This window comes from Actinomyces sp. HMT 175 (assembly GCF_016694895.1).
Lineage (GTDB): Bacteria > Actinomycetota > Actinomycetes > Actinomycetales > Actinomycetaceae > Actinomyces > Actinomyces oris.
The window spans coordinates 173,015-634,387 of the sequence record NZ_CP068012.1 but is presented as its reverse complement, the minus strand read 5'-3'; the positions used below and the strand labels follow the sequence as shown (position 1 = coordinate 634,387).

At 69.6% G+C, this 461,373-nt stretch carries 377 protein-coding genes, 8 tRNA genes and 1 other RNA gene (2 of these 386 only partly in view); 183 read left to right on the top strand and 203 right to left on the bottom strand.

The window, feature by feature from the left end; genetic code table 11:
* Window positions 1–28 carry the 3' portion of a potassium channel family protein gene (locus JJJ14_RS02620; RefSeq protein ID WP_060956685.1) on the top strand. 641 nt of this gene lie to the left of the window's left edge, so 28 of the gene's 669 nt are visible here — the last part of the coding sequence; its start codon lies beyond the left edge, outside the window; it ends in the stop codon at window positions 26–28.
* A 45-nt stretch (window positions 29–73) separates the two neighbouring features.
* Here JJJ14_RS02620 and dhaM read toward each other — a convergent pair whose 3' ends face one another.
* The 3 genes from dhaM to dhaK form a co-directional block, all read right to left on the bottom strand.
* On the bottom strand, window positions 74–499 hold the full coding sequence (gene dhaM / locus JJJ14_RS02615; protein WP_060956686.1) for a dihydroxyacetone kinase phosphoryl donor subunit DhaM: 426 nt from the start codon (window positions 497–499) through the stop codon (window positions 74–76).
* A complete protein-coding gene (gene dhaL, locus JJJ14_RS02610) occupies window positions 496–1,155 on the bottom strand; it encodes a dihydroxyacetone kinase subunit DhaL (protein WP_201444622.1) in 660 nt (219 codons plus the stop codon). Before dhaL ends, dhaM begins: the two co-directional genes overlap by 4 nt.
* A gap of 67 nt (window positions 1,156–1,222) precedes the next feature.
* Window positions 1,223–2,248, bottom strand: a complete 1,026-nt coding sequence (gene dhaK, locus JJJ14_RS02605; protein WP_201444621.1) for a dihydroxyacetone kinase subunit DhaK — start codon at window positions 2,246–2,248, stop codon at window positions 1,223–1,225.
* A gap of 317 nt (window positions 2,249–2,565) precedes the next feature.
* Here dhaK and JJJ14_RS12600 point away from each other — a divergent pair, with 317 nt between their 5' ends.
* The 4 genes from JJJ14_RS12600 to JJJ14_RS02585 all read left to right on the top strand — a co-directional run bounded on the left by JJJ14_RS12600 (window position 2,566) and on the right by JJJ14_RS02585 (window position 8,467).
* Window positions 2,566–4,788, top strand: coding sequence for a hypothetical protein (locus JJJ14_RS12600; RefSeq protein ID WP_236592890.1), 2,223 nt, complete (start codon window positions 2,566–2,568; stop codon window positions 4,786–4,788).
* Between the two features lie 106 nt (window positions 4,789–4,894).
* Window positions 4,895–5,398 (top strand): nodulation protein NfeD, encoded by a 504-nt coding sequence (locus tag JJJ14_RS02595; protein ID WP_201444620.1) that lies wholly within the window; start codon window positions 4,895–4,897, stop codon window positions 5,396–5,398.
* Window positions 5,399–5,497: 99 nt separating this feature from the next.
* Window positions 5,498–6,958, top strand: a complete 1,461-nt coding sequence (locus tag JJJ14_RS02590; RefSeq protein ID WP_075378849.1) for a flotillin family protein — start codon at window positions 5,498–5,500, stop codon at window positions 6,956–6,958.
* A 126-nt stretch (window positions 6,959–7,084) separates the two neighbouring features.
* Entirely contained in the window at window positions 7,085–8,467 is a 1,383-nt protein-coding gene (locus tag JJJ14_RS02585) for a hypothetical protein (protein ID WP_236592889.1), read from the top strand.
* Between the two features lie 37 nt (window positions 8,468–8,504).
* Here the strand turns inward: JJJ14_RS02585 and JJJ14_RS02580 are convergent, their stop codons facing one another.
* Entirely contained in the window at window positions 8,505–9,887 is a 1,383-nt protein-coding gene (locus JJJ14_RS02580) for an MFS transporter (RefSeq protein ID WP_101559847.1), read from the bottom strand.
* Between the two features lie 223 nt (window positions 9,888–10,110).
* On the opposite strand from JJJ14_RS02580, the gene tkt reads away from it, so the two are divergent.
* The 4 genes from tkt (at window position 10,111) to disA (ending at window position 15,887) form a co-directional block, all read left to right on the top strand.
* Window positions 10,111–12,201: a transketolase gene (gene tkt, locus JJJ14_RS02575; protein ID WP_201444618.1), complete on the top strand. Its 2,091-nt coding sequence runs from the start codon at window positions 10,111–10,113 to the stop codon at window positions 12,199–12,201.
* Between the two features lie 232 nt (window positions 12,202–12,433).
* Window positions 12,434–13,000 (top strand): hypothetical protein, encoded by a 567-nt coding sequence (locus JJJ14_RS02570; RefSeq protein ID WP_201444617.1) that lies wholly within the window; start codon window positions 12,434–12,436, stop codon window positions 12,998–13,000.
* Between the two features lie 63 nt (window positions 13,001–13,063).
* The gene (radA, locus tag JJJ14_RS02565; protein ID WP_075375338.1) at window positions 13,064–14,485 is read left to right on the top strand and encodes a DNA repair protein RadA; all 1,422 of its coding nucleotides are present in this window, start codon (window positions 13,064–13,066) and stop codon (window positions 14,483–14,485) included.
* Window positions 14,486–14,816: 331 nt separating this feature from the next.
* The gene (gene disA / locus JJJ14_RS02560) at window positions 14,817–15,887 is read left to right on the top strand and encodes a DNA integrity scanning diadenylate cyclase DisA (RefSeq protein WP_101559851.1); all 1,071 of its coding nucleotides are present in this window, start codon (window positions 14,817–14,819) and stop codon (window positions 15,885–15,887) included.
* 58 nt (window positions 15,888–15,945) lie between these two features.
* On the opposite strand, the gene JJJ14_RS12595 is transcribed toward disA, so the two are convergent.
* From JJJ14_RS12595 to JJJ14_RS02520, 8 genes are all read right to left on the bottom strand, one after another.
* Window positions 15,946–17,184: a hypothetical protein gene (locus tag JJJ14_RS12595; RefSeq protein WP_236592888.1), complete on the bottom strand. Its 1,239-nt coding sequence runs from the start codon at window positions 17,182–17,184 to the stop codon at window positions 15,946–15,948.
* Window positions 17,185–17,333: 149 nt separating this feature from the next.
* Complete coding sequence (locus JJJ14_RS02550) at window positions 17,334–18,281, bottom strand: A/G-specific adenine glycosylase (protein WP_101559853.1); 948 nt, start codon at window positions 18,279–18,281, stop codon at window positions 17,334–17,336.
* A 135-nt stretch (window positions 18,282–18,416) separates the two neighbouring features.
* Window positions 18,417–18,995 (bottom strand): hypothetical protein, encoded by a 579-nt coding sequence (locus tag JJJ14_RS02545; RefSeq protein ID WP_233431794.1) that lies wholly within the window; start codon window positions 18,993–18,995, stop codon window positions 18,417–18,419.
* A gap of 453 nt (window positions 18,996–19,448) precedes the next feature.
* Window positions 19,449–20,348 (bottom strand): hypothetical protein, encoded by a 900-nt coding sequence (locus tag JJJ14_RS02540; protein ID WP_201444616.1) that lies wholly within the window; start codon window positions 20,346–20,348, stop codon window positions 19,449–19,451.
* Window positions 20,349–20,505: 157 nt separating this feature from the next.
* Window positions 20,506–21,201 (bottom strand): hypothetical protein, encoded by a 696-nt coding sequence (locus tag JJJ14_RS02535; RefSeq protein WP_236592887.1) that lies wholly within the window; start codon window positions 21,199–21,201, stop codon window positions 20,506–20,508.
* 122 nt (window positions 21,202–21,323) lie between these two features.
* Window positions 21,324–21,809 (bottom strand): SRPBCC family protein, encoded by a 486-nt coding sequence (locus JJJ14_RS02530; RefSeq protein ID WP_201444615.1) that lies wholly within the window; start codon window positions 21,807–21,809, stop codon window positions 21,324–21,326.
* Between the two features lie 139 nt (window positions 21,810–21,948).
* A complete protein-coding gene (locus JJJ14_RS02525) occupies window positions 21,949–22,581 on the bottom strand; it encodes an amino-acid N-acetyltransferase (RefSeq protein ID WP_201444614.1) in 633 nt (210 codons plus the stop codon).
* A 126-nt stretch (window positions 22,582–22,707) separates the two neighbouring features.
* Window positions 22,708–23,862: a sugar-binding transcriptional regulator gene (locus tag JJJ14_RS02520; RefSeq protein ID WP_201444613.1), complete on the bottom strand. Its 1,155-nt coding sequence runs from the start codon at window positions 23,860–23,862 to the stop codon at window positions 22,708–22,710.
* Between the two features lie 388 nt (window positions 23,863–24,250).
* On the opposite strand from JJJ14_RS02520, the gene JJJ14_RS02515 reads away from it, so the two are divergent.
* From JJJ14_RS02515 to JJJ14_RS02450, 14 genes are all read left to right on the top strand, one after another.
* Complete coding sequence (locus tag JJJ14_RS02515; protein WP_201444612.1) at window positions 24,251–26,050, top strand: glycerol-3-phosphate dehydrogenase/oxidase; 1,800 nt, start codon at window positions 24,251–24,253, stop codon at window positions 26,048–26,050.
* Window positions 26,051–26,217: 167 nt separating this feature from the next.
* A complete protein-coding gene (locus JJJ14_RS02510; RefSeq protein WP_201444611.1) occupies window positions 26,218–26,958 on the top strand; it encodes an MIP/aquaporin family protein in 741 nt (246 codons plus the stop codon).
* An 85-nt stretch (window positions 26,959–27,043) separates the two neighbouring features.
* Window positions 27,044–28,579: a glycerol kinase GlpK gene (gene glpK / locus JJJ14_RS02505; protein WP_201444610.1), complete on the top strand. Its 1,536-nt coding sequence runs from the start codon at window positions 27,044–27,046 to the stop codon at window positions 28,577–28,579.
* A gap of 228 nt (window positions 28,580–28,807) precedes the next feature.
* Window positions 28,808–30,874, top strand: a complete 2,067-nt coding sequence (locus JJJ14_RS02500) for a heavy metal translocating P-type ATPase (RefSeq protein ID WP_201444609.1) — start codon at window positions 28,808–28,810, stop codon at window positions 30,872–30,874.
* A 423-nt stretch (window positions 30,875–31,297) separates the two neighbouring features.
* Window positions 31,298–33,007 (top strand): L-lactate permease, encoded by a 1,710-nt coding sequence (locus tag JJJ14_RS02495; protein ID WP_201444608.1) that lies wholly within the window; start codon window positions 31,298–31,300, stop codon window positions 33,005–33,007.
* 281 nt (window positions 33,008–33,288) lie between these two features.
* Window positions 33,289–34,122, top strand: coding sequence for an RCC1 domain-containing protein (locus JJJ14_RS02490; RefSeq protein ID WP_101559861.1), 834 nt, complete (start codon window positions 33,289–33,291; stop codon window positions 34,120–34,122).
* A 528-nt stretch (window positions 34,123–34,650) separates the two neighbouring features.
* The gene (locus JJJ14_RS02485) at window positions 34,651–35,481 is read left to right on the top strand and encodes a (Fe-S)-binding protein (RefSeq protein ID WP_101559862.1); all 831 of its coding nucleotides are present in this window, start codon (window positions 34,651–34,653) and stop codon (window positions 35,479–35,481) included.
* A complete protein-coding gene (locus tag JJJ14_RS02480; RefSeq protein ID WP_101559863.1) occupies window positions 35,478–37,211 on the top strand; it encodes a LutB/LldF family L-lactate oxidation iron-sulfur protein in 1,734 nt (577 codons plus the stop codon). Before JJJ14_RS02485 ends, JJJ14_RS02480 begins: the two co-directional genes overlap by 4 nt.
* Window positions 37,211–37,861 carry a LutC/YkgG family protein gene (locus JJJ14_RS02475; RefSeq protein WP_003789181.1) on the top strand — a complete coding sequence of 217 codons (651 nt, stop codon included), beginning with the start codon at window positions 37,211–37,213 and terminating at the stop codon, window positions 37,859–37,861. The genes JJJ14_RS02480 and JJJ14_RS02475 overlap by 1 nt, the downstream gene beginning before the upstream one ends.
* A 273-nt stretch (window positions 37,862–38,134) precedes the next feature.
* The gene (locus tag JJJ14_RS02470; RefSeq protein ID WP_236592936.1) at window positions 38,135–39,598 is read left to right on the top strand and encodes a mannitol dehydrogenase family protein; all 1,464 of its coding nucleotides are present in this window, start codon (window positions 38,135–38,137) and stop codon (window positions 39,596–39,598) included.
* 441 nt (window positions 39,599–40,039) lie between these two features.
* On the top strand, window positions 40,040–41,308 hold the full coding sequence (locus JJJ14_RS02465; RefSeq protein ID WP_075375166.1) for an alpha-hydroxy acid oxidase: 1,269 nt from the start codon (window positions 40,040–40,042) through the stop codon (window positions 41,306–41,308).
* Between the two features lie 347 nt (window positions 41,309–41,655).
* Entirely contained in the window at window positions 41,656–43,263 is a 1,608-nt protein-coding gene (locus JJJ14_RS02460; RefSeq protein ID WP_233431797.1) for a peptide MFS transporter, read from the top strand.
* A gap of 201 nt (window positions 43,264–43,464) precedes the next feature.
* Window positions 43,465–45,036 carry a peptide MFS transporter gene (locus JJJ14_RS02455; protein WP_201444606.1) on the top strand — a complete coding sequence of 524 codons (1,572 nt, stop codon included), beginning with the start codon at window positions 43,465–43,467 and terminating at the stop codon, window positions 45,034–45,036.
* A gap of 136 nt (window positions 45,037–45,172) precedes the next feature.
* Window positions 45,173–45,679: a ClbS/DfsB family four-helix bundle protein gene (locus JJJ14_RS02450; RefSeq protein WP_075418155.1), complete on the top strand. Its 507-nt coding sequence runs from the start codon at window positions 45,173–45,175 to the stop codon at window positions 45,677–45,679.
* A gap of 89 nt (window positions 45,680–45,768) precedes the next feature.
* Here the strand turns inward: JJJ14_RS02450 and JJJ14_RS02445 are convergent, their stop codons facing one another.
* The 5 genes from JJJ14_RS02445 to JJJ14_RS02425 form a co-directional block, all read right to left on the bottom strand.
* Window positions 45,769–47,139: an aspartate aminotransferase family protein gene (locus tag JJJ14_RS02445; protein ID WP_201444605.1), complete on the bottom strand. Its 1,371-nt coding sequence runs from the start codon at window positions 47,137–47,139 to the stop codon at window positions 45,769–45,771.
* A 243-nt stretch (window positions 47,140–47,382) separates the two neighbouring features.
* A complete protein-coding gene (locus JJJ14_RS02440) occupies window positions 47,383–48,897 on the bottom strand; it encodes an APC family permease (RefSeq protein WP_236592886.1) in 1,515 nt (504 codons plus the stop codon).
* Complete coding sequence (locus JJJ14_RS02435) at window positions 48,894–49,754, bottom strand: universal stress protein (RefSeq protein WP_010614465.1); 861 nt, start codon at window positions 49,752–49,754, stop codon at window positions 48,894–48,896. Before JJJ14_RS02435 ends, JJJ14_RS02440 begins: the two co-directional genes overlap by 4 nt.
* Window positions 49,755–49,784: 30 nt before the next feature.
* Window positions 49,785–51,212, bottom strand: a complete 1,428-nt coding sequence (locus JJJ14_RS02430; protein ID WP_101559871.1) for an aminobutyraldehyde dehydrogenase — start codon at window positions 51,210–51,212, stop codon at window positions 49,785–49,787.
* 300 nt (window positions 51,213–51,512) lie between these two features.
* The gene (locus tag JJJ14_RS02425; protein WP_201444604.1) at window positions 51,513–53,093 is read right to left on the bottom strand and encodes a PucR family transcriptional regulator; all 1,581 of its coding nucleotides are present in this window, start codon (window positions 53,091–53,093) and stop codon (window positions 51,513–51,515) included.
* Window positions 53,094–53,285: 192 nt separating this feature from the next.
* Between JJJ14_RS02425 and gabT the strand changes: the two genes are divergently transcribed.
* The 3 genes from gabT to JJJ14_RS02410 all read left to right on the top strand — a co-directional run bounded on the left by gabT (window position 53,286) and on the right by JJJ14_RS02410 (window position 57,511).
* Window positions 53,286–54,608, top strand: coding sequence for a 4-aminobutyrate--2-oxoglutarate transaminase (gene gabT / locus JJJ14_RS02420; RefSeq protein ID WP_010614462.1), 1,323 nt, complete (start codon window positions 53,286–53,288; stop codon window positions 54,606–54,608).
* Window positions 54,609–54,688: 80 nt separating this feature from the next.
* A complete protein-coding gene (locus JJJ14_RS02415; protein WP_010614461.1) occupies window positions 54,689–55,939 on the top strand; it encodes a Glu/Leu/Phe/Val family dehydrogenase in 1,251 nt (416 codons plus the stop codon).
* 39 nt (window positions 55,940–55,978) lie between these two features.
* Entirely contained in the window at window positions 55,979–57,511 is a 1,533-nt protein-coding gene (locus JJJ14_RS02410) for an NAD-dependent succinate-semialdehyde dehydrogenase (protein ID WP_201444603.1), read from the top strand.
* Between the two features lie 125 nt (window positions 57,512–57,636).
* Here the strand turns inward: JJJ14_RS02410 and fepB are convergent, their stop codons facing one another.
* Genes fepB through JJJ14_RS02390 form a run of 4 tightly spaced genes read right to left on the bottom strand, consistent with a single transcriptional unit; the run spans window position 57,637 to window position 61,830 of the window.
* Window positions 57,637–58,737, bottom strand: a complete 1,101-nt coding sequence (gene fepB, locus JJJ14_RS02405; RefSeq protein WP_201444602.1) for a Fe2+-enterobactin ABC transporter substrate-binding protein — start codon at window positions 58,735–58,737, stop codon at window positions 57,637–57,639.
* The gene (locus JJJ14_RS02400; RefSeq protein WP_201444601.1) at window positions 58,734–59,726 is read right to left on the bottom strand and encodes an ABC transporter ATP-binding protein; all 993 of its coding nucleotides are present in this window, start codon (window positions 59,724–59,726) and stop codon (window positions 58,734–58,736) included. The genes fepB and JJJ14_RS02400 overlap by 4 nt, the downstream gene beginning before the upstream one ends.
* The gene (locus tag JJJ14_RS02395) at window positions 59,723–60,841 is read right to left on the bottom strand and encodes a FecCD family ABC transporter permease (RefSeq protein ID WP_201444600.1); all 1,119 of its coding nucleotides are present in this window, start codon (window positions 60,839–60,841) and stop codon (window positions 59,723–59,725) included. Before JJJ14_RS02395 ends, JJJ14_RS02400 begins: the two co-directional genes overlap by 4 nt.
* Entirely contained in the window at window positions 60,838–61,830 is a 993-nt protein-coding gene (locus JJJ14_RS02390; RefSeq protein WP_236592885.1) for a FecCD family ABC transporter permease, read from the bottom strand. The genes JJJ14_RS02395 and JJJ14_RS02390 overlap by 4 nt, the downstream gene beginning before the upstream one ends.
* A gap of 260 nt (window positions 61,831–62,090) precedes the next feature.
* Between JJJ14_RS02390 and JJJ14_RS02385 the strand changes: the two genes are divergently transcribed.
* From JJJ14_RS02385 to JJJ14_RS02360, 6 genes are all read left to right on the top strand, one after another.
* Complete coding sequence (locus tag JJJ14_RS02385) at window positions 62,091–62,615, top strand: PadR family transcriptional regulator (protein WP_003789164.1); 525 nt, start codon at window positions 62,091–62,093, stop codon at window positions 62,613–62,615.
* The gene (locus tag JJJ14_RS02380; RefSeq protein WP_201444598.1) at window positions 62,612–63,445 is read left to right on the top strand and encodes an ABC transporter ATP-binding protein; all 834 of its coding nucleotides are present in this window, start codon (window positions 62,612–62,614) and stop codon (window positions 63,443–63,445) included. Before JJJ14_RS02385 ends, JJJ14_RS02380 begins: the two co-directional genes overlap by 4 nt.
* On the top strand, window positions 63,442–65,655 hold the full coding sequence (locus JJJ14_RS02375) for an FtsX-like permease family protein (protein WP_201444597.1): 2,214 nt from the start codon (window positions 63,442–63,444) through the stop codon (window positions 65,653–65,655). The genes JJJ14_RS02380 and JJJ14_RS02375 overlap by 4 nt, the downstream gene beginning before the upstream one ends.
* 210 nt (window positions 65,656–65,865) lie before the next feature.
* Window positions 65,866–66,603, top strand: coding sequence for a pentapeptide repeat-containing protein (locus JJJ14_RS02370; protein WP_201444596.1), 738 nt, complete (start codon window positions 65,866–65,868; stop codon window positions 66,601–66,603).
* On the top strand, window positions 66,600–67,160 hold the full coding sequence (locus JJJ14_RS02365) for a DivIVA domain-containing protein (protein WP_201444595.1): 561 nt from the start codon (window positions 66,600–66,602) through the stop codon (window positions 67,158–67,160). Before JJJ14_RS02370 ends, JJJ14_RS02365 begins: the two co-directional genes overlap by 4 nt.
* Window positions 67,161–67,210: 50 nt before the next feature.
* Window positions 67,211–67,753 (top strand): DivIVA domain-containing protein, encoded by a 543-nt coding sequence (locus JJJ14_RS02360; RefSeq protein WP_201444594.1) that lies wholly within the window; start codon window positions 67,211–67,213, stop codon window positions 67,751–67,753.
* Between the two features lie 83 nt (window positions 67,754–67,836).
* Here the strand turns inward: JJJ14_RS02360 and JJJ14_RS02355 are convergent, their stop codons facing one another.
* Entirely contained in the window at window positions 67,837–68,148 is a 312-nt protein-coding gene (locus JJJ14_RS02355; protein ID WP_010614451.1) for a cupin, read from the bottom strand.
* Between the two features lie 194 nt (window positions 68,149–68,342).
* Here JJJ14_RS02355 and JJJ14_RS02350 point away from each other — a divergent pair, with 194 nt between their 5' ends.
* Entirely contained in the window at window positions 68,343–69,284 is a 942-nt protein-coding gene (locus JJJ14_RS02350; protein ID WP_201444593.1) for a GlxA family transcriptional regulator, read from the top strand.
* Window positions 69,285–69,296: 12 nt separating this feature from the next.
* Here the strand turns inward: JJJ14_RS02350 and lysS are convergent, their stop codons facing one another.
* The 4 genes from lysS to panC all read right to left on the bottom strand — a co-directional run bounded on the left by lysS (window position 69,297) and on the right by panC (window position 72,975).
* Window positions 69,297–70,964, bottom strand: coding sequence for a lysine--tRNA ligase (gene lysS, locus JJJ14_RS02345; protein ID WP_201444592.1), 1,668 nt, complete (start codon window positions 70,962–70,964; stop codon window positions 69,297–69,299).
* Between the two features lie 103 nt (window positions 70,965–71,067).
* The gene (locus tag JJJ14_RS12695; protein ID WP_256694786.1) at window positions 71,068–71,193 is read right to left on the bottom strand and encodes a hypothetical protein; all 126 of its coding nucleotides are present in this window, start codon (window positions 71,191–71,193) and stop codon (window positions 71,068–71,070) included.
* 5 nt (window positions 71,194–71,198) lie between these two features.
* A complete protein-coding gene (gene panD, locus JJJ14_RS02340; RefSeq protein ID WP_003789149.1) occupies window positions 71,199–71,654 on the bottom strand; it encodes an aspartate 1-decarboxylase in 456 nt (151 codons plus the stop codon).
* Between the two features lie 307 nt (window positions 71,655–71,961).
* Entirely contained in the window at window positions 71,962–72,975 is a 1,014-nt protein-coding gene (gene panC, locus JJJ14_RS02335; protein ID WP_201444591.1) for a pantoate--beta-alanine ligase, read from the bottom strand.
* Between the two features lie 238 nt (window positions 72,976–73,213).
* On the opposite strand from panC, the gene JJJ14_RS02330 reads away from it, so the two are divergent.
* Window positions 73,214–74,206 (top strand): Rossmann-like and DUF2520 domain-containing protein, encoded by a 993-nt coding sequence (locus tag JJJ14_RS02330; RefSeq protein WP_101558808.1) that lies wholly within the window; start codon window positions 73,214–73,216, stop codon window positions 74,204–74,206.
* Here JJJ14_RS02330 and JJJ14_RS02325 read toward each other — a convergent pair whose 3' ends face one another.
* The 5 genes from JJJ14_RS02325 to folP are packed head-to-tail and all read right to left on the bottom strand — an operon-like array spanning window position 74,207 to window position 80,682.
* Window positions 74,207–75,961, bottom strand: a complete 1,755-nt coding sequence (locus JJJ14_RS02325) for a PH domain-containing protein (protein ID WP_201444590.1) — start codon at window positions 75,959–75,961, stop codon at window positions 74,207–74,209.
* Window positions 75,958–76,542, bottom strand: coding sequence for a PH domain-containing protein (locus tag JJJ14_RS02320; protein WP_201445052.1), 585 nt, complete (start codon window positions 76,540–76,542; stop codon window positions 75,958–75,960). The genes JJJ14_RS02325 and JJJ14_RS02320 overlap by 4 nt, the downstream gene beginning before the upstream one ends.
* Window positions 76,543–76,568: 26 nt before the next feature.
* Window positions 76,569–77,069, bottom strand: a complete 501-nt coding sequence (locus JJJ14_RS02315; protein ID WP_003789139.1) for a DUF3180 family protein — start codon at window positions 77,067–77,069, stop codon at window positions 76,569–76,571.
* On the bottom strand, window positions 77,069–79,789 hold the full coding sequence (gene folK, locus JJJ14_RS12690) for a 2-amino-4-hydroxy-6-hydroxymethyldihydropteridine diphosphokinase (protein ID WP_201444589.1): 2,721 nt from the start codon (window positions 79,787–79,789) through the stop codon (window positions 77,069–77,071). Before folK ends, JJJ14_RS02315 begins: the two co-directional genes overlap by 1 nt.
* Entirely contained in the window at window positions 79,786–80,682 is an 897-nt protein-coding gene (folP, locus tag JJJ14_RS02305; protein WP_201444588.1) for a dihydropteroate synthase, read from the bottom strand. The genes folK and folP overlap by 4 nt, the downstream gene beginning before the upstream one ends.
* A gap of 541 nt (window positions 80,683–81,223) precedes the next feature.
* On the opposite strand from folP, the gene JJJ14_RS02300 reads away from it, so the two are divergent.
* Window positions 81,224–82,102, top strand: coding sequence for an ABC transporter ATP-binding protein (locus JJJ14_RS02300; RefSeq protein WP_201444587.1), 879 nt, complete (start codon window positions 81,224–81,226; stop codon window positions 82,100–82,102).
* Entirely contained in the window at window positions 82,102–84,588 is a 2,487-nt protein-coding gene (locus JJJ14_RS02295) for an FtsX-like permease family protein (protein ID WP_201444586.1), read from the top strand. Before JJJ14_RS02300 ends, JJJ14_RS02295 begins: the two co-directional genes overlap by 1 nt.
* A 44-nt stretch (window positions 84,589–84,632) precedes the next feature.
* Here the strand turns inward: JJJ14_RS02295 and JJJ14_RS02290 are convergent, their stop codons facing one another.
* Window positions 84,633–85,307, bottom strand: coding sequence for a response regulator (locus JJJ14_RS02290; protein ID WP_003789125.1), 675 nt, complete (start codon window positions 85,305–85,307; stop codon window positions 84,633–84,635).
* A gap of 44 nt (window positions 85,308–85,351) precedes the next feature.
* Here JJJ14_RS02290 and JJJ14_RS02285 point away from each other — a divergent pair, with 44 nt between their 5' ends.
* Entirely contained in the window at window positions 85,352–86,572 is a 1,221-nt protein-coding gene (locus tag JJJ14_RS02285) for a sensor histidine kinase (protein WP_201444585.1), read from the top strand.
* A gap of 463 nt (window positions 86,573–87,035) precedes the next feature.
* Here JJJ14_RS02285 and JJJ14_RS02280 read toward each other — a convergent pair whose 3' ends face one another.
* From JJJ14_RS02280 to dacB, 9 genes are all read right to left on the bottom strand, one after another.
* Entirely contained in the window at window positions 87,036–87,359 is a 324-nt protein-coding gene (locus tag JJJ14_RS02280) for a DMT family transporter (RefSeq protein ID WP_201444584.1), read from the bottom strand.
* The gene (locus JJJ14_RS02275; protein ID WP_101558816.1) at window positions 87,356–87,709 is read right to left on the bottom strand and encodes a DMT family transporter; all 354 of its coding nucleotides are present in this window, start codon (window positions 87,707–87,709) and stop codon (window positions 87,356–87,358) included. Before JJJ14_RS02275 ends, JJJ14_RS02280 begins: the two co-directional genes overlap by 4 nt.
* A gap of 116 nt (window positions 87,710–87,825) precedes the next feature.
* Window positions 87,826–88,236 carry a YvaD family protein gene (locus tag JJJ14_RS02270; protein ID WP_065361972.1) on the bottom strand — a complete coding sequence of 137 codons (411 nt, stop codon included), beginning with the start codon at window positions 88,234–88,236 and terminating at the stop codon, window positions 87,826–87,828.
* A gap of 59 nt (window positions 88,237–88,295) precedes the next feature.
* Window positions 88,296–88,868 carry a GTP cyclohydrolase I FolE gene (gene folE, locus JJJ14_RS02265; RefSeq protein WP_070513162.1) on the bottom strand — a complete coding sequence of 191 codons (573 nt, stop codon included), beginning with the start codon at window positions 88,866–88,868 and terminating at the stop codon, window positions 88,296–88,298.
* Window positions 88,869–88,916: 48 nt separating this feature from the next.
* On the bottom strand, window positions 88,917–90,983 hold the full coding sequence (ftsH, locus tag JJJ14_RS02260) for an ATP-dependent zinc metalloprotease FtsH (RefSeq protein WP_101558817.1): 2,067 nt from the start codon (window positions 90,981–90,983) through the stop codon (window positions 88,917–88,919).
* A 159-nt stretch (window positions 90,984–91,142) separates the two neighbouring features.
* The gene (locus tag JJJ14_RS02255) at window positions 91,143–92,465 is read right to left on the bottom strand and encodes a hypothetical protein (RefSeq protein ID WP_201444583.1); all 1,323 of its coding nucleotides are present in this window, start codon (window positions 92,463–92,465) and stop codon (window positions 91,143–91,145) included.
* Window positions 92,466–92,686: 221 nt separating this feature from the next.
* Window positions 92,687–93,241 carry a hypoxanthine phosphoribosyltransferase gene (gene hpt, locus JJJ14_RS02250; RefSeq protein WP_003789094.1) on the bottom strand — a complete coding sequence of 185 codons (555 nt, stop codon included), beginning with the start codon at window positions 93,239–93,241 and terminating at the stop codon, window positions 92,687–92,689.
* Between the two features lie 113 nt (window positions 93,242–93,354).
* Window positions 93,355–94,593, bottom strand: a complete 1,239-nt coding sequence (locus JJJ14_RS02245) for a zinc-dependent metalloprotease (RefSeq protein WP_201444582.1) — start codon at window positions 94,591–94,593, stop codon at window positions 93,355–93,357.
* Between the two features lie 81 nt (window positions 94,594–94,674).
* Window positions 94,675–96,072 carry a D-alanyl-D-alanine carboxypeptidase/D-alanyl-D-alanine endopeptidase gene (gene dacB / locus JJJ14_RS02240; RefSeq protein WP_201444581.1) on the bottom strand — a complete coding sequence of 466 codons (1,398 nt, stop codon included), beginning with the start codon at window positions 96,070–96,072 and terminating at the stop codon, window positions 94,675–94,677.
* Window positions 96,073–96,307: 235 nt separating this feature from the next.
* Between dacB and JJJ14_RS02235 the strand changes: the two genes are divergently transcribed.
* Window positions 96,308–96,808 carry an inorganic diphosphatase gene (locus JJJ14_RS02235; RefSeq protein WP_010614423.1) on the top strand — a complete coding sequence of 167 codons (501 nt, stop codon included), beginning with the start codon at window positions 96,308–96,310 and terminating at the stop codon, window positions 96,806–96,808.
* Window positions 96,809–97,066: 258 nt separating this feature from the next.
* Here the strand turns inward: JJJ14_RS02235 and JJJ14_RS02230 are convergent, their stop codons facing one another.
* Window positions 97,067–98,467 carry a C40 family peptidase gene (locus JJJ14_RS02230; protein WP_236592883.1) on the bottom strand — a complete coding sequence of 467 codons (1,401 nt, stop codon included), beginning with the start codon at window positions 98,465–98,467 and terminating at the stop codon, window positions 97,067–97,069.
* A gap of 825 nt (window positions 98,468–99,292) precedes the next feature.
* Between JJJ14_RS02230 and JJJ14_RS02225 the strand changes: the two genes are divergently transcribed.
* The 6 genes from JJJ14_RS02225 (at window position 99,293) to JJJ14_RS02200 (ending at window position 107,237) form a co-directional block, all read left to right on the top strand.
* Window positions 99,293–100,714 (top strand): O-acetylhomoserine aminocarboxypropyltransferase/cysteine synthase family protein, encoded by a 1,422-nt coding sequence (locus tag JJJ14_RS02225; RefSeq protein WP_201444580.1) that lies wholly within the window; start codon window positions 99,293–99,295, stop codon window positions 100,712–100,714.
* 11 nt (window positions 100,715–100,725) lie between these two features.
* Window positions 100,726–101,946 (top strand): homoserine O-acetyltransferase MetX, encoded by a 1,221-nt coding sequence (gene metX, locus JJJ14_RS02220; protein WP_101558822.1) that lies wholly within the window; start codon window positions 100,726–100,728, stop codon window positions 101,944–101,946.
* A 260-nt stretch (window positions 101,947–102,206) separates the two neighbouring features.
* Entirely contained in the window at window positions 102,207–104,942 is a 2,736-nt protein-coding gene (locus JJJ14_RS02215) for a sialidase family protein (protein WP_201444579.1), read from the top strand.
* Window positions 104,943–105,398: 456 nt separating this feature from the next.
* Window positions 105,399–105,680: a type II toxin-antitoxin system RelE/ParE family toxin gene (locus JJJ14_RS02210; RefSeq protein ID WP_101558824.1), complete on the top strand. Its 282-nt coding sequence runs from the start codon at window positions 105,399–105,401 to the stop codon at window positions 105,678–105,680.
* Complete coding sequence (locus JJJ14_RS02205; protein ID WP_075414788.1) at window positions 105,655–105,978, top strand: HigA family addiction module antitoxin; 324 nt, start codon at window positions 105,655–105,657, stop codon at window positions 105,976–105,978. The genes JJJ14_RS02210 and JJJ14_RS02205 overlap by 26 nt, the downstream gene beginning before the upstream one ends.
* A 605-nt stretch (window positions 105,979–106,583) precedes the next feature.
* On the top strand, window positions 106,584–107,237 hold the full coding sequence (locus tag JJJ14_RS02200) for a glycoside hydrolase family 16 protein (protein WP_330831698.1): 654 nt from the start codon (window positions 106,584–106,586) through the stop codon (window positions 107,235–107,237).
* A gap of 69 nt (window positions 107,238–107,306) precedes the next feature.
* Here JJJ14_RS02200 and JJJ14_RS02195 read toward each other — a convergent pair whose 3' ends face one another.
* The 4 genes from JJJ14_RS02195 to JJJ14_RS02180 all read right to left on the bottom strand — a co-directional run bounded on the left by JJJ14_RS02195 (window position 107,307) and on the right by JJJ14_RS02180 (window position 111,699).
* The gene (locus JJJ14_RS02195) at window positions 107,307–108,908 is read right to left on the bottom strand and encodes a cation:proton antiporter (RefSeq protein WP_201444577.1); all 1,602 of its coding nucleotides are present in this window, start codon (window positions 108,906–108,908) and stop codon (window positions 107,307–107,309) included.
* A 216-nt stretch (window positions 108,909–109,124) separates the two neighbouring features.
* Entirely contained in the window at window positions 109,125–110,369 is a 1,245-nt protein-coding gene (locus JJJ14_RS02190; protein ID WP_201444576.1) for a type II toxin-antitoxin system HipA family toxin, read from the bottom strand.
* On the bottom strand, window positions 110,366–110,653 hold the full coding sequence (locus tag JJJ14_RS02185) for a helix-turn-helix domain-containing protein (protein ID WP_070512789.1): 288 nt from the start codon (window positions 110,651–110,653) through the stop codon (window positions 110,366–110,368). The genes JJJ14_RS02190 and JJJ14_RS02185 overlap by 4 nt, the downstream gene beginning before the upstream one ends.
* Window positions 110,654–111,327: 674 nt before the next feature.
* Entirely contained in the window at window positions 111,328–111,699 is a 372-nt protein-coding gene (locus tag JJJ14_RS02180) for a PH domain-containing protein (RefSeq protein ID WP_201445050.1), read from the bottom strand.
* Between the two features lie 643 nt (window positions 111,700–112,342).
* On the opposite strand from JJJ14_RS02180, the gene JJJ14_RS02175 reads away from it, so the two are divergent.
* Window positions 112,343–113,551, top strand: coding sequence for an IS110 family transposase (locus JJJ14_RS02175; protein WP_201444575.1), 1,209 nt, complete (start codon window positions 112,343–112,345; stop codon window positions 113,549–113,551).
* Window positions 113,552–114,152: 601 nt separating this feature from the next.
* On the opposite strand, the gene JJJ14_RS02170 is transcribed toward JJJ14_RS02175, so the two are convergent.
* From JJJ14_RS02170 to JJJ14_RS02155, 4 genes are all read right to left on the bottom strand, one after another.
* The gene (locus JJJ14_RS02170; protein WP_201444574.1) at window positions 114,153–114,806 is read right to left on the bottom strand and encodes a HEPN domain-containing protein; all 654 of its coding nucleotides are present in this window, start codon (window positions 114,804–114,806) and stop codon (window positions 114,153–114,155) included.
* Entirely contained in the window at window positions 114,796–115,842 is a 1,047-nt protein-coding gene (locus JJJ14_RS02165) for a ParA family protein (RefSeq protein ID WP_201444573.1), read from the bottom strand. The genes JJJ14_RS02170 and JJJ14_RS02165 overlap by 11 nt, the downstream gene beginning before the upstream one ends.
* 135 nt (window positions 115,843–115,977) lie before the next feature.
* Complete coding sequence (gene ychF / locus JJJ14_RS02160) at window positions 115,978–117,063, bottom strand: redox-regulated ATPase YchF (protein ID WP_065361938.1); 1,086 nt, start codon at window positions 117,061–117,063, stop codon at window positions 115,978–115,980.
* 81 nt (window positions 117,064–117,144) lie between these two features.
* The gene (locus JJJ14_RS02155) at window positions 117,145–118,746 is read right to left on the bottom strand and encodes an alpha/beta hydrolase (protein ID WP_236592882.1); all 1,602 of its coding nucleotides are present in this window, start codon (window positions 118,744–118,746) and stop codon (window positions 117,145–117,147) included.
* A gap of 342 nt (window positions 118,747–119,088) precedes the next feature.
* On the opposite strand from JJJ14_RS02155, the gene JJJ14_RS02150 reads away from it, so the two are divergent.
* The 10 genes from JJJ14_RS02150 to JJJ14_RS02105 all read left to right on the top strand — a co-directional run bounded on the left by JJJ14_RS02150 (window position 119,089) and on the right by JJJ14_RS02105 (window position 124,955).
* The gene (locus tag JJJ14_RS02150) at window positions 119,089–120,387 is read left to right on the top strand and encodes a DNA recombination protein RmuC (protein WP_201444572.1); all 1,299 of its coding nucleotides are present in this window, start codon (window positions 119,089–119,091) and stop codon (window positions 120,385–120,387) included.
* Window positions 120,388–120,545: 158 nt separating this feature from the next.
* Complete coding sequence (locus tag JJJ14_RS02145; protein WP_075414783.1) at window positions 120,546–120,803, top strand: GlsB/YeaQ/YmgE family stress response membrane protein; 258 nt, start codon at window positions 120,546–120,548, stop codon at window positions 120,801–120,803.
* A 285-nt stretch (window positions 120,804–121,088) separates the two neighbouring features.
* Window positions 121,089–121,565: an Asp23/Gls24 family envelope stress response protein gene (locus tag JJJ14_RS02140; protein WP_009406062.1), complete on the top strand. Its 477-nt coding sequence runs from the start codon at window positions 121,089–121,091 to the stop codon at window positions 121,563–121,565.
* A gap of 33 nt (window positions 121,566–121,598) precedes the next feature.
* A complete protein-coding gene (locus JJJ14_RS02135; protein WP_003789010.1) occupies window positions 121,599–121,775 on the top strand; it encodes a hypothetical protein in 177 nt (58 codons plus the stop codon).
* A 2-nt stretch (window positions 121,776–121,777) separates the two neighbouring features.
* The gene (locus JJJ14_RS02130; protein ID WP_075377951.1) at window positions 121,778–122,194 is read left to right on the top strand and encodes a hypothetical protein; all 417 of its coding nucleotides are present in this window, start codon (window positions 121,778–121,780) and stop codon (window positions 122,192–122,194) included.
* On the top strand, window positions 122,191–122,739 hold the full coding sequence (locus JJJ14_RS02125; RefSeq protein ID WP_201444571.1) for a DUF6286 domain-containing protein: 549 nt from the start codon (window positions 122,191–122,193) through the stop codon (window positions 122,737–122,739). Before JJJ14_RS02130 ends, JJJ14_RS02125 begins: the two co-directional genes overlap by 4 nt.
* A gap of 13 nt (window positions 122,740–122,752) precedes the next feature.
* Window positions 122,753–123,400, top strand: a complete 648-nt coding sequence (locus tag JJJ14_RS02120) for a hypothetical protein (protein ID WP_201444570.1) — start codon at window positions 122,753–122,755, stop codon at window positions 123,398–123,400.
* Window positions 123,390–124,046, top strand: a complete 657-nt coding sequence (locus JJJ14_RS02115) for an RNA polymerase sigma factor (RefSeq protein ID WP_201444569.1) — start codon at window positions 123,390–123,392, stop codon at window positions 124,044–124,046. Before JJJ14_RS02120 ends, JJJ14_RS02115 begins: the two co-directional genes overlap by 11 nt.
* The gene (locus JJJ14_RS02110; protein ID WP_101558837.1) at window positions 124,043–124,594 is read left to right on the top strand and encodes a hypothetical protein; all 552 of its coding nucleotides are present in this window, start codon (window positions 124,043–124,045) and stop codon (window positions 124,592–124,594) included. Before JJJ14_RS02115 ends, JJJ14_RS02110 begins: the two co-directional genes overlap by 4 nt.
* Entirely contained in the window at window positions 124,584–124,955 is a 372-nt protein-coding gene (locus tag JJJ14_RS02105) for a transcriptional regulator (RefSeq protein ID WP_201444568.1), read from the top strand. Before JJJ14_RS02110 ends, JJJ14_RS02105 begins: the two co-directional genes overlap by 11 nt.
* A gap of 139 nt (window positions 124,956–125,094) precedes the next feature.
* On the opposite strand, the gene JJJ14_RS02100 is transcribed toward JJJ14_RS02105, so the two are convergent.
* Window positions 125,095–126,726, bottom strand: a complete 1,632-nt coding sequence (locus tag JJJ14_RS02100) for an amino acid permease (RefSeq protein ID WP_442859482.1) — start codon at window positions 126,724–126,726, stop codon at window positions 125,095–125,097.
* Between the two features lie 150 nt (window positions 126,727–126,876).
* Window positions 126,877–127,944 carry a 4-hydroxy-3-methylbut-2-enyl diphosphate reductase gene (locus JJJ14_RS02095; RefSeq protein WP_075375717.1) on the bottom strand — a complete coding sequence of 356 codons (1,068 nt, stop codon included), beginning with the start codon at window positions 127,942–127,944 and terminating at the stop codon, window positions 126,877–126,879.
* A gap of 44 nt (window positions 127,945–127,988) precedes the next feature.
* Here JJJ14_RS02095 and xseA point away from each other — a divergent pair, with 44 nt between their 5' ends.
* The 3 genes from xseA to JJJ14_RS02080 all read left to right on the top strand — a co-directional run bounded on the left by xseA (window position 127,989) and on the right by JJJ14_RS02080 (window position 131,737).
* A complete protein-coding gene (gene xseA, locus JJJ14_RS02090) occupies window positions 127,989–129,377 on the top strand; it encodes an exodeoxyribonuclease VII large subunit (protein WP_201444567.1) in 1,389 nt (462 codons plus the stop codon).
* 465 nt (window positions 129,378–129,842) lie between these two features.
* Complete coding sequence (locus JJJ14_RS02085) at window positions 129,843–130,193, top strand: exodeoxyribonuclease VII small subunit (RefSeq protein WP_236592881.1); 351 nt, start codon at window positions 129,843–129,845, stop codon at window positions 130,191–130,193.
* A gap of 602 nt (window positions 130,194–130,795) precedes the next feature.
* On the top strand, window positions 130,796–131,737 hold the full coding sequence (locus tag JJJ14_RS02080) for a carbohydrate kinase family protein (protein WP_201444566.1): 942 nt from the start codon (window positions 130,796–130,798) through the stop codon (window positions 131,735–131,737).
* Between the two features lie 670 nt (window positions 131,738–132,407).
* Here the strand turns inward: JJJ14_RS02080 and JJJ14_RS02075 are convergent.
* From JJJ14_RS02075 to JJJ14_RS02060, 4 genes are all read right to left on the bottom strand, one after another.
* Window positions 132,408–133,493, bottom strand: coding sequence for an AEC family transporter (locus JJJ14_RS02075; RefSeq protein WP_201444565.1), 1,086 nt, complete (start codon window positions 133,491–133,493; stop codon window positions 132,408–132,410).
* Between the two features lie 181 nt (window positions 133,494–133,674).
* On the bottom strand, window positions 133,675–134,646 hold the full coding sequence (locus JJJ14_RS02070; RefSeq protein WP_201444564.1) for an endonuclease/exonuclease/phosphatase family protein: 972 nt from the start codon (window positions 134,644–134,646) through the stop codon (window positions 133,675–133,677).
* A complete protein-coding gene (gene msrB, locus JJJ14_RS02065; protein WP_201444563.1) occupies window positions 134,643–135,128 on the bottom strand; it encodes a peptide-methionine (R)-S-oxide reductase MsrB in 486 nt (161 codons plus the stop codon). Before msrB ends, JJJ14_RS02070 begins: the two co-directional genes overlap by 4 nt.
* Window positions 135,129–135,225: 97 nt before the next feature.
* Window positions 135,226–136,650, bottom strand: coding sequence for a mechanosensitive ion channel family protein (locus JJJ14_RS02060; RefSeq protein WP_201444562.1), 1,425 nt, complete (start codon window positions 136,648–136,650; stop codon window positions 135,226–135,228).
* A gap of 165 nt (window positions 136,651–136,815) precedes the next feature.
* Between JJJ14_RS02060 and JJJ14_RS02055 the strand changes: the two genes are divergently transcribed.
* Both JJJ14_RS02055 and JJJ14_RS02050 read left to right on the top strand, forming a co-directional pair.
* On the top strand, window positions 136,816–137,145 hold the full coding sequence (locus tag JJJ14_RS02055; RefSeq protein WP_010614388.1) for a PadR family transcriptional regulator: 330 nt from the start codon (window positions 136,816–136,818) through the stop codon (window positions 137,143–137,145).
* Window positions 137,145–137,660 carry a permease prefix domain 1-containing protein gene (locus JJJ14_RS02050; RefSeq protein WP_201444561.1) on the top strand — a complete coding sequence of 172 codons (516 nt, stop codon included), beginning with the start codon at window positions 137,145–137,147 and terminating at the stop codon, window positions 137,658–137,660. Before JJJ14_RS02055 ends, JJJ14_RS02050 begins: the two co-directional genes overlap by 1 nt.
* Before the next feature lie 77 nt (window positions 137,661–137,737).
* On the opposite strand, the gene JJJ14_RS02045 is transcribed toward JJJ14_RS02050, so the two are convergent.
* From JJJ14_RS02045 to JJJ14_RS02035, 3 genes are all read right to left on the bottom strand, one after another.
* A tRNA-Phe gene (locus tag JJJ14_RS02045) sits at window positions 137,738–137,810 on the bottom strand.
* Window positions 137,811–137,857: 47 nt separating this feature from the next.
* Window positions 137,858–137,931, bottom strand: a tRNA-Asp gene (locus JJJ14_RS02040).
* Window positions 137,932–137,969: 38 nt separating this feature from the next.
* Window positions 137,970–138,042, bottom strand: a tRNA-Glu gene (locus tag JJJ14_RS02035).
* A gap of 168 nt (window positions 138,043–138,210) precedes the next feature.
* Between JJJ14_RS02035 and JJJ14_RS02030 the strand changes: the two genes are divergently transcribed.
* Complete coding sequence (locus JJJ14_RS02030) at window positions 138,211–138,642, top strand: metallopeptidase family protein (RefSeq protein WP_075375560.1); 432 nt, start codon at window positions 138,211–138,213, stop codon at window positions 138,640–138,642.
* 69 nt (window positions 138,643–138,711) lie between these two features.
* Window positions 138,712–140,046, top strand: a complete 1,335-nt coding sequence (locus JJJ14_RS02025) for a glycoside hydrolase family 3 protein (protein ID WP_201444560.1) — start codon at window positions 138,712–138,714, stop codon at window positions 140,044–140,046.
* Window positions 140,047–140,130: 84 nt separating this feature from the next.
* Here JJJ14_RS02025 and JJJ14_RS02020 read toward each other — a convergent pair whose 3' ends face one another.
* Window positions 140,131–142,629: a variant leucine-rich repeat-containing protein gene (locus JJJ14_RS02020; protein WP_201444559.1), complete on the bottom strand. Its 2,499-nt coding sequence runs from the start codon at window positions 142,627–142,629 to the stop codon at window positions 140,131–140,133.
* Between the two features lie 291 nt (window positions 142,630–142,920).
* Between JJJ14_RS02020 and JJJ14_RS02015 the strand changes: the two genes are divergently transcribed.
* The 11 genes from JJJ14_RS02015 to JJJ14_RS01965 all read left to right on the top strand — a co-directional run bounded on the left by JJJ14_RS02015 (window position 142,921) and on the right by JJJ14_RS01965 (window position 163,084).
* A complete protein-coding gene (locus JJJ14_RS02015; protein ID WP_101558851.1) occupies window positions 142,921–143,757 on the top strand; it encodes an ABC transporter ATP-binding protein in 837 nt (278 codons plus the stop codon).
* Between the two features lie 3 nt (window positions 143,758–143,760).
* A complete protein-coding gene (locus tag JJJ14_RS02010; protein ID WP_201444558.1) occupies window positions 143,761–146,334 on the top strand; it encodes an ABC transporter permease in 2,574 nt (857 codons plus the stop codon).
* Between the two features lie 273 nt (window positions 146,335–146,607).
* The gene (locus JJJ14_RS02005) at window positions 146,608–148,476 is read left to right on the top strand and encodes an ABC transporter transmembrane domain-containing protein (RefSeq protein ID WP_201445046.1); all 1,869 of its coding nucleotides are present in this window, start codon (window positions 146,608–146,610) and stop codon (window positions 148,474–148,476) included.
* Window positions 148,476–150,212 (top strand): ABC transporter ATP-binding protein, encoded by a 1,737-nt coding sequence (locus tag JJJ14_RS02000; RefSeq protein WP_201444557.1) that lies wholly within the window; start codon window positions 148,476–148,478, stop codon window positions 150,210–150,212. The genes JJJ14_RS02005 and JJJ14_RS02000 overlap by 1 nt, the downstream gene beginning before the upstream one ends.
* A 303-nt stretch (window positions 150,213–150,515) precedes the next feature.
* Window positions 150,516–151,004, top strand: coding sequence for a phage holin family protein (locus tag JJJ14_RS01995; protein WP_201444556.1), 489 nt, complete (start codon window positions 150,516–150,518; stop codon window positions 151,002–151,004).
* Window positions 151,001–151,477, top strand: a complete 477-nt coding sequence (locus JJJ14_RS01990; RefSeq protein WP_201444555.1) for a DUF3618 domain-containing protein — start codon at window positions 151,001–151,003, stop codon at window positions 151,475–151,477. Before JJJ14_RS01995 ends, JJJ14_RS01990 begins: the two co-directional genes overlap by 4 nt.
* Window positions 151,474–151,920: a DUF3618 domain-containing protein gene (locus JJJ14_RS01985; RefSeq protein WP_201444554.1), complete on the top strand. Its 447-nt coding sequence runs from the start codon at window positions 151,474–151,476 to the stop codon at window positions 151,918–151,920. Before JJJ14_RS01990 ends, JJJ14_RS01985 begins: the two co-directional genes overlap by 4 nt.
* Before the next feature lie 198 nt (window positions 151,921–152,118).
* On the top strand, window positions 152,119–152,262 hold the full coding sequence (locus JJJ14_RS01980; RefSeq protein ID WP_201444553.1) for a hypothetical protein: 144 nt from the start codon (window positions 152,119–152,121) through the stop codon (window positions 152,260–152,262).
* Window positions 152,263–152,588: 326 nt separating this feature from the next.
* The gene (locus JJJ14_RS01975) at window positions 152,589–155,669 is read left to right on the top strand and encodes a helicase-related protein (protein WP_236592880.1); all 3,081 of its coding nucleotides are present in this window, start codon (window positions 152,589–152,591) and stop codon (window positions 155,667–155,669) included.
* Window positions 155,669–160,405, top strand: coding sequence for a class I SAM-dependent DNA methyltransferase (locus tag JJJ14_RS01970; protein WP_201444552.1), 4,737 nt, complete (start codon window positions 155,669–155,671; stop codon window positions 160,403–160,405). Before JJJ14_RS01975 ends, JJJ14_RS01970 begins: the two co-directional genes overlap by 1 nt.
* Window positions 160,406–160,486: 81 nt before the next feature.
* Window positions 160,487–163,084, top strand: a complete 2,598-nt coding sequence (locus JJJ14_RS01965) for a DEAD/DEAH box helicase (RefSeq protein WP_201444551.1) — start codon at window positions 160,487–160,489, stop codon at window positions 163,082–163,084.
* Between the two features lie 486 nt (window positions 163,085–163,570).
* Here the strand turns inward: JJJ14_RS01965 and JJJ14_RS01960 are convergent, their stop codons facing one another.
* Complete coding sequence (locus JJJ14_RS01960; protein ID WP_201444550.1) at window positions 163,571–163,849, bottom strand: type II toxin-antitoxin system Phd/YefM family antitoxin; 279 nt, start codon at window positions 163,847–163,849, stop codon at window positions 163,571–163,573.
* Window positions 163,850–164,069: 220 nt separating this feature from the next.
* Between JJJ14_RS01960 and JJJ14_RS01955 the strand changes: the two genes are divergently transcribed.
* The 3 genes from JJJ14_RS01955 to JJJ14_RS01945 all read left to right on the top strand — a co-directional run bounded on the left by JJJ14_RS01955 (window position 164,070) and on the right by JJJ14_RS01945 (window position 173,775).
* Entirely contained in the window at window positions 164,070–170,645 is a 6,576-nt protein-coding gene (locus tag JJJ14_RS01955; protein WP_201444549.1) for a DEAD/DEAH box helicase, read from the top strand.
* Window position 170,646: 1 nt separating this feature from the next.
* A complete protein-coding gene (locus JJJ14_RS01950) occupies window positions 170,647–173,130 on the top strand; it encodes a 3'-5' exonuclease (RefSeq protein ID WP_201444548.1) in 2,484 nt (827 codons plus the stop codon).
* A gap of 441 nt (window positions 173,131–173,571) precedes the next feature.
* A complete protein-coding gene (locus JJJ14_RS01945) occupies window positions 173,572–173,775 on the top strand; it encodes a DUF3073 domain-containing protein (protein WP_003781441.1) in 204 nt (67 codons plus the stop codon).
* 266 nt (window positions 173,776–174,041) lie between these two features.
* On the opposite strand, the gene purM is transcribed toward JJJ14_RS01945, so the two are convergent.
* The 9 genes from purM to gdhA form a co-directional block, all read right to left on the bottom strand.
* Window positions 174,042–175,187: a phosphoribosylformylglycinamidine cyclo-ligase gene (gene purM / locus JJJ14_RS01940; RefSeq protein ID WP_201444547.1), complete on the bottom strand. Its 1,146-nt coding sequence runs from the start codon at window positions 175,185–175,187 to the stop codon at window positions 174,042–174,044.
* A 143-nt stretch (window positions 175,188–175,330) separates the two neighbouring features.
* Window positions 175,331–177,025, bottom strand: coding sequence for an amidophosphoribosyltransferase (purF, locus tag JJJ14_RS01935; protein WP_442859494.1), 1,695 nt, complete (start codon window positions 177,023–177,025; stop codon window positions 175,331–175,333).
* A gap of 232 nt (window positions 177,026–177,257) precedes the next feature.
* Window positions 177,258–178,949 (bottom strand): RNB domain-containing ribonuclease, encoded by a 1,692-nt coding sequence (locus JJJ14_RS01930; RefSeq protein ID WP_201444545.1) that lies wholly within the window; start codon window positions 178,947–178,949, stop codon window positions 177,258–177,260.
* A 134-nt stretch (window positions 178,950–179,083) separates the two neighbouring features.
* Complete coding sequence (locus tag JJJ14_RS01925; RefSeq protein WP_201444544.1) at window positions 179,084–179,521, bottom strand: sterol carrier family protein; 438 nt, start codon at window positions 179,519–179,521, stop codon at window positions 179,084–179,086.
* Window positions 179,522–180,088: 567 nt separating this feature from the next.
* Entirely contained in the window at window positions 180,089–182,260 is a 2,172-nt protein-coding gene (locus JJJ14_RS01920; protein ID WP_201444543.1) for a PTS fructose transporter subunit IIABC, read from the bottom strand.
* 245 nt (window positions 182,261–182,505) lie between these two features.
* Complete coding sequence (locus tag JJJ14_RS01915; RefSeq protein ID WP_201444542.1) at window positions 182,506–183,516, bottom strand: 1-phosphofructokinase family hexose kinase; 1,011 nt, start codon at window positions 183,514–183,516, stop codon at window positions 182,506–182,508.
* Window positions 183,513–184,277 carry a DeoR/GlpR family DNA-binding transcription regulator gene (locus JJJ14_RS01910; protein WP_201444541.1) on the bottom strand — a complete coding sequence of 255 codons (765 nt, stop codon included), beginning with the start codon at window positions 184,275–184,277 and terminating at the stop codon, window positions 183,513–183,515. The genes JJJ14_RS01915 and JJJ14_RS01910 overlap by 4 nt, the downstream gene beginning before the upstream one ends.
* 516 nt (window positions 184,278–184,793) lie before the next feature.
* Window positions 184,794–187,223 (bottom strand): bifunctional metallophosphatase/5'-nucleotidase, encoded by a 2,430-nt coding sequence (locus tag JJJ14_RS01905; RefSeq protein WP_201444540.1) that lies wholly within the window; start codon window positions 187,221–187,223, stop codon window positions 184,794–184,796.
* Between the two features lie 336 nt (window positions 187,224–187,559).
* Window positions 187,560–188,897, bottom strand: coding sequence for an NADP-specific glutamate dehydrogenase (gdhA, locus tag JJJ14_RS01900; protein WP_010614362.1), 1,338 nt, complete (start codon window positions 188,895–188,897; stop codon window positions 187,560–187,562).
* A 186-nt stretch (window positions 188,898–189,083) separates the two neighbouring features.
* On the opposite strand from gdhA, the gene JJJ14_RS01895 reads away from it, so the two are divergent.
* Window positions 189,084–189,917: a class I SAM-dependent methyltransferase gene (locus JJJ14_RS01895; RefSeq protein WP_201444539.1), complete on the top strand. Its 834-nt coding sequence runs from the start codon at window positions 189,084–189,086 to the stop codon at window positions 189,915–189,917.
* A 37-nt stretch (window positions 189,918–189,954) separates the two neighbouring features.
* Here the strand turns inward: JJJ14_RS01895 and JJJ14_RS01890 are convergent, their stop codons facing one another.
* Complete coding sequence (locus JJJ14_RS01890; RefSeq protein WP_201444538.1) at window positions 189,955–190,968, bottom strand: TIGR01777 family oxidoreductase; 1,014 nt, start codon at window positions 190,966–190,968, stop codon at window positions 189,955–189,957.
* A 163-nt stretch (window positions 190,969–191,131) separates the two neighbouring features.
* Here JJJ14_RS01890 and JJJ14_RS01885 point away from each other — a divergent pair, with 163 nt between their 5' ends.
* Window positions 191,132–192,133, top strand: a complete 1,002-nt coding sequence (locus tag JJJ14_RS01885) for a hypothetical protein (protein ID WP_201444537.1) — start codon at window positions 191,132–191,134, stop codon at window positions 192,131–192,133.
* Window positions 192,134–192,139: 6 nt separating this feature from the next.
* Here the strand turns inward: JJJ14_RS01885 and JJJ14_RS01880 are convergent, their stop codons facing one another.
* The 3 genes from JJJ14_RS01880 to JJJ14_RS01870 all read right to left on the bottom strand — a co-directional run bounded on the left by JJJ14_RS01880 (window position 192,140) and on the right by JJJ14_RS01870 (window position 198,148).
* Window positions 192,140–192,877: a CDP-alcohol phosphatidyltransferase family protein gene (locus JJJ14_RS01880; RefSeq protein ID WP_003787666.1), complete on the bottom strand. Its 738-nt coding sequence runs from the start codon at window positions 192,875–192,877 to the stop codon at window positions 192,140–192,142.
* Window positions 192,878–193,073: 196 nt separating this feature from the next.
* The gene (locus JJJ14_RS01875) at window positions 193,074–197,105 is read right to left on the bottom strand and encodes a WD40 repeat domain-containing protein (protein WP_201444536.1); all 4,032 of its coding nucleotides are present in this window, start codon (window positions 197,103–197,105) and stop codon (window positions 193,074–193,076) included.
* 650 nt (window positions 197,106–197,755) lie between these two features.
* The gene (locus tag JJJ14_RS01870; RefSeq protein WP_201444535.1) at window positions 197,756–198,148 is read right to left on the bottom strand and encodes a VOC family protein; all 393 of its coding nucleotides are present in this window, start codon (window positions 198,146–198,148) and stop codon (window positions 197,756–197,758) included.
* 55 nt (window positions 198,149–198,203) lie between these two features.
* Here JJJ14_RS01870 and JJJ14_RS01865 point away from each other — a divergent pair, with 55 nt between their 5' ends.
* Window positions 198,204–198,680, top strand: coding sequence for a hypothetical protein (locus JJJ14_RS01865; protein ID WP_101558867.1), 477 nt, complete (start codon window positions 198,204–198,206; stop codon window positions 198,678–198,680).
* Between the two features lie 196 nt (window positions 198,681–198,876).
* On the opposite strand, the gene purL is transcribed toward JJJ14_RS01865, so the two are convergent.
* On the bottom strand, window positions 198,877–201,237 hold the full coding sequence (gene purL, locus JJJ14_RS01860) for a phosphoribosylformylglycinamidine synthase subunit PurL (RefSeq protein ID WP_201444534.1): 2,361 nt from the start codon (window positions 201,235–201,237) through the stop codon (window positions 198,877–198,879).
* 228 nt (window positions 201,238–201,465) lie between these two features.
* Here purL and JJJ14_RS01855 point away from each other — a divergent pair, with 228 nt between their 5' ends.
* From JJJ14_RS01855 to JJJ14_RS01830, 6 genes are all read left to right on the top strand, one after another.
* Complete coding sequence (locus JJJ14_RS01855; RefSeq protein ID WP_201444532.1) at window positions 201,466–202,878, top strand: glycosyltransferase; 1,413 nt, start codon at window positions 201,466–201,468, stop codon at window positions 202,876–202,878.
* A 367-nt stretch (window positions 202,879–203,245) separates the two neighbouring features.
* The gene (locus tag JJJ14_RS01850) at window positions 203,246–203,581 is read left to right on the top strand and encodes an ArsR/SmtB family transcription factor (protein ID WP_034491116.1); all 336 of its coding nucleotides are present in this window, start codon (window positions 203,246–203,248) and stop codon (window positions 203,579–203,581) included.
* Window positions 203,574–204,008 carry an SRPBCC family protein gene (locus tag JJJ14_RS01845; protein WP_201444531.1) on the top strand — a complete coding sequence of 145 codons (435 nt, stop codon included), beginning with the start codon at window positions 203,574–203,576 and terminating at the stop codon, window positions 204,006–204,008. The genes JJJ14_RS01850 and JJJ14_RS01845 overlap by 8 nt, the downstream gene beginning before the upstream one ends.
* A 21-nt stretch (window positions 204,009–204,029) precedes the next feature.
* Entirely contained in the window at window positions 204,030–204,401 is a 372-nt protein-coding gene (locus JJJ14_RS01840) for a TfoX/Sxy family protein (RefSeq protein WP_201444530.1), read from the top strand.
* On the top strand, window positions 204,398–205,072 hold the full coding sequence (locus tag JJJ14_RS01835; protein WP_201444529.1) for a DUF2461 domain-containing protein: 675 nt from the start codon (window positions 204,398–204,400) through the stop codon (window positions 205,070–205,072). The genes JJJ14_RS01840 and JJJ14_RS01835 overlap by 4 nt, the downstream gene beginning before the upstream one ends.
* 10 nt (window positions 205,073–205,082) lie before the next feature.
* Window positions 205,083–205,463, top strand: a complete 381-nt coding sequence (locus tag JJJ14_RS01830; RefSeq protein ID WP_065362948.1) for a nuclear transport factor 2 family protein — start codon at window positions 205,083–205,085, stop codon at window positions 205,461–205,463.
* A 578-nt stretch (window positions 205,464–206,041) separates the two neighbouring features.
* Here JJJ14_RS01830 and purQ read toward each other — a convergent pair.
* From purQ to JJJ14_RS01795, 7 genes are all read right to left on the bottom strand, one after another.
* On the bottom strand, window positions 206,042–206,764 hold the full coding sequence (purQ, locus tag JJJ14_RS01825; protein WP_201444528.1) for a phosphoribosylformylglycinamidine synthase subunit PurQ: 723 nt from the start codon (window positions 206,762–206,764) through the stop codon (window positions 206,042–206,044).
* 3 nt (window positions 206,765–206,767) lie between these two features.
* Window positions 206,768–207,022: a phosphoribosylformylglycinamidine synthase subunit PurS gene (gene purS / locus JJJ14_RS01820; protein ID WP_003787688.1), complete on the bottom strand. Its 255-nt coding sequence runs from the start codon at window positions 207,020–207,022 to the stop codon at window positions 206,768–206,770.
* Between the two features lie 87 nt (window positions 207,023–207,109).
* The gene (locus JJJ14_RS12575; protein ID WP_236592879.1) at window positions 207,110–208,861 is read right to left on the bottom strand and encodes a hypothetical protein; all 1,752 of its coding nucleotides are present in this window, start codon (window positions 208,859–208,861) and stop codon (window positions 207,110–207,112) included.
* Window positions 208,858–209,547: a hypothetical protein gene (locus JJJ14_RS01810; protein ID WP_101558872.1), complete on the bottom strand. Its 690-nt coding sequence runs from the start codon at window positions 209,545–209,547 to the stop codon at window positions 208,858–208,860. Before JJJ14_RS01810 ends, JJJ14_RS12575 begins: the two co-directional genes overlap by 4 nt.
* Window positions 209,544–210,494: a phosphoribosylaminoimidazolesuccinocarboxamide synthase gene (locus JJJ14_RS01805; RefSeq protein ID WP_101558873.1), complete on the bottom strand. Its 951-nt coding sequence runs from the start codon at window positions 210,492–210,494 to the stop codon at window positions 209,544–209,546. Before JJJ14_RS01805 ends, JJJ14_RS01810 begins: the two co-directional genes overlap by 4 nt.
* A gap of 430 nt (window positions 210,495–210,924) precedes the next feature.
* Window positions 210,925–212,232 (bottom strand): phosphoribosylamine--glycine ligase, encoded by a 1,308-nt coding sequence (purD, locus tag JJJ14_RS01800; protein ID WP_201444527.1) that lies wholly within the window; start codon window positions 212,230–212,232, stop codon window positions 210,925–210,927.
* Between the two features lie 373 nt (window positions 212,233–212,605).
* A complete protein-coding gene (locus JJJ14_RS01795; protein WP_201444526.1) occupies window positions 212,606–213,850 on the bottom strand; it encodes a hypothetical protein in 1,245 nt (414 codons plus the stop codon).
* A 407-nt stretch (window positions 213,851–214,257) separates the two neighbouring features.
* Here JJJ14_RS01795 and JJJ14_RS01790 point away from each other — a divergent pair, with 407 nt between their 5' ends.
* The 4 genes from JJJ14_RS01790 (at window position 214,258) to JJJ14_RS01775 (ending at window position 217,781) form a co-directional block, all read left to right on the top strand.
* Window positions 214,258–216,276 carry a hypothetical protein gene (locus JJJ14_RS01790; RefSeq protein ID WP_236592878.1) on the top strand — a complete coding sequence of 673 codons (2,019 nt, stop codon included), beginning with the start codon at window positions 214,258–214,260 and terminating at the stop codon, window positions 216,274–216,276.
* 255 nt (window positions 216,277–216,531) lie between these two features.
* On the top strand, window positions 216,532–216,729 hold the full coding sequence (locus JJJ14_RS01785) for a type II toxin-antitoxin system VapB family antitoxin (protein WP_003787711.1): 198 nt from the start codon (window positions 216,532–216,534) through the stop codon (window positions 216,727–216,729).
* A complete protein-coding gene (locus JJJ14_RS01780) occupies window positions 216,726–217,103 on the top strand; it encodes a type II toxin-antitoxin system VapC family toxin (RefSeq protein ID WP_201444525.1) in 378 nt (125 codons plus the stop codon). Before JJJ14_RS01785 ends, JJJ14_RS01780 begins: the two co-directional genes overlap by 4 nt.
* 141 nt (window positions 217,104–217,244) lie before the next feature.
* Window positions 217,245–217,781, top strand: a complete 537-nt coding sequence (locus JJJ14_RS01775; RefSeq protein ID WP_236592877.1) for a hypothetical protein — start codon at window positions 217,245–217,247, stop codon at window positions 217,779–217,781.
* A 99-nt stretch (window positions 217,782–217,880) separates the two neighbouring features.
* On the opposite strand, the gene JJJ14_RS01770 is transcribed toward JJJ14_RS01775, so the two are convergent.
* From JJJ14_RS01770 to JJJ14_RS01760, 3 genes are all read right to left on the bottom strand, one after another.
* Entirely contained in the window at window positions 217,881–219,383 is a 1,503-nt protein-coding gene (locus JJJ14_RS01770; RefSeq protein ID WP_201444523.1) for a hypothetical protein, read from the bottom strand.
* Window positions 219,384–219,719: 336 nt separating this feature from the next.
* On the bottom strand, window positions 219,720–220,958 hold the full coding sequence (locus JJJ14_RS01765) for a hypothetical protein (RefSeq protein ID WP_101558879.1): 1,239 nt from the start codon (window positions 220,956–220,958) through the stop codon (window positions 219,720–219,722).
* Window positions 220,959–221,547: 589 nt separating this feature from the next.
* Complete coding sequence (locus JJJ14_RS01760) at window positions 221,548–223,395, bottom strand: phosphoenolpyruvate carboxykinase (GTP) (protein WP_009747636.1); 1,848 nt, start codon at window positions 223,393–223,395, stop codon at window positions 221,548–221,550.
* A 243-nt stretch (window positions 223,396–223,638) separates the two neighbouring features.
* Between JJJ14_RS01760 and JJJ14_RS01755 the strand changes: the two genes are divergently transcribed.
* The 6 genes from JJJ14_RS01755 (at window position 223,639) to JJJ14_RS01730 (ending at window position 229,701) form a co-directional block, all read left to right on the top strand.
* Window positions 223,639–224,490: an LppM family (lipo)protein gene (locus JJJ14_RS01755; RefSeq protein ID WP_201444522.1), complete on the top strand. Its 852-nt coding sequence runs from the start codon at window positions 223,639–223,641 to the stop codon at window positions 224,488–224,490.
* Window positions 224,491–224,546: 56 nt separating this feature from the next.
* Window positions 224,547–225,647, top strand: a complete 1,101-nt coding sequence (locus JJJ14_RS01750; RefSeq protein WP_201444521.1) for an LppM family (lipo)protein — start codon at window positions 224,547–224,549, stop codon at window positions 225,645–225,647.
* Between the two features lie 53 nt (window positions 225,648–225,700).
* Entirely contained in the window at window positions 225,701–226,678 is a 978-nt protein-coding gene (locus tag JJJ14_RS01745) for a hypothetical protein (RefSeq protein WP_201444520.1), read from the top strand.
* Window positions 226,679–226,747: 69 nt separating this feature from the next.
* Window positions 226,748–227,623 (top strand): DUF1720 domain-containing protein, encoded by an 876-nt coding sequence (locus tag JJJ14_RS01740; protein ID WP_201444519.1) that lies wholly within the window; start codon window positions 226,748–226,750, stop codon window positions 227,621–227,623.
* Between the two features lie 185 nt (window positions 227,624–227,808).
* Window positions 227,809–228,621, top strand: coding sequence for an LppM family (lipo)protein (locus tag JJJ14_RS01735; RefSeq protein WP_236592876.1), 813 nt, complete (start codon window positions 227,809–227,811; stop codon window positions 228,619–228,621).
* Window positions 228,622–228,714: 93 nt separating this feature from the next.
* The gene (locus tag JJJ14_RS01730) at window positions 228,715–229,701 is read left to right on the top strand and encodes a hypothetical protein (protein ID WP_201444518.1); all 987 of its coding nucleotides are present in this window, start codon (window positions 228,715–228,717) and stop codon (window positions 229,699–229,701) included.
* Between the two features lie 268 nt (window positions 229,702–229,969).
* Here the strand turns inward: JJJ14_RS01730 and JJJ14_RS01725 are convergent, their stop codons facing one another.
* Complete coding sequence (locus JJJ14_RS01725; RefSeq protein ID WP_201444517.1) at window positions 229,970–231,256, bottom strand: adenylosuccinate synthase; 1,287 nt, start codon at window positions 231,254–231,256, stop codon at window positions 229,970–229,972.
* A gap of 126 nt (window positions 231,257–231,382) precedes the next feature.
* On the opposite strand from JJJ14_RS01725, the gene JJJ14_RS01720 reads away from it, so the two are divergent.
* Window positions 231,383–232,537 carry an LppM family (lipo)protein gene (locus JJJ14_RS01720; RefSeq protein WP_201444516.1) on the top strand — a complete coding sequence of 385 codons (1,155 nt, stop codon included), beginning with the start codon at window positions 231,383–231,385 and terminating at the stop codon, window positions 232,535–232,537.
* A 96-nt stretch (window positions 232,538–232,633) separates the two neighbouring features.
* On the opposite strand, the gene JJJ14_RS01715 is transcribed toward JJJ14_RS01720, so the two are convergent.
* The 9 genes from JJJ14_RS01715 to JJJ14_RS01675 form a co-directional block, all read right to left on the bottom strand.
* A complete protein-coding gene (locus JJJ14_RS01715) occupies window positions 232,634–233,290 on the bottom strand; it encodes a DUF624 domain-containing protein (RefSeq protein ID WP_201444515.1) in 657 nt (218 codons plus the stop codon).
* A 112-nt stretch (window positions 233,291–233,402) separates the two neighbouring features.
* The gene (locus tag JJJ14_RS01710; protein ID WP_003787751.1) at window positions 233,403–234,299 is read right to left on the bottom strand and encodes a carbohydrate ABC transporter permease; all 897 of its coding nucleotides are present in this window, start codon (window positions 234,297–234,299) and stop codon (window positions 233,403–233,405) included.
* A complete protein-coding gene (locus tag JJJ14_RS01705) occupies window positions 234,296–235,141 on the bottom strand; it encodes a carbohydrate ABC transporter permease (RefSeq protein WP_003787752.1) in 846 nt (281 codons plus the stop codon). The genes JJJ14_RS01710 and JJJ14_RS01705 overlap by 4 nt, the downstream gene beginning before the upstream one ends.
* 191 nt (window positions 235,142–235,332) lie before the next feature.
* Window positions 235,333–236,676, bottom strand: a complete 1,344-nt coding sequence (locus JJJ14_RS01700) for an ABC transporter substrate-binding protein (protein ID WP_070510407.1) — start codon at window positions 236,674–236,676, stop codon at window positions 235,333–235,335.
* Between the two features lie 400 nt (window positions 236,677–237,076).
* Window positions 237,077–238,126: a class II fructose-bisphosphate aldolase gene (gene fbaA, locus JJJ14_RS01695; protein WP_010614323.1), complete on the bottom strand. Its 1,050-nt coding sequence runs from the start codon at window positions 238,124–238,126 to the stop codon at window positions 237,077–237,079.
* A gap of 208 nt (window positions 238,127–238,334) precedes the next feature.
* Window positions 238,335–239,090: a TrmH family RNA methyltransferase gene (locus JJJ14_RS01690; protein WP_442859478.1), complete on the bottom strand. Its 756-nt coding sequence runs from the start codon at window positions 239,088–239,090 to the stop codon at window positions 238,335–238,337.
* Window positions 239,087–239,656, bottom strand: a complete 570-nt coding sequence (gene pyrE / locus JJJ14_RS01685; RefSeq protein WP_201444514.1) for an orotate phosphoribosyltransferase — start codon at window positions 239,654–239,656, stop codon at window positions 239,087–239,089. The genes JJJ14_RS01690 and pyrE overlap by 4 nt, the downstream gene beginning before the upstream one ends.
* Before the next feature lie 123 nt (window positions 239,657–239,779).
* Complete coding sequence (gene tpx / locus JJJ14_RS01680; RefSeq protein ID WP_003787762.1) at window positions 239,780–240,277, bottom strand: thiol peroxidase; 498 nt, start codon at window positions 240,275–240,277, stop codon at window positions 239,780–239,782.
* Window positions 240,278–240,541: 264 nt separating this feature from the next.
* Window positions 240,542–241,315 (bottom strand): SDR family NAD(P)-dependent oxidoreductase, encoded by a 774-nt coding sequence (locus tag JJJ14_RS01675; protein WP_101558888.1) that lies wholly within the window; start codon window positions 241,313–241,315, stop codon window positions 240,542–240,544.
* Window positions 241,316–241,379: 64 nt separating this feature from the next.
* On the opposite strand from JJJ14_RS01675, the gene JJJ14_RS01670 reads away from it, so the two are divergent.
* Entirely contained in the window at window positions 241,380–242,189 is an 810-nt protein-coding gene (locus JJJ14_RS01670) for an exodeoxyribonuclease III (RefSeq protein WP_201445042.1), read from the top strand.
* 84 nt (window positions 242,190–242,273) lie between these two features.
* On the opposite strand, the gene JJJ14_RS01665 is transcribed toward JJJ14_RS01670, so the two are convergent.
* Window positions 242,274–243,125 carry a serine hydrolase domain-containing protein gene (locus JJJ14_RS01665; protein ID WP_201444513.1) on the bottom strand — a complete coding sequence of 284 codons (852 nt, stop codon included), beginning with the start codon at window positions 243,123–243,125 and terminating at the stop codon, window positions 242,274–242,276.
* A 224-nt stretch (window positions 243,126–243,349) separates the two neighbouring features.
* Here JJJ14_RS01665 and JJJ14_RS01660 point away from each other — a divergent pair, with 224 nt between their 5' ends.
* A complete protein-coding gene (locus JJJ14_RS01660; protein WP_201444512.1) occupies window positions 243,350–244,192 on the top strand; it encodes a 3'-5' exonuclease in 843 nt (280 codons plus the stop codon).
* 302 nt (window positions 244,193–244,494) lie between these two features.
* Here the strand turns inward: JJJ14_RS01660 and JJJ14_RS01655 are convergent, their stop codons facing one another.
* From JJJ14_RS01655 to JJJ14_RS12570, 3 genes are all read right to left on the bottom strand, one after another.
* A complete protein-coding gene (locus tag JJJ14_RS01655; protein ID WP_201444511.1) occupies window positions 244,495–245,622 on the bottom strand; it encodes a hypothetical protein in 1,128 nt (375 codons plus the stop codon).
* Complete coding sequence (gene dcd / locus JJJ14_RS01650) at window positions 245,619–246,254, bottom strand: dCTP deaminase (protein WP_201444510.1); 636 nt, start codon at window positions 246,252–246,254, stop codon at window positions 245,619–245,621. The genes JJJ14_RS01655 and dcd overlap by 4 nt, the downstream gene beginning before the upstream one ends.
* 79 nt (window positions 246,255–246,333) lie before the next feature.
* The gene (locus JJJ14_RS12570; RefSeq protein WP_236592875.1) at window positions 246,334–246,852 is read right to left on the bottom strand and encodes a TM2 domain-containing protein; all 519 of its coding nucleotides are present in this window, start codon (window positions 246,850–246,852) and stop codon (window positions 246,334–246,336) included.
* A gap of 167 nt (window positions 246,853–247,019) precedes the next feature.
* Between JJJ14_RS12570 and JJJ14_RS01640 the strand changes: the two genes are divergently transcribed.
* A tRNA-Gly gene (locus JJJ14_RS01640) sits at window positions 247,020–247,093 on the top strand.
* A gap of 300 nt (window positions 247,094–247,393) precedes the next feature.
* On the opposite strand, the gene JJJ14_RS01635 is transcribed toward JJJ14_RS01640, so the two are convergent.
* From JJJ14_RS01635 to JJJ14_RS01570, 14 genes are all read right to left on the bottom strand, one after another.
* Window positions 247,394–248,611, bottom strand: a complete 1,218-nt coding sequence (locus JJJ14_RS01635; RefSeq protein WP_201444509.1) for a sugar ABC transporter substrate-binding protein — start codon at window positions 248,609–248,611, stop codon at window positions 247,394–247,396.
* A gap of 187 nt (window positions 248,612–248,798) precedes the next feature.
* The gene (locus JJJ14_RS01630; protein WP_075414020.1) at window positions 248,799–249,506 is read right to left on the bottom strand and encodes a M50 family metallopeptidase; all 708 of its coding nucleotides are present in this window, start codon (window positions 249,504–249,506) and stop codon (window positions 248,799–248,801) included.
* Window positions 249,507–249,560: 54 nt separating this feature from the next.
* Entirely contained in the window at window positions 249,561–250,253 is a 693-nt protein-coding gene (locus tag JJJ14_RS01625) for a TetR/AcrR family transcriptional regulator (protein WP_101558898.1), read from the bottom strand.
* Window positions 250,254–250,401: 148 nt separating this feature from the next.
* The gene (locus JJJ14_RS01620) at window positions 250,402–250,899 is read right to left on the bottom strand and encodes an NUDIX domain-containing protein (protein ID WP_101558899.1); all 498 of its coding nucleotides are present in this window, start codon (window positions 250,897–250,899) and stop codon (window positions 250,402–250,404) included.
* Entirely contained in the window at window positions 250,896–251,921 is a 1,026-nt protein-coding gene (locus JJJ14_RS01615; protein ID WP_236592874.1) for a hypothetical protein, read from the bottom strand. Before JJJ14_RS01615 ends, JJJ14_RS01620 begins: the two co-directional genes overlap by 4 nt.
* Entirely contained in the window at window positions 251,921–253,024 is a 1,104-nt protein-coding gene (locus JJJ14_RS01610; RefSeq protein WP_201444507.1) for a VWA domain-containing protein, read from the bottom strand. Before JJJ14_RS01610 ends, JJJ14_RS01615 begins: the two co-directional genes overlap by 1 nt.
* Window positions 253,021–254,133: a VWA domain-containing protein gene (locus JJJ14_RS01605; protein ID WP_003787792.1), complete on the bottom strand. Its 1,113-nt coding sequence runs from the start codon at window positions 254,131–254,133 to the stop codon at window positions 253,021–253,023. The genes JJJ14_RS01610 and JJJ14_RS01605 overlap by 4 nt, the downstream gene beginning before the upstream one ends.
* Window positions 254,127–254,648 (bottom strand): hypothetical protein, encoded by a 522-nt coding sequence (locus JJJ14_RS01600; protein ID WP_003787793.1) that lies wholly within the window; start codon window positions 254,646–254,648, stop codon window positions 254,127–254,129. The genes JJJ14_RS01605 and JJJ14_RS01600 overlap by 7 nt, the downstream gene beginning before the upstream one ends.
* Before the next feature lie 4 nt (window positions 254,649–254,652).
* Window positions 254,653–255,654, bottom strand: coding sequence for a DUF58 domain-containing protein (locus tag JJJ14_RS01595; RefSeq protein WP_003787794.1), 1,002 nt, complete (start codon window positions 255,652–255,654; stop codon window positions 254,653–254,655).
* 23 nt (window positions 255,655–255,677) lie between these two features.
* On the bottom strand, window positions 255,678–257,024 hold the full coding sequence (locus JJJ14_RS01590) for an AAA family ATPase (RefSeq protein ID WP_201444506.1): 1,347 nt from the start codon (window positions 257,022–257,024) through the stop codon (window positions 255,678–255,680).
* A 213-nt stretch (window positions 257,025–257,237) separates the two neighbouring features.
* Entirely contained in the window at window positions 257,238–258,155 is a 918-nt protein-coding gene (locus tag JJJ14_RS01585) for an LmeA family phospholipid-binding protein (RefSeq protein ID WP_201444505.1), read from the bottom strand.
* Between the two features lie 16 nt (window positions 258,156–258,171).
* Window positions 258,172–259,005 (bottom strand): hypothetical protein, encoded by an 834-nt coding sequence (locus JJJ14_RS01580; protein WP_009405622.1) that lies wholly within the window; start codon window positions 259,003–259,005, stop codon window positions 258,172–258,174.
* Between the two features lie 99 nt (window positions 259,006–259,104).
* Window positions 259,105–260,541, bottom strand: coding sequence for a hypothetical protein (locus JJJ14_RS01575; protein WP_201444504.1), 1,437 nt, complete (start codon window positions 260,539–260,541; stop codon window positions 259,105–259,107).
* Window positions 260,538–261,404: a PP2C family protein-serine/threonine phosphatase gene (locus JJJ14_RS01570; RefSeq protein WP_101558906.1), complete on the bottom strand. Its 867-nt coding sequence runs from the start codon at window positions 261,402–261,404 to the stop codon at window positions 260,538–260,540. Before JJJ14_RS01570 ends, JJJ14_RS01575 begins: the two co-directional genes overlap by 4 nt.
* Window positions 261,405–261,816: 412 nt before the next feature.
* Between JJJ14_RS01570 and JJJ14_RS01565 the strand changes: the two genes are divergently transcribed.
* The 6 genes from JJJ14_RS01565 (at window position 261,817) to JJJ14_RS01540 (ending at window position 269,035) form a co-directional block, all read left to right on the top strand.
* Window positions 261,817–263,118 carry a variant leucine-rich repeat-containing protein gene (locus JJJ14_RS01565; RefSeq protein WP_101558907.1) on the top strand — a complete coding sequence of 434 codons (1,302 nt, stop codon included), beginning with the start codon at window positions 261,817–261,819 and terminating at the stop codon, window positions 263,116–263,118.
* 115 nt (window positions 263,119–263,233) lie between these two features.
* Entirely contained in the window at window positions 263,234–264,487 is a 1,254-nt protein-coding gene (locus JJJ14_RS01560) for an MFS transporter (protein WP_201444503.1), read from the top strand.
* A 147-nt stretch (window positions 264,488–264,634) separates the two neighbouring features.
* Window positions 264,635–265,906: a glycosyltransferase 87 family protein gene (locus tag JJJ14_RS01555; RefSeq protein ID WP_201444502.1), complete on the top strand. Its 1,272-nt coding sequence runs from the start codon at window positions 264,635–264,637 to the stop codon at window positions 265,904–265,906.
* Window positions 265,907–266,712: 806 nt separating this feature from the next.
* Entirely contained in the window at window positions 266,713–267,987 is a 1,275-nt protein-coding gene (locus tag JJJ14_RS01550) for an App1 family protein (RefSeq protein WP_101558910.1), read from the top strand.
* A gap of 241 nt (window positions 267,988–268,228) precedes the next feature.
* The gene (locus tag JJJ14_RS01545; RefSeq protein ID WP_101558911.1) at window positions 268,229–268,558 is read left to right on the top strand and encodes a hypothetical protein; all 330 of its coding nucleotides are present in this window, start codon (window positions 268,229–268,231) and stop codon (window positions 268,556–268,558) included.
* A 159-nt stretch (window positions 268,559–268,717) separates the two neighbouring features.
* Entirely contained in the window at window positions 268,718–269,035 is a 318-nt protein-coding gene (locus JJJ14_RS01540) for a hypothetical protein (RefSeq protein ID WP_009406192.1), read from the top strand.
* Between the two features lie 46 nt (window positions 269,036–269,081).
* Here JJJ14_RS01540 and JJJ14_RS01535 read toward each other — a convergent pair whose 3' ends face one another.
* Window positions 269,082–269,861 carry a trimeric intracellular cation channel family protein gene (locus JJJ14_RS01535; protein ID WP_075414057.1) on the bottom strand — a complete coding sequence of 260 codons (780 nt, stop codon included), beginning with the start codon at window positions 269,859–269,861 and terminating at the stop codon, window positions 269,082–269,084.
* 239 nt (window positions 269,862–270,100) lie between these two features.
* Between JJJ14_RS01535 and JJJ14_RS01530 the strand changes: the two genes are divergently transcribed.
* The 3 genes from JJJ14_RS01530 to JJJ14_RS01520 all read left to right on the top strand — a co-directional run bounded on the left by JJJ14_RS01530 (window position 270,101) and on the right by JJJ14_RS01520 (window position 273,108).
* On the top strand, window positions 270,101–271,015 hold the full coding sequence (locus JJJ14_RS01530) for a cation diffusion facilitator family transporter (protein ID WP_201444501.1): 915 nt from the start codon (window positions 270,101–270,103) through the stop codon (window positions 271,013–271,015).
* A 65-nt stretch (window positions 271,016–271,080) separates the two neighbouring features.
* Complete coding sequence (locus JJJ14_RS01525; protein ID WP_201445040.1) at window positions 271,081–271,992, top strand: copper homeostasis protein CutC; 912 nt, start codon at window positions 271,081–271,083, stop codon at window positions 271,990–271,992.
* A gap of 294 nt (window positions 271,993–272,286) precedes the next feature.
* Complete coding sequence (locus tag JJJ14_RS01520; RefSeq protein WP_003787821.1) at window positions 272,287–273,108, top strand: alpha/beta hydrolase family protein; 822 nt, start codon at window positions 272,287–272,289, stop codon at window positions 273,106–273,108.
* 69 nt (window positions 273,109–273,177) lie between these two features.
* On the opposite strand, the gene JJJ14_RS12685 is transcribed toward JJJ14_RS01520, so the two are convergent.
* Entirely contained in the window at window positions 273,178–273,300 is a 123-nt protein-coding gene (locus JJJ14_RS12685) for a hypothetical protein (protein ID WP_269089886.1), read from the bottom strand.
* A complete protein-coding gene (locus JJJ14_RS01515) occupies window positions 273,287–274,591 on the bottom strand; it encodes a hypothetical protein (RefSeq protein WP_236592873.1) in 1,305 nt (434 codons plus the stop codon). The genes JJJ14_RS12685 and JJJ14_RS01515 overlap by 14 nt, the downstream gene beginning before the upstream one ends.
* 235 nt (window positions 274,592–274,826) lie before the next feature.
* Here JJJ14_RS01515 and JJJ14_RS01510 point away from each other — a divergent pair, with 235 nt between their 5' ends.
* Window positions 274,827–279,611: a DUF3418 domain-containing protein gene (locus JJJ14_RS01510; protein ID WP_201444500.1), complete on the top strand. Its 4,785-nt coding sequence runs from the start codon at window positions 274,827–274,829 to the stop codon at window positions 279,609–279,611.
* Window positions 279,612–279,938: 327 nt separating this feature from the next.
* Window positions 279,939–280,877, top strand: a complete 939-nt coding sequence (locus JJJ14_RS01505; RefSeq protein WP_201444499.1) for an ABC transporter permease subunit — start codon at window positions 279,939–279,941, stop codon at window positions 280,875–280,877.
* Between the two features lie 535 nt (window positions 280,878–281,412).
* Here JJJ14_RS01505 and JJJ14_RS01500 read toward each other — a convergent pair.
* The 3 genes from JJJ14_RS01500 to JJJ14_RS01490 all read right to left on the bottom strand — a co-directional run bounded on the left by JJJ14_RS01500 (window position 281,413) and on the right by JJJ14_RS01490 (window position 284,945).
* Complete coding sequence (locus JJJ14_RS01500; protein ID WP_144033414.1) at window positions 281,413–282,006, bottom strand: hypothetical protein; 594 nt, start codon at window positions 282,004–282,006, stop codon at window positions 281,413–281,415.
* A 186-nt stretch (window positions 282,007–282,192) separates the two neighbouring features.
* Window positions 282,193–283,719 (bottom strand): phospholipase D-like domain-containing protein, encoded by a 1,527-nt coding sequence (locus tag JJJ14_RS01495; RefSeq protein ID WP_201444498.1) that lies wholly within the window; start codon window positions 283,717–283,719, stop codon window positions 282,193–282,195.
* 425 nt (window positions 283,720–284,144) lie between these two features.
* Complete coding sequence (locus tag JJJ14_RS01490) at window positions 284,145–284,945, bottom strand: hemagglutinin (RefSeq protein WP_201445039.1); 801 nt, start codon at window positions 284,943–284,945, stop codon at window positions 284,145–284,147.
* A gap of 469 nt (window positions 284,946–285,414) precedes the next feature.
* On the opposite strand from JJJ14_RS01490, the gene JJJ14_RS01485 reads away from it, so the two are divergent.
* The 3 genes from JJJ14_RS01485 to JJJ14_RS01475 all read left to right on the top strand — a co-directional run bounded on the left by JJJ14_RS01485 (window position 285,415) and on the right by JJJ14_RS01475 (window position 287,203).
* Window positions 285,415–285,969 carry a SprT-like domain-containing protein gene (locus JJJ14_RS01485; protein WP_201444497.1) on the top strand — a complete coding sequence of 185 codons (555 nt, stop codon included), beginning with the start codon at window positions 285,415–285,417 and terminating at the stop codon, window positions 285,967–285,969.
* Window positions 285,970–286,007: 38 nt separating this feature from the next.
* The gene (locus JJJ14_RS01480; RefSeq protein ID WP_101558919.1) at window positions 286,008–286,337 is read left to right on the top strand and encodes a heavy metal-binding domain-containing protein; all 330 of its coding nucleotides are present in this window, start codon (window positions 286,008–286,010) and stop codon (window positions 286,335–286,337) included.
* Between the two features lie 437 nt (window positions 286,338–286,774).
* On the top strand, window positions 286,775–287,203 hold the full coding sequence (locus JJJ14_RS01475; RefSeq protein WP_201444496.1) for a DUF2218 domain-containing protein: 429 nt from the start codon (window positions 286,775–286,777) through the stop codon (window positions 287,201–287,203).
* Between the two features lie 87 nt (window positions 287,204–287,290).
* On the opposite strand, the gene JJJ14_RS01470 is transcribed toward JJJ14_RS01475, so the two are convergent.
* From JJJ14_RS01470 to JJJ14_RS01450, 5 genes are all read right to left on the bottom strand, one after another.
* A complete protein-coding gene (locus tag JJJ14_RS01470) occupies window positions 287,291–288,736 on the bottom strand; it encodes an MFS transporter (protein WP_201444495.1) in 1,446 nt (481 codons plus the stop codon).
* 61 nt (window positions 288,737–288,797) lie between these two features.
* Window positions 288,798–289,643, bottom strand: a complete 846-nt coding sequence (locus JJJ14_RS01465; RefSeq protein WP_201444494.1) for an IspD/TarI family cytidylyltransferase — start codon at window positions 289,641–289,643, stop codon at window positions 288,798–288,800.
* A gap of 47 nt (window positions 289,644–289,690) precedes the next feature.
* Window positions 289,691–290,173 carry a CarD family transcriptional regulator gene (locus JJJ14_RS01460; RefSeq protein WP_003779424.1) on the bottom strand — a complete coding sequence of 161 codons (483 nt, stop codon included), beginning with the start codon at window positions 290,171–290,173 and terminating at the stop codon, window positions 289,691–289,693.
* Between the two features lie 143 nt (window positions 290,174–290,316).
* On the bottom strand, window positions 290,317–291,048 hold the full coding sequence (locus tag JJJ14_RS01455) for a response regulator transcription factor (RefSeq protein WP_201445038.1): 732 nt from the start codon (window positions 291,046–291,048) through the stop codon (window positions 290,317–290,319).
* A gap of 71 nt (window positions 291,049–291,119) precedes the next feature.
* Window positions 291,120–292,355, bottom strand: a complete 1,236-nt coding sequence (locus JJJ14_RS01450) for a sensor histidine kinase (protein ID WP_101558924.1) — start codon at window positions 292,353–292,355, stop codon at window positions 291,120–291,122.
* 202 nt (window positions 292,356–292,557) lie between these two features.
* Here JJJ14_RS01450 and phoU point away from each other — a divergent pair, with 202 nt between their 5' ends.
* Window positions 292,558–293,238, top strand: coding sequence for a phosphate signaling complex protein PhoU (gene phoU / locus JJJ14_RS01445; protein ID WP_003787867.1), 681 nt, complete (start codon window positions 292,558–292,560; stop codon window positions 293,236–293,238).
* A gap of 90 nt (window positions 293,239–293,328) precedes the next feature.
* Here phoU and JJJ14_RS01440 read toward each other — a convergent pair whose 3' ends face one another.
* The 3 genes from JJJ14_RS01440 to JJJ14_RS01430 all read right to left on the bottom strand — a co-directional run bounded on the left by JJJ14_RS01440 (window position 293,329) and on the right by JJJ14_RS01430 (window position 295,356).
* Window positions 293,329–294,066 (bottom strand): phosphoglyceromutase, encoded by a 738-nt coding sequence (locus tag JJJ14_RS01440; protein WP_101558925.1) that lies wholly within the window; start codon window positions 294,064–294,066, stop codon window positions 293,329–293,331.
* Window positions 294,067–294,337: 271 nt separating this feature from the next.
* The gene (locus JJJ14_RS01435; RefSeq protein WP_009406140.1) at window positions 294,338–294,667 is read right to left on the bottom strand and encodes a histone-like nucleoid-structuring protein Lsr2; all 330 of its coding nucleotides are present in this window, start codon (window positions 294,665–294,667) and stop codon (window positions 294,338–294,340) included.
* Between the two features lie 616 nt (window positions 294,668–295,283).
* Window positions 295,284–295,356, bottom strand: a tRNA-Thr gene (locus tag JJJ14_RS01430).
* 320 nt (window positions 295,357–295,676) lie between these two features.
* Between JJJ14_RS01430 and JJJ14_RS01425 the strand changes: the two genes are divergently transcribed.
* Entirely contained in the window at window positions 295,677–297,224 is a 1,548-nt protein-coding gene (locus JJJ14_RS01425) for an amino acid permease (RefSeq protein WP_101558926.1), read from the top strand.
* A gap of 19 nt (window positions 297,225–297,243) precedes the next feature.
* Window positions 297,244–298,242, top strand: a complete 999-nt coding sequence (locus JJJ14_RS01420) for an asparaginase (RefSeq protein WP_101558927.1) — start codon at window positions 297,244–297,246, stop codon at window positions 298,240–298,242.
* A gap of 145 nt (window positions 298,243–298,387) precedes the next feature.
* Here JJJ14_RS01420 and JJJ14_RS01415 read toward each other — a convergent pair whose 3' ends face one another.
* From JJJ14_RS01415 to JJJ14_RS01320, 20 genes are all read right to left on the bottom strand, one after another.
* Entirely contained in the window at window positions 298,388–299,995 is a 1,608-nt protein-coding gene (locus JJJ14_RS01415) for an alpha/beta hydrolase (RefSeq protein WP_201444493.1), read from the bottom strand.
* A gap of 87 nt (window positions 299,996–300,082) precedes the next feature.
* Window positions 300,083–301,825, bottom strand: a complete 1,743-nt coding sequence (locus tag JJJ14_RS01410; protein WP_236592871.1) for an alpha/beta hydrolase — start codon at window positions 301,823–301,825, stop codon at window positions 300,083–300,085.
* Between the two features lie 178 nt (window positions 301,826–302,003).
* Complete coding sequence (locus JJJ14_RS01405) at window positions 302,004–303,641, bottom strand: alpha/beta hydrolase (RefSeq protein ID WP_201444492.1); 1,638 nt, start codon at window positions 303,639–303,641, stop codon at window positions 302,004–302,006.
* 81 nt (window positions 303,642–303,722) lie between these two features.
* Window positions 303,723–304,307, bottom strand: coding sequence for a hypothetical protein (locus JJJ14_RS01400; RefSeq protein WP_201444491.1), 585 nt, complete (start codon window positions 304,305–304,307; stop codon window positions 303,723–303,725).
* A 117-nt stretch (window positions 304,308–304,424) separates the two neighbouring features.
* The gene (locus JJJ14_RS01395) at window positions 304,425–305,678 is read right to left on the bottom strand and encodes a DNA polymerase III subunit delta' (protein WP_201444490.1); all 1,254 of its coding nucleotides are present in this window, start codon (window positions 305,676–305,678) and stop codon (window positions 304,425–304,427) included.
* Window positions 305,675–306,463: a dTMP kinase gene (gene tmk, locus JJJ14_RS01390; RefSeq protein ID WP_201444489.1), complete on the bottom strand. Its 789-nt coding sequence runs from the start codon at window positions 306,461–306,463 to the stop codon at window positions 305,675–305,677. The genes JJJ14_RS01395 and tmk overlap by 4 nt, the downstream gene beginning before the upstream one ends.
* 139 nt (window positions 306,464–306,602) lie before the next feature.
* A complete protein-coding gene (locus tag JJJ14_RS01385; RefSeq protein ID WP_201444488.1) occupies window positions 306,603–307,379 on the bottom strand; it encodes a hypothetical protein in 777 nt (258 codons plus the stop codon).
* Window positions 307,380–307,422: 43 nt separating this feature from the next.
* On the bottom strand, window positions 307,423–308,223 hold the full coding sequence (locus JJJ14_RS01380) for an ABC-2 transporter permease (protein WP_201444487.1): 801 nt from the start codon (window positions 308,221–308,223) through the stop codon (window positions 307,423–307,425).
* 43 nt (window positions 308,224–308,266) lie between these two features.
* Window positions 308,267–308,992 (bottom strand): ABC-2 transporter permease, encoded by a 726-nt coding sequence (locus JJJ14_RS01375; RefSeq protein WP_201444486.1) that lies wholly within the window; start codon window positions 308,990–308,992, stop codon window positions 308,267–308,269.
* Window positions 308,989–309,702: an ABC-2 transporter permease gene (locus JJJ14_RS01370; RefSeq protein WP_201444485.1), complete on the bottom strand. Its 714-nt coding sequence runs from the start codon at window positions 309,700–309,702 to the stop codon at window positions 308,989–308,991. Before JJJ14_RS01370 ends, JJJ14_RS01375 begins: the two co-directional genes overlap by 4 nt.
* Window positions 309,695–310,522, bottom strand: a complete 828-nt coding sequence (locus JJJ14_RS01365; RefSeq protein ID WP_201444484.1) for an ABC transporter ATP-binding protein — start codon at window positions 310,520–310,522, stop codon at window positions 309,695–309,697. Before JJJ14_RS01365 ends, JJJ14_RS01370 begins: the two co-directional genes overlap by 8 nt.
* Entirely contained in the window at window positions 310,519–310,920 is a 402-nt protein-coding gene (locus JJJ14_RS01360) for a GntR family transcriptional regulator (protein WP_075404776.1), read from the bottom strand. The genes JJJ14_RS01365 and JJJ14_RS01360 overlap by 4 nt, the downstream gene beginning before the upstream one ends.
* A 253-nt stretch (window positions 310,921–311,173) precedes the next feature.
* The gene (locus tag JJJ14_RS01355) at window positions 311,174–311,839 is read right to left on the bottom strand and encodes a DUF3060 domain-containing protein (RefSeq protein WP_101558937.1); all 666 of its coding nucleotides are present in this window, start codon (window positions 311,837–311,839) and stop codon (window positions 311,174–311,176) included.
* Between the two features lie 80 nt (window positions 311,840–311,919).
* Complete coding sequence (locus JJJ14_RS01350; protein ID WP_201444483.1) at window positions 311,920–313,173, bottom strand: OmpA family protein; 1,254 nt, start codon at window positions 313,171–313,173, stop codon at window positions 311,920–311,922.
* A 119-nt stretch (window positions 313,174–313,292) separates the two neighbouring features.
* Entirely contained in the window at window positions 313,293–314,528 is a 1,236-nt protein-coding gene (locus JJJ14_RS01345; RefSeq protein WP_201444482.1) for a sensor histidine kinase, read from the bottom strand.
* Window positions 314,525–315,253 (bottom strand): response regulator transcription factor, encoded by a 729-nt coding sequence (locus tag JJJ14_RS01340; RefSeq protein WP_101558940.1) that lies wholly within the window; start codon window positions 315,251–315,253, stop codon window positions 314,525–314,527. The genes JJJ14_RS01345 and JJJ14_RS01340 overlap by 4 nt, the downstream gene beginning before the upstream one ends.
* A gap of 7 nt (window positions 315,254–315,260) precedes the next feature.
* On the bottom strand, window positions 315,261–315,878 hold the full coding sequence (locus JJJ14_RS01335) for a DUF3060 domain-containing protein (RefSeq protein ID WP_201444481.1): 618 nt from the start codon (window positions 315,876–315,878) through the stop codon (window positions 315,261–315,263).
* Between the two features lie 435 nt (window positions 315,879–316,313).
* Complete coding sequence (gene topA, locus JJJ14_RS01330; RefSeq protein ID WP_201444480.1) at window positions 316,314–319,235, bottom strand: type I DNA topoisomerase; 2,922 nt, start codon at window positions 319,233–319,235, stop codon at window positions 316,314–316,316.
* 222 nt (window positions 319,236–319,457) lie between these two features.
* The gene (locus JJJ14_RS01325; RefSeq protein ID WP_101558943.1) at window positions 319,458–320,792 is read right to left on the bottom strand and encodes a diguanylate cyclase; all 1,335 of its coding nucleotides are present in this window, start codon (window positions 320,790–320,792) and stop codon (window positions 319,458–319,460) included.
* A gap of 169 nt (window positions 320,793–320,961) precedes the next feature.
* Entirely contained in the window at window positions 320,962–322,314 is a 1,353-nt protein-coding gene (locus JJJ14_RS01320) for a PAS domain S-box protein (RefSeq protein WP_201444479.1), read from the bottom strand.
* Window positions 322,315–322,616: 302 nt separating this feature from the next.
* Between JJJ14_RS01320 and JJJ14_RS01315 the strand changes: the two genes are divergently transcribed.
* Together JJJ14_RS01315 and JJJ14_RS01310 are read left to right on the top strand one after the other, a co-directional pair.
* The gene (locus JJJ14_RS01315; RefSeq protein ID WP_009406511.1) at window positions 322,617–323,363 is read left to right on the top strand and encodes a response regulator transcription factor; all 747 of its coding nucleotides are present in this window, start codon (window positions 322,617–322,619) and stop codon (window positions 323,361–323,363) included.
* 10 nt (window positions 323,364–323,373) lie between these two features.
* Window positions 323,374–325,056, top strand: a complete 1,683-nt coding sequence (locus tag JJJ14_RS01310; protein ID WP_201444478.1) for a sensor histidine kinase — start codon at window positions 323,374–323,376, stop codon at window positions 325,054–325,056.
* 596 nt (window positions 325,057–325,652) lie between these two features.
* On the opposite strand, the gene JJJ14_RS01305 is transcribed toward JJJ14_RS01310, so the two are convergent.
* From JJJ14_RS01305 to JJJ14_RS01280, 6 genes are all read right to left on the bottom strand, one after another.
* A complete protein-coding gene (locus JJJ14_RS01305; RefSeq protein ID WP_201444477.1) occupies window positions 325,653–326,636 on the bottom strand; it encodes a phosphatase PAP2 family protein in 984 nt (327 codons plus the stop codon).
* Window positions 326,637–326,704: 68 nt separating this feature from the next.
* A complete protein-coding gene (locus JJJ14_RS01300) occupies window positions 326,705–328,105 on the bottom strand; it encodes a class C sortase (RefSeq protein ID WP_201444476.1) in 1,401 nt (466 codons plus the stop codon).
* 206 nt (window positions 328,106–328,311) lie between these two features.
* Window positions 328,312–329,913 (bottom strand): SpaH/EbpB family LPXTG-anchored major pilin, encoded by a 1,602-nt coding sequence (locus tag JJJ14_RS01295; protein WP_201444475.1) that lies wholly within the window; start codon window positions 329,911–329,913, stop codon window positions 328,312–328,314.
* An 89-nt stretch (window positions 329,914–330,002) separates the two neighbouring features.
* A complete protein-coding gene (locus JJJ14_RS01290; RefSeq protein WP_236592870.1) occupies window positions 330,003–334,181 on the bottom strand; it encodes a SpaA isopeptide-forming pilin-related protein in 4,179 nt (1,392 codons plus the stop codon).
* A 386-nt stretch (window positions 334,182–334,567) separates the two neighbouring features.
* A complete protein-coding gene (locus JJJ14_RS01285) occupies window positions 334,568–336,232 on the bottom strand; it encodes a DUF7059 domain-containing protein (protein ID WP_201444473.1) in 1,665 nt (554 codons plus the stop codon).
* A gap of 75 nt (window positions 336,233–336,307) precedes the next feature.
* Window positions 336,308–337,318 (bottom strand): MsnO8 family LLM class oxidoreductase, encoded by a 1,011-nt coding sequence (locus tag JJJ14_RS01280; protein WP_010613109.1) that lies wholly within the window; start codon window positions 337,316–337,318, stop codon window positions 336,308–336,310.
* A 323-nt stretch (window positions 337,319–337,641) separates the two neighbouring features.
* Between JJJ14_RS01280 and JJJ14_RS01275 the strand changes: the two genes are divergently transcribed.
* Complete coding sequence (locus tag JJJ14_RS01275; RefSeq protein WP_009747315.1) at window positions 337,642–338,220, top strand: peroxiredoxin; 579 nt, start codon at window positions 337,642–337,644, stop codon at window positions 338,218–338,220.
* A gap of 56 nt (window positions 338,221–338,276) precedes the next feature.
* On the top strand, window positions 338,277–338,807 hold the full coding sequence (locus JJJ14_RS01270) for a carboxymuconolactone decarboxylase family protein (protein ID WP_009405795.1): 531 nt from the start codon (window positions 338,277–338,279) through the stop codon (window positions 338,805–338,807).
* 127 nt (window positions 338,808–338,934) lie between these two features.
* Here the strand turns inward: JJJ14_RS01270 and JJJ14_RS01265 are convergent, their stop codons facing one another.
* The 4 genes from JJJ14_RS01265 to JJJ14_RS01250 form a co-directional block, all read right to left on the bottom strand.
* Window positions 338,935–339,447 (bottom strand): PH domain-containing protein, encoded by a 513-nt coding sequence (locus JJJ14_RS01265; protein ID WP_201444472.1) that lies wholly within the window; start codon window positions 339,445–339,447, stop codon window positions 338,935–338,937.
* Between the two features lie 82 nt (window positions 339,448–339,529).
* The gene (locus JJJ14_RS12565) at window positions 339,530–340,852 is read right to left on the bottom strand and encodes a type II secretion system F family protein (protein WP_236592869.1); all 1,323 of its coding nucleotides are present in this window, start codon (window positions 340,850–340,852) and stop codon (window positions 339,530–339,532) included.
* The gene (locus JJJ14_RS01255) at window positions 340,849–342,105 is read right to left on the bottom strand and encodes a TadA family conjugal transfer-associated ATPase (RefSeq protein WP_201444471.1); all 1,257 of its coding nucleotides are present in this window, start codon (window positions 342,103–342,105) and stop codon (window positions 340,849–340,851) included. The genes JJJ14_RS12565 and JJJ14_RS01255 overlap by 4 nt, the downstream gene beginning before the upstream one ends.
* On the bottom strand, window positions 342,093–343,307 hold the full coding sequence (locus tag JJJ14_RS01250) for a nucleotide-binding protein (protein WP_236592933.1): 1,215 nt from the start codon (window positions 343,305–343,307) through the stop codon (window positions 342,093–342,095). The genes JJJ14_RS01255 and JJJ14_RS01250 overlap by 13 nt, the downstream gene beginning before the upstream one ends.
* Window positions 343,308–343,665: 358 nt before the next feature.
* On the opposite strand from JJJ14_RS01250, the gene JJJ14_RS01245 reads away from it, so the two are divergent.
* Complete coding sequence (locus JJJ14_RS01245) at window positions 343,666–344,586, top strand: HAD family hydrolase (protein ID WP_201444469.1); 921 nt, start codon at window positions 343,666–343,668, stop codon at window positions 344,584–344,586.
* Window positions 344,587–344,636: 50 nt separating this feature from the next.
* Here the strand turns inward: JJJ14_RS01245 and JJJ14_RS01240 are convergent, their stop codons facing one another.
* Window positions 344,637–345,596 (bottom strand): Fic family protein, encoded by a 960-nt coding sequence (locus JJJ14_RS01240; protein WP_060956894.1) that lies wholly within the window; start codon window positions 345,594–345,596, stop codon window positions 344,637–344,639.
* Between the two features lie 201 nt (window positions 345,597–345,797).
* On the opposite strand from JJJ14_RS01240, the gene JJJ14_RS01235 reads away from it, so the two are divergent.
* The 4 genes from JJJ14_RS01235 to JJJ14_RS01220 all read left to right on the top strand — a co-directional run bounded on the left by JJJ14_RS01235 (window position 345,798) and on the right by JJJ14_RS01220 (window position 350,987).
* Window positions 345,798–346,736 carry a hypothetical protein gene (locus tag JJJ14_RS01235; protein WP_236592868.1) on the top strand — a complete coding sequence of 313 codons (939 nt, stop codon included), beginning with the start codon at window positions 345,798–345,800 and terminating at the stop codon, window positions 346,734–346,736.
* Window positions 346,737–346,829: 93 nt separating this feature from the next.
* Complete coding sequence (locus JJJ14_RS12560) at window positions 346,830–349,880, top strand: hypothetical protein (RefSeq protein WP_236592867.1); 3,051 nt, start codon at window positions 346,830–346,832, stop codon at window positions 349,878–349,880.
* A 61-nt stretch (window positions 349,881–349,941) separates the two neighbouring features.
* Window positions 349,942–350,664: an AzlC family ABC transporter permease gene (locus tag JJJ14_RS01225; RefSeq protein ID WP_201444468.1), complete on the top strand. Its 723-nt coding sequence runs from the start codon at window positions 349,942–349,944 to the stop codon at window positions 350,662–350,664.
* A complete protein-coding gene (locus JJJ14_RS01220; RefSeq protein ID WP_065362196.1) occupies window positions 350,664–350,987 on the top strand; it encodes a branched-chain amino acid transporter permease in 324 nt (107 codons plus the stop codon). The genes JJJ14_RS01225 and JJJ14_RS01220 overlap by 1 nt, the downstream gene beginning before the upstream one ends.
* Here JJJ14_RS01220 and JJJ14_RS01215 read toward each other — a convergent pair.
* On the bottom strand, window positions 350,968–351,762 hold the full coding sequence (locus tag JJJ14_RS01215) for a TMEM175 family protein (RefSeq protein WP_201444467.1): 795 nt from the start codon (window positions 351,760–351,762) through the stop codon (window positions 350,968–350,970). The genes JJJ14_RS01220 and JJJ14_RS01215 overlap by 20 nt on opposite strands.
* Before the next feature lie 271 nt (window positions 351,763–352,033).
* Here JJJ14_RS01215 and JJJ14_RS01210 point away from each other — a divergent pair, with 271 nt between their 5' ends.
* Complete coding sequence (locus tag JJJ14_RS01210; protein WP_201444466.1) at window positions 352,034–352,942, top strand: alpha/beta fold hydrolase; 909 nt, start codon at window positions 352,034–352,036, stop codon at window positions 352,940–352,942.
* Window positions 352,943–353,106: 164 nt separating this feature from the next.
* On the opposite strand, the gene JJJ14_RS01205 is transcribed toward JJJ14_RS01210, so the two are convergent.
* The 3 genes from JJJ14_RS01205 to nth all read right to left on the bottom strand — a co-directional run bounded on the left by JJJ14_RS01205 (window position 353,107) and on the right by nth (window position 356,336).
* Entirely contained in the window at window positions 353,107–354,495 is a 1,389-nt protein-coding gene (locus JJJ14_RS01205; RefSeq protein ID WP_201444465.1) for an ABC transporter permease, read from the bottom strand.
* A gap of 34 nt (window positions 354,496–354,529) precedes the next feature.
* Window positions 354,530–355,369, bottom strand: coding sequence for an ABC transporter ATP-binding protein (locus tag JJJ14_RS01200; protein WP_101558961.1), 840 nt, complete (start codon window positions 355,367–355,369; stop codon window positions 354,530–354,532).
* Window positions 355,370–355,586: 217 nt separating this feature from the next.
* The gene (nth, locus tag JJJ14_RS01195; RefSeq protein ID WP_201444464.1) at window positions 355,587–356,336 is read right to left on the bottom strand and encodes an endonuclease III; all 750 of its coding nucleotides are present in this window, start codon (window positions 356,334–356,336) and stop codon (window positions 355,587–355,589) included.
* 302 nt (window positions 356,337–356,638) lie between these two features.
* On the opposite strand from nth, the gene JJJ14_RS01190 reads away from it, so the two are divergent.
* Window positions 356,639–357,316, top strand: a complete 678-nt coding sequence (locus JJJ14_RS01190) for a Crp/Fnr family transcriptional regulator (protein ID WP_003787943.1) — start codon at window positions 356,639–356,641, stop codon at window positions 357,314–357,316.
* A 156-nt stretch (window positions 357,317–357,472) separates the two neighbouring features.
* On the opposite strand, the gene JJJ14_RS01185 is transcribed toward JJJ14_RS01190, so the two are convergent.
* Window positions 357,473–357,664, bottom strand: coding sequence for a DUF4177 domain-containing protein (locus JJJ14_RS01185; RefSeq protein WP_003787945.1), 192 nt, complete (start codon window positions 357,662–357,664; stop codon window positions 357,473–357,475).
* A 57-nt stretch (window positions 357,665–357,721) separates the two neighbouring features.
* Window positions 357,722–358,060, bottom strand: a complete 339-nt coding sequence (locus JJJ14_RS01180) for a WhiB family transcriptional regulator (protein WP_201445034.1) — start codon at window positions 358,058–358,060, stop codon at window positions 357,722–357,724.
* Window positions 358,061–358,577: 517 nt separating this feature from the next.
* Here JJJ14_RS01180 and JJJ14_RS01175 point away from each other — a divergent pair.
* Window positions 358,578–360,653 carry a transglycosylase domain-containing protein gene (locus tag JJJ14_RS01175; RefSeq protein WP_201444463.1) on the top strand — a complete coding sequence of 692 codons (2,076 nt, stop codon included), beginning with the start codon at window positions 358,578–358,580 and terminating at the stop codon, window positions 360,651–360,653.
* Window positions 360,654–360,704: 51 nt separating this feature from the next.
* Window positions 360,705–361,691, top strand: a complete 987-nt coding sequence (locus JJJ14_RS01170) for a metallophosphoesterase (RefSeq protein ID WP_201444462.1) — start codon at window positions 360,705–360,707, stop codon at window positions 361,689–361,691.
* A gap of 168 nt (window positions 361,692–361,859) precedes the next feature.
* Here the strand turns inward: JJJ14_RS01170 and JJJ14_RS01165 are convergent, their stop codons facing one another.
* Together JJJ14_RS01165 and JJJ14_RS01160 are read right to left on the bottom strand one after the other, a co-directional pair.
* Window positions 361,860–362,774: an SDR family oxidoreductase gene (locus tag JJJ14_RS01165; protein ID WP_201444461.1), complete on the bottom strand. Its 915-nt coding sequence runs from the start codon at window positions 362,772–362,774 to the stop codon at window positions 361,860–361,862.
* Between the two features lie 284 nt (window positions 362,775–363,058).
* Window positions 363,059–363,607 carry an O-acetyl-ADP-ribose deacetylase gene (locus JJJ14_RS01160; protein WP_101558965.1) on the bottom strand — a complete coding sequence of 183 codons (549 nt, stop codon included), beginning with the start codon at window positions 363,605–363,607 and terminating at the stop codon, window positions 363,059–363,061.
* Window positions 363,608–363,888: 281 nt separating this feature from the next.
* Here JJJ14_RS01160 and JJJ14_RS01155 point away from each other — a divergent pair.
* A tRNA-Pro gene (locus JJJ14_RS01155) sits at window positions 363,889–363,962 on the top strand.
* A gap of 760 nt (window positions 363,963–364,722) precedes the next feature.
* Window positions 364,723–365,184 (top strand): hypothetical protein, encoded by a 462-nt coding sequence (locus JJJ14_RS01150; RefSeq protein ID WP_201444460.1) that lies wholly within the window; start codon window positions 364,723–364,725, stop codon window positions 365,182–365,184.
* A 231-nt stretch (window positions 365,185–365,415) separates the two neighbouring features.
* On the opposite strand, the gene JJJ14_RS01145 is transcribed toward JJJ14_RS01150, so the two are convergent.
* Window positions 365,416–365,949 (bottom strand): hypothetical protein, encoded by a 534-nt coding sequence (locus JJJ14_RS01145; protein ID WP_101586281.1) that lies wholly within the window; start codon window positions 365,947–365,949, stop codon window positions 365,416–365,418.
* A 479-nt stretch (window positions 365,950–366,428) separates the two neighbouring features.
* On the opposite strand from JJJ14_RS01145, the gene JJJ14_RS01140 reads away from it, so the two are divergent.
* The 10 genes from JJJ14_RS01140 (at window position 366,429) to JJJ14_RS01095 (ending at window position 377,835) form a co-directional block, all read left to right on the top strand.
* A complete protein-coding gene (locus JJJ14_RS01140) occupies window positions 366,429–368,057 on the top strand; it encodes a diacylglycerol kinase family protein (protein WP_201444459.1) in 1,629 nt (542 codons plus the stop codon).
* Window positions 368,058–368,247: 190 nt separating this feature from the next.
* Complete coding sequence (locus tag JJJ14_RS01135) at window positions 368,248–369,558, top strand: Mur ligase family protein (RefSeq protein WP_201444458.1); 1,311 nt, start codon at window positions 368,248–368,250, stop codon at window positions 369,556–369,558.
* Window positions 369,555–370,310 carry a type 1 glutamine amidotransferase gene (locus tag JJJ14_RS01130; RefSeq protein ID WP_003788012.1) on the top strand — a complete coding sequence of 252 codons (756 nt, stop codon included), beginning with the start codon at window positions 369,555–369,557 and terminating at the stop codon, window positions 370,308–370,310. Before JJJ14_RS01135 ends, JJJ14_RS01130 begins: the two co-directional genes overlap by 4 nt.
* A gap of 338 nt (window positions 370,311–370,648) precedes the next feature.
* On the top strand, window positions 370,649–370,849 hold the full coding sequence (locus JJJ14_RS01125; protein WP_075414755.1) for a PspC domain-containing protein: 201 nt from the start codon (window positions 370,649–370,651) through the stop codon (window positions 370,847–370,849).
* Between the two features lie 403 nt (window positions 370,850–371,252).
* Window positions 371,253–371,648 (top strand): FeoA family protein, encoded by a 396-nt coding sequence (locus tag JJJ14_RS01120; RefSeq protein ID WP_003788016.1) that lies wholly within the window; start codon window positions 371,253–371,255, stop codon window positions 371,646–371,648.
* The gene (gene feoB, locus JJJ14_RS01115) at window positions 371,645–373,774 is read left to right on the top strand and encodes a ferrous iron transporter B (protein WP_201444457.1); all 2,130 of its coding nucleotides are present in this window, start codon (window positions 371,645–371,647) and stop codon (window positions 373,772–373,774) included. The genes JJJ14_RS01120 and feoB (JJJ14_RS01115) overlap by 4 nt, the downstream gene beginning before the upstream one ends.
* 82 nt (window positions 373,775–373,856) lie before the next feature.
* Window positions 373,857–374,393 carry a NifU family protein gene (locus tag JJJ14_RS01110; RefSeq protein ID WP_003788019.1) on the top strand — a complete coding sequence of 179 codons (537 nt, stop codon included), beginning with the start codon at window positions 373,857–373,859 and terminating at the stop codon, window positions 374,391–374,393.
* Between the two features lie 246 nt (window positions 374,394–374,639).
* A complete protein-coding gene (locus tag JJJ14_RS01105) occupies window positions 374,640–375,017 on the top strand; it encodes a FeoA family protein (RefSeq protein WP_201444456.1) in 378 nt (125 codons plus the stop codon).
* On the top strand, window positions 375,014–377,113 hold the full coding sequence (gene feoB / locus JJJ14_RS01100) for a ferrous iron transporter B (protein WP_201444455.1): 2,100 nt from the start codon (window positions 375,014–375,016) through the stop codon (window positions 377,111–377,113). Before JJJ14_RS01105 ends, feoB (JJJ14_RS01100) begins: the two co-directional genes overlap by 4 nt.
* 221 nt (window positions 377,114–377,334) lie before the next feature.
* A complete protein-coding gene (locus JJJ14_RS01095; RefSeq protein ID WP_201444454.1) occupies window positions 377,335–377,835 on the top strand; it encodes an NUDIX hydrolase in 501 nt (166 codons plus the stop codon).
* Window positions 377,836–378,032: 197 nt separating this feature from the next.
* Here the strand turns inward: JJJ14_RS01095 and JJJ14_RS01090 are convergent, their stop codons facing one another.
* Window positions 378,033–378,545 (bottom strand): VOC family protein, encoded by a 513-nt coding sequence (locus JJJ14_RS01090; protein WP_201444453.1) that lies wholly within the window; start codon window positions 378,543–378,545, stop codon window positions 378,033–378,035.
* 380 nt (window positions 378,546–378,925) lie between these two features.
* On the opposite strand from JJJ14_RS01090, the gene JJJ14_RS01085 reads away from it, so the two are divergent.
* Both JJJ14_RS01085 and JJJ14_RS01080 read left to right on the top strand, forming a co-directional pair.
* Complete coding sequence (locus JJJ14_RS01085) at window positions 378,926–379,153, top strand: toxin-antitoxin system antitoxin subunit (protein ID WP_201444452.1); 228 nt, start codon at window positions 378,926–378,928, stop codon at window positions 379,151–379,153.
* Window positions 379,150–379,551, top strand: coding sequence for a PIN domain nuclease (locus JJJ14_RS01080; RefSeq protein ID WP_201444451.1), 402 nt, complete (start codon window positions 379,150–379,152; stop codon window positions 379,549–379,551). The genes JJJ14_RS01085 and JJJ14_RS01080 overlap by 4 nt, the downstream gene beginning before the upstream one ends.
* Window positions 379,552–379,810: 259 nt before the next feature.
* Here JJJ14_RS01080 and JJJ14_RS01075 read toward each other — a convergent pair whose 3' ends face one another.
* Entirely contained in the window at window positions 379,811–381,139 is a 1,329-nt protein-coding gene (locus tag JJJ14_RS01075) for an alpha-amylase family protein (RefSeq protein WP_201444450.1), read from the bottom strand.
* Window positions 381,140–381,177: 38 nt separating this feature from the next.
* Between JJJ14_RS01075 and JJJ14_RS01070 the strand changes: the two genes are divergently transcribed.
* The gene (locus tag JJJ14_RS01070; RefSeq protein WP_201444449.1) at window positions 381,178–381,795 is read left to right on the top strand and encodes a TetR/AcrR family transcriptional regulator; all 618 of its coding nucleotides are present in this window, start codon (window positions 381,178–381,180) and stop codon (window positions 381,793–381,795) included.
* A 130-nt stretch (window positions 381,796–381,925) separates the two neighbouring features.
* Here JJJ14_RS01070 and JJJ14_RS01065 read toward each other — a convergent pair whose 3' ends face one another.
* Together JJJ14_RS01065 and JJJ14_RS01060 are read right to left on the bottom strand one after the other, a co-directional pair.
* Complete coding sequence (locus JJJ14_RS01065) at window positions 381,926–382,423, bottom strand: Dps family protein (protein WP_176747021.1); 498 nt, start codon at window positions 382,421–382,423, stop codon at window positions 381,926–381,928.
* 117 nt (window positions 382,424–382,540) lie between these two features.
* Entirely contained in the window at window positions 382,541–383,245 is a 705-nt protein-coding gene (locus JJJ14_RS01060; RefSeq protein ID WP_201444448.1) for a hypothetical protein, read from the bottom strand.
* Between the two features lie 663 nt (window positions 383,246–383,908).
* On the opposite strand from JJJ14_RS01060, the gene JJJ14_RS01055 reads away from it, so the two are divergent.
* On the top strand, window positions 383,909–384,898 hold the full coding sequence (locus tag JJJ14_RS01055; protein ID WP_201444447.1) for an IS481 family transposase: 990 nt from the start codon (window positions 383,909–383,911) through the stop codon (window positions 384,896–384,898).
* 11 nt (window positions 384,899–384,909) lie between these two features.
* Here JJJ14_RS01055 and JJJ14_RS01050 read toward each other — a convergent pair whose 3' ends face one another.
* The 5 genes from JJJ14_RS01050 to JJJ14_RS01030 all read right to left on the bottom strand — a co-directional run bounded on the left by JJJ14_RS01050 (window position 384,910) and on the right by JJJ14_RS01030 (window position 389,499).
* Window positions 384,910–385,302, bottom strand: a complete 393-nt coding sequence (locus tag JJJ14_RS01050; RefSeq protein WP_003788050.1) for a type II toxin-antitoxin system VapC family toxin — start codon at window positions 385,300–385,302, stop codon at window positions 384,910–384,912.
* Window positions 385,299–385,520, bottom strand: coding sequence for a type II toxin-antitoxin system Phd/YefM family antitoxin (locus JJJ14_RS01045; protein ID WP_003788052.1), 222 nt, complete (start codon window positions 385,518–385,520; stop codon window positions 385,299–385,301). Before JJJ14_RS01045 ends, JJJ14_RS01050 begins: the two co-directional genes overlap by 4 nt.
* Window positions 385,521–385,720: 200 nt before the next feature.
* Window positions 385,721–386,530 carry a hydrogen peroxide-dependent heme synthase gene (gene hemQ, locus JJJ14_RS01040; RefSeq protein WP_003788055.1) on the bottom strand — a complete coding sequence of 270 codons (810 nt, stop codon included), beginning with the start codon at window positions 386,528–386,530 and terminating at the stop codon, window positions 385,721–385,723.
* A gap of 40 nt (window positions 386,531–386,570) precedes the next feature.
* The gene (locus tag JJJ14_RS01035; protein WP_201444446.1) at window positions 386,571–388,010 is read right to left on the bottom strand and encodes a ferrochelatase; all 1,440 of its coding nucleotides are present in this window, start codon (window positions 388,008–388,010) and stop codon (window positions 386,571–386,573) included.
* Window positions 388,003–389,499 carry a glutamyl-tRNA reductase gene (locus JJJ14_RS01030; RefSeq protein WP_201444445.1) on the bottom strand — a complete coding sequence of 499 codons (1,497 nt, stop codon included), beginning with the start codon at window positions 389,497–389,499 and terminating at the stop codon, window positions 388,003–388,005. Before JJJ14_RS01030 ends, JJJ14_RS01035 begins: the two co-directional genes overlap by 8 nt.
* 292 nt (window positions 389,500–389,791) lie before the next feature.
* Here JJJ14_RS01030 and JJJ14_RS01025 point away from each other — a divergent pair, with 292 nt between their 5' ends.
* From JJJ14_RS01025 to hemL, 6 genes are all read left to right on the top strand, one after another.
* Window positions 389,792–391,057, top strand: a complete 1,266-nt coding sequence (locus JJJ14_RS01025; protein WP_442859477.1) for a uroporphyrinogen decarboxylase — start codon at window positions 389,792–389,794, stop codon at window positions 391,055–391,057.
* Window positions 391,054–392,709 (top strand): protoporphyrinogen/coproporphyrinogen oxidase, encoded by a 1,656-nt coding sequence (locus tag JJJ14_RS01020; RefSeq protein WP_201444444.1) that lies wholly within the window; start codon window positions 391,054–391,056, stop codon window positions 392,707–392,709. The genes JJJ14_RS01025 and JJJ14_RS01020 overlap by 4 nt, the downstream gene beginning before the upstream one ends.
* A gap of 129 nt (window positions 392,710–392,838) precedes the next feature.
* Window positions 392,839–394,134 (top strand): hydroxymethylbilane synthase, encoded by a 1,296-nt coding sequence (locus JJJ14_RS01015; protein WP_201444443.1) that lies wholly within the window; start codon window positions 392,839–392,841, stop codon window positions 394,132–394,134.
* 4 nt (window positions 394,135–394,138) lie between these two features.
* Complete coding sequence (locus JJJ14_RS01010; protein WP_201444442.1) at window positions 394,139–395,101, top strand: uroporphyrinogen-III synthase; 963 nt, start codon at window positions 394,139–394,141, stop codon at window positions 395,099–395,101.
* A gap of 298 nt (window positions 395,102–395,399) precedes the next feature.
* Window positions 395,400–396,449 carry a porphobilinogen synthase gene (gene hemB, locus JJJ14_RS01005; RefSeq protein WP_201444441.1) on the top strand — a complete coding sequence of 350 codons (1,050 nt, stop codon included), beginning with the start codon at window positions 395,400–395,402 and terminating at the stop codon, window positions 396,447–396,449.
* Window positions 396,450–396,620: 171 nt separating this feature from the next.
* Entirely contained in the window at window positions 396,621–398,006 is a 1,386-nt protein-coding gene (gene hemL, locus JJJ14_RS01000) for a glutamate-1-semialdehyde 2,1-aminomutase (protein WP_442859493.1), read from the top strand.
* A 209-nt stretch (window positions 398,007–398,215) separates the two neighbouring features.
* Here the strand turns inward: hemL and JJJ14_RS00995 are convergent, their stop codons facing one another.
* Both JJJ14_RS00995 and JJJ14_RS00990 read right to left on the bottom strand, forming a co-directional pair.
* Window positions 398,216–399,157, bottom strand: a complete 942-nt coding sequence (locus JJJ14_RS00995; RefSeq protein ID WP_020992009.1) for a macro domain-containing protein — start codon at window positions 399,155–399,157, stop codon at window positions 398,216–398,218.
* 139 nt (window positions 399,158–399,296) lie between these two features.
* Window positions 399,297–399,677, bottom strand: coding sequence for a thioredoxin family protein (locus tag JJJ14_RS00990; protein ID WP_060956929.1), 381 nt, complete (start codon window positions 399,675–399,677; stop codon window positions 399,297–399,299).
* 513 nt (window positions 399,678–400,190) lie between these two features.
* Between JJJ14_RS00990 and JJJ14_RS00985 the strand changes: the two genes are divergently transcribed.
* The 5 genes from JJJ14_RS00985 to JJJ14_RS00965 all read left to right on the top strand — a co-directional run bounded on the left by JJJ14_RS00985 (window position 400,191) and on the right by JJJ14_RS00965 (window position 405,528).
* A complete protein-coding gene (locus JJJ14_RS00985) occupies window positions 400,191–401,165 on the top strand; it encodes a hypothetical protein (protein ID WP_201444439.1) in 975 nt (324 codons plus the stop codon).
* Window positions 401,166–401,533: 368 nt separating this feature from the next.
* On the top strand, window positions 401,534–402,724 hold the full coding sequence (locus JJJ14_RS00980) for a Fic family protein (protein WP_201444438.1): 1,191 nt from the start codon (window positions 401,534–401,536) through the stop codon (window positions 402,722–402,724).
* A 421-nt stretch (window positions 402,725–403,145) separates the two neighbouring features.
* Window positions 403,146–403,928: a hypothetical protein gene (locus tag JJJ14_RS00975; RefSeq protein WP_201444437.1), complete on the top strand. Its 783-nt coding sequence runs from the start codon at window positions 403,146–403,148 to the stop codon at window positions 403,926–403,928.
* 10 nt (window positions 403,929–403,938) lie between these two features.
* A complete protein-coding gene (locus JJJ14_RS00970; protein WP_201444436.1) occupies window positions 403,939–404,733 on the top strand; it encodes a hypothetical protein in 795 nt (264 codons plus the stop codon).
* A gap of 42 nt (window positions 404,734–404,775) precedes the next feature.
* The gene (locus JJJ14_RS00965; protein ID WP_201444435.1) at window positions 404,776–405,528 is read left to right on the top strand and encodes a potassium channel family protein; all 753 of its coding nucleotides are present in this window, start codon (window positions 404,776–404,778) and stop codon (window positions 405,526–405,528) included.
* Window positions 405,529–405,688: 160 nt separating this feature from the next.
* On the opposite strand, the gene JJJ14_RS00960 is transcribed toward JJJ14_RS00965, so the two are convergent.
* The 3 genes from JJJ14_RS00960 to JJJ14_RS00950 all read right to left on the bottom strand — a co-directional run bounded on the left by JJJ14_RS00960 (window position 405,689) and on the right by JJJ14_RS00950 (window position 409,031).
* The gene (locus JJJ14_RS00960; RefSeq protein ID WP_233431600.1) at window positions 405,689–405,991 is read right to left on the bottom strand and encodes a type II toxin-antitoxin system RelE/ParE family toxin; all 303 of its coding nucleotides are present in this window, start codon (window positions 405,989–405,991) and stop codon (window positions 405,689–405,691) included.
* A 461-nt stretch (window positions 405,992–406,452) separates the two neighbouring features.
* On the bottom strand, window positions 406,453–407,532 hold the full coding sequence (locus JJJ14_RS00955; protein WP_101558997.1) for an aspartate-semialdehyde dehydrogenase: 1,080 nt from the start codon (window positions 407,530–407,532) through the stop codon (window positions 406,453–406,455).
* Complete coding sequence (locus JJJ14_RS00950; protein WP_201444434.1) at window positions 407,529–409,031, bottom strand: aspartate kinase; 1,503 nt, start codon at window positions 409,029–409,031, stop codon at window positions 407,529–407,531. Before JJJ14_RS00950 ends, JJJ14_RS00955 begins: the two co-directional genes overlap by 4 nt.
* A 329-nt stretch (window positions 409,032–409,360) precedes the next feature.
* Between JJJ14_RS00950 and JJJ14_RS00945 the strand changes: the two genes are divergently transcribed.
* Both JJJ14_RS00945 and JJJ14_RS00940 read left to right on the top strand, forming a co-directional pair.
* Window positions 409,361–410,305 (top strand): ABC transporter ATP-binding protein, encoded by a 945-nt coding sequence (locus JJJ14_RS00945; protein WP_201444433.1) that lies wholly within the window; start codon window positions 409,361–409,363, stop codon window positions 410,303–410,305.
* On the top strand, window positions 410,302–411,390 hold the full coding sequence (locus JJJ14_RS00940; protein WP_101559001.1) for an ABC transporter permease: 1,089 nt from the start codon (window positions 410,302–410,304) through the stop codon (window positions 411,388–411,390). The genes JJJ14_RS00945 and JJJ14_RS00940 overlap by 4 nt, the downstream gene beginning before the upstream one ends.
* Before the next feature lie 111 nt (window positions 411,391–411,501).
* Here the strand turns inward: JJJ14_RS00940 and recR are convergent, their stop codons facing one another.
* Both recR and JJJ14_RS12680 read right to left on the bottom strand, forming a co-directional pair.
* Window positions 411,502–412,110, bottom strand: a complete 609-nt coding sequence (gene recR / locus JJJ14_RS00935) for a recombination mediator RecR (protein WP_003788101.1) — start codon at window positions 412,108–412,110, stop codon at window positions 411,502–411,504.
* Window position 412,111: 1 nt separating this feature from the next.
* The gene (locus tag JJJ14_RS12680) at window positions 412,112–415,828 is read right to left on the bottom strand and encodes a DNA polymerase III subunit gamma and tau (protein WP_267892475.1); all 3,717 of its coding nucleotides are present in this window, start codon (window positions 415,826–415,828) and stop codon (window positions 412,112–412,114) included.
* A 112-nt stretch (window positions 415,829–415,940) separates the two neighbouring features.
* Between JJJ14_RS12680 and JJJ14_RS00925 the strand changes: the two genes are divergently transcribed.
* Window positions 415,941–416,447, top strand: coding sequence for a beta-class carbonic anhydrase (locus JJJ14_RS00925; RefSeq protein WP_101559002.1), 507 nt, complete (start codon window positions 415,941–415,943; stop codon window positions 416,445–416,447).
* Window positions 416,448–416,533: 86 nt separating this feature from the next.
* On the opposite strand, the gene ffs is transcribed toward JJJ14_RS00925, so the two are convergent.
* Window positions 416,534–416,628: signal recognition particle sRNA small type (gene ffs / locus JJJ14_RS00920), an RNA gene on the bottom strand.
* Window positions 416,629–416,775: 147 nt separating this feature from the next.
* Here ffs and JJJ14_RS00915 point away from each other — a divergent pair.
* From JJJ14_RS00915 to JJJ14_RS00900, 4 genes are all read left to right on the top strand, one after another.
* Window positions 416,776–416,863: transfer RNA gene (locus JJJ14_RS00915), tRNA-Ser, on the top strand.
* Window positions 416,864–416,983: 120 nt separating this feature from the next.
* On the top strand, window positions 416,984–417,595 hold the full coding sequence (locus tag JJJ14_RS00910) for a septum formation family protein (protein WP_201444432.1): 612 nt from the start codon (window positions 416,984–416,986) through the stop codon (window positions 417,593–417,595).
* Between the two features lie 246 nt (window positions 417,596–417,841).
* Window positions 417,842–418,315, top strand: a complete 474-nt coding sequence (locus JJJ14_RS00905) for a septum formation family protein (protein WP_201444431.1) — start codon at window positions 417,842–417,844, stop codon at window positions 418,313–418,315.
* A gap of 213 nt (window positions 418,316–418,528) precedes the next feature.
* On the top strand, window positions 418,529–419,236 hold the full coding sequence (locus JJJ14_RS00900) for a TetR/AcrR family transcriptional regulator (protein ID WP_101559005.1): 708 nt from the start codon (window positions 418,529–418,531) through the stop codon (window positions 419,234–419,236).
* Window positions 419,237–419,304: 68 nt separating this feature from the next.
* On the opposite strand, the gene JJJ14_RS00895 is transcribed toward JJJ14_RS00900, so the two are convergent.
* Window positions 419,305–420,399, bottom strand: a complete 1,095-nt coding sequence (locus JJJ14_RS00895; RefSeq protein WP_201444430.1) for a hypothetical protein — start codon at window positions 420,397–420,399, stop codon at window positions 419,305–419,307.
* Between the two features lie 399 nt (window positions 420,400–420,798).
* Here JJJ14_RS00895 and JJJ14_RS00890 point away from each other — a divergent pair, with 399 nt between their 5' ends.
* On the top strand, window positions 420,799–421,137 hold the full coding sequence (locus JJJ14_RS00890) for a hypothetical protein (protein ID WP_003788121.1): 339 nt from the start codon (window positions 420,799–420,801) through the stop codon (window positions 421,135–421,137).
* 168 nt (window positions 421,138–421,305) lie between these two features.
* On the top strand, window positions 421,306–421,881 hold the full coding sequence (locus tag JJJ14_RS00885) for a LytR C-terminal domain-containing protein (RefSeq protein ID WP_020992016.1): 576 nt from the start codon (window positions 421,306–421,308) through the stop codon (window positions 421,879–421,881).
* Between the two features lie 588 nt (window positions 421,882–422,469).
* Here JJJ14_RS00885 and JJJ14_RS00880 read toward each other — a convergent pair.
* Complete coding sequence (locus tag JJJ14_RS00880) at window positions 422,470–423,927, bottom strand: uracil-xanthine permease family protein (RefSeq protein ID WP_101559007.1); 1,458 nt, start codon at window positions 423,925–423,927, stop codon at window positions 422,470–422,472.
* Between the two features lie 241 nt (window positions 423,928–424,168).
* Between JJJ14_RS00880 and JJJ14_RS00875 the strand changes: the two genes are divergently transcribed.
* From JJJ14_RS00875 to JJJ14_RS00855, 5 genes are all read left to right on the top strand, one after another.
* Complete coding sequence (locus JJJ14_RS00875; RefSeq protein ID WP_101559008.1) at window positions 424,169–424,552, top strand: DUF4190 domain-containing protein; 384 nt, start codon at window positions 424,169–424,171, stop codon at window positions 424,550–424,552.
* A gap of 46 nt (window positions 424,553–424,598) precedes the next feature.
* Window positions 424,599–425,336, top strand: a complete 738-nt coding sequence (locus tag JJJ14_RS00870; protein ID WP_075378005.1) for a glutamine amidotransferase-related protein — start codon at window positions 424,599–424,601, stop codon at window positions 425,334–425,336.
* 90 nt (window positions 425,337–425,426) lie between these two features.
* On the top strand, window positions 425,427–426,875 hold the full coding sequence (locus JJJ14_RS00865) for an annexin A7 (protein ID WP_201444429.1): 1,449 nt from the start codon (window positions 425,427–425,429) through the stop codon (window positions 426,873–426,875).
* Between the two features lie 81 nt (window positions 426,876–426,956).
* Window positions 426,957–428,354 carry a hypothetical protein gene (locus tag JJJ14_RS00860; protein WP_236592866.1) on the top strand — a complete coding sequence of 466 codons (1,398 nt, stop codon included), beginning with the start codon at window positions 426,957–426,959 and terminating at the stop codon, window positions 428,352–428,354.
* Window positions 428,355–428,513: 159 nt separating this feature from the next.
* Window positions 428,514–428,816, top strand: a complete 303-nt coding sequence (locus tag JJJ14_RS00855; RefSeq protein ID WP_141405809.1) for a hypothetical protein — start codon at window positions 428,514–428,516, stop codon at window positions 428,814–428,816.
* 91 nt (window positions 428,817–428,907) lie between these two features.
* On the opposite strand, the gene JJJ14_RS00850 is transcribed toward JJJ14_RS00855, so the two are convergent.
* The 6 genes from JJJ14_RS00850 to JJJ14_RS00825 form a co-directional block, all read right to left on the bottom strand.
* Window positions 428,908–429,594: an SDR family oxidoreductase gene (locus tag JJJ14_RS00850; RefSeq protein WP_009406653.1), complete on the bottom strand. Its 687-nt coding sequence runs from the start codon at window positions 429,592–429,594 to the stop codon at window positions 428,908–428,910.
* A 148-nt stretch (window positions 429,595–429,742) separates the two neighbouring features.
* Window positions 429,743–430,477 (bottom strand): glutamine amidotransferase, encoded by a 735-nt coding sequence (locus JJJ14_RS00845; RefSeq protein ID WP_101559011.1) that lies wholly within the window; start codon window positions 430,475–430,477, stop codon window positions 429,743–429,745.
* Window positions 430,478–430,544: 67 nt separating this feature from the next.
* Window positions 430,545–431,366: a purine-nucleoside phosphorylase gene (locus JJJ14_RS00840; RefSeq protein ID WP_101559012.1), complete on the bottom strand. Its 822-nt coding sequence runs from the start codon at window positions 431,364–431,366 to the stop codon at window positions 430,545–430,547.
* Between the two features lie 251 nt (window positions 431,367–431,617).
* Window positions 431,618–432,142, bottom strand: a complete 525-nt coding sequence (locus JJJ14_RS00835; protein WP_201444428.1) for a hypothetical protein — start codon at window positions 432,140–432,142, stop codon at window positions 431,618–431,620.
* Complete coding sequence (locus JJJ14_RS00830; protein ID WP_009395015.1) at window positions 432,135–432,323, bottom strand: helix-turn-helix transcriptional regulator; 189 nt, start codon at window positions 432,321–432,323, stop codon at window positions 432,135–432,137. Before JJJ14_RS00830 ends, JJJ14_RS00835 begins: the two co-directional genes overlap by 8 nt.
* A gap of 36 nt (window positions 432,324–432,359) precedes the next feature.
* The gene (locus JJJ14_RS00825) at window positions 432,360–432,755 is read right to left on the bottom strand and encodes a PTS sugar transporter (RefSeq protein ID WP_236592865.1); all 396 of its coding nucleotides are present in this window, start codon (window positions 432,753–432,755) and stop codon (window positions 432,360–432,362) included.
* Window positions 432,756–433,058: 303 nt separating this feature from the next.
* Here JJJ14_RS00825 and JJJ14_RS00820 point away from each other — a divergent pair, with 303 nt between their 5' ends.
* On the top strand, window positions 433,059–433,427 hold the full coding sequence (locus JJJ14_RS00820) for a hypothetical protein (protein ID WP_101559014.1): 369 nt from the start codon (window positions 433,059–433,061) through the stop codon (window positions 433,425–433,427).
* A 144-nt stretch (window positions 433,428–433,571) separates the two neighbouring features.
* Window positions 433,572–436,529, top strand: coding sequence for an ATP-dependent RNA helicase (locus tag JJJ14_RS00815; protein WP_201444427.1), 2,958 nt, complete (start codon window positions 433,572–433,574; stop codon window positions 436,527–436,529).
* Window positions 436,530–436,560: 31 nt separating this feature from the next.
* On the opposite strand, the gene JJJ14_RS00810 is transcribed toward JJJ14_RS00815, so the two are convergent.
* From JJJ14_RS00810 to JJJ14_RS00800, 3 genes are all read right to left on the bottom strand, one after another.
* The gene (locus JJJ14_RS00810) at window positions 436,561–437,022 is read right to left on the bottom strand and encodes a nuclear transport factor 2 family protein (protein WP_075254449.1); all 462 of its coding nucleotides are present in this window, start codon (window positions 437,020–437,022) and stop codon (window positions 436,561–436,563) included.
* A gap of 330 nt (window positions 437,023–437,352) precedes the next feature.
* A tRNA-Ser gene (locus JJJ14_RS00805) sits at window positions 437,353–437,441 on the bottom strand.
* 130 nt (window positions 437,442–437,571) lie between these two features.
* Window positions 437,572–438,165, bottom strand: a complete 594-nt coding sequence (locus JJJ14_RS00800) for a nucleoside deaminase (protein ID WP_201444426.1) — start codon at window positions 438,163–438,165, stop codon at window positions 437,572–437,574.
* A 160-nt stretch (window positions 438,166–438,325) separates the two neighbouring features.
* Between JJJ14_RS00800 and betT the strand changes: the two genes are divergently transcribed.
* Complete coding sequence (gene betT, locus JJJ14_RS00795; RefSeq protein ID WP_201444425.1) at window positions 438,326–440,560, top strand: choline BCCT transporter BetT; 2,235 nt, start codon at window positions 438,326–438,328, stop codon at window positions 440,558–440,560.
* A gap of 183 nt (window positions 440,561–440,743) precedes the next feature.
* On the opposite strand, the gene JJJ14_RS00790 is transcribed toward betT, so the two are convergent.
* The 4 genes from JJJ14_RS00790 to JJJ14_RS12555 all read right to left on the bottom strand — a co-directional run bounded on the left by JJJ14_RS00790 (window position 440,744) and on the right by JJJ14_RS12555 (window position 444,745).
* Complete coding sequence (locus JJJ14_RS00790; protein ID WP_201444424.1) at window positions 440,744–441,607, bottom strand: aldo/keto reductase; 864 nt, start codon at window positions 441,605–441,607, stop codon at window positions 440,744–440,746.
* A gap of 602 nt (window positions 441,608–442,209) precedes the next feature.
* Window positions 442,210–443,568: an FtsX-like permease family protein gene (locus tag JJJ14_RS00785; RefSeq protein WP_201444423.1), complete on the bottom strand. Its 1,359-nt coding sequence runs from the start codon at window positions 443,566–443,568 to the stop codon at window positions 442,210–442,212.
* Window positions 443,565–444,413, bottom strand: coding sequence for an ABC transporter ATP-binding protein (locus JJJ14_RS00780; RefSeq protein WP_201444422.1), 849 nt, complete (start codon window positions 444,411–444,413; stop codon window positions 443,565–443,567). The genes JJJ14_RS00785 and JJJ14_RS00780 overlap by 4 nt, the downstream gene beginning before the upstream one ends.
* On the bottom strand, window positions 444,410–444,745 hold the full coding sequence (locus JJJ14_RS12555; RefSeq protein WP_236592864.1) for a hypothetical protein: 336 nt from the start codon (window positions 444,743–444,745) through the stop codon (window positions 444,410–444,412). Before JJJ14_RS12555 ends, JJJ14_RS00780 begins: the two co-directional genes overlap by 4 nt.
* Before the next feature lie 435 nt (window positions 444,746–445,180).
* On the opposite strand from JJJ14_RS12555, the gene JJJ14_RS00770 reads away from it, so the two are divergent.
* From JJJ14_RS00770 to JJJ14_RS00750, 5 genes are all read left to right on the top strand, one after another.
* A complete protein-coding gene (locus JJJ14_RS00770; protein ID WP_236592863.1) occupies window positions 445,181–446,416 on the top strand; it encodes a sensor histidine kinase in 1,236 nt (411 codons plus the stop codon).
* 14 nt (window positions 446,417–446,430) lie between these two features.
* The gene (locus tag JJJ14_RS00765) at window positions 446,431–447,324 is read left to right on the top strand and encodes a response regulator transcription factor (RefSeq protein ID WP_201444420.1); all 894 of its coding nucleotides are present in this window, start codon (window positions 446,431–446,433) and stop codon (window positions 447,322–447,324) included.
* Window positions 447,325–447,929: 605 nt separating this feature from the next.
* Window positions 447,930–448,568 carry a uracil phosphoribosyltransferase gene (gene upp / locus JJJ14_RS00760; RefSeq protein WP_003788190.1) on the top strand — a complete coding sequence of 213 codons (639 nt, stop codon included), beginning with the start codon at window positions 447,930–447,932 and terminating at the stop codon, window positions 448,566–448,568.
* Window positions 448,569–448,668: 100 nt separating this feature from the next.
* Entirely contained in the window at window positions 448,669–450,711 is a 2,043-nt protein-coding gene (locus JJJ14_RS00755) for a variant leucine-rich repeat-containing protein (protein ID WP_201444419.1), read from the top strand.
* Between the two features lie 156 nt (window positions 450,712–450,867).
* On the top strand, window positions 450,868–451,581 hold the full coding sequence (locus tag JJJ14_RS00750; protein ID WP_201444418.1) for a BglII/BstYI family type II restriction endonuclease: 714 nt from the start codon (window positions 450,868–450,870) through the stop codon (window positions 451,579–451,581).
* On the opposite strand, the gene JJJ14_RS00745 is transcribed toward JJJ14_RS00750, so the two are convergent.
* Window positions 451,553–452,407, bottom strand: a complete 855-nt coding sequence (locus JJJ14_RS00745) for an MT-A70 family methyltransferase (protein WP_201444417.1) — start codon at window positions 452,405–452,407, stop codon at window positions 451,553–451,555. The genes JJJ14_RS00750 and JJJ14_RS00745 overlap by 29 nt on opposite strands.
* A gap of 498 nt (window positions 452,408–452,905) precedes the next feature.
* Here JJJ14_RS00745 and JJJ14_RS00740 point away from each other — a divergent pair, with 498 nt between their 5' ends.
* From JJJ14_RS00740 to JJJ14_RS00725, 4 genes are all read left to right on the top strand, one after another.
* Window positions 452,906–453,055, top strand: a complete 150-nt coding sequence (locus tag JJJ14_RS00740; RefSeq protein WP_178388096.1) for a hypothetical protein — start codon at window positions 452,906–452,908, stop codon at window positions 453,053–453,055.
* Between the two features lie 5 nt (window positions 453,056–453,060).
* Window positions 453,061–454,698, top strand: coding sequence for a sensor histidine kinase (locus JJJ14_RS00735; RefSeq protein WP_201444416.1), 1,638 nt, complete (start codon window positions 453,061–453,063; stop codon window positions 454,696–454,698).
* The gene (locus tag JJJ14_RS00730; protein ID WP_201444415.1) at window positions 454,695–456,266 is read left to right on the top strand and encodes an SLC13 family permease; all 1,572 of its coding nucleotides are present in this window, start codon (window positions 454,695–454,697) and stop codon (window positions 456,264–456,266) included. Before JJJ14_RS00735 ends, JJJ14_RS00730 begins: the two co-directional genes overlap by 4 nt.
* A gap of 77 nt (window positions 456,267–456,343) precedes the next feature.
* Window positions 456,344–457,540: a glycerate kinase family protein gene (locus JJJ14_RS00725; RefSeq protein WP_201444414.1), complete on the top strand. Its 1,197-nt coding sequence runs from the start codon at window positions 456,344–456,346 to the stop codon at window positions 457,538–457,540.
* Between the two features lie 297 nt (window positions 457,541–457,837).
* Here the strand turns inward: JJJ14_RS00725 and JJJ14_RS00720 are convergent, their stop codons facing one another.
* The 3 genes from JJJ14_RS00720 to JJJ14_RS00710 all read right to left on the bottom strand — a co-directional run bounded on the left by JJJ14_RS00720 (window position 457,838) and on the right by JJJ14_RS00710 (window position 460,700).
* Window positions 457,838–458,695, bottom strand: a complete 858-nt coding sequence (locus tag JJJ14_RS00720; RefSeq protein WP_201444413.1) for a MetQ/NlpA family ABC transporter substrate-binding protein — start codon at window positions 458,693–458,695, stop codon at window positions 457,838–457,840.
* Between the two features lie 128 nt (window positions 458,696–458,823).
* Window positions 458,824–459,540: a methionine ABC transporter permease gene (locus tag JJJ14_RS00715; protein ID WP_201444412.1), complete on the bottom strand. Its 717-nt coding sequence runs from the start codon at window positions 459,538–459,540 to the stop codon at window positions 458,824–458,826.
* A complete protein-coding gene (locus JJJ14_RS00710) occupies window positions 459,537–460,700 on the bottom strand; it encodes a methionine ABC transporter ATP-binding protein (RefSeq protein WP_201444411.1) in 1,164 nt (387 codons plus the stop codon). The genes JJJ14_RS00715 and JJJ14_RS00710 overlap by 4 nt, the downstream gene beginning before the upstream one ends.
* A gap of 357 nt (window positions 460,701–461,057) precedes the next feature.
* Between JJJ14_RS00710 and JJJ14_RS00705 the strand changes: the two genes are divergently transcribed.
* On the top strand, window positions 461,058–461,373 hold the 5' portion of the coding sequence (locus JJJ14_RS00705; protein WP_201444410.1) for an alpha/beta hydrolase. It continues 680 nt past the right edge of the window; only the first 316 of its 996 coding nucleotides appear in the window; the start codon lies at window positions 461,058–461,060; its stop codon lies off the right edge, out of view.

The window sequence follows — 461,373 nt, the reverse complement described above, 5'->3', positions numbered from 1 at the left end:
CCTGGAGCGCTTCGCCAACCGCGCATGAGCCGGCCGGGCACCCCCTGACCCAACGACGCGCGTCAGAAGTGCGTCAGAAGGCGGCCACCTGGGAGCGCTTGGCCTCGGCGGCGCCGTCGGCCTCAGCGGCCACGGCCTGAAGATCCTTGCCGATCCCGGCGGCGCCGTAGGCGCCGAGCAGCCCCTCGACGAAGGGCGCCGCCGACAGGCGCGTCCGCTCAGCGAGGGCCGGCTCGAGCATCTCCAGAGCCATCTCGGCGCTCATGATCCCGCTGCCCAGGTCAGCCAGGACCAGGACGCCCTCGCAGCGCTCGGCCAGGCGCTCCACGGCCTCGACGACAGCCCCGGGGTCGGTACCCAGCCCACCGTCGGCCAGGCCCGCGGCCAGCTCGACGGGGACGTCGACGGCCACGATGAGCCGGCGCGCCAGGTCCATGGCGGCCTCGGCCAGGGCCCGGGAGTGGGAGACCAGGACGATGCCGACGCTCACGGCACTCACGACGCTCTCCCTGCCACGACGTCGTCGAGGGCTGTCAGCAGCAGGACGGTGGAGGCGGCACCGGGGTCGATGTGCCCCACCGAGCGCTCCCCCAGGTAGGAGGCCCGTCCCTTGGTGGCCACCATGGGCTTGGTGGCCTCGCGCCCCTCGGCGGCGGCCTGCGCGGCGGCCGCGACGCCGGCGGCGAGGTCGCCGGGGTGGGCGCGCAGGGCCTCCAGGGCCGGGCTCCAGGCATCGAGCATGGTCTTCTCCCCCGTGGTGGCCCGCCCCCGTGCGGCGAGTCCGCCGACCCCGGCCTCCAGGGCGCCCGCGAGCGCCTGGGCGTCGAGCACCTCCAGGCCGGCCACGGCGCCCCCGGCGCGCAGGAAGAAGGTGCCGTACAGGGGCCCGGAGGCGCCGCCGACGGTGGAGACCAGGGTGGTGCCGACCTTCTTGAGCAGGGCGTCGGCGCTGGCGAAGCTGCCGGCCTGCACCGCCTCGGCGGCGGCGGCCAGGCCGCGCTTCATATTGGTGCCGTGATCGGCGTCGCCGATGGCGGCGTCCAGGTCGGTGAGCTCCTCGGCGTGCTCGGCGATGAGTGCGGCGCTACGGCGCACCCAGGCAGCCAAGTCCGCCACGCTCAGCGAGTGGCGGGCGGCTCCCACCTCTGCGGTCATGTCGCTTCTCCTTACAGTCTCCTTGGGGTGCCCGCAGGCGATCGGGCACCCCGATTGTGTCAGGTCCTCACGCTCCCCAGCGCAGGCCGGGCGTGTTGACTGGGGCGTCCCACAGGCTCAGCAGCTCGGCGTCGGCACGCACCAGGGTCAGGGAGCAGCCGGCCATGTCGAGGCTGGTGATGTAGTTGCCCACGAGGTTGCGGGCCACGGTGATCCCGGCACCCTCAAGGAGGCGGGCGATCTCCCCGTACATGAGGTAGAGCTCGAGCAACGAGGTGGCGCCCATGCCGTTGACCATGGCAATGACGCCCTCGTCGGCGCCGGCACTCTCCAGCTCGGTGAGCGCGGTGAGCTCAGCCAGGATGGGGGTGACGAGACGCTCAGCGATCTCAGCGGCGGGGGCGATCTTCTCGCGGTGGCGTCCGGGCTCGCCGTGGATGCCGATGCCGATCTCCATCTCGCCCTCGGGCAGGTCGAAGGAGGGCTTGCCGTTGGCCGGGACGGTGCAGGAGGTCAGGGCCATCCCCATGGACCTGCCGGCGGCGTTGACGCGTGCGGCGATACCGGCGACCTCGTCCAGCGGGCGTCCCTGCTCGGCGGCGGCGCCGGCGATCTTCTCCACCATGACGGTCACGCCCACGCCGCGGCGTCCGGCGGTGTAGAGGGAGTCCTCGACGGCGACGTCGTCATTGGTGACGACGCTGGCCACCTGGATGCCGGACTCGGCGTCGACGATCTCGGCGGCCATCTCGAAGTTCATGACGTCGCCGGTGTAGTTCTTGACGATGTGCAGCACGCCGGCTCCACGGTCGACGGCGCTGGTGGCGGCCACCATCTGGTCGGGGACCGGGGAGGTGAAGATCTCTCCGGCGCAGGCGGCGTCGAGCATGCCGGTGCCCACGAAGCCGCCGTGGAGGGGCTCGTGCCCGCTGCCTCCCCCGGAGATGATGGCGACCTTGCCCTGCTCCTTGTGTCGGCGGCGGTAGACGATGTGCTGGTCGAGGTCGACGTCGAGCTCGTGGGGGTGGGCTGCGGCCATGCCCCGCAGGGCGTCCGTGACCACGTTGTCAACGGCGTTGATGAGTTTCTTCATGGTGCTGACGCTACCGCGCCACGGGCCCGCGTGGGGCGCCTCGGGCACTGAGGACCTCGCCCCGTGCACATCGGTGCAGGCTGCCGAGGACTTGTCGGGGCGGATGCGCGCCGCAGCGGCCGGCGGCCCCTCCCAACGCGCCGCAGCGGCTGGCGGCCCCTCCCAACGCGCCGCCCCAGCGGTGTCACCCCCTCGCCCTCCTCAGCGTGAGCGCGGCCACCACCCGGCCTGGGCGTCACCCGCAGAGATTCTGGGGACTATCTGGGGAGGCCCTTTTTTCGCGGCACCATCGAGTCGATTACGGGCAGGATAGGGGTATGGATCTGTCCGTCGTCGCCGTCGTGGCCACTATCGCAGCCGGTGTCTCCATCCTGGTCGCCGTTGCCGCCGTCTTCGCCGCCCGGCGCTCGACGGCGCATGCGGACCTGGCCCTCAAGGAGGCCTCACGGATCTCCCGGGCGAGTATCTCGCGGATCAACGAGGTCCAGTCCGAGGCCAGCTCGGCCCGCCTGGCGGCCCGTCACGCCGCCGAGCGGCTGCGCTCGATGACCAAGGAGCGCACGACCCCTGACAGCGTCGCCGCCTACCGGGTCTTCCTGCGTGAAGTCGTCGAGGACTCCAAGCACCTGCTGGGCCCCGAGGGCACCGGGACGATGAAGAATGAGGCGCTGGACCGCCTGCGGGTGGGGGCCCTGGTGGGTGGCTCGGACGAGGTGCTGCGCGCCATGCGGAACTTCGCCCTCCTGCGCACTCAGCGGCCCGAGGCCCCGTGGCCGAGTGCCTACGCCATGGCCTACGCGCGCCTGGAGTCGGACCTGGTCACCGCGATCCGCAATGACCTGGGATCCTCCGAGGAGTCCCTGACCGCCGACCAGATCTGGGGCGCGGTCAACGCCCGCTGTGTCGACCCCGCCTTCCGGCTGGCCCTGCTCAGTCCTCTGGAGGACGTGCTGCGCAACGCCGGACAGGACCCGACCCACTACGACCTGGACCACATCGCCAAGTTCGCCGACTACCCGAGCCCCGCCTCCCCCGCCGGGGCCACCCGGGCCAGTGGAGTCACTGGAGCCACAAGGGCCGTGCCCTCGACGGACGGCGCCCGCGCCTCCGGCTCCGAGCCCCGGCGGCGCTCACGCCGGGCGCGCAACCGGGTGGAGCGGAGGGCCTCGGAGGCGCCCTCCAGGCCGGCCGCCGCCCCGGTGTCCGACGCCGATGTCGTCTGGCCTCCGATCACCCCCGGGCGCCGGGGCGGGCGAGCAGCGGCTCCGGCACGCTCCATGACCATTCCCGAGCCGGCCCGGCCGGTGGTGCCAGCAGCGCCTGCGACGACGACCGCCACCACCGGCTCACATGCGCCGGTGCCCGAGCCATCCTTCTCAGCCGCCGCCCTGGGCGAGCGCCCCGGCGGCGCGGAGCCGCCGGATCCAGCGGCTGCCGCCCCCATCCTGGAGCCGCGGACAGACGCGCCCTCCGGGCCGTCCACCGACTCCCTGCCCGAGGCCCCGCTACAGGCAGCCGGCGCCCAGTCGGCGCCACCGGAGCAGACCTCCGCACCTGAGGGCCAGCCCCAGCACTCCCCCGCGGGCCCGAGAAGTCACCGGGAGCCCCAGGCGCCCAGGAGAGTCTTCGAGGACCCGACCCCCAGTCGCATCTCCCGGCGTCGACGGACCCAGGCCGCCCTGTCTGGTTCCTCCATGCAGGCGGCCGCGGCCCCTGACGCCATCACGGTCACGGGGACGGTGACAACCTCGCCCCTGTCCGCCTCCGTGGCAGCGACCTCGGGAGCGTCGACGGCCTCGGCCAACACCGAGGAGACCGAGCCGGTTCTCGCCTCGACTCCCCCCGGGACGCAGACCGGGCGCCACACCACCGAGGCGCCCGCCTCACCGATCGCAGCGGCCGCTGCCGCCGGCGCCGCACCGGCAAGGCCCCAACCGGCCCAGCCGGCCCAGCCGCGCCCCAAGCACACCGGTGCCCAGGCGAACCCGCCGGCCGAGCGCCAGGTCGGGTCACCAGTGAGGGCCGTGGCTGTATCCGCGCAAACCGTCACCGTACCCACCGGACCCACCGGGCCCCAGCCCTCCTCGGCCGCGGCAGCCGTTGCGATTCCGGCCGCGGCCGCAGGCCCGACGGCGGCCACCGGCTACGGGTTCCTACCGCCCCAAGGAAGACCCCAGGCACCCGGGAGCGCCGGCCATCCCGTCCCCACACCGTCGGGCCCGCCCATCCTGACCGCCTCCCAGCAGGCAGACCAGTCCTCGGCAGTGGCAGCCGCCGGCGCCGTCCCCGCCGACGCCGTCGGATCCCACCGGAAGGCAGCGGTCACAGTGAGCACGGCTGGCACAGCCGGCACAGGTAGGACCGCCAGCACCGCCGCCCCGGCCGGCCCCGAGCAGGGGACCGATCCGGCGATGCAGGAGACCATGACCATTCCCACCAACCCCTCTGCTGCGACAGCCATCCCGACGGCGACGTCCTGGTCCTCGGCTGCGCCGCCCCTGCAGGACTCCGGTCGGCTGCCGCGCGCCCGCGGCGCCTGAGTCCACCTGGGTTGTTCTTCCCATCCCAACCCCGGCTTGATGTGCCGGCCTGCGTGGCAGAATCCAGGTGTCGGAGGTCGAGGGGCCTGCGCGGAAGGGAGCTGGTGTGGGCGTCTTCGCCTGGTGCGCGATCATCGGCTGCACCGTCCTGGTGGCCGGCATCCTGTTCGACGGACTGCTGGACGCCCTCCTGCCCGACGGGCTCGTGCCGATCCTCGCTCTGCCTGTGGCCGTGTTCGGCGCCATCGGCATGGGGGTGACGGCGACGACGGGCTCGGCCGCAGCGCAGGTGCCGGCGGCGGTGCTGTGGGGCGTTCCCACCGCAGCAGCCCTCGGATCCGGTGCACTCATGCGCTGGCTGTGGAACCGGCTCAGGCGCTCCATGCCGTTGGACACGGCTCCGCCCACCGCCGCCGAGCTGGTCGGTGAGAAGGTCACCGTCCTGTGGTGGAAGGACGGCAGCGGTGAGGTTCGCGCCGTCACGCGCGGCCACCAGCTCACCTTGCCGGCGCACTCCGAGCAGCCGCTGCGCTCGGGGCAGAGCGCCTGGGTGCTCGACGCCATCGACTCCACCCTGGCCATCGTCCCCTGGGAGCAGATCAGCGACTGAGCCCACCGGAAGCCGCTGACGGACCGCACCCCACCTGTTACTGCGCCGTCTGCCCACCATTCTCCTTCATCCCATCTTCCCGCACAGAAAGGAACCCGCATGGGTGTATCACTCATCGGCCTGATCGCCATCGTCGCCATCATCGTGCTGGCGGCGGTCGCCTACCTGTTCAGCCGCATCGTCGTCGTCCCCTCCAACCTCACCGGTCTGATCTCCGGATCGAACCGGGGCACGGTCAAGATCGTCCACCCCGGTGGACGCGACTTCGTCCTGCCGGTCATCCAGACCATCCAGTACCTGCCCTTCACCCAGACCACGATCGGCTTCAAGGTCACCGCCGAGGACGAGAACAAGATCAACGTCAACGTCGCCGCCGTGGCCGCCGTCAAGGTGGGCGACTCCGACGAGCAGGTGCGCGCCGCGGCCAAGCGCTTCCTGGGCAAGCCCAACACGGACCAGGCCATCGCCGACTCCGCACGGGAGGCGCTCATCGGCTCCCTGCGCTCGATCATCGGCCACATGACGGTCACCGACCTCATCTCCGACCGCGACGCCCTGCAGCGCAACGTCTTCGACGACGCCAAGAGCATCATGGCCAACATGGGTCTGGAGATCGACATGCTCCAGGTCTCCGAGATCACCGACGCCGGCGGTTACATCGAGTCCCTGGGTGTGCCCGAGCAGCAGCGCGTCGAGAAGGACGCCCGCATCGCGCGGGCCAACGCCGAGCGTGAGGCCCGCGACGCCGAGGTCACCTCCCGCCAGCAGATCGCCGAGCGCGAGCGCGACCTGTCCCTGCGTCAGGCCCAGCTCAAGGCCGAGACGGACAAGGCCCAGGCCGACGCCGACTCCGCCGGCCCGATCGCCCGCGCCGCCAAGGAGCGCGAGATCGCCATCATCGGACAGGAGGCGGCCGAGGCCAAGGCCGCCCTGACCGAGCGCGAGCTGGACTCCACCGTGCGCAAGCCCGCCGACGCCGCCCGCTACCAGCGCGAGCAGGAGGCTCAGGCCTCCAAGACCGAGGCGCTGCTGCGGGCCCAGGCCGACGCCGAGCGCACCCGTCTGGACGCCGAGGCCCAGGCCCAGGCCACCGTGGCCCGCGCCGAGGCCGAGGCCAAGGCGACCGCCGCCCGGGCCCGCGCCGAGGCCGAGGCCATCGCGGCCCGAGGCCAGGCCGAGGCCGACACGATCCGTGCCGCCGGTGAGGCCGAGGCCAAGGCCATGAGTGACAAGGCGGACGCCCTGGCCAAGTACGGCGAGGCCGCCACCCGCCAGATGCTGCTGGACAAGGCCCCCGAGATCGCCCGGGCCCTGAGCGAGCCGCTGGCCAGCGTGCGCGACCTGTCGATCATCTCCACCGAGGGCGCCTCCGCCCTGCCCAAGGCGGTGGCCAACAACGTCGAGCAGCTCGATCTCATCCTGCGCAGCCTCGTGGGCACCGGACTGACCGATATGGTGGGCAGCCACCTGCCGGGCTCGGACACCTCCGCCGACCACGCCGGCTCCGCTGACCACGACGGCGCAGCCCCGGCCACCGTCGTCGAGCACTCGGAGCACTGACAACCGGTAGGTCTGAAACAAATCGAGATCATCCACGTGGCCGGGTGCGGAATATGTCCGCTCAACCGCACCCGGCCACGTAGCATGTCCCCGTCATTACGCACAGTCAGTACCGGGCAGGTCATCATGCGTCGTCGCATCTTTCTCACCGCCGCACTCGGCGCCACCGCGGGCGCCGGCGCCCTGTCCCTGAGTGGCTGCGCGGACGTCCGCCAGCGCATCGCACGCACCCTGACCCCTCAGCCCCCCACCGTCCTTCACGCGTCACTGTCCACGCTCCCGAAGGCCCCCTCCATCCCGACCGACTTCGGCGGTGAGGCGGTGTGGCCCCTGCGCGTCAAGGAAAATCAGAACCACCCCTGGCCCACCAACGCGATGATCGAGACCGTCCACGGCTCCTTTCTCATCGCCTATGACGTCAACAGCGACGACGAGACCGCCGGTCTGTCCGGCGACCGCCCCATCCTCGTTGACCTCAAGGGGCCGACGACCTACGGCATCGTGCCGGAGGACTCCGAGCACGGGTATCGCATCGAGCCGATGACCGTTCCCCCCGTCGGCGGTGTTCCCGCAGGCAACCCCATCGCCCCCAGCCCCGGCACACTCGTCACCGAGCAGTTCACCTGCGCCGCCACCTGCGACGACGAGTTCGCCTACCTCATCACCGGCCGCGAGGACGTCCTCGACGAGCGCCCCGAGAACCGGGGACGAGTCAGTCTGCTCAAGATCCGCCTGGCCGACCGCCGAATCGTCGCCAGCGCGCTGCTCGGGGAGAATCTCGCCCTCAAGGCGAGGGAGTCGACCTACCGCGCCGGCTCCTCGATCACGCTGACCTCCCACGGCGCCGACCTCCTGGTCACCACCAGCGTCCCGCACCGGGCCCTGCGGCTGTCTGCGAAGGACCTGTCCGTGCAGTTCGACCTGGCCTCCGTCACGTCCCAGAGCTTCTGCGCGGTGGCCGGCGGCGAGGCAGTGGCCCTGCTCGGTGACGACGCGAAGGTCCACACGGCCATCGTCACGCTCGCCGACGGCCTCACCCACCCCATCGAGAACCTGAGCGCACAGCTCGTGCACCGGGGCTACCTCTACGCCACCGACAGCCGCACGAAGGAGCCGCCCTACCCCGAGGTGAGCATCAACCTCACCACCGGTGAGCGCACCAAGCTGACGGACCTGCCGGTCGACACGGAGGACAAGCACCCCACCCTGACCGCGAGCAACGGATACGTCATCAGGAGGACCGACCACATCCAGGTCCGCAAGAACGGCTCGGCGACCGCACTGCTGACCCGGGAGTCGACCGAGGAGGAGTCCTACCAGAGTGCGGCGATCTACGGCTCCATCCTCTACCTCACCCTCAATGGAGGCCGCCTGCACCTCATCGACCTGGACACCGGCGAGGTGATCTCACAGTCCCCGACCGGCGGCCAGCACGAGATAGTGACGGTGACGCCCTACGGGTTCTGCAACGAGAGCGCCTTCTACCCGGCCACCGCCTGGAAGTCCTGAGCCCGCCACCACTGACGCCCCCGAAGCGCTCGGGCACTCAGATGTCCTCGAGGCTCTCACCCTTGGTCTCGCGGGCCAGCAGGTAGATGAAGCCGCCCAGGACCAGCATGACCGCGAAGAAGAGGAAGGCCGGGAAGACCGCCGCCAGCGGGTGCGCCAGATCCTGAAGGCTGCCGGAGCCGATCATCACCCCCATGAGCAGGGGCCCGAGGATCTTGGCGCTCGCGCCGATGCCGTATCCCAGGCCCAGCCCCGTGCCCCGGGCACCGTTGGGGAACTGCTCGCCGCCGAAGGCGTTGAGGATCCCGAAGGCGCCGTCGCCGAAGCCCATCGTGAGGCAGATGCCGGTGAAGAAGACGATCCACGAGGTCTCCCAGTGGGCGGAGAGGGCCACGATGACCGCTCCGAGCGCCCCGATGAGACCGAAGGAGAACACGGTCCAGCGCCGCCCGATCCGGTCGGCGAGCCAGGCCGAGGCCAGGCGGCCGAGCAGATCCACCAGGGAGACCCCCATGAACAGCGTCCCCACGGCGTCGGCGCCGATATCGGCGAAGCCGACCTCCAGGAGCGTCTGCCCCCAGGACTGCACGGTGAAGGAGCCCAGGATGAAGCAGAAGGAGCCCACCGAGACGATGAGCAGGGGCCGCAGGTGCTTGCGCAGCAGCTCGCCGTAGGCGATGCGCGGCCCGGTCCGCACCGGCGGCAGGGCTCCGACGTCGTCGGGACTCAGCTCCAGGGCCCAGGCGATGGACTCGCGGGCCTCGCGCTCGCGCCCGTGGGAGAGCAGGAAGCGGGGCGACTCGGGGACGATCCGAATCCAGGCCAGTAGGAGGATCGGGACGGCCCCCAGCGCGATGAGGCCGCGCCAGTTGTCGTGCAGGAGCCGCTGCGACACAGAGCCCAGGAAGAGCCCCAGCGGGATGAATACCGAGCCCAGTCCAGCCAGCAGACCGCGCTGCCTGGTGGGCACGAACTCCTGGACGTAGGGGATGGAGACGATGTTGAGGCCCCCGACGCCCACTCCGACCAGCACCCGCAGCAGGGCCAGCATCATCCACCAGCCCGTGGGGGTGAACACCGAGGCCAGGGTGAAGACGGTGAAGATCAGGACGCACCAGAAGAAGGTGCGCCGTCGGCCCATCCGGTCGGCGGCCCAGCCCCACAGGACCGCGCCGAGCACCGTGCCCAGCCCGGAGCAGGCCAGGATGACACCGGTCTCGAACCCGCCCAGACTCCACTCCTTCTGAAGCTGGACGACGGCGAAGCCGATGAGGAACATGTCGAAGAACTCAGAGATGTTGGCGACGATCGCCAGAGCGATGATGCTTCGCTGATGGCCCGTCAGGGGCCGGGAGTCGATCTGCTCCAACGCGCTCCCGCGCTCCGCCGGCGGCGCCGCGCGCCCTCTTGCTGTACCCATATGCGGCCCAATCTACGGGCAAGAGCACCCGCCTGCGGGAACAAGCCCCCGAGTGTGAAAGACACACGCGCTCACGTCTGTACTTGCCCGCCCCCGCGGAAGCGGGAAGGATCACCCTTGATGCCCGCCCGCGGATGCACCGCGATGCACCGACAATGCACCATCGTCACGGCGCCCGTGGCCGCGAGCAAGACGCACCCTCATGCACAAGGAGTCCTCAGTTATGAGCACTGAGCCGCTGCTCACCGACCTCGACCGTCAGACCATCGCGGTGTCCAAGGCCCTGGCCGCCGACGCCGTGGAGAAGGCGGGGTCGGGCCACCCCGGTACGCCGATCTCCCTGGCCGGGGTGGCGTGGCTGCTCTACCAGCGTGAGATGGTCCACGACCCGGCGGATCCGGGTTGGCTGGGACGGGACCGGTTCGTCCTGTCCATCGGGCACGCCTCGCTGGTGCAGTACATCCAGCTGTTCCTGGCCGGATACGACATCGACCTGGAGGGCTTCACGGCCTTCCGCTCTCCGGCCGGCCTGCCGGGCCACCCCGAGTTCGGAGAGGTTCCCGGGGTGGAGACCACCACGGGCCCGCTGGGGGCGGGCTTCGCCAACGCGGTGGGCCTGGCCATGGCTGCGCGCCGCGAGCACGGGCTGCTCGACGCCGGCACCCCGCTGGGCGAGTCGGTCTTCGACCACTTCGTCTACACGGTCCTGGGCGACGGCTGCATGCAGGAGGGCGTGTCCTCGGAGGCCGCCTCCCTGGCCGGCACCCAGCAGCTGGGCAACCTCATCGCCATCTACGACGACAACGACATCTCCATCGAGGGCAACACGGACATCGCCTTCACCGAGGACGTCTCGGCCCGCTTCGAGGCCTACGGCTGGCAGGTGCTCGACGTCGACTGGCGCACCGGCCCCGACGGCTACGCGGAGAACCTCGAGGAGCTGCACAAGGCCATCGTCGCGGCCCGCGCCGAGAGCGCGCGCCCGTCGCTGATCCGCCTGCACACCATCATCGCCTGGCCCTCCCCGACCAAGCAGGGCCAGGAGTCCTCCCACGGCTCCAAGCTCGGAGCCGAGGAGGTCGCCGGGCTCAAGCAGGCCCTGGGCCTGGACCCCGAGCAGAGCTTCATCCTGCCCGAGGACGTCGTCTCCCACGCCCGCAAGCAGGCCGCCGACAACGCCCGGGCCGCCCGAGCGGACTGGGACGCGCGCTTCGCGACCTGGCAGCAGGCCAACCCCGCCGGCGCCGCGCTGCTGGAGCGCCTTGAGGCCCACCGCCTGCCCGAGGGCCTTGAGGAGGCCCTGCCGACCTGGGAGGTGGGTGAGTCGCTGGCCACCCGTGCGGCGTCGGGCAAGGTGCTCTCCGCCCTGGCCGGCGTGGTGCCCGAGCTGTGGGGCGGGTCGGCGGACCTGGCCGGCTCGAACAACACGACCATGGCCGGGGAGCCCTCCTTCCTGCCCGCCGGCCTGGCGCAGTCCGAGGGCGACGGGCCCTTCGGGCGCACCCTCCACTTCGGTGTGCGCGAGCACGCCATGGGCTCGATCCTCAACGGGATCGCCCTGGACAGGCTCACCCGCCCCTACGGGGGCACCTTCATGGTGTTCTCCGACTACATGCGCCCGGCCGTGCGCCTGGCGGCTCTCATGGGGATCGGCCCGGTCTTCGTGTGGTCCCACGACTCCATCGGGGTCGGCGAGGACGGCCCCACGCACCAGCCCATCGAGCACCTGGCGGCGCTGCGCGCCATCCCCGGCCTGTCCGTGGTGCGCCCCGGGGACGCCAACGAGACCGCCGCGGCCTGGGCCGAGATCCTGCGCCGTCATGACGAGCCGGCCGGCATCGCCCTGTCGCGTCAGAACCTCACCGTGAGCGCCTCCGCCACGGCCGCCGCCGAGGGCGTGCGCCGCGGCGCCTACGTCCTGGCCGAGGCCACCGACACCGATGGGCACCAGACGGCCCCCGAGGTCGTCCTGATCGCCACCGGCTCCGAGGTCGGCGTGGCCGTGGCCGCCCGGGACATCCTCCAGAAGGAGGGCACCCCCACCCGGGTGGTCTCCGCCCCCTGCCTGGAGTGGTTCGCCCAGCAGGACGCCGCCTACCGGGAGCAGGTGCTGCCGGCCGGCACCGCCAGGGTCGCCATCGAGGCGGGCATCGCCCTGGGCTGGCACGAGATCGTCGGCGACGCCGGCGAGATCGTCTCCATCGACCACTACGGTTCCTCCGCCCCCGGCACCGCCCTGTTCGAGGAGTACGGCTTCACCGGGGACAACGTCGCCGCGCGGGCTCGCCAGGCGCTGGCCCGCACCCGCGGCTGACCCCCACTGCCCCATCGCCACCGAGCCGGGCATCTTTCGAGTCGTCCTACGGTCTTTCTGTAGGGCCACGCGAGAGGTGCCCGGCTCGGCATGAGAGGAGCACATGTCACGGGGGTACCCCTCCCCATGAGGAGAGAGTGACCTGACGGTCAAATGCGGGCAGGCTGGGACCCGGTCGCGCCACCTGGCGCACTGCGACACCCATCCCCGAATACAGAAAAGGCCGTCTCTCATGAGCGCACAGCAACCCGCCCAGAACGACCCTCAGATCCCTGACAGCGAGGACTCCGGCAAGGACCAGCCCCTGCGCACGCGCTACTACTACCTCATCATGACCATCATGGTCGTGATCGGCGTCGTCATCGACATCGCGATCTTCATCGGGATCATCACGAACGCCGAGGGGAGGGTGCGCATCCCCTACCTGGTCTTCATTCTTCCCGTTGTCGGCGCTCTGGCGATCGGCAGATTCGCCGACGCGGCCCTGGCCAAGAAGTCTCCCCACCTGGTACCCGGCTACGCGGCCCCGTACTTCCAGGGAGGGCAGGTCCCTCAGCAGGGCCAGTACGGACAGCCCCAGTACGGACAGCCGGCAGCCCAGCCGACGGCGCCGCAGAGCACCGGCTACGGCCAGGTGCCCGGCCAGCAGGCAGCTCGGACCGCTCCGCAGCAGGCCCCGCACGGCGAGCAGCAGCCGGGCCAGGTGCCGCCGTCGGGCCAGTACGGTCAGGATTCCCAGAGCCAGCAGCCCCACGGTCAGGGAGGGCAGCCCGGGCAGAGCGGCCCGGTCGGCTACTGAGGCCCGCAGGACGCCGATGTCGAGGTCTGAATAGATGTCGGTGGGGCCCGATACTCTCCGGTCATGCCCGCATCGAAGAGCCCCAAGGCACCCAAGGTCTCCTACTGCTGCACCGAGTGCGGCTGGTCCAGCCCCAAGTGGATGGGCCAGTGCCGGGAGTGCCGCGAGTGGGGAACCCTGGAGGAGACTCAGGTCTCCGACTCCCCGGGTGGGGGCGCCGGCGGGGCCCTGGGCGCTGCCGGCGCCGTGCGACCGACCGTGGCCGCCCGCCCCATCGGGGAGGTCAGCGCCACGGAGGCCAGGGCCCGTCCCACCGGGGTGGGTGAGCTGGACCGGGTCCTGGGCGGCGGGATCGTGCCGGGGGCCGTTGTGCTGCTGGCCGGCGAGCCCGGCGTCGGCAAGTCCACGCTGCTGCTCGACGTCGCCGCGAAGGCAGCCGCTGTGGCTCGCGAGCGCGGGGACGGGCCGGTCCTCTACGTCACCGGTGAGGAGTCGGCCTCGCAGGTGCGGCTGCGGGCCGAGCGCATCGACGCTCTGGATCCGGGGCTGCTCCTGGCCGCGGAGACCGAGCTGGGGGCCCTGCTGGGGCACGTGGAGGCGGCCGGTCCCTCCCTGCTGGTGGTGGACTCGGTTCAGACCATCGCCTCAGCGCAGGTCGAGGGCAGTGCCGGGGGCGTCACCCAGGTGCGGGCCGTGGCCGGTGCACTCATCGCGGTGGCTAAGGAGCGCAATATCCCGGTGCTGCTCGTGGGTCATGTGACCAAAGACGGTGGGATCGCCGGGCCCCGGGTCCTGGAGCACCTGGTCGACGTCGTCACCCAGTTCGAGGGGGACCGTCACGCCCGCCTGCGGCTGCTGCGGGCCGTCAAGAACCGCTACGGCCCCACCGATGAGGTCGGCTGCTTCGACCTGGGCGAGCGCGGCATCGTGGGGCTGGCGGACCCCTCGGGCCTGTTCCTGTCCGCCGCCCGCTCCGAGGTACCGGGCACCTGCGCCACTGTGACCCTGGAGGGGCGCCGTCCCATGCCGGTGGAGATCCAGGCGCTGGTGGCCCCCACCAACGCCGGGTCCCCGCGTCGCACTACCTCCGGGGTGGACCACTCGCGCACGGCCATGGCGCTGGCCGTTCTCAGCGCCCGGCTGCGGGTGGACACCTCCAGCGCGGACGTCTACGTCTCCACCGTGGGCGGGGCCCGCGCCGTCGAGCCGGCCACGGACCTGGCGGTGGCCATCTCCGTGGTCTCGGCCGCGCGCAACCTGCCCACACCTGCTGGCCTCGTGGCCTTCGGCGAGGTGGGGCTCACCGGTGAGGTGCGGGCCACTGTCGGTATCCAGCGGCGCCTTGCGGAGGCCTCCCGTCTCGGCTTCGACCGGGCGATCGTGCCGCTGGCGGGCTCGGCCGAGCTGCGCGAGGTCGCCGGGATGCAGGTGCTGCCGGTCGCGCACGTGGGTGAGGCCATGGGGGCGGCACTCCCACGCGGCTGACAGGACAGTACGGTCACCATGGGCAAGCACATACAGCACAAGCGGTGGAGGCAGTACAGGCAAACGCAGACAACGCCGGAGCCAGGGGCGGCCACGGGAGCCGAACAGGTGACGTGACCGTCATGGATCGGCCGGGCGCCGCCAACAGACCGACTGGTCCAGTGTGGGAAGGCCCTCGCCGAAGGTCGGCCCGGCTGCCGATACCATGGGAGCGTGAGCACCGGGGCGTGCGCTCACCTGGATGCCGCGAGACCGGAGGGTCCCGAGCGCGGTCCGCCCCGGCAAGTTCACTGTGCGATCCCTTCCCCAGGACACCGCGAGATCAGGAGAGATGATGATCGAGGCCGCTGGCCAGCTGCACGAGACGCTTGCGCTCGTTGCTCCCGGCACCGTCCTTCGTGACGGACTGGAGCGGATCCTGCGCGGACGTACCGGAGCGATCATCGTGCTGGGCTTCGACCCGGTGGTGGAGGCCATCTCCTCGGGCGGCTTCCACCTGGACGTCGAGCTCTCCGCCGCCCGCCTGCGCGAGCTGGCCAAGATGGACGGCGGCGTCGTCGTCGACATGGACACCGCCCGGATCCGGCGCGCCAACGTCCAGCTGCTGCCCAACGCCTCGATCCAGACCTCGGAGACGGGCATGCGTCACCGCACCGCCGAGCGCGTAGCCCGCCAGACCGGGTACCCGGTCATCTCCGTGAGCCAGTCGATGCGGATCATCTCCCTGTACGTGGACGGCAAGCGCCACGTCCTGGAGCCCAGCGAGTCGATCCTGGCCAGCGCCAACCAGGCCCTGTCCGCCCTGGAGCGCTACAAGGCCCGCCTCGACCAGACCTCCGCCGGCCTGGACTCCCTGGAGATCGAGGACCTCGTCACCGTCCGTGACGTCACCTCGGTGCTCCAGCTCATGGAGATGGTCCGCCGCATCTCCGCCGACATCGACTCCTACGTCCTGGAGCTCGGCACCGACGGGCGCCTCCTGGCCCTCCAGGTCGAGGAGCTCACCCGGGGCCTGCTCGCCGAGCACGGCTTCCTCCTGGAGGACTACCTGCCCGAGGGCCTGGACACGACCACCGTCGATGCGCGCCTGAAGTGGGTCGGCTCCCCCGCCCTCCTGGACCTGGCGATGGTGGCGCGCTCCATGGGACTGGGCGGCATCGACGGCCAGGACCTGGACGCCCAGGTCTCCCCGCGCGGCCTGCGGATCCTGTCGAAGATCCCGCGCCTGCCCGTGGTGACGGCGCGCGCCGTCGTCGAGCAGTGGGGGTCCCTGCAGGGGGTCCTCGGAGCCACCATCGAGGAGCTCGAGGCCGTCGAGGGCGTAGGCGCCCAGCGAGCCCGGACCCTGCGCGACGGGCTGTCACGGCTGGCGGAGATCTCCGTCGTCGAGCGCTACTCCTGAGCTCGTCGGTCGCCAGGCCTTTCCGGCGGCCGCCCCGGCACCCGCCTGCAGAAAGCCGTCAGCCGACGACGAAGACCCGGTCCTCAGTGAGGTCCTTGTCCCCCATGACGAAGCGGAAACGATAGGTTCCCGCGCCCGCGGTGCTGCCGGGGGCGGTCTGCGCCTGACCCGCCGAGGGGCTCGCGGAGGAGGAGGCAGTGGCACTCGGCGTCGAGGAGGCCGATGCGCCTGCCGGAGAAGCCGGGGAGGCCGGTGCCGCGTTGGCCGCTGCGCAGTCGGAGGTGGCCGCGTTACCGTTCCAGGTCACGTTGACATCGGCGCCCTTGCCCGCAGGCAGGAGGAGGGCCTTCTCGGTCTGGCCCACGGGGCAGGTGACAGAGTCCCACACCTGCTGGGAGCCCGAGGAGACCCGCACCCCCAGGGCCTGGCTGCCGACGTCGATCAGGCAGGGTGCCTGGCCGCTGTTGACCAGGGAGATGGAGAAGGTCGCCCCAGCACCGACACTGACGGACTCGGGCCCCTGCACTGTGCTCTTCAAGGTCGAGGGGTCGCACTTCCCCGGCGTGGGGTAGACGGTGTGCACCTGGGCGGCTGCGCGCTCCTCATCCTGGGTGCGGATGGTGTTGCGGACCCAGAAGTAGCCGACGGCGATGGTCACGATGAGCAGCAAGAGGACCAGTAGGACCCCACCCAGCACCAGGGCACGGCGCAGACCGTAGCGGGGCTGAGGCGGGACCGGCTTGCGCAGGCGCCCACTGCGAGGCTGGTCCGGGCCCTGCGGGATCGAGTCGGGGGCTCCGGTCAGCCGCCCGCCGCCGATATGGGTCCACTGGAGGCCCGCGCCCCAGCTGTGTCGACGACGATCGGAGCGAGCGGCCTGAGTCGAGCTCGTCCGGGAGGAGCGAGCGGTTCCCGGAGCGGCCTGCCGTGAGCGAGGCGTCGAGGTCCCCTGGCCGCCCTGGGGGGGCCGGCGGTTCTTGCCGCCCCGGGCCGGCGTGCCCGATTGCCCGCTGGCGGGCCGGCCCGTCTGCCCCGAGTGCAGGGGGCGTCCGGTCGACTTCGTGCCCGAGGCGCGACCGCCGCGTCCCCTGGTCTGGGAGGATCGAGGCGTCCCGCCGGAGCGGGACGAGGAGGACTGTCCGGCACCCGACCGCGGCCCGGCGCCGGAACCACCTTGCCGGTGGGGCCGGGACTGGGAGCCCGAGGACGAGCGTCCCGATGAGGAGCCTGCGCCGCGACGGGCCGAGCCTCGTCGTCCTGCGCTTTCCCCATGGTTGCGTCCGCGTCCTTTGGCCATGGTCACGACTCTACCGGCGCCACGGCCCCGGGCCCGTGAGCGCCCCGCCCCGGCGATGCGCGAGGCCGATGAGACCTTCGTCGTTGTCCGCACAAACCCCAAGCGCATCCCTGGCCGGCTACCGGGGCGGTCCGCACAGCGGTGGCCGGCTAGGGAAGCCGGTAGGTGGCGCCGTCGTCGTCGGTGGCGATGAGCCCGTCGGCCAGGAGGGTGGACAGGGCGCGCACCGGCTGCTCGGGGTCGCGAGCACCACCGGAGGCCCGCGTCCCGGCCCTGGCAGCGCAGGCCCTGAGCTCAGCAGCCTCGACGCACTGCCCGTCGGGGGCCGCGCGCAGGCGGGCCATGACCAGCCCCCGGGCCTGGCGGTCGGTGCCGTGCCAGGCCTGGGTGCGACGCCGGCCCGCGTGGACGTCCACGGGGCGGCCGGCCGCCAGCCAGGCGCAGCCGGCCTGCCACGGGCAGGCCCCGCAATCCGGATCGCGGGCGGTGCACACCAGGGCGCCGAGCTCCATGACGGCCACCGACCAGTGGGCGGCGGTGGCGTCGTCGTCGGGCAGCAGACCCAGTGCCCGCTCGCGCTCGGCCCGGTTGAGGCTGGGGGCAGGAAGGGCCTGACCGCCGACAGCGCGGGCCAGGACCCGTCTGACATTCGTGTCCAGCACGAGGGCGCGCCGACCGTGGGCGAAGGCCAGGACCGCACCGGCCGTGTACTCCCCCACCCCGGGCAGGGCAAGGAGGGCGTCCAGGTCATCTGGCAGGACGCCGCCGTGCTGCTCGACGACGCTGCGGGCGCACTCGATGAGCCGCAGGGCCCGGCGCGGGTAGCCCAGGCGACCCCAGACCCGCAGCACCGCAGCGGTGGGGGCTTGGGCGAGCTCGGCGGGACCGGGCCAGCGCCGCATCCACTCCTGCCAGGCAGGGACGACGCGAGCCACCGGGGTCTGCTGGCTCATGACCTCCGAGACGAGAACCTCCCACGGCGTCGTACCGGGCCGGCGCCACGGCAGGTCGCGGGCGTGGGCGTCGTACCAGGTCATGACGTCCTGCGCCGAGGTCGCAGCAGTGAGCGTGTCGTCAGGGGCAGGGCGGGCGGGCACGGGGACACCGTAGCGGCAACGGCTTGGGCGAGGCCGGATGCCTTCGTCACCGGCCGGCTGAGAGTCGTCGCACTCCTCGCGATCGTAGGGTAGGCAGCCGGTTCGTACCCTTACCCTACGAAGCCGAGGCTTAACCTACGATCGCGCGGACGTACCCGTCTCCTGGGTGTAACCGCGGGCCACTGCCCAGGTCCAGATACGCTCCAGTTCGGCATCGCCCCGGCGCACCATCATGGACCTCGACAGACCGCGACGAGTCAGCCCCGGCAACCAGACGGCTCGCCCTTGAGGGACCCTGACGTAGGCTCGGGCGCTCAGGCTCACGCCGGCAGCGTCCCCGGCGTCCCCGGCGAGGAGGGCCAGGACGATGAGGACGAGCCCCAGGAGAATCACCAGCAGCGGGGGCGCACTGGGGCGCTTGACGAATAGGTCGCTGCGGGAGCGGGGCCAGGGGATGTCGCGCCGGAAGCCGAGAACTCGCGTGTGGATGCCGCTGGAGTCGAATTCGGTCCGCATGGACATCATCATCGGAACCGGCACCAGGAGTATCAGCCCGGTGATGAGCATGGTGAGGCCGAACGTGGAATCGTTCCCGCCGCCAACGATGGCTCTGAGCCCGAGCACCAGGAGCAGCAGTCCGACGGCGCCACACAGGACGAGCACGATCCAGCCGGACCCGGTTGCGGCGGTACGGCGGACCAACCTGTCGGTCACCGGCACAGCGGATGCTTGCTCGGGACGATGCACCGGCGGCGTGAACGTCCGGGCCGCGGGGATTCCCTGGAGCGCAGCGACGGGAACGGGGACCGGAGGGGCCGATGGCTGCTGGCAGTTCGGTCGGCCGTCGTTCGATCGACCGTCACTAACCCGGCCGTACCCGGCCGAGCCGTACTGACCGGGTGCCCGCTGAGGAGCGCCCCCACCGTAGGGGCGGGGCGGCTCCCGGGCCGGCCGTAGGGAGCGGGCCGGCCGTCGGACGTGCCTGTCGGTGGTTGCGTCATGGGAACCTCTTCATCAAGGCGGTCAGCACCAGATCGTGGGCGGTGGGGTGCCGTGAGCGTATTCCACACCGGCCGCGACCACACCGCCTCCAAGGGCCCAGTCCCCCTCGACCGAGAACGCTGGAGGAGGCTGCGCGTCCTCGACGTCCACCGTGTGCGCCCCGACTCAGGGGCGATTCAGGCCCTGACGGCGCTCCTGCCTCGCTCGGAGCCCCTGCTGGACACCGAGCACGCCGTTGAGCTCGACGTACTCGCCCGTCTCCTGGGTGTATCCTCGCGCGACCGCCCACTCCCAGATGCGGTCCAGCTCGGCGGTGCCCTTCGCCTCCAGCGCCTGGGCACTGACTCCGGACCAGGTCAGACCGGCCAGCACGAATGCCTTGCCGGCGGGGTCGATGACGTGCCCCTCGGCGTAACGGATCTGGACCTTGCCGGCGGCGACGCCCAGGGCCGCCGGCGCACCGGGGACCTTGACGAACAGCCCCGTGCGCGACCGCGGCCAGGGAATATCGCGGCCCCTTCCGCCGGCCCCGATGTGGATGCCCGTGGCGTCGAACACCGTGCGCACCGACATGAGGAGCAGGATACCGAACAGCAGGAACAACCCGAGGAGCAGCAGGATGACGAAGGCACTGATCGTGCCCTTGTCCCCGAGATGAATGAGGTTCCAGACCGCGCCGGCCAGGCACACCAGCCCAAAGCCACCGCCCACGAGAAACTGGATACGGCTGGAGGTCGTCGCCGTGGGCTTGAGGACCAGCCTGTCCTGTTCCACGGGGATGGGGCCGAGCCGGGAGGGCTGGTACTCGTGCTGCGGGGCCGAGGAGGACTGCTGCGCGCCCGCGACGCCGTAGGAAGCCGCCTGAGGCCCTGCGGGCTGTCCGGCCTGCTGACCGTACTGGGCCTGAGGTCCGGGGTGACCGTACTGCACAGCTCCGACCTGACTCGTCTGGCCGTACTGGGCTTGAGGTCCGGGGACACCGGCTTGACCGTAGGGGTTCTGCTGGGCGGGGGCACCGTACTGGCCGGGCTGACTGTAGGGGCCGTTGGCCGGTGGCTGGCTCATGAGCACTTTCCTCGATGGTTCTTCACATGCGCGGAGTCCTGATCGGACCCGGACAGGATACCGAGACAGTCACACGGCAGCCTCAGGCAGGACTCCCCATCCCGCCCTCGGAGACGAGGTGGACCGCAGCAATCCTCATCGTCCCCGTGGTCCTTTCTCATTCAGCGCGGAGGCACTCAGGATTCACGTACGTATCGGTCTCCCACGTGTAGCCGCGCGCGACGGCCCAGCTCCAGATCCGATCCAGCTCCGCCGCGGTTCTGCGTTCCATACCGGACCTGGATATTCCTCGGCGCGACATTCCTGCAAGCCAGACGGCCTCTCCCTCGGAGTCGAGGACGTAGGTCCGAGCGGCCAGACTCATGCCGGGGAACTCATCCAGGGTCAGGTTCCCATCGCTCAGGAATACCAGAATCACGATGAAGAGTCCGGCGAAGGCCATGATGAGGAGCCCCAAGACCGGGTTCTTAGCCGGCCGCTGGACGATCAGCCCGCTGCGGGAGCGGGGCCACGGGGCGTCGTGCGCGCTCCACAGGCCCCGCACATGGATCCCATCCGCATCGAACTGCGTCCTCCTTGACGCCGCCACCGCGACAGGGACGAGGAGCAACAGCCCGAGTATCAGCGCCGTGAAAAACGCTCCGCCCCATTCCCCTACGAAGAGTCGCGCGATGTTCAGCAGGTACAGCCCTGGGATACCGCAGAAAATGAACACGATCCAACCGGAGCCGGTGAACGCGGTTCGGCGCACCAGCTTCTCCGTGACCGGCGAGATCGGCGGCACCCGATGACGCCGCCCCGGGTTCCACTGGGCAGGCCAACCATTGGGATCGTTGACCGGCGGCTGACTCATGAATATTTTCCTCAAGGGGTTCTTCGGACTTATGGGGGCTGACGACGCTTCGGCAGCCTATCGCCCTGGCTCTGTGCCGGCTTTTGGTAGAACTCCCCATCGGCCCAGCCTGCGCTTGACGGTTATCTGTCGCCGGTCAGGCGGCGCAGCACGCGTACCCGCGGACTCCAGGACGCGGGCCGGGCCACCGAACCGGTCGCCTCCCGCTCGGCGTTGTCGAGGAGGTCCTCGACGACGGCGTCGTGCAGGGGCGCAACCACGGCCGAGAACATGAGCCGCATGGCGCCGCGGGCACGGCCGATGAGGACGTGGCGGATGCGGGTGCGCTCATCGTCCAGGGTGTCAAGGCTCAGTTCATGGGCGCCGATGATCCCTGTTCGCGGACGGAAGGTGAACCGCACTCGCCGGCCGGGCTCGTACTCGCTGACGTAGTAGCGGATGACGCCATGGCCGCCGTCGGCTCCCACCGCCAGGGGTCGGTCCAGGACCATCGGCGTCCACGACTGCGAGGGCCAGAGCCGGTCGTCCTTCTGTCCCAGCCCGTCAAGCAGGGCCCCAAGGGACTCGATAGGGGCGTTGATGACGCGTTCGTGAACGTTGCGGATCATGAGTGCTCCTCCACGGTTGTCGCCTGGCTGTCACACAACTGTCGGCCGCTTGTCCGACAGGATCGCACCCGACCACGAGGTCGCACAGGACTGCGGCGCGCCGCAGCGAACCACACCCGGCCCATCCAGGGCGGTCAGCTCACAGGTGCAGGAGCATGCGGGCGTTGCCCAGGGTGTTGGGCTTGACGCGGGCCAGGTCGAGGAACTCAGCCAGACCGTCGTCGTGGGAGCGCAGCATCTCGGAGAAGACGTCCGCACCCACCGGGGTGCCCTCGATCGGCTCGAAACCGTGGGCGCCGAAGAAGGGCTCCTCGAAGGTCATGCAGAACACCCGCTTGAGCCCCATCTCCCGGGCCTGCGCGATGAGCTCGCGCAGGATGGCCGAACCGAGCCCGGTCCCCACGGCGTCGGGATGAACGGCCAGGGTACGCACCTCGGCGAGGTCGTCCCACATGACGTGCAGAGCCCCGCAGCCCACGATCCTGGGCGCGGCCGAGGCCTCTCCGCCGTCTGCTCCACCGGGCCCGGCGACGCCGGGGATCTCCTCTGCGACGATGAACTCCTGAATGTCCTCGAAGTAGGAGATGAGGTCCTTGGCGATGAGGACGCGGCGCTCAGCGTAGGGCCGCACCAGCTCGGCGATGGCGCGCACGTCCGCCGGGCGAGCCGGCCGAAGGACGCGTCGGGAGCCGTCGACCCCGTAGACCTCAGCCCGGCGAGCTGCCCGGCCGGTGGGCTGGTGTTCATCTGTCCTGACAGCAGTGCTGTTCATCGTCGTCCGCATTCAGTAAGACTCAGTTCTGGTCGTGGGCCCCGCGAGCCGGTGCTCCACCGACGACGTCGGAGCCGTGAGCAGACCGCAGCGCGATCCGGGCCCACATCCTGCCACGTTCGAGACTCATCGAGAACCGCCTCCCTTCTGGCCGCGGGCCTCGGCGAGATCCAGGACGGCGCGGGCGGTGGCATCGTCGACGACGAGATCCGTGGCGGTCCGAGCGCGCAGCGCGGCCAGCAGGGCGCGGGCCTTGCCGGTTCCGGCTGCCACGCACAGGCGGCGCGGAATCCGGGCGAGCTGGGCGGGAGTCGGACCGGTGGCTCGGGCGTTGAGGGCGACGTCGCGCCAGGAGCCATCGGCACGCAGCAGGACGGTGCACACATCCCCCACCACGTTCTGGCGGCGCAGGACGGCCTGGTCCCGGGCCGTGAGGTGACCGCCCTCGTAGACCTGAGAGGGCAGGGCCCCGTTGAGGGCATCGAGGGCGCCGACGCCGAAGACGGCCAGGCTCGCGCGCCGCACCACAGACAGGACTCGCTTGACCGAGCGCTCCGACCACATGGCCTCGCGCGTGGCCACATGGTCGAAGAAGGCCGGCACCGGGAAGGAGATCGTGCGCGCCCCCAGCGACAAGCGCATCCGGGAGAGCACCTCACCGGCGCTGGGCCCCTCACGCACAGGATCCGAGGCACCGTTGAGCTGGACGACGGTCAGTCCCGGAACGGACCTCGAGGGCAGGGCGGCGCTGACCTCCGACATGGTGGTGCCCCAGGCGACACCGACGACGACGCCTCCCGCGTCAGCGTCCCGACCCGACCCGGCGGGCTCGCCGGCCGCGGCGGGCTTGTCACCCTCGGGACCACCGGACTCAGGCGCACCGACACCTCGGCCCCGGCCCGACTCGGCCAGGGCCTCGATGAGATCGACCATGTGCGCGGCGGCGACGGAGGCGACCTGCTGGAGGCGGTGGATCTCCGTGGTGCCCTCACGCACCGGGACGATATGCGTGCGGACCCCGAAGACCTGCGCCATCCGCCCCTCCAGGGAGCCGGCACCCCCGGGCTGGACGAGGCTGACCCGCACGACACCCTCCTGGCGGGCACGTGCCAGGAGCCGGGAGACGGTCGAGCGCGACACCCCCAGGTGGTGGGCGATCACCTCCATCGTCTCGCCCTGGACGTAGTACATGGAGGCCGCCTCATAGGCGCGCAGGAGGCCGCCGGGGTCGGCGGCACTGGCCGCGCTCCCGGCCGCGTCAGCAACGGTTCTGCCAGTCACGTCTTCCTCCTTGCTCCACCCGGCTCCGCCCTCCGACGACGGGGCCGTTCCACACGGCTGCTGCGCACCGTGGGAGGGAACGATCCTGCCGCCTGCGACATCGGATGTCCTGTTCAGGAGAGCCGTCCACACAGTTGTGCGGACATTCTTGTGGATACCTCGAAAGTGTCGTGCACATTCGTGCACATCCCTTGCGCATTCTCCCACGCTCGGCGGACAGTGGTGTCCGCCACCACACAAGGGCCGTGCGAGCGCGAGGGAACGCGGCGGGCCCCGGCGCCGGAAGCCGGGACCCGACCTGCCTCCCATCCGGCACCCCGGTCAACGCCGACCGGCCCCGCACAGACCCATCAGTTTCGATCTCACGACACGTAGGAGCCCAGGAGCCATGACCTCCACCCGCAAGCCCTCGTCCAAGAAGACCCCCCGCAGCTCCGGCCCGGCTGGCCCCTCCTACCCCGCACCCATCCAGGACACCGCGCTCAACGCCGCCCAGCGCGAGCGCGCCCTGGAGGAGATGTCGTCCGCCGAGGGCCTGGACGTGCTGGTCGTCGGCGGGGGCGTCACCGGCGCCGGCATCGCCCTGGACGCCGCGGCCCGCGGCCTGCGCACCGGCATCGTGGAGATGGGCGACTGGGCCTCGGGCACCTCCTCGTGGTCCTCCAAGCTCGTCCACGGCGGCCTGCGCTACCTCTACCAGCTCAACTTCGCCCTCGTGCACGAGGCCCTCACCGAGCGCGGCCGCCTGCTGAGCACCACCGCGCCGCACCTGGTCAAGGCCCAGCCCTTCCTGTGGCCGCTCAAGCACCACTACGAGCGCTCCTACTCCGCGGTCGGCGTGGGCATGTATGACGCCCTGGCCCTGGCCGGCTCCCGCGGCCGCAAGACCGTGCCGATCCAGCGCCACCTGGGCCGCAAGGGCACCTCCGCCCTGGCCCCCTCCCTGGACACCAGCGGCCTGGCTGGCGCCATCCGCTTCTTCGACGCCCGGGTCGACGACGCCCGCCTGGTCATCGACCTGGTGCGCACCGCCGTCGGCCTGGGGGCGCTGGCCGCCAACCGCACGAAGGTCACCGGCTTCCTCACCGACGAGCGCGGCCATGTCCACGGCGCCCGCGTCACCGACCTGGCCACCGGCACCGACCACGAGATCCGGGCCAAGCGCACCATTAACGCCGCCGGAGTGTGGACCGAGGACGTCCAGGACCTGGCCACCGACGCCGGCGGCCTGAAGGTCCTGGCCTCCAAGGGCATCCACATCGTGGTCCCCAAGGAGGCCATCGACGCCGAGACCGGGGTCTTCCTGCGCACCGAGAAGTCAGTCCTGTTCATCATCCCCTGGCCCGAGTACTGGGTCATCGGCACCACCGACACCCCCTGGGATCTGGACGTCTCCAAGCCCGTGGCCACCGCCGCCGACGTCGACTACATCCTCGAGCACGCCAACTCCGTGCTGTCGCGGCCCATCACTCGCGCCGACATCATCGGCGTCTACGCGGGCCTGCGTCCCCTGCTCCAGCCCAAGCTCAAGCCGGGTGCCGAGGCCGCCTCCACGAAGGTCTCCCGTGAGCACACGGTCACCCGGATCGCCCCGGGGCTGACCGCCATCGCCGGCGGTAAGCTGACCACCTACCGGGTCATGGCCTCCGACGCCGTCGACCACGCCCTGGGCGAGGCCCTGTCCCACGCCCACCCCTGCGCCACGCAGGAGCTGCCCCTGGTGGGTGCGGCCGGCTACCACGCCCTGGCCAAGCGGGCCGGGCGGATCGCCGGTGAGCGCGGCTGGACCCTGGAGCGGGTCACCCACCTTCTGGACCGCTACGGCGACGAGACCCCGGCCCTGCTTCAGGCCATCGACGCCGCCGGTCCCGAGGAGCGCCTGGGCGAGCCGCTGGCCGAGGCCCCCACTTACCTGCGCGCCGAGGTCGCCTGGGCCGTCACCCACGAGGGCGCCGAGAGCCTCGACGACGTCCTGCTGCGCCGGGTGCGCCTGGACCTCTCGCGCCGTGACCGGGGCCTGGCCGCCGCCGACGAGATCCTGGCGATCATGGCGCCGCTGCTGAACTGGTCCGAAAAGGACGTCGCCGCCCAGAAGGAGGCCTACGCACAGCGCGTGGCCCAGATCGCCGCAGCAGAGTCCGAGCTGACCGACGCCGCCGCGGTGGCGCACATCACCGAGCCGATCTAGTCTCCTGCTGGTCGAGCGGACCGCCGCCGGTACCGCTCGGCCAGCAGGCTCCCCGTGGTGCCCGTCAGTTCCCGTGGAGGCGGGCACCGCGACCACCCACCACCCACACCCCGGACCTCGCAGTCCCGAGTACACCCGCACACCGTCGTGCAGAAAGAGAGCCGCACATGTCTGCGACCCTAACCCAGATCTTCGCCTCGGAGGCTCTGGGGACGTTTCTTCTCATCCTTCTGGGCTGCGGCGTCGTCGCCGGTGTCGTGCTGCCCACCTCCAAGGCCAAGGACAGCGGCTGGATCGTCATCACCATGGCCTGGGGGCTGGCGGTCTTCGTGGGTGTCTACGCCGCCTACAAGACCGGCGCGCACCTCAACCCGGCGGTGACCATCGGCCTGGCAGTCGCCGGACGGCCCCTGGCCGAGGGAATCTCCGCCACACCGGTCAACATCCTCGTCTACTGCGCGGCCCAGATGGTGGGTGCCATGGCGGGCGCCGCCACCGTCTGGCTGTCCTACAAGAAGCAGTTCGACCAGGAGGCCGACGCCGCTTCCAAGCTCGCCGTGTTCGCCACCGGCCCGGCGGTGCGCTCCTACGGTTGGAACGTCGTGACCGAGGCCGTGGGCACCTTCGTCCTGCTGGCCTGGATCATCGCCTCGGGCAAGACGCCCTCGGGCCTGGGCCCGCTGGCCGTGGCCATGGTCGTCGTCGTCATCTGCATGAGCCTGGGCGGCCCCACCGGCTCCGCCATCAACCCGGCCCGTGACCTGGGCCCGCGCATTACCCACGCCCTCCTGCCGATCCCCGGCAAGGGCGGCTCGGACTGGGCCTACTCCTGGGTCCCGATCGTCGGCCCGCTCATCGGCGCCGTCGCCGCCGGGCTCATCGTCCCCCACTTCGCCGGGCTGTTCTGAGCCCGCACGACCCTCGACCGCATCGACATCATCGCTGCCCAGCGCAGCCCTCACCCCCCTCACAACGCAGTGAAAGGACATTCCTTTGAGCCCCAACAGCACTGAGAAGAAGTACGTCCTGGCCATCGACCAGGGTACGACCTCCTCACGCGCCATCCTGTTCAACCACGACGGCGAGATCGTCGCCGTCGACCAGAAGGAGCACGAGCAGATCTTCCCGCGCGCCGGCTGGGTCGAGCACGACGCGAACGAGATCTGGGACAACATCCGCTTCGTCGTCAGCGGGGTGCTGGCCAAGGCGCAGATCAACCGCCACGAGATCGCCTCGGTAGGCATCACCAACCAGCGCGAGAGCGCCGTCGTGTGGGACAAGAACACCGGCGAGCCCGTCTACAACGTCATCGTCTGGCAGGACACCCGCACCCAGAAGATCTGCGACCGTCTGGCCGGCGAGGACGGCCCGGACAAGTACAAGGACCGCGTGGGCCTGGGGCTGGCGACCTACTTCGCCGGCCCCAAGGTGGCCTGGATCCTGGAGAACGTGGCGGGCGCCCGCGAGCGCGCCGAGGCCGGTGACCTCCTCATGGGCACCATGGACACCTGGACGCTGTGGAACCTCACCGGCGGGGTCAACGGCGGTGTGCACGCCACCGACGTCACCAACGCCTCGCGCACGATGCTCATGAACATCGACACCCTGGACTGGAACCCGGAGATCTGCGCGGACATGGGCATCCCCGTCTCCATGCTCCCCGAGATCCGCCCCTCCTCGGGCGTCTTCGGCTACGGCCGCAAGAACGGCCTGCTGGTGGACACCCCCATCAGCGGCATCCTGGGCGACCAGCAGGCGGCCACCTTCGGGCAGGCCTGTTTCGAGAAGGGCCAGGCCAAGAACACCTACGGCACCGGCTGCTTCATGCTCATGAACACGGGCACCACCCCGGTGCGCAGTGAGAACGGGCTGCTGACCACCGTGTGCTACCAGATCGGGGACGAGCCGGCCGTCTACGCCCTGGAGGGCTCGATCGCCGTGGCCGGCTCGCTGGTGCAGTGGCTGCGCGACAACCTGGGCATCATCGCCGACTCCAAGGACATCGAGGCCCTGGCCTCCAGCGTCGAGGACAACGGTGGGGCCTACTTCGTGCCGGCCTTCTCCGGGCTGTTCGCCCCGCACTGGCGCCCCGATGCCCGCGGTGCCCTGGTGGGTCTGACCCGCTACGTCAACAAGGCGCACATCGCCCGGGCCGTGGAGGAGTCCACCGCCTACCAGACCCGCGAGGTCCTCGAGGCCATGAACGCCGACTCGGGACAGGCCCTGACCGAGCTCAAGGTCGACGGCGGCATGACCCGCGACGAGCTGCTCATGCAGTTCCAGGCCGACCAGGTGGGCGTGCCCGTGGTGCGCCCGAAGGTCGCCGAGACCACGGCACTGGGTGCCGCCTACGCCTCCGGTATCGCAGTGGGCTTCTGGTCGGGCACCCAGGACGTCATCGACAACTGGGCCGAGGACAAGCGCTGGGAGCCGGCCATGGAGGAGGCCGAGCGCGAGCGGCTCTTCCGCAACTGGAACAAGGCCGTCCAGCGCACCCTGGACTGGGTCGACGAGGACGTCGTCGAGTAGGGCCGATGTCCGACAGTACTCAGGCGGCGCTCGCCGGCACCGCCTGAGCGCCCAGTCTCCCGGACGCCGCCGACGGGCCCTCCTCCCCATGGGCCCGTCGGCGGCGTCCTCATGCGCTACTAGTCCTCTCATACACTGTCGAGGCCCATGAATGGTCGGTAGATTCCTGGGTGACACTCCCTGGCCCGCCCGGGGAGTACTTCCCGTCCCCCTGCCAGGAGTCCCTGTATGACGGCTCACCCACCCGCTGCCCACGTGTCCCCGCCCGCCTCGGCCCCGTCGGCCTCGACGCCGGCACTGCCCGTCGATGACTCCGACGAGCTCTCCAACGCCGGCACCCCCTCAGGTGCCCGCACGGGCGAGCGGATCCTCGAGCGGATCGAGTGGGCCGACGTCGTACGCATCGCGGTGGTGGGCGTGGCGGCACTGGGTGCCTGGATCGCGGGCACGACCGGCGCACCCGGCTGGGCTGTGGGCGCCGTCGGGGCGGTGGTGCTGGCGGTGGGCTGCTGGCCGCTCCTGGTCGAGGCGGCCGGTGACCTGCGCGAGCGGCGCATGAGTATGGAGCTGTCGATGCTCCTGGCCATCGTGGCGGCCGCCGCCATTGGCGAGTGGGTGACCGCCCTGGCCGTGACGGTCTTCGCGCTGTGCGCCGAGGTCCTGGAGGAGCTGTCGATGGATCGGGGGCGCGACGCCCTGACCGATCTCATGTCCTTCCTGCCGCAGACCGCGCGGGTGGTGGGGGCCCCGGAGACCACTGAGTCCGCCGAGGCCGCCGAGGCCTCGCAGTCCCCCGGGGTCACTGAGGTCCCCCTGGACGAGGTCCGCCCGGGGCAGGTCATCGCCCTGAGTCCCGGGGGCCGGGTGCCGGTCGACGGCGTCGTGCGCACCGGTAGGGCCGACGTCGACCAGTCCCGGATCACCGGGGAGGCGCTGCCCGTGCAGGTCGGGCCGGGCGACCGGGTGCCGGCCGGCTCCATCACCCGTGGCGCCCTGGAGCTCGAGGTGGAGCGGGTCGGCGAGGAGTCCTCCTACGGGCGGATCGTGGCCGCGGTGCGCCACGCCCAGTCCTCGCGCGCGCCGGTCCAGCGCCTGGCCGACCGGCTGGCGGCCCGCATCGTCTACCTGGCGCTGGCGGCCGCCCTGGTCACCTTCCTGGTGACCAGGGACGTGCGCGCCACGATCTCGGTCATCATCGTGGCCGGGGCCTGCGGGGTGGCCGCGGGCACTCCCCTGGCGGTTCTGGCGGCCATCGCCCGCGCCGCCCGTTGCGGGGCCTTCGTCAAGGACGGCACCCACCTGGAGCAGCTCTCCGCGGTGGACACGGTGGTGGTGGACAAGACCGGGACCCTCACCGTCGGCGAGCCCCGGGTCGTGAGCGTCCGCCCCACCGAGGCCGCCGCCGGCGAGGGCGAGGTGCTGGCCCTGGCGGCCGCGGCCGAGTGGAACTCCGAGCACCCCATCGGCCGGGCCATCTACGCCGAGGCCGCCGTGCGCGACCTGACGGTGCCGATGCCCGGCGACGTCGCCTACTCCCCCGGGGCCGGCGTGAGCGCCCACGTCGAAGGACGCCAGATCACCGTGGGACGCTGCCGGGGACAGAAGAACCAACCGGAGCGGGACGCCTCCGACTGCGACGACGAGGCCGCCCTGAGCACTGAGTCCGACCCGGAGGCGCCGTCGGCCACCTCGGTGGTGGAGGTGCGGGCCGACGGACAGCTCCTGGGCACCATCGCCCTGGCCGACCGGCTGCGTCAGGGGGCGGCCGCCGCCGTGCGGGACCTGGGTGACATGGGCCTGGAGGTCCTCATGCTCACCGGCGACTCGGCCGCCTCCGCGCGCCACGTGGCCGGCCTGCTCGGCCTGGCCGAGGAGCAGGTGCGTGCCGACCTGCTGCCCACCGACAAGGAGAAGGTCATCGACTCGCTGCGCCGGGCAGGCGGCAAGCGCGTGGCCATGGTGGGCGACGGCGTCAACGACGCGCCCGCTCTGGGCGCCGCCGACGTCGGCATCGCCATGGGCACCGGCACGGACGTGGCCCGCGAGGCCGGGGACGTGGTGCTCGTGGGCTCCGCCCCGGCCGACCTGGTCGAGACCGTGCGGGTGGCCCGCCGGGCTCGGCGCATCATCATGGTGAACTTCGTGGGAACGGTGGTGGTCGACGTCGTCGGCATGATCGCCGCCGGGCTGGGGCTGCTGGGGCCGGTGGCCGCGGCCCTCGTGCACGTCGTCTCCGAATCGGCCTTCATCCTCAACTCGGCCCGGCTGGTGCCCCGGCGCCGCCGCAGGCGCTGAGCCGTCCGGCCACCGACACCCACCGACACAGGCCGCAGCACCGGCGCCGGCCGGTCCTCACCTCGCGCCGGCCTACTCCACGAGGGCCGGGATCCACTGGCCAAGGGTCGTGCCTACTGCACGAAGGCCCCACCTACCCGCAGTACACCCAACCCTCCTCCAGTAGAACCCCACCGTCGTGCATGAGTGCCGGCAACGCCGACCCCACCCCTGGTGACCGGGCCGGCCCGCCGCGCCCTACGCCCCCCACTTTTACCCGGAAGGACGGGAGAAGATGGCACGCGGCCGTCTCATATGGTGCACAAGTCACCATCTCCATGGCATGATCGTTGGGCCTTAGTACCCAGGACGTAGCAGCGCGGTTGCCAGTTCAGCCCCACTGACGACCTGGACGACCCCATCAGTACTCACAGTGGAGTAACCATGACGCCAGCCGTCCTGTCAGCACTGCCGATGCATCCGGCACCACTCGCCCCAGCATTGGCGGGACTGCCCGCCACCTTCACGCCGTCGACCACCGCCGTGGGCGGCAACGTCTACCTCACCGCCGCGGTGGGTCTGCTGCCGCTGGTGGTGTTCTTCGTCCTTATGGGCGTGTTCAAGGTGGCCACTCACTGGTGCGCCATCATCTCCCTAGTGATCGCCGCCGTCACCGCGGTCGCCCTGTTCCACATGCCGGTGGGCATGACGGTCATGAGCGCAACCCAGGGCATGGCCCTGGGATTCGTCCCGATCATCTACATCATCATCGCGGCCGTGTGGCTCTACAACCTCACTGACGTCTCGGGTCGCTCCAAGGACCTCAAGGCCGTGTTCAACGTGATCGGCAAGGGCGACATGCGTGCCCAGGCCCTCATCGTGGCCTTCTCCTTCTGCGGCCTGCTCGAGGGTCTGGCCGGCTTCGGCGCCCCGGTGGCCATCGCCGCCGCCATGGTGGCGACCCTGGGCCTGCCCAAGCTCAAGGCGGCCGTCGTCGTCATGGTCGGTAACGCCATCAACGTGGGCTTCGGCGCCATGGCCATTCCCACCACGACCGCCGGCAAGCTCGGCGGCCAGGAGCCGGTGAGCGTGGCCACCGCCATGGGGCACCTGACCTGGGTGTTCTGCGCCTTCATCCCGCTCCTGCTGCTGTTCATCCTCGACGGCGCGCGCGGCGTCAAGCAGTTGTGGCCGCTGGCGATCGTGGCGGGGCTGGCCACCGGGGTGGGTCACTTCTTCACCCCCTCGATCTCCTACGAGCTCACCGCCGTGCTGGCCTCCCTGCTGGGCCTGGCCGCCTCCTACGTCTTCCTGCTGGTGTGGACCCCGACGACCCCTGAGGAGTACCGCTCCCAGGTGGCCGCCGACGACGCCCCCGACCGCGAGCGCGTCATCCTGGCCCTGCTGCCTTACATCCTGGTGGTGGTCATCATTGCCACGACCAAGCTGTGGACCCTGGGCATCAACCTCGACAAGGCCTTCAAGGCCACCGACCTGCCCGTGAAGTGGCCCGGCGTGTACGGCCAGCTCCTGACCGCCAAGGGCGAGGCCTCCAAGAGCGCCATCTACAACCTTCAGACCCTGTCCAACCCGGGCACCTGGATCTTCCTGACCGCCATCATCGTCACCTTCATCTACGCGGCGCGCTCGGTGCCGGGCAAGTTCGAGATGAGCGTGGGCAAGGGCTTCGCCACGCTGGCCAAGACCTGCTACACGCTGCGCATGGCGATCCTGACGATCGCGGCCGTCATGGCGCTGGCCTACGTCATGAACTTCTCCGGCCAGACCTCCGCGATCGGTGCGGCCCTGGCCGCCACGGGCGCCGCCTACGCCTTCCTCTCCCCGGCTCTGGGCTGGGTGGGGACCGCCGTGGCCGGCTCGGCGACGAGCGCGGGCGCCCTGTTCGCCAACCTGCAGGCCACCGCCGCCCAGGGGGCCGGGCTCGACCCGAAGATCCTGCTGGCCGCCAACACCATCGGTGGCGGGCTGGGCAAGATCGTCTCCCCGCAGAACCTGGCCATCGCCTCGACCGCGGTGGACGCCCCCGGTACGGACGCCGAGATCCTCAAGAAGGCGGCGCCCTACTCCATCGGGCTGCTGCTGGTGCTGGGCGCTCTCGTGTTCCTGGCCTCCCAGGTGGGGCTGGGGGTCTGAGTCCGCTCGAGCCTGACTCCTACGGACGGCGCCCCCGGATCCTTCGCGACTCCGGGGGCGCAGTGCGTGTGCTCAGCCTCCGGCGTCGGATCGGGGACGTACTTCCCAGCCGAGGACTGCGTTCTCCCACCGGCGACTGCGCCCCGGCACTCGCATTCTGGAGGCAAGCGCAGTCCTCGCCGAGAAAGCACGTCCTCGCAGCACAAGTGCGTTCTCGACAACGGCGTCGGTGGCGAAAGCGGGGCGGTTCTGCTGGGATGGGAACGAAGGAGGACTTCGTGATGACTCATGCTCCTTTGGCTGCTGGACGCAGGCACACCGTCCGATGTCTCCCCGACGGACGGGTGGTCGCCGTCGGAGCGGACGGTGCCGGAGAGTGCCGGGTCTCGCAGTGGCGAGGCGTCGTCTCCGTGGCGGCGGGCAGTGTCCATCTGGCCGCCAACACCGGCCGGTCTCACACGCTGGGCCTGTGCGACGACGGAACGGTGCTGGCCTGCGGTTGGAACGCGCAGGGGCAGTGCGACGTCCGGGACTGGCGGGACGTCGTCGCCGTCGCCGCAGGATGGAGATTCAGCGCAGGACTGCGCATCGACGGGACGCTGGTGACCACCGGCCGCGACGCCGAGGGGCAACGGCAGGTTGACCACTGGCGCGAGATCACCGGTATCAGCTGCGGCGACTGGCACACGGTGGCCGTTCGTGCCGACGGGAGCGTCTGCGCAGCCGGCAACAACGCCGCCGGCCAGTGCGAGGTGCAGGACTGGCACCGAGTGCGCGCGGTCTCCGCGGGCTACTTCCACACTCTGGGGCTGCTGGAGAACGGCACTGTTCTCGCGGCCGGGCGCCCGGAGTTCTGGGCCGGGGTCGAGCACTGGATCGAAATCACCACCGTGGCCGCGGGCAGCTATCACAGCGTCGGACTGAGGGCCGACGGGACGGTCGTCGCAGCGGGCAGATCGGAGGCCGGTCAGTGCGATGTGGGCCGCTGGCACGACATCGTGGCCATTGCGGCGGGCGCGGCCCACACCGTGGGCCTGCGCGCCGACGGCGGCGTCGTCGCCACCGGCTCCAACAGTCACGGCCAGCTCGAGGTCGGGGCCTGCCCCGCCGGCTGAGCCCGGCATCATCACCGCACAGACACACGTGAGGCTAAAGGGGGAGCCCAAACTCCGACGTCGGATCGGGGACGTACTTCCCAGCCGAGGACTGCGTTCTCCCACCGGCGACTGCGCCCCGGCACCATCATCCTGACGGCAAACGCAGTCCTCGCCGCGAAAGTACGTCCTCGCAGCACAAGTACGTTCTCGACGGCGTCGGCCATACTCCCGCCAAGGCCTGCTCGAAGCCCATCGCAGATAAGGGCAGTAATGCATGACGCAATCCGCTTCTAGGACTTACCTCCCACACGCCGCGGCCATCCCCTGCTCAGCCCACCCTCACCCCTTACAGATCGGCGCCACCTCAACGGAAAACCTGTCTCAGAGAGCGGAACCAACCGACCGGGAGTCCGTCGTCGTCAGATGAGTGCCGCCTCCGGGCCGTAGCCTGAGACGCAGCCGAGGCCGCATCACGTCCTGCTTCGAGGCAGGTGAGTCCGGGCGGTCCTCGTGACAGTCTCAGTTACGACGTCGTGGAGGCATATCGTGCGAATCGCCCTTTTCGCCACCTGTCTTGCGGACACCATGTTCCCGCAGGCAGCGCAGGCAACCGTCACCATCCTGGAGCGCCTCGGCCACCAGGTCTGCTTCCCCGAGGGACAGGTCTGCTGCGGCCAGATGCACGCCAACACCGGCTACTTCAAGCAGGCCGCCAAGATCACCCGCAACCACGTGGAGACCTTCTCCCCCGTGCTCGACGGCGAGTGGGACGCCATCGTCATCCCCTCGGGCTCGTGCACCGGCGCGGCCCGTCACGAGCAGGGCCTCGTGGCCGAGCACGTGGGCGACACGGCCCTGGCCAAGCGGGTCGAGCAGATCGCCGCGCACACCTACGACCTCACCGAGCTGCTCATCGATGTCCTGGGCACCGAGGACGTGGGCGCCTACTTCCCGCACACGGTCACCTACCACCCCACCTGCCACTCGCTGCGCGTCGCCAAGGTCGCCGACCGCCCCTACCGCCTCCTCAAGGCCGTCGAGGCCCTCACCCTCATCGACCTGCCCGACGCCGAGGTCTGCTGCGGGTTCGGCGGCACCTTCTCCATGAAGAACTCCGAGACCTCCACCGCGATGCTCGCCGACAAGATGAGCAACGTGATGTCCACGCGCGCCGAGGTGCTGTGCGCCGGCGACTATTCCTGCCTCATGCACATCGGCGGTGGCCTGTCCCGCGTCAACTCCGGGGTGCGCATCATGCACCTGGCCGAGATCCTGGCCTCCACCAAGGACGCGCCCTTCGAGGGCAACATCTCCTTCGCCCCCAAGCACGTCCAGCACACCGGTAACTCTCAGCACGCACAGGCGGTGGCACGATGACACAGGTATTTCTCGGCATGCCCCACACGGGCGGGTGGCGCACCGAGGTCGAGCAGCCCGAGGACACGCTGCGCTGGGGACACACCTTCCCCGAGGGCGCGCACAAGACGCTGGCCAACACCCAGATGCGCCGCAACCTGGGCCACGCCACGCGCACCATCCGCTCCAAGCGCGCCGACCGCGTGTCCGAGATGCCCGACTGGGAGGACCTGCGCAACGCCGCCGAAGCAGTCAAGTTCGAGGTGGCCTCGCGCCTGCCCGAGCTGCTGGAGCAGTTCGAGGCCAACGTGACCGCCCGCGGCGGTATCGTCCACTGGGCGCGTGACGCCGCCGAGGCCAACCGGATCATCACCGACATCATCGCCTCCAAGGGCGTCGACGACATCGTCAAGGTCAAGTCGATGGCCACCCAGGAGACGAACCTCAACGAGTACCTGGCCGACCGGGGCATCACCGCCCACGAGACGGACCTGGCCGAGATGATCGTCCAGCTGGCCGACGACATGCCCTCGCACATCGTGGTGCCCGCGATCCACCGCAACCGCTCCGAGGTGCGAGGCATCTTCCTGGACCGTATGGAGGACGCCCCGGCGGACCTCTCCGACGACCCCAAGGAGCTCACGGCCGCGGCCCGCTCGCACCTGCGCAACAAGTTCCTGCACGCCTCGGTGGCCGTCTCCGGAACGAACATGGGTGTGGCCGAGACCGGCACGGTCTCGATCTACGAGTCCGAGGGCAACGGGCGCATGTGCCTGACCCTGCCGGACACGCTCATCACCCTCATGGGCATCGAGAAGCTGGTGCCCCGCTTCCAGGACGTGGAGATCTTCTCCCAGCTCCTGCCGCGCTCGGCCACCGGTGAGCGCATGAACCCCTACACCTCCATGTGGACCGGTGTCACCGAGGGCGACGGCCCCAAGGAGTTCCACCTGGTACTCATGGACAACGGGCGCACCAAGACCCTGGCCGACCCGGTGGGCCGCCAGGCCCTGGCCTGCATCCGCTGCGGATCGTGCATGAACATCTGCCCCGTCTACCAGCACACCGGTGGGCACGCCTACGGCTCGGTCTACCCCGGCCCAATCGGCTCGATCATCACGCCTCAGCTCACCCAGGGGCTGGCCGACGACGACCCGGTCCACACCCTGCCCTTCGCCTCCTCCCTGTGCGGGGCCTGCGGCGAGGTGTGCCCGGTCAAGATCGACATCCCCACGATCCTCATCCACCTGCGGGCCCGCTCCGTGGACGTCAAGCGTCGCGCGGTGCCGGACGTGTGGGATGTGGCCATGAACGTCTCGGCCCCGGTGATGTCGAAGAGCTCGCTGTGGGCCGCCGCCTCGCAGACGGTCAAGGCCTCGGCGCTGCTGGGCGGCAAGGAGGGCAAGATCGGTGCCCTGCCCTTCCCGGCCTCCCTGTGGACCGGGGCGCGCGACCTGCCGGTGGCCCCCTCGGAGACCTTCCGCCAGTGGTGGAAGCGCACTCACCCCGAGGGTGAGACTCCGCTGAGCCAGGTCGCCGGCGCCCAGAGCGGCCGCGGTCACGCGGACGGCTTCCCGGCCGACCCGCCCCCGCCTTCTGGCAAGCCGGTGTCCGGCAGCGCGAGCGCCGACGGCGAGCCCACCCCGGCCGCGCTGGACGCACGCTCGGCCATCAACAACCCTGAGCCGATCGCCCCGGAGGCATCCGCCTCCCAGGCCCCGGCCGGCTCGACCAGCGAGGAGGAGCTGTGATGGATGCGAAGTCCGCGATCCTGGCCCGCGCCCGCGACGCGATCTCGCGGTCCCAGACCCGACCGGTGGGGCCGATCCCGCGCAACTACATCCGCTCCGGGGAGAATCCCCCCGGCTCCAAGCCCGTGGTTGATGAGATGATCGAGAAGCTCGAGGACTACTCGGCCGAGGTCATCGTCGCCCCTAAGGACGCGGCGATCCTGGATGCCATCGACGAGCTGCTCGGTGAGGCGCGCTCCGTCGTCGTCCCCGCCGGGCTGCCCGAGGACTACAAGAAGGCGGCGGCCCGGGGCGGCCGCACCGTGGTGGAGGACTCCCGCGAGGAGGCCATCGCCACCCTCGACCTCAATGAGATCGACGCCGTGCTGACCTGCTCGCGTGTGGGCATCTCGATCTCGGGGACGATCGTCCTCGACGGCGAGCCGGACCAGGGCCGCCGGGCCATCTCGCTGGTGCCGGACAAGCACGTCGTGGTTCTGGAGCGCGAGACGATCATGCCGACGGTGCCGCAGGCCGTCGACGTCCTGGGAGAGCACCCCACGCGCCCGATGACGTGGATCGCCGGCGGCTCGGCCACCAGCGACATCGAGCTGGTCCGTGTCAACGGCGTGCACGGCCCGCGCAACCTGCGCGTCGTCATCGCCCACTGAGGTTCATCAAGACCGCTCTCACTCCGCGTCGCCCGATTGCTCACTGCTCGGGCGGCGCGGAGTCTTGTCGTCTCTTCCCTGCTCCCGCAAGAGTTTCACGGGGATCAGGGCGAGGGGCGGACCGTTCCGCTGAGGCCTCCCGGAGTGGACGCCCACCGGATTTCCAAGGAGTCCGGGTTGACTGAAGGCCACTGGTGGCAGCGCGGAAAGGACCTCTTCTTGACCATCTCACTGACTGAGTCGCCCCTGGCCCCCGACTACGACCGCTCCGCCATGACCACCGGGATCGTCCACATCGGTGTGGGCGGCTTTCACCGCGCCCACGAGGCCGCCTACCTCGACAGGCTCATGCGCAGGCGCGCCGGGGCCGGCCCCCACGACGGCGCTGAGCCCACCACTCCGGGCGGCTCCTGCCTGGAGTGGGGGATCTGCGGCGTCGGCCTGTTGCCCGGGGACGCCCGGATGCGTGACGTGCTGGCGACTCAGGACCACCTCTACACCCTGGTGCTCAAGCATCCCGGTGGGCTGCGCGACCCAGCGGTCATCGGCTCGATCCACGACTACCTCTTCGCCCCCGACGACCCCGAGGTCGTCCTGGCCCTCCTGAGCGCACCGACCACCCGGATCGTCTCGCTGACGGTCACCGAGGGCGGCTACAACGTTGACGACGCCACCGCCGCGTTCCGCACTGAGGCACCCGGAGCCGTCCACGACGCCGAGCACCCGGGCGAGCCGACGACCGCCTTCGGCTACATCGTTGAGGCGCTGAGGCGTCGTCGGGAGGCGGGGATCGCTCCACTGACGATCATGAGCTGCGACAACCTGCCCGGTAACGGGAAGGCGGCCCGCACGGCGGTGGTCTCCCAGGCCGCGATGAGCGACCCTGAGCTGGCGGACTGGATCGACGGGAACGTCGCCTTCCCCAGCTGCATGGTGGACCGCATCACCCCGCGCACCACGCGGGCCGACGTCGCCGAGCTGCGGCGGGCACTCGGTGTGGAGGACGCCTGGCCGGTGGTCTGCGAGCCCTTCACCCAGTGGGTGATCGAGGACGACTTCCCCGCCGGGCGGCCCCCGTGGGAGGAGGTCGGGGTGCAGATGGTCGACGACGTCGTCCCCTACGAGCTCATGAAGCTGCGTCTGCTCAACGCCTCCCACCAGGGACTGGCCCACTGGGGGCGGCTGCTGGGGATCAAGTACGCGCACGAGGCCACAGCCGATGCGGACATCGCCGCCTGGGTAAGGGCCTATCTTGAGCGCGAGGCGCGGGCCACCCTGCGCTCGGTGCCGGGGATCGACCTGGACGACTACATCAGTACGCTCTTCAAGCGCTTCACCAACGAGGCGATCGCAGACACGCTCTCCCGCCTGGCACAAGACGCCTCCAGCCGGATGCCGAAGTTCGTCCTGGGCACAGTGCGCGACAACCTCACCGCCGGCGGGCCGATCCGTCTGGGCACGGCGATGGTGGCCGCGTGGGCACTGGGGTCGGAGGGCCACGATGAGAACGGCGGGGCGATCGTCGTCGACGATCCTCTGGCCGAGGAACTGAGGCACCTGATGGCCGCGCAGCGGGCCGGCCACGGCACCGCCTTCATCTGCCACGAGGGGATCTTCGGAGGCCTGGCGACCAACGAGCGCTTCCGACGCACCTTCGTCGAGGAGCTCGAGGCCCTGCGACGCCAGGGGGCGCGGGCGCGTCTGCGCACTCTGGCCGGCCGCACCCGGGCGGCCTAGCCCGGGCTGTCGGCCCCAGTCATCATCCTGCGCTGTCGTCGTCCTGCGCTGTCGTCCCCCGCCGTCGTCCTGCGGTCGGGGACATCCTGCGCGCCCGGGGACGTGCCGCTCCCGGAGGGAACATCGCGCGCGTACGGGTGCAGGATTCCTGTCCCCGACGGCGTCGAATGCCCCTGGCTGGAAGGAGATGCACCCGGCCGCGTGGATTGTCCCCCGACGGCGAGCAGACGCCACCGCGACGGAGAGACTGGCCCCGCGCAGAAATTGCAAATCTCTCCCTCCCGTTAGACGGATCGCTTAGGCTAACCTTGCTTCGGTGACCTTTGTCCCATAGCATGAGGTGGTTCGTGGACCTCAGTTCCGGCCACGGGGGCCGGCCGCCTCCACGAGCACTCCGCGCCGCGCGGAGCGTCCAGAATCCGACTCACCGATGAGGTTCCTATGGTCAAGCGCCAGCTGCCCAACCCGAGCGAGATCTTCGAGCTGCTCCACTTCAAGACGCCCGAGCTCAACCCCAGGCGTCGCCGCCTCGACGCCGCACTGACCACCTGGGACCTGCGCAAGATCGCCAAGCGCCGCACTCCGGCCGCGGCCTTCGACTACACCGACGGCGCCGCCGAGGGTGAGGTCTCCCTGCGCCGCGCCCGCCAGGCCTTCCGCGACATCGAGTTCCACCCCGACATCCTGCGCCCGGCCATCGACGTCGACACCTCCTGCGAAATCCTGGGCGGGCGCTCGTCCATGCCCTTCGGTATCGCGCCCACCGGCTTCACCCGCCTCATGCAGACCGAGGGCGAGGTCGCCGGAGCCGGGGCCGCCGGCGCCGCCGGGATCCCCTTCACCCTGTCCACGCTGGGCACCACCTCCATCGAGGACGTCAAGGCCGCCAACCCCTACGGGCGCAACTGGTTCCAGCTCTACGTCATGCGCCAGCGCGAGATCTCCTACGGGCTGGTCGAGCGCGCCGCGGCCGCCGGCTTCGACACCCTCATGTTCACGGTGGACACCCCCGTGGCCGGGGCCCGCCTGCGCGACAAGCGCAACGGCTTCTCCATCCCGCCCCAGATCACCGCCGGCACTGTCCTCAACGCGATCCCCCGCCCGTGGTGGTGGTTCGACTTCCTGACCACGCCCAAGCTGGAGTTCGCCTCCCTGAAGTCCACCGGCGGCACCGTGGGCGAGCTGCTCGACAACGCCATGGACCCCACCATCAGCGACGAGGACCTCAAGGTCATCCGCTCCATGTGGCCGGGCAAGATCGTCATCAAGGGTGTCCAGACGGTGGAGGACTCCAAGCGCCTCATCGACCTGGGCGTCGACGGCGTCCTGCTGTCCAACCACGGCGGGCGTCAGCTCGACCGCGCCCCCATCCCCTTCCGCCTCCTGCCCGAGGTCGTCCGAGAGGTCGGCAAGGACGCCACGATCATGGTCGACACCGGCATCATGAACGGCGCCGACGTCGTGGCCGCCGTCGCCCTGGGTGCCAAGTTCGGGCTCGTGGGCCGCGCCTACCTCTATGGCCTCATGGCCGGCGGGCGCGAGGGCGTGGACCGCATGATCGAGATCCTCTCCGACGAGGTCATCCGCACCATGAAGCTCCTGGGGGTCTCCAGCCTGGACGAGCTCGAGCCGCGCCACGTCACCCAGCTGACCCGCCTGACCCCGGTGCGCCCGAACGTCAAGGCTGCAGCCGACGCCCTGGCCCGCTGAGGGCCCCGCTCCGCACAGCCCTGCCGGCCTGCCCCTCCGCACGTTGTCGGAGGAGTCCACGTCATCCGCCCAGCGCGGCGGTACCCAGCGGCCCCGGAGAAGAGACCCCCTGCGGTCCTCTCCGGGGCCGCCGTCGTCTGGCCAAGAACCGGAAGCATGCCGGAAACAGGCCGGGCGCTATGGTCTGGGCACTATCACTTCTGACCCCGGCGACAGGTCTGTGCCCCTCGCGTCAGACGGAGCACCCGGCGCCCTGGATCACCCCTGCGGCCGGCCCCGAGTGGCCACCGCCCCAAGGAAGGGACAGCGCCATGGCACAGTCCGAGTCCGATTCGACGTCAGGCCCGATGTCAGACTCGACATTCGGCCCAACGTCAGCCGCCGCGACGGCGGTCAACGAGCGCGAGGACAGGTTGGCCGAGCCCGGCCGCCTCATCTCCAGCCGGTGGCGGCCCCGCAGCCTGCGCACGACGCCGTCGAGGCAGGACCGGGGGCTGTTCGGCCACCCCCGCGGACTGCCCTGGATGCTCAACGTGGAGATGTGGGAACGCTTCTCCTACTACGGCATGCGCGCCATCCTGCTGTACTTCATCACCGACACGGTCGCCCGCGGCGGCCTGGGCCTGAGCGAGACCAGCGGACAGGTCGTCATCGCGCTCTACGGCATGGCCGTCTACTTCCTGGCCATCCCCGGAGGCATCTTCGCCGACCGCATCATTGGGCCCTGGCTGTCCACCCTCTACGGCGGCGTGGTCATCATGGCCGGGCACATCTGCCTGACCATCCCCAGCACCGTGACCTCCTGGACGGGGATCGTGCTGGTGGCCGTGGGCACCGGCTTCATCAAACCGAACCTGACGACCATCGTCGGCGGCCTCTACGACGACGATGACATCCGGCGCGACGCCGGATTCCAGCTGTTCTACATGTCCATCAACGTCGGCGCCTTCGCCTCTCCCCTGCTGACCGGCTGGCTGCGCGAGCACTACGGCTACCACGCCGGCTTCTCCTCGGCCGCCATCGGCATGGCCTTCGCCCTGGGCGCCTTCATCTACGGTCGCCACAAGCTCTCCACCTTCGCCTTCACCGTCCCGAGCCCCATCCGCCCCGAGGAACGCCGGCGACTGCTGCTGGGCTCCCTCGGCGTCCTGGTCGCCATCGGCGCTGTCGTGGCCGCTCTGAAGGCGATCACCGGAAACCTGGTGACCACCGTCGCCACGGCGGGCCTGCTCGTGCCGGTCGGTGCGGCCGTGGCCTACTTCGTGGTCATGTTCCGTTCCCCGAAGGTCTCCGCCCCTGAGCGCGCGCACCTGCGCGCCTACATCCCCCTGTGGATCGGCGCGGTCCTGTTCTTCATGATTACCGAGCAGGCGGCCGGCAAGATGGCCACCTTCGCCGACTCCAACACGGATCTGCGGCTGCCTTTGTTCGGCTGGTCGATCACCGCGGAGGCCTATCAGTCGGTCAACCCCGCGGCGATCGTGATCCTGGCCCCGCTGATCGGCATGCTTTTCACCCGGAGGGCGGGCCGGTTCCCCTCCACCATCATGAAGTTCGTCATCGCGGTGCTCATCGTGGGGCTCTCGGCGCTCATGCTGGGCTACGGCTTCCAGATCTGGCCGGGTGGGGAGCACCTGTCCCCCTGGTGGTTCCTGGCGCTGGTCTACGTCATCCAGACCGTCGCCGAGCTCTTCCTGACCCCGGTCGGCCTGGCCACGACGACGGCCCTGGCTCCCAAGAGCTTCGCCTCCCAGGCGATGGGGCTGTGGTGGCTCAGCGTCGCCACCGGACAGGGCGTGGCCGGCTTCGTCATCGCCCAGACCGAGGACGCCTCCGACGCCACCTACTACTACGGCCTGGGCGTGGCCACGCTGCTCATGGCCCTGGTGCTGTTCGCCGTCGCCCCGTGGACGCAGCGGCAGATGGCCGACGTCGAGGTCGCCGTGCAGGACTAGGCGCGGCTGCCGCCGATGGGTCCCAGAGGGGGCATTGAGCGTCCCCGACTCGCCGACCTCATGGGCCGCTTCGCTCAGCCGCCTTCACGTTCTCCCGAAATTGCCTCACGGTCGGGGTAGGGTGCGTGGGTACCTGTGGTTCGTACCGGACACTGACGGTCCGGCGGCACACCTCACCTGACCACAGGAAGGGAGAGTCTCATGTCAACGACCCCGACTCCCGTCGAGGACGATCTCGATACTGGTCGGATGATCGCCAGTCGGTGGCGACCCACCACCCTGCGCACGACGCCGTCGAAGGAGGACCGGGGGCTGTTCGGCCACCCCCGGGGCCTGCCCTGGATGCTCAACGTGGAGATGTGGGAACGCTTCTCCTACTACGGCATGCGCGCCATCCTGCTGTACTTCATCACCGACACCGTGGCCGGCGGCGGCCTGGGCCTGAGCGCCAACTCCGGGCAGGTCATCCTGGCCTCCTACAGTGCGGCCGTCTACCTGCTGGCCATCCCCGGGGGCATCTTCGCCGACCGCATCATCGGACCGTGGCTGTCTACCCTCTACGGCGGCCTGGTCATCATGGCGGGCCACATCTGTCTGTCCATCCCCACGCCCGCGCTCTCGTGGACGGGGATCGTGCTGGTGGCCGTGGGCACCGGTTTCATCAAGCCGAACCTGTCCACGATCGTCGGGGGTCTCTACGATGACGACGACCCGCGGCGCGACGCCGGATTCCAGCTGTTCTACATGTCGGTCAACCTCGGATCACTGGCGTCTCCGCTGGTGACCGGCTGGCTGCGTGAGCACTACGGCTACCACGCCGGCTTCTTCTCGGCCGCCGTCGGCATGGGGGTGGCCCTGATCGCCTTCATCTACGGCCGCCACAAGCTCTCCGCCTTCGCCTTCACCGTCCCGAGCCCCATCCACCCTCAGGAGCGCCGGAGGTTCGTACTCGCCTCACTCCTGACCGTGGTGGCCGCGGCCGCACTCGTCGCGGTCCTCAGCGCCCTGACCGGCAGCCTGCTCGACGCCATCTCCGCGACCATGCTCATCATCCCGGCAGGTGCCGCCCTGGGCTACTTCGTCCTCATGTTCCGCTCCCCCAAGGTCACGTCCCGCGAGCGCACCCACCTGCGCGCCTACATCCCCCTGTGGATCGGCGCGGTCCTGTTCTTCATGATCTCCGAGCAGGCGGCCGGCAAGATGGCCACCTTCGCCAAGGACAACACCGACGGCAGTATCCCGTGGCTCGGCTGGGCCATCACCCCGGAGACCTACCAGTCCATCAACCCGGCCACGATCGTGATCCTGGCCCCGTTCATCGGTTGGCTCTTCACCCGGAGGGCGGGCCGGTTCCCCTCCACCATCATGAAGTTCGCGATCTCGGTGCTCATCATCGGGGTATCGGCCTTCATTCTGGGCTACGGCTTCCAGACCTGGACCGGCGGCGCGAAGCTGTCTCCCTGGTGGTTCCTGGCCGTGGTCTTCATCATCCAGACCGTCGCCGAGCTCTTCCTGTCCCCGGTGGGCCTGTCCACGACGTCGGCGCTGGCACCCAAGAGCTTCGCCTCCCAGACAATGAGCCTGTGGCTGCTGACGACGGCCACCGGCCAGGGGCTGGCCGGCTTCATCATCTCCAGGACGGAGCACGTCGCGAACTCCACCTACTACTACGGCCTGGGCGTCGTCACGGTCGCCGTGGCCATCATCCTGTTCATCGTCGCCCCGTGGACGGAGCGGAAGATGGCCGACGTCGGGGTCACCTCCCAGGACTAGGCACGGCTGGACCGCCGCGAGTTCGTAGGTTGAGTCTCGGGTTCGTAGGTTAAGGGTACGAACCCGAGGGTTAACCTACGATCGCACGCCTCCGACTGCCGCCGGCGGGCCGGCAAGGATGGAGAAGGGAACCGCCGTGAAGGACTACGCCTCCGGTGAGGAGCTCATCGCGGAGATCCGCAAGCGCGCTGAGCTGTTCATCGCCGAGTTCGACGACGTCCCCGCCTCCGAACTCCACACGCTCAAGGACGGGGTGGACCGCACGCCGGCGCAGATGCTCGCCTACCAGCTGGGGTGGATGGACCTGCTGCTGGGCTGGGAGCGCGATGAGCAGGCCGGACGCGAGGTGGTCACGCCCGCTCCCGGGTACCGGTGGAACCGACTCGGCGATCTCTACAGCGCCTTCTACGAGCAGTGGCGTGACGCCTCCCTGCCCCGGCTTCAGGAGGCCTTTCGGAACCGGGGCGACGACGTCGTCGCCCTCGTGGCATCGCTGAGCCGGGAGGAGCTCTTCACCTCCGGGCAGCGGGCGTGGGCCTCCTCGACGCCGTCGGCCTGGCCGGTGGCCACGTGGGTGCATATCAACACGGTGGCGCCCTTCACCTCCTTCCGCACGAGGATCCGCGCCTGGAAACGCCACTGAGTGCCACCGAGCGCCACCGCGGGTAGGACACGATTCATGGGGGCCACCGACGTCTTCGGTGGCCCCCATGAGATCAGAGAGTGCTGACGTCACTTGGAGGTGATCGCCTCAGCGAGCTCCTCGAAGCAGCTGACGTAGGCGTCGATCGCCTCGTCCGTGTGGGTCACTGACAGGGTCCACTCCTCCTCGCGGCCCGGAGTCATGAAGATCCCCCGGTTCATGTTGAACAGCCACGCGAGCTCGGACAGCTCCGCGTTCTGGTGCTCCTTGAAGGACTCGTAGTCGACGACCTTCTTGGGGGAGAAGGTGACGCACCCCTTGCCGCCGACGCCCACCGCGTAGCCCGGAAGGTTGTAGCGCTCAATGACCTCCGTGCAACCCGCGAGAATGCGATCGTTGAGGTGGTCGAGGTGGGCGTATGCCTCCGGGTTGAGGACCTTCTCGAGGTTGGCCCGCACTGCGGCCATCACCAGGGGGTTACCGTTGTAGGTGCCGACCTGGAAGACGGTGTGGTCCTCCACCACGGACATGACTTCCTCGGTGCCTCCGATGGCGCCCGAGGGCAGACCGCCACCGAGGGCCTTGGCCATGGTCACCAGGTCGGGAGTCACTCCGAAGCGCTGGGTGGCGCCGCCCGGACCGATGCACAGGCCGGTCTTGACCTCATCGAAGATCAGGACGACGCCGTGTCGCCGGGTGATCTCGCGGACCTGCTCCAGATATCCCGGTTCCGGCAGCACGACGCCCAGGTTCATCATGGCCGGCTCCATGATGACGCAGGCGGGCTTACGCCCCTCATCAGTCAGCCGGATGATGCGGCGCTCCATGGCCTCGGCATCGTTGAAGGGAACCGGCACCGTCATCTGGACGGTGGCGTCGGGAATGCCGCCTCCGTAGGGCAGCGATGCCAGGTTGTCACGGTCACCGATCTTGTCGTACTCGACGCCGATCGAGACCATGACGGTGTCGTGGTGCCCGTGGTAGGAGCCGAAGATCTTCATGACCGTGTCGCGACCGGTGTAGGCACGTGCGATGCGGATGGCATCCATCGTGGACTCCGAGCCCGAGTTCGTGTAGCGCCACTTCGGCAGCCCCCACCTGCTCGAGAGGTTCTCCGCCACCGCCAGGGCGTCCTCGGTCGGGGCGGCGAAGTGGGTGCCCTTGCCGTACCGCTCCTGAATGGCTTCTCCGATCACCGGGTGGGCATGCCCCTGAAGCATCGATCCGAAGCCGTTGTGGAAGTCCCACATCTCGTTGCCGTCGACATCCCAGACCTTCGGCCCCTGCCCCCGTTCGAGGTAAATGGGCCAGGGCTCGCGCAGCTGGTATGAGGAGGCGACACCGCCGGAGAGACTGTTCCTCGCGCGGTTGTACATATCGCCGGATCCCTTGGTCCGTTCATTGAGGCGCTTGGACTCGATCTCCGTCAGCTCAGCGACTCGCTCCATGTTGATGCTCATTGCTCACTCCTTCGTGGTCCGGCCTGGCGTCCACATATCGTGTGTTTGATTACCGGCGCATCGATCAGCTGTGTCCGTCGATGCGATGACAATGTGTTTCCTCTCAGTTCCTTCCGCCGGCCTGGCGCGGAGGGAGCTGTTTTCATGTGTGCGCGTTCGCTCCGGTTCACCGGCGGTCACGACGCAGCACGGAGCGGATAGGTTTCGTCACCGTCTTCAAAGACAGTCGCCACCTTCATCTCCTCAGTGACAGCGTCGGATCGTGCGATCACCTCCCCACGGAAGAAGGCCGGTGCTCGGACGTACTGCACAAGCATCAGTACCACGCCCAGGAGAATGAGGGCGAGGGTGAGGACGAAGACGAGACCGACGCCGAAGACCTGCGATCCCGACCCATACTCCGGGTCGAGGGAGTCCTTCAGGGTCAGGCCGAGGAGCGAGAAGAGGATGAGACCCCCCCAGCCCCGGCGAGACCAGCGTGAAGAAGAAGTTCCTCACTGAGGAGAACCATTTCCCTCGAAAGTACCATACCGCGGCGAAGGCGGTGAGCCCGTAGTAAAAGGCGATCATCGCCCCCAGGGTCTGAACCGTGTCCCACAGGACGGAGGTGGATACGAAGCGCAGCAGCGTGTAAAAGGTCGAGGCGGCGATCGCCGAGACGACTGTTGCGCACCCGGGAGTCAGGAAGCGCGGAGAGATCTCACCGAGCTTCTCCGGCATTGCTCCGTAATACCCCATCGACAGGAGGGTGCGGGCGGGAGAGACGAAGGTGGACTGCAAGGACGCCGCCGACGAGACCAGCACCGCCGTCGACAGGAGGATCGCGAACGGCCCCAGAACCGGCCTGGCCAAGGCGAAGAAGACATTGTCCTGAATCGCAGGATTGCCCAGCCCTATCCCGTCCTTCCCCAGACCGGCGAACATCATGGATCCGATCGTGACGAACATGTACACCGAGACGATGGTCATGACGGTGAGCACGGCGGCGCGCCCCGGGGTGGAGCTGGCGTCGTCGGCCTCCTCATTGACCGTCAGCGACACGTCCCAGCCCCAGTAGATGAACAGGGACAGGGAGACGCCCGCCACAAAGGTCCCCAGCGAGTCGACGGCGAAGGGATTGAACCATTCGAGCTTCAAGGGCGTCGGATTGACAGCGGTGCCGGTGAAGTAGCGGTAAATCGCCACCGCGCCGAAGCCGAGGAACACCGTCAGCTGAAACCCCACCAACCAGTACTGGAGCTTCTGGGTGGTCTGCATGTCGCGATACGCGATCCAGGTCGCCAGCGTGATGAAGACCAGGCAGGTGAGGGTGTTGACCCATACGTTGTCGGAGAGATCCGCAATGGCGGGCCTGCGAGTCACCTGTGCGAGCAACAGGTAGAAGAAGTCGACCGCGATGGCCGCGAGGTTCGACAGGACGACGACGGTCGCCACAATCAGCCCCCATCCGTTCATCCACCCGATCCACGGACCGAAGGCGCGGGTCCCCCAGGTGAAGGAGGTGCCCGAGTCGGGCATCGCCGCATTGAGCTCTCGGTATCCGAAGGCGACCAGGAGCATCGGGATGAACCCGACGAGGAAGATCGCCGGCACCTGTTCGCCCACTTCTGAGGCGGTCGGCCCCAGTGCGCCGGTGAGGGTGTACGGAGGCGCGATGCAGGACACGCCGATGATGATGGCGCCGAGCAGGCCGACAGAGCCCTCAGCCAGTCCCTTCTTCGACAGCCCGCCTCCAGAGTTCGTGGTCGCGGCGCTCATGTTCCACCTCCGACGTCGGCCGGATCAGCCGGGACGGCGACGAGCGGCACCGGCAGGACCCGCAGGATCTTGTTGGCGTCCGGCCCCAGGAACAGGCGCCCGCTCTGGGCCAGGCGCGCCGACCCCAGGAAGGCCAGCTCATTCCTGCTCCACTCCATGGCCAGCACGGCGGCGCTCATGGAGTGGGCGTGAACGATCTGGACACGCTGGTCGTCCAGCCCGGTGAGATCCAGGCGCACCTCGGCGAGCAGGGCCTCAGTCCGCTTCTCGATCTCCGCGGTGTCCTGTGAGTCCCCGGTGGCCACCGTGACGAGACGCAACGGGACACCGGCTCTGTCTGCGAAGGTCCTGGCCTTACTGAGCACTCCCCTCCACCTGCCGGACTCACCCAGCATGACCGTGATGCGTGAGAGCCCGTCGAGAGGGGCGTGCCTCATGCCGCGCGGGGACAGGGCGACCGGAACAGTCGAGGAGTTGAGCAGCGTCTGCCCCACGGAGCCGAGGGACACCCGCCCCAGGACCCCGTGACGGCCTCCGCCGGCGACGAGCAGGTCGGCCTTGAGCTCCTCGGCCGAGGCGATGATGCCCTCGGGGAAAGAAAGGCTGTACCGCAGGTACTTGTTCACCGGCACACGGGGCCGATGCTCCTCCATGATCTCCGACATCCAGTCGTCGACCTGCGTGGCGACGACGTCCTGGAAGGCGTGATCGGTGACGTCAAGGACGTAGCGTCCCCCGCCGCCCTTGACGACGGTGACGAGATCGAGTGGGCACGAGAACGCTTCAGCGAGAGACACCCCGAGGTGGTAGGAGTCTCGACCGCCGAGCGAGTTGGTGAAGGCCGTCAGAATGCGCATGGGGGTGACCTCCTGTTCGCTTCCGGGGCGTCACAGGGCACTCATGACGTGCTTGATACGTGTGTAGTCCTCCACGCCGTAGACGGAAAGGTCCTTGCCGTAGCCGGACCGTTTGAAGCCGCCGTGCGGCATCTCCGCGACGAGGGGGATGTGGCAGTTCACCCAGACGCAGCCGAAGTCCAGGTCCCTGCTGAATCGCAGGACACGCTGGTGGTCGGTCGTCCAGATGGACGAGGACAGGGCGTAGTCCACACCGTTGGCCAGGGCCAGGGCCTCGTCGTCGGAGGAGAACTCCTGAACGGTCAGGACCGGCCCGAAGATCTCCTGCTGCACGAGCGCGTCATCCTGCTTGAGCCCTGAGATGACGGTGGGCGCGTAGTAGTAGCCGCTCTCACCGACGCGGTGGCCGCCGGTCAGCAGGTGGGAGTGCGCGGGCCGCTCCTCAACGATCTTCTGCACGGAGGCGAAGTGGCGGGCATTGTTCAGGGGTCCGTAGAACGCCTCCTCCTCGGGAATCGGGCCGGTTCGCAAGGACTCGGCGTGACGCACCAGCGCGTCGGTGAACTCCTTGGCCACCGAGGCCTCGACCAGGACGCGGGTGGCAGCGGTGCAGTCCTGCCCGGAGTTGAATATCCCTGCGGCGGCGATGCCCTCGGCAGCCGCCTCGATGTCGGCATCGGCGAAGACGACGGCGGGGGCCTTGCCTCCGAGCTCGAGGTGAACGCGGGTCACGTTGCCGGCCGCCTGCTCGGCGAGATCCGAGCCTGCGCGCACCGATCCCGTGAGCGCAACCAGCCCGGGCACCGGATGAGCGCTCATGAGGCGCCCGGTCTCGCCGGTGCCGAGCACCAGGTTGAAGACCCCGGGAGGGAGGATCTCACTGGCGATCTCAGCGAAGACGATAGCGCTCTCGGGCGTGTTCTCACTCGGCTTGAGCACCACCGTGTTGCCTGCCGCCAGAGCGGGCCCGACCTTCCAGATGAGCATCATGAAGGGGTAGTTCCACGGAACGATCTGCCCGACGACGCCGATGGGCTCGCGGCGAATCTGCGAGTTCAGCCCCTCGGCGTACTCCCCCGAGGCGACACCCGACTGGAGACGGGCGGCCCCGGCGAAGAACCGCAGCTGAGAGGCCCCTGTCACGACTTCCTCCGCCCGGATCATCTCGGCGAGCTGACCGGTGTTGCGGCGCTGAGCCTCGACGAGACGGTCGGCGTTGGCCTCCAGGGCGTCGGCGAGCCGGAGCAGGAGCATCTGCCGTTCCGCCGGCGTTGTCAGCCGCCAGCTCTCGAATGCCTTGAGGGCGGCGTCGTAGGCGGCGTCGACATCGGCGGAACCCGAGACCGGGCACTGCGCTACGACCTGTTCCGTTCGAGGATCCACGACGTCGAACGTGGCATCGGTGGCTGCCGGAATAAATTTTCCGTTGATAAAGTTCTGGAGGAGAGGAAGGCTCATGTGAATCACTCTGTTTCTTGGCTTCGGCGGGACGTCGGTGTCGAGGTGAGAAGTTTCGAGAGTCGAAAGAAATGAGACGGCTCGGGCCTCTACTGCCCAAGCTCACGCAGGACCGGCGCAGGCCACATCGCCGCCGGCGCCCGATGCGCTACAAGTTCTGCTACGACAACGCGGGCTAAGGTCCTAGGTGACGGCGTAATAGTAAACACACACCACCAAGTATGTCGAACATCACGTTCCACACTTCAAGGAATCGCATCAAAACGCGGAAAAGTCACCCTTGTGCGAGATGACAAGCCGTCACTCCGCCCAAAAATGTAACGCAAACCACAAATTCGCCCGCTGCTCGGCATCCTCGATGTCGACGCCTAGTGCCCTCCTCAGGCGCACAAGACGTGCGGGGACGGAGTTTCGATGCACCCCCAGACGCTCGGCGATGCGCTGCACCGCCCCGGCCTCGCTGAGGTAGATCCTCAACAGCTCGAGCAGCTCGGGCTGATCGGCGACGCCCCCGAGGCGAGCGCGGGCGAAGGCTTGGGCCCGCTCCTCGTCCAGGAGGTCCGTGACCGACGGCAGTCCCGAGGTCTCCCAGCACACCGCCTGTCCGAGCTGCCGAGTTCCGGTGCAGACGGACAGCGCCTGCTGTGCGCCCCGCGGCAGATCAGTGACGCCGACAGGACCGCTGACGCCGATCCGCATCCGCTCCGTCCAGGGCGTGACACTGCCGTCCTCAAGAAGGGAGGGAACGCGCTCGACCTCACCGAGGATCATCAGGCGGGTCCCGCCCCGGTCCGTGCGCCACAGAAGCTGCTCCCCCACCGGAGCCCCCCGACTCTCGACGAGCAGGCGGGCCAGCACTGTGGAGAGCCCGGCAACGTCAGCACTGCCACCCTCGAGGCAGACAACCCGCCACTGATGACCACCACCGGTAGCGGGCACCGATCGCCGCTCCGGAGACGGCAGGCGTGTGAGGACGAGCTCCTGAACCTGGTCCGCCAGCGCCAGCCCCTGCGCGATGTCACCCGCCAGGAGATGCCGGGTGGAGGCCCCCACGAGCTGGAGGAGCCATCCGGTGAAGGCCTTGGAGGACTCGGCGATGAGATTCAGAAACGACCAGGCGAGATCGACCCCCAGGGTCTGAGCGCGCGTGAGCGTCTCGCGCTGAACGGTCGCCAGGTAGCGCTCGGGCTCGCCGGTGATGCCGACCGGGCGGACGACCAGCCGCATGTCGCCGAGGCCGACCGCCCCGGCTCCTCGCATCCCTCCCGGACGGATCCTGTCGATGCACTCGGCGACCTCGTCGTCGATTCCCGTCGCCTCCGGCCCGAAGGGACCGACCACGGTGCGTCCCGTGGCATCCCGCAGGGACACCTCGCCCCGGAGGATCGAGGCCAGGGCGCGCATGATCGCGCTCTGGTTGTCCTTGGCGGCTGCACGCGTCAGCTGTTGCAGGACCAGGGTCTCCTCGTCTCCCGCCCCCTCGGCACCGATCTCAGGCTCGGTGGCCTGAAGCATGGCCCCGACCTCGCGGCTGATGGAGGCGAAGGAGACCTCGAGGGGGACCTCGATGAGATTGAGACGCCCGGCCCTGCAGGCCTCGCGCAGGTCCTCGGGCACGGTGTCGAAGGCGATGCCGGTCCCCAGTCCGAGAGCCGCGACTCCCGCCTCGACCAGTGATGCCACGTACTCCCGCCACGTGGCCGCCTCCGCATCGGCCATGACGAGACCCGTGGTGAGAACGAGCTCGCCGCCCTCGAGGTAGGAGGCCGGTTGGAGGAGCTCGGTCGCGACGACCCAGGTGACCGCGGCGTGCGGTGCGGGCAGAAGCACCGCGCGAACTCCCAGGTCCGCTCCATCGATGAGATCCGACACCAACACCATGCCTGGATTCAAACACTATTCTATGCATCACGCACAGGATTCGCGAGATTTTGTGCATTGGGCTTAGGTGCTCAGACCTAGAGGCGGGCATAACCTGAGACGGAACTCATAGCCGAGCACGTTTCTACGACAACCCGGAGCGCCCTGTTCCGCTGCAGATCTCCGCCCGTCACGACACACTGTGAGGTCCATATGGCAACGCTGCCCCAGACCATTCATCTCGCCACTCCTCTGCCCGGTCCCGAGGCCCGCGCCCTCGACGAACGCGCAGGTACCGCACTCCCACGCGCCCTGACCGCCGCCATGCCGACATTCGCACGGCGTACGGACCGAGGCGTCCTGGAGGACGTGGACGGCAACCGTCTCATCGACTTCGGATCCGGCATCGCGGTGACAACCGTGGGCGGTGCGGCGGCGCCCGTCGTCGCTGCAATCCAGGAGCAGGCCGAGAACCTGACGCACACCTCCTTCGCCGTCACGAGGTACGCCGGATACGTCGAGGTCGCCGAACGCCTGAACGCCCTGACCCCGGGCAGCTTCCCGAAGAAGACCGCGCTGTTCAACTCCGGGGCGGAGGCCGTCGAGAACGCCATCAAGCTCGCACGCAAGCACACCGGCCGCCAGGCAGTGGTCTGCTTCGACCACGCCTTCCACGGACGCACCTCCCTGACCATGGGACTGACGGCCAAGGTCGCCCCCTACAAGGGCGGCTTCGGCCCCTTCTCCCCTGAGCTCTACCGGGTCCCCGGCTCCTACCCGTACCGCGACGGACTGGACGGCGAGGCCGCCGCCGAGCGCACGATCAGTCAGATCGAGAAGCAGGTGGGGGCATCCTCCGTCGCCGCCGTCATCATCGAGCCCATTCAGGGCGAAGGCGGGTTCATCGTGCCGGCGCCCGGCTTCCTCACCGCGCTCCAGCGCTGGTGCCATGACAACGGCGCGGTCTTCATCGCCGATGAGATCCAGTCGGGAATCGCCCGCACCGGGGCGTGGTTCGCCTGCGACCACGAGGGAGTCGTTCCCGACCTGGTGACGACCGCCAAGGGCCTGGCCGGAGGCACCCCCTTGTCGGCGGTCACCGGTTCGGCCGAGATCATGGACTCCGCCGAACCGGGCGCCCTTGGCGGCACCTACTGCGGTAACCCCCTGGCCTGTGCCGCCGCCCTGGCGACCCTGGACATGATCGAGGAGCACGATCTCCTGGGACGGGCCCGCACGATCGGCGAGACCGGCATCCGCCTGATGGAGCAGTGGAAGGCGAAGGACCCCCGCATCGGCGAGGTCCGGGGCAAGGGCGCCATGATGGCTCTCGAGCTCGTCGACCCCGACTCGCAGAAGCCCGATGCCGCACTGACCGCCGCCGTCGCGCAGGCCGCGCGCTCACGCGGTCTGATCCTGCTCACCTGCGGCACCTACGGCAATGTCATCCGCCTCCTGCCACCGGTGACCATGCCGGACGAGCTGTTCGCCGAAGGCATGGAGATCCTCGAGCAGGCGCTCCGAGACCAGCCCTGATCCCCTCTCCCACCCACGTCTTAAGGCCGCACCGGCCCCGGATCACGCTGATCCACCCGACCGACCCAGGAGGTAGCTCCATGCCCTCGACCCCTCACCCCCTCACCGATGCACGGGCGCAGCTCGCCGAGGCGATCCAGTTCCTCGGCTTCGACGACGGAATGCGCCGCATGCTTGAGACCGCCCGTAAAGAGGTGACGGTCGCCATCCCACTGCGACGCGACGACGGCACGATGGAGCTGCATATCGGCCACCGCGTCCAGCACAACATCTCTCGCGGCCCCGCGAAGGGAGGGATCCGTTACTCCCCCAACGTGGACCTCGACGAGGTCCGAGCGCTGGCCATGTGGATGACATGGAAGTGCTCTCTTCTCGATCTGCCCTACGGCGGCGCGAAGGGAGGGGTCCAGGTGGACCCCCGGGCCCACTCGGAACGAGAGCTCGAGCGACTGACCCGCCGCTACACCTCGGAGCTGATCCCCCTGATCGGCCCCGACAAGGACATCCCGGCTCCCGATATGGGGACCGACGAGCAGACCATGGCCTGGATGATGGACACCTACTCGGTGGCCACCGGGCACACGGTTCTGGGAACCGTCACGGGCAAGCCGGTCAACCTCGGCGGGTCACAGGGGCGGGCCGCCGCCACCTCCCGCGGCGTCGTCTACTCCGTCCTCAACGCGATGGAGAGCATCGGAGTGAATCCCTCGCAGGCCACCGCGATCGTTCAGGGCTTCGGCAAAGTCGGTCGCGGCGCTGCCCGCTTCCTCCACGAGGCGGGCGTGAAGGTTCTGGCCGTGGCGGACGTCTACAGCACGATTCGCAACGACAAGGGCATCGACATCCCCGCACTCGAGGCCTTCGTGGATGAGACCGGCACCGTCGACGGGTTCCCCGGCGCGGACCCGATCCCTGCGAGCGAGCTGTTCGCCGTCGCCTGCGACGTCGTTGTTCCTGCAGCGGTCGAAGGGGTCATCACCGAGCAGACCGCGCCATTGATCGACGCCAAGCTGGTCGTTGAGGGCGCCAACGGCCCGACGACGCCCACGGCCGACGCGATCCTGGCCGACAAGGGGATCCTGGTCGTACCGGATATCCTCGCCAACGCCGGTGGCGTCATCGTGTCCTACTTCGAGTGGGTACAGGCCAACCAGTCCTACTGGTGGACCGAGAAGGAGGTCAATGAGCGCCTGCGCACCAGGATGGACAAGGCCTGGAACGAGGTCACAGACTTCTCCAGGGAGCACGGACTCTCGCTGCGCACCGCCGCGACGACGATGGCCGTCAAGCGCGTCGCCGAGGCCCACGTCTCCCGCGGTCTCTACCCGTGATGCGTGGCAGGCGACAGTCGATACTCAGGGAGCACAACCATGGCTGACACACGACCCGGCGCGGCAACTGACACAGCGGCGTACACCACCCTCGGAGCCCACCCGGCTCTGGCCGACTACCTGCACAGGATCCGCCCCGAGGAGGGGATGCTCCTGGGCGGGCGGATGACGGCAGCCTCCGACGGCGGAACCTTCGACGTCGTCGACCCCGCCAGCAACGCCGTATTCGCACGCTGCACGGATGCGACTCCGGCGGATGCCGCACGCGCCGTCGACGCGGCCTCCGAGGCGCTGCCTGCCTGGAGCGCCACCCCGCCCCGGCAGCGCGCAGAGCTGCTGCGGACCCTGTTCGACCTCATAGTGGGACAGGTCGAGGAGCTCGCGGTGCTCATCAGCGCCGAGAACGGCAAGTCCCTGGACGACGCCAGGGCGGAGGTCCTCTACGCGGCGGAGTTCTTCCGATGGTTCTCCGAGGAAGCCGTGCGCACCGAGGGCGGTTTCGGCTCCTCCCCGGCGGGCGGGACCCGGACGATCGTCACGCACCGCCCGATCGGGGTGGTCGCCATGATTACCCCCTGGAACTTCCCGGCGGCGATGGGGACCCGCAAGATCGCCCCGGCCCTGGCCGCCGGGTGCACGGTGGTGCTCCGTCCCGCGTCCCTCACGCCCCTGACGGCGGTGGCACTGGGACATCTGATCCAGCAGGCCGGCGTGCCCGCGGGCGTGGTGAACATCGTGCCCTCGAGCCGTTCCGTGGAGGTCTCGACGACGTGGCTCGAGGACTCCCGGGTCCGAGCCGTCTCCTTCACCGGTTCCACCCAGGTCGGTCGTGTGCTCATGAAGCAGGCGGCGGAGAAGGTCCTGGTGTCGTCCATGGAGCTCGGGGGCAACGCACCTTTCGTGGTGGCGGCCGACGCCGATATCGACGCCGCGGTGACGGGTGCCGTTCAGGCCAAGCTCCGAGGCGGGGGCGAGGCCTGCACGGCCGCCAACCGCTTCTACGTCCACCGTGACGTCGCCCAGGAGTTCACCGAGAAGTTCTCCGCCGTCGTCCGCGACCTGAGGGTGGGGCCGGCCCTGGCGGACGAGGCGAACCAGATCGGCCCCCTGGTGACACCGGCTGCCCGCGACAAGATCAACGCCCTGGTGGACGGGGCGGTGGCCGGGGGCGCCGTCGTCCACGCTGAGTCCTCCTGGCCCCAGGAGTCTCCGGGGGCGTTCGTCCCGGTGCGGGTCCTGACGAATGTCGCCCCCGACGCGGAGATCGTGCGCACCGAGATCTTCGGCCCCGTCGCCCCGATCGTCACCTGGGACGACGAGGACGAGCTGCTGACGTGGATCAACGATACGGACTACGGGCTGTCGGGCTACGTCTTCTCCCGCGACCTCGGGTGGGCGCTGCGCCTGGCCGAGCGCATGGAGGTTGGGATGGTCGGTGTCAACCGTGGGCTCGTATCCGATCCCGCCGCCCCCTTCGGGGGTGTCAAGCAGTCCGGTATCGGGCGTGAGGGCGCGCGTGAAGGGATCCGTGAGTTCCAGGAGACTCAGTACTACTCGGTTGCCTGGGGCTGAGGGGCCCGTCCCCGAGCAGTGCGCGACCGCGAGGGTCGATGTCGTCGATATACGTGGTGCCCCGGGCCGAGAGCCCGGGGCACCATCGCGTTGACACTGAGGTCGTCAGTGTTGCCATCAGTGTTTCACGAGGCCTTGGGGTAGGCCTTCTGGACGGCCTCGAGCATCTCGAGGGCCGAGTAGTAGTCCAGCCGGAAGGACGAGGGTGGCATGTACTGCACCTTGCCTCCGGTCACCGGGGCCGCCGAGCTGAAGGTCTCGTTGGTGGTGACGGCGTTCTTCGCGGTCTCGTCGGCGGCAATGACGACCCAGTTCTCACCGGTCAGTCCCGCCTGGACGTTCTCCGGAGAGAGCTGGACGATGTCCTTGCGCTCACCCATGGACTGGTCGCCCTTGACGCTGTCGGGGACGGCGGCAATGGTGAAGCCCAGGTCCTTGAGGAGCTGGGCCTGCGGGGCCTCCTCGGTGAAGGCGTTGGCGCCCTTGGTGCCGTCCCCGGGGACGGTGAAGACCGAGGTCGCCCCCTTCGGGACGGAGATGGCGCCCTTGGCCTTCTCGGCCTTGGTGGTGTAGTCCTTGACGACGGCGTCGGCCTTGGCCTGGCGACCGGTGGCCTGCCCCAGGGTCTTGGTGACGTCCTGCCAGGAGTGCGATCCGTAGTCGATGACGAGGACGGGCACCTCGAGCTGGCGCAGGCTCTCGACGACCTTGGCGGCCGAGTCCTGTCCCGTCTTGGCCACGATGATGAGGTCGGGGTTGCTGCCCGCGACCGTCTGGGCGAGGTTGTCCTCGGTGCCGTCGATGGCCTTGACGCCCTTGTCAGTGGCCTGCTTGGACCACTGGGTGAAGAAGCCGTTGTCGTCGGTCTTCTCATCCTTCTTCTTGGCCGGCGTCGAGGCGACCACCGGGGCGTCGAGGGCCAGCAGCGATCCGGTCAGGGTCACGGAGGTGGACACGATGCTCTTGGGTTCGGCCTTGATCTCGACGTCGACACCGTCGTCCCCCTTGATGGTGACCGGCCAAGTGACCTTGGGGGAGGCCGCGGCCGAGGCGGCACCGGAGGCCCCGGCTGAGGCCGCCCCGGAGGCCCCTGCGGAGCCGGCGGCGGAGGCGGTGGAGGTCGAGCTGGAGGAGCCGCAGGCCACCAGGCCGGTGCTCAGCACCATGGCTGCCACGGCGAGGAGGCCCTGCCTCAGGCGGCTGGAGCGCCGCGAGGATGCGTTCATCTATCTGTGTTCCTTTCTTGTCCGTCCTGCTGGGAACGAGCAGTCGGGCTGGTTCCTGCCGAGGCGGGATCGGCAGAGGGCTGTGGGGCCGGACCTCCAGTGGAGTCAGTGGGAGCGGAGCGGGTCGCGGCAGGGGCAGGGCCGGCCGGCGCGACCGCGCCCAGGTGACGGGGCACCACCATAGGGGTGCCGGCCACCGGGTCGGGGGCGATGACGGCCGCCAGGCCGAAGACCTCCTCGATGAGGTCCTCGGTGAGGATCGCGCTCGGGGAGCCGGTGGTGCGGACCCGGCCCTCGTGCATGACGATCATGTGCTCGGCGCAGCGCGCCGCCTGGTTGAGGTCGTGCAGGACGGCCACCACCGTGCGGCCGTCGGCATTGAGACGCCGGCACAGCTGGAGGATGTCGACCTGGTGGGCCAGGTCGAGGAAGGTGGTGGGCTCATCGAGCAGGATCGTCTCGGTGCCCTGGGCCAGGGCCAGGGCGATCCACACGCGCTGGCGCTGGCCACCGCTGAGCTCGTCGACGGGGCGGGCGGCCAGCTCGGTGACCCCCACCATCTCCATGGCCTCCTCGACGGCCTGCCTGTCCTGCTGCGACCACTGGCGGAACAGGCCCTGGTGGGGGAAGCGGCCGCGGGCCACGAGGTCACGCACCAGCATGCCGGCGGGCACGGTGGCGCTCTGGGGAAGCAGGCCGACCCGGCGGGCGACCTCCTTGGTTCCCAGGCGGACGATGTCGGCACCGTCGAGGAGTACCGCTCCTCGGGCGGGCCGGTGCAACCGGGCCAGGGCGCGCAGCAGCGTGGACTTCCCGCAGGCGTTGGGCCCCACGATGGCGGTGAAGACACCGGCAGGGATGTCGACGTCGAGGTTGCGGGAGACCACGTGGCGCTCGTAGGCGATGGTCGCACCTCGGGCGGCCAGGCGAGCCCCGGGGGCGGCCGGTCCGGCGGCGGTGTTCGCCTCGGTGGAGGACAGGTCGGTCACAGGGATCTCCTTCCGCGCGCTGCCACGGTCAGCGCCACCATGAGGTAGAGGCCACCGACGGCGTTGGTCACCACGCTCACTGGCATCGACTCGAGCACGAGCTGGCTGAGCAGGTCGGCGCCCACCATCAGAAGGCTCCCGGTCAGGCCGCTCACGAGCAGTGGGGACTGCGGGGAGCCGGTGAGGAGACGGGCCAGGTGGGGCGCCACGAGGGCGACGAAGCCGATGGGGCCGGCCGCCATCGTCACCACCGCCACCAGCACGGTGCCCAGCAGGATGAGGACGGCGCTGGCTCGGCGGGTGGGGCTGCCCAGGATGGTGGCCACCTGCTCCCCCAGGGACAGGACCTGCAGGTGGCGGGAGGCCAGCAGGATGAGGGTGACGGTAACCCCGATGGCCAGGCAGGTCGGAGCCACCACCGGCCACCGGGCGGCCCCGAGGGTGCCGGTGATGGCCTTGAGGGCGCCCAGGCCCTCGTCGTCGTCGACCCGTACCAGCAGCCAGCGGTTGACGGAGACGAGCATGGAGCTGATGGCGATCCCCACGAGGATGAAGCGCAGGCCGGTGAATCCGCCGCGCAGGGAGACGAGGTAGGTCACCGTGCCGACGGCGGCCCCGCCGATGAAGGAGGCCAGGGAGGCCGAGAGCATGGAGCCGGGCAGGAGGAGGATGCTGACGAGGATCCCGGTCTGCGCGCCCGTGCTGAAGCCGATGAGGTCGGGCGAGCCCAGGGGGTTGCGGGTGATGGTCTGGAAGAGGGCGCCGGCCACGCCCAGGGCCAGGCCCGCCACAAGCCCCAGCACGATCCGGGGCAGCTTCCACTTCACGACGACGACCTGGACGATCTTGCGCCCCTGCCCCTGGAGCGCATCGATGACCTCCTGGGTGGTGACGGGGAACTTCCCTAACCGCAGGGAGACCACGGCCACGGCGAGGCTGAGCACCAGCAGCATGAGGCCGACGATGACGTGGCGCGGGGTGATGAGCACCGACCGGCGGCCGACGACGATCCACAGGCGTCCGGCGTCGGCCCCCACGTGGAGGCTGCGTCGCGGGTCGGTGCCGGCGGGGAGACGCGATGGAGAGACGGCGCGGCCCGGTCTGATTCCCCTCATGAGGACCGGTCCTTCATCCGCAGGACCATGAGCAGCAGGACGGGTGAGCCGACGAAGGCCGTCAGCAGACCGACCTGCATCTCGCCGGGACGGGCCAGGACGCGGCCCAGGACGTCGGCGGCCAGGACGACGACGGGGCCGCCCAGCGCACACAGGGCCACGATCCAGCCCCGGTGGGGTCCCATGAGCCAGGAGGCCGTCAGCGGCGCCATGAGCCCAACGAACCCGATGGGGCCGGCCACCGTCGTGGCGGTGGCGCACAGGAGCGTGACGACCACCAGGCTCAGGCTCCGCACGAGGGCGACCCGGGTGCCCAGCGCGGCTGCGACGTCGTCGCCCAGGGCGATATTGTCCAGGGCGCCGGCCAGCAGGATGGCCGCCCCGGTCCCCGCCACCACGAGGGCCGCCACGGGCGGCAGGGGGATGTCGGTGCGGGTCAGGGAGCCGACCTCCCAGTCGATGAAGGTGCGGAACAGGTTCGGCATCGTCAGCACGACGCCCCGGATGACCGCCCCGGCGAAGGCCGAGAAGGCGACACCGATGAGCACCAGGCGCACCGGCGAGGGGCTCGAGGCGCCAATCATGCCGATGACCTGAACCAGTGCGGTCGCCACCAGGGCTCCTCCAGCGGCCAGGGCCAGCTGGTTGGGGACCGGGAGCACGCCGAGCACGGCGGTTCCCAGGACGATGCCCAGCGAGGCGCCGGCGTTGACACCGAGCAGCCCGGGCTCGGCCAGGGGGTTGCGGGTGACGGCCTGCATCACCGCGCCGGCCACCGCCAGAGCGGCGCCCACGAGCACGCCCATGATGGTGCGCTGCACGCGCAGGACGTTGATGTTGTAGCTGACGTTGGAGGCGTCGGGGTGGAGCAGGTAGTGGGCGACCTGGCCGGCGGGGATCCTGGAGGAGCCGATGAACAGGGAGGCCAGGACGCACAGGGCCAGCAGGATGGCCGCGGTCAGGAGGATGGCCGGGCGGCGTGCGATCACGCGGGCACTCACCTCCGCCACTGTCTGAGAACGGGGGCGACAACGGCCCTGAGGACCCCGATCGGCATCTACTCTCCCCACACCTGAAGTACAAAGGTCAACCTAACCTAACCTACGATGCCGGCCAGGGCCTGTCAAACACAGGCTGGCCTGTTGGTTTATTCGCCGCGATACCCCTACCCAACAGCAAGGACGTGCTCGTGCATATCCTCCTCACGGAGTATGTCGCGCGCGTATACACTCAGCGTATAGTCGCGGCCATGGAATCGAAACTCACTCTTCTTGGGCTGCTCAGCGCCGGGCCTGGGCACGGATACGACCTCAAACGCTCCTGGGACCACTGGTTCGCCGCCTCCAAGCCGCTGGCCTACGGCCAGGTCTACGCCACGCTCGCCCGCCTGGTGCGCGACGGGCTCATCACTCAGATCGAGACCGAGCCCGGAGCCGGCCCGGAGCGCAAGCGCTACGAGGTCACCGACGCCGGGCGCCAGAGCGTCGAGCAGTGGCTGCTGACCCCGGTCACCCCGGCCGGCGACGTCCAGGCCGACATCTTCGCCAAGACCGTCATCGCCCTCATGCTCGACGACGACGCCGGACGCCTCCTCGACCTTCAGCGCGCCGAGCACATGGCGCGTATGCGCGAGCTGACCCGCCTCAAGCAGGACGGAGACCTGCGCACGGTGCTGCTGGCCGACCACGCCCTGTTCCACATCGAGGCCGACCTGCGCTGGATGGAGACCACCGCGGCCCGCCTGAGCGAGCTGCGTGAGGAGGTGCGCTCATGAACGCTAGCCCCGTCACCACCGCCGTCACCACTGGAGTCACCACTGCACCCGGCCAGGGCCAGGCCGGCCTGCCGGGCGAGGTCATCATGCGCGCCCGCGGCCTGGAGATGAGCTTCGGGCAGACCCACGCGCTGCGCGGCGTCGACCTGGACGTCGCGGCCGGTGAGGTCCTGGCCGTCACCGGCCCATCGGGCTCGGGCAAGTCCACCCTCCTGCACGTCATGGCCGGGGTGCTCGTGCCCGACGCCGGGCGCGTCGACTACCACGGAGCCGACACGACCCAGGACATCGCGGCCCTCGACGAGGCGGCCCGCAGCCGCCTGCGCCTGAAAGAGTTCGGCTTCATCTTCCAGTTCGGTCAGCTCCTGCCGGACCTCTCCGCCCTGGACAATGTCACCATCCCCCTGCTCCTGGCGGGCACCCCGCGCCGGCGGGCGCTGGCCCAGGCCCGCGAGACTCTGGGCGAGCTGGGGCTCAGCGAGCACCTGGACAAACGCCCCACCCAGCTCTCGGGCGGGCAGGCGCAGCGGGCCGCCGTCGCGCGAGCGCTGGTGACCAACCCGCGTCTGCTCTTTGCCGACGAGCCCACCGGCTCCCTGGACTCCCTGGCCGCCGAGCGGACCATGGAGGTGCTGCTGAACTCGGTGCACTCCCGAGGCGCCGCCCTGGTCATCATCACCCATGACGCGCGCGTCGCCGCCTACGCCGACCGGGAGGTCACCGTGCGCGACGGTCGCATCAGTCCCGGGGCCACGCACACCGCAGCCGGCCCGAGCCGGCCGGGGCACGCCGAGCCGGGAAGCCCGGGCAGTGAGAGGAGCCGGTCATGAGTCGCATCGCCCTGACCCGGCTGCTCGTCGCCAACGACCGCTCGGCCCGGCGCCGCCTGGCCGGGATCGTCGCCGGCGTCATGGTGGGGGTGACCCTGTTCCTTATGCTGCTGGCCGCCGCCCAGGCCTTCCCCGAGCGCAGCATGCGCTCGAGCTGGGCGTCCACCGCCCTCATACCCGGCATCCCCGGACAGTCGAACCACACCGACCTCCAGCCCGACCACACCCTCACCGCCGGCGAGCTGGCCGTCGCCAGCAACTTCGACGTCGTCGGAAACCAGTCGATCACCGTCCTGAGGGTGGCCCTGCCGGAGTCGGGCACCACCTCGGTGAGGATCCCGGGCTCCGACATCGTCCCCAAGCGGGGCGAGTACCTGGCCTCCCCCGCCCTGGCCAAGCGCATCGCATCCCTTCCCGCCGACCAGCTCGGCGACCGCTACGGCAAGCAGGTAGGGGTCCTGTCCCCCGAGGCCGTCGAGGGACCGGATTCGCTGGTGGCCATCGTCGGGACGGACCTGGGGACCGTGGCCGCCTCCGAGTTCTACATCCCGCCCCAGGTGGTCACCTCCTTCCAAGGCATCCCCTACGAGAACGAGGCGTATCGGATCGCCACGATCGTCGGCGCCATCGCGGTGCTCGTACCCGCGCTGCTGCTCGTCGGGATCGTCACGGATCTGGGGGCGGCGCAGCGGGCCGAGCGCTTCGCCACGCTGCGCCTCATCGGGGCCACGCCCCAGCAGGTCGCCCGCACCGCGGCCCTGGAGATCGGGGCCACCACCTTCGTCGGCGCCCTGGCGGGCGTGGCCCTCTACCTGGCCCTGATCCCACTGGCCGCGCAGATCACGCTGAAGTCAAGTCGTTTCTACTACTCCGACCTGCTGCGCTCACCCGTCAACGCGGTCCTCGCCGTCGTCGTGACCACGGCGGGGGCGGCGGCCGTGGCCTGGTGGCGCACTCGACGGGCCGACCTCGGGCCGCTGGGCGGCTCCCGCGAGCGCGCTGAGCGCCGCCCCCACCTCATCTCGCTGGCGCCCGTGATCCTGGGGACCGTGGGGCTGGTCAGCACCCCGACGGTGGCCCACCAGAACTCCGATCTGACCATCTACCTGCTGCCGGTCTCCTTCCTGTGCACGATGCTGGGGCTGCTGTGGGCCGGGCCGGTCCTGACCTGGTGGGTGGCCCGAGGCGGCAGGGCCCTGGCCCATTCCGCGGCGCAGGTCATCGGCTTCAACCGGATCACTCAGCACCCCCGGGCGGTCTTCCGGGCGGTGGCGGGCGTGGTCGTCGCCGTCTACGCCATGACGGTGTTCGCCGTCGCCATCACCGTTGCTGCCGGGACCCGTGATGTCACCCAGGGTGGCGGGCACCTGAGCCCCACGTCGCTCGAGGCGACACCGACGATCAGCGACGAGGGCACCCTGAACAGCGCCGTCGACCAGCTCGCCGCCGTGCCCGGGGTGACGACGGTCGCCGTGGGGAGGATCAGCGGGGACGGCAAGCAGGACAGCCGGGTCATCCTCGAGGCTGACAAGGCCGAGGCCCTCGGAGCGCCGCACGTGGCGTCCCCGGATGGCGCGGTGAGCATCAGCACCCGCTGGCTGTATGAGAACGCGGCGGCCTCGCCGTCGCCGGTCAGCGCCGAGGAGCTGGCGAGTGCCCGTGAGCACGGCGCGCCCATCGTCCTGGTGGGCACCGACCCGGCCAGCCCCGGGGCCGTCGAGCGAGCCCGCACCGCTCTGGCCACCTCGGGCCTGGCCCTGGGGACCGCCCCAACCTCACCCAGCTCGATCCAGGCCCTCCAGGACACCGCCATGGAGAACCAGTTCGCCCAGCTGGGCTACATCGGCATCCTCATCGCCGCGGGCATCTCCGCGGTCTCGCTGGGGGTCTCGACGGTGGCGGCGCTGCTGGGGCGCCGGCGGGTCCTGGGTCTGCTACGGCTGGTCGGCATGCCGGCGGCGACGCTGCGCTCCATGGTGTCCTACGAGACGATGCTGCCGGCGGTCACCGCCCTGGCCATGAGCATCGGTCTGGGATGGCTGACCGCATGGGCACTGGTCGGCGGGGTGTCGGGGCGCCACATCAGCTGGCCGGGCGGCGGCTACTGGCTGGCGCTGGGGGCGTGCCTGGCGCTGGTGGTGGTGGCGACCCTGGCCAGTGCCCGCTACGGCCGGCGCATGCTGGCCGGCACCACCGTCCGATTCGAGTAGGAACGCACCGACGTGTCCAAATCGGTGACAAAGGCCGCGATCAGCCTCAGTCGCAGACAATGAAACCGCATGATTTCGCGGTTCTTCTCGGCAGAGTGACGGCCTGTGAGCTCCTTTGTCTCCGATATGGACACCTACCCCTCCTGCGCACCCGGGCACCGGGGAGAACAACCCCCGGTGCCCGGAGCCGATCTGCGATAGAACAGGACCATGACCGCAGGACGGACCGACACGGCCGCAGGCTCCTCCGCCGCGGCCTGCCCGAGGCCGCCGGCCCTCACGGCACCGGACCTCAGTCGCCTGCGCGACGGCGAGGCCGATGAGCTCACCGCCGGCGAGATGGTCGAGGACCTGGAGCTGGTCGAGGCAGACCTGAGCGGCGGCGACCTGTCGGCACTCACGCTGCTCAGCTGCCGGTTCTCGGAGGTCTTCGCCAATGACACCGACCTGGCCGCGGCGCGGCTGGTCGACTGCCGCCTGGAGCGCCTGAGCGCCACCTATCTTCATAGCCCGCGCTCCACCTGGCGCACGGTGGAGCTGGTCGACTCCCGTATCGGGGCCTGGGAGCTCTACGACGCCGATGTCGAGTCGCTCCTCATGGAGAACTGCCGCCTGGGCTTCACGAACCTCGCCGGAACCACTGTGCGCGACCTCCTCATCCGGGCCACCCGGATCGACGAGCTGGACCTGAGCGGCATCGACGCCCAGCGGGTCCGCTTCGAGGACTGCCAGGTGGGCACGCTGCGCCTGCACGGCGGGAGCCTGAGCGACGTTGACCTGCGCGGACTGGAGATGAGAACAGTCAGCGGTGTCGGTTCCCTGGCCGGAGCGACCGTCAGCAGCGGGCAGCTCAGCGAGCTTGCGCCGCTCCTGGCGCAGCACCTGGGGCTGCAGGTCACGGATCAGGATCACGCACAGAATGCGACAACAAGGAGTAGAAGAGCATGACGCTGCTGACAGCCGACGACGTTCTCACCGTGAAGTTCGAGGTCTCCTCATTCAAGGAGGGCTACAAACAGGACGAGGTCGACGTCTTCCTCGACGACGTGACCACCACGATGCGGGAGTTCGAGGAGCGACTCGGCACGTCACAGGACTCTTCGGGCCCCTCGCACCGGAAGGCCGAGATCCTCCTGACCTCCGAGGGCGTCAGGAACATCCGGTTCTCGACCACCCGGTGGTCTGGTTACCGCATCGACCAGGTTGATGCCTTCCTCGCCCAGGTGGTCTCGACTATGGAGGCACTTGAGGCACAGGTGAGCGCCGGCTCCTTCGCCGCCCAGCCGGCCGCCGGTGCCGGCGGGACCTACGGCGGCGGCACCTATGGCATGAGCCCGGCCCAGACCGGCTACGCCCCGGGCAGCGCCGACGGAACCGGTGATGCCCAGTACGCCGAGGCGATTGCGCAACGCGACCAGTACATCGCCCAGCTCCAGCAGGAGGTCGCCTACCTTCGCGCCGAGCTCGAGTCCGCCCAGCGTCGGCTGGGGACGACAGGGGTCTAGGCCTCGCCGCCGCATCTGCCACCACACAGTCGTAGAGAGGACCAGGACACATGACGATCCTGACGAGCAATGACGTGGACAACGTGAGGTTCACGGCCACCCAGTTCCGAGAGGGCTACGAACAGCACGAGGTTGATAGCTTTCTTGAGAAGATCGCCAGCACGCTGAGGGTTCTCCAGGCAGGAACTAACTCCACTGGGTATGCCTCCGACATCGCCGGCGGCAAGGTGCTCACGGCTGACGACGTGCAGAGCATGAAGTTCCAAGGCACCAGGTTCCGGGAAGGCTACGAGCAGGATGAGGTCGACAGCTTCCTCGACCACGTCGTGGAGACGTTGAGGTACCTGGAGGGTGGCGCGCAGGCCTCCGGATATGAAGCACAGTGGGGCGGCGGCTCGTGGGACGGCGGAGTCAACACGTACGGCAGTGCGTCGTACTCCGCGCCGAGCGGCACCGACGGAACCGGTGATGCCCAGTACGCCGAGGCGATCGCTCAGCGGGACCAGTACATCGCCCAGCTCCAGCAGGAGAACGCCTACCTGCGCGCCGAGCTCGAGGCCGCCCAGCGCCGCCTGGAGATGTTCGGCGCCTAACCGCCCGCAGCGGCCTGTCCGGCCATCCGCACCACACACATGGTGCGTCGTCCTGGGAGTCCCCTCCGCGGACAACAGTGTGGTCAGATGGATCCCGCCTGCTCGATGACGAGGATCCGGGCCGTCCCCACAGGGTGGGCAACATGTTCGTCGCCATCCTCGGCGACGAAGATGCGTCCGGGCTCCAGCCGAGTCACGTGGGTCCCGGCCTCGTCACGATAGTGCATGTCAACTGCTCCATCGAGAACAACGAAGACCTCGACGCCGTCGTTGGTGTGCCAGACATAGGGTTCGTCAGTCCAGTGAAGCCGCACCGTGGCATCCGCGATACGGGCCAGGTCAACAGCGGCCCACGCCCGGTCGAGTGTGACATCACCAGCAGTAACGATCTTCATCGCGCACCTGTCTTTCTCTCGATACCTGTCTGTTCGAGTGACGCCAGAGAGCTCGAGGCGATGCTCAGCCACGCGCCCCGCTCGAACAGGTTGACGACAACACGTCGACTCATCACCGCAGTCTGGTCGTCACGAGGGGCGAGCACGAGTGGCAGAAATGACACGCTACGCGCAATTCCTGCCATCATGTGCGCATGACACATGCCGTTGTCGCTCTAGCCCTGCCAGGCGTCGTCGCCTTCGACCTGTCCACAGCCGCTCAGGTCTTCGGCCACCCTGAGGAGGATGAGTACTCCTTCGAGGTGGTGACATCTGATGGCCGCCAGGTGCCGTCGTCCACCGGATTCCAGATCGCAGGAGTAGGCGATCCTTCCTCTCTGCGCCGAGCCGATACCATCGTCATTCCCGGGTACAGCCCCCACATCACACCCAGTGATGACGTACTCGAGGCACTGCGATCAGCGCACTCCCACGGCACCCGAGTCGTCTCCATATGCACCGGGGCCTTCGCGCTCGCCCCAACGGGGCTTCTGGACGGCCTGTCAGCCACGACCCACTGGCAGGACGCCCAGGAACTACGCACGGCCTACCCGGCCGTGGACGTCACGCCCGATGTCCTGTACATCGACCACGGGCACGTAGCCAGCAGCGCCGGGGTTGCGGCCGGAATCGACCTGTGCCTGCACCTGGTGCGCCGTGACCATGGGGCCGCAACAGCCAATCGCATCGCACGGCGAATGGTCGTCCCACCCCACCGCGCAGGAGGCCAGGCCCAGTACGTCGCACCGGCAGCCCGCCCCCGTCATCCGGAGAACAGGCTGGCGGAGCTGACCACCTGGGTCGTGGCGCACCTCGATCTCCCAGTGGGCGTCGCGGATCTTGCTCGCCGTGCGCACCTGTCTGAACGGCAACTGGCACGCAGGTTCGTCGCCGAGACTGGGCAGAGCCCGCTGCAGTGGCTTCTCCACCAGCGTGTGCTGGCCGCCATGGATCTGCTTGAGACGACCGGCCTGCCTCTGGAGGCCATCGCCACGCGCACAGGCCTAGGAACGGCCAGCACCTTGCGTCGTCACTTTCTCAGACACGTGGGCACCACGCCCAGCGCCTATCGAAAGACGTTTCGCGGTCCCGAGTAACGGCTCGAGGGCTCAGCCCCGCTTGACCAGCGGGAAGGTGATGGTCTCGCGGATGCCCTGGCCGGTGAGCACCATGAGGAGTCGGTCGATGCCCATGCCCATGCCGCCGCTGGGCGGGAAGCCCTGCTCCATGGCCACCAGGAAGTCCTCGTCCAGGATCATGGCCTCGGGGTCGCCCTTGGCGGCCGCCAGGGCCTGGGCCTCGAAGCGCTCGCGCTGGACCACGGGGTCGGCGAGCTCGGAGTAGGCGGTGGCGGTCTCGAAGCCGCGCACGTAGAGGTCCCACTTCTCGGTCAGGCCCGGCTTGCTGCGGTGGTAGCGGGTCAGCGGCGAGGTGTCCTCGGGGAAGTCGTAGACGAAGGTGGGCGCCCACAGCTTGTTGCCGACGAGCTCCTCGAAGATGTCCTCCACGACCTTGCCGGCCACGGCGTAGTCGTCGATCTCCAGGCCGATCTTCTCGGCGTAGGCGACCAGCTGCTCGCGCGGGGTCTCCACGGTGATCTCCTCGCCAAGGGCCTCGGAGACGGAGGTGTAGAGGTCGATCTTGTCCCACTCGCCCGACAGGTCGTACTCGGTGCCGTCGGCCAACGTGACCACTTCCCCGCCCTCGGGCAGGTCGAAGGCGTCTCGGGCCGCCTGCTGCACGAGGTTGCGGGTCAGCTCGGCCATGCCGTCGTAGTCGGAGTAGGCCTCGTAGGCCTCCAGGGCCGTGAACTCCGGGGAGTGGGAGGAGTCGGCGCCCTCGTTGCGGAAGTTGCGGTTGATCTCGAAGACGCGGTCGACGCCGCCGACCACGGCGCGCTTGAGGTAGATCTCCGTGGCGATGCGCAGGTAGAGATCCATGTCGAAGGCGTTCATGTGGGTGATGAACGGGCGCGCAGCCGCCCCGCCGTGAATGACCTGCAGCATGGGGGTCTCCAGCTCCAGGTAGTCGCGGCGGAAGAAGTTCTCGCGGATGGAGCGCACGACGGCGGCGCGGGTGCGCACCATGTCGCGGGCGGCGGGCCGGGTGAGCAGGTCGAGCTCACGACGGCGCACGCGCTGCTCCTCCGAGAGCGTCACCGCCTCGCCGGCCTCGTTGGTCCAGGTCTTGGGCAGGGGGCGCAGCGCCTTGGAGGCGATCCGCCAGGCGGGGATCTCGACGTCGTCGTCCCCGGCGGAGGCGGCCTCGGCTCCCTCGCGCAGGACCGGCTCGGCCATGACGGACAGCTCGCCGCGGCGTGAGGAGATGACGCGGCCGTGGACGAAGAGGTGGTCGCCCAGGTCGACGTCGGCCTTGAAGGCCGCGAGCGCGGTGTGGCCCTCGGCGGGCAGGGCCTTGGCCGAGAGCATGGCCTGCAGGGTGGTGCCGGCCCCGTCCTGGAGGGTGACGAAGCACAGGCGGCCGGTGTTGCGCAGGAAGACGACGCGGCCGGCCACGCCGACGACGTCGTCGGTCTCCTGCCCGGCCTCGAGGTGGGCGTAGCCCTCGCGCACGGCGGCGATGGTGGTGGTGACGGGCACGGAGACCGGGTAGGGGTCCCAGCCCTCGCTGCGCAGGCGCTCGCGCTTGCCGGCGCGGACCTCGAACTGCTCGCCCGGGCCCGGGTCGGCCTTGGGCTGCTTGGGCTGGTCCGCCTTCGGCGACTGGGCGGCGTCGGTGGCGGTCGGGTCGGGGCTGGGGGTGCTCTCGTCTGTCACGTGAAGGAGTCTAACGGCGCCGGCCCTCCCCAGACGCTCCCTGGGTCCCGACGATGCCCGATCCACATCCGATCCTGGTCACACCGGGCGGCGGTTCCTCCGGTCAGATCCAGGTGGGCACGACGGCGGCCCCGGTCACGGCTTCCTCTCCCTTCCGGCTGCGGCGCACGGACACGCAGTACTCGGCCGGGAACCAGGTGGGGCCCAGGGCCTCGCCCTTGACCGGCACCCGGCTCAGGCGCGGGCCTCGGCCAGGGGGATGCCGGTGGGCCGCAGGCCCTGGAGGCGGGCGACGTCGGAGTCGGCCGGGATCTGGCCGGGGTCGGTGCCCCGCTCCACGATCCGGTTGGCCTCGTCGACGAAGACGACCCGGGGCAGGTAGGTGCGGGCCTCGGCGTCGGACATCTGGGAGTAGGCGATGAGGATGACGACATCTCCGGGGCTGACCAGGTGGGCGGCGGCACCGTTGACGCAGATCTCGCCTGCGCCGCGCTCGCCGGGGATGACGTAGGTGGACAGGCGGTTGCCGTTGGTGCAGTTGCAGATGTCGACGCGCTCGCCGGGCAGCAGGTCGGCGGCCTCGAGCAGGTCGATGTCCACCGTGATGGAGCCGACGTAGTCGAGGTCGGCCTGGGTCACGGTGGCGCGGTGAATCTTGGACGTCATCATCGTCCGGGTGCGGGAACTCATCGCCGCACAGCGTAGACGGCGCCGGGCCCGGCGCACTGTACGGTGCGGCACAGGGTGAGCGACCTGACAGGCTGGCCTCATCGGTGCGCTCGGGGCAGGCACGCGCGAGACGCTCAGGGCTGTGCGGAGCCGCGCCGGCCCGCTAGATGTCGAGAACACGCCATAGGGCGCCGGGTCTGTCGCTCGAGGGTGCGTCCTCGGGGACGCGTGTGCGTTCTCGCGCGGGGCCGAACCCGGTTCACGGCGACTGGCCCCGCGCAAGCACCCGGGCGAGCCGGGCACCCAGAGCGAGCCTGAACAGGGCCGCTCAGGGGCGCAGGTCGATGAGAGTGTTGTCGATAAGGCGGGTGGTGCCCACACGCGCGGCAACGGCCAGCAGCCCCACGGCGGGCAGCCCCTCCCCCCTGTCCTCCCCCGCAGGCTCGCTGCGCGGCAGGCCGAGGCCGGCGCCCGCCAGGTCCTCGAAGCTGTCCGGGGCGACGAGGGCCACGTAGTCGATCTCAACACCATCGGCCGCCTCCAGGGAGGCCAGGGTGGCTTGGCGGATGGCGGCGGGGTCGGGTCGGGAGCCGGTGGCCTGCGCGGCGGCGTCCCGGCCGGCCTGGAGTGCGCGGGACAGGGCCAGGGCCTGGTGGCGCTGCTCGGGGCTGAGGTAGGCGTTGCGCGAGCTCATGGCCAGGCCGTCGCTCTCGCGGCGGATGTCAACCGGCACGATCTCCAGCGGGACGGCGAGGTCGCGCACCATGGACTCGATGATCGCCAGCTGCTGGGCGTCCTTACGGCCGAACAGCGCCCAGCGCGGGGCGGTCAGGTGCATGAGGGTGAGCACCACCTGGCACACGCCGGCGAAGTGGGTGGGGCGGGTGCGGCCCTCCAGGACGGTGGCGATGGGGCCGGGGTCGATGCGCACCGCCGGCTGCCCGCAGGGGTAGATGACCTCCGGGGTGGGGGCGAAGACGATGAGCCGTCCCACGCCGAGGGTGCCGTCGGCGCCGGTGAGGGTGCGGGCCAGTCCGGCCAGGTCGCCCTCGAGGTCGCGCGGGTAGGCGTCGAGGTCCTCGGTGGGGGCGAACTGCAGGGGGTTGACGAAGATGGTGACCACGACGGTGCCGGCCGGCCCGACGCGCCGGGCGGCCTCGCGCACGAGGTCGAAGTGGCCCTCGTGGAGAGCGCCCATCGTCATGACGACCGCCCGGGGATCCGGGGCCTCGGCCAGGGCGGCGGCGAGGTCGGCGCGACTGCGGGCCAGGACGGTTGCGGCGCCGGCGGATCGGGGGGCGGGAACGGGCGTAGGTGCGGGTTCAGTGCTCACGTGCCCCACGCTAGTCGCCCCTCCCGGGCCGGTAGCCCGCGGGGGAAGGTGAAAGTGTCCACGGTGGCGACTTTTCCGAGCCGAATCCGAGAAAGACAGCCATCTCGATTCACGTTTCCGCAGGTCACCGGGGTCGCCTTGAACGACGGGCCGCCTGCGGCCGGCTGAAAAGTCGCCAAAACTGACAGATTCGCCCTGATGGCTCACTCCAGACCGGGGCAGGTGGCAGGCATGAGAGCATCGGGGCATGAGCGACATCGATGGCACGGGCCCAGGTACAGGCGGCGAGCACGCGGGCCGGGTCCCGGCCGCCCCAACCAGCCCGAGCAGGCCGGGCCGGCTGGGCGTCGGCATCATCTCCGCCGGGCGCGTCGGGGCGGTCCTGGGCTGCGCGCTGCGGGCGGTGGAGCACCAGGTCGTCGGCGTCCACGCGGTCTCGGAGGAGTCGCGCGAGCGTGCCGAGATGCTGCTTCCCGGTGTGCCGGTCCTGGAGGTCGAGGAGATCGTCGAGCGCGCCGAGCTGGTCCTGCTGGCCGTCCCCGACGACGCCCTCGGGCCGCTCGTCCAGGGCCTGGCGGACCTGGGGCGCTGGCAGCCGGGCCAGCTGGTGGCCCACACCTCGGGGCGCTACGGCGCCGCCGTGCTCGCCCCGGCTCAGCGCTGCGGGGCGATCCCGTTGGCGATCCACCCGGCGATGACCTTCTCCGGGTTCTCCACGGATGTGGCCCGGCTCGTCGGCTGCCCGATGGCTGTGACTGCGCCCGCGGCGGTGCTGCCGATCGCGCAGGCGCTGGTGGTCGAGCTCGGCGGGGAGCCCTTCGTCCTGGAGGAGTCGGCGCGCCCTGCCTACCACGCGGCCCTCGCGCACAGCGCCAACCACCTGCTGACCGTGGTGACGCAGGCCGTCCGAGTGCTGGCGGCCGCCGGTGTCGAGGACGGTGCGGCCACGCTCGGCCCCCTGCTCACGGCGGCCCTGGACCGAGCCCTGCACGAGGGCGAGGCGGGCCTGACCGGCCCGGTCTCGAGGGGTGACGCCGGAACGGTGGCCGCCCACCTCGAGGCGCTCTCCACGCTGAGTGACAGCCAGGGGCGGGGCCTCGACGACGTGGTCGCCTCCTACCGTCAGCTGGCCGCCGCCACCACCGATCGCTGCGAGGCCACCGGGCGCCTGACCACCGAGCAGGCCCTGCGCCTGCGCGAGATCCTGGGCCCCGAGCAGCCGGATCGGCTCGAGGGCTGACTATGAGGGATCGACGGCCGGGGCGGCGGCGACGGCGCGCGCGAGCCACCGGTCGAGCTGCCCGGCGCGGGCCCGGTGCAGCGCCCGCTGGCTGATCCGCGCTGCGAGGGCCTTGGCGTCGGCGGCATCGAGGTTGGTGATCGAGGCGGGGACCTCCTGGGCGACCATGTCGAGTCGGAGGGAGGCCAGGCCCCGCCGGCGCGCCAGCGGCCCCTGGCGCACGCGCAGGGACTGGATGCGTTCGTAGGGGAAGACGGCCACTCGCCGCCGCCAGCGGCCGTGGCGGATGATGACGCAGGTGTCGGTGAGGGCAATGGCCGCGCGCCGCCAGGTCAGGGGGCGGAAGAGCCGTCCGCGGCGGCTGATGCGCACGAAGCCGCGCTCGGCCGAGCCCGCCGGGGCCTGCGGGTCACCGACACCGTCATCGTCGCGGCCGATGAGGGCCTGGGCGAGCAGTCTGTCGGGGTCGGGAACGCCCAGGTCGGGGACCACGAGCCACAGCGCGCGCAGGGCGGTGTCCCGGCTGCCCACGGGCAGCAGCAGGTTGCCGAACTGCCGGTTCTGGCCGTCCTGGGACCGGTCCTCGCGGCCGGCCACAGTGACGTCCACCTTCCACCAGTCCTTGCCGCGCCACAGGATCGGCTGAGCGATCCCGACGCCGTGGACCCGTCCGGGCGGCAGCGTCCGGGAGGTCTCGGAGGTGAGGCCGTAGGTCATGCGGATACCGCTGGGGGTGGCGGCGGCCTGGAAGTTCCAGGCACTGTTGAACTGGCTCCACACGATGGTCGCCATCGCGATGACCATCGTGAGGTAGGAGGAGATGATCGTCAGCGCCTCACTGCCGGTCATGGAGTCCGACACGAGGATGAGGATCCCCGCCGATAGCATGCCGACGACCGCCAGCCCGAGCACATAGACCGAGGACCTGCGCAGCAGGGAGCCAAAGAGGGTGGCGCCGTCGACGCTGTAGAGCGGGTGCTCCTGGAAGTGGGAGGCCCGCAGCCGCGAGGTGCGCGGCGCGGGGGCGGCTTCCGAGCCCGCAGCTTCCTCCGGCGTGAGGCCCTCGGGGTGGGCGGTGGAGGCGAGGTCGTTGATGCCACCGGTGTCGTGGCCCGTTCCACTGCCGTGGACGGCGCCGCCCGCTACAGCGGGGTCGGGCAGGTCGATCTGTCCGGCGGCCAGGTCGAGGATGCGGTCGCGCAGGGTCTGAAGCTCACGGGTGGTGAGGAATCCGATGACGACCCGCGAGTCCCGGCCCCCGGCGACCTCGACGGTCAGCTGCCCCAGACCGAAAATGCGCCCGAGCAGGGGGTGGACGACGTCGACCGACTGGATGCGCGGCAGACGGGCCGTACGCAGCTTGCGGCTGAGGATGCCCGAGCGCAGGTAGACGCCGTCGGCATCCACGGCGTAGGCGCGCCGCCACCAGCTGAGCAGCCCGAGCCCCACCCACAGGGCGATGAACGCGATCAGGCCGAGCAGGTAGTAGCCGATTCCCCCGCCCAGGGTGAAGCCGTGCTCGGAGATGAAGCGGTGGGCGCGCACCAGCTCGTCGAGGTTCTGGACCGTAACGAAGGCCAGGACACCGGTGACGATCTTCCAGCCCTCCAGCACCGGCGTGACGAGGCTGACCCGGTGCCAGGTGACATTCTCGGGCAGGGGCAGATCCCGAGAGGCGGCGGGCCCGCTCTCCCCCGCGGCGTCCGTCCTCGCCTTGCGGGCGGCCTCCAGCCGGCTCTCCCAGCTGGGGCTCACAGCCCGGCCATCCTCTCCTCACCGCGCTGGGACAGGACCTGGCGCAGGCGCTCGGCCTCGGCCACCGGCAGCCCGTTGATCGTGGCGTCGGTGCTGGCCGAGGCCGTGTGGAGCTTGACCTCGGCGATGCCCAGCCAGCGGGCCAGCGGCCCCTGGGAGGTGTCCACAAACTGCATGCGCCCGTAGGGGGTGACGGTGATGGAGCGGAACATGACGCCGTGGCGCCACAGGAGGTGGTTGTCGGCCAGGGCGTAGCCCATGGCCCGCACCTGGCGCGGAATGAGCCAGAGCTGCCAGAGGAACAGCGCCGCGAAGACCCCCGCCGGGATGAAGTATCCGGAGGAGACGAGCACCCCGGGGATGGCGAAGCCGATGATGACGACGGCGCAGAGGAGACCGACCCCCAGGATGCGGGCGGTGATGAGGCGGTGGGAGACCGGGTGGAAGACGACGCCGTCGGGGGCGAAGGGGTCGGCGCCGGCGGGTGGTCGCGTGGCCGGCTCACCGGCGCGGACGGGTGCCGGGGCTGGGCCAGCGGGTGCAGCTGGGGCGGTGGGTGCAACGGGGCTGGTACCGGGCATGGCGCCGGGACCTGTTGCGGGACTGGTCATGCGGGGGCTCCTGGTCCTTCGGGGGCCCGCCCGGCGGGACCGGCCGAGCCGTCGTCGTCGCCGTCACCGGAGATGGAGCACCACTGCTCGACGACGAAGCCGACGACGCACCACACGAGGCAGGCGATCAGGCAACCGGTCGAGGTCCAGGCCAGGTGGGTCATGGCCGGCGAGCGCGGCGTCACCAGCGCCAGGATGATCCCGCCGCCGTAAACGCCGCCGAGCACCGCCCCCACGATGGCGGAGGCCTGGGCGGCGGCCGCCGTGGTGGCGGCACCGGTCGGGGTGATCCAGGTGCGCTCGCGCGCACGCAGCCGCCTGACCGCCAGACCCGCCACCAGGACGATGCCCGCAATGACCAGCGCGGTCACCGCCCCCCAGGGGGAGAGGACCGGGACCCAGCCGACGTGGCGCAGCAGGAGGTCACCGACCACCCAGGAGGTCACCGCGGCGGCGATGAACCAGGTGACGGCGCTGGTCCAGCGGGTGCGCCGCATCAGACGTCCTGACGGGGACCTGTCCCCTGGGCGCCACCACCGATGACGTCATTCCACTGGAGCGGGGACTTCCAGGCGTCCCCGGCGGCCTCATCCTGCTGGCCGTGGGAGACCCCGTCCGGCCCGGCTGAGAGACCGGGGGCGTAGGAGCCCTGCGGTCCGGCCGCCTCGGGGGCCGAGGCCGCCTGGTAGGGCGAGTCGACCTGCGGGGCCTGCTCGGCCCAGGAGCCCGCCCCGTTGGAGGTGTCGAAAGGCAGCTGCCCGAAGGGGGAGGACTCGGCCTGCCCCTGGTCACCGAGGGGCTGCGCGGGGGCCGGCTCCGGGGCGGCCGATGAGGCCTCGGCGATGCTGCCGGCGTAGTCGGCGGCCAGGGAGGCGTCGGCCACGGAGGACTCATCCCGGGTGGCGTCGTAGACCAGGCCCGACTCGGAGCCTGCGGCGTCCTGCTCCACCGGCGGCTCCACGTAGGGGCCGGTGGGCTTGTCCGGCAGGGACTCGGAGTCGAGCCAGTCGAAGGCCAGCCAGCGCAGGCCACCGCGGTCGGGGGCGTTCTCGGCGAGCTCGGACACGGAGCGCCCGGCCAGCTCGGCGAAGGGGTCGGCCTGGCTCCACGGCACGAGGACGAAGGCGCGCTCGGCGGCACGCGGGTGCGGCAGGGACAGGGCCGGGTCGGAGGAGGTGACACCCTCGACCTCGATGAGGTCGACGTCCAGGGTGCGCACGCCCCACGGCTCGGTGCGCACGCGCCCGGCCGCGATCTCCAGGGTCTGGCAGACCTCGAGCAGCTCGCGCGGGGCGAGGGTCGTCATGGCCGTGACCACCGTGTTGAGGTAGTCGGGCTGGGGCTCGGCACCCTCGGCGACGACGGCGATCGTGCGGGCCAGCGGCGCCACCTGCGTGACCTCGATGCCCTCGGTGGCCTTGAGGCTCTGGACGGCCGTGCGCAGGGAGTCCACGACTCCACCGACGTTGGCGCCCAGGCCGAAGACGACGCCCACGGGGCGGGTGGGCCGCTCGGAGAGCGGGTCGACCGGAGCGGCGGGAGCCGCCGGGGCCTCAGGTGCGGCTGGAGCCGGTGCTGCGCCGGGGGCGCCCAGGAAGTCGGGCTGCGCTGACGGCGCGGCGTACGAGCCCTCAGCGGGCTGAGAGAAGTCCTCGGAGGCAGGTGTCTGGGAGTAGGAGGGCTCGGAGTAGGCCGGGGCCACGTCCTCCTGGCCCGCGGCCCCGGGGAGCTCACCGGGGCCGGCGAAGGGGCTGGGCCCGGGCTCGCCCAGGGGCTGGGAGGCCGGGACGGAGGAGGCGTCCATGAGGCCGTCGGCGCCGGCGGTCCCGGAGGCGGTGGCGTCCCCGCCCAGTGCGGGGAAGGCGAAGCCGGACGCGTCGGCGCCCGCCGCCTCGGGGGCGGTGTCCCCGGCCTCACCGACCTGGCTGGAGGCGGCGCCGCTGTAGGAGCCGGACTCGTCGAAGGCGACGGGCCCGCCCAGAAGGTCCGAGGAGCCCTCGACGGCGGGAGCGAACTGGTCCTCGCCCTCCTCGGAGGAGGCGACATGACGGCCCTCGTGGGGCAGCTGGACAGCAAGGCCGTCGGCGGCGGGAGCCGGTTCGGACGAGGCCGCTGCGGATGCGTCAGCAGCAACCTCCTCGGCATAGCTGAGGGCACCGGGCTCCGGCTCGCTGGGGGCGGGCGCCGCACCCAGAGCCTCGGCCGCCAGGCTCACGAACCCGTCGGCGCCGGCGGTTCTGCTGGCGGAGGCCGCGGTGGGGGCGCTGGTCGAGGGGGCATCCAGCGTGCTCGACGCGGAGTAGGAATCGGCGGACTCACCGGAGGGCAGGCCGGTGGCCTCCGGGGCCTCGGAAGCCTCCGGGGCCCAGGCGGGGGCCGATGAGACGGAGGAGTCCGCGCTCTCGGTGGCCCAGTCCGGCACCCACGGCTGGGTCGACTCGGCGCTCCCACCGGGATTGCCGGGCTCGGTCGGCATCGGCGTGGGGACCGAGGGCGCGGCGGCCGCGAAGGGCGAGCGGGCCGGCGCCTCCATCGGCGAGGCCGGCGAGGGAGTCGGGGTGATGGGAGCCTCGGAGGCCAAGGCGGCCGGAGCGGCGTCGCCGCCTGTGAAGGAGGCGCCCGAGAAGTCGGGGACCTCCGAGACGACGGGGGCTGCGGGGGCGGCAGGGGGCTCGTAGGCGGGCGCCGCCGGGGAGGCTGCGGCCACCGGGGAGGCCGAGGAGGAGGGGGAGGCGTAAGGCTGGGCGGAGACGGCCACCGGTGCCTCGGCCTGTGCGGCCCAGGCGGCCTGGCTGGTGGCGGGGGCTCCGCCGTGGCCGGCTGCGGCGTCGGCCACCCGGTGGATGGTCACTGAGACGTCCTCGAAGGCGACGTCGAGGGGAGCCTCGGGCTTGTGCACGGTGACCTCGGCGGCCACGACGCGGGGGAAGGACAGGACCCGCTCGGCGATCCGGTCCGCCAGGGACTCGATGAGGTTGACCGGCTCCCCCTCGATGATGCTCACGATGCCGTTGGCCACGCGGGAGTAGTCAACGGCGTCGGTCACCGAGTCGGTGACGGCGGCCACGGCGGTGCCGCGCTGCCCCAGGTCGAGGATGACGTCGACCGTGAAGAGCTGGCCCTCCTCGCGTTCGAAGGGCAGGACGCCGTGGTGGCCACGGGCGGACAGGCCGATGAGGCTGATCCGGTCGGTGGTCGCGGAGACGGTGGTGCTCACTGGTGTTCCTTCCAGAGGGAGGCGGTGCGGACGGCGGCCCGGTTGGCCGGGACCTCGTGGACTCTGACGGCCCAGGCGCCGGCGGCGGCGGCCAGGGCGGTGGTGGCGGCGGTGACGGCGTCGCGCTGGACGGGGGTGGCCTCGGCCTCGGCGGCCTGGGCGAGGAAGCGCTTGCGGGAGGAGCCGACCAGGAGGGGCCGGCCCAGGTCGGCGATGAGGCGGGAGGTGGCCGCCAGCAGCTCCCAGGACTGGGCGTGGGTCTTGGCGAAGCCGAGGCCGGGGTCCAGGACCACCTGGGAGCGGTCCACCCCGGCGGCGTCCAGCTCGGCCAGGCGCTCGCGCAGCTCGGCCTCGACTCCGGCGACGACGCCGCCGGGGTAGTCGGTGAGCCGGTCCATGGTCTCGGGGTCGCCGCGCCAGTGCTGGCAGACGTAGACGACGCCGGTGCGGGCGATGAGGCCGTGCATGGCGGGGTCGGCCAGGCCCCCGGAGACGTCGTTGATGATGTGGGCGCCGGCGTCGATGGCGGCCTCGGCGGTGGCGGCGTGGATGGTGTCCACCGAGACGATGGCGCTGCCGGAGGCGCCGGCCCCGTCGGCACTGCCTGCCCCGTCGGCGAGGAGCGCGCGCACCACGGGCAGGACCCGGGAGATCTCGGTGTCGACGTCGACCCTCTGGGCGCCGGGGCGGGTGGACTCCCCGCCGACGTCGATGATGTCGGCGCCCTGGCCGATGAGCTCGCGGGCGTGGGCGACGGCCGCCTCGGGGTCGGCCCAGCGGCCGCCGTCGGAGAAGGAGTCGGGGGTGACGTTGAGGACGCCCATGAGGAGCGTCCGGTCGCGGGGCACGAACCCCGGCAGGGGGGCCGGGGCGGCGGCGGGAAGATTCGTCACGGGGTCAGGCTAACGGTTGGCCCGCCGCAGCGGGAGGACCGAAACATCTTCAGCCCACCTCACACTGAGAGTCGGGACACGATCCGGCGGGGTCAGGGCCCCTCACTTCGACCAAAACTTCATAGAAGACACGGAGCCGCGTCGATTCTGAAGTTTTGGTCGAAGTGAGTGGGGGCCCGGCTGGCTGTGGCTGGGGGTCACGGCTGGAAGTGGGTGGGGGCCACGTTCGAAGTACGGCTGCGCGGCCGCCGTCACCCAAAAGGCGGAGACGCCGGCCGCAGTCCGTCCCTTCGACGCATTCCGTTGCAATGGCGCCATTTCTAGGCTTCTTCGCGTCACCAGGGCGGTGCGGGACGCAGCGCGATGCCAGCGACCGGCCCCGCCCGCCACCCGAGCCAGCCACCGAGAAGGGTCATGAGATGACGTATCCACCCCAGCCGCAGGCCTTCGGCCACCCCGCCCATCCCGCGCCGCTTCCCCAGGCGCGCCGGCCGCCCCGGGAGCGCCGACGGCGCCCACCACTCCTGCCGCCTCCGCACCGATGCGGGTCGTCGAGGCCCGCGGCCTGACCAAGGTCTACGGCGAGGGCGAGGCCCGGGTCGTCGCCCTGGACTCGGCGAGCCTGGTGGTGGGACGCGGCGAGTTCGTAGCCATCATGGGCCCCTCCGGGTCAGGCAAGTCCACCCTCCTGCACTGCCTGGCGGGCCTGGACACCCCCACCTCCGGGAGCGTCCTCATCGCCGGACAGGACCTGTCCGGCATGAAGGACAAGCAGCTCACCGCCGTGCGCCGCGACCGCCTCGGCTTCATCTTCCAGTCCTTCAACCTGCTGCCCACCCTGAGCGCCGAGGAGAACATTCTTCTGCCCCAGCGCCTGGCCCACCGCAAGCCGGACCGGGACTGGTACGACGCCGTCATCTCCACCCTGGGCATCGGCGACCGCCTGTCCCACCGCCCCCACGAGCTCTCCGGCGGCCAGCAGCAGCGCGTGGCCGTGGCCCGCGCCCTCGTGGGCCGCCCCGAGGTGGTCTTCGCCGACGAGCCCACCGGGGCGCTGGACACCGCCTCGGCCGCCGCCCTGCTGGAGACCCTGGCCGGCATGTGCGAGCGCCTGGGTCAGACGGTTGTCATGGTCACCCACGACGAGCAGGCAGCCGCCACTACCAACCGCATCATCCGCCTGCGCGACGGGCGCATCACCGGGGTCGAGGCCGTGCGCCGCCCGACCGGCGGCCACGCCGCCCCGGCCTCCGCAGCGGCCCCGGCCGCCGCGCCCGGTGCCCGTCGCGCCGCGGGCCCCTCCCCCGCTTCCGGTGCGGCTCCGGCTTCCGGTCCGGCTCCGGTTTCCGGCCCAGCTCCGGCTTCCGGTCCGGTACCCGGCCCCACCACCGGCCCGGCTCCCCGGACGGAGGCTCGCTGATGCCCTCGCTGCTCGATCTGCGGCGAACCGCCGCCGCCCTCGTGGCCGTGGCCATGAGTGCCGCCCTCATCGCCTTCGCCTTCATCATCTCCGACTCCGCCCGTACCCAGATGCAGACCGGCGCGCGCCTGTCCGTGGGGGACGCGAGCGTCGTCGTGCAGGAAGGTCGTCGGGCAAACAGCACGGAAGGCCCTCTCGACGACTCCCTTGTCAAGAAGATCTCCGCCCTCGACGGGGTCGCCTCCGTGCGGGGCCGCCACTGGAGCGTCCTCGCCCTCGACCTGCCCAAGCAGCTGCGCAATGCCACCCACATCGCCGTCAGCGCGCAGGACGTTCCGACCCTCAGCCGGTTCACCACCCTGAGCAGCGGCCGCCTGCCCACCGCCTCCGGCGAGGTCGCCATCAGCACGATGCTGGCCGAGCAGCAGGGCCTCAGCGTCGGCAACACGATCCGCCTCACCACGAACGACGCCGATGACAACGCCGACGCTCCGCACAGCGCACCCACGGTCGTCGGCATCGTCTCCCCCGGTCCCGACACCGAGGTGGAGGGAATCGGAGCGGTCTACGCCACCACCGACCAGCTCAAGGCGATGGGAGCCAACGCCAGCTACCACCAGCTCTACGTCACCGCGAAGCCGGGAACCGACACCGCCGCCTTGACGTCCGCGGTGGAGCAGACGGCCCACGCCGTCCAGCCCCACGCCTTGGTTCAGGACAGGGAGACCGTCATCTCCCAGCGCTCCGAGAACCAGCAGGGCGGCACGATGATCGCCGCCATCCTCAACGTCCTGGCACCGGTGTGCGCGATGGTCGCCGTCATCGTCATCGCCACCACCTTCAGCACCCTCGTGGCGCGCCAGACGCGCACGATCGGGCTCATGCGCTGCATCGGCACCACCCGCCGTCAGGTGATGCTCGCCGTCCTGCGCACCGGGCTCATCACCGGCCTGCTCGGGTCCGTCCTGGGCACGGCCGCGGGAACCGGGATCGCCGCCGCCGTCATCTCCTCGGGGCGCTTCGCGGACCTCAAGGCCGATCAGCTGACCATCTCCCCGGTGTCGCTGGCCCTGACCATCGCCGTGGGCACGCTGGTCACCCTCATCGCGGTCCTGCGCCCGGCCCGCAAGGCCACCCACATCTCCCCGCTCGTGGCCCTGACCGGGCAGGTGGCCAGCGTCAAGCAGGCCGGCCGAGCCAGGGTGTGGGCGGCCGTCGCCGGGGTCCTCGTCGCCGGCGCCGGCGCGGCCGTGATCGCCCTCGGCATTCAGATCTCCGACATCTACGTCACCGCCGGCGGCAGCGCCGTCGTCGTCCTCGGCACGGTCCTCGGTCTGCCGGCTCTGGTGACCGCCGTCATTGGCCTCATCGGCCGTGTCAGCAGCGGCACGCGGCTGCCGGTGCTGCACCTGGCCACGCGCAACCTGGCCCGCAACTCCGGCCGATCCGCCGCGGCCGCCGCCACGCTCTTCGTCTGCGTCCTGGTGGGGTCGGCGCTCTTCGTGGGCCTGTCCTCCCTGAACGCCTCTTTCGAGAGCATCCTCGGCCACAGCTCCCCCGTGGACGCCCGAGTCTTCGGGGTCACGCCGCAGACCGATACCACGCGCCTGACCCAGCAGATCAAGGCGGTCGACGGCGTCCAGGACATCACCTACGTCCCGACGCTCGAGCTGACTCAGGCCGTTGACGGACAGACCAAGAACATCGTCGTCGACGTCATCGACACCAAGGCCATCGCCCCCATAGTGCGCACGACGAGCGGCCTGGAGGACCTTGATGACGGCACCCTCATCGTGGGCGAGCTCTACGACATTCCGGACGGTTCCAAGGTGACCCTGACCGGCGCCGCCGGCAGCGTCGAGCTGACGGCCCGCGTTCGCGAGGGCTGGGGCGGTGTCATCACCCCGGCGACGGCGCAGCGCCTCAATGGGGACGCCCCCACCGACACCACGATGTGGGTGCGCTCCACCGGAAGCACCATGACGCCGGCCACCGAGCACGCCCTCCATGCCGCGGTCCGGGGCCAGGAGCTCATGGTGAGCGGGAATGCCGCCGGTGTCGAGCTGATGTCGGCCCAGATCATGAAGATGGCCCTCATCGTCTGCCTGGTGCTGGGGTCCGCCCTGGTCATCGCCCTGTCCGGGCTGGCCAACATCACGGACGTCTCGGTCCTGGAGCGGGTCCGCGAGATCGGGGTGCTGCGCGCCACCGGCAGCTCACGCAAGGAGATCCGCCGCCTCATCGTCACCGAGGGAGTCCTCGTGGCGGCCGTGGGTGGGGGCCTGGGGCTCCTCGTGGGGACGGCGCTGGGTGTCTCCGAAACGCTCGCGATGGCCAAGTCCGCCGAGGGCATGACGGTGCACGTCCCCTCCCTCTGGCTGCTCGCCCTGTTCGCCGTGACGCTGGCCGTGGGCCTGGTGGCCTCGGTGCGCCCGGCCGGCCGGGCCGCCTCGGTGCCGCCGGTCAGGGCCCTGTCCGAGGAGTGAGGAGACCGGCGGTGAGGGCTGCTCCAGTGACCGGGACGGCGGACTCAGGCCCCCTGGGTCTTGTGGACGGCGACGACGAGCTTGAGGCGGGACGGGACGTCGTACTTCTTCATGAGGTGGGAGACGTGGGTCTTGACCGTGGACTCGGCGACGACGAGTTGCTCGGCGATCTCGGCATTGGAGTAGCCCTCGCACAGGAGGGTGAGGACCGCCTGCTCGGCCTCAGTGACGTCGGGGGCCTGGGCCGTCTGCGGGGAGCGCAGGTGGCGGGTGACGAGCCGGGAGGTGGCGGCCGGGGAGATCGTGGTCCCGCCCGCGCTGGCGGCGATGACGGCGCGGATGATCTCCTCGGGCGAGGCGTCCTTGAGCAGGAAGCCGTTGGCGTGCTGGGCGAGCGCGGCCACCATCGCCTCGTCGTCGTCGAAGGAGGTCAGTACGACGACGGCCGTGCGGGGCCACTGGCGGCGCACCCGGGTGAGCAGCTCCAGGCCGTCCATCTCGGGCATGCGCACGTCGGTGAGCAGGACGTCCACGCGGATCTTGTGGAGGAAGGCCAGGGCGTCGGCGGCGCGGGAGAAGGTGCTGGTCACCTCGATGCGCTCGTCGGAGCTGAGGTAGGCCCGCAGTGCCTGGAGGACGAAGGGGTCGTCATCGACGATGGCCACGCGCAGGACCTGCGAGGGAGCAGCCGGAGCATCAGTCACGTTGGGAACCGTCATGGAGGGATATTATCCGGATCAGCTCAGGGGAAGGTGGTGAGACGGTGTCGGCTGTTGCAGCGAATCTGATGCAGCCCACGCGGTACACGACGTGGCGGCCGAGCTGGCGGCTGCACCTGGCGCACGCCTTCCTGGCCGCGCTGATTACTCTGTTCTCGGTCACGGCGGCATGGCCGCTGTACACGTCCATGATCGTCTTCGAGGTCGTCGGGGGCCTGGCGCTGGCGCTGTGCAGCCGCTTCCCCTGGCCGGGGGCCCTGCTGGGCGGTGCGTCGGCGTGGGCCGGCACATTGATGATGACTGATGTGCCCATCTCCCCGGGCATCATTCCCTGGCTGTGCACGGCGGTCCTCGTGGCGCGAGGGTTTCCGCGGATGCCCGCCTACAGCCTGGTGGTCTTCTCGCTCGTGCTCTTGATCGCCGACGCCCGGTGGGGCGAGACCAGTGAGGGCTGGGTCTCGCTGCTGGCGTGGTGGGTTGTGGTCGGGGGCGGGGCCATCACTCTGGCCGAGCTCATCCGCAGCCCGCGCGACCAGGCCGAGCGCTCTTTGCACACCTACCGCGAGAGCATGGAGCGCCAGCGCCTCCTGGTGGTCACCGAGCTGCATGACACCGTGGTGCGCGACCTGACCCACGCGGTGATGACGGCCGAGCAGGCCCGACTCGCGCACCCCCAGGACGCGGCGCTGGCGCCCGAGCTGGACGCGATGACAGCGGCGGTGCGCGCGGCGGTGGAGCAGATGCGGCACGCGCTGCGCGCCATGAGTGATATCCGCGGGGGTGAGCGGCTGGATATCGAGGCGACCTCTGCGCCGCGCCCCCTGGAGGCGGTCATCGCCGATGCTGCGGCCATCCTGGGGCAGCGGGGGGCGCGCCTGGAGGTCGAGGGCCTGGAGCTGCTCGGGATCCCGGTGATTCCGCCGGGCGTGCGCCTCCAGCTGCTGCGGGTGCTGGGTGAGCTGGTGTCGAACATGTCCAAGTACACGGCTCCGCAGGGGCGGGCGAGGCTGGTCATCGAGTCCGACGGGCGCTCCCTGGAGGCGATGGCGAGCAATGACGTCGGCCTCCCGGGGCAGGTCGGCGGCGTGTGGGCGGGCGCCGGCACGCCGGGTAGTGGCGTACCGGGCTATGATGCCTTCTCCTCGGGCCTGGGCCTGGAGGGGGCGCGGCGCCGCGTGGAGGCCCTGGGCGGCAGCCTGAGCGTGAGCCAGGGCGAGGGCCGCTGGACCACGGTCTTCAGTGTCCCCTTCCAGGCGGTCTCCTGAAAGGCCAGCACGTCGCCGCGGCCTGACGCAAGACCCTGCCGGCGTCGCGGCCTGACACACGCCTCGCCCGGCATCGCAGCCCGGATGTGTCGTCGCCACCAGGGTGCCCGGGCGGGGACATTCCGCGCGGCCGGGTGCAATCCACTCCAGCCGGGGACATGGCACGCGTTCGGGGACGGCCATCCTGTCCCCAAGCGCGTGGACTGCACCCTTCGATGTCGAATGTCCCCGGCCGAGAGGGCCTTCTGCCCACACCACGTCCCTCAGAAGGGTCTCTCGGCCGGTCCATCCACGGAGGAAATGAGCGGGATCATGTCCAAATCGGATACAAAGGCTCGGAACGGACCCACACCGACGAAAGAAAACCGCATGATTCCGCGGTTCATATGGACGGCCAAGGAGCGCTGGCGGTCCTTTGTCACCGTTTTGGACATTCCGACCCGCGATCACCTCCGGTGCGTTGTCAGTGCGCGCTACCGAGCTCCACGAGGAGCACCCCGGCCATGATGAGCGCAATGCCGGCCACCATGGTGCGGGTCAGCGGCTCACCGAAGAGGAACCGTGAGCCGATTGCCGTCACGGCCACTCCCCCGGCCGACCAGATCCCGTAGGCAACACCGAGCGCCAGGCCCTCCGTGAGGGCCAGGGTCAACAGGGCGAAGGCCCCCAGGTAGCCGACCATGACGAGGCCGTACCATCGCAGCCCTCTGCCGTCGGAGGCGAGCTTGAGCGAGAGTGTGCCGGTGGTCTCGGAGGCGATGGCCGCCGCCAGGTAGAGCCCGCTCATGACGCCTCGCCGTCCTTGTCCTGCGTGCCTGCGCGCTGCGCCCCGACCTCGACGAGGAGCACCCCGGCCATGATGAGCGCGATGCCGAGGGCGACGAGCACCGTGATCGGCTCGCCGAAGACAAGCATGGACAGCACGGCGGTCAGCGCCACGCCCAGGGCGCCCCAGAGTCCGTAGGCGACACCGAGCGGCATACCGGCCTTGAGCGTCAGCGACAGGAGGATGAAGGCCAACGCGTAACCGATCCCAACCATGACGTAGAAGCCCGGCTGGTTCAGGGCCTGGCGCAGGGCGAGGGTCGCCGACACCTCGGAGATGATGGCGCCTCCGAGCGCCGGCCAGGCGCACACGCCGTGGCCCGTCGCCCCCGCGCGATCCTTCCGCGCACCGAGCACTGTCCGGCCGGTGGGCGTGCCTGAGCGGCACACGCTCCCCCACGTGGACGGGCAGAGCACGTCCCTGACCGTCACGCTCGGTTCTCCGCGGTCTCGAGCCGCCGGCAGACCATGGAGCCGAAGGCGAGCGCCGGGACGATCATGAGCAGGGCGTTGGGTCCCCACCACAACGGGTCGAAGTCGCGGTAGAAGGACCAGAAGGAGATCGCCATGAACCCGGCGCAGAAGGTGAGCATGAGTCCGACCGTCAGCACCAGGTCCCCGATCCTGCTGCCCACGCGCGTCAGGTGGGCGCCGAGGAAGACGGTCAGCGCGGCGGCCACGTCGAGCGGGAAGAAGGACCAGTTCCAGGCCTGAATGACCTGGTTGGAGTAGTCCTTGAAACGCAGGTGCTCGGGAATGAGATTGAGGAAGACGGCCGCCCAGTAGAGCAGCAGCCCGGCATCGACGGCCACCAGCAGCCTCTTGTACGTGGGACTCATCGCCCCACTATTTCACCGGTCCTCCCCGGTGTCGAGATCTCGTGGCCGTCAGCCCGCGCTCAGGACCGCCGACCCAGGACCAGACTCATGGCCTCGGAGCGGGTGGCGGCGTTGCGCATGATGCCGCGCACGGCAGAGGTGACCGTGTTGGAGCCGGGCTTGCGCACGCCCCGCATCGACATGCACAGGTGCTCGGCCTCGACGACCACCAGCACCCCCCGGCACTGCAGGCGCTCGACGAGGGCGTCGGCGATCTGCCGGGTGAGCCGCTCCTGGACCTGGGGGCGCCGGGCGTAGCCGTCCACGAGGCGCGCCACCTTGGACAGGCCGGTAACGCGCCCGTCCTCGCTGGGGATGTAGCCCACGTGCGCCGACCCGTGGAAGGGCAGCAGGTGGTGCTCGCACACCGAGTACATGGGGATGTCGCGCACGAGGACCATCTCCTCGTGCCCGACGTCGAAGACCCGCTCGACGTGCTCGGCCGGGTCCTGGTCGAGGCCGGCGAACATCTCCGCGTAGGCGCGCGCCATGCGCTCGGGGGTGTCACGCAGCCCGTCGCGCTCGGGGTCCTCCCCGATGGCGACGAGCAGGTCGTGCACCGCCCGCCGCACGCCCTCGGCGTCATAGCTCATGGTCAGCCTCTGTCTCTCTGCGCCTGCCGGGCCCGGGCCCGGGCCGGCTCAATGGTTGTAGCCCCAGAAGTCGTCGCTGTTGTGGGAGTCGTCGGACTCACCACCAGGGGCGGAGGCGGCCTCGACGACGGGCAGCGACTCGTCGCTGCGCCACAGGGGCCGCTCGGGCTGCTTGATAACGCCCTCGAAGATCCTCTCCAGGTCCTTCTCCAGGAGCGTCTCACGGGTGAGGAGCTCCTCGGCGAGCTGGTCGAGCACGGCGCGGTTGCGGGTGAGGATCTCCCAGGCCTCCCGGTGGGCGGCGTCCAGCAGGCTGCGGACCTCGGTGTCGACCGTGGCGGCGACCTGCTCGGAGAAGTCGCGGCTGGTGGCGTTGAGCCCCAGGACCGTCTCGCTCTCGGTGGTGCCGAGCTTGACGGCGCCCACCGCGCTGGTCATGCCGTAGTCGGTGACCATCTTGCGGGCCGTGGCGGTGGCCTTCTCGATGTCGTTGGAGGCGCCGGTGGTGGGGTCTCGGAAGATGATCTCCTCGGCGGCCCGCCCGCCCATGGCGTAGACGAGCTGGTCGAGCAGCTCGTTGCGGGTGGTGGAGTACTTGTCGTCCTGGGGCATGACCTGCGTGTAGCCCAGGGCGCGCCCGCGCGGCAGGATCGTCACCTTGGTGACCGGGTCGGAGTAGGCGCCGGCGGCCGCGCACAGTGCGTGACCGGCCTCGTGGTAGGCGGTGACGCGCTTCTCGTGGTCGCGCATGACGCGGGTGCGCTTCTGCGGGCCGGCGATGACGCGGTCGATGGCCTCGTCCAGGGCCCGGTTGTCGATGAGGTGGGCGTTGGAGCGGGCGGTGAGCAGGGCGGCCTCGTTGAGGACGTTGGCCAGGTCCGCGCCGGTGAAGCCGGGGGTCCGCTTGGCCACGAGCTCGAGGTCGACGTCGTCGTTGAGGGGCTTGCCCTGGGCGTGGACCTTGAGGATGGCGGCGCGCCCGGCCATGTCGGGGGCCTCGACGCTGACCTGCCGGTCGAAGCGGCCCGGGCGCAGGAGGGCCGGGTCCAGGACGTCGGGGCGGTTGGTAGCGGCGATGAGGATGACGTTGGTGTTGGCGTCGAAGCCGTCCATCTCGACGAGGAGCTGGTTGAGGGTCTGCTCGCGCTCGTCGTGCCCGCCGCCGGTTCCCGAGCCGCGGTGGCGGCCGACGGCGTCGATCTCGTCGACGAAGATGATGGCGGGGGCGTTCTCCTTGGCCTGGTCGAACAGGTCGCGCACGCGCGAGGCGCCCACGCCGACGAACATCTCGACGAACTCGGAGGCGGCCATGGAGAAGAAGGGCACGCCGGCCTCACCGGCGACGGCCTTGGCCAGGAGGGTCTTACCGGTTCCGGGCGGGCCGTAGAGGAGGACGCCCTTGGGGATCTTGGCGCCGACGGCGCGGAACTTCTCGGGCTCGGAGAGGAACTCGCGGATCTCCTCGAGCTCCTCGACGGCCTCGTCCTCGCCGGCGACGTCGTCGAAGGTGACGTCGGGCATCTCCTTGGAGCCGACCTTCGCCTTGGAGCGGCCGAAGCCCATGGCGCCGCCGCGCCCGCCGCCCATGCGGCTCAGCATCCACCACATGAAGCCGCCCAGCAGCAGGGCGGGGACGAGCAGCTGGATGAGGGAGGACCACCAGCTGGTGGTGGGCACCACGGAGTTGAAGCCCTCCTTGGGGGCGGCGGCCTGTACGAGGCGGTCGACCTGCTCGGCCTGGGCGTCGGTGTAGGAGAACTCGACCTTCTTGCCCACCGGGCGCGACTCGATGCCCTTCTTCTTGGGCTGGACGTAGGTGGTGGTGAGGTCCAGCTCGACGCGCTGGTTGCCGTCGACGACGGTGATCGACTTGATCGTGTCCGGCTTGTCCCGCAGGAGCGTCAGGCCGTCGGAGGTGTCGATGGTGCGGTAGCCGAACATCGAGGAGAAGACGGCCCAGCCGAGGATGACGACCAGGAGGAAGGGCACCAACCACAGGAACGGGTTGCCCAGGGTGTCGCGGAGCTTGCGGTCGCGCTTGTTGCGGTCGTTCTTACCGGCCTTGCCCGGCTTCCCCGAGTCCTTGCGGCCGGGCTCGCGCCCAGAATCTTTCATCGTGCGGTAGGTCCCTTCAACATACTGATTCCTCAGACGTTAGCGGATAGCACGGCAAAGGTCCCATTGCGCTTGCTCACGTTCGCGCCGGGCGTGGCCGGGAAGATCCGGCCGAGTGGGCGGCAGCCCAGCCAAGCCGCCCCTCGCACCGCCCCCGAATCAGGCGCGGCGCAGGCGCAGGACGATGAGGCCGGCAGACAGCAGGATCGCGGCCACGGACAGCACGCCGATCGCCACGCCCGTCACCGGCAGCCACCGCTCCCGCACACTCTGGGCCGAAGGCCGCTCAGCGGCGCTCGTGCGCCCCTTCGCGTCCTGGCTGCTGCCAGCACCCACCACGACCTCGTTGTGGTCGCTGCTCCCAACCCCGCTCGAGGACTGCGAGCCGGCGCTCGCGCCGTCCGGCACGGAGCCGCCGTTGGAGGACGGGGCCCCCGCAGCCGGGCCCTGCTGAGGCTTCGCCTGAGATGAGGCCGACGCCGAGGCCTCCGGGGCCGGCGTCGCAGCGCCACTCCCGGCACCCGCACTGCCGCCGCCAGCGCCGGCGCGCTGCTGATCCGCCGGGGCGGGCGCGCCACCAGCGGGGGCGGACCACTGCGGGCGCGCCACCAGAGCCACCTCGGCCATCGTCTGCGCGTCCAGGGTCTGCGCCTGGGCGGTGCCGGTCGAGGCCCGCACCACCTGGTTGTTGCCCACGTAGATGCCGACGTCGTAGACGTTCCCGAACACCGTGGACTGGGCGGGAGCCGAGCCGGACTCGCCCTGCCCCCCGGGCAAGGGGTTGGAGAAGAAGACAATGTCCCCGGGGCTGATCGAGCCTTCCGTGTTCAGCCACAGGCGCCCCTGGGAGTGGAACCAGCCGGCCAGGTCGTCCGGCTTCCAGCTCCCGGAGAGGTCCTGGCCGACGTCGGCCCGGTAGCCGACTTGAGTGTTCTGGTCCGCCGCATACGTGGTGTGCGAGTAGTCCCAGCCGGAGAGGACCATGCCCGCCAACGCCGAGGAGGTGATCGCGTACGGGGCGGAGCCGCTGGCACGCACGTTCGCACCCGACAGCGGCGTAGGACGCGACGCGTCCGACACCAGGGAGCCTCCGGCGTTGACGAAGGACTGAGTCCGGGCCACGACGTCGTTGGCGGCGGCGCCGTCCGCGCCAACGGCCGGGCCGGCCGGGAGCCCCTGCGGCACGGCCCACTGACCATCGGCCAGCATGACCGAGACGGCACCCAGCGCGCCCTCGGGACTCGTGCTCTGCACGTCGTAGGTCAGGCCACCGCCGTCGCCGGGCGCCTCGTCACCGAGGGTGGTCAGGGTGCCGGAAGCCCCACTGGCCTGCGCCATCTCAGCGACCGTATTAAATGTGCCGTCGGAGGTCGGCTCGGCCGCCACCGGAGCCATCATGGGGAAGCTCAGCGAGGACGACAGCACCACCGCGCCGGCGAGGCCGACTAGCCTCGGGGCGCGTCGACGCACAGTCTTCTTCACTGTTACCAACAGTCCTTCCACGTCACCCGCCGGAAGAGGGCATCCACCGGCGACCTACACTTGTTATCTTAACGTAACGTACGCGACTCCGACCACCTTGAAAAGGGGGAAGATCGCAGTTCCGGGGCCCCTTGACCGCCGTCCGACGACGGCGCTCAGGCGCCACATCCCGTTATTTTTCCGTCTGACCCTCAGGTTGCGTCAAGGTTGACCTGAGTCAGTCAGCCCCCGTAGACCTCAGGGCGCAGCGTACCGATGAACGGCAGGTTGCGGTACCGCTCGGCGTAGTCCAGCCCGTAGCCGACGACGAACTCCGTAGGAATATCGAAGCCGACGTACTTGACGTCCACCTCGACCTTGGCGGCGTCGGGCTTGCGCAGCAGCGTGGCGATCTCCACTGAGGCCGCGCCGCGCGAGGACAGGTTGCCCACCAGCCAGGACAGGGTCAGGCCGGAGTCGATGACGTCCTCAACGATGAGGATGTGCCGGTCGGTGACGTCGGTGTCCAGGTCCTTGAGGATGCGCACCACGCCGGAGGACTTGGTGCCCGAGCCGTAGGAGGACACCGCCATCCAGTCCATCGGGGCGCTCATGTGCAGCCGGCGCGACAGGTCCGCCATGACGTAGACGGCCCCCTTGAGCACGCCGACGAGCAGAGGGTCGCGACCGGCGTAGTCCGCGTCGATCTGCGCGGCCATCTCATCGAGGCGCTGCCCGATCTGCTCCTCAGTGATGAGAACCTGCTGAAGGTCCGATCCCATGTCCGTGGCGTCCATACGCCCTGCCTTCCTCATGTGTCGTCATGGCTGCGCGGGCTCACCGGGGCCGGGGAGGCCACCGGTCCGCGCCGACGCCATAAGCCTGCCACAACGGGCCCCGGCCTGACACGTCAGCTGACGCGACGTACCCACACGTCGGGGCGGGCAAGCTCAGCCGGCGTGGGCAGCAGCTCGGGATCGGCCCACACGGCGTTGAGCCCCTCGTGCCCGATACGGGTCACGACGCTGCGCACGAAGGCGGCGCCGTCGGCGTACTGGGCCTCCTTGGCCTCCAGGCCCATGAGCCGGTGCAGCAGGAGCGAGCCCAATCCGGGCCCGGGGCCGATGCCGCCGTCGGCCGCGCGGCTGCGCGAGAGCACGGCCCGGAGCCGGTGGACCGAGGGCATCCGGTTGGGGTGCACGTCATCGAGGACCACCTCGGCGTGCCCCTCCAGGAAGGTGAGCGCGGCCGCCAGGGAGGCGACCTCGGCGCGATCCGTGACGTTCATCAGACCCTCGAGCACCCGCCCTCGGCCGGCGCGCGCCGCAAGGCGCACCGCCCGGCCTCGCCGCGGCCGACTCCCCCGCTCCTGCCGGCTCCCGCCGCCGGCGCTTCGGGCACCGTCGGCACCGCCGTACACGGCCTCGACGACGGCGCCGATCACCATGCGCATGGAGTCCGACAGGTAGGGGCCGAGCCAGGGCGCGGCGGCCAGCTGGACGGCGTGGGTCATCTCGTGCAGGCAGACCCAGGCGGGCAGGTCGAGCATGTCCAGGTCCATCTGGCGGCGCACCGCCAGCACGTTGGGGGCCACGAGCAGCAGGTGCGGCGACGCCGCCCCATCCCAGCCTTCACCGGTTGTCACGTCACGGGCCGGCATGGTGGCGGACGTCATGACGTCGTCGCCCTCGCCGTCCCCCTCGCCGGAGGGGCGAGCGGGGCCGGCGGCACCGCCCCCGTGACCGTTGGTCCCGCTCGGGGCCGCGGGCACCACCTGCCCCAGGAGCCGGGTGGCCAGCAGGCTCATCGCCCCGGCGACCTCGGCGGCCCCGACGAGCTGGATCGCCTCCGAGGCCGGCGGGGCGGGCACCTGCTCCATGAGGCCGCGCAATGCCCGGGTGGAGGCGCGCACGAGCCCGGCCCGGTCGACGACGCTGACCCGCGTGGTCTCGGCGACCTGCTGGGCCGCCCGGTTCAGGCCGGTGATCCTGGCGACCCAGGCCGGTGCCTCCTGGGCGGAGCGGCGCAGGACCGCCACCGAGCTGGCGCGCGCCGAGCGCGAGGCGCTGGGGCCCGCCGGGATGAGCGCGGTCAGGCGCTCCACCGTCCACCAGTCGACGAGTCCCGCCGCTGTGCCCTGGGTCGTCACCGTGACACCTTTCTCGCCGAGTTCACCGGGCTGTCTGAGCCCCTGCCTGTCTCCGCTGCGCTGAACACGCCGCCGCGCCCCTCAGGAGCATCCGCACGAGGCCAGGGGCGCCACGAAGTGGTTGTCGATCGCGGCTGCGGCTGCGGGTGCCCCACCGCCGTTGGTGGGGAAGCCGTTGGTCATGACCGCGAAGGCCAGCTGGCGCCCGTCGGCGGTGGTGACGACCCCAGCTAGGGAGGCGGTCTGCTCCAGCGAGCCGGTCTTGGCGCGCACCGTCCCGGCCGCGGCAGTGTCGTGCAGACGCTTGCCCAGGGTGCCGTCCAGGGCGGCGACGGGCAGGTCGGCGATAAGGGTGCGTCCGGCCGAGCCGCCCTCGCCTCCGGCGGCCTTGGTGATGATCTGGGTCAAGAGCCTGGCGGGGACCTTGTTGCCCTTGGCCAGCCCGGAGGAGTCCAGGAGCGTCACCCCGGAGGTATCGAAGCCGTCCTTGCTCAGCTGGGCGAGCACGGCCTTGGAGGCCCCGGCGAAGTCAGTGGTCTCCTTGGCATGCGCGGCCACGAGCCGCCCCTCGACCTCGGTCATCGTGTTGTCAGAGGTCTTGAGCGACACGGCGAGGATGTCGGACAGCGGGGCGGAGGAGACCGAGGCCACCTCCCGGGCGCTGCCGGAGGCTGCGGCGCGCGTCGGCTCGCCGTCGACCGTGATGCCGGCCTCGCTCAGGTGCTTGGCGAAGGCCTGGGCGGCCTCCATGGCCGGGTCCTCCGGGTAGCCCTGGTTCTGGGTGGCCGAGACATCCACCATGATCGGCTGGATCTTGGCCACGTACTGCTCGTTGCCGGCCTCCCACTTCTCGTTCCACTGGGGGCCGGTGAACAGAGTGTCGTCCAGTCTCAGGGAGACCGACGTCGTCCCCTGGGACTTGAGCTTCTCGGCGGTGGCGCGGGCGAGGTCGCCCAGACCCGCGTGGCCGGCCGTGGCACTCGGGTTGCCCTCGTTCTCAGCCAGCAGCACGTCACCGCCGCCCACGAGGGTGAGGGTCTGCCCCTCCAGGACGGCCTTGGTCTGGAGGGTGTGGCCCGGGCCCATGGAGGACAAGGCTGCCCAGGCGGTGAGCACCTTGTTGGTGGAGGCCGGCGTCACCCCGGAGGCGGCCGAGCGGTCCAGCAGCTCCTCGCCGGTGGCGACGTCGACGACGGAGGCCGTCACGTTCCCCCCGGTCAGGGCGGCGTCGGAGACCACGCCCTGGATGTAGCCGCTCAAGGCAGTCTTGGAGGGCGTGGGAGCCCCCTGGTCCAGGCCGGAGGGGGCGGCGGTCTTGGCGCTGGGGGCGGCCGGCGTCGGGAAGGGCCGGGGGGCGACGTCGGCGTAGGCGACCGTCACCGGGCCGGGCAGCAGGTCGAGAGCATCGCCCAGGCTGTAGTAGCCGCTGAACACCAGCAGGCTCGCCGCCGTCAGGGCAGCGGTCTGGACCTTGCGCATACGTCCTCCGGACTGGGTTGTGGACAGGCTGGGATGGCCTGTATATCAAGTAGGTGGGGCGCCCAGGAGGTTACTGCCACCCGTGCACCGACGTGCAGAGTACGCGTTTACCGACCTCAGGCGCTGTCGTGCGCCACACTAGTGCCATCAATACCCGCCCCGCCGGATCGACGCCGACCACCAGGCGCCGCTCCAGCGCCCAACGAGCTGAAGACACGAGCGAAGGAGGCTCCCCGTGGAGTTCGACGTCACGATTGAGATCCCCAAGGGCAACCGCAACAAGTACGAGATCGATCACGAGACCGGTCGAATCCGCCTGGATCGCATGCTCTTCACCTCGACGCGCTACCCCGACGACTACGGCTACATCGACGGGACCCTCGGCGAGGACGGCGACCCCCTGGACGCCCTGGTCCTGCTGGAGGAGCCGACCTTCCCCGGCTGCGTCATCCGCTGCCGCGCACTGGGCATGTTCCGCATGCGCGACGAGAAGGGCGGCGACGACAAGGTCCTGTGCGTACCCAGCGCCGACCAGCGCGCCTCCTGGCGTACCGACATCGAGGACGTCTCGGAGTTCCACCGCCTGGAGATTCAGCATTTCTTCGAGGTCTACAAGGACCTCGAGCCCGGCAAGTCCGTCGAGGGCGCCCACTGGGTGGGCCGCGAGGAGGCCGAGGAGGAGATCCGTCAGTCCTTCCAGCGCGAGGCCGACCGCGTCGCCCGCGAGGGCCACTGACACGCACCAACCGTACGGGGCGGGACGGGGCGGGACGGCACATACGCTCTCGGCTACCATCCGCGCCGCTCGTTCCTCGCGCCGCTCCCGCCAGACCCGCCACGCCTTCGAGCACATATGCCGCCCCACCCCTGCTCAGGGGTGGGGCGGTTCAGTGTCCTGGCGGGTCACCTTCCGGCGGGAGGACTGCCGCTGAGAGTGTTGAGAGGCGCACCGGGTAGGGCATGACGCCGGCGTACCGCCCACCCCGCCCCCGTTTTAGAGGCGCACCGCGTAGGGCATGATGCCGGAGTAGCGCATGGAGGTGACACGCACGGTCATGCCGAAGGTCGGCGCCTCGATCATCATGTCGTCGCCCAGGTAGATGGCCACGTGGTAGATGCCGGACTGGCTGCCGTCGGAGGACCAGAAGACCAGGTCCCCGGGCTGAGCGGCGTCGAGCGGAACCAGGGAGCCCTCCCCGTACTGCACGCGTGAGGAGTGCGTGAGCTCCACACCGGCGGCCGCGTAGGAGACCATCGTCAACCCCGAGCAGTCCAGGCCCGCAGCCGACTCCCCGGCCCACACGTAGGGGGTGCCAAGGTATCCCATGGCCGCGTTGATGGCAGTGGAGGCGGCGCTGCCGGAACGCGACGGCGCGGGCGCAGGCTCCGGGGCCGGTGCGGGTGCCGGTGCGGGTGCGGGTGCGGTCTCCTCTTCGGCCGCCTCGGGCTCCGGCTGGGAGGTGGTGGCGGGTTCCTGGGCCGAGGACTGCTGGCCCGGGCTGGGCCGGCTCGCCTGCTCCTGGGGAGCGGGGGCCGACTCCTGAGGTTGGGCGGCGGCCTGCTCGGCCTGCTTCTGGGCGAGGTCGGCGGCGGCCTTCTCCGAGGCCGCCTTGGCTGCGGCCTGGGCGGCGGCCTCCTCGCGGGCCTTGCGCTCGGCCTCGACCTGGTTCTGGTACTTCGTCTCCAGCTCGACGGTGGTGTTGCGCTGCGCGGCCAGCTGAGTGATGAGGCTCTGGCGGTTGGTGCGGGTGGTGGTGACGGCGCTCTGGGCCTCGTTGGCGGCGGCCTCGGCGTCGATCTTGGCGGTCTCGGCGGAGGTCTTGGCGGCCTCCTTGGCCTTGACCTTCTGGTCGGCGATGGTCTGCATGCTCGTGGCCACCGCCTCGAGGGCCTCGACGTTCTGGACCTTGGCGTTGTTCTTCTCCCCGGCTCGGGTCAGGGCGACGTCGGCGTCGGCCAGGTCCGCCAGCGACTCGCTGGTCAGGTACGGGGTGAGCGGGTCGAGCGGGTTGCCGCTCTCCTGGTAGGTCTGCACGACGATCGAGCCGAGGTCGGAGCGGGCCGACGTAGTGCTGGAGGCTGCGGAGTCGGCGTTGGCCTGGGCGGTCTGGGCGTCCTTGGTGGCCTTGTTGAGCTCGTCGACGGCGGCCAGGTAGTCCTCGTTGGCGGACTGAGCCTTGATCTGCGCCTCCTCCAGGTTGCTGCTCTCCTGGGCGAGCCGGGCCTCCAGGGAGGCGATGGAGGTGGAGGTCGAGCGCTCGGAGGCCTTGGAGCGATCGATGTCGCTCTGGTCCACGGGGTCGGCGAGCACCGACGGCGCCAGGGTGCATGCCAGGGCCACCACTGCGGTGGCGACGACACCGTGTCCGTGCCGTCTTGAGGGGATCGGGCTCACAGGGGTTCTCCGTCGTGATGGGGCTGAACGTGAGGATGACGCCTCACCCGGGGACCGACGTCGGCCCGCCGTCGGGATCCGTTCCGCGGAATCAGGGGGCGCGGAGCGGATCAGGGGACGAAGACGGCAGGCAGCGTCAGCCCGGATGCGACAAAGCCACACTAGTCGCTTTGGCCCCATCTGAAAACAGATTTCACACTATTCACAATCGTAACTTACGCCCCTGTAGTTAGGGGGTTGTGCCTGCATTGGCGGGGCTCCCAGCCGTCGTCATATGTCTGTGATCGATATGGCATCCAGCACAAATGACCGTTTGTGCAGGTCATCGCGGGTTTAAACGGCCGGACCCGTCACTAAGGGAAGACGCTCAACCGCGCCACCCCAGCCCCACAGCAAGGGGACGCCAGTGCGGCGCCACACCGGTGCCGCACCCGCACCGAGCCCTCGCCGCGGCCGCGTGGCGGACGCCCGTTTGGACCACCTGCGGAGGAAACCGCTAAAGTCGGAGCATGTTCCGTCGTCCTGAGGCCCTTCGGCCGGACACCCCCACCACGGGGCGAATGCGCAGCTGACGCGCACGCCGCCGTCGGCCCACGTGCGCGTCCCCGCCATCACCCGCACCATCACAGAAGTTGCAGCAACGGTGACGGCGGACGACTCAGTGCCACGACCCCTCGCCCCTCCTGCAGCCGGGCCGGCTCCGACGCCGGACGCAGCGGGCCCCGGGCAGCCGCCCACCAGCGCGCCGCAACCGCCGGCGCGAGGCAGGCACCGTTCGTGACGCTGACATCGCCGCCGGTCACCGGGAATCACCAAGGAGCCCTCATGACCGACCAGCACCCCACCCCCGCCCAGGTCGCCCCCCAGAGCGCGGAGCCGATCCCCTCCCCCACCAGCCCGGCGGGGTGGCGCTTCGAGACCAAGCAGGTCCAGGCCGGGCACGACCCCTTGGCCGAGCCCGCCCACGCCCGGGCCATCCCGATCTACCAGACCTCCTCCTACGTCTTCGAGTCGGCCGAGCAGGCGGCCGCCCGCTTCGCCCTGAGTGACCTCGGCCCGATCTACACGCGCCTGAACAACCCCACCAACGACATCGTCGAGCAGCGGATCGCGGCACTGGAGGGCGGCGTCGGGGCGCTGCTGACGTCGTCGGGCCAGGCGGCCACGACCCTGGCCCTCGTGACGCTGGGCGGGGCCGGGGACAACATCGTGGCCTCGCCCTCCCTGTACGGCGGCACCACGAACCTGCTCACCCACACCCTGCCGCGCCTGGGCATCGAGACCCGCTTCGTGGACGAGCCGGGCGACCCGGCGGCCTGGGCGGCGCTGGCCGATGAGCGCACCGTCGCCTTCTTCGGGGAGTCGATCCCCAACCCGCGCGGCGACATCCTCGACATCGAGGCGATCGCGGCGGCCGCGCACGAGCTGGGCATCCCGCTGGTCGTGGACAACACGGTGGCCTCGCCCTTCCTGACCCGCCCCTTCGAGTGGGGCGCCGACATCGTGGTGGCCTCGGCGACGAAGTTCCTGGGCGGGCACGGCTCCTCCGTGGCGGGCGTGATCGTGGACTCCGGCAGCTTCGATTTCGCGGCCCAGCCCGAGCGCTTCCCGGGCTTCAACACGCCCGACGAGTCCTACCACGGCCTGGTCTACGCCCAGGACCTGGGGGTGGGCAGCCCACTGGGTGCGAACCTGGCCTTCATCCTCAAGGCACGCGCAGAGGGGCAGCGCGACCTCGGCTTCGCACTGGCGCCGCACTCGGCCTTCCTCATCGCCCAGGGCATCGAGACGCTCTCGCTGCGCATGGAGCGGCACGTGGACAACGCCCTGGCAGTGGCCACCTGGCTGGAGGGACGCGACGACGTCGCCTCGGTGCGCTACTCGGGGCTGGCCTCCAGCCCCTACTACGAGCGGCACCGCAAGTACTGTCCGCGCGGGGCGGGCTCGATCCTCACCTTCGACCTGGCCGGTGGGCGTGAGGCGGGGGCGGCCTTCATTGACGCCCTGAGTCTGTTCTCCAACCTGGCCAATATCGGGGACGTGCGCTCGCTGGCGATCCACCCGGCCACCACGACGCACTCCCAGCTCGACGACGCCGGCCTGGCCGCGGCCGGGATCAGCGCCGGGACCGTGCGCCTGAGCGTGGGGATCGAGCACATCGACGACATCCTGGCCGACCTCGAGCGCGGCCTGGCGGCGGCCCGGGCCGTCGGGGCGGGCGAGCCGAGCGCGGCGGCCGGGGCCTGAGGCGGCGTGCCATGAGTGCGACCACGTCCTCCTCCTACCCCGTCTCCAGCGGCAGCACCGAGACCGAGCCGGCCGCCTACGGCGTCGGGACGGCCTCCTCCAAGCTGGTGGACCGCAAGGCCGGCTCCCCCACGGGCGCCTGGCGGCCCGGTGACGAGCCGGGGCATCGCCGGTTCCTGGAGATCGGGGACCTGCCCCTGGAGTCCGGGGAGGTCCTGCCCAATACGGTCCTGGCCTTCGAGACCTGGGGGGAGCTGAGCCCACAGCGCGACAACGCGGTGCTCGTGCTGCATGCCCTGACCGGCGACTCCCACGTCACCGGTGAGGCGGGGCCCGGGCACCCGACACCGGGCTGGTGGTCGGACCTGGTGGGGCCCGGGCGGGCCATCGACACTGAGCGCTACTTCGTGGTGGCGGCCAACATCCTGGGCGGCTGCCAGGGCTCGACGGGTCCGTCGTCGACCGCCCCGGACGGGCGCCCCTGGGGGTCGCGCTTCCCCTGGCTGACCACGCGCGACGCCGTCGAGGCCGAGGCGCGCCTGGCCGACGCCCTGGGGATCGAGGTCTTCCACCTGGTCATCGGGGCCTCGCTGGGCGGGCACCGGGCGATCGAGTGGGGGGTCACCCACCCGCAGCGGGTGCGCAACCTGGCGCTGGTGGCCACCGGCGCCTCGACGACCGCCGACCAGCTGGCCTGGTGCCACCTGCAGGAGCTGGCGATCGTGGCCGACCCCTTCTTCTTCGACGGCGACTACTACTCCCACTCGGTGGGTCCGGTGCGGGGGCTGGGGCTGGCGCGGGCGCTGGCGCACACGACCTACCGCAGCGCCGCCGAGCTCGACGAGCGCTTCGGGCGGCGCCACCAGGGAGAGGAGGACCCTGCGGTGGGCGGGCGCTACCAGGTGGAGTCCTACCTGGACTACCACGCCGGCAAGCTGCTGGCGCGCTTCGACGCCAACACCTACCTCATCGTCACCCACTCGATGATGGTGCACGACGTCGGCACGGGGCGCGGCGGCATCGAGGCGGCGCTGGCGCGGGTGCAGGCGCGCACGCTGGTGGTGGATGTGGACTCTGACCGGCTCTTCCTGCCCGCCCAGGCCGAGGAGCTGGCCGGCGGCATCCCCGGCGCGAGGCGCGAGACCATCAGCTCCCTGCACGGGCACGACGGCTTCCTCATCGAGGCCGAGCAGATGGACGCGATCCTGCGCGACTTCCTGGCCGGCGCATAGACACCAACAAACCGACAAAAACTTCAGAAACGACCCGGAGCCGCGTCGTTTCTGAAGTTTTTGTCGAAGTGTGTGGCGCGCACCGCGCCGCCAGGGGCCGAGCGGCCGCGACGTTGGGGACCGAGCGGTCGGCCTTTGGCGACTCGCCCGACTTTGCAGAATCGAGATGTTCCGTTACCTTATCGTGAGACGTCTGACATCTACCGTCTACGTCTCCTGTTGAAGGCAAAGCCGCCTCGGCTCCTTAGAACGGAACACCTATGACATCGCATAGTCCTTTTTCCCGGAGGCGCCTGCCGGCCCTCCTGGGCTCCCTGCCACTGGCCGCCACCGGCCTGATCGCCGCCGCGCCCCCGGCGCACGCCGTCCCCACGTCTGACGGCCTGGCCGACGTCACCATCACGCAGGTGAACGCCCCCACGGACGGCCTCTACTCCGTCGGCGACGTCATGACCTTCAACATCACCCTCACCAACACCAGCGGTGAGGCCCACTCCTACGCGCCGGCCTCGACGAACCTGTCCGGGAACGTCTCCAAGTGCCGGTGGCGCAACGTCCCGGCCGGAACGACCAAGACCGACTGCACCGGCCTGGCCACGCACACGGTGACCGCCGAGGACATCAAGGCCGGCGGTTTCACCCCGCAGATCGCCTACGAGGTCAAGGCCGTGGAGTACGCCGGTAAGGCCCTGAGCACCCCGGAGACCATCAGCGGCGCGACGAGCCCGGTCAAGGCCAACTCGCTGCGGGTCGAGTCGATCACGCCGTCGTCGAGTCAGGAGAACTACAAGCTGGGCGACACCGTCACCTACACGGTGCGCGTGCGCTCGGTGTCGGACAAGACGATCAACGTCGCCGCCACCGAGTCCTCCTTCGACGACCTGGGCCGCCAGTGCCACTGGGGCGGCCTCAAGCCGGGCAAGGGCGCCGTCTACAACTGCAAGCCACTCACCCACACGATCACGCAGGCCGACGTCGACGCCGGCCGCTGGACGCCGTCGATCACCCTGACGGCCACCGGCACCGACGGCGCCACCCTCCAGACGCTCACCGCCACCGGCAACCCGATCAACGTCGTCGGCGACCACCCGCAGGCCACGCCCGCGCCGGCGCCCGACGCGAGTACGGAGCTGCCAGCCTCGATGAGCCAGGCCCAGCACCTCGCCCCCAACACGGCCACCGACAACTACCGCATCCCGGCGATCACCACCGCCCCCAACGGGGACCTGCTCATCTCCTACGACGAGCGCCCGAAGGACAACGGCAACGGCGGCAGCGACGCCCCCAACCCGAACCACATCGTCCAGCGCCGCTCCACCGACGGCGGCAAGACCTGGTCGGCGCCCACCTACATCCACCAGGGCACGGAGACCGGCAAGAAGGTCGGCTACTCCGACCCGAGCTACGTCGTCGACCACCAGACGGGCACGATCTTCAACTTCCACGTCAAGTCCTACGACCAGGGCTGGGGCGGCTCGCAGGCCGGCACCGACCCGGACAACCGGGGCATCATCCAGGCGGAGGTGTCGACCTCCACGGACAACGGCTGGACCTGGACGCACCGCACGATCACCGCGGACATCACGAAGGACAAGCCGTGGACCGCGCGCTTCGCGGCCTCGGGCCAGGGCATCCAGATTCAGCACGGCCCTCACACCGGGCGCCTGGTGCAGCAGTACACGATCAGGACCGCCGGCGGCGCGGTGCAGGCCGTCTCGGTCTACTCCGACGACCACGGGAAGACCTGGCAGGCCGGCACGCCGATCGGGACCGGCATGGATGAGAACAAGGTCGTTGAGCTCTCCGACGGCTCCCTCATGCTCAACTCGCGCGCCTCGGACGGCTCCGGCTTCCGCAAGGTGGCCCACTCCACCGACGGCGGACAGACCTGGAGCGAGCCGGTGTCCGACCAGAACCTGCCCGACTCGGTGGACAACGCCCAGATCATCCGCGCCTTCCCGAACGCCGCCCCGGACGACCCGCGCGCCAAGGTGCTGCTGCTGAGCCACTCGCCGAACCCGAAGCCGTGGTCGCGCGACCGCGGCACCATCTCGATGTCCTGCGACGACGGCGCCTCCTGGGCGACCAGCAAGGTCTTCCACGAGCCCTTCGTCGGCTACACGACGATCGCGGTGCAGTCCGACGGCAGCATCGGGCTACTCAGTGAGGACGCCCACGATGGCGCTAACTACGGCGGCATCTGGTACCGCAACTTCACGATGAACTGGCTCGGCGAGCAGTGCGGCCAGAAGCCTGTGGAGCCGAGCCCGGCACCGTCGCCGACGGCAGCACCCTCGGCGACACCGACGGAGAAGCCGGCCCCGTCGGCGGCGCCGAGCGCTGAGCCCACGCAGGCCCCGGCACCGTCCTCCGCGCCTGAGCCGAGTGCTGCCCCTGAGCCGAGCAGCGCCCCGGCTCCGGAGCCCACGACCGCCCCGAGCACGGAGCCCACGCCGGCCCCGGCGCCGAGTTCCGCACCTGAGCCGAGCGCTGGGCCGACCGCTGCGCCCGCACCGGAGACGTCCTCTGCTCCGGCCGCCGAACCGACGCAGGCCCCGACGGTGGCACCGTCGGCTGAGCCCACGCAGGCGCCGGGCGCGCAGCCGAGCGCCGCGCCGTCGGAGAAGCCGGGAGCGCAGCCGAGCTCGGCCCCCAAGCCGGGTGCGACGAGTCAAGCGCCGTCGGTGGCGAACCCGAAGGCGACCGCGGCGCCGTCGGGGAAGGCGTCGTCGAGCGCGAGCCCGGCACCGAGCCGGAGCGCGGCGGCGACGTCGAAGCCGGGCATGGAGCCCGATGAGATCGATCGGCCGTCTGACGGAGCCATGGCACAGCCGACCGGTGGCGCCAGCGCGCCGAGCGCCGCGCCGACGCAGGCGGCGAAGGCCGGCAGCAGGCTGTCTCGTACGGGGACCAACGCGCTGCTGGTCCTGGGCCTTGCGGGTGTCGCGGTTGTCGGCGGGTACCTGCTGCTGCGGGCTCGTCGCTCGAAGAACTGAACGCGCGATGAGCCGGTTCTCCGGCTCTGAGCACTGACTGAGGGGTGGGACGCCGGCGCGTCCCACCCCTCAGTGCTGTTCTGGGCGGCGGACCTGGTCCGCCTCAGCAGCGCGGCCCGACCTTCCTCAGGCGCAGAACGCCCGGCGATGTCCAAATCGGACACAAAGGCCCAGAGCGGGACAGAACCGGCGAGAAGAAACCGCATGATTCCAACGTTTCGTTTCCCGGGTTGGCAACGCCGGGGCTCCTTTGTATCCGATTTGGACACCGAACCACCCGCGCAACACCAAGAGGATCAACCTGTGAGCCCACGGATGAGCCGTCGGCCGTCACTACAGACGATCCGATGGCGTCAAGGCCCGCCAGACGCACTCACACGCCCGGATCAACATCGCCTTCCCGCTTCCCCTGTTAACTACTAGCGTTATTAACGGTCTCCGTTATACCCTGTCGTTGTGATCAGGTCCTTCGCGGACAAGGCGACCCAACGAGTGTGGCGCGAGGAGTACGTTCGTGCCCTCGACAGGTCGCTCCAGCGCGCCGTGCTACGCAAGCTGGAGCTTCTGCACGCAGCAGCCGATGTCGAAGACCTGCGCATCCCACCGGGCAACCGGCTCGAGCGACTGACTGGCGATCGACGTGGCCAGTACAGCATTCGGGTCAACGCCCAGTGGCGACTCTGCTTCACCTGGCATGAAGGAGGTGCGGATGATGTCGAGCTCATCGACTACCACTGACGCTGACCGGATCGACCCGATTCACCCGGGCGAGGTCCTCATGGAGGACTTCATCGAGGGGTTCGGGATCACCCAGAACAAGCTTGCCACGGCCATCGGCGTGCCCCCGCGCCGCATCAACGAGATCGTGCACGGCAAGCGCGGCATCACCGCGGACACCGCTGTACGACTGGCCAAGTACTTCGGCACATCTGCCGAGCTCTGGATGAACCTGCAGAGCCACTACGAGCTCAGGCTCGAGCGCCGGGCCTTGCGCGAGCAGCTCGACAACATCGTGCCGCTGCAGTCGGTGGCGTAGACGCCGCAGGCGGCATGTGCGACCGACGCTCATACTCAGCGAACGGGTACCGGCTGACGCGGGCTCGCCGCTCGAAGAACTGAACACACGATGAGCCGGTCATCCGGCTCTGAGCACTGACTGAGGGGTGGGACGCCGTCGCGTCCCACCCCTCAGTGCGCGCCTTCACGCCGAGAGTCCGCCCTCAGATTCCTCACAACAAGTATCCCGTTCACGGGACGGGGTATTAATCGCCTTGTAGGATAACAACAATCGCAGGTCAACTTCTGCGTGATGACACGATCACGCCGGGCGAGCGCTCACACGGCACATACTCGCTGGCAGAGCAGGAGGTGACGCCGAGAATAAACCAGGCACTCACCGGAAATACCATTCGTGTATCTTGTAGAAGGAGAACAATGAGCCCTTTGACACGACGTTCACTGATCACCACCCTCGGGCTGGGCGCCGGAGCCACAGCCGCAGGCCTACTCGCGCCCACCACAGCGTTTGCAAGCACTCCATCGCGTTCCTTCAGCACCCTTGTCTTCGATGAGCAGTTCACGGAAGGCACAGACTTCAACGCCGCACGGTGGCGGGAGAAGGAACCCAAGGGCGACACCTACATGGACTACGACTGGGGCGTCATCACGCATGACACCCACAGCGTAAGTGGCGGAGCGGGCCACCTGTTCTGGCGCAAGCGCTCAACTCCCAAGACCGGCTGGCAGAACAAATACGACGAGGGCAGAACCGTTCGCCACGTCAACGAGGCATCACTGACCACCGAAGGGCTCTTCTCCTTCGTCTATGGCTCCGTCGAGGTACGAGCACGCTTCCCTCAGAGCCACCTCGGCCTGTGGGCAGGAATCTGGCTGAGGCCGGACGGGGCAGCGAATGGCGGAGAGATCGACATCGTCGAGACCTACGGGGGCGGCCGAGCCAAAGGAGTCGCCGAGTCGACGGTCCACTTCGACCAGTCCGGGAAGAACAAGAGCGGCAAGGGCATCAGCAACAAGCCGAACTTGAGCGCCTGGCACACCTACCGAATGGAGAAGACTCCGGAACGCATCACGTTCTTCTTCGACAACCAGCGATTCCATGAGGTACTGCGGTCCAACGACCAGCAGGCCTTCGATCGCTGCTTCGGCGCCAACACCCCCTACCACCTCCTTCTCATCACGCAGACGGGGAGCCACTACTGGGGGAAGCTGGACACTAGGAACTTCAAGGAAGCGCAGTTCGACATCGACTACCTGCAGGTCCACTCCATGGACTAGCCGGTCAATGAAGGGGGTGGGGTGCGCCGGCACCCCACCCCCTCGTTGCTGTTCTTCATGCTTGCCCGCTTACTCGACGTCGAGGGGGCCGTTGATGTGGAGGGTCTCGGCGTCGAAGCGCCGGTTGACTCGCGAGGCGGTGGAGTCGTCGATGCGGCCGGCGAAGCGCAGGCTGTGTACGCGCTCGCGCAGGTGCTCGATGACGGCGAGCCGCAGGGCGCTCTCCTGGTCACCGTAGACGCTTGCCTCCTCCTCTGCGCTGGCGTTGCTCACGGATCTGTGACGACGTGCATAGTCGGCGCGCACCGCCTCGATGGCTGCGTCGTCGTCGACGCCCGCGCGTTCGGCGATGGCATCGAGCTGGCTGATGGTGTCGGCGAGGACGTCGGCAAGGACCTCGGTCTCCTGCGACTCGACTGACTCGGCGGTCCGCGTGCCGGCCGAGGGCCTGGCGTTGGCCCAGCGGACCACGTAGGGCAGGGCGAGGCCCTGGATGAGGAGGGACAGGAGGGTCGCGCCGGCGACCACGAGGATGATGAGGTTGCGCTCGGCGTAGGCGGTGCCGTCGAAGGAGGTCGGGATGGACAGGGCCATCGCCAGTGAGATCGCGCCGCGGAAGCCGGCGATTGTGGAGACGATGCGGCCGCGGATGTTGGTGCGGCGCAGGCGCTGCTCGGGGCGGCGGTCGAGGGCACGGATCGAGTAGATGATGAGGTGCTGGCCTGCGAATCTTCCCGCGACCATGGCGATGTAGATGATGGGGATGAGGATGAGGCCGCGCACGAGGTCGGCGCGGGGGAGCTCGGCGACGATGCCGGGGAGTGCCACTCCCACCATGACGAAGAGGATGGTGTTGAGGATGTGGGTGAGGATCGTCCAGAAGGGGATGCCGAGGACTCGCGAGCCCAGGGACATGTGCGGGGCGGCGAAGCGGGAGATGACGATTCCGCAGGTGACGACGGCGAGCACGCCTGAGCCGCCGATCTCCTCGGCGATGAAGAAGGTGAGGAACGGGGTGGCCAGGGCGGTGATTGTCGCCAGCATGGGGTCGTCGGTGATGGTGCGTACCCGGACCGATCTTCGTGACTGCCGCACCGACGAGGACTCTGCACCGATTCCTCCCCCGAAGGACAGGAGGAGGTGCTGTGTGACGAGACCGAAGGTGACGCCGGAGGAGTCTTGCGCGGTTTGGAGGGCGATGGCGAAGATGACCAGGGCGGTGCCGTCGTTGAGTAGCGACTCGGCTTGGAGGACGGTGCGGCTGTTGGGGTTGATGCCGCGTCCCAGGCTGGAGACGGCGGTGGCGTCGGTGGGGCAGAGGCAGGCGCCGATGAGGAGGGCGGCTCCCACGCTCAGCCCCGTGAGGACGCCGATGAGGGTGATGAGGGCGGCCGTGATGGCGACGAGCACCGTGGCGCTGAGGATGATGCCGCGCAGGCTTCGCCGCATGCGGTTGAGGGAGACGGACGGCGATTCCCAGTACAGGAAGATCGGCAGGAAGATCGTGAGCACCACGGTGCTGGGCAGGGACATCTCCTCCCCCACCGGGAGCAGCGCGACGCCCACGCCCGCGGCGATGAGAAGTACCGGAGCGATGAGGCGGAACCTGTTGGCGATCGCGTAGGCGACAACCGAGGCGCCGATGAGGGCGACGATGATCTCGATGGTCATGAGGCGGCCGGGTTCCCTTCCTGGGATGAGTGTGGAGGGCGGACTGCGGCCGGTCCGGGAGAGGGGGCAGTCAACCGAGCTCAGGGCCGCGGCCACGTGCGGTCCAGATCAGGACTGCGCCCGGCCAGGCCTGTGTCAGGTCCAGGCCGGGCGCAGCCTACAGACGCTTCCTTCAGCGCCCCTAGGGATAGTCGATTCGCTTCACGAGATGCCGTTTCAATCCTCGGAGTGCGCGGCTCGGGTGAGGGCTTCCAGGCGAGGCTCGATGGACTCGGACATCATGGTGATCTCACGCTCGGGGACTCGGTTCGCCCGCGCCTGGCCCCGCCATCCTGACAGGGACGCAGTGATGCGTCTGATTCGCTCCCGCGCCTCCGATTGAGTGAGCCGGTAGTCGTTTGCGATAGCCAGAAGCCCGTCGATCTCGTCGGGCATCGCGTCTGCTCCCATGATCGACGTCGCACGGGGCCGACTGGGGTCGGGATTCGGGTTGACGTCGAAGACGGGGCTGAGTCTCCAGAGCCCGCGGTCGGCGAGGAACCCGTGGTTGCGCAGGTGGTCGTCAGTGTTGCCGAGGGCGATGCTCGCGATGATTCGGTCGTAGAACTCATGGAGGTCTTGGACGGGCGAGCGTGAGAGATCGCGAATCGCCTCGGCGAGGTCGGCGTAGTCCTTCTGGTCTCCGTCGGACGATCCGGTGGCTGTCATGGCACTGATGTAGCCGATACGCGCGCCATCACGGGTTCTGTCGAATCGCCGCAGGATGAGGATGCATCGATTGCCCACTTGGGTGAGCTGGTGCTGGGGTGTGCGAACGCTCGCGGTCTCAAGCAGGTCGAGAGCGGTGGCCTCCCAGGCCATGACGTCCCAGGAGTCGCTGGAGTGAGGGAACTTCGCAATGGCGAGGCCACCATCGTCGAGCCGAACTGAGGCCTTGGGCCGCGCACCGCCGAGGCCCGTCGTGCCTGTGTCGAGAAGTCGTTTAACGGCGTCGGAGGGGTCATCGTCGGAGGCCAGTTCGTCGCTGGCATGCAGCAGCTCAGGCAGAGCGACGAGCCGCGGAACGCGTGAGGGCTCTCCCAGGAACTCGTCGCTCCCAGGGGCCCGGAAGCGCAGGGCGCCCTGTCGGGTGTCGTCGCTGACGCCCAGGAGGAAGTCGAGGTCGTCCAACTGACGGGGAACGCGTCCCTCATCGCGGGCTCGCGATCGTTCCGCCTTGCGGATGAGGTTGCGGCCCCAGCGGTCAGGCGCACTGTCAGCAAAGGCTCCAACGAGCCCAGACTGGTACTGAGCGCCGGGTACGAGGCTCAGGGCTGGGTCAATGTTCATCCCACCGTCGGCGAGGTAGGCGGGGTCGTAGAGAAAGGTGGTGGAGACCTGTCCGCGCGATCGGGTGACGTGCGCTTGGCCGACCAGACGGTGGGAGCCGTTGGCATCGGAGACGATCTCGATAGTGGTCATCGGGCGCGCTTTCTGGTGAGGCGGCCGGCGCGGAGGCGGCCGATGTCGCTGGCCAGGGGGTCGGCCGCGTCGACAAGCTGGTCGAGGATGCCCAGGGCGCGCAGCACCTGGGTGACGCTGTTGAAGCTGACGTTGGGGTTGCCCGACTCGATCTTGCGCAGGGTGTCACGGGTGATGCCCGCTCGCTCGGAGACCTGCTGCGCGGTCAGGCCGAGCACCATGCGCCACCCGCGCACGTGCTCTCCGAACTCCGTCACCTGACGGTCGATCCTGTAGCCCGACATGTCCCTCCGTTCACTATGACAACTATCGTAGCCCGAACTAAGAGTTGTGGCGATGCTGTTTGTCGTATAGTTCGGCGGCCTTGGAGAGGGCAACGTCTCCGGCAACTGAAGATCGCTCCCCGGACGCCTGGGCCACTCGCCGCTGGGTTGCTTAACCTCGCAGTTCAGAGGCAGAGCGTGGTGGCCGCGCCCGACGACGGTCCGCCGTTGTTTCTGGACTGCTCGCGGCAGCCGACCTTCGTTGACACACAGGCGGCGAGCCGCTGGTCGGCGAACCTGCAGCCTCGGCTCATGAGCGGCTTCGAGGCGCCCCTCTCATTGGCCGCAACTCGGGCGAGTCCTTTCAGCAGGCCTTCCACGGCCCGAGCTCCGTGACGGTCCAGCCCAGAGAAGTCCAGCAAGTGTTGGTATCGTGCTGAGCGAGACGTAACGACAGCGGGCGCGGCTACCAGCAACCATGCGATCAGCAGCGACTACGCGGTGAATGCAGAACTGTCGGCGATCGGCACGCCGATCCGCCGACACCGTCCGCAAGGTCGACTGACGCAGTCTAACTCTCCGCCCGACGTTCTCCATGCAGTTCAGCGCGCTCGACTCCCGCAAGCACTGGCGGCCTGCCACCGCAAAGACGAGGTGAAGGCTTCCCATAGTGCTGGCGCCACAGCCGCCGATGCTCAGTGAGACATGAGAACGCAGGCCGAGATAAGCCTATCGATCTTGCGGACATCGACCTGAGCCCCAAGCTTGATCTTGATGTGACCCGCCCGCGTCCACAGTTCGACTTCAGAGTTCATGTCGAATGTTCCCGCGTTCTCGGTCGACCACATGTTGATAGCACTGTAGGGCAGCGAGTAGATCTCCACCTTCCGACCAGTCAGGCCTTGAGCATCGCGGACGATCAACCGCTTCGAGGTGAACACAGCTGAGTCGCGCATCGTCTTGAACGCAGCGTACGGCTGCTCCCCTTGAACAAGAACGCCGAGGACGTCCTGAGGAATCGGAACCTCCGCCAAGAAGGTCCACGTAGCCACCGAAGCCATCTCCATGCCCATGATGTCGCCTCACTGAAAATAATGATCGCTGAGAAGCCAACCTACTTCGAACACAGACATTACCAAACGACACCTCGACATTCCAAGACACAAATATGCATACTTTGATTACTTCAATCAACATGCAAGAATTGATAGAATGCGTTCGAGTTAGCAACTACCGTTGATGCATCCCCAACACCTAACCCGCTTCTACCAACTAACCTATGTCGGAGAAATCAGTTCACAGCCGAGCACATCACCCCCGCGCCCAAGCCTTCAGACGGAGCAACAACTCGCACCCTTCTTATGTCAGCGCTCGGTAGCTACTCCCCGCCGACCAGAGACCCAAACCCACTCCACTGTAAGGCGAGGATACAGCGTCTGGAACGAGTACGACTGTCAAGGAGTTCTGGCACCCGTTACCTTGTTGGTGGTCCCGGGTGGTCCGGGGCTGGGCCAGCTGCTGTGGGCACGGGTGTCTTGCCCCTGTCCGCAGATGATCCGGGGGGTGTTGTCACCCGCGGCAGCCGGGCGCTGGTGACCGCTGATAAGGGGAACGGCCCGCTGCGGGTGAGGTCTTTCGCAGGCGTGGGTGCGGGGGCCGGCTTGTCCACCGGCTGGCCCCGCACCCATGCAGCGAGAGGCGGCAGGAGAGATGGATATCGAGGACATCGACGTCTTCATCGGCATCGACGTCGGTAAGAGCGAGCACTGGGCCACGGCCCTGAGCCGGGACGGGCAGAAGGTCCTCGACAGGGCGCTACCTAACGACGAGGAGCGCCTGCGTGCTCTCTACAAGAAGCTGGCCGATCACGGGAACCTGCTGGTGGTGGTCGATCAGCCCGCCACCATCGGGGCCCTGGCGGTGGCTGTGGCTCAGGACATGGGCATCACCGTGGGCTACCTGCCCGGACTGTCTATGAGACGCATCGCTGACCTGACGCCGGGCAGCGCCAAGACCGACGCCAAGGACGCGGCCGTCATCGCCCAGGCCGCCAGGACCATGCCCCACACCCTGCGTGCCATTAGCACCTCGGACGAGGAGGCCGCAGCGCTGAGCATGCTCACTGGCTTCGACCTGGATCTGGCTCGCCAGGTCAACCAGACCGCGAACCGGATCCGGGGGCTGTACACCCAGATCCATCCCGCCCTTGAGGCTGTGCTGGGGCCCTGGCTGGAGCACGACGCCGTCCTGGAGGTCATCACCGCCTGGCCCACTCCAGCAGAGCTGAAGCGAGCGGGCAAGACAAGGATTGACGCCAGGCTCAAGAAGCACGGGTGCAGGCGGCACGCCACCTGGGCCGGCCAGATCGTCTCGGCCCTGGAGCACCAGACCGTGGTGGTCGCCGGCACCGACGCCGCAGCAGTGGTGCTGCCACACCTGGCCAGGCAACTCACCTCCCTGCACGCCCAGCGAGCCGATATCGCCGCCCAGGTCGAGACCCTGGTGCAGGCCCACCCTCTTTACCAGGTCCTGACCTCCATGCCCGGGATCGGGGTCAGGACCGCAGCCGTCTTCCTGGCCGAGACCCTGGGCAAGACCTTCGACACCGGAGCCCAGCTGGCCTCCTACTCCGGGCTCGCTCCCGTCACACGTCGCTCCGGCTCATCGATCCGTGGTGAGCACGTCTCCCACGGCGGCAACAAGAGGCTCAAGCGCGCCATGTTCCTGTCCGCCTTCGCCTCACTGCGCTCTGACCCCGTCTCCCGGGCCTACTACCAGCGCAAACGCGACCAAGGCAAACGCCATAACCAGGCCGTCCTCGCCCTGGCCCACCGCCGCATCCTGACCCTGCACGCCATGATCCGCAACGGCGCACTCTACGACCCCCAACCAGCCACGAAACTACCCGCAGCCGCTTGACACACCACATAGGGGCACCCCCCTTTATCTAATCACCGAACAAACAACACTCGTGGCCACCAGCGTGAGTCCCCGACGGCTAAGACAGCCTTATCAGATAAACCGCAAATCAAGTCAGCCCTTTACGATGCCCTACCATCAAACGGGATCACGAGTGAGGTCGGCACTGCGGTACACATCTCAACTTGGGGCCATACAAGAGCTCAATAATTCAACCCACCGGAATTCACAGCCACATACTGACCATAGGCATGATCCTGACACACAAACCCATTTGTTACAGTCCATCTTCACGATCCAGGCGAGCATACATGTGCAACAAGTTCAGCACACCCCACCCGTCAGCACCCCTGAAGCACCCCCAACGAAGGTAGGCGAATGATAAGTATGATTTAAGTAAGTAACTTATCCTACTTGCGAATCATAAATTATCCGCCGCCACAGCAACTTCACCAACATGGCTAGGATCTGCAGGATGAAAAACCGGGCGTTCCATTTTGTTTCAATGCAAACGACGGCGCACTACAACCCATAACCGCAGCGGCAAGGCGTTCCGACCCTAACTTATCAACACACCAGCATTTTAAAGTTTGAGATAATGTCAAAACCGTTCGATTAATGGGAACGCAACCTCTTTATCAAAGCATGATTGGACCACTTTAACAACGTCAATCGCATCGCGAACGTAGGTCTGATCGATAGGCTGAAGGACCTCATCTCCAACACTGCTTCTATCACATGCATGCGCAATCTCATTTCGCCTAGCAACGATCTCCCCATACTTCTTCTGGACGTCATAACCTAAATGTAGATCACTCACTCTCGGCCAAAAGTTCGACACTCCAAACATTTTTGCTAGGTCATGAGGGCGCCGCTCATTTTGAAAAGTCGTCCGATTAATCTTCTCCTTGAGTACTCGGCGACGATGCGAATAGATTCTCAAATCATCGCATTCTATTTCATTCAATAAATCTGACAAATCTTTGATGCTGAACGTGAAGAGCTTTAGATTACTTCTGATGCTGGCCGACGAAATTAGTGCATAATCGTTGAGTAACTCAAAAAGAACGTTCGAAAAATAGTTGTCTATAGATCCAATCGTTTGAACAACCGAGTATCTAAGCATATCGTCAACAGCAGGAACAAGTATGTCCGAAGCCATTGAAGCCATTGCGCCGGCAAGAGAAACCGTCTCTTGCGCTCGGTAGATGTCACTTTTGAACGTAGCGGAAGCTTTGGTCTCTTTAATTTTCATTGTCGATCAGAAACTCAATCCTCGATGACATGGTGTCAAAAATGTTTCTAATGTTGGAAATGTTCTGAGCGACGTTATTCCAAACTACTCCAGTATATCCAAGATCTTCTGGCTCTAATGCAAATACCGGCTTCCCGCACGCTTGCGATGCTGCAATTAACGTATTGAACTCCGGGATTTCTGCAAGCTTGTAGCCATCCTTTAAATTCGCCTGGCGATACGTTCGATCAGAATACAATACGTTACTTGAACGTAAATGAGGAATCAGGCTCTGTCGGATAGCGGAATCCAGCTTGTCAAAGTAAGTCGCAAAAGCCGTAGTTGGTTCTCCATTTCGAAGCCGATAACGCTGCACGACGAAACCCAATAACTTCAGATTCGGTTCATGGAACGGGTAGTCCGCTTCGGCAAGAGCGTCAATACGTGAGGCCCTCATTCCCCAATCTATCCAACGCGGTATCACATTCGCCATGGATTCGATCGCCATAACGGAAAAGACATCTGGATTGACTGGAATTATCAAAGAATCCGAACTGGTAACGATATTCTGGTTAATCGCCCCGAGGCTGGGGCTGACATCAACTAGAATATAGTCGACATCATACTTTTTTCCAGTCTCTTCAAACAGATACCTAAAGCTGCCTGGAACATTTCGTAACGCCTGAAGTGACTCCGAAAGCTGCTGCGCTATCCCGAGCGTAGTCTCATGTTCCGCCAATCCAGCGTGCCCCGGAAGCAAGTAGAGCCCTTCCCTTCCCGGTACTGGGAAGCAATCAACAGGCTCCAGCATTCGCGGACGAGATTTGAATACTGGATCGAGTGCGTCCCAAATGTTTCGCCCCTCGAATCGCGTTTCATCAAGTGGGTGATCCAAACTGTTCTCGGGCTCAAACACGAGTCGAGTCAAATTGCACTGAGGGTCGGCGTCAACAATCAGTACGCGCTTCCCCTTCTCTGCCAGATTCCACCCAAGATTAAATGTAGTCGTTGTTTTAGAGACCCCGCCTTTGTTGTTAAATAGAACGATAGTTTTCATCAGAATCCTTTCAATTGTTTAATGTAGATTGTGGAAGATATGCGTGTAGTGCGCGAGACTCTCTTCGGTCTTTGGGAAACCAAAGCTGGTTACTTGAAGACTACAGAAAATTCCTGTTATCATAAATTTTGTAAGTCACACATTAAACCTAAACTCCACGACATCACCGTCTGCCATGACGTAGTCCTTTCCTTCCATGCGCACTCGGCCGTGAGCGCGGGCTTCGGCAACGCTGCCGTACTGGACCAGGTCATCGTAACTCACGATCTCGGCCTTGATAAAGCCTCGCTCGAAGTCCGTGTGGATGACGCCTGCCGCCTGAGGCGCCGTCGCGCCCTTGCGGATCGTCCACGCGCGGGACTCCTTCTCCCCCGCCGTCAGGTACGTCTGCAGCCCCAGGGTGTCGAACCCAACCCTGGCCAGCTTGTCCAATCCGGATTCCTCCTGCCCGTTGTCGTGCAGCATCTCCGCCGCCTCCTCGGGCTCCAGCTCCACCAGCTCGGCCTCGAACTGTGCGTCCAGGAAGATCGCCTCCGCCGGTGCCACCAGCTCGCGCAGCTCGGCCTGGCGGGCCTCGTCGCTCATCCCGGCGTCGTCCATATTGAACACATAGATGAACGGCTTGGTGGTCATGAGCTGGAAGGTCTTGAGCACCTCCGCGTCGATCCCGGCCGCCTCGGCCCCGGCGGACAGCAGCGTCCCCTCTTCCAGGACCTTGAGGGCCGCCTGCGCCGTCTCCAGCACCACCGGCTCCGTCTTCTTGCCCCGCACCTCCTTCTCCAGGCGCGGGATCGCCTTCTCCAGGGTCTGCATGTCCGCCAGCACCAGCTCGGTGCTGATCGTCTCGATGTCCCCGGCCGGCTCCACCTTCCCATCCACGTGGACCACGTCCGGGTCCTCGAAGGCGCGCGTCACCATGCAGATGGCGTCCGCCTCGCGGATGTTGGCCAGGAACTGGTTGCCCAGCCCCTCGCCCTCGCTGGCGCCGCGCACGATCCCGGCGATGTCCACGAAAGAGACCGTCGCCGGCACCACCCTCGCGGAGTGGAACAGCTCGGCGAGCTTGTCCAGGCGCGCATCCGGCAGGGGCACAACCCCCACGTTCGGCTCAATGGTCGCGAACGGGTAGTTGGCGGCCAGGACGGTCGCGCGGGTCAGAGCATTGAACAGGGTGGACTTGCCGACGTTGGGCAGTCCGACGATTCCGATGGTAAGTGCCACGCAGCAGAGTTTAGACGGCCCCTGTGACACCGTGCGCCCCGACGGCGTCCCCCGTCCGGGTCACGCCGTCGGCAGCCCCGCTTACTTACCGGCCCTCTCGTTCACCCGGACCGAGGCCCGCAGATCACGCCACGAGGTGTAGAAGCCCCCGCTGGCGTTGGCCCCGATCCCGGCCGTCACCGCAACCAGGCCCGCAGCCACCAGGATCACCACGACGCGCCCCAGGATCGCGCCGCCCAGCCGCGCCACCGACCGCTTGCGGCCGTCGCGCCGTCGGCCCCAGCGGGGCGACCAGAACATGACCGTCCCCAGCGCCCCCAGCGAGGCGACCACGGCCACGATGATCGTGCCCAGGCCGTTGATCTCGAAGGGCCTGGCGCGCACCGGCGAGACTGACCCCACCACGCGCTGGTCCTTGGGCGTCTCCGACAGGGGCTTCACGCCGGCGGCGGTGGCCTTGGCCCACGTATCGCCCTGGGGCGCCGTGATACCGGCCGCCTTGAACACCGCCGGGTCCGAGCCCCACCACGTCAGCAGCGACGGGAAGTAGTTGTTCCACAGGGTCCAGGAGTGCCCGCCCGAGGCCGGGGTGTCGACTGTCAACGAGTCCGGCTTGCGCACCGTGTCATCCATGAGCCAGGCCGCCCGGGCCGCACCGGAGGAGTCGTCCTGCGCCCCCAGGATGTAGAAGCGCATGCCGTCGGGCTCGCGCTTCCCCAGCATGGTGGACAGCCCGTTCTGCGCCTGGAGCGTCTTGCCGCTGTGCGCCAGCGAGCCCTCACCGGGCAGGTCGTAGGAGGACATGACCCCCACCGCGCCGAAGCGCTGCGGGACGTCGTAGGCGGTCCGGGCCGCGCAGTAGGCGCCCGCCGAGATCCCCATAATCATCCAGCCGGCCCGCTGCGTGGTGACGTTGGGGAAGGTCGCCTGGATCATGCGGGGAATCTCCTCCGCGGTCCAGGTCCCCACGGCCGGGCGGCCGGCGATGTTGACGCAGTCGGGCTGGCCGCCGTCCACATTGAGCGAGGGAAACACCAGGATCGACGGCGGGATGCGGCCGGCGTCGATCGCCTCCTGGAGCCGCTGGGGTGAGGCGATGCCCGTCACCAGGGACTGCGGGTCGCCGACCCAGCCGTGGAGCCCCTCGAGGACGTTGTAGGTGCGACCGTCGTCGGGCCGGTAGCCCGCCGGCAGGACGACGCGCACCGGCAGCTTGATGCCGCTGACCGGGCCGGTCCAGGTGGCCTCCTGCGAGCCGTCGCCGACGTCGTGGAAGGAAGCCTTCCAGGCCGAGGCCGGCACGGCATCGTAGGCGGATGCCTGCGGCAGGGGCGCGATGCGCGAGGTGACCTGGGTGCGAGGGGTCAGGGCTTTGACGACGTCGCCGACGTTGCGCACGTAGTGCATGGGCCGGTTGATGAGCAGGCCCCCGAGCACGATGACGAGCACCACCGGCACGCCCACCATGACGGTGCGCGCCGTATAGCGGCCAACAGCCCGCAGCACCGTGCGCAGCGTGGGGCGGGCGAGTCGGGTGGGCCGGTCCGCGCTGCTGGCGCGCGTGGTGGCCGGAACAGTTCGCGGCAGAAGGACCGCGGCGACAAGGGTGGTTAGAACGGCAAGGACCAGCACGACTGCGATCGTTCGCAGGCTGGTCAGCGGGATGCTGCGCAAGAGGCTCACGTCCGATAAGCATGGCACCACCTGCCCAGATACCCATCATCCAGGAGTCGCAGAAGGACCGTGCTCTTGGTCTCCTCCCCTCCGCCGTAGGCAGGATCGAGAGGGACCCAGGACTGTTGCCCCAGGTCCGAACGGTCGATTGGTATGTAGCCGGGAGAAATATGCCCGACGACGACGCAGCAGCGGGCCGGTGGGCCGGATCGGCGGGTCAGGGCAGGGCCAGTCCGTTCGGCGGGCGGACGGGCCGGCCGAACCGGCGAGGCGGGGCGATCTGCGCCGGCGGGGCTCCGTGGGGCTTAAGGGCGCCGAATAGATGTCGCACCTCTGGGGCACCATCGGTTCATGAGCTCCTCAGCGGTCCTGCTTCCCATCCTGCTGCTCCTCGTCGGCCTGGCGATCGGGGCGGTCATCGGCTATCTCGGTGCGCTCGCCCGGCGCACCACCGCGCACCAGTCGGACGGCGAGCAGGTGGCCGAGCTGCGGGCGCAGGCCGCCCAGTGGCAGGCCCGGGCCGAGGAGCTGTCCTCGCGCACTCAGGTGGCCGAGGAGCGCGCCGAGCGGGACGGCTCCGTGCTGCGGGCGCTCGCACCCGTGCGCAGCCAGCTGGAGCAGGTGGGGGCCCGGGTGGAGTCCTTGGAGAAGCAGCGGGCGGAGCAGCACGCGGCCCTGGCCGAGCAGCTGAGGGCCACCGCCCTGCGCGAGCAGGACCTGGCCCGCTCCACGGCATCCTTGGAGGGGGCGCTGCGCTCACGCTCGGCGCGCGGCATGTGGGGTGAGGTCGAGCTGGCCCGGGTCCTGGAGGCCTCCGGGATGATGCGGCACGTGGACTTCTCCGAGCAGCGCACCATCGGGGCGCTGGTCCAGCGGCGCGGTCGCCCGGCCGGCGCACCGGGCGCAGTGGGCTCAGTGGGTTCAGTGGGCTCGGCGGGCTCAGCCTCAGGTGAGGGGGCGGCCGGACGCTCCCGGCCGGACATCGTCGTCCATCTGCCCGGGGAGGGCTACCTCGCCGTGGACGCGAAGGCGCCCATGGACTCCTACCTGGCGGCCACCGCCGTCCAGGGCTCCGGCCCCGAGGACGAGCAACGGCGCAGTCAGCTTCTGGAGGCTCACGCCCGGGCGCTACGCGGGCACGTCGACCAGCTCGCCGCGCGCCGCTACGACCGGGCACTGGGGGACTCCCCCGAGCTCGTGGTCCTCTTCGTCCCGGCGGAGGCGGTGCTCTCGGCCGCCCTGGAGGCGGACCCCGCGCTCCTGGAGCACGCGCTGGGGCGCGGCGTCGCCCTGGCCTCACCCGTGTCGCTGCTGACCCTGCTGCGCACCTGCGCCACGGCCTGGGCCCGCACCGCCGTCAACGACGACGCCCGCGAGCTGCTGGAGCTCGGTCGCACCCTCTACGAGCGGCTGGGGACCGTCGCCGGTCACCTCGACGCACTCGGTGGGGCGCTGCGGCGCAGCGTCACCGCCTACAACAAGGCAGTCGGCTCCATGGAGAACCGGCTCCTGGTGACCGCCCGCTCCTTGGAGACCCTCGGGGAGCAGGTGGACTCCCCCACGCTCATCAGTGCCGACGCCGCCCAGGTGCGCACCTTCACCGCACCCGAGCTCACCACCGAAGAGCACCCCGCCCCCACAACGACGTAATGCACGCCACACTCTCGGCCCGTGACGATTGACGCTTCCATGGCGTCTATCAGGCAGCGTTGCCTGCCATCTCATGACTGGCTGACACGCTGCCAGAACGTTTCCATACCCGATGGGCGGATGCCTCCCCTCATCGGACCTTCTCGGAGGAAGACATCATGCTGTCATTCATCGGAATGATTATCGCCGGCGCTGTACTCGGCGCCCTTGCCCGCCTCGTCATGCGGGGCGAGCAGAACATCTCGATCCTGTGGACCATCGTGCTGGGCGCCGTGGGAGCACTTGTCGGAGGCGCGGTCGCCAGCCTCTTCGGTGTCGCCCACACCGACGGGATCGACTGGATCCGTTGGGCCCTGTCCCTCGTCGCCGCCATCGTCGCGATCTCCGTCTACCTGGGCGTCACCGGCCGCAAGTAACCCTTCAGCGCCCTGAAGCGGGTTCCGCAGAGGCACTCACCGCCTCCGCGGAACCCGCTTCAACTTTTGTGACGCAAGCCATGGGTTGGGGCCGTGAGGATTCCCCTGCCCGCGGCGTCCTACCTACAGCGCGGCAATCAAGACGGGTAGCAACACCAGTCAGTCACGTCGGCCACTCATACGAGCCGGCCGGGCAGCCACTACGGCGCCGTGACGGACCAGCTGCTGGGCCGCGCACCACACATCCCGTCACCATCCATTCACGGATTAACGAAAGAGGCTCCAATGAGCAACAACGCCATCCCCCAGACCGGTCAGCAGCGCGAGCGCAACGAGCAGGCCGAGGAGGACAAGACCCCCCGCGGCCCCCTCCAGACCTCGCACGGCGTGACCACCATCGAGGAGAACGTCGTCGCCAAGATCGCCGGCATGGCTGCTCGTGAGGTGCCGGGCGTCTACGACATGGGCAACGCCGTTCGCCGCGCCTTCAGCGCCGTGACCGACCGCATCCCCAACGCCCAGACCAACGTCGCCGGCGGCATCAGCGTCCAGAAGGGCGAGACCCAGGCCGCCGTCGAGGTCACGGTGGTCGTTGAGTACGGTGTCTCCATCGTCGAGGTCTCCGACGCCATCCGCCGCAACATCATCGAGCAGATCGAGGGCACCACCGGCCTGGAGGTCGTCGAGGTCAACATCAACGTCACCGACGTCCACCTGCCCGACGACGACTCCGGCAGCTCCGAGGCCGCCGACCTCAAGTGACCCATCCTGACGCCCTGATCTGAGGAGCTCTCAATGAAGACAACGTACCTGGCCCTCCTGGTGGGCCTGTTCCTTGGCACCATTCTCGCCTTCGGCTCTTTCGCCGACTTCGTCCTGGTGGCCCTGTGCGGCGCGGCCGGACTGGGGGTGGGTCTCTACCTGGAGGGCCGGGTCGATGTCCACAGCATCCTGGATCGGCGAAAGAAGTGACGATGGCGACCGCCACCCAGCCCGCCATCACGCAGCCGGGTCCCGCCCAGGACGAGCCCTCCTCCTGGGAGCAACGCGGCACCACCACCATTCCGGCCAAGGTCGTCGCCCAGATCGCCGCCCAGGCCGCCTATGAGACCGGCAACGTCGGCTCCAACGCCGGGGGGCTCCTGGGAATCGGCGCCCGCCGCAACTTCGCCTCCCGGCCGGAAGCCCAGTGCGAGCTCTACGGGCGGGTCGCCGTCCTCCACCTGGACCTCGGCCTGGTCTTTCCCACGCCACTGTCCTCCACCGTTGACGATCTGCGCGCGCACGTGCGCGGCCGCGTCGAGCACCTCACCGGGCTGAGCGTCGGCAAGATCACCATCGAGATCTCCTGGCTCAATCCGAGCAGCCACGTCAGGAAGAGCCTGAAATGAGAACACCCGTCCCGAAACTCATTCGTCGCCCCTCTCGCAGCACCCCCAGTGTCCTCCTGGCACTGCTGCTGCTCACGGCCGGAGGCCTGGGGGCCTGGCTGACGGGGCACCGGATTGTCACCGGCACCTGGCCGGACCGTACCGTCACCACGCTCGACACCATTGGCTCCACCGCCCTCGGCTCCGTCGCGGTGCTCGCCGCCGCGGGGATCGCCACCGCCTGCGCCCTGGCCATGATCCTCGCGGCCCTGTGGCCGGGGCTGCCCGAGCGCGTCACGCTCCTGCCCGACACCGTCCCGGGCCAGACCGCGGTGAGGCGCCGTGACCTGGCCACCCTGGTGAGGAACCAGGTCGAGCAGATCGGCGGCGTCCACTCCGCCACCGTCACCACCCGTCGCTCCCGGGTCGACGTCGTCGTCCTCAGTGTCCTGGACGACCTCGAGCCGGTGCAGGAAGCCGCCCGTAAGACGACCGACGAGGCCCTGGAGACACTCCAGCCCGCGGGCATCACGCGCAGCCGCGTGCGGATCAAGCGCACGAGCTGAAGGAGATACGACCATGCGTTCAGTTTCTGGTGTCCTCAACCGGACGGCCCTGTCCGGCTGCGGGCTTCTCATCGCAGCGGCGTCATCCTGGGTCCTGGCCTCCGGCCTGAGTGCCGGTCGCTCCTGGCCCGACGCCGCCCCCTACCTGGCCACGGCGCAGGACCGAGTCGGCAGCCTCATCGCAGCCCAGGCGCACTGGCTCCTGCCGGTGGCCGCGCTGGTCTCCGTGCTCGCCGTCATCGCCGGGTTGGTCCTACTCGCCATGCAGATCCCCCGCAAGGCGGCCGCCTCTCCCCTGAGGTTCAGCGACTCCGAGGGCGTCCTCATGGCCACCGTCGCCCCCGAGGTCCTGTCACAGGCCCTGTCCGAGCGGGCGGAGGACGTTCCCGGGGTGGAGCAGTGCGCCGTGTGGGTCACCGGTTCCCCCAGCAGTCTGTGGGTGCAGGCGGACGCTACCGTGTCCCAGGACTGCGAGGTCGCATGGGCCGTGGCGGAGCTCAGGGGCCGGCTCGAGGATGACGTGACCACGTCCCTGGGCACGCGCCCCCGGCAGGTCGACGTCCTGGTGGGGCTGGAGCGCTCCACGAGCAAGCGCAGCGTCTCGCAGACCGTCACGGGGCAGCACTCGCCCAAAACCATCGGGAACGGCGATGGTGCGTGAGACGCGAGATGAGGCCACGGCGGCGCCTCGCTCGCGTCCAGACCACGCCGCACAACCGAGCGCCTCGTCCGGCGCGTCGCCCGACAAGGACCGCTACCTGGTCCTGCGCGCCCAGGACGGGGACATCAACGCCTTCGAGCAGCTCGTCGAGCGTTACCAGGGGCGCCTGTTCCGCACCGCCTACATGATCGTGCGCAACCGTCACGACAGTGAGGACATCGTCCAGGACACTCTCATCCAGGCCTGGCGCAGTCTTCACCTCGTCAGGGAGCCCGCCGCCTTCCGGGGCTGGCTCATGCGGATCTGTACCAACAAAGCCACCAGCATGGCGCGCAAGCGTCAGCGCCGGGCCACCGACGCCTACGACGCCGAGGGCCTGGAGACTGCGAGCGCCATGGCGGAGACGACGTCGAGCAGCACCGCTGACCCGGCCGAGTCCAGTGAGGTCAACGCCCAGATCGAGGCGCTGGCCGACCTCCTGGCCTCCGTGCAGCCCGAACTGCGCATCGTCTGGGTGCTCCGAGAGGTCGACGACATGTCCTACGAGGAGATCGCCCAGGCCCTGAACCTGACCGAGTCCACCGTCCGAGGGAGGCTGGCACGCGCCCGCTCTCTCGTCATGCGCCAGATGAAGGAGTGGGCATGAGCACCGTCAACCAGCTCTCACACAGCGTCCGACGCGCGACGGCGTCGGCCTCCAAGTCCTTCGCCCGGTCTCATGAGCAGGACGACGCCGACACGCGCGAGTACCAGCGTCTGATCGCCTCCCTGCACGAGGAGTGGGACCGGCTGGAGTCTCAGGCGAGCGCCTCGGTCATGCCCAAGCGCCACCTGATGGACGCCATCATCGCCGAGACCCGTCACGGCGCCCAGGTGGAGATGCCCGCCACCGACCTGGGGCCGTACAGCATGTCCGAGTTCTCGCTGCGGGCGCTCATCCGCCGCACCGTGGACGGCGTGCCCGGGGCGCGCGCCCTGCGCTCGACCTTCGAGCACGCGCCCTCAGCTGAGGGCCACCGCGGCCTGGGGGTTCCGCAGACCATCTCCTGCCGGATCTCCGCCCACCTCAGCGTGGACAGCCTGCCGCAGCTCGGCCAGGAGGTCCGCGACGCCGTTCGAGCCGCCTGCCATGAGAACCTTGGGGTGTCCCCGACCGTCAACGTCCACATCGAGGATCTCCACGATGACGACTAACCTCTCAGCGGCCGAGCTGGCCCACCTGGTTACTGCTGTCCCCGGCGTCCGAGCAATCGAGCCGGGGATCGGCAGCACGTTGAGGGCGATCGGTAGCCGCATGCGGCAGCAGGATCCTCAGCGGGCCCGCTTCGGAGTGATCGTCGAGGAGGGCTCGCGCCGGGCCGTCATCGAGATCGGCATCGATGGCTCGCGGCCCGTCAAGGACATCGTGCGCGATGTCCAGGAGACCATCCTCCGCTCGCTATCGCAGGCGAGCGAGTCCGCCACCCCCTCCGAGGCCCGGGAGGGCTCCGACTCCTCCGACGTCGGGGAGCAGAGCGCGCCTCAGGTCACGGTGCGGGTCCAGTCCCTGCTGTAGGCGCCCAGCCCACAGCAGCACCAGCCTCGTGCAGGTTCCAGCACGAGTCGACGTCGGGGCACCAGTCAGATGATCGGCGCCCCGACGTCGGTCATGGGGTACAGGGGGCGAGCCCAGCGGACGCGGGGCTCAGCCAGGCTCAGCTGCGCTCGCGAACGACGGCGCCGGAGACGTCGGCCTCCTCCAGGCGCACCATGCGCGACCCGGTCACCAGGCGGTGCCCCAGCCAGATGGCCCCGAAGACCGGCAGGCCGATGTAGGAGGAGAGCACCTCCACGAGCTGGCCCTTGAAGACCGCCTCGTAGTTCTGGCCCAGGATCACCAGGGCGCACAGGGTGAAGGCCAGGACCGGCCCCAACGGGAACCAGGGCGCCTGGTAGGGCAGATCGGCCGGGTCATTGCCCTGGAGCACGTAAGCGCGCCGGAAGCGGAAGTGGCACGCGGCGATCCCCAGCCACACGATGAACCCGCACAGGGCGGAGACGTTGACCAGCCAGGCGTAGGCGGTGTTCTGCCCCACCACGGCGGTCAGGAAGCCGGCCGCCCCCACCAACGCCGTCGCCCCCAGGGCCCGCACCGGGACCCCGTGGCGGTTGACGTAGGAGAACCAGGCCGGCGCCTGCCCCTGGAGGGCCATCGAGTGCAGCATGCGTGTCGAGGCGTACAGGCCGGAGTTGCCGGCGCTGAGCACCGCGGTGAGGATGACGGCGTTCATGAGGGCCGCCGCGATCCCGATCCCCGCCCGCTCGAAGACCAGGGTGAAGGGCGAGTAGGCCACGTCCTCAGTCTCGGTGTGCAGCAGCCGGCTGTCGTTGAAGGCGATGAGGAAGCCGATGACCGTGATCGCCCCGATGTAGAAGATCATGATCCGCCAGAACACCGTGTGGATCGCCTTGGGCACGTCCCGGCGCGGGTTGCGGGCCTCACCGGCCGCCACGCCCACCAGCTCGGTGCCCTGGAAGGAGAACCCGGCCACCATGAACACCGACACAATGGCCAGCATCCCGCCGTGGAAGGGCGCGTCCTTGACGACCCAGTTGCTGAAGCCCGGGGACGTCCCACCGATGATGCCGGCGATCATGGCCAGGCCCGCCACGAGGAAGATGACGACCGTGACCACCTTGATGGCCGACAGCCAGAACTCCCCCTCCCCGAAGGCGCGGGCGGACAGGGCGTTAAGCGTCGTCAGCAGTGCTAGGAACAGTGCCGCCCAGATCCACGAGGGCACCCCTGGCAGCCAGTAGCCCATGACGATTCCGGCGGCCACCAGCTCGGCCGCCACCGTGATCGCCCAGTTGAACCAGTAGTTCCAGCCCATGGCGAAGCCGAAGGAGGGGCTGACGAACCGGGTGGCGTAGGTCTGGAAGGAGCCGGCCACCGGCATGTGCGCCGTCATCTCGCCCAGGGACTGCATGAGCAGCAGCACCATGAGGCCGATCGCCGCGTAGGCCACCAGGGCACCGCCCGGGCCGGCCGTGGAGACCGTGGCGCCCGAGGCCACGAACAGCCCCGTGCCGATGGCGCCGCCGATGGCGATCATCTGCATGTGCCTGCTGGTCAGGCTCCGGTGCAGGCCGCCGTCCTCCTCCAGGGCCTCGTTGGAGACCTGGCCGGAGGCGCCGGAGACCACCGCGCCCACGGGGTCTGCGGAGGTCACAGGGTCAGCACTGTCGGAGCTGTCGGAGCTGCCGGCGCCGTCGGCAGCGGGCCGCCCACTCGACGCGGCGGGGGCAGGGCCACTGGGGGCCGACTCGTCATGGGAATGTGTCACCCGACCGAGGGTAACCGTCACGCATGCAACCCGGCGTTCACCTTCGGCCTGTCTCACGCAGCCGGTCGTGTGCTGACGCTCACGGCCGGCCCTGCGGCCAGCCCTATGGAAGGCCCTGCGGCCGGGGCGGAAGGGGTGGGCGGCGCAGCCTCAGCAGGTGTGGTCGGCGGCCGGCTCGCGACGCTTGTGCGCCGAGGCGGCCCCCTGGGCCGCCATGAGGTCGGCGCGCAGGTTCTTGGGCAGGGAGAAGGAGATCTTCTCCGTGGTGGTGCGCACCTCCTCGACGTCGTCGAACCCGAACTCGGCCAGGCGCTCCACCACCTCGCGCACCAGGATCTCCGGTACCGAGGCGCCCGAGGTCAGGCCGACCGTCTCGACGCCGTCGAACCAGGACGGGTCGATCTCGCTGGCGAAGTCCACCCGGTGGGCGGCGCCCGCACCGGCCTCAAGGGCCACCTCCTTGAGGCGTACCGAGTTCGAGGAGTTGCCGGAGCCGACCACGATCATGAGGTCCACCCTCGGGGCGATCTTCTTGACCGCGGCCTGACGGTTCTGGGTGGCGTAGCAGATGTCCTCGCCGGGCGGGTCGATCATCTCCGGGAAGCGCTCGCGCAGCAGGCGCACCGTCTCCAGGGTCTCGTCGACGCTCAGGGTGGTCTGGCTGATCCACACCACCTTGGAGGGGTCGCGCACCTCGACCTGGTCCACCTCGTGGGGGCCGTTGACGACCTGAATGTGGTCGGGGGCCTCGCCCTGGGTGCCCTCGACCTCCTCGTGGCCGGTGTGGCCCACGAGGATGATGTCGTAGTCCTTGTCCGCGAAGCGCACCGCCTGCTTGTGCACCTTGGTCACCAGCGGGCAGGTCGCGTCAATCGTGTCCAGCCGGCGCTCGGCGGCCTCAGCGTGGACCGCCGGGGAGACGCCGTGGGCGGAGAAGACGACGCGGGCGCCCACCGGCACCTCGTCGGTCTCGGAGACGAAGATGGCGCCGCGCTTGGAGAGGGTCTCCACGACGTACTTGTTGTGGACGATCTCCTTGCGCACGTAGATCGGCGCCCCGTAGTGGGCCAGGGCCTGCTCCACGGCGTCGACGGCGCGGTCCACGCCGGCGCAGTAGCCGCGCGGGGAGGCCATGAGGATCCGCTTGCCGCCCTTGGGAGAGGGGGCCGCGGCGTCGGTGTGCTCACTGGCGAGCTCGATGGTCGTCACGGTCACCACTGTGCCACAGTGGGACTCAGGTCCCCAGTGGTGGACGTGGCACAGTGGTGCATGTGACAGGCCAGAGCCCCTCCCAGCCCAGCCCGCAGCCCTCCCCCGGTGCCGGCCTTGCGTCCGGTCCCGACGCGGGCGGCGGCCCCGGCAACTCCGGCAGCCCCGACGGCACCCGGGAGCTGGCGCCGCGAGCGAACCTCACCACCGCGGAGAACCCGTGGCCGCTGCGGCTGCTGTCCTCCAAGATCGACCAGTACGTGGCCCGCATGAGCCAGGTGTGGGTGGAGGGGCAGGTCATTCAGCTCAACCGCCGCCCCGGCGCCGGCATGGCCTTCCTCACCCTGAGGGACACGGACGCCGATATCTCCATGTCGGTATCCATCTACGCCCGGGTCCTCGACGCCGTTCTGGCCCACACCGGCGCCGAACTCGGCGAAGGAGCCCGCGTGGTGGTGCGCGCCAAGCCCACCTTCTGGGCCAAGCGGGGCTCGCTCCAGCTGCAGGCCGACGACATCCGGCCCGTCGGCGTCGGCGACCTGCTAGCGCGCATCGAGCAGCTGCGCCGCATCCTGGCCGCCGAGGGCCTGTTCGACGCCGAGCGCAAGCGGCCCCTGCCCTTCCTGCCGCGCAAGGTGGGCCTCGTGTGCGGACGCCAGGCCAAGGCCAAGGACGATGTGCTCGTCAACGCCCGCCTGCGCTGGCCCGGCCTGCCCTTCGAGGTGCGGGAGGTCGCCGTCCAGGGGGCGCGCGCCGTCGGCGAGGTCACTCGGGCCATCCAGGAGCTCGACGCCGATGCGCAGATCGACGTCATCGTCGTGGCCCGCGGGGGCGGCGCCGTCGAGGACCTGCTGCCCTTCTCCGATGAGGGGCTCGTGCGCGCCGCGGCCGCCTGCCGCACGCCGCTGGTCTCGGCGATCGGCCACGAGACCGACTGCCCCCTGCTGGACCTGGTGGCCGACTACCGGGCCTCCACCCCCACCGACGCCGCCCGCCGGATCGTCCCCGACCTCGCCCAGGAGACCGTGGGTCTGGACTCGGCCCGCGAGCGCCTGCGCAGCGTGCTCGCCTCGCGGCTGGACGCCGAGCAGGCGGCCTTGGACCAGCTGCGGGCCCGGCCGGTCATGGCCGACCCCACCTCGATCGTGCGCGACCGGGTCATCGAGCTGGGTCAGGCCCGCGACAGGATGCGCCGGGCTGTGGAGCATCGCCTGTCGCTGGCGGCCGCGGATCTGCGCGCCGACCGCGCCCGGTTGACGGCGCTGTCGCCGCAGGGGGTCCTGGATCGCGGCTACACGATTCTGCGCACTCCCGGCGGCAAGGTCATCACCAGCGCCGAGGATGTCAAGAAGGGCGACCTCATCGAGGGGGTCCTGGCTTCGGGGCGGCTCGTCGCCCAGGTCGTCGGCGCAACCAAGCCTCGGCCCGCCGATATCGACTGAGCAGCGGCTAAGTGCCGGCTGCACTTCGGGCACCGCGCCGACACAAGCGCTAGTCAATCGCGCCTGGATCGCGCGCATCGGGCGGACCCGGGCAGTGAAGCTCACTGAGGCCGGCCGCGGGGCACTGGCGCAGGCAGGTTTGGAGGGAGTGCTGACACGCCTCGATGAGAGGACCCCCAACGACGCAGCAGGATAGAAGTGGGGGCTGACGCATCTGTGCTCTTGGACCGGAACCAGCAGGAGTCAAAGAGAGATTCAGGTCAGGATTTTGTCCATATGGGACGATTTTGGAGCCTCCACAACCAGTCGACACCGCACCAAAACGCTCTGGCCAGCACAGATGCGAACGCCACTGAGACGGGGCACCGTCAAAGTCGTCCCTCTTGGACACTTTTGCGCCGAGGGCATCACCTCGGTCCGCCTTGTCCACTCCGCCCCCAGGCCGGTCCGTGCGAGAATCGGGGCGTGAGCTCCGAGATGAACCCCGGCCCGTACTCCGACCAGTACCCAGACGAGTACTCACCCCAGAGCAGCCCCTACTCGGCGTCCTCAGGGTCGTCAGGGTCTTCAGCGTCGTCTGCCCCTGCCGCCGGCGGGGCGTCCGGTGCCAATGAGGACGTCGCCACGCTCAGCTATGAGCGGGCCCGTGAGGAGCTGGTGGCCGTCGTGCAGCGTCTTGAGGCGGGCTCCGTCCCTTTGGAGGACTCCCTGGCGCTGTGGGAGCGCGGCGAGGCCCTGGCCCAGCGCTGCCAGACCTGGCTCGACGAGGCCCGCGCCCGCCTGGCCGCAGTCGCGCAGGAGGACCCTGAGGACTGACGCGACCTGGGACTGACCAGGCATGACCCGCCGGGCCAGCAGTTCCAGGCCGCGCGCGCCCGTACGCGCGACGAATCGACCGTCTTAGCAACGTGGCCGTTTGTCCGGGGGCCTGGCATGCGCCCACCTGCGCGGCGAACTGACGGAGTTGCCCGGGCCCCTCTGGCGGTGGTGCCCCCATCCAGCGTCTCCGGCAGTCGAAGCAGGAGCCCGGAAGGAGCCGTGGATGTCCAAATCGGACACAAAGGCTTGGGGCGCACTCATCCGGACGGAACACAACCGCATGATTCCAAGGTTTTCATTCATGCGGCCTGTGCAGTGAAAGCCCTTTGTATCCGATTTGGACATTCTTGGGCGAGATGAGCCCTGAGGGCGGCGCCGGATCGGTAGTCTGTGAGCATTCGCCCTCCGGCCACGCGCATCGATCAGCGCGCCGGCCACTTCCGGGCGGTGTGGCGCCGCCGCGTTCCTCATCCGCCCGAGTCCCTCTCACCACCTCTTCTCATTCTCCCGGTCCACCACTCCGGCCAGCCCTCCGCCCCTCCCGCGTCTCGTCTCAGCTCACTACCACCGGACCCCGGTCCTGCACGAAGGAGTCGCCCATGTCCGCACCCGGCCGCCCAGGATCCGCTCTCGTCATCGGCGAGGCCCTGGTTGATGTCGTCATCCACCCCGGGCAGGAGCCCGTGGACATCCCCGGCGGCTCGCCTGCCAACGTCGCCCTGGGACTGGCGCGCCTGGGCCGCGACGCCGAGCTGCACTGCTGGATCGGCACCGACGAGCGCGGCCAGGCCGTGCGCTCCCACCTGGAGGCCTCCGGGGTCCGTCTGGCTCCGGGCGCCGACGGTGCGGCGCGCACCTCCACGGCACAGGCCACCATCGGGGAGGACCGCGCCGCCAGCTACGTCTTCGACCTGGACTGGAACCCGCCACGCCCGACACTGCCCGACGGGCAGGCGCCGCTGCTGGTACACACCGGCTCGATCGCCGCGATCCTGGCGCCCGGCGCCGCCACCGTGGAGCAGGTACTGCGCGAGACCCGCGCCACCTCCACCATCGCCTATGACCCCAATGCTCGGCCTCAGCTCATGGGTGAGCCCGAGGAGGCCCGAGAGGTCGTCGAGCGCCTGGTGGGTCTGTCGGACCTGGTCAAGTGCTCCGATGAGGACATCGCCTGGCTCTACGGCCGGGACGCGGACCTGGAGACGGTGCTGCGCTCCTGGTTGGACAAGGGCGTGGCCGTCGTGGTGGTCACGCGCGGCAAGGAAGGGGCCCTGGCCCTGTCCGCCTCGGGGGTTCGCCTGGAGGTGCCCGCCGACCCGAGCGTCGTGGTGGCGGACACGGTGGGCGCCGGCGACTCCTTCATGGGCGGCCTGGAGGATGCCCTGTGGAGCGAGGACCTCGTGGGTGCGGACCGGCGCGAGGCGCTGCGCGCGGTGGACACCGAGACCCTGGAACGGATCGTGCGCCACGCCGCGGCCATCGCCGACATCACGGTCTCGCGGGCCGGAGCCAACCCTCCCACTCGCGACGAGCTTCCCTGAGGAGCCCGGCAGGGAAGAGGCCTGGCAGGTCGCTGGTGTCCATGGTGCTGACATCACGGGCGCACCGGCGCTTCACGACCGAGAGAAACCACAGGATTCCAACGATCCTCGCTGGGTACTTCGACGGCAGGCTCGTCAATGTCAGCGCTATGGACACCGGGTCGCGCAGGAGTGAGTCCGGGGTTCTTACGGCAGTGCCCGGCGCCTCCGCCATGGGGCCTCCTACACCACTCCCTAGCTGACGTCTGCGCAGGGTCCCGGTGGTCATGGTTGGACGCCCGCCCTGCCCCGAGTCTGCCCGAGTCGGCCTAGTCCACGAGGGTCGGGATCTACTGGCCAAGGGTTGTGCGTACTGCACGAAGGCCCCACCTACCCAAAGTGCCCCCAACCCTCGACCAGTAGCGCCCCGCCCTCGTGCAGTGCATCCAGACAACGCCGTAAGCCACCACAGTGACCCGGCCAGCCCACTCCGACAGGCCGAAGCAGCAGCTCTCCCACCCGGCATACCCACCCCACCGGCGTCTTGAGATGTCATGACACCCGAAACTCCCAGAAACCATGAGACAACACAGCACCCTGGCCCCCTCGATCAGACGGCTTACGCTACGACCGCGCGGACAAGGGGCCGGACACCGACGACACCAACGACGGGCAGTGCGACCGCGCGGGCTCAGTGCAGGAGCGCGGCGGCCAGCAGGACCACGGGCACGAATCCGGCCGTCGTCAGCAGAACGGCATCGCGGGCCAGGTCCTTGGCCGCTCCGTAGCGCGAGGCGTACATGAAGACGTTCTGCGCCGTGGGCAGGGCGGCGGTGACAACCGGGGCGAGCAGCTGGCCTCCGCAGAGTCCCGCCGCCGTTCCGACGACGACGGCCAGCCCCGGCATGACGGCGAGCTTCCAGCCCACCGCCAGCCACAGGCCGCTGCGCCGACTCGCGCCACACTGGGACGTCGACCTCGCCCCGTGCGCCGGCTCCTCCTCCACCCGGGGTGGTCGGCCTCCCGCGGTGTCAATCTCGTGCGCCTCCGATCCGGCCTCCGCCGCCGGCGAGCCCCGCAGGGACGGGGACGCCTCCTCCGGCGCGGGATTGCGCAGGGGCCGGGGCGCCCCGGCCAGGCTCATCCCCAAGGCCAGCATCATGAGCGGCACGGCGACGCGCCCGAGCATCTCCAGCCCCTGGGCCGGATAGCCACCGCCCCACTCCTCGAGGTCCACCCCACCCAGGTTCGCCGCGGTCCCGGCCACGACTCCCCACAGCAGCGGGTTGCGCAACGGTACGGTCAGGGTCGCCAGGCGGGACGGGTTGCCACGGCGGGTGACGGCGTCGAGCACGGTGAAGGCGGCCGGGGTGAGTACGAGGAGCTGGAGCAGAAGGATCGGGGCGATCGTGGCCGCATCCCCCAAGACGAGGACGGCCACCGGAATCCCCAGGTTCGCGGCGTTGACGTAGCCGGAGGCGAGCGCGCCGATGGTGGCCTCGGCGGTGGGGCGGCGCAGCACGAGTCGGTGGAGGCACCAGGCCGAGACGATGGCCGCGAGCTCGGCGGCCACGGCCACGGCGGTGGAGCGGGAGAGGACCGCCGTCAGGTCGGCGCGGCTCAGCGTGGTCACGAGCAGCGCTGGGGTGGCGGCGAAGAAGCAGACGCGGGTGAGGACCCCGTCGGCGTCAGCGGGCACGGCGCGGGTGCGCACCAGCAGCCAGCCGACGGCGATGACTACGCCGAAGACCGCCAGTCCCGCCACCACATCGGCCATGGTCTCCCCCTCTCATGGGCCCCGCCGCATCGAGTTCGTAGGGTAGCCCGCGCGGTCGTACCCTCTACCCCTCGAACGCGCGACCTAAGGTACGACCTCGCGGGCAGGGCTGCGGCGGGGGCCCGACAACGACGAGGCCGGCAGTACGACCTCGCGGGTACTGGGCCTTGGCGGACGCCCCTCAGCCGACCGGCTCGAGGTCCACCCAGGTGCCGACGTGGTCGGAGATGATGAAGGAGGTCGTGCCCCACTCCACGGCGCGCAGGAGCGGGCTCCCGTCGGCCGCGGCGGCCTCATCGGTCAGCGGCAGGCCGTCGGGGCCGGTGGGCCACAGGTCGGTCAGCACGTGGTCGATGCGCCGCTTGGGGTCGGCTGCCGGGAAGGTGAGCCCCTCCCCCACGGTCCGCCCCAGCCCCAGGGCGTCGACCTGCTCGGCGGAGAGGTTGTAGTCGCCCACGAGCAGGTGCGGCCCGGGCAGCCCGGCGAGCGCCCCCCAGGCAGCGGCGAGCTGGCGAGCCGCCATGGACTCGCGGGTCGCCAGGTGGGTGGAGGCGACCGACAGCTGGCGGATCGGCCCGCCAGCGCCTTCGGGCACCTCGAGGGTGGCGGCCACCATGACGCGCTGGGAGGCGGTGGACACGTGGTAGGAGCGCGGGTCCCAGGCCCGCTCGCCGCGCTTCTCCACGCTGGAGGCCCCGCGCCCCAGGCGCTTGACGTGCCAGCCGGAGACCGGGAAGCGCGACAGGAGGGCGTTGCCGTAGCCGATCGGCCCGGCCCCGACGGCGGCGCGCAGCAGCCCCAGGACGTCGTCGGTCGGCGAGCTCAGCGCGGTGCGCAGGGGCCGACGGCGCAGCCCCACCACCGGCCCGGCATAGCTGGCGGAGAAACGGCAGGTCGGCATACCCAGCTCCTCGGCGAGGAAGGCCGCCTGGTGGAGGCGCCCGGAGCGGGCCTGCCCCAGGTCCACCTCCTGGAGGGCGATGATGTCGGGGGCCAGCTCGGCGATCTGCTCGGCCGTGGCCCGCATAACGGCACGGGCGGTGGCGGGGTCGGAGATGTCGGCGCCGGCCAGCGAGCCGGTGGAGGCGCTGCCGTCACCGGCCCCGGCGCCGGGCAGGCCGTGCTGGAGGTTGAGGCTCAGGACCCGGATCATGCTTGCTCCTCCTCGAAGGTCAGGCTCACGGAGTTCATACAGTAGCGCTGGCCGGTGGGGGTCTGGGGGGCGTCGTCGAAGACGTGCCCCAGGTGGCTGTGGCAGGTGGCGCAGCGGACCTCGGTGCGCACCATGCCGTGGGAGGTGTCGGTGCTCAGGGTGACCGCCTCGGAGTCGGAGGGGTCGTAGAAGGAGGGCCAGCCGCAGTGGGAGTCGAACTTGGTGGTGGAGCGGAACAGCTCGGCGCCGCAGCCGCGGCAGCGGTAGACGCCCTCGCGGTGCTCGTCGAGCAGGGCGCCGGTGAAGGGCCGCTCGGTGCCGGCCTCGCGCAGCACGTGGTACTCCATGGGGCTCAGGGCGGCGCGCCACTGGGCGTCGGTGCGCGCGGCGGCCTCCAGGTCGAGGGCCGGGCCGTCGAGGGCCGGGCCGGAGGGCTCGGAGGCGGGCGTCACGGAGGGGTCGCTGCTGGCGTTGGTACTCATGGGCTCATCGTTACCCGCCCGACGGCGCCGGGCGACCTGCGTTCACGCAGCGAAAACTCACCCATCCGCCGGGGAGTCGGCCACGTAGCGACTCGGCTCACCTGGGTCCCAGGCCCCCGCGCCGGGCGCGGTGCAGCAGGGAGCGCCCCATGGCCCGCCCCAGGGTGACGGCCCGCCGGGCCCCCAGCCCGTGGGCGGCGCTCTCCCCCTCGGCCTCCGTGGTCGCGGCGCCATCGCCTCCATTGTCTGGAGCGGCCGTGGTGGCGCTGGCGGGGCCGGCCTTCTGCTTGGCGACGATCTGCTCGGCGGCGCGGGCCACCTCCTCGGGGCCGAGGTCCTGGGTGACCTCGACCTGCTCGACCTCCACTCGCGTGCGCGGCAGGGCATAGGGGGCCTCCCGCTGGAGCCAGGAGACCAGCTCTTCGCGCACGTAGGACTTGAGGGCGCCGACGTCGCCGGGGTCGTCCCCGGTCAGGACGATGCGCACGGTGACGTGGCCGCCGACGGCGTCGAAGACCTCCAGGGAGGCCTGGCGCCCGTCCCAGACCGATGAGGCGGCCACGAGGCGGGCCAGCTCGGCACGCAGCGAGGCGATGGGCACGCGCCAGTCCAGGTCGAGGGTGAAGTAGCCGGTGGCCTGGGAGCCTCCACGCGTCCAGTTGGCGAAGGGGTTCTCGGTGAAGTGGGTCGAGGGCAGGATGAGGCGCCGGTCGTCCCAGGTGCGCATGACCACGTAGGTCAGGGTGATCTCCTCGATGGTGCCCTGCTCATCGTCGACGACGACGATGTCGTCCACGCGGATGGCGTCGGTGGTGGCCAGCTGGAGGCCGGCGAAGACGTTGCCGAGCATGGAGCGGGCGGCCATACCGGCGATGACGGAGGCCAGACCGGCCGAGGCGAGCAGCGAGCCCATGGCGAACTGGACGCTGGGGAAGGTCATGATGGCGCTGACGAGCCCGGCGATGACGATGATGACCTGGGCGACGCGCCGCAGGATCTGGCTCTGGGTGGTCACCCGGTTGGCGCGCCCCTGGTCCCCGCCGGCCTGCGCCCCCTTGACGACGGTGGACTCGATGGCCTTGGCGAAGGCGACGACGAGCCAGGTCACCGAGACGATGAGGGCGATGGTGACCCCGCGTTCGATGACCACCATCGTCGTGGAGTCGCTCTTGGTGTGCCGCAGCCCGGTCAGGGCGAGCTGGGTGCCCAGGAAGGCCCCGGTCATGGCGCCGACGGCGACGATCGGCCGGCGTCCGAAGTCCACGATCTCGTGGTACAGGAGGCGCCGCCGGCCCATGAACGTCAGGATCGCCACCACCACAAAGGCGATGACCAGGCCGATGACGACTCCCACGCCGGCCTGCCAGGCGATGGTGACCAGGTCGTTGGTCGTCTTGGTCACCGCCTTGACGGTCTCGTCGACGTTAACTTCGGGCACACCCGTGGGAGTGGGCGTGGTCGAGGCACTCGCGCTGGGATCTGCGCTGGGGGTCGCGGGAGGGGTGGTGGCTGCGACGAGCATGAAGCCACCTTAAGCAGCCCGGCTGTGCCTGGGCTGTGACGTATGGCCGCCAGCGGAAGCATCCCCCTCCAACATCCGCTTGACGTACTACGTGTGCCGTAGTACGTTAGATGCACACAAGGACCTCAGGGCCCCGTCATCACGAACCAAGGAAGGAGGGTTCACATGATTAGCGCAGACGCCATTCGCGGCTACATCGACCTCATCGTCCTGTCCCTGCTCAAGCGACAGCCGTCCTACGCCTACGATCTGGCCAAGACCATCACCGAGGTCTCCGACGGCGAGTACACCATCAAGCAGACCACGCTCTACACGGCCCTCAAGCGCCTGGAGTCCACCGGCCTGGCGGCCTCCTACTCGGGAGTGTCCGACTCCGGCAAGTCCCGCACCTACTACCGCCTCACCTCCGAAGGCACCACCCACCTGACCGCCAAGGTCGCCGAGTGGGAGGACACCAAGACCCTCGTCGACCGCTTCGCGAAAGGATCCCACTGATGGACACCATCGAGACCTTCCTCGACAACATGTTCGCCCCCTACCCCGCCACACCTCGCCTGATCGAGGCCCGCTCCGAGCTGCGCGCCATGATGGAGGACGCCTACAACGACGCCATCGCCCAGGGCAAGACCCACAATGAGGCGGTCGGGCAGGTCATCACTGACTTCGGCAACCTTCACGAGCTGGCCCCGGTCCTGGGCATCGCTCAGGACATCCAGCCCGGCGGCGCCCCGCAGGTGGCCCCCGCCGGTACCCCGACGACATTCGCCCCCAATCGTCCCACCACCCCCGCCCCTGTCGGCCAGCCGTCCTCCTGGCAGGGAGAGCAGGACGATGACGACCCCTTCACCAACCTCGTGGCCGGAATCTACTGGCCGGCCGCCGTGGTCATCTACCTGCTGTGGAGCTTCATCTTCGACGCCTGGGACATCTCCTGGATCCTCTGGCCAGTGGCCGCCGTCGCCTTCGCCATCTTCGCCACCGTGCGCCGCTACCGGCGCGACCGCCAGTGAGTCCCTCCGCCCCGGCGCGAGGCTCACCCGGTCATGAGCGAAGGCCCGGAACCTTGTGGGTTCCGGGCCTTTCGCAGTGGCTCCGACCGGCGTCGATCCGGTGACCTTTCGATTTTCAGTCGAACGCTCTACCAACTGAGCTACAGAGCCTTGGGATGGAATCGGCCCGACCATTTCTGATCGGACCGACCGTTCCGCGACCTCGACGGGACTTGAACCCGCGACCTCCGCCGTGACAGGGCGGCGCGCTAACCAACTGCGCCACGAGGCCAGTGTGAATTCACTGTGTTATTCACTTGTGCGAATCCGTACCCCCAACGGGATTCGAACCCGTGCTACCGCCGTGAAAGGGCGGGGTCCTAGGCCGCTAGACGATGGGGGCCAGGGGCCTTCGACGTCGTCGCGCCTCGAACCGGGATGAACACTAAGGGCACAGTCTTCCGCAGCGCAAATCCCAGGAGCGTGACCCTCCTCACCGCTCGGTTTTCGGCGGAATTCCGGCCCGCGAGCACTGCCGGGCCGGAGCCGGACGGTCTGGCAGGCTGTGCCCGTGAGCCACGAGCACCAGCAGGAGCCTGACCGCCCCCGGGAGCCGCAGCCGGTCAGGATGTCGCAGCAGGACTTCGAGGACGTCGTCGGCGACGCCCTCGACCGGATCCCGGAGGACCTGGCCGAGGTGATGGACAACGTCGTCGTCCTGGTTCAGGACGAGCCCGATCCGGAGATGCTCACCGAGGAGGACTATGACGACGCCGGCCTGCCCACGCTCCTGGGGCTGTACGACGGCGTCCCCCTGACCGAGCGCGATGAGGGCTGGTCCATGGTGCTGCCCGACCGCATCCTCATCTTCCGCGGACCGTTGGAACGCTGGTGCACGAGTCGCGAGGAGCTGGAGGAGGAGATCACCGTGACCGTCATCCATGAGGTGGCCCACCACTTCGGCATCCCCGACGAGCGCCTCCACGAGCTGGGCTGGGAGTAGCGCCGCGAGCGGTGCGTGAACAGACCGTCAGGGTCATGACCTCGCGAGCACCCAGGGACCTGTCTTAGTGTGGCCGACATGAACGACCGTCATCGGCCTGATATTTCCGACGCCGGCGAACCCCTCGCCCCCGGCGCCACCAGCCAGTCCTCGCAGCACCACGTGAGTCGGCGGCCAGTGCTCCTGGCGGCCCTCCTGGGCACCGGGTCCCTGGCGGGATGCTCCCTCATCCCCGGCTCCTCGTCGGCCGGCTCCTCCCCCAGTGCGAAGCCCAAGGCCCCGGAGCCGGCGGCGTCGAGCGCCGCCCCCTCGCCCACCGCGGCCGCGAGCCCGGCTCCGTCGGCCACGGCGACGGCAACGGCCACTGACGGAGCGCTGGCGGGTTGGAGTCTGGAGGAGAAGGTCGGCCAGCTCATGATGGTCGGGGTGGACGCCCAGGCCCCCAAGCAGTCCTCCAACGAGGCCGTTGACACCCACCATGTCGGCAACATCTTCATCGCCGGACGCACCACGGCAGGCAGCCAGGCGACCCGGAAGGTCATCAACTCCTTCACCTCCAAGGTCGGCCCGGGCACGACCCACGCCACCCCGATGCTCGTGGCCACCGACCAGGAGGGCGGCGAGGTCCAGGTCCTGGCCGGATCGGGCTTCTCCGACATCCCCTCGGCGCTGGACCAGTCGACTCAGCCGCGCGATCAGCTGGTGGCCTCGGCGCGCACCTGGGGCAAGGAGCTGGCCGACGTCGGCGTCAACATGAACCTGGCCCCGGTCGCCGACCTGGTCGACATTGCCCGGCCGGCCTCCAACGAGCCCATCGGCCGCTGGGGGCGGGAGTACGGGCACGACGCCGCCACCGTCTCCTCCCAGGCCGGTGCCTTCGCTGAGGGGATGCAGGCCTCGAAGGTCATCCCCACTTACAAGCACTTCCCGGGCCTGGGGCGGGTGAAGGACAACACGGACACCTCAGCGGGCGTCGTCGACTCCACCACGACCCGCAGCGCCGACACCGCCGTCAGTGTCATCTTCGGCGCCGCCATCGCCGCCGGGGCGCCGGTCATCATGGTCTCCTCGGCCACGTACTCCCTCATCGACCCCTCGGCGCCGGCGGTCTTCTCCTCGACGATCGTCACCGACATGCTGCGCAGGGAGATGGGCTTCTCCGGGGTGGTCATCACCGACGACGTCTCCGCCGCCGTCCAGGTCCAGGACGTGAGCGCGGGCGATCGGGCCGTGCGGGCGATCCGGGCCGGCTGCGACCTCGTGCTGGCCTCGGCGGACCCGACGGTGGCCGCGGACATGGTCAAGGCCCTGATCTCCACTGCCCGGTCCGATCCGGCCTTCGCGGCGCGGGTGGACGAGTCGGCCACGCGGGTGCTGAACCTGAAGAAGAGCCTGGGGTCCTGACACGCGCCGAGATGCGCATCGGCCCGCCTTGAGCCCGTAGCTCAAGGCGGACCGATCACGTTGTCAGGCCAGCCGGCTCAGGTCTCAGCGAAGCTTGGTGGTGCCCTGGGAGGTTCCGTTGGACTCGATGCGCTTGGCCAGGCAGTGGTCGGAGTCGTAGCCCTGGGCGTCGCACCAGGCGTTGGCCTGGTCGCCGTCGGAGTAGGTATCACCCTGCAGAGTCACCCACCAGCCTCCGGTGTCGTAGACCGGCCACTGGCTGGTGTCGATGATGACGGCCTTCGGGTTGGCCTGCTGCGTCTTGAGGTACTCCGCGAGGATCGCGCGCTTGGTCCAGGTCTGCCCGTCGGCCACGAGACCCACCTGCTTGGAGGACAGCTGCGGGGTCCACTTGCCCCGCAAACTGTTCATCACGATGGGGTAGTCGTGCTTGATCTGCCACTGGATGGCGTCTCCGGCGGCCTGCTCGTCCTGCGCCTCCTGGTTGGCGTTGGAGCTCGCGGAGGAGGCGATGGTCATCGCGGAGTTCGTCGAGCTCTTCGCGGTGGCGGTCGATGAGCTGCCGCGGTCGAAAGAGGGCCGGACCGTCAGGCCCTTGAGGTCGAGGTCCTTGGCGGTGCGGAAGTAGTGCTGCTCGCCGAAGCGCAGCGTCACCGCCCGGCCGCCGTTGGGGATGATGAGCGGGTCGCTGGAGAGGTCGAAGGTTCCCGAGGCCACAAGGTGGTCGACGTCGGCGCCGCCGGTAGGGCTGGTGGAGCTGTAAACGAGGACCTGGCTGGACGATCCGGCCAGGAAGTCGCCCTCGGCGCAGGAGGTCGCCATGTTGCCGTGGACCTTGAGCTCACCCTGGCCGTCCTCCACCGAGGTGATCGTGAAGGTCGGCATGCTGGAGCAGGCCTTGACCGCGCCCGAGGGCAGGGCCGCCGCGGTTGACGTGGCCGCGGCGTCGGCCTGACCGTTCTGCTTGCCGTCCTCGCCCCCGTTGCTGTCGGCCTTGTCCTGGGAGGTGTCCCCACTCTTGTCCTTGTTGGCGAAATAGCTGCCGGCCCACAGGCCGCCTCCGCCGACGAGGACGAGCAGGAGGACCACGATGATCGCGACCAGGCGACCGCTGCTGGACTTCGACGGCTGCTTCTGCTGGGGAGGCGGCATCTGGGCCATCATCTGGGGGCCGAACATGTCCAGCTCCACGGCCGGCTGAGCGGCGGAGAAGCCCGACGGCGCCCCGCTGGGGGTCTCGGCCCAGGCGGCGATGTCCTCGGCCGACGGCGGCGGGGGCACGGGGAAGGCCACCGACTCGGCCGAGCCCGCGGCGGGAGCGGCCGAGCCCGCTGTCCAGCCGGAGGTCACGGCCGCAGACTGGGCTGACGCCGTGGGATCAGTCGTGTCAGCCGAGTCGACCTCGTGCCGCTGCGAGTCGGGGGCGAGGACGGTCGTGTCGTTGTTGTCGGAGTCCGCAGCCTCGTCGACGGCGCCCTCCGCCTCCACATCGGGATCGCCAGCGGTCTCAGCCGCGTCGGAGTCCTCGACGTCATCCGAGGCATCGTCCTCAGGGACGACGGTCTCCGCCTCTCGAACCTCGTCGGCATCCGCGGCCACCTTGTCGGCGACCTCCGGCTCTGCATCGGGCTCAGTGGCAGTCTCAGCCCCCTCGGTGTCCTCGAAATCCTCGGCAGGCTGGTCCTCCGAAGCCAGGCTCTCAGCCTCGTCGTCCTCAACGTCTTCGGAGTCCTCGTCAGACTCGTCAGTCCCCGGTTCCTCGGCCGCTTCAGCGGGCTCCGCGCTGCGCTCGTCGGCGGCGGTGTCCTCGACGTGCGGGTCCTCCGGAGCCGGGCCCTCAGCCTCGGCATCCTCAGTGCCCTCGGAGTCCTCGGAGTCCTCGGCAGACTCCTCTGTCTCCGGCTCGACACCAGCTTCGCCAGAGCCGGCATCCTCAGCGCCATCCTCTGCCTCGTCACCCGTATCGTCGGGGCGCGGCTCCTGAGCTTCGCCGGTTGCGGTATCCGCATCGGGCTCGGTGGCAGCCTCAGCCGTAGACTCCGTGACCTGCGCGTCCTCAACCGCATCAGGGCTCTCGACGGGTTCTTCTGCGTCCTGGTTGTCACCAGCCTCGCCAGAGTCGGCGCCAGCGACACCTTCGACCTCATCGCCGTCAACCGGCCCGGGCTCATCGGCCGCCTCGTCCTCGTCCACCGGCGTGCCGCCGTCTCCGGCCGACTCCTCCGACTCGGTCGGCTCCGTCTGCGCCGGGTCCCCCTGACTGAAAGCAGGGTCCACAGTGGGCTCGCCGGCCGCACTATCAGCCGCAGCCGCAGCCCCTGCGTCACCCACGCCACCAGCAGCACTGGCGGCCGCGTCGTCGGTCAGGTAGCCGCGCGCACGGAGATTGGCGAGGACCTCGACGTTCCCGGTACTGGCCAGCCAGCCGAGCAGGTCGGGATAGGCGGCCGGGTTAGTCGACAGCGGCGCCCACAGGTCGGGCCGGCTCTGTGCGATGGCGGCCTGCAGGGCCTGGTCCGGAGTCTGAGCGGCAACCGTCGCATCGGCCTGATGCGCCGCCATCATGAGCTGAACCGGATCCATGCAGAGCCTTCCCGGGAGAACGTATGGGTGACCTCGACTGATCGGGCGCGCAGCCAACCCATCCCGGGTCCTTCACCAGGCTCCGATCATCCCCGATGGTAATCACGAATCGTCGGAAAAGTTAGAAAACGGACTCCACCTCGACGAACGCCCGCATCCTCCAAGCGCCCCGTCCGCCCCGCGTCTCAGGGACCTCCCCGACCCCGGGTCAGGGTCGCCCGACCACATGCTCAGGGGACGGTCATCCGCCAGGAGGATTCACCCGCCCCATGCCACTGCCAGACTGAACCTATGAGTAGTTCCACCCCCGTCGCCGCGTCCTCCGTCCTCACAGCTCACCATCCGGTGGATGACCCCGTGGTCTCCGCACGCAACCTCACCAAGGTCTACGGCCGTGGATCGGGCGCCGTCACAGCGCTCGACTCCGTCAACGTCGACATCGCCCGCGCCCGCTTCACCGCCATCATGGGGCCGTCCGGCTCCGGCAAGTCCACGCTCATGCACTGCCTGGCCGGCCTGGACTCGATCACCTCCGGGGAGATCATGCTCGACGGCGACATGGTCTCCTCCATGAACCAGCGTCGCCTCACCCGCCTGCGCCGCGAGCGCATCGGCTTCATCTTCCAGTCCTTCAACCTGGTCCCCACCCTCACGGCGGCGGAGAACATCACCCTGCCCCTGGATATCGCTCGCAAGAAGGTCAACCCGCAGCGTTTCGACCAGGTGATCGACGCCGTCGGCCTCAGGGAGCGCCTGTCCCACCGGCCCGCCGAGCTCTCCGGCGGCCAGGTCCAGCGCGTGGCCTGCGCCCGGGCGCTCGTGGGCGAGCCGGCGGTCGTCTTCGCCGACGAGCCCACCGGCAACCTGGACTCCCACTCCACCGACCAGGTTCTGGAGATCCTGCGCCGCAGCGTCGACGACCTGGGGCAGTCGGTGGTCATGGTGACCCACGAGCCGGAGGCGGCCGCCTGGGCCGACACCGTCATCTTCCTGCGCGACGGGCACGTCGTCGCCCAGCTGGACGACCCCGACCGCGACCGGGTCCTGGACGCCCTGCGCGAGCTGAGCGAGACCGAGCCCGCCCCCGCAGCCGCCCCGCTCACCGGTTCGGCCGTCGAGGGGGCCTGAGCCATGAGACGAGTCGCCTGGCGCTCCGTGCGCGCCCACGCCAAACAGTTCTTCCTGACCACTTTCGCCGTCATGCTCGGGGTGGCGTTCCTATCGGGCACGCTCGCCCTGCGCGCCTCCATGTCGGAGACCTTCTCCAATCTGACCTCCTCCACCGTCACCTCGGACCTGTACGCCCAAGGCCCCAAGATCGCCGGCAGCGGCTCCTCCAACTCGACGCAGACCAAGCCCATCGACAGCTCCCTGACCGAGCAGATCAAGCAGATCGACGGCGTCGAGGCCGCCAACCCCGGCGTCCAGATGACTGGGGTCCTCGTGGGCTCTAACGACGCCCCGGTGACCACCACCGGCGCCCCCACACTCTTCATACCGCTGTACGACAACGAGAAGGGCCTGACCTGGGCCCAGGGCCACAAGCCTCAAGGGGCCGGTGAGATCACCCTGGAGTCCGGAGCCCTGAAGAACTCCGGCCTCAAGGTCGGGGACAAGACCCACATCGTGGTGCAGGGCTCACCCACCGAGGTCACCGTGGTCGGCGAGTTCCACTACGAGTCCTCCATGGCCAGCGCGACGGTCGTGGGCGTGGACCCGAACTGGCTCATGCCCATCGCCGCCCCGGACGGGAAGGTGACGACCATCGCCGTCGACGTCGCTCAGGGCTCCTCAGTGGACACCGTCAAGTCCGAGATCACCAAGATCCTTCCCGACGGCGCCCAGGTCCAGACCCGCGCCGAGGTCATCAAGGAGCAGAACAAGGCCATTGAGGAGCAGCTGGGCTTCGTTCAGGTCTTCCTGCTGGTCTTCGTCGTCGTCGCAATGTTCGTGGGCTCCTTCATCATCATGAACTCCTTCGCGATGAGCGTGCGTCAGCGGGTCAAGGAGTTCGCCCTGCTGCGGGCGGTCGGGGCCTCGCCGGCCTCCGTGTTCGGCGTGGTGTTCCTGCAGGCGGTCGTCATCGGCGTCGTCGGCTCCGCCCTGGGCGTGGCCGCGGGTGCGGGGCTGCTGGCCGGGTTGTCCGCACTGCTCGACGCCGCTGGCATGCCGCTGCTGGAGGGCACGGGCCTGAGCGGGACGATCATCGCGATCTCGCTGGCGGTGGGCCTGGCCGTCACCGTCGTCGGCGCTCTGCTGCCGGCTCGGGAGGCCGCCTTGACCCACCCGGTCGAGGCCATGCGCGGCGTGTCAGGTTCCCGGGAGAAGTCCCTGGTGCTGCGCACGATCCTGGGCGGGCTGCTGCTGGCGGCCGGCGCGGCCGCGATCGCCGCCGCATGGGTGAACGCGGACCTGACGCAGCGCGGCCTCATCATGGGGCTGGGCGCGGGCGGCACGGTCCTGGGACTGCTCATCGTCTCCCCGACCCTGGCCCGCCCAGTGGTGGCCGTGCTGGGCCTGCCCTTCCGGCTGCTGCGGCCCGCCGGCCGCCTGGCGGTGCGCAACATCGTCCACAACCCGCGCCGCACGGCCAACACCTCCGGCGCCCTCATGGTGGGTATGGCCCTGGTGTGCGCCGGCGCCACGCTGGCCGCCTCCTTCCAGTCCTCGACCTCCGACGAGATCGACAAGTCCCTCAAGGCCGACCTCGTGGTCCAGCCGGCCACCATCGGCAGCCTGAGCACCCGGCTCTCGGCCGACAAGGCCAAGGAGATCGCCGCCATCGACGGGGTCAAGGAGACCTCCTCCTACTCCATCTACGCCGACTCCGTCACCAAGCCCGACGGCAGCCAGACCCCCACCGCCACCGTCATCGTCGTCGATCCCGCCACCTACTCCAAGGCCTACGACGTCTCCGCGAGCGCCGGGTCGATGAAGGATCTGGACGCCACCCACGTGGCCGCGAAGAAGGACGAGGGCCTCAAGCTCGGGGACAAGGTCTCCGTCACCGGCCCCACCGGGTCGGTTGAGGCCACGGTCAGCGCCGTCGTCGACCCGAAGGGAACCGGCGGGAACTACTACATCGCCCCCGAGCTGGCGGCGGCAGTGGGCTCCTGGAACTCCCCGGGCACCACCACGGACCCGGCCCACGTCCTGGACTCGCCGCAGGGCATGCTCCTGACCCTCAAGGAGGGCACCGACCTCGACACGGTGCGGGGCAAGGCCCGCGACATCGTGGCCGACACCTACCAGTACGCGGTGCGCGACGCCAGCGAGATCTCCGACCAGGTCGGTCAGCAGATCAACCAGATGCTCGCCGTCCTCTACGGCCTGCTGGGGCTGAGCATCGCCATCGCCATCCTGGGCATCGTCAACACCCTGGTGCTCTCGGTCTCGGAACGCACCCGAGAGATCGGGCTCATGCGCGCCGTCGGCCTGGGCAAGGCCCAGCTGTCCGGGGAGATCATCACCGAGTCGGTCCTCACCTCCCTGTACGGCACTGTCCTGGGCGGGGCGACCGGGGTGGTCCTGGCCGCCGCCCTCAAGGAGGTCCTGGAGGATCAGGGGCTGACGAGCCTCAGCATCCCCTGGGGCCAGATGGTGGGCATGCTCGTGCTCTCCGTGGTGGTCGGCGTCATCGCGGCCCTGTGGCCGGCGCTGCGCGCCTCCCGGATTCCGGTCCTGGACGCCATCGCCACCGAGTGAGCGGCGTTCGCCGAGTAAGCCGAGCAAGCCCGGCGCCCCGGCCGACCCCCGCAACGGGGGCGGGCCGGGGCGCCGGCACGTCTGCGCGGCCCGTCCGGCAGCTGCCCGAGTCGCGCCCGGCACGTATTCCCGCGCCCGGTATCTTCCTTGTCACCGCCTCTGCCTCTGCCGCGCCGGCTTCCCCTCCGATAGCCTCATGCGATCATGCCCGAATCGTCCTCCCGGTCGTTCCCAACCGTCCCGACCGCGCTGTCCGCCCTGACCGCACAGTCCATGACCCCCGACGCCCCGCTGCCCCATCCCCCGTCCTTGGGGGCCGGGGCGCTTCTGCGCTGGCTACTGCGCCGCGCCGCCGTCCCGGTCACCCTGGCGACCCTCGCGGCCTGCACCTCCAACATCATCCAGGCGATCGTGCCGGCCTTCCTGGGGCAGGCCCTGGACGCCGGCATCGAGAACGGCCTCAACGGCCGCGTCTGGGGCATCGGCGCGCTGCTGCTGGTGCTGTTCGTCGTCTACGCCGTCGGGGACACGATGATGTCCTACTTCGGGGTGACGGCCTGGATGCGCACCGCCTTCGACGTCGACCGGCTCGTGGGCAGGCAGATCTCCGCCACCGGCAAGGACCTGTCCCGGCAGGTCTCCACCGGTGAGGTCGCCACCATCATCGCCTCCGACGCCGACTACCTGGGCAAGCTCATCGAACACCTGCCGGCCCTGCTGGGGGCGGCGGCCAGCTTCCTCGTCGTGGCCGTCCTCATGCTGCGCACCTCGGTGAGCCTGGGGCTCATCGTCATCCTGGGCATGCCGCTGGTGGCGGCCATCGTCACCCTGGTCATCCGCCCCCTACAGAAGCGCCAGGCCGTCCAGCGCGAGGCCCACTCCGCGGTCACCACGGTCACCACGGACACGGTGGCGGGCCTGCGGATCCTGCGGGGCATCGGCGGGGAGGACGTCTTCGCCCGCCGCTACCGGGACGCCTCCCAGGAGCTGCGGCGCCGCGGCGTCGAGGTGGCCTCCTCGCAGGCCACTCTCATGACCCTCCAGGTGCTGCTGCCCGGGCTCTTCGCCGCGATCGTCGTGTGGGTGGCGGCGCGCATGGCCGTGGCCGGCAGCCTCACCCCCGGCGGGCTCATCACCTTCTACGGCTACACCGCCTACCTGTCCTGGCCGCTGTGGGTGTTCACCAGCTCCGTGCAGGACTACACCCGGGCCGTCGTCGGCGCCCGGCGCCTGAGCCGCCTGCTGGAGGTGGCGCCGGCCGCCGGCAGCCTCGTGGAGCGCCTCAACCTGGACCCGGCCGCCGCCCACCCCGTCAGCGGCGACCTGGTGGACACCGGCAGCGGCCTGCGCCTCAAGGAGGGCCGCATGACGGCCCTCGTGTGCCCCGACCCGCAGGTCTCCGCCGACCTGGCCACGCGCCTGGGGCGCTTCACCGACGCCGGCCCCACCGTGACCCTGGCGGGCCGGCCACTGACCACCATGCCCCTGGAGCAGGTACGCGCCAGCGTCGTCGTCTCCGGCGCCACCGCCCAGCTCTTCACCGGGACCCTGCGTGAGGCCCTCGACGTGCGCAGCGGCCCCGACCCGCAGCCGGCGGAACTGGAGGACCTCCTGCGCGCCGAGACCGAGCGCACCACCGGGGCCGACGTCGACCAGCAGGTCCGCCCCCAGGAGCGCGAGGCCCCCGGCGACGACCGGCTCATCGAGGCCGTCGGGATCGCCGACGCCGGTGATGTCCTCACCTCCCTGAGCGAGGGCCTGGCCGGGATGATTACTGAGAAGGGCCGGTCCCTGTCCGGCGGGCAGCGTCAGCGCGTGGCCCTGGCCCGAGCGCTGCTCACCGAGGCACCCACGCTCGTGCTCATCGAACCAACCTCCGCACTGGACTCCCACACCGAGGCCCGGGTGGCCGCCCAGGTGCACCGGGCCCGCGCCGGGCGCACGACCGTCGTCGTCACCGCCTCACCGCTGGTCCTGGAGGCCTGCGACGAGGTCATCCTCCTGGACTCCAGCGGGACCGAGCTGCTGCGCTCCACGCACCGCGAGCTCATGGCGATGGCCCGCGACGGCCACGCGCAGGCGGCCGACTACCGCGCCGTCGTCTCACGGGCCATGGGTGAGGATGAGGAGGCGAGCTGCTGATGGCACTTCCCGTCGCGCCCGGGCCCGTCGCCCTGCGCAAGACCTTCCGCATCATGGCCTCCTACCGGGGGCGCTTCGCCGTCGTCCTGGCCCTCCAGATCACCGCGGTCCTATCCACGCTCGTGGCCCCGCAGCTGCTGGGGCGGCTGGTCGGGCGGGTCTCGGCCGGGCGGGCCGACGCCGGCTACGTGGACCGGCTCGTGCTGACCATCATCGCGGTCACGCTCGTGGGGGCGCTCATCAACCGCTTCGCCCAGAAGCACGCCCGCACCCTGGGCGAGTCGGTCTTCGCCGAGCTGCGCGAGCGCATGATGAACCGGGTGGTGCACCTGCCGCTGAGCGCGGTGGAGTCCGCCGGCACCGGCGACCTCGTGGGGCGCACCACCACCGACGTCTCCCGCATCGAGTTCCTGGTACGGATGGGGATCCCCCAGATCCTCGTGTGCGTGGTGACGATCGTCTTCACACTCCTGGCCGCCGCCGTCGCCGACCCCCTCCTGGCGCTCGGGCTGCTCGTCATCGCCCCACCCGTGTGGGCGATGATGCGCTGGTACCTGCCGATCTCCATCCCCGCCTACCGGGCCGAGTCGGCCGCCCAGGCCCACCTCAACGGGGCGGTCTCCGAGACGGTCGAGCACGCCGAGACCGTGGACGCCCTGGGCATCGGGGCGCGCCGCGAGCGGGCCATCATGACCTCCATCAAGGAGGCCTGGTCCCTGGAGCGCTACACGGCCGCGCTGCGGGTGCGCCTGTTCATGGTGCTCGACGTCGCCTGGCGGGCGCCCGTCGTCGCCGTCCTCCTGTGGGGAGGGTTCCTGGCCGGCCGCGGCTACGCGACCCTGGAGGCAATCACCACGGTCGCCCTGTACTCCATGGAGCTGCGCAAGCCGGTGGGCCAGCTCATGTTCTGGGTCGACCAGGTCCAGATCGCCCAGGCCTCCCTGTCCCGCATCCTGGGGGTGGAGGAGGTCCCCGACGACCGCACCCCCACCGGCGAGGAGCCCAAGGGCACGCGGATCGTGCTCGACGACGTGCGCTTCTCCTACCGGGAGGGCGTCGAGGTGCTCCACGGGATCGATCTGGAGCTCGTGCCCGGGGAGCGGCTGGCCGTCGTCGGGCCCTCGGGGTCGGGTAAGTCCACGCTGGGGCGGATGCTGGCCGGCATCAACCCGCCCACCTCCGGGAGCGTCACCGTGGGCGGGGTGTCGCTGACGGACCTGACCGAGGACGAGCTGCGCCGCCACGTGGCCCTGGTGACCCAGGAGCACCACGTGTTCGTCGGCACCGTGGCGGACAACGTGCGCCTGGGGCGGCCGGGCGCCTCCGACGACACGATCCGCGAGGCGATCGAGGCCATCGGGGCCGATGCCTGGGTGGACGGGCTGCCCGAGGGGATGGACACGATGGTCGGCTCGGGGCACCTCGAGCTCAGCCCCGCCCAGGCCCAGGAGGTGGCGCTGGCCCGGCTGGTGCTGCTGGACCCGCACACACTCATCCTGGACGAGGCCACCTCACTGCTGGACCCGCGCGCCGCCCGCACCCTGGAGCGGACCCTGTCCACGGCGCTGGCCGGACGCACCGTCATCGAGGTGGCCCACCGCCTCTACACGGCCGCCGACGCCGACCGGGTCGCCGTCGTCATGGACGGGCGGATCGTCGAGCTCGGCACCCACGACGAGCTCGTGGCCCTCGGCGGGGAGTACGCGCGCCTCTGGCAGGCCTGGAACCAGGAGTAGCCGGGCGGAGGTGCGGCCGGTGGGTCGGCCGTGCCGACGTCGGGCACCGGGCCGGTCCGCGCCGTCGGGACGGATAGGGCCACCCTGCCGATCAGGGCGACGATGGCGGCCCTTCACAGATCGCCGGTGGCGAAAGCCGGCCCTTATCGCCCAAACCTACAAACCCGCTCGGGCCTGCGTTGTTCCACGAGGGCGCAGGCTGTGAGATTCTTAGGGCGGCGAGTCGTCCCACTGTCGCGATCCCGCCGCCTCGCAGTCAGCTGACTGCGTCCAACGCCGTGCCTCACACAAGAAGGTTCGTTCATGCCCAACAACCAGCCACCTCCCCCGCCGTCGCAGGCGACGCCGTCGGCCTCCACCACGCCTCCTCGCAGGGCTGCCGGCAGCGCGCAGCCCACGCTCGGGGAGCTCATCGCCCGCATCTCGGAGAACATCTCCGCGCTGGTGCGCGGCGAGATCGACCTGGCCAAGGCCAAGGGCCAGCGCATGGCCAAGGAGATGGGGCTGGGGGCCGGGCTACTCGCCGCCGCCGGAGTGCTGGCCCTGTTCATCTTCGGGCTGCTGCTGGGGGCCCTGACGACCGGGCTGTCCCACGTCATGCCGCTGTGGGCCGCCTTCCTCGTGGTCGCGCTGATCCTCACCCTCATCGCCGTGACGATGGCCCTGATCGGCATCAAGCGCCTCAAGGCCGCCAAGGCCGACACGCCGACGCCGCAGGAGGGGCTGAAGGAGTCCGTCAACGCCGTCAAGGGGGCCGTGACCTCCGGCCTGCAGAGGGGGAACGCCCAGTGAGCGCCAACACCGCACCCACGCCCGTCCCCGCCGCGCCGGCCGCGCCGTCGGCTGACGACGTCCTGTCCGACCTGGCGGCCCGGCGCCTGACGCTGGCTGCCGACGTCGACGAGCTCGCCGCACGCCTGGCCCCGAACAACCTGGCCAAGGTCGCCAAGCTCAAGGCCCGTGAGAAGGTCCAGGAGCTGCGCAGCCAGGCCGTCAGCAAGGCCCAGGACACGGCCAGGCAGGTCAAGAACCGCCTGGTCTCCCTGGCCGGCGGCGGCACCGACCCCGAGGGTGGGGTCGATACCTACGATCCCAGCACGCGGACCCTCGGCCAGCGTGTCTCCCGCTTGTTCGACGACGCCCGCGACGGCGACCCCGCCTCCCTGGGGATCGTCACGGTTACGGGTCTCGCCCTGGCGGGCCTGAGCGTGACGGCGACCGTCGCCGCGGTCAAGGCCTTCCGCACGCGGGCGGCTCGGGCATGACCAGCGGACAGCAGGCCGGTGCCTCCGGTGCTGAAGGTGCTGGGGCCTCCGGGGCCAGGTCGCTGAGCCCCGAGCAGATCGAGGAGCGGCTGCGCGCCCAGCGCGAGGCCCTGGCGGCGAGCGTCGATGAGTTCGCCTCCCGGATCGACCCGCGCACGCAGGCCAAGGAGGCCGGGGAGCACCTGCGCGAGCAGGCGAGCGCCAAGGCCGAGCATCTGCGTGAGCAGGCCGCGGCGGGGGCCGGCCGTTTGCGAGAGCAGGCGGAGGCCGGCACCGGCCGACTGCGCGAGGGGGCCCGACGCTGGGCCGAGCAGGCGGAGGAGACCTGGGAGCGCGCCAAGCAGGGCGACTCCGAGGCGTCGTCCAAACTCGCCAAGGCGGCCGCCGTCGCCGGAGGCGTGGTGACCGCCGGCATCGTCCTGACCCGCCTCGCCCGCCGCTGACACAGAACCACCCGTCGAGGACGCACCATCGGGCTCGCGGACTGCACCCCCCAGGATCAGCCCTCAGCCTGTACGGTGCGTCCTCGCATCGTAGCGGCACCCCGCCGAACTCCAGGCCAAGAGCCAGCCGTCCACATCGGGAACTGCGATGCCCGCCGGGGACGTACTTCTCCTCCAGATAACTGCATTCACACCTCAGTGACCTGGAGGAAAACGCAGTCCTCGATCACCAAGTACGTCCCCGACACCGAGGGCACGTCCTCGCGCACTGATAGCCGGGAGAACAACTTCCCGTCATACCTGAGCAAGGCAGGCAGTAAGGGGAGATACGCCACCAAGTAAAATGTGTTCTACGACACACTTACGTCATCTGGTCTCACACCCCGCAAGCCCCTAACCTAATCCCATAACTCCCCGCCGTCCTCCGGGACTGGCGGGGTCTACTTTTCTTTGCAGGAGGCTACTCGTGGCCCTCAAAATGGCGGTCGTCGTTGACTACCAGAACGTCTATCTCACTGGGACAGGCCTATGCACGCCAAGGCGGCCTCCCGAGGACGCACGCCCGCTGGTTCTGCTCGCCGTAGCCCGGCACCGGCCCGCAGGTCACAGATCAGTCACTGCCCCGAATTGGTCTCGACCACCTGCACCAGCGTCCTAAAATCACTTCCGTGACAACGGCGCCCACGACTCCCCAGGATGCGGTGACGGATCCTGCTCCTTCCCTCCCTTCTCTTGATGTCGCTCCGGGCTCTGTGGTCCGGGTACGTGACGAGGACTGGCTGGTCACCCAGGTTTCCACCACGTCTGACGGCATGCTGGTGACGGTGCAGGGCCTGTCCGAGCTGGTTCGGGACACGACGGCGCAGTTCTCCGCTGGTCTTGACCACATCGTCCCGGTGGATCCGCGCCACACCCGGGTCATCGCGGACACCTCCACCCGTCACCGGCTCTCGCGCCTGTGGCTGGAGGCGACGCTGCGCAAGACGGCCCTCCCGGCGACCTCCACCGACCTGGCCGTGGTCAGTGACGTTCTCGCTGACCCGCTGGCCTACCAGCTGACGGCGGTTCGCCAGGCCCTGGATCCGGCGAACCTGCGCCCGCGCATCCTCCTGGCTGACACGGTGGGTCTGGGCAAGACCTTGGAGATCGGCATGATTCTGGCCGAGCTCGTGCGCCGCGGCCGGGGCGACCGCATTCTCATCGTCACGCCCCGTCACGTGCTCGAGCAGATGCAGCATGAGATGTGGTCGCGCTTCGCGCTGCCCTTCGTGCGCCTGGACTCGGTGGGTATCCAGCGGGTGCGCCGTTCGGTGCCGGCCTCACGCAACCCGTTCTCGGTGTTCCACCGCGCGATCATCTCCATCGACACGTTGAAGTCGGACCGCTACCTCAATCATCTGCGCAAGCAGCGCTGGGACGCGGTCGTCATCGACGAGTCGCACAACGTCACCAACAAGGGCACGCTCAACAACCGGCTCGCGGACATTCTGGCCCGTCAGACCGACGCGCTCATCCTGGCCTCGGCCACGCCCCACAACGGCAACCCGAAGTCCTTCGCCGAGCTCATCCGTCTGCTGGAGCCGACGGCGGTACACGCGGACGGCTCCCTTGATGAGGAGGCGGTGCGTCGCCTCGTCATCCGCCGCCACCGTCACTCCGACGAGGTGCGCGACGTCGTGGGCGGCCGCTGGAAGGAGCGCCTGACTCCGGTCAACAAGCTGGTGGAGCCCTCCCCGGCTGAGGACGCGGTGGCCGGCGAGCTGTCAGGCACCTGGCTGCACCGGACCGACGGCGCCTCGGCACCGGGCGGTCGCAGGCCCACCGCCCGCGGCGGCGATTCCCTGTTCGCCTGGACCCTGGCCAAGTCCTTCCTGTCCTCGCCGGCGGCCCTCATCCAGACGATCGACGAGCGCCTGGCCCGACGCCGCAGCCGGGCAGCAGCAGCCGGCTCCGCCCCGGAGCCCTCGGAGCAGTCCCAGGCGCTGACCCGCCTGCGCGAGCTGGCCGTGGAGGCCAACACAACGGCCTCGGGCAAGTACCAGGCGCTGCTGGCCGAGTTGCGCCGCATCGGGATCGGCCCCAGGTCGCCCGAGCGCGTCGTCGTCTTCGCTGAGCGCATCGCCACGCTCACCTGGCTGGCCGAGCACCTGCGCGAGGACCTGCGTCTGCCCGCCGACGCGGTGCGGGTCATGCACGGGAGCCTGTCCGACGTGGAGCAGCAGGAGATCGTGGAGCAGTTCCGCCAGGCCCACACGCCGGTGCGCGTCCTGGTGACTGGCGACGTCGCCTCGGAGGGCGTCAACCTGCACGCCCAGTGCCATGAGCTCATCCACTACGACATCCCCTGGTCGCTCATCCGCATCGAGCAGCGCAACGGCCGCATCGACCGCTACGGCCAGTCCGTCTCACCGCAGATCACGACCCTGCTGCTGAGCCCGTCGGACCCGCGCTTCTCCGGCGACGTCCGCGTGCTCACGCGCCTGATGGAGAAGGAGGATCAGGCGCACCGGGCCCTGGGCGACGCCGCCTCCCTCATGGGCCTGTACTCGGGCGAGAAGGAGGAGGAGGCGATCCGTCAGGCACTCGCGGCCGGGCAGGACATTGACGACGTCGTCCCCGACGCCGACGACGCACTCAACCTGGATCCCATGGCGGCTTTGTTCGCGAAGCTGACGGGCACGGCCGAGGCCAAGGGTGACGGTGTTGCTGCACCCACCGGCGCCGAGGACTCCCCTGCTGATCCGAGCGCTCCCGGCGCCCCGGCCGGTCCGGCCTCCCCCATCCAGCCCGCTGCCCCGCTGGCCACGTCGACGCTGTACGAGACCCAGCTGGACTATCTGCGCCAGGCCCTCACCGAGCTTTATGAGCGCCCGGAGGAGCCAGAGCAGCGCCAGACCGGCGGTGGGGGCGTGTCGTGGCGGGAGCACGGCACGCAGCACGTGGTGGAGATGGTGCCCCCGGCGGGGCTGCGCCATCGCTTGTCGGTGCTGCCGCAGTCCTACCTGCGTGAGCGCCGCGTCCAGGAGCACCTCAAGCTGGCGACGACGCAGACGAAGGGCGCGCGCCTTCTCACGGAGGCCCTGAGTGACTCCTCGGACTCCTCCTGGCCAGAGGCCCACTACCTGGGGCCGCTGCACCCGGTGCTGGACTGGGCCGGCGACCGGGTCCTGGCCAAGCTCGGCCGCTCCTCAGTGTTCGCGGTGCGCGGCGACGTCGACTCACCGACCGTCCTGCTTCTGGGGACGCTGACGAACCAGGCGGGCCGGACGGTGTCGATGGTGTGTGTCAGTACCGCTTTCCCCTACCTGGACCTGGCGGCCGCGCAGTCGGAGCTGGATGCGGGCCGGCCGGTCGAGGCGCAGGCGATCGGGCAGGTGCACGACTCCCCCACCGCCATGTTCGAGGCGGTGGGCATCTCCCGGGAGCTGCGGAACTCCGGGCCGGTGACGCAGACCAGCCTGCTGGAGGCGCTCATCCCTCCGGCGGTGGATACGGCTAGGGACCACATGAGACTGACCCTCGACGCAGCGGAGGAACAGGCGACGGCTCGGGTTGAGGCCTGGGCCGAGCACGCGAACGCCTGGGATGACGAGGCCGGTCGCCTCATCCAGAACCGCCACCTGCGCGAGCAGCGGATCACGGTGGCTCAGGAGCACGAGCTCAGGAAACAGCACCTGCCCGCGCACACGCTGGTGCGCCCACTGCTGGTGGTGGTGCCGCAGGACTTCGGGATGGAAGGGGATCTCTGATGGCGGTGTCGGATGCGCTGGTCGTCGGCGAGGACTGGATCAGCGAGCACTACTTCACGACGGACGCCACCAAGGAATCCTTCCTGGCGCGCGTGCTGGAGCGCCGCAAGGAATGGGAGGCCCTGGAGAAGCCGGCCGATCCTGGCACTGCCCCGACGCCAACGCCTCGTTCCCGGTTCCGTTCCGAGCGTTCCCGCTTGGAGGAGCTGCTGGCGGCCCTGCCCGCCGACGACGCAGGCTCCCTGACCGGCGCGGCCCTGGAGGCGGCCGGCGAGCTCGATGCGCTCCTGCGCGAGATTCTGGGCTTCACGTCGTCGGAGTACCGCCTGACTGAGCGGGGTCCGGTGACCCTGGTGAGGCCGGTGGGTGATGAGGGCCCGGCCCCGTTGGCGCTGCTGCGCGCCCGCCCGGTGACCACGGTGGAGGACCTGCTGGTCAAGGACGCCCCCACGCTCGCTGAGGAGTGGCAGCCCGTGGACCTGGGGGACCCCGACGCCCCGGCGCTGGAGGGGGCTGAGCCGATCGAGTCGGTGTCTCGGGCGCTGTCGACGCTCATGACGGATGGTCACGGCCCGGCCTTCGCCCTGGTTCTGGCGGGCCAGTGGGCGCTGGTGGCAGAGCGGGAGCGGTGGCCGGAGGGCCGCTGGCTGGCGGTGAACGTGCAGCTCGTCGTCGAGCGTCATGAGGCGACGCGCGGCGGCGAGGTGGAGCGGGCCCTGACCTGCCTGGATGCCCGTTCACTGCTGCCGACGGCGGAGGGCGAGACGTGGTGGGCGGCCACCTTGGAGGACTCGGCGGCCCACACGGTGGGGGTCTCGAAGGATCTGCGTGAGGGTGTGCGCTCCTCCATTGAGATCCTTGCGAATGAGGTGGTGCGCCGTCGCGCCGCGCGGGGGCTGGAGCCGCTGCCCCAGGAGCGGGCGCAGGACCTGGCGCTGCAGTCGCTGCGCTACATCTACCGGATCATCTTCCTGCTGTATGCGGAGGCGAGCCCTGAGCTGGGGGTCCTGCCGGTGGGCGCCACCGAGTACGACGCCGGCTACGGCCTGGATCGTCTGCGCGAGCTGGCCTTGAGGGAGCTGCATGAGGAGTCGGCCCTGGCGGGCACGCACATCTACGAGTCCCTGGACCGGCTGTTCCACTTGGTCGATGAGGGCCATAACGAGCAGGTGCCGGCCGCGCAGGAGGGCAGCTTCGATGGCCTGGTCTTCCGGCCGATGCGCGCCGACCTTTTCCGCCCGGCGGCGACCGCCCTCATTGACGAGGTAGGCCTGGGTAACGGGGCGCTGCTGCGGGTGCTGCGCCATCTGCTGCTGACTAAGGAGAACAGCAAGAGCGGCCGTGGCTTCATCTCCTATGTGGAGCTGGGCATCAACCAGCTGGGTGCCGTCTACGAGGGGCTCATGAGCTACTCGGGTTCCTTCGCCACCGAGCGGCTGTGGGAGGTGGCGCCGGGCGGGGACGCCTCGAAGGGCTCGTGGGTGGTGCCCGAGGAAGTCATGAAGGGCCTGGAGGAGAAGGACTTCGTGACGGTGGAGGATGAGGTGACGGGCGAGCGCCGCAACGTCACCTATGAGAAGGGGCAGTTCGTTTACCGGCTCTCCGGCCGGGACCGGCAGCGCTCGGCCTCCTTCTACACCCCGGAGGTGCTGACGCGTTTCACGGTGCAGCAGGCGCTGGCCGAGCTGCTGGATCAGGATGGGCGGACGACGAGCGCTGAGGAGATCCTGCACCTGACGGTGTGCGAGCCGGCGCTGGGGTCGGGAGCCTTCGCGATTGAGGCGGTGCGCCAGCTGGCGGAGCAGTACCTCTCGCGGCGTGAGCGCGAGCTGGGCCGGCGCGTGGACCCGGAGGAGCGGCCCCGGGAGCTGGCGAAGGTGAAGGCGTATCTCGCCTTGCACCAGGTCTACGGGGTGGACCTCAATGCGACGGCGGTGGAGCTGGCGGAGGTGTCCTTGTGGTTGGACACGATGGTGGAGGGGCTGGCGGCCCCGTGGTTCGGGCTGCGGCTGCGGCGCGGTAACTCCCTGGTGGGAGCGCGCCGGGCCCTGTACTCGACCTCTCAGCTGAAGAAGCGGGCGTGGCTGTCGGCCGCTCCGGTGCCCGAGCCGCTGAGCCAGGTGGCGGCCGTGCTCGACGACGCCAATGCCGCCTCCCGGCACCGGATTGGCGGGGCGCTGGACGTCTCCGGAAGCATCCATCACTTCCTGCTACCGGCCAAGGGCTGGGGCAGCGCGGTGGAGGTCCCCAAGCAGGTGCGGGACCTGGTCGATGCCGACAGGCTCAAGGCCCTCAAGGCCTGGCGCAAGGACATCACGAAAGCACTGAGCACCACCCAGTCCTTCCGGCTGATGGCCTTGGCCCGGCGCGTGGAGGTGCTGTGGGAGATGACCTTGCGGCGCCTGCGGGTGGCGGAGGCGGAGGCCTCGCGGCGCATCGATCTGTGGGGCCGCGAGTTGCAAGCCGACGCCGGTTCAACGGTGTCCCGTGAGGACATCGAGGCCTATCTGGCGGCGCCGGGTTCGGCGTATCGGCGGCTGCGGCTGGTCATGGATGCGTGGTGCGCCCTGTGGTTCTGGCCGCTGACCACGGACGTGACGCCGCCGAGCCTCGATGAGTGGCTGGGTGCCCTGGAGGGGCTGCTGGGCAAGCAGGTCAAGGACGCCAAAGGCACCGATGGGACCCTCGTGGATGCTTCCTCCTGGGCAGAGCTGGAGACCATGGAGGAGGTCGAGCTCGGTCTCGCCGGAGCCCGCAAAGTGCCGTCAGTTGTTGACGAGCACGAGTGGTTGGGCGTGGTGCGCGAGGTAGCTCAGGCCCAGGGCTTCTTCCACTGGGAACTGGACTTCGCCACCGTCTTCGCCCGCGGCGGCTTCGACCTGCAGGTCGGGAACCCGCCGTGGGTGAGGCCCCGCACCGATGTTGCCGGTCTTCTCTCTGAAGGAGACCCCTGGTGGTCACTCAGTAACAAGCCGTCCGTCGCCGCAAAGAACGAGCGCATGCCACGCACTATGGCTCGTCCTGGAGTCCTACACACGGTCCTCGACGGAACCGCTGAGATCATCGTTCTTTCTGAACTCCTGAGCGACCCCGCCGTCTATCCTCTGCTGAGCGGCCAGCCGGATCTCTACCGAGCCTTCATGTGCCAGGTCTGGAGCCATCAGAATGACCAGGGTATTTCCTCTCTCATCCATATGGAGACTCACTTCACCGACGCCAAGACCCCAGGACTCCGTGCCGCCGCCTACCGACACCTACGACGACACTGGCAATTTATTAACGAGCTCAGGCTCTTCGACATCCACCACCTTGTCCAGTACGGCGTACACGTCTATGGATCAGAACGGTCGCCTTCATTTCTCCACGCCACAACACTTTACCACCCAGAGACCGTTGTACGTTCCCTCATGCATGACGGCAGCGGAGAAGAACCAGGACTTAAGGATCCGCGCACCGGAACCTGGGACTTACGGCCGCACGCAGCCCGCATCGAATCCATCGATAAAGTCACACTGAAGACCTGGCAATCAGTGACAGAATCTGACGACTGGCACTCAGCTCCCATGGTTCTGACTGTAAACTCAGCCGCTTCACGAACCCTGTCGGCACTCGCAAATCAACCACGCATCGGAGACCTCAACCTCAGATTCTCCCGCGGCTGGGATGAATCTATCGACCGCCAAAAAGGACGCTTCATTCAGCAGTGGGGGCAGTCATCTTGGGAGGACGCTATCCTCCAAGGACCTCACCTCCACGTCTCGACCCCCCTGTACAAACAGCCTAACGAGTCCATGAAGCACAATCTGGACTGGACCTCAACCGATCTGGAAGCACTTTCCCCGAGCGCGCAGCCCACCACCCAATACAAGCCCGCAGGCGACCGCGACACCTACGACCGTCTCTACACCCACTGGGGTGACTCTTCCGCCCGCGACCACTACCGCATCGCCTGGCGCACTCAGGTCCCCCTCACCGGGGAACGCACCCTCACACCGAGCATCATCCCGCCCGGATCCGCCCATGTCGACGGACTGTATTCGGGAGGTTCGCCTCAATACCATGAGGACCTGCTTGTGCTGACTTCCGGCGCCCTTAGTTCAATCCTCGTTGATTTCTACGCCCGCTCACGAGGCTTCTCACACATCCGAAGCTCCGCAGCAAACTCACTACCGACGGTTAGCCCAGCATCGCCCCTAGCACTACGCGTGCGATATCGGACGCTCCGCCTTAACTGCCTCACGGATGCCTATGCCGACCTGTGGACGGAGTGTTGGCATGAGTCGTTTGTGACCGACACTCCGATCTTGGAGCGTTATGACGAACGACCGATCGGTCCGGACTGGACAGCCGATACGCCCTTGCGTCGGGCGGAGGATCGTCGCAACGCGCAGGCGGAGATCGATGTCATGGTGGCGATGATGCTGGGCGTGCCGATTGAGGACCTGTGCACGATTTACCGCACCCAGTTCGCGGTGCTGTACGACTACGACCATGGCCGCGGCCAGGGCGCTTACGTGTATGACGCGAACGGCCGTCAGCTGCCGACTCCGGTCCGCCAGGCCTGGGAGAAGCGCCAGCACCCCACTTCCAACGAAGACATGCCGCTATCAGAGCGCGCTCACACCCACCCTGGCTCCGGCGTCTCCTACGTCTACGACCTCCCCTTCCGCATCCGCGACCGCGAATCCGACTTCCGCCGCATCCACACCGCCGTTTCAAATAGAGAAAAGGCATAAACTTCCACTCTTCCCAGCAGCAAAGCCATAGAGACTCATTTATCACCAGTCTCCCAAGCACCTACCCCACAAGGAATAATCATGGCATTCAAAAGATCAGTTCGAAAGACAACGCGGTACGCCACCCCCGGAGAACTATATCGCGACCTACCACAACGTACCGGAGCAGTTCAAGGTTTATGGGCACATCAGGCCGAAATGCTCAAAGCATACACAGATAAAGCCAACCATCCCGACATTGCTCTCGAACTACCAACAGGTACCGGAAAGACACTTATTGGGCTCCTCATCGCCGAATGGAACCGTCGATACCACAACCAACGCGTTCTATACGCATGCCCAACACGGCAGCTAGCAGAACAAGTTTATGTCTCTGCCAATCGCGAAGGTATCGACACGACATTATTAACCGGCTCTCATGTAAAGTGGGACCCACTTTCTAGAATGCACTACGAGTCCGCTCAACGTGTTGGCATCACTACTTACAGCAGCATATTCAATTCACACCCAAAGCTAGCAGACCCATCAGTCATGCTATTCGATGACGCCCATGCGGGAGAACAGTATGTTGGAGAGGCGTACAGTCTTAGTCTTAACAGATACAATGACACCAACGAATACCAGCGGACCCTCGATGTCATAAGTCCAGCAGTTGACAAAGTATTCCTTGAGCGCTTAAAGACCGACCAGTCGGATCCGGCAATTACAAGCGAAGTTCGTCTAGTAGTGCCGTTGCGGCAAGCAGGAATGGTAAAAGAACTCACTAAAACGCTATCTACACTCAGAGAGCCGCATTCATATCGCTACTCGATGATTCACCAGGGCATAGCGTCCTGCCTAATTTACGTTTCATACTCAGAAATACTAATACGTCCATACATACCGCCCACAAACCAAAATTCTTTATTCACACAAGCGAGACAGCGCATCTATCTTTCAGCCACACTTGGTGACGGCGGTGAACTTGAACGCGCGTTCGGTCGGCACACCATCGAGCGGCTGCATCAGTTAGATGATAATACTGCACCACGATCGGGGCGACGTTTTTTTGTATTCCCGGAGTTCGTTCCTAATTCTAAAGAAGAAGCTGCAGAACTGAGTAAAGCCATTGTTACCCAAGCAGGGAAGGCCCTTATCCTCTCTCAGAGCAACGAAGTAGCAATGAAAGACGCTAAGGAACTAGCACAAGACGGCTGGCGCACCTTTGGCATAGACGATGTATCCACAAGCATGCAGACATTCATCGACGCAGAACATGCAGTATGCGCCTTGGCCGCTCGCTATGACGGCCTCGACCTTCCCGGAGACGCCTGCCGGCTGATTGTGTTTGACGGCACACCCGATCAGCTGAATCTTCAGGAGCGTTTTCTTCAGCAAAATGTGCAAGCCGGGGTTGCCCTTGAGACTCGCATCCGTACTCGGATTGTTCAAGGTAGTGGACGCTGTACTCGAGGCCCAAAGGATACAGCGGTTGTTCTAATCAAGGGAGAACTATCTCACTACTTGACGCGTCCAGAAACGAGGCTACCCCTTTCTCCTGAACTTCAAGCAGAAATTCTTTTTGGGTTAGAGAATTCTCAAGACCGAACCAGAGAAGACATACTAGAAAACACTCGTGCGTTCTTAAGCCAGGATACCGATGACACTTGGAGATCAGACGCGGAACCAATACTTACCGATTACAGGCGCGAGGCAGCTCAATCCCCCTCGCCAGGTTCCTGCTATCTATCCGCTTGCGTGGACAAAGAGATCGACGCATGGAATTCAGCGTCAGTGAGTTCGTGGCGAGATGCCGCCGATAGTGCGCACTCCGTCTGCAACACACTTGGAAATGGAGGTAAAGCAACCCGACAGTATCAGGCATTCTGGAAATATCTGGAGGCAGCATGGACCGATATGGCTGCAGAAGAGAGCGGGGACTCTCTGCTGAAATCTGTATCTCGAAACTTACTATCCGAGGCCTCATCTATGGCCGGGAGGTGTCTATGGATCAATCAAATGGCACAGTTTCCAGAAACAGAAGCACCAACAATGAGTCAAGCAGACAACGTCGCCATTAATAGTATCGTGGCGACACTCAGAGGAGACCTTAAGGAAAATCGCCATCGAGACAAGCTAATCCGTATGAGGGACGAGATTTCTCAACGGGATGCCGGTAGGTTCGAAGCCGGACTGACAACACTTGGTCGTATGCTTGGGGCCGATGCATCGAAACCGACACGGCAGGGCCGCTGCGACTCCACGTGGTGTTGGGATAACGAACTGTGGCTTGCACTTGAAGCCAAAAGTGAACACAATACTGCCGGCACACTGTCCATCAAGGATGTTCGACAATCTAATGGACAACTACAACTACTGGCCGACGATCGCAACTGTTCAACTACTCCGCCAGACAGCGCAGTCGTCATAATTTCACCTAAGCCTGGTGTGCATAGTGACGCCATCACCATCGCACACAACGATGTTTATCTTGCACATCCGGACACAATTAGAACTATCGCTGCCGACACAGAAAATGCATGGAAACGTCTTTTAACTGGGATTAGCGGCATGAGCGCGGACGATCTACATACTCTTGTCGCCCAGACACTTCGAGGGTTTGAGCTCCTACCTTCGGACATCCGTAACCGCTTGACCAGAAATCCTATTGGTCAAACTAAAGTCATTCCCGAGGATTAATGACGATTTTCCTCGCCCCTAACCTTCAGACCGGAGGTATCCGGCACTCCAACACCGGCCGCCTCTCGACAACCTTCTCAAGAACTTCGCGAGGTTGGTGATGACGTCTCAAAATGGGCAGGCGTAATAGTTAGCCCCTTCGCCCAAATCCTCCCTTGGATCACCCGTTCTCCTTGCCGGGGAGGGAGGGCTTGGGAAGGAGGTGAGGGCCGTGTCCAAGCCGAAAGGCCGACGCGCACACGTCCGCAAGGGCAAGGTAACGGCCCGGAAGATGAGCGACATACTGAACTCGATCGCTCGCATTGTCCGGGCCGTCGGTGTCCTTGTGGATGCCCTCAGCAAGTGGATCGGCTAGACCATCCCCTTGCTAGGGGAGTCGCCCGGATGGCACCCGGGTGGCTCCCCACCATTATGGCCAGCCCCGCTCAGCCCTGTCCACAGCACGACGAGTCCTACTAGGGATGTCCACGAATGGGGCTCGAAACCTCACGTCGAACCGACCGCACCCTCTGTCCCGAGGCCTGCCTTGACCTCATCCCAGGAGATGGTGCCGCGCTCGGCGATCTCAGCGCGGGCGGCCTCGGCGGCCTCAAGGTCCGCCAGGTCCTCTGCAGCCTGGGTAAGCCGCTCCAGGTCATCCGCGTCGATCACCGCGGCCACGCGGCGACCCCGGCGGGTCAGAAAGACGGGCTCATGGCTGGCACGGACGTTGTCGACGATCTCATCGAGGCGGTTGCACGCAACAGAGACAGGCAAGTCGGGCATGATCCCAGTATGAGTGAAGGTCGCAGTTTTCACGCCTTGTCACCAATAAGCGACTCAGGCTCCGCTTCTTCCCTATCCTCACTGCGGTAGCCTCTGATCTGCGGGATCACTCCCGGAACAACGACGATCCGCACGATGTGGCGCCGGCCCCGGCAGACACCACTCCCGTACATCATTCGCCATCATCCACCCCACCGCCCATCACCACCACGCTCCAGCTATGACGCTCCTTCTCCCTAGTCTCCAGGCCGAACGCATCCGTCGGTCCATCGTCGACTACCTCTCGACAACCTTCGCCCTCACCGACGCCGAGCCGCGGCGCGTGCTCACCGACTTCCTGGAGGACGAGAAGCACGGAGTCTTTGTCGGCCCCTTCGTCCGCCTGCGCCTGCCCTACCTGGCCGCGAGCGCCCGCCCCGGCACAACCGACCCGGCCCACCCCACCGACCGCCCCCTCGACTGGGACCCGGGCCTCACCCCTTACCAGCACCAGGAGGACTCCTACCGGCGCCTGACCACTAAGGGCGGCCACCGCCCCGAGCCGACCATCGTCACCACCGGCACCGGCTCAGGTAAGACCGAGTCCTTCCTCCACCCCGTCCTCGACCACGTCCTGCGCGCCCGCGCCCAGGGCGTCACCGGCATCAAGGCCCTCATCCTCTACCCCATGAACGCCCTGGCCTCCGACCAGGCCAGCCGCCTCGCCAGCCTCATCACCAAAGACCCCGCCCTGGCCGGCGTACGCGCCGCCATCTACACCGGGGACTCCTCCGCCAGCCCCCGCAAGCACGTCACCGCCGACTCTCTCATCACCGACCGCTACGTCATCCGCGACAACCCGCCGGACATCCTGCTCACCAACTACAAGATGCTCGACCAACTCCTCCTGCGCCCCGAGGACCGTGAGCTGTGGCGGGCCTCAGCCGGGTCGCTCACCTACCTGGTCCTCGACGAGTTCCACACCTACGACGGCGCCCAGGGCACCGACGTCGCCATGCTGCTGCGGCGCTTGGGCCTGACCCTGCGCGCCCATCTGAGCGCCGACGACCCCCGCCAGGAGGCCTTCGTCTCTGCCCCGCTCGGCCCCGTATGCCCGGTGGCCACCTCCGCCACCCTCGGCGACGGCGGCGACCCCTCCCAGATGCTCGCCTTCGCCCGCGATGTCTTTGGAACCGACCTGCCCACCAGCGCCGTCGTCACCGAGACCCGCGCCGACCTCGACCAGTGGGCCGCCACGCACCACCAGGTGGCCGAGTCCAAGGGCCTGGCCGGCCGCGCCCTGCACCTGCGCTCCCTGCCCGGTGAGAACCTGCAGGCCCTGGCCCACCTCGCCGAGGCCGGCTCCCCCAACCCCGAGGAGCTGCTCCGCGACGTCGTCGCCCACCTCTACGACCTGCCCGAAGAGGTGGAGGACACCCTCGACGCCGCCGGACTCGCCACCGCCCTCCAGGCCCACCCCGATGTCCTAGACCTCGTGCGCGCCGCCGAGCGCTCCACGTCGCTGGCCGACCTCGCCCGGGTCCTCCTGGGCCCCATCCCCGAGTCGGGTCTGGCCCGGCGGGTCCTCTCCGCGATCCTGGCCGCCCTGTCCGTCGTGCGCGCCGGACTCGACGGCAAACCCGACCGCAGCGCAGTCAACGTGGAGGTCACCCTGTGGATCCGGGAGGTCACCCGCGTCGACCGGGCCCTTAACTCCCTGCCCTCCTTCCGCTGGGCCGACGCCGCCTCCGAGCAGACACAGGTCGAGGAGCCCGCGCGCCCCGCCCTGTACTGCCGCTCCTGCGGGCGCTCCGGCTGGGGCATCGTCCTGGCCCCCACCGGCCAGAAGGAGAAGGACGACCAGACCCACGTGCGCCGCGACCGCAAGACCGGCGACCCCCGCTTCCGGGCCCTCCTGCACGCCCCCGGGGAGGACGCCGACTACCGCACCCGCGCCGAGGCCGGCGAGATCAACCTGGAGGCCCGCCACCCCGGGCTGCGCTGGTACTCCATCAACAGCCGCGAAATCCTCACCCGCCGCCCGGACCAGGAGAGCACCGAGGCCAAGGAGGGCCTCGTCCTGCCGGTCCTCATGCTCACCGGGGACGAACGCAGCATCACCGAGGACTCCACCAACGACGTCTGCCCCTCCTGCGGGACCAAGGACTCCATCCGCTTCCTCGGCTCGGCCGTCGCCACCCTCCTGTCGGTGTCCCTGACCACCCTGTTCGGCGACGACGCCCTCGACAACACCGAGAAACGCGCCCTCATCTTCACCGACTCCGTGCAGGACGCCGCCCACCGCGCCGGCTACGTCAACCAGCGCTCCCACACGATGAGCCTGCGCTCGGCCCTGCGCGGGGCGCTGCGAGCAGAGATGCCCATCGAGGAGTGGGCCGAGGCCGCCCTCGACGACGCCCAGGCCAGCGCCTTCGACCGCTACCGGCTGGTCCCCGCCGCCCTGTCCGAGCACCAGCGCTTCAAGCCCTACTGGGACCCGAAGGCCCCCGCCTCCAAGCGCAGCCGCGCCAAGCCGCACGTGCGCCGTCGGCTCCTGTTCGACATCGCCCTGGAGGTGGGTCTCCAGTCCACCTACGGGCGCACCCTGGAGGCCACCGGCTCGGTCACCGTCCACGTCAGCGCCGGGCGCGCCAACACCCTGGTGGCCCTGGCCCGTCAGGCCCTCGGCACCGACCAGCAGGGCGTCCTCGACGGCTTCAAGGACACCAGCGACGCAGCCCTGCTCGCCTGGGTGCGCGGCACCCTGGAGCACATGCGCCGCGAGGGCGCCATCGACCACGAATGGCTCTCGCACTACAAACGCGACGACGGCAAGCGCCTGTGGATCTGGTACAAGCGCGACCGCAATCAGGGCCAGCCGGCCTTCCCCACCGGGCGCGCCGCCCCGGCCTTCCCCCAGGTCGGCGGCGGCCTCGACACCCGCAAGTCGGCCTTCACGCCAGTGGGCTCCTCGAAGTCCTGGTACGCCACCTGGGCCCGCAAGTGCCTGGGGGTCGTGCCGACCCACGCCTCCCGCCTGGCCTGCGCGCTCCAGGCCCATTTGGCCAAAGCCGGGATCCTCAGCGTCACCACCACCGACTCCGGCGGCACCGTCTACGGGCTGCCGGCCGGCCGCGTCGTCGTCTCCCCGCTGCGCGAGACCACGCGCGAGGCCCTGCTCCTGGTGTGCGACACCTGCCGCACCCAGCTGCCCGCCGCCATCGCCACCGTCGACCAGCTCGACAGCGCCCCCTGCCTGGCCGCCACCTGCCCCGGCCACCTGAGGGCCCAGCCGCACCCGGCCGAGAGCTTCTACCGCAGCATGTACGCCGGGGCCCACGTGCGCCGGGTCGACTCCCACGAGCACACCTCCCTGCTCGACGCCAAGGAGCGCGCCGCCGTCGAGACCGGGTTCAAGCGCCCCACGCAAGTGCCCGGTGACCCCAACGTCCTCGTGGCCACCCCCACCCTGGAGATGGGTATCGACATCGGGGACCTGTCCACCGTCATGCTCGGTTCCCTGCCGGCCACCGTCGCCTCCTACGTGCAGAGGGTGGGCCGCGCGGGCCGCCGCAGCGGCTCGGCGCTCGCCCTGGCCTACGTGCCCGGCAGGCGCAGCCAGCTCCCGATCCTCGACGCCCCGGATCGGCTGCTCAACGGCTCCGTCGCGCCGCCGTCAACCTACCTGGGAGCCGAGGAGATCCTGCGCCGCCAGTTCCTGGCCTCCGTCATCGACACCCTCGCCCGCGAGAACCACCCGGCCATCCCCTCCGGCGGTCACGGCGGCGGCACTGCGAAGACCGCGCTGGGTGCCACCGGCGAGGGCTCGCTCATCACCACGCTGTGCGAGCGGATCGAGCGCGATGGCGCCTTGCTGGTGCAGGCCTTCACCGACGCCTTCCAGGAGCGCACGCCGGCGCTCGATCGACTCAGCAGCTGGGTGACCCAGGACGCCGGTGCCGGGCCTCGCGAGATGCTCCAGCGGGCCGCGGCCGAGCACCGCGCCGAGTCCGAGCAGCTCCACCGTCAGGAGCGCCAGATCCGTGAGGCCCTGCCCGAGCTCAAAGTCGCCGCCGAGCGCCCCAACGCCACCGAGGAGGACACACGAGCCCATCGCTCCGCCGAAGGAGCCCGGAAGGCCGCCGAGTCCCGGATCTTCGACCTGGATCGTGAGCACTGGGTCTCGGCCCTGGAGCGCCACGGCATCCTGCCCAACTACACCCTCATCGACGACTCCGTGCGTCTGTCCGCCCGCGTCTCCTGGCGCGACCCGGACGACGACGAGTTCCACTCCGAACCCTGCGACGTCGATCGAGCCTCCGTCCACGCCCTGCACGAGTTCGCCCCCGGCGCCACCTTCTACACCCGCGGTCTGGAGATGGAGATCGAGGGCATTGACGCCTCCGACCTGAACAACCAGGCCCAGTGGTGGTTCTGCTGCAAGGCCTGCGGCTACATCGACGTGCGCGAGCCGCAGGAGACCCGGCCCGCCGCGCCCACGGAGTGCCCCAGGTGCCGCGACACCGACATTGCCGAGGTCGGACGCGCCCGGCGGGTCCTGCGCCTGAGCCGGGTCTTCGCCGACGTCTCCCAGGACGACGCCCGCATCGGGGACTCCAGCGACGAGCGGCTCCGCACCCACTTCGAGGTCCTGCCCCTGGCTGACTTCGACCCGACCCGCGCGGTGCGCCAGTGGAACGTGGAGGCCTCCGGGTTCGGGGTGACCCGCTACCGCGGCATGAACCTGCGCTGGCTCAACACCGGGCGGCCTCTGGCCGGTCAGAGCGTCGACCGGGTCTCCGGCAACGCCCTCTCCTCGCGGGACTTCCGCCTGTGCGAGGCCTGCGGCAAGCTCGATACGGACACTCGGGCCTCCTCCGCCCGTGAGCACCGGCCCTGGTGCCGCTACCGCAGCGACTCCGCCGAGCACGTGATCGCCGTCGACCTCATGCGCGAGCTGAGCACTGAGGCACTCGCCTTTGTCCTGCCGCTGGGTTTCGCCACCGACCGGGTGGGGGTGGACTCGCTGGCCTCCGCGATCCTCCTGGGACTGGAGATCACCACCGGCGGCTCCCCCGACCACCTGGGCATCGCCTCCGTCCCCCACCCCGTGGCCGGCGGCGCCCCCGGCGAGACCCGCCCCGCCCTCCTGCTGCACGACACCGTGCCCGGGGGCACCGGTTATCTCACCGACCATGACGACTCCAGCCGGCTCTGGAACCTCCTCATCCGCACCGGCCAGCACCTGGAGAGCTGCCCGTGCCGCGCCGAGGGCAAGGACATGTGCCCGGACTGCCTGCGGCCCCACGCTGTTTCCGCCGAGGTCACCCGCGCCGCGGCCCTGCACGCCATCGGCCAGCTCTTGGGACGGGAGGACACCGGCACCCTGGACACCGAGGGCGTGTTCGCCGAGCTCGACCCGGAGGTCCCCCAGTGGACGGTCACCGACGAGGCCGTGCGCGCCGGCACCGGGGAGAGCCCCCTGGAGGTGCGCTTCCGCGCCGCACTCGCCGAGCTCCTGAGCAAGCAGATGGCCGTGCGCACCACCAGCGACCCCTCGGGCGCGCCCGCGTTGGAGATCGACGGGGGCCGCTGGCGGATCCGTCCCCAGCTCGATGCCCGCGGCACCCGCCCCGACTTCACCTGCCTGCGCCCCGGAGGCCGCAGTCCCATCGCCATCTTCACCGACGGCCGCAGGTACCACGCCAGTCGCGCGCACAACCGTCTCGCCGACGACGCCGACAAGCGTGCCCGTCTGCGCGCCGCCGGCTACCGGGTCATCTCCGTAAGCGTCGAGGACCTGGACGGGCCGTGGAACCCGGCCTGGCTGAATGAGGCCACCGTCGCCCAGCTCAAGAACGGCTCCCTAGGGGCCTCGCGCGCCGGCGGCGTCACCGACCAGGCCATCGACGCCTGGCGCGGCGGGCCAATGGCGCTGCTGGAGACGATGCTCAGCGATGACAACGAGGAGCCCGAGACCAGTCCAACCACCGCCGCCCTGGCGGCCCTGGCCGACTCCGCCTGGGGACCGCTGATGGTCGGCGCCTACCACCACTTACCCTTAAGCAGGACCGCCTCCCTGCAGCACTCCCTGGTCCCAGAGACTGATTCCGAGGAGGACACCAGACGAACTGTGGCGGACCCACTGTGGGAAGCGTTGCGTGTGCTGCGGCCTGAGGCCGAGCTGCCCGAGCCGGCTGGTGCTGCTGATGCCGCAGACGCTCCTGCCGCGTCGAAGCACTCCGGTTCGGTCTTCGCCATCCCCCACCTTGCCCTGGCAGTCCAGCTCACCGGCTCCTCCACCACGGGGATGGCCCTCGTGCTCGACGACTCCGATGAGGCTTTAGGGAGTCCCGAGCACTCGGAGGCCTGGCTGGCCTGGCTGCGGCTCAGCAACGTGCTCGCCCTGGCTCAGGTGCCCGTGGACATCACCACGACCAGCCGGGCCCTGGCCGAGCTGCGCGCCCGCGCCCAGGCCGAGGTCGCTGTGGCCGACGTCGCCGGCAGCCCGGCCACCATGAGCGATCTCGGCTGGGACGACGTCGACCAGGACCTCACCCCCGAGCCTGTCCTCGCCCTTCTGCCCCACCTGGCCGCGGCCGGCCTCCCCCACGAGGGCGACGGCGTCGAGGTCGACGGCATCATGACGGAACTGTCCTGGGCCGCGCCCAGGGTTGCTGTCCTCGCCGATCCGCTGGACGGCGACGAGGAGGCCCTGACGGCGGCCGGCTGGCGCGTCATCGTCGTCGGCGACGATCCGGCCCGCACCGCCACCGACATCTGCGCGCTCATCCCCGAGCTCCTGGAAGGACACTGACATGGCCACGATCCTGTTGCCCAGCAGCAAGACGAAGGACGCCACCGCCAAGGACCCCTCCCTCAGGGCGAAGATCGGGCCGTTCATCAGCAAGCTATCCACCATGACCACGAGCTCGGGGCTGCACCTGGAGCCCATTCGTGGATCGCGGGACCGGCGCGTGCGCACCGCGCGCGTCACCGACTTCTACCGGGCCGTCCTGTTCGAGCTCACCGCCGACGGTGAGGTTGTCTACGTCATTCACGGCATCTGGCCGCATGACGAGGCCATCAAGATCGCCGAATCCGTCACCGTCCACGTCAACCCCCGCAACGGCATCACCGAGGTCGTCAACGTCGGGGACCTCATCGGACTGGATCCCCGTGCCGTCGAGGAGGCGCGGCGCACGGCCCAGGCCGAGCTCGCCGCCGCCCAGCGCGAGGCCGACGAGCTCGCCCGCGAGACGGCCCGCATCCAGGCCGCCAACGCTGAGGCGCGCCGTCGCAACGAGGAAGCCAGAGGAGCCGACGCCGGTTCCGCGCCCACCCAGGCACCTGGCGAGCCGGTTGGGACGGGGGGCCAGCGGGGTGAAGAAGAAACGGCGGCCGGAATGGCCGTCGGGGCCGCCGCTGTGCCGGGCGCCGTCGTCGTTCCCAGCCGGGACCAGGCACCGGTGTGGCCCGACGGGCTCACCGTGGAGATGCTGCACGACGAGCTCGGTATTGACGTCCGGCTCGGCGCAGCAGCGCTGGCGGCGCAGCGCGAGTCCCAGCTCCTCGACCTGGCTTCCACCGCCCGGGTCACCTGGCAGGGCGAGGCGCTGCTCAACCTGGCCACGGGGGCGACGATCGAGGAGATCCGTGAGGACTTCGGGCTGCGGCCCTCGCGTGACGTGTCCGCAGAGCCCACCGACGCCGACCTCATCGCCGGTCTGCGCACTCGCGCGGCGCGCTCGACCTTCACCTGGTTGGAAAGTGATGAGGACCTGCGCCGCGCCATCGAGGGGCTCAGCTTCGCCGAGTGGCAGCTCTTCCTGCACCCCCAGCAGCGGGCCCTCGTGGAGCGGCGCGCGAACGGCCCCATGCGTCTCTCGGGCGGCGCCGGAACCGGGAAGACCGTCATTGCCGTGCACCGCGCCGTCGAGCTGGCCAAGCGGGACAAGGCTGACGGGCAGGAGCCACGGATCTTGCTGACGACCTACACGCGCAACCTCGCCGACGACCTGCGCCGCCAGGTCGCCCAGCTCGAACCACGGCTGCCCTTCACCGAGAAGCTGAGCGAGCCCGGAGTCATGGTCAGCGGCCTGGACCGGGTGGCGCGCATGATCCTCCAGCACGCCGGGGCCAAGATCTCCCCCATCGCCCAGGAGGTCATCGGCCAGCCGCGCGGGCGAGTACTCACCTACCCCCGGGAGAATGTGTGGCAGGAGGTCCTCACCCTCATGGGCGATGAGCTGCCCGAGGGGCTGCGCTCCGCCGACTTCCTGGAGTCCGAGTACGAGCTGATCGTGCTGCCCCAGCGCGTGACGACTCTCAAGCAGTATCTGCGCGTGCGCCGCCCCGGGCGGGGCGTGGCCCTGGACCGGTCCAAGCGGGCCGCCGTGTGGAAGGCGATGGAGCGCTACCGGGACCGCAGCGCCGACCTGGGCGTGACCTCCTTTGATGAACAGCTCGCACTGGCCGCCGCCTGGCTCGACCATGAGGCAGCCCTCGGCACGCCCCGACCTTTCCGGCACGTGCTCGTCGATGAGGCGCAGGACCTCACGCCCGCTCATCTCCAGCTGCTGCGGGCGCTGGTGGAACCTGGCCCGGATGACCTGTTCCTGGCTGAGGACTCCCACCAGCGCATCTACGGCAAGAAGATCACGCTGAGCCACTACGGGATCCAGGTGCGCGGGAGGTCGCGGCGGCTGACGCGCAACTACCGCACCACTCGTCAGAACCTCGATGTCGCCTTCGGGATCCTCGATCCCGGCACCTATGAGGACATGGAGGGGCAGGCCGAGGAGCACCACTACGTCTCGCCGCGTTCCGGACCCGAGCCGCTGCTGCTGCACGCCTCCGACCGCGCCGATGAGCTGAGCAAGGCCGCTGAGCTGCTGACAGTGTGGTTGGAGCAGGATCGAGACAGTGAGGACAGTGCCCCGGAGACAATCGCCATCCTCGTGCGCGACCGCTACCAGCGCGACGCCGTCGTCAATGGTCTGGCGCAGCACGGGGTGGAGGTGCGCGCCGTGGACCGTGAGGCAGCGGGGCGGGGAAGGCCCGTGGTCATGACGATGCACCGTGCCAAGGGGCTGGAGTTCCGCAAGGTACTGCTCTTCGACGTCTCGATCAACGCGATCCCTCGGTCGCTGCGGGACCAGCAGTACTCCGACGCAGACCGCGACGACGCCCTCCTGCGGGAGCGCTCACTGCTGTACGTGGCCGCGACCCGCGCCCGGGACCAGCTCACCATCTCCTGGAGCGGCGAGGCCAGCCCTCTCATCACCGCCCTCGCGCCGTAGGTTGTGGCCTCTCGGGAAACCATCCGTCGCATCGGCACACGGTCCTCTCGCGGGCGCCACCCCCGCACATGTCAGGCCCGCCGCGTACGCCCCCGGCGAAGTGCCTGCCCCGACTCAACAGGCAGCCTCCCTTCCCATTCCCAGGAGTCCCCGAGCCAGCAGCCCCGCAACCTCAAGAATCCCCGCCTCTCTGGAGGAACGTCGGGTCGATATTGGGCAGCATCCGCAGGCCCACTGAGGGCCTACCGAAGACCCTCTGGGCAATCCCTATGGGACTCTTGGACCCCGTGTCCAACATGTGGGGTGTGCGTCACCACGAGTCTCTCCCGGTGTCTGAATGGTGTTCGCGACCATTGACGTTGTACGGTTGCCCCACGACATATTTGACCAGGAAGAGCGCGCCCACGTGCGCGCCGTGACACGTTGGAGGGGGTCGAGCCTATGGGGCGCGGCCGTCAGAAGGCCAAGGCAACCAAGGTTGCCCGTAAGCTCAAGTACTTCAGCCCGGAGACTGATTACAAGGCTCTGGAGCGGGAGCTCGTCTCAGCGTCCTCGGGATCTGAGCCTGACGACGAGATCGACTACGAGGAGCTGGCTGCCAAGTATGCCGTCGACGACGACGACTGGGACGAGGGCGGCAAGTAGCCCCACCCAGTGAGGGCCGGAGGAATGCACCTGCCGGCCCTTCCTCGCGCCTACGAACGCGCACGTCGAGACTGTCGGGCGGCCATCCGTGTCACTCTCGGCGACTTTTCACTCCCGAACCGAACCACCTGTGTCGCATCGACCCAGGTCAGGACGGTGCTGCCCTGACCCGTTTCTCCAGAACCGGCCCGGCGAGGTGTGAATAGTCGCCATCCGTGACACCTCGCGACGCGAACGCCCCGCTGGCACAGCGGGGCGTTCGTGGCTCAGGCAGTCCGGTAGGTGCCGTGGATGTCGACCGCTCCCCCGTCGACGCCCTTCGTGCCGGAGACGACCCGCCCCTGGGCCTCATACTTCCCGGCGTCGTGCACCTCGCCCAGCACCCAGGCGGGGATGTCCGAGCCCTCGGCGACCCGCAGGACGGCGTCGACCACACCAGGCTCAACAACGGCGACCATCCCCACGCCCAAGTTGAGGGTGCCCTCGAGGTCCTCCCACGGCACCGAGCCGAGCTCGCGCACGGTGGAGAACACCGGCGGCACCGTCCAGGAGGAGCGGTCGACGTCGGCGATGAGCCCAGCCGGCAGGACCCGGGCGACGTTGGCGGCCAGCCCCCCACCGGTGATGTGGGACAGGGCGTGGATCGGCCCCGGGGCGGCCGGCGAGGAGAGGGTCTCCAGCATGGCCAGGCACACGCGGGTGTACAGGCGCGTGGGCTCGAGCAGCTCCTGACCCAGGGTGCGGCCGAACTCGGGGACCTCGCGCTCCAGGCCCCAGCCGGCGTGCTCGATGACGCGGCGCACCAGAGAGTAGCCGTTGGAGTGCAGCCCGGAGGCGCCCAGGGCAACCAGGACGTCACCGGCGCGCACCTTCTCGGCGCCGAGCATGCGGTCGGCCTCGACGACGCCGGTGGCGGCCCCGGCGACGTCGTACTCGTCGGGGGCCATGAGGCCGGGGTGCTCGGCGGTCTCCCCGCCCAGCAGCGGGGTGCCGATGGCGGCGCAGGCCTGGGCGATGCCGCGCACGATGTCGGCGATCCGCTCGGGGACGACGTGCCCGCAGGCGATGTAGTCGGTCATGAGCAGGGGGCGGGCCCCGACCACGACGATGTCGTCAACGACCATCCCCACCAGGTCCTGGCCGATGGTGTCGTGGATGTCGAGGGCCTGGGCGATGGCGACCTTGGTGCCCACTCCGTCGGTGGAGGTGGCCAGCAGGGGGCGGCGGTAGTCGCGCAGGGCGGAGACGTCCACGAGCCCGGCGAAACCTCCGACGCCGCCGACGACGGCCGGGGTCATGGTGGAGGCCACGGCGTCCTTCATGAGCGCGACGGCCCGGTCCCCGGCGGCGGTGTCCACGCCGGCGTCGGCGTAGGTGATGGCGGGGGCGGGCTGCTCAGGCTGCTGGGTCATGTGGGGGCTCCTTGTGGACTCGGGTCGAAGGTGCGGTGGCGGGCGGAAAGGGGCGAGGGCGCAGCGGGTGGCCGGTACGCATCGCCGACGGCGGACTCGGGCGGACCGGGCGGACCGGGGCGAGGCGGGCACCGGGGCCCTGGTTAGGTCGTCGACCCCAGGGGGCTGCCGGAGGCCAGGTCCGGGCGGGTGATGCTGCCCGGCGGCACGGTGCGGCCGGCGTCGTCGGCCTGATCGCGGCGTCGACCGCGGTAGGCGGTGGGGACGCGGCGCACCGGGATGGCGGCGCCCGTCAGGCTGCGCACGGGCGGCGGGATCGGGTAGTCGCCGGTGAAGCAGGCCAGGCACAGGTCGTCGGCCTTCTGGCCGCTGGCGGCCACCATGCCTTCGACGGACAGGAAGCCCAGGGAGTCGGCGCCGATGGATTGACCGATCTCCTCCACGCTCATGCCGGTGGCGATGAGCTCGGCGCGGGTGGCGAAGTCGATGCCGTAGAAGCAGGGCCACATGACCGGCGGGGAGGAGATGCGCACGTGGACCTCGGCGGCGCCGGCCTCGCGCAGCATCCGCACCAGGGCCCGCTGGGTGTTGCCGCGCACGATGGAGTCGTCGACGACGACGAGGCGCTTGCCCTCGATGACCTCGCGCAGGGGGTTGAGCTTGAGGCGGATGCCGAGCTGGCGCAGGGTCTGGGTGGGCTGGATGAAGGTGCGCCCCACGTAGGCGTTCTTCACCAGGCCCTGCCCGTAGGGGATGCCGGATGCCTGGGCGTAGCCGATGGCGGCCGGGGTGCCCGACTCCGGCGTGGCGATGACGAGGTCGGCCTCCACCGGGTGCTCGCGGGCCAGGGCCGCCCCCATCTCGTTGCGCGAGGTAATGACGCTGCGCCCGGCGATGCGGGTGTCGGGGCGGGCCAGGTAGACGTACTCGAAGACGCAGCCGGCCCGGCGGGCGGTGGCGAAGCGGGTGGAGCGCACGCCGTCCTCGTCGATCTCGATGAGCTCGCCGGGCTCGATCTCGCGCACGAAGGCGGCGCCGACGATGTCCAAGGCGGCGGTCTCGGAGGCCACGGCCCACCCGTTGCCCAGTCGCCCGAGCACCAGGGGGCGCACCCCGTGGGGGTCGCGGGCGGCGTAGAGGGTGCGCTCGTCCATGAAGACCAGGGAGAAGGCGCCGCGCAGCATGGGCAGAACCCGGCGGGCGGCCTGGTGGACGCTCAAGGGTGCCGGTGCGCTGTAGACGGCGTCGAGCTCGGCGTCGTCGGTGATGCCGGAGGTGAGGATGTCGGCGGCCGAGTCCCAGCCCTCCAGGGCGCCGTGCTCGGAGACGAGGTTGAGCAGGGCGGCCAGGACGGCGGTGTCGGTGGAGGAGCCGCGGCCGAGCTCGCCGCTGAGGTCCTCCCCGGAGGTGGCGTGCACGGCGTCCATGAGCTCGCGGGTGTTGGTGAGGTTGCCGTTGTGGGCCAGGGCGAGGGTGGAGCCGGCCGCCGGACCGAGCATCGGCTGGGCGTTCTCCCAGGTGGTGGCGCCCTGGGTGGCGTAGCGGACGTGGCCGACGGCGATGTGGCCGGCGAGGTTGGACAGGGCCTGGTCGTCGAAGACCTGGGAGACCAGGCCGAGGTCCTTGTAGACGAGGATCTGGGAGCCGTTGGAGGTGGCGATGCCGGCCGACTCCTGGCCGCGGTGCTGGAGGGCGTACAGGCCGAAGTAGGTCAGGCGGGAGACCTCCTCGCCAGGGGCCCAGACGCCGAAGACGCCGCACTCCTCACGCGGCGAGGGCTCGAGCTCGTCGGCGTGGTCGTCGGGCAGGACGGTCAGGCCGGGGACGCCGGTGGGCACCTCGGGCGCTGCGGGAGCCGCAGGGGCCCCGGGGGCCTCAGGGGCCGCCGGGTCGGGCGGGCTCGGGCGGCTGGTCCGCCCCAGGGGCTCGGAGGAGTCGGCCCGCGGTGTGGGGCGGGCGCCGTCGGGATGGTCGGAGGTGATCTGCGTGGGGTTCTCACCGGTGCGCACACGCACAGTCTGTCACGCCCGGGCGCCGTCTGACCATTGCGTCCGCCGGAGCCGGTCCGTTTCAGGGGTGCTCCGGCCGCAGGAGCTGGAAGCGGATGCCGGAGGCGGGGTCGGCGGACAGGAGGCGGACCCGCACGCGCTCACCCACCGGGAGGCCGCCGTCTAAGGCCTTCGTGCCGGCGCGGATCTCGGTGACGACGGCGGGCTCGGCCAGGACGAGCTCGCCGCGGCCGTCACGCTCGGAGGTGATGACGCCGTCGAAGACCTCGCCCTCGTGTCCGCGCAGGACCAGGGCCTCCAGGGCGGTCAGGGCTCCGCGGCCGATGGCGCGGGCGCGCCTGCCGGTCTGCTCCATGACGGCCGGCAGGTCGGGCAGTGCCTGGAGGACCCACTCGGGCACGGGGGCCTGGGCGCAGGCAGCGATGCAGACCTCCTCGCCGTAGCGGTCCACGAGTCGGCGCAGCGGCGCGGTGACGTGGGCGTAGCGGGCGGCGATCGCGGAGTGGACGGCCTCCTCGGAGTCGGCGGCCTCGTCGTCGGCGGGGACCCCGACCCCGCCCACCCCGAAGGCGAGGTAGCCCGATCCGCGGAAGAGGGACATGGCCTGCTCCATGAAGGCCGCGTGGGCGGGGATGGCGTGGTCCAGACCGCGCACGAGCTCGGGGTAGGGCTGGGCGGCCGGCCAGTCGATGCCCAGGGCCGCGGCGACGCGCCGCAGGCGGGCGTAGTCCTCGGGGCGCGCCGGCGGCAGGGTCCGCAGGATGCCGATGCCGCACTCGACCATGATCCGGGCGGCGCACATGCCGGTGAGCAGGGAGATCTGGGCGTTGTACTGCTCGGCGGGCACGGGCACGCGGTAGGCGAGCCGGTAGCCGGCCGGGCTGGCGCTCTTGGCTGGGTCCGGGTCCCCCGCATCCTCGGTCGGTGACGCCGGCTCCGTTGCCTGTGCTTCCTCTGTTGCTTCAGCTGCCTCGGTCACCTCGACGACCTGCTCGGGCGTGGTCATGCTGATGCCGCCGCGGGCGGCCTCGCGCTCCAGGCGCAGGCGGCCGATCTCGGCCAGGAGCTCGGGCAGGTCGGCCGGCGCCTCCTGGGGCAGCGCGCCCTGCCCGTCGATGGCGGCCTGGACCTGGGCGTAGGTGAGGCGCGCCCGCGAGCGCACGAGGGCTCGCTCGACGCGGGCGGAGACGACCTCACCGCGCTCGTCGAGGTCGATGGTCCACAGGCAGGCCGGGCGCTCGGCGTCCTGAAGCAGGGAGGCGGCGCCGTGGGAGAGGACCTCCGGGTGCAGGGGCGTGGCGGCGTCGGGGGCGTAGATGGTCTCGCCGCGCCGGCGCAGCTCAGTGTCCAGGGCGCCGCCGGGGGTGACGAAGGTGGCCAGGGAGGCAATGGCGTAGTGGACACGGTAGGTGGCCGCGGGCTCGGGGGCATCCCCGGCCTCCCTGGCGGCCGTGCCGGCCTGGTCAGCATGGTCCGCTTGTGCGGGCAGGCGCTCCAGGAGCACCGCCTGATCGAGGTCCATGGAGCCGGGCGGGTCGATGGTGACCAGCTCCAGGTCGCGGGCGTCGCGGGCGCCGTCGGCCAGGAGACGGGCGGGACCATCCTGGGCCCAGGCGCCGGCGGCGGCCTCCGCCTCGACGAGGGCCTCGGGCGGGAAGGCGGTGGGGACCTCGTAGTGCGCGCGCAACGCGTCCAAGGTCCGGGCGACCTCGGCGGGCGGGGCGGTGTAGGTGCTCAGGCGCGTGCGACTCATGGGATGAACCTACCCGCGCCGGCCCTCGGGGCAGTGCCCAACGGGCGCGCGCAGCCCCCAGCCCACCCCCACACATCGACCAAAACTTCAGAATCGACGCGGCTCCGGGTCGATTTTGAAGAAAATGTTGATGTTTACCCGGGGAGCCGGACCAGGGGCAGGTAGGCGGACAGGTCGCAGCGCTCACCGGAGGCGTGCAGGGTGCCGTCGGCCAGGGCGTCCTGCCAGGTGAGCCGGCCGGTGGCCAGGGCCAGCCAGGTGGCGGCGTCGGTCTCGACGACGCTGGGCGGGGTGCCCCGGCGGTGGACGGTGCCGGCGACGGCTTGGGTGACGCCGAAGGGCGGGACCCGCACCTCGACCGAGCGCCCGGGCGCGCAGGCGGCAAGCTCCTCGAGGGTGTAGCGCACGGCGGTGGCGATCACCCGACGTCGGGCGGCCCGGTCGGCAGGACTGACGGAGTCGGCACCGCTCCCAGCTCCGGCCGGTTCGTCGTCGGACGTGCCCTGCTCCTGGGCCCACTGGCGCAGGGCCTGGGCGCCGGCGTCGGGGTCGATGCGTCGTCTTGCAGCCATGGCGCGAAGCCTATGCCGGAGCAGCCCGGAACTGGCAGGCGATCCCAGCCCGACGGCGCCGCGCGGCAGCCCCGGCCCATCGGGGACTGCGTTCTGCGCCCAGGACGTACTTCTCCCCCAAACGACTGCGCCCGGGCCGTCACCTTCTGTAGGAGAACGCAGTCCTCGATCGAAAGGTACGTCCTCGATCTGGGGCGGCACAGTCCACAGGGACGTTCCGCGCCGTCGGGGACGCACGACCGAGTGCGTGTCGCCCCAGGCGGGGACACTGCCTCGCAGCCGGGGGCATCCTGCGCGGCAGGGTGCGTACCGTCCCGGCCGGGGGCATTCGACGCCGTCGGGGACAAGATTCCTGTCCCCGCACGCGCGGAGTGTCCCCGGCCGGAGCGGAGTGTCCCCGCACGCGCGCACTGCACCCGTGGGCGAGAAAACGTCCCCGGCCGCGTGAAGCGTCCCCGCCGAAGGACACCCAACCTCCCGGACTCAGCCCCTGAGGTCCTCACACGCGTCGTGCGGGGCCCCACACCTGGCGGGACCCCGCACGACGCGGTGATGAGGCTTGCCGGATCAGGCGGCAGCCGCGGCCTGCGCCTCGGCGCCCTTCTTACCGTCCGCATTACGCCCCAGCCCCTTGAGGACGATGACCAGCGCGGTGCTCACCACCGTCCCGGCCAGGATCGCCAGGAGGAAGCCACCGAAGTGGGTGATGGCGAAGGCGACGAACACCCCGCCGTGGGGCGCGCGCGAGCCGACGTGCATCGCCATGGTCATCGCTCCGGTGATCGCGCCGCCGACCATGGTGGCCGGGATGACGCGCAGCGGGTCGGCGGCGGCGAAGGGGATGGCGCCCTCGGAGATGAAGGACAGCCCCAGCAGCCAGGCGCTGCGCCCGTTCTCGACCTCGGCCTTGGTGAACAGCCGCGAGCGCAGGAAGGTCGCGGCGGACATCGCCAGCGGCGGCACCATGCCGGCGGCCATGACGGTGGCCATGATCTCGTAGGGAGCAGTGTTGCTGGCGCTGGCCGCGGACAGTCCCGCGGTGCCGAACAGGTAGGCGGCCTTGTTGACCGGCCCGCCCAGGTCGAAGCACATCATGAGCCCGAGGATGATGCCGAGCAGCACGGCCGACCCTCCCCCGGACATGGAGGTCAGCCCGTCCTGCAGCGCGGTCATGAGGGCGGCAAGCGGCAGCCCGAGGACCAGGTACATGACGGCGCCGACAACCAGCGTGGTGCCCAACGGGATGATGACCACGGGCATGAGCCCCCGCAGCCAGGCCGGCACGCTGAGCCCGGCGAGCCAGGCCGCGAAGTAGCCCGCGAGGATGCCGCCGACCAGGCCGCCGATGAACCCGGCCCCGACCTCGACCGCGACGACCCCCATGACGAACCCGGGCGCGATCCCGGGCCTGCCGGCCAGCCCGAAGGAGATGTAGCCGGCCAGCGCCGGGACGAGGAAGCTCATGGCCGCCTGCCCCAGCAGGAACAGCGTCCACCCGATGTACAGCAGCAGCCCGGACTGGGAGACGGTGATCGTCTCAGTGCCGACGACGTCGCCGGCCGAGTTCTTGATCTCGTGGACAAACTCGTTGCCGGGCAGGTTCCACAGGGAGTAGTCGCTGATGGAGATCTTCTCGTAGAGGTTGGCCACGTCGTACCCGGCCAGGAGGAAGCCCAGCGCAATGAGCAGACCGCCGGCGGCCACAAAGGGGATCATGTAGGACACCCCGGTCATGACCGAGCGCTGCAGGCGCCGGGCCCAGTGCTCGGAGCCCTCCTCGCTCTCCTCGACGGACTCGCCGCCGGCCGGCACGCGGGCGGCGCTCGGGTCGTCGACGGCGGCCAGGGCCTTGTCCACCAGGGAGCCGGCGTCGTTGACGGCGGCCTTGACGCCGACGTCGATGACGGGCTTGCCGGCGAAGCGCTCGCGGCCCTTGACCGGCAGGTCGTGGGCGAAGATGACGGCGCTGGCCCGCTTGATGAGCTCGGGGTCGAGGGCGTCGATCTTGCCCGAGCCCTGTCCCTCGATGGCCACGGTGATGCCGCGGTCCTTGCCGGCCTGCTCCAGGGCCTCGGCAGCCATGAAGGTGTGGGCGATGCCGGTGGGGCAGGAGGAGACCCCCACGATGACGGTCTCACCCTCCGCCGGGGCCGCCGACGCCGCAGCGGCCTTGGTCTGCGCGGCACCGGACCCTGCGGCCGAGTCCGCGGCACTTCCGGCCTCACCGGCCTCACCGGCCGCGCCGTCCTCACTCTCCTCCCCGCCGTCGAGCAACTCGGGCTGGACCTGCTGCGTGACGATGCGGGTGATCTCCTCGGCGTCAGCGGCCTGGCGCAGGGCGTCGGTGAACTCGGTCTGCATGAGCCCGCGGGCGAGCTTGGCCAGGAGCTGGAGGTGGAAGTCGTCGGCGCCGTCGGGGGCGGCGATCATGAAGATGAGGTCGGCGGCCTGCCCGTCGGCGGCCCCGAAGTCGACCGGCTGCGCCAGGCGGGCGAAGCCGAGGCTGGGGGCCAGGACGTGGGGGCTGCGGCAGTGCGGGATGGCGATGCCGCCGGGGATCCCGGTGGGGGCGGTCGACTCGCGCTTCTTGGCGTCGGCGGCCAGGCCGTCGGGGCTGGAGGCCCGGCCGGCGCCGGCCACGGTGGCGGCCAGGAACTCGATGACGTCTTCCTTGCCCGGGCCGGCGTCGGCGTCGAGCGCGACCAGCTCGGGGATGATGAGGGGCTTGTTCTCGGTCATGGTCTTCCTTGGTGTCCGAGGTGCCGTCGCCCGGTGGGCTGCGGCGGGTCACAGGTGGTCAAGGGTGGTGGGCTGCGGTCATGCGGTCGGTGATGGTCAAGTGGTGGATCGGCGGGCGGGTGGTGAACAGTCGGTGGACGGTCAGTGGCGAAGCCGGCTCGGCGCTCGGTGGCCGGCAGCCGCCGGCGCATGCGGGGGCCGCGGGCTCGCGGGTCCGCTCCCCCGGCGCCTGCGGGCGCCCCGGCTCAGGAGAGCCGGGTGACGACGGCCGGCTGCTCGGGCAGGTCGGTGGGCGTGGGCAGAGTGGTTCCGGGCAGGGAGGCGGCGGCAGAGCCGTAGGCCATGGCGGTGCGCAGGCGCTCGGCCTCGTCGCCGCCGTTGACGTCGGCCAGGATGTAGCCGGCCACCGATGAGTCCCCGGCGCCGACGGTGGAGACCACCGGGACCTCGGGGGCGGTGGCGTGCCAGGCGCCGTCGGCGGTCACCAGGACGGCGCCGGCGGGGCCGAGGGTCACCATGACGGCACCGAGCCCCAGGCCCACCAGGAGGCGGGCGGCGTCGACGACGGGACCGTAGTCCCCTTGGACGGCGCCCTCCTCGAGGGCCATGGCGCGCTCGGCGGGTAGGCCTGCGAGCTGGCCGAGCTCCTCACCGTTGGGTTTGATGAGGTCGGGGGCCGATGCAGGCAGCTCGGCGGCCAGGGCCGCCAGGGGCTCATCGGAGGTGTCGACGGCGATGCGCAGCCCCGGGGCGGCCTCCCGCAGGAGCCCCACCAGGCGGGCGTACCACCTGGCCGGCGCGCCCGGCGGCAGGGAGCCGGACAGGACCGCCCAGTGGTGGGTGTCAGCTTCGGCCGACACCCCCGTGAGGGTGAGGGTCTCCAGAAGGGCCTGCTCGACGGCGTCGATCTCCTCCTCGTTCAGGCCCGCCCCCAGCTCGTTGAGCTTGGTGGTGGTGCCGTCGGGCTCGGTGACGGCGGTGTTGATGCGGGCGGGTCCGGCCACGGGCACGGATCGCACGGTGAGGCCGGGCAGCTCAAGGGCACCCAGGGCGGTGAGGATGGGGTCGTTCTCGGCGGCGGGCAGCACGGTGGTGGCGGCGCGCCCGGCGTTGGACAGGACGCGGGCGACGTTGACGCCCTTGCCTCCCGGTTCCATGACGACGCCGGTCAGGCGCTGGACGGCGCCGCGCTGCAGGGGCCCGGGCAGGGAGACGGTGCGGTCGAGGGACGGGTTGGGTGTGAGGGTCAGGATCATGCGACAAGGACCTCGGTTTCGGTGGCGGTGAGCTGGTCGATGAGTGTGGGCGGGAGCTCGACGTCAGTGACCAGGAGGTCGATGTCGTCGAGGGAGGCGAAGGAGACCAGGTGCTCTTGGCCGATCTTGGTGGAGTCGACCAGGGCCACCACCTGGCGGGCACTGCGCACCATGGTGCGTTTGACGGTGGCTTCGTCGGGGTCGGGCGTGGACAGTCCGTGGGCTGCGCTCAGGCCGTTGGCTCCCAGGACGGCGACGTCGACCCTCAGGGTGGACAGGGCCTCGACGGCTTCGGGGCCGACGGCGGCCTGGGTCAGTCCGCGCAGCTGACCGCCCAGGATCCGCACCCGGGTGCGTCCGGCGCTTGCCAACCAGGCGGCGGTCAGGACGGAGTTGGTGATGACGGTCAGGTCGGTGTCGCCCGGCAGGAGGCGGGCGAGCGAGCCGGTGGTGGTTCCGGCGTCGATGAGGAGGGTGGTGCCGGGCTTCGGTGCGAGCCGCGCCAGGGCGGCTCGGGCGATGGCCTGCTTGGCGGTGGGGTTGACCTGCTCGCGCTGGGTCACGCCGGTCTCCGGCAGGGCGGGGGCGGGGATGGCGCCGCCGTGGACCTTGCGCAGGGCGCCGCTGCGGTCCAGGGCAGTCAGGTCGCGGCGGATCGTCTCAGGGGTGACGTCGAAGTGCTCGGCGAGCTCGGTGACGAGAACCCGCCCCGCACCGCGCACCTGCTCCACGATCTGGCGGTGCCTGTCCTCAATGCGCATGTTCACCTCCTAGAAGGTCCGTGCCGTCAGCCCAGTACGCCCGTTCGGGCATCTAATCGACTCTGAATGTCTGAACAGACATGATAGTATGTCCGTTCAGACATTCATGTCCACCCCTTTGTGATCTACAATACAATCTATAGGTTGTTTTGAGAACAGGGTCCGCCCAACGGGCACCACCGCCCCATCGAGGACGTACATCGGCGCCCAGGACTGCGTTCTCCGACAAACGACTGCGGGCGCACCCCAGTAGCCCGGAGGACAACGCAGTCCCCGAACGGGAAGTACGTCCTCGGCGCGAACCGCAGTCCTCGCCGCCCAGGCCGCCCGAATGGTCCCCGATGACGCCCCGTCGTCGACGCCCCGCAGACAGCACTCGTGCCCGCCTCCCCGAGTGGGGAGGCGGGCACGAGTCTCGATCCGCATATCGCTGCGGTTCAGCCTGGAGCGGTCTGCGTCAGTCTGACCCAGCCGGCATCAGCCGACCCAGCCGACGTCAGGCAGCGTCAGACGGCATCAGTCGTTCTGCCGTCTGCGGCGCAGGATGAGGTAGCCGCCGACGACGAGCAGCGCGAAGGCGAGTACCCCCACGCCAAGTGAGGCGCCGGTGCGGGCCAGAGGACTATCACTGGCCGCCTGGTCCGGGCGCTCGGGCCCGGCTGCTTGGGCGGGTGCTCCGGACGCGGCCGGAGCGGCGGTGGCTGCGGGCTGCGCGCCGCTCCCCGCAGACGGCTCGGTGCCGCCGCCCACAGAGGTCTCACCAGCACCAGGGCCGCCCTGCGGGGTGGATGCCGCCTTGCCGCCGGCCCCGTCCGCCGCAGCGTCAGCGCCCGTCGCCGTGCTGTCTCCCGAGTCCACTCCGGGGTCGGCCGCATCCTCATCCTCGATCTCGACCGAGAAGCGGTTGAGAACCGTACCGGCGGCGTCGAGGGTCTCGACGGAGGCCCAGCGGCAGGTGGCGGCCTGGACCGTGCGACAGGCGCGAGTGGGGGCGTCGGCCGGGAAGGTGAGGTTGAAGTCGACCCGCCCGGTGGTCGGGCCGGTGGGGTTGACGGTGAGGTCGAGGTCCTTGGTCAGGATCTCCTTATCCCCTGCGCTGACGCGCACGCGCCGGGCGCCGGCGGCCTGCTCGGTGGGGTTGGTGTAGGCCAGGGAGTCCAGGGTCACGGAGACCGTGTCGGTGCTGCGCGCGCCGCCTGAGCTGATGTACACGGGCCCCACGGTCATCGCGGTCTGCCGCTTGGAGTAGTCGGCTGTGACGGGCTTGTCGCCGAAGGAGGCCAGGTAGGCGGAGGTGACGTCGCGGTCGAGGACGCCGGTGTTGGTCACGGGCTTGTCCTTCAGAACGGTGTAGCCGTCGCCGCCGGTCAGCAGGAAGGAGTTGGAGGCGACGACGACGCTGTCGCCGTCGGCCAGCGGCTTGCCGTCGACGAGGATCTCGCGGATCGCGGGGGCGGCCCCGGCCTCGCCCCCGTATCCGGGATCGGTGGTGGCCTCGGTGAGGACGTCGACATTCCGGGACAGCCCCAGGGTGAGGACAGGACGGCTGGAGCCGGGCTGCCACTGCTGGGACAGCAGAGTCTTGAGCTCGGCACCGGTGAGGGTCGTGTAGGCCATCTCGTTGCCGAAGGGTTGGACGGTGTAGGCCTCCCCCGAGGTCAGGACCCCATCGCCCTCCGAGCCGGAGGCGGCGTAGAGCAGGTCGGCGCGCACGCCGCCGGGGTTCATGATGCCCACGTAGCGGGTGGAGCCGGTCGGCTGGATGTCGGTGGCGAGCCAGCTGCGGAAGGACTCGGCGATGAGGTTGGAGGCGGTGGACTCGGTGCCGCGATTGGCGCCGGGGCCGGAGCCGTCCGAGCCGCGCAGGAAGTCCGAGCCGATCTTGGCCAGCGGCTTGCCGCCCTCGGTGGCGGAGTCCTTCTCCGCCTGGGACACGATTCCGGCGACGCCGTAGGCATCGGTGGCGCAGCTCGAGCTGCGCAGGTCCTTGTTGTCGGCGCTGACCACTGAGGTCTTCCGGCTGGCGGGGTCGTAGCTCAGGCGGATGCGTCCCAGTGCCCAGCCGTAGTGGTCGGCCTGGACGACGGCGATCTGGTTGCCCTCGGCGCCGGTGACGGTCTTGGCGAAGGGCACGTGGGTGTGCCCGGAGAAGACGGCGTCGACGTTCTTGGAGAAGCTCGTGGCTGTGGAGGCCGCGTCCTCATGGCTGAGCACGACGACGACGTCGGCCTCACCGTTGGCGGGATCGCCGTCCTTGAGCTCGGCGGCGCGGGTGTTGGCGGCGGCGACCGCCGGGCTCAGGGTGAGGGTGGACAAGGCCGAGGGTGACACGAGGGTGGGCAGCTCATCGGTGACGACGCCGACGAATCCGACGCGCACACCGCCGACTTCCTTGATGAAGGCTCCTTTGCCGCCGCCCTCGGCGCTCAAGGGAGCCGAGCCGGAGACGTTGGCGGCCAGGATCGGGAAGTTCGAGGCGGGCAGGATGCGCGTCTCCAGGTCGGTCAGGCCCTGGTCGAGCTCGTGGTTGCCCAGGGCGGAGACATCCAGGGACATCGCGTTGAGCGCCTCCATAGTGGGGCGGTCCTGGAGGATGGAGGAGACGTAGGCCGATCCACCCACGGAGTCTCCGGCGGAGACGAACAGCGTGTTGGGGTTGGCGGCGCGGGCGGAGGAGACCTCGCAGGCCAGCGTGACAGCACCGGGGTCCTCGACGGATGTCTGCCCGGTACCGCTGTCCGTCTGAGTGGTCCGGGAGATGTGGCCGTGCAGGTCGGTGATGCCCAGCAGGTCGATGGTGGTGGCGCCGGCGGCCGGAGGGGCAGCCGGGGCGGCCGGCTCGTCAGCACCGGCGGGAGGGCTGAGCGGGAAGGGACTGAGGGCTGTCAGAGTCAGCGCGCACATGACGGCGCTGACCCTGGCGGCCCGCGTAGGGCGCAGTCGCATGTCGTTCCTTATCAGGCGGAGGGATGGTGACCCGGGAGAAGATGAGGAGAGGAACATGCGTCACCGTATGCGACCCGGCGATACGGGGCATTATTTTTCAGGGCACTCACTGACGTTCATCAGACAGCGCTCGTGCCCACCTCCCCCGGGTGTCCGTCAGCGCCGTCGGGACCCGCCTCCACGGCGGGAGCGCGGCGAGGAACGAGCCGCGCGAATGGTTGCCGAGAGCGCCGATCCCACACCCACTCCCCCAAGCCACAGCGACGGCGTCCGCCGCCTCGTTCTCAGAGGCGACGGACGCCGTCGCTGTGGGCGCGAGCCCGGATCAGCCAGGTATCAGACGATGCCGTGGGCTATCATGACGTCGGCAACGCGGGTGAAACCGGCCGCGTTGGCGCCGAGCACGTAGTCGCCGGGGCGGCCGTACTCCTCGGCCGCGGCGACGCAGGAGTCGTGGATGTCGGCCATGATGCCGGTCAGCTTGGCCTCGGCGGTGGCGAAGTCCCAGCGGGTGCGGCCGGCGTTCTGCTCCATCTCGAGGGCGGAGGTCGCCACGCCACCGGCGTTGGCGGCCTTACCGGGACCGAAGAGGATGCCGGCCTTCTGGAAGGCCTCGACGGCCTCCGGGGTGGAGGGCATGTTGGCGCCCTCGGAGACCACGCCGCAGCCGCCCCGCAGCAGGGTGTTCGCGGCGTCGCCGTCGAGCTCGTTCTGGGTGGCGCAGGGCAGGGCGACGTCGCCGGGGACGTCCCACACGGAGCCGCCGGTCACGAGGCGGGCGCCGGGGCGGCGCTCGACGTAGTCGGCCACGCGGCCGCGCTCGACCTCCTTGACCTGCTTGAGCAGCTCGAGGTCCACCCCGGCCTCGTCGACGACGTAGCCGGAGGAGTCGGAGAAGGTGATGGGGGTGGCACCGAGCTGCTGGGCCTTCTCGATGGCGTAGATCGCCACGTTCCCGGCACCGGAGACGAGGACCTTCTTGCCCTCAAGGGACTCGCCCCTGGTGGCGAGCATGGACTGGGCGAAGAGCACGGTGCCGTAGCCGGTGGCCTCGGTGCGCACGAGGGAGCCGCCCCAGGCCAGGCCCTTACCGGTGAGGACACCGGCGTCGTAGGAGTTCCGCAGGCGCTTGTACTGGCCGAACATGTAGCCGATCTCGCGGCCGCCCACGCCGATGTCGCCGGCGGGCACGTCGGTGGAGGGGCCGATGTGGCGGGCCAGCTCGGTCATGAAGGACTGGCAGAAGCGCATGACCTCGGCGTCGGAGCGGCCATGCGGGTCGAAGTCGGAGCCGCCCTTGCCGCCGCCGATCCCCTGGGCGGTCAGGGCGTTCTTGAAGATCTGCTCGAAGCCGAGGAACTTGATGATGCCGGCGTTGACCGAGGGGTGGAAGCGCAGGCCGCCCTTGTAGGGGCCCAGCGCGGAGTTGAACTCGATGCGGAAGCCGCGGTTGACGTGGACCTGGCCGGCGTCGTCGACCCACGGGACCCGGAACATGATCTGGCGCTCGGGCTCGACGATGCGCTCCAGGAGGGCGCCGTCGGCGTAGTGGGGGTGCTTGGCGATGACGGGACCGAGGGACTCGAGCACCTCGTGGACGGCCTGATGGAACTCGACCTCTCCACGGTTGCGAGCCACAACCTGCTCATAGACCTTTTCGACAACGTCCTGCATGGGGGACTCCTTCGCCTAGCGGAATAAGCTCAGCACCTGGCTGGTCGCCGCGGCGCCGCGAGAAGACTTCCACCGAGACGTTCACTGAGACGAAACATCTCGCGATCCGGAGGGAAATTGCCGTTGCGGAGGCCACATTCCGGACGTCCACGCAACACAGATCACATTCCTGGAGGATCTGGAGGCATGAGTAGTGAACAGCTTCCAGACGGTTCAATCGAGCCGGCCCGCTACACCCACGGCCACAGTGCAGCGGTGCTCAACGCGCACTCGCGGCGCGGCGCGGCGGACTCGGCCGCCTACCTGCTTGCCCACCTGCGTGCGGGGATGGACCTGCTCGACGTCGGCTGCGGGCCGGCGTCCATCACCGCGGATCTCGCTGCGCGCGTCGCCCCGGGGCGGGTTGTCGCCCTCGATGCCGCGGCCGGTGCCCTGGAGGCGGCTCGGGCGACGCTTCGCGAACGGGGTCTGTCCGAGCAGGTGGAGGTGACCAGCGGGGACGTCATGGCCCTGCCCTTCGAGGACGCCTCCTTCGACGTCGTCCACGCCCACCAGGTCCTCCAGCACCTCGCGGACCCGGTGGGTGCCCTGGCCGAGATGCGCCGCGTCACCCGCCCCGGCGGGATCGTGGCCGTGCGCGACGCCGTCTACTCCGCCATGACCTGGTTCCCCGAGCCCGCGGGTATGGAGCAGTGGCGCTCGGTCTACATGGCCACTGCCCGGGCCAACGGCGGCGAGCCCGACGCCGGGAGCCGGCTACTCTCCTGGGCCCGGGAGGCGGGTTTCGCCGACGTGACGGCCTCGGCCTCCACCTGGTGCTACGCCACTCCCGCCGACCGGGCCTGGCAGTCGCAGACCTGGGCGCAGCGGTGCCTGACCTCCTTCGGTCCGCGGGCCGTCGAGCTGGGACTGGCGGACGGGGCCGACCTGGAGGCGATGGTCCAGGCGTGGCGGCAGTGGGGAGACAGCGAGGACGCCTGGTTCGTCGTCGTGCACGGTGAGGTCCTGGCGCGCGTCTGAGGGCGGGTGCACGGGATCGACCGGCACCGGGCGGGCGTCAGGCGCCCAGTGCCCAGATCGAGGCCGCGTCCGGCGCGGTGAAGCGGAATCCGGAGGCGAGCAGCGCCTGAGGCACTGCTCGCTGGGAGGCACCGAGCAGCTCGGCGAGCATGCCGCCGATGCTTCCGGCACCCCCGGCCGCCCCGGCCCTGCCCGCCCAGTCCAGCAGGAGCTGGGGCACCACCGCCATCGAGGGCGGGCCGCCGGCGCGCGACAGCAGACGGTGGAGGTCGCGGTTGCGCAGCGGCTCGGGCGCGGTCAGGTTGACCGGCCCGTGGACGTCGTCGTGCTCGATGGCCCACAGGAGCCCGGCCGCGGCATCCTCCAGGGCGATCCACGGCTGCCACTGGTCACCGCGGCCCAGCCGGGCCCCCGCCCCGACCCGGTAGGCAGCGCCGAGGATCCTGCCCAGCCCGCCCGAGGAGCTGACCACCAGGCCCGTGCGGGACTGGACCGTGCGCAGCCCGGCCTGCGCCGCCGGGCCCGCAGCCGCCTCCCAACGCCGGCACAGCTCGGACAGGAATCCCTCACCCGGGCCGCTGGCCTCGGTGAGGATCTCATCGCCCCGATCCCCGTAGAAGCCGGTGGCCGATCCGCTCAGCAGGACCTCGGGCCGCCCGGCCGGGGACAGGCCCGCGGCGACCCGGGCGATGAGGGCGGTGGTGGACAGGCGCGAGGCCGCCAGCTCGCGACGGCGCGCCGGTGTCCAGGGGCGCGGCGCGATCGGTGCGCCCGACAGGCAGACCACGGCCCTGGCGCCCTCCAGGGCGCTGGGCGGCAGGAGGCGCTCGGCGGGTGCCCACCAGGCGTGCTCCCTGCCGGAGTCATCGACCTCGATACCCTCCCGCGGCGCCTGGCCCGCTGCGCTGCGGTGGAGGATCCGGATCCTCCAGCCGCTGTCCCGGGCCAGGTCCGCCAGGCGGGATCCGATGAGGCCCGCTCCGGCCACGACGAGCAACCCCGGGTCGCCGCGCTGGCTGGACCGCTCTGAGGGGGTGGCGTGAGTACTCATGTACTCACCCTAGGCGCTCGGCCGCCCCACGGGCCCCGGTCCCGGCCGCGCCCCTACCGACGACGCGAGGGGAGGCGGGTTTCCACTCTCTTCCGGCCAGGAGTGAGCCGTATCGGTTCACAGGATGCACACAACGGGCACCCACTCCTTTAGGCTCTTCCCAATGCCCGAACACACCCCCGCTTCCCGCTCCTCCGTGATGGATCTGATGGCTCTGCGCTCCGTCACGGAGCTTGCCGTCACCCGGCGCCATGTCCTGGACCCCGAGGTCCTGCGGACGGTGGCGGCCGTCGACCGGGTCGGCGACCTGACGCGCTTCAACGTCGCTGAGGTGCCCGAACTGGCCCAGCTCTCCGCCCCTGAGGAGCTGCTGGCGCCCGACGAGCGCGGCTGGGCCCTGGGGCACGCCCTGTCCCTGGCCGTGGAGCACGGGCAGCGCCTGTGGCTGAGCGAAGTTCCCAGGAAGCGCCTGGGGCTGCTGCGGAGCGTCCTGGGCGAGCACCTCGTCCACATCGCCTCCCTAGAAACACCCGACGGCGCCGAGACACCGCGGACCGACGGGGCCGGTCAGGGCGAGGGCGGCGTCGTCGTCGCCGTGAGCCCGCGCCGTCTCCTGGACGAGTGGGCCACCGGGACGCCTGAGCAGATCCGCTACCTGCGCACTGTGCTGGAGGGGACGGACCCGCTGCGCGTGTCCCGGCACACCCTGGGCGCCCTGCAGGAGGCGAAGGTGGACCTGGTGCCGCGCGCCGGCATCGTCCGTCTGCTGCACAACCCCCGCTTCCTGGCCTACGCGACGGTGTTCATCTACTCCTCGCTGCGGGCGCTCCCGGCCGTCTACGCCCCCGGCTTCCGCGGCAACCCCTGGGTGCTGTGGGCCATCGACATCATCACCGCAGTGCCCTACACCTGGGGGATCATCGCCATGGTGGCGGGCAAGCGGCGCCGCATCCGCTTCGCCGGCTTCCTCGTCACCCTCATCACCTTCGTGGCGCCCTACGTGTACTTCTTCCTGGCCGGCGACGACGGACACGGCAACCAGTACCCCGGCTGGGTCATCATGGTGGTCATCGGCCTGGTGCTGGCCACCTTCCTGCTGGAGGGCGGCCGCTGGCTGCGCGACGTGGCGGTCGCCCGGGGGCTGCGCGCCCCCGGGGACGGTTAGTCCGGCCTACGCCGCTGCCGCAGTGGATTCCTCCCCGCGGATCGAGCGCAGCACTCCGGCGAGCAGGAACCATCCGCCCGAGACGATGAGGACGGCGACCGCGCTGAGCGGCCGGTGGGGGTAGATCGCCACCAGCCAGCAGGTGGCCAGGAACCACACGGCCACCGCACCGATGTTGAGGGCGCGGAAGCGCTTGACCCGGGCCGGGTGCGCGTAGTGCGTGGGCACCAGGGTCAGCACCACGAAGATGAGGGTGACGATGATGTTGAAGACCGCCGGGGTCTGGAGCACGTAGAACATGAGGGCCACGATGTTCCAGGCGGCCGGGAAGCCCACGAAGTAGTAGTCGGTGGACTTCCACTGCTTGTTGGCGTAGCAGAACATCGACGAGCTCAGGACGAGGGCCATGAGCAGGCCCGCCAGCGGTCTGGGGCCCATTGGCAGGGCCACGTACATGAAGACCGCCGGGATGAAGGTCCAGGTGAGGTAGTCGACGACGATGTCGACGATGCCGCCGTCGAACCAGGGGATGATCTCGGAGACCCGGGCGCGCCGGGCCAGGGTGCCGTCAACGCCGTCGACGACGAGGGCGACGAGCAGCCAGACCCACATCCACGTGAACTCCCGGCGGGGGTGGATGGTGGCGAGCATGGCCAGGCTGGCCCACACCAGTCCTGACATGGTCAAGATGTGCACTGCCCAGGCGGCGACACGGGCCCGTGCCGGGTACTGCGCCGTCGACACAGACGTCCCCTCTCGGTGGATAACACTGACGGCGGGAAGTCTATGCGGTTCACAGCCCCGGCACCTATCCCCCGGCGCCACTCTTGAGCGATCCCCGTCTCCCTCGGACCGCTCGAGAAGCGAGTGCGCCCCCGTACCTGCCGGTCGGGGGCGCACTCGAAACTGCCGGGCGCCGGGGAGGCGCTCGGGAGATGACTCACATGCTCACGTTGCGGAAGTCGAAGGGGTAGATCCCCATGGGGTTCCAGTGGGCGATGAGGCGCGCACCGCAGGGCCGATCGTGGGCCCACAGCTCGCTGCTGATGACGACGCCGCCGCCCTCCAGCTCGCTGAGGTCGAGGCGGTGGTGGCCGTCGACGTAGTCGTCGGCCTGCTCCAGGGGGTAGAGGGTCAGGTCCGACGCGGGGCTCGACAGGTCAGCCAGCTGCTCATCGAGTCCGGCCAGGTCGTTGCCGGCCATGCCGTAGCGGCTCGCCAGCTCGTTGACGTCACGGCGCGCGATGGCGGCGACGAACTCCTGGACCTCGGTGTAGATCCGCTGGCGCAGGTCCGCACTCCCCCAGGGCGCCGGGGTCGGCTCAGTCGGCTCGGCCGCATCAGCGGGCTCGGTAGGCTCAGCAGAGTCAACCGGCTCGGCCGGCTCTTCCTCGGCGCTCGGCCGGTCCTCAGCGGCAGCCTCGGCCTGCGCGGTCTGAGCGGCCTCAGTCTCCGCGGGCTCGAGCGGCCTGTCCGGGTTCTCCTGGCCCTGCGGATACTCGGCGGGGGCCTGCTCAGCCTGGGCCTCCGGCACCGCGTGGTCCTCGGGCTCACCCTCAGGCGTTGAGGCGGTCCGCGCGGAGGTGACCTCAGCGCCGGAGGGCACCGGCACCTCGGGGGCCGCCGCGTCGGCCACATCGGTAGCCTCGGCGACGTCGGTGACGTCCACAGGGCCGGCGGCGCGCGCCGTCTCAGCGGTGTCCGCGACGGGCGGCACCGTCGTCTCGACGGGGGCAGCGACCTCGGGGGCCCCCTTCTGCGCCGGCCCACCGGCCTCCTCGGAGAGGTCGAGGGTGACCTCATCGCCCTCGTGGCCGGCGGCGTCGGCCGGGGTCAGGGAGAACTCGAGCTGGTCGGGGGCGACAGTCTCACCGGTGGGCGCGGCCACAGGCTCACCACCGGCATGCTCGACGGCGGGGATCGCCACCGGCTCATAGGCGGACTCGGCCGTGCCGGAGGACTGGGCCACCTCGGTCGGCAGAGCCAGCTCAGGCTCGGCGGGCACGGCCGCTTCAGCGCCGTCCTCGACGACGTGCTCCGAGGCGGCGTCGGCCGGGGTCTGAGCCGTGGCGGCGGCGTGCCGGGCCCGGCGCGCGTTGTCGGCGGGCTCCGTGACGGGAGCCGGGACGGCGAGCGCGTCGGCACTGGCCTCAGCGTCGACCTCCTGGCTGGCCTCTGAGGTGCTCAGCACGGGCTGCTGCTCCTCCTCGGGAGCGGTCAGGCTCTGCGGCATCTCAACCATCGCGGGCGGCGTCACGGCCGGGGCGCTCACCTCACCGTCCACGAGGCCCTGGTCCACGGGGAAGGGCTGGACAAGAAGGGTCTCCCCCGTCGGCGCGGCGACCGGTTCGGTCTCGGCCGGCGCGACCGGCTGCCCGAGGGCATCGGGGGCCTCAGGGGTCTCAGCGGCCTCGGCCGGCGTGTGAGCGGTCTCCGCCGCGTGCCGGGCCTGGTGAGCTGCGTCCGGATCCACCGCCTCCGGGGCAAGGGCCGGTGCGGGGATCTCGGAGTCCTCGGTCTCGGTGGAGCCGGACTCCTCGACCTGCGGGTCCTGCGCCTGGGCGGGAGCCTCCTCGATGAGGGGATCACCAGCGGGGGCCGATGGCTCCGGGATCTGGGCAGGGGCATCCGCCTGGGCGGGGGCGTCCTCAGGGGACTGGGAAGCGACGGGCTGCTCGACATCGGCACCGGACTGGGCCGGGGCCGGCTCGGTCTCCTGCTGCGCGGGTGCAGCGAAGACGGAGGGGGCAACGGCGGGCTCGCCGAGCGCGTCGCCCTCCGGCACCTCCGGCGCCTCGGAGGGCTCGGTGTTCTCGGGAACCGAAGACTCCTCGGGAACCTGGGGCTCCTCAACCGGCTCGGGCACCGTCAGGTCCTCGTCAGCGGCCTCGGCCGGGGACGGCTCCGCGACAGCCTCGGGCAGCGGGTCGGAGTTGAGGTACTGGCGCCGCTCCACGCCCACGCGGGTGAGCTGGCCGGCAAGGATCTCGGGGCGGCCGAGGTAGTCCCAAACCTCCCCGGGGCCCGAGCGCAGACTCAGGGAGGGAGCGTCGAGGATGGCGACCCCGCCGTCGGGCAGGAAGCACAGGAACAGCCCGGTCATCTCGCCGGTGGTGGCGTCCCACAGGCGCACGGTGCCGTCCTCGGAGCCGGTGAGAATCCGGGTGCCGTCGGGGCTCCACTGCGCGTCGGTGACGCCGAAACGGTGGCCGGCCAGGGACAGGACGACCTTGCCGGAGACCTCGTCCCACACGCGCACGACGCCGTCGTCGAAGCCGGCCAGCACCTTGGTGCCGTCGGGGCTCCAGGCGTAGGAGCGGACCATGGCGGCGGCGTCGCGCAGCGTCACGAGCTCGCCGGAGGTGATGACGTCCCAGACGTGGGCGGCGCCGTCGGCGCTGCCGGTGACGACACGCGGGCCCCCTTGAGTCCACACGACGTCGCGCACCCAGTTTCCGGTGTAGGTGTGGATGACCTCGCCGGTGGCGGCGTCCCAGATGCGGGCTGTCCCATCCTGGGAGCCGGTCAGGGCGCGCTGGCCGTTGGGGCTCCAGGCGACCGAGGTAATCATGTCGCTGTGGCCCTCGAGGGTCAGGAGGCGCTCGCCGCGGGCGGCGTCCCAGATCGCGGCGCGGTCGTCCCCCAGTCCGGTGAGGATGCGCTCGCTGTCTGGGCTCCAGGCGATGTCGTTGACGTCGTCCTCCCCCGCGGTCAGGGCCTGGACGACGTCGCCGGTGGAGGCATCCAGGATGAGGACGCGGGGCGAGAGGTAGGAGGAGGTGGCCAGGCGGGTGCCGTCCGGGCTCCAGACGACCTCGCTCAGCTCCCGGGCACCGTTGTCGACGGTCAGGCGCGGCTGACCGGTGGCGGCGTCCCAGACGCGGTTGCCACCGATCTTGGCGCCGATGCTGAGCCTGGTGCCATCGGGGCTCCAGGAGACGGTCTCCACGGAGTTACCGGCCCCCAGGACGAGCTGGGTTTGGCCGGTGGCGGCGTCCCAGACGCGCACGGTGTCATCGTGCGAGCCGGTGGCCACGCGGCTCGAGTCCGGGCTCCAGGCCAGGGCGCAGGCCCACTGGTTGTGGCCGCGCAGGCTGAGCAGCTCCTCGCCGGTGGCGGCGTCCCAGATGTGGGCGGTGGTGCCGGAGATGTCGTCGGTGATGATGCGGCTGCCGTCGGGGCTCCAGGAGACGACGCTGACCCAGCGGCGCTCGCGGCCGTGGAGGCTGAGGACCTCCTCGCCGGTGGCGGCGTCCCAGACCCGGGGCTCGGCCGAGTCGAAGGCGGTGATGATGCGACGCGAGTCCGGACTCCATGACAGGCCGGTCATCGGCTCGATCGGGCCGACGTGGGTCGGCCTGCCGTCGGGGCCCATGGTGGCGCCGCGCCCCACGAAGGCCATGGGGCCCACGCGCAGCAGCTCGGTGCCGGTGGTGACGTCCCAGACGCGGGCGGTGCCGTCATCGGAGGCGGTGGCCACGCGGGTCCCGTCCGGGCTCCACGACACCGCAGTGAGGTGCTCGGTGTGCCCCGACAGGGTGCGCACCACCTGACCGCTGGTGGCGTCCCAGATGCGGGCCGAGGCGTCGTCGAAGCTGGTGAGGATGCGGGTGGAGTCGGGGCTCCAGGCCACCGCCCCGCCCACGCCGGAGCCGCCGACCCCCAGGGTCAGCAGGTCGGCGCCGGTGGTCGCGTCCCAGACGCGCACGCTGTGGTCCTCCGCCGCAGTGAGGAGCCGCGTGCCATCGGGGCTCCAGGCCACCGCGCTGATGGACAGGCTGGGGCCGGCCAGCGCGAACAGCTCGGTGCCGCGGTTCGCGTCCCAGACGCGGGCCGTGCCGTCGTGCGACCCGGACAGGAGCCGCGTGCCGTCCGGGCTCCAGGCCACACCCCACAGCGCGTCGAAGTGGCCGGCATACAGTGACACCTCACGAGGGTCGATCGTCGTCGAGGTCTCTGAAGGCACAGTCATGGTTGAAGTCTAGAGATCTCTGCGAGGTATCTGCGGCATCTTGAGCCGATTGCGAGCAGTTACCTGAGTGATATCTGGCAAATCCGGGGCTGAGAGGGCGCCACGCCGGGTGCGCGACACGCTGAGAGGCCGCCTTCCGCACCACCGCGCCCCGTTCGGGCGGGCACGAGAGGGCGTTGCACTACCTGCCTCGGCCGACTCGCCCGCCGCTTCGATATCTTCCTGAGACTCCCAGGGAATTAGCGGGAATTGTCGCCGGGGCGGCTTCGATGTCAATTCAGGCGCCGAGCGAGCCCAACACCGCCGCCTCACCGCAGCGTCGTCATCTGCCCACCGCGAGGCCTCCGGGCCCTCTCCACCCCTCCGCCGAGCCCTGTCACCTCCCTGGCGAACAGCCGCCTTCCCTCCGCCACATCTCTCAGACCGTCGCCCCCTCTCCACCATCTCCGGGCCTACCACCGACACTGACGGGGACATTCCACGCGGCCGGGTGCGCGTCCTTCCGGGCGGGGGCATCCTGCGCGTCCGGGGACAGAATTCCCGTCCCCGACGGCGTCGAATGTCCCCGGCCGTACAGAAATGTCCCCGGCTGTAGAGGAATGTCCCCGACGGCGGGCTCACGCAGCAGAGGTGAGGCACGCAGGCGACGCTCAGTCGCCGGCGCCGTGGAAGACGGCCTCGAGGTTGTTGCCGTCGGGGTCGAGGACGAAGGCCCCGTAGTAGCCGGGGTGGTAGTGCGGGCGCTCGCCGGGACCTCCGTTGTCGGTGCCTCCCGCCGCCAGGGCCGCCTCATGGAAGGCGTCCACCTGCGCCGTCGACGCCGCCGCCAGCGCGATATGGCAGGGCGTCGGGTTCTCCGCCGGGGCCAGCCACAGGTCCGCGTGGACCGGGGCGTCCTCCGGCGCGCCGGGCGTCGGCCCACCCAGTCCGGTGACGGGCCCGAACTCCATGACGACGCGGTAGCCCAGCGGCGCGAGGGCCGCCTCGTAGAAGGCCTTCGAGGCCGCCGGATCACTGACACTCACAGAGGCATGATCGATCATGCCTCCAGGCTACCCACTGGTTGATACACGGCGGGCGCATTGACAGGCTCCAGCCATGACATCCTCCACGGCCCTCTCCTCACGTCCCACACGATCAGCCGACATCGAGTCCATCATCACCATCATCGCTTGGGGCACCCAGGTGGTGGGCGTCAGCGTGTCCAAGCACGTCTTCGACGCCTCGTCGCTCGTGCCGCCGAGCTTCTCGGACAGCTCATCACCCGGCGTTGGCCTCCATCTCGTGAGTCTCGTGCGGACGATGAACAGCGTCATCCTGATTCTGGCCGTCATCGGCTTCATCACCGCGTTCTATGTCGTCGCGGCCGACAACAAGATGGGCGGGGCAGTCCTCAGCGTGGCACTGGCCGGCATCTCCCTGTCCGTCTCACTGACCATCGGTTGCCTCATCACGGCAGAGGCGTTCAACCCGAGCGCCTGGATCTACCTCGTGAACGTCCTGCCGGCAGTGGTGCTGCTTGTTTCCGCAGCGATAATCCACCGTCACACATCGATACCTGAGGTGGCGCAGTAAGGCAGTCAGGAGGCACGTCGCCGGCTCACCAGGGCGGACCGACGGGGACTATTCCCTACAGCCGGGGACATTCCACGCGGCCGGGTGCGTGTCACCTCGGCCGGGGGCATCCTGCGCGTCCGGGGACAGGATTCCCGTCCCCGACGGCGTCGAATGTCCCCGGCCGTACAGAAATGTCCCCGTCGGCGAACGCGACTCAGAACAGCGCCGGCAGGACACCCTCGACGTCGGCCCCGAGCTCGGCCAGGTCCAGGACGAGGGGACGCCCGGCACCGCCGTCGGAGAGCAGGTCACTGCCGGCCACGACGAGCAGGTCGCCACCGGTGGTGCCCAGGCGCGCCACGGCGACGTCCTCAGCCTCGGCGGCCGCGGTGACGGCGGGCACGAGCTCCTCGCGCACGGCGACGATCGCGCGGGCCCCGGACTCGGAGAACAGGGCGGTGAAGTCGTCCACGCCCTCCTCCTGGATGGCGGTCAGGTCCACGCTGGCGCCGACGCCGCAGCGCAGGCAGGAGTCCACGAGAGTCTGGATGAGGCCGCCGGTCGAGCAGTCGTGGGCGGCGCGCACCAGCGGCTCGCCGCCGGGGCCCTCCGCCTCGCTCAGGGCCAGCAGCACCCGCCCGAGCGCCATCTCCGCCTCGAGGTCGACGCGCGGGGGCAGCCCGCCGAGGTGGTCGTGGACCACACGGGACCAGGCCGAGCCGTCGAGCTCGTCGGCGGTGGTGCCCAGGGCCATGATGGCCAGGCCCTCCTCGTGCCAGCCCGAGGGGTTGGCACGGCGCACGTCGTCCATGACGCCCAGGACGCCGACGACGGGCGTGGGGTTGATCGAGGAGTCGATCTGTCCCTTGACCTTGCCGTGGGAGTTGTAGAGCGAGACGTTGCCGCCGGTGACCGGCACGCCCATGACGGCGCAGGCGTCGGCCAAGCCGGTGATGGCCTCGACGAGCTGCCACATGGCGTCGGGGTCCTCCGGCGAGCCGAAGTTGAGGCAGTCGGTGACGGCCAGGGGCCGGGCGCCCACGGTGCACACGTTGCGGTAGGACTCGGCCAGGGCCTGGGCGGCGCCGGTGGCGGGGTCGAGCTTGGTGAAGCGGCCGTTGGCGTCGGTGGAGATGGCCACGCCGCGGCCAGTGGCCTCATCGACGCGGATGACGCCGGCGTCATCGGGCTGGCACAGGGCGGTGTCGCCGCGCACGAAGCGGTCGTACTGGTTGGTCACCCAGGCGGTGGAGGCCTGGTTGGGGCTGGTGACGATGGCGCGTACCTGCTCGGCGAGCTCGGTGGCGGACTCGGGGCGGGCCAGGCGCTCGGTGGTGTCGGCGTTGAGCGCGTCCTGCCAGGCGGGGCGGGCGTAGGGGCGCTCGTAGGTGGGGCCCTCGTGGGCCACGGTGCGCGGGTCGACGTCGACGATCCGCTCCCCGAAGTGGTCGATGGTGAGGCGGCCCGAGCCGTTGACCTCCCCGATGACGGCGGCCTCGACGTCCCACTTGTCGATGACGGCCATGAACTCCTCGAGCTTGTCGGGCGCGACGACGGCCATCATGCGCTCCTGGGACTCGCTCATGAGGATCTCCCCGGCGGTCAGGGTGGGGTCGCGCAGGAGCACCTTCTCCAGGTCCACGTGCATGCCGCCGTCGCCGTTGGAGGCCAGCTCGGAGGTGGCGCAGGAGATGCCGGCGGCGCCCAGGTCCTGGATGCCGAGCACGAGCCCGGCGCCGAACAGGTCCAGGCAGCACTCGATGAGGACCTTCTCCATGAAGGGGTCGCCCACCTGGACGCTGGGGCGCTTGGCGGGCATGCCGTCCTCGAAGGACTCCGAGGCCAGGATGGAGGCCCCGCCGATGCCGTCCCCGCCGGTGCGGGCACCGAAGAGCACCACCTTGTTGCCGGCGCCGGTGGCGTTGGCCAGGTGGATGTCCTCGTGGCGCAGCACGCCCACGCACAGGGCGTTGACCAGTGGGTTCTCCTGGTAGGAGGAGTCGAACTCGGTCTCGCCGCCGATGTTGGGCAGGCCCAGGGAGTTGCCGTAGGTGCCCACGCCGGCCACGACGCCGTGGACGACGCGCGCGGTGTCGGGGTGGTCGACGGCGCCGAAGCGCAGCTGGTCCATGACGGCCACGGGCCGCGCCCCCATGGAGATGATGTCGCGCACGATGCCGCCCACGCCGGTGGCGGCCCCCTGGTAGGGCTCGACATAGCTGGGGTGGTTGTGGGACTCGACCTTGTAGGTCACGGCCCAGCCGTCACCGATGTCGACGACGCCGGCGTTCTCCCCCATGCCGACCAGGAGGTGCTCGCGCATCTCGGGGGTGGTCTTGGCGCCGAACTGGCGCAGGTGGATCTTGGAGGACTTGTAGGAGCAGTGCTCGGACCACATGACCGAGTACATGGCCAGCTCGGCGTTGGTGGGGCGGCGCCCCAGCAGCTCGCGGATGGACTCGTACTCGTCGGCCTTGAGGCCCAGCTCCTTCCAGGGCATCTCCCTGTCGGGCGTCGCGGCGGCGTCGGCGACGGTGTCGGGGTGGGCGGCGGGGATCATGGGCTCGGACGCCATGGGGGCTCCTGATTGACGAGGGAGTGCGGCCGAGCCAAGCCTACCCACGCCCCACGGCACCTCACACCACCACCCACGCGGGACCGCGCCCCGCGCACCCCGAGCACCCCACGCGAGCCCGATCGGCGCTCTGCGGAATCCAGCCAGAAGAATGCCGAAACAGCAACAAGACGCCACGCCCAAGCCCAAAGTGCTGCGCCTCACAAGAATTCGGGGGAAGATCGTGTCATGAGAGACATCGACGTCGCCCCGCTGCCCCTGTCGCACTTGGAGAGCCACCTGGACGAGGTGGCCATCAAACGACTGCACACCAGCCTGACCGGGGCCGAGGCCCTGCTGGAGGGGCGCACCGTGTGGACGGTCACGCCGTCGGCAGCCGCCGGCTCGGGACCCGCGGAGACGGTCGCCCCCCTTGTGGGCTACTCCCTGGGCGCCGGCCTTCACGTGCGCTGGCTGACCCTGGACGCCCCCGAGGAGTTCACCCGGATCGCGGCCCGCCTGCACGCCGGCATCCACGGGGACCACGGCGACGGCGGCAAGCTCGGGGACAAGCAGCGCGACATCTACGAGCACGTCCTGGCCTCCAACGCGGAGAACATCGTCGAGGAGGTCCGCCCCGACGACGTCGTCATCCTGCACGACCCGCCCACGGCGGGCCTGGCCAAGGCCCTCAAGGCGGCGGGCGCCACGGTCATCTGGCGCTGCCACGCCGGGGCCGAGGGCGCAGGCGAGGCCGCCGACTACGCCTGGGCCTTCCTGGACCGCTACCTGGAGGACGTGGACCTCGTCATCGTCTCCCGCCCCGAGTACCGCCCGCCCTATATCGAGGCCGAGCGCTGCGCGGTCCTGGCTCCCTCCATCGACGCCGACTCCCCCAAGAACCGGGTCCTGGATCTGGACGAGGCCTGGTCGGTGGCGCGTCTGTCCGGGATCTTCGCCGGCGAGCCGCCCTTCGAGGCGGTGCCCTTCATGCGTCACGACGGGCGCGCCGACGCCTTCCGCGGCCTGGCCGATGACCCGGTCCTGGCCGGCGGCCCGGTGCCCCTGGGCGCCCGGGTCGTCACCCAGGTCAACCGCTGGGACCGCCTCAAGGGCGGCCTGGAGCTGGTGGAGGCCTTCGCCGAGAACATCGCCGTGCTGCCGGAGGACGCCCACCTGCTGCTGGTCGGCCCGACCCCGGACGGGCCCGAGTCGCAGGCCACCCTCACCCAGATCGTGGAGCGTTGCTCGGTGCTGCCGGAATCGGTTGCCTCGCGGATCCACGTGGCCGCGGTGAGCATGGAGGACCGGGAGGTCAACGCCACCGTCGTCAACGCCGTCCAGCGAGTCAGCTCGGTCGTCACCCAGCGCTCCCTCATCGAGGCCTTCGGACTGACCGTGGCCGAGGCGATGTGGAAGAAGGCCCCGGTGGTCGCCTCCGCGGTGGGCGGCATCCGCGACCAGATCGACGACGGCGTCGACGGTGTCCTGGTCGATCCGACCGACGGCGTCGCTTGGGCCGAGGCCGTGCGCGACCTGCTGCTCTTCCCTGAGCGGGCCCAGGAGATGGGGCTGGCCGCACACGAGTCCGTGCGCCGGGAGTTCCTGTCCAACCGGCACCTGCAGGACCTCCTGCAGATCGTGGCCGACCTGGTGGGCTGACGAGCCGAGGACAAAGACCCCCGACAGGGGCGTCAGTGTCCATGGCGCTGACATTAACTCCGCTCAGATGCCACGCGCCGCGGAACAACCGCAGAATTTCAACGATCTCCACTGGTCACTTCGACGGCGAGCTCGTTAATGTCAGCGCTGTGGACACCCGGCCACTGGTCTGGTCGGCTCCCGGGACACAGGCGCGGAAGTCAGACGCCCTCACCCCGGCACTGTCAGCGACTTCCCCTGCCTGAACCCTTCCAGCTCCCGCACAGAGCCCGAAGGTCATGCTTCGACGCCACCTCCAACATACAAGCACCCATGAGTACAAACATTCATTTGTGTTAGTGTGGGGACGTCAACCGAGGAGGAGCGCGTGGGAGTACCAGAGGCGATCGACGTCGATATGACACTGCGGGCGTTGGCTGACGGGAACCGTCGGGCGATCCTGCGCGTCATCCGTTCAGAACCGCAGCCCGTCGGCGCCGTCGCACAGGCAGTTGGACTGTCACAGCAGACCGCCTCGCATCATCTCCGGACTCTTCAGAAGGCGGGGCTGGCGACCGTCACCACCGATCACACGCGCCGCCTGTACGCACTCAACACGGACGGGCTCGCGGCGGTGCGCTCCTACCTCGACGACTTCTGGCCCGAGAGGCTGGCGGCCCTCAAGTCCGCTGTCGAGCAGCGAGAGGAGAAACAGCATGGCTGAGTTTCAGGACTCCATCGAGATCGAGGCACCCCCGCAGGCGGTCTTCGAGTACCTCACCACCAACAAGGGCATGACGGCGTGGATGGGGCAGTACGCCGATCTCGATCCGACGCCGGGCGGCCGGTTCGCGGTCGACATTGCCGGCTACCCCGTGCGGGGTGAGTACCTCGTGGTTGAGCCCTTCCAGCGTGTGGTGGTCTCGTGGGGATTCGCCGGCAGCGACGAGCTGCCCGCCGGCGCTTCCAAGGTCGAGTTCATCCTGACGCCGATCACTGGCGGCACACGTGTGGACCTGCGCCACCTCGACCTGCCGGAGTCCGAGGTCCGCGGGCACGCGCACGGCTGGGCCCACTTCATGCCCCGCCTCAAGGTCGCCGGTGCGGGAGGGGACGCCGGCCCGGACCACTGGCAGCCCTTGACCGACTGACCGCCAACGGGAGACGAAGCGATGGCATCCATGACACCCGAGCAGCACCACCTCGTTCAGCGCGTCCGCGCGCTGGTCGATGACGAACCGGATGTGCGCGAGGTCTCCATGTTCGGAGGGCGCGCGATCATGGTCAACGACAAGATGATCGTCAGCGCCGGGAAGACCGGGGACCTCCTGGTGCGCGTCGCCGCGGACCGCCACGAAACGCTCCTGGGCGAACCGGGCGCCGAGCAGGCCCACATGGGCGCCGGGCGAGAGATGGGAGCCGGATGGATCACCGTCGCACCCGAGGCCATCGCCGACGACGGCCGCCTCACCTTCTGGGTTGACGTCGCGATGCGCCACAACCGCGCCGTCACTGGCGGGCAATCGGGAAGCGACGAATCATGAGCACCTTCCAAGGACTACCGACAGCCCTTTTCGAGTTCTTCGCCGACCTGGCGCAGGACAACTCGAAGGACTTCTGGAACGCCAACAAGCAGCGTTGGCAGCGGGACGTGAAAGCCCCTATGAGTGCACTGGTTGACGAGCTTTCCGGAGAGTTCGGTCCTTTGCGCATGTTCCGCCCCAGCCGTGACCTGCGTTTCGCCCGCGACAAGGCCCCTTACAAGCTCTGGACAGGCGCTACCAGCACCCCTCAGGCCACTGGCGGAATCGGCTACTACCTCAGTGTGTCGACCACCGATATCACCACCGGCTACGGAGCCATGCGGATGACCACCGACCAACTTCGCCGCTTCAGGGGCGCCATCGATGCCGACATCAGCGGAATCCGCTTCGAGAAGCTCACCCAAGAGCTCGCCGCACAGGGGCTGCCCGTCTCACCCGGCGCCGACCAGCCATTGAGAAACGCACCGCGCGGCTGGTCGACCGACCACCCCCGCATCAACTTCCTCAGGTGGAAAGGGGCCGCGGTCGTTCAGGACTGGCCCACCGACACTTGGATGCACACTCCCCAGGTGCACGAGAGGATTCGAGACACCTGGGCCGCCATCGAGCCTCTCAGGGCATGGCTCGACGAGCACGTCACACAGCGACAACACCATGAACCACCTCATTGAGGAGCAGCACATGAGCACCGACAACAAAACCACATCCGACCATGCCTTACGCGTCGCCACCGCCTATCACGAGGCATGGACCAGCGGCGACCTCGACAAGGCGATGAGCTTTATGACCGACGACGTCGTCGTGCATGCACCAGGGAAAGAGATCAACGGCAAGGAGGAGTACCGGGCGTACCTCGGCGGGTTCATGGAGGTCCTGGAAGGGTGCACGCCGCGCGCCGCCTTCGGTGACGACAGCACTGCTGTGCTCTACTACTTCCCCCACACCCCCTCAACCCGCTCCGCCCCAGTTGGAGAGTGCTTTCTCGTTGAGTCAGGGTTGATAAAGGAGAGCCATGTCGTTTTCGATCGACTGTCTTACGCCCCACCCACCGAGTCCCAGTAAACGTCTCATACACAGCAGGCGAGTCGCACTCAGCTAGCGGGGCTCACGCTTGCCGCACGCGCCTGCTCCTCGGAGCCGCCGACAGCCGCGTGCTGGAGGGGCCGGCCCAGGGGACTTCATCACATCGCAGGCCGAGTTATCCACAGGTCGTGTCCACAGGCTTGTGCATGGCTGTGGGGGTTTGTGGGATGTCGCCATTCTTCCTGTGCGCAACGCCGGTTCGAGACCTCCACACTGGGCGAGCACCCCTGCCGGAGGCTCCCAGCCCAGGCCGCCACGCACCTTGACGCGACATCCCTGGACACCGAGTTTTGGCTGAAAATCCGGGATAATCAGCCAATCAGTCGCGCTCGCCCTCTCGATCATCCCGAGGCAGAGCCCCCCGACAGCTGCCACAGCACATTCCTCATCGCCATGCAACTTGAGCACGGTCACGACCAGGTCCGCCGAGCAAGGGGCGGCCCGGTTCTCTCCACAGTTCTGCACAGGCGCGAGGCGGATCTGTGGATAACGCGGCAGGGAATGATTCGGCACCCACCCCTGACGGCTGTCAGGAGTGGGTGCCGGTTACGGGGTCGTCAGACGGCCAGCAGCGAGTCGATGGCGGAGCGGAAGACTCCCAGGCCGTCGGTGCCGGTGCGCGGCCCGGCCTGCGAGCCGGGACCGAAACCTGGCTCGACGGCGTGCTCGGGGTGGGGCATGAGTCCGACGACGTTGCCGCGTTCGTTGCGCACGCCGGCAATGTCGCGGGCCGAGCCGTTGGGGTTGCCCACGTAGCGGAAGACGACGAGTCCCTCCCCCTCGAGGCGGTCGAGCTCCTCGGGGGAGGCGATGAAGTTGCCCTCGCCGTTCTTCATGGGAACGACGATCTCCTCCCCCTCCGCGTACCGGTTGGTCCAGGCGGTCTGGGTGTTCTCCACGCGCAGCCGCTGCTCGACGCAGATGAAGCGCTGGTTCGCGTTGCGCAGGAGGGCGCCGGGCAGGAGGTGGGCCTCGGCGAGGATCTGGAAGCCGTTGCAGATGCCGAGGACCGGCATGCCGCGCTCGGCGGCGGCCACGACCTCCTCCATGACGGGGGCGAAGCGGGCGATGGCGCCGCAGCGCAGGTAGTCGCCGTAGGAGAAGCCTCCGGGCACGACGACGGCGTCGACCCCGTGCAGGTCGGCGTCCTTGTGCCACAGGCTCACTGGTTCGGCCCCGGCCAGGCGCACGGCGCGGGCGGCGTCGACGTCGTCGAGCGTCCCGGGGAAGGTGATGACGCCGATACGGGCGGCGGGGGAGCTGCTGAGCGACTCACTCACGGCTCAGGCCTCCTCATCGGCGGCGACGGAGACGACGTCCTCAATGATCGGGTTGGACAGGAGGGTGTCGGCGGCCTCGCGGGCGGCGGCCAGGTGCTCCTCGGTGACGGGGCCGTCCACGGTCAGCTCGAAGCGACGGCCCTGCCGCACCCCGGTGAACTGCTCGAAGCCGAGGCGGGGAAGGCTTCCGACGACAGCCTTGCCCTGGGGGTCAAGAATCTCGGGCTTGGGCATGACCTCGACGACGATGCGTCCCATGGGTGCTCCTCGGATCAGGCGGGATGAGTGCGCAGCCCAAGACTACCCGTATGCAGGCCGGGACACTGCCTGCCGTCTCGACGTGGCTCAGACCTGGCCGAGCCACTCGCCGGCCAGCCGAATCGCCACGACTCCGCCCAGGGTGAGGGCGGCCGTGGCGATGAGCCAGGCGGAGCCCAGGATGAGGGCGACGACGGCGCAGACCACGGCGCTGGCGAGCATGAACCCGCCCACGGCCCCGGCGACACCGGCGGGGGCGTGGAGGGACTGGTCGACGGTGGAGGTGCCCATGACCGGCGTGGGGCCGGAGTCCACAGTGGGGGCCGTCTCGTCGCCGCGCTCGGAGGTGCCCGGAAGGAGCGGTCCGCGAGCGCGGGCCACCAGCCGGGCGGGGTCGTGGACCTTGACGGACCCGGTGGTCAGGCCGGCGGCGGCATCGAGCACACCGGGCTTCCAGCGCTCGGCCTCACGGCGCACAGGCGTGCCTCCGGCCCAGGCGAGGTACCCGGCGGCGGCCACCAGCCCGGCACCGCCGAGGACCGCGACGAGCCACGGCGGGATCCATGGGTGGCCGGCCTCGGCGTTGCGGGCCAGGTTCATGGCTGAGGCGGTGGCCAGGACCAGGCCGAGCAGGGCGAAGGCCACGCCGGCCAGGCGCTGGCGGCGCACGGCCGTCGGCCATGGGGAGCGGGTTCGGGCAGCGGCGCTCTTGGCGCTTCCGCGCCCCACGCCCCAGTCGGTGCCCGAGGAGGGGCGGCGGGGACCGCGTCCCTTGGCGGGGCCGCGCCCCACCCCCCAGTCGGTGCCTCCCTGGGCCTTGATCTCCTCGGCGTCCAGGGCGTTGGTGGCCGCCTCCCAGGCGCTGGACTCGGCCAGGATGCCGGCGTCCTCCTCGGCCTCGGGCTGGGCCGCGGGGCTCGTGGGCGCGGCGGGGGCGGTAGTGGCATTGGTGGCGACACTGGGGCGCGTCTGGTAGCCGCGGCCGCGGGCGGAGGGGGCTGCTGAGGCACTGGGGGCCGAGGCGGCCGGTGCCGCTGGTGCAGGCGCAGGTGCGGCCGGTGCCGCGGTCGCCGACGGCGCAGCCGCCACAGAGGCCGCGGATGCAGCGGATGCCGTGGACGCACCGCTGGGCACGGCCTCGGGCTTGCCCTGGGAGATGGTGAAGACGCGGGTGGTGGTGGTTCCCGTCTGGGGTGCACTGCCGGGCCCGTCGACGGCGGTGGGGCGCACGACGGGTCGCGGTGAGCGGCCGTCGGCGCCGGTGACGGCCGCAGTCCGCTGCTGAGGGGCGGGGGAGCCGGGGGTGCTGGCGGCACTGCCGGCGCTGGCAGGGAGCGGGTCCGGGGCGGCCGTCGGGGCGGTCTCGCGATGGTCCCCGGGGGTGTTGGAGGGCCCGCCGACGACGTGCGGGGTGGCCGGGGTGGCGGGCGAGCCGGCGGACAGGGCAGAGCCGGCCCAGCCGGTGGGCTCGTCGGGCACGTCGGCCAGGTCGATGGCGATGGCGGCGTCGACGGCGTCAGCGGTTCCTGAGGCGATGGCCTGGGCCGCGGCTGAGCGCAGGTCCTCCTCCGTCATGACTGCCGCGCCGCCCGCATCGTGGGCACCGGCGGAGCCGTCGGCCGAGCCGGCGGCGGAGGCCGCGGAGACTCCCGAGGCGGATGAGGCAGCCGAGGCGGACGAGCCGGTGGGGGCCGGGTTGTTGCCGGAGCGGACGACCTCAAGCAGCCCGTTGCCGCCGGGCCGGGCGGAGGCGCTCTTCGGTCGTGGGGTCCGCTTGGGCATGATGCCCCAGTTGACGGGCCCCTGCTCGTTGTCGGGGCGTCGGTCGCGGGGGGTCATGAGATCACCTGTCCCAGGATGGAGGCGAGCCCCAGGGCCACGAGCACGAAGCCGGTGGCGCCGAGCAGGAGCTGGCCGACACGGATGAGGGTCTCGCCGGTGGAGGTCCCGGCCAGGCGCTCGTCGGCCGCGCGCCCGAGCGACGTCGCGGCCAGTGCGGTGGTGAGGGGGCCGGAGACCACGTCGAGGGTGGTCAGCTCACGCCGACCTGTCGACTCAGGCACGAGCACTTTGGTTCCCGGCACGGTGAGCGTTGCCAGATCGGTGCCGGGCAGGGTTGCACCGTCGGTTCCCGAGCCCCGCTGGGAGGATTGGGAGCCCTTGGCCCCCTTGCCGCGGGCGCCCTTGGCACTGCCTCCCTTCTTGGAGGACTCGCCGCCCTGCCGGGCCCGGGCCGCGCGGACCCGGTTGCGCTCCAGACGCAGGCGGGGGGCATTGACCACCAGGGAGCGGGCGGAGAGCCTCAAGGAGGCGAGCATGCCCAGCCCCACGAGGACCAGGGCGATACCACCCAGGACGCGGGAGGTCTCGGTGGCCCCGAGGGCGGAGGTGATGGCGGCCGACAGCGCCAGCACGATCGTCAGGACGATGAGGCCGACCAAGACGTAGAAGCCCGGCCCCGGTTTGAAGGCGCGGGTGGCGCTCCCGGTATCGGGGAGGTCCGAGGTGGATGAGGTCGTGGTCATGACAGCTCCAGGGGGTAGCCGGTCAGCCGCTCGTAGGCCTCGAGGTAGCGGGCGCGGGTCCGTTCGACGACGTCGTCGGGCAGGGCCGGAGGCTCCTGGTCGCCGTCCCGGTCCCAGCCGGAGGCCGGGGAGGTGAGCCAGTCGCGCACGTACTGCTTGTCGAAGGAGGGGGTGACCCGGCCGGGCTCCCAGGCGTCGGCGGGCCAGAAGCGGGAGGAGTCGGGGGTGAGGACCTCGTCGCCCAGAACCAGGTCGCCGTCGGCGTCGGTGCCGAGCTCGAACTTGGTGTCGGCCAGGATGATGCCGCGGTCCCGGGCGATCTGGGCGGCCCGGGAGTAGAGGGACAGAGTGGTCTCGCGCAGGGCGGTAGCGGCGCCGTCCCCCACCATCTGGACGACGCGCTCGAAGGTGACGTTCTCGTCGTGCTCCCCGAGCTCGGCCTTGGCGGCGGGGGTGAAGATCGGCTCGGGCAGGCGGGAGGCCTCGGTCAGGCCCTCGGGCAGGGCGACGCCGCAGACGGAGCGGCCCTGTCGGTACTCGACCAGGCCGGAGCCGGTGAGGTAGCCACGGGCCACGCACTCGACCGGGTACATCTCCAGCCGCCGGCAGATCATGGCGCGGCCGGCGACCTGGGCGGGAACGTCGAGGGAGACGAGGTGGTTCGGGACGACGTCGGCGAGCTGCTCGAACCACCAGGCGCTCAGGGCCGTGAGGACCTTGCCCTTGTCCGGGATCGGGGTCGCCAGGATGTGGTCGTAGGCGCTGATGCGGTCCGAGGCGACCACGAGGAGCACGTCCTGCCCACCCCACGGGCCATCGGAGGTGGGGGCGTAGACGTCCCGGACCTTGCCGCTGGAGCGGTGCTCCCACCCGGGGACGGTGGGAGGCAGGGAGCCGGCTGCTGAGGCACTGGGACCGACTGAGGCGGAACTCGCGGACTGAGTCATGCCCCCATCCTGCCATCGGCGGGCACCCTGTGTCCGGTTCCGGTCCGCGGCGTCCCCCGCAGGGTTCACCCTTGGAGGATCATCCAAATACCGCGCCATTGCAAGCATTCATCCGGGTTGGGTCGTCGGCGGGAGTCGGGGGGCGACCGGAGTAAATCCCACCGACGGGATGGGAGCGGCTCTCACCTCCCACCAGTTCCAGCCGGCCGGACAAGGGGCTGACGTGGGCCAACACCGGCGCCGGAACCCGCACCTCCCATCCGACGAGGGGCGCGGGCCTCCCTCAGGAAAGAGCGACGCAGTGTGCGTTTGGTCTCGGAAGAAGTGCGTGCGTCACGCGCACCGCCTCCCGTGGTCGGGTCCGACGGCGTGGTCTTCCTGGGTTCAGCGCACGGCGAGCCGCGCGCCATGGTCGCGACGGCGAGGAGCTCTACTCGGCCCCGTCGGCGCTGGCAGCGCTGCCGACGCTGCTGACGCTGCCTTCACTGGCCGCCTGGGCGATGTCGGTGCGGTACTGGGCGTCCTCAAGGTTGATGCGCTCGACGGCCTCGTAGGCGCGTTCCCGCGCCGTCTCGAGGGTTGCTCCCAGGGCGACGACGGACAGGACCCGCCCGCCGACGGCGACCAGCTCCCCGCGCTCGGTGGTGCCGGTGCCGGCGTGCAGCACGTGGACGTCGTCGAGCTCCTCGGCGGCCTCGATCCCGGTGATGGTGCCGCCGGTGGTGACGGTCCCGGGGTAGCCGGGTGCGGCGATGACGACGTCGACGGCGCTCTGCTCGGACCAGGTGGGCTCGGGGGCCTCGGCGAGGTGACCGGTGGCGGCGGCGTGGAGCAGCTCGGGCAGGGAGGAGGTCAGGCGGGCCAGGACGGCCTGGGTCTCGGGGTCGCCGAAGCGCACGTTGAACTCGACGACGCGCAGGCCGCGACTGGTGAGGGCCAGGCCGCAGTAGAGCAGGCCGATGAAGCTGGTGCCGCGGCGGGCCATCTCGTCGACGACGGGTTGGGCGACCTCGCGCACCACCTGCTCGGTGAGGTCCGCCGGGGCCCAGGACAGGGGCGAGTAGGCGCCCATGCCGCCGGTGTTGGGGCCGGCGTCGTCGTTGAGGAGGCGCTTGAAGTCCTGGGCGGGGGCCAGGGGGCGGACGGTGGCGCCGTCGCACACGCAGAACACGGAGGCCTCGGGGCCGTCGAGGTAGTCCTCGACGATGACGCGACCGCTGCCGCGAGTCAGGCAGGCGTGGCCGTGGGCCAGGGCGACGGGGCGCTCGTCGGTGACGACGACGCCCTTGCCGGCGGCCAGGCCGTCCTCCTTGACGACGTAGGGGGCCCCGAAGCGGTCCAGGGCTGCGGACAGCTCGGCCTCGGTGGTGCACACGGCGGCCTCGGCGGTGGGGACGCCCGCGGCGGTCATGATCTCCTTGGCGAAGGCCTTCGAGCCCTCCAGGCGGGCGGCCTCCGCGCCGGGGCCGAAGCAGGGGATCCCGGCGTCGCGCACGGCGTCGGCGACACCGGCGACCAGGGGCGCCTCGGGGCCGACGACGACGAGGTCGGCCTTCATCTGCGTGGCCAGGGCCACGACCTCCTCGGGGACGCTGGGGTCGATGTTGAGGTTCGTGGCGATGGCTGAGGTGCCGGGGTTTCCCGGAGCGACGATGAGCTCGGAGGTCTGCGGATCACGGGCGAGGGCACGGGCCAGGGCGTGCTCGCGCGCGCCGGAGCCGAGGAGCAGGATCTTCACGGCGACAGCCTAGATGATGGAGGCCGCATGAGGCCCGGAATCGCGGGCCCCGCGTGCCCTGGGGCACCGCCGCCCACAGCGGACTTACCAGATCAATGTCCGTATCGGTTCTTCCTACCCTCGAGACCGACTCAGTCCCGCGCAGCGAACATGGTCGAACCCACAAATACGATGTGACGGAGGAGACCCTTCGGAAGGCTGCAGCTTCCACTCACTCCCAACACCTCGCAGCATTAATGTCCACTACATGAACACTGGCAGCCACTAATGCACAACCACAAGGAACGGAAACACAACACCCCTCACCACCTACCAGAAAGAACGATTTCACCCACAGAGATACAGCCCATAACACCCTTCACACCCTCACTCTTCACTCTTCACTCACATCATCGAAGAGCATCATTTCGTTAATGAAATCGCGCAATCTCAAGCCTTTTCCATCTAGAAACAAGTCACCAGGGACAATCAGGTCAGCAACCGCAATGTAGTCCTCGACATTTGACTTACCTAATGGTCGCACCATCGTATTAGCCATTCGACGCTGATCAACCGAAACACAACCAAGCACCAAAGGCCACAACGAAAACCTGCGACGCTCATGCAATGTCCTCCACACCAACACACCTAAAACAGAGTCACCCCCAACAGTCAGCAGAACGGCAAGCCACCAAGATATATCCATAACTCGATACCCTGCAAGTTGAAGCAAACAGCCAACTGAGCAGGATACAACAAGAATAAACACCACGAGCCACCGCTCCACTCCCCCTAACTTCGAGCCGGGAACCCTAACCCACAAAGTCGAAATATTCACCAGCATAACAACGCCGAACCACAACATGATGCCACCGAGCACAATAAAGCTTAACGAGAATAGCCCTAGCCGCAGGGACGGCCTCACATATACACAAATTGCTAACCAAAGCAATAGGCTCGAGACCCCCAAAACAAGAGCAACCAAAGCGCGAAACAACCGGCGCTGACCACTTTCACTACGACCAACCCGCCCAATCCATGAGTTTTTATTAAATCCACTATACCTCGGAGAGACCTTATGGTAATACCTCCACAACGCAATCCTTCGAAGGGTAAGGAGGCTGTACGCATAGGAACTGACAGCAACCCCGTCCCCCACTTTCATTAGAGCCGGAAGACTTGCTGAAAACAAGAATACTGTCGACAAGAAGATAGCCGACAAAATACTTGCGACACCATTTCCCCTCAGCAATGCATCAATCCAGAATAATACAACAGCCACCCCACATACGTATGCATTTAGAAATAAAATTACCCAAGCAGTCATCTCTCTTCGAACAGTATCAACAACGTCTTGAAGCCATTCACCATGATACACCGAACTTTTCGGACGGACTCGCGCACCCCATGTCATGCCGGCAATCGTCAATCCTGTCGGGACAGCAGTCAGGGCCATCGTGACAATAAATTCACGAAATTCACCATTAGCACACCCAAGCCCCCACCCTCGAAACATATTCGATAGCGACACCTCCTGCCCCTCACTATCTTTAGGTTGAATAAAATCCATCCACGCAAACATGGCAACGGTAACAACTGCAAGACATACTACGCCGAACGCGCTTTTAACCGCGTTCACCCGAGACTCTAGAGCGAACCCTTTCAAGTTGAGCGCACAGAGTTCCTTAGCCCTCTTACTGCAATCCTCCACTACTCTCTCCTTCCATTGATTCGATGATTACAACTATTATCACACCTCAAGTACGACTGCTTTCATTTCGTAAACGAGGTCGACTGATCATCCTCAGTGTCACACCAACTCGGACCGCCCTATAATCAACTCCTCCACCCGCAACCAAACCACACCGTCGCGCGGTTACACGCTCCGATAAACTCCAGAGAAATCTGGCCAGGAATATTCACCACAAGCCCCTGAATTTGTATCTTCATGCGAGACCTGGTACCACAATCCTTACGAAATACAGGTAGACTCAAGTCGCCTCTAGGGCGCGGAGTCCCTGGACAGCACGGCATCAGGAGGCCCGGGTGAAAGTCGATCAGTCCTCTGCCGGGAGGTGGCTCGCGGTGGGACCCGGTGCGGCAGCCGACCGCACCCCTGAAACCGAGGCAACCGCGGAGCTTAACGCGGTGACGATCCGCCGGCTCGGGGCCGTCTATGTCCTACCCTCCGCCGGCGGGCCGGCGCCGTCGCGCTCCGCCTCACCGCAAGAGGCAGAGCCCGCGCCGCAGCGGGGCACCGACGCGGGCGTCGCCACGGCCCTGACCGAGCTGGGCCTGGCCACGACGCAGGACCTGGAGCGGATCGTGGCCGACCTCGCCGCCCAGGCGACCCCCTTCAGCGCCCAGGACCGCGCGGACCTGACGGCCCTGCGCGACTTCGGTCCCAAGGCAGCGCCGCGCGTGGCGGTCAAGGAGAACCTCGCCGTCCTCACCGTCACCTTCCCCGACCTGGACTTCTCCGCCTCCTACCGCACCGTCACCGACGTGCTGCGCCTGGCGGTCGCTCTGGCGGGCGGTGACGTCTCCCTGGCCGAGCCGTGCCGGTTCCCCTCCTTCTCCCGCGCGCAGCGGCGCCGTCTGCTGGGTCTGCTTGACGCCGTCGGGCAGGTCCAGGACAGCCGGGACTCGGCCGAGGAGATGGCTCGGCGCTGCGAGCGGTGGAAGCGGCTGGTCCGCCACCTGCGCCCCGGCGACTACGCGCGCCGCTTCCCGCGCGCCGCCGCGCTCCTGCACCAGGTCGCCTCCGGGGACGTCGACGCGGGTTTCACCTCCCGCCTGGAGGAGGCCCTGGCGCGCCACGACGTCGAAGGTGCTCTTCGTCTGCTGTCCGCCCGCCCGGGGGTCTTCGCCCGCCGACTCAACCACCTGCTGCGGCTGTGCGCCGATGAGGCCGCCCGCGAGCGCGTGGTCGCCGAGTTCGCCCGGGTCGCGCCCGAGGTCTCCCTGCCGGTCCTGGTACGCCTGTGGGAGTACTTCTCCTCCCCCGGGCCAGATGCCCTGCCGTGGCGCGTCGTCGCCATCAAGGCGGCCACGGGCGCCAAGACGACGCTCATCCCCTCCACCCGCCGCCCCGGCCCCGCCGACGCGGCGGTGGTTCACGCCGTCGAGGAGGCCCTGCGGCAGCGGAAGCGCTTGGGGCGGATCGCCGTCGACCAGGGGCTGTACGAGGGATACACGGCTCCGGTGGGACTGCGATCGGCCTCACCGGGTATGCGCACGGCCGGGCGCGGCACCCGACTGCCGCTGCCCGAGGGCGAGACGATCCGCTTCTTCCTGCACTGGCGCGACCTGCCCGAGAACCCAGCCGAGGCCTCGGGGCCTGCCAGACCTGCTGCCGCCGAGGACAGGGGTACCCGGGTGGATCTGGACCTGTCGGCCTTCTTCGTCTCCGAGGACTTCACGCGCAGCGAGCAGATCGCCTACTACAACCTGCGCTCGACGGCGGCCGTGCACTCCGGCGACCTCACCTCGGCGCCCGATGGGGCGGCCGAGTTCATCGACGTCACCCTGGCCGAGGCGCTGCGGCAGGGGTGGCGCTACGTCGTCATGACGGTCCACTCCTTCTCCCACCACCAGCTCAGTGAGGTGCCCGAGTGCTGGGCGGGGGCGATGGCCCGCGGCGCGGACCCGCAGAGCGGGGAGGTCTTCGAGGCCTCCACCGTCATGCAGCGCCTCGACCTGGTCTCCCCCACGTTCAACGCGACGCCCTTCGTCATCGACCTCGCTGAGCGCCGCCTCATCTGGTGGGACCTGCCCGTGGGGGTGGGCGAGCACCAGGTGGCGAACCTGGATCGCAGCAGCAACCGGGTCCTGGCCCACCTGCTTGACCTGTTGAAGGGCCGACGCATGCCGCTGGCGCACCTGCTGGGGCTCCTGGCCGACGACGTCGTCAAGGACCCCGATGAGGCCCAGGTGGTCTTCGGCGAGGGCGGGATCCTGCCGTGGCAGACCGAGCGGATCCTGGCGCTGCTGGGCCCCGCAGAGGCCGCGGTGGAGGAGCTCTCCGACGTGAACGGGGGCGCCGAGAGCCAGCAGGCGGAGTAACGTGGGCCGGGTCCGGCCATGAGGGTGCTTCCTTCTGCCTTCACATTTCTCTCAGCGCCGTCGCTTCCCGGACACAGTCGGGCGGGACCACCAGTGGCCCCGCCCGACTAGTGCGTGAGGATCAGAAGGTGGTGAGCAGGAAGCGCGCACCGTGCGGGTCTGGTCGTCCCGGTCGCGACACCGAAGGCTGGCCATCACATTTGAACCACACTAGAATCTGCATCACCTGATGATGATTCTGGTGCAGGAGGTACCGTGCGAACCACCGTGACACTCAGTGATGACCTCATTGCCAACGCGCAAGAGCTCACAGGCATCACTGAGCGCACCGAGCTGCTGCGGGCCGGCCTGGAGACCCTGGTCAGAGTGGAGAGCGCACGCCGCCTTGCGGCTCTCGGCGGCTCTGATCGGACGGCAAGCGCCGCTCCACGACGTCGGAGCGCCAGCCAGTGATCCTTGTCGACACCTCGGTATGGATCGATCACTTCCACCACTCGGACCCAGTACTCGTCAGCCTGCTGCACGAGGACGAGATCGGTTCCCATCCACTCGTGGCGGAGGAGCTGGCGATGGGGTCACTCAGGGCCAGAGATGACGTTCTCAAGCACTTAGCGCACCTCCGCCAGTTCCCGGTCCTCTCACATGACGAGCTACTGACTCTGGTCGCAGCCCATGCGCTGTGGGGCCGGGGACTCAGCCCAGTCGATGCGCACCTGCTCGGCTCCGTCACGCTGGTCTCTGGCGCCCGCCTGTGGACACGCGACAAGCGATTGCTCCGCGCTGCCGAAGAGCGCGGAGTCTCCTTCACCGAAGGAACCGCCGGCTGAGGCTCCGAAACAGGTCGCGTCACCGAATACCTGACTTGCTACGCTACAACGGCAGTTCAAGCACCCCCAGAAGACGGTCCGATGTCAGCTCCCCAGAATCAGCCCCCGTACCAGCCGCCGTACCAGCCCCAGTATCAGGCCGTGCCTCCTTACGGGCAGCAGCGCCCCCGCCAGAACCACGTCGGAAAACTGGTCGTGGCGATCATTCTGTTCGTCATCGGCCCATTGATGGGACTGGCCATCTGGGGCATCGGGTCGGTCATCACCGTCGCCAGCATCGCCACCAGTGGTGACGTCGTCACCAACGGACAGCAGGTCACCCTGAGCAGCAATGACGAACGTGCCCTGTACGTATCGAACGCCGCCGCCGTCAACAGCTGCACGGTCGTGGACCCTGGCGGCAAGGAGGTCCCCACCTCCCCCAACGGCGGGATGACCATCTCCAACAACGACGGCGACTTCAACTCGGTTCTCACCTTCAAAGCCGACAAGTCGGGAGACTACCGGGTCTCATGCGAGGGACTGGATGACACCGACGCGATCCTCGTGGGCCCCACCATCACGTTCGGCAAGTTCGCGGTGCCCCTCGTCGCCGGCCTGGCCGCCGGGGCGGTCTGCTGGATCCTTGCCACCATCCTGCTGATCTGGCGCCACCGGGCCCTGGCCGCAACTCGATAGATACTTAGCCAGGCAGCCCCTCCTCTCAGATAACATTAATCACGAACACCCGATTTCTCACTAACGTGATTCAAGCGCAAACTCCACTAACAACGTCCATCAAATCTGCAAAAAACTTCGATAATGCCAGAAATCAACCACCCGCTTTCCTGCGCAAGACAATTTTAAGTCAGCAGCAGCATCACAATTTACGGCGCCCACATCAACTTTAAACGCGTCTTCTACAAAAGCACGCAAATTAACAGACGGAATATCCGGATCAATCTCAGAAAGCGAAGCCAGGCCCACTCTCCCACGCCAAGCACGCCAACCAACGCGCAATCCATCAAATCGAGAGTCGTTGCCACAGGGATATAGATACCAGTCCGCAGGAACGATCTCTGCAAGCACGTCGCGCCTAGCCTCGTTTGAGATAGCAGACATCGCGTCGTTAAAGTAAACATACCTCCTTACTGCACCATCACGAAATTCCTGAAGGAACAGCAACCCTATATCATCTAGACCCCAGACCTTAAGGCCCACCCCAAAATAGAGCACTGAGTAAGTCATCCACCATATGCTGAGAACAAAGACAATCACATCCACCCACCAATCGCCACCACTGCCGGTGCCACGGTCGGCCCCGCCCGTTCGATAGGTCAGCAACACGAAGACCCCCAGAACCCCCGAAGAAACAACAGCAGAACAAAACAAACATAGATTGTAGTCATACCTAAACCGTCGCCCATCAGACAAGGCAACAGCGCCAATAAAGGAGAACATTACATTCAGAAACACGCAACACATAAGGAAGACAAAGAAAGCCAGGGTGCACGGAATTAAGAGCAGCAACCCTCTACCCCCACGATAAAATACGTAGGGAAACCATATAACGCAGACCGACAAGGCCGCCAGCAAAGAAAATTTCATCAACTTCTTATTGGCTCTCGACCGTAACCCTCTTTCGGTCAACGACAGTAAACCACAATCGTCAGCCTGCCGAAACACATACCCGGCCATTAGAACGAGTTTTCGAGAAGCTCTTGCGTAACCCAAGTAAGTTCCATTACTGCTTGTCTGCATCAGCCCGAGAAGCGCCGCCAGCAAGCCAGACACCACAAATAGAATAAGGGATATGAAAATATCTCCACCCACATAATACCGCATCCACCAAGAACTTGCCACACTTAAAAAATACGCGCACGCCGACGCGCCGAACAACATCACTAGCAGCATCGCCGAAATGAAGCAGATATCTTCTCGCTTCGCATCGGTCACAACTTGCTTAAGCCAGATCCTCACTCGATTAGGATCGCCTGGACGCCGTCGCTCCATCCAGGTAAATGCCGCTAGAGCAACAGCAAATGAAACTAGAACACCCTCCAATCCCAGAACCCCTTCCCTAAATGATGCGCTAGAAACACCTTCCAGAAATAGATCTAATGGATCCGAATTAGATGCGTGACGGAATTTTAGAACGAGATAGTTTACCAAAAAAAACAATGCAGCAATTGCTAGTGCGGAGATAGCTTCAGCTACCAGCAGCTGAGTTACTTTTGGACCCGAGTCAAAAACTTCAGAACGACCAAATTTACTTCCCCTTTGGAGCACTCCATCCTCCACTTCGATCAATTCTAACGAATCGCATAGCCCTCATGCTCTTGAGAATCACCCCAGCCATCTGCATCGCAGATTCAAAGAAACCCTCACCTTACCTTTTGGGCATCCCGCGACATGACGCTCATTCTACTCTAAGACATTTATAGAAACAGTCATTTTGAGTCAACATCATCCCCTGCACAACATCAGGTTGTACACACGGCGTCATGCGTTTTCAGCTGCCGAGTACATCAACGTGCCAGTAACGGTAACGCCCTACCCGGTTGGCACTCCGACCCGTCTCTGACAGTCCTTGCTCGATTCACGTCAACTGACGCTCGATCCCTGCTCCGAGTACCGCTATCTCCGACGAGGAACCGCTAAGCCGATCCCGCGTTCGAGGGTCTCGCGCTCCTCCTGCATGCCTTCATCCGCGAGGGGAACGTAACGGCCGGTCTCCCGGGTCGCGCCACGGGCGACCCCCCAGAGCCAGATCGCCTCACACCTGGCGACCAGCTGCTCCTGCCGGCGCTGAAAGCTCCCCCACGTGACACCGGCGCCATCCAGGGCCAGGTGCTTCCCATTGCCATAGACGACGAAGATCCGGTCCCCCGCAACGAACAGTCCGGAGCGGGACTCCGGCCAGACGCACGAGCGTCTTCCCACGCGAATCCCCTGCTCGTCCACGACGACCCGCCGGAAGCACTCGTAGATCTTGTAGAGCGGATACGCCATGGTCACCGGTCCGAGCAGAAGACAGAACACCGCGAAAGCGATATCCGAACCGCTGAGCGGCTTGGTCTCGAAGAACAGCTGCTGACCACCGATCACCAGGAACAGCACCCCCATGCCGATGAGGAAGAGCCCGCCGTTGGACAGGTGCTCCTTGATTCTGCGCCAGAGCGGGGTGCAGAACACCAGGCGGCTGCGCTGCAGCATCTTCTCTGCGCCATGCCGGCCCCGGGCCGCCACGAGATGAGGGTCCTCGCTGACAGCGTGCTCCGAGATACCCCACCCCCGCGCGTAGATGTAGTACTGCAGGTCCCCCACAGCCGCAGCGGCGCGGTCCTCAGAGCTCCCCCATGTCATCCCGATGACGCATCCGGGAAGCCGGATGGCATCGTCGTCGTCGCCATTCTCGATGGCGATCCGAGTCCGCTCAATGAATCCGCCGTACGACGACGGCCCGTCAGTCAGGTTGAGCGTCGACAGCGTGAACCTCGAGCCCACCGACGCCCAGGGGCGCCGCTCGGTGAACAGCAGGCGGCGCATGGCGATGCCGTCCTGGCTCAGCACCGTCCGACGCCGCAGGGTATTGATCGCCCAGACCACCGGAATGCCGAACATGATCGCCCAGATCATGGCGTCATTGGCTTCATACTCGGTGATGTAGGGGCTCATCAGCGGCAGCGCGTTGTAGACCACGCCGGGCACCCCCACCGCGAGCGCCAGCAGCGCACAGCAGCGGATCATTGCCGAGCGCCGTAGGAGCAGGCGCCCATCAGACGTCTCCGTGGCCCACCACCGCATCGACTTCCCGAGCGTTTCGTCGAACAGGTTCCCCCGACCGCCACCGAGGTCGTTGTCCTGCCATTTCATGCTCCGCACCTTCCACGCCGCTGCAGGTCGCAGGCACGATGGGAGAGCAATCCACGCCCCCACCATCGGCCCTTCGTCACTGTAGTAGCGGCCGCGGCGCCGATTCGCGTTCTCCGATGGGCACCGTTCACCATCCCATCTGCGACGTCGTCCCGCGTGGACGCGCCACACGATTCGAGGACTGCCCCCGGCGCTCATGTGCTGTCTCATGACTTCTGAGAATTTCGGATGTCATGACATCTCAAGACACCGGTGAGTGTGTCTGCCAGATGGGAGAGCTGCTGATTCTCCCTGCCGGAGAGGTGCCTTGGTCACTGTGGTGGCTGCCGGCGTCGTCTGGACGCACTGCACGAGGATGGGGTGCTACTGGACGAGAGTTGGGAGTACTGGGGGTAGGTGGGGCCTTCGTGCAGTACGCACAACCCTTGGCCAGTAGATCCCGACCCTCGTGGAACAGGCCTACTCAAGGCGAGACTCAAGGCAGAGCCGGCGGCGAGGGCGGCAACAGCAGCAACGAGCGGGGGCTCCGACCGGCGAACCGGTCGGAGCCCCCGTCTCAGTCTTCCTCAGGGAAGGACCTCAGCTGAGATCAGGCCTTCTTGGCCTCATCGATGCGCGCACGGAACTTGGCGAGCTGCTCCTTGATGGCCTCGGGCAGCTTGTCACCGAACTGCTTGTAGTACTCCTCGGTGTCGTCCATCTCGGCGGCCCAGGCCTCGGGGTCGATGTCGTACATCTTGGCCCACTCCTCCTCGCCCAGGTCGAGGCCCTCGAGGTTGAAGTCCTCGAACTTGGGGTAGCGGCCGGTGACGCCGTCGACGGCCTCAACCTCGCCGGAGGCGCGGCGCACGATCCAGTCGAGCACGCGGGAGTTGTCGCCGTAGCCGGGCCAGATGAACTTGCCGTTCTCGTCCTTGCGGAACCAGTTGACCTGGTAGACCTTGGGGAACTTGTCGCCCAGCTTCTCCTGCATCTCCAGCCAGTGCGACCAGTAGTCGGCCATGTGGTAGCCGCAGAAGGGCAGCATGGCCATGGGGTCGTGGCGCAGGGAGCCGACCTTGGCGTCCAGGGCGGCGGCGGTGACCTCAGAGGCCACGGCGGAGCCGATGAACACGCCGTGGGCGTTCTCGTACTGCTCGGCGACCAGCGGCACGTTGGTGGCGCGGCGACCGCCGAAGAGGATGGCGTCGATGGCCACGCCCTCGGGGGCCTCCCAGTCGGGGCAGATGATCGGGCACTGCGAGGCCGGGGTGGTGAAGCGGCTGTTGGGGTGAGCGGCCTTCTTGCCCTCGGCGGCGTCGGCCGGGGTGAAGTCGTTGCCCTGCCAGTCGATGAGGTGCTCCGGCATCGGGGCGTCGATGCCCTCCCACCACACGTCACCGTCGTCGGTCAGGGCGACGTTGGTGAAGATGGTGTTGGCCTTCATGGTGTCCATGGCCATGGGGTTGGTGTCGTAGGAGGTGCCGGGGGCGACGCCGAAGAAGCCGGCCTCGGGGTTGATGGCGCGCAGGCGGCCGTCGGGGCCGGGGCGCATCCAGGCGATGTCGTCACCGACGGTCTCGACCTTGTAGCCCGGGATGGTGGGCTGGAGCATGGCGAGGTTGGTCTTGCCGCAGGCGCTCGGGAAGGCGGCGGTGACGTGGTACTGCTTGCCGCTCTTCTCGTCGGTCAGACGCAGGATGAGCATGTGCTCGGCCATCCAGCCGTCGCGGCGGGCCATGGTCGAGGCGATGCGCAGTGCGTAGCACTTCTTGCCCAGCAGGGCGTTGCCGCCGTAGCCGGAGCCGAAGGACCAGATCTCGTTGGTCTCCGGGAAGTGGGTGATGTACTTCTCGTCGTTGCAGGGCCAGGTGGTGTCCTTCTCGTGCTCGGCCAGCGGGGCGCCGACGGAGTGGACGGCCGGGACCCAGGGGCGGCCCTCAGCGATGAGGTCCATGGCGGCCGCACCCATGCGGGTCATGATCCGCATGTTGACCACCACGTAGGGGGAGTCGGTCAGCTCGATGCCGAGCTGGGAGATGGGGCCGCCCAGCGGACCCATGGAGAAGGGGATCACGTAGAGGGTCCGGCCGCGCATGGCACCGTCGAACTTCTCGTGGAGGATCTTCTTCATCTCGGCCGGGTCGTACCAGTTGTTGGTCGGGCCGGCGTCCTCCTCCTTCTCGGAGCAGATGAAGGTCCTGGACTCCACACGGGCGACGTCGCTGGGCAGGGAGCGCGCGAGGAAGGAGTTGGGGCGCTTGTCGGGGTTGAGGCGCGTGAACACGCCGGACTCCACCATCTCGGTGGTGAGGCGGTCCCACTCCTCCTGTGAACCGTCCGCGAAGTAGACGTTCTCGGGCTTGGCCAGCTCGGCGATGCGTGTGACGAATTCGATGACATCCTCAGGGGCGTTAGCCGGCGCGGCGGCGCGGACGTCCTTCTCAGACACAGTCATGCGAGTCCCTTCCTTGGGTATGTTGATCCGGTGAGCGCGCCGTTGCCGACTCGCTCGGTCGAGAGCAATCCTCCCCCACCGGGCGCCCCAGGTCACATCGCCGAAGGTCCCAACTGGACGTCTCTCCCCGCCCAGACCGGCATGCGATAGGCCACATTTGGGAGGATGGCGGCTTTTACCGCCTTTGAAACGGCATCGTTCCGCCCTCAGTGAAGGTCCAGTGCGAGCGTGTAGCGTGCCCGCATGTCCGTCGCGCCGTCCTCCGCGTCCCGTTCCACGAGCTTCTTGTCACGCACCCTGCCCCGACCGCCGGCACTCCGGGCGCTTCGACCGGCCGTCGTGGCGACCACCGCCTGCCTGGCGCTGTCGGCCTGCACCGCCCACATGGACATGACCATCCGCTCTCAGGGCAGCTACGACGTCGCCCTGGAGATGCGCGATACGACCGGAACCGTCTTCCCGCAGGGAAAGACCCCCGACTGCTCGACCTACTCCGACCCCACGGCCCTGGGCGTGCCCGAGGGCACCACGGTCAAGGCCACCCCGATCACCGGCGACGACGGAATCGGCTGCCAGGTCAGCATCAGCGGGGTCAAGGTCCCCCAGGCCTCACAGGCCGAGCCGAACACGATCGTCGTACACGACGGCGAGGTCTACAAGGTGACGATCCAGCCCTTCCCCTCCGACCCCTCCCAGGACGCCAACGGGGCCGCAGGCGCGCAGGGCAGCGCATCTCAGGCCCCTGCCGCGCCGTCGGGCGACTCGGGTAGCCCAGGCGGAGCCCAGCCGAGCAGCACGTCCTTCAAGGGCCTGGTCGACACCAAGGTCTCCGTCACCTTTCCCGGCGCGGTGACGCAGTCAGGCGGGGGGAAGGTGTCGGGCACCACGGTCACCTGGGACGACCCGGACACGGTGGCCAAGGGCGTGAGCGCCTCGGGCTACGCCCAGGACTCCCGGGGGGTGTCATGGTGGACTCGTTCCCGCATCTGGCTGACCGCGGGGCTGGCCCTGCTCGGCGGCATCCTGACAGTGGCCGTCCTACGACGGCGCAGCAGCGAACGCGCACCCCGCAAGGCGGCGTCGGGGCGACACTGAGCATTCCGACTATTCCACGTTTCCACGTTGTCACAGCACCGAATTAGACTCGACACATGAATCATGACTCCCGCACTGTCAGGCGACGAGTGACCGTGGCGGTACTGACCGGCCTCGCACTGCTGCTGACCGGATGCGGGGCTCACTACGACTTCGTCATTCATGACAACGAGACCGCCGACCTGTCCTACGTCATGTGGGACTCATCGGGGCTGTCACTCATCAGCAGGGAGAGCTGCACCCAGGCGAAGCTCGAGAAGTCCACCCCCCTGCCCAAGGGCGTCAAGGCGAACTACACCTTCACGTCCCACAACGGCCAGCCGGCATGCCAGGTCACAGCCAAGTCGGTTCCACTCAACAACTTGCAGACCGACATCTGGACGATCAAGCACCAGGGCGGGAAGTACGTCTTCGACCTGTCCCCCGAGGCACTGAGCAAGCTCGGCAAGGACGACTCCCTCCCCACCTCCCCGGGCACCTCGGGAGGAATGAAGATCTCAGTATCGGTGACCTTTCCCGAAGAGGTGACGAAGTCCAACGGGAGGAATGACGACAACAAGGTCACCTGGGACAACGTGATGGAGAGCTCTGAGGCTCTCCACGCCGAGGGCGGGGACGGCACGTTCCATCTGCAGTGGTGGATGATCGCGACGGCCGTCGCCGTCGTCCTCCTCATCGTTGTCGGCGTCGTGGTGTATCTCCTCAAGACTCGTCGGGCCAAGCAGCTGGCTCCGGCACCGCCCTACGGTCAGCCCTACGGCCAGGTCTATGGTCAAGCCTTTCAGGGGGCCGAGGCGACCAGCACTATGCCTCCGGAGGTCTATACCGGCGGCCCGTACCAGTCTCCCCCGAGCCCCCTGCAGCCGATGCCGGGATCGACCCACCCCTATCCCGTCACCAACCTTCGCGACGGCTACGCCCCCTACGTCGACCCGGGCCAGGACACCAGCGTTCTCCCTCCGCCTCAGTCCCCTGGAGGCGCCGGCGTCTTCAGCACCTATGGCGCCCAGCAGGGGGGACCCCAGTCGCCCGGACCGGGCTACACCCAGATGCCCTACCAGGAAGGGCACAGTCAGGCCGACTTCCGGCCGCCGCAGGAGCTCACCGGCGGCGGAGGTCAGAACGGGCAGTACTATCCGCCGTATCAGGGTGAGTAGTACTGCCGTTCGAACAGCCGCCGGGGAACCGAGGCAACGAATAGGGTGGCGCCATGAGCTGTGCCGTTGTTATCAGGAGAGTCCACGCCGTACTGGCTGCGTTGGCCGTTCTCGCTTTCATCGCCGCTATGGCCGTGGCCTCCCCTCCTGCTCACGCGGTGCCGCTCCTTGGAGAGGACAATAAGCTCATCATCACCATCGACATGAAAGTCACCGTCAAGAGCGATGACACCTTTGAGGCGTCCTTCGTCATCACCGATCAGACGAACTACAGCCTGATTCCTCCCATCACTAAGAACAGCTGCACGCTGAACTACTTCCTCGTGGAACCGAACATCTTTTCCCACGCTGAGACGACATTCGTTGACGGGAAGGACAAACGAGTCTGCACCATCGCGACGAAGGGGAAGATTTCTGAGACCAACGGGACGATCAGGCACGAGAACGACGAGTACGCCATCGACACCAGCAGCATGGACAGACGCAAGACGCCGTCCCCGGAGCTGCAGCTGTTCTATGCCGCCACGTTCCCCGGAGAGGTGACCCAGAGCCAAGGCGGAAAGGTCGAGGGGGAGGAGAAGAACACCGTCTCCTTCACGGACTTCAAGGGCCGGATCGTCAAGGGCAAGGACCGTCCCGCCTCGGAAACGACGACCAGCAAGGTGTTGCCGTGGATCATCGAAGGCGTCGGCTCGCTCGTGGTCATCGGGCTCATCGCGATGGCTGTCGTTGTGCGACGTCGTCAGCGAAGCGGGCAGGGCGCTCCGGGTGCCGCCATGCAGGCCATCCCCGTCCCGGGTCCTGAACCGCAGTCATCCCACCTCGGTCAGCCGGTTCCTCAGCAGTACCCCGGGCAACCAGTTGCACCTCAACCGAACCACCAGCACCCGGGACAGCCGTCACCGCTCTACTCCCCCTCCAGCACCGCCAACGGCTCCTACCCACCCTCCCCCACGCAGGCGCCCCAGCAGCACAGCACCTGGCCGCCACAGCAGCACGGCACCTGGCCGCCGCCGCAGCAGTTCCAGTAACAGCCCCCGGGGAACGATACCCATGACGATCCGGTTACAACCTGGCATCCGACCCGCTACTGTGTAGGCATGACACCTGCCATCGCCCATCGCATCCCTAGGCCCCTGTCCGTCTTGACGGCTCTTGCGGTGCTCACTCTGTCCGCACCCCTCGCGCTGCTCGGCACCCCGGGACACGCCGCCCCCATGGACGACGACTCCTCAAACCCCGGTCTGAAGATCACCTCAGACATCGTCATCAAGTCCGACGACACCTACTCCGTGAAAGCGGTGATGACCGACAACAGCGGTTTCGGCATCTTCAGCGAAGACAACTGTAAAGTCGACGATTTCTCGCAGACGCAGTTCGGCAAGAACTCCAAGAACGCCAAGGCCACGTTCAAGGAAGATGGCGACTCGACTATCTGCACGATTGAAGGCTCCGCTTCCATCAAGGACAGCGACGGCACAATTAAGCATCAGGGCAGCGAGTACGTCGTCAAGATCGGCACCGACGAGGCAATCGGTGACATGGACCAGCTCGACGTCACCCAGTCCATCACCTTCCCTGGAAAGGTCACAGAGGCCGACGGCGGCAAGGTCGATGGCAACAAGGTCACCTTTACTGACATCAAGTCCCACACCGTGAAGGGCGGAGACGGCTCCATCCCCATGTGGGTGTGGATCATCGTGGGAGTCGGCGCCCTGGCACTGATCGGCGGCCTGGTCGCCTTCCTCGTCATCCGCAGCAAGAAGAACAAGCCCCAGACTCCTTACGGAACGCCCGTCCAGGGCTATGACCCGAACCAGGCCTTCCCGGCTCAGCCCGGCCAGCAGGCGGGCTACGGCGCCCCCCAGGCCCAGCCCGGCTATGGCGCTCCCGACCAGCAGGCGGGCTACGGCGCCCCCCAGGCCCAGCCCGGCCAGCAGACCGGCTACGGCGCTCCTGGGCAAGGCTCCTACTGACCCCATTTACCCCTCCCGTTGTTGTGGCCCTCAGATCTGACGATCCCGGGGCCACAACATCTTTCTCCGCGCCTTCACTCCCCATGCGGAGATCCCATCAACACCAACCAACTAGGGTGAGAACTATGGCCGTGACCGTCCCCAAACACCGCTCCGTGGGAATGCCCGTCTTTCTGGCGTTTCTCTTGTCTCTGACACTCCTGATCCCTCCAAGTCACGCCGTCACCTCCGCCGCGAGTGACGATTCCGACCCCTCGATTTCCGTGCGGATCGTCATCAACCAGGATGACACCTACAACATGACCGTCGTCGGGCAAGTCAAGAGCAAGTCCTCGTCCGCCAAGCGGAACTTGAAGGATGGTTGCGACTCTTCTGACGGCGGAGGGCCGTTCAAAGACCTGAAGGCCTCCTACTCCGAGCGCGACGGCTTCCCCACCTGCACACTCTCAGGCAAGTCGATCGACATCTCCGAGGTCGATGGCTTCATCGAGCACAAGGACGACGAGTACGTCCTCGACACCAAGAAGGGCAACCTTCCCTCCTCTTCTTCCGGACTCGACAGTGAGTACAGGCTCTCCGTCACGTTCCCGGGCCAGGTCACGGATGCCGACGGCGGCAAGGTCAGCGGGAACACGGTGACCTTCACCGAGCCGGGAAGGTACCGCGTCAGCGGCAAGGACACTCCCGCCTTCCCCTGGGTATGGGTGATCGTGGGGGTTGTGGTGGTCGGAGCGATCGGCGGCGGCCTCTTCTGGTTCCTCAAGCGCAAGAAAACGGCGCAGCAGCAGGCCTACGCGGTCAGCGCCCCGGGATACGCACCGCAGCAGCAGCCCTACGCTCCTGGCCAGATGCAGGCTCCCGGCGCCATGCCTCCGTCCCCCTCCGGCTTCGTCGCCCAGGGTGACAACCAGCCCGGACCGGACGGCACGATGCCTCCGGGGGCCGTACCGCCTCCCCCTGGCTACCCGTCAGCGCCCCCGCCCTCCAGCTGGGGCTGAGCTCCGACGGCGGTGCGGAGCTCGTCGCACCGAGTGGCGACGTCCTCCGCACCGCCTTGCAGTCACCCGACCCGCACCATTCGAAGGCTGTACATGCGTTATCTCGCCCTGAGACACAACCCCGCGACGAGTCTCGTCGGGATGCTCTGTCTGGCCGCCTCGCTCTTGCTGGCGGTGGCGGCAAGCCCCACCAGCGCCGCGCTACCTGCACAGCTGACGAGCCAGGAGAAAATCAACTTCGAGCTCGCCATCAAGTCCGATGAAGAGTTGACGACCACCATCACGATCACGTCACCAGCCTCCAGAGAAAAGAGCCTGAAGGAGGACTGCGTCCAAGAGACGTTCTCACAGGCCGCTACCCCACCCGACATTACGTTCACCACCGACAACGGGACTCCGACCTGCAAGGCCACGTACACCACCCCCGTATCCAGGAATAACTACGTGACCCATGACGGAGACGAGTACGTCGTCGACACCCATGATGACTCCGCACCCAAGGACGGCAGCGCCGACACCTTCTCCCTCACAGTCGTCTTCCCCGGTAAGGTGACGGAATCCGGAGGAGGGAAGATCGAGGGAGATCAACAGAACAAGGTCTCCTTCAGCAGCTTCTACAATCAGAAGGCCCGCGGCAAGGACACCGCCCAGGCGGCGTCTCAGCCCAGTTCGACACCCTCGCCCAGTTCGACGCCCGCATCCAGCTCCGCACCCTCATCCAGTTCAACGGCCACCCCCGGTTCTACGTCCTCGTCGCAGTCATCGGGCGGAAAGGGAGCTATCGTCGTCACACTCATTGTGATTGCTGTGGTCGGAGGAGTTGTCGCTATCGTCAGCAACACGCTCAAGAAGAGCCGGGAGAAGAAGTACCTGGATGCGCTGGGGCAGCAGTCGCTTCAGGCAAGCACTCTTATGCCCACTTCCCACCCAGCCGCCTTCCCCTCTCAAGCACAGGCAGGCCCACCTCCCGCCCAACCCGGCTACTCACCGGCCCCTCAGCAGTATCAGCCGCCGCAGTCGCAGGGACCGGCCCCCGCTCCGCACTTTCCACCGAACCATCACGGCTACGGCGGTTACTGAGACTCAGACTCGGGTAGGCGTCAATCCGCTCGCATAATGGTTCCCTGACAGCAGGTCCGGATCGACGCAGCCCACGACGAGGACATTGGAGAAGGATCGGACCTGGAAAGGGCCATCGCTCCCGGGCTGCCCCAGCACGCCTCACAATGGTCATCATGCTGGCAGCACCACGGCCGGCCCACGGTGGGCACGCTCCCGGAAGGCTCCGCCCCACGTCCTGGGCGCGGCGCTGTCGAGCAGCCGCTATCGCTGACGCCGCGCCCTCACGTCACCCGATGAGCGAGTGACGAGAGATCGTGGCCTCTCGACCCGGCCCGACGCCGATGGCGGAGATACGGCAGCGGGCCAGCTCCTCAATGCGCAGCACGTAGTCCTGGGCCGCCTGAGGCAGGTCGGCGAAGCGGCGGACCTCGCTGATGTCCTCACTCCAGCCGGGCAGCTCCTCGTAGACGGGGACGGCGTGGTGGAAGCCGGACTGGGTCAGCGGCATCTCCTGGGTGACGGTGCCGTCGATGTCGTAGGCGACGCACACCGGAATGGTCTCGTGCCCAGTGAGGACGTCGAGCTTGGTCATCACCAGGTCGGTCAGCCCGTTGACGCGTGCCGCGTAGCGGGTGACGACGGCGTCGTGCCAGCCGCAGCGCCGCGGCCTGCCGGTGGTGACCCCGTACTCACCGCCCTCGGTGCGAAGGCGCTCCCCCATGTCGTCAAGCAGCTCAGTGGGGAAGGGCCCTTCCCCCACACGGGTCGTGTAGGCCTTGACGACACCGACGACCGAGTCGATCCGGGTGGGCCCCACACCGGTCCCCGTGCAGGCGCCGCCGGCAGTGGGGTTGGAGGAGGTGACGAAGGGGTAGGTGCCGTGGTCGATGTCGAGCATCGTGGCCTGGCCGGCCTCGAACAGGACGGTCTTGCCCTGATCGAGGGCGTGGTTGAGCACCAGGGAGCAGTCGACGACCATGGGCCGGACCCGATCCGCGTACGACAGCAGCTCGTCGGCGACGGCGTCGGCATCGATGGCGGCCCGGTTGAAGACCTTGAGGAAGAGGCTGTTCTTCTGGTCCAGAGCGGAGTGCACCTTCTGACGCAGGATCGACTCGTCGAAGAGGTCCTGGACGCGGATGCCCACGCGGTTCATCTTGTCCGCGTAGGTGGGTCCGATCCCACGGCCGGTGGTGCCCAGCTGACGCGCGCCCAGGAAGCGCTCGGTGGTGCGGTCCAGAACCCGGTTGTAGGAGGGGATGATGTGGGCGTTGGCGCTGATGAGGAGGCTGGAGGCGTCCTTGCCACGGGAGGTGATCTCAGCGATCTCGTTGAAAAGGACCTCCAGGTCGACGACGACGCCGTTACCGATGATGGGGGTGACCCCGGGAGTGAGCACACCGGCCGGCAGGAGGTGGAAGGCGAACTTCTCACCGTCGATGACGACAGTGTGTCCGGCGTTGTTGCCGCCGTTGAACTTCACGACGTAGTCGACGTCCTGACCAAGCTGGTCAGTCGCCTTGCCCTTTCCCTCGTCTCCCCACTGGGTCCCGACGACGACAACGGCTGGCATGGCTGCTCCCTGACTTCAGTGACGGCGTGCCGGTGGACACACCGTCCTCTAGCCTACCGGAGCCGGGTGGAGAGGTCCCCACCGGTGTCCCCCACCAACAGAAACAGGAGGCGATACGGTGGGGACATGCCTCATGTCACCGTCCACCACAGCTCCACACGGCACCCTGCGCTGGCGGGCCTCGTCGCCCTGACCGTATTCGCCGTCCTGGCTCTGATCGGCGCTCCGGCGTCCTCCCTCCCCACGGCTGATGACGACACGGACTTCCGCATTTCCAGCGACATCGTCATTAAGGAGGACAACACGTTCTCCGTGAAGCTCACGATGTCGGAGAGCGGCTCCATCCCGGCGCTCAGCAAGAGCATGTGCAATAAGGACTCATCCACCGTCAAGGACTCGCCCTACGATGACTTCAAGGTGAAGTTCGTGGAGAAGGACGGCACCCGCACATGCACGATGGAGGGGACCGACTCCATCTCCACATCCTCGAAGAACATCAAGCACGAGGGCGACGAGTACATCGTTCAGACGCTGAATTTCGACAGCATCAGCGACGAGGACGTCACCGAGATCTCTCAGTCGGTCACCTTCCCGGGTAAGGTCACCGAGGCCGACGGCGGCACGGTCGAGGGCACCAAGGTCTCCTTCAAGGACAACGACAAGCATGAGGTCAAGGGGAAGGACGAGCCCCCCAAGAGCGCAGCGGCAGGCAGCTCGCAGGGCGCTGCGGCAGAGGAGGACAGCAGCTCCACTCCCGTGTGGATCTGGAGCCTGATCGGTTCGCTTGCCGTGGCCATCGTGGGCGGTGTTGTGGGCGTGCTTGTCATGAACCAGAGGAAGAAGAAGCAGTCCCAGCTCGTTGCCTACGCGGCTGCCGCTCAGGTCTACGACCCCAACCAGGCACCCTTCGGCCAGCCGATGCAACAGCCCTTCCAGCCCGCCTATGCCGAGCCCGCTGCCCAGCCCTACCAGCCGGGTCAGCCAGGCCAACAGCTCTACCAGCCCGCCTATGCCGAGCCCGCTGCCCAGCCCTACCAGCCGGGCCAACCAACGCCGCAGCCCTACCAACTGGGTCAGCCAGGCCAACAGCTCTACCAGCCCGGCTACACCGACCCCACTGCCCAGCCCTACCAGCCGGGCCAGCCGACGCCGCAGCCCTACCAGCCCGGCTACACCGAGCCCTACCAGCCGAGCCAACCAACGTCACAGCCCTACCAGCAGGCTCAGCCCTACCAGCCGCCTTACGCCAACCAGCCGGGCCAGCCCGGCCAGGGGTTCTGACGAGCTCCCCCAGACGCATGGCCCCGGAATCGAATGATTCCGGGGCCATGACGCTGCGTGATGACGCCGCACTCACCGGGAGCGCGCTCGCATCATTCAGGACTCCGACGTCGAAGCACCGCGGAGCGCCACCATGGTGGAGCGCTGCAGCAGGGCGATGAGATAGGCCTGGAAAGCCGGCCCGATCAGAACCATGAACCAGGTGACCGCGGCCCGCGAGGCCGCCAGCCCCCAGAAGACGATCGCGGGCGCCGCCACGATCACCAGAGCGAGCACGGTGACTCCGAGACGCCCCACCGCGAGACGAAGCGCATTGGACAAGTGTCGGGAGACCGGGGCGTCGAAGAAGGCGGCCAGCGGCAGCAGCCAGACGAGGATCGCGGCCAGGAGCACTCCCCCGGCCAGCACCAGCCCGGACAGTGAACCGCTTACTCCGCCGTTGTTCTCCTCCAGGGAGGAGTCGGACAGGAGCAGGTACTCCCAGGCACTCAGGGCCACCAGGACGAGTACCGGCAGCCACCAGGCCAGGGACTGGCGCAGGTTGAGACGGAAGGAGCGCCACCAGGTGCTCATGACCGCCGGATCGTCGTCGGCCACCATCTCACCGGCCACCCGGGCGCAGGCCGTCAGGGAGGCGCCCGCCGTCACCACCGGCAGGCAGCCCGCCAGGGTGAGGACGTTGAGGATGACAACATCCGCCGCTGCGGACCAGGCCCGGTAGGCCGGGCTGTCAGGGCCGGGGAACAGCGCCACAGGGGCTCCTTCGTGGGGACTCGGGCAGTAACAGGTGGACATGATACGGGCGGTTCTCCAGGCCGGAAGTGGGGCCTTGAGAACCGCCCGTATCAGAGCAGGTATGAGGGGATCAGCCCTTGACCGCCCCCGCGGCCACACCCTCGATGATGTGCTTCTGACCGAAGAGGTAGAAGGCGACGATCGGGACGATGGCGAAGACGAGCATGGCCATCTGGGCGCCCATGTCCCGGTTGCCGTTGGAGCCGACGAGGGACTGGATGACGATCGGGACCGTCTTGTAGCGCTCGTCCTGGCCGATGACGAGGTTGGGCAGGAGGAAGTCGTTCCACACCCACATGGCGTTGAGGATCGCCACCGTGACCGCCGTCGGCTTGAGCAGCGGCATGACCACCTTGAAGTAGGTCTGCAGGGGCGAGCAGCCGTCCATGTAGGCGGCCTCCTCGATCTCCATGGGGATCGACTTGATGAAGCCGGCGAACAGGAACACCGACAGCCCCCCACCGAAACCGAGGTAGAGGACGATCATGCCCCAGGGAGTGGCCAGGCCGAGCTGGTCGGCCACCTTGACGGTGGGGAACATGACCATCTGGAAGGGAGCGATCATGGAGAAGGCGAAGGCGTAGTAGATCATGGAGGTCCACCACGTCTTGATGCGGGTGATGTAGTAGGCGGTCATCGCCGTGAGGAACACGATGACGACGACGGAGCCCACGGTGATGAACAGCGACCAGCCCATGGCGCTGGCGAAGCCCGACAGGGCCAGGCCGGTGGCGTAGTTGTCCAGGCCGGCGAAGGTCTTCGCCGTCGGCAGGGCGAAGGGGCTGTCGGAGATGTAGAACTTGCCCTTGAAGGAGTTGATGACGATGAAGGCCAGCGGGATGACCCACACGAAGGCCAGGACGGCCAGCAGCCCCACGAGTGTCTTCTGCCCCGTCGTCTGCGGAGCGACCTTCTGACCGGCAGGGGCGGCTGAAGCGGGGGACTGAGTCTTGACGGCGGTGCTCACGCGTCGACCTCCTTGGAACGAGTGGCGCTCAGCTGGATGAGCGCGATGGCGGCGACGATGAGGAAGAAGATGACGGCCTCGGCCTGGGCGACGCCCTCCTGGCCGATCTTCTTGTACATCGTGTTGACGATGCTGAGCGCGGCCATCTGAGTCTGCTTAGCGGGCGCACCGTTGGTCAGGGCGAGGTTCTGGTCGTACATCTTGAAGGTGTTGGCCAGAGTGAGGAACAGGCAGATGGTGATCGAGGGCATAATCATCGGCAGCGTCACGTTGCGCAGCGTCTGCCACCTGCTGGCGCCGTCGATCTGCGAGGCCTCGATGAGCTCGGGCGGCACATTCTGCAGACCGGCGATGTAGATGACCATCATGTAGCCCATGAGCTGCCAGTTGACGAGCATGACCAGTCCGGCCAGCCCCAGTCGCCAGTCGTTGACGATCGTCTGGCCCCAGCGCTGCAGGAGCGCATTGAGCATCACCTGCCAGGTGTAGCCCAGGACGATGCCGCCGATGAGGTTGGGCATGAAGAAGACGGCACGGAAGAAGTTGGTGCCGCGCAGCTTGCGGGTCAGGAAGTAGGCCAGGGCGAAGGCCCCCAGGTTCACCGTGATGATCGAGATGATCGAGACAACGGCGGTGAAGAGGAGAGCCTGCGGGAAGTCGCTGCGCTCCCCCAGGGCCCTGGCGTAGTTGTCAGTGCCCACGAACCGCGCATTGGTGAGGGTGCTGAACTTGGTGAAGGAGAGATAGAGCCCCATGAAGAAGGGGACGATGAACGCGATCATGAAGGCCAACAGGGTTGGCCCTGCAAATACTGGGAAGAACTTTTTCAGTGCCTTGGTCATAACTACCTCGAGGTGCGACCGGCAACCGCCTGCGTGGGCGGGCACCAGAGAGCTCCCACCGGGGCGGCAGCGCGCGAGACGAACGGCTCGAACGTGCCGCCCCGGCGGGAGAGGGGATGGGGAGATGAGTCGCCGTCGCGATGCCCGCTGGAGCAGCGCCCTCAGCGGTGGGCTCGAGCGACTCCTGGATGTCAGCCCTCCTTGGAGGCCTTCTTCTCGGAGGCCCAGGTGGTCACGAAGAAGTCCTTGACCTTCGCCCAGTCCTCGCTGCCGGAGGCGTACTGCGCCAGGTGCTGGCCGAGCTGGTCCTTGAAGTCCTGGCTCGGGAAGGTCGGGAAGACCCACTTGACGGGCGTGAGGTCCTTGTTGTTGATGGCCGCGGAGACCTCCTTGCCCAGAGGGTCGGAGGGGGCCAGCTCGGCGTATGCCTTGTAGGGCGCGATGATGCTGAGCTTCTCGGCGGCCATCTTGGAACCCTCGGCATCGGTGAACAGCCAGGTGAGGAAGTCCTTGGTGGCCTTCTGGTCGCCCTCGGCGGCCTGGGAGTTGATCGTCAGGTAGTTCTCGGTGCCGATGGCGATGTTGGACTTGTCCTCGCCGGAGACGCCGACGTAGATCGGCATGAAGTGGACGTCCTCGGCCTTGACCGTGTTGCCGGAGACCTCGGAGATCTGCGACCAGCCCCAGTTGCCGTTCTGGACCATGGCGGCCTTGCCCAGGGCGAAGTCGGCCATGGAGTCGGTGACCGTCTTGGCGCTGGCCTCGGTGGGCTTGATGGTGGAGTTGTTGAGGTAGAGATCGAAGATCTTCTTGTAGTTGTCCGAGTAGGTCAGCTTGACCTCGTCGAGGTCGTCGACCTTGGCGTCGCGGTACTCGTAGTAGACGGGGTAGTTGGCCAGGTGGGTCTGCCAGCGCCAGTCCTCACCGGGGGACAGCGAGGTCGCGGCGAAGACGCCCTCGATACCGAGGTCGGCCTTCTTGGCCTGCATGTCCTCGACGACCTCCTTGAGCTTGTCGAAGCCCTTGATCTGGTCGACGGAGGTGGCCTTGGCACCCTCCATGCCGAAGTACTTCTTGAGGATGGCGGCGTTGTAGATGATGCCGTAGCCCTCGATGGCCAGCGGGACGCCCACGATCTTGCCCTCGTCGCCCTTGAGGGCCATGGACTCATCCGTCAGCTGCTTGGTGAAGTCGGCGTCGGACAGGTCGGAGGCGTAGTCCTTCCAGTTGCCGTAGCCCACAGGGCCGTTGAGGTTGAACAGCGTGGGCGGGTTGGACTTGGCGACCTCGGACTTCAGGGTCTGCTCGTAGGTGCCGGAAGCGGCGGTGACGACCTTGACGTTCACACCGGTCTTCTTGGTGTAGGCGGCCGCGATGTCCTTAAAGGCCTGCTCCGACTCGGGCTTGAAGTTGAGGAAGTAGACGCCTCCGGCGCCGTCGGAACCGGACGAGCCCTTCGAGCAGGCCGCCAGGGTCGCAGCGACGGCGATCGCAGCAGTTCCACCGAGCATGGAGCGGCGGGAGATGAGTCGCATTGGGGTCCTCCTTTGGACGCATGGGACAGGCGCGGACAGAGGCGTCCGCAAGGCGCGACTGCCGTGTCGCCGGCGGTGGAGCCGTCGGTTCAACGGCGACGACCTATCATGGCACATTTCCGCCCGCATTGCTGCAAGGTTTGCAATCAGTGGCCTGGGTCTCAGTTTGGGATCTTTCATGCGGCACCCTGTTTTCCTTGGCAGGCCACAGATTCCACTCCTTACTCCGATAGGAGCTTTCTTCGCCGACACCTTCTGCAACTATGCAACGATCGGTCAGTTCGTCGTCGAGAACCTTCCCACCACCCCCTGCGCAAGCAGGACGTGGCCCCGGCACCGCATGGGTGCCGGGGCCACGTACAGCGATCAGTCGCCGTTCACCCCTGTGCGGGGTGGAGACTCACTTGCGGGCGGAGCCGACGGAGCCGAGGCGCTCGCAGGCCTCGACGACGCGGGCGGCCATGCCCTCCTCGGCGGCCTTGCCCCAGGCGCGCGGGTCGTACTGCTTCTTGTTGCCGACCTCGCCGTCGATCTTGAGGACACCCTCATAGTTGGTGTACATCCAGCCGGCGACCGGGCGGGTGTAGGCGTACTGGGTGTCGGTGTCGACGTTCATCTTGATGACGCCGTTGCGCACCGCGGTGGCGATCTCCTCGTCGGTGGAGCCGGAGCCACCGTGCATGACCAGGTCGAAGGGCGAGCTCTTGTCGCCGACCTTGGAGGACAGGCGGTCACCGAGGCGCTTGGCCACGTCCTCCTGGATCTCGCCGAGGATCTCCGGGCGGAGCTTGACGTGGCCCGGCTTGTAGGAGCCGTGCACGTTACCGAAGGTCAGAGCGGTGATGTAGCGGCCGTTCTCACCCAGGCCGAGGGCCTCGATGGCCTTCCAGGCGTCGTCGGCGGTGGTGTAGAGGTTGGCGTTCTCCTCACCCTTGATGCCGTCTTCCTCGCCACCCACGGCACCGATCTCGATCTCGAGGACGACGTTGGCGGCCTTGGCGCGCTTGAGCATGTCGACGGCGATCTCGATGTTGTCGTCGAGAGCCTCGGCGGAGCCGTCCCACATGTGGGAGTTGAACATCGGCAGCTCACCGTTCTTGACCTGCTCGGCCTCGATCTCCAGGAGCGGGTGGATCCAGTCGGCCAGGAGCTTCTTGGGGCAGTGGTCGGTGTGCAGACCAATGGTGACGGGGTAGAGGTCACCCACGGCGCGGGCGTAGGCGGCGAAGGCGATCGAGCCCTTGACGCGGTCGAGGCGCGAGGAACCGGACCAGTAGGCGGCACCACCGTTGGAGATCTGGACGATGCCGTCGGACTCGGCGTCGGCGAAGCCCTTGAGGGCCGCGGACAGAGTCTGGGACGAGGTGACGTTGATCGCGGGGATGGCGTACTTGCCGGCCTTCGCGCGGTCAAGCATGTCGGCGTAGGACTCCGGGGTTGCAATGGCCACTGGGTGCCTCCTGATGTCTGTATGAGTCAGTGGTGCGGGGCCGATTGTTCCACGAATTCGAGGTCACGTGAACCGGATCATGGTCCCAGGTCGGGCGCCGGTCAGGCAGCAGTCCGGCAGCAGTCCGGCAGCATGACCTCTGTTCAGGGGCGGTTTGGCCCCGCCTCCCACGGGGCGGGCCGTCCCAGCGGGCCGCGACGGCCCCGGGTCAGTCGGGCGCCGGCCCCGCGTGCTGGAGGATCCAGGTGTGCATGGCCACGGCCGCGGCGGCCGCCACGTTGATGGAGCGGGTGGAGCCGTACTGACCGATGCGCAGCAGCCGGGAGCAGCCGGCGCTCAGCTCGGGGCTGATGCCCTCCCCCTCGGAGCCGAAGACCATGAGGCAGCGCTCGGGCAGGTCGGCGGCCTCCAGGGGCTGGGCCCCGGGGCCGTTGTCGATGCCGATGACCTGATAGCCCTCGGCCCGCGCCCAGGCGAGCAGCTCACCGGGCTCGGGGTGGTGGCGCACGTCCAGGTAGCGGTTGGTGACCATGGCGCCGCGCTTGTTCCAGCGGCGTCGGCCGATGATGTGGACGCCGGCCACGTTGAAGGCATTGGCACTGCGCACGATGGAGCCGATGTTGAGGTCCTGGCTGACGTTCTCGATGGCGATGTGCAGCCCGTGGGCCCGGGCGGCCAGGTCGGCGCGGATGGCCGCGATGGTCCAGTAGCGGTAGCGGTCGACGACATTGCGCCGGTCGCCGTCGGCGAGCAGCTCGCGGTCGTAGCGGGGGTCGGTGGGCCAGGCCTCGGGGCCGCCGGGCCAGGGGCCGACGCCGACCTGACGGACATCGGCCGGCCGGTCCTCCTCCGGGCCCGCCACAGAATCTGCTGAGGGCGCCGCGGACAGGTGCTCCCCCTCAGGCAGGTCGGCGGGAGCCGCCGACTCCGCCCCAACCGTCTGCGGGCGTCGTCGGGTGCTCACTCCAGGCCGAGGTCGGCCAGACCGAGCGCTGCGTAGTAGGGCAGGCCGGCGGCCTCAATGCGCTCGCGCGCGCCGGTGGCCCGGTCCACGATGACGGCCACGGCCCGCACGTCGGCACCAGCCTCACGCAGGGCCTCGACGGCCTCCAGGGGTGAGCCGCCGGTGGTGGAGGTGTCCTCCAGGACCACCACGCGGCGTCCGACGACGTCGGGTCCCTCGATGCGCCGGCGCATGCCGTGGTCCTTGGCGGCCTTGCGCACGACGAAGGCGTCCAGGTCCAGGCCACGCGAGGCCGCGGCGTGCAGCATGGCGGCGGCCACGGGGTCGGCCCCCATGGTCAGGCCGCCGACGGCGTCGATCTCGTCGGTGCCCAGGCCCGCCTCCTCGAGCATGTCGAGCATGACGTGGCCGATGAGGGGGGCGGCCTCGTGATGGAGGGTGGCGCGGCGCATGTCCACGTAGAAGTCGGACTCGAGGCCGGAGGCGAGGGTGACCTTGCCACGGACGACGGACAGCTCGTTGACGAGCTCGGCCAGGCGGGTGATGTGGGAGTCGTTGGTGCTCACGGCTCCGATGGTAGTGGGACTCGGGGGCTGCGCGCCGGGTAGACACCCACTGCGGACAGGAGCCCGCCCTCGCCCGCGCGGTGCGGACGGGGCGGGCTCCTGGCGGCTCAGAGGAAGAAGGAGTCAGGACAGGGCGGCCACGGCGGCGTCGTAGTCGGGCTCCTGGCCGACCTCGGGGACCTGCTCGGTGTAGACGACCTTGCCGGACTCGTCGAGGACCACGACAGCGCGCGACAGCAGACCGGCCAGCGGGCCGTCGGCCAGGGTGACGCCGTAGTCGGCGCCGAAGGTGGAGCGGAAGGTCGAGCCGGTGACCACGTTGGTGAGGCCCTCGGCGCCGCAGAAGCGGGCTCCGGCGAAGGGCAGGTCGGCGGAGACGCAGACCACGGTCGTGTTGTCCAGCTCGGAGGCCAGCTTGTTGAACTGGCGCACGGAGGCGGCGCACACCCCGGTGTCCACCGAGGGGAAGATGTTGAGGACCACGCGGCGGCCGGCCAGGGACTGGCTGGTGACCGGGGCGAGGTCAGCGCCCACGAGGTCGAAGGCGGGCGCGGCCGAGCCCACAGCGGGCAGCTCGCCGACGGTGCTGACGGGGTCTCCGTGGAAGGTAATAGAAGCCATGGTGCGATCGTTGCAGGTCACGGCGCTCCTGACCAGCGGGGGCGCTCAGCCCTGGGCGATTCCGCGACGGGATCGGACAGCGAGCCGGTGCACGCGCCCGGATCTGTCACGATTGGCGACTTTTAGGAGGCAGTATCCGCCAACATCCGCCAACCTCGCCGCGTCTGCGCTGGTCAGCGCCTTGGGAAGGTCGGCAGCAACGGCGATCGCTCCCGAATAGTCGCCATCTGTGACACTTTGCGCCGCCGGCGAGCCCCGACGGCCTCAGTCGCGCCCCTGGCCGGAGCGTTCCGGCCCGACCACCCGGCGCACGAACCAGCGGGGCGCCAGCCGCAGCACGGCGTTGGCACTGCGGTAGCGCAAGCTCGGGGTGCAGATGACCTGGCCGCGCCGCACCGCCGCCAGGCCGTCGATGGCCACTCGCTCGGCGTCCAGCCACAGCGGCGCCTTCCACTGGGTCTCGTCGATGCCGGCCGCGGCGTGGAACCCGGTGTGCACCAGCCCCGGGCACAGCGCCGTGGCGCTCACCCCGGTGCCGGCGAGCTCGGCGGCCAGCCCCTCGGTGAAGCGCAGCACCCAGGCCTTGTGGGCCGCATAGGTGCCCATGGCGGTGTGCGCGGTCATGGAGGAGACGTTGAGAATGGCGCCGCGGCCGCGCTCCACCATGGCGCCGGCCGCCGCGTGGGAGGCCACCATGACCGCTCGGACCATGACGTTGAGGGCATCCTCCTCGCGGGCCAGGTCTCCCCCGACGAAGCGCTGCCCCAGCCCGAAGCCGGCGTTGTTGACCAGGAGTCCCACGGGCTTGCTCGTCTCCTGCAGGCGCTCAGCGACGCGCTCGAGCTCATCGCGCTTGGACAGGTCCGCCTGCAGAGTCTCCACCTGGACGCCTGCGAACTGGCGCATCTCCTCGGCCACCACCCGCAGCCGCTCGGGGGTGCGCGCGACGAGGACGAGGTCATGACGGGCCTGGGCGAGCTGCCAGGCGATCTCCAGGCCGAGACCGCTCGTGGCCCCGGTGACAAGTGCTGTTCCCATGGCCGCAGACTACGAGCGATTGGTGAGTGCCCAATGGGAATCAGACACCGGCTACTCTGCTGCCATGCGCCTGGCCACCTGGAACGTCAACTCCATCCGCACCCGCGTCGACCGCGTCCTGGCCTTCCTGGACCGTGAGGACATCGATGCCCTGGCGATGCAGGAGATCAAGTGCCGCCCCGACCAGTTCCCGGTCGAGCCCTTCGAGGCCGCCGGCTACGAGCTGGCCATCCACGGGCTCAACCAGTGGAACGGGGTGGCGATCGCCTCACGCGTGGGCCTCGACGACGTCACCACCTCCTTCCCGGACCAGCCCGCCTGGGCGGCCAAGCCCGAGGCTGAGCCGGTCGTGGAGGCCCGGGCGCTCGGGGCAACAGTGGGTGCGGCCTCGGATGCGGCGCCGGTGCGTCTGTGGAGCCTGTATGTGCCCAATGGCCGCGAGCTCACCCACCCGCACTACACGTACAAGCTCGACTGGCTGCGGGTGCTGCGCGACGACGTCGCCGCCTGGCTCGAGGCCGAGCCCGACCTGCCGCTGGCGCTGGTGGGCGACTGGAACGTGGCGCCGCGTGATGAGGACGTGTGGGACATGAACGTCTTCGAGGGCGCCACCCATGTCTCGGAGCCGGAGCGCGAGGCCTTCGCCGCCTTCGCCGAGGTGGGCATGAGTGAGGTCACGCGCGAGCGGGTCACCAACTACACGTACTGGGACTACCAGAAGCTGCGCTTCCCGAGGAACGAGGGCATGCGCATTGACTTCGTCTACGCCTCGCCGGCCCTGGCGGGCCGCGTCACCGGCGCCGCCATCGACCGCGACGAGCGCAAGGGCAAGGGCGCCTCCGACCACGTCCCCGTCATCGTCGAGGTCAGCTGAGACCCAGGGCCACGGGCCGGGGCCGGGCACCGGGCCGCCGTCGCCGGTGAGCCCGCCCTCCACGAACGACAGGGTCTACAAGGCCTACACGGCCAGGATCTGGTCGCCGAGCTCGGACCAGGTCCGCCGGTGAACCGCCCCGAAGGGCTTGGCCCCCAGGAAGACGGCCTGGCGCTCGGCGATCGGATCCACCCAGATGAAGGAGCCCGACTGGCCGAAGTGCCCGAAGGTCTGCTCGCTGTTGCCGGCCCCCGTCCAGTGCGGGGACTTGGCTCCGCGCACCTCCACCCCCAGCCCGAAGGGGTTGGGGGTCTGTCGCCCGTAGCCGGGTAGGACGCCGTCGAGGCCGGGCAGGACCGGCGTGCGGGCGCGCTGCGCGAGCGCGGGCGAGACGAGCCTGGGCGCGGCCAGCTCGCGGGCGAACAGGGACAGGTCGCGGGCGCTGCCCTCCCCGGAGTGGGCGGGGGATCCGGGGATGAGGACACTAGCCATCCCCAGGGGCTCGAGCACGGTGGTCTCCACCCAGGTCTCCAGGGGCGTGCCGGTGGCCTCCTCAAGGCGCTCCCCCAGGATCTCGATGCCGCGGTTGGAGTAGATGCGGCGCGTGCCCGGAGCCGCCAGGCGCTCGTCGGAGTTGGCCGCGATTCCCGAGGAGTGGGACAGCAGGTTCTCGATGGTCGCGCCGTCGGGCGCGGGCGAACCGGCGGGGGCCTCCAGGTCCAGCAGTCCCCGGTCGACGGCGACCAGGGCCGCCCAGGCGACGATCGGTTTGGTCACCGAGGCGAAGGGGAAGATCTCATCGACGTCCCCGGCCTCGAGGAGCACGCCGTCGCCGGCGGCGGACCTGCCGGTCACAACGAGGGCGGTCGGGAAGGGGAAGGCGGCCAGCGCCGGCAGGGCAGGGGCCGGCGCCTGAGGGGTGTCCGGGGTAGTCATCGCTCCTCCTCACCTGGATCGGCTCTCGACACGGCCGGCCGAGAGCCCTCGCGACCGTACCTTACGCCTCACGCACCCGGCCCCCACTACCGGCCGGGAGCTGCCCGGCACACCCGCGAGCGCCGGCCTTCCGGACCAGCCCACAGCCGGCCCGGAGCACCCCGGCCACGACCCGACGCGCCGTGACTGGGCGAAACCTGCCGGCTCGCGAGAGGATCGGGGCGATGCCCTTCTACCACCGCCCACCCGCCGACCGCGGCCCGCTGCGCCCCCGCTCCCCCATGGCCCCCGGCCAGGCGGCCGCCACTCCCACACCCGCAGAACTGGTCGAGGCAACCGGGGTCGGCTACGCCGTCGTCGACCTGGAGACCACCGGCCTGTCCCCCACGACGGACTCGATCCTGGAGGTCGCGCTCGTACTGACCGACGCCGCCGGGCGCGTCGAGCGCAGCTGGTCCACGCTCATCGACCCCGGCGCGGGTGTGGACGTGGGCCCCACCCACATCCACGGTCTTGTCGCCGAGGAGCTCATCGGGGCGCCCGGCTTCGATGAGGTCGCCGACCTGCTGGCGGCCGACCTGGCCGGGCGGGCAGTGGTGGCCCACAATGCCCGCTTCGACGTCGGATTCCTCACCCAGGCGCTGGGGACGCGAGGGCTGCTCGACCGCGGCGCGCGGGTGCCGCGGGTGTGCACGATGGAGTGGGCGCGCCACTTCATGACGACGCCGTCGCGCCGGCTGACCACCTGCTGCGAGGTGGCCGGGGTGGAGATCGGCCGCCACCACAACGCGCTCGACGACGCCCTGGCCGCCGCCGGCCTGCTGCGCCACTACCTGGCGGTGGGGGCACAGCGGGGCGAGGAGCCGGTGGCGTGGGCCCGCTCGCTCGTGGAGGCTCGCCGCTTCACCGGCTGGCACTGGGACGCGGCCAGGGCTCGGGCCGGCGTCGAACGTCTCACGGAGCGCACCACGCCCGGTGCTGAGCGAGCCCGTCCGGAGCCCGAGTCCTCGGGGCCGGCCCGCTCGGGATCAGGGCCACCGGGCCGGGTGTCGCCGCTCCGTTCCTGATCGGGGACTTACTTCTCCCACGAGGACTGCGTTCTCCTCCAGACGACTGGGGTACGGCCTCAGTCGTCTGGAGGAGAAGTACGTTCTGGACGGGAAACGCAGTCCTCGGTTCAGCCGACCGCGCCCCGGCCGGCTACTCCACATCCCACAGGACGTGCCGCCCAAGGGCTGTCCGCACGGGCACAGCCCCACGGCTCGGGGCGCCCCGCGCCTCATCGAGCAGCACCCGGTCATCGCGCCGTAGGTCACGACGACGGCGCCCTCAAGGGACCGCACGGCGCCACGCCTCCTGGCGAGGCCCCTCAGGCCTCCTCGGCGTCCTCGCCCAGGGAGACGAGGAATCCATCGTCGTCCACGGCCACCCCGGAGACGGCGGTCACCAGGACGGTGGCGAGCTCCTCGACCAGGTCCCGGGCGGTCTGCCGCTCGCGGCGCCGGGAGCGGGAGACCACTTCGGCGTAGGCGTCGGCCTGGTCCTGCGGGATCCAGCGCAGGTCGTAGGACAGAACTGCCCCGCGCGCCCACGGCTCGCCGCGCACGGCCAGGGGCAGCCCGTCGGTGGCGCCGGCACGCACCTCGATGCGCCCCCAGCCCTCGTGCTCGGGGTCGACCGGGGTGACGACCGCGTAGCCGTCACGCACCTCCTCAATGACATTGCCGGTGGCGGCGGCGACGATCTCCTGGCGCATCGTGTCCTGGCGGACCTTCTCCGAGCCGCGCCAGGCCTTCTCGAAGACGTCCGGGCCGATGCGCTCGACGAGGCTCTCCAGCTGCTCGGGGTCGATGGCGTCCAGCCCGACGGCGCCCCGCGGCTGAACAGCCTCCAGCGCGGCGCTCACCTCGGGGGCCACGGGCTGCAGGACGGCCACCAGGTCCTCCGGGCCGAGCCACACCGGGGCGTAGACGGTCAGGGAGGCCGAGACCTCCGGGCTGGGCTCGACCAGCGCCGGGTCCTCGTTGTCCCCTCCCGGAATGAGCCGCAGGGCCCCGGCCAGGCGGCGGGCGATGGCGCGCAGGCGGGTGAGGGCCACCAGCTCGGCCCCCGTGGGCTGGGCGTGGGGGAAGGCGTCGGAGAGCGGGTCCAGGCCGGCGAGCTCGGCCGGCAGGGCGCCGGCACGGATGCGGGGGCAGTCCAGGATCATCAGCTGTGTGGTCCACTCCGGCGCACCCAGGAGGCGGCGCATCTCGGCGTCGACCTTCCAGGGCCCCAGCAGGGACACCCCGGGGAAGAGCTGGAGGCTGGAGACCCCCACCCAGCCGGACTGGATGTCCTGGGACAGGGCCAGGGCCTCAACCTCGTCGGGGGCGACGTCGTCAGCCAGGAGCAGGACGTGGTTGGTGTCCAGCAGCCCGACCGGCAGCATGGAGGCGGCAGTGAAGGTGCCGGTGTCGGTGGGCAGGGAGACGGCGAAGTCGGTCGAGTCGCTCATAGGTGCTTCTCCTGGGAGATGGGAGCGGCGCCGTCGGCGGGGGCCGCCGGGGTGTCGGGGATGCGGGTGCGGTGGAAGGACTGGTGAGAACGGGAGGCCGTCGGTCCGCGCTGCCCCTGGTAGCGCGAGCCAGTGGCGCCCGAGCCGTAGGGGGCCTCGGCCGGGCTGGACAGACGGAAGAAGCACAGCTGCCCCACCTTCATCCCCGGCCAGAGCTTGATGGGCATCGTGGCCGTGTTGGACAGCTCCAGGGTGACGTGACCGGTGAAGCCGGGGTCGATGAATCCGGCAGTGGAGTGGGTCAACAGCCCCAGGCGCCCCAGGCTCGACTTGCCCTCCAGACGGGCGGCGACGTCGTCGGGCAGGGTGATGCGCTCGTAGGTGGCGCCCAGGACGAACTCCCCGGGATGCAGGACGAAGGGCTCGTCGGCCCCGACGTCGACGAGGTGGGTCAGCCCCTCCTGGTCGGCGGCCGGGTCGATGACCGGGTAGCGGTGGTTATCGAAGAGACGGAACCAACGGTCCAGGCGCACATCGATGGAGGCCGGCTGAATCATCTCGGGGTCGTAGGGGTCGAGGACGACCCGTCCGGCGTCGAGCTCGGTGCGGATATCGCGGTCTGAGAGCAGCACGGGCCCGATTGTGCCAGGTCCTCCCGGAGGCGTCACACGGATTCCGGCCCTGGGGGATCCGGGAGGCCCGGACCGCGCCTCAGCCGCTCAGCGGTATGCCGGAGGCGTCAACGCCCCACGGCGCCTCGCCGGGGCGGGCCACCAGGATGAGGATGCCCTCGATGAAGGCCCAGATGGCGATCAGAGGAACCAAGAACCCGCAACTCAAGAGCGTGCCCAGGAGCTGGAAGAGAGCCTTGCCCGTGTAGCCCAGGTAGAAGTTGTGGATCCCGAGGGTGCCGAGGAACAGCGCCAGGATGCCTGCGGCCACCTTGGACTTGCTCGGGTAACCGGGAGGACCGTAAGCGGGAACGGGGCCATAGCCGGGAGGCGCACTGTAGCCAGGAGGTGCGTTGTATCCGGGCTGGGGCCCGTAAGCGCCTTGCGGGTCATACCCCGGCTGGGCTCCGGGAGCGTAGGGACCGCCGTAGGGCGGGTACCCACCTGACGGGTAGTCCGTGGGGGCGGGCCCCGCGGGCAGCGCCGGCACGTCCGGCCAAGGACTCGCAGTGAGCCCAGTCGGATCAGTGGGCTCGTGAGGGTTGGAGGGATCGGTCATGCGCTCATCACACCTATGAAGACGTCAGGGAGTCCGTTGGCGAGTGTAGTGGGTGAAGGCGTCGCCGACGCGGTTCGCGAGGCCCCTGCGCAGGCCGATTTGCGTAGACGGCCGGAGTCTGGGTTAGACTTCCGCACGCACCTGGGACGCACGTCCACTGGTGCCACGCGGGTGTAGTTCAATGGTAGAACTTCAGCTTCCCAAGCTGACAGCGCGGGTTCGATTCCCGTCACCCGCTCCAGCCCGAGGGTCCGGACCGTCACGGTTCGGGCCCTTGTTGTTGCGCGGCCAGGCTCGGCGCCCGAGGTGGCCTCGAGGTGGCAGCCTGTGGGGCCGGGGGCATTCGACGCCGTCGGGACAGGGCTACACGGCCGGGGACATTTCTGTACGGCCGGGTGCGTGTCCTTCCGAACGGGGACAGTCGACGCCGTCGGGGACAGGATTCCCGTCCCCGCACACGCAACTTGTCCCCATGGGCAGGAAAGTGTCCCCGGCCGCGTGGAGTGGCCCCAGCGGCGCCAGCCAGCCCTGCCCGCCAAGGTCAGGACAGGACGGCCTGCAGGTTGACCTGGGCGCTGCCCAGGATGCCGGCCGGGTCGCCTCCGGCCAACCCGGGCAGCTCGTTGTCGAAGGTGGCGATGACGTCCGAGGTACCGGAGGCGGAGGGCACGGGCTGGGAGTACTCGACGCCGGCCAGGAAGGCCGCCTGCTCGGCGTGCTTGCCCTTCCAGGTCTCGCCGGCGGACTTGCCGGCGGGGACCGTGCCCGCCGCACCGGCCAGGGCCACCTGCCGCTCGGCAGCGGTGAGGTACTCCACGAGCTTGATGGCGTCGGCCTTGTGTTTGGAGGCCTCCACGACTCCGTAGAAGGTGGGGAACTGCAGGGTCCCCTTGCCGCCGCTGCCGGCCGGCAGCTCGACCACCTTGTAAGAGATGCCCGAGTAAGTGTCCGCCAGGGTCTTGGTCAGGGCCTCGGTCTCGATCACCATGGCGGCCTGCCCCTGGCCGAAGGCGTCGGCGGCGGATCCGGCGGGCAGGTCGGCGCCCCAGCCGGCCGAGCCGGAGGACAGGAGCGTCTTGACCTGGGTCAGGCCCGCCACCGAGCCCTCGGAGGAGGCCGTGGCCTTCGTGCCGTCGGCGCTGGTCAATCCCCCACCGCCCTGGACGAGGAAGGCGCCCACGCGCGCGTAGGAGGCATCGAGGGTCAGGCCGACGACCCCACCTGAGGTGAGCTTGGCGGCCACCTGGTCGAACTGTTCCCAGGTGGTCGGGTAGTCCGAGTCGCTCAGGCCCGCGGCCGACCACAGCGAGGTGTTGACGTACAGGGCGAGCGTGGAGACGTCTCGAGGCGCCGCGGCGATCTTCTCCTGTCGGGTGGCACTGGTCAGCAGCGCGGGGTTCGCGTCCTTGACGGCGGCCGCTCCCTTGTCCCAGGAGTGCAGGGCACCGGCGTAGCTGGACAGCTGGGCCGGGTCGAGGACGACGACGTCGATGCTCGGCTCGGCCGTGATCCCGCGAGCCAGCTCCTGGGAGACGTCGGAGACGGGCTTGACGTCCACCTCCACCTTGGTCTCCTTGGTGAATGCCTCCACCGCCTTGGACAGCGCCTCCGCGGTGGCCTCGCCCGCGTCGGGGACGATGAGCGCCATCTTGCCCTCCTCGGTGGCCTCGTCCTTCGACTTCGACGAGCAGGCGGCGAGGGTGGCCGCGGCGGCCAGCCCCAGAGAGGTCAGGGCGAACGTCCTGCGGGTGAGCATCATGTGATCTCCTAGAGGGAATCCCGGAGTGCCCGGGAGCGGGATGAGCCCGGGGCCGCGACGGCGCCTGTGGGCTCGCGATGTGCGACGTCGGGCGGGGACGGCGGGAGGGCACTGCGGGCCCCGCGTCGCCAGGAGGAAGCGTAGGCCATGTGGGCGGCGGGCTCGGACTCGAGCCCCCGCCCTCACCTCACAGGAGATCGCGCAGGGCCAGCACGACGACGCCGGTGGCCACCGCGTCCACGAGGAACCAGCTGGCCAGCCACACCCCGGCGGGCACCCGGGTCAGATGGGCCAGGGTGCGGTGGTCCTGGCTCGGGTCGCGTGAGGCGGCGACGTCGCGCAGGGAGTCCCAGGCCCCCACCAGCAGGGCCAGCCCGGTCCCGGCGACGACGCCGTCGCGCCACTGCCCGCCCCACCACCACAGGGCCCCGGTCAGGACGGCCACGAGCAGGACCAGCAGGACCGTGCGCACGGAGCGGGACATGACCAGCAGGACCGCCAGGAGGACCAGACCCAGCAGCAGGACCGCGCTCGCCCAGCCCTTGAGGGCCAGGAGCACGACGACCGCGCCGAGGACGGCGGGGGCGGGGTAGCCGGCCCAGGAGGTGGCCACCCGGCCGGGGCCGGTGGGCTTGCCGGCGGTGACGGCGTGCCCGGACAGGTCCCGGCTCACCACGAATCCGAGGAAGCGCCGTCCCACCATGAGGCCGACGGCGGCGTGCCCGGCCTCGTGGACGATCGTCACCAGGGTGCGTCCCCAGCGGCGGGCCGGAGCCCAGGCCAGGACGATGAGGAGGATCGCCAGCGCCGGCCACAGCACGCCGGGATCCAGGCCGACGACGCTCGAGGCGCGGGCCAGCAGGTCGTTCCAGGTGTCAGTCCAGCTCAAGTTCACGAGCGGAAGTCTGCCAGGCCCACCCGCGTGCACGGCAGGCCGTGACTCACGCTGTCAGCCGACTGCGCTGTGACGAAGCGAACCGGGGGCCTCGGCTCCCTCCAGGGGCTCGGTGGCGCGGGGCTGGGCAATGGTCGGCACCGCGTGGGCGGGCTGGCGGGCCCCCACCGCCCGCAGCACGAAGGCGTCCAGGCTCTCCAGGTAGGCCCGCCGCTGCTCCGGATCCGAGGGGGTCGGGCGCCCACCCATGACGGTGGCGTGGATGAGGGGGATGACCTGCTCGGGCTCCTGGGCGGGGATGAGCCCCTGGTCCATGGCGTCGGTGAGGATCGAGGAGAGCATCTGGGCCACGAGCGCCCCGTGGGCCTTGAGGCGGCCGGCGGTTCCGCGCGAGACCGCCCCGGAGAGGGGCCCCGAGGTCGGGAAGTGGAAGTGCCGAGCGATGAGGGCCTGCTGGCGCACGTAGATGCGCAGGCGGTCGATCGGGTCCTGGGTGCCGGCCAGCGCCCGGGAGAGCTCCTCGGCGTAGCGGCCGGCCTCGTGCTCCATGAAGGCCAGGAGGAGGTCCTCCTTGTCCGCGAAGTGGTTGTAAACAGCCGTGCGCCCCACACCCGCGTGGTTGGCGACGTCGGACAGGGTGATCTTGTCGAAGCTGCGCTGGCTCATGAGCTCGGACAGCGCCTGGAACAGGGCGGTGCGCGTGCGCTCTCGATGCTCGGCCAGTGAGGAACCCAGAATCTTCGGCATGAGGCAACCCTAACTTACGAGATGACGCGGACGATAGAAGTGTCAGAAACTGGGACGGGCTGGCGCCGTGGGACTGCTGGCGCCCTCGGGCCCGCGGCCCTGGGGAGGGCCGCCCGCCTGCGCCCCGCCGTCGGCGCCCCGGTGTCCATCAGCGCCTCAGGGCGTCCACGAGCGCGTCGATGATCGGCAGGTCCGCCTCCAGCCACGGCAGCCGGCGCAACTGGTCGGGCGGATCCAGGCGCACCCACTCCAGGCGTTGGTGGTCGCCTCCGGCCCTGCCCCGCTCCTCGGGGCGGGCGGGCTCGGCCAGCCACACCCGCATCCTGAAGCCGTGCATGGCCGGCCAGGCCGGCGCGTCGTCGCCGGGACCGCTGTTCGGTGGAGCCGCAACCGCCAGCTGTCGGGGGACGACGAGCTCGGGCCCCAGGCGGACGCCCAGACCGATCTCCTCGTCCAGCTCGCGGGCCAGGGCCTGCTCGGGGCGCTCGGCGGGCTCGACCTTGCCCCCGGGCAGCTCGAACTGACCGGCATGCTCAGGCGGGTAGGAGCGGGCCGCGCACAGCAGAGTGGTCGGATGCTCCAGGTCGTCCAGGACCGCGGCCGCCACGACGAGGCGGGAGGCCCGCCCCGTATCGGAGTCGCTCACCAGGGCTTTCCCCCTCCTTCGCCGCCGCCGGACTCCTCAGTGGTTCCCGGGCTGCCGTTGTTGCGGTCCCGCAGGCGCTTGGCCCGGTCATCGACCGGGGTCGGGGTCGGCTTGGCGCTCGGGGTGCTGGAGGAGGTCTCGCCCGGCGAGCTCGACGCCGACGGGCTCGAGCTCGGGTCGCTGCTGGGCTGGGAGGAGGCACTCGAGCTCGGGTCACTGCTGGGCGTGGCCGAGGGGGTCGAACTCGGGTCGCTGCTGGGCTGCGAGGAGGGGTTCGAGCTCGGGTCACTGCTGGGCGTGGCCGACGGGTTCGGGCTCGGGGAGGGATTCTGCTCGGGCGGGGGTGGCACCTCGCAGGCATCGGCCGCCTTCTTGGCCGCCTCGATGTGCTCAATCACCGCCGCGAGGCTTCCGCTCTCCTGGGCCTGGGCCGCCAGGGTGAGGTGGGCGACGTACAGGTTGGTCCGCACCATGCACTCCGGGGAGCCGGCCTCCTTCACCTTGCTCTCCGGGTCGACCTTGGCCTTGGGTGCCTCCCTGAGAGCCTGGTTAAGGGTCGTCACCGCCGAGGTCGGGTCCTTCGCGGCGAGCTGACCGGTGCCCAGGTTGAAGTGGACGCGCCACTGCTCCAGCCACGGATTGATCGCGGCAACCATGCGGTAGCGCGACAGGGCCGTGTCGTAGTGGCCGGCTGCCGCGGCACGGTTTCCAGCCAGGGAGATGAGGAAGATCGAGCCGAGCCACAGGGAGATAATGGTGACCAGGGCCGCGGGCACCCCGCCGATCGTCAGGAGCCGCCGACGACGCTTGAGGCGGGCCTCGCGCCGCCTGGGGTCCTCGGGGGCCTGGGAGGAGGCATCGTCCTTCGGGTCCGCGTTCTGCAGGTAGTCGACCTCCTGCTCCGAGGGGGCACCGGCTGACCCCGGCGCGCCCGGGGCATTCTGTGCGCCGTCGGCAGCACCGGACTGCGTCTCGCCGCCACCCTGCCCGGGGACCTCGCCGGGGATGTGTCCTGTCGTCATCATCGTCCCCTTCCCATGAGAAGCCGCAGGCGACGGTCGGCTCGCATGAGGTCGAGGATCTCCCACAGCAGCAGACCGAAGGCGATGAGTCCCAGTGGCCAGGTCAGGTACACCCGGGCGTTGGTCTTGGCCCGCCCATCGGAGGTGACGGCCTCGATGTCGAGGTTGGTGAACTTGCTGGTCGGGTCATCCCCCGAGCCGCCGGTGCGGTGGTAGTAAGGCAGCCCCAGGTCCTTGGCCACCTTCTGGAGCTCCTCGGCGTCGATCTTCGACACCCCGGGCTGCCCGCCCTGGCCGTCGGTGATGTAGTCGGACTGGGTGTGCTCGCCGGTGGACGGCGAGCCGTCGTAGCTGCGCATCTTGCCGCCCTCGGTCGAGCCGTAGCCCAGTACTGCGCCGCCGTCGACGAGACCGGCCAGGGACTGCCAGGAGATGCCGGCGTTGTCGGCCGTCTGAGCGCCGCGGCCCTCGTCGGTGGCCTCGCCGTCGGAGAAGATGTAGACGAGGCGGATGTCCTTGGGCTCGGACTGGCGGGACTGCGCCAGCGTCTGCCCCAGCACCGGGAGCGCTACCTCCAGCGAGGAGCCGACGGAGTGGCCCGTGACCTCCTGCTTGAAGGAGCCGATCCAGGCGTCGACGGCGTTGGTGTCGTGAGTCAGCGGCAGCTCCCTGGCCGCCGTGTTGTCCAGGGCGATGATGGAGAAGCGCGAGTCCGGGAAGGCCTCGCGGATGGCCCGCATGTCGGCGCGCACGCCGTCGAGCCTGGTGGAGGCCGACTGGTCGACGCCGTCGGGCCCCTTGCCCTGGTAGTCCTCCGCGGCCATGGATCCGGTGCGGTCCACCACCATGTAGATCTCCACGTTGGAGACGCTGATGGCCTCGCTGCCGCGGATCGCCGGCCCCGCCAGCGCCAGCACGATGACGACGACGATGGCCAGGCGCCTCCACCAGGCCCGGCGGGCAGCCGGCTCGGCATCGTCACGGACCAGGCGGCGTCGGGCCACGATGAGCAGCCCCGTCAGGGCGGCCCCCACGAGGAGGACGAGGATCCACCAGGTGACCGGGATGAACGCGAAGTCCCCGATGATCGGAACCGGCTTCATGCTCGCCTCCAGGTAGTCAGTCCCAGGTAGCCCAGAAGCACCAGTGAGAGCGTGATGACGAGCCGCTGGGGGACGTCGGTGCGACGGGTCTGCTTGCGCCCCCCGAGCGCGGAGACCTCGGTCTTCTCCAGCTCCTTGACGATCTGGCCCCCGGTGCCGGAGTCCTCGACGTCGTAGAAGCGCCCCTTGCCCTGCTCCTCGGTGACGGTCTTGAGCTCCTCGCGGGACTCCTCGGGAGTCTTGTCGAGCAGGTCCTGGTAGGGCTGGTCCTCGTCGGCGCCGTAGATGGAGAACAGGCGGATCTTGCGCTCGGCCAGGAGCTTGGCGGCGTCGGGCAGGGGATAGATCTGCTCGTTGTCGGGGTCGATGACCTGGTTGTCGGTGGCCAGGATGATGGAGCGGGAGCGCTCCAGGCCCTGGTTGTCGAAGGCCTGGGCGCAGGAGGCGAGCCCGTCGCCGGCCAGGGAGGAGCCGTTGATGCTGGAGTTCACCGTGCCGCCGAAGGCCTCCTGGTAGGCGAGCTGCTGCTTGTAGGTGACGTTCTCCGGGTCGATGTCCAGCACGTCGCCCAGCTCGCTGAGCTGGTCACGCAGCAGCTCGTAGTCGTCCGTGAGCGGCACGATGGTCTGCGCGGCCGAGTTCCAGGCCACGATCCCCACCCGCTCGCCGTCGAAGTCCTCCAGGATCTCGGAGAAGGTCGTCAGGACCGAGGAGTCGATCCTGACCATCGACGTCGACACGTCCAGGCATAGGACGATGTCACGGTTGGCCAGGGCGTCGGAGCGCTCGGTGACGCGCACGGGCCGACCGGCGATGGCGGCGGCGCTCACCAGGCCCGAGACCAGCAGGACCGCCAGGAGCGCGTGCAGCCAGCGCTGAGCCCGGATGCGCTTGCGCACCGCCGGCAGCTGGAACAGGCTCGCCGAGTTGGCCAGACGGCGGGGCAGCTCGACGACCTGCTCGCTCCCCCGCCGGCTCCAGGACAGCCCGGAGCGCTTGGGCGCCCCGGTGGAGGGGCCCAGGCCGGAGCGACGGTCGATGATGAACACCGCGATGATCGCCGCGGCGGCGATGACGACAAGAACAATGAACAACCAGAGCATCACCATCGGGTGACCACCTCCCTGGCGTGGGTAAGGGCCTCCTGCGCGGCGGCCTGCGGCTCACGGTCGAAGGAGGGCTGCTCCCACACGGCCAGCAGCTCTCCGACGTGCCCCAGCGGGTTGATGTCCAGGGGACGGCCCGCCGCGCGCACACTGCGCCGGCGCTCCTCCACCGAGCTCGGCCCGGCGGTCGCGGCCATGTCGAGGATCTCCGAGACCGTGGCGGTGGTGATCTCCTCCCCGCTGCGGGCCTCGGCGAAGCCGCGCAGCAGCGCGGCCAGCTCCAGGTGCAGCTCGCGCAGGTCCAGATCACCGGTGTCCCAGCGCTGGGAGATCTCGCTGAGACGCTCACCCCACTGGCGGCGCTCACGGGGCGCCATGGGGATGTCTCCGACCTCCTGGGAGATGTCGCGGCGGGTCACGAGGAAGGTCCGCAGCAGCCAGGCGGTCACCAGCAGGAGGCCGACGACCATGACGATGACCATCCAAATCGGCATGAGGACCGGGGGCATGATCTGCATGGGGTCACCGCCTCCCTCTGGCCACGGCGGCGCGCTCACGCTGGAGGAGCTCGGCGATGGAGTCGATGAGCGTCTCCTCGGAGGAGACGACGCCGTACTCCAGGTGCCGGGCGTCGAGCACCTGCTCGACGCTGGTGCGCCACTGCTCGCGCACCACGGCCGCCTGAGCGGCCAGGTAGGAGTCTGCGCGCAGGAAGGCGGGGATCTCGAAGGGCAGGTCGATGTCCCGCCCGCGGCCGCCGTCCGGGCGCAGTGGGTCGTCGTCCTCGATCTGGACGACGATCATCTCGTGCTGAATCGACAGGCGCCGCAGCCAGGTCGCGGCGTCGGGGCCGGGGTGGGCGGTGTCGGTGATGAGGATGACCAGGCTGCGGCGGCGGTGCCAGGTGCTCACCCGCTCCATGAGGCGCGGCAGGCTGGAGGGAGGGGCCCCGGGGGCCAGCTCGAAGACGCCGGGCGCCCCCTCAACGGGAGCGTCGAGGTCCTCGTAGGTGCGGGCCAGCAGCGCCAGCAGGGTCTCCACGTGCTTGGCCCCGGAACGGGCCGGGCGCGAGATCATCCGGCCGGCGTCACCGGCCACGAGCGCCACCGAGTCCCCCCGCATCCGGGCCAGGTAGGCGAAGACCTCCGCCACTCCCAGGGCCAGGTCGCGCTTGTCCTCGCCTGAGGGGGTCATCGCCGCCATGGTCCGGCCCGTGTCCACGGCCAGCACCATGGGCATCATGGACTCGCGCTGGTAGCGCTTGATGACCGGCTGCCCCAGGCGGGCCGAGGACTTCCAGTCGATGTCGGAGATGTCGTCGCCGGGCCGGTAGAAGGACATGTCGTCGAAGTCCTGCCCGCGTCCGACGAACACCGACTTGTGGCGCCCGTCGAGCAGCCCCGTGGCGCGGCGCAGGGTCGGCAGGCTCAGAGCCGCGCGCAGACGCTCGATCCGCGAACCGCGCCGGCCCTCGCCGGAATCGGACTCGGGCGCCCCGGGAGCGCCGTGTACCTCCGTGCTCATCGCTGTGCTGGTCCCCACCGGGCTCAGGGCGTGGGGACGGCTGCGAAGATGGCGTCAATGATCGCCTCGGGCGCGACTCCGTCGGCCAGGGCGTCATAGGTGAGCACCAGCCGGTGGCGCAGCACCCCGTGGCGCAGCAGGCGGACGTCGTCGGGGATGACGTAGGTGCGCCCCTCCTGGAGGGCGACGGCCTGGGCCACCTTCATGAGCGCAATGCCTCCACGGGGGGAGGCCCCCACGCGCACCTGCCGGTCCAGGCCGGGCACGGGCCGCGGCCCTCCGCCGCGGGAGGTGTTGATGAGGGCGACGATGTACTGCTTGATGACGGGATCGACGTAGACCCGCTCGGCGGCCCGCTGCAGCCACTCGACGTCGTCGGTGGAGATGGGCCGACCGGTCACGGGCTGGTCGAAGGTCCCGTTGGAGATGCGGTCCAGGACGTCGGCCTCCTCGGAGGGCCGCGGGTAGGTGAGCACCTCCTTCATGAGGAAGCGGTCCATCTGCGCCTCGGGCAGGACGTAGGTGCCCTCCTCCTCGATGGGGTTCTGGGTGGCCAGGACCATGAAGGGGTGGGGCAGGGGGTAGACGACACCGCCGATGGAGGTCTGGCGCTCCTGCATGGCCTCGAGCATGGCCGACTGGGTCTTGGCGCTGGAGCGGTTGATCTCGTCGAGCAGGACGATGTTGGCGTGGACCGGCCCCAGCTGGGTGGTCATCTCGCCGGTGGAGGAGTTGAGGATCTGGGTGCCCACGATGTCGTTGGGCATGAGGTCGGGCGTGCACTGGATGCGCCGGAAGGAGCCGGAGACCGCCGAGGCTAGCGTCTGGGCGGCGGTGGTCTTGGCCAGGCCCGGCACCGACTCCAGCAGGATGTGCCCACTGGACATGAGGGCGGTCACCAGGGCCCTGCGCAGCTGCTCCTGACCGACGACGCGCTGGGAGAAGATGTTGGCCACGGACTTGAGCAGCTCGCCGGCGCGCTCCACGTCGGCATCCCCGGCGCCTCGACGGCTGGAGGCGGCCCGGGCCTCGCGGCGCAGCGTCTCACGGGAGGGCAGGGGGCCGGTGTCGACCTTCTCCTCGGCCGGCGCCGCCGGTCCGGAGGGGTAGCCGGGAACCGTCATCCTGGATGACGCGGTCGGCACGGAGCCGGCCCCGGCGGTCTGCGGGTCGATCTGAGGAGGGACCGAGGGTGGCTGCTGCGCCGAGGCCGCAGTCCCCTGCCCGGCGGAGGAGCCGGCGGGCTGACCGGCCTGTCGGGCCGCCGGCTGCCCGGCCGGCTGGCCGCTCGACTGACCGTACTGCTGGCCACTGCCCCAGCCACCCGGCTGACTGCCGGGTTGGGCGCGGTGCTCGGGCTGCATGCTCATGGTTCTCCTCGCTCAGTTCTGGCTTGATTCCTCGCGCCACGTGCTCGCGCCTGGATAGGCGACGCATTGGCAGGCTATACGAGCCGGGGCCACCTGTGGCGCGAGCGACGGGGAAGTCCTCCCCACAGCGCCGGTAAGCCTCCACTTTTCACCGGATTCGCGCCACTTTGAAGGAAATGTGAGACGAGTCGTCATGGGGTGGCCGCCCCGGGATCAGAGCTGGCCGAGGTTCACCCGGCTTCCGGCCAGGCTCAGCCGGAGCCCGTCATTGGTGACGATGGCGCTGCTCGGACGCAGCCCCGACGGCAGGGACTTCGCGGGGATCGTGATCTGCGGGGAGTCCAGCCCGACATAGCTGAGCATGCTGTCCTGCCCCGTGCCGACGTCGACGCCGAGGGTGTTCCCGCTCATCCGGGTGGAAGTGATGGTCAGGATCAGGCTGCCGTCGGCACCCAGCGACGGGGCGATCTCGGCCTCACCACTCAGACCGAGCACGGACATCGAGGCCTGGATGACCCCCGGATCCTGGGCGCTCGTCCCGGTGCGCTTGGCCTGAAGGGTGATGCCCTTGAGCTTGGGGTGCGATGCGGCGGCGAGCGTGGCCACCTGCTGCCAGCTGACGGTGCCCGACGCCGCCACCGTGTCGGTCTGATAGGGCTTGTGCAGGCTGATGTGGCTCAGATCGACGTCGACGTCGCTGAGCGTGACCGAGGCGTTGCTCTGCCCCTTGGAGGTGATCGTCAGGCTCGGGGAGTCCACGCTCAGACTGTCCAGTGAGCCGCCGACGACCTGACTCAGAACGATTCCCCTGGTGGCGATCCGGGCGTCCGGACTGAGCCCCGGCAGGGCCGAGCGCACGGCGGAGTCGACCTGCCCGCGCACGAGGTACTCCGCCCCGACAGCCCCGGCGCTCAGGATGACGACGAGCACCACCAGGACAGCCACCCACCGTCGAGCGCGACGTCGGCCGGCAGGGCGGGGGAGGTCATCCTCGAAGAACTCCTCCTGCGAGAGGTCGTCCTCCTCGGGATCGTCCGCCAGGACCTCATCGAGGAGGGCCCGATCGGAGAACTCCTCCTCGGTCACCTCATCCTGCGCCCGAGGCGAGTCCGTGTCACTGTGGTGACTCATCGCTCCTCGCGTCACGTCATCGCCTCGGCGCCGACGGCGAGCTCTGGGCCACCGGGGCGGTGCTCACTGAGCGCTCGGCCGTCTGGTCGGCGGGGGCCTGGTTGGCGGCCCACTCCTCGTCAAGCATGTAGAGGTCCTCGGCGGTGACCATGAGAGTGGACACGGCGTGCTCCACCAGGGCGGTACGCCGATTGGAGGCGGCTCCGGCCACCCGGCCGCCGCGCAGCCCGCGCACCCCCACCCGGTCGAGCTTCTCGCAGACGTTGTCGAGCTTGCGGTTGAACTTGGTCAGCGGCCAGCCCAGGCGCGCCGCGGCCGCCGCGGAGGAGGGGATCTCGGCGGCCCCGGTCCCGGCCCGTTTGAGCACCGGCTCGGACAGCGCCAGGACGAGCAGCAGCTGGGAGCGGGTCATCGGAGTCACCCCGATGGTGGTCTGGCCGGAGGACTGGCGCACGCCGTCGATCCCGGAGAAACGGTCCTCCCCGGAGGTGATGAGGTTGATCTCGTAGGTGGTGGGGCCTGCGGAGAAGGTGAGGATGACCCGTGGGAAGACCAGCGGCATACGGGCGCCCGGGGCCAGCCGGGACTGGACCAGTCCCTCGCCGTCGGTCAGGGTGGCCGACAACCGCGAACCCTCGTTGGCGATCCACCAGAGGTTCTCGGAGTGGGCGAAGACCAGGAAACGGCGGTGGAGGTAGGGGTTGTCGTCGATATCGAGGTCTCCGCCTCGGCCGATGACGAAGGTGTCGGCCGGAGCGACCCGGTGAATCTCTCCGGAGAAGTCCAGGACGAGCTCGTCGGGCTGCTCAGGATCGACCTCCGGCATCTCCGTCCACGTCAGGTCGCTCATGAATTCTCCTTCCACGGTCCCGGCTCATGATCGGCCGGGTCCAGTCTCGCTGAGATGCCGGAACCGCACCGGCCAAGCACAACCACTCGGACAGTGACCTCAGCCACTACGGAGCCTCAGCCACGACGGCGGATCGATACGGAGCGTCACTCCGTCACCGACATCCATGAGGTCCCCCATGAAGACCGGCGTCGGCATTCCCGATCCCAGCAGGACCGGCGTCGCACCGGGGCGGGCCAGGACGGTGCCGTTGGACGAGCCCAGGTCCTGAGCCAGGACGCTCCACCCCGAGGTCGTGAGCATGAGGTGGGAGCGCGAGACCATGTGCTGCGGGCTGGCCACCGGGACCAGGGCCACGATGTGCGGATCACCCCCGGCCTGCACCTGGGGGGCGCGTCCGATGACGACGTCGCCGGCGACCTCGACGGCGGCGCCGGTTGACAGGGTCAGCGTGGCCAGAGCCGGCCGGCGCACGTAGGAGAACACTCCCGGCAGGGGCTGGGCGCAGATCAGGCACTCCCGGAGCTCGGGAGGATTGGGGTGCCCCTGGGGGCAGATCGAGGCCCGCACGGGGGGCGCCGCGATCAGCGCCGCCTCGGAGGCGGAGACGACTTCCGTGTTGGGCAGGGCCTCCAAGGGCTGGGGCTCCCGAACGGGCTGGGGCTGCTTGCTCTTGGAGTTGTCCGGCGCCGTGGGGGTGTTGGCCGTCGGGCTGCCGCCCGAGCTCGCCGAGGGGGCGGTGGGGGCCCGGTGGGCGCCGCGGCGCCGACGCCCCGAGCCGGGCTCCGGCTCGGGGTAGTCCGGGAACGGGCTCACATCACCGGTCTCCAGGCCCTCTGCAGCGCCCTCAGTGGTCTGCGAGAGCTGCTGCTGCGGCTCGACGGGGTCGTCGGGGTCCTCCCAGACGCCCGTCTCCAGCAGCTCGGGAGCCGAGTCCGTGGAGCTGTCGGATTCAGCAGGAGTCGCAGCCTCGGCGGAGGAAGGGGCCTCGTCAGAGGGAGGGGCCTGGGCGGGGGAAGCGACCTCGGTAGGAGAATCGGCCGCGGCGGGAGAAGGCACCTCCAGGGGCACCGGCGCCGGCTGCGGCTCCTGCTCCTGCTCCGGCTCCGGCTCCGGGGCAGCCTCCTGGGGCGAGCCGGAGATCGGGGAGATCGGGGTGATCGGTCTGAGCAGCGTGGTCTCGTCACTGGGCTCGGCCGGGACGATCCCGCTGGGCTCCGGCGCCATGGACCGCAGGTCCGAGCGCCGCAGCGCTGCGGCCCGCGAGGGCGCGGCGTCCTGGGGGGAGGGCGCGCTCAGGGCCGCGGGGGCCGCGGGCCCCACCGTCGGCAGGTAGGTGCCGCCCAGGGCCTGCAGGACCCGCAGGCCCGTCTCCACGGAGACGCCACCGGCCTGCGAGCCGGCAGCCGGGTTGATGACGGCGGTCCCGTCAACGCCGTCGACCCGCAGAGCCCCGTCCGACAGGCGCGTCAGCCCCTCGGGCAGCGGAATCCGCTCGCGTGGCAGGGATGGGGAGGGAACCGGGGAGATCGTCACTGCGCCCCCTGACTGCTCGCGCCACCGGGGCGGGACGTGTGCGCCGTCGGCGGAAGATCTGGCACCTGGAGGGCGTCGACGACGACGGCGGTGGTGTTGTCATGCCCCCCGCCCTCCAGGGAGGCGGCCACGAGGAGCTCGGCCGTGCGCTGCGCCGTGCACCCGGCCGCCAGCACGGTGGCGATGGCCTCGTCGTCGAGCTCGTCACTGAGTCCGTCGGAGCAGATGAGGAGCCGGTCCCCGGCGGCCACCGGAACGCTGTAGAGGTCCGGGACGCCGGAGTCGGCGATGCCACCGCCCAGCGCCCGGGTGACGATGTTGCGGCGGGAGTCGCGGCGCGCCTGCTCGGGGGTAAGCTCGCCGGTCTCGATGAGAATCTGGACCCGGGAGTGGTCGCGGGTGACCTGGGAGAGCATGTCACCGCGCAGCAGGTAGACCCGGGCGTCCCCGATGTTGAAGATGACCCAGGTGGGACGCGTCACCCCCTGCTCGTCCGCAATCCAGGTCAGGATGACGCCGGCGATCGTCGCACCGGGCAGGTAGGCGGCGTGGGACGGGATGGCGATGATCGCCTCCTGCGCGGCCACCACCGCGCGAACCACCGTGTCGATGTCAGTGATGGTCGCCCCGGCCAGTGAGTACAGGGAGTCGAGGGCCACCTGCGTGGCCATACGGCCGGCGGCGTGCCCGCCCATGCCGTCGACGACGACGAAGGCCGGAGCGATGGCGAGGTAGCCGTCCTCGTTGATCGTCCGCAGGCGCCCCACGTCAGTGGCCGCACCGACAACGACCTCCGAGGCCCTGATGCCGTCCTCACCGCGGATCACGATGGCATCGGCATCAGCACGAACGTGCTCGGTCATCGGCTCCCTTTCACTTGCGTCGCGTGCACTCCCCTAGTAAACCCCAGCACCCCGTCCGGAACCACCGCGCCACCGCCCTGATTCCACCATGTGGGAGCCCACACCCGATCGGAGGCCGGCGGCGCCGGCCCCGCTGCACCCGCCGAACGGGCCTGCCTCACCGCCGCCATCGGCGACGATCCGCCGTCGTCGGACACTGACGGGCTGCGGCCGTGACCCGTCAGGCAGTCGGATTCACGGTGTCCTCAGGTAGTCTTCCAACGTGGCCGGCTGACCGACCCCTATGCCGCCGAGGTGGTACTGCGTTCCCTGACTCGGTATCACGGGCGGCCCGACACCCGACCCGCGACGGCCCCAGGTGCCGGTCACAACCTGGACCGACGTCGTTTTCCCGACCCTCGAAGGACCCAGCATGTCTCAGGCCAAGGACGAGCTTGTCGCGCGAGCGCAGGATCCCAATGCAGAGTTGGAGACCCTCCACCAGCTGGCGCAGAACTACCCCGGCCTGCGCCCCTACATCGCCGCCAACCCACGCACCTATCCCGCCCTCCTGGAGTGGTTGGGAACCCTGGGCGACCCCGCGGTCGACGCAGCCCTGGCCTCTCGCAACAGCCAGCCCCAGTCAGCGCCGTCGGCGCAGTCGGCGCAGTCATCGCCGCAGCTGGCGGTGGTCTCGCCCCCCGGCGCCCAGCACAGCGCCCCGTCGGCCAGGTCCTCCGAGGCCCCCACGCAGGTGACCCTGCCCCGTTCGCTCCAGCCCGGCAGCGCGGTCTCCGGCGCCTCTGCGATCTCCGCCACCAGCTCGAGGAGCGCCGCGAGCGCTCCGAGCGCCTTCAACGCGGCCGGCGCGAACACGCAGGTTGACGGCTTCCAGGCCGCGGGTGACCCGACTGTCTCGGTGCCCACGTCCCACCCCGCCCAGGCAATGGCCTCCCAGTCACCGGCCCGGCCGGTTCAGCCCGCCCTGCAGCAGACCTTCCAGCAGTCCGCGAACGTCTCTCAGGCGCAGAGCCCGGTCATTCCGGCTCCCGTGCAGCAGGCCCCCGCAGTGGCCGGCGACGACGGCGTTTTCGGCGTCGGCACCGAGGACGACGACTCCGAGGCCCCGTCCTCCTTCCTGACCTCCAACCGCATCCTGCTCATCCTGGCGCTCCTGGTGGCCACGGTCCTGGTCTTCCTGGCGACCTGGTACCTCTCCGGGGGCAGTGACAAGGGCTCGGCCGCCGACTCGGGCACCGAGGCCCCGGCAGACTCCGGCCAGGCCGCGGCTCAAGACGGCTCCTCCCCGGCCGCCCAGTCCGCCTCCCCCTCGGCCTCGGCCACCCCGAGTGCCTCGGCAACCCCCACACTCAAGGCGCCGGCACCCGCCAACGCTCAGGAGCTGTCCGCCTTCGACGCCCCCAGCGGCAACATCAGCTGCACCCTGAATGACAACAACCTCACCTGCGTCATCAACGAGCACGCCTCGACCGCTTCCTGCCCGTCCTCGAAGCCGCTGACGGTCACGATCGGCACGGATGGGAAGTCCAGCCAGAGCTGCGGGTCCACCTTCTCCACCAAGGGCGTCAGCCTCAGCTACGGCTCCGCCGCCAAGAACTCCACCTTCGCCTGTGAGTCGGCAGACTCCGGTATGCAGTGCTGGAGCCAGGTCACCGGTCAGGGCTTCATCCTCAGCCGCGAGAGCGTGACCCCCACCACCCACCGCAGCAACTGATCCGTTTCACCCCAGGTCGGAGCCCCGCCCGCCGGGGCTCCGACCCGTCCTATTCCTCTGAACTTCCTCTGAACTTCCTCTGAGCCGCACCTTCCAGCAGCGCACGACGTCCGATATGGCCACCTCCTACCGAACGATCCTCATTCACCCCGGTGCCCGCTCCTTCACGAGCGCCGGGCTCATCGCCCGTTTCCCCATGTCCATGGTGGGGATCTCCACGATCCTGGCGGTCGAGGAGCTCTACGGCTCCTACACGGCCGCGGGCCTGGTCAGCGCCGCGAACTTCGTGGCCATGGCCATCGGGGCGCCGATCCTGGCCCGCTGCGTCGACCGCTACGGCCAGTCGCGGGTCATGCTGCCCGCGGTGCTCGTGTCGTCCTTGAGCCTGGTGGGGCTGGCCGGCGCCGCCGCCGTGCACGCGCACCTGGGGATCCTGGCCGCCCTGTCAGCCCTGGCCGGCGGCCTGGCCGGTTCCATGGGCTCACTGGTGCGGGCGCGCTGGACGGCGATGCTCACCCGCCCCGAGGAGGTTCACGCGGCCTTCTCCCTGGAGGCGGCCCTGGACGAGGTGGCCTTCATTCTCGGGCCGGTGCTGGCCACGGCCCTGTGCACGACGCCGTTCCTGCCGGTGATCTCGGGCTGGGTGTGCTGTGTGGTGATGCAGCTGGTCGGGGGGCTGTGGTTCCTCGGCCAGCGCGCCACTGAGCCCGCGCCGCACCCGACTCGGCCGCGGCGCACCGCTGAGGCCGCCGAGCAGTCGGATCAGACCGCGGCGCACCCACCGGTGATGCGCTACGGCGCGATGGTGTCCATCGCCATCGTCTTCCTCATCCTGGGGGCCATGTTCGGGGCCAACGACGTCGCCGCGGTCGCCTTCGCCACCGAGGCCGGGCACAAGTCGGCCTCGGGTCTGGTCCTGGCGGTGTGGGGCGTGGGCTCCTTCGGCGCGGCCCTCCTCTACGGCTCGCGCACGTGGGGGTGGCCGCTGTGGAAGCAGCTCATGGCCGGACTGGTGGGGCTGGCGGTGGGGGCCTCGACCTTCGGTTTCGCCCCGAGCCTGGTGGTGCTGTCCGTCCTGGCACTCCTGACGGGGCTGGCCATCGCCCCCACCCTGACCAGCGGCAACAACATCGTGCAGGTGACGGTGGCCCCCTCCCAGCTGACCGAGGGCCTGGCCTGGGTGAGCACGGCCCTCAACATCGGGGTCTCGATCGGGTCCCTGCTGGCGGGGCAGGCCACCGACGCCGGTGGCTCGCGCGCCGGGTACCTGGCAGTGGCCGCCTTCGCCTGGGGCGCCGTCGTGGTTGGTGTCCTGGGGCTGTCCGCGCTCAGGCGAGCGCGGACCAGCGGCTCGCTGGGCGGTCACTGAGCGTCCTCGGCGGGCGACTCAGTTCCCAGCGTTCTTGGTGACTCTTCTACACTCAGCACGATGCCGATCGCAGGAAATCCACAACACGCCCCCCTTCCCTCCCAGTCGGGCACCGGCCCCACGGGGCACCCCGGCCGTGGGAGCGGGATGCCTGCCGCCCGACCTGCGCGGCTGGTGGCGGCCGCGCACGCCGTCGCCTCATCGCCCGTCGTCGCCGCCTTGGGATGGCTGACCCTGCTGGTGCCCGCCTACTGGTCCCTCGTGGATGAGCACGGCCAGTGGCTGTTCAAGCTGGATTCCTTCGTCTACTACGAGGCCGTCCGTCAGTGGCTCGACGGCGGGGACCTCTACAGCTGGTACGCCAACCCGGGCCAGCACCTGTGGCCCTTCACCTACACGCCCCTGGCGGCCTGGGTGATCTCGCCCCTGACCTGGATGTCGTACCAGCAGGCCACCGTGCTGCTGATCGTGGCCACGCCGCTGTGCGCCGCCGTGACCGCCTACGCGGTTCTCAGGCGGCTGGCCGTCGCGCCCCGGATGGCACGCGGCCTGGCACCGTGGCTGGCGCTCATCGGGGTCATCGCCCTGGAGCCCTTCCCCAAGACCATGGAGTACGCGCAGGTCAACGCCATTCTCATGGCGCTGGTGGCCGTGGACCTGTTCCTGGTTCCTGAGCGCTCGCGCTGGCGCGGGGCCCTCAGCGGTCTGGCCGCCGCGATCAAGCTGACGCCGGCGGTCGCGATCCTGGTGCTCCTGGCACGCCGGGAGTGGCGGGCGGCAGCCACTATGGCGGGCAGCGCCGTCGGACTGACGCTCCTGGCCGCCCTGGCGGCCCCCGCCGAGTCCTGGGAGTTCTTCACCTCGGCCATGTGGGATCCGGGGCGCGCCGGTTTCGCCGACTACTCGGGCAATCAGAACCTCAAGGGCGCGATCGCCCGGGGGCTGCCGGAGGCCGCCTGGAACCTCACCTGGGCGGTGTGCTCCCTGCTCGCAGTCGTGGTGGCCTGGCTCCTGTGCCGCCGGCTGGACCGGCTGCGGGGAGCCGGCGGCGCGGTCGGAGGTCCCGGGCAGGACGACGACCTGATCCTGTCCCTCCAGATCAGCGTGGTCATGGTGCTCGGCCTGCTCATCTCTCCCATCTCCTGGTCGCACCACTGGGTGTGGTGCCTGCCCGTGCTCATGTCGGTGACGGCGGCGACCTGGCGCTGGCGCTCGACCGCGCTCGGCGTGGCCGCCGCCGCCGGGTTCCTCGTCTTCGTCCTGGCAATGCAGTGGTGGTTCCCCGAGCAGAACCACGTGGAGCAGAACTGGCCCGCCTGGGCCAAGGCCGTCGGCTCGAGCTACACCTGGTGGGCCCTGGGCTGCGGGGCCGTCCTGTGGTGGGCGAGCGGCCGGCGGCTCAAGGCCCTGCGCCGCTGAGGGGCGCTCGCGGTCGTACCGTAGGTCGCGCTATCGAGGGTTCAGGGTACGACCCCGCGACCTACCCTACGACCGCGCGGCGCTTCATCACGACGAGGCCTGGCGGACCTCTCGCTCGGTGCGCATGCGCTCGAGATCCTCTGCAGTCATCGGTCCCTGGGTGGTCCCGGGGACCGTCCTGACGGGGTGTGGGTGTCCATGGTGCTGACATCAACCCCGCTCCGACGTCGCGGACCAAAGACGACCCGCGACATTCCAACGATCCCCACTGGGTGCGCTGACGCCGGGTCCGTTCATGTCAGCGCTGTGGACACCGGGCTGCGTAGGAGTAAGTCGGTGGGGCTTGCGGCAGTGCCCGGCGCCTCCGTCTCAGGTCCGCCTCCACCGACTCCTGCCCGCCGCCTGCGCTGGGGCCCGGTGGTCAGGGTTCGACTCCGACTCTGCCTTGAGTCGGCCCGAGTCTGCCTTCTCCACGAGGGTCGGGATCCACTGGCCAAGGGTTGTGCGTACTGCACGAAGGCCCCACCCACCCGAAGTGCACCCAACCCTCGTCCAGTAGCACCCCACCCTCGTGCAGTGCATCCAGACGACGACGGCAACCACCACAGTGACCCGGCCAGCCCGCTCCGACAGGCCGAAGCAGCAGCCCTCCCATCCGGCAGACGCACCCCACCAGTGTCTTAAGATGTCATGACATCCGACACTCTCAGAGGCCATGAGACAACACAGAGGGTTCAAGGGTACGAACGCGCGATCCACCTGACGAACGCAACGATTGGAACCCCTGAGTCGTCTAGGATCCAGGGGTGCCCCTCTCCGACATCGCCCGCGCCGTCGAGGACCGGTTCCATCGCGATACCGTCCCGGTCCTCAAGCGTCAGGGCTGGCGCCCCCGCGTCATTCCCTACGACGGATACGGCACCAGCGCCCCGGCTCAGCCCGGCCCGACGGCGCCGCAGCACCAGGAGCAGCACCAGAACACTGCGACCCAGCGCAGCGCGGCCGGAGCCCACCGGCGCCCCGCCTCAGCCTCCCGTGGGACCTCCTCCGGTTCCTCCCAGCCCACTCAGCCCTCCCGGCCCGCTCCCATGGCCCGGGTCCTGGCCCGCATGGTGATGCGTCCCCAGGACGCCCCCGCCGAGGGACCCCTGTTCCGCTCCCTGCCCGACACTCTTCCCGTCAGCGCCGCCCAGGCCCGCAGCTTCGCCATGACCGGGCTGAGCGACGCCCAACGCGGCTGGCGTCTGTTCATCGAGGTGCCGGTGGCCTTCCTGCCGGTGACGGTCCACGTGGGTCGGGCCAGTGTGCGCACCCGGGCCGACCGCAGCGGCTACATCGACGTCGTCGTGCGCGATCACGGCCTGGAGCCCGGCTGGCACGAGGCCAGGATCGAGGCGATGGGGGCGCACGCGGTCGCCGCCAAGGTCCTCATCATCCCCGAGGGCCCGCGCCTGGGCATCATCTCCGACATCGACGACACCGCCATGGTCACGCACGTCCCCCGCGTGCTCGTGGCCGCCTGGAACCAGCTCGTCAAGTACTCCTCGGCGCGCGAGCCCGTCCCCGGGATGGCCGAGCTCTACTCGCGCATCCAGGCCGCCCACCCGGGCACCCCGATGATGTACCTATCGACCGGGGCCTGGAACGTCGTCCCCACCCTGCGCTCCTTCTTCTCCCGCCACGGCTTCCCCTCGGGGCCCGCGCTCATGACCGACTGGGGGCCGACCAACACCGGCTGGTTCCGCTCGGGCATCGAGCACAAGCGCACCGAGCTGCGCCGGCTCATGATCGACCTGCCCCAGATCACCTGGATCCTCTTCGGCGACGACGGCCAGCACGACCCGCACATCTACGGCGAGGCCGCCCGCCACCACGCCGACCGGATCGCCGCCGTCGCCATCCGCCGTCTGACCGCCACCCAGCAGGTGCTCGCCGGAGGGCTGACCGCCCACCCCATGGGCATCGGGCCGGAGGCCCGGACCCTGGCCGAGGCCGACGTGCCCGTCGTCGTGGGCGCCGACGGCTACGAGCTGGCCCGGCGCCTGCCCCGCGAGCTGCTGGAGGCCGCGCCGCGCCGCTGACGGCCTCACGGCGACCACCGCTGAGAGCGAGCCGTTTCCCGGCCGCCCCCTCCATGCGGCATGTCTCACGCAGGCCCCTCCACCGGCGTCGATGCCCGCCAGCATGCGGATCGCCCCATAGCCTGCCCGGTTCACAGGGACGGCACAGGCCCGCCCTACACGGACGACAGGCCCGGGCGGTTACCTGGGTTCATCGGGGCAGACGCCCCCGTTCCCATCCCCAGCGAACAGGAGGAATCAGATGTCCCCCTTCTCCACGGACTCCACCGGTCCGGCAGAGCCCACCAGCCCCACCGGCCCGAACGGCCCCATCAGCTCCGCTGCCTCGACGGCGGCCTCGCTGCGCCGCCACGCGATCCTGGCCGACCTCAACGTGCTGCAGGTCGCCACCCTCATGGGCACCGGGCTGCTGGTGACGCTCGGCGTCATCCTGGGCGGCCGCTCCTACATCACCACCGTCACGCCGGACGGCCTGATCGCCTCCCAGCCGAGCGCCCACGGCACCAGCGTCCAGGACCCCGCGGCGGGCTCGATCCCCTCCACCGGCGACTCCTCGGAGAAAACCGTGTGATTCCAGGGGCGAGGACCGCCCCAGCCCCGCAGCGCCCCCGCACGTGACGCTGTGGGCGATCACGCGGGCCCCGAACCCCCTTCACGTCAGTCGCCCCGGCCCCCGGCCGGTATGGTGATGGCGCACCCAGCAGTGCTTCCTTCAAGCTCAGGAGACGATATGGCCGGCAAGATCCCCTTCATCCTCGGACTCGGCGCGGGATACGTGCTCGGGACCCGCGCCGGGCGCGCCCAGTACGAGCGCATCAAGACCGCGGCCTCCAAGGTCGCCGAGCAGCCCTTCGTGCGCACCCGGGTCGACGCCGCCTCCAGTCACGTCAAGCAGGCCGTGCGCACCCAGGGCGAGGCCGTCACCGAGAAGGTCGCCGACGCCGTCAAGGAGCGGCTCTTCGGGGCGCCCTCGAGCAAGGGCGGCGCCCAGTCCCAGCCCGTCGACGCCGGTCAGGCCAGCGTGCGCCCGGTCGGCGAGAGTTCCTGAGGCCGCCTCGAGGCCGGCTGAGCCCGGCTAACCCCGCAGTCCGCTCCTAGCCCTGCTCGGGCTGCTGGGAGGAGGTGCCCTCCTGCGCCGTCTGCCCGCCGCGGCCGCGCCAGGAGGGGGCCTTGAGCGGCCCCATCATGAGCCCCCGGCGCCAGCCCACAAGCGCGCCGTTCGCCGCGCGCCGCCCGGCCCGGCGCCGTTCCCGGTCGGAGATGACCGGCAGCTGCCAGGAGCGCCAGTAGGCGAGCACGCACAGGCCCGCACCGACCACGGTGGACACGAGCATGGCGTGAGCGTCGGCCACCCCCGCCTTGACGGCCACCACCTGGGTACCGGCGGCGATGAGCGCCGGGATCGCGTAAAGCTTGTTGCCCCCGAAGACGGCCGGGGTCTCCCCCACCGCGACGTCGCGGATCATGGAGCCGCCGATGGCGGTGAGGCAGCCCAGCAGGAGCGCCGGCATGACGCCGAGCCCATAGGTGAGGGCCTTCGAGGCCCCGGTGGCGGCCCAGCAGCCCAGGATGACGGCGTCGGCCACCACGAGCAGGCGCCGGGTGGGCCGCGAGGTCAGCGGCACGAACCAGGCCACCGTCGCCCCCAGGCAGGCCGTGTAGAGGTAGTAGGGGTCGGTCAGGGCGAAGGGCGGACCGGCCTGGATCATGACGTCGCGCAGGATGCCGCCGGCGGTGGCCGTGAGCATGGCCAGGACGACGAAGCCCACCAGGTCGAAGTTCTTGCGCCGGGCGATGAGCCCGCCCAGGATCCCGTTGAGCAGGACCCCGCACAGGTCCAGCAGCCGGAAGGTGTCGGTCAGGGACGCCGGCATGTGAAGCGTGAGGGAAGAGAGGTCCAGCACCCCGGTTGCCCGCCTTTCGCTCCTGTCATGCTCCTGTCACGGTGACTGCCCCGCCGTCGATCCCGGTGTCGGACCGGCAGCCCGCCGCTACCGGGCACCTTAGCCCACGGCGCAACGCGGGGCGGACACCCGACCGCCGCGGACCGCGCGTTGCGGCGACACGAAACCTCAGGTGGTCAGGGCGCTGAGGCCCGCGCCATGATCGGGTCGTGTCCTCCCGCTACTCACCCCCCAAGGACCTGAGCCACTACGCGTGGCTGTCCATCGGTGCCGCACTGGCCACGATCGCGCTCAAGGGGGCCGCGGCCTGGCTGACCGGCTCCGTGGGTCTGCTCTCCGACGCCGCCGAGTCCGTGGTCAACCTCATCGCCGCCGTCGTCGCCCTCATCGTGCTGAAGATCGCGGCCAAGCCGGCCGACGCCGACCACCAGTTCGGGCACTCCAAGGCCGAGTACTTCTCGGCCATCGTCGAGGGGGTCATGATCTTCGTGGCCGCCGCCGTCATCATCATCTCCGCCATCGAGCGCCTCATCGACCCGCGGATGCCCGAGCAGCTGGGGGTGGGTCTGGCGGTCTCGGTCATCGCCTCGCTCCTCAACGGTGCGGTGGCGTGGGTGCTCTACCGGGCCGGGCGCCGCGAGCGCTCCATGACCCTGGTGGCCGACGCCAAGCACCTGGCCACCGACGTCGTCACCTCCGCCGCGGTGCTGGTCGGGGTGGCACTGGTGGCCGTCTTCGGCTCGGCCGTGCTCGACGCCGTCGTCGCCCTGGGGGCCGGGCTCAACATCATGTGGACCGGCTTCACGCTCATTCGCGACTCAGTGGGCGGTCTCATGGACATCGCCCCGTCCGCTGAGGTGCTCCAGCGCGTGGAGGAGGTTCTGGCGCGCCACCGCCAGGTGGGCATGATCGACTTCCACGCGGTGCGGGTGCGCGAGGCCGGCAACCGGCGCTTCATGGAGCTGCACGTGCTGGTTCCGGCAGCCTGGAGCGTCAAGAAGGGGCACGACTTCACTGAGCAGGTCATCGACGAGCTCATCGAGGCCGACACCAGCCTGCGCATCTCGGCGCACCTGGAGCCCATCGAGGACCCCAAGTCCTACGAGGATCTGGAGGACATTTAAGAACTCCCAGGTCAAGTCGGTTTCCATCATCGTGCGGACATGTCAGACTCAGCCCCATGAATGCAATGAGGCTCACCGGCTCAGCACCGTCGCTGCGCCAGCATACGATCACCGCTCCCGTCCCCGCCTGGCGTCACCCCAGCCACGTCGTCCTGGAGACCTGCGTCGAGGACGTCGAGGGCGTGAGGATCTCCGCCCGGGCCGGGGCTGACCGGGCCGAGCTGGGCGCGAACCTCACCGCCGCCGGCACCACCCCCTCGATCGGCACCATCGAGGCCGCCATCTTCGCCGCCGCCGAGCAGGTCGAGCAGCGCCGTGTCCAGGCCGGCGCCCACTGGGCGGAGAAGCCCGAGGCCGCCGCCCCCTTCGGCCTGCGGATCCTCATCCGTCCCCGGGGCGGGTCCTTCGTCTACAACGCCGATGAGGGCCGGGCGATGATCGCCGACGTGCGGCGCATCGCCACCCTGGCCCTGGAGATGGCCGAGTTCACCCGCCCCCAGGCCACGGGCGGGGGGCGCACGACGCTGCCGCCGGCGGTGGACCTGGGCTTCGTCGTCGGTGCCCTGACGGAGGACGGCACCATTGACCGCGGCCTCGTGCGCCTGCTGGTCGACATGGCCAATGGCGCCCCCGTCACCTTCCACCGGGCCTTCGATCAGTGCCGCGACACCGTCGAGGCCTATGGGGACCTGGAGGGACTGGGCGTGCGCTACGTCCTGACCAGTGGGGCGGCCCGGACCGCGGCCGACGGCGCCTCGGTGATCGCCGGGCTGGTGGCCAGTGGCGGGCCGACCGTGGTCGCGGCCGGGGCCGTGCGCCCCGACGGCCTGGTCGACCTGGTGGAGTCCACCGGCGTGCGTGAGGTCCACATGCGCTGCCCCCGCGAGGGACTGACCCCCGACGAGCCCCAGCGCACCGATGAGGCCCTGGTGCGCCGCGCCGTCGAGACGGTCCGCGCGGTGCCGCTTCCCGCGTAGCTCGGCAGCCCCGCCCGTCCCTGCCCTCCTCCCGCCCGACGGCGGAGCTGAGGCCGGGTGCGAGCCCCCGGCGACTCGGGGTGCGCACCCGGCCTGGCACCCTTGTCACTCTCCTCGGCCCTTGGTCCCCGGTCCGGCATCCTCCGTTGCCGGAGAATCCTCACGGTTCGTAGATATCTACAGCCCGGCGAGCGTCCGGAGGTCTCGACGCCTCCGTCACGCTCGAAGCGCAATCGGGAGAACTACCGATGCATCCCCCATGCTCACCCCTATTTTCTGTCTTAGGTTGACCCCATGAACGACGTCCGCATCGATACCCCACGCGGGATCACCCTGGCCGGCACCCTCCAGCTGCCTGCCGGAGCCGCCCCCATCGATCTGGAGGTTTCTACGACGTCGGAGGACACCCAGCCCCCACAGGCGCGACCTGAGGGCGTGGTCCTGCTGGCGCACGACTTCCTCACCGACCGTCACGGCCAGAGCGGGCGCCTGGACTGGATCGGTGCCCGTTACCGCGAGGCGGGTCTGGCCACGCTCAACCTGGACTTCTCGGGTCTGGGTGAGTCCGACGACGACGTCATCACGCTGGCGGGCGAGGCCGAGGACCTGCGGGCGGCCTCCAGCTGGCTGGCCGGCCTGGGCTTCACCCGGCAGATGATCCACGCCAACGGTTTCGGGGCGACGGCGGCGCTTCTGGCGAGGCCCGAGCATGTGCGCACGGCGGTTCTCGTGGGGGCCATCGTGGGGCCGCAGTCGATCCTGTGGGAGGAGATCTTCTCCCCCGAGCAGCTCGATGAGCTCGCCCAGCACGGGCTGACGCGCCTGGTGGATGACAATCCCAACTCCCGCGAGTGGAACGTCCTGTCCAAGGAGACGCTGGCGGACTTCTCCATGCAGGATCCGCAGCGCACCCTGGCGGACCTGCCCTGGCCGGTGCTCATGGTGCACGGGGTGCTGTCCAATGAGCTGCCCGACACCGCTGAGGCCACCGCCGAGGGCTTCCCGCTGCTGCCCGACTCCAGCCAGATGGTCCATGTCCACGCCGAGTCCCTGGAGCAGGCCCAGGAGGAGGTCGCCCGCCTGAGCGTGGAGTGGGCGCAGCGCCGCCTGCGCTGAGCGGCCGCCCGGCTCCTTGTGCCAGGCGGCGGCATCGCCGTCGGCATGCGCGAGGAGGGCCGGGGCGGATCAGGACGGGCGGTAGGCCTTGACGGCACCGTCCTCCTCGAAGGTGATGAGGAAGTCGCCTTCGGGTCTGTAGCCGGCCCAGTTCCCCAGCGGGAGCGGTATGGGGCTCTCACCGGTGGACATGCAGATCTGTCTCAGCTTCGCTCTTGTGCTCGAAGAAGACGCCGATCTCCCCGTCTCCGGAGTGGTGGACGCCCTGGATGGGCACGCCCTGGCAGCCGCCGACGCCGGGGAACTTCACGGACAGCGAGTTGTCCTCACCGAGGTTGATTCTCTGGCCTGCCACCGTGATGGACGTGCACTCCTTGTCATCCTTGTTGATCGAGTAGGTCGACGGCGCCCAGGAGGTGTCGCCGTTCTTGAGCCAGGCGCGCGCCTGGTCGAGGGTGAAGTCCTGGGGTGACCACGGGTAGTCGGTGAAGTCCTCAGGAACGCCTACATCAAAGGTCTCCTTGACCGAGCCATCGGGGTTGATGAGGGTCACGGTATCGGGCCGCCCCGAGGACGGGGGCTGGAGGTCGAAGAGCATCCAGCCGTTCTGCAAGGCAGTGGGCGAGGTGGACATCGAGGCGCCCTCAATCGGGGAGGCCTGGCCGGTGTTGAGGTCGACATGCAGGTACTGCGTCTGCCTCCCCCAGAAGATGCTCGCTACCGCATAGTGGTCGAAGCGGGGCGAGATGGTGGCGTTCGCAGAGCCGGGGTCGTCGAAGGGGAGCTTCTTCTGCCAGAGGCGCTGCTTGGAGGCGGACCACATGGTGCAGGTTGCGCCTTCGCAGGAGATCGCCTTGTCTCCGTTGATGGCGACCGAGGCCCCTGCCTCCCAGGGAGCATCCTCGTGCTTCTGGGAACCGAGGTCGACGAGCTTGCCTGCCTCGACCAGCTTTCCGTTCCATACGTCGAGGGAGTACGACTCGGCCTCTGACTCGAAGTCCTCCTCCCACAGGAGCTTGGGGGTCTTGCTCGTCAGTGAGAACACCTCGACATGCACCTGACTGTCTTCGGAGACCGCCCGGATGACATAGTCGCCGACGTGCTCGACCGAGACATGCCCCTCACGGCCGGGCTCGTTCTTGGGGGCGTCGAGAGCCCAGACCTCCTCGTAGCCCTTGGCCCAGGCCTTGGTCCAGCCCGATGTCGGCTTCTTCAGGTCAGCCCGAGCCCCGCCTCGGACATGCAGCCACCAGTAGGCTGCTCCCCCTCCGGCAACCGCGAGGACCAGCACGACCACGACCGCCACGATGACGGCGGTGCGCCGTCTGCGCTTGGGCGCCCCGTCGTCGGGGGCACCCGGGTAGACCGGACCTGCCTGGTACGACGCCGGCGCCCCTGTCGGGAGGTAGGGAGCCTGGGCCGGCTGCTGCATGACCGGCTGACCGGGAAGGCCGCCCGCCGCAGGCGGATTCTGCCAACCCACCGCATCCTGAGGACCGTAGGGAGCCGGGATAGCCTGAGAGGCCTGCGGACCGTAGGGAGGCTGAGACCCGCCAGCACCGTGCGGGAAGGGCCCCGAGGTGTGGCCCGGCCACTGGGGAGTATCCGTCATATCGGTGAGTATTGCACGCAGGGCCCCCACCGGCTCGGCCTTTGGCCGGCGGTCCTGTCGCGGGGTGATCGGGCGAGGGGCGCGCATGGGGGACAATGGGCCACCTATGGAACAGGGCGAGCACCTCACGCAGAACCAGGGCGACGATCACGCCGGGGGCCATCGCGGCCAGCAGGACAGCGACCTCGGCGCGCGCAGCACCGAGAGCACTCAGGCGTCCCCTGACGGGCCGGCCGAGCACACCGCCGGCCCCGCACGCGGCGGCGCACCGGACCAGCACAGGCAGCGCGCCCCGCGCGGTGGCGGCAGGCGTCGGGGCCGGCACCCGGGCCGCACCGAGGGCAGGCGCCGCAACGCCTGGAAGGGCTACTCCCCCGAGCAGCTCGCCGCCCGCACCGCCGCCGTCCCGGCAATCGTCTACCCCGAGGAGCTACCGGTCTCCGCCCGCCGCGAGGAGATCGCCGCCGCCATCGCCGAGCACCAGGTCGTCATCGTCGCCGGTGAGACCGGCAGCGGTAAGACCACCCAGCTGCCCAAGATCTGCTTGGAGCTGGGCCGGGGCGTGACCGGGATGATCGGCCACACCCAGCCGCGGCGCATTGCCGCGCGCAGCGTGGCCGAACGCATCGCCTCCGAGCTGGGCACCCTGATCGGGCGTGACGGCGTCGTCGGCTACCAGGTGCGTTTCACCGAGGAAGTCGGCGAGAACACCCTGGTCAAACTCATGACCGACGGCATCCTGCTGGCGGAGATCCAGTCCGACCCCCAGCTGCGCCGCTACGACACGATCATCGTGGACGAGGCCCACGAACGCAGCCTCAACATCGACTTCATCCTGGGCTACCTGGCGCGTCTGCTGCCTCAGCGCCCCGACCTCAAGGTCATCATCACCTCGGCCACCATCGACTCCGAGCGCTTCGCCGAGCACTTCGGCCGCGAGCAGGTCGGCGACCGCGGGCAGCCCTTCACCGTTCCCGCCCCGGTCATCGAGGTCTCCGGGCGCACCTACCCCGTTGAGGTGCGCTACCGCCCGCTGGCTCCCGACGACGCCCCGCCCGCCTCCGACGACGCCGGCGGTGAGCCGGCCAAGCCCGCCGCCGCGCCCCAGCCCGGTCCGGCGGGACCCGGCGAGCTGAGCGAGGCCGAGCTGGAGGCCCTGACCTCCCCCGACCCGGCGGTGCGCGCCGCGGCCCGGGCCCGCCGCGAGGCCATCCGCTCCAATGCCGGCCCCACCGCGCTCACACCCCGCAACCAGGGGGCTCGCGGCAAGGGCCGGGGCCGGGCCGGCTCAACGACCGCCGAGTCCGGGGAGCCCAAGGACCAGGTGACCGGGATCCTCGACGCCGTCGACGAGCTCCTGGGCGAGCCCAGCGGCGACATCCTCATCTTCCTGGCCGGCGAGCGCGATATCCGCGACACCGAGGCGGCCCTCATCGACCACCTGGGGGCGCGCTACACGCCCGACGGCCGTTCGCGCACACCGGGGGCCATCGAGGTCGTCCCCCTGTACTCGCGCCTGAGCGCCGCCGAGCAGCACCGGGTCTTCGAGGCCCACCAGGTGCGCCGCATCGTCCTGGCCACGAACGTGGCCGAGACCTCCCTGACGGTTCCCGGGATCCGGTACGTCGTCGACCCGGGCCTGGCGCGCATCTCCCGCTACTCCAACCGCACCAAGGTTCAGCGCCTGCCGATCGAGCCGGTCAGCCGGGCCAGCGCCAACCAGCGGGCGGGCCGTTGCGGGCGCGTGGCCGACGGCATCGCCATCCGCCTGTACTCGCAAGCCGACTTCGAGGCGCGCCCGGAGTACACCGAGCCGGAGATCCTGCGCACCTCACTGGCCAGCGTCATCCTGCAGATGGCGGCCCTGGGGCTGGGGGCGGTGGAGGACTTCCCCTTCCTGGACGCCCCGGACTCCCGCCAGGTCCGCTCCGGCCTGCAGCTGCTCACGGAGATCGGCGCCATCGAGCCGGCCGGGGCCGCCTCCGCGCGCTCCGACGACGCCCCCGACCGGGGCCGGCGCGGGCCGCGCCTGACGGAGATCGGGCGGCGCCTGGCGCGCCTGCCCATCGACCCGCGCCTGGGGCGCATGCTCCTGGAGGCCGGTGAGCTGGGCTGTGTCGGTGAGGTCATGGTCATCGTGGCGGCCCTGTCCATCCAGGACGTGCGCGAGCGCCCGGCGGACAAGCAGGAGGCCTCCGACGCCCTGCACCGGCGCTTCGCGGACCCGACGAGTGACTTTCTGACCTACCTGAACCTGTGGCGCTACCTGCGCACGCAGAGCCGCGAGCTGTCCGGCTCGGCCTTCCGGCGCATGTGCCGGGCCGAGTTCCTGCACTACCTGCGGGTGCGCGAGTGGCAGGACGTCCACGCCCAGCTGCGTCAACTGGCCCGACCGCTGGGCCTGGACGCGGCCCCGGTGGAGCTGCCGACGGCCCGTTCGATCCGGGCGGCCACCGAGGCCCTGGAGCCGGGCAGCCATGCCGCCCAGATCGCCAACGGGGGTGTGGCGGCCGCCGTCGTGGCCCTGGGGCGCAGCGCGGACACGCCCGACGCCGACGCGATCCACCGCTCGCTGCTGGTGGGGCTGCTGTCCAATGTGGGGAACTGGGACGAGCGTCGTCGGGAGTACGCCGGCGCGCGCGGGACCCGTTTCACGATCTGGCCGGGCTCGGGCCTGCGCCGCAAGACCTACGACTGGGTGATGACTGCCGAGCTGGTGGAGACCTCCCGGCTCTTCGCCCGCACGGTGGCCAAGGTGGACTCGCGGTGGATCGAGCAAGTGGCGGACCGGGCGGGCCTGACCCGCCACGTCTTCGGTGAGCCCTACTGGTCGACCCGCCAGGGGGCGGCCATGGTTCACGAGAAGGTGCTGCTCTACGGGATGACGCTGGTGGCGGACCGGCCGGCGACGCTGGCGAGCGTGGGGACGGACTCGGCCCGCCAGGTGGCCCGGGAGATGTTCATCCGCTCGGGCCTGGTGGAGGGCGGCTGGCACGCCCGCCACGGCTTCGTGGAGCACAACCGGGAGCTCATCGAGGAGCTTCAGGACGTGGAGCGGCGTCGGCGCGAGCACGGGCTGCTGGCCGACGACGCCGCCCTGTTCGACTTCTATGACGACCGGATCCCCGAGGAGGTGACCTCCGCGGCGGCCTTCGACGCCTGGTGGAAGGAGCAGCGGCGCACCACCCCGGACCTGCTGGACTTCACCCGGGAGCTGCTGCTGCCCGGTGGGGGCGACGCGAGCGGCTTCCCGGACACGTGGGTGCAGGGGGACCTGACCCTGGGCCTGGACTACGTGTTCGAGCCGGGCCACCCCGAGGACGGGGTCAGTGTCCAGGTGCCGGTGGAGGTGCTGGGGCGCCTGGCCCCGGAGGGCTTCGACTGGCTGGTCCCCGGGATGCGGGCTGAGCTGTGCGTGGCCACGATCCGGGCGCTGCCCAAGCGGGTGCGCCGCCAGCTGGTGCCGGCCCCGGACGTGGGCGCCCAGGTGTGGGCGCAGATCGCCCAGGAGTTCCCGACGCCGTCGGGCGCGAGCTGCCCCGAGGTGCCCTTCGAGGAGGCCTTCAGCCGGGTGGTGTTCCGACTCAAGGGCGTGGAGATCACGGAGGAGGACTGGGCTGAGGCTGCCGAGCGGCTGCCAGACCACCTGGCGATGGGCTTCGCGGCCCTGGATGCGCGAGGCCGGGTCATTGGCCGGGGCCGGGACCTGGTTGCGCTCCAGCAGCGGCTGTCGGGCAAGACGGAGGCCGCCGTGCGCTCGGTGGTGCGCGGCGCGCTGGCCCAGGCGATGGCCGAGGCCCAGGAGCGCCAGGGCGCGCAGGGCGGGAAGCCCGGCCGCAAGGGCCGTAAGAAGAAGGGTGGGCGGCCAGCTGCCGCTCAGCGGCCGGGCGTCGCCGCTGGAACCGCAGGAGGCGCGGGAGGCTCAGGGGCCGGTGCTGGAGCCGGCCTGGAGGAGCGCCGGGGCCTGACCGACTGGCCTCGGGGCGTGCCGGGCCTGGGCGACCCGGATGCCTCGACGATCCCGGCCTCGGTGGAGTCGGCGGGCCGGGCCGGCCTGGTGGTGCGCGGCTACCCGGCACTGGTGGCGAACGGGGCCAGGAGCGCGGACTTGAGGATCCTGCCCGCCGCCGCCGCCCAGCTGGGCGCTCATGGCGCCGGGGTGACGGCATTGGCCCTGGCGCGCACGGCCTTGCCGACGGCCCGGGTGACGAGCCGGTGGAGTGCCCAGGAGTCGCTCGTCCTGGCGGCCAGTCCCTACCGGAGCACGGAGGCTCTCGTGGAGGACGTGCAGGCGGCTGCCGCACGGATCGTGGCCGGGCGCTGGGCGGCGTCGGCCTCCGGCTGCACGCTGGCGGAGGTGCGCAGCCGGGAGGTCTTCGAGACGCTGGTCGGTGTCATGCGCGATGAGCTCGAGGACGAGGTCTACCGGGTGGCCCGGTATGCGGCCGCGGCGCTCACGGCGGCCCGGGAGGTGGAGCGCGTGGTGGGTGAGCACACCTCCCTGACGCTGCTGAACACGCTCCAGGAGGTACGCGAGCACGCGGCCGCCCTGGTTCCGGAGGGTTTCATCACCGCCACCCCGCCGGAGCACCTGGCGCATCTGGAGCGCTACCTGCGGGCCCTGGTGATGCGGGTGGAGAGGGCGGCCTCCTCGCCGTCGGCCGCCTCCCAGGACGCGGCCCTGTCCTTCCAGGTCTCCCAGGCCCGGGAGGTGGTGGACAAGGCCCGCGCCAAGGCGGCCTCACTGCCGGCCGACCCGCAGCGTGAGGCCCTCCTGGAGGAGGCCCGCTGGATGGTGGAGGATCTGCGGGTGAGTCTGTTCGCCCAGACGCTGGGCACGAGCCGCAAGGTGAGCCTCCAGCGCATCACCAAGCTCGTCAGCGGCATCTGACCCGGCACCGGCGCCTTGCCCCTCGGCTGTCGCCTCTCATCGCACGGCATCAGTGTCATGACCTCATTCATCGAGCCGGTTCAGGCTCCGTCGTCGGCTCGGCATCCAGCGCGCCCAAGCGCCCGGTCTTCTTCCCACAGGCATCGGGCACCCCGCGGGCTGGGCCACGACTCATCGTCCCCGCAGAGGACCCCTCCTCCCTCAGAGGGAGGAGACCGCCCCTACTGCGTTCAGCCACCGGGACGATCACACCGGAGCCCAGCCTTCCTAACCTGGAATCAGTTCAGGAAGAACGAAGGCCACGAGCATCCCGAGGACTGACGCACCATGACCACCACCATCGACGCCGCAGCCGGCCCGGCCACAGGCGTCAACCGTTTCGAGGCCCTCCAGAAAACCACCCCCGTCTCCCGGGCATCCCGCACCGGACGGCATCGGACCCTGGAGACCGCCGACCGCCCCAGTCGGCCCCACGTAGCCGGACGGCAGTCCTTCGCCGGCGCGGTGCGCGCCGAGTGGATCAAGCTGCACACCCTGACCTCCACCTGGGTCACATCGGTCATCACAATCGCCATCACGGTCCTGTTCGGCGCGGGCCTGGCCATGGGCTTCGCCGGCTCCCCCGATCGGGCCGACCAGGCCAAGACCATGATCGCCGCGGGCTCGGTACTGGGCATGATCGTCGTCGCCGTCCTAGGGGCCCTGATGATGACCGGCGAGTACGCCTCGGGACAGATCCGCTCCTCGATGATGGCCGTTCCCCGCCGCGGGCGTCTGTTCGTGGCGAAGGCGCTCGTCGGATCGGCCTTCTCCTTCGTCCTCGGGGTCCTCAGCGTGGCGCTGGCCTACGCCGCCTCCTACCCGTTCATGAAGGGCCACGCCGGTTCTCTCACTGATACCCACTACCTGGGGCTGTTCTGGGGAACCGGCTTGTCCTTCGCGATCATCTCACTCATGGCCCAGGGAGTCGGCCACCTCACTCGCTCGACGGCGGGCGCCATCACCGTGGTGGTCTCGGTGCTGTTCGTCGTCCCCCTTCCCTTCCAGATGATGGCCGGCCACTGGAAGTGGGCGAACAAGGTCCTGGGACTCCTGCCGGACACCCTGTCCACCGCCGTCTCCGACCCCTTTAGTCTGGCGCACCAGTGGGGACAAGCCGGCACTGCCACCTTCCTTCAGCACTGGCAGGCCATCGCCGTCTTCGCCGCCTGGGCCATCATCCCGATGGTGATCGCCGCAGTCGTCTTCACCCGCCGCGACGCCTGACCACCGGCTCACGCGTCCCATCAGACCCTTTCTCCGGTTCCACACAGTCGGCCCCCGCACCCTCCCGGTGCGGGGGCCGACGACGTCGATACGTGTTGATCTGCTCGGGTCAGCGCTGGGGCTGGTCATCCCGGTACTTGCGCATCCAGGAGTGCCTGGTCCGATACAGACGAGCCCCCGTCCCCACCAGAACTCCACTCCAGCCAACTGCTAGCGCCCACACCCACGCAGGGATGCCCATTGCAATACCTCTCCACCTTGACAGGTTCGTCGGACTCAGAACGGAACGGCCGATATCTCAGTCTTGAGTATCTTCCCCTCGATGTTGATGATTGTCTTTCTGCCGAGTGCGGTAATAACGAACCCCCACCCCAACAGCCATACACAGCCAAAAAATGTTCGCCCCAATAAACCAAGACGGCATGCCATCCACCAAACTCATAGAAGAATCCGCAATTTTAACCAGACAGGATCGGACGCAGACCTCCGCATAATCAGCACGAGATCCGCGTCTTCACCCCATCAGAGATCGCCATCAGACACAGATACGTTTGGGCCAAGAAGTGTGATCGGTCCAATATACCAGCGCATTACCGCCAATCCCATATGCAACACCAATGGCACCGATCACCACACCGGCAGGAATACCAACGATCGTCCCATCTGCGGCAGTACCGGCGACAGCAGTCACTCCGCCAACAGCCTGCAGATACCACCCATAGGCAACAACAGCCCACTTGGGGATGGTGACACATGTCGAAGCCGGCACCTCTGTGGGGTCAGGCTTCCCCGCGACCAGTCGATCGTAGGTCTGAACGGCTTTCTGGTAGTCTTCAGCCGAAGCTTCCGCCTTATATTCGGCCTGAAGCTCCGCCACCTTCGCCTGCTCAGAACTTTGCGCAACCGGATGAGGTGCAGCCACAGCCTGACCCGCCGCACCAAAGAACATTCCGATCGCCACAACAAAAGCCATCACCGGAGCCCCAATCCGCCCCAGCACTCGTCCCACACTCATCGAGATCTCTCCTTCGAAGTCATCGAATCCAGGCAGGATAGCAAACACCCCACCCCCACCATTCACCACAATATACCGATTGGGTAAATGGCACTTACCATCATACCCCTCCACACAAAAACCTCCTATCAGACAATGCGCCAAATGTCAGCATTTCTCACGGTCGCCTATGACCGTCGTTTTCATACCAGAATCCCCAACAAATCCACCACAAGGAAGCGACAACTAGAACGGTCAAGTATTGTATGTTTTCTATAAATCTGAAACGTGGCTGGGAGCAGCACTCACCCCCGGCCGCCCTTACAGCACGGCGGACATGAGGCGGCAGACGTTGTCCACGTAGCGGTTGTACCAGGGCTCGGTGGCCCACAGCTCGGGCGTCAGCTCGGTGCAGGCGGCCCGGTAGGCGGCGTCGTTGTTGCGCAGCAGGTCGTCGAGGTCCCCTCCGAAGGCCAGCAGCATGACCTCGTAGTTGAGGGCGAAGGAGCGGAAGTCCATGTTGGACGAGCCGATGACCCCCACCTCGTCGTCAACCGTCATGTACTTCGAGTGCAGGACGATCGGCGAGGGGTAGAGGTAGATCCGCACCCCCGCCGCCAAGAGCGCCGAGTAGTAGGAGCGCTGGGCGTGACTGACGATGAACTGGTCGGACTCCTTGCCCACGAACAGCTCGACCTCCACCCCCCGGTAAGCAGCCGACGTCATCGCCGCCAGCAGCGCCTCGTCGGGGATGAAGTAGGGGCTGGTGATGGACACGCGCCGCTTGGCCCCGTGGATGAGGGCCAGGAACATCCGCAGGTTCGGCTCGGTGGGGTAGCCCGGCCCGGAGGGAACGAGCTGCATGGCGTTGACGACGGCGCCCGGACGTCCGGGCCTGGGGGCCGGCGTGCCCACCGGGATTCCCGGCAGCCCCGCCATCTCCGGCAGGGTCTCGGCCGGCGTCCCCAGCGCCAGGTCGAAGGCCTCGAGCTGCTCGCCGGCCTCGAAGAACCAGTCCATGGCGAAGACGGCCTGGGCCTCCAGGACGATCTCGCCGGTGACCTCCACGGACAGGTCCTCCCAGCGGCGCCCGGCCCGCACATTGCGCCGGGTCCGGTAGGAGGGGTCGATGACGTTGTGACTCCCGATGAAGCCTCTCTCACCGTCGATGACCAGGATCTTGCGGTGGTTGCGCAGGTCCGGGCGGCGCCAGCGGCGCTTGAGCGGCAGCAGAGGCATCATGAGGCGCCAGCGGATGCCGGCGTCGGTCATGCGCTGGCAGAACTGCTTCCAGCCGGGGTACTTGCGGCTGCCCAGGTGATCCAGGAGGAGGCGCACCGTGACGCCGCGGGCCACCGCGCGCTCCAGGGCGGTGAAGAAGACGTCGGTGACCTCGTCCCAGCTCATGATGTAGAACTCGACGTGGATGTGGTCGGTGGCGGAGTCAATGGCTCGGGCCATGGCCTCGTAGGTGCTGCGGGGATCGGCGTGGACGGCCACCACTTCGCCGCTGACGCAGGGCAGGCCGGTGAGCCGGCGGTTCATGCGCAGTGCCCCGGCCAGGTAGGTCGAGGGCCGGGCGCCCTTGGGCAGGTCGGGCATGGAGCGGGTGTAGTCGAGGGTGATCTCGTTGACGGTGTGCTGCTGGCGGCGACGCGTGCCGTGGACCCACGGGCTGCCGATGAGCAGGTAGAGCGGGAGTCCCACGAGGGGCAGCAGGAAGATGAGCAGCAGCCAGGCGGTCGACGACGACGGGCGGCGGTTCTCCGGAACCGTGCCCAGCGCAGCGATCTTGATGAGGTACTCGATGACGACCCAGGTGGTCGCCAGTACCGGCGGCAGCGTCATGCTCGCATCATGTCATGCCCGCCGACTGGTCCCCGCAAAAACGCCTGGGCGCGGACCGGATGGTCCTACGCCCAGGCACTGCGAAGGCCCGCCCCGGTTCACCACCGGGTCGGGCCCTTCGCAACGAGGTCGCTTACCGGTTCCCATTCGGCAGCGGGTCCTCCTTCACCGAAACGCCCGAGCACATTCCCTTGGCTGTGGCCCAGACTCAGTGGTGGCCGGTCAGTGGTACTCCCCAGTACCTCACGGTCGCCACCGTTCAGCGGTGACTATGACTCTGCCGATGCTGTCTGAGAGAATCCTGGAAATCGCGCATCTAAATGATGACGCTTGATGACGATATGGTCACGGCCTTCCGGGCGGGCTGGCAGCCTCCCTTGAATCCCTTGAAATACTGCGGAATTCGCCTCTGCGCGTGGGCGCCCTCAGGCCGACGTCGGAGCGCCGAAGAGGGTCTTGAAGTAGCCGTAGAAGTTCCAGTTGCCCCATGAGGTGCACTGGTCCCCGCCGTGGGCGGCGGCCTCATTGGGCTGGAAGGGCGTGTAGTTGTACAGGCCCGCTGTCGCCTGGTTGGTCACCGTCACCTCACCGCTGCCGCATTGCGCGTCGGGTGAGTAGGCGATCCGTGTGGGCCGCTGGGCCACGACGTCGTAGCTGCTCGGATCGAGACGATAGCGATGGAACTGGGAGGCCGCCCCGTAGAGCTGGGAGGGGAAGCCGGCCCACTGGGGGTCGCAGGCCCCGTGGTCGGGACAGGCGTAGCCGGCAGCGGCCTCGTAGTCGCGTGCGCTCAGGCTCGCACCGGAGGCGGTGAGCAGCCCCTGCTCCTTGTGAATGAGGACGAGGAGCACCTGGGGGTTGATGTCGCAGGCCTGGGAGACCTCCCAGATGACATCGGCCGCGCTGGCGCCGGAGGCTGCCTCGATGCCTCCGGGACAGAAGGTGCTGGCCTGGCGGGCCGGCACGGAGAAGGTGGCGCCGGCCAGGCACTCGGTGCCGTCACTGCCCGGCTGGCAGCCGGCGTTGACGCGAGTGAGAAAGGCGGCGATCTCCTCGCGTGTCATGGCCTGGGAGTCGTAGAAGACCTCGTCATCGATGATGCGGGCGGCGTTGAAGCCGCTGGCGTCGGGCACCAGGGGCGCGGGCGCAGAAGGTGTGCCGGTATCAGTGGCCTTACCCCACCCCAGTGCGAGGCCGCTGAGCGAGGAACCGGTGGCACGCAGCACGATGAGTCCCACTAGGAGCGTGACCAGGAAGGCGGCCAGGACGACGCCGATCGGGCTTTTCAGGAAGGACTGAACGGAACCGCCCCTGCGCCCCCGCCCCCGTCCGGCACCGGCGCGCAGGAGCCCGAGGCGCCCACGGCCGCCTCGACTCCCCTTCACCTTCCTGGGGCGCTGACTCGCATCCTCCCGCCGGGCGCGGTCAGTGCCGCGCTGCGCGGCTGGGCGGGCGCTGCGCGGAGCTCGTGCGGGCTGGGGTGAGCCGGTTCCTGCGGTGCTTCGTTGGGGCCGCGGACGTCGGCCGGAGGGATGGTGGGACATCGGCGCCATCGTGTCACATCACGGGCCGACGCACGGCCCGAAGCGGCCCGGGCCTCCCGCGGCGAGTGCCCGATCAGGAGCTGGCGGGAGGCGATGCGCCCCACAGCGCCGCCGTCGGCCGGGTGAGTCCGCCGTCGCATACCGTGGGGCCGTGAATCTGCCCGATGTCCTGAGCCTGGCGCGCTCCCTCATGGAGGAGGCCGACGTCGGCGACTGGGACCTGGCCTTCGACCGGGCGCGCCGGCGGGCCGGCCAGACGGATCATGCTCGACGTCGGATCACGCTCAGCCGCCACCTCATGAGCCTGTACGACGAGGCCCAGGTCCGCGAGACGGTCCTGCACGAGATCGCCCACGCCCGCGTCGGCCCCCGCCACGGGCACGACGCCGTCTGGGCCGCCGAGGCGACCCGGTTGGGGGCGACGGGCCGCAGGCTCATTGACGCTCAGGCCCCGCGGCTCCGGGGACGCTGGGTGGGCAGGTGCCCGGCGGGCCACGAGGTGGACCGCATGCGCCGTCCGGCCTCACCCGTCTCGTGCTCGCGCTGCGCCCCTCGATTCAGCCTGGAGCACCTCCTGGCGTGGAGTCTCGACGGCGAACCCGTCCCCCACGATCGGATCAGCGAGCGCTACAGCCGCCTCCTGAGGCTGGCGCATATCCACCCACCGGACGATCCCGCAGGCTCCTCCAGGACACTATCGTCCTGACCACCACCATCGCCCACCATCCCGTGAAGGAGCAGCTCATGATCGTCACCACCACCCCCACCGTCGAGGGATACCCCGTCACCCAGTACCTGCGAGTCGTCTGCGGTGAGACCGTCGCAGGAGTCAACTTCCTCAAGGACATGGCCGCGGGGTTCCGAAACTTCGTGGGAGGCCGTTCCCAGTCCTACGAGGAAGAGCTGATCCAGGCCCGGGAGACGGCCCTGGCGGAAATGGTGCAGCGCGCCCAGGAGCTCGGCGCTGAAGGCATCGTCGGCGTCGACCTCGACTACGAGACGCTGGGGACGGACAACGGCATGCTCATGGTGACCGCCTCAGGCACCGCGGTGCGGTTCTCCCCCGTCTCCTGAGCGAAACTGAGCCCCAGCCCCATTCAGGGGAAGGCTTGAGTCACCGAAACAACCCGCCCGCGAATTTCCCAGATTTTTCCCAGGGATCTGTCCCTCGTCCTCACAGGGTGAGGGCGTTACATAGTAGTCACCGCCGGACAGGGACGGTCTCGAGGGTTGGGGAGCCCGATGACAGATCGCTCCTCTGAGATGGGGTCGGGTCATAGGGAGCCTGGCATCATCGTTCCGGCGAAGGAGGAACCGCCTCCTCGGGTGCATGGGACCCCGGGTCGCAGGTGGGACCTCGCGAGGCTTGGGCCCGCGGTTCGGACTTCCGAACCGCGGGCCGAGTCCTTTCTCGGCCCCGTCGGGTATGCCCCGTCTGCTTCCCGTCCCGCTCTCGCGCTCTCAGAGAACTCGTGGGGACCGCGGCCGACCAAGCGCGTCAGGATAAGGGCATGACTGACTCCGCCGACTCAGCACAGCCCGTCTTCTCCCGTCGTTCCACTGCTCGCGTGCGCACGGACCGCCCCTCCCGCTACGGCAAGCAGCTGGCTTCTCACATGGGCCGCAAGATCACCACCACGTGGGATGAGGCCTCCCAGACCGGCTCCCTGACCTTCGACCGTGAGGGGACCATCACCGGCGTCGTCGAGCTCTCCTGTCACGATGACATCCTCCAGCTCGACCTGGCTGCCGACGACGCGCACCTCGAGCGCCTCGAGCAGGTCACTGGAATCCACTTGGCCCGCTTCGGCGCCAAGGAGGGCCTCGTCGTGAGCTGGATCCGTCAGGACGGGGCCCCCGGGACCACCCAGGGGCCGCTGACTCCGGAGGATCTCGAGCGCATGCGCGCCGAGCGCGAGGCCCGCCAGGCCTCGTCGTGACGAAGCGTCGCTCGGTCGTACCTTAGGTCGCGAGGTCGTACCCTTACCCCTCGACTTCGAGGCATAGGGCACGACCGCGACGGCGGTCTACGCGGCCGACTCCTGCTCGGCGACGGGGTTGCCCACGCGCAGCATGAGGAGCAGACCCGTGGCCAGCACGGCGACGATCCCGAGGATCCCCCAGTAGTTCGCGCCCGGCCCGACCAAGCGCGTCCCCAGGTAGATGAAGATGCCGTACATCGCGGGCGCCATGAAGGACACCGCCCGCCCGGTGGTCGCGTAGAGCCCGAAGATCTCGCCCTCCTGTCCCTCGGGGATGAGCCGGGCCAGGAAGGATCGGGCGGCCGACTGGGCCGGCCCCACGCAGGCCGACAGCAGCAGGCCCAGCACCCAGAAGGCCACGGTCCCGGCGGAGTGCAGGAAGAACACCAGCAGACCGGCCACCACCAGGATGATGAGGCTGGCCATGATGACGTTGCGCGGCCCGAAGCGGTCATCGAGCCGCCCGGCCCAGATGGTGGCGATGCCGGCCACGATGTTGGCCACGATGGCGAAGATGATGACGTCGCCCGATGAGAAGCCGAAGGTGTTCTGGGCGATGATGCCGCCGTAGGTGAAGACCCCGGCCAGCCCGTCCCTGAAGACGGCGGCGGCCAGCAGGAACCACAGCAGGCGCGGCTGGAAGTGATGCAGCTGGAGCAGGGTGCGCCACAGCAGCTTGTAGGAGGTCAGGATCGACTCCTTGCGCCTGCCCTGGTGGGAGACGGCCTCCACCGGCTCGGCCTCCATGGCGGCCCGGTCCCGTCCCGGCTCAGCGGTCGCCATCCCCTCACTGACCTCCGCGACGTCCTCGGCGCGGGAGCGCCCGAGCCTGCGGGAGCGGTTGATGAGAACGGGGAGGGCGGACAGGCCGAACCAGGCCGCCGACACCAGCATGGCGACGCGCACCCCCATGCCGCTGCCAGTAGGGAAGGAGACCAGGGGGCTCGGCCCCACGAGGGCGACGTAGAGGATGAGCAGCAGGACGATGCCGCCGAGGTAGCCCATCCCCCACCCCAGGCCGCTGACGGCACCGATGCGGTCCTTGGAGGCCAGGTGGTTGAGGATGGCGTTGTAGTTGACCGAGGCCAGCTCGAAGAAGATGTTGCCGACCCCCAGCAGGACGATGCCGAGCCACAGGTAGCCGGGCTCGGGCCGCACCAGGAACAGGGCCGCCGAGACCGCCACCACCACCGCGGTGTAGCCGCCGAGCCAGAAGACGGTTCGCCCGCCCCGGTCCGAGCGCTGCCCGGTCACCGGCGCCAGCAGGGCGATGAACAGGCCGGCGATGGCCAGCCCGAGGGACAGCGCCGACTCGTTGTCCGCCTTGGCCCCGAAGGAGTCGCTGACCAGGTAGACGGTGAAGACGAAGGTGGTGATGACCGCGTTGAAGGCCGCCGACCCCCAGTCCCACAGGCCCCAGGCGATGACGGGCCAGGACAGGAGCCGGGTGCGGGAGCCGGCCTGCGTCGGAGCAGTCACTGTCGTGCTCATGGAAGAGACGATAGAGCCATCGGGGCCGGCGGCGGTACCGAAAGGGAAACAGACCTGATCGTCAGTTCTCCCCACCGGTCCCGGCAGGGCGCTCCCCCTGAGCGGACTCCCGCTCCAGGAGCAGCTCGGCCAGGGCCAGATCCATCGGCGTGGTCACCTTCATGGCGCGCTCGTCACCGGCAACGACGACGACGCTGCCGCCGCAGGCCTCAACGAGGCCGGCGTCGTCGGAGGCGGCGAGCGCCTCGTCCCCAGCCCGCTCGGCGCCGGCGCGGTGGGCGGCGACGAGCACGGGGGTCGAGAATCCCTGGGGGGTCTGGACCGCCCGGAGCCGGTCGCGTCGGGGGGTGCCGACGACGGGCTCGGGCTCCCCCGCCGGGCGAGCCTCGACCTCCTTGACGGTATCGGTCACGGGCAGCGCCGGGACCACGGCCTCGTGCCCGGCCCGCACGGCCGCGACCACCCGCTGCGTCACCTCCGGCGGCGTCAGCGCCCGCGCGGCGTCGTGGACGATGACGACGTCGGCCCGCGGCACGGCGGCCAGGGCCGCTGCGAGCCCGAGGGCCACAGAGGCCTGCCTGGAGCGGGGCGATCCGGCAACAACCTCGATCCCGCTGCGTCGGCCCACCGAGGTCCCGACCGATCCGTCCGCCAGACCCTCGAGCTCGGCGCGGAACCGGTCGACCTCCTCAGCGGGAGCGGTGACGACGACGTGGCTGACGGCGCCCGAGGCGATGAACCCGGCCGCTGCCCGTCGCAGGAGGCTGACGCCGCCCACCGGGACGAGGGCCTTGGGGACCCCGGCCCCCAGGCGGGAACCGGAGCCCGCTGCAGTGAGAACGGCGACCGCCCCACCCGGAGCGGACTCGGGCGGGGCGGATGCTTGGGATGAAGGGCTGGTGCTCACGGGCAGGACGCTACCGCGTCCCCGACGCCCTGAGCACGAGCGCTGCGCTAGGAGGCGAGGACCTCGTCCAGGCGGGACTCCGCCTCCTCCTCGGGGGTCTTCTGGGCCAGGGCCAGCTCGGAGACGAGAATCTGGCGGGCCTTGGCGAGCATGCGCTTCTCGCCGGCGGACAGGCCGCGGTCCGTGTCCCGGCGGGAGAGGTCCCGCACGACCTCGGCGACCTTAATGACGTCCCCGGAGGCGATCTTCTCCTGGTTGGCCTTGAAACGGCGAGACCAGTTCGTGGGCTCCTCGGTCAGCGGCGCCCGCAGCACCTCGAAGACCTTTTCCAAACCGGTCTCATCAACCACATCACGGACGCCGATGAGCTCAACGCTTTCGGCTGGAACCAAGATGGTCAGGTCACCCTGGGCCACCTCGAGCTGCAGATACGTCTTCTCCTCACCGCGTACCTTGCGCTGCCGGATGTCAATGATCCGGGCGGCCCCGTGGTGCGGGTAGACGACAGTCTCACCGACTTCATAGGTCATAAGGATGACTCTCCAGACTGGTTTGTGGACCTCTAGTTTATCAGGTCATTCCGCGCAAAGATCGGGGACGTATCTCACAGAGGTCACGGCGGGCACGGCCCGGGACGGCAGGCAAGAACTGCGCCGCCACCCGCACTGGAGAATCAGTGCCCGGAATCCCCGTCCAGGCGATAGCCGAGCCCCCTGACCGTGGTGATGAGAACCGGTTTGGAGGCGTCGGCCTCAATCCGGCCCCGGAGCCGTTTGATATGGACGTCCAGAGTTTTCGTGTCGCCCTCGTAATCGGGCCCCCATAGGCGCTCAAGGATCTGTCTGCGGGTGAGCACGCGGCCGGGGTGACGCAGAAACAGCTCGAGGAGCTCGAACTCCCGCAGCGGCATGGCGACCACCTCGCCGTCGACCCTGACCTCGTGGCGCTCGACGTCCATCCGCACCCCGCCGGCGACCAGCACCGGCTCGGGCTCCGGGGCGGCCGCGCGGCTGCGGCGCAGAACCGCCTTGAGGCGCGCCAGGAGCTCCCGGTAGGAGTAGGGCTTGGTGACGTAGTCGTCGGCCCCGATCTCCAGGCCGACGATCTTGTCCAGCTCGGTGTCCTTGGCGGTGAGCATGATGACCGGCACGGAGGAGGAGCGCCGGATCCGGGTGCACACCTCCGTCCCGTCCAGCCGGGGCAGCATGAGGTCCAGCAGGACCAGATCAATGGGGCCGACCCCGCCGGGGCGCCGGGAGGCCTCGAAGATCTCGACGGCGCGCTGGCCGTCCTCGACCTCGACCACCTCGAAGCCGTCGCGCCGCAGCCCGTAGGCGAGCGGGTCGCGGAAGTTCTCCTCGTCCTCGACCAGGAGGATCCGGGTCGGGCCACTCACCGCCGTCATCGACGACGCGGCCAGTGCGCCGGAGGGCGCAGACGGCCCCGAGCCCGACGCCGCAGAGCGCTCCGCCGGGCTCATGACCCGCTCCCGGGGACGTGCTCCGCGGCGGCTTGGGCGGGCTCGTCCTGGGCCGACCCAGCCCCGACCGACTCACTCTCCACCGGTTCGCCCTCGCCCAGGCGCGGCAGTACGAGGGTGAAGGTGGAACCGCGCCCGGGGGCGGACCACAGCTCGACGGTGCCGCCGTGGTCGGCGGCCACGTGCTTGACGATACTCAGGCCCAGGCCGGTGCCCCCGGTGGCGCGCGAGCGGGCCTTGTCCACGCGGTAGAAGCGCTCGAAGACGCGCTCCTGCTCCTCCTTGGGGATGCCGATGCCCTGGTCGACCACGGCGATGCGCACGATGTCGGGGTCCTCCGCGTCCAGCGAGACGCCCACCGAGACCCGGGTGCGCGGCTCGGAGTAGCGGATGGCGTTGTCCAGCAGGTTGCGCACGGCGGTGGTGATGAGGGCGGCGTCGCCGCGCACCCGCAGTCCCTTGGTGCCGCCGGCCACGAGGGTGATCTGGCGGCCGTCGGCCTCGACGCGCACCCGGTCCACGGCCTCGGCGACGACGTCGTCGACGTCAACGACCTCGGGCTCGGCCAGGGCGTCACCCTCCTGGAGGCGGGTGAGCTCGATGATCTCCTGGACCAGGACGCCCAGGCGGCAGGCCTCCTTGCGCATGCGCCCGGAGTAGTCGCGCACGAAGTCGGGGTCGTCGGCGCCGGCCTCGACGGTCTCGGCCAGCAGCTGGATCGCGCCGACCGGGGTCTTGAGCTCGTGGGAGACGTTGGCGACGAAGTCGCGGCGCATGGCCTCAACCCGGCGGGCGGCGGTGTGGTCCTCGATGAGGATGAGGACACGCCCCTGGCCGATGCCGGCCACCCGCACCTGCAGGTGGAACTGGCCCGCGCCCGCCACCCGCCCCCGGGCCACGGTGACGGCCGCGTCCTGCGCCTGGCCCGAGGCCCGCACCCGCCCCACCATCGCCACCACGGTCGGTTCGATGACGGCGTCGTCGCGCACGATGTTGAAGGTGTAGGCCGATGCCGAGGCGCGCAGGACCTCGTCGTCGTCATCGAGGACGACGACGGTCGAGCGCAGCGCCGCCAGCACCGGGACGGCCGTATCGGTCCCGGCCAGTCCGGCCAGGTCGGCGGCGCTCGTGGCCGCCCTGCGCTCGCGCCGGGACAGCGCGACACCGATCGCCACCCCCAGGCACGTGAGAGCGGCGGCGGCAAGGAGGAGAACGGTGACGGTCAGACCCACGCCTCCAGGGTAGTTGAGTCCTCAGAGCGTCCACCGGCCGGCCCCGCCTGTGGGCGTGCCGCTTGCGGCGGAGTCGCGGGGCTGCTGTGCTTGGGGACAACATCCTTGGCGACGGCCTCGGCGGGATCGTCGAGCCGCACCACCGAGCCACCTCACCGACCGGCCCGAACCATCGGTCCTCGCCCCGAACAGGAGCAGCCTCATGCGCGCCATCTTCAACCAGGAGCTCAAGCAGCTGGGCTCCGACCTCGAGTCCATGGCCAACCAGGTCGCCACCGCGATCGAGCGGGCCGCGGAGTCCCTGCGCCAGGGGGACATCGTCATCGCCGAGCAGGTGATCGACGCCGACGAGCGCATCAACGACCTCCAGCGCGACATCGACGACCTGTGCGTCATGCTGCTGGCCCGTCAGCAGCCGGTGGCCGGGGACCTGCGCAATGTCCTGTCCGCGCTGCGCATGGCTCAGACCCTGGAGCGCCAGGGCGACCTGGCCCGCCACGTGGCGGCCATCGCCCGCGGTCGCTACCCCGAGCCGCCGCTGCCCGAGCCGGTCCTGGGGCTCATCCTGGAGATGGCGGACCTGGCGGTGCGCGCCGGCAAGGACGTCGCCCGCCTCATCTCGACGCGGGACCTGGAGCTGGCCTCCGTCATCCAGACCAACGACGCCGAGCTCGACGCCCTGCACCGCCGCTCCTTCCAGATGATCCTGGACCCGGCTCACGACCTGAGCCGCCAGCAGGTCATCGACGCCGTCCTCATGGGCCGCTTCCTGGAGCGCTTCGGCGACCACTCCACGTCGGTGGCCAGCCGCGTGGCCTACCTCGTCTCGGGCGCCTCCATGCCCGAGACGCATGACGCCGAGGACGCCGACGCGCTCCACTGAGCGCCCGGAACCAATGACGCGGGCGGCGTCGGACCTTCCTTGAGGTCCGACGCCGCCCGCATCATGGAGGGTGCGGCAGGCCGCCGGGGCTCACTTGCCCTGGTTGGCCACCGCCGCGATCTTGGCCTCGGCCTCGGGGTCGAGGTAGCGGCCGCCCTTCTTGAGGGGCTTGAGGGTCTCCTCGTCGAGCTCGTAGACCAGCGGGATCCCGGTGGGGATGTTGACGCCGGCGATGTCGTCGTCGGAGATGTCGTCGAGGTGCTTGACGATGGCGCGCAGCGAATTGCCGTGGGCGGCGATCATGACGGTCTTGCCGGTCTTGATCTCGGGGACGATGGTGCCCTCCCAGTAGGGCAGGAGGCGCTCGAGGACGTCCTTGAGGCACTCGGTGGCCGGGATGGGCTCACCGGTGTAGCGGGGGTCGGCGTCCTGGGAGAACTCCGAGCCGGCCTCGATGGCCGGCGGCGGCACGTCGTAGGAGCGGCGCCACTGCATGAACTGCTCCTCCCCGTACTCGTCCCGGATCTCCTTCTTGTTCTTGCCCTGCAGGGCGCCGTAGTGACGCTCGTTGAGGCGCCAGTTGCGCTCCACCGGGATCCAGTGGCGGTCCGCGGCGTCCAGGGACAGGTTGGCGGTCATGATGGCGCGGCGCAGCATCGAGGTGAAGAGCTTCTCGGGGAGGACGCCGGCCTCCTTGAGCAACTCGCCACCGTGGACGGCCTCGGCGCGGCCCTTGTCTGACAGTGGGACATCGACCCAGCCGGTGAAGAGGTTCTTCGCGTTCCATTCGCTCTCGCCGTGGCGGAGCAGTACGAGGGTGTAAGCCATGGCCCTATCCTGCCAGGATCGCGGGCATGGCGCGAGGCCCAAGAGGCCCAGGAGAGCGCCTCCATGGTGGGGTACCGGCGCATCGCACCAAAGGCACGACTGGCAGCGATACCGCCCGCTCACGGGGCGAATTCACGTATTGAAGAAAACACAACGACCCCGGTAATGCGCCTGAGCGCACAACCAGAGTCGTGGTGCGAGGTGGCAGTCAGCTCGAGAATGACCCGACGCGGGGTGCCGGCAGCATCTGAGCCAGGCGCCCCACGTTCCCTCAGTTGCCGGGGTTGACCTCGTAGTAGGCCTTGCGCACCTCAGCGGAGACGCGGCCGCGGTCAGAAACCTCAAGGCCCTGCTCACGGGCCCACTCGCGAATCTTCTGGGTGTCAGAGGGGCCGCTGGAACGACGACGACCGGAACTACGGCGGCCACCGGTGCGACGAGCCTTTCCAATCCATTCCTCAAGGGACTCACGAAGAGCGGCTGCGTGCTCGTCGTTCAGGTCGATCTCGTAGGAGACGCCATCAAGGGCGAAGGTGACGGTCTGATTGGCCTCGGACCCGTCGACATCGTCGACGAGGATGACCTGAGTCTTCTGTGCCATGATTCCTCATTCTGAGTGGAGGGAGCGGGCCCGAAGGATGTATCCCGCTGCGGACAACGTTAGATTAAACAATAGTTGCCGCCAATGCAACACGGCTATTCGTCGCCCTCATTACCAGCCGCCCCGCCCTCCAATCACACAGTGATGCGCGATGACATACCACCCCGAAGGTCTTGATGACTGAGACGAAAACTGTGAAAGCACTGAGGTCCTGTTTGGAGATCCCCACGAGACCCGACGGAACAATCCAGGCATGGCACCACACCTCCTCCAGCCGCATAGAGGTATCCAACGACCAGTCAATCCGAGGCGGCCAATCTCCCAGATGACTCTCAGATAGCGGTGGGGGATTCTCTCAGCCGGAAGACAATGCCTGAAGCGCCACCACCCTCACCCTGAGGAACATCACGTCAACCCAGGAGAATCCTCCCATTCAAGGCGCGACGCCCCCTTGCCGCTCGGCAGCGAAGGATTTCAGCCATGCGGTCATCCCCAAAACACGGGCCAGGAACGACCACCACAGCCACCTAATGTGCCGGACGGCACACCAAGAGCCCGCAGGCGAGGTGCTGGAAACCCAAAAGCCCCGGAAGGCATGACCTCCCGGGGCTGATCGAGCCGCCTGTGGGAATCGAACCCACGACCTATTCATTACGAGTGAATCGCTCTGCCGACTGAGCTAAGGCGGCGCTGGCACAAGCAGCAGAGCCGAACATACCGGCCCCGCGGCCGCCACCGCAATCCAGCACCGTGGGGAGAACCGTGTTCCTCGACACAGTTAACCGCCCGCCTCGCCGCATCGGCACCACCGCCGAGGACAAAGAGCCCTCCAAACCCCCAGACCTCCCCGGATTCCCCCCCGACTCAGCACTGGATCATGACGACGTCGTGGCACATCCCGGACAGGAGTGCGCCTGAGCTCGACTGCCACCCCGCATCACCCGCACCATCCGGGGCCCGGTATTCTCCGCACGTCATTCAACAGGTCTCCCTCTCCGTAAGGATCCCCATGAGCGAGTCTCCGTCCACCCACTCCCCCACCTCTCCATCACCACAGACGGGTGCTTCACCGTCACCCTCCCAAGCTTCCCAGCCCGACCAGATCCGGGACCGCGGCGACGCCGGCTACAACAAGTCGTTGAAGAACCGTCACCTGCAGATGATCGCCATTGGCGGCTCCATCGGCACGGGTCTTTTCATGGGTGCCGGCGGGCGACTCAAGGACGGCGGGGCGGGACTGATGTTCGCCTATGCCGTCTGCGGAATCTTCGCCTTCCTCATGGTGCGTGCTCTGGGCGAGCTCGCCATCCGCAGACCCTCCTCCGGAGCATTCGTCTCCTACGCCCGTGAGTTCCTCGGCGAGAAGGGCGCCTACATCACCGGCTGGTTCTTCTTCCTGGACTGGTCGGTCACCGTCATGGCCGACATCACGGCCGTGGCCCTCTACCTCCACTACTGGACGGCTCTGAAGGTTGTCCCGCAGTGGGTCTTCGCGCTCATTGCGCTCGTCCTGGTCTTCATCCTCAACATGCTGAACGTCAAGATGTTCGGTGAGGCCGAGTTCTGGTTCGCGCTCATCAAGGTCGCCGCCATCGTGTCCTTCATGGTGGTGGCCATCGTCGCCATTGTTCTCGGGCTTCACACCGGAACGGATCCCGACGGAGGCGCGATCACCGCGGGGGCTCACAACATCCTCGGAAACGGTGGGTTCTTCCCCGAGGGATTCCCGATCGTCTTCGCCCTGACCCTCGGCGTCGTCTTCGCCTTCGGTGGCACGGAGATGGTGGGCGTGGCGGCCGGAGAGGCGAAGGACGCGGAGAAAATCCTGCCCAAGGCGATCAACTCGATGATTCTGCGCATCTTCGTCTTCTACGTCGGCTCGGTCATGCTGCTGGCGCTGGTCCTGCCCTACACGTCCTACTCCAAGACCGAGTCGCCCTTCGTCACCTTCTTCTCCGGGATCGGTGTGCCCTATGCCGGCGACATCATCCAGGTCGTGGTTCTCACCGCCGCGCTGTCCTCCCTCAACGCCGGCCTGTACGCCACCGGACGCACCCTGCGCTCCATGGCGGTGGCCGGCGAGGCCCCTCGGGTGGCGGCCGGACTCAACAAGCACCAGGTTCCTGCCGGGGGCATCATCATCACCTCCGCCCTGGGGCTGCTCGGCGTCGTCCTCAACGCCTACCTGCCCGGTGACGCCTTCGACATCGTCATGAACCTGGCCGGCATCGGCATCGCCGGGACCTGGGGAGCCATCCTCGTCACTCACCTCGCCTTCCTGCGGCGGGTGCAGGAGGGCAAGGAGGTGCGGCCGGCCTACCGGATGCCCTGGGCCCCCTGGTCCAACTACGCAGCCCTGGCCTTCTTCACCATCGTCGTCGTCTCGAACGTGGCCGACCCGGCCGGACGTTGGACTCTGGCCCTATTCGCCGTCGTCGCTGTCATGATGGTGGCAGGCTGGTACGCGGTGCGGGGACGCATTCGGGGCGACCTGCTCGACGAGGTCCTCGCCGACGAGGTGGACGAAGCCGCATCCGCCCCGTCGCACGAGGCCTGAGCGACAGGAGGCTGAGCCCATGCACGTTCACATCATCTACACCGGGGGCACCATCGGGATGGTGGGCTCCCCTCACGGCCTCGTTCCCGGTGCGGATCTGGAGGGGTGGCTCGACTCGCTGCTGGCGGGCACGCCCCTGGCACGCTCGGTGTCCGTGACCTCGCTGACCCCGCTCATCGACTCCTCGAACGCCACCCCGCTGTCCTGGCAGGCGATCGTGGACGACCTGCGCGCCCACGCCGCGGCCGACCCGCAGACAGCCTTCGTCATCCTGCACGGGACCGACACCATGGCCTACACCAGTGCCGCCCTGTCCTATGCGCTGACGGATCTGAGCGTTCCGGTCGTCGTCACCGGTTCCCAGCTCCCCCTCGGAGAACTGGGAACCGACGCCGCAGCGAATGTCACCGGGGCGCTCAAGGCCGCCACCTCCGGGCGCCTGAGCGGGGTGGCGCTGTTCTTCGGACATCGGCTCCTGGCCGGGAACCGGGTCACGAAGTCCTCCTCGTGGGCCTTCACCGGTTTCGAGTCCCCCAATGCGGCTCCTCTGGCCACCACTGGCGCCCCGTGGCAGTGGGCCCCAAGCACCCGGGGCGGAGCCGGTTGGAAGAACGTCGCCCCCTACGCCCGTCACGACGTCGTCGTGGTCGACCTGGTGCCGGGCATCACCGCGGCCCGCCTGGAGGCGCTGCTGACACCGCTGCCCGAGGCCGTGATCCTGCGGGCCTTCGGAGTCGGCAACGTGCCGTCCCAGGAGCCGGGGCTGACCGACGTCGTCGAGCGGGTGATCGATGCCGGGACGGCCGTCATCGTCACCTCCCAGTGCCACGAGTCCGAGGTCCTCCTGGGGCACTACGAGGCCGGGGACGCACTGGCCCGCAGTGGCGCCGTCGGCAGCCGCGACATGACCCTGGAGGCCGCCTACGCCAAGGTCCAGTTCCTGCTCTCGCAGGGGTTGACGGGAGACGACCTGGCCGGCTGGATGGGACGGTCCATCGCCGGTGAGCTGAGCCAGTGAGGCGAGCGGCCCGTAAGCCTCGCGGTGCCGGACCCTCCACTCCCTCCACTGCCCACTGACGAATCGGCCCCGGACGACGCGACTGTCGTCCGGGGCCGATCTCATGGCCTGCGGGAACCGGGAGGGCCGGCTGGCCTGGCGAGGGTCAGCAGGTGAGTCCCTTGGCCGGCATCGTCCCGTTGAGCAGGTAGGTGTCCACAGCCTTCTTGACGCAGTCGTTGGAGCGCCCGTAGGCGGTGTGCCCGTTGCCCTTCCAGGTCATGAGCTGACCGGACTCGAGCTGATCGGCCAGCGCCTCGGACCAGGCGTAGGGCGTGGCCGGGTCGCCGGTGGTGCCCACCACGAGGATCGGCGCGGCACCGGAGGCCGTGATCTTCTCGCGCTTGCGGCTCGACGTGTGGCCCCAGCCCTGGCAGTAGGCGTCGGGGTAGAGCAGCTGGGAGCCGAAGGTGGGCGAGGCCTCGTTGACGGCCTTGGCCTCCTCCTCCCAGGAGGTGTTGTCCCCCTGGACCGGGTAGTCCAGGCAGTTGACCGCCATGAGGGCCTCAGCGCCGTTACCGGAGTAGCTGCCGTCGCTCTGACGGGAGGAAACGGCGTCGGCGATGGCCAGCAGCGCGCTTCCGTCCGGAGTTCCCGCCTTGCCCATCGCCTGGGACAGCGCCAGGGTGAGGGAGGGCCACAACTGGGTCTGGTACATCGAGCCCAGCACCCCGTAGACCGCCAGGTCGTAGGTCAGCGGCCGCTTGTCGTCGGAGGTCGGCAGGGGCGCCGCCTTCGTGGACTCGAGGAACTCGCGGACCTGGGAGACTCCGGAGTCGACGTCCCCGCTCAGGGGGCAGCCCAGCTTGGAGCTCTGGCAGTTCTGCACGTAGGCCCGCAGCGACGCCTCGAAGCCCTTGGCCTGCCCCAGGGACAGGTCCGCGGCGCTCAGGGAGGGGTCGACGGCGCCGTCGAGGACCAGCCGCCCGGTGTTGGCGGGGAACAGCTCGGCGTAGGTGGCCCCCAGGTAGGTGCCGTAGGAGAAGCCCAGGTAGGTCAGCGCCTGCTGGCCGTCAACCGCCCGCAGGATGTCGAGGTCCTTGGCGGCACTGATGGTGTCGATGTGGTCCAGGAGCCCCGCGGGGCTGGTCTTCGACGCGCAGGCCTCCCCCATCTTCTGAGCACGCTCCTGGGTGGCGGCGGCCGAGGGGGTCGCCGGGTCGTTCGCCCCGGCTCGTTCGGCGTCGAGCTCGGCGTCGGTCAGGCAGTCGACCGCCGAGGAGGCGCCCACGCCACGCGGGTCGAAGCCGACGACGTCGTAGGAGCTGGTGAGGTTCTTGGAGAAGTAGGAACCGGCGCTCTCGACCAGCTCGATGCCCGATCCTCCCGGCCCACCCGGGTTGACGAACAGCGAGCCGACGGAGTCCTCGCTAGCGGCCCGCTTCTTCACCGCGATCTCGATCGTCTCGCCACCGGGGTTGTCGTAGTCCAGCGGCACCTTGACCTTGGCGCAGGTGAAGCCGGTGTCCTTCCCCGACTTCGCCTCGCCCATCCCCTTCTTGTCACAGGCGTACCAGGAGACCTTCTGGTTGTAGAAGCTCTCCAGCCCGGCCGGAATCGTTGCCGTGGCCGACGCCGTTGCCGGCGTTGCCTTGATATCGGTGTCGTCCTGGCAGGCGGTCAGGCCCCCGCACACCAGAAGCGCGGAGAGCGCCACGAGCAGAGGCTTGATACGAGGCCGAGGCGAGGTCGCAGTAGTCACGATGTGAACCATATGCTGCCGTACCGCCGGGGGCCTCCTCCTGGAGACGGAGTGGGAAGAAGTTCCCATCGAGACCCCCGGGGCGGGGACGGTCCAGCTTCACTGTCCGTTCTTGCAGGTCAGCCCCTCCTCGGGCATGGTCCCGCTGATGAGGTAGGTGTCGACGGCCTTCTGGACGCAGGCCCCCGAGCGCCCGTAGGCGGTATGGCCGTTGCCCTCCCAGGTCAGGAGCCGGCCGGACTCGAGCTGATCGGCCAGGGCCTGGGACCAGGCGTAGGGCGTGGCCGGGTCGCCGGTGGTGCCCACCACCAGGATGGGGGCCGCCCCCTTGGCGTGGATGGGTGCGGGCTTGCGGGTCCCGTTGTGCCCCCAGGCCTGGCAGCGCGCATCCTGGTTGCCCAGAGAGGCACCGAAGGTGGGCGAGCTCTGGAGGATCTGCTGGTACTCCTTCTCCCAGCTAGTCATATCGCCCTGGACGGGGATGTCCAGGCAGTTGACGGCATAGAAGGTCGGAGCGCTGCCTCCGGCCACCACCTTGCCGTAGAGCACCTGGATGTAGGAGCCGTCCTTCTGGGTGATGGCCTGGTCGAGGGCGTAGGTGAGGAAGGGCCAGTACTCGGAGGTGTACAGGAATCGGCGAACGACGCTGCGGATCGTGCTGCCATCCACGGTGACGTTCGGGTCTGAGGTCTTCAGTGGCGCCTGGTCGGCCGAGGAGATGAGGGTGCGAACCTGCTGGACTCCGGCGTCGGCATCACCGGTCAGGGGGCAGCTCTGGCCCTCCTGGACGGCCTGGCCGGACTGGCACTGCTGGACGTAGGTGCGCAGTGCGGTCTCGAAGCCCTGGGCCTGCCCGGAGGCCCGGTCCCCCAGCGACAGGGAGGGGTCGACGGCGCCGTCGAGGACCATGCGGCCGGTGTTGGCGGGGAAGAGCTCGGCGTAGTGAGCACCGAGGTAGGTGCCGTAGGAGAAGCCCAGGTAGTTGAGCTTCTGGTCCCCGGACAGCGCCCTGAGGACATCAAGATCCCGAGCCACCGAGACGGTATCCACATGGTCGAGCAGCCCGGCCGGCTTGGTGTGGGTGGCGCAGTTGGCCTCCTCCTGCTTGAAGTCCTTGGTGATCTCCTCGATCAGGGTCGGGAAGGCGACGTTGGCCTCTGCTCCGCCGTCGGCGGCAGGATTCTCAGCGTCCCGGAAGGGGGTGGGGTCGTCCCCGGCGACGTCGGCGACGAGGGATCCGGGCTGGAGGTCGTTGACGCCCATGCCCCCCTGGGCGGCCTTGGCGGGCTGCTGGCCCGCGCCGTCATCGCAGGTGATGGGGGTGGAGGCACCGACGCCGCGGGGGTCGAAGCCGATGATGTCGTAGGCCTGATTGAGGGTGGGCGAGAACTCGGTCTCGTTGTTCTCCACCATCTCCACCCCGGAGTAGCCGGGGCCGCCGGGGTTGACGAAGAGGGTGCCCTGGCGCACCGAGCCGGTGGCCAGGTGCTTCTTCATCGCGATCTCAATGGTCTGGCCACCCGGCTGGGAGTAGTCCAGCGGCACGGTGACCTTGGCGCACTGAAAACCGGTCTTCTCAGCCGACTTCTCCATCCCACCGGTGGCCACGCAGTCGTACCACTCGACCTTCTGACCGTAGAAGGACTCCAGCCCCCGAGGAACCGCCGCCTTAGACGACGCTGCCGGAGCCGGCCCTGCGGCGGGCAGCGCAGCAGTGGGGACCGCACCGGCCCCCACCCCCAGGCACACACCCGCCACCGCCGCCAGCACCCCGGCAGACACCCGACGGCGCCCCGGGGCGACTCGTCGCGGACCAGACAATTCATTCACGCTATTTTTCATAACCGTTATATTACAAACAGTAAACGGACGTGTCCGCGTCATGAGCAGGCATCTGGGAGAAGAAAAGAACCGTGGTTGGGGCGCCTGCCTCCGGCTCCCCAACCACGGTGATGCGTACCCGCAGCCCCTGACGCCCGTCAGCGGGACGCCGGTCGGAGGGCGGCGGTTCCTCGAGGGCTCACTGCTTGCCGTGGCACGTCAGTCCCTTCTTAGGCATGGTGCCGGTGAGCAGGTAGGTGTCGACCGCCTGGGTGACGCAGGGGCCGTGCCCGGAGTTGGTGTAGGCCGCGTGCCCGTTGCCCTCCCAGGTGAGGAGCTGACCGGAGTCCAGCTGGTCTGCCAGCGCCTCCGCCCACTCGTACGGAGTGGCCGGGTCGCCGGTCGTCCCGATCACGAGGATCGGCGCGGCCCCCTTGGCGTGGAGCGCCTTGGACGGCTGGGTGCCGGTGTGCCCCCAGGCCTGGCAGCCGAGGTCGCCGGCCTCCGTGACGGTTGCGAAGCGGGGGGCGATCCTCTCCAACTCCTTGCTTTGCACCGTCCAGGTGGCCATGTTGCCCTCGACCCGGTAGTCCAGGCAGTTGATGCCGATATTCGCTCCGGTGTTGACCTGGGGCTGCGCGGCGATCTGGTCCGCCATGGCCCTGAAGGCCGAGGCGTCGTGCTGGTTGATGACCTGCCCCAGGGCCTCACTGACGGCGCTCCACGAGCTCTCCGGGAAATAGAGTATGAACCCCACGATCCGCTTCATCTCCTCACCCGTCACCGGACGATTCGGATCCGATGAGGGCACGGGCGACTGGTTGGCCGAGGTGAAGACGTCTCCGATCTGCTGGACGCCCGCGTCAGTGTCACCGGACAAGGGGCAGCTCTGTCCCGACTGGCACCAGGCGACATAGTTGCGCAGCGCCCGTTCGAAGCCGCGGGCCTGCCCCTGCCTGCGCTCGTTGTAGGTCAGGCTGGGGTCCAGGGCGCCGTCGAGGACCAGCCGCCCGGTGTTGGCCGGGAACAGCTCGGCGTAGGTGGCCCCCAGGTAGGTGCCGTAGGAGAAGCCCGTGTAGTTGAGCTTCTGGTCCCCGGACAGTGCCCGCAGCACGTCGAGATCCCGGGCCACCGAGACGGTGTCCACATGGTCGAGCAGCTCGGTCGGCTTGGTGCGGGAGGCACAGTCGGCCTCCAGCTGCTTGAAGCGTTCGGACATAACGGTGGCCCGCTTCTCGAATGCTACGGGGGCGCCTGCGCCATCGACTGGAGAGACCCCCTCCATCGCCTTCGCCTCCGCGTCGGTGCTGCAGGTGATGGCGGTGGAGGAGCCGACGCCGCGGGGGTCGAAGCCGATGATGTCGTAAGCCTTCTGCACTCCGGCGAAGGTCGTCGTCGCCATCGCGCCGACGTTGTCCACCCCGGATCCGCCGGGGCCGCCGGGGTTCATGAAGAGGGTGCCCTGGCGCACCGAGCCGGTGGCCAAGTGCTTCTTCATCGCGATCTCAATGGTCTGCCCGTCCGGCTGGGAGTAGTCCAGCGGCACGGTGACCTTGGCGCACTGAAAACCGGTCTTCTCAGCCGACTTCTCCACTCCAGCCGTGGCCACACAGTCGTACCACTCGACCTTCTGACCATAGAAGGACTCCAGCCCCCGGGGAACCGCCGCCTTAGACGACGCAGCCGCAGCCGGCCCTGCGGCGGGCAGCGCAGCAGCGGGGACCACACCGGCCCCCGCCCCCAGACACACACCCGCCACAGCCGCCAGCACCCCAGCAGACACCCGACGGCGCCGAAGCCCTCCGGGGCGTCGCCTCGCCTCCGCGAGCGCAGGCACGATCCGATTCCTTGGATGATGCTTCGTTCTCGTTTCCATACCCAGCATGGTATGAACCGGTCGGTCGGTGTGTGATCCCTCTCAGGGATGAGATGGGCCGTTGCCTTCTCCCCCGCGAGTCCTGGTGCCCTCCGGGTCCTCGGCGGGCACCAGCCCCCAGGAGGCGGCCCATGCCCAGAGCCGATCGAGCTCGCCCTCCATGAGGTAGCGGGCCCTGGGCTCGGTAAGTGCTCGAGTACTCATTCCTCCCAGGACCACCGTGCCCGTCTCACCGCGCACCGTCGCCTGCACGCTCGGGCCCGCGTCGCGGACGCGCAGAGCGGATCGGGGTTGCCGGGTGATGTCGAAGGCCTCCCGGGAGCCGGGCCAGGCGAGGTCGTAGGAGCGCAGCAGCGTCCTGCTGTGGATGCCGCTCCGGTCGAAGACGGTTCGCGGCCGCAGGGTCAGGTAGCCCATGAGGAGGCACAGTGCCGCCGCCGCGAAGCAGGCGAGCATTCCCCGGTACTGCCCGGAGGCCATGATCGCCAGCCCGATGGCCAGACCCAGGAGGCCGACAGCGGTCAGTCCCCAGGCGATGACTCGCTCCTGCGGGCTCGATCTGCGGATGATCGGCTCGAACCGAGCGGCGTGGCCGCCGTCCTCGCCCCCTGGCTGTATAACGGTCATGTCACGACTCTTCCACACCGGGCCGTGGCCGTCCTGGTTTTGACGGGCGCGTCGACGGTCGCTCAGGGCTACGACGACGGCCTCATGCCCCACCCCAGGCCGGATGGGGCATGGCACTCACCGTCCTTCGGCCTGGGGTCGCAGCTGCACCATGAGAGCCTCGACGGCCAGCAGGGGGGCGGCGTTGGAGCGCAGGCGGCTGCGGCACTCCTCGATGGCGGCGATGCGGGCCAGGGACTGCTCGGGGCTCGTCGTGCGGGCGGCCTGGTCGACGGCGTCGGACAGGTCGAGGTTGACGCGCTCGACATCGCTGCCCATCTGAGTGGTGAGCACGTCACGGTAGAAGGACAGCAGGTCAATCATGGCCCGGTCCAGCACGTCGGTACGGGCGCGCTTGGCGCGGCGCTTCTGGTCCTCCTCGAGCTGACGGATCTGGGCGCGCAGGGCTGCCGGGATCTTCCCGTCGCTCTCCAGGCCGAGGGCGCGGGTGAGCTCGGCCTTCTCGCGGGCGTCGCGCTCGGCGGTGGCCTCCTTGGCCTCGGACTCGGCGGCCTCCACCAGGGAGGCGGCGGCCAGGACGGCGTCACCGACGCTGCGCAGGGAGACGGGGGCGAGCAGGAGGCGGCGGCGCCGGTCCCAGGCGTCGGCGTCGGTGGCCAGGTGGCGGGCGAGCCCAATATGCGACTGGCTGGCCCGGGCGGCCCGGGCGGCCAGCTCGGGGTCGGCTCCGTCGCGGCGCACGAGGAGCTCGGCGACGGCGTCGGCCGGCGGGATCCGCAGCGTCACCAGGCGGCAGCGGGAGCGGATGGTGGGCAGGACGTCATCGGCGCTGGGGGTGCACAGCAGCCAGACGGTCTGGGGCGGGGGCTCCTCGATGGACTTGAGCAGGACGTTGGTGGTGCGCTCGGCCATGCGGTCGGCATCCTCGACGAGGATGACGCGCCAGCGCCCGGTCCAGGGGCGGCGCTGGGCCTCACCGATGAGGGTCTTGACCTCCTCCATGGTGATGATGAGCTTCTCGGTGGCCAAGCGCACGACGTCGGGGTGGGAGCCGGCCATGACGTCACGGCAGGGCTTGCACTGCCCGCATCCAGGGACGGGGCCGGTGCACTGCAGGGCGGCGGCGAAGGCGCGGGCGGCGTTCGAGCGGCCCGATCCGGGTGGGCCGGTCACGAGCCAAGCGTGGGTCATGGCGAGCCCGGCCGCCGCAGCCGCCGCGGAACCGGCTCCCCCGTCTGATCCTTCCTTGGGGGCGAGACCGGCGGCGGCCTGTGCCTCGCGCTGCTCAGCTGCTTCTCGGGCGGCCTGGGCTGCGGCGGTGAAGGCGGACACGGCGCTCTCCTGGCCGACGACGTCCTCCCACACGCTCATGAGCCCGCCTCCTCGCCCGACCCGGCGGCGCTGCGGCGGGCGGCGGCCTCCACGAAGGCCTCCAGGCCCAGGAGCACCCCCTGGTGGGCCCCGCCGTGGGCGAGGTGCACGCCGTGGCGGCGCACGGCGGCGACAACGGCCTCGATGACGTCGTCGGCCACCTGGTCGACGGGCCGGTCGGCGTCGACGACGACGAAGCGCTCGGGCTCGGACTGGGCCAAGGTGAGGAACTGCTCGCGCAGGACCACGCGGAAGGCGTCCCCCTCCTGCTCGAGGCGATCCTTGGCTCCGCGGCCGGTGGTGCGCCGTTCGGCCAGGTCGGGGTCGCCGTCGAGCAGAACGGTCAGGTCCGGCAGGAGGCCCTCGGTGGCCCACAGGGACAGGTCGCGGACCTCCTGAGGGCCGAGCGAGCGAGCCGCCCCCTGGTAGGCGACGGAGGAGTCGAGGTAGCGGTCGGCCAGGACGACGGCGCCGCGCTCGAGGGCGGGCCGCACGCGGGTGGCGATGTGGTGGGCGCGGTCGGCGGCGTACAGGAGGGCCTCGGCGCGCGGGGCGACGTGCCCGCCGTGCAGGAGGAGGCGGCGGATCTCGACGCCGAGCTCGGTGCCGCCCGGTTCACGGGTGAGGATGTGGTCCACGTCCGCTGCGGTCAGCAGGTCGGCGAGGATGCGGATTTGCGTCGTCTTACCGACGCCGTCGCCTCCCTCGAAGGAGATGAACAGACCGGGGCCGGACGGGGGCGGAACGGGGGCGCCGGAAGCAGCGGGAGGGGCAGCGGTGGTCACAGGCCCAGGGTAACGGTCCGTGGGGAAGGCCCCGGGAGCGCCGACCGGTCGCCGGCGGGCGCACGGGGCGAGGCGAGGCCCTGGAGCGTGGAACGGCGCCGCTACCGGCCACCGCCACTCGTGCTCTCAGGCGATGCTCTCAGTGGTCCTGGCGGAGGTAGATACGGCAGCAGGTCCGCCAGGAGGCGCCCAGCCCCACGGCGGAGAGCACGGCGATGAGCCCGAGCCCGCCGGCCAGCACCACCTGCTGGGGCATGGACTCCAGCGCACTCAGCACCCCGAAGACCACGGGCATCTCGATGCAGAAACCGATGGCGAGGCCCCACAGGGCGAGCACGGGCAGGGAGGTGGTCCCGCCGCACGCGGCGAGCAGGAGCGGCTCCACCGCGGCGATCACCCCGAAGAGGAACAGACAGGTGAGGTGCCGGCCCACGGCGTCGTTCGATAACCCACCCACGGCCAGGAGCACTGCTGTTTCCCCGACGAACAGGATCACCCAGCCGGCCGCGAGCAGGAGGTAGCGGGCAGCCAGGACATCAAGACGAGTAGCGGGCAGTGCCCCGTAGAGCTGACGCATCCGGGCCTCACGGGAGGGCCGCCAAAGCATCAGGCCCACCATCAACACCGCGGCTAGCAGGTAGTACACCAGCTTGTCCGGGGAGAAGGGCCCCAGCCATCCCCTCACTCCGGGCACGGCCACTCCCAGAGCACCGAGCGCGCACAGCCCCAGCAGCGCCGCGGTGTCCCGTCGCCTCCAGGTGAAGAGCAGCTCCAGGCGCATGACGGCTCTCACCGTTTCCCACCGGCTCAGGGCACCCGGCCCCCGCACCTGCGACGCCGCAGGATCACCGGCAGTGGGCACGGCAGATACAGTCCGCGCGGCAGAGGCAGCGGACTCGGGCACGGACTCGGGCATGATCTGTCTCCTCACTTCTTCTTGCTTCTTCCTAAGCCGGGCCTCAGTGGTCCTGCCTGGTGTAGATGCGGAGGCAGAGCATCCAGGAGGCCCCCAGTCCCGTGGGGACGAGTACGAGGAGCAGGGCCATCAGGGCCAGGAGCATCCCGGGCTGGGAGACGGCGGTCAGGGACACCGCCTCGGATCCCTTGACGAACCCGCCGAGCAGGCCCAGGACTGCGATTACCGCCATCATGACCACAATCCCCGTCAGTGGGCTGCGGTACCTGGCAAGCACTGGGGGCATCACTGCACAGATCCCCAGCACTGCCACCACCCACGCCAGCACTGTCACCCAGACCAGGGGATCGGCACCACCGAGCGCACCGAGCAGGTGGATGGCGGCCAGGAGGACTGAGGCACCCCCGTAGGCCAGGCTGAGCAGGTAGTGGCCGGCAAGCACCTCGGCGCGGGTCACGGGCAGTGCCCCGTAGAGCCGCAGGGCACCTGAGGAGCGCGAAGGATCCCACAGGGTCAGGCACACCACCCCGCACAGGGTCAGGAGCAGGAAGGGCGGGAAGATCGCCAGGACGAGCACCAGCGGAAGCGGGAGCACCACCCCCAGCCAGCGGTGCGCGACGAGACCAACCTGCGCGACGAGGATCAGCCCGATCATCGTCGTCAGGTACACCTGATTCCAGGCAACCAGCTCCAGGTGCATGACGGCTCTCACCGTTTCCCACCGGCTCAGGGCACCCGGCCCCCGCACCGCCGCAGGAGTAGTGGGAGCCTGAGTGCCGCAGGACTCGGCGGCAGCGGGCAGGGTGGCTGCGGCCCGCGCAGCAGACACGACGGACTCGGGCATGGTCGATCTCCTCACTTCTTCTTGCTTGTTCCTCGGCCGGACCTCAGTGGTCCTGGCGCCCGTACCAGCGGAGGGCCACCACCAGGGAGGCGCCCAGGAGGGCGGGGCAGGCCAGGGCGACCAGGACGGCTGGCACCGGCTGGCGCAGTACCTCGGCCACGGGTCCTGCCAGCAGCGGGGTGCCGCCGTAGAGGGCGCCGGCTCCCGCCCCCAGGCACAGCCCCCACATCCACAGGGCCCGCTCGGGGGCCAGGCACAGGAACAGGGGCAGCCCGAGGGCCGCGGACAGGCAGATGACGAACAGGCCGGCCATGAGACCGCCCCAGTCACCGGTGAGAGCGGCCGCCGGTACGCAGACCAGGCCGGAGAGGAGCGCCAGGGCGATCCCCTCGGCCCAGCGGGCACCGACCAGCTCGCTGCGCCGCAGCGGCAGCGCCCCGTAGAGGCGCTCCATGTGGTGAGCGGACTCGACGGCCCTCTGGGCGTACTGGGCGCACAGCCCCAGGGCGACCCCCGCCATCACCGTCGTCTGCAGACGGCCGGCCAGGACGTCCATGGCGATGTACAGCGCCAGCGCCAGGGGCAGGAGGAGCAGTGGACCACGACGGCGCAGCATGATGAGGTCGAGTTGCAGCACCGCCCCCACCCCGGCGAGCGCCGTCTCGCCGCTGCCCTCAGGGCCTGCCGGCCCAGTCGCCGCGGTCGCTCCGATGCCCCGGCTGCTATCGGGCGCTGTCCCCGTCGTCGTCCCCATCATCGTGGCGCTCACTGGTCCTGCTTGAGGTAGAGGCGGCGGCTCAGCGCCCACAGGCCGACGAGGGCGCAGGCGCCCAGGGCCAGGAGCAGGCAGTGGCCCGTCGTCGTCCTCAGTGCAAGGTCCCGGATCGGCCTGAAGCTGAGCACCAGCGCACCCAACGCCCCCGGGACCACGATCGCGATCACCCAGACGTGCAGGCCACGCCAACGCCCGAAGTGCAGGAACACGGGAATTCCCAGGGCCTGCCCCATGATGAGGACAAGGGGAACGTCGAGCAGTTCACCCGGGAGCACACCCAGGGGGAGGCCTATGGCCGCGTAGAGGACCGAGGCGGCCAGGACGAACAGCATCGCGACCGCCCAGTAGGAATCGATGACCTCGGCCCGGGAGACGGGCAGAGAGGCCAGCAGACGGTTGATGCCGGAGCGCTCGGCGATCACTCCCGATAGGCCCCCGGCCAGGGCGGCCCCCGTGAGGAATCCGCTGACCGGGACGATACTTCCGGAGACGAAGCTGACGGCGCCCATAATGAGGAGAAGGCCGAGGAGGAAGGGCAGGGGACCCCGCAGGCCCAGGAGATGCAACCGCACCAGCGAGATCACCCGAGCGCCCCGTCCGGGCCCGGCCGCGGCGCCCCTCGTCATCGAGCCGGCCGGCACCTCGGCCACTGCGGCCGCCTCGGCGGGGCGCTCGCGTCGATCCGTGGTCATGAGGTCATTCACGGCCCGCCTCCTTGGCGATGTGCACGGCGAGATCCTCAATGGTGGGGACCTCGACGACGATGCGGTCCGTCAGCGCCTCGGCGGCGTCGGCCGGCATCATGGCCTCCCAGCCCAGCGACGTGCTGCGCAGCCCGAGGCTGGCCTGGCGCACGGCGTCGGTCAGGTGCTCGGGTATGCCGCGCACGAGACGGAAGGAGTCGATGATCTCCTCAGCGGTGCCGTTGGCCACGACCCTGCCCCGACTGAGGATGACCAGGTAGTCGGCCAGCCGATCGAGGTCGGAGGTGATGTGGGTGGAGAACAGGATGGTGCGGCCCTCCTCCACCATGAACTGGGCGAGCATGTCCACCATCTCGCTGCGGGCCAAGGGGTCCAGACCGCCGGTGGGCTCATCGAGGATGAGCAGCTCGGGATCGTGAGCCAGGGCCACCGCCATCTGCAGGCGCATGCCCATGCCTCGGCTGAGCTCCTTGACCTTCTTAGTGGGGGCCAGGCCCGCGGCCTGGAGCTCGGCGTCGTAGCGCTCCTGGGACCAGGTGGGGTAGAAGCGCCCGATGCCACGGCCCAGGTCCTTCAGGCGCCATTCGGGGTTGTAGGGCGGGGCATCGAAGACGACGCCGATGCGCTCATGGCCCAGGGTGGTGGCCGAGCCGGCATCGGGGTGGATCATGCCCAGGGCGGCCTTGATGGTGGTGGTCTTCCCCGAGCCGTTGGCCCCGACGAAACCTGTCACGTAGCCGGCGGGAACGGAGAAGGTGACATCACTGAGGCTGAAGTCCGGGTAGTGCTTCGTCAGGTGGGAGATCTCGACGGGGTTCACTTCTTGTCCTTGGAGGTGGTGGAGGTGGTGATGATGGTCTGAAGCATGGTGTGGAGCTCCTCGTCACTGAGCTGGGCCAGGCGCGCGCGCTCCACGGCGCGGTCGAGGTGCTCCTCGACCTCCCGCAGCACCTGCTCGCGCACCAGCTCGGAGTCCCGGGGCAGGACGAAGTAGCCCTTGCCGGGAACGTTGGCCAGGAAGCCGTCAGTGACGAGGTCGGAGTAGGCGCGGGTGGTGGTGATGACGCTGACACGCAGGTCCCGGGCCAGAGCCCGGATCGAGGGCAGCATCTCGTCGGCCTCCACCTGGCCCGTCAGGATCGCGTCCCTGACCTGCTGGGCGATCTGCTCGTAGATGGGAACTCCCGCCGTGTTGGACAGGACGACCGAGAGCGGCATAGCAACTCCTTCCGTACATGCACACTATAGACAGTAGGTGCACAGTGGAGTCAAGTGCTGTTCCACCCGCATACGGTGTGGGACACCTGTGGCCGAGACGCCTCGGAGCAGAGACGACCCCGGCGACTGGGCCCAGGCCCAGTCGCCGGGATTCAGGAACGGGTCCGGTCACCGCACCCTTCAGACGCCGCCGCTGCGCGCCGTCGACTATCGCGATGGCAGCCGGGCGGGGGAAGGCGCGGCGAGGCGGGACTCAGCCCTCGCTTCCCTGCTGGCGGGTCTCAGTGTTGTGGCCGAAGTCCTCCACCTTCGGACTGTTGCCGGCCCAGACCACCTCAGCGTTGGTTCCCTTGATGACGACGCGATCGACATCCTTGACGTAGACAGTGACGTTGTTGCCGGAGACGGTCAGCAGGCCGACGTAGTCGGCGAAGACCTTCGTGTTGTTGGCGGCAACACTGAGACTGTTCACCTCCCCCTCGATACGGAGGTCGTCGCCGGACTTGTCCAAGAGCATGGTCGGGCTCGCCGAGACGGTCTTCTCCACGAACTCCAGGTCGCTCAGCCAGTCACTGTCGGTGATGGTCGCCCGAGCGCCGGGACGCTCACCACTCGCAGGCCGGGCGCCTGCCTCGGGAGCGCTGGAGCCGACGGCGGCAGGCGAGGCCTGTTCCGGGGTACTGGGCGCAGCGGCCTGCGATCGGGGCGCCTGGGAGGCGGTCGTCGCAGCCGTTGACGGCGACGACGCAGCCGACTGCTCCGGGGCCGAGTCCTCCTGGCCCGCCGCTGCGGCGGTTCCCTGGTCGGACGAGCCTCCACCCACTGAGATGGAGCAGGCGCTGATGCCGGTCAGGGACAGGGCCACGAGGACGACAGCGGCTGCGCGGCGAGGACGGAGGGGACGAGTGGTCGGGGACATGGTTCTTCTCCGGTATTCAGATGTGGTGAGGGCGGTCGGGTGGGCATCATGCACGTGCGGTCCGATGGCCGGGCGGCGGTTCAGAAGGCCGGGACGAAGACCTCGACGCGGCGGTTGAGGCGGCGACCGGCGGGGTTGTCGGAGCCGTCGGGGTTCTCATTGGGGGCCACCGGCTTGGTCTCGCCGTAGCCGACGGCCTCCAGGTCGGCGGCCACGCCGTCGGACTTCAGGGCGCTTGAGACGGCCTGTGCCCGCTGCTCGGAGAGCTTCTGGTTGAAGGCGTCGTCGGAGACGGAGTCGGTGTGGCCCTGGATCTGAACCTTGGGGGCCTTGGAGTCCTTGATGACGGTGGCCAGGTTGGTGAGCGTGGTCGAGGCCTGGCCGCGCAGCTCCGATGAGCCGAAGTCGAACAGGACGCTGTCCTCCAGGGTGATGACGGTGCCGCAGGACTGCACGGGCTTGGCGGCGTCGATGGAGGGGAAGGTGCCCACCTTGCCGGCCTTGGGAACGGGCTTGGCCGAAATCGTGGAGCCGTTGACGATGGCGGTGCCATCGCCAAGGTTGGTGATCGAGATCGTGCCGTCGCTGTAGCTACCCGAGCCGTCACCGTTGTTGGTGATCGAGACCCCACCACGGCTGTAGGTGCCCGAGCCCTTGCCGTCGAGGGTGATGGACTCCCCCGTGGTGGAGTTGCTGTAGGTCCCTGAGCCGTCGCCGTTCACGGTGACCGAGAGGTAGTCGTCGCTGTAGGTGCCCGAGCCGTCACCGTTGATCGTGATGGAGACCTTCCCGTCGGAGTAGGTACCCGAGCCGTCACCGTTGTTGGTGATGGAGACCTTCCCGTCGCTGTAGGTACCCGAGCCGTCACCATTGTTGGTGACTGAGGTGCTCCCCGAGCTCGTGGTCATCGAGCCGTCACCGCCCAGGACCGTGGAGCCGGAGACGAGCGATCCGCTCGCGTCGCAGCGGGCGGGCCTGACCGTGATGCCGGGCTGGGAGGTGATGGAGCGCGTGAGATCCGGGGTGAAGGCGCCCGTGGACTGGGTGAGCAGGCTGAGATCGGGCAGGGAGATCATGGGGATCGGGGGGATCTGTCCGGGTTCGTAGCCGGCGACGGCCTGGCCCGCGGAGCCGGAGGTTCCCGACGCCGGGGCGGAGGCGGAGCCCTGGGTGCTTCCCGCGGAGCCGGCGGAGTCCGAGCCGGCCTGACTGGCCTGGGTCTGCTGCCCCTGAGCCTGCGAGGACGAGCCGCCTCCGATGGACAGGGAGCAGCCGCTCAGCGCGAGGGCGGCGATCAGGGACAGGGAGGGCAGGGAGATGAGTGCTTTTGTCATGACCTGAACGTTACTGAATCGTTGTCGCCGCCTGGTTCCTGCCCTGTCGCAGGACTGCGACAGGGGCGCGGCGGGGTGACGGAGGGTTCTTCAGCCCCGGCCGCCGACGCGCCATGCGGTCACGGCGTATCCGCTGGACCTGCGACGGGCAGGCTCAGCCAGACCCGGGTGCCCACACCCTCACGGGAGGCCATACGCACGCTGCCACCGTGGCGGCGCACGATCGTGGACACCAGCGCCAGCCCCAGCCCCGAGCCCGGCAGGCCCCGGGCGTTGCCGGCCCGGGCCAGCTCGCTCCACACAGCCGGCAGGTCCGCCTGCGGCACCCCGATCCCAGTGTCGGCCACCTCGATGGTGACGGTTCCCGATTCCTCCCGACCGCGCACCTCCACGGCCCCTCCGGGCAAGGTGTACTTCGAGGCGTTGGAGATGACGTTGTAGACGGCCGAGTACAGCAGGTCGCCGTCGCCGCGCACATGCGACAGCGGCCACGGCACCTGCGGCAGGTCCAGGCGGATTCTGGGCCCGCCACCACGCGCCGCCCCCTCCTCGCCGACCGCCTGGGCGGCGTCGTGGACGGTCTCGGCGATATCGACGTCCTCCAGTGAGAGCGCGGCCGTCTCCAGGTCGGCCAGCTTGCGCAGGTCCGTCACCAAGCGCCCCATGCGGCGGGCCTGAGCGTCGACGACGTCGACCCGGGCCTGCAGCTCGTGAGGCGGGGCCTGCGGCAGGTCGGCGACGGCGGCCCGCACCGCCGTCAGCGGGTTCTTCAGCTCGTGGTCCAGCCGGCGCAGGAACTGCTGGTGACGGGACCACGCCTCCTCCCGGGCCTGGCTTCGCCCCCGCTGCACCGCCAGGCGCAGCCTGCGGCGGATCACGGTCACAGCCAGGGCGAGCAGCAGCACAACGATCCCGATCTCCGCCACCACCAGCGGCACTGCCGTGGAGATCACCACCGGAGCCAGCCCGAAGGTCGCATAGGAGACCGCCACTGCGACGGCCACGACCGCCACCGCCAGCACCCATCCGACCCAGCCGGCCCGCCGGGGCTTCTCCGTAGGGGGGTCCAGAGGTGCCGGGGCGGCTTCGGCGGCAGCCCCAGCCAAGACCTCGACGCTCTGGGGCTCAGCCGTCGGCCGCTGCGGGTCGGCCTGCTGCGGATGGTTCCCCGGGTCGCCCGCCATCGGGGGGCTGGCCGGCTGCGCGGCCGGCGCCCCGGGCCGGGTGACCGGCACGGTGCGCGGCCCACCCATGTCCACTGCCGGCTCCATGTACCGGGTACGGCCGTCCTGCGCGGGCGCCGGACGCGGAGGGACCGAGGGCGGAAGCTGCGGCGAGATCGATGAGCCGCTCATGCCCGGACCTCGGCCCGGAAGCGGTAGCCGACGGAGGGGACCGTCTCGATGTAGGTGGGGTTGGCGGCGTCGTCGCCCAGGGCCTGGCGGATCTCGCGGATGCGGTGGTCGACGGCGCGCGTGGAGGTGGCGAAATCGATGCCCCACAGGGAGGCCAGCAGGGCGTCCCGGGTGTGGAGCTCTCCGGGATGGCTCATGAGGTAGTCCAGGAGCATCGTGGCCTTGGGAGTGAGTGTCACCTCGCGCCCCGACAGGGTCACCCGCCGCGAGGTTCGCTCCAGGAGCAGCTCACCGGCCACGAGCCGGGAGGCGGAGGTCAGCGGCTGGGCCACGCCGCGGGTGCGGCGCAGCACCGCGCGGATCCGGGAGGCGAGCTCAGCAGGGTCGAAGGGCTTGGACAGGTAGTCGTCGGCACCGTCGTCGAGGGCTGAGACCCGCTCGTAGGAGGCATCCACCTGGGTCAGCAGGATGATGGGGGTCCAGGCCCCACCGGCCCTGACCCGCCGCACCAGCTCACGGCCGTCCATCCTGGGCATGAGGACGTCGGAGACGATGATGTCCACCTGGTAGGAGGCCAGGATGTCCATGGCCTCCGCCCCGTCCGAGGCGAGCAGGACCCGGTACCCGCCGCGCTCCAGGTAAGGGCCCAGGGAGCGGCGGATGGGGGCCTCGTCGTCGACGAGCAGGACAGTGGCGGACGGAGCCGGTGCGGCAGGTTGGGTCACGACAAGCTCACTGGGAGAGCTTCCCGGTGGTGTTGTTGGCGCCGCCGTCCTGGATCGTCGGGTCGTCGCCCAGCCAGTGGACGGTGACGTTCGAGCCCTGAATGTTGAGGTGGTCGATGTCGCGGGCGTAGACAGTGACGTTGGAGCCCTGAACGGTGAGGGTGTCGACGTCCTCCGCGGAGATCTTGACGTCGGAGCCCTGGACCGTCAGCGTGTCGAGGTCACCGACCAGGTTGAGGGTCGTCCCGACTCCCTGGACGGTGTACGCACCGGAGACCTCAGTGCGCTGACCGGTGCTCTGGATGTCCTTCCAGGTGGGGTCCGTGATGGGGGCGTCGTCGCCGTCCTTGTCGTCATCCTTGTCGCCGTCCTTGTTGCCGGGGGCGGCCGTGGCCTGGGCCGAGCCACCGGAGGAGGACTGGGAGTCGGCAGTGGCGGCCCCCTTGGCATCGGTCTTGGACGAGTCCTTGGAGTCGGCGCCCTGAGTGTACTTCTGCTCGGACTGGGCGGCCGGCGAGCCGGAGTCCCCGGAGCCGGAGCCGTTGACGGACAGGGAGCAGGCGCCCAGGCTCAGGGACAGGGCCAGGGCGGCGGTGCCGGCGAGAACGATCTTGGGCAGACGCATGATGAGGTCCTCTCAGGAATCATGTGGGGAGTTGTACAAGGAATACAATACCGGCCGATTGTCCCCTCCTCGTCGCAGTGCTGTCGCAGAACTGCGACACCGGCCGCGATGATGCTCACGGGTCACTGGGCTTGCGCGGACGGGGACCCTTACTCACGCACGGGGACATTCGACGCCGCCGGGGACCCCTGCTTGCAGCCGGGGACATTCGACGCCGTCGGGGACAGGAATCCGGTCCCCGGACGCGCGGACTATCCCCGACCGGAGGGGAACGCACCCGTCCGCGTGGAATGTCCCCGGCCAAGGCTCACGACGGCGGCCAGCAGCAGCGACCGGCGACGGCAACCGGCAACAGCCACAGCAGTGCCGGAGGCCCGCACCAACGCTGCACGTCCGCGCCAAGGCCGCAGGCCCGCACCGCCACCGCGGAGCCCCTCAGCCCTCCTTCGAGGCGGCTGCCTTGCTCGTCGCCGTCTTGGTGGCGGCCTTCTTGGTAGTAGCCGCCTTCTTCGTGGTGGTCTTCTTCGTCGTGGCCTTCTTGGCAGTGGTCTTGCGGGTGGTGCGCTTCTTGGCCGGGCCCTTGGCGCGCTTGTCCGCCAGCAGTTCGAAGGCGCGCTCGGCACTGATGGTGGCCGGGTCCTCGCTGCGGGGCACGGTGACGTTGGTATGCCCGTCAGTGATGTAGGGGCCGAAGCGACCGTCCTTGATGACCACCGGCTTCTCAGTGGCCGGGTCCTGCCCCAGCTCGCGCAGCGGTCCGCGGGCGGCCGCCTGTCCTCGACGCCGCTTGGGCTGGGCGAAGATCTCCAGGGCCTGCTCCAGGGTGACGGTGAAGATCTGCTCCTCGGTCTCCAGGGAGCGCGAGTCCGTACCCTTCTTGAGGTAGGGGCCGTAGCGGCCGTTCTGGGCGGTGATGTCCTCCCCCGACTCCGGGTCCTGGCCGACGACGCGCGGCAGGCTCAGCAGGTCCAGGGCCTGCTCCAGGGTCACGGTGGACAGGTCCATGGAACGCAGGAGGCTGGCGGTGCGGGGCTTGGGCTTGGCCGCCTTGGTGGTCTTCTTCGTCTTCGTCGATTTTGCCGTCTTCGCAGTCTTCGCCGTCTCCGCCTCGGCCGTCTCCTCCGGCTCGGGCAGGACCTCGGTGACGTAGGGGCCGTAGCGGCCGTCCTTGGCGATGATGACGTGCCCGCTGACCGGGTCGACGCCGAGCTCGCGGCCGTCGTCGGCGGCGCGGGTGAAGAGCTCGCGGGCCTTGTCCACGGTCAGCTCGTCGGGGGCGAGGTCGGCCGGGACGTTGGCGCGCTTGCCCTCGGCGTCCTCCAGGTAGGGGCCGTAGCGACCCACCCGCAGGGTGATGCCCTCGCCGATCTCGATGGAGTTGACGGCGCGGGCGTCGATCTCGCCGAGGTTGTCCACCAGCCCCTTGAGTCCCTGGGCGCGCAGCGCGGCGGCCGCGGCCTCGAGCTCGCCCGAGGCCGCCTGGGCGGCCTGCTCGGCGCCGGCGCCGCCCTGACCGTTGTAGAAGCGCCGCAGCCAGGCGACCCGGTCCTCCTCACCGGCGGCGATCCGGTCCAGGTCGCGCTCCATGGAGGCGGTGAAGTCGTAGTCGACGAGCTCGGCGAAGTTCTCCTCCAGCAGCCGGGTGACGGCGAAGGCGAGCCAGGTGGGCACCAGGGCCTGGCCCCGGTGGTCGACGTAGCCGCGGTCGGAGATGGTGGACATCGTGGCCGCGTACGTCGAGGGGCGGCCGATCTCGCGCTCCTCAAGGGCCTTAACCAGGGAGGCCTCGGTGTAGCGCGGCGGCGGCGTGGTCTCGTGGCCGGAGGCCTCGGCGTCCAGGGCGGCCAGCTCCTGGCCGGCGATCATCGCGGGCAGGCGCACGTCCTTGGAGTCCTTGGCGGCGGCGCCGGCGTCGTCCTGGTAGCGCTCGGCGTCGCGCCCCTCCTCGTAGGCGGCCAGGAAGCCGCGGAAGGTGATGACGGTGCCCGACGCCGTCAGGCCGGCCGTGGAGAAGGTGGGGCCGGAGTCGCGCGACTCGCCGGCCACCGGCGTCAGCGGCACCTCGACGGTCACCGTGGCGGTCGAGCCGACGGCGTCGGCCATCTGGGAGGCCACGGTCCGCTTCCAGATGAGCTCGTAGAGGCGGAACTGGGCTCCGGTGAGCTCACCGGAGACCTGGGCCGGGGTGCGGAAGTGGTCGCCGGCGGGGCGGATCGCCTCGTGGGCCTCCTGGGCGCCCTTGGACTTGGAGGCGTAGACGCGGGGGCGCTCGGGGACGTACTCGGCCCCGTAGAGCTCGGCCACCTGCGAGCGGGCCGCGGCCACGGCCTGACCGGACAGGACCGTGGAGTCGGTGCGCATGTAGGTGATGAAGCCGTTCTCGTAGAGGCCCTGCGCCACGCGCATGGTCTCGCGCGGGTTCATGCGCAGCTTGCGGGAGGCCTCCTGCTGGAGGGTGGAGGTGGTGAAGGGGGCGGCCGGGCGGCGCTTGTAGGGCTTGTCCTCCACGCCGACCACCCGGGGCTCTCCCCGCCCGATGGCCTCGGCCACGGCGGTGGCCCCCACCTGGTGGAGGTGGACGGCGGAGGCCTTGAGCGCGGCGGGGCGCAGCTGGCCGTCGTCGTTGAAGTCGCGGCCGGTGGCCACGCGCCGCCCGTCGAGGGTGACGAGCCGGGCGGTGAAGGAGGCCTCCTGGCGGGCGGTGACGTCCACGGCGGACAGGACGGTGGAGAAGGTGGCCTCCACCCCCCAGTAGGAGGCGGAGCGGAAGGCCATGCGCTCACGCTCGCGCTCGACGACGAGGCGGGTGGCCACTGACTGCACGCGCCCGGCGGACAGGCCGGCACGGACCTTGCGCCACAGGACCGGGCTGACCTCGTAGCCCACGAGGCGGTCCAGGATGCGGCGGGTCTCCTGGGCGTCGACGAGGTGGATGTCGAGCTCGCGGGTGTTGTCCAGGGCCCGGGTGACGGCCTCGCGGGTGATCTCGGTGAAGACCATGCGGCGCACCGGCACCTTGGGCTTGAGGACCTGCTGGAGGTGCCAGGCGATGGCCTCGCCCTCGCGGTCGTCGTCGGTGGCCAGGTAGAGCTCGTCGGCCTCCTTGAGGGCCTTCTTGAGCTGGGCGACCGTCTTCTTCTTGTCGGGGTTGACGACGTAGTAGGGGGTGAAGTCGTCCTCGACGTCGACCGCGAACTTCCCGTAGGGGCCCTTCTTCATGGTGGCGGGCAGCTCGGAGGGCTGCGGCAGGTCGCGGATGTGCCCCACGGAGGCCTCGACGTCGAACTCCGGACCCAGGTAGCCGGCGATGGAGCGCACCTTGTTGGGGGACTCCACGATGACGAGCTTGGTGGACACGTAAAGCCTTCCTCACGGGTGGTGCGCGGCTGGCCGCGGCTGGTGGGTCTGCGGGCGGTTGTCGCCGGGCCCTGAAGATCACCGCGGGATCGTGAGGATCCGGGCGATCCGGGCCCCGACGAAGGGGGACGGTGGGGAGTCGGCGCGTGCCGGCTCCCAGCCGACTGTAACGCACCACCCACCTTTTCCAACCAGGCAGTGTCCGGAAGAACGACTTTCGTCTCAGATGAGCTCGGCCAGGGCGCTGCGCACGGCCGCCAGGCGCTGAGCGGCGATGCGCTCGTCGTAGGGCAGGTGCAGTCCGCGGCACTCGGCGGCCAGCTCGGCCAGGGAGCGGACCTCGGGGAAGCCGCGGGAGGTGAGCTGGGCGACCTCGTCGATGATCGGTGAGCCCGAGGAGCCGGCCCCGCCGCCACGCAGGTCCACCCACTGCCCCAGGCGCCGGGCCGCACGGTCCAGGCTGGAGGTCACGGTGCGCAGGGCATCGTTGAGCTGGGCGACCTGGGTGCTCACGGCCTGCAGCACGGGCCCCAGGCCGCGGAAGCCGGACTCCAGCGCCTCGCACAGGTCCGTCAGGGAGTGCACGGCGTCCACCTCAGTGCCATCGAGGATGGACTGGGCGAAGCGCCCCACCATGAGGGTGAGCAGGCGCATGAGGGCCACGGAGAAGCGCAGCTCGGTGACCGACTGGTGCAGGACCTTGAGCCGCGAGGGCAGTGCGTTCAGCTCGGCACCCGCGACGCCGGTGAGCTCGGCGATGCGCTCGCTGAGCATGAGCACCTTGGTCTGGGCGCTGTCGCCGACGTCGTGGGAGACCAGCTGGCCGATGCGCCCCACCCGCGCCTCCACCGCCCGGGCCGAGTCGTGGGTGGCCTCCATGGTGGTGATGAGCCGCAGGTACTCATCGAGCTCGTAGACCAGGGCATCGGTGTCCTTCTCCATGGCGGCCACCGCGTTGAGGATCCGGGCCACGGCGCCCAGGCCCTCGGGGGCGGCCGACGGGACGCGCACCCCGGCGGTGACCAGGGCGGCCACCTCACGCGGCAGGGTCGCCAAGGTCATGTCGTGCAGGGAGGGGAAGCCCAGGGCCGCCAGCTCCGCGGCCAGCTCACGGCCGCCGAACTCGCCGAGCTGGTGGCGTGAGGCGCCCCGGGCCTGAAGGTCGCGTTCCTTGGCGCGCACCCGGCGGTAGGCCTCCTCGACCCGGTCCCTGGTCGCCCCATCCATCGGCTTGATCCGCACCGACAGGTAGCCCTGACGCAGCGGCACGATAGTGGCGAAGACCCGATAGTCCAGGCCGTCCACGGCACGGTTGGTGATGTAGCCGCAGGCCGGGCGCCGGGTCTGCAGATCGTCCCAGATGAGGCGGAACAGACCCGCCGGCATGTCCAGGTGACGAATGATGTTGTGCGGAGCCCCGATGAGACGCTCACGCGAGTAACGCGACAGCGTATCGAACGTCCGGTTCGTGTTCTGGATGACGCCTTTGAGATCCGTGGTGGAAAAGAAGATGTCCTGCGGATCGAACAAACGCTCGTAACCGACCTGCGACTCCATGGTGCTTTCCTTCAGGGTGAATAATTCGCGGGAGCACCTCGCCAGAGGACTATTCCTTCAGCTCCTCACACAGTGCCGGGAAGAAGGTAACGAAACGTACGTGCCCGCGGAAGACAATTTATGACATTGTCACCAATAAGGTGGGACCTATCTTGTAGATTATCGACAATTACTCCCCCAGGTGGCTCAGAGTCTCACGAACCGTCGCCACCCGCTGACGGATGACGGGTTCGTCCAAGGTCACAACGACGCCACGGGCCTTGGCGGCCAGCTCGGCCAACGAGGCCGTCTCCGGGAAGCCCTGCTCACCCACGGCGACCGCCTCACTCAGGGCCGCCTCGGCGTCGACACCCTCGACGAGCGCCTGGGCCCCCTCGTCCTGAAGAGCGCGGATCCAGCGCTGGAAGGGCCGCTTGACGCGGTCGAGGTTACTGACCACGGAGCGAAGATCGCCCTCCAGGCGCTCGGCCAGATTCGCCGCCTCCTGGCAGGAGGGCACGAGCTCCTCCAGGTCGGAGAGCATCGCCTCGGCGAGGTCGCCGATGGCGTCGGCGGACTCCCCCTCCTGGCCGTCCAGGACGGCGGCGGCGAAGATGCCGGCCATGAGGGTGTGCAGACGCATCATCGAGCTGCGGAAGCGCACCTCGGAGGCCGCCTCGTAGAGCGCCACGAGGGAGGAGTTGAGCTGGCGCAGTACCTCAACGGCCTGAGCCCCACGCTCCTTGACTCGCTCGGAGACGGTGGGCACGGAGGACTCGGCGTCGGGACTGGTCACCTCCCCCATGAGGGAGCCCACGCGGTCGGCCCGGTCAATGACCGAGCGCACCCCTCCGGCCCAGGAGCCCAGGCCGTTGATGAGCTCCTGGTACTCGCCGAGCTGGTAGATGAGTTCGTCGGTGTCCCGCTCGATGGCGGCGACGGCCTGCAGGACGGCGGACATGGGGTTGTCCGACTCGGCGCGCGGCGGCACCCGCACGCCCTCGACGACCAGCAGGGCCAGCTCGCGCGGCAGGGCGGCCCGGGCGAAGTTGTGCAGGTCGTGGTACTGAAGCTTCGCCAGCTCCTCGGTCAGCAGCGCCGCCCCGTGCTCGGCGACCTCCCGGCGCCCGTGGCCCTCCTCGGCGTAGGCACGCTCGGCGGCCCGCACGCGGGCGTAGATCTCCTTGACGGGCGTGAACATGGCGTGGTTGGTCGGGCGCACGCGCACGGACAGGTAGCCGTCGGCCAGCGGAGCGATCGTGGCGAAGACCCAGTAGTCCCGTCCGTCCTGGGCCCGGTTGAGCACGTAGACGCAGGAGGAGCGTCCCTGCTCGAGCTCGTCCCACATGAGCTTGAAGGCACCGGCGGGCATGTCATCGTGCCGGATGATGTTGTGCGGAGAGCCGACGAGCTCCTCGGGGCTGTAACGGGACAGCGAATCAAAGACCCGGTTGGTCCTGCGAATGACACCCTTGGTATCCGTCGTTGAGAAGAACAGGTCCTCGGCACCGAAGCGGCGCTCGTTGCCATCGACGTATTCCATGTCTCTCCTGCTGTTGCTGTCTGAGGGATGTATGAGGGAAATGAGGTCGACGCCGGTTCACCGACGGCGACACACTTGATGAGGGACGGCAGAGATACACTTGGCCGCTCTCTCGGGGGCTACGCTATGAAGTAACGTTCCGGTGCACGCGAATGTGGAGATCAACAACCAAGACGCATACCCGCTTAAGCATGTCACAGCGTTCGAGCCGCCGCGTCTCCGTTCGGTCTCAGATCGGTAACACAGTCGAGACACAGGTTGCGCTGTGGTCGAGCACAGCGCCTTCCTGTTGAATAGATGACGTGACTAACGCCCCCACCGAGAACCTCACCCGTGCCGACGGCTCCCCCTTGCGCGTCCTGGTCGTCGACGACGAGCAGATGCTCGCCGACCTGCTCGCCTCCGCCCTGCGTTACGAGGGATGGGAGGTCACCACTGCCGGGACCGGGATCGCAGCCGTGCGCTCCGCCCAGGAGATCGACCCCGACGTCATCGTCCTGGACATCATGCTGCCCGATTTCGACGGCCTGGAGGTCATGCGCCGGGTGCGCGGCCACCGCCCGAACGTGCCGGTCCTGTTCCTGACGGCCAAGGACGCCGTCGAGGACCGCGTGGCCGGGCTGACCGCAGGCGGCGACGACTACGTCACCAAGCCCTTCTCCCTGGAGGAGGTCGTGGCCCGACTGCGCGCCCTGCTGCGCCGCTCCGGGGCCAGCGAGGAGAAACCGGCCTCCATCCTGGAGGTCGGGGACCTGCGCATGGACGAGGACTCCCACGAGGTCTGGCGGGGCGAGGACGAGATCCAGCTGACCGCCACCGAGTTCGAGCTGCTGCGCTACCTCATGCGCAACCCCCGCCGGGTCCTGTCCAAGCCGCAGATCCTGGACCGGGTGTGGAACTACGACTTCGGCGGGCAGGCCAATATCGTCGAGCTCTACATCTCCTACCTGCGCCGCAAAATCGACAAGGGCCGCGAGCCCATGATCCACACGATGCGCGGCGTCGGATACGTCCTCAAGCCGGCCGCCGGCACCGATGAGCGCGGCTGAGCGCCCGCAGATGTCCCAGCAGCCGGCACCGACCGGGCGGCGGATGAGCCTGCGCTCATGGCGGCCCGGCTCACTGCTCACGCCTCCCCGCAGTCTGCGCACCCGGCTGGTGGTCGGGGTGCTCGGGCTGGTCCTGGTCATGGCGGCGGTCATGAGCGCCTTCTCCACCGTCAGCCTGCGCCACACGCTCATGGCACGCACGGACAGCCAGCTGATGGCGGCCGCCCAGCGCGCCGCCGACAAGCGCCACGACCTGACCCAGGAGGCCAAGAAGGCCTCCGATGAGGCGGCCCAGGAGGGCACGAAGAACCAGGGAGACCAGCCCGACGCGGCCGGCGGAGGCCCCGATAAGCCCGGGGTCCCTCCCGGCCTGGATGCCGCCGGACAGTCGACCGGCACGCTGACGCTCATTACTCCGCAGACGTCATCCTCTGACGGTGAGACCAGTGAGACCGCCGCCTACATCGACAAGAACGGCCACTACGCGTCCATCTCCAAGGAGGACTGCCGGCTGCTGCTGTCCCAGGCCACGGAGGAGCACCCCGTCACCGTGGACCTGCACCACTTGGGCAGCTACCGGGTGGTGGCCACCCGCGATGAGGCCTCGGGCAGTACGGTCATCACCGGGCTCTCCCTGGAGGGGGACAAGGGGCTCATCCGCACCCAGCTGCTCATCGAGCTGGCGGTGGCCCTGGTGGGCGCCCTCGTGGTGGCCCTGGCTGGGCGGACCATGGTGCGTTCCGCGCTGGCGCCCCTGGAGCGGGTGGCCCGCACCGCGCAGCGCGTGGCCTCCCAGCCGCTGGAGCGCGGCGAGGTGAGCATCGAGGACCGCGTGGAGAAGGCGGACCTGGACTCCTCGGCCGAGGTCGGGCAGGTCGGCGGCGCTCTCAACACGCTGCTGGGGCACGTGGAGTCCGCTCTGGGCGCGCGCCAGCGCTCAGAGACGCAGGTGCGCCAGTTCGTGGCCGACGCCTCCCACGAGCTGCGCACGCCGCTGGCCTCGATCCGCGGCTACACCGAGCTCATCCGCCGCGAGGGCGCTGACGCCGACCTGCCGGAGGAGGCCACCTATGCCTTGGAGCGCGTGCACTCCGAGTCGGTGCGGATGACGGCGCTCGTCGAGGACCTGCTGCTGCTGGCCCGCCTGGACGCCGGGCGCGAGCTGCGCCGCGAGGAGGTGGACCTGGTCGGCCTCCTGGTGGACACGGTGGCCGACGCCCGCGCGGCCGGCCCCGACCACGACTGGCAGCTGGACCTGGCCGTCCTGGAGCCTCCGGCCGACGCCACGCCGCAGGAGGCCGAGGACTTCCTGCCCGAGCCTCCGCTGGTCATCGGTGACGAGGCCCGTCTGCGTCAGGTCGTCGTCAACCTCCTGGCCAACGCCCGGGTGCACACGCCGGCCGGTAGCCACGTGACCACGACGCTGGCCCGCGAGGGGGACACGCTCATCGTACGCATCCACGACGACGGCCCGGGGATCGCCCCCGACGTGCGCGACCGCCTCTTCGAGCGCTTCGCCCGGGGGGACTCCTCACGTGAGCGGCGCACCGGCTCCACGGGCCTGGGCATGTCGATCGCTCTGGCCATCGTCCAGTCCCACGGCGGGAGCATCGACGTCGACTCCTCCACCGCGCCCGAGGACCACGGGACCACCTTCAGCGTCAGGCTCCCGGCCGCCGCCGTCGAGGAGTAAGGCCGCGCATCAGTCGCGGTGGCGGGGCACTCTTCGCAGAGGGGTGTGCGTGCCATGCTGTCTCCTTACTTCTGAGACATCCGCTCGGGCGGGAACCTTGGGCAGGCCGGTGGCCCTGGGGCCGAGGACGGGACGAAGGGAAGAGGTCTGGTGGGGCGTCGGTGTCCACAGCGCTGACATTGACCCCGAATCGGGACTGCATGCCGGTGAAGAACCGCAGAATTCCAACGATCTCCGTTGGGCGCTTCGGCGGCAGGCTCGGTCATGTCAGCGCTGTGGACACCGGGCCGCGCAGGAGTCAGCCCGGGGTTCTTACGGCATAACCCGGCGTCTCCGCACAGGTCCGCCCCACCGCTCCCTGCCCGCCGGCGCTGGGGCCTGGAGGCTATGACTCGACGCCGGCTCCGCTTTGAGTCTCGCCTCGAGTCGGCCTACTCCACGAGGGTCGGGATCCACTGGCCAAGGGTTGTGCGTACTGCACGAAGGCCCTACCCACCCGGAGTGCACCCAACCCTCCTCCAGTAACACCCCACCCTCGTGGAGTGAGCGGCGATCCCCCCTCAGTGGGGCTCGTACCCGACGGCGCCGGGTAGGCGTCAGTCGCGGTGGCGGGCCTCGTGCTTGCGGCGGGTGCGCCCCCAGTCGGTCAGCGAGACGAGCGCGGACAGGGCCAGGCAGGTGACGCCGACGACGGCCACCGACCCGGTGGCGTAGGCGCCGAAGAGCTGCCAGCGCGTCTCCGGGCCATCCAGGTGCCACCACACCCAGGCGCCCAGGCTGAGCGCCCCCAGGGTGCACACGATGCCGGCGGCCGCCATGAGAATGTTGCCGAGGAGCTGGTGCCATAAGCGCGGCCCGGCGGCCGCCACCGGGATCGTCCCCACGGTGGTCAGCCCGGGCACCTCACCAGAGCTCTCCTCCCCGGTCCCCTCGCGCAGGGACCAGGGGGCGCGCCAGGCCCCGCCGGCCACGGCGAGAGCGCCCCAGGCCACGGGCACGAAGATCCCGGCCAGGACGTCGGAGGGGCGGTGCCACTGGCACACCAGGGTGGAGTAGCCCATGGCGATGGTGAACAGTCCCCCGGCCCAGGCCGACAGCGGCCGCCAGCGCCGCCCGGACAGCAGGATGAGGGCGACCGCGGCCGAGGCCGCCATGGTGGTGTGCCCCGAGGGCAGGGTGTTGGCGTTGTCCCAGCGCTCGGTGATGTTGAAGTCGGGCCGCCACAGGAACTGGTACTTGAGGATCTGGGTGGTCAGGTTGGCCCCGACCACAGCAACGACGGCCCACACCGCGCGCCGGTGGCTGCGCCGCAGCAGACCGATGACGAGGATCGTCACCACCAGGACGACCGCGGCCGGCATGGACACCACCGACAGGAGCCTGCGGGCGTGGGCGCTCACGTAGTGCGAGCCGATCTCCGAGCCCTCCAGGGCCATGGCGTCGAGGGCCTGGCCGGTGTGGGTGAACACGAACAGCCCCCACAGGCCGAGCGTCGCCGCCAGGCAGGACAGGACCAGCAGGCCCCCGCGCAGGCGCAGCTGCCCCAGGGAGCGGGAGGACTGCGACTGAAAGGAGGCCACCGGCCGATCGTAGGTTCTCGAACGCACCAACCAATAGGAAGTCAGCAGCGATTCCTGTGCGGGACTGCTCACGACTCACGTGCCTTCAGGTCGCTGAAGGGGTCCTCCCCCTGGCCGCCTGCCGCCGGGGTGATCGGCCCGTAGGGGGAGGCCGTCCTGGGGGCCGGCTGCTCGATGGGAGCGGCCTCCGGATCCTGGGAGACGTCACTTCCGGCACTCTGCCCCGCGGCACCTGATGGGCTGATGACCTCGAGCTCGCTGGTGTCATCGGTGAACTGCGCATCGGCCACGGCTGCCCCGGCGGCCCCGGCGGAGCCGACGACGTCCTGCAGGGGGCGTCCGGGCCAGCGCTCGCGCGCGCCGTCGTCGGGTGAGTCATCACCGCGGCCCTCGCTGAGGGCATCACTGCTGACGTTACCGCGGCCTGCCTCGCGGGCGGCTGAGCCCTTGACGGCTCGCCCAGCGGCACCCCGGGAGCGGCGACGACGCGTCCACCACAGGCGCACGAGGATTCCGACGACGACGGCCAGGATGATGACGACGGCCACGATGATGGCCTTCATCCAGGTCTGCATGGGGGCGGGCAGGGCCTTGGCCTCCTCGGCCGCGGCGGCCGTGGGGTCCATGGGGACGCGCTCGCCGGTGACCAGGAGGCGGTGGGAGTTGACGCCGTAGGGCGTGCAGGTGATGAGGGTGACCAGGTCGCGTCCGGGGACCTTGCGCAGGGAGTCGGTCTCCTCGGGCTTGACGACGGTGATGTCGTTGACCTCGTACTTGAGGGTCTGCCCCAAGGAGGAGACGTAGAAGACGTCGCCCTTCTTGAGCTGGTTGAGGTTGTCGAACATGGTCGCGGTGGACAGCCCGGTGTGACCGGTGAGGACCGAGTGGGTGGAGGGGCCGCCGATCGGCAGGCTCGTGCCGAACAGGTGCCCGACTCCCTCCGTCAGGGTGCGGCTGTCGGTGCCGTGGTAGATGGGCAGGCTCACGTGGATGGAGGGGATGACGATCCGGGCCATGACCGGGTCGATGTCCATTTCGTGGAGGTAGGCCTGGTACTGGGGGGTGTCGGGGCGCTGCGACTCGAGCCAGGGGTCGAGGATCGGCGCGCTCTCCAGGTTGTTGTTGTAGGTCTCGGCGGAGGCGCGCTCCTTGGCGATGGTCTCCGGGCCGGCCGAGTTCACCGTGGCGGTGTACATCTTGGCCAGGCGCTGCTGCTCGTCATTGTTGTGCTGGGTCGCCATGACCGGGTACAGGAGGACGGCGACGCCGACCAGGACCAGGACCAGCGGCAGCCAGGTCAGGAAGCGCTCACGCAGGACCTTGCGGCGGGCCGCCTTCTTCGGGTCGGTCTCCGGCGAGGCGGGGCCGTCGGGGCCGGGCTGCGGGGTCGCGTCGTCGGGCTCCCCCTGGGCCTGGCTCATGCGGGACTGGGAGATGCGGTCACGAAGTGATGGGAGTAGCGCTGTCACGGAGAACCGTGCCTTCCTGCGTCGGGTTGTCTGCGGAGCTCGCTGCGAGAGATGGGTGGGGATCGGTTGTGGCTTTAACGATTGGCAGGGAGGATCCCTGCGACGCCCGTGTGGGGGAGACGGGTTCTCCCGCCTCCCCCACACGGAAGCAGTCAGCGTGATGACGGCCGGCTGGGGCCGGTCACCTCAGTGGCTGCCAGAGGCTGTCAGTGCTTGGCAACGTGACGGCGCTTGTTGGCGTAGGCGACCACCGCGCCACCGGCCACCAGCAGGGCGCCGGCGACGGTCAGGAAGATGACGCCGTTGGCACCGGTCAGCGGCAGGCGGAAGCCGGCGTTCTTCGGGATGTCGGTCACGGTCAGGTTGGTCGGGGCCTTCGCCTCGGCGTCAGCGGCCAGGACCCGGAAGGGGATCGGGTCGGCCTGGAGGGTGTAGCCCTCAGGCGCCTTGGTCTCCACGAGGCAGTAGTGGTCCTCGTCGGTCAGCTGGTCCTTCTTGGCACCGTTGACGTAGTCGTTGGCGCGCAGGTAGTTGATCTCCACGGTGCCCTGGCCGGCGGTGGTGAAGGTCTTCTCCCCACCGATGGTCAGCGGGTCGACGGTCGGGGTGCTGGGGTCGGAGTCACGCAGCGTGGCACCGCTGGCGGTCTTGGTGCACTCGTAGACCTGGAACTGGGCGCCGTTGTACTTGGTCTTGTCGGCCAACTGGTCCGTACCGGTCTTGGTGACGACCACCTTGCCGTACTTGGAGAGCACGGGGGTGGTGGGGATGCCGGGGATGTCCGTGGTGGTACCGGGGTTGTTCGGGTCCCAGGTGAAGTTGGGGCTGTCGTTGGGGATGAGGCCCGCGGTGTTGGACAGGTCGCCCTCCAGGTTGACGGCGGCGTCGAACTTGGCGGTCAGGGTCACCTCGATCTTGGTGTCACCGTTGCCGTTGTAGCGCGCCTCGGAGGCCTTGCGGCGGCCCTCCTCGGTGAGCTGGATGGTGGCCCAGTTGTGGTCCTTGCCCTCGGCGGTGATGAGGTTGTAGTCGGTGCCGTTCGCCAGGGTCGTCTCGTTCTGACCGACGATCTTGACGACCGGGGTCAGGGCGTCCTTGTTGATGCGCTTGTCGAGGCGGTCAACGACCTCGTAGCGCTTGATGCGTGCACCGCCGGGGTAGTCCACCTTCGGGATGGAGGTGGTGATGGTGTAGGTGATGTCGCGCCCGGAGCCGGGGGCCGGCTTGTCCGTCACCTGCTTGTCCACACCGGAGAGGGTGTTCTTGGGGTAGACGTGGACGTTGTAGTTCCACTTGGCGGTGTCCTGCGGGTTGGTCATCGGCAGGGTGACGACGAAGTCCTCGGCCGGGATGACCTTGTCCGGGGTGCGCGTCTCGCTGACGAGGTAGGCACCGACCTCGGTCTGGGCGTCGGTGAAGGAGGCCAGGCCGTTGGCACCGGTGGTGATCTTCTGGACGGTGGTGCTCTTGAGGGCACCGGCCTTGACCACGTCACCCTTGAGGTCCGCGAGGGTCTTCCAGCCGTCGTAGGTCGTCAGGTCCACGTTCAGCTTGGTGATGGTGAACTCGACGTCGGAGACGGGCTTGCACTCGGCCTGGGGGTCCTCGTTACCGGTCCCCTCCTTGACGCCGTTGGTGTCGGTCTGCTCGCACTTGTGGACGGTCAGCGTGGTGGCTGCGTCGGGGTCGATGGTGGAGCCGTTCGGGTCAGCGGGTGCCGCCGCGCCGGTCGGGGCGACGAGCGCGCCGGCGGCGAGCGTCATCGCAGCGGCGAGGCCGAGGCCCCGGCGCGTGTTGAGGGAGTGCATTGCTGTTCTCTCCTGTGTTGTTGGGATGAATGAGGGATAGAAGGGGTGACCCGCGCGCGACGGAGCGGAGTCGTGGGTTCTTCTCGCGATCAGGCTGAGCGCCCGAACGAGGAAGTCTTTCGTTGACGCAGTGCCAGCAGGCCGGCGCCGGTGATGGCCGCGATTCCGACGGCGATGTTCATACCGATTCCGCGTCCACCGGACAGAGGCAGGGTGCCGATCTGGAGGTCTCGGACGGTGATGGTGTCGTCGGACTTGCTGGCACCGCTGCGCGAGACCGTCAGGGCCGAGCCGCCGGGAGTGGCGGTGATGAGCTCGATGCCCGTGTCAGTCACCTTGAAGCGGGCCGGCTTGGCCATGAGCTGGTGCCCGGCGGGAGCCTTGGTCTCCACCAGCCAGTACTCGCGGTTGATGGCCAGTCCCGTGGTGGTGAAGGTTCCGGTTCCCTTGCCGCCGGTGAAGGTCACGCCGTCGATCAGGGGCTTGGCACCCGGGGTGGAGGGGTCCATCGGGTAGAGGTCGAAGGCCGCGTCATCCAGGGGGCCCTGGCTGCCGGTCTTGACGATCGACAGGATGCGCTTGCCGGCATTGGGCGAGACGTTGGCGCAGGCCACGTCGTGATCGGGCCGGGTGTCGGAGTCCTTGCCCGTCTGAGGCACGACCTTGTTGTAGAGGCCGTGGCCGGGAACGAGGCGCCCCTTGTCCGTGGTGCAGGACAGCAGCTCATCGCGGTATCCGGTGACCGACGGGTCGATCTTCACTGTGAAGGTGACGGTGTAGCGGATCGTCAGGCCCGAGTAGAGGGTCTCGTTGTCGGACAGGCGGTAGGAGCCGTCGGCCTGGGCGTTGACCGTCCGGGTCGGTCCCATCTCGCGCTGCACCTTGACCAGGGTCGGGTTGAGCCCGGGGGCGAAGGAGGGCTTGTCGTTGATCGGTCCGGTGGACACCGACAGCGATCCCTCGTTGACCACGCTCACGGTGTAGACGACGTCGAAGGTCGAGCCGTTGCCCGGCTGGGTGGTGACCTCCTTGGAGAACTTCAGCTTGCCGTCGGTGGACAGGCAGCCGTGGTTGTTCCCCTCGCCGTCGGTGTCGCCTTCCATGGCGATGGTGTTGACCAGGCCGGAGGGCTTGCCGTCGGCGCGCTGGTGACCGCACTGGAAGTCGGACTCGTTGTAGCCCGGGGTGTTCTCGCGAACGGTGAAGGTCATCTGCATCGTGAAGGTACGGCTGCCACCGTCGGCCCCGGCCCGGGGAGCGGCGGCGAGGCTCTCGCCGGTACCGCCCTTGATGAGGGTGATCGAGCCGTTGAGGGTTCCGTTGGCAGGGTTGATGGCGGGCAGGGTGACGCCCTGGGCGTCGACTCCCTTCTCCAGGACCTTGATCCGGCTCAGGCGGGTGCCGGTGGGCATCTGCGGGGTGTCGGTGAGGTCGGCGGCCACCGGGCTGGCGACCAGCGAGGTGTTGGTGACCGTCACCGTGTAGCTGGAGGTGAAGGTGCCATCACTGTTGCGGACCACGTCGAGCGGGGTCTTGGAGGCCTTGAACTGGGGGTTGGCGGGCAGGGTGCCGCAGGCCGCGGCCTCCTTGGGCTGCCCGTCGCCCTTGGTGGTCACCGAGGCCTTGTTGTAGATGGCCTTGCCCTGACCGACGGCGCCCGGGGTGCAGGTTCCCTGGATGCCGGGCAGTCCGGCGTCGGGACCGGAGACGTTGAGCACCACCGTGTAGGTGTGCTTCTGGCCCGCGGGCAGGGAGATGCCGGTCTTGACGTAGGGCACCCCGGCCTGAGGCGTCTCGGTGCCGTTGATGGCGCCACCTGAGATGCTGACCTTGTGGACGGTGACCCCGGTGGGGACCTGCCAGGCGTCGTTAAGGTCGTAGGTGAGGCCCGCCTTGGCGGAGGGGTTGGTCACCGTGATGGTGTAGGTCTGGTCGAAGGTGGTGCGACCGTTGACCTTCTCGGTGCTCTTGCTGACCTTGGCGAAGGTCTTGTCGATACCGGCGTGCGGGACGACGGAGTTGACGACCTTGATCCGCACGGCGCCCTGCGTGGAATCGGGCACGGTGAAGGTGACACCGCCGGCGTTGCCGTTGGTCGGGGCCACGGCGGTGGAGGCGAGCTCCCGCTCCTGGTTGCCCGGGTTGGTGACCACCTTGAAGGCGGCCGGGTCCTTCCAGCTGACGCTTCCGCCGGCCGAGGTTCCGGGTTGCTTGAGTCCCCTGGCGTCACGAGCATCCTCGGTGACCGTGCAGGTGGCGCCCACGCGCTGGGCGGGCAGGTCCGCGACGTTGCCCTGGGCGTCCACCGTGATCTTGCCGGTGGAGGCACCCTTGCCGTCGGGGCCCGGGGTGCAGGTGTAGCTCAGGGAGTAGGAGCCGGCCGTGGCGGCGTCGGAGGCGCCTTCAACGCTCTTGACCGCGCTGACGGGGGTCTGCTGGGGCTTCTGGTGCACGACGCAGGTGACGTTCTTGCCCTCGCCCAGCACGAACTTGTTGTCCGCGCTGACGGGCACGTTGCTGCCGTCGTCGTTGGTGCAGACCCAGGGGCCGTTCTGCGAGTACCCATCGGGGCCGTTGCCCGAGGACAGGCCGTAGGTGCCGCCGGCGGTGTAGACCTTGCTGACGGCGGGCGTGCCGCTGGCACCGGTGATGGTCTTCTGCCCGAAGAGCCCATCGGTGGCGGGCTTGGCGGTCAAGGTCCACTGCTCGGGCCTGGCGCTGCCGCCATCGACGATGTTGACGAGGGTGACGCGCCCACGGCCGACGACGTACTCGTTGTGCCAGACGCACTTGACGGCGACCTCGTCCTGGCGCTCGGCCAGCTGGGTCTCATCGAGGCGGATGGTGCGCTGGTCGAGGTTCACGGAGTCGGACTTGTCCAGGCGGGTGGTTCCGTCACGGCGCAGCAGCGGGGCGCTGCCCTTCCCCACCGTGCAGCTGACGTCGCGCAGGAACCAGCCGGTGGTCCAGACGTCACCGGTGTTCCGGTCGACGGCGGCCTGCGGGGTGGTGCCCGCCTCCTGCACCGTGGCGGCGTCGTTGGGAGCCAGCAGGGTGTAGTCCTTGGGGTCGACGTCCTCAGCGTTCCAGGTGGGGGTCAGGGACTTGGGGGTGCCCCAGTTCTTGGCGCCGAAGGTTCCTTCCGGTGAGGCGTTGACGTAGTTGAAGGTGGGGATCGTCAACGATCCCTGAACCGATGAGTCCGCCTTGACGTCCTTGGCGAAGGTCACCGGACGCTCCTGCTCGATGGAGCCGTAGAGGCAGCCGTAGGAGACGGCTCGCTCACGGGTGACGAAGCGCTCCTCCAGCTCGGAGGTCTCTGCCTTCTCCAGGTCAGGTCGGCACTCCTGGTTGTTTCCGTTGTTGACGAATCCCCACAGCTTGAGCTTGTACTTGATGCCGGTGTTGGGGTCCGTCCAGGAGGTGTCGGAGCGGTCGGACATGATGTCGAGGATGTCGTCGGCGCAGCTGTGTCCGATCTTGTCGGTGAAGTCCTGGGTCATGACACCGTTGAACCAGACCAGGGAGCCGTTCTGGTACAGGTAGGTGTAGGTGGACCCGTCGTAACGGCCAACCCTCCCGTTCCGGTCATAGGCGTACTGCGTCCTGACCGTTTGATTCTCAGTGCCGTAGTCGCCGATGATGAGCTTGCCGTTCGAGTCGAGCTTCCCGGTGCAGACGTTCGTGGTGTCGAACTCGGTCCACGGGAAGTCGGCCTGAATCGTCTGGGCGGTGTTGATGTTGAAGCTGCCGTAGTAGGTGGTGCCCTTGCCCTGGGAGGGGTTGGTCACGGCGCTGTTGTCAGAGTAGATCGGGCTGTTGACGTGGCGCATCCGCCCCACGAGGAAGACGTTTCCGGCCTTGACACTCGTGGTGTTGGAGGGCTGGAAACCCAGCGAGGTCTGCACATCACCCGGCTCGCCTTGGTAGTAGGTGGGGCAGGCACCCTCATCCACCTTGCGTCCATAACCGACCGCCGCGTACTGGCCGCTGCTGCCGTGAACATAGTCAGTCCAGTAGTTGTTGTAGCCCGGCGTGTAGCGAGTGCAGGCACGCGCGTAGGCCCACTCCCACGGGTAGGAGTTGTAGCCGGCTCCGTTCACCGTGTCGTACACCCGATCAACCGTGTCAAGGGTGCGCACATAGGAGATCTGCACCGCGGTGTCCCCCAGGGGAATGGTGAGGTCACTGGTGGAGGCGTCCGCGGGAGGCGCCGTCCACGGGAGCGACACCATGGTCACCAGGACGACCGCAAGAGAGCCGACCACTGCAAAGAATCTGCGCAGTAGTCCTTCACGCCCGCACTGCGGGCGACGTGATGACTGGGACATGCCGATGGATTCCGATCATGAGGGATGGGTGCGCGGGGAGCGCACGACAACTGTGACTGCCGAGGAATGTAGGTCATCCGACCTCTTCCTCAACACCTCAGAATCGGCTCACGGGACAACAATCGCACATCATTGCACGGCGCAGACACTTTCCCTTGAAATGACGCGGAACAGCGTGGGTTTCAGTTGTATCTCATTGATGACGGAGGCATCACGACGATAGAGGAAAGACAACAACAAACCCGCAACTATCTCAGAAAGGAATCATATCCACCGGACGTTCGCCGTCATTTGTTTCCCTCAAATCCCCATTCTGCCTGTCGTCACTTTCCTGGACGCAGGAATCCTGTGGTCAGGAGATGACGGGTCGCCTCAACCATCTCCGCGCGCAGCGCGGCCGCATCGGCTGCGTTCAGCCCACTGAGAGCGGCGACCGCCGAGGCGACCTGCCCGACGCTCAGCTCGCCGTCGGCCACCCCGGCCAGGGCGGCCACCGCCGTGGAGGCCTGCAGCGTGCGCCCCAGCCCTCCGCCCTGACGCAGCAGGATGACCGTGGGCTCGGCGGCACCCGGAATGAGGTGGCGCTCCTCGGTGACGTCGGGGGCCAGGAGCGGGCGCAGGTCGGCAACGGCCTCGTCGTCGAGGCCGGCGAGGCGCTCGCGCACCTCCAGCACCTCGGCGACATGCGGCCCCAGGACCCCTTGACCGGAGGTGGTCACCTCCTCCAGGAGGCGCCAGGGCTCGCGGGGGCTCTGGGGACGGTGGACGATGAGGTAGCCGAAGCCGACGCCCCGCACGTCACGGGCCTCGAAGTCATCGATCCACGCCTCCAGGGCTGAGTCGAAGGCCTGGAGGTCACGCTCGGGGGTCAGGCCACCGTCGCGCAGCCACATGGTGGCGTACTCCACCGGATCCTGGAGCTCGCGCTCAAGGATCCAGGCGTCAAGTTCCTCGGGGAGCCAGGCGGCCACGGCCTCGCGCCACGAGCCGGCGCCACGGTGCTCCCAGTTGCCGAGCATGACGGCGGTGGCGCCGGGCTCGAGGTGCTCGCCGAGCCCGGCGACGAGCCCCGGCAGGATGGGGCCGCCGGCGTCGCGGTACTCCATGAGGGGCAGGCCGGCCTCGCGCACCGCAGGCGGGGTGAGGACGAAGGGCGGGTTGGAGGTGATGAGGTCGAAGCGGCGGCCGGCCACCGGCTCCAGGAGGGAGCCGCGCAGGAGCTCCAGGCCGCCGGAGCCCGAAGCGGGACCGGGCTTGACGTCGGCCTCGGAGGCAGCACAAGGGGCGGAGCCGGTGACGCTCACGCCGGCCAGGGCCGCGTTGAAGGCGGTGAAAGCGAGGGCGCGCGCGGAGATGTCAGTGGCCACCACGTGCTCGGCGTGACGCAGCAGGTAGAGGGTCTGGATGCCGCAGCCGCAACCCAGGTCCAGGGCGGTGCGCACGGGCGTGCGCGGGGTCAGGCCCGCCAGGGTGAGGCCGGCGCCGCCGACGCCCAGGACGTGATCGGGGGCCAGGGCCCGGCGGGTGACGAGCTCGCCCAGGTCGGAGGCCACCCACCAGCGGACCTCACCGGCGTCGTCGACGGCCTCGTGGGGGCGCAGGTCGACCAGGGCACGGACACACCCGGTCTCATCGGGCTCGCCGACCAGGCCGACGGCGGCGGCGCCCGCCGCCGTCGTGCGGGGCAGGGCGGCGTCGAGAGCGGAGGCGGGGACCGGCTCACCGAGCATGAACAGGGCGGTCAGGACGGCCACGGGTGAAGGGACGGGCCCGGCGGCCAGGGCGGCGCGCACGGCTCGCAGGGCGGGCAGGCGGATCTCGCGGCGCAGGGCGGCGTCGGCGACCTCCCCCAGGAGGGCGGCCACCGCCTCCACGCCCCAGCCGGAGTCGGCCAGGTCCGCCCGCAGGCTCGCCGCCTGCTTGGGCGTGGCCGCCGGGGGCGGGAAGGAGGAGGACTCAGAGGCGGACCGGGCGCTCGCAGGGCTCATGGAACCGACCGTAACGCGGGGCTCCACTCATCTCCGGCGCCCCGCCGCACGAGGGGACTCCGGGCACCCGAAGGCTCACAGGAGACGGGCGGCGAGCTCGGCGTACTGGCGGGTCCTGACCTCGACGTCGTCGATGTAGCTGATGAGCATGACCTCCTCGGTGCCGTGGTTCTCGGCGAAGGAGGACAGGGCCTGGGCGACCTCGTCGTAGGTGCCCACGATGATGGCGGTGTCGCGCTCGAGGTAGCGTTCGACCTCGGCGCGGTAGGCGGCATCGAGAGTGGCCGGATCACGGAAGCGCATGGGGCGGCCGGTGCGCAGGCTGAAGCGGGCGTCGGCGGCCACGAGGGCCTGCTCACGGGCCTCCTCGCGGGTGGCGGCGGCGCTGACGCACAGGGCGGAGAGGGTCTGGCCCCCGTGGATGGAGCCGCGGCCGGACCCCTCGGGGAGGTGGGCGCGGTAGTGGTTCATGATCTCGACCTGCTGGTGGCCGGTGAAGAACTGGGCGTAGGCGTAGTTGAGGTCGTGGACGCCGGCCCAGGCGGCCGACTGCCCCGAGGAGCCCAGGAGCCAGACCTCCGGCATCTGGGCCGGGAGGGGGTGGACCTCGACAGATGCGTAGGGGTGGGTGGCGGGAAGCTCGTCGCGCAGGAGGGCGACCGTCTCCTCGATGAGGGCGTTGATGGCGTCGGGGTCGATGACGCGGCCCTGGTTGAGGGCTGCGGCCGCGCGCATGTCCCCGCCGGGGGCGCGGCCCAGGCCCATGTCGACGCGACCGGGGTGGAGGGTGGCCAGGGTGGCGAAGCGCTCGGCCATCTGGAGCGAGCCGTAGTGCATGGCCATGACGCCGCCCGAGCCCACCCGGATACGGTTGGTGGCGTCCAGGATGTGCATCATGAGCAGGTCGGGCGCCGAGGACAGGAAGGATCCCGTGTTGTGGTGCTCGGCCAGCCAGAGGCGGTGGTAGCCGGACTCCTCCAGGCCGCGTCCCAGGTGGACGAGGTCCTCCAGGGTGCGGCGAACGTCCCCCCCCTCGAAGAGAGGGACCTGCTCGAGGACGCTGATCCGGCTGAGACGAGTACTCATGGCTTCTCCTGACCTGGTTGCGCGGGCGTGCGGCGACAGTGTGACAACACCGCCGGGCGGCGATTCATTCCGACGGGGAGCACTGTCTGGTGGAGGCACTCAGCCGCCGGGCTCCGACAGCCGGGATCGGACGGCGTCACCACAGCGTCACCAGATAAGGTATACCTTCTTAAAAATAGGACACGGCTTAGTTGCACCTATGACCCTGTCCCCTTACGGTTGGACCGACGGAGCCGCCCCGCGCCGGCCCCACCCGGGCCGGCGCGGGCCAGCGCAGACCCGCACCAACTCGCACCGCGATTCGCATCTTTCAGGAGGTACCCATGGCCGTTCTCACCATCGGAGACCAGTTCCCCGCCTACGAGCTCACCGCCGTCGTTCCCGGCAACCTCAAGGAGGTTGAGGCCAGCAAGCCCGAGGACTACTTCACCACCGTCTCCTCGCAGGTCCCCGCCGGCACCTGGCGCGTCGTCTTCTTCTGGCCCAAGGACTTCACCTTCGTGTGCCCCACCGAGATCGCCGCCTTCGGCGACCTCTACCAGGACTTCAAGGACCGCGACTGCGAGGTCGTGGGCGTCTCGGTGGACAACGAGTACACCCACTACGCCTGGCGCCGCAGCCACGACAAGCTCCAGGACCTGCCCTTCCCCATGGCCAGCGACCTCAACCGCGAGCTCACCGAGGCCCTGGGCATCAAGCGCGCCACCGGTGAGGCCGACCGCGCCACCTTCATCATCGACCCCCACAACGTCATCCAGTCGGTCTCCGTGACCGCCGACTCCGTGGGCCGCAACACCGAGGAGATCCTGCGCCAGCTCGACGCCCTCCAGTCCGACGAGCTGTGCGCCTGCAACTGGCAGGCCGGCGCCGCCACCATCGACGCCCTGGGCCAGATGGGCTGACGGGCCCCGCCCCAGCCCCTGACCTCGCCATCTCCACGACGACGAAACGAGAACACATGAGCATCGACAACCTGCGCTCCGCCCTGCCCGAGTGGGCCAAGGACCTCTCCCTGAACCTGTCCACCCTGTCCCGCTCCTCCTCGCTGACCGAGCAGCAGCAGTGGGGCACCTTCGTGGCCGCGGCCGCCGCGACCCGCAACGAGTCCGTGCTGGTCCAGGTCATGGAGGACGCCCGCACCCACCTGTCCGAGGAGGCCATCAACGCCGCCCTGGGCGCCGCCTCCATCATGGCGATGAACAACGTCGCCTACCGCACGCGCCACTTCCTGGGCTCGGCCTACGAGAACGAGCGCATGGGCCTGCGCATGAACATCATCAGCACCTCCGGCGGTGTGGACAAGGTCGACTTCGAGCTGTGGAGCCTGGCCGTGTCCACCATCAACGGCTGCGAGAAGTGCGTGACCGCCCACGAGGCCACGGTGCGCGGCGAGGGCCTGAGCACCGAGCAGGTCTGGGAGGCCGTGCGCATCGCCGCCACCCTGACCGGCGTGGCCCAGGCGGTCGGCGTCGTCGAGACCCTCGACTGACCCGATCACCACGATCACGACGGCGGCCGCCGGCTCCCCTCAGGGGGACCGGCGGCCGCCGTCTTATCAGCGTATCTGCGCCGTATCTGCGCTGTATCTGCGCCCTGTATCGACGCCTCGGTGCCGCTCAGCTGCGAGGGTCGGCGTCGATGGCGCCCTGGGTGTCGTTGAAGATCAGGTTGGAGATCTCGACCTGGACCGTCTCGACGTGGGGGACGTCGTGCAGTAGGAGCGGGTCATCGGCGGAGGTCTGCAGGGCCAGCGTGCCGCAGCCGAAGAAACGGTCGGTGACGTCCTTGTCCATCTGGATGTCGGAGATCCGGGTCAGGGGCAGGTCGTGGCCGACGCGGCTGACGATGCCGGAGCGGGTGATGATGCGCTTGGTGGTGATGGTGTAGGTGTGCATGTACCACTGCAGCCATGGCAGGAGCAGCAGGGGGACGCTCACGACGAGGATCACCACCCAGATCGCCACGATGCCCCAGGGCTGCCAGGTGGTGGGGGCCATGACCGAGGCGACGACGCCGACCACGAGAAGGAGGATCTCGACGACGAACCGCCACAGGAGGACCTTGATGTGGGTGTGCATGTGCCGCACCACGACCTCGTCGCGGCTCAGCAGCTTCTTCGACAGTGCCATGCCCCCATCGTGCCAGGCCGCCGGGGGTCGCGCACCCAAGAGGGCAGGAGTACCCGCTTGAGTGTGCCTCGGGCGGGCGTCGTCACCCACTGAGCATGCTCATGCCGACCGAGGCGACGACTGGCGCGATCCCCAGGATGACGAAGGCCGGCAGGTGGCAGGCGCCCAGCGGCAGGACCAGGCGCACCGCCAGGCGCTCAGCGGCCTCCTCGTCGCGGGCATGCCTCCCCGCGCGCAGGCTCGCCGCCGTCGCCGCCAGGAGAGCGGCCGGTGAGGCCCCGTCCTCCCAGCCGGGGCGCAGGCAGGACTCCAGGCGGGAGCGCCGTGCCCTCCACTGCTCGTCCTCGGGCGCCTGCCAGGCCTCCTCCCACGGGGCGCCCAGCAGCAGGGCCCGCCCCACGACCCCAAGCCCCTCCTCCTCCAGAGCCTCACCCAGGGCGGTGAGTACCCCGGGCACCGAGGCTCCGGCGCTCAGGGCGGCGGAGGCCAGGTCCAGGACCAGGGCCTCATCGACGACGTCGCCCTCAGCAGTCGCGGCGCGGACGAGGCGCCTGGTCACCAGGTGCCCCACGACCATGAGCCCGATGCCCAGCGCCCCCACGGCGCTGCCGAGACCGCCGTCGAGCAGGAGGGAGGCGGGGTCGGCACCCACGAGCACCCCCAGCCCCAGGCCGACCACGGGCAGGCACGCCAGGAGCCGGGCAGTGGTGCGGGGCCCGGCCAGGGCGGCCCGGCGGGAGGCCTCGGCGCGACCGGACTCGGCCACCCCACCGGCCACGGTCTGGAGGATGTCGGCCAGGGGCGCTCCCAAAGCGGTCGACAGGCGGCAGGAGGCGACGGCGCCCGGCACCCCGGCGGCGGTGGCCCGCCTCTGCCGGGCCCGCCGGCCCCGCGGGGGCGGATGCCAGTGCAAGCGCCCGCAGCTCCATCGAGGCAGCCACGAGACGTGCTGAAGGTCCGCGAGCGCGCACAGCACGGGTGGGACGCCGTCCTCGTCGGGCTCAGCACCCTCGGTGAGGCCGGCGCGCCGACAGGCGCGCGTCCAAGCCCGCTGCGGGGTGGCGCCGGCGCGCAGGAGACTGGCGACCTCGGTGAGCAGCAGGCCGAGGTCCGGTTCTGGTGCCCCGGTGCGTCGGGAGCGCAGCGCGTCGAGCGCCGCCTGCCGCATCGTCGGGCGTGCCTGGGCCGCGGGGGTGCCCGTGGTCCAGCCGCGGGGCAGGTCGCGGCGGGCCGGCAGCAGGAGCACGGCGGCGGCCAGGGCGACCAGGACCGCCGCGATCCAGGCGCCCGGCACCGGGCCTCCCGCCGTCCCACCCACCAGCCCGGCCAGGCGGGCTGCCGGGGGTGGGATCGCGGCCGTGCCCGTCACGCAGGCCACGCCCACCCAGCTGGTCACACCCGTCATACCGATCTCCTCTCCCCCGCCCCGGGCAGTCCGTCAAGGCCGGTGCGGGCCAGGGCCTGTGGGCCGATCCGCTCCCGCAACGCTGATACGGCCGGGCCGGGTCTGAGTCGGCCGTCGCCCGTCACGTGCAGGGCCTCCTCGCAGATGAGAACCGCTCCGGCCGGGCTTACCCCGCGCCGCAGCACGCCGATGGAGGCGACGTACCGGCGTGCCCCGGTGGTGCCGGCCTGCCGGCGCAGGTGGACGACGGCGTCGAGGGCGCTGGCCGCCTGGGCGGCGACAGCCGCCTCGTCGAGTCCCGCGAGGGCCCCCAGGGCGGTCAGGCGGGCAGGGACGTCGGCGGGAGAGTTGGCGTGGAGGGTGGCCCAGCCGCCCTCGTGGCCGGTGTTGAGGGCGGTGAGGACATCGCGCACCTCGGGGCCTCGGCACTCTCCCAGGACGATCCGGTCGGGCCGCATGCGCAGGGCGGTGCGCACCAGGGAGGTCATGGCGACCGCCCCGACGCCCTGGACGTTGGCGCCGCGTTCCTGGAGGTGGACGACGTGGGGGTGGCGGGGGCGCAGCTCGCTGGCCTCCTCGATGCACACGATGCGCTCGGTGGCCGGGACGAGTGAGAGCAGGGCGGCCAGGAGGGTGGTCTTGCCGGTGCCGGTGGCGCCGGTGACCAGGCAGCTGGCGCGGCCGGTCACGAGGGCGGCCAGGACCTCGTCCAGGCCGGGAGCGATCGTGCCGGCGGCGGTCAGCTCGTCCAGGGTGAAGCCGCGGCGGCGCTTGGTGCGCAGACTGATGAGAGTGCCATCGGCGCTCAGGGGCGGCAGCACCGCGTTGAGTCGGGTGCCGTCGGGCAGGGTGGCGTCGACGACGGGGCAGGCGTCGTCGAGGCGCTTGTGCGCGGAGGCAGCCATGCGCACGGCCAGGGCCCGCACCTCGGGCTCATCCATGGCGGCTGCGGGGACCGGTTCGAGGCCGCGCCCCCGGTCGATCCAGGTGCGCCCGTCGCTGACGAGGACGTCGGTGACGCCCTCGGTCTCGATGAGGGGCTGGAGGATCGGCCCGGCGCCGTCGACGTCGGCGCGCACCCTCTGGCCCAGGCGCGCCATCCCCACCTGTCCGGTGGCGGGGGCGGCGGCATCGTTGAGGGCCTCCTCCAGACCCACGCCGCGGGCCAGGGCGCTGCGGACACGGGCGAGCTCGGGGCCGTCTGCCCCACCCCCGCCGGAGGCACCCGGCTGACCGGGACTTACCGGGACCATGACTGCCTCCTGGGCTGATCGCCTGACTGATTCACTGACTGGCTCGTTGGCCGGCTCGCCGACTGATTCGCCAACTGGTTCGTTGTGCGGGTCTCCGACGCTGCGGCGTCGGCGAGCCGGGGCAGCAGCTCGCGGGCCAGGGCGCTCGCGGCGCGCCGGAGGGCCGAGCGGGCCCGCACCGGGTCCTCTCCGAGGGCCAGCCGCTTGGCCAGGACCCGGTCGGTGGGCACCTGTCCCAGGACCGGGCAGCCGGTGATGAGCTCGAGGTCCTCGGCGAGGACGTCCTCGCCCACCTGGCGCGCCACGAGCCAGACCGGCACCCCAGCAGCGGCGTCGGCGGCCGTGGCGGCTTCAGCATCGGCGACCACGACAGCGGCGGGCGCCGTGCCCCGCAGTCGCGAGGCGATGCTCTCGGCGGCGACGGCCGAGCGCAGGTCGAGCCCGGTCAGGATGAGGACCCCGGCGCCCGGGGGCGGGGGAGCCCCGCGGGGCAGGTCCACCAGCACGACGTCGTGCTCGGCCCGCATGGCCTCCAGGACCGCCGCCGCGCACGGCAGGGGGCCTCCGCGCACATCCCCGGTGAGGACCGGCATGGCGTGCCACACGGGCAGGGCCCCGACGAGGTGGCCGGGCCGGAAGGCCGACTCCTCGGCCGGCAGGTCCGCCCAGCGCAGCCCGGTCAGGACGCTCTGCCCGCACAGGAGGTCCAGGCCGCCGGTGGGGTCGAGGTCCATCATCGCCACCCGTCTGCCTGCGCGGCCCAGCGCCCACGCCAGGTGCAGCAACAGGACGCTGGCCCCCAGGCCCCCGCGGGCGCCGGTGACGGCCAGGACCTGGGCGGGACGCCCCGAGCGCACCGCCCCCGGGATCCTTCCCCTCTCCCCCGGCTGCGTCTCAGCACCGGACTGCGCAGGCTCACCGGCGGAGGGCCTCAGGGGAGGGAAGGAGACGTCTCGGCCGTCCCACACCGGCCTGCGCCCCGTCGCCGGTCTGACCCGCGCCACCTGCCTCGCCCTGGCTCCTTCCGTGGCCTCCGACGTCGGGTCCTTCTCCTCCGGCTCTGGAGCCGCCGCGCCCCCGGACGCCGCCACTGCCGGAATGGTCAGCGTCTCCTCCGACTGCGCCGATGTCCCAGGCAGCTGTGGCTGCCCCGGCTGCCATGCGCCGTCCCCTGCGGGAACGGGCGTCTGCCTCACAGGCATCTCCACCGGCATCGCCCTCTCCTTTCCGTTCCCTCACTGTCTCCCCGGTCCTGCCCACGGCCGGCCGTTGCCACGACCGTTGCCACAGCCGTCTCCCGGCTCCCCGGCCGGTACCCCGCACGGGCGGTACTGGAACACCGCGGACGGCTCTCCACCAGGGTGCGGGCCCGCCTGCGGCTGCGCTCGGCGGCGTCGTCGGCCCTGTGGAGACGGGGAGCAGAAACGCGCCTGTGGCCCCGCGCCCACCGCGTCCCACCGTGGCTCGGGACCGCCCAGCGCGGCAGCCCCAGCGACGACGCAGGCAACCGAGGGGCTCACACGCCTGACACCGGAGCTCCCCTCGTGGTGAGATGGGTCCATGAGCGCGCAGGACCGCGCAAGCGCCCCCTCCCGACTGCCGGCGACATCACCGGTGACGGCACCGACCGCCCCACCGGCTGCGCCGGAGCTCCACCCTGCCGGTCCGTCCCCCGCCGGACACCGAGCGGCGGCCTACTTCGACCTGGACAAGACGATCCTGGCGACGTCGTCGACCTGGGCGCTGGGCACCCCGATGCGGCGCAGCGGCCTCATCTCCTCCCGCGCCCTGGCCTACGGGCTCATCGCCCAGATCCCCTACCTCCTGGTGGGCGCCGGCACCCAGCGCTCCAGCACCCTCATGGAGCACCTGGCCCTCATGTCCGCCGGCATCAGCCGCCGGGACCTGATGGAGGTCGTCGAGGGCGCCCTGACCACGGCGATCGAGCCGGCCGTCTACGCCGAGGCCCTCGACCTCATTGAGGGCCACCGTCGGGCCGGGCACGACGTCGTGGTGGTCTCGGCCTCCATCTCCGAGATGGTCGCCCCCATCGCCCGCCTCGTCGGGGCCGACCGGGCGGTGGCCACCCACATGGAGGTCGGTGAGGACGGCCTGTTCACCGGGCGCATCTCCCGCTCCATGCTGCACTCGGAGAAGGTGGTGGCGCTGCACGAGGACGCCGCCGCCCACGGCATCGACCCGGCCCGGTGCTGGGCCTACTCCGACTCCATTTCCGATGAGCCGATGCTCAGCGCCGTCGGCCATCCGGTCGCCGTCAACCCCGATAGGGACCTGCGGCGCCTGGCGCAGGAGCGGGACTGGCCGGTGCGCGACTTCGCCCGCCCGGTACGGCTGCGGCCGCGCTGGGAGCCCCCGAGCCTGTCGACCCGGGCCTCGGTCATCGCCCACGTCGCCGGCGTGCTGGCCGTCGGGGGCACCGCCGCCTGCCTTGTTGCCCAACGTAGCCCGCGCGGCAGCTGAGTCCTCCGGCCGGGCCCCGAGCTGAGCTCAAGCAGGGTTCGCCCCGGGGCTCATCCGGCCCGCCAGGTGCCGGCCTGCACCGCCCGGCACAGGCGCTGGGCCTCCTGTACCCCCGCGAGCACCGCCTCGGCCTGCCACACCACCCAGGCCACCACCCCGTCCATGGTGCCCGAGGCGTAGGCCCCGGCGGCCTCGGCGTAGGCCGCCGGCACCCGCCCGGGGTAGAGGTCGGTGACCGCCGTACCGGTCGGCTCGAGCCCGTCACGCACCAGGAGGTGACGCACGAGCAGGCGCCCCACGGCGGCGTTCCCGGCGGTGAAGGGGCGGGCGGTCAGCATCTCGGCGTGCACGATGGCCGCCCGCACCAGCGCCGGCGCCTGCGGCGTCTCGATGAGATCGACCAGTCCCGCCAGCCTCGCCACCAGTTCCTCGCCCTGCGGCGCGGCCCCAGGACCGCCCTCGCGGGCATGCACCTGCCGGGCCCGCGGCACTCCGACCTCCCCCAGGCCCAACCGGCCGCCCGCCGCCAGGGGACCGACGACGTCGCGGTGCAGCGCCGCCAGCAGCGAGCGCGCCGAGGGCGCCACCGGCCGACCTCGCCCCACCAGGTCCGGCATCCAGCTCACCAGGCGGGTCCCGGCGCGCCACAGCCCGGCCACGGCGTCCAGGCCCGGGTCCCCTGTGGCGGCCTGGGTGAGGGAGCCGGCGGCCACCTGCTCGCGCAGCACCTCGGCGGAGACCACGGCGCCCTCGACGCCGCCCGAGGCGATGGCGCCCCGGATCGCGGCCTCGGCGCGGGCCTCACGCCATCGGCGCCGCAGGGCCTCGTTCCAGCGCAGCTCGGAGCAGGCCTCACGCACTGCGTCCTCAGCGGCGCGCACCCGCTCGTCGGCGGCCACGGCCCTGAGCGCCTCCAGCGCCGGATCCCCGGGCGTGGGGGCGCCGTCGGTGGCCGCCCCGGCCCGCGCACCTGCGCCGACCCCACCAATATTCAACCCCTCGGTCAACACGCCGGTCCGGCTCTCCGCGCCCCACGCTGCGGGCCTCTTCGGCCCACCGGGCTCCGAGGGCCCGATCCCCACAGACATTCGCACCACACCCCCACTGTGACACACCGCGGTCACTGCCGACCACAGGCGCCCTCAGGCACCCCTGGCCCCGTATCCCGAGGAAACCAGCACAAGGCGAGCGCACCCCCTAGACTCGATCAGGTGACTGACTCCCCCTCCCACTACGCCCCGGGCTCCGGCCCGCCACCCGCGACCCCTGGCGCATCGGGGCGGCCACCGCGCAGTCGCCGCCCCGACTACGTGCTCACCGCCGCCGTCGGAGTCCTCTTCGCCCTGGGTGCCTCCGCCCTCCTGGGCCTGGCCGCCGACCAGACCTCGATCCTGCGCACCGGCCTGCTGCTCGGCACCCTCCTGCTGCTGTCCTCAGCCGCCGCCGTCCTGTTCGCCAGCCGTTCCTCGCTGGGCGCGCTCGCCACCGGGCTGACCGCGTTGACCGCCCAGTCGATGGTCTTCCTGGCTCCTATTCACGCGGCCTCCTTGACTGAGCCCTGGCTTCAGCACCTCGTCAGCACCGGTTTCATGCTCGTCCTGGCGGGCCTGTGGCTGGGCGGGTCCTGGGGGATGCGCCTGGCACGCCGCGCCGGCCAGGCCCAGGGGCACGCCGCCTTCCGCCTCACCGAGGCCGACCGGACCGTGGGTACCACTCCGACGCCGCCGCCCTCACGCCGTCGCGATCACCTCCTGTCCCTGCCCTGGGTCATCGCCGGACTGGCGCTGACGGCCTATCTGTTGCCGCGCGCCTACCTGCATGCAGTCGCCCCCGGCGTCCAGACCGGGCCACTGCTGCTGGCAGCCGTCCTCATCTCCCTCCTGGCCCTGGCCGCGGCCGGCGCCTCGACGTCGCGTTCCACCCTCGGTGCGCGCGTCATCGGCCCGGTTCTTGTTCTTGCCGCGGTGCCCGCGCTCAGTAACGATATGATCCCTGGCGGCCATCTGGTCTCCAGGCTCCTGCCGAACGGCCCGAACGCCGTCGTGCTCGCCGCCATCGGCATCGAGCTCATGGCGATCGGCTGGGGAGTACATGTGGCTCGCCGGCAGGGCCGTGCCAACGCGCTGGCCAGGCTGCGCTCCGCCGCCTGAGGGCCCCATGCCCGACTCCGCGTCCCGGAGTTGACCGGTCCCTTCCGGTATCCCCGCCCCTACTACTACCGTGTGCATGCGTAAGGAGACCTCGTGAGCACCGACAACACAGACCGCACCGCACCGCAGGCACCCGTCGCCTCCGATGACGTCGCCCCGGCCTCTGAGGCGGCCCCGACGCCCACCGCACGGACAGCGGCCACGGACGCCCGCTCGGGAGAGGCGACGGTCAACCTGGTCGATGAGGGTCTCGTCTCGGCCTCCCTCGCGAGCCTCGCCAGCAAGGTCACCCAGGTCTCTCCATCCGCCTCCCCCACGCCCCGGGCGACGGCGGCCCAGGACGGCGAGGCCGGTGCGGTCAGTGCTGCCGCCGGCGCCGATGTGGACCAGACGACCGATGACGCAGCCCACGACTGGGCCAACGAGCAGGACGCGGCCGATGACGACGAGGCCGACACCCTCAACCTCCGCGAGCACGCGTCCTTCCCCGGCGCCGCCGGGAGCCGGGCCGCCGAGGCGGAGTCGGCCGTCGGGCCCGCTGCAGCCGCCGACGTGCCGCCGTCGATTCCTCCGTCGTCGGAGCCCGGCGAGGTCGAGGAGGAGCCCGCGCCGGTCACCGACACCGCCCCGGTCTCCGTGGAGACCGCAACCGAGCCGGCGGCCCCCGAGGTCGTCGACGCCTCGCAGGCCCGTGCCGAGACCGCTGAGGACGCCGCCTCCCGGGTCTCCGTACAGGCTGTGACTCCTGAGCCCGCCCGCGCCGAGGAGCCTCAGGGCGCCGGGGCCACCGCCGCAGTCGCTCCGGCAGCCACCGCAGCCACCACCAACAGCACGACCAGCAGCACGACCAGCACAGCCAGCACAGCGGCAGTCCTCAGCAGCTCCGCCGGCTCCGCCCCGGAGGCGCCCTCACCCGTTTTGGCGGACGATGGGGACGATGAGGATGAGGCCCCGGCAGTGAGCGCCGAGTCCACCCGTCAGCAGGACGGTGCACCGGACACCTGGCCAGTCAACCGGCCGACCAGCCAGCCGACCACAGCGTCCGCCGAGGCGCCCGCGACAGCAGCGGCCGCGGACAGTCACGGACGCTTGCCCGCGGCCGACACCGCCGATGCCCCCGATGCCGCCGCGGCGCCGCAGAGCCTCATCGAGGCTGAGGACTTCGAGGACTTTGAGGACTTTGACGAGCTCGAGGACTTCGAGGACTCGTCGCAGTCGGAGCAGCCGGCCGGGGCCGATGACCTCGACACCCCTGAGGCGCAGGCCGACCTCACCCCCGCGACCCCGGCGATCCCCACGCCCGCGACCGGCTCCCCTGCCGTGAGGGCCGTGCCCGTCTCGGTGGCCACCGGCGCCGCCCGCGCCGCGAACGAGACCGCGGGCGCCACCCCGCAGACCCCCTCCGCCGCGACCGGCACCGCGGATGCCGCCGTCGGCGTGGACGACACTGACGACTCCACCATCGACAGCCTCGACGACATCTCCGACGACTTCGCGGACTTCGACGGCGACATCGACGGCGAGCTCGACGCGGAAGACGTCGAGACCGGCGAGGCCGAGCGGGTGGCCGGAGCCGGCGAGGAGTCCGAGGAGTCCGAGGACGATGCTCAGAACGTGACCGAGAACGTTGCCGAGGAGGTTGCCGAGGAAGTTGCGCAGCCGGCAGCCGCCTCGACACCCACCTCAGCATCTGTCTCGACGGCCGCCGCTCAGCCCTGGACGCCGGTTCCACCGGCCTCCGGCTCCCAGACGTTTGCCAGCACGGCCGAGGCAGCCGACGTCGATGACCGTGAGGAGGGTGATGGCGATGAGGGCGCCGCTGAGACCGACGACGGCTTCGCGCCCGTTGAGGCCCCCGCCGTCTCAGCGGCCTTCGCGGCTCCCGCCGCGCCGTCGGCGACCGTGACGACACCGGCCGCCCCGTCAGCGGACTCGCCGGAGCCCGCCTCATCGAGCCGGTCCGAGTTCGAGCCGCAGGTGCCGGCGTCGGCGCCGTCAGCGACCTCGGGGCCATCGGTGGCCGCTTCGACGTCACCGGCCGAGCCGGAGGCGGCAGCGCCGGTGAACGCCGACGCGGACAACCGCCCCTCGGCCCCGTCCTGGCCGGCGACCCCCGCGGCCCAGCTGGCCCGGACGGGCTCCGCGGCCAGCGCCTCCTCGGCGCGTTCCTCCGAGTCGCCGACCTCCACCCGCCCCGCTTTCTCCGCCGGCGCCCCGGCTCCCGCCCCGTCAACGGAGGGGATGGGGGCAGCGCCCCGAACCGCCTCCTCCCCGTACATCGGGCTCTCCGACCTCCGCCCGGAGGCCCCCGCCGACGCGCCGGCCCCCGCCCCAGCGGGAACGACGCCGCAGTCCGAGTGGGCGCCGTCAGCCCAGACGACCCCGTCAACCCAGCCGGCCCCCGCCTCCGCGGACACCCGGGACTATCACCCGACGCCGGCAGCCTCGCCGTCGGCTCCCTCCCCGCAGCAGACGCCCGACTGGTTCGCAGCCGCCCCCACCGGGCGGGGCCTGTCCACGAGCGCCGACGCCGGGGAGAGCGACGACCCGGAGGAGCGCGGCCGCTCGCGGGCCCGGCAGGCCGCCATGGCCATGACCGGTGCCGACGAGGACGACGACTCCATCCTCCTCAAGGGCGCCAGCGCGCTGAGCACCCCGGGCTCGCGCGTCGAGACCCACTGGGCCGGGGTGCTCGTCGCCGTCGTCCTGTTCCCCCTGGCCTGGTTCCTCGTGCACGACGGCGCCGCCACCCTGACCGGCGGCAACCCCTCGGCCTGGCCGTCGGCCGCCTCCCCCATGGGTGCGCTGGAGATTCTGGGCGGGACCGCGGCCTGCGCCGCCGCCCTGTTCATGATCTCGCGATCCTCGCTGGGGGCCTTCGTCGTCGGCGCCTTCAGCACGGTCATCGGGCTGCCCTTCGTCCTCCTGCCGGGGGTCACCAAGTCGATCCTGGGGCCCACGGTGGATCGGCTTCAGGCCCACTCCGACCTGGGTAAGGCCCTGTCCACCTATGTCATGGACGACGGCCTCTCGGGCCGCTTCATCCTCATGGGCGTGCTCACGATCATGGTCGCCGTCGTCGGCCACCTGGCGCGCCGGGCCGGACAGCGCAGGCGGGACGACGGCCACGGCCCACGTGACTGAGCCCGGCGCCGCCCCGCCGCCTTCCGGGGCCGAAGAGGCAGGAGCGCCGTCGGCTCGGCGGATGCAGACCCTCGCCGATGCGGCCCGGGACGCGGTGCCCATTGTCGTGGGATACGTGACGCTGGGGCTGGCGGCCGGGATGCTGCTGGTCGCCGAGGGCCTGGCCTGGTGGTGGGCGCCGGTGTGGAGCCTGGTCATCTACTCCGGGACCATGCAGATGCTGCTGGTGCCGCTGGCCGGTGCCGGCGAGCCGCTGGCGACCATCGCTCTGTCCACCGGTTTCGTCTCGGGCCGGCACGTCTTCTACGGGCTGGGCTTCCCCCTGGAGCGGGTGCGGGGCCGGGCGCTCACGCGCCTCTACGCCGTCCACGCGATCACCGACGAGGTCTACGCGCTGCTGGCGGCGCGCGACCGGCGGGCCATGAGTGGGCGCTACCTGGTGGGCGTGGAGGCGATCAGCCACGCCGCCTGGGTGTCGGGCACGACCGTCGGGGCACTGACCGGCACCGCGCTGGCCTCCGTGGTGGGTGAGCGCATCGAGCTGCTCGGCTTCGTGCTCACCTCCCTGTTCGTGGTCCTGGCCATTGAGAACTGGCGCAATCACCCCGATATCGGGGTGCTGTGCGTGGGGCTGGTGGCCGGCGGGGTCGGCCTGGCGGTCGGTGGTTCGGCGGCACTGCTGACCGCGCTGGTGATCCTCGGCGCCGGCCTGGTGGGGCTGTACGCCTGGCGCGGCCGCCGCCCCGGGGCGAGCGCGCCGACGTCGGAGCGGGGGGACAGCTGATGCTCACCAACTCGCAGATCGCAGTCGCCGTCGTGGTCGTCACCGTCATCACCTTCGTGTGCCGGATCGTGCCTTTCGTGCTGCTGCGCGGGCGTCAGGGCAGTGCGCTGCTGGCCTTCTTGTCCCGGGCGATGCCGCTGGGGGTCATGATCGTTCTGGTGGCCTACACGCTGGGTGGGGTGAGCCTGTCGCCGTCGAGCTGGCTGCCGGCCGTCGGCGGGATCGGGGCGACGGCGGGTCTGCACCTGTGGCGGCGCTCCATCGGGCTGTCGCTCATCGGCGGCACCGGCGTGTACGTGGCCCTCAGTCTCCTGCTGGGCTGACTCGCCGCGGCCGGTGGCCGACCATGTAGAAGACGATGAGGGCCACGTAGGTGACCACGCTCAGCCAGGCGCTGACCATCCCCAGCAGTGCGGCCAGAGCGTAGAGCCACGGCCCCATCGCGAAGCGCCGGGTCATGGAGCGCACCTCCGCCTCGGAGACCCCTGCTCGCAGGCGGCCACGGTCCCGGATGGAGGCCCGCCACAGGGCGTTGAAGAACAACCCGCCGACCATCATGACCATCCCGTAGAAGACGGCGCCCGTGCGCTCGTCGTGGCCGGACTCCAGGGACCGGGTGAGGACCGAGGTGGCGAAGGGCAGGAAGGCAACGTCGAGCAGGAGGAAGAGGTTGCAGATGAGCATCCACTGATCGACGCTGCGCACCCGCACGAAGATGGCGTGATGGTTGAGCCAGACCTGCCCCACCAGGAGGAAGCTGAGGACAAAGCCCAGGTAGCTGGGCCACAGGGAAGCCAGGGAGTGCAGGAGGCTCCCGCCGCCGTCGGGCAGCTTGATCTCCAGGCTCAGCAGGGTGATCGCGATGGCGATGACCCCGTCGCTGAAGGCCTCCAGGCGTCCGGGTGAGACGGGCGCCGACTCCTCCTCCCCTTGAGCGCCGCAGGCCCCAGCGGCCGCCCCGTCCTTGGGCGCCGGGTCAGTAACCGGGTCTGTGGCCCCGACATCCGCATGCGCACACCCGCAGGAGTCAGTGCGGGCACCCTCGGCGAGGTCATCGGCAGAACCATCAGCCGAGTCATGGTGGCGCTGGGCAGTCATGCCTTCTCCTTCCCTTCCGCGGACAGGGACATTCTGCGCCGACGAGGACACACCTGCACCCGCGGGGACATTCCAGTACCGCCGGGGACTATCGACGCTGCCGGGGACCGAATACCTGTCCCCCAACGCGCGTCTTGTCCCCGGCCGGGACGACACGCACCCAGCCGCGCAGAATGTCCCCGGCGGGCGCCCCTGAGGCGGTGCAGGACGATGTGGGCGGTGCCGGGCGGCCCCGTCGCCGGTACGGGGCGCCGACCAGTAGGCTGCGGGCGTGCCTGTTGACGTCAATCGCCCCGGCCCCTGGACCCACCGCAACCTCACCGCCCGCGGCACTCGTTTCCATGTCGCGCTGGCGGGCCCCGAGGCCCCGGCCGGAGCCGGCCCCCTCACCCTCCTGGTGCACGGCTTCCCCGAGTGCTGGTGGACCTGGCGTCACGTCATCCCCGCCCTGGCACAGGCCGGGCACCGCGTGGCGGCCCTCGACCTGCGTGGCTTCGGCGGCTCGGACCGGCCGCCGTCGGGCTACGACCTGGTGACGCTCGCCCAGGACCTGGCCGCCGTGGTCCGCTCCCTGGGGCACGAGCGCGCCGTGGTCGTCGGCGCGGGGCTCGGCGGTCAAATCGCCTGGGCGCTGCCGCACCTGGCCGCGGACCTGACGACGGCGATCGTCCCGGTCGGCGCCCCCCACCCGCTCGCGCTGCGCTCGCTACGGACCCGGGCTCTGTCCGGGCCGGCGCTGCAGTACGCGAGCCTGCGGATCCCGGGCCTGGCCGAGCGCCGCCTGCGCAGCCGCAGCGCCCTGGAGGGCCTGCTGCGTTCCTGGGCCGGGCCGCACACGCGCGAGGCACTGGCCGAGGAGGCCCCCTACTACGCCGAGCTCCTGTCCCGACCCGGCGCCGCCCGCAGCGCCCTGGAGCCGCTGCGCAACCTCGTGCTGTCCCGGGCGGAGACGGCGGCCCTGGACAAGCCGGTGACGGTGCCCGTCCTGTCGGTGCAGGGCGAGCTCGACCCGGTCCAGCCCGCCCAGGCCTACGCGCGCGACACCCACCACGTGGCCGGCAACCTGCGTCAGGTAACAGTCCACCGCTCCGGCCACTTCCCCCAGGAGGAGACCCCTGCGGGGTTCGTCCGGGCCCTGCTGCCCTTCCTGGCCGACGTCGCCCCGCCCGCCTCCGCCTGAGGCCGCGAGCCGGGCACTTATCGCGCAGCCCCGTTGTTCTTCGGTAGGTCTGCACATGAAGTGCCCAGCTCGACGGGTGCAGCACGGTCAGCCCGACGCCGCCACCCAGCTCGACGGGTGCAGCACGGTCAACCCGACGCCGTCTCACACCGTCTCACACCGTCTCACACCGGCTGGCGCAGGTTGTCCATAAGGGAGCGTCGGTCGAGCTGGGCGGGCAGCCAGGTGGTTGCCACTGCGAGCGCCAGCGAGATCCCACTGACGAGGGCCAGCAGCCCCACCGGGACCGAGGCGACCAGAACCGCCGTCCCGCCCCCGGAGTACAGCGCGGCGTAGACGGCGCTGACGGCGGTGGCCGCCAGCCCGAAGAGGATGCCGGTGACGGCGTAGATGACACCCTCCAGCGCCGTGGAGGCCAGAACCGTGCGGGTGCGCGCCCCGATGACCCCCAGCAGCGCCCCTTCTTGGCGTCGGGCCCGCCCCACCATGGCGATGTTGGCGATCCCGCCGACGCCGGAAATGAAGAAGGTTGGAACCCCGACAGAGAGGAACCCGCTGACCGAACCCTGCGCGCCAGTGGCCTGGCCGGCCCCGACGGCGGCGTAGACGGTGCCGGTCAGGGCCACGGCGATGGCGAAGGGGACGATCGTCGTCATCGACAGGGAGGCGCGATGGCGGGCGTTGGCGCGGGCGGCGAACCAGGCGGGACTGCGGCCCGGGATGAGGGCGGTCCACCAGGTCAGCAGTGGCCGCAGCGTCCAGTTCGGCACGCTCAGGGCAGCGATCGCGGCGAGGAGCCCCATGGAGGCGCCGGCCATCGCGCGATCCCCCGGGTCGTTGAGGTTCATACCGGACGTGGCCATCTCCGCCCTCTCCGCGTCACTCATGGGTAGAGAGCTCTCGAAGGGGGTCATGACCAGCCCCAGGAGCATGATGCCGACGACCACCCACTGCCACCACCGGGTCCGGGTCCGCGGGGCCGTGGCCTCCCGCAGCGCCTGCATCTCGGGGACCGACGCCGCCCGCCGGGCCGGCCCCATCGCGCCCAGGATGCAGAACAGCATCGTCACGGCGATGGTCAACGGCACCCCGAAGCCCGGCATGATGATGGGCAGATTCTGAGGAAACACGTCGAACTCCCGCCAGGTGAGCAGGTAGACGCGGACCAGCGGCAGGCTGACCACCGCCCCCATGACGCCTCCGAGCAGCCCGATCACCCCGACCTGCGCCAGGATGATGCGCCGGATGCGGCTGCCGGGGATGCCCAGGACCTTCCACAGCGCGTGGGAGCGCTGCTGGGCCGAGACGGTCAGGCCCAGCGTCGTGGACAGGATGACGGCGGTGGCCAGCCCCGCGTAGGAGACAAGGCTGGAGCCGATGATGTGGGCGGCGTTGATGAGCTCGGCCGAGCCCTGGGCCTGGGCCCAGCTCAGGGAGCTGTACCAGGCGGTGATGATGACGCCGATGATGGCGCCGCCGACGGTGGCGACGAGCAGTGACCACAGCCACTGGCGGGCATGGTGGCGCAGGTCGTTCCAGATGAGTGTGACCATGATCTTCTCCGATCCTCTCCTGCTCCTGTCCCGGTCAGGCGGCGCGCGTGGCTCGCGCCGAGTGGACGAGCTCGGCGATCTGGCGGGCGTCACGGCAGTCGGTCCACTGCACCAGGTGCCCCTGACTCATGACGGCGACCGCGTCTGCTCTGGCGGCGGCCTCGACGTCGTGGGTCACCATGACCACGGTGGTGCCCTGCTCGGTGAGCCGGCGCAGCCAGTCCAGGACGAGGGCGGCGGAGTCCAGGTCGAGGGCGCCGGTGGGCTCGTCGGCGAAGACGATCCGGGGGCGGCTGGCCATGACGCGGGCGATGGCCACGCGCTGGCGCTCCCCTCCGGAGAGCTGGTGGGGCTTGAGGCCGGCGCGGTGAGCGAGCCCGACGGCGTCAAGGGCCTCCCGGGTCTGGGCGCCGTTCAGGGGACGCCCGGCCAGGCGCGAGGGCATGGAGACGTTGTCGGCGGCGCTCAGGGAGGCAATGAGGTTGTACTCCTGGAAGACGAAGCCGACGTGGCGGGCGCGGAACCGGGCCCGCTCGGCGGCCCGCATCCCGGAGGTGAGTGCGCCGAGCATGGTCACCTGTCCGCTGGTGGGCTCATCGAGGCCGGCCATGCAGTGCAGCAGCGTGGACTTGCCCGACCCGGAGGCCCCGACGACGGCGGTGAAGCTGCCCTCGGGCAGGTCGGCGTCGACATGGTCCAGGGCGGTGACGCGGGCGTCCTGGCGTCCGGGGACCTCGTAGACGCGGGTCAGGCCGCGCAGCCGGATGGCGACCGGCGACGTCGTGCCCGGCCCGGCAGGCGGAGTGGCGGACGGCAGGGATGAGGCGGGGGCGGCGGTCGGGTCGGAGGAGGCCAGGGGCGAGTGAGCAGTCATGCCTCCAGCCTGACGGCGCCGGCCCTCCCAGCCCATCCGGCCATCTGGCGAATCGAAGGTGGGGCTAGCCCGACACCGGTCCCGGACACCTCCACCTGACGTCCCCGAGAAGCGCATTCTTCGCGCATCCCTGCAGAAACGGTAGGACGACGCAGCGTCCGCCCGGCTCGGCGTCAGCTCGGCGCCGGCCTAGCGCAGGCCTACACGGGCTCGGCCCTCAGACCCCCACCTGCGGGCACAGCCCGGCCTCGAGCAGTGTGCACTGGCCGCAGCGGGGCGATCGGGCCGAGCACACCTGGCGCCCGTGCTCGATGAGCCGGTGGCAGCCGTCGGTCCAGCGCCACGGCTCCCACAGGGCCGCGATGTCCTTCTCCACGCGCAGCGGGTCCTTCGACGTCGTCCACCCCAGGCGGCGCGAGAGCCTGCCCACGTGGGTGTCCACGGTGATGGCGGGCTGGCCGAAGGCGTTGCCGAGCACGACATTGGCGGTCTTGCGCCCCACGCCCGGCAGGGCCACGAGCTCCTCGCGGCTGCGCGGCACCCGCCCCTCGAAGCGCTCGGTGAGGGCCTGTCCGATGCCGAGCAGGTGGCCGGCCTTGGCGCGCTGGAAGCCGAGCGGCCGCAGGATCGCCTCGAGGTCCTCGCGCCGGGCGGCTCCCAGGGCGGCAGGGTCGGGGTAGTGCTCGAAGAGCTCGGGGGTGACGGTGTTGACGCGCGCGTCAGTGGTCTGGGCCGACAGGACGGTGGCCACGAGCAGCTGGAAGGGGCCGTCGTGGTCCAGGGCGCAGGCGGCGTCGGGGTAGAGGGTCATGAGCTCGTCGTCGACGGCGCCCGCGCGCCGGGCCGTCTCGGTCGTCAGCGCCGTCTCGGCAACCTCGAGGGCAGCCCCGGCCGCCCCCACCACCTCGGCCCCGGTGGTCCCGCAACTCACTGCCCTGCGCACTGTGTCCTCTCTCCGCGATCTCATCGGCGGCACCACCCGCGCCCCAGCACCACCCGCGCCGGAGGGTTCCTCCTGCGAGCCCCGGTCCGCCTCTGAGCGGGTCGTCCTCCGCAAACCGCCATTGCAGTCGATCCCGCCGCCTGCCCGCAACCTCACGGATAGGACCGTGTCGCACGACGCACCCGATGTTGCTCACTTCCCTTTGACCTGCAACACACGGGGGCTACAATGCTCGACGGCGTGCCACAGGTCACAAGCCGTGGCAGGATAGACCCGAGGGCTCCCGCATGCGGGATGCCAGCCCCCTAACCACCAGGAGGATCTCCGTGGAAGACAGCATTATCTCCAGGATCCCGCTCTTCGAGGGCCTGAGCCCGGAGGAGCAGGAGGAACTGCGCGCCATGATGACGCAGACGACTCTGCGCCGTGGCGAGACCCTCTTCAACGAGGGCGACTCAGGCGACCGCCTCTACATTCTCCTCTCCGGGAAGGTGAAGCTCGGCCACGCCAGCGCCGACGGCCGCGAGAACCTGCTCGCGGTGCTCGGCCCCGGCGAGATCGTCGGCGAGCTGACCCTGTTCGACCCGGGCCCGCGCTCCACCACCGCCACCGCCGTGGCCCCCACCGAGCTCCTGACGCTGGACCACAACCAGCTCATGACCTTCGTGGAGTCCCACCCGCAGCTGGCCAAGGACATGCTGCGCGCCCTGGCCCAGCGCCTGCGCCGCACGAACACCGCGCTGGCGGACCTCGTCTTCTCCGACGTGCCCGGCCGCGTGGCCAAGGCCCTGCTGGACCTGGCCGACCGCTTCGGCTCACCCACCGACGACGGCGTCCACGTCCCCCACGACCTCACCCAGGAGGAACTCGCCCAGCTGGTGGGCGCCTCGCGTGAGACGGTCAACAAGTCGCTGGCCGAGTTCGTCTCCCGCGGCTGGATCCGCCTGGAGGGCCGGGCCGTCACGCTGCTCGACGTCGACCGCCTGCGCCGTCGCGCCCGCTGAGGTCCCGTCTCGGGTCGCGAGCCCTCAGCGCAGCGCACCGGAGAAGCCGCCGGGCGCTGACACCCACATCAACCGCAGAGACGACGCCGCGCCTGCAGCCGGAAGGTACCGACCGCAGGCGCGGCGTCGTGCGTGCCGGCCTCGCCGGGCGGCCCGTCAGGACCGGGGGCGCTTGAGGTAGGCGATGAGGTTGTCCGTGCCGGAGGGGCCGGGCACGACCTGGACGAGCTCCCAGCCGTCAGCACCCCACTGGTCGAGGATCTGCTTGGTGGCATGGGTGATGAGGGGGACGGTGACGTACTCCCAGGTGGTGGGCGCAGCGGATACGGGCTCAGAAGATGCAGTCATGGGTCTCAGCCTAGAGCTCGTCGCCAAACGCCGGAAGCCGGCAACGCGGGACGGCCCTCAGGAGGCGCAGCGCACCCGGGCCAGGATGCGAGGGGCACGGCGGGCGTGGATCTCGGCGACGAGCTCGTCATCCTCGCGCTCGAGCCACAGGCCCCAGTCGTCGACCTCGGGGAAGCGCCGCAGCAGCGCCCGCCTCTCCCGCTCGGTCAGCCCGCCCCAGACGCCGAAGCTGGACTCGGAGTTGAGCGCCTCGGCCAGGCACTCCATACGAACCGGACATGCGAAGCACAGTGATCGTGCGTCGCGCTGCTCAGCGCCCTTGCCGAAGAGCTGGTCAGGCTCGACGGTGGCGCAGGCCGCTTGGGCCGCCCAGGTCTGGTCGTCGTCTTGAATCATGCTCACTCCCGATCCATTCAACGGCCGACGCCGTTGTCGGTCACGTCACAGTCGTTACCGTATGGCAATCGAGTGTCTCTCACCAAATCCTCCCCTCGAGGCCTGGGCGATCCGATCGACGCAGATCCCCGACAGCGCGCCGAAGATCAGCACCAACAAGGAGAGTTCTCTGATAGCGAGCCGATTGTCGGACATCGAGCCCGCTGCGCCCCGAGCCTTTCCCACGGCTGGGGATTCCGGTTCTCACGGACGGCAGGACACCTCCGAACCACACCTCTCCTCAAAAGATCGTGACGTCACCGTGACTCTCACCTGGACAATTCCTAAGAATTATCTGTATGTCGGAGCTGTCTCGCTATGTGACCGAGCCGCCCCGTCGTCGAGCGCCCGCCACGCCGTCGAGTCACCCCACAGTCCCGCCGAACAGCGGGCGCAGAGCCGGTCTCCAAGGGTCTTCCCAGCCCGAAGAGGGTCTACGCCACTGCATCCTCCAAGCGATTCCACGTAGGCTGACGCCATGGCGAAATCCTCTGCGCGCGGGCGCTCCCTGACACCACCCCAGGTCGTCTCGATGCTCGTGGTCTTCCTGACTCTCTCGTGCGTCGGCGGGGTCCTGTCCGCGGGCTTCGCCGCCCCCTTCGTGGGCGCCACAGCAGCGCTGACCAAAGCATCCGCCGAGCTCTTCGAGGAGCTCCCCAGCGACTTCAACGTTCAGCCGCCCAGCCAGATCTCCACCCTCCTGGCCTCCGACGGCTCCGAGATCACCAAGTTCTACGCGGAGAACCGCATCGTGGTGCCCCTGAGCTCAATCTCGGTCAACATGCAGAACGCGATCGTCGCCGTCGAGGACCAGCGCTTCTACCAGCACCAGGGCGTCGACCCCACCGGCATGGTGCGGGCCCTGGTGTCCAACAACGCCGGCGGCTCGCGTCAGGGCGCCTCCACGCTGACCCAGCAGTACGTGCGCAACACCCTCATCGAGACCGGTCTGAAGAACGACGACCACAAGCTCATCCGGGACGCCACCGAGAGCACCGTGGCCCGCAAGCTGCGGGAGATGAAGTTCGCCCTCAGCCTGGAGCAGAAGTACTCCAAGCAGCAGATCCTCGAGGGCTACCTCAACATCGCCGCCTTCAGTCCCTCCACCTACGGGGTCGAGGCCTCCTCGCTGCACTACTTCAATAAGCACGCCAAGGATCTGACAGTGGCCGAGGCCGCCCTACTGGCCGGAACCACCAACGCACCCAGCGCCTACGACCCCAAGTCCCAGCCGGAACTGGCCAAGAACCGTAGGGACTGGGTGCTGGCCAAGATGCTGGAAGAGAAGTTCATTACCAAGCAGCAGTACGACGAGGCCGTCAACTCCGAGATCAAGCTCGATATTCAGGACTCGCCCGCGGGCTGTGGGGCTGCGGGCAGCTACGCCTACTTCTGCACCTATGTGGTCAATGAGATCCTCGGCTCGGAGAACTTCGGACCTAATGTCGCCGCCCGCCGTCAGCTCCTGACGCGCGGTGGCCTGAAGATCACCACCACCTTGAACCTCGAGCGTCAGAGTGCCGCCGACTCCGTCATTCAAGCCAGAACTCCGATCGGGGGCTCCGACGGAGCCAACTCCACCATCGTCTCGATCGAGCCCGGCACAGGACGAATCCAGGCTCTGGCCCAGAACACCAACTACGAGGACTCCCAGCTCGTCTTCGCAGCGGACGCCAAGCACGGTGGAATCGAGCTCCCCGACGGAAACGTCGGCTTCCAGCCCGGTTCGACGTTCAAGGCAATCGTCCTGGCCGAATGGCTCAAGACTGGTCACACAGCCGGTCAGATGGTGAACGCGTCCGCACCGAAGAACTACCCGCCTAATACGTTCACAGTTTCCTGTGATCCCGCGCGCGCGGCCGGCCCCTGGCCCGTCAACAACGTCGCCGGGACCAACGCCGGCGTCATGACCGTCAGAGAAGCCACGAAGCAGTCCATCAATGCGGGCTTCACCGAGATGCTCAGGGACCTCGATGTCTGTGAGGTCACGAAGCTCGCCGCCTCCATGGGCATCACCAAGGCGGACGGGAGCCCACTGGATCCTGACCCCTCTATCGCCTTGGGAGGCACACCCGTACCACCGATCAGCATGGCCAACGCCTATGCAACCTTCGCCTCCGGCGGCAAGTACTGCAAGCCCATCGCCATCGACCAGATCCTGGACGCCAGCGGCACCTCGATGGCCGTGCCCAGCGCTGACTGCACCCAGGCCATGGACCAGGGTGCCGCGGACGAGACAGCAAGAACGCTCCGGGCCACATCCGAACCAGGAGGTACCGCTAAGGACGCCGTCTTCGGCCGACCGATCGCGGGCAAGACCGGAACCACGGATGAGGCCGAGAACACCTGGTTCGTGGGATTCACCCCGCAGCTGTCCACCGCGGTCTGGATCGGTGACGCCACGGAGAGCGGCAGGAGCCTTGTCGGCAGGACGATCGGAGGGGTGTACTTCCCGAAGATTTACGGTAGTGACCTGGCCGTGCCGATGTGGCGCGACTACATGTCCCAGGCCGTGGCGAACGATCCTGCCCTGCCCATTCCCTCCCACGGGTGAGCGACTCTCCCCGCGAGAACGACAACTGCACAGAACAGGACCCGACTCCCCATGACGCCCTGCCCTGCCGGCCGCGCCGCCCTGTCCGTCATCGGCACCACCGCTGCCCTGGGGGCGGCCACGCTGGCCTACAGCCTCATTGAGGCCAGGTGCCCCGTGCTGCGGCGCATCGACGTGCCGGTGCTCGCCGCCGACGAGGAGCCCCTCACGGTGCTGCACCTGGCCGATCTTCACCTGACGGGCCACACCGAGGCGCGGGTCGCCTGGGTGCGGCAACTGGCGCAGCTGCAGCCCGACGTCGTCGTCAACACCGGCGACAACCTCTCCCTGGCATCCGGGCTGGAGCCGCTGCGGCGAGCACTCGAGCCGCTGACGGGTCTGCCCGGGGCCTTCGTCATGGGCGACCACGACTACCGCTCCACCGTCTTCCGCCTGCCGACGCGCTACCTGCACCGGGACCCGCGCAAGGCCGCCAGCCGGGTGCGCGACGAGGACATCGAGGCCCTGCCCTGGGAGGAGGTCCGTGACCTGCAGGCCGCAGGCGGCTGGGTGGACCTGACCAACCGGCGTGGCTCGCTGACCGTGCGCGGGCGGCGCATCGAGCTGGTCGGCGTCGACGACCCGCACGCCAACCGCGATGTCCTGCCCGTCCCCGAGGTGGCCAACTCAGCGGAGTCGGCCACCTCCCTGCCGGCGATCCGTGACCACGAGGGCCGGGCTCTGCGGCTGGGGCTCACGCACGCCCCCTACCGGCGGGTCCTGGAGGCGATGTCGGCCGACGACGTCGACCTGGTCCTGGCCGGGCACACCCACGGCGGGCAGCTGTGCGTGCCCGGGGTGGGGGCACTGGTGACCAACTGTGACCTGGACCGGGGGCGCGCCTCGGGGCTGTCGCAGTGGCCGGGCCGGCTCGGGGACCCGCGAGCCGCCGACCACATGTACCTGCACGTCTCCGCCGGACTCGGCACGAGCCCCTACACGCCCGTGCGCCTGGCCTGCCGGCCCGAGGCCACGCTGCTGCGCCTGCTGCCGGCCTGAGACGGCGCACCCCGCCAGCACTCCCCCCCACTTCAACAGAATCTTCAGAATCGACCCGGAGCCGCGTCGATTCTGAAGTTTCGGTCGAAGTGTGTGGGGGTCGCGGGGTGCGCGCAGTGGGACGGGGCAGGCAGAGCGCACAGGTACGCCGGCGCCTGGGCGCGGCAGTCAGCGGCGCCAGCGGGCGAAGCCGCCCTCGGAGTTGATGACCTGCCCGGTGATCCAGCGGGCCTCGTCGGTGAGAAGCCAGGTGATGAGGCGGGCGGCATCGTCGGGCTCACCCCAGCGCCCCTGGGGGAACATGACGGCAGTCGCCTCGCGGTCCTCCTCGGTGACGTAGCCGGTGTCGACGGGGCCGGGGTTGACCGTGTTGACGGTGATGCCGGCGTCGATGAGCTCCTCGGAGATCGTCGGGGTGAGGCCGGCGATGGCGGCCTTGGCGGCGGCGTAGGCGATCTCCCCGGGCAGGGGACCCAGGCCCTGGCCCGAGGTGAGGAAGACGATCGACCCACGGCGGCGCGCGGAGCCGGCGGGGGCGGGCAAGGCGAAGCCCTCCTGAGCGGCGAAGGCCTGCGCCAGGAGGATGGAGGCGCGGGCGTCGACGGCCCAGTGAGCGTCCAGGACGGCCTCGGTCATCTCGCTGAGCGACCCGTCGGGGCTGCTCATGGCCTGGTTGCACACGAGGGCGTCGAGGTGGCCAGCGGCGGCAGCGGCCTGCTCGACGACGCGGGCCGGCTCCCCGGGAGCGGCCAGGTCGGCGGGGATGTCGATGAGCCGGGCGGGGCCGACCAGGTGGGTGCGGATGGAGTCCATGACGGCATCGATGTCGTCGGCGCCCCAGGGCTGGGAGGTGTCGTGCGGGCGGTAGTGGTGGGCGACGATGCTCGCCCCGTAGTCGGCGGCGCGGCAGGCGATGGCGTGGCCGATGCCGATGCGGCGGCTGACTCCCGTCACCAGAACGATGCGCCCCGCCAGGGGCAGCGGGTCGCGGCCGGCCGGGCCGATAGGCCTTGTGGCGCCGCCGGGACCGCTGGGGCCGCACGGAGCGGTGGAGGGGTGTCTGTGATGAGCGTCGGTGGTCATGCAGGCGAGTGTAGGAGGACGGCCCGCGCGTACGGGGAGTTTTTCTTCCGTCCGGGGACATTCCACGCGGGCGGGTGCCGTTGCCTCCGGGCAGGGACAGTCCGCGCGTCCGGGGACAGGATTCCGGTCCCCCGCCGCGTCAGGCGTCCCTGGCCGTCCTGGGTGGTCCCCGAACATTATGGGATGTCCCCGACGGCGTCGTTTGTCCCCGTCAGTTCGAGGAGAGGGGGACAGAAGCCGGTGCAGAGGAGAGGGCGCAGGGAAGACCCTGGCGGGTCGACGCCTCAGTGCTCGGTGCGCGCGAGCTCGCGGGCGAAGGCCTCGTGGTTGTCCGACGAGGACAGGACGAAGCGGATGAGTTTCAGGCTGCCGACGGCGTCGGGATCGGTGTGGGAGCGCTGCTCGACGGCGCGGGCCGCAGCCACGGCGATCTCGGCGACCTGGGCGATGGGCCATCCGTAGACACCGGCGGAGACGGCCGGCAGGGCGATGCCGGCGCAGCCGAGCTGGATGGCGAGCGCCAGGGAGCTGTCGAAGCAGGCGCGCAGGAGGGCGGGGTCGTCCTCGCCGGCGTGGAGGTTGGGGCCCACGGTGTGGATGACCCAGGCGACGGGCAGGTCGAAGCCGGGGGTGGCCACGGCGCGGCCGACCGGCAGTCCGTCGGGCAGCTCGGTGTCGCGCACCTTCTGGCAGGCGTCGAGCAGGCCGGAGCCTGCGGCGCGATGGATGGCGCCGTCGACGCCCCCTCCGCCCAGGAGGGTGCTGTTAGCGGCGTTGACGATGGCGTCGACCTTCTCGGTGGTGATGTCGCCGACGACGGCCTCAATGCGCATGGGAACTCCTTGTCTGCGGCGGGTGCTCAGCGGGCGTCCTCGCGTCTTGTCGGTCCTTGCGCCTTTCGGGCGGAATGGGGCCCGAGGATGAGCGGGCTCGAGCCAGTCAGGGCGCTCCGGGGCGCGGGCCAGCAGGTGGACCCGCCGTGAGCAGCCTGGCACGGTGGGCGCCTCGGGCCAACCGGGTTCCCACGGGGAGCGAACACCGACGTGACGGAGGACTCAGCCGATCCGATTTCCTCCCCGCGGTGGGTGGAGGCTATGCTGTCGCCTGCTGCACACGGGGTGTGGCGCAGTTTGGTAGCGCGCTTCGTTCGGGACGAAGAGGTCGTGGGTTCAAATCCCGCCACCCCGACGACGAGGACGTCCGCGAGCTTGCTCGTGAGACGTCCGAGGAGGAGGGGGTAAGAGGCCGCCAGGCCGAATACCCCGACGATGAGAAGGCCTGCGAGTTCGCTCGCGGGCCTTCTGCCGTACCAGGGCAGACGAGCCCAAGCCTGACCGGTTCATCCCTGCCCTGGTGGAGTAGGTCGGCTCGGACCGAGAGAGAATCAGAGCTCGTTGAACCACGGCCTCCAAGCCCCTGCACGAGAGCCGGAACAGGCCCGTACAGGGGAAGCACAGCCGACCCTGGGGATGAGAGAGTCTGGCTCCGCCACCAAGACCGCACCGGGGTCAATCAGCCCTATGGCTCAGTGTCCACAGCGCTGACATCAACGGCCCCGACGCCCCTGCACCCAGCTGGGATCGTTGGAATGCCGTGGTTTCGCCCAGGCATGCAGCACCGATTCAGGGCTGATGTCAGCACCATGGACACCGACACCCCGCAGTCCCTCGCCGCCGGCCCTTACCCAACCGTCGAGCCTCCCCACGTCGCGGGGGTTCGGTCGGGCGCGACTTCTCGCTTCACAGTCACGCCCCACCGCCTGCACTGCACGAGCGTCGGGCGCCATGGCACGAAGGTCGGGCGTACTCCATGGGGGTCGGGGGTTCGTGCAGTGCGCACAACCCACGGCCAGTTCCTCCCGACCCTCGGGCAGTGGGAGCCCGGGACCGAGGCCGCCGACCGAACGCTCTACCCTGAGGTGAGGACACCACCGGGAAGGAGGCCACACATGCCGGATCCCAGCACCGAACTCGAGGAGCTGCGTCGCAGGGTCGAGGAGCAGTCCCACCGAATCGATGAGCTCCAGGACGCCCTCCACACACTGTCGATCACGGTCCAGTACCGGCAGGAGGAGCCCTACCTGGCCTTCCTGGCGGAGCACGGCATCGCCGGCCGACGGCGGATCGCCCTGATGACGGCTATCGCCGGAGTGCTATCACGGGCGCAGGGCGAGGTGCTTCCCCTCGGCCCTGGTGCTCGCGACGAGCTTCTGCCGGACTACCCCGCCCTGGCTAAGGCCTACGCGCCGGAGCCGATCGACTGGGACGAGGCGGTCCGCGTCGTCGGCGGGGTGCTGGGTAGTGAGCGCCTTGGCGCCCAGGCACTCGAGGCCCACCGCGCCCGCGGCCTGGGGCGTGAGGGCCACCAGGCACTCACCAACTGCTCAGACATCCCACCCCGAGACACGTAGCCGTGTTGCCCCGCATGGCCGAACCGTTCGACGCCGGTGCTCGCGCATCAGCGATACATCCGAGCCGCGTCGACGATCCCGCCGAGCAAGGGCCGTGCAGTGACGGACCGGAGGGGCCGGATCATCCAGCCCTCGCGCCCACACAACGTGACACGGGTCCTGCCTGCTCACGAAGGCAGACAGGACCCGCTGCAACGTCATGCCACAACGTGGCAACCCGACCGAAGACCGCTACTTCTCCTGCTTCTTAGCGTTGATCGTAAACGGCCCGCCGCCGGAGTCGGTACCCGTGAGAGTCAAGGTCTTGGTCTTCTTGTCCCACGACATTGGGATATCCATCTCGTCAGCACTCTCATAGCGCCACTTGAATGACTTCGGAATCTCCTCGGTATTCACCTCTTCCGGAATACCCACACCAACCCCCTGAGATCCCTCATTGAAGAACCACTCAGCATCTCCGGTCTCTTTGAGCGTCAAGGACGTACCCGACAAGCTCCAGGTCCCCTCCGTCTGACGATCCTGGTCTCCACTCTTGGGGACGAAGGTCCATTTTCCGTCCGCCACCGTCACCGTGACGTCAGGGGCCTTCTCCAGGCCGTCCATGGTGACCTCCCAGGTCCCGGTGGCGAACTTCTTGAAGGCCAAGGTGGATCCGGAGCAGCCGGTCAGCGGGGCGACAGCCGCACCGACGGCCGCGATCGACAGGTACTTGAGGGTCTCGCGACGACCAAGGGCGTGAGTGAGGAACCGAATCTGCTGTCGCATGACATGCGTCCTTCGAGGTGAGTCGGGGGAACGGGCACTATGAGGCACCCAGGACTGACCGGCTCAATGTACCCATTTCCCACCTCCCTCGCAGGCGATTAAGGCCGACGTCGCCATTCACGTGCACACGCACGTCACCGAATTCATCAGACAACACGCGAAGCTGACAGAAACATTCTCGCTCCGCTCACATCGCGCCACCTCTGCTCTCCAAAATCAAGAATCCATGACGCATCCGCAACCCCCTTTTCTCGTCCCTCACTCCTCTTGCCGTCATCACACCCCCGCCGCAGCCCCCAGGGCGCGACCACTCCACGCACCCCGCACAGCCGGCCGTCCGGCTCCGCCGTCGGAACCGGCTCCCCTCACCCTCCACCACCCCAGCCACTTCGCCACCCACAGCCGGGACATATGCCGCCCACAGGCGCACCGGCTAGGCTGACTCCCGGATATTCACCCAGGGGAAAGGACGAGCGAGCGTGACCGAGCCTCCATGCGACTCCGCCGCCCCCACCGCCGCCTCCCCCTCCCCCCGAGCCCCCCGACGCCTGAAGTACGTCGAGGCCGTCCTGTGCATCGGCTTCGCCCTGGCCTTCCTCGCGTGGACCTACCTGAGCGCCCCGGGACCGCTCGCCCCCGGCGCCACACACCGCTCCCCCGCCATCGACGCCCTCCTGCCGACCCCCGACGCCCAGCTGCGGTCAGCCGCCGGCCAGCTCGCCGAGGCCTTCGCGACCCTCACCCACCCCTTCCTCATCCTCGGGCTCATCGTGGCCGGAGTCGCCTACGCCTACACGGCCCGCATGCGCCGCCTGAGCGTCTCGCTGGCCATCGCCGCCGCCGGCATCCCCACGCAGTACCTCATCGCCCTGTACCTGGCCCGCCCCGCCCCGGGCTCCACCTTCTCCGACTCCATCGCCGCCTTCGAGTACTCCTACCCCAACGCGCACATCACGGCGATGACCCTGGCCTCCTGGGTCCTGGTGACCCTCGCGCGCGCCCACCACCGCAGCACCATGGTCGCCGCCGGCACCGTCCTGGGCTACGCGGCCGTCGCCGTGACCGCCGTCAGCCAGTGGTACATGGGCCTGGCTGCGCTCAGCGACCTCATCGGCGGCTTCCTCCTGGGCGCCGCCTTCGCGAACCTGGCCCTGCGGGTCGGCGGCATCGACGCGATCCTCACCAGCTGGGTCAACCGTCGCCTGTCACGCGCCAGCAGCGAGAAGCGTGCCGCCGTCATCTACAACCCCACCAAGTTCGACGATCTCTCGCTCCTGCGCCGTCGGGTCGCTGCCGAGGTGCGCGCCGCCGGCTGGCTGCCCACCGTCTGGCTGGAGACCACCCCCGACGACCCCGGCCGCTCCATGGCCCGTCGCGCTCTGGAGGCCGGCGTCGACCTGGTCATGGTGGCCGGCGGCGACGGCACCGTGCGCGCCGTCTCCTCCGAGCTGGCCGGCACCGAGATGCCCATGGCTCTCATCCCCGCCGGCACCGGCAACCTGCTGGCCCGCAACCTGTCCGTCCCCTTGGACACCGACGCCGCCATCCGCCTGGCCCTGCACGGCCGTCTCCAGGCCATCGACATGGTCACCTGCGCCTTCGACGACGGCCAGGAGCGCTTCGTCGTCATGGCCGGCATGGGCCTGGACGCCCAGATCATGGAGTCCACCGACTCGGGCCTGAAGAAGGTCATCCGCTCGGGCGCCTACGCGGTGGCCGCCGTCCAGAACGCGGTCCCCGACCCCTTCACCGCCACCATCACCCTCGACGACGCTCCCCCGGTGCGCCGTCGGATGGTCATGGCCCTCATGGGCAACGTCGGCACCATCACCGGCGGCATGACGCTCTTCCCGCGGGCCACCCCCTCCGACGGCCTGGTCGACCTGCTCCTGGCCAGTCCCGGCAAGGTCGTGGACTGGGCCCGCCTGGGGGCGCAGATCCTCACCGGCCAGGAGATGGAGGGCTTCACCCTCACTCGCGCCCGGAAGGTCCTCATCGAGGCCGACCGTCCCGTCCCCTTCGAGCTCGACGGCGACACGGCCGGCTCCACCCGCACCCTGCGCGCTGAGGTCGAGGACAGCGCCCTGCACGTCGTCGTCCCCCAGTAAGCCGCCCCGCGAGCATCCCGTCCCCCGCGACCCGGGCCGGCCACGTGAGCATCGTGACGCATCCGTGACCGGCCCCGCTGCCCTAGACTGACGCCCAGTCGGTGGCCATATGGACACCGACAGCGCCCATATAGGCACCCGCGCCCCGATCGCATTGTCGGTGCGCCCCTCTTCAGCCAGCAGGAGTTCCATGCGTTCTCGTCTTACGGTCGCCCTCGGCCGCACAGCGCGCCTGGCCGCCCGCGTGCGCGGCGGCGGCAGCGGCGGCACTGCCTTCCCCGGCCTGGTCATGGAGCGCACCGACCCCGGTTTCCTGGAGCGCACCCTCGGCCGCCTGCCCCGCGGCGTCATCGTGGTCTCAGGCACCAACGGCAAGACCACGACCACCAAGATGGTCGTCCAGCTCCTGCGCGAGCAGGGCCTGAAGGTCTTCACCAACCGAACCGGCTCGAACTTCGTGCGCGGCGTGCTCGCCTCCCTGCTCACCGAGGTCGACGCCGCCGGCAACCTGGACGCCGACATCGCCGTCCTCGAGCTCGACGAGGCCCACGCCGTGCACTTCGTGGCCCGGGTCCGCCCGCGCGCCTGCCTCCTGCTCAACGTCATGCGCGACCAGCTCGACCGCTTCGGCGAGATCGACTACACCGCCTCCCTGCTGCACTCGATCGCCCAGGCCACCAGCGACGTCGTCGTCCTCAACGGCGATGACCCGCGCCTGGCCGCCCCCGCCTTCCTGGAAGGCGTCAGCGCCCGCGTCGTCTCCTTCGGCGCCGGGGAGGACCTGCGCTCCCTGTTCCTGTCCGACGACGACCTGCGCACCGGCCTGGTCAGCCCCCGTCAGGCCGGCCAGGCCCCCGGACCGCGCGTCACCCTGGAGGCCATCGACGGCCAGCGCGCCACCGTGAGCGTGGACGGGGTCTCCCACGAGGTTGACTTCGCCATCCCCGGCGTCCACAACCTGCTCAACGCCTGCGCCGCCCTCGGGGTGGTACTGGAGGTGCTGGGCGAGGACGCCGACCTGCCCGGGCTGCTGACCACCCTGGGCACCGTGCAGGCCGCCTTCGGCCGCGGCGAGGTGCTGACCCTGGATGGCCGCCCCGTCCAGCTCTCCCTGGTCAAGAACCCGGCCGGCTTCCGTATGGGGCTGCTCTCGGCGGCCTCCCAGGCCCAGGACGGCGAGGTCGTGGTCGTGGCCATCAACGACGAGTACGCCGACGGCCGGGACATGTCCTGGCTGTGGGATGTGGACTTCTCGGCCCTGCGCGCCGGCGGGGTCGCCGTCGTCACCGGGGTGCGGGCCTGGGACATGGCCCTGCGACTGCGCTACGACGAGGTCGAGGTCGCCAAGGTCGAGCCCGACCTGCGCCGGGCCGTGGCCCTCATGCGCCGGGTGGCCGCCGACACCGACCGCCCCATGCGGATCTTCACCACCTATACCGCGATGCTGGCCCTGCGCTCGATCCTGGGCGAGATGACGGACGTTGAGGAGGTCATGTCATGACCGCGCGCTACGAGCACACCACTGACGGCCCCGCCCGCGGGCACCTGCGCCTGCTCCAGCTCTACCCGCGGGACATGAACATCTACGGCGACTGGGGCAATACGCTCGTGCTGGCGCGGCGCGCCCAGTGGCAGGGCTACGACGTCGAGCTGCTCTCCTACGACCCGGGCGACGAGCTGCCCGGCGACATCGACATCCTCGTGGGCGGCGGCGGCCAGGACTCCGGTCAGGACCGCATCAAGGAGGACCTGGTCAAGGTCGGCCCCACCCTCAAGGCGTGGGCGGCCGACGGCGTCCCGATGCTGGCGATCTGCGGCCTCTACCAGCTCTTCGGGCACGGCTTCACCACTGCCAAGGGCCAGGAGATCCCCGGCATCAGTCTCATGGACGCCCATACGGTGGCCGGAGACACCCGCCTCATCGGCAACATCACCCTGGACACCGAGGACTTCGGCGCGGTGGTCGGCTACGAGAACCACTCCGGCCTGACCACCCTGGGGTCGGGCGCACGCCCCTTCGGCACAGTGAAGATGGGCGACGGCAACAACGGCAAGGACTCCACCGAGGGCGGGCGCGTCCACCACGTCATCGGCACCTACCTGCACGGCTCCCTGCTGCCCAAGAACCCGACCGTGGCCGACTGGCTGCTGGCCCGCGCCGCCGAGCACGCCGGCACCACCTGGGAGCCCGAGCCGCTCGACGACTCCTGGGCCGAGCGCGCCCGCACCGTGGCCATGAACCGGCCCCGCTGAGCGCTCACTACCAAGGTGTGACGACGGGCCTGTGTCCGGGAAGTAGAAGCTCCCCGGGCACAGGCCCGTCGTCACACCTCCCTTATTTTCACAAGAGATATCGGACCAAATAAGAGAGACTCGTGGAGAGATTCACATCACTCTTATTGGATATCAAGTATTTTCCAAGGTTCGTCCCATGGAAGTGGGAGGAAACCTGCCCACATCTTGCCCCCTCAGTGCGCGCAAGCCTCACACCAGATATATTCACCGCCCGGTCACCCCCTGTTGGACACTCATTTATTCAGGCCGTGACCCCGGCGTGACATCAGTGCATCAGGCATTGCAGAATATGCGCCATGACAGCACAGAATTCTACTGGTTTCGATTGGCCCGCCCGTTCCGCTGACAAGATCTGGCTCGGCGTCTGCGGAGGCCTGGCCAACAAATGGAACGTTAATGCCTGGCTGGTCCGCGCCGCCTTCTTCTTCTTCGTGGTGCCGCTCGGCTACGTGTACTACCTGGGCGCCCAGAACATGCCCGACCCTTCCGCCCGCTGACCCGCCCTCACCTCACCGGAAACCTCGATCCCACTCAATGATTCCCGAGGCCGCAGAGCGCAGGGAAACAGCTCTCGACTTCAGGTAGAAATATCCCCAACCAACCATCCCGACATCTTATCGACCAACCACTTCCTGCTTCCGCAAGAATATCTATCTTCGGAGGCAGGAAGTGGTCTCAGCATATTTTTATGGGATGACCCCGCCACCGAGCCCCACTCAGCTCAGGGCAGCCTTAGTTTCCACTCCCAGGTTTCACTAAGAAATCGGATCTCCTTGTCACCATCCCTCCGCGCAGATGCGTCTCAACACAGCAGAAGGCCTCCTGACCTGCTGCGAGGGTGAGAAGCATTGCCTTAGACTCATATCGACGAAGCCCTCTTCATGTCGATCTGAGGACACCATGGATTTTGCTGTTCCACGACACCGTGCCACCGAAGGCACCTCATACCTTCCCGAACCGGGTGCGACCACCTTCGCACTATCGGACCTGAGCCCCGGCACCAGCGGACGTATCACCGGCCTGGCCGACGACGGCGTCGGCGGCGTCCTGGTCAAGCGCCTGCGCAACCTGGGCTTCGTCCCCGGCCGGATCGCCACGCCGCTGCGCCGTGCCCCGATGGGGGACCCGGTGGTCTACCGCGTCTCCGACTATGAGCTGTGCCTGCGCCGCCAGGAGGCCAGGCTCATCCAGGTCACCACTGTGGAGGCCGAGAACCGCATCATCCTCCAACCCCGGCCTGCCGGACGACACGCGGCCGACGACCCCGAAGCACCGAACACGGGAGAGACTCTGTGAGCACCCACAACACCACGCGGCACGCCACCGGGCAGTCGCAGCACTGCGAGCAGCCCTATGACGGCGCCGACTGCCACTGCGGCTCAGGAAGCTCCAAGACCCTGGTGGCCGGCGCTCCCCGCATTGCCCTGGCCGGCGCCCCCAACGCCGGCAAGACCTCCATCTACAACGCCCTGACCGGCCTGCACGCCAAGACCGGCAACTACCCCGGCGTCACCGTCCAACGGTCGATGGGAACCTGCAAGGTCGGCGGCAAGACCCTGACCATCGAGGACCTGCCGGGCGCCTACTCCCTGGACCCGATCAGCCCCGACGAGCAGATCGTCCACGACGTCCTCACCGGGACCTCGACCACGGTCAGCGCGCCGGACGCCCTGGTCATCGTCGTCGACGCCACGACCCTGCAACGCGGCATGAACTTCATCGCCGAGGCCCTCGCCCTGGAGCTGCCCACCTGCCTGGTGGTCACCATGACCGACGAGCTCAGCCGCCGCACGGGCCGGCTCAACGTTGCAGCCCTCGGACAGGCCCTGGGGATCCCGGCCGTGCGAGTCATCGGGCACCGCGGCGTCGGCATGCCCGACCTGCGCGCCCAGCTCGCCCAGGTCGAGAACTGGCAGCGCACCCCGCTGCCGCCGCCCACCGACCCCGACGAGATCACCTCCTGGGCCGACTCGGTGCTGGCCGCGGCGGACTACCAGGCGCCCCAGAACGACCAGATCACCTCCGCGGTCGACAAGGTCCTGCTGCGCCCCGTCCCCGGCACCATCGTGTTCTTCACGATCATGTTCCTCTTCTTCCAGGCGATCTTCACCTGGGCGGCTCCCTTCCAGGACGCCGTCGAAGGAGGCTTCGGGTACCTGGGCGGACTGGTGCACAACTGGCTCGATGAGTCCCATCCGCTCATCGCCGGGCTCCTGGGGGACGGTCTCATCGGGGGTGTGGGCTCGGTGCTCACCTTCATCCCCCAGATCATCATCATGTTCCTCATCATCGCCGTCCTGGAGGGCGTGGGGTACATGTCCCGCGCCGCCTTCCTCATGGACAAGGTCATGAGTATCGCCGGCCTGGAGGGGCGGGCCTTCGTGGCGCTCCTGTCCTCGCTGGCCTGCGCGATCCCCGGGATCATGGCCACTCGCACGCTGCCCTCCACGAAGGACCGGGTAGCCACGATGCTGGCCGCCCCCCTCATGACCTGCTCGGCCCGCCTGCCCGTCTACGTCATCATGATCTCCTTGACGGTCGACGGCGACGCCAAGGTCGGCCCCTTCGGGACACGCGGCGTGGTCATGTTCGCCCTCTACCTGCTGGGCGCGGTCTCCGCGATGGCGGCCGCCTGGGTGGTCAAGCAGCTCACCGACCGCGGCGGGGTGCTGCTGCCCTTCTACATGGAGATGCCGCCCTACCGCATGCCCCGCCTGCACACCGTCTTCATCATGGTGTGGGACGCCTGCAAGGGATTCCTGAAGAAGGCCGGCACGATCATCACCCTGACCACCGTCGTCCTGTGGGTGCTGCTCAACGTCCCCATGCGCTCGGACGCCCAGTTCGAGGCCTTCTGCGCCTCCGACAAGCAGTGCGCCGCCATCGCAGCGGCCGTGGACAAGCCGGAGTCCTCCACCGTCAAGGGCGATGACGGCGAGGTCATCACCGATGCCGAGGAGCTCGGCAAGCTGCTGGAGGCGCAGAAGACCTCCTACACGATGGACAACTCCTGGGCGGCCAAGGGTGGCAAGGTGGTCCAGCCGGTGTTCGAACCGCTGGGCTTCGAGTGGCGCATCAACGTGGCGATCCTGTCCTCGCTGGCGGCGCGCGAGACCTTCGTGGCCACCCTCGGCCAGATCGCCGCCGCCGAGGACCCCGAGGACCCCGGCGCCCACCTGGCCACGATGACCTACCAGAAGGACACCCTGACCAACAAGGCCGGCGACCAGCTGTTCAACCCGGCCACCGTCATCGCGATCCTCGTGTTCTTCGTCTACGCCCTGCAGTGCATGGCCACGGCCGGTGCGATGCGCCGCGAGACCGGCACCTGGAAGTGGCCGATCATCGCCTTCACCTACATGTTCGTCATGGCCTGGGTCATGGCGGCCCTCAGCCGCGCACTCGTGGCAGCGTTCATGTAGCTGGAGCACAACGAAGCAGTGACCAGGACGGTGCCCCCGCGACGGCGGGGGCACCCCGGACATCAGGAGAAGTGAGTCAGCCGTGCCCGTCGTTCCCACGCACCCGACAACCACGCCGGACCCGGACGTGCTGCGGTGGGTCATTCCCGACGGCCTGCTGGCCTTCACCGGGGAGGTCGCCCACGCCCCGGCGCTTCTCCAACAGCTCCTGGATGACGGCACCCTGCGCTCGGTGAGGGTCGACGGCGGCGGGGTGCTCACCCTCCTGGGCACCGGCCACGACTGGCGCACGGAGGGGGCCCGGGTGCGATCCGCCCTGGTGGACGCCCTGGGCGCCCCGAAGTCGTGGAAGGGCGCCGCCACCGCCCACGCCTCCGGCCCCGACGACGCCCTGGAGGCCGCCGCCCGGCAGATCGCCGACGGTTCCCTGGGAACCTTCGTCAACAGCCACGGGGGCGCGCTCGTGGTGCACTCGGTGCGCGACGGCGTCGTCGAGATCGCCATGGAGGGCGCCTGCGACCACTGCCCGGCCGCGGAGATCACGATGCACGCGCGCTTCGAGCACCTGCTGCGGCGCCGGTGCCCCTGGCTGGTCGAGGTCCGCCGGATCGACGAGTAGACCCTCCCCCAAGCAGCCCGCCACCGAGCCGGGCACTTTTCGCACAGCCCCGCCATTTTTCCTCCCGGCTGCGCGAGAAGTGCCCGGCTCGACGCGTTGCGGGGCGTGGGCCCACCCCTGATCTGTGTCGGTGCCGTCCCAAAGTCGTGACGATAGTTAAGCCTCACCTTAGAATGTCATGGTCGATGTGTAGTCCCGCATCATGACCAATCACAGACTTAGGATCCGAGGAGCTCTGAGAGCAACATGGCGACTGCAGTCTCACCTCACAGCACAGCGAAACCGACCGGCGCAGGAGCCGCCCCGCCGTCGACGCACACGTGCCTGTCCGATCTGCGTCTGGGGACCAGCGCCCGGGTCATCGCCCTGCAGGAGGACACGGTCGAGGACCCCATCTCCCAGCGACTGAGCAACCTGGGCTTCGTGCCCGGCCGGACCGTGACGCCCCTGCGCCGCGCCCCGCTGGGCGACCCGGTGGTCTACCGCGTCGCCGACTACGAGCTGTGCCTGCGTCGCCACGAGGCCCGCATGGTTCACGTCGAGGTCCTCACCGAGGCCGACGTCGTCGAGCCCCTCACCGGGCAGCGGGCCGGCACCACCGAGCGTGAGGAGCAGCACCCATGAGTGACCACTGCGCAGCCTCCGAGGTCCCCGGCGCCCCCGACTGCCACTGCGGGTCCTCCAGCTCCAAGACCCTGGTGGCCGGCGCCCTGAGGGTCGCCCTGGCCGGCGCCCCCAACGCCGGCAAGACCTCCATCTACAACGCCCTGACCGGCCTGCACGCCAAGACCGGCAACTACCCCGGCGTCACCGTGGCACGGTCGCTGGGGACCTGCCGGATCGGCGAGACCAGCCTGACCATCGAGGACCTGCCGGGCGCCTACTCCCTGAACCCGATCAGCCCCGACGAGCAGGTGGTGCGTGACGTCCTCACCGACGCCTCGCAGAGCATCACCGTGCCCGACGCCCTCGTGGTCGTCGTCGACGCCACGACGCTCCGGCGAGGGCTGAACTTCGTCGCCGAGGCCCTCGCCCTGGAGCTGCCCACCTGCCTGGTGGTCACCATGACCGACGAGCTCACGCGGCGCGCCGGGCGCCTGGACGTGGCGGCCCTCGGGCAGGCCCTGGGGATCCCGGCGGTGCGGGTGGTCGGCAACCGCGGCATCGGCATCCCCGAGCTGCGCGAGCACCTCACCGACATCCCCTCCTGGCAGCGCCCGCCGCTGCCCGCACCGACGGAGCCGACCGAGGTGGCCTCCTGGGCCGACTCCATCCTGGAGGCCGCCGACTACCAGGCGCCCCAGCAGGACCGCATCACGACCGCCGTCGATAAGGTCCTGCTCAACCCCGTCCTGGGATCCCTGGTGTTCTTCGCCATCATGTACGTCTTCTTCCAGGCGATCTTCACCTGGGCGGCACCTTTCCAGGACGCCGTCGAGGGCGGGTTCAGCGCCCTGGGGGAGCTGGTGCACGGCTGGCTCGACGAGTCCCACCCGCTGCTGGCGGGGCTCCTGGGGGACGGTCTCATCGGGGGCGTGGGCGCGGTGCTCACCTTCGTCCCCCAGATCATCATCATGTTCCTCATCATCGCCTTCCTCGAAGGCGTGGGGTACATGTCGCGCGCCGCCTTCCTCATGGACCGGATCATGAGCCGGGCCGGACTGGAGGGGCGGGCCTTCGTGGCGCTGCTGTCCTCCTTCGCCTGCGCGATCCCCGGGATCATGGCGACTCGCACGCTGCCCAGCGCCAAGGACCGGGTGGCCACGATGCTGGCCGCCCCGCTCATGACCTGCTCGGCGCGGTTGCCCGTCTACGTCCTGCTCACCTCCATCATGGTGCCCTCCGACGCTAAGATCGGGCCGCTGAGCGCGCGCGGCACCGTCATGTTCGCCCTCTACCTGCTGGGGGCGGTCTCCGCGATGACGGCCGCCTGGGTGGTCAAGCGCCTCACCGACCGCGGCGGAGTGCTGCTGCCCTTCTACATGGAGATGCCCCCCTACCGGCTGCCGCGCCCGCGCACCGTTCTCATCATGGTGTGGGACGCCTGCAAGGGCTTCGTGAAGAAGGCCGGGACCGTCATCGCCCTGACCACGCTCATCCTGTGGGTGCTGCTCAACGTGCCGATGCGCTCCGAGGAGCAGTTCAACGCCCACTGCTCCGCCAGCGCCGAGTGCGCGGCCGTGTCCGCGGCGGTGGAGGACCCGGCGTCGTCGACCATCAAGGACGATGACGGGCAGGTCATCACCGACCCCGAGGAGCTCGGCAAGCTGCTGGAGGCCCAGAAGACCTCCTACACGATGGACAACTCCTGGGCAGCCGCCATCGGCAAGACGGTGCAGCCGGTCTTCGAACCCCTGGGCTTCGAGTGGCGCGTCAACGTGGCGATCCTGTCCTCGCTGGCAGCGCGCGAGACCTTCGTGGCCACCCTCGGCCAGATCGCCGCCGCCGAGGACCCCGAGGAGCCCAGCGCGCACCTGGCCACGATGACGTACCAGAAGGACACGCTCACCAACAAGGCCGGCGACCAGCTGTTCAACCCGGCCACGATCGCGGCGATCCTGGTGTTCTTCGTCTACGCCCTGCAGTGCATGGCCACGGCTGCGGCAATGCGCCGGGAGACCGGCACCTGGAAGTGGCCGGTCATCGCCTACACCTACATGTTCATCACGGCGTGGGTCATGGCGGCCCTCACGAGGGTCATCGTCGCCATGCTCATGTAGGCGGGGCCGGGGTGCGCTGTGCCCCACCCATCCCGCCACTCACCTCCTACCTCCGCACCTCCCCCACACACTTCGACCGAATCTTCATAAACGACGCGGCTCCGGGTCTTTTTTGAAGATTCGGTCGAAGTGTTAAGCGAGTGCCGGCACTTGGCAACCGCCAGCCCCCGCGGTCGCCTCCCACTCCACCCGCTCAGCCGGTGATCGTCTAGGCTCGCGGCATGGCGACTCCGGAGTTCATCGTCTCCCTGCGACAGAGGATCGGGCACGACATGCTGTGGCTGCCGGGGGTGAGCATCGTCGTCGTCGACGAGGCCGGCCGGCTCCTGCTGGGTCGGCGCGCCGACAACGGGCGCTGGGCGGTGGTCTCCGGCATCCCCGAGCCCGGCGAGCAGCCGGCGGTGGCGATCCGGCGCGAGTGCCTGGAGGAGACCGGCGTGGACGTGGATGTGCTGGCCGTCACAAGCGTGACCGCGGGCGAACCCTTCGCCTTTCCCAACGGGGACAACTGCGTGTTCATGGACATCAACTTCGTGGGGCGGGCGAGGCCCGGCAGCGCGGATCGCGCCCACGTGGCCGACGACGAGTCCACACAGGTGGGCTGGTTCGCGCCGGATGCGCTGCCCGAGCCGCTGCTGAGCTCGACCCCTGCACGCATCGAGGCGGCCCTGGCCTGGCTGGCCGACCCGACGTCGGGCGCGCGCTTCCACCCAGCATCCTGACGCCGGCTGCCTTCGCTCGGCCGGGGACGCCGACGGGGGCGTTCCGCGCGGCGGGGTGCCGTCTCTTCCGGACGGGGACAGTGTGCGCGTAAGGGGACGGGAATTCCGTCCACGTACGCGTCGATGGCACCCGACGGCGGCAAAAGGTCCCCGACGGCGTCGAATGTCCCCGATCACAAGAGGGGAGGCAGTTGCAGTCAGGCCTCGGGCGCCTCGATGCCGATGCGCCGGAGGCCCTCGGCCTGCGGGCCGTTCGGGTCCAGGGGCCTGGCGGCGGTGAGGATGACACGCACGCCCTCGGGGGTGACGACCTCGACCTCGCGGGAGTTCCACGGAGTGACGCGCGGGCCGGTGACGCTGCCCGGTCGGCGCTGCTCGCAGGCCGCGGCGATCTCGTCGATCTGGGACAGGACGCAGGAGAAGCTGACGCTCATCGAGGGGCCGTCGGCCGGGTCGGGCGCCTGCGGCGCCGGCACCAGGAGGACATCCTGGAAGGCCCAGCGGCGCAGGTGCACCAGCTGGCCGGGAATGCTGAACAGAGTGAAGAAGCCCAGTGCCTCAGTCCAGAAGTCGACCGAGGCGTCCAGGTCCGACGTCGGGACGGTGACGAACATCGGCATGCCGTAGATGCCGTGGAAGGGCTCGGGCGGTTGGGCGTCCTCGCTGGGCGCGGGCACGGGGCTCATCTCAAATGCGTTGAAGGTACTCATGCGGGGTAGCCTCGCCCCTCACGCTACGTGAGGGTCAAGGTGATCCGCGTTGCTGTTGGCCGCGCTGTCGGGGGCATTCCGCGCGGCGGGGTGCGGTCTCGTCCGGACGGGGACAACCTGCGCGTTCGGGGACGGGAATCCTGTCCCCGACGGCGTCGATGGCACCCGCCGGCGGCAAAGTGTCCCCAACGGCGTCGAATGTCCCCGTCAGCGCGCGGGTCCCCCAGTCCTCGACCGACCAGGACGCCGACGCCACCGCCCCCCGCCGGCGCGAGACCTCCTCCCCCTCACTCCGCGGGCGGCTCGACGACGAGCGGCTCCTCACCGGGGGCGCGCACCTCAGCGCGAGGCGTCTGCGCCACCCTTGGTATGATCCGGGTATGACTCAGAAGATCGCGGTGAGCCTCCCTGACGAGCAGGTCATCTCGATCCGTCGCGCGGTCGAGCAGGGCAGGGCTCCGTCGGTGTCGGGCTTCATCAGCGCAGCGGTCGCTCGCGCACAGCGGGAGGACGACCTCGCCCAGCTGCTGGACGACCTTGATCGCGAGCTCGGCCCCGTCGACGACGCCGACCTGGCCTGGGCGGATAAGGCGCTGGGACTGGCGTGACCACCACCAGCAAGAAGAGCGTCAAGGGCCTGACTCTCGACACCGGTGCGTTGCTCGCGCTTGAGCGCGGGGACTCGCGGGTCCGCGCGCTCCTTCGCCGAGCATTGGAGACGGGCCTGCCTCTGAGTATTCCCGCCGGCGTCGTGGCACAGGCCTGGCGGGGAGGCCCTCGGCAGGCCCGCGTCGCGCGACTATTAGCGGATCCCAGCGTGCACGTGGCATCGCTGGACGACATGACGGCACGAGCTGTCGGCCTGCTGTGCGGACGCAGCGGACACCGGGACATCGTTGGCGTTCACGTCGCCCTGCTGGCGCAGGAGCAGGGGCACACCGTGGTGACCTCCGACCCTGAAGACCTGAGCGCGGTCCATCCCAGTCTCCCACTCATCACGGTCTAGACGGGCGTTGCAAACCCCGGCTGCAAACCCCGGCCGGCGACATCGCCAGGGACATTCCGCGCGGCGGGGTGCGGTCTCTTCCGGACGGGGACAGCCCACGCGTACGGGGACGAGTTTCCTGTCCCCGCACGCGTCGATGGCACCCGCCGGCGACAAAGTGTCCCCGACGGCGTCGAATGTCCCCGTCAGCATGCGGGCCCACCTGATCCTCGACCGCCAGGACGCCGACGCCACCGATCCCCGGCCGCGCGCGGACCCCTCACTCCGCGGGCGGCTCGACGACGAGCGGCGCCTCGCCGGGGGCGCGCACCTCGGCGCGGGGTGCCGGTTCCAGGGCCAGGCTCACGTGCAGCCGCTGGCCCTCCTCGCCGACGGCGTCGTAGGACAGTCGTGGGTTGTCCAGCTCGGTGACCTCGGTGCGGGCGCGCACGAGCCAGGGGTGGCGGCGTCGCAGCCCGATGAGGTCCTGGTGGAGCCGCAGCATCCAAGCGCCCTGCGGCGCGAGCCCGGACGGCGCGCCCGGCAGGGCGGGGCGGACCTCGTCGTCGCCGCCGAGGGTCTCGGTCTTCACCCCGCGGAAGGCCTGCTCGTCCCCGTAGTAGACGCTGGGCACGCCACCCACGGTCATGAGCAGGACGACGGCGAGCGCCGCCCCGCCGGCCCCGACCTTGCTGGCGATGCGGGTGACGTCGTGGTTGCCGACGAAGGTCGCCGGGACGAACCGGTCCAGCAGCTCGTTGTGGCGCTTGAGGCACCAGTCGAGCTCGTAGAAGTTGACGTCGGCCAGCGAGCTCCACGTGGCCTTCCACAGCTCGTACTGGGTGACGGTGTCCACGGTGGAGGCCTCCACGAAGCCGGCGTAGTCGCCGTGGATGACCTCCCCCATGAACCAGGCGTCGGGGTGGCGCTCGCGCACGGCGGGCAGGACGCTCGCCCAGAAGGCGGGGTCGACGGCGTAGGCGGCGTCCAGGCGCCAGGCGCTCGCGCCGCGGTCGAGCCAGTGGGTGAGCACCCGCACGGCCAGGTCGCGCACCTCGGCGGAGTCGTGGTTGAGGGCGGCGAGCGACTCGTGCCCCTCGAAGGTGGCGTAGCCGGGGCCGGACGGTCCGGCATCGTTCCTGACGGCGCCGTCCCCGACGGCGGCGTCGTCGAAGCGGAAGAGGCCGCGCTCCTCGCCCCCGGCGCGGGCAGCCCGGAAGAGGGGGTGCTCGGTGCCGACGTGCCCGAGGACGCCGTCGAGCATGAGGGAAAGGCCTCGGGTGCGGCAAGCTTCGGCGAGGCGGTCGAAGGCGGCGTCATCACCCAGGCGGGGATCGATGCGCAGGTGGTCGGTGGTGTCGTAGCCGTGGGTGGAGGAGGCGAAGATCGGCCCGAGCGACAGACCGTTGGCACCGAGCTCGACGGCGTAGTCGAGCCAGGGCTCCAGGCGGTCCAGGCGCGCGGGGGCGCCGGGCTCGGTCAGGGGCGCATCTGGTTCGGGGCGGATGGGGGCGCCGGTGGCGCCCAGGGGGTAGACCTGCCACCAGATGGCGTGGTCGATCCAGGCGGGGGTTGCGGGACGGCTTATTCCAGGTGACTCACTAACCATGCCTCCAAGGGTGCCGCCGCACCCGTTAGCATGTCAAGGTGCCATCTCGTACCGACAAGCGTCCCCGCCTGCGCATGGATCCCGCCGAGCGCCGCGAGCTGATCCTGTCCGCAGCGAGACGGGCCTTCGCGAGCCGCCCGTACGAGGAGGTCTCGCTGGTCGAGGTCGCTGCGGAGGCGCAGGCCTCCGAGGCACTGGTGCACAAGTACTTCGCCGGCAAGGCCGGCCTCTACGCCGAGGTCCTCCGGCGTGCCGCTGACGAGTTGACCGAGCGCACCCGGGGGGCCGACGACGCCCTGCCGGAGGGGTCGTCAGCCCGGGACCGGGTGCGCACCTCGATCCTGACCTACCTGGACTTCATCGCCGAGCGCTCCCCCGGTTGGGTGACCTACCAGGCGCTGGCCGGGCACGACCCGGGCGACGAGGCGGCCCGGGTGAGGCGGCAGGCGCGCGAGGCGGCGGTGGCAGCCCTGGCCGAGGTTGTCGGCGGCAGCCGGGGCCACCGCGACGACTTCGCCCTGTGGGGCTACCTCGGATTCCTCGACGACGCCTGCCTGCGCTGGGTGCACGCCGGCTGCCCCGACGACCAGCGCCACAGCCTGGTTGACGCGGCGCTGGGCTGCCTGGAGGGCGCGCTGGGCGACTGGCGGACATGAGAGCTGGGACCGCCCCGGCGAATGACACCCCGGAGTCGGCAGTCCGGCCAGCAGACACGAACGTGGGGCCCACCTCTCAAGGAGGTGGGCCCCACGTCATGGAGTCAGCGCGCCAGCGCGAGCCTCAGGCTCAGCGGACAGGCTTGCGGACCTCGGCGGAGAGGAACCAGGCCTGCTGCTCGAGCTTGCCGATGAGGTCCTCGACGATGCCGGAGGAGGTGGGGTCCTCAGAGTCGACGTCCTCGTCCACACCGCGCAGGGTGGCGACGACGGCCTCGATGGCGGAGACGATGTAGGCGACACCCTCGCTGGTGAGGATCTCACCCTCGGGGGCGGCCGGCACGGTGGTGGCGGCGGAGACGGTGGCCGGGCGGCCGTCCGGGACGGCGTTGATGGCGCGCATGCGCTCGGCGACCTCGTCGGAGCCCTCGCGGGCGATGTCGACGACCTCGTCGAGGTTGAGGTGGACGTCGCGGAAGTTCGGGCCAACGATGTTCCAGTGGATCTGCTTGCCGACCAGCTCGAGGGCGATGAGGTCGGTCAGGACGCGCTGGAGGTTGTCGCTCAGGGCGGCGGAGGCGGTGAAGGAGAGGTTGATGGACGGTGTTGTCATGGTGTCTGCGTTCATGACCATCACTTTACTACATCGCTAGTCTCTGTGGGTGTTACTTATGATTCACAGGCAAGCCATGCCTCACCTGAAACCAAGGCTCACCTGCCTGGACAGGTTCTTCTGGCAGCCCGCTCAGCCGACCTTGCAGGTGTTCGGCTCGCCGGTCTCCTCCTCCTCGGAGGCGAGCCAGTGCCCGTTACTACCGGGCACCATGGTGTTCTTCGCCGGGATCCGCGCCTTGTTGGATGGTTCGGTGACGTCCTTGCCCTGCGCGTCGACGTAGGTCACCTGCGTCATGTCCACGCAGTAGGTGACGGTGGCGCTCTGGCCATCGGAGCTCATGGCGACCTCGGAGATCGCCACCTTGACGGGGGTCTTGGCCTTCTGCCCCGTGTTCTGCAAGGTGGAGGCGTCGTTGAGGAGCTGCTGCTGAAGGTTGCCGGTGGTGACGGTGGGTACCTTGCTGGTGTCCTGCCCGCCGCCGACCCACAGCTTCCAGGACATCTGGTCGTAGGCCACGAAGTCCTGGAGGATCGCGACCCGCTTGACGTCGAGGCCGGCGGGGATCGCGGTGACGGTGTACCCGAGCTGGGCGTCTGACAGGGAGGCCGCCGTGACGGTGCCGGCGGTGCTCGACGCCGTGGCGGCAGCTGAGGAGGCCGACGTCGGTTTCCCCGCGGAGCTGGCCCTGCTGGCGGGCGCCTTGGCGTCGGGTTTGGAGTCCTTGGAGGAGCAGCCGGTCAGAGCCAGCGAGCCGGCGAGCAGCAGGCAGCCCAGTGCGGCGGCTCGACGACGACCCACGGCTCGACTCGCGGGGCGGTTCTCGGCATGTGCCACGGGGGCTCCTGACTGTCGGCCGGAATCAACCCGGCGGAAACCAACCCGTCGACACTACCGCGAAGATCACGAACATGTCTCGACCTTCGTCGCCCTCCTTGCTACACCCCTGTTCTGGCGAGGGTACGTGATGCCAACAATCCTCAGAAGGAGGAACCAGGCCTGCTGCGCAGGCTTGCCGGTCAGGCCATCCAGGATGATGGCCGATGTCAAGGGCTCGTTATCGACAGGGACACCCTGCGCACTGGGGGACAGGATTTCCGTCCCCCGACGCACAAACAGCCCCTGCCTGGAACGGAGTGCCCCCAGCCACGGTGAAGTGTCCCAGACAGCGTTGAAGATCCCCGTGAGGAAGCGAGCCGACCGAGGTCTCCCCGCCCACCGCGACGAGACCGGACCAACCTGACCAACAGCGCGGAACACCCGGCCCGGGCAGTCGCGGTCACCTTGGCAACAGCTGGAGTCTCACCAATGTCCCACACCCCGCCACCCGCACCCCAACAAAGGTCGCCAACGTCATGACCTCATACATCTAGGTGTACTGATCGGGAGGGTTGGTTGAGGGGGTGTGATCTGAGTCTTTGAGGTGAGGAGAGCGCCTTGGGCTGGTTGAGTGGAGGTGTTGCAGTTCCCCATCAGCCAGACACGAAAGGTGCTCTCCTCATGTCCCACGCTAACGCAGCCCTGACCCCGCGTGCTCGTTTGAGGGTCGCCCGTCTGGTGGTTGAGGAGGGCTGGCCCGTCAGCGAGGTTGCTGCCCGGTTCCAGTGCTCATGGCCCACCGTCAAGCGCTGGGCCGACAGGTACAGGGCCGGCCAGCCCATGACCGACCGCTCCAGCCGCCCACGCTCGTGTCCTCACCGCACACCCAAGGCAGTGGTCAAACGGATCGTCTCGCTGCGCATGCGCCTGCGTGAGGGCCCCGTCCAGCTCGCTGCCCGCACCGGGGTCGCAGCCTCGACCGTCCACCGCATCCTGCGAGCCGCCCACCTCAACCGCCTGTCGTACACCGACCGGGCCACCGGTCAGGTCGTGCGCCGCTACGAGCACCCCTACCCCGGATCTCTTGTCCACGTCGACGTCAAGAAGATCGGCAACATCCCCGACGGTGGTGGATGGCGCTACGTCGGTGCGCGCCAGGGCGCGCGCAACCGCGCCTCCACCCCCGGCAAGGCCCGTAGCCAGGCCAGCCGCAGACCGGTGATGGGCTACGCCTGCGTGCACTCGGTGATTGATGACTACTCCCGCGTGGTCTACAGCGAGATCCACGACGATGAGAAGGCCGATACCGCCGTCGGAGTGCTCCAGCGCGCGGTGTCATGGTTCAGCGCCCGAGGAGTCAAGGTGGAGCGAGTCCTGTCCGACAACGGTTCTGCCTACCGTTCCCAGGCCTGGCAAGCCGCCTGTCAGCAGCTGGGCATCAAGGCCAAGCACACCCGCCCCTACCGCCCCCAGACCAACGGCAAGATCGAGCGCTTCCACCGCACCCTGGCCGACGGCTGGGCCTACGCCCGCCACTACACCTCCGAGACCCAACGCCGCCAGGCCCTACCCGCATGGCTGCACCTCTACAATCACCACCGACCCCACACCGCCACCCAAGGCCACCCACCCATCACCCGCCTAACCAACCTCCCCGATCAGTACATCTAGGCAACGACCACTCACCACAGGATCGTCACACCGGACAGTTCCTCGAAGGCCGGATCGCGCGTCACCAACGCAAGCGACTCGTACATCGCTTGCGCCGCCAGCATCCGATCAAAGGGATCGCGATGCGACCACTCAAGCTGCCCGCTCAAGCGCGCGTGCGACCACTCGATGGGCAAGAACTCCGCTCCGAGCCGTCGCACGTGCCCCTCGAGAGCATCCAGCCACGGCCCCGCTCCAGGCAGTTTCCCAATGCGGTTCTTGGTATGCAGCTCCCATGCACTGGCGGCGGAGACCACCACGAGATTCCCTCGGTCTCGCAGCACCTCGACAGCCCTCCCGCCCAGACGCGAGGGCTCATTGATCGCCCACATGAGCGCATGCGTATCGAGCAGGTAGCCCTTCATGCACCCTCCCAGGCACTCAGCTCCTCCTCCGGCAGCTCGTCGAAGAACGTGTCCGGCAACTGGTATCCGCCGAAGCCCAGCTCCCGCTCGCCCCCGACTGGAACCAAGCGCGCCACTGTCTGACGCCCTCGGGCGATGTTGATGGTTGCCCCCTGCTCGACCTCCACCAACAGCGCCGACAGATGCGTCTTCGCCTCCTGAACCTTCACCGTCTTCATGCATTGATGGTCCCAGGAGAAAGCGACCTGGTCAACCAGGTTGGTCAGGTTGCGCCGCCGCCCACTCTCATGGTCGGGGACATTCCCCTCCGGCCAGGGACCAGTCACGCGTTGGGGGACAGGAATGCTATCCCCCAACGCGCAGGATGCCCCCGGCCGCAAGGGAAGGTCCCCGACGGCGTCGAATGTCCCCGGCCCGTTCAGGCCCAGGGCTGGCGCTGAGCCCACTCCTGCGGGCTGACGCGGCGCCCGGTGTAGAAGGGCGTGTCCACGCGCACGTGCATGCGCGCCTCCGTGTAGCGCTGGTGGTGCAGGACCCCCTCGAGCCGGTCGAGGCTGTCGGCCTCGAAGCCGAGAATCCACTCGTAGTCGCTCAGGCCGAAGGTGGACAGCGTCGAGCCCTTGACGTCGGGGTACTTGGAGAAGCCGTGGCGCCCGTGCTGGGCCATCATGCGCGAGCGCTCCTCGGGCTCGAGCAGGTACCACTCGTAGGAACGCACGAAGGGGTAGACCATGACCCAGTCGCGCGGCGCCACCCCGGCCAGGCAGGCCGGCACGTGGCGGGGGTTGAACTCGGCGGGCGTGTGCAGCCCCATGCAGGACCACACCGGCTCCAGATAGCGGCCCAGCGCACTGCCGCGCAGGCGGTGGTAGGCGTCCTGCAGGACCTCGGGGTCGTCGTCGAGCCACCACACGAGCAGGTCGGCGTCGGCGCGCAGGCCCCCGACGTCGTACCAGCCGCGCGTCGTCACGCCGCCGGCCTCGACGAAGTTGGCGCTCTCCCCCAGGAGCTGCTCGCGCTCGGGCTGGGAGGCGGGCAGCGGGCGGGCCAGGCGGAAGACGGCGTAGAGGGTGTAGTGGTACTGGTTGTTGATGGCCTCCAGGTCGACGTCGGTGGCGTCGCGTGGGTCGCGGTGGGGGCGGCGCTCCTCGTCCTCGAAGCGGTGCAGGCCCCCCTCACCGGGGTGACCGCCGGGGTGTCCGTGCTGGCCGTGGGTGTCAGTACTCAATTTCTTCTCCTGGTTCGTATCGGAGCTACTGGGATGGGGGCTATCGGGGGTCGGCGCCGTCGGTCCCGTGGTGAGCGGGCCGGCCGGGGTGGCCGGCCCCGTTCCGGCAGCACGAGTCCGGGCAGACCGTGTGGAAGGGGCCGACGCCGGTGGTCGAGTCGGGCCGGACGTCCTCGCCGCGGGCGGCGGCGGCCCGCTCGAAGAGGATGTCGACGAGGGAGTCGATGAAGGCAGGGTGGGTGCCGACGGTGGCGGCGCGCGCATACGGCATCCCCAGGTCGCGGGCGGTCTGGGCGGCCTCGGTGTCGAGGTCGAAGACGACCTCCATGTGGTCGGAGATGAAACCGAAGGGGGCCACGACGACGCCCTCGGGCCTGCTCACGGGGCTGCCGTCGGTCAGGTGCCCGGCGGCCAGTGCCTCAAGGTGGTCGTTGACGTCCGGTTCGAGCCAGCGGGCCTGCGGCGGGCCGGAGCGCGAGCAGTAGACGAGGTCGGCCTCGACCGCCTCCAGGCCGAGACGACGGGCGACCTCGGGCACGAGCACGGCGGCGAGCGCCTCGTGCTGGGCGACGTAGGAGACCTCCGTGGACAGGTCGGCGGCCACACCCGGCTCTCGCCGCCCGGTCTCGGTCGGGCCGTGCGCGTCAGAAGCGCCGGAGGCCCCGGGTACGCTCTCGGGCCCCGCCCCCGGGGCCGAGCCGGCCTCCATGCCCAGGGGGATGGAGTGGGTGACGAGCACGAGGCGCGCGTCCGCGGCCGCCACTCCCTGCTCGGCCAGGGCGCCGTAAGCCTCGACGATGGCGTCAATGTTGGCCTGCAGCAGACCCGGGGTGTTGTAGTAGGGGCGCGTCTTGTCCACGGTGAGCTCCACGGGACCGCCCCCGTCCCCGCCGACCCGGGCGGCGGCGTCGGCCTCGAATCCCTCACCGGTGGAGCCGTCCGCGCCGTTGGCGAGCAGGGCGACGGCGCCGGCCAGGTCCTCGCGGTACTGGCGGCACCCGGAGTAGGAGCCGAAGGCCGCGGTGGGCAGAGCCAGGACGCGGCGGGCCCCGGCGTCGGCCAGCTCGCGCAGGGCCTGGCTGACGAAGGGGTGCCAGTTGCGGTTGCCGACGATGATCGGCAGCGTCGAGCCGCGCTCGGCCAGGCGGGCCTGGAGGGCGTCGCGCAGCTCGGCGTTGCACGCGTTGATCGGGGAGGCGCCGCCGACGCTCTGGTAGTGGCCGGAGACCTCTACGAGGCGAGAGTCGGGCACGCCGCGGCCGGCGGTGGCGTTGCGCATGAAGGGCAGGACGTCCTCGGGGCGGCGGGGCCCGCCGTAGGACTGCAGGAGGATGGCGTCGTAGGGGGCCAGCGGGTCGAGGGCCGGGACAGTGGCTGGGGCTCCGGCGAGGTCGGCGCCCGGGAGGGTGTCCGGGCATGCGTCCAGGCGCGTAGGAGCCTCCTGGGTGGGCCCGGGCACGGGCGCGGCGGTGTCAGTCATGGTTCTCTCCTGTGCTTTCCAAACCCCAGACGAGCTCGAGGGCCTGACGGTAGGCCTCCTCGCGGCCCTCCTGGCCGGCGCGGCGAGCCATGACGGTGGGCTGGTGGAGGAGACGGGCGGCCAGGTGGTGCAGGGCCCGCTCGGCCTGCGCCAGGGGCACCATGGGCTCGCCGTCGATCTCGCTGGCGGCCTCGAAGCCGGGCTCAGCAGCGAGGTGATGGTGGGGGCAGGCCCCTGCGGCGGCGTCGGCACTGTTGACCCCGCTGACGCCGGTTCCGGCGCGCCCGTCGACGGCGGGGACGGCCAGGGCGAGCCGGCGGGCGGACTGGGGGCGCAGACGGGCGGCCTCCTCGGCGACGACGCGACCCACCTGGGCGCGCAGGGCGGTGATGAGGGGGTCCATGGCCCGGCCGGCCAGGGTGCGCTCGAAGTCGGCGGCCTCGGCCTCGACGATGGCGCGGGCGGCGGTCACCTGCTGGGCCGCAGCCTCGGGCACGGCATCGCGCACGCGGGCCAGGTCGAGGTGGACGACGCCCGGCAGGGCGCCGACGGCCTCATCGACGTCGCGGGCCAGGGCCAGGTCAAGGATGACGAGCGGGCGACCGGCTCCCCCAGTCGAGCCGGCACGCTCGGCGGCGACGGGGGCGACGACGTCGGCGGTGAGAATCGGCCCGCCGGTACCGCGGCAGGTGACCACGAGGTCGGCGCGGCTCATGGCCTCACTCAGGGCGCCGGCGGGGACGGCGCGCAGGCCGTGGCCGGCGGCGAAGGCCTCGGCGCGGTTGGAGGCGGAGTAGACGGCGATGTCGGTCAGGCCGCGGGCGCGCAGGTCGGCGACGGTGGCGCCGGCGTAGGAGCCGGTGCCGACGATGAGGGCGCGGCAGTCCTCCAGCGGCGGCAGGTGGCCGGAGGCCTGATCCACGCCGACGGCGACGACGCTGCGCCCCTGACCGGACAGCTCGGTCTCATGGGCCACCCGGCGGGCGGTGGCCGAGGCGCGCTCGACGACCCGCACGAGCTCGGGGCTGAGCGTGCCCTCGGCGGCGGCGGTCTCGGCGGCACGGCGGACCTGGCCGACGATCTGGGCCTCGCCGACCACCATCGAGCTCAGGCCCGCAGCGATGGCGAGCATCTCCCGGCGGGCGGCCGCCCCGACCAGGTGGGTCAGCAGGAGTCCGCTCGCGGGGAGCCCGGCACGCTCGGCCAGGAAGGCGGTGATGGTCTCCCCCAGGTCCGACGCCGCGGCCGACTGGCTCGCGTCCACCGGAGAGAGGTCCGGGTGCAGGGCCGCCGGGCAGCCGGTGTCGGCCCAGGAGTCGGCGTCGATGAGCAGGGTCAGGCGGTTGCATGTGGACAGCACCAGGACCCCGCGTAGCGCTGGGACCACTTCCAGGAGGTCCGGCCCCAGCCCCGGGGCGACCGCGCCGAGCCGGGCAACGACGTCGAGGCCCGGCAGTCGATGGTCTGCGGAGAGAAGATGAGTAGTCACAACGTGGGCTATTGAAACATCACCGTGGGGAGCGGGCACAATAGCGGCGTGGCGACACACACCCGACATCATGACAATGCGTCATCACCATATTTCTGACACTCTGTCAGAACCCGACGGACGTTTGGAACGCCGCACCATTACACGCAATAAACCCCCTCTGACCACTGCTGACAGGAGGCAGTCGGATATGTCTCGCATTCAGTTCCCTTATCGCAGGGAAAGCACGCGGCGTCAGCATTCTTCGCCCGATAACGGCGATTTCGTCACCGGCAGTTCACACAATGATTCAATGACTTCCGAGCCGGCGGCGCAGGCTGCCGAGGCGGCGGGGCCTGCCGGGACCACGACGGGACCGGCTCCGTCGCCGGCGCTCCTGGAGGCGCTGGCGGGGCGGAGGCCCGCGCGCACGCCGGTGTGGTTCATGCGTCAGGCGGGACGGTCGCTGCCGGAGTACCGGGCGCTGCGGGCGCGCGCCGGCGTGCCGATGCTGGATGCCTGCCTGGATCCTGCGCTGGCGGCGGAGGTGACGCTGCAGCCGGTGCGGCGCCACGGCGTCGACGCCGCCGTCTTCTTCTCCGACATCATGGTGCCGCTGCGCCTGGCGGGTGTGGGAGTGCGGATCGAGGAGGGCGTCGGGCCGGTCCTCGACGCCCCGGTGCGCAGCGGCCGCGAGGTGAGCGAGCTGGTGGCCCGCCGCTTCGGTGACGGCCCCGACACCGAGGGGGTCGGGGCGATCGAGGAGGCGGTGCGGCGCGTCATCGTCGAGCTGGGCAGTCCGCAGGCGCCGGGCGTGCGCGAGGGGCTGAGCGAGCGGGCGCGCGCCGGGCTGGAGCACAGTGCCGGGTCGGCGGGGTGGACGCCGGTGCTCGCCTTCGGCGGGGCGCCCTTCACGCTGGCGGCCTACCTGGTGGAGGGCCGGCCCAGTCGCGACCACCTGGCGGCGCGCACGCTCATGCGCGCCGACCCCGACTCCTGGGACCGGCTCATGACTTGGTGCGCGCGCCTGACCGGCGAGTTCATCGCCACCCAGGTGCGTGCCGGGGCGGCCGCGGCCCAGCTCTTCGACTCCTGGGCGGGCTCGCTGTCCCCGCGCGCCTACCGCGAGCGCGTGGCCCCCTACTCGGCGCTCGCGCTGGATGTCGCCCGCCAGGCCGTCTCCCCCACCACCGGCGAGGGTGCGCCGCTCATCCACTTCGGCACCGGAACCGCCCGGCTGCTGGGGCTCATGCGGCAGGCGGGGGCCGACGCCGTCGGCGTGGACGAGCGCATCGAGCTGGGCGAAGCCATTGAGGCGCTGGCCGAGGCCGACCCGCAGGCAGGGGCCTGCCCGGTTCAGGGCAACCTGGACCCGGCGCTGCTGGCGGCGCCGTGGCCGATCCTGGCTGAGGAACTCGACGCGGTGCTGGCCGCCGGGCGCACGGCGCCGGGGCACGTGGTCAACCTGGGGCATGGGGTCCCGCCGGCCACCGACGCGGACGTCCTCACCCGGATCGTGGCTCGGGTGCACGGCTCGGCCGACTGGGAGTCCGTGGCCCTGGCCGGGTGGGAGGCATGAGCGGGGAGGCCGTCGGGGAGCGACGGTGGGACGCGCTCGTCATCGGCGGCGGGATCGCAGGTCTGACAGCTGCCTGGGACCTGGTACGCGCCGGGCTGCGGCCGCTGCTCATTGAGGCGCGCGGCTACACCGGCGGGCTCGTCGCGGCCGGGAGCATCGGTGGGGCGCGCATGGACCTGGGGGCTGAGGGCTTCGTCGTGCGCGGCCAGGCGGCCACTTCCATGCTCGCCGAGTTGGGGCTGCGTACCGCCGCCCCGCACGGCCGGCCCCGGCTCTTCCTGCCGCCCCTCGCGCCGGGCACCGGCGAGCAGTTGCCCCAGTGGGGGTTGCACCGGTTTCCTGACCACGCCTACCTGGGGATCCCGGCGGACCCGCTGGCTCCCGACGTCGTCGCCATCATCGGGCAAGAGGCCGCGCGCCGGGCCGCACAGGACGCCGACCTGCCCGGCACCGTGGGCACCGGCCCTGAGGATTCGGGCGACCTGGCCTCCTTCGTGGCCGCGCGGATGGGGGCCGGAGTCCTGGAGCGCCTCGTGCGGCCCATCGTCGCGGGCATCCACTCGGCCGACCCGGCGGACCTGGCGGCCGACGTCGTCATGCCCGGACTGCGGCGGGCCACGGCGGAGCTGGGATCGCTCAGTGCCGCTGTGGCGGCAGTGCTGGAGCGGCGTCGGGCCCGGAAGGACGGTGCGGGTGGTCGGAGCGTGGACGCCGCCGTCGAGGGCGGGCTGTTCCGGCTCACCGACGCGCTGCGCGAGGCCATCGAGGCCGGCGGCGGGAGCGTGCGCACCCGCACCGGCGCCCAGTGGCTGCGGCCCGGCAGCGGCCAGGAGCACGCGGGCGGACAGGCGCCGGCCGCCTGGCGGGTGGGGATCGCCCCGACGCGCCGGGGTGCGACGCCGTCGGACGAGCCGGTGCCCGATGGTGCGCAGGAGGTCGTGACCACCGACCGCGTCGTCGTGGCCTGCTCGGCGGGGGCCGCGCTGCGGCTGCTGCGGGGGATTCCCAACCTGCCCGCGAGCGCGACAGAGCTGACCGTGCCGGTGGGGGCGCCGATCGCCCGCTTCACACTGGTGGCCCGGGTTCCGGAGCTCAGTGGGGAGCCAGTGGGCTCGGGGCTGCTCGTGGCGCCCGCCGGCGTTGCTGAGCCCGCCGCGTCGTCGTCGGCCGGTGCCGGGGCCTCTGGCCTGGTCTCCGATGAGACGGATCCCGGTGAGGGGCCTGTAAGCCTGGCGGACTGCCCGGTGCGGGCCAAGGCCCTGTCGCACCTGAGTGCCAAGTGGCCGTGGGTCGGTGCCGAGCTGCGGGCGCTGCACGGCCCGGACGTCCACGCGCTGCGACTGTCCTACGGTCGGCCCGGGCAGCCGCGCCCGCAGGTGGATCTGCAGGTGGCGCTCGATGACGTGGCGGCCCTGACGGGGGTGCGGATCGAGCCGGAGGCGGTCATCGACCACATGCTGGTGCGATGGGACGGGACGCTGCCGCCAGTGACGCCCGCCTACCGGGAGCGCACGAGGCGCCTGGAGGAGCAGCTGGCGCCAGTGACGGGACTGGAGGTCACCGGGGCGTGGGTGGCCGGGACCGGGATCGCCGCCGTCGTCGAGCACGCCCGCGCCGCGGTCGGGCGCCTGGTGGGCTCCCATGGCGGGTGAAGCGCCTCGCCGGGACGGGGGTGGGCGGCGCGTTCGTATATTAGGTCGCGAGTTCGTACTTCCAAGGTACGAAGGCGAGCCCTACGGTACGAACGCGACGATTGAGAACCGCGCACGAGGAGGGGATGCATGACCACGACGGGGACGGACTCCTGGCGGCTTCGCCTGGGCACGCGCGGCTCGCGCCTGGCGCTGACCCAGTCCGGGCAGGTCGCTGAGGCACTGATGGCGGCCGGCGGGGGCGGTGCGGCCGCCGCGGCCGGCAAGGCCAGCGAGGGTTCCGGCGGCCTGGGCATCAACCTGGTCACCGTGCGTACGGACGGCGACGGCGACCGCACTCCCCTACGGCAGCTCGGTGGGGTGGGGGTCTTCGCGGCCCGGCTGCGTCACGCGCTCCTGGATGGCGAGGTGGACCTGGTGGTCCACTCCTTCAAGGACCTGCCCACGCAGCCGGTCGAGGGTCTGGAAGTCATCTGCGTGCCGGCGCGCGAGGACCCGCGCGACGCCCTGTGCGCCCGCGACGGCCTGACCCTGGCCGACCTGCCCGAGGGGGCCCGCGTGGGCACCGGCTCACCCCGCAGGGCCGCCCAGCTGCTGGCGGCCCGCCCCGACCTGGAGGTGGTGGACCTGCGCGGTAACGTACCCACGCGCCTGGCGCGGGTGCGGGGGCTGGAGGTGGTCGGCGTCGGCACCGATGAGCCGGTGGCGCCGAGCCGGGCCGATGCCGCCGGCGACCTGGACGCGGTGGTTCTGGCCCTGTCGGGGCTGCGGCGTCTGGGTCTGGAGCACTGCGCGAGCGAGGTGCTGGACCTGGAGGTGATGCTGCCCGCGCCGGCTCAGGGGGCCCTGGCCGTGGAGGCGCGAGCCGACGAGGACTCCGCGGAGCTGGCCCGAGTGGCGGCGGCGCTCGACGACGAACCCACGCGCCTGGCGGTGACGGCCGAGCGGGCGCTCATGGCCCGGCTCGGGGCGGGCTGCGCGGCGCCGGTGGGGGCCTGGGCGCACCTGCGGGGCGAGAGCCAGGAGCCGTGGGAGGAGCACGCCGAACACGGAACCGGCTGGAACGAGGGCTTCCGCGGCGATAACACCGCCGTGACCGGGGGCAGGCAAGGGGCTGGGGCGGCAAACGGCGGCCCACGGCCAGTCGGGGTCTCCGAGGTAGGACCGCACGGTTCAGCGGTCTCGCGCCGCTCGCCGCGGGTGCTCGTGCTGCGGGCGGTGGTCACCTCGCTCGATGGTGGCCAGGAGGTCGGCTGCGAACTGAGCACCGAGCTGCCTGAGACCTCCGGGGGGCCAGGAACTCCTGGGGACACGGCGGCGGTTCGGGCGGCCGAGGCACTGGGGGTCAGGGCGGCCGAGGTCCTGCTGGACGACGGCGCCGACCAGATCGTCGACCTGCACGCCAACAAGCCCCGGCGGGACTGAAGCCATGGCACGGTCCACCTCACGCACTGACTCGGCCGGGAGCCTCCCGGGCAACCCCCGGGAGGGCGGCGGGGCGCCGCTGTCGGGGCGGGTGGTTCTGCTGCCGCGCCTCAAGGAGCGCGACCGCATCGCCTCGGCGCTGGAGCGGGCCGGGGCGATGGTGCTGCGGGCCGCCGTGACGCGGACGGTTCCGGGTGAGGCGGCGGCGCTGGAGGCGACTGCGCGCAGGATCGCGGAGGGCGAGGCGGCCTGGCTGGTGCTCACCTCGGCCCGGACCGTGGAGGCGCTGGCACCGTACCTGCTTGCGGAAGCCGGATTCGGTTCGGCGACCTGGGGGCACGGGCTCCACCGGGAACCCGGTACTCCCGACCTCCACGACAGCGCCACACCTCCCCGCACCCCAGCCATCCCGCCGCTGCGGGTGGCCGTCGTCGGTCCGGCGACCGCGCGCGCCTGGACCGAGCTCACCGTGACCGCCCCCGACTTGGTGGCCCGAGGCTCGGCCGCCGCTCTCCTGGAGGAACCAGAACTCGCCGGCCCACTGCCAGCCCCGAATGCTGCGCGGCGGGTGCTGCTACCGGCCTCGGCTCTGGCCGACCCGGCACTGGCGGACGGCCTGCGTCGAGCGGGCTGGGAGGTGGAGCAGGTGGCCGCCTACACGACCGTCACGGCCGACGCCCATGACCTGCCCCCGGACCTGGATCGCACGTGGGCCACTGGCGGTGTGGACACGGTCGTGCTCACCGCCCCGTCCACGACGCGGGCCGTCCTGGAGCTGCTCGGCCCACCGCCGCAGGGAACCGGGCTGGTGGCCATTGGCGCCACCACGGCGGCGGCCACCCGCGAGCTCGGTCTGACGGTTGCTGCCGTCGCCCCCTCCCCCACGCCCGAGGGGGTCCTCCAGGCCACCATCGACACCATCCGGGCCACAACGGACCCCGCTCCTGCCTCTCAGGAGCCGCCGTGATGGCCACATACCGGCGAAAGTGTCACGATTGGCGACTTTTCATCGCCACCACAGTCCCTGGGGCACCTACCCCTCGGGTATTCGCCCAGGTCAGAGCCGGATACTCCGATGAGCTCCGGAGCCGCACCCCCGCTCGGCACGACTAAAAGTCGCCATTCGTGACACAAAGCCACCCCGCAGCCTCCGAATCCGACACGAGCGTCCCCCGCACAAACCCACCCGATCCGCCTGGTTCCAGTCATTCCAACACTGTGGACGGCCTGCGAGGCGGCGGACCACCAACCACCAGGAGCACCTCATGACCGATGCCCTTCGACCGTCCGCCGACTTCCTGTCGCGCCGCTCCGTCCCCGACCCGCAGGCCCCCACGGTCCGCCCCCGGCGCCTGCGCACTACCCCGGCGATGCGGTGCCTGGCGCGCGAGCACGTCGTGGACCCGGCCGCCCTCATCCTGCCGGTGTTCGTGCGCGAGGACATCGATACCCCCCGCCCCGTGGAGGCGATGCCGGGGGTCGTCCAGCACACGCTGGACTCGCTGCGCCGCGAGGCCGCCGCCTGCGCCGAAGCCGGCATCGGCGCCATCGACCTGTTCGGCGTTCCCGCCACCCGGGACGAGGCCGGCACGGCGGCCTGGGCCGAGGACGGCATCCTCAACCGCGGAATCGCGGCCGTGCGCGCGGAGGTCGGGGACGAGGTCGTCGTCTGCGCAGACACCTGCCTGGACGAGTTCACCAGCCACGGCCACTGCGGCCTCATCCGCCCCGACGGCCCGCGCGCCGGTGAGGTCGACAATGACGCCACCCTGGCCACCTACCAGGCCATGGCCGTCTCCCAGGCGGAGGCGGGGGCGCACATGGTCTCGCCGTCGGGGATGATGGACGGGCAGGTCGCCGCGATCCGCGCCGCCCTGGATGCCACCGGCCACGATGACGTCGCGATCCTGGCCTACTCGGCGAAGTACGCGTCGGCCTACTTCGGGCCGTTCCGGGAGGCCGTGGGCTCCACGCTCACCGGGGACCGGCGCGCCTACCAGCAGGATCCGGCCAACCGCCGCGAGGGCATGCGCGAGGTGATGCTCGACGTCGCCGAGGGGGCGGACATCGTCATGGTCAAGCCGGCCGGCCCCTACCTGGACGTGCTGGCCGACGTCGCCGCCGCCTCACCGGTGCCGGTGGCCGCCTACCAGGTCAGCGGCGAGTACGCGATGGTGGAGGCGGCCGCGCAGCGCGGGTGGGTCGACCGCGAGCGCGTCATCGCCGAGTCGGTGCTGGGCATCGTGCGGGCGGGCGCCGACATGGTCCTGACCTACTGGGCCCGGGAGATCGCCGAGAACCCGGCCCTGCACTGATACAAGAGCCACGGAGGGCAGGATCGTTCCGGTAGGTTGGGAATCAGTTCCGGCCGGCGCGAGGTCACCTCCCGAACCGGCCCTGACCAGTTCATCGACAGGATCACCGTGACTCAGCAATCGCAGCCCGCAGGCCGGCCCTCCAGTGCCACCGCTTCGACCAACAACTCCCTGTTCGAGGCGGCTCGCGCCGTCATCCCCGGGGGCGTCGACTCCCCCGTGCGCGCCTTCGGCTCGGTGGGGGGCACGCCGCGGTTCATCGCCTCGGCGAGCGGTGCCCACGTCACCGACGCCGAGGGCCGCAGCTACGTGGACCTGGTGGGCTCGTGGGGCCCTGCGCTCCTGGGCCACGCCCACCCGGAGGTCGTCGCCGCGGTCCAGGCGGCCGCCGCCCGCGGCCTGTCCTTCGGCGCCCCCACGGCCACAGAGACGCTCCTGGCCGAGGAGGTGCGCCGTCGGGTGCCGGCCGCGCAGAAGGTGCGCTTCGTGTCCACCGGCACCGAGGCGACGATGACGGCCGTGCGCCTGGCCCGCGGGGCCACGGGCCGCGACCTGGTGGTGAAGTTCGCCGGCTGCTACCACGGGCACAGTGACGGCCTGCTCGCGGCGGCCGGCTCGGGCCTGGCCACCGGCGGCCTGCCGGGCAGCGCCGGCGTACCCGCGGCGGTGGCCGCCCAGACGATCGTCCTGCCCTACAACGACGTCGCCGCCCTGGAGGCCTGCTTCGCCGAGCGCGGCGGCGAGATCGCCGCGGTCATCACTGAGGGAGCCCCGGCCAACATGGGGATCGTGCCACCGGCGCCCGGCTTCAACGCCGCGATCCGCCGAGTGACCGCCGAGCACGGCGCGCTCATGATCCTCGATGAGGTCCTCACTGGCTTCCGTGTGGGTCCGGCCGGCTGGTGGGGCCTGGAGGCCGTCGACGGCTGGACCTCGGACCTGCCGGGCCTGGCCACTGAGCCCGCCGACGTCGCAGCCCCCTCCTGGCCGGGTGCCGACTGGCGCGAGCGCGCCGTCTGGGTGCCGGACCTGGTGACCTTCGGGAAGGTCGTGGGCGGCGGGATGCCGCTGGCCGCCGTCGGCGGGCGCACGGAGGTCATGGACCTGCTGGCGCCGGACGGCCCCGTCTACCAGGCGGGCACGCTCTCGGGGAATCCGCTGGCAACGGCGGCCGGCCTGGCCACGCTCCAGCTGGCCGACGACGCCGTCTACGCCTCGGTGGCCGAGCATGCCCGGACCATTGGCGAGGTGGTCTCGGCGGCCCTGACCGAGCAGGGCGTGCCCCACCGCGTACAGCGGGCGGGCTCGCTGTTCTCCTTCATGTTCGGGCAGCGGGCCGCCGAGCAGGGCGTGAGCGACTACGAGGCCGCTCGCGCCCAGGAGACTTGGCGCTACGGGCCCTTCTTCCACGCCTTCCTCGAGGCTGGGGTGGCCCTGCCGCCGTCGGTCTTCGAGGCCTGGTTCGTCTCGGCCGCGCACGGCGAGGCGGAGCTGGAGGCGATTGCGGCCGCGGCCCCGGAGGCCGCCCGCGCCGCGGCCCGGGCCCAGGCGAACTGACCGCCCTCCGTGGATCTGGTCCGACGCCGGAGCCCAGAACTGCCCACACTGCACGAGGTTGGGGACCTACTGGCCAGGGGTTGTGCGTTCTGCACGAACCCCCGCACCGCGTGGAGTACACCCACCTGTCGGCCAGTGGAGCACGACCCTCGTGCAGTGCGCCGCCTCAGGCGCACTGCGGACGGCGGGGCACGGCGGACCCCAGTCCCCTACGGCCGCCAGGGCGGCGGGGCGAGGGCGGCTTCGTAGGCGGCGACGTCGACGTCGGCGTTGAGGCTGATGACGATGCGCATCCGGGAGTCGGGGTGGGCCGCCAGCCAGCGGCCGATCGTCTCCAGGGTCACCAGCGCGGCCTGCCGCTTGGGGTAGCCGAAGACCCCCGTGGACAGCGAGCACAGGCCGACGCTGCCCAGCCCCGCGGCGTGCGCGACGTTGAGGACGCTCGTGTAGCACGAGGACAGCAGGCGCCGGTCGCGCAGGGTCGGCTTGCGCCCGTCCTCGATGACGGGCCCCACCGAGTGGATGACGTGCTGGGCCGGCAGGTGGTAGCCGCCGGTGAAGACGGCCCGGCCGGCGGGCTCCCCGCCCTGGCGACGGGTGGGGTCGAAAGTCTCCGCCCAGGTCATGTAGCGGGCGCACTCGGCGCGCAGGGCCGGCCCCGCGACGGCGTGGATGATGTTGTCGATGCAGCGGTGCCCGGGGGCGAAGCAGCCGAGCATCCCGGAGTTGGCGGCATTGAGGACGGCGCCGGCGCGCAGCCGGGTGAGGTCGCCGCGCCAGAAGGCCACGTTACGGCCGAGCAGGCCGGGAACGTGGTCGGTGATGGCCAGGGGCGGGATCTCGGTGGCGTCGACCATGCCGCGCTCGGCGGCCTCGGCCTCCAGGAGGGTGTCGAGGTCGGCGGCGATGTCCTCGGGCAGGGGAGCCGGGGGGCGGGCGGTGAGGAGGAAGTCGAGCATGGTGCGCAGCTCGTCGGGGTCGGTGGGGACCGTCGAGTCGATCCAGTCCGTGGCGCCCTCGGGGTCAGAACGCAGGAAGGCGTAGACGAGGTGGCGCACCAACGCGTCGCGGCCCGAGGCACCGACGGGGACCGCCCATCGGGCTCTGACAGCGTGGCTGACGTGGGACTCCAACTTCACGCGGGCCATCATAGGATATCAAAACGTAATGTTCTGCCCTTGGGTGGGCGAGCCGGGTAACAGACGACGACGTCGCCCAGAAACGGCGGGTTTCCGGGCGACGTCGGACGGCTGCAGGGGCCGGCAGGCGGCCCCGCGGTGGGTTGACCGATCAGGCCTGCGCGCCGGAGGCGGCCTCCTCCTCGGCGATCTTGGCCTTGAGCTCGTCCATGTCGAGCTCGCGCACCTGGGTGATGAGGGAGTCCAGCGCGGGGGCGGGCAGGGCGCCGGCCTCGCGGTAGACCAGCACATTGTCGCGGAAGACCATGAGCGTGGGGATCGAGGAGATGCCCAGGGCCCCGGCGAGGTCCTGCTCGGCCTCGGTGTCGACCTTGGCGAAGGTGATGTCCGGGTTGGCCTCGGAGGCCTTCTCGTAGATGGGGGCGAAGCGCATGCACGGACCGCACCAGGAGGCCCAGAAGTCGACGATGGTGATGCCCTCGCCGTGGATGGTGTCCTTGAACTCGGGGCCGGTGATGTTCTTGGTGGCCATGAGTGTTCCTTTCAAGACTGTGGAGACAGATGGGTTCCACTGCGGCCAACACGGCCGGGGCCCAACCTATTCCTGGGGCCGGCGATCCTTGTGACGGGGCCGCCCGGCCTCGCACCGGTACCGTCTCCCGTCTACCAGCACCACCCGCCCCATCACCTCCGGCCGATGCAGCACCCCTTCTGCCATTGCCGCCCGGCCTCCCACTGGCACCGCGCACCCTCCGATCACCACCGCCCACACTCTTGCCGGCACCACTCGACCTCGAGTCTCCTGCAGCCGGGGACATTCCACGCGGCCGGGTGCGCGCCTCCCCGGACGGGGACGCCCTGCGCGTCCGGGGACAGGATTCCGGTCCCCGACGGCGTCGAACGCCCCCGCCCGCACAGAAATGTCCCCGACGGCGTCGAATGCCAGCCGGGGTGAACGGTCCCCATGGGCGGCAGGCACCCACCGACCCCAGACTTGACTCGCCAGCCACAACCAACCCGCCGACAGTTTTCAGGAGGGCACCCCATGGCGATCTACCTCCGCACCTGCCCCACCACGAAGACCAGGATGCTCGGGTACCTGGGCGCCCTGGCCGCCGCCGGCATCGCGCTCCTCTACCCGTTAATCCTGCTCATGACCGCCTTTGCTCTGGGCGCCCTGGACGAGGCCGTCGACTACCCGGAGGGCAACGAATCGATAGCCGATGCCGCAACTGCGGTAGGCGCGACACCACTCATTTTCAGCTTCGTGCTGACCTCCGTCATCTTTGGAGCAACCTCCTGCTTCACGGGCACGGACCAGTGGCTCACCAAGAACTCAACCGTGACCCATCGCGATATCGCGTCGGCACGGTTCCTTCATGTCGCCCGGGACCCCAACAGCCGCGCCGTGGGCATGCTGTGGGCGATGCTCGCGGGCATGCTGGTGACGGCCTCCCCGTTCACCATGATGTCTATCCCGCACTCTCTGATCTACAGCGATTCCACTCAAGATCTGGCCGTGGGGGCCACCTGGATTCTCGGCCTGGCCCACATCGGCCTGTTCGTGGCACTGAAACGCGCTGCCGCACGCCGGCGGGCAAGCGCGGTACGCCTGAGAACGTACGGCATGGCGGTCGCGGACCCGAAGTCCTTCTCCCTCCCCCTGCCTTCCAGCCGTGGCAACCTCAGCATCCAAGAGGTCCCGGCGCACTTGGGTCGCGTGAAGGTCCAAGCCGTCTACGCCCCACCCGCCGGAGGTGCCGAGCCGGGGCGACCGGCCATCATCCCGCGGCTCGGCCTGACGGTGAGACCCTCCCGGCTCGACGACGCCCGCTCCCGGGTCGAGGCCCGGCTCGACGAGGTCTGGCGGGCCACTCAGCTGATACGAACCTCAATCGAGCAGGAGGAGGCAGCCGACGCACCGACATCGGAGGCTGAGACGAATCCGGCTCACCAGCCACCACATCAGGACGCGGACCCCGGTCACGACCCGTCCCAGACAGAGACCCTCCTCCCATGAGTGGTGCACCCATCGCTTGACCCCACCATCGCCGCCCGCACTTCTGCCGGCACCGTCCAACCTCCCGCCTCTTGCGGACGGGGACATTTCACGCGGCCGGGTGCGCACCGTTCCAGAGGGGGACACCCTGCGCGTCCGGGGACAGGATTCCGGTCCCCGACGGCGTCGAACACCCCCAACCGCAACGAAATGTCCCCGACGGCGTCGAATGCCCTCGCCCACAACGGAACCCCACAGCAGCAGTCACCGGCGCACAGCCCCACACATGGCGGTTTCCAGACACACACCCATCCACAATGTTCGACAAGTCATCAATGTATGCAATTCACCCTCTTTAGATGTCACACAACCACCAGTAGACTGACATCATGGACGTGAGCATGTTCGTCGACGACACCATGGGGGAGCTGGTCGACATCACTGGCTCCGACCCGGTGACCGGCAACTGGCAACACAAGGCCTTCGTCCCTACTCCACTCGGCTCCGACGAGCCACCCCTCAGCGGCGGCACCTACCGCATGGTGGCAGCAGCCGGCCGCGCACTGGCTGCCCTCGACGCCACGGCTCAGCAGCTGCCGAATCCCTACCTGCTGCGAACCCCCTCTCTACGGCGCGAAGCTCAGTCGACGTCGGCCCTGGAGGGCACATACGCCCCCCTTCGCGAGGTGCTCACCGCCGACGACGACGCCCCCGCGACCGCCGAGATGACGGAGATCCTCAACTACGTCCGCATGGCCAACAGCGGTTTTCTGTGGGCGCAGGAGGGGCGTCCCATCACCCTGTCGCTCGTTGAGGACCTTCAGGGCGAGCTCATGCGAGGCACTCCCCTGGAGTCCGCTTCAGGTCGCCTGCGCGACACCCAGGTCATGATCGGCCGCCGCCCCGGTGCGCACAGCACGGCCCCAATCCATGCAAGCCGGTTCGTTCCCGCACCGCCCGGGGATCCTCTTCGCGCCGGCATGCGAGCCCTCGTCGACTGGCTGCATCAGGACCACGCGGGAGACATCGACCCGGTCATCGCAGCGGGCATGGCCCACTACCAGTTCGAGACGCTTCACCCCTTCCGGGACGGCAACGGGCGCCTGGGGCGGTTCCTCATCGTGCTCACTCTCCTGAACTCGGGTGTTCTCAGCGAACCCACGCTGACGGTCTCGCCGTGGTTCGAGGAGCGTCGCGCCGAGTACTACGACGCGTTGTTGCGAGTCAGCACCCACGGCGACTGGGACACCTTCCTGACCTTCTTCTCCCAGGGGCTGGCCGCGGCGGCCACCAGCACTCGACACCAGATGCTCGCCCTGTCCGCTGCGCACCAGAGCCTCAAGGAGACGGTGCGCGCCTCCAGCCTGCGGTCCGCGCACGCTCTTGACCTTGTCGACTTCGCTGTCGCGAATCCGAGCTTCACGGTGCGTAAGGTCGAGGCGGCCCTCGGCATCTCGTACGGGCGAGCCAATGGCCTGGTTGCCCAACTGACCGACATCGGGGTACTCGACGTCGTCGAGACCGGCTCGCAGCCTCGCCGCTTCGCCGCCCCTGCTGTCCTGAAGGTCCTGCTCGCCTGAGCCCGCCCCGCCCCGCCTTCCAAGACGGCCGGGGACATTTCTGCGCGCCCGGGGACAGGAATCCGGTCCCCGGCCGCGCAGAAATGTCCCCGGCCGCGCAGAAATGTCCCCGGCCGCGCAGAAATGTCCCCGACGGCGTAGAACGCCCCCACACCGGGAGAGTGACCCCATGTGCGGGTGATACCTACCGGCCCTACGACGCCTGCCGCCACACCACAGAGCCCTGCCCCCTCGTGCGCCGGCACAGGCAACCGGCCTGACGTCACCACATTCCTCTATTCGGCGGACTCCAACCGCCGACGCGGACAATTTTCTTCACTACACTTCCCGACGACGCACCACCCAGATCGAGCCACAGCGCCGCCGCACCCCGGCAACACGCCGGGCACCTCCCAAGCCTTGAGAAGAGCAGCATCGCCACATGAATGAGATCAAACCGTTCCGACCACTGCAGGCACCGGTAGCAATTGCCCTCAGCGCCTTCGCCATCATCGCACTCGCGGAACTGCATAGCCTCAACCCTGAATCCGACTCATTTCCATCCAACTCATTCGCCGCCTTAACCGCCATTGTATTCTGGATAATCTCCGCAGGGGTGGCCGCCTATAATTCCCCGCAAGCACAAGGGGCCACAAGCGCAGTATTCACTGTCGCCGCCCTCATGGACGAGCTCATGCCAGCAGACAGCGAACAAAAACGGAGCGTTCTCTCGCAGATCTCTCCCATCCTGTGGATCCTGGCTGGAATCATGTGCGGATCGGCCGCGGCAACATGCACCACCATCAGCCGCACGAGCAAGCATCACTCAACTCTCAGCATCACGGACCAGCTCCTCGGGAGAATCGCGGTCGCAGTACTTGCCAGCCTCCTGGCGTCCGCACCACTCGTGAGCACCTCACCCTCTCGCTTATGGGCGACACCCGGACAGACCAGCATATCTATTATCACATTCCTCTGCGGTTTCGTGATGACTGCATTTGCCGGACTATCGCCCTTCATTCCCCCGATCTATCTGGTCGTCACCCTTATCCGCTACTACACCTTCGACAACACAGAGGCGGCGGGTAACTACCTGGCCGACATTCTCCCCATCCCGCTTCTCGCCATCTCCTCCACAGCCGGACTGCTCACCATGTACCACTACAAGAAGCCACGACCAATCACGTCGAGGCAAGCCACAGACTCTCACACTTCATCACACTAAGAGGATACTCATGAATAATGAAATCTCTTTTCAGCAGTTACGTGCACCCATCGCCGTGGCGCTCACAGTGATCCTCAACTCGATGTTCGCCCTACCCTCGGATGCGCGCCTGACAGATCTTTCCAAGGTTGAGAGTCCGCTCATCCTCGCCTCGATCCTGTTTATTTTCCCTCTGGCGATATGGAATCATCCGCCCAGCCTGGCGGCTTCAGGAACGACCCTGCTGATCCTGAGCCTCCTGGCGCATTCCCACAGAGGCACGTACGGGGACTTCGAACACGCCGCCAGGCCTCTGTGGTTCACCACCGGCCTGCTCCTGGGAGCGGCGCTCGCCTTCGTCGCCAGAAAGCACGTACGCTCGACCCTCTCGCAGGTATCCGGATGGAGGTACATCCTCCACCCCGCACGACTCACTGAGGCGATCGTCGGAATCAGCACCATCCTCGTTCTTTTTAGGCCCTCAAACCCACAGTTCATCCACGTCGAGCACGCCGACACTGCCACCAGTGAGGGCTCCCTGCTCTTCTGGTTCGCCGCGGGGGTATTCATTACCCTGTTGGCCGCCATCTCCCCGACGGCGACGACCATCTGCCTGGCTGCCATCGTCTGGTTTCACGGCGTCAACGATTACAGCGCGTTTCCCACCACCGGCACCGTTTCCATCCTGTTTATCCTTGTGCTGGTGAGCATCAGCCCTCTGTTCGTCCTTCACGATCTCCCAGCGCGGGAGACCGAGGATTCCGGCACCGGGGTCGACAACACCGGCGTCGACGGCCCCGGCCGCGCAGAAATGCCCCACCGGTGAGGGCGCCCCGATTTTATCCCAACCACCGTCTACCATCGGAGCATGCCGAATGACATCAGCCCGGGCACTCGGCTGCGGGCGTGGGAGCGGGCCGCGGAGTGGCCGCTGGCCGGCGCCGCCGTCGTCTTCCTGGGCGCCTATGCCTGGGAGGTACTCACCAACGCGCAGGGCGGCGCCAAGGTGGCGGCCGAGCTTGTGATCGGCGCCGTCTGGGCACTGTTCGGCCTCGACTATCTTGTCCGCCTGGTCCTGGCGCCGAGCCGGGGCCGCTGGTTTCTCCGCCACCTGCCCGACCTGGCGATCATTGTCCTGCCGATCCTGCGGCCGCTCAGGCTCCTGCGCCTGGTGACGCTTGTGAGCATCATGCAGCGCAGCGCCGGCACCGCGCTGCGCGGGCGCATCACCCTGTACACGGCCGGCAGTGCCGCCCTGCTCGTCTTCACCTCGGCACTGGCCGCACTGGATGCGGAGCGTCATGAGCCGGGCTCCTCGATCCAGTCCTTCGGCCAGGCCCTGTGGTGGGCGCTGACGACGATCACCACCGTCGGCTACGGCGACACCTTCCCGCTCTCCACGCAGGGGCGCTTCATCGCGGCGCTGCTCATGATCGGTGGGGTGGCACTGGCCGGCGTCGTCACGGCGACCCTGGCCTCGTGGATCGTCTCGCTGGTCGAGGAGGAGAACGCCGAGCAGGAGGCCGCGACGCGGGCGCAGGTGGCAGCCCTGCAGCAGCAGGTCAGCGAGCTGAGCGAGCGTATCGACCGTCTTCTGGAGGAACGCGGCTTGGGACGCTGACGGTGTGCCTCCCCCGGTCCGACGTCGGCCCCACTGACCGCGCAGACACCGAACCGAGCCGGGCATCTCTCGCGGAGGACAACAGAATTTCTGTCCGGCTACGCGAAAGATGCCCGGCTCGGCGCGGAGGGCTACGCCGCACACAGATTCGCAAGCTCAGTCATTCATCGTCGGCACGCAGAAGCGGACCATAGTCGCGCCCGCCGTAGTAGACGCCGATGATCTCAATCATCTCATCGGTGATGGCGAAAGCGATGACAGCACGTCGGCGAAACCCGATGGTGCGCAGGCCGGGGCGGATGTCGTCGCGAGCGCGACCAACCATTGGGAAGTCGGCCAACGCATCGCACCGGTCCATCAGCGCGGTCACGTAGGCCTCGGCGCGATCAGGGAAGCCCGACTCGTGTGCGATCCAGTCGTAGAGATCGGTCAGATCACGCTGCGCCTGCGGAGAGTATCCCACACGCCGGGTCACAGATCGCCCTCACGCCTCGGAGGTCCGGCGGGAGTGATGGGCCGCGATGTGGGCACGCACCTGCGAGGCATTCAGGGCCAACGAGGGATCAGCCCTCAGCTCGTCATACGCCGGCGCCACATCGCCGCGCAGCCAGGCATCAACGGCCTCCTCACGGGCGAACAGCTCCCGGAGTCCATCAGTGACTGCCTCACTGCGGTCGGTGTAAGCACCCGATGCGACGCGCTGCTCCAACTCGTCCGCCAGATGAGTTGGCAGAGTGACACTCACTTGTCTGCTCACAGGACACCTCCTCTCCTCTGATGGACGGGACTCTACACCGGGCTCCTGGGAAGATCGGCGGCCGCACTGACCGCGCAGACACCGAGCCGGGCACTTCTCGCGCAGCCCGACCGAAATTCGGTCGCCTCACGCGAAGAGTGCCCGGCTCGGCGAAAGAGAAGACCCAGTCAGCCCCGCAGCTCGGCGGCCACCAGCTCGGCGAGCTCGACGGCGTTGAGGGCCGCGCCCTTGCGCAGGTTGTCCCCGACGGCGAAGAACTGCAGGCCGTGGCCCGGCGCGAAGGCCTGGTCGGCGCGCAGACGCCCCACGAAGGTGCCGTCGCGGCCGGCGCCCTTGAGGGGGCTGGGCACGTCCTCGTAGGTGACGCCGGGCGCCGCCTCCAGCAGCTCGCGGGCGCGCTCGACGCTGATCTCGCGCTCGAACTCGGCGTTGATGCTGAGCCCGTGGCCGGAGAACACCGGGATGCGCACGCAGGTGCCGGAGACCAGCAGGTCCGGGATCCCCAGGATCTTGCGGGACTCGTTGCGCAGCTTCTGCTCCTCGTCGGTCTCACCGGAGCCGTCACCGGCGTCGCCGCCGGCCCAGGCCACGGCGTTGAAGGCGATGGTGTCGACGTAGACCTCCGGCGCGGGGAACTCGACGGCCCGTCCGTCCAGGGCCAGGCCCTCCATGTCCTCGTTTACGACGGCGCGCACCTGCCCGGCCAGCTCGGCCACCCCGGCCCGCCCCGAGCCGGAGACGGCCTGGTAGGTGGAGACGATGAGGCGGATGAGCCCGGCCTCCTCGTGCAGCACCTTGAGGGCCGGCATGGCCGCCATGGTGGTGCAGTTGGGGTTGGCGATGATGCCCTTGGGGCGCTCGCGCAGCGCGTGCGGGTTGACCTCGCTGACCACGAGCGGCACCTCGGGGTCCTTGCGCCAGGCCGAGGAGTTATCGACGACGACGGCCCCGGCTGCGGCGAAACGCGGGGCGTGCTCGCGCGAGGCCGCGCCCCCAGCGGAGAAGATGGCGACGTCGATGCCGCTCAGGTCCGCGGTGGCGACGTCCTCGACCTCAACCTGGGCGCCGCGGAAGTCCACGACGGTCCCGGCGCTGCGGGCCGAGGAGAAGAAGCGCACCGAGCGGGCGGGGAAGTCGCGCTCGGCCAGCATGGCGCGCATGACGCGGCCCACCTGGCCGGTGGCCCCCACGACGGCGACGCAGACGCCGTCGGCCACTCCGGTGTAGGTGTTCACGGGATTGCTCATCGTCCGGTCCCTCCGTAGACGACCGCCTCGGCGGCCTGGGCGTCGAGGCCGAAGGCGGAGTGGACGGCGCGCACGGCCTCGTCGAGTACGGCGTCGTCGACCACCACCGAGATGCGGATCTCGGAGGTGGAGATCATGTGGATGTTGACCCCGGCCTCGCTCAGCGAGCCGAACAGGCGCGCGGAGACCCCCGGGTTGGAGCGCATGCCGGCCCCCACCAGGGACAGGATGCCGATGTCGGGGTTGAAGTGCAGGCTTCGGAAGCCCAGCTCCTCGCGGGCGGCCTCGAGGGCCTCGCGGGCGGCGGCGGAGTCGCCGTCGGGGCAGGTGAAGGAGATGTTGGTCAGGCCCGTCCCCTCGGCGGAGACGTCCTGGACGATCATGTCGATGTTGGCGTCGGTGCCGGCCACGATCGCGAAGATGCGGGCGGCGGCGCCGGGGACGTCGGGCACGCCCACGAGCGTGATCTTGTCCTGGCTGCGGTCGTGGGCGATTCCGGAGATGACGGGGGCTTCCACGTGGTCCTCCTTGGCGGTCGGGCGGGGGCGGGCCTGGGCCCGTGCCGCGATGGCATTGCGGTGCGCGGTGTCGACGACGGAGGCCGAGGGCCCCTCGTCGAGCCCGGCGGGGTCTGAGGGCGAGGCCGAGGCGGCTCCCGCGGCCTGCGAGGAGGCCGGGCTCGCGGCGCTCGGGGCGCTGTCGGTGTCGGCGGCGACGACGTCGTCGAGCTGGGCGGCCACGACCGAGGGCACGAAGGCGCCCTCGCGGCGGCCGTCGTAGATCCAGGTCCCGGTCTTGTCGGAGAAGGAGGAGCGCACGTGCAGGGGCACCCCGAACCGGCGGGCGTACTCCACGGCGCGCAGGTGGAGGATCTTGGCGCCGTGGGCGGCCAGCTCCAGGGTCTCCTCGCTGGAGAGGGACTCGATGCGCTTGGCGGTGGGGACGATGCGGGGGTCGGCGGTGAACAGGCCGTCGACGTCGGTGTAGATCTCGCAGACGTCGGCGTTGAGGGCCGCGGCCAGGGCGACCGCGGTCGTGTCGGAGCCGCCGCGGCCCAGGGTGGTGGTGTCCTCGACCTCGTTGATCCCCTGGAAGCCGGCGACGATGGCGACCGAGCCGGTCTGGATGGAGCGGGCCACACGCTCGGGCAGCACGCCGACGATGGAGGCCTTGCCGTACTTGGAGTCGGTGAGGACCCCGGCCTGGGCGCCGGTGTAGGCGCGCGCCGGGACGCCGAGCTCGGAGACGGCCATGGCGAGCAGGGCCACGGAGATGCGCTCACCGGCGGACAGCAGGATGTCCATCTCGCGGGCGGGGGCGTCGGTGGTCAGGGCGGCGGCCTGGTCGAGGAGCTCATCGGTCGTGTCCCCCATCGCGGAGACGACAACGACGACCGTGTTACCGGCCTCGCGGGTGGCGACAATGCGCCGGGCGACGCGCCGCATCGCGTCGACGTCGCTGACGGACGAGCCGCCGTACTTCTGGACGACCAGTGCCATAAGGCGCTCCTCGGGTCCTGGAATCAGTGCGTGTCTAGCATCAGGTGCTCCGCGCCGGTGCGGGCGTCCTGGCAGGGGCTTCCGGAGGTGGAGCCGTCGCCGTGCGGCGCCCACGACGACGTGGCTGGGGTCAAGCATACGGTGCGCCATGTTGCCTGCACATCACGCGGCCCGCAGCCCTCGCCCCGCACGCCCTGCGACCACACTTCGACCGATTCTTCAGAATCGACCCGGAGCCGCGTCGTTTCTGAAGTTTTGGTCGAAGTGTCGACGTGAGGCGGGCCCGGCTTCCACCCACCGGCCCCGCGCCGACGACGTAGCCTGGCCGCATGAGCATTGAAGTCTCCCAGCTCACGCGTTTCTTCGGTCAGGCACCGGCGGTGCACCAGCTGGACATATCGGTGCCCAGCGGCGCCGTCACCGGCCTGGTCGGCCCCAACGGCGCCGGTAAGACCACACTGCTGCTCATGCTTGCGGCCCTCCTGGCCCCGGACCACGGGACGATCCGGGTGGCGGGCCTGGACCCGGTGACCCAGCCGCGCGAGGTCCATCGCGCCGTGGGCTGGATGCCCGACGCCTTCGGCACCTGGGACTCCCTGACCTGCACTGAGATCCTCCTGACCTTCGCCGCCGCCCAGGGTATGGACGCCGACGCCGCCCGCCCCCGGGCCGTCGAGATGCTCTCCCTGGTCCACCTCAAGGAGATGGCGCGCACACCCGCCCGGGTCCTGTCCCGCGGCCAGAAGCAGCGCCTGGGCCTGGCCCGCGCCCTCATCCACGCCCCCAAGGTCCTGCTCCTGGACGAGCCGGCCGCCGGCATGGACCCGCGTTCGCGCGCCGACCTGCGCGTCCTGCTGCGCGACCTGGCCTCGGGCGGCACCACGATCCTGCTCTCCAGCCACATCCTGACGGAGATGGAGGAGATGGTCGACGGCGTCGTCTTCATGTCCCACGGGACCGCCGTCGCCTCGCCGCCGGGGTGGGGTCCGGCGCCCGGCCAGGCGGGCTCGGACACCGCCGCCCCGCTTCCGATGCAGCGGACCTGGCGGATGCGGGCCCTGGACGCCGGGCGACTGGGCCAGTGGACACGCTCCGCACAGCTGCCCGTCACAGCGGAGGAGGACGGCGCCGTGCGCCTCCCGGTCGCCGACGACGCGGCCGCGGCCCGCCTGCTGCGAGGGGCCGTTGAGGCCGGGGTGGAGGTCGTCTCCTTCGCCCCGCTGTCCGGAACCCTGGAGGAGACCTACCTGGCTCTGGAAGGAGAACGCCGATGACCTGGACCGGTGTGCGCACCATCATGGTGCTCGAGCTGCGTCAGCGGGTGAGGGCCACGCGCTGGCGCATCATGCTGGGGATCTGGCTGACGGTCCTCATCCTTCTGTGCGGTGGGCTGGTGATCGCCATCGAGACCACGAGCTCCACAGGCCCGTCCAACGACTATCTTCTGACGCTCTACGACATCGTCGTCTGCTTCGTGCTGGGGATCGGGCTCATCGTCGCTCCCACGCTGTCGGCGACCTCCATCAACGGTGACCGGGCCGACGCGACCCTGGCGCTACTGCAGGCCACGGCACTGCGCAGCCAGGAGATCGTCGTCGGCAAGCTGCTGGCGGCCTGGGTGGCCGCGATCGCCTTCCTGGGGGTGGCAGTGCCCTTCCTCATCGGCTTGACGGTCGCGGGTGGTTCGCACTGGCAGGCCCTCCTCGCCCACCTGGTCGTCCTCGTCTTCACCCTGGGGGCGGTGTGCGCCATCGGCCTGGGCTTCTCGGCGCTGGCGGCGCGGCCCTCGGCCTCGGCGGTCCTGACCTACCTCGTGGTGGCCGCCCTCGTCGTCGGGACTCCACTGTTCATGGCCATCAGCTCGCCCCTGGCGGTCGGCAACCAGACACTGGTGACCTACAGCCTGGACTACGACAAATCCACCAACGGCACGCTCGTGTGCAAGACCGACCCCGAGGTCTCGGTCGAGGAGGTCACCCACACCGATCGGATCTGGTGGATGCTGGCCCCCAACCCCTTCATCATCCTGGGGGACGCCACCGCCCACGCGCCCCGTCGGCTCGACGGCTGGGGCCACCGCAGCAGCTACTCCCCGCTGGAGGCCACGGGTTCGTGGACTGACGAGCTGCGCGACCCCAAGCCCGATCGGGTCGTCAGCAACTTCTGTGACAACTGGAAGGACTCCTCCGACGCTCCTTCCAGCAGGCGCGACAGCGGGGCTCCCGTGGCCAAGCACCTGGTCTTCTGGCCCGTGAGCCTCGTGGTGCTCATGGCTCTGGGGGCCGGCGGCGTGGTGACGGCCAGTAGACGTCTGCGCGTCCCGGCCGGCCGACTGCCGCGCGGCGTGCGCCTGGCCTGACCCTCCCGCCCTGACCCGGCCGGGCATTCTTCGCGCAGCCCTCCCGACACTCTGTTGGCGGCGGTGAAAGATGCCCGGCTCGGCGCGAGCAGCAAACGAGCGGAGGGGCGGTCAGTCCTCGACGCGGCGTCGGCCCTCGAAGGCCCGCCCGAGGGTGACCTCGTCGGCGTACTCCAGGTCGGCGCCCACGGGCAGGCCGGAGGCGAGGCGCGAGACAGGCACAGCCATGGTGCGCAGCATGCGGGTGAGGTAGGCGGCGGTCGCCTCGCCGACAACGTCGGGGTCGGTGGCCAGGATGACCTCCTCGACCTCGCCGTCTCCCAGGCGGCTGAAGAGCTCGCGCACGCGCAGGTCGTCGGGGCCGACGCCGTTGATGGGGTCGATGGCGCCGCCGAGCACGTGGTAGAGCCCCCGGTACTCGCGGGTGCGCTCGATGGCGACGACGTCCTTGGGCTCCTCGACGACGCAGATGACGCGCTGGTCGCGGCGGGGGTCGCGGCAGATGGCGCACTGGGGGGCCTCGGCGATGTTGCCGCAGGTCTCGCAGAAGCGGACCTTGGCCTTGACGGCGCGCAGGGCCTCGATGAGGCGCTCGACGGCGGCCGCGTCGGCGGCGAGCACATGGAAGGCCATGCGCTGGGCGGACTTGGGGCCGATACCGGGCAGCTCGCCGAACTCGTCGATGAGGTCCTGGACGGCGCCTTCGTAGACGGCGGGCATGTCAGCGTCCTTCCTGGGTCACGGTGACCTCTTCGATGACCTGGGCGCCAAGGATCCGTTTGACGACCTCGAGCCCGACGACGCCGGCGTCCTCGGCGTCGGGGTCGTCCTCGCTGGGGGTGTCGTCGGCCAGGGAGTCGGTGTCGGCCTCCTGGGCGGCGGCGCGAGCGGCGGCCATGGCGGCGGCCAGGCGCGAGCCGGCGATGCCCGACGGCGCCCAGGTGGACTCGTCCTCGGGTGGGGCGCTCGAGGCGCTGGGCTCCTCGGGGGGCGGGCCCGGGCTGAAGGGGCTCAACGTCGTCCCCTCCCAGGTGACAGGGGCCAGGCCGGGGGATCCTGCGGTGGTCTCCGAGGAGCCGGGGGCGCGTGGTGCGCTGCCGACCCCGGGCGCCTGCGGGGACGGGGAGGAGGGCGTCTGCTGGAAGGACTGGGGGGCCGCCGGAGCGGACGCGGCCCCGCCGGGAATCTCCGGCAGGGCGCGCAGACGGTGGACGGTGGCCAGGGGCGCCTCGTCGGGCGCCTGCGCGGCCGGAGCGGAGCGGGACTGGGCGGGTGAGGCGGAGGCAGCTGGGGCCGAGGTGGGGGCCGGAGCGGACTGGGGGCCGGTGGGCGCGGGGGATGCAGGCAATCCTGAGCCTGCGCCTGAGGAGGGTGCGGAGGTGGGTGCCGACTGGGCGGGCACGGTGTCACCGCCGGGGACGGCGACCGGGCCCCAACCGTCGTCCGGGTCGGTGCCGCCGGCGGCGGGCGCGGAGACCGGGGCCGGGGCCGATCCGCCGCCGGGGATGGCGACGGGCCCCCAACCGTCGTCGGGATCGGTGGGGTTCGCGGGAGCGGGGGATGCCGGCGGCGCCATGGGAGCAGCGGTGGGCGCCGGGGACGTGGAGGCGGCCGGGCATGCTGGGGAGACCGCTTGGAACTCGGTGGGGGCGGCGGGATCGACGCCGACCTGGGCCGGCTGCGGCTCGGGCGAGGTCGCGGCCTCCTGGGCGACGGCGGCCGGGGCTGGAGCGGCAGAGTGCCCAGCAGAGCCGCTGGGCTCATCAACGCTGAGAGCCCCACTGACGTAGCCGGAGTCCTCGGCGTAGGGATCGGCACCCCAGTCGTCCTCGGGCGGGGGTTCGGGGATCGGGGAGCCATCGTCCCAGGTGGTGGAGACGGGACGGTGCGCGCCGGGGCGGTCGGCAGGCTCGACGTCGGTGGGCCGTGCCGACGCAGCAGCGGGCGACTGCGCGGCCGGGCCCTGGGCGGGGCGGCCGGCGTCGTGGACAGCGCTACTGGGGTTGTGGGTGGCAAGCGCCTGGGAGTCGGGAGCGGATGCGGCGACCGGCTCACCGGTGGAGCCGTGCAGCACGGCACTGTCGACGCCGGGGCCAGAGCTGTCGGCGCCACGGCCAACGCTGGGGGCCGCTGCTTCGGCCGGGCCTTGGCCGCCGGTGTGCGTCCCGATACCGTTGACATCCTGCTCCCCGCCGCCGGCGGCCGAGCCCGCCGAGGCGAAGGCGCCGGCCTGTGGTCCAGGTCTGCTCGGACCTGCGTCGGGGGCGCCGCCGTAGGAGCCCTGCGGCCCGCCGTGGCCGGCATCGTGGGCGACGCCGGAGCCGTCGCCGGCGGTGTGCGCGGCCTCGGTCCCGGTGGGGGCAGCCCCGGATCCGCCCGGTCCTTGCGGTCCACGCGGGCCACCTGAGCCGCCCGGGCCTCCGGAACTGCCTGGCCCGTCGTCGCCGGCGACGATGGCGTGCACCTCGAGGCGCAGGCCGAGGGCCTGGTGGAGGGCCGCGGAGAAGATGGGGCCGTGTCCACCGTTCTCAAAGGCGCCCACGAGGCCGGGGGCGGCGAACAGGAGCGTGAAGACGCCTCCGGAGACGGTGCCCGGTCGGGAGTTGGGGCCGACCAGCGCCCAGGTGGCGCGCCGCGAGCGCTTGGCCGCCTCGAGGACCTCCTCCCAGCGGGTGCGGATCATCTCCGCGTCGGCCGCCTCGCCTCCGCCCGAGCTGCCAGCAGCGACACCTCCCTGGGCGACGGGTGCTGAGGCCGCAGCAGGGGCTGCCCCCCAACCGGCGCCTGCCTGGGCAGCGGGCACCGAGGGAGCGGCGGGCGCGCTCGGGGCGGCTGGGGCGCTGGCCGGCTCGGCCGCGCGTGAGGGATGCTCGGCCGGTCGTGAGGCCGCCGCGGCCGGGGGTGCGGAGGGCCCCGGCGAGGCGGCGGCGCCGTCAAGCGGGCCGTCCCAGCTGACGGCGGGGCCGGCCTGCGAGGCCGGTGCGGTCGACGTCGGGCCCGCGGCGGGCGCCGAGGGCGCGGCAGGGGCTGCTCCCCAACCGGCGTCGGAGTGGGGCGCCTGGGCGGTGGGCGCCGGGCTCCCGACTCCCTCCGGTCCTCCGGCGTTCTCGGGCCGCTGCCCTCCGCGCCGGCCGGCGGCATCCGCGGAGGCCTGGCGGGCGATCTGGGCGGCCATCTCGCGTCCCGACCCGGCGGGCACGGCGCCGGCGGTACTGCCGGCCGCTCCCGTGCCCGCGCCGACGCCCGCACCACCGGGGGTGGGCGAGGCCATCGGTCCGGCGCTCCCAGCAGGCCCGGCCGCACCCCCGGCCGCAACGCCACCACCTCTGGCGGCGCCGCCGGCGGGGATGAGCAGGCGGGCCACGAGCAGCTCGAGCTGGAGGCGCGGGGAGGTGGCGCCGACCATGGCGGTCAGGGCCTGGGCGGTGGTGTCGGCGGCCCGGGACAGGGCGGCAGCCCCCATGGTGCGGGCCTGCAGGTCCATGCGCTCGAGCTCATCGACCGGCAGGGAGCCGAGCGCCGCGCCGGCCTCGGAACCGGCCAGGGCGATGACGAGCAGGTCACGCAGCCGGGCCAGCAGATCCTCGACGAAACGACGGGGGTCGTGCCCGGAGGAGACGACCCGGTCCACCACTCGGAAGACGCCGGCGCCGTCGGAGGCCGCGATGGCGTCGACGCACTGGTCGAGCATGGTGGTGTCGGTGTAGCCCAGCAGGGCGACGGCCCGCTGGTAGTCGACGCCGCCGTCGTGCGCCCCGCCGATGAGCTGGTCCATGACCGAAAGGGTGTCGCGCACGGAGCCGCCGCCGGCGCGCACCACGAGGGGGAAGACGCCGGGGCCGATCTCGACGCCCTCGGCCTGGCACAGGTGGGCGAGGTAGCCCTCGAGGACGTCGGGCGGGACGAGACGGAAGGGGTAGTGGTGGGTGCGCGAACGGATGGTGCCGATGACTTTCTCCGGCTCGGTGGTGGCGAAGATGAACTTCACGTGCGCCGGCGGCTCCTCGACGAGCTTGAGCAGCGCATTGAAGCCCTGCGCGGTGACCATGTGGGCCTCGTCGAGGATGAAGATCTTGTAGCGGTCGCGGGCCGGTGCGAAGGCGGCGCGCTCGCGCAGGTCGCGGGCGTCGTCGACGCCGTTGTGGCTGGCGGCGTCGATCTCGACGACGTCGAGGCTGCCGGGGCCGCCGGTGGCCAGGTCCCGGCAGGAGGGGCAGGTGCCGCAGGGGGTGTCGGTGGGGGCCTGGGCGCAGTTGAGGCAGCGGGCCAGGATGCGCGCCGACGTCGTCTTGCCGCAGCCGCGCGGGCCGGAGAAGAGGTAGGCGTGGGTGACGCGGTCGGCCCGCAGCGCCGCCATGAGCGGAGCGGTGACGTGGTCCTGCCCGATGACCTCCTGGAAGGTGTCGGGGCGGTAGCGGCGGTACAGAGCGGTGGTCACGGCCCGAGCCTAATCGGCCGGGCCGACACCGTGCGAGGCTCCGGGCGGGTCGGGTTCCGTCTGGCACGATGGGCGGGGCCGGCGCGTCGCCGCCTGGAGGAACGGAGGAACCATGACCGTCACCGAGGCTCTTGTCTCCCGCAACGCCGCCTACTCCGCCGAGGTTCTCGCCCGGGGCGGCCTGGCGGCCAAGGGGAAGCAGAAGGTCGCGGTCGTGGCCTGCATGGACTCGCGCGTGGACGTCTTCGCGGCCCTGGGGCTCACCCCGGGCGAGGCGAACGTCATCCGCAACGCCGGCGGCCTGGTCACCGAGGACACGATCCGCTCCCTGTCGATCAGCCAGCACCTGTTGGGCACCGAGGAGATCTTCCTCATCCACCACACCGGCTGCGGCATGCTCTCCTTCACCGACGACGAGCTGTGCTCCACTCTGGAGGCTCAGACCGGGGCACAGCCGACCTGGGCGCCGGGGGCCTTCACCGACCTGGCCGACAGCGTGCGCCAGTCGATCGCCCGCATCAAGGCCTCGCCCTTCATCCCCCGCACCGACGCCGTGCGCGGCTTCGTCCTGGACCTGGCCACCGGCCGCCTGGCGGAGGTCGACGCCGCCGCGGCGTGACCCTGACCCACAACAGCAGGAGGACTGCGGGGCGCCGTCGAGCCCGCCGGCCTGCCACCCGAGCAGACCGCCCCGCCGCTGGAAGACATGAGGACCCCTCGCGCACCCGCCAGAGCCTGCTTACCCTTGCTACCTTCCGGTCCTGGGGGATTCACTGGATGACGCCGCACGAGGGGCCGAGCGAGAGACTACCCGATCCGGCCCCCGGTTGCGAACCGTCCCGACCGAGCTCGCGTGACAGATCCCACCACCCCGGGCTGGCCCCGGGGATGGGCGTTCCGATATATTCCTTTCTCGTTGCACGTGGTTGTCGCCGCGTGGAGCGCCTGGAGGATTCGCCTAGTGGCCTATGGCGCACGCTTGGAAAGCGTGTTGGGTGCAAGCCCTCGGGGGTTCGAATCCCCCATCCTCCGCCACCACCCCGGAATCCGTGTGATTCCGGGGTTTTTCCATCCTCCCCTCCGCTGCACGCAGCAGGCTCCCGATCAGGTCTCCTCCCCATCGACGCCGCCTCCCGCTCCTGCCACGATGACCCCATGCGCACGAACATCCCATCCCTCATCGCCCTCCCGATGGCACTCCTCCTCGCCGTGAGCCTCAGCGCCTGCGACGAGGAGGCGGTGGGCACCCCCTCCACTCTTCCCTCCTCCTCGGCCACGGCCGACCCCACGGACTCGTCCAAGGACGAGCCCTCTCAAGGCTCCGACGCCACCCCCTCGGCCACTCCTCAGGCCGACGCCTCCGCCAGTTCCAGCGCTAAAGCGGAGGGCGAGGCCAAGACCGTGAGTATCCAGGACCTCAAGACCGGCAACTGCATCTCCGAGATGGTCAACGGGACCGAGCAGGGCGGAACGGATGCCACGGGCGCGAAGCTCGTCGACTGCTCCACACCCCACCAGTACGAGGTGACCGGGACGGGGCAGTCCACAGCCTCCACCTACGCCGAGGCGAGCACCTCGGATGAGGTCACCGCCGTCTGCAACCCGGTGCTGGAGAAGTACGTCGGCTCCTCATCCAAGGCCAAGAAGTACCGGGTGGCGGCCCTGACCCCCTCACAGTCCTCCTGGGACCAGGGGGACCACTCGCTGGTCTGCTTCGCCCAGAACCGGGATAACACACCATTGAATAATTCCATCAAGAACTCCTAGTCTGTCCCCAACGAGCAGGACGGCCGCACACGGGCGAACCACGAATGGAGGGGACCACTTCTCCCTTCCCAGGCCTCGTGAACACTGTCCAGCCTCCCACTCCGGCCGGGTGGCGACTCTCCGTCTCTCCGTCTCATGTCGCCACCCGGTCCTTATCCCGGATTATTCAGCCGCCTTTCCGGCTGCGACCAGGAGCCTGCAGAAAACCGGCACAATGCCGCCATTCCGACTGTTACGGTTCGACCCATGCGCACCCGGACCACGCTCCTCACCCTCCCCGTCGCCGCCGCCGTCACCATGGGGCTGGCCTCCTGCAGCCTGTTCTCCTCACAGACCACCACAGCCACCAAGGACCTTGAGGTCGGGCAGTGCTACAACACCGTGAGCAAGGACTCCGGCGGGGATCAGGCGATCGGCGAGGTCATCGTGGTCGACTGCTCCAAGGCTCACACCTACGAGGTCATCGCCCAGACCACCTTCAGCGATGACATCAAGGACTTCCCCAAGCAACAGGCACGTGACTCCCTGGGTCAGGGCTTCTGCCTGGGCGAGGACTTCACCAAGTACGTCGGGATCGAGTCCGGCAAGACCAGCTACCAGGTCGAGTACCTCACGCCGGGCGAAGGCACCTGGGCCCAGGGCGACCGCAAAATCACCTGTGTCGTCACCCAGGGGGACAAGTCACAGGTCAAGGGCTCGGCCAAGAACTCCAAGAAGTAGCCGCCTCTGGAGCCGTCTTTCCGGGCGGCCGCGGCCACCCCGAAACCCTGAACAATACTGAATATCGCGTCGATAGCCTTTCATAAAATGAGGCCAGCCGTCACACTTTTCCGGGAGCGCCGACCCCGATCAAGCGCCGCGTTCTTCCGGAACTTCTCGAGTTGGAGAGGAGGCCGGCATCACGCGCAGCTGCAGCGCTCGTAATCTCCTGGAGTGACCAGTGACGCCCTCAGTGCACCGCAGCCCGGCGCTCCGCTCGACGACGAGCCCTCCGAGCGCCGCCCTGGTCGCCCGCGCCGTCGAGGCCCCAGACGTCGCCCGGGCGAAGGCGGCAGCCGACCGTCCTCCACCCAGGAAGCGATCCTGACCGCCGCACGCGAGTCCTTCCTGACCCAGGGGTATGAGGGAACCACCATCCGCGCGGTGGCCCGGGCGGCCGGCGTGGACCCGGCACTCGTGTCCTACTACTTCGGCTCCAAGGGGGACCTGTTCGGGGCGGCGGTCAACCTGCGCGTGCGGGCGAGTCAGGAGATCGCCACCGCCATCAGCGGGGACCTCCTCTCGGCCGGCCCCCGGCTGGTGCGCCTGTCGCTGACGGCCTGGGACGACGACGCCGACGGCGCGACCTTCCGCAGCCTGCTGCAGTGGATGGCCACCGACACCCGCAGCCCGGAAGCGATCCAGAACTACGCCACCGAGCAGGTCGCGGCTCCGATGGCCGAGGCCCTTGAGCAGTCGGGCCTGTCAGTCGCCTCGCCGCGCGAACGGGCCACCCTGGCCGGCTCCCAGCTGGTGGGACTGGCCATGATCCGCTACGTGCTGCGCCTGGAGCCCATCGCCAGCGCGAGCATCGACCACCTCGCGGAGGTCGTCGGACCGACGATCCAGCGCTACCTCACCGGCCCGCTGCAGTCCGCGTGAACAGGGTTCGCCCCGGTGACAGGTCACCGGGGCGAACACAGGCGTACCGAGGATGTCTCGGGTTCGGCTCAGAAGGTCTCGTAGCGCCCCGAGCTGAGGAAGACGCCGTGACCGGTCTCGGTGTTGCGGCAGGTCATGCCGGTCTCCTCGGAGCTGCACACCCAGGAGCCGAAGGTGACGGACTGGCCGTACTCCACCACCTGGGGCGAGGAGCCGCCACCGCGGAAGGCCTCGTCGAGAGAGAAGGCGCCCTCACTGCGGCCGGCGAGCTGCGGAGTTCCCCCGGAGCTGAGGTCGAACCACCACTTCGGCGAGCCCGCCTCATCCTTGCCGTAGGTGCCGTTGGAGCGGTAGGACAGCACACCGCAGCCCGCGTAGTGGGCGGACAGGTCGCAGCCGATGTTGCCCGACGGCGACACGATCATGGCGGTCTTCTCCGAGACGAGGTTGCCCGGGACGAAGGACGTCGCCTGGCTGGGCTGCTCGTCGGCGGGGGCGGCCGGCTCGGCCGGGTTCTCGGCGGGCTTGTCGGCAGGTGCCTCGGCCGGCTTGTCGGCCGGTGCCGGCTGCGCGTCAGCAGGTTTGTCGGCGGGCTTGTCGGCAGGCGCCTCGGCCGGCTTCTCGGCGGGCTTGTCAGCCGGCTTGTCGGCCGGTGCCGGCTGCTCCGCGCGCTTGTGAGTCTCAGGGGCCGGGGAGCTCGGTGCCTGAGTGGATCCGGCATAGGACTTACCGGCGTCGTCGGTCTTCCCCTGAGCCTGAGGGGCCTTGGAGGCGCCGCTGTTCTGCTGCCCCGGAGCGTCCGTCTTGCCGGAGGCCAACGCCCTGGTGGCGTCGGTCCCGCTGGCGGCCGGACGGGGCTCGTTGGCCCGCGGGCTCGCGGGACGGGACTGGGAGCCGGAGGGCTGCGACGCGGAGGAGTCGGCGGGGCCCTTACCGGTGGGACTGGGAATGCGAGGAGAGGCGTGCCCCGACTTCTGGCCGGAGGTCGCCTTGGCACTGGCCGTCGACTGCGCCTTCGCAGATGACGATGAACCCGTGGTGCCCTGCTGATTGGCGTTGGAGGCACCACCGGACTGACAACCGGCCAGAAGCATGGCGGTCGAGGTGAGAACAACAAGGGACAGGGGAATGGTGAAGCCGCTTCGGCGGACCGCGATGGTCATGGCTGCGGCATCCTTTCGGTCGAGGTCGGTGCAGCGAACACGGTACTAGAGCCGCGAAGCAGAGGGGAACAGTCCGAAGGTCAGGCATGCCGCCGATTTCCGGCATCGGACATCCCACCTTCCCAGTAAACCACCAGATATCGCAGCGATAACGCCAATCACAAAGAGATGACGAAATCGCCGTCCTGTCGGCCACATTCCAACTAGTGAGACAGATAACGGAAGCGACCCCCCACCTCGGAGGGGCCCGGACAGGTTGAACCCAGCGGACCGGCACCCCGGGACAAGTCGATCCTGTCGATCTTGTCGATGCAGTCGACGTCGTCGACGTCGTCGATGTTGGACGACCCACGGCTCCCCCCACGCACCTACGGCCGCTTCATTCACTAGGATGTTGCCGTGATCTTCAAGGCAGTACGCGAGAGGCCCCCCTACCCCGACCATGGGGTCACCACTCAGCGCGATTGGGCCGTCATCGCACCTCGACAGATCCGCCTCGCCGATCTCACTACCACCCGCGCAACCCTCGATCTGCGCAGCCTCCTGGATGACGACTCCACCTTCTACGGCGACCTGTTCGCCCATGTCGTCTCCTTCAAGGGGGACCTCTACCTGGAGACCGGGCTGCACCGGGCACTGCGCGCCGCTCTGCAGGGGCGCACCGCGATCCACGCCCGCATCCTGGAGGTCACCGAGGAAGGGGTGCCGCGGCTCGCCCCGGCACCGCCGAGCGCCTGACCCTCGCCAGCAGCACCCGGCAACCCGCTCGGCAACCCGCCCGACACCTCAGCCCACGGCTCGGTCCCATGTCACATCGAGCCCACCACCACCCGATGAGCGCCGTCGTCCATTACCCTGGATCGCGTGAGTAGTCCCGCAGATCCGCGCGCCGAGTACCGGCGGCACATGCAGCACCGTCAGACCACCGTCATCGGCGCCATCCTGGCCGTCATGGTGGTCGCGGTCGCCGTGAGCCTCCTGGTATCGCTGGGCATCCTGCCCGCCTACAACCCGGGCTTCTCGCAGCCCAAGAGCACGGCGACCTACGTGCCCCAGACCTGCCCGCCCAGCGGCGCCAAGACCGTCGACGTCACCACGATCGAGAAGATCAACATCTACAACGGCTCGGAGACGGTGGGGCTAGCAGCCACGGTGCAGCAGGAGCTGGAGGAGGCCGGCCTGACCGTCACCTCGGCGAATGACTGGCCGGGAGGCATCTACAACGGCGAGGTCCAGATCATGGCCTCCAAGGGCGGCCTGACCAACGCCTACTCCCTGGCCCAGATCTTCCCCAAGTCCACGGTGCAGCTCGACAAGAGCCTGTCCGACGACGACACCACGGTCTCGGTGGTCCTGGGCAAGGAGTACCTGCAGAACGCGCTGAAGTCGGACGAGATCAAGCTCCTCGGCGCCGACAAGCCGATCACCGCCCCCAGCGACTGCGTCCCGGCGGACAAGGCCGCCACGAAGAAGCCCAGCTGACCCCGGGGCCGCCCGGTCCGGGCAGGAGCATCGCGACGACGACTCCCAGCCTCGATGGCTTCCGCCTCGATCGAGAACGTACTTCTCCGACGAGGACTGCGCTGTCCTCCAGACGACTGGGAGCTGACCTCAGTCATCTGGAGGAGAAGGACGTTCTGGGCGGGAAACGCAGTTCCCGATTCAGAGCGTCATAGCGCCTGAGACGCCGGCTCCACCCTGAGCCTCACCTCGGGCCAGCCTACTCCACGAGGGTCGGGATCCACTGGCCAAGGGTTGGGTGTACTGCACGAAGGCCCCACCTACCCGCAGTACACCCAACCCTCCTCCAGTAGCACCCCACCCTCGTGCACTACACGCCTCACACCACCCGAGCGACAGCGAGCCACCGAACCAGCCCCCACCGAGGAAGCGAGCAGTACGTGTCGCGTACTCAGCTCTCCCCACCGGCGTCCTGCGCTGTCATGGCAAGAAACCCTCGGGAGCATCAGGCAACGCCCCATGACGGCAGTGGCAGTCGATGTGCTGAACCGAGCACATCGACTGCCACATCTCTTGCCGCTTTTCGGCGGCCCCTACCGGCAGGGCGGCTCAGCCGCGGCCCTTACCGGCCCCCTCAACGCCATCGGTGCTCGACGACGTCGGAGCCTGCGCCTCCGAGGCGGCCGAGGGCGAGTGGGCGGCGCGGCTGGAGTAGGCCGGGCCCTCCAGCTCGGTGCCGGCGGGGGCCGAGGCCGGGGAGGCCTGCTCCAGGTTGGTGCCGCGCAGCTTCGAGATCCAGCGCATGGCGTGGTAGACGCCGATGGCCGCGGCCGAGCCCAGGGCGATGCCCTTGAAGGTCATGTCGCCCCAGACCAGGGTGTAGTCGGCGATGGCCACCACCATGGACACGGCCGCCGTGTTGAGGTTGACCGGGTCGGAGAAGTCCACACGGTTCTGCACCCAGATGCGCACCCCCAGCATGCCGATCATGCCGTAGAGGACCGTGGCCGCCCCGCCCAGGACGCCGGCGGGGATCGAGGCGATGATCTGGCCGAACTTCGGCAGCAGGGACAGGCCCAGGGCGCTGAGCGCCGCCACCACGTAGGCGGCGGTGGAGTAGACGCGGGTGGCGGCCATGACGCCGATGTTCTCCGCGTAGGTGGTGGTGCCCGAGCCGCCGCCGCTGCCGGCGAGCACGGTGGACAGGCCGTCGGCGAACAGGGCCCGGCCGGTGACGTCGTCGAGGTCCTCCCCGGTCATGGCCGAGACAGACTTGACGTGACCGATGTTCTCAGCGATGAGGACGAGCACCACGGGGATGAACAGCCCCAGGTAGCGCACGTCGAAGGCCGGGGCCTGGAAGTCGGGCAGCCCCAGAACGGGGGCCTTAGCGACGGCGTCGAAGTTGACCTCCCCGCGCAGCACTGCGGTGGCGTAGCCGATGAGAACGCCGATGAGGATCGCCAGGCGCCCGATGATGCCCTTGAACAGCACCGTGATGACCAGGATCGAGACGATCGTGACGACCGCTGTCACCGGCCCCTTCGTGACATTACCCCAGGCCGCGGGGGCCAGGTTGAAGCCGATAAGGGAGACGATCGCTCCGGTGACGATCGGGGGCATGAGACGGTCGATCCAGGCCGAGCCGACCAGGTGGACGATGATGCCCACCACCAGCAGGCACAGTCCCACCGAGATGATCCCGCCCTGCGCCAGGGCGGCCTTGTGGGGGTCGAGGGGGGCACCGCTGTCGCGCGTGTAGCCGGTCACCGCCCCAATGGGGGCGAGGAGCGCGAAGGAGGAGCCCAGGTAACTGGGCAGGCGCCCGGAGGTGATGCCCAGGAACAGCAGGGTGCCCACACCGGTGAAGAACAGCGTCGTCGCCGGGTCAAAGCCGGTCAGCAGCGGCACCAGGAAGGTGGCACCGAACATGGCGACGACGTGCTGGACACCGATGCCGATGGTGCGCGGCCAGGTGAGGCGCTCACCGGGGGCGACGACCTCGCCCGGAGCGATGGACCGGCCATCGCCGTGCAGGCGCCAGCCACGAGAGGGAGAAGAGGACACGAGTGAGCTCCTGCCTAAGCAACGAGGGAATGGCTGTGTCCCGTGGGAAATCCTCTCGCAGGAGACCCGCGGGACGCTTGGCAGGACCCGGCAGAGCCTGCCGGAACTTCAGCATAGCCCCTGCTCGGCGGGCACACGGACCGGGCTTCTCGCGGGCACCTGCCCGCCACTTGGCGGCTCCCACCCGATTCGTCCGCGGGAAGGATGCCGTCTGCGGGCACCGACGGTGCATGATGTGGTCATGAGCACCGTCGGGACCTCCACGCCAGGACAGAGCGCGCCACGCTTCTCGCCGAGCTCGGAGCAGTACGTCGACGGACTCCCCCCGGGATTCGTCTTCCCCGGAACCGAGAATCTCGATCCGGCAGAAATCTTCTCCGGCCCCGGCTACACGGCACCCCGCCCCCGCAGTGACTCCGGGGCGACGGCCGCCCTGGTGTGCGGACTGCTCAGTTTTATCCCCCTCGTCGGCGTCGCCGCGATCATCCTGGGCATCAGTGCGCTGCGGCGCCTGCACCACAGCTACAACTCCGGTGAGGGACTGGCCTGGCTGGGCCTCATTCTGGGCACCATCTCCCTCATCCTGTGGCTCTGCCTCCTCATCTTCATACTGTTCGTGGTCTAGAGGTCACACGGCCACGCCCGGCCAACCGGTCCCCTACAGTGGTCCCGTGAAGCCTTTCATCATGGTGACCACGCGCCCCGAGCACGAGGCGGCGCAGGACGAGTACGAGTCCTTCCTGGCTCAGAGCGGTCTATCGCGCGATGACCTGCAGCACATCGCCCTGGAGGAGGTCGATTTCCTCGACTCCTTCACCGCGGCCGATGTCTCCGGGGTACTCATCGGGGCCAGCCCCTACAACGCGGACACGCCGGCGGCCGAGAAGACCCGCAGCCAGCTCAACGTCGAGGAGCAGATCCGCGAGCTGCTCGGGGTGATCCTCAAGGAGGGCATTCCCCTCCTGGCCACGGGCGTCGCGCTCCAGGTGCTGGCCGCCTACCTGGGCACCGGGACGCAGGAGGAGTTCGGTGAGGAGCTGGGCGCCGTCGACCTGTTCCTGACGGCCGAGGGCCGCGAGGACCCGGTCCTGAAGGGGCTCCCCCAGGCGGTCACGGTCTTCGCCGGCCACTACGAGGGAGTCGGGGAGGTGCCCGCGCACGCAACCCTGCTGGCGAGCTCGCCGGACTGCCCGGTCCAGATGCTGCGCGTGGGCAGGAACGTCTACGCCTGCCAGTTCAACCCCGAGCTCGACGCCGTCCAGTTCGAGCGGCGTGTCAGTATCTACGACGAGGCCGGTTATGGTGACCCGGACATGAGCGAGGACATCCTCACCCAGGCCCGGTCCTCCGAGGAGCACGACGCCGGACAGATCATCCGTAACTTCGTCTCGCACTTCTCCCGCAGCTGAGCTGCCACTCCTTGGGGCCGCACACCCCGAACGACTCGGCGGTCCAGGCGCGGTTCTGGAGCTGAGAGCCACGATCATCAGGACGTTGTCATGACTTACCCGCCCGCCTATCCGCCGCCACAGGGATACAGCGACCCACCCAACCCGCAGTACCCACCGCAGGCAGCCTATGGCTCCGTCCCGGCGGGCGCCCCGCAGAACGGGGCGACCTACGGGCAGGCGCCGACGCCGGCCGGTCACGGCGCGTACATGCCTCCCGCGCAGAGCGCAATTCCGACCCAGTCAGTGCTGCGCCCACCCGGGGCTCCCTCCTTCTCGGGCCAGCCCTATCCGCCTGCGCCCGTGCAGGCCTCCGCGCCGCAGTATCAGCCATATCAGCCGTACCAACCGCAACAGCAGCAGTTCCAGCAGTTTCAGCAAGGCGCGGGCTCGAGCACCGGGTCGGCATACCTGAGCGGAGCAGTCACCGCACCGGGCTACTCCTCTCCTGCCAGACCACCGCAGGTGGGCAGCCCGCGCCCGGGAACGACATCATCCCGGCCCTTGGATGCACCACACCATGTGCCATGGCGCGGTTTGAAGGCGGCGACACTGGTCATGATGATCGTTGGCTGCGCCCTTGAGGGCGTCATCTATGTCACCTTTCTTCTCGCTTTGGCGCGGGGCAGCGTGTGGAACACAGCCATCATCTCGACGCTCTTATTCATTATCGCCACACCAGTGATCTGGTGGCATTATTTCGGATTACGCCACCTCTTCCACAACCGGCCAGTCACTGAGATATTAGGGCTCGCACTGTGGTTCGGCTACGGCGTTGTCACCATGCCCATCGCCGGCGACAGTCAGGACCCGTACACCAGCGTGCAGAACGTCACCTTTGTCCTCCTACTCATCGTCACCGCAGTGGGCGCCATCCTCACCACACGCCTCAACCAGCGCTTAACGACTCCGCAGCCGTGGCCCACCACCTTGGCCCTGGGAGCCTGCCAGTTCGTGCTCATCAACAGCGCCGTACACATTTCATACCTCGCCATATCGGCCTACGTGAGCATATCGGCAGGAAGGGGCCTCAGTAACTACACGACCAGCGCCTGGTTCATATGGTCAGAATCAGGGGGTGCCGGCCTCCCCATCGCGGCAGGGCTACTCATTTTCGCCATCGTCACCTCCCTGGCCACCGCAGGCCTGTTCCTGGGAATGCGGCGCCCTTCCAGCGCATCGTTCCGAATCGTGTCCACAAGCGCCGTCTCACTTTTGACGCTCTATAACATCGTCGTCGTCCTCGCCTACGGGTTGCCCACCGCTGGCGAGTACGCTTTTCAGCCATCCAGCACAGGAATCGCGATGGCGATCATCATCGGCCAGGGAGCCCTCCTCATCGGTTCGACGCTGATGGCCGGACGCCGATCCGCAGCCACTCCACCCGGTGGCCACAGCCGGCAGCAGTATGGCATCGTGGGCACAGCCGGCCCCCACGGCATGCAGAACCGCTTCAGCAGGCAGCACCGCTCCCAGTCGCAGTGGGGGAGCGGGTACTGATCCCGCCCCACCACCGCAGGGTCGGCACACGACATCACCTCGGTCATCGACACCGACCGACAGGTCAAGCACAATGCCGATATGCGGCAGCCACCTCAACCTCAGAGCAGCTCCACACCGACGCCGTCGGGCACTGGCGGATACGGCCCGGCGACGCCATACGGCGTGATGCCACACGGGCCGCACGCCCCCGCGTCGCCACCGCATGCGGCCCTCACGCCGGGCCACGGCCCCCAGAGCGGACAACAGGTCGACTACCCCTATCTTTTCCAGGCCCAGACCGCTCCTCCGACGCAGCCGGTGGCGCCGCACCTGTCCAGCATCGGCCAGCCGGCCAGCAGTATCGTCACCAACGGCGCTGATATCGACCCCTATTCGGCCGGGCCCACTGCCAGCTTTCCCAGGTTCGCCCCCGCTCCAACCCCTGGCCCCCTCCCCATGACCCCACAGCCTTTCGCGCCGCCAGCACTGGTCGGCGCGCCACCGCTCGGCGTCACCCGCACGACCGCCTTGCCCTCACCCACCCGCTGGAGGCGAGACCGAGTCATCGCCCTCGTCACAGCCCTGATCGCTTGCGGAACTCAGGTCGCATGGGTCCTCTACGACCTCCACAGGCAACCCAGATTCACCGCCCCTCCGGGTTTCACACTGAACTTCATCCTGTACTTGATGTTCTACGCGCTCGGAACGCCGGGTGTTTGGTGGTTCGTCCTTCACTTTTCGTCACTGAAGACTATCTTTGAGAATCGCCCCACCTCAGTCATGGTCGCCGCGACGTTTCAGATACTGCTCATCGACATCTTCATATTCAACGACAGCATCATTGTCACTCCGATGCCGATTCTGTGCCTCCTGACGACCGGCAGCGCCGCAATCGCCGCAACCATCATGAATCAACACACACCCACTGCGCGACCGTGGTTCGTCACACTTGGATCAGCAGTCAACCTCTTCATGCTCGTCATAGCTCTTCACCAGTTGGCGACTTCTGTGCAATACATGCTGAACAGCACCAACGGAAGTAAGCGAACGATCAACCTCTGGCTGTCGGTCTCAACCGCACCCAACTACCGAGGAGCACCTCTCATCAGCGGCATCATTCTCATGATCGTCATAGCCTTCATCGCGACCATCAGCCTCTACCTGGGCTCTCAGAACCATCACCGAGTGGCGTTCTCACGCATCGTCGGCGTTGCCCCATTCATCATGGCTCTCACGAACATGTACATCCTCCTCGCATATGGCATTTCCGTTACCTCCATCGGCTCCATGCTCGGGCTGAGCAGCATGGGACAGTCGTTCCCGTATGCCGCTTTCCGAGCGTGGGCTGCATCGATCCTGCTGGGAGCCATCGCCGTCGGGATTATCGTGCTACTACGCCGACACACGTCCGCCATGAAGCACACGACGCATCAGTTCGCACCAGTGGCCACAAGCAGGCAACAACCCCAGTACGTGAGCTACCGGCCCTACATGTAGGGGAAACCTCCGCCCATCACGACACACAGTGAGCAGAGTCACTCACGTATCCCCATCCGCTGCCCCATCGGCTCCGAACTCCTGGTGACGGTGCACTACGTCGGTGCACCACCACTCACCTGGCCACGTCGCCAGCCCATGTCACCAAGGAGTTCTCCCATGCGTACTCGCAAGATCGTGTCAGCCGCCCTGCTCGTTGCCGCCCTCACCGTCGGCACCGCCGCCTGCGGCTCCATGAATGCCGACAAGGACAAGATGGAGCAGACCTCCACCCCGAACGGCACCATGAGCGACGGCAAGATGTCTGATGGAAAGATGAGCGATGGAAAGACCGAGGACGGAAAGATGTCGGATGACAAGATGTCCGACAGCCCCACCTCCGGCAGCATGTCGGACGGCAAGATGAGCGACGACAAGATGTCGGCCGCCCCCTCGGCCAGCGCCATGAGCGACGGCAAGTAGACCTCACCATGACCCGAACGGGCTCCGGTCCACATTCACTCAATGAGTGCGGACCGGAGCCTTTCTGATGCCTACCCCACGAAGGTGGCGATCATGACAGGTCGGCGTACTCCTGCGGTACGTCAGCAACAGCCTGGGCTATGGGGGTGTCGCCGTCGTAGAAGGGGATGACCTTACCGATACTGGCCGGCTCGGCGAGCACGGCGGTGATAACGCGGGCGACGTTCCCACGCGACGTCGGCGCCTTCGAGGTCGGGGTGCCCTTGGGGACGCGAGCCACGGTGATGGCACCGGTGGGTTCATCCAGGGTCAGCAGGCCCGGCCCCAAGATCGTCCAGGCCAGGTCGGTGGTCTGCAGGTGTCGGTCTGCCGCGATCTTGGCAATGGCGTAGGCGCGCAGCGGGTGGTCGTCGGGAACCTCGCCGTAGGCGGTGAGGAAGGAGACCATGACGTAGCGCGTGACCCCGGCTGCGGCGGCGGCCTCCATGGAGCGGATGGCGGCGGCGCGGTCGACGGCGTCGGTACGCTCCGGGCCTCCCTTGCCGCCGGCCCCGGCGGACCAGACGATCGCGTCAGCACCGGCGAAGACCCGGGTGAGCTCAGCGACGTCGGCTTCCTCGACGGACAGGACCAGCGGGGTGGCTCCGGTGGCGGCGACGTCGGCGGAGTGGTCAGGGTTGCGGATGAGGGAGACGACCTCGTGGCCGGCGTCCACGAGCAGCGGGGCGGCCAGCAGCGCGACCTTGCCGTGACCTCCGATCATGACGATGCGGGACATAAGCGAGCCCTTTCTGTACGTTCCTGGAGCATTCGGGGCCGATCAGACACATCGCCCCGGGTGATGCCCCACTATCCACCCCACTTGCACCGTACGCGCCCCCTTCTCGCGCTGCGCGAACTGGGGCATCGCGCCGACAGCGCGCCCGTCAGTCGCGGGCGTGGACGGACACGAAGTTGGCCAGGAGCTTCCAGGAGTCGGAGACGTCGTCGAGGCGCACGCGGGCCTGGAGGTCGGCGAGCTCGTCGTCGGCGAAGTAGCCGTGACCGGCGTAGAAGCCGAGCCGGTGGGCGAGGTAGTCGCCGTCGAGCTCGGGGTGGAACTGGGTGGCGTACAGGTTGGACCCGATCCGGAACATCTGGACCGGGCAGGCCTCACCGGTTCCCAGGACGACGGCGTGGGGCGGCAGCGTCGTGACCGCCTCCTTGTGGGCGACGAAGGCCTGGAAGACCTTCGGGACGCCCGCGCAGATGGGGTCGGCCAGGCCGGCCTCGGTGAGAGTGACGTCGGGAGCGGTGACGGCCTCGCCGTAGGTGGTGTCGACGACGGCGCCCTGGTGGCAGGCGAGCGTGCCCACGCCGTAGCAGGCGCCGAAGAAGGGGAAGTCGGCCGCGACGACGCGGTCGAGCAGGCCGGAGAGCTCGGCCTCGACCCGCTTCTGGGTGGCGGACTTCTTCTCCGCCGGGGTGGAGGCGTTGAAGGGGGAGCCACCCACGAGGATGCCGGACCAGTCGTCCAGGTCGACCTGGGGCAGGGACTGAGACTCCAGGCGCAGGCGGCGGAGCGTGGACTCGTCCAGGCCGGTGCGCTTGAGGAACGCCTCGTACTCGGCGTCGGCGGGCTCATCGTCGCTGCGGGTGGCCAGGAAGAGGAAGGGTTTCACGAGATGACCTTAACGGGGGCCGGCAGCCTGGGCAGCATCCTTTTCCACGCCGTTCCCAGAATCACGTTCAGGAACCGGCCCGCAGGCTTCTGAGGATCTCCTCGACGGCGGCCAGGGTGACTCCGGAGGCCTGCCTCAAGGAGAGCTGCGCCCGCCCGAGGTTCCCACCGGCGGCCGGGGCATCGAGGTAGGTCAGGGCGGAGACCGCCACTCCCCTCGAGGCCAGGACCATGGCTTCGGCCACGGAGTCGGTCACGGCGGCGTCGGCGCCCAAGGAGACCAGAGCGCGAGACTCGGCCGGGCTCGGGCGCAGTGGCCCGGGCACGAGGGCGACAACGGAGCTGCCGCTCACGCCGCGCAGGCTCCCCAGGCGCTCGGTGAGCGTCGCGTCCCAGCCTGCCGAGACCATGCCGGGGGCCGGGAAGAGGGAACCACCCGAGACATTGAGGTGGTCGGCGACGACGCGCACCTGTCCCGGCGCCGAGCCGCCGGCCACATCACCGGAGCCGCGCAGCGGGGTGGCGCGGGTGACGAGCAGGGCGGCGCGCAGGCGGGCCCCGCTGGCGATCCGGGCCAGCGCCGTCGCACCGCGCGCGGCCCCACCCTCGTACATGCTGGTGCGACCACGGGCGACGAGGACACCGAGTCCACCGCGCTCGTAGGACACGAGCGCGTCCTCGTGACCGGGGGCGCTGGGGGCCTCAACACCGGGCAGGAAGGACAGGCGCACTCGCGCCGACGGACGCCCCCAGGCCTGGTCGAGGTCGCGCAGGAAGGCGGGCTCGGCGACGACAAGGAGGTCGTGGCGGGCGCGGCCCGTGGCCAGGAGGATGGAGGCGCCGTCGGGGTCCTCGTCCCAGATTCCTGGTGGGGCGGACTGCTGGACCATGGATTCTCCTCGGGTGCGCCCGGGGCGGGCGGTGGGACAGGGAACGATGGCCGGCGCGGGGCGCCGGTCAGGGTGGAGCGAAGTCTACGCGAAGACGCCGGTGGTCGCCGCCGAGATGAGCCCCTCCCTCACTCATCGACAGAATCTTCAGAATCGACGCGGCTCCGGGTCGATTCTGAAGATTCTGTCGATGTGTGTGCGGGCCAGGCGGTGCACCGAGCGGGCGGCAGGCTCGGGCGTACCTCCACGATCTACATCGTGCGGTTGAAGTAGATGCTTCCTCCGATGAAACTGACCAGCTGCAGCCACAGGACGATAACGAGGGCCGGGGTCATCGGCCCTCCGAAGGCCCCCACAGTGCCAACGACAACATTGCCGACGAGCCCGACGACGCCAGTGAGTGCCCAGGCCCGCTGCGAGGCGGCCCTGTCCCGCTCATCCCCCCGCTTCTCAAGCTCACGGACGAAGAAGGTGTCGTATCCGCGTCTCTTGGCGACGATCAGGGCGATGTACACGAGCATCACGGCTGACGCTCCACTGGCACCACCGTAGAGAAAGCCGTTGGACATCGGGATCGTCAACGCCGCCACCCACAGAAGGGTCACGACAACGACAACGACAACGACACCGTAGACCATGCGCCCAACGACGGGCGGCCGCGGCTTGGCGTCCTTCAGGCCCGCCCGAGCACTCGGCATCGAGTCGGAGGAGGACGAACCGGCGGCCGCAGCGGAGGAACGGGTGGGCGTGGGCGGCGTGGGCTCTGACTCAGACATGGAAGATCTCCTCAACAGTGGTCTCGAAATAGCGGGCGATGGCGATGGCCAAGGGAAGGGAGGGGTCGTACTTGCCCTTCTCGATGGAGTTGATGCTCTGTCTGGAGACGCCCAGGGCGGCTCCGAGCTGGGCCTGGGTGAGACCGCGGGCCTCGCGCAGGCCGCGCACGTCGTTATCCACGGCCCTCACCGCCCGGGGCGCGGCGAGACAACCGGCTCATGCCGCCGCCGCGCTCCGGACGGCACGCAGTCTCGGGGACAGCCACGCGACACCGATGATGGACACGCTGACCATGGCGGTGCCTATGAGGTGAACGACCAGCAGAAGTGGTCCGGCGGAGAGATGACTGGTCGCCGGGAACACGAAGCCCACCATGATTCCGGTGGGGAGGGAGCAGACGAGACCGGCTTGCTGCCCGCTGAGCTTCTTGAGGAGCTCGGGCGCCTCCTCGGCACGGACCTCGGGCAGATGTCGAGCCGAGTACCGGTAGACGAGCAGGTAGAGGACGATCCCGGCGACGATGCCACCGACCACCCCGGCAACGAAGGTGACAGCGGAGGAGGTCGACGACGTGGCGGCCAGGACAGAAGGAGCGGAGACGGCGGAGAGCATGGCGATCATCCCTTGATTAGCCAATCACCCCGAGAGAGGGTGTCATGTTTGCTTGACATGTCTAGTGTGCTTGACAGGGCCGACCATGTCAAGCGTGCTTCACTCGAAGAGTCCGGGCCGCCCACACTCATCAACAAAAAATTCAGAATCGACGCGGCTCCGGGTCGATTCTGAAGAATTTGTCGATCTGCTTGCGAGCCAGGCGGTACACCGGGCGCACGCAGGCTAGCAGCGCGCCACCTTCACGCAAACGTTATTGAACACAATGTGCAAGAACAAAGGAGTATCGCTTAGCATCCCACCATGGCTGAGCGCACGTACACCATTAATGCACCAATCGATCAAGTTCGATCAATCGTTACCGAGTTCTTCACTCAGGAGGGCTGGACCGTCGCGCCCTTCTCCGCCGATACCCTCCAGATCACCCGCGGCAAGAAGGGCATGTCCATCGCCTTCGGCGCACTCATGGGCAGCAACTTCTATCTTTCGCAGAACCTTCAGTTCGGGACCGGCCCGCACGGCGAGACCCTGGTGCGCTACCTGTCCTCGACGGGGTCGGCCATCATCGGCGGCGCCCTGGGCATGCGCAAGGCCGTCAAGACGCACGCCGAGTACGCCGAGAAGCTCGCCGACATCCTGCAGGCCCGAGACATCCTCATGAGCATCCGGTAGCCGCCGGCAGCTGCGCGTCTCCCCTCGTCCCTATCCCCCCACTGCACCTCAGGTCCTCTACTGACCGGGGGCCATCTGCTGCTCAGCTCCCGCCCCCGGTCCGGCGTCGGCCCCGTCCACTCCCCCACCGGGCACAATCGGGGCATGACTCGCACCGGGCCGCAGGGCCGCACGCAGCCTCCGCAGACCGACCCCATCAGGGCGCTGCTCGCCTCGCCCCCGGACCTGCCGGTGGTCGAGTTGCTGCCCGAGCTGCGCGAGCGCCTCTCCCCCGACCCCTCCGCCTCCGACGACGCAGGCGCCTGCCTGGTCCTCACCGCTCCGCCCGGCACCGGTAAGACGACGCTCGTCCCGCCGCTCCTCGCCGACGTCCTTGCCGACGTCGCTGCCAGCACCCCGCAACACACCCCGGAACACCGGCCGGGCCACGTCGTCGTCACCCAGCCACGACGCATCGCCGCCCGCGCAGCCGCCCGCCGCCTGGCCGACCTCCTGGGAGAGGAGGTCGGCGGCACCGTCGGATACGCGGTGCGCGGGGAGCGACGCGCCGGCCCGGACACGCGGATCGAGGTCGTCACCGCCGGTCTCCTCCTGCGCCGTCTCCAGCGTGACCCGGAGCTGAGCGGCGTCGATGCCGTCATCCTCGACGAGGTCCACGAGCGCTCCTTGGACAGCGACCTGCTCCTGGCCCTCCTGGCGGACGCGCGCGCCGCCCTGCGCGAGGACCTCACCCTCGTGGCCATGTCCGCCACGCTCGACGCCGACCGCCTGCGCCGCATCCTGGGCGGCTCCTCGGGCGGAGCCTCGCACGGCTCGTCGGACGGAGCCGCGCCGCTGGTGGAGGCGCCCGGGCGCCTCCACCCCCTTGAGGAGGTGTGGGCGCCGCCGGGGCGCACCGGTCGCCTGGGGCCGCGCGGGGTACCGCGGGAGTTCCTCGCCCACATCGCCGCCACCGTGGAGCGGGCCCTGACCGAGCGCTCCGGTGACGTGCTGGTCTTCCTGCCCGGGGCCCGCGAAGTCGACGACGTCGTCTCCCGTCTGCGCGGTGCGGCTCCCGCGGGCGTGGACGTCCTGCCGCTGCACGGTCGCCTGCCCGCGAGCGCCCAGGATGCGGCCCTTGCCCCGAGCCCGGAGGGGCGGCGGCGCGTCGTGGTGGCCACGAACGTGGCCGAGTCCTCGCTGACGGTGCCCGGGGTGCGGGTGGTGGTGGACTCCACGCTGGCGCGCGAGCCGCGCCTGGACGTGGCCCGCTCCATGAGTGGCCTGGTGACGGTGGGGGTCTCGCGGGCGGCCGGGGTGCAGCGGGCCGGGCGGGCGGGGCGCGAGGGTCCCGGCGTCGTCTACCGCTGCTGCTCGCCGACGGACTGGGCGCGTTCGCCGCTGGCTCCGACCCCGGAGATCCTCTCGGCCGACCTCACCGGTGCGGCTCTGGAGCTGGCCGTGTGGGGTGTGCCCGACGGCGCGGGACTGGCCTGGGTCGATGAGCCGCCGGCTGCGGCGCTGGCGGCAGCACGGGAGGCCTTGGAGCGTCTGGGCCTGGCCGGCGCCGATGGCGTGACGTCCCTGGGGCGGGCGGTGGCCGGGCTGCCTGCGGGCGTGCGGGAGGCGCGGGCCCTGCTGGCGACGGCACCGGTGCTGGGGGCGCGGCAGGCGGCGCGGGCGACGGCGCTGCTGACCGCCGACCTGCGCGCGCCCGGCGGGGACCTGACAGCCCTGGCCCGACAGGTACGCAGTGGTGGGGCCGGGTCGGGGGCGTGGAAGGCGGAGGCACGCCGACTGGAGCAGGCCTGCCGGCGCGCCGCCGCCGAGCAGTCGGGGGCCCCTGAGGGCCCGGGTTCCGCGAGCGGTGGACCACAGGCACCTGACGCGTTGGGAGTCTCCGGTTCGCCGGGCACCGGGCGCGGCCGGGAGGAGACTGGCCGACCCGACGGCGTCGGCGGGCGCGCTCCCGGGGGCGCCGGGGCGCGAGACCTGGAGTCGGCGGTGGCGCTGGTGGCCGGGACGGCGCAGCCGCAGTGGATCGCGCGACGTCGGGGGCCGGCTCCGCAGGCGGGCAAGGAGGCGCACTACGCGAGCGTCGCCGGGACCGGGCTGCGCCTGCCGGCGGGCTCGGCGCTGGCGGAGTCCGAGTGGCTGGCGGTGGCGGGCGTGGACCTGACCAGTGGGCGCGGCGACGCACTCATCCGGGCCGCGGCTCCCCTCGATGAGCAGGCGGCCCTGGAGCTGGCCGGGGCCTGGCTGGCCGAGGAGGAACGCACCGTCTGGGAGGGCGGACGCCTGCGCACGGAGCGCCTGCGCCGCCTGGGGGCCATCACACTCACCACCACCCCGGGGCCGCCGCCGGGTCCGACGGCGGTGGCGGAGGCCGTCATCGCGCGGGTGCGCGCCGAGGGGGCTGATGCCGGCCTGGGCGTGCTGCCGTGGGATGAGGAGGCGCTCGGCCTGCGCGCCCGACTGGCCCTGCTGCACGAGCACCTGGGTGAACCCTGGCCGGATATGAGCGATGCGGCCCTGGCCGAGCGGGCCGAGGAGTGGCTGGCACCGGCGGTGACGAGCCTGGCCGGGCAGGCCGGAGGGTCGAGCGGACCAGGTAGGTCCGGTGAGTCGGCGTCGGGCTCGGGGAGTCGGCGTTTCAGCCTGGAGCGGCTGGACGTGGCCCAGGCGCTGCGGGCGCTGCTGCCGTGGCCGCAGGCGGTGCGCCTGGACGAGCTGGTGCCCGAAAGGATCGAGGTCCCCTCCGGCTCACAGGTGCGGGTGGACTACACGGCAGCGGTCGGCGGGGCAGCCGGGGCAGCTGGCTCGGTGGGCTCAGCAGGCTCGGCCGAGGCCGGGCGGGCGGGTCGGCCGGTGCTGGCGGTGCGGGTCCAGGAGTGCTTCGGCTGGGCGGCCACGCCGCGGATCGTGGAGGGCCGGGTGTCGGTGCTGCTGCACCTGCTCTCTCCGGCGCGCCGTCCGGTGGCGGTCACCGACGATCTGGCCTCCTTTTGGGAGCAGGGCTACCCGCAGGTGCGCGCCGAGATGCGGGGCCGCTACCCCAAGCACGCCTGGCCGGAGGACCCGTGGAACGCGCCCGCGACGAGGGGGACCGGGCGGCGCCGGTAGGTGGGGGCGAAGCTCACCGGGCGGCGGGGCCTCACCAGGTGGAGGCGTCCAGGCGGCTGAAGCGGAAGCCGGTGGGGTTGCGCTCGGTGTCGGGGTCGGCGTCGGGCACGACGTATCCGACGATCTGGAGGTTCCAGGTGCCACGCCCGCCCCACAGGGTGGCCGTGGTGCGGGTGCGGCCGCGCACCACCGGGAAGCCGGCGATGGTGTCAGGCTGGACGGAGACCACCTCGTGGGAGTGGTAGCGCATGGCACCGTTGGCGATATCGCCGAGCCACTCGACCTTGGGCTGGGGGTAGCCGGTCATGTGGGTCAGGACACAGTAGTCGGTGAGCAGGGCGTCGATCGCCTTGGTATCAGCGGCGACCATGGCGTCGCACAGGAGCGAGTAGAGGTCAGCGGCCGCGCGCGGCGCGATCTCGGAGGCGTGGGGGTGCGGGACCTGAGTGCGGGAACGGGACAGGGTTCGGGATTCGTGGGGACGGCGACTCATAGGCCAAGAGTAAGGCCCGACGTCGAATATATGAGGGACCAACAGCACTCCCGCGGCCGGGTCGGGGCATGGGGCCGCAGCGAGCGGCAACGGGCCGCATGAGGCGGCGACTCCACGAGGGTGAGGATCTACTGGCCGGGGGTTGTGCGTACTGGACGAGCCCCCGACCCCCGTGGAGTACACCCGCCCCTCCCCCAGTGACCCCGGCCCTCGTGCAGTACAGGCGTCTCACGACGTCGAGCAGCCACCGGCCATCAACACGGGCAGCGCCGCAACCGGCAACGCGAAGGGCCCGCCGTACAGCTCCTGGCTGCTCGGCGGGCCCTCCCGTGGCGGTAGCGCTGGGATTCGAACCCAGGGTGGCTATGAACCACACAGACTTTCGAGATCTGCACCTTCGGCCGCTCGGACACGCTACCTCGCCCATGAGGTTACACGGACGTTGCCCCGCTCCCCAACGCGACGTCCTGCGGTATCAGTCACGACCGACGTCGCTCCCGGCTGGCCCGGCGACCCACCGAGCCCGGCAGGCCCAGCCGGCGGGGCCCGTCAGCGACGGTCGGCGAAGAAGGCGGTCAGGAGGTCCTGGGACTCCTGGGCGCGCAGGCCGGCGCGCACCTCGACCTGGTGGTTGGCGCGGGTGTCGCGCACGACGTCGCGCACCGAGCCGCAGGCCCCGGTCCGCGGCTCCCAGGCCCCCAGGACAAGTCGGGCCACCCGGGCCAGGACAATGGCGCCGGCGCACATGGTGCACGGCTCGAGCGTGACCACAAGAGTGCAGCCGTCCAGGTGGGAGTCGCCCAGAGCGGCGCCGGCGGCACGCAGGGCGCGAATCTCGGCGTGCGCCGTCGGGTCGCGCTCGGCCTCGCGGGCGTTGGCGGCCTCGGCGAGGACCGCCCCCTCCGGCGAGAGCACGACGGCGCCCACCGGCACCTCCCCCACCTCACCGGCCGCCCGGGCCAGCTCCAGGGCGCGCACCATGGCGGCGTCGATGACCGGACTGGCGGCCGGGCTGAGGGCCGACTTGACGACCGTGCCGCCGCCCCGCCCCCCGGCGAGACCCGCCCGCCCACCGGGCGCGCCGGCGTCGGAGCCCGGGCTGAACGGGCTCGGCGGCTGCGCAGAAGAAGGTGAAGACGTCACGAGTTCATTATCTCGTTATAGGCTCCCGACGACATGCCCGGGCTTGGACAGTCGCCTGCCCCCGCGGCCCCCGGCGCCGCGCCCCGGGCCAGCACCCCAAGCCCCACCACGATCCCATAGAAGCCCCCCGCGAAGACCCCACGAAGAACGGAGCAGGTCGGTGAGCCGGTCCCCCGAATCGAGTGATGAGAGCGAGTCCGCGCCAGGCGGTTCCGTTCCGGGAGCCTCCCAGCCAGCCCCGTCGTCGGACCGCTTCTCAGTGCTGCGGCTCCCCGGCGGATCCCTCCCCGGCACCCTGCTCGGCAAGCTGCCCGGCAAGGAGCCCCTCAACCCGGTGGTGTTCTTCGTGTCGGCCACCATCATCGCGATCGTCACCCTGGCCGCGCTCATCGCCCCCGACCTCGTCAAGAACGCCTTCGGGGCGGCCGTGACCTGGACGAGCCGTTGGTTCGGCTCCTTCTACATCCTGCTCATCACGGCCGCGCTGGTCTTCATCCTGGGCCTGGCCTTCTCCCGTTTCGGACGCATCCGCCTGGGGCCGGACAACTCGACGCCGGACTTCTCCACCTTCGCCTGGACGGCCATGCTCTTCGCCGCCGGCATCGGCACCGAGATCCTGTTCTTCGCCGTCGCCGAGCCGGTCGACCAGTACGTGCACCCGCCCACCGGCGGCGCCCAGACCATCCCCCCGGCCGCCCGCGCCCGCGAGGCCATCGTCCTGTCCCTGTTCCACTACGGCATCTCCGGCTGGGGCCTGTACGCCCTGGTGGGCCTGGCCATGGCCTACTTCGCCTACCGACGCCGCGACACCCTCACGCTGCGCTCCACCCTGCGCCCGCTGCTGGGGCGGCACACCGAGGGCGTCATCGGTGACATCGTCGACGCCGCAGCCCTGGTCGGCGGGGTCTTCGGCATCGCGGCCTCGCTGGGGGTCGGCGTCGTCCAGCTGAACGTGGCCCTCAACATCCTGTTCGGGCTGCCGCAGGGCTTCCCCACCCAGATCGGGCTGACCGCCCTAGCCGTCATCATGGCCACCGTCTCGGCCGTCTCCGGCGTCGACCGGGGCGTGCGCGTCCTGTCCACCATCAACGTGCTGCTGGCCATCGGCCTGGCCCTGTGGGTGCTCGTCACCGGTGACGCCGCCTTCCTCATCGACGCGCTCATCGGCTCCATCGGCGACTTCTTCACCCGCTTCCCGCAGCTGACGCTGGAGACCTACGCCTACAACCGCCCCGAGGACTGGCTCAACGCCTGGACCCTGTTCTTCTGGGCCTGGTGGATCGCCTGGGCGGCCTTCGTGGGCATGTTCCTGGCCCGCATCTCACGCGGCCGCACCATCCGCCAGTTCGTGCTCGGCAGCCTCCTGCTGCCCTTCTGCTACATCCTCATGTGGGTGGCGATCTTCGGCAACCACGCCCTGGACCTGGTCATCCGCGGCAACGGCGAGTTCCGGGACATCACCTTGGAGCGGCCCGAGCAGGGGCTGTACTGGATCCTGGAGCACCTGCCGGGTCAGAAGATCCTCATCGCCCTGGCGCTGTTCGTGGGAATCCTCTTCTACGTCACCAGCGCCGACTCCGGCGCCCTGGTGATGGCCAACCTCTCCAGCCGCATCCGCTCGGCGCGCCAGGACGCCGCCGCCTGGCTGCGGATCTTCTGGGCCGCCCTGACCGGGATCCTCACCATCGCGATGCTCGTGGCCGGCGGCATCCCCATCCTCCAGCAGGCCACGATCGTCATGGCGCTACCCTTCTCCGGGGTCCTCATCCTCATCATGTACACCCTGTGGCGCTCCCTGAGCACCGAGGACACCTACAACCAGGCCCTGAGCCGGGCCGACCGCAACCGGGCCCTGGGCTTCAACGGCTCAGCCGCGGGGCTGGAGCAGACGCCCTGGCGCGAGCGCCTGACGCACACCCTCAACTCGGTGTCCCCCGACGAGGCCGGCAACGCCATGGAGCGGCGCATCGTGCCGGCCCTGGAGGCGGTGGCCACCGAGCTGCGCAAGGAGAACGTCTCCGCCGAGGTCTTCGTCGAGGGCCCCGAGGCCCAGGACCCCGACGACGAGCGCACCTTCCTGGGGCGTGCCAGCCTGGTGGTCTCCTCCCACCCGGCCACCGACAGCGGCGAGGAGCAGTCCAGCTCCATCGACTCCTTCCGCTACGTGGTGCGCATGGTGGTCACACCGGTGCCCGCCTACGGCTTCGCCGTCCACGAGGCCGACGACCTCACGGTGCGCCTCGAGGTGCGCCCGCACAGCGGCGGCCAGGGCTACGACGTCGTCGACTGGAATTCCGACCAGGTGGCCCACGACGTCCTCGACCACTACGAGCGCTGGCTGGAGTACGTGGGCACCTCCGAGAAGAGCGAGTCCCGGTTCTCCCGCCGGCTCTGAGGCGCGCGCCGGCACCCGCTGTCGGGCCTGCCCCGGGCTCGCCGTCTACTCCCGGGCGGGGGCATCCTGCGCGTGCGGGGACGGGATTCCTGTCCCCGACGGCGTCGAAGGTCCCCGCCCGGAACGGGCCGCACCCGGCCGCGTCGAATGTCCCCGCCGGATGCGGCCGCAAACGTCCGGGAGTCAGTCCGCCTCGACCGTGTAGGAGGCGAGGCGCTCCTGGAAGGCGGGGTCGTAGTGGTTGACGACGCCCTGCCCCTCGTCGAGGGCGGCGATGGCCCGCATGTCGGCGTCGTCGAGCTGGAAGTCGGTGACGTCGAGGTTGGTGATCATGCGCTCGCGGTGGACCGTCTTGGGGATGACGATGATGTCGAGCTGGATGAGGTAGCGCAGGGCCACCTGGGCGGCGGTCTTGCCGTGCTTCTCGCCGACGGCGGTGAGCACCGGGTGGGTGAAGATGTTGTTGCGGCCCTGGGCGAGCGGCCCCCAGGACTCCAGGGCGGTGTCGTACTTGGCGTACCAGGCGCGGTTGTCGGCCTGCTGGTTGAAGACGTGAGTCTCCATCTGGTTGACGGCCGGCGGCACCTCGACGTGCTGCGCCAGGTCCACGAACCGGTCGGGGAAGAAGTTGGAGACGCCAATGGCGCGGACCTTGCCGGCGGCCAGGGCCTTTTCCATGGCGCGGTAGGTGCCGTAGTAGTCGCCGAAGGGCTGGTGGACGAGCAGCAGGTCGATGTAGTCGGTGCCCAGGCGGCGCAGGGAGCCGTCGATGGAGCGGGCGGCGCGCTCCTCCCCGGCGTTGGAGATCCACACTTTGGTGGTCAGGAAGAGGTCCTCGCGGGGCAGTCCGCTGGCGGCGACGGCCGCGCCCACGCCCTCCTCGTTGCGGTAGGCCTGGGCGGTGTCGACGTGGCGGTAGCCGACCTCGAAGGCCTCGAGCACGGCCCGCTCGGTCTCCTCCGGCGGGGTCAGGAAGACGCCGTAGCCGATCTGCGGGATGTCGACGCCGTTGTTGAGAGTGATGGTGGGGGCGGAGCCGTTGGCCATGAGTTCTCCTTCGATGCGGTCGGTGTCAGCAACCTAGCCCCGCGGGCGGGCGCGATGTCGTCCCTTTCGCGCCGGGCCCAACTGGCGTGCGCGGACCGCCCGACGTGCGCGCGGCGCCCTGGCCCCGCCGCCGACGGGGACATCCTGCGCGGCCAAGGACTCTTCCTTCCCACCGGGGGCGTCTCACGCGTCGGGGGACCGGATTCCTGTCCCCGGCGGCATCGAATGCCCCCGCCCGGTGCGGACTGCACCCGGCCGCGCGGAATGTCCCCGGCCGCACAGCGCAGGACGGGGCCTGCGGGCGGACCCACCACCCGTGAGAGAGACGTTGGGTGTCTGGGAGCGGTTGGGGCGGGGTTGTGCATCGGGAAGCGGTGGCGCGCGGTGGCCAGACAGTCCTCTAAGGCGGGCCCGATGTCCAAATCGGATACAAAGAACTTTGCCGGAGTGAAACGGGCGAAACGAAACCGCATGATTCCACGGTTCCGTTGCAAGCCTGAAGAACGCGAAGCGTCCTTTGTATCCGATTTGGACACAACACGGTCAGCGTCGCGAGATCTCAGCGGGGATACCGGTGGCAACTCCGACGCCGGCGGTAAAGATCAGTCGCGGGCGCGCAGCACCTGCCCCAGGCTCTGCTCGCCCGCAAGTGCCCCGGCTCGGGCGGAGACGACGACGGCCAGGCAGGTGGTCGCCAGGGTCGCCGCGCACACGAGGCCCAGCGTCGCCCAGGGGAACCCCACCACGATGCTGGCCAGCGGCCTGTGCATGGCCTCCGCCACCAGAACGGCCGTGGACAGGGTGACGAACAGGCCGAGGACGGTCGCGGCGGCGGCATGGAGAACTCCCTCGAGGACCTCAATGGCCAGGACATCGCGCTCCATGGCCCCGGCTGCGCGCAGAAGCGCGGCGTCACGGCGACGTCGGCCCGCGCTCATAGCGATGACGGCCACGCCCCCGGTCCAGGACACGAGGAAGGGCAACCCGAACACGGAGGTGAAGCCCGTGACGGTGATCTCGGAGGAGGCCGATGCCGGACCGAAGGAAATGGCGACCAGCCCGATCGTCACCACGAAGGGCAGGACGGTGGCCGCCGAGCGGCGCGACTCCAGGGCGCAGGTGCGTCCGGCGACGTGCCAGACGACACCGGGATCCGGAATGAGAGCAGCGAGTAGGCGCTCCAGGGCCGGGCTGATCCAGCCGCACAGGATGCAGACGAACATCAACCCGCACAGGACGCCGCCGAAAAGGCTCATGAAGACGTCCTGATTCTCCCCACTGCGGATGACGAGGAACTCGGCGACCCACCCAGCCGCGGCGGCAACGGCCCAGAGCAACCGCAGGAGACCCCTGAGGACTCGTCCCGCGCTCCACCGCGCTCTCTGACCGCCCGACCCGCGCAGGAGCAGGGCCTCCGGAGTGTGTGAGGCCCGTTTGGCGGCAGCCCGACCACCTATGACGAGGGTGCCGGCGCTGATGATCGCGGTCCAGATGAGGTCGGCGGGTTTCCACTGAGGCACCGCGCCGGGCAGGGCGGCCCCGTCGGAGATGAGCCGGTGCATCATGAACCGGCTGATGGGCAGGCTCAACGGCACCGCGACAAGAGAGGCAAGCGTCCCAAGGGCGAAGAGCTGGCCCTGGATGACCAGGCGAACCATGGTGGGGCTCATACCCAGGGCCTTCCACAGCCCGTGGTCGCGCTCACGCTGGGAGACCGCGAGGCTGCTGGTAGAGGACAGAACAGTCACGGCAGCAAAGACGACCCCAATGATGATAATGCCTGAGACGGATTCAGCCCCATCAATCATCATGGGGTCTCCAGCAGCCTCCGCAGCGGCGAAGGCTCCATGGGCGACCCGGAACTGACCGGCGATGGCAGAGGCGGCCACGACGGCGACGACGGTGGTCCACGCCCAGGAGCCGGCGTGGCGGCGAAGGTCGGACAGGAGCAGGCGGATCATCGGGAACCTCCGGCACCGCGGGCGGACAGGACAGCGTCGGAGACGGCAGCGGGGTCGCCCCCGGGGAGAGAGGCGACGAGGAGGCCGGCGTCCATGACAAGGACGTGCTGAGCCCGGGCGGCGGCTGCGGCATCGTGCGTCACCATGAGGACGGTGGCCGGCTTCGGGGCAGAAGCTGCGGGCACGACGCCAGGCACAGCACTGGGGCCTCCGGCGAGCTCGGCGAGCCAGTCGAGAACGGTCGCGGCGGCGGCGACGTCGAGGGCGGCCGTGGGCTCATCCGCGAAGACGATGTCGGGGCGGGAGGCCAGCACGCGGGCGATGGCCACACGCTGACGCTCACCACCACTCATCTGATGAGGCAGGTGGCGGGCCTGCTCGCTCAAACCCACGCGCTCGAGGGCATCGTCGACGGCGCTGCGGCTCAGGGGTTTGCGACGCAGGCGGCCGGGCAGGGACACGTTGTCGCGCGCGGACAGGGAGGTGACGAGGTTGTCGTCCTGGAAGACGAAGCCGACGTGCCGAGCCCGGAAGCGGGCAGCGGGCCGGGGACGTAGCGAACTCGTCCGGGTACCGAGGAGCTGGACGGTGCCGTCGGTGGGGGCATCGAGCCCGGCGATGCACTGCAGGAGGGTGGACTTGCCGCAGCCGGAGGCGCCGACCAGAGCGGTGAAGCTGCCGACGGGCAGGGAGAGGTCAACACCGTTGAGCGCGATGACATCGGCGTTGCGGCGGCCCTGGACGCGGAAGACTCGGGTGAGTCCGGCTACCTCGATGGCCGGCGGTACCTGCGGCCCCTGATGGTCGGTACTGACTGCGGCGGGATGGCCCTGACGACGGATCATGACAGCCCCCAAACCCCTGCGACCGCAAGGACGATCCAGATGAGGACGGATACCGCTCGGCTTCCCGCCAGGGCGCCCAACCCCCATCGCGCGGCCGGACGCCTCAGCCAGGGCCCCCCGATAATCAGCAGCGCGAGCAGGACCGAGGGCAGCCAGGTCCGCACCTCGGCGTCGCTCATCCTGGCCAGCGGGTCGTGCATCCAGATCGTCACCACCCCAAGCACCTCGGTGCGAGCGAGCCCTTGGAAACGGGCCGGTACCGGCGAGAGAAGGCCTGCGACGTCGACGGCGCAGGGATAGGACAGGGGCGAACGAAACAGGTCAAGGCTCATGCTCACCAGTTCACTCATCACCGGTCGCTGGCGCACTGGTACCAGCTCCCGTCTTCAAGTCGGGCCGACTCCACCTCACCCCCGGTCGAGCGCGCACCACCTCGGGGGTGCCAGCACCACCCCGGGGCGCACATGCGGCAAGTACTGGGGAGCCAGCACGAGTGCACCCCCAGGGCCGGGCCCGTTAGCGTCGTCGGCATGACCTCGGCATCATCACTCGACCCCCTCTTCCCCGACCTTCCTACGACCGCACCCATAGGGGGCCCGGAGGACAGGACCATCCCCGTTCCATCTGCTGCCGACACATCCGCAACCGCCCCGTCCGCGGCAGGCCCGCAGCCCGCCCCTTCCTCGCCGGAGCGCCGTCCGAGCCAGAGCCTCCGGTGGATCAGCATCATCGGCTGGGAGTTCCTGCACGCCGCACTGTGGATGCCAATGGCTGTTCTCCTCGTGCCCTCCATCCTGCTGTTCCACCTGACAGTCCCCCTGGGGGCGTCGCTGGAGCGCGCCGTTGCACGCAGGCTGGGAACCGACGCTCCGTCAGGCCACAAGGAGAACCAGCGCAGGAGCCCGTGGCTGCTGGCACGCGTCGCTCACGTGGAGTTCTGGCGCCAGGACCTGCCCCTGTGCGTGGGAGGCATGGCGTTGAGCACGGCGTCGTTCTTCCTGACCGCGCTCCTTGGAGCCCTGCTCACCGTCAGCGTGCTGGCGCCCTTCATGTCATCCTCTGAGGCCCCCATCAGGGTGGACCTCGGCGGCTCCGAGATAGCGGTATCCGGATTGCAGTCCGCCCCGCTGCTGCTACCGGTCGGTCTGATCGCCCTCAGCCTCCTCCTCGGCGCGCTCTGGGGACTGGGGAGACTACGGCTGCTGCTGGTCAAGGCGCTGTCAGGTGAACGCGAGACGCAGCGTCTCGAGCAGCTGACCGCCGAGGTCGGCCACCTCACGGCCAGCCGAGCCACCCTCATGGACGCCTTCGAGGCCGAACGCACTCGCATCGAGCGAGACCTCCACGACGGCACCCAGCAGGAGCTCGTCGCCCTCGCCATGAACCTGGGCAGTCTGCGCCTGGCCGCTGAGTCCCTGCCCGAGGACGACGCCGCCTCCACGTCCCGGACCGCGCTGCTGGAGGGGATCGATACCGCGCAGGACCGCGCGGAGTCCGCCCTGAAGGATCTGCGTGAAACGGTGCGCGGCATCCGACCGGCGGTCCTGTCCGAGCGCGGACTGGCACCGGCCCTGAAGGACCTGGCGGGACGGGCCCCACTGCCGACCAGCGTCGTCGTCGAGGCGGAGAAGGCCGACCTGGCCCTGATCTCGCAGCCGGTGCGGACAGTCGTCTACTTCGCGGTGGCAGAGGCACTGACGAACACCTCCAAGCACGCCCGGGCCTCGCGCGCCACAGTCGCGCTGCGCTGCACGAGCGCCGGACTGAGCACCGTCATCACCGATGACGGGCGTGGCGGGGCCGACCCGGAGCGAGAGAACGCCACCGGCCTGCGCGGTATGGCGCAGCGGGTGGAATCCATCGGCGGGCGGCTGGAGGTGAGTTCTCCCGAAGGCGCCGGGACGCAGGTGACGATCACAGCACCGCTGACGCCTCCGTGGGGCACGGAGAACTCGCAGGACGGGCGGACGGACGAGCCGCAGGACGACCATCCGGCCGGGTGAGGCAGGATGTGTCCATGAGGATCCTGCTCGCCGACGACGCCGCCCTCCTGCGCGAGGGATTGGCCGGACTGCTGACCACGGCCGGGCACGAGGTCGTGGCACAGGTGGCCGACGCCGACGCCCTGCGCACCGAGGTCGGTCGTCTGGCCGCCGCCGGGGAGCTGCCCGACGTCGTCGTCACCGATGTGCGTATGCCGCCGACCGGCACGGATGACGGGCTGCGTGCGGCGATCGACCTGCGCCGGACCTACCCGGGGCTGCCGGTGGTGGTGCTGAGCGCCTATGTGGCCAGCCCCTACGTGCAGGATCTGCTCGAGGAGACCGAGTCGCCGACCTCCCCGGCCGGGCCGGGAGCTCCCAGTGCTAGCAGCGGGGGCGCTGTGGGCTACCTGCTCAAGGAGCGCGTGGGGCGGGTGGCCGACTTCCTGCACTCGCTCGACATCGTCGTGGGCGGCGGGGTGGTCATCGACCCGGAGGTGGTCTCCCACCTCATAAAGGCGGCCCGGGCCACCGGTTCCACGCAGGAGACCACACAGGTGGTGACCGGTTGCGGGACTGGTGAGGATGTGGGGGCGATGGTGGGCGCAGGATCGAGCGCGGCACCGACAGCGTCTGGTGCACGGGGGCCGGTGCCGGCCGCAGCAGCCTCATCGTCGACTCCCTCGGGTGGAATCGCGAGTGCGGCGCCGGGTGGAGCGGGCCTCGACCGGCTGACGCGGCGCGAGCAGGAGGTGCTCGAACTCATGGCTCAGGGGCTGTCGAACGCGCAGATCGCCGAACGACTGGTGGTCTCCGACGGCGCTGTGGCCAAGCATGTGGCGAACATCTTCCGGGGGCTGGACCTGCAACCCGGCGAGGAGAACCGGCGTGTGCGAGCTGTCCTGGCCTGGCTGCACGCCCGAGCCTGAGACCAGCCACGCCCCCGAACCCGGCCGTACACCTGGGCCTGCGCCCGGCTACCGACGGGGACATCCTGCGCGGCCGGGGACTCTTCCTTCCAGACGGGGGCATCTCACGCGTGCGGGAACCGAATTCCTGTCCCCAACAGCGTCGAATGCCCCCACCCGGAGCAGACCGCACCCAGCCGCACGGAATGTCCCCGGCCGCACAGCACAGGATGGGGCCTGCGGACGGACCCGCCACCCGTGAGAGAGACGTTGGGTGTCTGGGAGCGGTTGGGGCGGGGTTGTGCATCGGGAAGCGGTGGCGCGCGGTGGCCAGACAGTCCTCTAAGGCGGGCCCGATGTCCAAATCGGAAACAAAGGGCTCTGCCGGAGTGAAACGGGCGAAACGAAACCGCATGATTCCGCGGTTCTGTTGCAGGCCCGAAGAACGCGAAGCGTCCTTTGTATCCGATTTGGACACATGCAGTCACCGCAGCGCGACTCCGGTGGCAACTCCGACGCCGGCGACGCGTCCAGCCCGTCGGAGCGACGTGACCCCGCCGTGGGCGCGCACGAGACCAGCACGCGTTGCGACGGTGCGAACCCGGCTGCGGCATTAGGCTGTCCCCATGCGCCTCCACGTTGCCGATCACCCCCTCATCGATCACAAGCTCTCCGTCCTGCGTGACGAGAGGACACCGTCGGCGGTCTTCCGCCAGCTGGTGGACGAGCTCGTCACCCTGCTCGCCTACGAGGCCACCCGCGAGGTGCGCACCGAGGAGGTGGAGATCCGCACCCCCGTGGCGCTGGCCCAGTGCCGCCGCCTGGCCGACCCGCGGCCGATCGTGGTGCCGATCCTGCGCGCGGGCCTGGGGATGCTGGAGGGCATGACCCGCCTGCTGCCCACGGCGGAGGTCGGCTTCCTGGGGATGAAGCGCGACGAGGACACCCTGGAGGTGGAGACCTACGCCAACCGCCTGCCCGACGACCTCTCGGGCCGCCAGTGCTTCGTCGTCGACCCCATGCTCGCCACCGGTCACACCCTCGTGGCCGCCATCGACTACCTGCTGGAGCGCGGGGCGCGCGACGTCACCGCGCTGTGCCTCATCGCCGCGCCCGAGGGGGTCAAGACGCTGGAGGATGCGGTCGGCGAGCGCGCGAACGTCACGGTGGTGACCGCCGGGGTCGACGAGCGCCTCAACGAGCACGCCTACATCGTGCCCGGTCTCGGCGACGCCGGCGACCGCCTCTACGGCATCGTCGACTGACTCACTGCTCCTCCCGCCCGCGTCATTTCAACGGCTCGGTCGGAGGCTGACGTGCCCATTCTGTGACCTCGAGCCATAGATTTCGTTAGGCTCGGGAGACATGACGACGGGGCACTCACCTTCTGCTGGCGACTACGACGCGACAACGGCCCTCAGCAGGTTCGCCTCGCCGCAGGACCTCGAGCGGATCGCCGAAACCCGTCCCGACCTGCACTCGATCCTGGCGACCAACCCGTCGATCTCGCCTCGGGTCCACGAGATACTGGAGCAGTCCGACGACGCCGTCGTGCGGGAGGTGCTGGCGCGCCAGACCGGTCGTGGCGCTCAGTCGGCGCAACCGGCGCAGCCTCCTGTCCCGGGCGAGATCGGCCCGATGGCTCCGACGATGGCGGTGGGAACAGCCGCAGGGACGATGGGGGCTCCACCCCCGCAGGCGATTCCCGCCGGTTCCGGGTACGCGCAGGTTCCTCAGGAGTATGGCGGTCACCAGCCGGGGGCGCCCGGTTCGGCACCACAGGGAGGCTCGTTTCAGGAGGCCTCCCCTCGGGGGTACGGGGCCGCGGCGCCTCAGGGTCCGCAGGGTTCACCCTCCCAGGTCGCTCAGGCGGCGCCGGCCTCTGCGGCGGCCCAGCCCGTCGCGCCGCAGCCAACCGCCCAGGGGTACTCGGTGCCTGCGATGCAGGCAGCGGCTCAGCCCTTGGACCAGCAGACCGCGATGCCGCCCGGGGTGCCGAGCCGGGTGCCGTCGGAATACGTACTGGGCCACGGCCAGGCTTATGACTCGGGGCAGGCATACGGTTCGGGGCAGCCGGTCGCACCGGCCTATGGGACACCAATGTATGCGCCGCCGGTGCAGGCCCCGAAAAAGCGCCGCCTGCTCAAAGTGGTCGCCGTCGTTCTGCCGATCATTCTCGTTCTGGGCGCTGGAGGGGCGGCCGCCTGGTACTTCCTGGGGCGCAGCGAGGCCTACTTGGGTTCAACGTACGTGACTCCGTCGGGCGCCTGGGCGAACGGTGCGAACAAGGCCTGGAGCTTCGACGTCGACCCTCATGAGGATCCTTACGTATTCGGTGATTACCTGGTGATCGTCGACAAGGGGTCCGACACCCTGACCGCTTACAGCCCACTGGGCGACAATATGAAGGAAGTGTGGAAAACCACTGTTGATGACGGAGACTTCAGTTCATCGTATGGCACGTCCTCCGTTCTCCTGAAATGGGGGGACAATACGCTGGTTCACAAGTCCACCCTCATTGACCTGAAAACCGGGGAGACCTCGAAGGCACCCTGGGGAGAAAGCAATCCCACATTAATTGCCGGCGACACCGCCATTTCCTGCAAAGAAAGCGACAGGTGCACCGCTTGGGGGGCAAACAAGAAACAGAAGTGGTCGCGCAAAATTTCCGGAGCAGGAAGTCGCTTCGAATCACTGGACATGTTCAATGCGACTTTCCTGGTCAAGGACAAGCAGCGTTACCTTGCGCTGTTCAATGCCGTCATCAACATCGATAACGGCGAGACCTTATTCCTTGGAGGCGGATCGAAGATTGATTCGGACCTTGTCACCTGGTACTTCCAGGACGGCTGGGGGACCTTGGATCTGGAGGGTGACTCTGAGTCCGATTCGAGTTCATCAGCCGACAGGGAGTACAAAGTAACAGTTTATGATTTCAAGGGGGAGAAACAGGGCGGCTACCGAGAGACCCTACCCGCACACGAGAATGTTGTCGAGGAAGACAAGAAACTCCCCACGGCCGAGGAGCATCGCGCCTACTTCAAGGACCAGGACTTCAGTGACGCCAGCCTGACCGCAAAATCCAACAGCGACGGCTGCATCACTCGGATTAAGCCCAAGCAAGGCAGTTCCATCAACGTTCCCAAGGCGGACACGAACAGCATCTTCTCCGGATGCCCGTCTTTGGCTAAGAGCTCTGAGGATGGCCGCATCGTCAAGTTGATGGTCATGAATCGTGGGGACGCCAATACGATAACTGCGCTTATCAACGTCAAGACCGGGAAGGAGATTAAGTTCAGCGGAATCGACTTGGAGAATGAGGATACGCTCATCATCGCCAAGCCCGACCTCATCATCGGCTACAACAAGTTTGACGGCAAGGTCATCGGTTTCAAACCAGGCTCCTAGGGTGGTGCCGCAGCGGCATTGATACGGCGCTGCGGAGGAAGCTCGCACCGACCACACCCATCAGAAACCTCCGGAAACCTGCGCTCGACCATCACACACCCTCTCTTGGCGGTATACCTCAACAACGTCTGACGCCATGCTGATATGATCTGGCGCATGAACCTCACCGAATCATTTAATGACGTCTTCCCTGAAGATGTACGCTCCCGCTATTTTCTCCGCGAGACTCGCAACGCCACTACCATCCTGCGCGCCACTAACCCAGAATTGTTCGACGAGCTCACGACAGTGCTAAATAAATTCGAGGTCATCAGCGACGACCTCCTCCGGGCAGGAGGTCAGGAATCCGGTATTGCCCGGCGTTTTAACAAAGAACTAAGAAGCCAAGGATGGCGTGAAGCGCGAGTGGACACCGAGATCAAACTCGAGCTCTGCATCATGCCCTATAAATCCGCAGGCGAGACCAGAAAGACAGTGACTTCAACGCCTGTGAGCAACAAGGGCTACAAAGTCGATAACTTCAAGGGGCGCGTCGCCTTGGACCTTGAATGGAACGCCAAGGACGGCAACCTCGACCGAGACATCAGCGCCTACCGAGCACTTTACGATGCCGGTTTCATCGATGTCGGCGTCATTGTCACTCGAACCCAGGAAGACCTTCACAATTTTGCAACTCGTTTACGGCTGCAGCACGGCATTTCTGAGGGTGAGGCGAAGAAGATGTTGGCAACCACGACGACAACGAATCTGGAGAAACTTGTTCCCCGCATGACTCGCGGTGACGGTGGAGGCTGCCCTCTGCTCGCCATCGCCATCTCCAGCAACACATTTGAAAACTCGCCTACACGACAGCCCGAGCCACTTTCTTAGGACGCCCCCGCCCTCGCAACTCCACGCCAGCCCTGGCCAAGAGCCTCCGCACCCGAGTGATGGAGTAACCCGATTGAGTCGAAATCTGCTGAACTGACATCCCTTTTGTATACTCATCCGCCATGATTTGGGCGACGCGATCCGAGAGCCAGTCGCTCATCCGCTCATTTGGCTCCAGGTGCGGCAGGGATTCGATATCACCACCGCCGTACCCCCGCTGAGCTTTCCCCTGCGGCGTGATATCTTCATCCGACTCATTGCCCCACACGGACCAGCCCGGTCGCGCATAACGGGCGAACATCTCCAGGTACGGACCCGGCGAGCAGGACTCGATGAGGTCGTACTGCTCGTCGGGCTTGCGGCTGTGCTCACGCTTGCGTGTCTCGATCATATTGACCGTTGAGCGCCCCGGCGCCAGCGTTCTCATGGATCCTTTAACACCGAACAGGATCGGCTCTGTGACATTGCGGAAGTAGAAGCCGACGCCGCGGCCGTCCGGCCCACCGTCTTTGCGCCGCTTGGCCCAGATGACATTTGAGACGTAGCGGAACCCCCACGCCTGCATCACCTCCAGACCCTCCGGAAGCAAGGCGTTGGGAACCCACAGGTACAGGTGGGCATTCACTGCGGTCACGTCACCGACCGGAAGCTCCTTGATCTCCTCGAGAGACATCGTCCCGTACCTGCCCAGACGACGGTGCTCGGGAGCGACCTTGCCGGTTCGATTGGTAAACCGCCACGGAGGGTCGGCCAGAACGGTCTGGAATCCTCCTTCCACAGTAGGAAGTGGAGCGATTTCTGCTGAGGATCCCAGAATCTTGGACACCCCCCTACGGTACCAGATAAAGATCCGCTTTGACGTCAATAGATCTTTTTGTGTGAATGACCACCACTACCTGCTCGTCGCTTCCTCAAGCCGAACTCCCAAGCAGTTCACCGCTGGGATCGGGCAAGACTGACGCGGATCGCGAACCTCCGCGGCAGCCTGAGGCGACCATACCTCCGACGCTGGCGGGGACATTCCCCGCGGATGGGTGCAATCTGCTCTAGCCGGGGACAGCCCACGCGTTCGGGGACAGGATTCCCGTCCCCGACGGCGTCGAACGTCCCCGCCCGCAACGACATGTCCCCGGCCGCGCGGAGTGCACCCGCCCGCGGGGTGCGCCGCGGGGTGCGCCGCGGAAAGTCCCCACCCGGTGTCGCACGCCCCACCCCACCCACCACTAAGACCTATAAATATTACCGTTTCGTTAAGCCATTCAACATAAGAGAACTCTCACGCTCACCTGTGGTCCCTCTAGGACTCGCTCGTGACAGTGGACGCATGAACACCTCACGCCGCATCCTCGCCCTGGCTCTGCTCATGCTCGTCCCGGTGGCGCTGGCGCTGGCCGCCGAGTTCATGGCCGTCGTCCCCGGCCCGCCCGCGCAGCCCAGCCCGGTCCACCTGACCTCTGCTGGTCAAGGGAGCTGATGCCGATGACCACCGTCCCCTCGTCTCCTCCCCCACTGGCCACTGACCCGGTCTCCGGCCCCTCGGTGCCCGCACGGCTGCGCATCGTCGCCTGGATGCTGTTCGTCGTCGCCCTGGGGCTGACCAGCATGATCGTCTCCGTACGCTCCACCCTCATGGCGGACATCTCCCGCTCCGCCAACGCCGACGTCGCCCACGAGGTCAAGGAGCTGCAGAACTTCGCCTCCACCGGCGTCGACCCGCGGACCTCCAAACCCTTCACCTCCACCACCCGTCTCATGGAGGTCTACCGGGACGGCCAGCAGCTCACCGACCGCGAGGCCGTCATCATCTACAACCACGCCACCGGCAAGGCCACCCAGGCCTCCGGCGCCTCCGCCCCGAACCTGGACCTGACCAGCACGGATCCCTTGTTCGTCAAGATGCTGCAGTCGCCGTCGGGCGCCACCTCCTACGGAAGCGGGGAGGTCCGCTGGGCCCGGGTCGAGCTCGAGCCCGACAATCCCTCCCAGCACCTGTCCGTCATCACCATGAGCTTCACCGCCTCCCGCGTGGACCAGCTCAACGCCACGATCTGGCTCATGGTCGGCATCAGCGCGGCCGTCCTGGTCCTCACCGGCGTCGTCGGGCTGCTCGTGGCCCGCCAGATCCTGCGTCCCCTGCACGACCTGCGCACCGCGGCCGCCTCGGTCTCCACCCAGGACCTCAACCGCCGCCTACCCGTCAAGGGGCGCGACGACATCGCCGGTCTGACCGAGGAGTTCAACGGCATGCTGGACCGCCTCCAGGAGGCCTTCGACGGCCAGACCCAGTTCGTCCTGCGCGCCCACCAGGAGATCTCCGGCCCCCTGGCCGTCATGGACGCGCGCCTGGCCAGCCAGCCGGCTACCCGCAACGTCCTCCAGCAGCGCGCCCAGATCGCCGAGCTGCAGCGGGTCCTCGACGACCTCCAGTCCCTCACCCAGGCCGAACGGCGCGACTTCGCCCACCTCACCCCGGACGTCGAGGTCTCCGAGCTGGCCCGCACCCTGCTCGACGACGTCGAGGCCATGGCCCCGGGCCGCTGGAGCTTCGACCTCAGGGCCCGCGGCACGGCCACACTCGACGTCGAGCGCCTGCGTCAGGCCACCGGCCACCTCGCCCGCAACGGGCTGCAGCACGGCGACGGTCCCCTCACCCTCACCGTCGCCCCCGGCACCGACGGCTACGGCCGCAGCGGACTGGAGATCTCCATGACGGACCGGGGCCCCGGACTGTCCGATGACGACGTCGACTGGCTCTTCGAGCGCTTCACGCACGGCGAGGCCGACGGCAAGCCGCGCGGCAGCGGACTGGGCCTGGCCATCGTGCGGGCCATCGCCGACGCCCACGACGGCACCGTCTTCGCCGTCTCCGCCTCGGGTCAGGGCGCCACCGTCGGCCTGCGCATCCCGGCCGACAGCTCCTGGAACCTGTCCTCGGCCCCCGACCCTGCCGTCGTCGTCTCTCCGGCCACGACCCGCTCCTCACGCACCTCGGCGGACACGGCGCCCCGGGTGAGCGGCGGTGAGCCGGCGGCCGCCCACGACGACGGCACCCACGATGACGACGGCACCCACGATGACGGCGCGCACAGCGCCTCGGGAGAGGAGGCCGGCTCATGACCACCGCGACTGACGCCGTTGCCTCCTTCGAAACCGATGTGCCCACCGTGCGCGAGACCCTGCCGCTCTCCCTGGCCGGGAGCGGCGAGCCGGCTCCGGCCCGACGCCTGCCGTGGCGGCGCATCATCTCCGCCGCCCTCGCCGTGTGCCTGTGCGCGGCCGTGGGCGTGGCCGCCTGGCGCGCCGGCGGCACCGAGGGGAGCCTGACCGTCACCGGCGCACTCACCCTCATCATCTTCATCGCCTCGGTGTGGGCCTGGGCCTTCACGAGCGTGGACGACACCTACATCTCCCTGGGGGCCGCCACCGCCCTGGTCCTCACCGGCGCCCTGAGCCCGGACGAGATGTTCGCCAGCCTCGGCGACGACACGATCTGGCTGCTGGTGGCGGCCTTCGTCATCGCCGTCGGGGTGAGCGCCTCGGGTCTGACGGGCCGCCTGGCGGCCTGGCTGGTGACCGGCACCGACCGCCCGCGCGTCCTGCTCCACCTGGTGACGGCCGCGATCGTCGCCACCGTCTTCGCGGCCCCCTCCACCTCGGGTCGGGCCGCCCTTCTGCTGCCGGTGTACACGGCCCTGGCCGGCGCGCTGCGCACCGGGTCGGGCGACGACGACGCCCTGGCGGCCTCCCGCAAGCGGCTCATCCACGCCCTGTCGATCATCTTCCCCACTGTCATCCTGCTGTCCGCGGTCGGCTCCTTCCTGGGGGCGGGAGCCCACCTGGTGACCTCCCACATCGTGGCCTCGGCCGGTGGGCAGGAGTTCTCCTTCGCCGGCTGGCTGCTGCTGGGCCTGCCCCTGGCGGCCCTGTCCAGCCACCTGTCCACCGAGCTCATCGTGTGGCTGTTCACCCGCAAGGAGGACATGCACCGTCGGGTGCGCGTCGACATCGCCGACCTCGCGGAGGCATCCCCGACCCCGGTCACAGGTCCCCTGACCCAGGCCGAGAACCGGGCCGCCCTGCTCGTCGGCACGGTCGTGGTGCTGTGGTGCACCGAGGCCCTGCACGGGATCGACCCGGCCATCGTGGCCCTCATGGGGGTCCTGGTGACCTCGCTGCCCGGTTACGGCTCGGTGGCCCTGCGCAAGGCCCTGGCCAAGGCCCCCTGGTCGCTGCTGGTCTTCATGGCGGCCACCCTCGCCATGGGGGACGCGCTGGTGTCCACCGGCGCCGCGAAGTGGGTGGCGACCTCGGCCTTCAACGCCGTGAGGATTCACTCCCCCTGGCCCTTCATGCTGGTCGTCGTGGTGCTCTCGACGGCATCGCACCTGGTCATCCAGTCGCGTTCGGCCCGCTCGGCCGTCCTCATCCCGATCGTCGTGGCCCTGGCCCCGGCGGTGGGTGTCAGCCCGGCCGCGGCGGCCTTCGCCTCGACCGCCGCCGCGGGCTTCTGCCACACGCTGCCGTCCTCGGCCAAGCCCGTGGCCATGTTCTCCGACATCGAGGGCATGGAGACCTTCTCCCCCGACGACCTGCGGCGCCTGTCGCTGTTCCTCGGGCCCCTCATGGTGGTCCTGGTCATGGCGTGCAGCGCCTGGCTGTGGCCGCTGCTGGGCCTGAGCTGGTGAGGCCGGGCGACACCCGCGCCCCGGGCCCGCCCTACCCCCTGAGAACCCCGCACACATTGCAACCCTGGAGGAAAGTCATGCCCACATCCGTTCCCACCCGCATTCTTATCGCCCCCTCCGGTTTCAAGGAGAGCCTGTCCCCCGAGGGGGTGTGCCAGGCGGTGGCCGCCGGGGTGCGCCGTCTCCTGCCCGGCGCCGTCGTCGTCGAGCTGCCCCTGGTCGACGGCGGTGAGGGCTCGGCGGCCACGATGGCCCGGGCCACCGGCGGCGACCTCGTCACCACCCGCGTCACCGGCCCCGTCGGCGAGCCGGTCGACTCCTACCTGGCCCGGCTGGGCGGATCGGCCCAGGGGACCTGGCTGGTGGAGATGGCCGCGGCGGCCGGCCTGCGCCTGGTGCCCGCCGGGATGCGCGACCCCGGCGCCACGACGACCACCGGCGTCGGAGAGCTCATCGCGGTGGCACTCGATAACGGCGCCCGGCGCATCATCATCGGCTGCGGCGACTCGGGGACCTGCGACGGCGGGGCCGGCGCGCTCGTCGCCCTGGGCGCCCGGCTTCTGGACGCAGGCGGCGATGAGGTCGACCCGATCGGCTCGAACCTGACCCGGATCCAGCGGATCGAGACCTCCGGCATGGACCCCCGACTGCGCGACGTCGAGGTCCTCGTGGCCGGCAACATGCACAACCTCCTCACCGGTGAGCGCGGTGTGGCCCGCGTGTTCGGGCCGCAGAAGGGGGCGACCCCCGAGCAGGTGGAGGCCCTCGAGGCGGGCCTGGTCCACTGGGCCGGTCTCCTCACCGAGGCCTTCCCCGCCCAGGCGGCCCACCGCGACCTGCTCACCGGCCCTGGGACCGGCGCCTCGGGCGGCCTGGGAGCCGGGCTCGCCGCGGGACTGGGGGCCAGACTGTGCTCGCGCTTCGACGTCCTCATGGATGCCGACTTGTGCGGCGTCGACCTCGATACCCAGATCGGCCGAGCCGACCTGGTCATCACCGCCGAGGGCGCCGTCGACTTCCAGACACCGCGCGGCAAGATTCCCGCCGAGGTGGGACGGCGGGCCAAGCTGGCCGGCAAACCGGTCATCGCGCTGGCCGGCTCCATCGGCCAGGGCTCCGACGCCGTCCACGCCGCCGGGATCGACGCCGTCATGGGCATCATCCCGGTCCCCATGGACCTGACCGAAGCCGTCTCCCGCGCCGACGAGCTCGTCACCGACGCCACCGAGCGGGCACTGCGCCTCATCCTCCTGGGCGCCGCCATCGCCGCCTGAGCCATCCGCACCGACGGGGACACTCTGCGCGGCCAGGTGCCATCCGCTCCAGGCGGGGACAGCCCACGCGTACGGGGACCGGATTCCCGTCCCCGACGGCGTCGAACGTCCCCGCCCGCACAGAAACGTCCCCGGCCACGCAGGATGTCCCCGCCCGAGCCGCACATCCGCCCACACCCCGTGCACCCGACCCCACCCGCACCAACACGAAGGGCCGGTCGCAGTCGGCCCTTCGACCAACCGCAACCGGCCCCGCGCACGGATCCTCAACAGGCCCGCAGCCGCAGCCTTCCGACGTCAGAACGCCGCGACGACCGCCCCGTCGGGCCAGGTCTTGTTGATGTACTCACGCAGCTTGTCGTCGTTGAGGAGCTTGGCGAGCTTCTTGAGGTGCTCGTTGTCCTTGTCGTCCTTACGCACGACGAGCTGGTTGGGGTACTCGGAATCCTTGCCGCCCTTCTCCAGGACGAGCGCGTCCTTCTTGGGGTTCAGCCCGGCGTCAATGGCGTAGTTGCCGTTGATGACCGCGGCCTCGGCGTCCGGCATCGACTTGTAGACCTGGGCGCCGTCAACCGTGGTGAACTTCAGCTTCTTGGGGTTGGAGGTCACGTCGGTGTCGCTGGGCAGCTCGGCGGACTTGTCCAGCTCGATGAGCCCGGCCTGGGCCAGGAGCTTGAGCCCACGCGCCGTGTTGGCCGGGTCGTTGTTGAGGACGATCGTGCCGCCCTCCTTGATGTCCTTGACGTCCTTGTAGCCCTTGGAGGTGTAGATACCCATGGGCTCGATGTGGACGTCGGCGATGGAGACGAAGTCGTAGCCCTTCTCCTTGTTCTGCTGAGCCAGGAAGTTGGGGGTCTGGTAGAAGTTGGCGGCCAGCGAGCCGTCCTCCAACGAGGAGTTGGGCGTCTGGTAGTCGTTGATCTCCTTGATGTCCAGCTTGATGCCGGATCCCTTGGTGAGGTTGTCCTGGACCCACTTGAGGATCTCGACGTGGGGCTTGGGGGTGGCACCAATGGTGATCGTGGCGGTGTCGCCGTCGACCTTGATGCCCTTGACCTCGCCCTTACCGGACTTGGAGCAGGCGGCCAGGGTGAGGGCGGCGGCGGTGGCCAGGCCACCGGCGATGACGGTGCGCCGGGAGATGAAGGAGGACATGGTGGTTCCTTTCGCGGGGCCGGGCGGCCCCCAGTGACGGGAGAGAGGAAAGTCTTGAACAGTGCTGGGGCCGACGGCGCAGCCGCCCGGTTCCAGGCGGCTGAGCGCCTACCCGGCTGGTGATCGCCTCAGCGGTGGTTCACCAGCCGGCTGAGCATGTCGCCGACCAGCTGGATGATGCCGACGATGCCGACAATGACAACCACGGTGATGACCATGACGTCCACCTGGTTGCGCTGGTAGCCGTACTGGATGGCGAGGTCACCCACGCCACCGCCGCCCACGGCGCCAGCCATGGCGGAGTAGCCCAGGAGGGTGATGATGGTGACGGTGGCCGACTGGATGAGGATCGGCAGGGCCTCGCGTACGAGGACCCCCCAGGTGATCTGCCGCCCGGAGGCCCCCATCATGAGGGCGGCCTCGACCTTGCCCCGGTCGACGTCGTTGATGGCCGTCTCCACCAGGCGCGCGTAGAAGGGGATCGCGCCGATGGTCAGCGGCACGCAGGCCGCCTGCCACCCCAGAGAGGTGCCCACGAGCAACCGGGTGAGCGGGATGAGGGCCACCATGAGGATGATGAAGGGCATGGAGCGCCCGATGTTAACGATCTGGGAGAGCACCCAGTACAGGGTCGGGTTGCGGAACTGGCCCCGCTTGCCGGTGGAGACAAGAGCGAGCCCCAGCAGAAGCCCGAGGATGACTGTGATGGCCCCGGAGACGAAGGTCATCGCCAGGGTCTCAACGAGGGCGTAGCCGAGCTTGTTCTGGATGGCCGGGTTGTCGAACCAGGTGCGGCTGCTCGACGCGGCGGCGGCCTGGCTCAGCGGAAGGAGGATCGAGTTCATGAGCGGACCTCCGCAGCAATACCGGCGTGGCGCAGGGTGCTCACGGCCTGTTCGGTGTCGGACGCGGGGACGGTGACGGCCAGGCGCCCGATCTGGGCCTGCCCGATCGTCTCGAAGACGCCGGCGGCGATGTCCCCACCGAGCTCGGCCACCATGGACATGAGGGCGACGGCGGCCGGCTGGCCCGGGTGGGCGGTGATGGAGACGTCGATGACGCTCTCCCCGTGGGCGACGGCGGCCTCGGGCACCTTCGGGAAGGGCACGATCTCGCGTGAGAGCCGGGAGTCGACGTCGAGCACGATGTCCTCCAGGCGGCCGCTCTCCACGATCTTGCCGGCCTCGAGCAGGCTGACGGAGTCGCAGACCTGACGGACCACGCTCATCTCATGGGTGATGATGATGACGGTCAGGCCCAGGGTGTCGCGGACGTTCTTGATGAGGTCGAGGATGGAGCGGGTGGTCTCCGGGTCCAGGGCGGAGGTGGGCTCGTCGCACAGGAGAACGGCCGGGTCGTCGGCCAGCGCCCGGGCGATGCCGACGCGCTGCTTCTGGCCGCCGGAGAGCTGGGAGGGGTAGGAGCCGCCGCGGTCGGCCAGGCCCACGAGGTCGAGCATGCGCTTGACGACCGGGTGGCGCCTCCCGCCGGGGACACCCGCGAGCGCCAGCGGGTAGGCGATGTTCTGCGCCGTGGTGCGCTGGTCCAGGAGGTTGGCGTGCTGGAAGACCATGCCGATGCGGCGTCGGGCCTCACGCAGCTGACTGGACGACAGGGCGGTCATATCCTGGCCGGCGACGCTCACGTGGCCACTGGTGGGGCGCTCCAGGGAGGTCAGGCAGCGCACGAGCGTGGACTTGCCGGCCCCGGAGGTGCCGACGATGCCGTGGATGGAGCCGGCGGCGACGTCGAGGCTGAGCCCGTCCAGGGCGCGCACCTCCTTGCCGCTGCGCAGGCGGTAGACCTTGTGGACGTCGCGCAAGGAGATCATGGGCTCGCTTGGAGAGCCGGACACGTCACCGTCTTCGGACTGGCCGGACTCGGCGGTCGACTGTTCACTGATTGTCACGTATTCCTCCATCGTTCCTGGCGGAAGCACCCGCACCATGAAGGGGGTTGCTGCAATGTCGTCGAGCCAGGTCTCTCGGTTGCTCTGGATGGCCACGAGTAACTTACGCAGCGCCGCCTTGGCGACGCAAGCGAGGCCACCTTCAAGGGACCGAGGTCACGCCCACATCGACGGCGTTCCCGAAGTGCGAGACGAGCCGGGCCGGGCGGGGCGAGCGGTCCGACCCGGGTTGCACGGGGCCCGCTGGCCAGCCCGCTTTCAGCCCGGGCCGTTCGGGCCCCACTGGCCGGCCCGCGCTCGCTCCTCACCCGCGCCCCACCCGGCCATCACCCACCGCTCAGCCCGGACCTCAGTCCACCCGCCACCGGCGCTCCCGCAACATCCTGACTATTCCCAGGTCACGTGTCGGCGCCGCTACTCGCGCCGCACAGGGCAACGTGTTTGGATCTGCTCATGAGTGCGACCTTGGAGCCGACCGCCCCCGACATCCTGGGAGAGCCGTGGGTGGCCCGCCGTATCCCGGTGACCGAGTCACCCACGAAGGCGCCCGGCGCCGACCACGCCGTGCTCGTCTTCCAGCGTGAGGCGGCCGGCCGGGCCAGCCGGCCCCGGCACTCGCGCGCGGTCCTCTACCTGCACGGCCGCAGCGACTACTTCTTCCAGACCCACCTGGCCCAGGCCTACCTCGACGCCGGCTTCGAGTTCTACGCGCTGGACCTGCGGGCCTGCGGGCGGGCCGGTGTCGGACACCCCTCCCCGCACGACGTGC

Excerpts from the sequence above, each read along its gene's own strand:
- JJJ14_RS01470 (WP_201444495.1), bottom strand. The coding sequence starts at position 288,736 with ATGAGCACGACAGTGACTGCTCCGACGCAGGCCGGCTCCCGCACCCGG.
- JJJ14_RS02180 (WP_201445050.1), bottom strand. The coding sequence starts at position 111,699 with ATGGAGATGGCTTCGGTGGCTACGTGGACCTTCTTGGCGGAGGTTCCG.
- JJJ14_RS01890 (WP_201444538.1), bottom strand. The coding sequence starts at position 190,968 with ATGAGTACTCACGCCACCCCCTCAGAGCGGTCCAGCCAGCGCGGCGAC.
- JJJ14_RS01180 (WP_201445034.1), bottom strand. The coding sequence starts at position 358,060 with ATGATTCAAGACGACGACCAGACCTGGGCGGCCCAAGCGGCCTGCGCC.
- JJJ14_RS01595 (WP_003787794.1), bottom strand. The coding sequence starts at position 255,654 with ATGAGCACGGAGGTACACGGCGCTCCCGGGGCGCCCGAGTCCGATTCC.
- JJJ14_RS02495 (WP_201444608.1), top strand. The coding sequence starts at position 31,298 with ATGACGCCAGCCGTCCTGTCAGCACTGCCGATGCATCCGGCACCACTC.
- JJJ14_RS12565 (WP_236592869.1), bottom strand. The coding sequence starts at position 340,852 with ATGACGGGTGTGACCAGCTGGGTGGGCGTGGCCTGCGTGACGGGCACG.
- JJJ14_RS01910 (WP_201444541.1), bottom strand. The coding sequence starts at position 184,277 with ATGCGCATTGAGGACAGGCACCGCCAGATCGTGGAGCAGGTGCGCGGT.
- JJJ14_RS01440 (WP_101558925.1), bottom strand. The coding sequence starts at position 294,066 with ATGGCTTACACCCTCGTACTGCTCCGCCACGGCGAGAGCGAATGGAAC.
- ftsH (WP_101558817.1), bottom strand. The coding sequence starts at position 90,983 with ATGAAAGATTCTGGGCGCGAGCCCGGCCGCAAGGACTCGGGGAAGCCG.
- JJJ14_RS01765 (WP_101558879.1), bottom strand. The coding sequence starts at position 220,958 with ATGAAATGGCAGGACAACGACCTCGGTGGCGGTCGGGGGAACCTGTTC.
- JJJ14_RS00860 (WP_236592866.1), top strand. The coding sequence starts at position 426,957 with ATGCGGCAGCCACCTCAACCTCAGAGCAGCTCCACACCGACGCCGTCG.
- JJJ14_RS01050 (WP_003788050.1), bottom strand. The coding sequence starts at position 385,302 with ATGAAGGGCTACCTGCTCGATACGCATGCGCTCATGTGGGCGATCAAT.
- JJJ14_RS01875 (WP_201444536.1), bottom strand. The coding sequence starts at position 197,105 with ATGACTGTGCCTTCAGAGACCTCGACGACGATCGACCCTCGTGAGGTG.
- JJJ14_RS00975 (WP_201444437.1), top strand. The coding sequence starts at position 403,146 with ATGAATGAGATCAAACCGTTCCGACCACTGCAGGCACCGGTAGCAATT.
- JJJ14_RS02580 (WP_101559847.1), bottom strand. The coding sequence starts at position 9,887 with ATGGGTACAGCAAGAGGGCGCGCGGCGCCGCCGGCGGAGCGCGGGAGC.
- JJJ14_RS01285 (WP_201444473.1), bottom strand. The coding sequence starts at position 336,232 with ATGAGCCCTGCGAGCGCCCGGTCCGCCTCTGAGTCCTCCTCCTTCCCG.
- JJJ14_RS01475 (WP_201444496.1), top strand. The coding sequence starts at position 286,775 with ATGACTGACTCCGCCGACTCAGCACAGCCCGTCTTCTCCCGTCGTTCC.
- JJJ14_RS02590 (WP_075378849.1), top strand. The coding sequence starts at position 5,498 with ATGGGTGTATCACTCATCGGCCTGATCGCCATCGTCGCCATCATCGTG.
- JJJ14_RS00750 (WP_201444418.1), top strand. The coding sequence starts at position 450,868 with ATGAACCTCACCGAATCATTTAATGACGTCTTCCCTGAAGATGTACGC.
- JJJ14_RS01275 (WP_009747315.1), top strand. The coding sequence starts at position 337,642 with ATGGCCGTTCTCACCATCGGAGACCAGTTCCCCGCCTACGAGCTCACC.
- folE (WP_070513162.1), bottom strand. The coding sequence starts at position 88,868 with ATGAGCTATGACGCCGAGGGCGTGCGGCGGGCGGTGCACGACCTGCTC.
- JJJ14_RS01930 (WP_201444545.1), bottom strand. The coding sequence starts at position 178,949 with ATGAGTCGCACGCGCCTGAGCACCTACACCGCCCCGCCCGCCGAGGTC.
- JJJ14_RS02075 (WP_201444565.1), bottom strand. The coding sequence starts at position 133,493 with ATGGCCGATGTGGTGGCGGGACTGGCGGTCTTCGGCGTAGTCATCGCC.
- JJJ14_RS00840 (WP_101559012.1), bottom strand. The coding sequence starts at position 431,366 with ATGGTCCAGCAGTCCGCCCCACCAGGAATCTGGGACGAGGACCCCGAC.
- JJJ14_RS02020 (WP_201444559.1), bottom strand. The coding sequence starts at position 142,629 with ATGGATCCGGTTCAGCTCATGATGGCGGCGCATCAGGCCGATGCGACG.
- JJJ14_RS12575 (WP_236592879.1), bottom strand. The coding sequence starts at position 208,861 with ATGACCCCCCGCGACCGACGCCCCGACAACGAGCAGGGGCCCGTCAAC.
- JJJ14_RS01915 (WP_201444542.1), bottom strand. The coding sequence starts at position 183,516 with ATGATCCTGACCCTCACACCCAACCCGTCCCTCGACCGCACCGTCTCC.
- JJJ14_RS00990 (WP_060956929.1), bottom strand. The coding sequence starts at position 399,677 with ATGGCCACCAAGAACATCACCGGCCCCGAGTTCAAGGACACCATCCAC.
- JJJ14_RS00895 (WP_201444430.1), bottom strand. The coding sequence starts at position 420,399 with ATGACCATCGCGGTCCGCCGAAGCGGCTTCACCATTCCCCTGTCCCTT.
- JJJ14_RS00740 (WP_178388096.1), top strand. The coding sequence starts at position 452,906 with ATGAACACCTCACGCCGCATCCTCGCCCTGGCTCTGCTCATGCTCGTC.
- JJJ14_RS00725 (WP_201444414.1), top strand. The coding sequence starts at position 456,344 with ATGCCCACATCCGTTCCCACCCGCATTCTTATCGCCCCCTCCGGTTTC.
- hpt (WP_003789094.1), bottom strand. The coding sequence starts at position 93,241 with ATGGACGCCACGGACATGGGATCGGACCTTCAGCAGGTTCTCATCACT.
- fepB (WP_201444602.1), bottom strand. The coding sequence starts at position 58,737 with ATGAACGCATCCTCGCGGCGCTCCAGCCGCCTGAGGCAGGGCCTCCTC.
- JJJ14_RS02355 (WP_010614451.1), bottom strand. The coding sequence starts at position 68,148 with ATGAAGATCGTTACTGCTGGTGATGTCACACTCGACCGGGCGTGGGCC.
- JJJ14_RS02225 (WP_201444580.1), top strand. The coding sequence starts at position 99,293 with ATGACCGACCAGCACCCCACCCCCGCCCAGGTCGCCCCCCAGAGCGCG.
- panD (WP_003789149.1), bottom strand. The coding sequence starts at position 71,654 with ATGAGTTCCCGCACCCGGACGATGATGACGTCCAAGATTCACCGCGCC.
- purS (WP_003787688.1), bottom strand. The coding sequence starts at position 207,022 with ATGGGACGCATCGTCGTCGAGGTCATGCCCAAGCCCGAGATTCTTGAC.
- JJJ14_RS02175 (WP_201444575.1), top strand. The coding sequence starts at position 112,343 with ATGGATATCGAGGACATCGACGTCTTCATCGGCATCGACGTCGGTAAG.
- JJJ14_RS02350 (WP_201444593.1), top strand. The coding sequence starts at position 68,343 with ATGACACATGCCGTTGTCGCTCTAGCCCTGCCAGGCGTCGTCGCCTTC.
- JJJ14_RS01945 (WP_003781441.1), top strand. The coding sequence starts at position 173,572 with ATGGGGCGCGGCCGTCAGAAGGCCAAGGCAACCAAGGTTGCCCGTAAG.
- JJJ14_RS01130 (WP_003788012.1), top strand. The coding sequence starts at position 369,555 with ATGACCGCGCGCTACGAGCACACCACTGACGGCCCCGCCCGCGGGCAC.
- JJJ14_RS01810 (WP_101558872.1), bottom strand. The coding sequence starts at position 209,547 with ATGACCACGACCTCATCCACCTCGGACCTCCCCGATACCGGGAGCGCC.
- JJJ14_RS00790 (WP_201444424.1), bottom strand. The coding sequence starts at position 441,607 with ATGGCCAACGGCTCCGCCCCCACCATCACTCTCAACAACGGCGTCGAC.
- JJJ14_RS00995 (WP_020992009.1), bottom strand. The coding sequence starts at position 399,157 with ATGATGGCCCGCGTGAAGTTGGAGTCCCACGTCAGCCACGCTGTCAGA.
- JJJ14_RS01225 (WP_201444468.1), top strand. The coding sequence starts at position 349,942 with ATGCAGACCCTCGCCGATGCGGCCCGGGACGCGGTGCCCATTGTCGTG.
- JJJ14_RS01870 (WP_201444535.1), bottom strand. The coding sequence starts at position 198,148 with ATGATCGATCATGCCTCTGTGAGTGTCAGTGATCCGGCGGCCTCGAAG.
- JJJ14_RS00850 (WP_009406653.1), bottom strand. The coding sequence starts at position 429,594 with ATGTCCCGCATCGTCATGATCGGAGGTCACGGCAAGGTCGCGCTGCTG.
- JJJ14_RS01455 (WP_201445038.1), bottom strand. The coding sequence starts at position 291,048 with ATGACGGCGGTGAGTGGCCCGACCCGGATCCTCCTGGTCGAGGACGAG.
- JJJ14_RS02500 (WP_201444609.1), top strand. The coding sequence starts at position 28,808 with ATGACGGCTCACCCACCCGCTGCCCACGTGTCCCCGCCCGCCTCGGCC.
- JJJ14_RS00825 (WP_236592865.1), bottom strand. The coding sequence starts at position 432,755 with ATGCTCTCCGCCGTCTCCGCTCCTTCTGTCCTGGCCGCCACGTCGTCG.
- JJJ14_RS01660 (WP_201444512.1), top strand. The coding sequence starts at position 243,350 with ATGCCCTTCTACCACCGCCCACCCGCCGACCGCGGCCCGCTGCGCCCC.
- JJJ14_RS01360 (WP_075404776.1), bottom strand. The coding sequence starts at position 310,920 with ATGCCGCTCTCGGTCGTCCTGTCCAACACGGCGGGAGTTCCCATCTAC.
- JJJ14_RS01160 (WP_101558965.1), bottom strand. The coding sequence starts at position 363,607 with ATGCGCATTGAGGCCGTCGTCGGCGACATCACCACCGAGAAGGTCGAC.
- JJJ14_RS02440 (WP_236592886.1), bottom strand. The coding sequence starts at position 48,897 with ATGAGCGCCGCGACCACGAACTCTGGAGGCGGGCTGTCGAAGAAGGGA.
- JJJ14_RS01075 (WP_201444450.1), bottom strand. The coding sequence starts at position 381,139 with ATGGTTAGTGAGTCACCTGGAATAAGCCGTCCCGCAACCCCCGCCTGG.
- JJJ14_RS01625 (WP_101558898.1), bottom strand. The coding sequence starts at position 250,253 with ATGCCGAAGATTCTGGGTTCCTCACTGGCCGAGCATCGAGAGCGCACG.
- JJJ14_RS01720 (WP_201444516.1), top strand. The coding sequence starts at position 231,383 with ATGCCTCATGTCACCGTCCACCACAGCTCCACACGGCACCCTGCGCTG.
- JJJ14_RS01385 (WP_201444488.1), bottom strand. The coding sequence starts at position 307,379 with ATGCCCGAGTCCGTGCCCGAGTCCGCTGCCTCTGCCGCGCGGACTGTA.
- JJJ14_RS00885 (WP_020992016.1), top strand. The coding sequence starts at position 421,306 with ATGCAGCACCGTCAGACCACCGTCATCGGCGCCATCCTGGCCGTCATG.
- msrB (WP_201444563.1), bottom strand. The coding sequence starts at position 135,128 with ATGAGTACCAACGCCAGCAGCGACCCCTCCGTGACGCCCGCCTCCGAG.
- JJJ14_RS01400 (WP_201444491.1), bottom strand. The coding sequence starts at position 304,307 with ATGACCGTTATACAGCCAGGGGGCGAGGACGGCGGCCACGCCGCTCGG.
- dacB (WP_201444581.1), bottom strand. The coding sequence starts at position 96,072 with ATGCGCAAGGTCCAGACCGCTGCCCTGACGGCGGCGAGCCTGCTGGTG.
- JJJ14_RS01460 (WP_003779424.1), bottom strand. The coding sequence starts at position 290,173 with ATGACCTATGAAGTCGGTGAGACTGTCGTCTACCCGCACCACGGGGCC.
- JJJ14_RS01960 (WP_201444550.1), bottom strand. The coding sequence starts at position 163,849 with ATGCCCGACTTGCCTGTCTCTGTTGCGTGCAACCGCCTCGATGAGATC.
- JJJ14_RS00810 (WP_075254449.1), bottom strand. The coding sequence starts at position 437,022 with ATGAGTCGCCGTCCCCACGAATCCCGAACCCTGTCCCGTTCCCGCACT.
- JJJ14_RS02005 (WP_201445046.1), top strand. The coding sequence starts at position 146,608 with ATGACCCCCGACGCCCCGCTGCCCCATCCCCCGTCCTTGGGGGCCGGG.
- JJJ14_RS01095 (WP_201444454.1), top strand. The coding sequence starts at position 377,335 with ATGGCGACTCCGGAGTTCATCGTCTCCCTGCGACAGAGGATCGGGCAC.
- JJJ14_RS01120 (WP_003788016.1), top strand. The coding sequence starts at position 371,253 with ATGGATTTTGCTGTTCCACGACACCGTGCCACCGAAGGCACCTCATAC.
- JJJ14_RS01705 (WP_003787752.1), bottom strand. The coding sequence starts at position 235,141 with ATGACCAAGGCACTGAAAAAGTTCTTCCCAGTATTTGCAGGGCCAACC.
- dhaK (WP_201444621.1), bottom strand. The coding sequence starts at position 2,248 with ATGAAGAAACTCATCAACGCCGTTGACAACGTGGTCACGGACGCCCTG.
- JJJ14_RS00855 (WP_141405809.1), top strand. The coding sequence starts at position 428,514 with ATGCGTACTCGCAAGATCGTGTCAGCCGCCCTGCTCGTTGCCGCCCTC.
- JJJ14_RS02515 (WP_201444612.1), top strand. The coding sequence starts at position 24,251 with ATGACCTCCACCCGCAAGCCCTCGTCCAAGAAGACCCCCCGCAGCTCC.
- JJJ14_RS01725 (WP_201444517.1), bottom strand. The coding sequence starts at position 231,256 with ATGCCAGCCGTTGTCGTCGTCGGGACCCAGTGGGGAGACGAGGGAAAG.
- disA (WP_101559851.1), top strand. The coding sequence starts at position 14,817 with ATGATGATCGAGGCCGCTGGCCAGCTGCACGAGACGCTTGCGCTCGTT.
- JJJ14_RS01835 (WP_201444529.1), top strand. The coding sequence starts at position 204,398 with ATGAGCACCTTCCAAGGACTACCGACAGCCCTTTTCGAGTTCTTCGCC.
- JJJ14_RS01675 (WP_101558888.1), bottom strand. The coding sequence starts at position 241,315 with ATGGGAACAGCACTTGTCACCGGGGCCACGAGCGGTCTCGGCCTGGAG.
- nth (WP_201444464.1), bottom strand. The coding sequence starts at position 356,336 with ATGAGATCGCGGAGAGAGGACACAGTGCGCAGGGCAGTGAGTTGCGGG.
- JJJ14_RS00720 (WP_201444413.1), bottom strand. The coding sequence starts at position 458,695 with ATGTCCTCCTTCATCTCCCGGCGCACCGTCATCGCCGGTGGCCTGGCC.
- JJJ14_RS02470 (WP_236592936.1), top strand. The coding sequence starts at position 38,135 with ATGACCACCGGGATCGTCCACATCGGTGTGGGCGGCTTTCACCGCGCC.
- JJJ14_RS02215 (WP_201444579.1), top strand. The coding sequence starts at position 102,207 with ATGACATCGCATAGTCCTTTTTCCCGGAGGCGCCTGCCGGCCCTCCTG.
- JJJ14_RS00985 (WP_201444439.1), top strand. The coding sequence starts at position 400,191 with ATGGCGATCTACCTCCGCACCTGCCCCACCACGAAGACCAGGATGCTC.
- JJJ14_RS02000 (WP_201444557.1), top strand. The coding sequence starts at position 148,476 with ATGGCACTTCCCGTCGCGCCCGGGCCCGTCGCCCTGCGCAAGACCTTC.
- JJJ14_RS01105 (WP_201444456.1), top strand. The coding sequence starts at position 374,640 with ATGGCGACTGCAGTCTCACCTCACAGCACAGCGAAACCGACCGGCGCA.
- JJJ14_RS01410 (WP_236592871.1), bottom strand. The coding sequence starts at position 301,825 with ATGAAAAATAGCGTGAATGAATTGTCTGGTCCGCGACGAGTCGCCCCG.
- JJJ14_RS01125 (WP_075414755.1), top strand. The coding sequence starts at position 370,649 with ATGACAGCACAGAATTCTACTGGTTTCGATTGGCCCGCCCGTTCCGCT.
- JJJ14_RS01420 (WP_101558927.1), top strand. The coding sequence starts at position 297,244 with ATGCACGTTCACATCATCTACACCGGGGGCACCATCGGGATGGTGGGC.
- JJJ14_RS02190 (WP_201444576.1), bottom strand. The coding sequence starts at position 110,369 with ATGACCACTATCGAGATCGTCTCCGATGCCAACGGCTCCCACCGTCTG.
- JJJ14_RS01525 (WP_201445040.1), top strand. The coding sequence starts at position 271,081 with ATGAGGCTCACCGGCTCAGCACCGTCGCTGCGCCAGCATACGATCACC.
- JJJ14_RS02330 (WP_101558808.1), top strand. The coding sequence starts at position 73,214 with ATGAGCGACATCGATGGCACGGGCCCAGGTACAGGCGGCGAGCACGCG.
- JJJ14_RS01560 (WP_201444503.1), top strand. The coding sequence starts at position 263,234 with ATGGCCACCTCCTACCGAACGATCCTCATTCACCCCGGTGCCCGCTCC.
- JJJ14_RS01540 (WP_009406192.1), top strand. The coding sequence starts at position 268,718 with ATGGCCGGCAAGATCCCCTTCATCCTCGGACTCGGCGCGGGATACGTG.
- JJJ14_RS02585 (WP_236592889.1), top strand. The coding sequence starts at position 7,085 with ATGCGTCGTCGCATCTTTCTCACCGCCGCACTCGGCGCCACCGCGGGC.
- JJJ14_RS01010 (WP_201444442.1), top strand. The coding sequence starts at position 394,139 with ATGGCACGGTCCACCTCACGCACTGACTCGGCCGGGAGCCTCCCGGGC.
- JJJ14_RS01310 (WP_201444478.1), top strand. The coding sequence starts at position 323,374 with ATGTCCCAGCAGCCGGCACCGACCGGGCGGCGGATGAGCCTGCGCTCA.
- JJJ14_RS02010 (WP_201444558.1), top strand. The coding sequence starts at position 143,761 with ATGAGACGAGTCGCCTGGCGCTCCGTGCGCGCCCACGCCAAACAGTTC.
- JJJ14_RS01585 (WP_201444505.1), bottom strand. The coding sequence starts at position 258,155 with ATGAGTCACCACAGTGACACGGACTCGCCTCGGGCGCAGGATGAGGTG.
- JJJ14_RS00820 (WP_101559014.1), top strand. The coding sequence starts at position 433,059 with ATGGCTGAGCGCACGTACACCATTAATGCACCAATCGATCAAGTTCGA.
- gdhA (WP_010614362.1), bottom strand. The coding sequence starts at position 188,897 with ATGCAGGACGTTGTCGAAAAGGTCTATGAGCAGGTTGTGGCTCGCAAC.
- JJJ14_RS02445 (WP_201444605.1), bottom strand. The coding sequence starts at position 47,139 with ATGAGCATCAACATGGAGCGAGTCGCTGAGCTGACGGAGATCGAGTCC.
- JJJ14_RS02140 (WP_009406062.1), top strand. The coding sequence starts at position 121,089 with ATGAGCAACAACGCCATCCCCCAGACCGGTCAGCAGCGCGAGCGCAAC.
- JJJ14_RS02150 (WP_201444572.1), top strand. The coding sequence starts at position 119,089 with ATGAGCTCCTCAGCGGTCCTGCTTCCCATCCTGCTGCTCCTCGTCGGC.
- JJJ14_RS02195 (WP_201444577.1), bottom strand. The coding sequence starts at position 108,908 with ATGACCATCGAGATCATCGTCGCCCTCATCGGCGCCTCGGTTGTCGCC.
- JJJ14_RS01865 (WP_101558867.1), top strand. The coding sequence starts at position 198,204 with ATGACATCCTCCACGGCCCTCTCCTCACGTCCCACACGATCAGCCGAC.
- JJJ14_RS01355 (WP_101558937.1), bottom strand. The coding sequence starts at position 311,839 with ATGTCCCCGACCACTCGTCCCCTCCGTCCTCGCCGCGCAGCCGCTGTC.
- JJJ14_RS01165 (WP_201444461.1), bottom strand. The coding sequence starts at position 362,774 with ATGACCACCGACGCTCATCACAGACACCCCTCCACCGCTCCGTGCGGC.
- tpx (WP_003787762.1), bottom strand. The coding sequence starts at position 240,277 with ATGGCTTCTATTACCTTCCACGGAGACCCCGTCAGCACCGTCGGCGAG.
- JJJ14_RS00815 (WP_201444427.1), top strand. The coding sequence starts at position 433,572 with ATGACTCGCACCGGGCCGCAGGGCCGCACGCAGCCTCCGCAGACCGAC.
- JJJ14_RS02465 (WP_075375166.1), top strand. The coding sequence starts at position 40,040 with ATGGTCAAGCGCCAGCTGCCCAACCCGAGCGAGATCTTCGAGCTGCTC.
- JJJ14_RS01065 (WP_176747021.1), bottom strand. The coding sequence starts at position 382,423 with ATGAACGCAGACACCATGACAACACCGTCCATCAACCTCTCCTTCACC.
- purM (WP_201444547.1), bottom strand. The coding sequence starts at position 175,187 with ATGACCCAGCAGCCTGAGCAGCCCGCCCCCGCCATCACCTACGCCGAC.
- JJJ14_RS02525 (WP_201444614.1), bottom strand. The coding sequence starts at position 22,581 with ATGAACAGCACTGCTGTCAGGACAGATGAACACCAGCCCACCGGCCGG.
- JJJ14_RS02165 (WP_201444573.1), bottom strand. The coding sequence starts at position 115,842 with ATGAAAACTATCGTTCTATTTAACAACAAAGGCGGGGTCTCTAAAACA.
- JJJ14_RS01655 (WP_201444511.1), bottom strand. The coding sequence starts at position 245,622 with ATGAGCGACTCGACCGACTTCGCCGTCTCCCTGCCCACCGACACCGGC.
- JJJ14_RS12600 (WP_236592890.1), top strand. The coding sequence starts at position 2,566 with ATGGATCTGTCCGTCGTCGCCGTCGTGGCCACTATCGCAGCCGGTGTC.
- JJJ14_RS01580 (WP_009405622.1), bottom strand. The coding sequence starts at position 259,005 with ATGAGCGACCTGACGTGGACGGAGATGCCGGAGGTCGATCCTGAGCAG.
- JJJ14_RS00875 (WP_101559008.1), top strand. The coding sequence starts at position 424,169 with ATGAGCACCGTCGGGACCTCCACGCCAGGACAGAGCGCGCCACGCTTC.
- JJJ14_RS00950 (WP_201444434.1), bottom strand. The coding sequence starts at position 409,031 with ATGGCACTGGTCGTCCAGAAGTACGGCGGCTCGTCCGTCAGCGACGTC.
- feoB (WP_201444455.1), top strand. The coding sequence starts at position 375,014 with ATGAGTGACCACTGCGCAGCCTCCGAGGTCCCCGGCGCCCCCGACTGC.
- JJJ14_RS01760 (WP_009747636.1), bottom strand. The coding sequence starts at position 223,395 with ATGACTGTGTCTGAGAAGGACGTCCGCGCCGCCGCGCCGGCTAACGCC.
- JJJ14_RS01245 (WP_201444469.1), top strand. The coding sequence starts at position 343,666 with ATGAGCGCGCAGGACCGCGCAAGCGCCCCCTCCCGACTGCCGGCGACA.
- JJJ14_RS01345 (WP_201444482.1), bottom strand. The coding sequence starts at position 314,528 with ATGAGCGGCTCATCGATCTCGCCGCAGCTTCCGCCCTCGGTCCCTCCG.
- JJJ14_RS01415 (WP_201444493.1), bottom strand. The coding sequence starts at position 299,995 with ATGGTTCACATCGTGACTACTGCGACCTCGCCTCGGCCTCGTATCAAG.
- JJJ14_RS01020 (WP_201444444.1), top strand. The coding sequence starts at position 391,054 with ATGAGCGGGGAGGCCGTCGGGGAGCGACGGTGGGACGCGCTCGTCATC.
- JJJ14_RS02570 (WP_201444617.1), top strand. The coding sequence starts at position 12,434 with ATGAGCGCACAGCAACCCGCCCAGAACGACCCTCAGATCCCTGACAGC.
- JJJ14_RS01905 (WP_201444540.1), bottom strand. The coding sequence starts at position 187,223 with ATGCGACTGCGCCCTACGCGGGCCGCCAGGGTCAGCGCCGTCATGTGC.
- JJJ14_RS01280 (WP_010613109.1), bottom strand. The coding sequence starts at position 337,318 with ATGAGTACTCGTCTCAGCCGGATCAGCGTCCTCGAGCAGGTCCCTCTC.
- JJJ14_RS00865 (WP_201444429.1), top strand. The coding sequence starts at position 425,427 with ATGACTTACCCGCCCGCCTATCCGCCGCCACAGGGATACAGCGACCCA.
- JJJ14_RS01265 (WP_201444472.1), bottom strand. The coding sequence starts at position 339,447 with ATGGCACTGTCGAAGAAGCTGCTGAGCCGCGACGAGGTCGTGGTGCGG.
- JJJ14_RS12595 (WP_236592888.1), bottom strand. The coding sequence starts at position 17,184 with ATGGCCAAAGGACGCGGACGCAACCATGGGGAAAGCGCAGGACGACGA.
- radA (WP_075375338.1), top strand. The coding sequence starts at position 13,064 with ATGCCCGCATCGAAGAGCCCCAAGGCACCCAAGGTCTCCTACTGCTGC.
- tkt (WP_201444618.1), top strand. The coding sequence starts at position 10,111 with ATGAGCACTGAGCCGCTGCTCACCGACCTCGACCGTCAGACCATCGCG.
- JJJ14_RS02295 (WP_201444586.1), top strand. The coding sequence starts at position 82,102 with ATGCCCTCGCTGCTCGATCTGCGGCGAACCGCCGCCGCCCTCGTGGCC.
- JJJ14_RS02170 (WP_201444574.1), bottom strand. The coding sequence starts at position 114,806 with ATGAAAATTAAAGAGACCAAAGCTTCCGCTACGTTCAAAAGTGACATC.
- JJJ14_RS01320 (WP_201444479.1), bottom strand. The coding sequence starts at position 322,314 with ATGGAATACGTCGATGGCAACGAGCGCCGCTTCGGTGCCGAGGACCTG.
- JJJ14_RS00945 (WP_201444433.1), top strand. The coding sequence starts at position 409,361 with ATGAGCATTGAAGTCTCCCAGCTCACGCGTTTCTTCGGTCAGGCACCG.
- JJJ14_RS01350 (WP_201444483.1), bottom strand. The coding sequence starts at position 313,173 with ATGACAAAAGCACTCATCTCCCTGCCCTCCCTGTCCCTGATCGCCGCC.
- JJJ14_RS02185 (WP_070512789.1), bottom strand. The coding sequence starts at position 110,653 with ATGTCGGGCTACAGGATCGACCGTCAGGTGACGGAGTTCGGAGAGCAC.
- JJJ14_RS01055 (WP_201444447.1), top strand. The coding sequence starts at position 383,909 with ATGTCCCACGCTAACGCAGCCCTGACCCCGCGTGCTCGTTTGAGGGTC.
- JJJ14_RS02535 (WP_236592887.1), bottom strand. The coding sequence starts at position 21,201 with ATGAGTCAGCCGCCGGTCAACGATCCCAATGGTTGGCCTGCCCAGTGG.
- JJJ14_RS01610 (WP_201444507.1), bottom strand. The coding sequence starts at position 253,024 with ATGAAGCCGGTTCCGATCATCGGGGACTTCGCGTTCATCCCGGTCACC.
- JJJ14_RS01270 (WP_009405795.1), top strand. The coding sequence starts at position 338,277 with ATGAGCATCGACAACCTGCGCTCCGCCCTGCCCGAGTGGGCCAAGGAC.
- phoU (WP_003787867.1), top strand. The coding sequence starts at position 292,558 with ATGCGCGCCATCTTCAACCAGGAGCTCAAGCAGCTGGGCTCCGACCTC.
- JJJ14_RS01325 (WP_101558943.1), bottom strand. The coding sequence starts at position 320,792 with ATGGAGTCGCAGGTCGGTTACGAGCGTTTGTTCGATCCGCAGGACATC.
- JJJ14_RS02540 (WP_201444616.1), bottom strand. The coding sequence starts at position 20,348 with ATGAGCCAGCCACCGGCCAACGGCCCCTACAGTCAGCCCGGCCAGTAC.
- JJJ14_RS01335 (WP_201444481.1), bottom strand. The coding sequence starts at position 315,878 with ATGCGTCTGCCCAAGATCGTTCTCGCCGGCACCGCCGCCCTGGCCCTG.
- JJJ14_RS02395 (WP_201444600.1), bottom strand. The coding sequence starts at position 60,841 with ATGAGGGGAATCAGACCGGGCCGCGCCGTCTCTCCATCGCGTCTCCCC.
- JJJ14_RS12570 (WP_236592875.1), bottom strand. The coding sequence starts at position 246,852 with ATGACCGATCCCTCCAACCCTCACGAGCCCACTGATCCGACTGGGCTC.
- upp (WP_003788190.1), top strand. The coding sequence starts at position 447,930 with ATGCGCCTCCACGTTGCCGATCACCCCCTCATCGATCACAAGCTCTCC.
- JJJ14_RS02425 (WP_201444604.1), bottom strand. The coding sequence starts at position 53,093 with ATGGTGTTGGTGTCGGATCTCATCGATGGAGCGGACCTGGGAGTTCGC.
- JJJ14_RS00755 (WP_201444419.1), top strand. The coding sequence starts at position 448,669 with ATGACGACGGGGCACTCACCTTCTGCTGGCGACTACGACGCGACAACG.
- JJJ14_RS02380 (WP_201444598.1), top strand. The coding sequence starts at position 62,612 with ATGAACGCTAGCCCCGTCACCACCGCCGTCACCACTGGAGTCACCACT.
- JJJ14_RS01830 (WP_065362948.1), top strand. The coding sequence starts at position 205,083 with ATGAGCACCGACAACAAAACCACATCCGACCATGCCTTACGCGTCGCC.
- JJJ14_RS01175 (WP_201444463.1), top strand. The coding sequence starts at position 358,578 with ATGGCGAAATCCTCTGCGCGCGGGCGCTCCCTGACACCACCCCAGGTC.
- JJJ14_RS00715 (WP_201444412.1), bottom strand. The coding sequence starts at position 459,540 with ATGAACTCGATCCTCCTTCCGCTGAGCCAGGCCGCCGCCGCGTCGAGC.
- JJJ14_RS01605 (WP_003787792.1), bottom strand. The coding sequence starts at position 254,133 with ATGGTGATGCTCTGGTTGTTCATTGTTCTTGTCGTCATCGCCGCCGCG.
- JJJ14_RS01200 (WP_101558961.1), bottom strand. The coding sequence starts at position 355,369 with ATGACTGCTCACTCGCCCCTGGCCTCCTCCGACCCGACCGCCGCCCCC.
- JJJ14_RS02290 (WP_003789125.1), bottom strand. The coding sequence starts at position 85,307 with ATGACGGTTCCCAACGTGACTGATGCTCCGGCTGCTCCCTCGCAGGTC.
- JJJ14_RS02375 (WP_201444597.1), top strand. The coding sequence starts at position 63,442 with ATGAGTCGCATCGCCCTGACCCGGCTGCTCGTCGCCAACGACCGCTCG.
- JJJ14_RS01505 (WP_201444499.1), top strand. The coding sequence starts at position 279,939 with ATGACCACCACCATCGACGCCGCAGCCGGCCCGGCCACAGGCGTCAAC.
- JJJ14_RS02365 (WP_201444595.1), top strand. The coding sequence starts at position 66,600 with ATGACGCTGCTGACAGCCGACGACGTTCTCACCGTGAAGTTCGAGGTC.
- JJJ14_RS00970 (WP_201444436.1), top strand. The coding sequence starts at position 403,939 with ATGAATAATGAAATCTCTTTTCAGCAGTTACGTGCACCCATCGCCGTG.
- JJJ14_RS01840 (WP_201444530.1), top strand. The coding sequence starts at position 204,030 with ATGGCATCCATGACACCCGAGCAGCACCACCTCGTTCAGCGCGTCCGC.
- JJJ14_RS02455 (WP_201444606.1), top strand. The coding sequence starts at position 43,465 with ATGTCAACGACCCCGACTCCCGTCGAGGACGATCTCGATACTGGTCGG.
- JJJ14_RS01920 (WP_201444543.1), bottom strand. The coding sequence starts at position 182,260 with ATGACCGAGAACAAGCCCCTCATCATCCCCGAGCTGGTCGCGCTCGAC.
- JJJ14_RS12685 (WP_269089886.1), bottom strand. The coding sequence starts at position 273,300 with ATGTCCACCGGTGAGAGCCCCATACCGCTCCCGCTGGGGAACTGGGCC.
- JJJ14_RS00905 (WP_201444431.1), top strand. The coding sequence starts at position 417,842 with ATGCGCACCCGGACCACGCTCCTCACCCTCCCCGTCGCCGCCGCCGTC.
- JJJ14_RS01215 (WP_201444467.1), bottom strand. The coding sequence starts at position 351,762 with ATGACTGCCCAGCGCCACCATGACTCGGCTGATGGTTCTGCCGATGAC.
- JJJ14_RS01035 (WP_201444446.1), bottom strand. The coding sequence starts at position 388,010 with ATGACTGACACCGCCGCGCCCGTGCCCGGGCCCACCCAGGAGGCTCCT.
- JJJ14_RS01205 (WP_201444465.1), bottom strand. The coding sequence starts at position 354,495 with ATGGTCACACTCATCTGGAACGACCTGCGCCACCATGCCCGCCAGTGG.
- purL (WP_201444534.1), bottom strand. The coding sequence starts at position 201,237 with ATGGCGTCCGAGCCCATGATCCCCGCCGCCCACCCCGACACCGTCGCC.
- JJJ14_RS02490 (WP_101559861.1), top strand. The coding sequence starts at position 33,289 with ATGACTCATGCTCCTTTGGCTGCTGGACGCAGGCACACCGTCCGATGT.
- JJJ14_RS00785 (WP_201444423.1), bottom strand. The coding sequence starts at position 443,568 with ATGATCCGCCTGCTCCTGTCCGACCTTCGCCGCCACGCCGGCTCCTGG.
- JJJ14_RS02530 (WP_201444615.1), bottom strand. The coding sequence starts at position 21,809 with ATGATCCGCAACGTTCACGAACGCGTCATCAACGCCCCTATCGAGTCC.
- hemB (WP_201444441.1), top strand. The coding sequence starts at position 395,400 with ATGACCGATGCCCTTCGACCGTCCGCCGACTTCCTGTCGCGCCGCTCC.
- JJJ14_RS02460 (WP_233431797.1), top strand. The coding sequence starts at position 41,656 with ATGTCAGACTCGACATTCGGCCCAACGTCAGCCGCCGCGACGGCGGTC.
- JJJ14_RS01015 (WP_201444443.1), top strand. The coding sequence starts at position 392,839 with ATGACCACGACGGGGACGGACTCCTGGCGGCTTCGCCTGGGCACGCGC.
- JJJ14_RS02070 (WP_201444564.1), bottom strand. The coding sequence starts at position 134,646 with ATGATCCGGGTCCTGAGCCTCAACCTCCAGCACGGCCTGCCCGGCGCC.
- JJJ14_RS02120 (WP_201444570.1), top strand. The coding sequence starts at position 122,753 with ATGCGTTCAGTTTCTGGTGTCCTCAACCGGACGGCCCTGTCCGGCTGC.
- JJJ14_RS01255 (WP_201444471.1), bottom strand. The coding sequence starts at position 342,105 with ATGGTCCCGGTAAGTCCCGGTCAGCCGGGTGCCTCCGGCGGGGGTGGG.
- JJJ14_RS01670 (WP_201445042.1), top strand. The coding sequence starts at position 241,380 with ATGCGCCTGGCCACCTGGAACGTCAACTCCATCCGCACCCGCGTCGAC.
- JJJ14_RS02510 (WP_201444611.1), top strand. The coding sequence starts at position 26,218 with ATGTCTGCGACCCTAACCCAGATCTTCGCCTCGGAGGCTCTGGGGACG.
- JJJ14_RS02050 (WP_201444561.1), top strand. The coding sequence starts at position 137,145 with ATGGACACCATCGAGACCTTCCTCGACAACATGTTCGCCCCCTACCCC.
- JJJ14_RS01740 (WP_201444519.1), top strand. The coding sequence starts at position 226,748 with ATGACACCTGCCATCGCCCATCGCATCCCTAGGCCCCTGTCCGTCTTG.
- JJJ14_RS00980 (WP_201444438.1), top strand. The coding sequence starts at position 401,534 with ATGGACGTGAGCATGTTCGTCGACGACACCATGGGGGAGCTGGTCGAC.
- JJJ14_RS01925 (WP_201444544.1), bottom strand. The coding sequence starts at position 179,521 with ATGGCTGCAAGACGACGCATCGACCCCGACGCCGGCGCCCAGGCCCTG.
- dhaL (WP_201444622.1), bottom strand. The coding sequence starts at position 1,155 with ATGACCGCAGAGGTGGGAGCCGCCCGCCACTCGCTGAGCGTGGCGGAC.
- JJJ14_RS02145 (WP_075414783.1), top strand. The coding sequence starts at position 120,546 with ATGCTGTCATTCATCGGAATGATTATCGCCGGCGCTGTACTCGGCGCC.
- JJJ14_RS00925 (WP_101559002.1), top strand. The coding sequence starts at position 415,941 with ATGACCGTCACCGAGGCTCTTGTCTCCCGCAACGCCGCCTACTCCGCC.
- JJJ14_RS01150 (WP_201444460.1), top strand. The coding sequence starts at position 364,723 with ATGCCGGATCCCAGCACCGAACTCGAGGAGCTGCGTCGCAGGGTCGAG.
- JJJ14_RS01520 (WP_003787821.1), top strand. The coding sequence starts at position 272,287 with ATGAACGACGTCCGCATCGATACCCCACGCGGGATCACCCTGGCCGGC.
- JJJ14_RS01570 (WP_101558906.1), bottom strand. The coding sequence starts at position 261,404 with ATGACCGAGCACGTTCGTGCTGATGCCGATGCCATCGTGATCCGCGGT.
- JJJ14_RS01895 (WP_201444539.1), top strand. The coding sequence starts at position 189,084 with ATGAGTAGTGAACAGCTTCCAGACGGTTCAATCGAGCCGGCCCGCTAC.
- JJJ14_RS02480 (WP_101559863.1), top strand. The coding sequence starts at position 35,478 with ATGACACAGGTATTTCTCGGCATGCCCCACACGGGCGGGTGGCGCACC.
- JJJ14_RS01590 (WP_201444506.1), bottom strand. The coding sequence starts at position 257,024 with ATGAGCATGCAGCCCGAGCACCGCGCCCAACCCGGCAGTCAGCCGGGT.
- JJJ14_RS01950 (WP_201444548.1), top strand. The coding sequence starts at position 170,647 with ATGGCCACGATCCTGTTGCCCAGCAGCAAGACGAAGGACGCCACCGCC.
- JJJ14_RS12555 (WP_236592864.1), bottom strand. The coding sequence starts at position 444,745 with ATGAGCCTTGACCTGTTTCGTTCGCCCCTGTCCTATCCCTGCGCCGTC.
- JJJ14_RS02270 (WP_065361972.1), bottom strand. The coding sequence starts at position 88,236 with ATGAGTCCCACGTACAAGAGGCTGCTGGTGGCCGTCGATGCCGGGCTG.
- JJJ14_RS01185 (WP_003787945.1), bottom strand. The coding sequence starts at position 357,664 with ATGACTGCATCTTCTGAGCCCGTATCCGCTGCGCCCACCACCTGGGAG.
- JJJ14_RS02475 (WP_003789181.1), top strand. The coding sequence starts at position 37,211 with ATGGATGCGAAGTCCGCGATCCTGGCCCGCGCCCGCGACGCGATCTCG.
- JJJ14_RS01955 (WP_201444549.1), top strand. The coding sequence starts at position 164,070 with ATGACGCTCCTTCTCCCTAGTCTCCAGGCCGAACGCATCCGTCGGTCC.
- JJJ14_RS02115 (WP_201444569.1), top strand. The coding sequence starts at position 123,390 with ATGGTGCGTGAGACGCGAGATGAGGCCACGGCGGCGCCTCGCTCGCGT.
- gabT (WP_010614462.1), top strand. The coding sequence starts at position 53,286 with ATGGCAACGCTGCCCCAGACCATTCATCTCGCCACTCCTCTGCCCGGT.
- JJJ14_RS01805 (WP_101558873.1), bottom strand. The coding sequence starts at position 210,494 with ATGACTCAGTCCGCGAGTTCCGCCTCAGTCGGTCCCAGTGCCTCAGCA.
- JJJ14_RS02125 (WP_201444571.1), top strand. The coding sequence starts at position 122,191 with ATGAGAACACCCGTCCCGAAACTCATTCGTCGCCCCTCTCGCAGCACC.
- JJJ14_RS01995 (WP_201444556.1), top strand. The coding sequence starts at position 150,516 with ATGCCCAACAACCAGCCACCTCCCCCGCCGTCGCAGGCGACGCCGTCG.
- JJJ14_RS01085 (WP_201444452.1), top strand. The coding sequence starts at position 378,926 with ATGACTCAGAAGATCGCGGTGAGCCTCCCTGACGAGCAGGTCATCTCG.
- JJJ14_RS02415 (WP_010614461.1), top strand. The coding sequence starts at position 54,689 with ATGCCCTCGACCCCTCACCCCCTCACCGATGCACGGGCGCAGCTCGCC.
- JJJ14_RS00965 (WP_201444435.1), top strand. The coding sequence starts at position 404,776 with ATGCCGAATGACATCAGCCCGGGCACTCGGCTGCGGGCGTGGGAGCGG.
- JJJ14_RS01700 (WP_070510407.1), bottom strand. The coding sequence starts at position 236,676 with ATGCGACTCATCTCCCGCCGCTCCATGCTCGGTGGAACTGCTGCGATC.
- JJJ14_RS01295 (WP_201444475.1), bottom strand. The coding sequence starts at position 329,913 with ATGCACTCCCTCAACACGCGCCGGGGCCTCGGCCTCGCCGCTGCGATG.
- JJJ14_RS02430 (WP_101559871.1), bottom strand. The coding sequence starts at position 51,212 with ATGAGCCTTCCTCTCCTCCAGAACTTTATCAACGGAAAATTTATTCCG.
- JJJ14_RS01555 (WP_201444502.1), top strand. The coding sequence starts at position 264,635 with ATGCCTGCCGCCCGACCTGCGCGGCTGGTGGCGGCCGCGCACGCCGTC.
- JJJ14_RS01535 (WP_075414057.1), bottom strand. The coding sequence starts at position 269,861 with ATGCCGGCGTCCCTGACCGACACCTTCCGGCTGCTGGACCTGTGCGGG.
- JJJ14_RS02105 (WP_201444568.1), top strand. The coding sequence starts at position 124,584 with ATGACGACTAACCTCTCAGCGGCCGAGCTGGCCCACCTGGTTACTGCT.
- JJJ14_RS00940 (WP_101559001.1), top strand. The coding sequence starts at position 410,302 with ATGACCTGGACCGGTGTGCGCACCATCATGGTGCTCGAGCTGCGTCAG.
- JJJ14_RS02135 (WP_003789010.1), top strand. The coding sequence starts at position 121,599 with ATGAAGACAACGTACCTGGCCCTCCTGGTGGGCCTGTTCCTTGGCACC.
- JJJ14_RS01965 (WP_201444551.1), top strand. The coding sequence starts at position 160,487 with ATGGCATTCAAAAGATCAGTTCGAAAGACAACGCGGTACGCCACCCCC.
- JJJ14_RS01495 (WP_201444498.1), bottom strand. The coding sequence starts at position 283,719 with ATGACGCTGCCGCCGGTACTGGCGACCACCTGGGTCGTCATCGAGTAC.
- JJJ14_RS01480 (WP_101558919.1), top strand. The coding sequence starts at position 286,008 with ATGATCGTCACCACCACCCCCACCGTCGAGGGATACCCCGTCACCCAG.
- JJJ14_RS02410 (WP_201444603.1), top strand. The coding sequence starts at position 55,979 with ATGGCTGACACACGACCCGGCGCGGCAACTGACACAGCGGCGTACACC.
- JJJ14_RS00835 (WP_201444428.1), bottom strand. The coding sequence starts at position 432,142 with ATGTCTGAGTCAGAGCCCACGCCGCCCACGCCCACCCGTTCCTCCGCT.
- JJJ14_RS00730 (WP_201444415.1), top strand. The coding sequence starts at position 454,695 with ATGACCACCGCGACTGACGCCGTTGCCTCCTTCGAAACCGATGTGCCC.
- metX (WP_101558822.1), top strand. The coding sequence starts at position 100,726 with ATGAGTGCGACCACGTCCTCCTCCTACCCCGTCTCCAGCGGCAGCACC.
- JJJ14_RS01615 (WP_236592874.1), bottom strand. The coding sequence starts at position 251,921 with ATGACGACAGGACACATCCCCGGCGAGGTCCCCGGGCAGGGTGGCGGC.
- recR (WP_003788101.1), bottom strand. The coding sequence starts at position 412,110 with ATGCCCGCCGTCTACGAAGGCGCCGTCCAGGACCTCATCGACGAGTTC.
- JJJ14_RS01970 (WP_201444552.1), top strand. The coding sequence starts at position 155,669 with ATGGCGGTGTCGGATGCGCTGGTCGTCGGCGAGGACTGGATCAGCGAG.
- JJJ14_RS01755 (WP_201444522.1), top strand. The coding sequence starts at position 223,639 with ATGTCCGTCGCGCCGTCCTCCGCGTCCCGTTCCACGAGCTTCTTGTCA.
- JJJ14_RS02015 (WP_101558851.1), top strand. The coding sequence starts at position 142,921 with ATGAGTAGTTCCACCCCCGTCGCCGCGTCCTCCGTCCTCACAGCTCAC.
- JJJ14_RS01545 (WP_101558911.1), top strand. The coding sequence starts at position 268,229 with ATGTCCCCCTTCTCCACGGACTCCACCGGTCCGGCAGAGCCCACCAGC.
- JJJ14_RS02385 (WP_003789164.1), top strand. The coding sequence starts at position 62,091 with ATGGAATCGAAACTCACTCTTCTTGGGCTGCTCAGCGCCGGGCCTGGG.
- JJJ14_RS01985 (WP_201444554.1), top strand. The coding sequence starts at position 151,474 with ATGACCAGCGGACAGCAGGCCGGTGCCTCCGGTGCTGAAGGTGCTGGG.
- JJJ14_RS02300 (WP_201444587.1), top strand. The coding sequence starts at position 81,224 with ATGCGGGTCGTCGAGGCCCGCGGCCTGACCAAGGTCTACGGCGAGGGC.
- JJJ14_RS02200 (WP_330831698.1), top strand. The coding sequence starts at position 106,584 with ATGGACTACGACTGGGGCGTCATCACGCATGACACCCACAGCGTAAGT.
- JJJ14_RS01730 (WP_201444518.1), top strand. The coding sequence starts at position 228,715 with ATGCGTTATCTCGCCCTGAGACACAACCCCGCGACGAGTCTCGTCGGG.
- JJJ14_RS02205 (WP_075414788.1), top strand. The coding sequence starts at position 105,655 with ATGTCGAGCTCATCGACTACCACTGACGCTGACCGGATCGACCCGATT.
- JJJ14_RS01435 (WP_009406140.1), bottom strand. The coding sequence starts at position 294,667 with ATGGCACAGAAGACTCAGGTCATCCTCGTCGACGATGTCGACGGGTCC.
- JJJ14_RS01885 (WP_201444537.1), top strand. The coding sequence starts at position 191,132 with ATGCCCGAACACACCCCCGCTTCCCGCTCCTCCGTGATGGATCTGATG.
- JJJ14_RS00770 (WP_236592863.1), top strand. The coding sequence starts at position 445,181 with ATGGCTGTTCTCCTCGTGCCCTCCATCCTGCTGTTCCACCTGACAGTC.
- JJJ14_RS01635 (WP_201444509.1), bottom strand. The coding sequence starts at position 248,611 with ATGATGCTCACCCGCAGGACGTTCGCCCTGACCTCTCTGGGGCTGGCC.
- JJJ14_RS01745 (WP_201444520.1), top strand. The coding sequence starts at position 225,701 with ATGAGCTGTGCCGTTGTTATCAGGAGAGTCCACGCCGTACTGGCTGCG.
- JJJ14_RS01395 (WP_201444490.1), bottom strand. The coding sequence starts at position 305,678 with ATGAGCGTGTGGGAGGACGTCGTCGGCCAGGAGAGCGCCGTGTCCGCC.
- JJJ14_RS02080 (WP_201444566.1), top strand. The coding sequence starts at position 130,796 with ATGTCCGCACCCGGCCGCCCAGGATCCGCTCTCGTCATCGGCGAGGCC.
- JJJ14_RS00955 (WP_101558997.1), bottom strand. The coding sequence starts at position 407,532 with ATGAGCAATCCCGTGAACACCTACACCGGAGTGGCCGACGGCGTCTGC.
- JJJ14_RS01380 (WP_201444487.1), bottom strand. The coding sequence starts at position 308,223 with ATGCCCGAGTCCGTCGTGTCTGCTGCGCGGGCCGCAGCCACCCTGCCC.
- JJJ14_RS00910 (WP_201444432.1), top strand. The coding sequence starts at position 416,984 with ATGCGCACGAACATCCCATCCCTCATCGCCCTCCCGATGGCACTCCTC.
- JJJ14_RS01855 (WP_201444532.1), top strand. The coding sequence starts at position 201,466 with ATGAGAGACATCGACGTCGCCCCGCTGCCCCTGTCGCACTTGGAGAGC.
- JJJ14_RS01510 (WP_201444500.1), top strand. The coding sequence starts at position 274,827 with ATGGAACAGGGCGAGCACCTCACGCAGAACCAGGGCGACGATCACGCC.
- JJJ14_RS02055 (WP_010614388.1), top strand. The coding sequence starts at position 136,816 with ATGATTAGCGCAGACGCCATTCGCGGCTACATCGACCTCATCGTCCTG.
- JJJ14_RS01425 (WP_101558926.1), top strand. The coding sequence starts at position 295,677 with ATGAGCGAGTCTCCGTCCACCCACTCCCCCACCTCTCCATCACCACAG.
- JJJ14_RS01025 (WP_442859477.1), top strand. The coding sequence starts at position 389,792 with ATGACTTCCGAGCCGGCGGCGCAGGCTGCCGAGGCGGCGGGGCCTGCC.
- JJJ14_RS01135 (WP_201444458.1), top strand. The coding sequence starts at position 368,248 with ATGCGTTCTCGTCTTACGGTCGCCCTCGGCCGCACAGCGCGCCTGGCC.
- JJJ14_RS01045 (WP_003788052.1), bottom strand. The coding sequence starts at position 385,520 with ATGAAGACGGTGAAGGTTCAGGAGGCGAAGACGCATCTGTCGGCGCTG.
- JJJ14_RS00735 (WP_201444416.1), top strand. The coding sequence starts at position 453,061 with ATGACCACCGTCCCCTCGTCTCCTCCCCCACTGGCCACTGACCCGGTC.
- JJJ14_RS01565 (WP_101558907.1), top strand. The coding sequence starts at position 261,817 with ATGTCTCAGGCCAAGGACGAGCTTGTCGCGCGAGCGCAGGATCCCAAT.
- JJJ14_RS00780 (WP_201444422.1), bottom strand. The coding sequence starts at position 444,413 with ATGATCCGTCGTCAGGGCCATCCCGCCGCAGTCAGTACCGACCATCAG.
- JJJ14_RS01090 (WP_201444453.1), bottom strand. The coding sequence starts at position 378,545 with ATGAGTACCTTCAACGCATTTGAGATGAGCCCCGTGCCCGCGCCCAGC.
- JJJ14_RS00765 (WP_201444420.1), top strand. The coding sequence starts at position 446,431 with ATGAGGATCCTGCTCGCCGACGACGCCGCCCTCCTGCGCGAGGGATTG.
- JJJ14_RS02315 (WP_003789139.1), bottom strand. The coding sequence starts at position 77,069 with ATGCGGCGCACCCGCTGGACCAGCGCCGTCACCTGGTTCATCGCCGCC.
- JJJ14_RS01220 (WP_065362196.1), top strand. The coding sequence starts at position 350,664 with ATGCTCACCAACTCGCAGATCGCAGTCGCCGTCGTGGTCGTCACCGTC.
- JJJ14_RS01170 (WP_201444462.1), top strand. The coding sequence starts at position 360,705 with ATGACGCCCTGCCCTGCCGGCCGCGCCGCCCTGTCCGTCATCGGCACC.
- JJJ14_RS02130 (WP_075377951.1), top strand. The coding sequence starts at position 121,778 with ATGGCGACCGCCACCCAGCCCGCCATCACGCAGCCGGGTCCCGCCCAG.
- JJJ14_RS01250 (WP_236592933.1), bottom strand. The coding sequence starts at position 343,307 with ATGCCTGTGAGGCAGACGCCCGTTCCCGCAGGGGACGGCGCATGGCAG.
- JJJ14_RS02060 (WP_201444562.1), bottom strand. The coding sequence starts at position 136,650 with ATGCTCGTCGCAGCCACCACCCCTCCCGCGACCCCCAGCGCAGATCCC.
- JJJ14_RS01665 (WP_201444513.1), bottom strand. The coding sequence starts at position 243,125 with ATGACTACCCCGGACACCCCTCAGGCGCCGGCCCCTGCCCTGCCGGCG.
- JJJ14_RS02370 (WP_201444596.1), top strand. The coding sequence starts at position 65,866 with ATGACCGCAGGACGGACCGACACGGCCGCAGGCTCCTCCGCCGCGGCC.
- JJJ14_RS01845 (WP_201444531.1), top strand. The coding sequence starts at position 203,574 with ATGGCTGAGTTTCAGGACTCCATCGAGATCGAGGCACCCCCGCAGGCG.
- JJJ14_RS02320 (WP_201445052.1), bottom strand. The coding sequence starts at position 76,542 with ATGCCCGGTACCAGCCCCGTTGCACCCACCGCCCCAGCTGCACCCGCT.
- JJJ14_RS01600 (WP_003787793.1), bottom strand. The coding sequence starts at position 254,648 with ATGCAGATCATGCCCCCGGTCCTCATGCCGATTTGGATGGTCATCGTC.
- JJJ14_RS02280 (WP_201444584.1), bottom strand. The coding sequence starts at position 87,359 with ATGAGCGGGCTCTACCTGGCGGCGGCCATCGCCTCCGAGACCACCGGC.
- JJJ14_RS02435 (WP_010614465.1), bottom strand. The coding sequence starts at position 49,754 with ATGCGCATTCTGACGGCCTTCACCAACTCGCTCGGCGGTCGAGACTCC.
- JJJ14_RS01750 (WP_201444521.1), top strand. The coding sequence starts at position 224,547 with ATGAATCATGACTCCCGCACTGTCAGGCGACGAGTGACCGTGGCGGTA.
- JJJ14_RS02110 (WP_101558837.1), top strand. The coding sequence starts at position 124,043 with ATGAGCACCGTCAACCAGCTCTCACACAGCGTCCGACGCGCGACGGCG.
- JJJ14_RS01145 (WP_101586281.1), bottom strand. The coding sequence starts at position 365,949 with ATGCGACAGCAGATTCGGTTCCTCACTCACGCCCTTGGTCGTCGCGAG.
- JJJ14_RS02360 (WP_201444594.1), top strand. The coding sequence starts at position 67,211 with ATGACGATCCTGACGAGCAATGACGTGGACAACGTGAGGTTCACGGCC.